This window comes from Ramlibacter pallidus (assembly GCF_015070875.1).
GTDB classification, from domain to species: domain Bacteria; phylum Pseudomonadota; class Gammaproteobacteria; order Burkholderiales; family Burkholderiaceae_C; genus Ramlibacter; species Ramlibacter pallidus.
This window is the reverse complement of the sequence record NZ_JADDIV010000004.1, coordinates 331,706-752,961: the sequence shown is the minus strand read 5'-3', so window position 1 is coordinate 752,961 and position 421,256 is coordinate 331,706. Positions and strand designations below refer to the sequence as shown.

General features: G+C 69.9%; 433 protein-coding genes and 3 tRNA genes (1 of these 436 cut by a window edge). 180 read left to right on the top strand and 256 right to left on the bottom strand.

The genetic code is table 11. From position 1 onward, the window contains the following. The 12 genes from IM787_RS16980 to scpA form a co-directional block, all read right to left on the bottom strand. Positions 1-7,419: cadherin-like domain-containing protein (locus IM787_RS16980; protein WP_193677852.1), on the bottom strand; the 7,419-nt coding region annotated here is incomplete at its 3' end. A gap of 14 nt (positions 7,420-7,433) precedes the next feature. After that, the gene (locus IM787_RS16975) at positions 7,434-8,366 is read right to left on the bottom strand and encodes an efflux RND transporter periplasmic adaptor subunit (RefSeq protein WP_193677851.1); all 933 of its coding nucleotides are present in this window, start codon (positions 8,364-8,366) and stop codon (positions 7,434-7,436) included. Then, positions 8,363-10,297, bottom strand: coding sequence for a preprotein translocase subunit SecA (locus IM787_RS16970; protein WP_193677850.1), 1,935 nt, complete (start codon positions 10,295-10,297; stop codon positions 8,363-8,365). Before IM787_RS16970 ends, IM787_RS16975 begins: the two co-directional genes overlap by 4 nt. Next, on the bottom strand, positions 10,294-12,444 hold the full coding sequence (locus tag IM787_RS16965) for a PqqD family peptide modification chaperone (protein ID WP_193677849.1): 2,151 nt from the start codon (positions 12,442-12,444) through the stop codon (positions 10,294-10,296). Before IM787_RS16965 ends, IM787_RS16970 begins: the two co-directional genes overlap by 4 nt. Continuing rightward, complete coding sequence (locus IM787_RS16960; RefSeq protein ID WP_193677848.1) at positions 12,441-13,826, bottom strand: efflux RND transporter periplasmic adaptor subunit; 1,386 nt, start codon at positions 13,824-13,826, stop codon at positions 12,441-12,443. The genes IM787_RS16965 and IM787_RS16960 overlap by 4 nt, the downstream gene beginning before the upstream one ends. 83 nt (positions 13,827-13,909) lie before the next feature. After that, positions 13,910-14,401 (bottom strand): VOC family protein, encoded by a 492-nt coding sequence (locus tag IM787_RS16955; protein WP_193677847.1) that lies wholly within the window; start codon positions 14,399-14,401, stop codon positions 13,910-13,912. Continuing rightward, entirely contained in the window at positions 14,398-16,443 is a 2,046-nt protein-coding gene (locus IM787_RS16950; protein ID WP_193677846.1) for an acetyl-CoA carboxylase biotin carboxylase subunit, read from the bottom strand. Before IM787_RS16950 ends, IM787_RS16955 begins: the two co-directional genes overlap by 4 nt. A gap of 11 nt (positions 16,444-16,454) precedes the next feature. Continuing rightward, complete coding sequence (locus tag IM787_RS16945; protein WP_193677845.1) at positions 16,455-17,075, bottom strand: glutathione S-transferase family protein; 621 nt, start codon at positions 17,073-17,075, stop codon at positions 16,455-16,457. 12 nt (positions 17,076-17,087) lie between these two features. Beyond that, positions 17,088-18,620, bottom strand: a complete 1,533-nt coding sequence (locus IM787_RS16940; RefSeq protein ID WP_193677844.1) for an acyl-CoA carboxylase subunit beta — start codon at positions 18,618-18,620, stop codon at positions 17,088-17,090. 19 nt (positions 18,621-18,639) lie between these two features. Further along, the gene (locus IM787_RS16935) at positions 18,640-19,416 is read right to left on the bottom strand and encodes a BUD32 family EKC/KEOPS complex subunit (protein WP_193677843.1); all 777 of its coding nucleotides are present in this window, start codon (positions 19,414-19,416) and stop codon (positions 18,640-18,642) included. After that, on the bottom strand, positions 19,413-20,420 hold the full coding sequence (meaB, locus tag IM787_RS16930; RefSeq protein WP_193677842.1) for a methylmalonyl Co-A mutase-associated GTPase MeaB: 1,008 nt from the start codon (positions 20,418-20,420) through the stop codon (positions 19,413-19,415). Before meaB ends, IM787_RS16935 begins: the two co-directional genes overlap by 4 nt. A gap of 76 nt (positions 20,421-20,496) precedes the next feature. Further along, positions 20,497-22,656: a methylmalonyl-CoA mutase gene (gene scpA, locus IM787_RS16925; RefSeq protein WP_193677841.1), complete on the bottom strand. Its 2,160-nt coding sequence runs from the start codon at positions 22,654-22,656 to the stop codon at positions 20,497-20,499. A 102-nt stretch (positions 22,657-22,758) separates the two neighbouring features. Between scpA and IM787_RS16920 the strand changes: the two genes are divergently transcribed. Further along, positions 22,759-23,394, top strand: a complete 636-nt coding sequence (locus tag IM787_RS16920; RefSeq protein WP_193677840.1) for a GntR family transcriptional regulator — start codon at positions 22,759-22,761, stop codon at positions 23,392-23,394. A 9-nt stretch (positions 23,395-23,403) separates the two neighbouring features. Here the strand turns inward: IM787_RS16920 and IM787_RS16915 are convergent, their stop codons facing one another. From IM787_RS16915 to dusA, 7 genes are all read right to left on the bottom strand, one after another. Continuing rightward, a complete protein-coding gene (locus tag IM787_RS16915; protein WP_193677839.1) occupies positions 23,404-25,491 on the bottom strand; it encodes a response regulator in 2,088 nt (695 codons plus the stop codon). A gap of 92 nt (positions 25,492-25,583) precedes the next feature. Continuing rightward, positions 25,584-26,765: an acyl-CoA dehydrogenase gene (locus IM787_RS16910; RefSeq protein ID WP_193677838.1), complete on the bottom strand. Its 1,182-nt coding sequence runs from the start codon at positions 26,763-26,765 to the stop codon at positions 25,584-25,586. A 31-nt stretch (positions 26,766-26,796) separates the two neighbouring features. Next, the gene (locus IM787_RS16905; RefSeq protein ID WP_193677837.1) at positions 26,797-27,204 is read right to left on the bottom strand and encodes a RidA family protein; all 408 of its coding nucleotides are present in this window, start codon (positions 27,202-27,204) and stop codon (positions 26,797-26,799) included. Continuing rightward, entirely contained in the window at positions 27,201-28,361 is a 1,161-nt protein-coding gene (locus IM787_RS16900) for an acyl-CoA dehydrogenase family protein (RefSeq protein ID WP_193677836.1), read from the bottom strand. Before IM787_RS16900 ends, IM787_RS16905 begins: the two co-directional genes overlap by 4 nt. 1 nt (position 28,362) lies before the next feature. Continuing rightward, entirely contained in the window at positions 28,363-29,223 is an 861-nt protein-coding gene (locus tag IM787_RS16895; RefSeq protein WP_193677835.1) for an enoyl-CoA hydratase family protein, read from the bottom strand. After that, entirely contained in the window at positions 29,207-31,537 is a 2,331-nt protein-coding gene (locus IM787_RS16890; RefSeq protein ID WP_193677834.1) for a bifunctional salicylyl-CoA 5-hydroxylase/oxidoreductase, read from the bottom strand. The genes IM787_RS16895 and IM787_RS16890 overlap by 17 nt, the downstream gene beginning before the upstream one ends. 28 nt (positions 31,538-31,565) lie before the next feature. Then, positions 31,566-32,570, bottom strand: a complete 1,005-nt coding sequence (gene dusA / locus IM787_RS16885; RefSeq protein ID WP_193677833.1) for a tRNA dihydrouridine(20/20a) synthase DusA — start codon at positions 32,568-32,570, stop codon at positions 31,566-31,568. 72 nt (positions 32,571-32,642) lie between these two features. On the opposite strand from dusA, the gene IM787_RS16880 reads away from it, so the two are divergent. After that, the gene (locus IM787_RS16880; RefSeq protein WP_193677832.1) at positions 32,643-33,227 is read left to right on the top strand and encodes an NAD(P)H-dependent oxidoreductase; all 585 of its coding nucleotides are present in this window, start codon (positions 32,643-32,645) and stop codon (positions 33,225-33,227) included. A 134-nt stretch (positions 33,228-33,361) separates the two neighbouring features. Continuing rightward, positions 33,362-33,739, top strand: coding sequence for an RNA-binding protein (locus tag IM787_RS16875; protein WP_193677831.1), 378 nt, complete (start codon positions 33,362-33,364; stop codon positions 33,737-33,739). A gap of 63 nt (positions 33,740-33,802) precedes the next feature. Here the strand turns inward: IM787_RS16875 and phbB are convergent, their stop codons facing one another. The 3 genes from phbB to IM787_RS16860 are packed head-to-tail and all read right to left on the bottom strand — an operon-like array spanning position 33,803 to position 37,464. Beyond that, entirely contained in the window at positions 33,803-34,543 is a 741-nt protein-coding gene (gene phbB, locus IM787_RS16870) for an acetoacetyl-CoA reductase (RefSeq protein WP_193677830.1), read from the bottom strand. 44 nt (positions 34,544-34,587) lie between these two features. Beyond that, the gene (locus tag IM787_RS16865) at positions 34,588-35,769 is read right to left on the bottom strand and encodes an acetyl-CoA C-acetyltransferase (RefSeq protein WP_193677829.1); all 1,182 of its coding nucleotides are present in this window, start codon (positions 35,767-35,769) and stop codon (positions 34,588-34,590) included. A 15-nt stretch (positions 35,770-35,784) separates the two neighbouring features. Continuing rightward, entirely contained in the window at positions 35,785-37,464 is a 1,680-nt protein-coding gene (locus IM787_RS16860; RefSeq protein ID WP_193677828.1) for a PHA/PHB synthase family protein, read from the bottom strand. Between the two features lie 84 nt (positions 37,465-37,548). Between IM787_RS16860 and IM787_RS16855 the strand changes: the two genes are divergently transcribed. Next, complete coding sequence (locus tag IM787_RS16855) at positions 37,549-37,830, top strand: hypothetical protein (RefSeq protein WP_193677827.1); 282 nt, start codon at positions 37,549-37,551, stop codon at positions 37,828-37,830. Here IM787_RS16855 and pgeF read toward each other — a convergent pair. Next, positions 37,762-38,511 carry a peptidoglycan editing factor PgeF gene (gene pgeF / locus IM787_RS16850; RefSeq protein WP_193677826.1) on the bottom strand — a complete coding sequence of 250 codons (750 nt, stop codon included), beginning with the start codon at positions 38,509-38,511 and terminating at the stop codon, positions 37,762-37,764. The two genes, IM787_RS16855 and pgeF, sit on opposite strands and share 69 nt — an antisense overlap. Positions 38,512-38,514: 3 nt before the next feature. After that, a complete protein-coding gene (gene maiA, locus IM787_RS16845; protein WP_193677825.1) occupies positions 38,515-39,156 on the bottom strand; it encodes a maleylacetoacetate isomerase in 642 nt (213 codons plus the stop codon). 59 nt (positions 39,157-39,215) lie between these two features. Between maiA and lipP1 the strand changes: the two genes are divergently transcribed. Then, positions 39,216-40,157 (top strand): LipP1 family hormone-sensitive lipase, encoded by a 942-nt coding sequence (gene lipP1, locus IM787_RS16840; protein ID WP_193677824.1) that lies wholly within the window; start codon positions 39,216-39,218, stop codon positions 40,155-40,157. A 7-nt stretch (positions 40,158-40,164) separates the two neighbouring features. Here lipP1 and IM787_RS16835 read toward each other — a convergent pair whose 3' ends face one another. Both IM787_RS16835 and IM787_RS16830 read right to left on the bottom strand, forming a co-directional pair. Then, complete coding sequence (locus IM787_RS16835) at positions 40,165-40,470, bottom strand: AzlD family protein (RefSeq protein ID WP_193677823.1); 306 nt, start codon at positions 40,468-40,470, stop codon at positions 40,165-40,167. Continuing rightward, on the bottom strand, positions 40,460-41,167 hold the full coding sequence (locus IM787_RS16830; RefSeq protein WP_193677822.1) for an AzlC family ABC transporter permease: 708 nt from the start codon (positions 41,165-41,167) through the stop codon (positions 40,460-40,462). The genes IM787_RS16835 and IM787_RS16830 overlap by 11 nt, the downstream gene beginning before the upstream one ends. Positions 41,168-41,232: 65 nt before the next feature. On the opposite strand from IM787_RS16830, the gene IM787_RS16825 reads away from it, so the two are divergent. Then, positions 41,233-41,736 (top strand): sterol desaturase family protein, encoded by a 504-nt coding sequence (locus IM787_RS16825; protein WP_227494405.1) that lies wholly within the window; start codon positions 41,233-41,235, stop codon positions 41,734-41,736. Here IM787_RS16825 and IM787_RS16820 read toward each other — a convergent pair. The 4 genes from IM787_RS16820 to IM787_RS16805 are packed head-to-tail and all read right to left on the bottom strand — an operon-like array spanning position 41,720 to position 46,603. Continuing rightward, on the bottom strand, positions 41,720-42,652 hold the full coding sequence (locus IM787_RS16820; RefSeq protein ID WP_193677821.1) for a phytoene/squalene synthase family protein: 933 nt from the start codon (positions 42,650-42,652) through the stop codon (positions 41,720-41,722). The two genes, IM787_RS16825 and IM787_RS16820, sit on opposite strands and share 17 nt — an antisense overlap. Next, on the bottom strand, positions 42,649-44,139 hold the full coding sequence (locus IM787_RS16815) for a phytoene desaturase (RefSeq protein WP_193677820.1): 1,491 nt from the start codon (positions 44,137-44,139) through the stop codon (positions 42,649-42,651). Before IM787_RS16815 ends, IM787_RS16820 begins: the two co-directional genes overlap by 4 nt. Continuing rightward, on the bottom strand, positions 44,136-45,302 hold the full coding sequence (crtY, locus tag IM787_RS16810) for a lycopene beta-cyclase CrtY (protein ID WP_193677819.1): 1,167 nt from the start codon (positions 45,300-45,302) through the stop codon (positions 44,136-44,138). The genes IM787_RS16815 and crtY overlap by 4 nt, the downstream gene beginning before the upstream one ends. Beyond that, positions 45,299-46,603: a glycosyltransferase gene (locus IM787_RS16805; RefSeq protein ID WP_193677818.1), complete on the bottom strand. Its 1,305-nt coding sequence runs from the start codon at positions 46,601-46,603 to the stop codon at positions 45,299-45,301. The genes crtY and IM787_RS16805 overlap by 4 nt, the downstream gene beginning before the upstream one ends. A 136-nt stretch (positions 46,604-46,739) precedes the next feature. Between IM787_RS16805 and IM787_RS16800 the strand changes: the two genes are divergently transcribed. The 4 genes from IM787_RS16800 (at position 46,740) to IM787_RS16785 (ending at position 50,962) form a co-directional block, all read left to right on the top strand. Continuing rightward, positions 46,740-47,696, top strand: a complete 957-nt coding sequence (locus IM787_RS16800; RefSeq protein ID WP_193677817.1) for a polyprenyl synthetase family protein — start codon at positions 46,740-46,742, stop codon at positions 47,694-47,696. Positions 47,697-47,775: 79 nt separating this feature from the next. Next, the gene (locus IM787_RS16795; RefSeq protein ID WP_193677816.1) at positions 47,776-49,164 is read left to right on the top strand and encodes a Rieske 2Fe-2S domain-containing protein; all 1,389 of its coding nucleotides are present in this window, start codon (positions 47,776-47,778) and stop codon (positions 49,162-49,164) included. Further along, positions 49,161-50,639, top strand: coding sequence for a glutamine synthetase family protein (locus tag IM787_RS16790; protein ID WP_193677815.1), 1,479 nt, complete (start codon positions 49,161-49,163; stop codon positions 50,637-50,639). Before IM787_RS16795 ends, IM787_RS16790 begins: the two co-directional genes overlap by 4 nt. After that, the gene (locus tag IM787_RS16785; RefSeq protein WP_193677814.1) at positions 50,639-50,962 is read left to right on the top strand and encodes a 2Fe-2S iron-sulfur cluster-binding protein; all 324 of its coding nucleotides are present in this window, start codon (positions 50,639-50,641) and stop codon (positions 50,960-50,962) included. The genes IM787_RS16790 and IM787_RS16785 overlap by 1 nt, the downstream gene beginning before the upstream one ends. 12 nt (positions 50,963-50,974) lie before the next feature. Here the strand turns inward: IM787_RS16785 and IM787_RS16780 are convergent, their stop codons facing one another. Next, positions 50,975-51,625 carry a YiaD family glycine zipper/OmpA-like lipoprotein gene (locus IM787_RS16780; RefSeq protein ID WP_193677813.1) on the bottom strand — a complete coding sequence of 217 codons (651 nt, stop codon included), beginning with the start codon at positions 51,623-51,625 and terminating at the stop codon, positions 50,975-50,977. Between the two features lie 112 nt (positions 51,626-51,737). Between IM787_RS16780 and IM787_RS16775 the strand changes: the two genes are divergently transcribed. After that, positions 51,738-52,037, top strand: coding sequence for an antibiotic biosynthesis monooxygenase family protein (locus IM787_RS16775; protein ID WP_193677812.1), 300 nt, complete (start codon positions 51,738-51,740; stop codon positions 52,035-52,037). Here the strand turns inward: IM787_RS16775 and IM787_RS16770 are convergent. Beyond that, positions 52,015-52,476: a MarR family winged helix-turn-helix transcriptional regulator gene (locus IM787_RS16770; protein ID WP_193677811.1), complete on the bottom strand. Its 462-nt coding sequence runs from the start codon at positions 52,474-52,476 to the stop codon at positions 52,015-52,017. The genes IM787_RS16775 and IM787_RS16770 overlap by 23 nt on opposite strands. 72 nt (positions 52,477-52,548) lie before the next feature. Here IM787_RS16770 and IM787_RS16765 point away from each other — a divergent pair, with 72 nt between their 5' ends. The 7 genes from IM787_RS16765 to IM787_RS16735 all read left to right on the top strand — a co-directional run bounded on the left by IM787_RS16765 (position 52,549) and on the right by IM787_RS16735 (position 59,323). Beyond that, entirely contained in the window at positions 52,549-53,895 is a 1,347-nt protein-coding gene (locus IM787_RS16765) for an FAD-dependent oxidoreductase (protein WP_193677810.1), read from the top strand. Positions 53,896-53,905: 10 nt separating this feature from the next. After that, positions 53,906-54,961 (top strand): gentisate 1,2-dioxygenase, encoded by a 1,056-nt coding sequence (gtdA, locus tag IM787_RS16760; RefSeq protein ID WP_193677809.1) that lies wholly within the window; start codon positions 53,906-53,908, stop codon positions 54,959-54,961. Then, on the top strand, positions 54,958-55,659 hold the full coding sequence (locus IM787_RS16755; protein WP_193677808.1) for a fumarylacetoacetate hydrolase family protein: 702 nt from the start codon (positions 54,958-54,960) through the stop codon (positions 55,657-55,659). The genes gtdA and IM787_RS16755 overlap by 4 nt, the downstream gene beginning before the upstream one ends. 117 nt (positions 55,660-55,776) lie before the next feature. Continuing rightward, positions 55,777-56,271 (top strand): TRAP transporter small permease, encoded by a 495-nt coding sequence (locus tag IM787_RS16750; RefSeq protein ID WP_193677807.1) that lies wholly within the window; start codon positions 55,777-55,779, stop codon positions 56,269-56,271. Continuing rightward, positions 56,268-57,587 (top strand): TRAP transporter large permease, encoded by a 1,320-nt coding sequence (locus IM787_RS16745; protein ID WP_193677806.1) that lies wholly within the window; start codon positions 56,268-56,270, stop codon positions 57,585-57,587. The genes IM787_RS16750 and IM787_RS16745 overlap by 4 nt, the downstream gene beginning before the upstream one ends. A gap of 69 nt (positions 57,588-57,656) precedes the next feature. Next, positions 57,657-58,721: a TRAP transporter substrate-binding protein gene (locus IM787_RS16740; protein WP_193677805.1), complete on the top strand. Its 1,065-nt coding sequence runs from the start codon at positions 57,657-57,659 to the stop codon at positions 58,719-58,721. A 53-nt stretch (positions 58,722-58,774) separates the two neighbouring features. After that, positions 58,775-59,323 (top strand): NUDIX hydrolase, encoded by a 549-nt coding sequence (locus tag IM787_RS16735; RefSeq protein ID WP_193677804.1) that lies wholly within the window; start codon positions 58,775-58,777, stop codon positions 59,321-59,323. Between the two features lie 9 nt (positions 59,324-59,332). On the opposite strand, the gene IM787_RS16730 is transcribed toward IM787_RS16735, so the two are convergent. From IM787_RS16730 to IM787_RS16660, 15 genes are all read right to left on the bottom strand, one after another. After that, complete coding sequence (locus IM787_RS16730) at positions 59,333-61,528, bottom strand: serine/threonine-protein kinase (protein WP_193677803.1); 2,196 nt, start codon at positions 61,526-61,528, stop codon at positions 59,333-59,335. A 69-nt stretch (positions 61,529-61,597) separates the two neighbouring features. Beyond that, a complete protein-coding gene (locus tag IM787_RS16725; protein WP_193677802.1) occupies positions 61,598-62,707 on the bottom strand; it encodes a type VI secretion system-associated FHA domain protein in 1,110 nt (369 codons plus the stop codon). A 5-nt stretch (positions 62,708-62,712) separates the two neighbouring features. Next, positions 62,713-63,603: an adenylate/guanylate cyclase domain-containing protein gene (locus IM787_RS16720; RefSeq protein ID WP_193677801.1), complete on the bottom strand. Its 891-nt coding sequence runs from the start codon at positions 63,601-63,603 to the stop codon at positions 62,713-62,715. Positions 63,604-63,690: 87 nt separating this feature from the next. After that, a tRNA-Pro gene (locus IM787_RS16715) sits at positions 63,691-63,767 on the bottom strand. A 40-nt stretch (positions 63,768-63,807) separates the two neighbouring features. After that, complete coding sequence (locus IM787_RS16710; protein ID WP_193677800.1) at positions 63,808-64,260, bottom strand: MerR family transcriptional regulator; 453 nt, start codon at positions 64,258-64,260, stop codon at positions 63,808-63,810. 151 nt (positions 64,261-64,411) lie between these two features. Beyond that, on the bottom strand, positions 64,412-64,762 hold the full coding sequence (locus tag IM787_RS16705) for an integration host factor subunit alpha (RefSeq protein WP_435531165.1): 351 nt from the start codon (positions 64,760-64,762) through the stop codon (positions 64,412-64,414). Between the two features lie 31 nt (positions 64,763-64,793). Then, on the bottom strand, positions 64,794-67,211 hold the full coding sequence (pheT, locus tag IM787_RS16700; protein WP_193677798.1) for a phenylalanine--tRNA ligase subunit beta: 2,418 nt from the start codon (positions 67,209-67,211) through the stop codon (positions 64,794-64,796). Positions 67,212-67,329: 118 nt separating this feature from the next. Beyond that, positions 67,330-68,385 carry a phenylalanine--tRNA ligase subunit alpha gene (pheS, locus tag IM787_RS16695; protein WP_193677897.1) on the bottom strand — a complete coding sequence of 352 codons (1,056 nt, stop codon included), beginning with the start codon at positions 68,383-68,385 and terminating at the stop codon, positions 67,330-67,332. Positions 68,386-68,486: 101 nt separating this feature from the next. Beyond that, positions 68,487-68,846, bottom strand: a complete 360-nt coding sequence (gene rplT, locus IM787_RS16690) for a 50S ribosomal protein L20 (protein WP_171557186.1) — start codon at positions 68,844-68,846, stop codon at positions 68,487-68,489. 24 nt (positions 68,847-68,870) lie between these two features. Further along, positions 68,871-69,074, bottom strand: a complete 204-nt coding sequence (gene rpmI, locus IM787_RS16685) for a 50S ribosomal protein L35 (protein WP_157396404.1) — start codon at positions 69,072-69,074, stop codon at positions 68,871-68,873. Positions 69,075-69,238: 164 nt separating this feature from the next. After that, on the bottom strand, positions 69,239-69,856 hold the full coding sequence (gene infC / locus IM787_RS16680) for a translation initiation factor IF-3 (RefSeq protein ID WP_193677896.1): 618 nt from the start codon (positions 69,854-69,856) through the stop codon (positions 69,239-69,241). Between the two features lie 79 nt (positions 69,857-69,935). Beyond that, positions 69,936-71,843: a threonine--tRNA ligase gene (thrS, locus tag IM787_RS16675; protein WP_193677797.1), complete on the bottom strand. Its 1,908-nt coding sequence runs from the start codon at positions 71,841-71,843 to the stop codon at positions 69,936-69,938. Between the two features lie 179 nt (positions 71,844-72,022). Next, positions 72,023-72,220 (bottom strand): hypothetical protein, encoded by a 198-nt coding sequence (locus IM787_RS16670; RefSeq protein WP_193677796.1) that lies wholly within the window; start codon positions 72,218-72,220, stop codon positions 72,023-72,025. A 127-nt stretch (positions 72,221-72,347) separates the two neighbouring features. Next, positions 72,348-73,673, bottom strand: coding sequence for an isocitrate lyase (gene aceA / locus IM787_RS16665; RefSeq protein WP_193677795.1), 1,326 nt, complete (start codon positions 73,671-73,673; stop codon positions 72,348-72,350). A gap of 235 nt (positions 73,674-73,908) precedes the next feature. Further along, on the bottom strand, positions 73,909-74,310 hold the full coding sequence (locus IM787_RS16660) for a gamma-glutamylcyclotransferase family protein (protein WP_193677794.1): 402 nt from the start codon (positions 74,308-74,310) through the stop codon (positions 73,909-73,911). Between the two features lie 34 nt (positions 74,311-74,344). Between IM787_RS16660 and IM787_RS16655 the strand changes: the two genes are divergently transcribed. Beyond that, a complete protein-coding gene (locus IM787_RS16655; RefSeq protein WP_193677793.1) occupies positions 74,345-75,271 on the top strand; it encodes a DMT family transporter in 927 nt (308 codons plus the stop codon). Between the two features lie 24 nt (positions 75,272-75,295). On the opposite strand, the gene IM787_RS16650 is transcribed toward IM787_RS16655, so the two are convergent. Further along, positions 75,296-75,790, bottom strand: coding sequence for an Lrp/AsnC family transcriptional regulator (locus IM787_RS16650; RefSeq protein ID WP_193677792.1), 495 nt, complete (start codon positions 75,788-75,790; stop codon positions 75,296-75,298). An 89-nt stretch (positions 75,791-75,879) separates the two neighbouring features. On the opposite strand from IM787_RS16650, the gene yedA reads away from it, so the two are divergent. Together yedA and IM787_RS16640 are read left to right on the top strand one after the other, a co-directional pair. Continuing rightward, positions 75,880-76,800, top strand: coding sequence for a drug/metabolite exporter YedA (gene yedA, locus IM787_RS16645; RefSeq protein WP_193677791.1), 921 nt, complete (start codon positions 75,880-75,882; stop codon positions 76,798-76,800). A gap of 132 nt (positions 76,801-76,932) precedes the next feature. Continuing rightward, the gene (locus IM787_RS16640; protein WP_193677790.1) at positions 76,933-77,394 is read left to right on the top strand and encodes an SWIB/MDM2 domain-containing protein; all 462 of its coding nucleotides are present in this window, start codon (positions 76,933-76,935) and stop codon (positions 77,392-77,394) included. Positions 77,395-77,479: 85 nt separating this feature from the next. On the opposite strand, the gene IM787_RS16635 is transcribed toward IM787_RS16640, so the two are convergent. After that, the gene (locus IM787_RS16635) at positions 77,480-79,183 is read right to left on the bottom strand and encodes a thiamine pyrophosphate-binding protein (protein WP_193677789.1); all 1,704 of its coding nucleotides are present in this window, start codon (positions 79,181-79,183) and stop codon (positions 77,480-77,482) included. A gap of 40 nt (positions 79,184-79,223) precedes the next feature. Here IM787_RS16635 and IM787_RS16630 point away from each other — a divergent pair, with 40 nt between their 5' ends. The 5 genes from IM787_RS16630 (at position 79,224) to IM787_RS16610 (ending at position 84,286) form a co-directional block, all read left to right on the top strand. Further along, positions 79,224-79,874, top strand: a complete 651-nt coding sequence (locus tag IM787_RS16630; RefSeq protein WP_193677788.1) for a TetR/AcrR family transcriptional regulator — start codon at positions 79,224-79,226, stop codon at positions 79,872-79,874. A 92-nt stretch (positions 79,875-79,966) separates the two neighbouring features. Then, on the top strand, positions 79,967-80,941 hold the full coding sequence (locus tag IM787_RS16625; protein WP_193677787.1) for a tripartite tricarboxylate transporter substrate binding protein: 975 nt from the start codon (positions 79,967-79,969) through the stop codon (positions 80,939-80,941). An 18-nt stretch (positions 80,942-80,959) separates the two neighbouring features. After that, positions 80,960-82,123, top strand: a complete 1,164-nt coding sequence (locus tag IM787_RS16620; RefSeq protein ID WP_193677786.1) for a Gfo/Idh/MocA family protein — start codon at positions 80,960-80,962, stop codon at positions 82,121-82,123. A gap of 97 nt (positions 82,124-82,220) precedes the next feature. Beyond that, the gene (locus tag IM787_RS16615) at positions 82,221-83,405 is read left to right on the top strand and encodes a dihydrodipicolinate synthase family protein (protein WP_193677785.1); all 1,185 of its coding nucleotides are present in this window, start codon (positions 82,221-82,223) and stop codon (positions 83,403-83,405) included. Positions 83,406-83,407: 2 nt separating this feature from the next. Then, on the top strand, positions 83,408-84,286 hold the full coding sequence (locus tag IM787_RS16610; protein ID WP_193677784.1) for a sugar phosphate isomerase/epimerase family protein: 879 nt from the start codon (positions 83,408-83,410) through the stop codon (positions 84,284-84,286). 34 nt (positions 84,287-84,320) lie between these two features. Here IM787_RS16610 and IM787_RS16605 read toward each other — a convergent pair whose 3' ends face one another. Further along, positions 84,321-84,860: a bactofilin family protein gene (locus IM787_RS16605; RefSeq protein ID WP_193677783.1), complete on the bottom strand. Its 540-nt coding sequence runs from the start codon at positions 84,858-84,860 to the stop codon at positions 84,321-84,323. A gap of 207 nt (positions 84,861-85,067) precedes the next feature. Between IM787_RS16605 and IM787_RS16600 the strand changes: the two genes are divergently transcribed. Further along, positions 85,068-85,772, top strand: coding sequence for a DUF1444 domain-containing protein (locus IM787_RS16600; protein WP_193677782.1), 705 nt, complete (start codon positions 85,068-85,070; stop codon positions 85,770-85,772). Here the strand turns inward: IM787_RS16600 and IM787_RS16595 are convergent. Then, positions 85,769-86,332, bottom strand: coding sequence for a histidine phosphatase family protein (locus IM787_RS16595; protein ID WP_193677781.1), 564 nt, complete (start codon positions 86,330-86,332; stop codon positions 85,769-85,771). The genes IM787_RS16600 and IM787_RS16595 overlap by 4 nt on opposite strands. 61 nt (positions 86,333-86,393) lie before the next feature. On the opposite strand from IM787_RS16595, the gene IM787_RS16590 reads away from it, so the two are divergent. Together IM787_RS16590 and IM787_RS16585 are read left to right on the top strand one after the other, a co-directional pair. Beyond that, a complete protein-coding gene (locus tag IM787_RS16590) occupies positions 86,394-87,284 on the top strand; it encodes an aldo/keto reductase (RefSeq protein ID WP_193677780.1) in 891 nt (296 codons plus the stop codon). Continuing rightward, positions 87,281-87,874, top strand: a complete 594-nt coding sequence (locus IM787_RS16585) for a DUF6064 family protein (protein WP_193677779.1) — start codon at positions 87,281-87,283, stop codon at positions 87,872-87,874. Before IM787_RS16590 ends, IM787_RS16585 begins: the two co-directional genes overlap by 4 nt. Before the next feature lie 4 nt (positions 87,875-87,878). Here the strand turns inward: IM787_RS16585 and IM787_RS16580 are convergent, their stop codons facing one another. Genes IM787_RS16580 through IM787_RS16570 form a run of 3 tightly spaced genes read right to left on the bottom strand, consistent with a single transcriptional unit; the run spans position 87,879 to position 91,543 of the window. Continuing rightward, entirely contained in the window at positions 87,879-88,601 is a 723-nt protein-coding gene (locus IM787_RS16580) for a general secretion pathway protein GspB (protein ID WP_193677778.1), read from the bottom strand. Positions 88,602-88,609: 8 nt separating this feature from the next. Then, entirely contained in the window at positions 88,610-90,250 is a 1,641-nt protein-coding gene (locus IM787_RS16575) for an ExeA family protein (protein ID WP_193677777.1), read from the bottom strand. Positions 90,251-90,304: 54 nt separating this feature from the next. Next, positions 90,305-91,543 (bottom strand): MFS transporter, encoded by a 1,239-nt coding sequence (locus tag IM787_RS16570; protein WP_193677776.1) that lies wholly within the window; start codon positions 91,541-91,543, stop codon positions 90,305-90,307. Between the two features lie 71 nt (positions 91,544-91,614). Between IM787_RS16570 and IM787_RS16565 the strand changes: the two genes are divergently transcribed. Together IM787_RS16565 and IM787_RS16560 are read left to right on the top strand one after the other, a co-directional pair. Then, positions 91,615-92,439 carry an AraC family transcriptional regulator gene (locus IM787_RS16565; RefSeq protein ID WP_193677775.1) on the top strand — a complete coding sequence of 275 codons (825 nt, stop codon included), beginning with the start codon at positions 91,615-91,617 and terminating at the stop codon, positions 92,437-92,439. A gap of 26 nt (positions 92,440-92,465) precedes the next feature. After that, positions 92,466-92,942: an NUDIX hydrolase gene (locus IM787_RS16560; RefSeq protein WP_193677774.1), complete on the top strand. Its 477-nt coding sequence runs from the start codon at positions 92,466-92,468 to the stop codon at positions 92,940-92,942. On the opposite strand, the gene IM787_RS16555 is transcribed toward IM787_RS16560, so the two are convergent. Further along, positions 92,939-94,942 (bottom strand): S9 family peptidase, encoded by a 2,004-nt coding sequence (locus tag IM787_RS16555; RefSeq protein ID WP_193677773.1) that lies wholly within the window; start codon positions 94,940-94,942, stop codon positions 92,939-92,941. The two genes, IM787_RS16560 and IM787_RS16555, sit on opposite strands and share 4 nt — an antisense overlap. Positions 94,943-95,026: 84 nt before the next feature. After that, entirely contained in the window at positions 95,027-95,446 is a 420-nt protein-coding gene (locus tag IM787_RS16550) for a hypothetical protein (protein WP_193677772.1), read from the bottom strand. Between the two features lie 225 nt (positions 95,447-95,671). Between IM787_RS16550 and IM787_RS16545 the strand changes: the two genes are divergently transcribed. Next, the gene (locus tag IM787_RS16545; protein ID WP_193677771.1) at positions 95,672-96,457 is read left to right on the top strand and encodes an SDR family oxidoreductase; all 786 of its coding nucleotides are present in this window, start codon (positions 95,672-95,674) and stop codon (positions 96,455-96,457) included. Positions 96,458-96,460: 3 nt separating this feature from the next. Here IM787_RS16545 and IM787_RS16540 read toward each other — a convergent pair whose 3' ends face one another. The 6 genes from IM787_RS16540 to IM787_RS16515 form a co-directional block, all read right to left on the bottom strand. Next, on the bottom strand, positions 96,461-96,601 hold the full coding sequence (locus IM787_RS16540) for a DUF3096 domain-containing protein (RefSeq protein ID WP_193677770.1): 141 nt from the start codon (positions 96,599-96,601) through the stop codon (positions 96,461-96,463). A gap of 32 nt (positions 96,602-96,633) precedes the next feature. Beyond that, on the bottom strand, positions 96,634-97,965 hold the full coding sequence (locus IM787_RS16535; protein ID WP_193677769.1) for an NAD(P)/FAD-dependent oxidoreductase: 1,332 nt from the start codon (positions 97,963-97,965) through the stop codon (positions 96,634-96,636). Between the two features lie 41 nt (positions 97,966-98,006). Then, positions 98,007-98,708, bottom strand: coding sequence for a response regulator (locus tag IM787_RS16530; RefSeq protein WP_354004432.1), 702 nt, complete (start codon positions 98,706-98,708; stop codon positions 98,007-98,009). Positions 98,709-98,824: 116 nt separating this feature from the next. Continuing rightward, the gene (locus tag IM787_RS16525; protein ID WP_193677768.1) at positions 98,825-100,111 is read right to left on the bottom strand and encodes a TRAP transporter large permease; all 1,287 of its coding nucleotides are present in this window, start codon (positions 100,109-100,111) and stop codon (positions 98,825-98,827) included. Beyond that, positions 100,111-100,605, bottom strand: a complete 495-nt coding sequence (locus IM787_RS16520) for a TRAP transporter small permease (RefSeq protein WP_193677767.1) — start codon at positions 100,603-100,605, stop codon at positions 100,111-100,113. The genes IM787_RS16525 and IM787_RS16520 overlap by 1 nt, the downstream gene beginning before the upstream one ends. A gap of 4 nt (positions 100,606-100,609) precedes the next feature. Continuing rightward, complete coding sequence (locus IM787_RS16515; RefSeq protein WP_193677766.1) at positions 100,610-101,602, bottom strand: C4-dicarboxylate TRAP transporter substrate-binding protein; 993 nt, start codon at positions 101,600-101,602, stop codon at positions 100,610-100,612. A gap of 90 nt (positions 101,603-101,692) precedes the next feature. Here IM787_RS16515 and IM787_RS16510 point away from each other — a divergent pair, with 90 nt between their 5' ends. Together IM787_RS16510 and IM787_RS16505 are read left to right on the top strand one after the other, a co-directional pair. Next, on the top strand, positions 101,693-102,514 hold the full coding sequence (locus tag IM787_RS16510; protein WP_193677765.1) for an IclR family transcriptional regulator: 822 nt from the start codon (positions 101,693-101,695) through the stop codon (positions 102,512-102,514). 14 nt (positions 102,515-102,528) lie between these two features. After that, positions 102,529-103,299, top strand: a complete 771-nt coding sequence (locus tag IM787_RS16505; protein WP_193677764.1) for an SDR family NAD(P)-dependent oxidoreductase — start codon at positions 102,529-102,531, stop codon at positions 103,297-103,299. Between the two features lie 3 nt (positions 103,300-103,302). On the opposite strand, the gene IM787_RS16500 is transcribed toward IM787_RS16505, so the two are convergent. Together IM787_RS16500 and clpB are read right to left on the bottom strand one after the other, a co-directional pair. Next, positions 103,303-103,602, bottom strand: coding sequence for a hypothetical protein (locus IM787_RS16500; RefSeq protein WP_193677763.1), 300 nt, complete (start codon positions 103,600-103,602; stop codon positions 103,303-103,305). Positions 103,603-103,680: 78 nt separating this feature from the next. Next, positions 103,681-106,293 (bottom strand): ATP-dependent chaperone ClpB, encoded by a 2,613-nt coding sequence (clpB, locus tag IM787_RS16495; protein ID WP_193677762.1) that lies wholly within the window; start codon positions 106,291-106,293, stop codon positions 103,681-103,683. Positions 106,294-106,394: 101 nt separating this feature from the next. On the opposite strand from clpB, the gene IM787_RS16490 reads away from it, so the two are divergent. Then, positions 106,395-106,970 carry a hypothetical protein gene (locus tag IM787_RS16490; protein ID WP_193677761.1) on the top strand — a complete coding sequence of 192 codons (576 nt, stop codon included), beginning with the start codon at positions 106,395-106,397 and terminating at the stop codon, positions 106,968-106,970. 19 nt (positions 106,971-106,989) lie between these two features. On the opposite strand, the gene IM787_RS16485 is transcribed toward IM787_RS16490, so the two are convergent. Then, positions 106,990-108,219, bottom strand: coding sequence for a flavin-dependent oxidoreductase (locus tag IM787_RS16485; RefSeq protein WP_193677760.1), 1,230 nt, complete (start codon positions 108,217-108,219; stop codon positions 106,990-106,992). A gap of 2 nt (positions 108,220-108,221) precedes the next feature. Beyond that, positions 108,222-109,196 carry a tripartite tricarboxylate transporter substrate binding protein gene (locus IM787_RS16480; RefSeq protein ID WP_193677759.1) on the bottom strand — a complete coding sequence of 325 codons (975 nt, stop codon included), beginning with the start codon at positions 109,194-109,196 and terminating at the stop codon, positions 108,222-108,224. 93 nt (positions 109,197-109,289) lie between these two features. Here IM787_RS16480 and IM787_RS16475 point away from each other — a divergent pair, with 93 nt between their 5' ends. Further along, complete coding sequence (locus tag IM787_RS16475) at positions 109,290-109,799, top strand: MarR family winged helix-turn-helix transcriptional regulator (RefSeq protein ID WP_354004431.1); 510 nt, start codon at positions 109,290-109,292, stop codon at positions 109,797-109,799. 25 nt (positions 109,800-109,824) lie between these two features. Next, entirely contained in the window at positions 109,825-110,808 is a 984-nt protein-coding gene (locus IM787_RS16470; RefSeq protein WP_193677757.1) for a Bug family tripartite tricarboxylate transporter substrate binding protein, read from the top strand. Positions 110,809-110,840: 32 nt separating this feature from the next. Here IM787_RS16470 and IM787_RS16465 read toward each other — a convergent pair whose 3' ends face one another. From IM787_RS16465 to IM787_RS16435, 7 genes are read right to left on the bottom strand one after another with little or no spacing between them, the layout of a single operon-like run. Then, the gene (locus IM787_RS16465; protein WP_193677756.1) at positions 110,841-111,314 is read right to left on the bottom strand and encodes a molybdenum cofactor biosynthesis protein MoaE; all 474 of its coding nucleotides are present in this window, start codon (positions 111,312-111,314) and stop codon (positions 110,841-110,843) included. Positions 111,315-111,318: 4 nt separating this feature from the next. Then, on the bottom strand, positions 111,319-111,570 hold the full coding sequence (moaD, locus tag IM787_RS16460; RefSeq protein WP_193677755.1) for a molybdopterin converting factor subunit 1: 252 nt from the start codon (positions 111,568-111,570) through the stop codon (positions 111,319-111,321). Beyond that, positions 111,567-112,796: a molybdopterin molybdotransferase MoeA gene (locus IM787_RS16455; protein ID WP_193677754.1), complete on the bottom strand. Its 1,230-nt coding sequence runs from the start codon at positions 112,794-112,796 to the stop codon at positions 111,567-111,569. Before IM787_RS16455 ends, moaD begins: the two co-directional genes overlap by 4 nt. Beyond that, the gene (gene mobB, locus IM787_RS16450) at positions 112,793-113,326 is read right to left on the bottom strand and encodes a molybdopterin-guanine dinucleotide biosynthesis protein B (protein WP_193677753.1); all 534 of its coding nucleotides are present in this window, start codon (positions 113,324-113,326) and stop codon (positions 112,793-112,795) included. The genes IM787_RS16455 and mobB overlap by 4 nt, the downstream gene beginning before the upstream one ends. Beyond that, on the bottom strand, positions 113,323-114,732 hold the full coding sequence (gene thrC / locus IM787_RS16445) for a threonine synthase (RefSeq protein WP_193677752.1): 1,410 nt from the start codon (positions 114,730-114,732) through the stop codon (positions 113,323-113,325). The genes mobB and thrC overlap by 4 nt, the downstream gene beginning before the upstream one ends. A gap of 13 nt (positions 114,733-114,745) precedes the next feature. Further along, positions 114,746-116,068 carry a homoserine dehydrogenase gene (locus IM787_RS16440; protein ID WP_193677751.1) on the bottom strand — a complete coding sequence of 441 codons (1,323 nt, stop codon included), beginning with the start codon at positions 116,066-116,068 and terminating at the stop codon, positions 114,746-114,748. Further along, positions 116,065-117,291 (bottom strand): pyridoxal phosphate-dependent aminotransferase, encoded by a 1,227-nt coding sequence (locus IM787_RS16435; protein ID WP_193677750.1) that lies wholly within the window; start codon positions 117,289-117,291, stop codon positions 116,065-116,067. Before IM787_RS16435 ends, IM787_RS16440 begins: the two co-directional genes overlap by 4 nt. 93 nt (positions 117,292-117,384) lie before the next feature. Here IM787_RS16435 and IM787_RS16430 point away from each other — a divergent pair, with 93 nt between their 5' ends. Both IM787_RS16430 and IM787_RS16425 read left to right on the top strand, forming a co-directional pair. Then, the gene (locus tag IM787_RS16430; RefSeq protein WP_193677749.1) at positions 117,385-117,759 is read left to right on the top strand and encodes an Mth938-like domain-containing protein; all 375 of its coding nucleotides are present in this window, start codon (positions 117,385-117,387) and stop codon (positions 117,757-117,759) included. Positions 117,760-117,876: 117 nt separating this feature from the next. Continuing rightward, entirely contained in the window at positions 117,877-118,353 is a 477-nt protein-coding gene (locus IM787_RS16425) for a peroxiredoxin (protein WP_193677748.1), read from the top strand. A gap of 69 nt (positions 118,354-118,422) precedes the next feature. Here the strand turns inward: IM787_RS16425 and IM787_RS16420 are convergent, their stop codons facing one another. The 3 genes from IM787_RS16420 to IM787_RS16410 all read right to left on the bottom strand — a co-directional run bounded on the left by IM787_RS16420 (position 118,423) and on the right by IM787_RS16410 (position 120,369). Next, a complete protein-coding gene (locus IM787_RS16420) occupies positions 118,423-118,902 on the bottom strand; it encodes a tetratricopeptide repeat protein (protein ID WP_193677747.1) in 480 nt (159 codons plus the stop codon). A gap of 124 nt (positions 118,903-119,026) precedes the next feature. Beyond that, entirely contained in the window at positions 119,027-119,767 is a 741-nt protein-coding gene (locus tag IM787_RS16415; protein ID WP_193677746.1) for an anti-sigma factor, read from the bottom strand. Next, complete coding sequence (locus IM787_RS16410; RefSeq protein WP_193677745.1) at positions 119,764-120,369, bottom strand: RNA polymerase sigma factor; 606 nt, start codon at positions 120,367-120,369, stop codon at positions 119,764-119,766. The genes IM787_RS16415 and IM787_RS16410 overlap by 4 nt, the downstream gene beginning before the upstream one ends. Positions 120,370-120,577: 208 nt before the next feature. Here IM787_RS16410 and IM787_RS16405 point away from each other — a divergent pair, with 208 nt between their 5' ends. Next, positions 120,578-122,263 (top strand): PhoH family protein, encoded by a 1,686-nt coding sequence (locus IM787_RS16405; RefSeq protein WP_193677744.1) that lies wholly within the window; start codon positions 120,578-120,580, stop codon positions 122,261-122,263. A gap of 105 nt (positions 122,264-122,368) precedes the next feature. Here IM787_RS16405 and IM787_RS16400 read toward each other — a convergent pair whose 3' ends face one another. The 10 genes from IM787_RS16400 to IM787_RS16355 all read right to left on the bottom strand — a co-directional run bounded on the left by IM787_RS16400 (position 122,369) and on the right by IM787_RS16355 (position 129,552). Then, positions 122,369-122,734, bottom strand: a complete 366-nt coding sequence (locus IM787_RS16400) for a hypothetical protein (RefSeq protein ID WP_193677743.1) — start codon at positions 122,732-122,734, stop codon at positions 122,369-122,371. 81 nt (positions 122,735-122,815) lie between these two features. After that, positions 122,816-124,231 carry a replicative DNA helicase gene (gene dnaB, locus IM787_RS16395; protein ID WP_193677742.1) on the bottom strand — a complete coding sequence of 472 codons (1,416 nt, stop codon included), beginning with the start codon at positions 124,229-124,231 and terminating at the stop codon, positions 122,816-122,818. A gap of 162 nt (positions 124,232-124,393) precedes the next feature. Next, positions 124,394-124,582 (bottom strand): hypothetical protein, encoded by a 189-nt coding sequence (locus IM787_RS16390; RefSeq protein WP_193677741.1) that lies wholly within the window; start codon positions 124,580-124,582, stop codon positions 124,394-124,396. Positions 124,583-124,918: 336 nt separating this feature from the next. Next, complete coding sequence (rplI, locus tag IM787_RS16385; protein ID WP_193677740.1) at positions 124,919-125,371, bottom strand: 50S ribosomal protein L9; 453 nt, start codon at positions 125,369-125,371, stop codon at positions 124,919-124,921. Between the two features lie 10 nt (positions 125,372-125,381). Then, positions 125,382-125,663, bottom strand: a complete 282-nt coding sequence (rpsR, locus tag IM787_RS16380) for a 30S ribosomal protein S18 (protein WP_193677739.1) — start codon at positions 125,661-125,663, stop codon at positions 125,382-125,384. 18 nt (positions 125,664-125,681) lie between these two features. Then, positions 125,682-125,972: a primosomal replication protein N gene (priB, locus tag IM787_RS16375; protein WP_193677738.1), complete on the bottom strand. Its 291-nt coding sequence runs from the start codon at positions 125,970-125,972 to the stop codon at positions 125,682-125,684. Positions 125,973-125,991: 19 nt separating this feature from the next. Beyond that, positions 125,992-126,357 (bottom strand): 30S ribosomal protein S6, encoded by a 366-nt coding sequence (rpsF, locus tag IM787_RS16370; RefSeq protein ID WP_193677737.1) that lies wholly within the window; start codon positions 126,355-126,357, stop codon positions 125,992-125,994. 131 nt (positions 126,358-126,488) lie between these two features. Next, the gene (locus IM787_RS16365; RefSeq protein ID WP_227494403.1) at positions 126,489-126,923 is read right to left on the bottom strand and encodes a hypothetical protein; all 435 of its coding nucleotides are present in this window, start codon (positions 126,921-126,923) and stop codon (positions 126,489-126,491) included. Positions 126,924-127,027: 104 nt separating this feature from the next. Continuing rightward, positions 127,028-127,660: a 3'-5' exonuclease gene (locus IM787_RS16360; protein ID WP_193677736.1), complete on the bottom strand. Its 633-nt coding sequence runs from the start codon at positions 127,658-127,660 to the stop codon at positions 127,028-127,030. A gap of 2 nt (positions 127,661-127,662) precedes the next feature. After that, a complete protein-coding gene (locus IM787_RS16355; protein ID WP_193677735.1) occupies positions 127,663-129,552 on the bottom strand; it encodes a DUF294 nucleotidyltransferase-like domain-containing protein in 1,890 nt (629 codons plus the stop codon). An 81-nt stretch (positions 129,553-129,633) separates the two neighbouring features. Here IM787_RS16355 and IM787_RS16350 point away from each other — a divergent pair, with 81 nt between their 5' ends. Then, a complete protein-coding gene (locus IM787_RS16350; protein ID WP_193677734.1) occupies positions 129,634-130,020 on the top strand; it encodes a hypothetical protein in 387 nt (128 codons plus the stop codon). 51 nt (positions 130,021-130,071) lie between these two features. Here the strand turns inward: IM787_RS16350 and IM787_RS16345 are convergent, their stop codons facing one another. The 5 genes from IM787_RS16345 to IM787_RS16325 form a co-directional block, all read right to left on the bottom strand. After that, positions 130,072-132,207, bottom strand: coding sequence for a sodium:solute symporter family protein (locus tag IM787_RS16345; RefSeq protein ID WP_193677733.1), 2,136 nt, complete (start codon positions 132,205-132,207; stop codon positions 130,072-130,074). A 4-nt stretch (positions 132,208-132,211) separates the two neighbouring features. Then, positions 132,212-132,469, bottom strand: coding sequence for a DUF4212 domain-containing protein (locus tag IM787_RS16340; RefSeq protein ID WP_193677732.1), 258 nt, complete (start codon positions 132,467-132,469; stop codon positions 132,212-132,214). Between the two features lie 104 nt (positions 132,470-132,573). Next, positions 132,574-133,158 carry a tetratricopeptide repeat protein gene (locus IM787_RS16335; protein ID WP_354004430.1) on the bottom strand — a complete coding sequence of 195 codons (585 nt, stop codon included), beginning with the start codon at positions 133,156-133,158 and terminating at the stop codon, positions 132,574-132,576. Then, entirely contained in the window at positions 133,149-133,445 is a 297-nt protein-coding gene (locus IM787_RS16330) for a hypothetical protein (RefSeq protein WP_193677731.1), read from the bottom strand. The genes IM787_RS16335 and IM787_RS16330 overlap by 10 nt, the downstream gene beginning before the upstream one ends. Positions 133,446-133,528: 83 nt before the next feature. Next, positions 133,529-135,643 (bottom strand): VC_2705 family sodium/solute symporter, encoded by a 2,115-nt coding sequence (locus IM787_RS16325; protein WP_193677730.1) that lies wholly within the window; start codon positions 135,641-135,643, stop codon positions 133,529-133,531. Between the two features lie 112 nt (positions 135,644-135,755). Between IM787_RS16325 and IM787_RS16320 the strand changes: the two genes are divergently transcribed. Next, the gene (locus IM787_RS16320; RefSeq protein ID WP_193677729.1) at positions 135,756-136,247 is read left to right on the top strand and encodes a hypothetical protein; all 492 of its coding nucleotides are present in this window, start codon (positions 135,756-135,758) and stop codon (positions 136,245-136,247) included. 4 nt (positions 136,248-136,251) lie between these two features. On the opposite strand, the gene ppsA is transcribed toward IM787_RS16320, so the two are convergent. Next, positions 136,252-138,645 (bottom strand): phosphoenolpyruvate synthase, encoded by a 2,394-nt coding sequence (gene ppsA, locus IM787_RS16315; protein ID WP_193677728.1) that lies wholly within the window; start codon positions 138,643-138,645, stop codon positions 136,252-136,254. Between the two features lie 182 nt (positions 138,646-138,827). Between ppsA and ppsR the strand changes: the two genes are divergently transcribed. The 3 genes from ppsR (at position 138,828) to ahpF (ending at position 142,015) form a co-directional block, all read left to right on the top strand. Then, entirely contained in the window at positions 138,828-139,649 is an 822-nt protein-coding gene (gene ppsR / locus IM787_RS16310; RefSeq protein ID WP_193677892.1) for a posphoenolpyruvate synthetase regulatory kinase/phosphorylase PpsR, read from the top strand. 139 nt (positions 139,650-139,788) lie between these two features. After that, on the top strand, positions 139,789-140,352 hold the full coding sequence (gene ahpC / locus IM787_RS16305; RefSeq protein ID WP_193677727.1) for an alkyl hydroperoxide reductase subunit C: 564 nt from the start codon (positions 139,789-139,791) through the stop codon (positions 140,350-140,352). 118 nt (positions 140,353-140,470) lie between these two features. Continuing rightward, positions 140,471-142,015 (top strand): alkyl hydroperoxide reductase subunit F, encoded by a 1,545-nt coding sequence (gene ahpF, locus IM787_RS16300; protein ID WP_193677726.1) that lies wholly within the window; start codon positions 140,471-140,473, stop codon positions 142,013-142,015. 63 nt (positions 142,016-142,078) lie between these two features. Here the strand turns inward: ahpF and IM787_RS16295 are convergent, their stop codons facing one another. After that, complete coding sequence (locus IM787_RS16295) at positions 142,079-144,010, bottom strand: kelch repeat-containing protein (RefSeq protein ID WP_193677725.1); 1,932 nt, start codon at positions 144,008-144,010, stop codon at positions 142,079-142,081. A 191-nt stretch (positions 144,011-144,201) separates the two neighbouring features. Between IM787_RS16295 and bfr the strand changes: the two genes are divergently transcribed. The 9 genes from bfr (at position 144,202) to hemP (ending at position 151,274) form a co-directional block, all read left to right on the top strand. Continuing rightward, the gene (bfr, locus tag IM787_RS16290) at positions 144,202-144,681 is read left to right on the top strand and encodes a bacterioferritin (protein WP_193677724.1); all 480 of its coding nucleotides are present in this window, start codon (positions 144,202-144,204) and stop codon (positions 144,679-144,681) included. Positions 144,682-144,842: 161 nt separating this feature from the next. Then, positions 144,843-146,999, top strand: coding sequence for a TonB-dependent receptor (locus tag IM787_RS16285; protein ID WP_227494402.1), 2,157 nt, complete (start codon positions 144,843-144,845; stop codon positions 146,997-146,999). Positions 147,000-147,008: 9 nt separating this feature from the next. After that, the gene (locus IM787_RS16280; protein WP_193677723.1) at positions 147,009-147,695 is read left to right on the top strand and encodes a Fe2+-dependent dioxygenase; all 687 of its coding nucleotides are present in this window, start codon (positions 147,009-147,011) and stop codon (positions 147,693-147,695) included. Then, a complete protein-coding gene (locus tag IM787_RS16275; RefSeq protein ID WP_193677722.1) occupies positions 147,692-148,771 on the top strand; it encodes an alpha-hydroxy acid oxidase in 1,080 nt (359 codons plus the stop codon). Before IM787_RS16280 ends, IM787_RS16275 begins: the two co-directional genes overlap by 4 nt. 84 nt (positions 148,772-148,855) lie before the next feature. Further along, complete coding sequence (locus tag IM787_RS16270) at positions 148,856-149,116, top strand: (2Fe-2S)-binding protein (protein ID WP_193677721.1); 261 nt, start codon at positions 148,856-148,858, stop codon at positions 149,114-149,116. A 115-nt stretch (positions 149,117-149,231) separates the two neighbouring features. Beyond that, positions 149,232-149,939 carry an energy transducer TonB gene (locus IM787_RS16265; protein WP_193677720.1) on the top strand — a complete coding sequence of 236 codons (708 nt, stop codon included), beginning with the start codon at positions 149,232-149,234 and terminating at the stop codon, positions 149,937-149,939. Positions 149,940-149,941: 2 nt separating this feature from the next. Next, the gene (locus IM787_RS16260; RefSeq protein ID WP_193677719.1) at positions 149,942-150,655 is read left to right on the top strand and encodes a MotA/TolQ/ExbB proton channel family protein; all 714 of its coding nucleotides are present in this window, start codon (positions 149,942-149,944) and stop codon (positions 150,653-150,655) included. 2 nt (positions 150,656-150,657) lie between these two features. Then, positions 150,658-151,071, top strand: coding sequence for an ExbD/TolR family protein (locus IM787_RS16255; protein WP_193677718.1), 414 nt, complete (start codon positions 150,658-150,660; stop codon positions 151,069-151,071). After that, a complete protein-coding gene (hemP, locus tag IM787_RS16250; protein WP_193677717.1) occupies positions 151,068-151,274 on the top strand; it encodes a hemin uptake protein HemP in 207 nt (68 codons plus the stop codon). The genes IM787_RS16255 and hemP overlap by 4 nt, the downstream gene beginning before the upstream one ends. Here the strand turns inward: hemP and IM787_RS16245 are convergent, their stop codons facing one another. After that, positions 151,275-151,682 (bottom strand): GlcG/HbpS family heme-binding protein, encoded by a 408-nt coding sequence (locus IM787_RS16245; protein WP_193677716.1) that lies wholly within the window; start codon positions 151,680-151,682, stop codon positions 151,275-151,277. It abuts the gene before it with no gap. Between the two features lie 131 nt (positions 151,683-151,813). On the opposite strand from IM787_RS16245, the gene IM787_RS16240 reads away from it, so the two are divergent. Beyond that, a complete protein-coding gene (locus IM787_RS16240) occupies positions 151,814-152,512 on the top strand; it encodes a Bax inhibitor-1/YccA family protein (protein ID WP_193677715.1) in 699 nt (232 codons plus the stop codon). 43 nt (positions 152,513-152,555) lie between these two features. Here the strand turns inward: IM787_RS16240 and rlmD are convergent, their stop codons facing one another. Genes rlmD through surE form a run of 6 tightly spaced genes read right to left on the bottom strand, consistent with a single transcriptional unit; the run spans position 152,556 to position 158,223 of the window. Continuing rightward, a complete protein-coding gene (gene rlmD, locus IM787_RS16235) occupies positions 152,556-153,959 on the bottom strand; it encodes a 23S rRNA (uracil(1939)-C(5))-methyltransferase RlmD (protein ID WP_193677714.1) in 1,404 nt (467 codons plus the stop codon). A gap of 29 nt (positions 153,960-153,988) precedes the next feature. Further along, positions 153,989-154,786 carry a 3'-5' exonuclease gene (locus IM787_RS16230; protein ID WP_193677713.1) on the bottom strand — a complete coding sequence of 266 codons (798 nt, stop codon included), beginning with the start codon at positions 154,784-154,786 and terminating at the stop codon, positions 153,989-153,991. Between the two features lie 20 nt (positions 154,787-154,806). Further along, positions 154,807-155,808 carry an RNA polymerase sigma factor RpoS gene (gene rpoS / locus IM787_RS16225; RefSeq protein ID WP_193677712.1) on the bottom strand — a complete coding sequence of 334 codons (1,002 nt, stop codon included), beginning with the start codon at positions 155,806-155,808 and terminating at the stop codon, positions 154,807-154,809. Between the two features lie 2 nt (positions 155,809-155,810). After that, positions 155,811-156,686, bottom strand: a complete 876-nt coding sequence (locus tag IM787_RS16220; RefSeq protein ID WP_435531164.1) for a peptidoglycan DD-metalloendopeptidase family protein — start codon at positions 156,684-156,686, stop codon at positions 155,811-155,813. Further along, positions 156,683-157,453 (bottom strand): protein-L-isoaspartate(D-aspartate) O-methyltransferase, encoded by a 771-nt coding sequence (locus IM787_RS16215; protein ID WP_193677711.1) that lies wholly within the window; start codon positions 157,451-157,453, stop codon positions 156,683-156,685. Before IM787_RS16215 ends, IM787_RS16220 begins: the two co-directional genes overlap by 4 nt. Continuing rightward, on the bottom strand, positions 157,450-158,223 hold the full coding sequence (gene surE, locus IM787_RS16210; RefSeq protein ID WP_193677710.1) for a 5'/3'-nucleotidase SurE: 774 nt from the start codon (positions 158,221-158,223) through the stop codon (positions 157,450-157,452). Before surE ends, IM787_RS16215 begins: the two co-directional genes overlap by 4 nt. Positions 158,224-158,322: 99 nt before the next feature. Between surE and IM787_RS16205 the strand changes: the two genes are divergently transcribed. The 3 genes from IM787_RS16205 (at position 158,323) to IM787_RS16195 (ending at position 160,708) form a co-directional block, all read left to right on the top strand. Then, on the top strand, positions 158,323-159,312 hold the full coding sequence (locus tag IM787_RS16205) for an NADPH:quinone oxidoreductase family protein (RefSeq protein ID WP_193677709.1): 990 nt from the start codon (positions 158,323-158,325) through the stop codon (positions 159,310-159,312). Positions 159,313-159,361: 49 nt separating this feature from the next. Next, positions 159,362-159,437 (top strand) — tRNA-His (locus IM787_RS16200). A 131-nt stretch (positions 159,438-159,568) separates the two neighbouring features. Beyond that, positions 159,569-160,708 (top strand): mechanosensitive ion channel family protein, encoded by a 1,140-nt coding sequence (locus IM787_RS16195; protein ID WP_193677708.1) that lies wholly within the window; start codon positions 159,569-159,571, stop codon positions 160,706-160,708. Positions 160,709-160,777: 69 nt separating this feature from the next. Here the strand turns inward: IM787_RS16195 and IM787_RS16190 are convergent, their stop codons facing one another. The 5 genes from IM787_RS16190 to IM787_RS16170 all read right to left on the bottom strand — a co-directional run bounded on the left by IM787_RS16190 (position 160,778) and on the right by IM787_RS16170 (position 165,362). After that, positions 160,778-162,697: a SurA N-terminal domain-containing protein gene (locus IM787_RS16190; protein WP_193677707.1), complete on the bottom strand. Its 1,920-nt coding sequence runs from the start codon at positions 162,695-162,697 to the stop codon at positions 160,778-160,780. A gap of 56 nt (positions 162,698-162,753) precedes the next feature. Further along, a tRNA-Val gene (locus tag IM787_RS16185) sits at positions 162,754-162,829 on the bottom strand. A 20-nt stretch (positions 162,830-162,849) separates the two neighbouring features. Continuing rightward, on the bottom strand, positions 162,850-163,122 hold the full coding sequence (locus IM787_RS16180; protein ID WP_013901776.1) for an HU family DNA-binding protein: 273 nt from the start codon (positions 163,120-163,122) through the stop codon (positions 162,850-162,852). Positions 163,123-163,395: 273 nt separating this feature from the next. Continuing rightward, positions 163,396-164,481 (bottom strand): tartrate dehydrogenase, encoded by a 1,086-nt coding sequence (locus IM787_RS16175; protein WP_193677706.1) that lies wholly within the window; start codon positions 164,479-164,481, stop codon positions 163,396-163,398. Continuing rightward, the gene (locus tag IM787_RS16170) at positions 164,478-165,362 is read right to left on the bottom strand and encodes an alpha/beta fold hydrolase (RefSeq protein ID WP_193677705.1); all 885 of its coding nucleotides are present in this window, start codon (positions 165,360-165,362) and stop codon (positions 164,478-164,480) included. Before IM787_RS16170 ends, IM787_RS16175 begins: the two co-directional genes overlap by 4 nt. A 75-nt stretch (positions 165,363-165,437) precedes the next feature. Here IM787_RS16170 and IM787_RS16165 point away from each other — a divergent pair, with 75 nt between their 5' ends. After that, positions 165,438-166,403, top strand: a complete 966-nt coding sequence (locus tag IM787_RS16165; protein ID WP_193677704.1) for a LysR substrate-binding domain-containing protein — start codon at positions 165,438-165,440, stop codon at positions 166,401-166,403. Here the strand turns inward: IM787_RS16165 and IM787_RS16160 are convergent. The 3 genes from IM787_RS16160 to uvrC are packed head-to-tail and all read right to left on the bottom strand — an operon-like array spanning position 166,357 to position 169,982. Then, positions 166,357-167,262 (bottom strand): DMT family transporter, encoded by a 906-nt coding sequence (locus IM787_RS16160; RefSeq protein ID WP_193677703.1) that lies wholly within the window; start codon positions 167,260-167,262, stop codon positions 166,357-166,359. The two genes, IM787_RS16165 and IM787_RS16160, sit on opposite strands and share 47 nt — an antisense overlap. Before the next feature lie 5 nt (positions 167,263-167,267). Beyond that, a complete protein-coding gene (pgsA, locus tag IM787_RS16155; RefSeq protein ID WP_193677702.1) occupies positions 167,268-167,837 on the bottom strand; it encodes a CDP-diacylglycerol--glycerol-3-phosphate 3-phosphatidyltransferase in 570 nt (189 codons plus the stop codon). 36 nt (positions 167,838-167,873) lie between these two features. Further along, positions 167,874-169,982, bottom strand: coding sequence for an excinuclease ABC subunit UvrC (gene uvrC / locus IM787_RS16150; RefSeq protein ID WP_193677701.1), 2,109 nt, complete (start codon positions 169,980-169,982; stop codon positions 167,874-167,876). 21 nt (positions 169,983-170,003) lie between these two features. On the opposite strand from uvrC, the gene earP reads away from it, so the two are divergent. From earP to IM787_RS16130, 4 genes are all read left to right on the top strand, one after another. Continuing rightward, a complete protein-coding gene (gene earP / locus IM787_RS16145) occupies positions 170,004-171,047 on the top strand; it encodes an elongation factor P maturation arginine rhamnosyltransferase EarP (protein ID WP_193677700.1) in 1,044 nt (347 codons plus the stop codon). A gap of 118 nt (positions 171,048-171,165) precedes the next feature. Next, positions 171,166-171,720 carry an elongation factor P gene (efp, locus tag IM787_RS16140; RefSeq protein WP_193677699.1) on the top strand — a complete coding sequence of 185 codons (555 nt, stop codon included), beginning with the start codon at positions 171,166-171,168 and terminating at the stop codon, positions 171,718-171,720. Between the two features lie 43 nt (positions 171,721-171,763). Then, a complete protein-coding gene (locus tag IM787_RS16135) occupies positions 171,764-172,561 on the top strand; it encodes a heme-dependent oxidative N-demethylase subunit alpha family protein (RefSeq protein ID WP_193677698.1) in 798 nt (265 codons plus the stop codon). Continuing rightward, a complete protein-coding gene (locus tag IM787_RS16130) occupies positions 172,561-173,439 on the top strand; it encodes an AEC family transporter (RefSeq protein ID WP_227494399.1) in 879 nt (292 codons plus the stop codon). The genes IM787_RS16135 and IM787_RS16130 overlap by 1 nt, the downstream gene beginning before the upstream one ends. Positions 173,440-173,443: 4 nt before the next feature. On the opposite strand, the gene IM787_RS16125 is transcribed toward IM787_RS16130, so the two are convergent. Further along, positions 173,444-174,124 (bottom strand): hypothetical protein, encoded by a 681-nt coding sequence (locus IM787_RS16125; RefSeq protein WP_193677697.1) that lies wholly within the window; start codon positions 174,122-174,124, stop codon positions 173,444-173,446. A gap of 92 nt (positions 174,125-174,216) precedes the next feature. Here IM787_RS16125 and IM787_RS16120 point away from each other — a divergent pair, with 92 nt between their 5' ends. Next, positions 174,217-175,080: an LOG family protein gene (locus tag IM787_RS16120; RefSeq protein ID WP_193677696.1), complete on the top strand. Its 864-nt coding sequence runs from the start codon at positions 174,217-174,219 to the stop codon at positions 175,078-175,080. Here IM787_RS16120 and IM787_RS16115 read toward each other — a convergent pair. The 4 genes from IM787_RS16115 to IM787_RS16100 all read right to left on the bottom strand — a co-directional run bounded on the left by IM787_RS16115 (position 175,058) and on the right by IM787_RS16100 (position 179,948). After that, positions 175,058-176,152: an MFS transporter gene (locus IM787_RS16115; protein WP_193677887.1), complete on the bottom strand. Its 1,095-nt coding sequence runs from the start codon at positions 176,150-176,152 to the stop codon at positions 175,058-175,060. The genes IM787_RS16120 and IM787_RS16115 overlap by 23 nt on opposite strands. A 64-nt stretch (positions 176,153-176,216) precedes the next feature. Then, positions 176,217-177,536, bottom strand: a complete 1,320-nt coding sequence (locus tag IM787_RS16110) for a DNA recombination protein RmuC (RefSeq protein ID WP_193677888.1) — start codon at positions 177,534-177,536, stop codon at positions 176,217-176,219. A gap of 18 nt (positions 177,537-177,554) precedes the next feature. After that, the gene (locus tag IM787_RS16105) at positions 177,555-178,535 is read right to left on the bottom strand and encodes a 2-hydroxyacid dehydrogenase (protein WP_193677695.1); all 981 of its coding nucleotides are present in this window, start codon (positions 178,533-178,535) and stop codon (positions 177,555-177,557) included. Positions 178,536-178,538: 3 nt separating this feature from the next. Further along, the gene (locus IM787_RS16100) at positions 178,539-179,948 is read right to left on the bottom strand and encodes a sodium:proton antiporter (RefSeq protein WP_193677694.1); all 1,410 of its coding nucleotides are present in this window, start codon (positions 179,946-179,948) and stop codon (positions 178,539-178,541) included. A gap of 185 nt (positions 179,949-180,133) precedes the next feature. Here IM787_RS16100 and IM787_RS16095 point away from each other — a divergent pair, with 185 nt between their 5' ends. Together IM787_RS16095 and IM787_RS16090 are read left to right on the top strand one after the other, a co-directional pair. Beyond that, complete coding sequence (locus tag IM787_RS16095) at positions 180,134-180,394, top strand: CsbD family protein (protein ID WP_193677693.1); 261 nt, start codon at positions 180,134-180,136, stop codon at positions 180,392-180,394. Continuing rightward, entirely contained in the window at positions 180,391-180,966 is a 576-nt protein-coding gene (locus IM787_RS16090) for a hypothetical protein (protein WP_193677692.1), read from the top strand. Before IM787_RS16095 ends, IM787_RS16090 begins: the two co-directional genes overlap by 4 nt. Here the strand turns inward: IM787_RS16090 and IM787_RS16085 are convergent. The 3 genes from IM787_RS16085 to IM787_RS16075 are packed head-to-tail and all read right to left on the bottom strand — an operon-like array spanning position 180,963 to position 183,060. Further along, on the bottom strand, positions 180,963-181,691 hold the full coding sequence (locus IM787_RS16085) for a nitroreductase (protein WP_193677691.1): 729 nt from the start codon (positions 181,689-181,691) through the stop codon (positions 180,963-180,965). The two genes, IM787_RS16090 and IM787_RS16085, sit on opposite strands and share 4 nt — an antisense overlap. Beyond that, a complete protein-coding gene (locus IM787_RS16080) occupies positions 181,688-182,134 on the bottom strand; it encodes an acyl-CoA thioesterase (protein ID WP_193677690.1) in 447 nt (148 codons plus the stop codon). Before IM787_RS16080 ends, IM787_RS16085 begins: the two co-directional genes overlap by 4 nt. Continuing rightward, positions 182,131-183,060 (bottom strand): histone deacetylase family protein, encoded by a 930-nt coding sequence (locus IM787_RS16075; RefSeq protein WP_193677689.1) that lies wholly within the window; start codon positions 183,058-183,060, stop codon positions 182,131-182,133. Before IM787_RS16075 ends, IM787_RS16080 begins: the two co-directional genes overlap by 4 nt. A gap of 180 nt (positions 183,061-183,240) precedes the next feature. On the opposite strand from IM787_RS16075, the gene IM787_RS16070 reads away from it, so the two are divergent. The 4 genes from IM787_RS16070 (at position 183,241) to ggt (ending at position 187,848) form a co-directional block, all read left to right on the top strand. Then, positions 183,241-183,795, top strand: coding sequence for a phasin family protein (locus IM787_RS16070; RefSeq protein ID WP_193677688.1), 555 nt, complete (start codon positions 183,241-183,243; stop codon positions 183,793-183,795). A gap of 286 nt (positions 183,796-184,081) precedes the next feature. Continuing rightward, on the top strand, positions 184,082-185,125 hold the full coding sequence (locus IM787_RS16065) for an extracellular solute-binding protein (RefSeq protein WP_193677687.1): 1,044 nt from the start codon (positions 184,082-184,084) through the stop codon (positions 185,123-185,125). Positions 185,126-185,220: 95 nt separating this feature from the next. Next, entirely contained in the window at positions 185,221-185,979 is a 759-nt protein-coding gene (locus tag IM787_RS16060; protein WP_193677686.1) for a 3-hydroxyacyl-CoA dehydrogenase, read from the top strand. A gap of 66 nt (positions 185,980-186,045) precedes the next feature. Further along, positions 186,046-187,848: a gamma-glutamyltransferase gene (gene ggt / locus IM787_RS16055; protein ID WP_193677685.1), complete on the top strand. Its 1,803-nt coding sequence runs from the start codon at positions 186,046-186,048 to the stop codon at positions 187,846-187,848. On the opposite strand, the gene IM787_RS16050 is transcribed toward ggt, so the two are convergent. Then, positions 187,845-188,714, bottom strand: coding sequence for a YihY/virulence factor BrkB family protein (locus tag IM787_RS16050; RefSeq protein ID WP_193677684.1), 870 nt, complete (start codon positions 188,712-188,714; stop codon positions 187,845-187,847). The two genes, ggt and IM787_RS16050, sit on opposite strands and share 4 nt — an antisense overlap. Positions 188,715-188,832: 118 nt before the next feature. Here IM787_RS16050 and IM787_RS16045 point away from each other — a divergent pair, with 118 nt between their 5' ends. After that, positions 188,833-189,813 carry a tripartite tricarboxylate transporter substrate binding protein gene (locus IM787_RS16045; RefSeq protein WP_193677683.1) on the top strand — a complete coding sequence of 327 codons (981 nt, stop codon included), beginning with the start codon at positions 188,833-188,835 and terminating at the stop codon, positions 189,811-189,813. Positions 189,814-189,835: 22 nt separating this feature from the next. Here the strand turns inward: IM787_RS16045 and IM787_RS16040 are convergent, their stop codons facing one another. The 3 genes from IM787_RS16040 to IM787_RS16030 form a co-directional block, all read right to left on the bottom strand. Beyond that, entirely contained in the window at positions 189,836-190,954 is a 1,119-nt protein-coding gene (locus IM787_RS16040; RefSeq protein WP_193677682.1) for a formylglycine-generating enzyme family protein, read from the bottom strand. Then, the gene (locus tag IM787_RS16035; protein ID WP_193677681.1) at positions 190,941-193,121 is read right to left on the bottom strand and encodes a sulfatase-like hydrolase/transferase; all 2,181 of its coding nucleotides are present in this window, start codon (positions 193,119-193,121) and stop codon (positions 190,941-190,943) included. The genes IM787_RS16040 and IM787_RS16035 overlap by 14 nt, the downstream gene beginning before the upstream one ends. 81 nt (positions 193,122-193,202) lie before the next feature. Next, positions 193,203-194,849 (bottom strand): acyl-CoA synthetase, encoded by a 1,647-nt coding sequence (locus IM787_RS16030; RefSeq protein ID WP_193677680.1) that lies wholly within the window; start codon positions 194,847-194,849, stop codon positions 193,203-193,205. 78 nt (positions 194,850-194,927) lie between these two features. On the opposite strand from IM787_RS16030, the gene dnaG reads away from it, so the two are divergent. The 4 genes from dnaG (at position 194,928) to IM787_RS16010 (ending at position 201,225) form a co-directional block, all read left to right on the top strand. Then, positions 194,928-196,778, top strand: coding sequence for a DNA primase (gene dnaG, locus IM787_RS16025; protein ID WP_193677679.1), 1,851 nt, complete (start codon positions 194,928-194,930; stop codon positions 196,776-196,778). 237 nt (positions 196,779-197,015) lie between these two features. Beyond that, positions 197,016-199,406: an RNA polymerase sigma factor RpoD gene (gene rpoD / locus IM787_RS16020; RefSeq protein ID WP_193677678.1), complete on the top strand. Its 2,391-nt coding sequence runs from the start codon at positions 197,016-197,018 to the stop codon at positions 199,404-199,406. 190 nt (positions 199,407-199,596) lie between these two features. Further along, on the top strand, positions 199,597-200,034 hold the full coding sequence (locus IM787_RS16015; RefSeq protein ID WP_193677677.1) for a hypothetical protein: 438 nt from the start codon (positions 199,597-199,599) through the stop codon (positions 200,032-200,034). 54 nt (positions 200,035-200,088) lie between these two features. Next, complete coding sequence (locus IM787_RS16010; RefSeq protein WP_435531163.1) at positions 200,089-201,225, top strand: NAD(P)/FAD-dependent oxidoreductase; 1,137 nt, start codon at positions 200,089-200,091, stop codon at positions 201,223-201,225. Position 201,226: 1 nt separating this feature from the next. Here the strand turns inward: IM787_RS16010 and IM787_RS16005 are convergent, their stop codons facing one another. Further along, a complete protein-coding gene (locus IM787_RS16005) occupies positions 201,227-201,469 on the bottom strand; it encodes a hypothetical protein (protein ID WP_193677675.1) in 243 nt (80 codons plus the stop codon). Positions 201,470-201,635: 166 nt separating this feature from the next. Here IM787_RS16005 and IM787_RS16000 point away from each other — a divergent pair, with 166 nt between their 5' ends. From IM787_RS16000 to IM787_RS15980, 5 genes are read left to right on the top strand one after another with little or no spacing between them, the layout of a single operon-like run. Next, positions 201,636-202,595, top strand: a complete 960-nt coding sequence (locus tag IM787_RS16000; protein WP_193677674.1) for a Bug family tripartite tricarboxylate transporter substrate binding protein — start codon at positions 201,636-201,638, stop codon at positions 202,593-202,595. Beyond that, entirely contained in the window at positions 202,592-203,824 is a 1,233-nt protein-coding gene (locus IM787_RS15995) for a CaiB/BaiF CoA transferase family protein (RefSeq protein WP_354004427.1), read from the top strand. The genes IM787_RS16000 and IM787_RS15995 overlap by 4 nt, the downstream gene beginning before the upstream one ends. Then, positions 203,821-204,204 carry a cupin domain-containing protein gene (locus IM787_RS15990; protein ID WP_193677673.1) on the top strand — a complete coding sequence of 128 codons (384 nt, stop codon included), beginning with the start codon at positions 203,821-203,823 and terminating at the stop codon, positions 204,202-204,204. The genes IM787_RS15995 and IM787_RS15990 overlap by 4 nt, the downstream gene beginning before the upstream one ends. A gap of 2 nt (positions 204,205-204,206) precedes the next feature. Then, positions 204,207-205,370 carry an acyl-CoA dehydrogenase family protein gene (locus tag IM787_RS15985; RefSeq protein ID WP_193677672.1) on the top strand — a complete coding sequence of 388 codons (1,164 nt, stop codon included), beginning with the start codon at positions 204,207-204,209 and terminating at the stop codon, positions 205,368-205,370. A gap of 36 nt (positions 205,371-205,406) precedes the next feature. Then, complete coding sequence (locus tag IM787_RS15980) at positions 205,407-206,297, top strand: LysR substrate-binding domain-containing protein (protein ID WP_193677671.1); 891 nt, start codon at positions 205,407-205,409, stop codon at positions 206,295-206,297. Here IM787_RS15980 and IM787_RS15975 read toward each other — a convergent pair. Together IM787_RS15975 and IM787_RS15970 are read right to left on the bottom strand one after the other, a co-directional pair. After that, positions 206,294-207,127 carry a class III extradiol dioxygenase family protein gene (locus tag IM787_RS15975; protein WP_193677670.1) on the bottom strand — a complete coding sequence of 278 codons (834 nt, stop codon included), beginning with the start codon at positions 207,125-207,127 and terminating at the stop codon, positions 206,294-206,296. The two genes, IM787_RS15980 and IM787_RS15975, sit on opposite strands and share 4 nt — an antisense overlap. 13 nt (positions 207,128-207,140) lie before the next feature. Continuing rightward, positions 207,141-207,503, bottom strand: coding sequence for a protocatechuate 4,5-dioxygenase subunit alpha (locus IM787_RS15970; RefSeq protein ID WP_193677669.1), 363 nt, complete (start codon positions 207,501-207,503; stop codon positions 207,141-207,143). A 103-nt stretch (positions 207,504-207,606) separates the two neighbouring features. Between IM787_RS15970 and IM787_RS15965 the strand changes: the two genes are divergently transcribed. Next, positions 207,607-208,518 carry a DMT family transporter gene (locus tag IM787_RS15965; RefSeq protein ID WP_193677668.1) on the top strand — a complete coding sequence of 304 codons (912 nt, stop codon included), beginning with the start codon at positions 207,607-207,609 and terminating at the stop codon, positions 208,516-208,518. Between the two features lie 2 nt (positions 208,519-208,520). Here IM787_RS15965 and IM787_RS15960 read toward each other — a convergent pair whose 3' ends face one another. The 3 genes from IM787_RS15960 to IM787_RS15950 are packed head-to-tail and all read right to left on the bottom strand — an operon-like array spanning position 208,521 to position 211,540. After that, entirely contained in the window at positions 208,521-209,318 is a 798-nt protein-coding gene (locus tag IM787_RS15960) for an enoyl-CoA hydratase (RefSeq protein ID WP_193677667.1), read from the bottom strand. Then, the gene (locus IM787_RS15955) at positions 209,315-210,511 is read right to left on the bottom strand and encodes a CaiB/BaiF CoA transferase family protein (RefSeq protein ID WP_193677666.1); all 1,197 of its coding nucleotides are present in this window, start codon (positions 210,509-210,511) and stop codon (positions 209,315-209,317) included. The genes IM787_RS15960 and IM787_RS15955 overlap by 4 nt, the downstream gene beginning before the upstream one ends. Positions 210,512-210,532: 21 nt before the next feature. Next, a complete protein-coding gene (locus IM787_RS15950; RefSeq protein ID WP_193677665.1) occupies positions 210,533-211,540 on the bottom strand; it encodes an aldo/keto reductase in 1,008 nt (335 codons plus the stop codon). A 109-nt stretch (positions 211,541-211,649) separates the two neighbouring features. On the opposite strand from IM787_RS15950, the gene IM787_RS15945 reads away from it, so the two are divergent. Beyond that, positions 211,650-213,440, top strand: coding sequence for an ATP-binding response regulator (locus tag IM787_RS15945; protein ID WP_193677664.1), 1,791 nt, complete (start codon positions 211,650-211,652; stop codon positions 213,438-213,440). A gap of 21 nt (positions 213,441-213,461) precedes the next feature. Here the strand turns inward: IM787_RS15945 and IM787_RS15940 are convergent, their stop codons facing one another. The 6 genes from IM787_RS15940 to pcaD all read right to left on the bottom strand — a co-directional run bounded on the left by IM787_RS15940 (position 213,462) and on the right by pcaD (position 219,964). Continuing rightward, a complete protein-coding gene (locus IM787_RS15940; protein ID WP_193677663.1) occupies positions 213,462-214,127 on the bottom strand; it encodes a response regulator transcription factor in 666 nt (221 codons plus the stop codon). A gap of 19 nt (positions 214,128-214,146) precedes the next feature. Next, positions 214,147-216,096, bottom strand: coding sequence for a patatin-like phospholipase family protein (locus IM787_RS15935; protein ID WP_193677662.1), 1,950 nt, complete (start codon positions 216,094-216,096; stop codon positions 214,147-214,149). Positions 216,097-216,282: 186 nt separating this feature from the next. Beyond that, entirely contained in the window at positions 216,283-217,164 is an 882-nt protein-coding gene (locus tag IM787_RS15930) for an RNA polymerase sigma-70 factor (protein WP_193677661.1), read from the bottom strand. Between the two features lie 76 nt (positions 217,165-217,240). Next, positions 217,241-218,137 (bottom strand): amidohydrolase family protein, encoded by an 897-nt coding sequence (locus tag IM787_RS15925; RefSeq protein ID WP_193677660.1) that lies wholly within the window; start codon positions 218,135-218,137, stop codon positions 217,241-217,243. Then, a complete protein-coding gene (locus IM787_RS15920; protein WP_193677659.1) occupies positions 218,134-219,111 on the bottom strand; it encodes a Bug family tripartite tricarboxylate transporter substrate binding protein in 978 nt (325 codons plus the stop codon). The genes IM787_RS15925 and IM787_RS15920 overlap by 4 nt, the downstream gene beginning before the upstream one ends. A 46-nt stretch (positions 219,112-219,157) precedes the next feature. After that, positions 219,158-219,964: a 3-oxoadipate enol-lactonase gene (gene pcaD, locus IM787_RS15915; protein ID WP_193677658.1), complete on the bottom strand. Its 807-nt coding sequence runs from the start codon at positions 219,962-219,964 to the stop codon at positions 219,158-219,160. Positions 219,965-220,074: 110 nt separating this feature from the next. Here pcaD and IM787_RS15910 point away from each other — a divergent pair, with 110 nt between their 5' ends. Next, entirely contained in the window at positions 220,075-221,055 is a 981-nt protein-coding gene (locus tag IM787_RS15910; RefSeq protein WP_193677657.1) for a LysR family transcriptional regulator, read from the top strand. Here the strand turns inward: IM787_RS15910 and IM787_RS15905 are convergent. Then, positions 221,052-221,510, bottom strand: coding sequence for a carboxymuconolactone decarboxylase family protein (locus IM787_RS15905; RefSeq protein WP_193677656.1), 459 nt, complete (start codon positions 221,508-221,510; stop codon positions 221,052-221,054). The genes IM787_RS15910 and IM787_RS15905 overlap by 4 nt on opposite strands. Before the next feature lie 194 nt (positions 221,511-221,704). Here IM787_RS15905 and IM787_RS15900 point away from each other — a divergent pair, with 194 nt between their 5' ends. After that, positions 221,705-222,265, top strand: a complete 561-nt coding sequence (locus tag IM787_RS15900) for a hypothetical protein (protein WP_193677655.1) — start codon at positions 221,705-221,707, stop codon at positions 222,263-222,265. 13 nt (positions 222,266-222,278) lie between these two features. Here the strand turns inward: IM787_RS15900 and IM787_RS15895 are convergent, their stop codons facing one another. The 3 genes from IM787_RS15895 to IM787_RS15885 all read right to left on the bottom strand — a co-directional run bounded on the left by IM787_RS15895 (position 222,279) and on the right by IM787_RS15885 (position 223,826). Beyond that, positions 222,279-223,115: a 5'-3' exonuclease gene (locus IM787_RS15895; RefSeq protein ID WP_193677654.1), complete on the bottom strand. Its 837-nt coding sequence runs from the start codon at positions 223,113-223,115 to the stop codon at positions 222,279-222,281. Between the two features lie 51 nt (positions 223,116-223,166). Then, on the bottom strand, positions 223,167-223,583 hold the full coding sequence (locus IM787_RS15890; RefSeq protein ID WP_193677653.1) for a hypothetical protein: 417 nt from the start codon (positions 223,581-223,583) through the stop codon (positions 223,167-223,169). A gap of 66 nt (positions 223,584-223,649) precedes the next feature. Then, positions 223,650-223,826, bottom strand: coding sequence for a hypothetical protein (locus tag IM787_RS15885; RefSeq protein WP_193677652.1), 177 nt, complete (start codon positions 223,824-223,826; stop codon positions 223,650-223,652). 167 nt (positions 223,827-223,993) lie between these two features. Between IM787_RS15885 and IM787_RS15880 the strand changes: the two genes are divergently transcribed. Next, positions 223,994-224,416: a nuclear transport factor 2 family protein gene (locus IM787_RS15880; protein WP_193677651.1), complete on the top strand. Its 423-nt coding sequence runs from the start codon at positions 223,994-223,996 to the stop codon at positions 224,414-224,416. On the opposite strand, the gene IM787_RS15875 is transcribed toward IM787_RS15880, so the two are convergent. Continuing rightward, on the bottom strand, positions 224,405-224,818 hold the full coding sequence (locus IM787_RS15875) for a MerR family transcriptional regulator (RefSeq protein WP_193677650.1): 414 nt from the start codon (positions 224,816-224,818) through the stop codon (positions 224,405-224,407). The two genes, IM787_RS15880 and IM787_RS15875, sit on opposite strands and share 12 nt — an antisense overlap. 107 nt (positions 224,819-224,925) lie before the next feature. Between IM787_RS15875 and IM787_RS15870 the strand changes: the two genes are divergently transcribed. Then, positions 224,926-225,765 carry an alpha/beta hydrolase-fold protein gene (locus tag IM787_RS15870; RefSeq protein ID WP_193677649.1) on the top strand — a complete coding sequence of 280 codons (840 nt, stop codon included), beginning with the start codon at positions 224,926-224,928 and terminating at the stop codon, positions 225,763-225,765. Positions 225,766-225,793: 28 nt separating this feature from the next. Here IM787_RS15870 and IM787_RS15865 read toward each other — a convergent pair whose 3' ends face one another. Next, positions 225,794-226,042 carry a hypothetical protein gene (locus IM787_RS15865; protein WP_193677648.1) on the bottom strand — a complete coding sequence of 83 codons (249 nt, stop codon included), beginning with the start codon at positions 226,040-226,042 and terminating at the stop codon, positions 225,794-225,796. 172 nt (positions 226,043-226,214) lie between these two features. Between IM787_RS15865 and IM787_RS15860 the strand changes: the two genes are divergently transcribed. Continuing rightward, positions 226,215-227,657 (top strand): DHA2 family efflux MFS transporter permease subunit, encoded by a 1,443-nt coding sequence (locus IM787_RS15860; protein ID WP_193677647.1) that lies wholly within the window; start codon positions 226,215-226,217, stop codon positions 227,655-227,657. A gap of 45 nt (positions 227,658-227,702) precedes the next feature. Then, a complete protein-coding gene (locus tag IM787_RS15855; protein ID WP_193677646.1) occupies positions 227,703-228,419 on the top strand; it encodes an alpha/beta fold hydrolase in 717 nt (238 codons plus the stop codon). 24 nt (positions 228,420-228,443) lie between these two features. On the opposite strand, the gene IM787_RS15850 is transcribed toward IM787_RS15855, so the two are convergent. The 6 genes from IM787_RS15850 to IM787_RS15825 form a co-directional block, all read right to left on the bottom strand. Then, positions 228,444-229,613: a porin gene (locus IM787_RS15850; RefSeq protein WP_193677645.1), complete on the bottom strand. Its 1,170-nt coding sequence runs from the start codon at positions 229,611-229,613 to the stop codon at positions 228,444-228,446. A 137-nt stretch (positions 229,614-229,750) separates the two neighbouring features. Next, entirely contained in the window at positions 229,751-230,599 is an 849-nt protein-coding gene (locus tag IM787_RS15845) for a cupin domain-containing protein (protein ID WP_193677644.1), read from the bottom strand. Continuing rightward, positions 230,596-231,348, bottom strand: a complete 753-nt coding sequence (locus IM787_RS15840; protein WP_193677643.1) for an HpcH/HpaI aldolase family protein — start codon at positions 231,346-231,348, stop codon at positions 230,596-230,598. Before IM787_RS15840 ends, IM787_RS15845 begins: the two co-directional genes overlap by 4 nt. Then, entirely contained in the window at positions 231,345-231,989 is a 645-nt protein-coding gene (locus IM787_RS15835) for a flavin reductase family protein (RefSeq protein WP_193677642.1), read from the bottom strand. The genes IM787_RS15840 and IM787_RS15835 overlap by 4 nt, the downstream gene beginning before the upstream one ends. Continuing rightward, on the bottom strand, positions 231,986-232,927 hold the full coding sequence (locus IM787_RS15830; RefSeq protein ID WP_193677641.1) for an amidohydrolase family protein: 942 nt from the start codon (positions 232,925-232,927) through the stop codon (positions 231,986-231,988). Before IM787_RS15830 ends, IM787_RS15835 begins: the two co-directional genes overlap by 4 nt. Before the next feature lie 81 nt (positions 232,928-233,008). Next, positions 233,009-233,776, bottom strand: a complete 768-nt coding sequence (locus IM787_RS15825; RefSeq protein WP_193677640.1) for a DNA-binding transcriptional regulator — start codon at positions 233,774-233,776, stop codon at positions 233,009-233,011. Positions 233,777-233,812: 36 nt separating this feature from the next. Here IM787_RS15825 and IM787_RS15820 point away from each other — a divergent pair, with 36 nt between their 5' ends. Beyond that, entirely contained in the window at positions 233,813-234,586 is a 774-nt protein-coding gene (locus IM787_RS15820) for a fumarylacetoacetate hydrolase family protein (RefSeq protein ID WP_193677639.1), read from the top strand. A gap of 121 nt (positions 234,587-234,707) precedes the next feature. Here the strand turns inward: IM787_RS15820 and IM787_RS15815 are convergent, their stop codons facing one another. Genes IM787_RS15815 through IM787_RS15800 form a run of 4 tightly spaced genes read right to left on the bottom strand, consistent with a single transcriptional unit; the run spans position 234,708 to position 237,986 of the window. Then, the gene (locus IM787_RS15815) at positions 234,708-235,487 is read right to left on the bottom strand and encodes an SDR family NAD(P)-dependent oxidoreductase (protein WP_193677638.1); all 780 of its coding nucleotides are present in this window, start codon (positions 235,485-235,487) and stop codon (positions 234,708-234,710) included. Beyond that, a complete protein-coding gene (locus IM787_RS15810; RefSeq protein ID WP_193677637.1) occupies positions 235,474-237,054 on the bottom strand; it encodes a class I adenylate-forming enzyme family protein in 1,581 nt (526 codons plus the stop codon). The genes IM787_RS15815 and IM787_RS15810 overlap by 14 nt, the downstream gene beginning before the upstream one ends. A 3-nt stretch (positions 237,055-237,057) precedes the next feature. Further along, the gene (locus tag IM787_RS15805) at positions 237,058-237,522 is read right to left on the bottom strand and encodes a MaoC family dehydratase (RefSeq protein ID WP_227494398.1); all 465 of its coding nucleotides are present in this window, start codon (positions 237,520-237,522) and stop codon (positions 237,058-237,060) included. Further along, a complete protein-coding gene (locus IM787_RS15800) occupies positions 237,519-237,986 on the bottom strand; it encodes a MaoC family dehydratase (RefSeq protein ID WP_193677636.1) in 468 nt (155 codons plus the stop codon). Before IM787_RS15800 ends, IM787_RS15805 begins: the two co-directional genes overlap by 4 nt. Positions 237,987-238,218: 232 nt before the next feature. Between IM787_RS15800 and IM787_RS15795 the strand changes: the two genes are divergently transcribed. Further along, complete coding sequence (locus IM787_RS15795) at positions 238,219-239,199, top strand: Bug family tripartite tricarboxylate transporter substrate binding protein (protein ID WP_193677635.1); 981 nt, start codon at positions 238,219-238,221, stop codon at positions 239,197-239,199. 11 nt (positions 239,200-239,210) lie between these two features. After that, positions 239,211-240,635 (top strand): aldehyde dehydrogenase family protein, encoded by a 1,425-nt coding sequence (locus tag IM787_RS15790; RefSeq protein WP_193677634.1) that lies wholly within the window; start codon positions 239,211-239,213, stop codon positions 240,633-240,635. 11 nt (positions 240,636-240,646) lie between these two features. On the opposite strand, the gene IM787_RS15785 is transcribed toward IM787_RS15790, so the two are convergent. The 4 genes from IM787_RS15785 to IM787_RS15770 form a co-directional block, all read right to left on the bottom strand. Next, positions 240,647-241,879 carry a hypothetical protein gene (locus tag IM787_RS15785; protein ID WP_193677633.1) on the bottom strand — a complete coding sequence of 411 codons (1,233 nt, stop codon included), beginning with the start codon at positions 241,877-241,879 and terminating at the stop codon, positions 240,647-240,649. Between the two features lie 118 nt (positions 241,880-241,997). Then, positions 241,998-242,279, bottom strand: a complete 282-nt coding sequence (locus tag IM787_RS15780; protein WP_193677632.1) for a hypothetical protein — start codon at positions 242,277-242,279, stop codon at positions 241,998-242,000. 44 nt (positions 242,280-242,323) lie between these two features. After that, entirely contained in the window at positions 242,324-242,818 is a 495-nt protein-coding gene (locus IM787_RS15775) for a hypothetical protein (protein WP_193677631.1), read from the bottom strand. A gap of 41 nt (positions 242,819-242,859) precedes the next feature. After that, a complete protein-coding gene (locus IM787_RS15770) occupies positions 242,860-243,768 on the bottom strand; it encodes an amino acid ABC transporter substrate-binding protein (protein ID WP_193677630.1) in 909 nt (302 codons plus the stop codon). 156 nt (positions 243,769-243,924) lie between these two features. On the opposite strand from IM787_RS15770, the gene IM787_RS15765 reads away from it, so the two are divergent. After that, a complete protein-coding gene (locus tag IM787_RS15765) occupies positions 243,925-244,440 on the top strand; it encodes a helix-turn-helix transcriptional regulator (RefSeq protein WP_354004426.1) in 516 nt (171 codons plus the stop codon). Then, positions 244,437-244,838, top strand: coding sequence for a VOC family protein (locus tag IM787_RS15760; RefSeq protein ID WP_193677629.1), 402 nt, complete (start codon positions 244,437-244,439; stop codon positions 244,836-244,838). The genes IM787_RS15765 and IM787_RS15760 overlap by 4 nt, the downstream gene beginning before the upstream one ends. A gap of 26 nt (positions 244,839-244,864) precedes the next feature. Here the strand turns inward: IM787_RS15760 and IM787_RS15755 are convergent, their stop codons facing one another. The 3 genes from IM787_RS15755 to nadE form a co-directional block, all read right to left on the bottom strand. Next, entirely contained in the window at positions 244,865-245,413 is a 549-nt protein-coding gene (locus IM787_RS15755) for a DUF6622 family protein (RefSeq protein WP_193677628.1), read from the bottom strand. 128 nt (positions 245,414-245,541) lie between these two features. After that, positions 245,542-246,984, bottom strand: a complete 1,443-nt coding sequence (locus tag IM787_RS15750) for an RNB domain-containing ribonuclease (RefSeq protein WP_193677627.1) — start codon at positions 246,982-246,984, stop codon at positions 245,542-245,544. A 67-nt stretch (positions 246,985-247,051) separates the two neighbouring features. Continuing rightward, the gene (gene nadE, locus IM787_RS15745) at positions 247,052-247,870 is read right to left on the bottom strand and encodes an NAD(+) synthase (protein WP_193677626.1); all 819 of its coding nucleotides are present in this window, start codon (positions 247,868-247,870) and stop codon (positions 247,052-247,054) included. A gap of 76 nt (positions 247,871-247,946) precedes the next feature. On the opposite strand from nadE, the gene IM787_RS15740 reads away from it, so the two are divergent. After that, positions 247,947-248,789, top strand: a complete 843-nt coding sequence (locus IM787_RS15740; protein ID WP_193677625.1) for a cysteine hydrolase family protein — start codon at positions 247,947-247,949, stop codon at positions 248,787-248,789. 7 nt (positions 248,790-248,796) lie between these two features. Here the strand turns inward: IM787_RS15740 and IM787_RS15735 are convergent, their stop codons facing one another. Further along, positions 248,797-249,393, bottom strand: coding sequence for a YdeI/OmpD-associated family protein (locus IM787_RS15735; RefSeq protein ID WP_193677624.1), 597 nt, complete (start codon positions 249,391-249,393; stop codon positions 248,797-248,799). Between the two features lie 140 nt (positions 249,394-249,533). Here IM787_RS15735 and IM787_RS15730 point away from each other — a divergent pair, with 140 nt between their 5' ends. Next, complete coding sequence (locus tag IM787_RS15730) at positions 249,534-250,016, top strand: DoxX family protein (RefSeq protein WP_193677623.1); 483 nt, start codon at positions 249,534-249,536, stop codon at positions 250,014-250,016. A gap of 15 nt (positions 250,017-250,031) precedes the next feature. Here IM787_RS15730 and IM787_RS21825 read toward each other — a convergent pair whose 3' ends face one another. After that, positions 250,032-250,475, bottom strand: a complete 444-nt coding sequence (locus IM787_RS21825; protein ID WP_435531161.1) for a septal ring lytic transglycosylase RlpA family protein — start codon at positions 250,473-250,475, stop codon at positions 250,032-250,034. Between the two features lie 80 nt (positions 250,476-250,555). Next, entirely contained in the window at positions 250,556-250,906 is a 351-nt protein-coding gene (locus tag IM787_RS15720) for a DUF2200 domain-containing protein (protein ID WP_193677622.1), read from the bottom strand. A 94-nt stretch (positions 250,907-251,000) separates the two neighbouring features. Between IM787_RS15720 and IM787_RS15715 the strand changes: the two genes are divergently transcribed. Beyond that, on the top strand, positions 251,001-251,633 hold the full coding sequence (locus tag IM787_RS15715) for a LysE family translocator (RefSeq protein WP_193677621.1): 633 nt from the start codon (positions 251,001-251,003) through the stop codon (positions 251,631-251,633). A gap of 32 nt (positions 251,634-251,665) precedes the next feature. On the opposite strand, the gene IM787_RS15710 is transcribed toward IM787_RS15715, so the two are convergent. The 5 genes from IM787_RS15710 to IM787_RS15690 form a co-directional block, all read right to left on the bottom strand. Then, a complete protein-coding gene (locus IM787_RS15710; RefSeq protein WP_354004425.1) occupies positions 251,666-252,040 on the bottom strand; it encodes a nuclear transport factor 2 family protein in 375 nt (124 codons plus the stop codon). After that, positions 252,037-252,285 carry a hypothetical protein gene (locus IM787_RS15705; protein ID WP_193677619.1) on the bottom strand — a complete coding sequence of 83 codons (249 nt, stop codon included), beginning with the start codon at positions 252,283-252,285 and terminating at the stop codon, positions 252,037-252,039. The genes IM787_RS15710 and IM787_RS15705 overlap by 4 nt, the downstream gene beginning before the upstream one ends. An 86-nt stretch (positions 252,286-252,371) precedes the next feature. Then, positions 252,372-253,271 (bottom strand): NAD(P)/FAD-dependent oxidoreductase, encoded by a 900-nt coding sequence (locus IM787_RS15700; RefSeq protein ID WP_193677618.1) that lies wholly within the window; start codon positions 253,269-253,271, stop codon positions 252,372-252,374. Continuing rightward, positions 253,261-253,722: an Rrf2 family transcriptional regulator gene (locus tag IM787_RS15695; RefSeq protein WP_193677617.1), complete on the bottom strand. Its 462-nt coding sequence runs from the start codon at positions 253,720-253,722 to the stop codon at positions 253,261-253,263. The genes IM787_RS15700 and IM787_RS15695 overlap by 11 nt, the downstream gene beginning before the upstream one ends. 70 nt (positions 253,723-253,792) lie before the next feature. Then, positions 253,793-254,374 carry a pyridoxamine 5'-phosphate oxidase family protein gene (locus tag IM787_RS15690; RefSeq protein WP_227494396.1) on the bottom strand — a complete coding sequence of 194 codons (582 nt, stop codon included), beginning with the start codon at positions 254,372-254,374 and terminating at the stop codon, positions 253,793-253,795. Between the two features lie 109 nt (positions 254,375-254,483). Here IM787_RS15690 and paoA point away from each other — a divergent pair, with 109 nt between their 5' ends. Genes paoA through IM787_RS15670 form a run of 4 tightly spaced genes read left to right on the top strand, consistent with a single transcriptional unit; the run spans position 254,484 to position 259,383 of the window. After that, positions 254,484-255,143 carry an aldehyde dehydrogenase iron-sulfur subunit PaoA gene (gene paoA, locus IM787_RS15685; protein ID WP_193677615.1) on the top strand — a complete coding sequence of 220 codons (660 nt, stop codon included), beginning with the start codon at positions 254,484-254,486 and terminating at the stop codon, positions 255,141-255,143. After that, positions 255,140-256,090 carry an FAD binding domain-containing protein gene (locus IM787_RS15680; RefSeq protein WP_193677614.1) on the top strand — a complete coding sequence of 317 codons (951 nt, stop codon included), beginning with the start codon at positions 255,140-255,142 and terminating at the stop codon, positions 256,088-256,090. Before paoA ends, IM787_RS15680 begins: the two co-directional genes overlap by 4 nt. Positions 256,091-256,092: 2 nt before the next feature. Beyond that, entirely contained in the window at positions 256,093-258,306 is a 2,214-nt protein-coding gene (paoC, locus tag IM787_RS15675; protein ID WP_193677613.1) for an aldehyde oxidoreductase molybdenum-binding subunit PaoC, read from the top strand. Positions 258,307-258,309: 3 nt separating this feature from the next. Then, positions 258,310-259,383 carry a hypothetical protein gene (locus tag IM787_RS15670; RefSeq protein ID WP_193677612.1) on the top strand — a complete coding sequence of 358 codons (1,074 nt, stop codon included), beginning with the start codon at positions 258,310-258,312 and terminating at the stop codon, positions 259,381-259,383. Between the two features lie 30 nt (positions 259,384-259,413). On the opposite strand, the gene IM787_RS15665 is transcribed toward IM787_RS15670, so the two are convergent. Then, positions 259,414-259,836 (bottom strand): GFA family protein, encoded by a 423-nt coding sequence (locus tag IM787_RS15665; RefSeq protein ID WP_193677611.1) that lies wholly within the window; start codon positions 259,834-259,836, stop codon positions 259,414-259,416. Between the two features lie 83 nt (positions 259,837-259,919). Here IM787_RS15665 and IM787_RS15660 point away from each other — a divergent pair, with 83 nt between their 5' ends. After that, positions 259,920-260,330 (top strand): winged helix-turn-helix transcriptional regulator, encoded by a 411-nt coding sequence (locus IM787_RS15660; protein ID WP_193677610.1) that lies wholly within the window; start codon positions 259,920-259,922, stop codon positions 260,328-260,330. Between the two features lie 15 nt (positions 260,331-260,345). On the opposite strand, the gene IM787_RS15655 is transcribed toward IM787_RS15660, so the two are convergent. Next, positions 260,346-260,825: a VOC family protein gene (locus tag IM787_RS15655; RefSeq protein ID WP_193677609.1), complete on the bottom strand. Its 480-nt coding sequence runs from the start codon at positions 260,823-260,825 to the stop codon at positions 260,346-260,348. An 85-nt stretch (positions 260,826-260,910) separates the two neighbouring features. Between IM787_RS15655 and IM787_RS15650 the strand changes: the two genes are divergently transcribed. Further along, positions 260,911-261,186 (top strand): DUF2277 domain-containing protein, encoded by a 276-nt coding sequence (locus tag IM787_RS15650; RefSeq protein WP_193677608.1) that lies wholly within the window; start codon positions 260,911-260,913, stop codon positions 261,184-261,186. Positions 261,187-261,201: 15 nt separating this feature from the next. Here IM787_RS15650 and IM787_RS15645 read toward each other — a convergent pair whose 3' ends face one another. Then, a complete protein-coding gene (locus IM787_RS15645; RefSeq protein ID WP_193677607.1) occupies positions 261,202-261,609 on the bottom strand; it encodes a RidA family protein in 408 nt (135 codons plus the stop codon). An 85-nt stretch (positions 261,610-261,694) separates the two neighbouring features. Between IM787_RS15645 and IM787_RS15640 the strand changes: the two genes are divergently transcribed. Further along, positions 261,695-262,630 (top strand): LysR substrate-binding domain-containing protein, encoded by a 936-nt coding sequence (locus IM787_RS15640; protein ID WP_193677606.1) that lies wholly within the window; start codon positions 261,695-261,697, stop codon positions 262,628-262,630. Between the two features lie 22 nt (positions 262,631-262,652). Here the strand turns inward: IM787_RS15640 and IM787_RS15635 are convergent, their stop codons facing one another. From IM787_RS15635 to IM787_RS15610, 6 genes are all read right to left on the bottom strand, one after another. Then, on the bottom strand, positions 262,653-263,147 hold the full coding sequence (locus tag IM787_RS15635; protein ID WP_193677605.1) for a response regulator: 495 nt from the start codon (positions 263,145-263,147) through the stop codon (positions 262,653-262,655). After that, positions 263,144-264,904 (bottom strand): MASE1 domain-containing protein, encoded by a 1,761-nt coding sequence (locus tag IM787_RS21565; protein WP_227494395.1) that lies wholly within the window; start codon positions 264,902-264,904, stop codon positions 263,144-263,146. Before IM787_RS21565 ends, IM787_RS15635 begins: the two co-directional genes overlap by 4 nt. Positions 264,905-265,060: 156 nt before the next feature. After that, the gene (locus tag IM787_RS15625; RefSeq protein WP_193677604.1) at positions 265,061-266,263 is read right to left on the bottom strand and encodes a hypothetical protein; all 1,203 of its coding nucleotides are present in this window, start codon (positions 266,261-266,263) and stop codon (positions 265,061-265,063) included. Next, complete coding sequence (locus IM787_RS15620) at positions 266,263-266,874, bottom strand: hypothetical protein (RefSeq protein ID WP_193677603.1); 612 nt, start codon at positions 266,872-266,874, stop codon at positions 266,263-266,265. The genes IM787_RS15625 and IM787_RS15620 overlap by 1 nt, the downstream gene beginning before the upstream one ends. Continuing rightward, positions 266,871-267,707, bottom strand: coding sequence for a serine hydrolase (locus IM787_RS15615; RefSeq protein WP_193677602.1), 837 nt, complete (start codon positions 267,705-267,707; stop codon positions 266,871-266,873). The genes IM787_RS15620 and IM787_RS15615 overlap by 4 nt, the downstream gene beginning before the upstream one ends. A gap of 123 nt (positions 267,708-267,830) precedes the next feature. Beyond that, positions 267,831-268,310 carry a YciI family protein gene (locus IM787_RS15610; RefSeq protein WP_354004424.1) on the bottom strand — a complete coding sequence of 160 codons (480 nt, stop codon included), beginning with the start codon at positions 268,308-268,310 and terminating at the stop codon, positions 267,831-267,833. Positions 268,311-268,340: 30 nt separating this feature from the next. On the opposite strand from IM787_RS15610, the gene IM787_RS15605 reads away from it, so the two are divergent. Then, positions 268,341-269,996 (top strand): FAD-dependent oxidoreductase, encoded by a 1,656-nt coding sequence (locus tag IM787_RS15605; protein WP_193677601.1) that lies wholly within the window; start codon positions 268,341-268,343, stop codon positions 269,994-269,996. On the opposite strand, the gene IM787_RS15600 is transcribed toward IM787_RS15605, so the two are convergent. The 4 genes from IM787_RS15600 to IM787_RS15585 all read right to left on the bottom strand — a co-directional run bounded on the left by IM787_RS15600 (position 269,993) and on the right by IM787_RS15585 (position 272,428). Next, positions 269,993-270,649 carry a cold shock and DUF1294 domain-containing protein gene (locus IM787_RS15600; RefSeq protein WP_193677600.1) on the bottom strand — a complete coding sequence of 219 codons (657 nt, stop codon included), beginning with the start codon at positions 270,647-270,649 and terminating at the stop codon, positions 269,993-269,995. The two genes, IM787_RS15605 and IM787_RS15600, sit on opposite strands and share 4 nt — an antisense overlap. 2 nt (positions 270,650-270,651) lie before the next feature. Continuing rightward, complete coding sequence (locus tag IM787_RS15595; protein WP_193677599.1) at positions 270,652-271,143, bottom strand: serine hydrolase domain-containing protein; 492 nt, start codon at positions 271,141-271,143, stop codon at positions 270,652-270,654. Positions 271,144-271,197: 54 nt separating this feature from the next. Continuing rightward, positions 271,198-271,863: a serine hydrolase gene (locus IM787_RS15590; protein ID WP_193677598.1), complete on the bottom strand. Its 666-nt coding sequence runs from the start codon at positions 271,861-271,863 to the stop codon at positions 271,198-271,200. Between the two features lie 82 nt (positions 271,864-271,945). Then, positions 271,946-272,428 (bottom strand): MarR family winged helix-turn-helix transcriptional regulator, encoded by a 483-nt coding sequence (locus IM787_RS15585; RefSeq protein ID WP_193677597.1) that lies wholly within the window; start codon positions 272,426-272,428, stop codon positions 271,946-271,948. Positions 272,429-272,570: 142 nt separating this feature from the next. On the opposite strand from IM787_RS15585, the gene IM787_RS15580 reads away from it, so the two are divergent. Together IM787_RS15580 and IM787_RS15575 are read left to right on the top strand one after the other, a co-directional pair. Next, on the top strand, positions 272,571-273,683 hold the full coding sequence (locus IM787_RS15580; RefSeq protein ID WP_193677596.1) for an ABC transporter substrate-binding protein: 1,113 nt from the start codon (positions 272,571-272,573) through the stop codon (positions 273,681-273,683). 26 nt (positions 273,684-273,709) lie between these two features. After that, positions 273,710-274,684: a Bug family tripartite tricarboxylate transporter substrate binding protein gene (locus IM787_RS15575; RefSeq protein WP_193677595.1), complete on the top strand. Its 975-nt coding sequence runs from the start codon at positions 273,710-273,712 to the stop codon at positions 274,682-274,684. A 57-nt stretch (positions 274,685-274,741) separates the two neighbouring features. Here the strand turns inward: IM787_RS15575 and IM787_RS15570 are convergent, their stop codons facing one another. From IM787_RS15570 to IM787_RS15560, 3 genes are all read right to left on the bottom strand, one after another. After that, positions 274,742-275,689 carry a hypothetical protein gene (locus IM787_RS15570; protein ID WP_193677594.1) on the bottom strand — a complete coding sequence of 316 codons (948 nt, stop codon included), beginning with the start codon at positions 275,687-275,689 and terminating at the stop codon, positions 274,742-274,744. Between the two features lie 118 nt (positions 275,690-275,807). Beyond that, on the bottom strand, positions 275,808-276,119 hold the full coding sequence (locus IM787_RS15565; RefSeq protein ID WP_193677593.1) for an EF-hand domain-containing protein: 312 nt from the start codon (positions 276,117-276,119) through the stop codon (positions 275,808-275,810). 13 nt (positions 276,120-276,132) lie between these two features. Continuing rightward, positions 276,133-276,588 carry a hypothetical protein gene (locus tag IM787_RS15560; RefSeq protein WP_193677592.1) on the bottom strand — a complete coding sequence of 152 codons (456 nt, stop codon included), beginning with the start codon at positions 276,586-276,588 and terminating at the stop codon, positions 276,133-276,135. A gap of 189 nt (positions 276,589-276,777) precedes the next feature. On the opposite strand from IM787_RS15560, the gene IM787_RS15555 reads away from it, so the two are divergent. The 3 genes from IM787_RS15555 to IM787_RS15545 are packed head-to-tail and all read left to right on the top strand — an operon-like array spanning position 276,778 to position 279,291. Beyond that, the gene (locus IM787_RS15555) at positions 276,778-277,506 is read left to right on the top strand and encodes a response regulator (protein WP_193677591.1); all 729 of its coding nucleotides are present in this window, start codon (positions 276,778-276,780) and stop codon (positions 277,504-277,506) included. After that, entirely contained in the window at positions 277,503-278,837 is a 1,335-nt protein-coding gene (locus IM787_RS15550; RefSeq protein ID WP_193677590.1) for an ATP-binding protein, read from the top strand. The genes IM787_RS15555 and IM787_RS15550 overlap by 4 nt, the downstream gene beginning before the upstream one ends. 28 nt (positions 278,838-278,865) lie before the next feature. After that, the gene (locus tag IM787_RS15545) at positions 278,866-279,291 is read left to right on the top strand and encodes a PACE efflux transporter (protein WP_193677589.1); all 426 of its coding nucleotides are present in this window, start codon (positions 278,866-278,868) and stop codon (positions 279,289-279,291) included. Between the two features lie 76 nt (positions 279,292-279,367). Here IM787_RS15545 and IM787_RS15540 read toward each other — a convergent pair whose 3' ends face one another. Then, entirely contained in the window at positions 279,368-279,796 is a 429-nt protein-coding gene (locus tag IM787_RS15540) for a helix-turn-helix domain-containing protein (protein WP_193677588.1), read from the bottom strand. A gap of 79 nt (positions 279,797-279,875) precedes the next feature. On the opposite strand from IM787_RS15540, the gene IM787_RS15535 reads away from it, so the two are divergent. Next, positions 279,876-280,391: a cupin domain-containing protein gene (locus IM787_RS15535; RefSeq protein ID WP_193677587.1), complete on the top strand. Its 516-nt coding sequence runs from the start codon at positions 279,876-279,878 to the stop codon at positions 280,389-280,391. A 29-nt stretch (positions 280,392-280,420) separates the two neighbouring features. Here the strand turns inward: IM787_RS15535 and IM787_RS15530 are convergent, their stop codons facing one another. After that, entirely contained in the window at positions 280,421-280,696 is a 276-nt protein-coding gene (locus tag IM787_RS15530; protein WP_193677586.1) for a hypothetical protein, read from the bottom strand. A gap of 44 nt (positions 280,697-280,740) precedes the next feature. After that, positions 280,741-281,634 (bottom strand): LysR family transcriptional regulator, encoded by an 894-nt coding sequence (locus tag IM787_RS15525; RefSeq protein WP_193677585.1) that lies wholly within the window; start codon positions 281,632-281,634, stop codon positions 280,741-280,743. A gap of 100 nt (positions 281,635-281,734) precedes the next feature. Between IM787_RS15525 and IM787_RS15520 the strand changes: the two genes are divergently transcribed. Both IM787_RS15520 and IM787_RS15515 read left to right on the top strand, forming a co-directional pair. Beyond that, positions 281,735-282,634 (top strand): NAD(P)H-binding protein, encoded by a 900-nt coding sequence (locus IM787_RS15520; RefSeq protein ID WP_193677584.1) that lies wholly within the window; start codon positions 281,735-281,737, stop codon positions 282,632-282,634. Positions 282,635-282,685: 51 nt separating this feature from the next. Next, complete coding sequence (locus IM787_RS15515) at positions 282,686-283,318, top strand: hypothetical protein (protein WP_193677583.1); 633 nt, start codon at positions 282,686-282,688, stop codon at positions 283,316-283,318. A 4-nt stretch (positions 283,319-283,322) separates the two neighbouring features. Here the strand turns inward: IM787_RS15515 and IM787_RS15510 are convergent, their stop codons facing one another. Then, positions 283,323-283,652: an AzlD domain-containing protein gene (locus IM787_RS15510; RefSeq protein WP_193677582.1), complete on the bottom strand. Its 330-nt coding sequence runs from the start codon at positions 283,650-283,652 to the stop codon at positions 283,323-283,325. Next, positions 283,649-284,401, bottom strand: coding sequence for an AzlC family ABC transporter permease (locus IM787_RS15505; RefSeq protein WP_193677581.1), 753 nt, complete (start codon positions 284,399-284,401; stop codon positions 283,649-283,651). The genes IM787_RS15510 and IM787_RS15505 overlap by 4 nt, the downstream gene beginning before the upstream one ends. A 132-nt stretch (positions 284,402-284,533) precedes the next feature. Between IM787_RS15505 and IM787_RS15500 the strand changes: the two genes are divergently transcribed. Both IM787_RS15500 and IM787_RS15495 read left to right on the top strand, forming a co-directional pair. Continuing rightward, positions 284,534-285,493 carry an alpha/beta fold hydrolase gene (locus tag IM787_RS15500; protein WP_193677580.1) on the top strand — a complete coding sequence of 320 codons (960 nt, stop codon included), beginning with the start codon at positions 284,534-284,536 and terminating at the stop codon, positions 285,491-285,493. 14 nt (positions 285,494-285,507) lie between these two features. Beyond that, entirely contained in the window at positions 285,508-286,161 is a 654-nt protein-coding gene (locus tag IM787_RS15495) for a dihydrofolate reductase family protein (RefSeq protein WP_193677579.1), read from the top strand. A 6-nt stretch (positions 286,162-286,167) separates the two neighbouring features. Here the strand turns inward: IM787_RS15495 and IM787_RS15490 are convergent, their stop codons facing one another. Both IM787_RS15490 and IM787_RS15485 read right to left on the bottom strand, forming a co-directional pair. Further along, positions 286,168-287,163: a Bug family tripartite tricarboxylate transporter substrate binding protein gene (locus tag IM787_RS15490; RefSeq protein WP_193677578.1), complete on the bottom strand. Its 996-nt coding sequence runs from the start codon at positions 287,161-287,163 to the stop codon at positions 286,168-286,170. An 82-nt stretch (positions 287,164-287,245) separates the two neighbouring features. Next, positions 287,246-287,674 (bottom strand): YciI family protein, encoded by a 429-nt coding sequence (locus IM787_RS15485; RefSeq protein WP_193677577.1) that lies wholly within the window; start codon positions 287,672-287,674, stop codon positions 287,246-287,248. A 131-nt stretch (positions 287,675-287,805) separates the two neighbouring features. On the opposite strand from IM787_RS15485, the gene IM787_RS15480 reads away from it, so the two are divergent. Then, a complete protein-coding gene (locus tag IM787_RS15480; RefSeq protein ID WP_193677880.1) occupies positions 287,806-288,306 on the top strand; it encodes a GFA family protein in 501 nt (166 codons plus the stop codon). Between the two features lie 21 nt (positions 288,307-288,327). Here IM787_RS15480 and IM787_RS15475 read toward each other — a convergent pair whose 3' ends face one another. After that, positions 288,328-288,753, bottom strand: a complete 426-nt coding sequence (locus tag IM787_RS15475) for a nuclear transport factor 2 family protein (protein ID WP_193677576.1) — start codon at positions 288,751-288,753, stop codon at positions 288,328-288,330. A gap of 91 nt (positions 288,754-288,844) precedes the next feature. Continuing rightward, positions 288,845-289,585: a sulfite exporter TauE/SafE family protein gene (locus IM787_RS15470; protein WP_193677575.1), complete on the bottom strand. Its 741-nt coding sequence runs from the start codon at positions 289,583-289,585 to the stop codon at positions 288,845-288,847. 88 nt (positions 289,586-289,673) lie between these two features. On the opposite strand from IM787_RS15470, the gene IM787_RS15465 reads away from it, so the two are divergent. The 10 genes from IM787_RS15465 (at position 289,674) to IM787_RS21560 (ending at position 296,070) form a co-directional block, all read left to right on the top strand. Next, complete coding sequence (locus tag IM787_RS15465; protein WP_193677574.1) at positions 289,674-290,573, top strand: LysR family transcriptional regulator; 900 nt, start codon at positions 289,674-289,676, stop codon at positions 290,571-290,573. Between the two features lie 30 nt (positions 290,574-290,603). After that, on the top strand, positions 290,604-290,912 hold the full coding sequence (locus IM787_RS15460; protein WP_354004423.1) for a GNAT family N-acetyltransferase: 309 nt from the start codon (positions 290,604-290,606) through the stop codon (positions 290,910-290,912). After that, positions 290,912-291,745 carry a helix-turn-helix domain-containing protein gene (locus tag IM787_RS15455; protein WP_193677572.1) on the top strand — a complete coding sequence of 278 codons (834 nt, stop codon included), beginning with the start codon at positions 290,912-290,914 and terminating at the stop codon, positions 291,743-291,745. Before IM787_RS15460 ends, IM787_RS15455 begins: the two co-directional genes overlap by 1 nt. Positions 291,746-291,801: 56 nt before the next feature. Further along, entirely contained in the window at positions 291,802-292,122 is a 321-nt protein-coding gene (locus tag IM787_RS15450) for a DUF2834 domain-containing protein (protein WP_193677571.1), read from the top strand. A 190-nt stretch (positions 292,123-292,312) separates the two neighbouring features. Further along, the gene (locus IM787_RS15445) at positions 292,313-292,882 is read left to right on the top strand and encodes a cupin domain-containing protein (RefSeq protein WP_193677570.1); all 570 of its coding nucleotides are present in this window, start codon (positions 292,313-292,315) and stop codon (positions 292,880-292,882) included. A 3-nt stretch (positions 292,883-292,885) separates the two neighbouring features. After that, a complete protein-coding gene (locus IM787_RS15440; RefSeq protein WP_193677569.1) occupies positions 292,886-293,848 on the top strand; it encodes a Bug family tripartite tricarboxylate transporter substrate binding protein in 963 nt (320 codons plus the stop codon). An 11-nt stretch (positions 293,849-293,859) separates the two neighbouring features. Continuing rightward, positions 293,860-294,765 (top strand): Bug family tripartite tricarboxylate transporter substrate binding protein, encoded by a 906-nt coding sequence (locus tag IM787_RS15435; RefSeq protein WP_193677568.1) that lies wholly within the window; start codon positions 293,860-293,862, stop codon positions 294,763-294,765. 36 nt (positions 294,766-294,801) lie between these two features. Next, positions 294,802-295,431 (top strand): ProQ/FINO family protein, encoded by a 630-nt coding sequence (locus tag IM787_RS15430; protein ID WP_193677567.1) that lies wholly within the window; start codon positions 294,802-294,804, stop codon positions 295,429-295,431. A 28-nt stretch (positions 295,432-295,459) separates the two neighbouring features. Then, positions 295,460-295,864, top strand: a complete 405-nt coding sequence (locus IM787_RS21790; protein ID WP_227494394.1) for a DUF3253 domain-containing protein — start codon at positions 295,460-295,462, stop codon at positions 295,862-295,864. Further along, on the top strand, positions 295,789-296,070 hold the full coding sequence (locus IM787_RS21560; protein WP_354004422.1) for a hypothetical protein: 282 nt from the start codon (positions 295,789-295,791) through the stop codon (positions 296,068-296,070). The genes IM787_RS21790 and IM787_RS21560 overlap by 76 nt, the downstream gene beginning before the upstream one ends. A 20-nt stretch (positions 296,071-296,090) precedes the next feature. Here IM787_RS21560 and IM787_RS15420 read toward each other — a convergent pair whose 3' ends face one another. After that, the gene (locus tag IM787_RS15420) at positions 296,091-296,510 is read right to left on the bottom strand and encodes a thioesterase family protein (protein ID WP_193677566.1); all 420 of its coding nucleotides are present in this window, start codon (positions 296,508-296,510) and stop codon (positions 296,091-296,093) included. Further along, on the bottom strand, positions 296,507-297,472 hold the full coding sequence (locus tag IM787_RS15415) for a threonine/serine dehydratase (RefSeq protein WP_193677565.1): 966 nt from the start codon (positions 297,470-297,472) through the stop codon (positions 296,507-296,509). The genes IM787_RS15420 and IM787_RS15415 overlap by 4 nt, the downstream gene beginning before the upstream one ends. A gap of 61 nt (positions 297,473-297,533) precedes the next feature. Here IM787_RS15415 and IM787_RS15410 point away from each other — a divergent pair, with 61 nt between their 5' ends. The 3 genes from IM787_RS15410 to IM787_RS15400 are packed head-to-tail and all read left to right on the top strand — an operon-like array spanning position 297,534 to position 300,209. Further along, positions 297,534-297,833: an ArsR/SmtB family transcription factor gene (locus tag IM787_RS15410; RefSeq protein WP_193677564.1), complete on the top strand. Its 300-nt coding sequence runs from the start codon at positions 297,534-297,536 to the stop codon at positions 297,831-297,833. 34 nt (positions 297,834-297,867) lie between these two features. Next, on the top strand, positions 297,868-298,869 hold the full coding sequence (locus IM787_RS15405; protein ID WP_193677563.1) for a MerR family transcriptional regulator: 1,002 nt from the start codon (positions 297,868-297,870) through the stop codon (positions 298,867-298,869). Positions 298,870-298,919: 50 nt separating this feature from the next. Continuing rightward, positions 298,920-300,209: an MFS transporter gene (locus tag IM787_RS15400; protein ID WP_193677562.1), complete on the top strand. Its 1,290-nt coding sequence runs from the start codon at positions 298,920-298,922 to the stop codon at positions 300,207-300,209. Between the two features lie 120 nt (positions 300,210-300,329). Here the strand turns inward: IM787_RS15400 and IM787_RS15395 are convergent, their stop codons facing one another. From IM787_RS15395 to IM787_RS15385, 3 genes are read right to left on the bottom strand one after another with little or no spacing between them, the layout of a single operon-like run. After that, positions 300,330-300,758 carry an OsmC family peroxiredoxin gene (locus IM787_RS15395; protein WP_193677561.1) on the bottom strand — a complete coding sequence of 143 codons (429 nt, stop codon included), beginning with the start codon at positions 300,756-300,758 and terminating at the stop codon, positions 300,330-300,332. Between the two features lie 13 nt (positions 300,759-300,771). Then, positions 300,772-301,782 (bottom strand): zinc-dependent alcohol dehydrogenase family protein, encoded by a 1,011-nt coding sequence (locus IM787_RS15390; protein ID WP_193677560.1) that lies wholly within the window; start codon positions 301,780-301,782, stop codon positions 300,772-300,774. Continuing rightward, the gene (locus IM787_RS15385) at positions 301,779-302,162 is read right to left on the bottom strand and encodes a nuclear transport factor 2 family protein (protein ID WP_193677559.1); all 384 of its coding nucleotides are present in this window, start codon (positions 302,160-302,162) and stop codon (positions 301,779-301,781) included. The genes IM787_RS15390 and IM787_RS15385 overlap by 4 nt, the downstream gene beginning before the upstream one ends. Positions 302,163-302,276: 114 nt before the next feature. Here IM787_RS15385 and IM787_RS15380 point away from each other — a divergent pair, with 114 nt between their 5' ends. Both IM787_RS15380 and IM787_RS15375 read left to right on the top strand, forming a co-directional pair. Further along, on the top strand, positions 302,277-303,206 hold the full coding sequence (locus tag IM787_RS15380) for a LysR family transcriptional regulator (RefSeq protein ID WP_193677558.1): 930 nt from the start codon (positions 302,277-302,279) through the stop codon (positions 303,204-303,206). A 76-nt stretch (positions 303,207-303,282) separates the two neighbouring features. Beyond that, the gene (locus IM787_RS15375; RefSeq protein ID WP_193677557.1) at positions 303,283-303,645 is read left to right on the top strand and encodes a hypothetical protein; all 363 of its coding nucleotides are present in this window, start codon (positions 303,283-303,285) and stop codon (positions 303,643-303,645) included. Positions 303,646-303,657: 12 nt separating this feature from the next. On the opposite strand, the gene IM787_RS15370 is transcribed toward IM787_RS15375, so the two are convergent. Beyond that, entirely contained in the window at positions 303,658-304,014 is a 357-nt protein-coding gene (locus IM787_RS15370; RefSeq protein ID WP_193677556.1) for a DUF1304 domain-containing protein, read from the bottom strand. A gap of 65 nt (positions 304,015-304,079) precedes the next feature. Between IM787_RS15370 and IM787_RS15365 the strand changes: the two genes are divergently transcribed. Then, the gene (locus tag IM787_RS15365; RefSeq protein ID WP_193677555.1) at positions 304,080-304,973 is read left to right on the top strand and encodes an alpha/beta fold hydrolase; all 894 of its coding nucleotides are present in this window, start codon (positions 304,080-304,082) and stop codon (positions 304,971-304,973) included. Here the strand turns inward: IM787_RS15365 and IM787_RS15360 are convergent. The 3 genes from IM787_RS15360 to IM787_RS15350 all read right to left on the bottom strand — a co-directional run bounded on the left by IM787_RS15360 (position 304,924) and on the right by IM787_RS15350 (position 308,947). Continuing rightward, positions 304,924-305,739, bottom strand: a complete 816-nt coding sequence (locus IM787_RS15360) for an ABC transporter permease (RefSeq protein ID WP_193677554.1) — start codon at positions 305,737-305,739, stop codon at positions 304,924-304,926. The two genes, IM787_RS15365 and IM787_RS15360, sit on opposite strands and share 50 nt — an antisense overlap. Beyond that, on the bottom strand, positions 305,736-306,755 hold the full coding sequence (locus tag IM787_RS15355; RefSeq protein ID WP_193677553.1) for an ATP-binding cassette domain-containing protein: 1,020 nt from the start codon (positions 306,753-306,755) through the stop codon (positions 305,736-305,738). The genes IM787_RS15360 and IM787_RS15355 overlap by 4 nt, the downstream gene beginning before the upstream one ends. Positions 306,756-306,841: 86 nt before the next feature. Next, positions 306,842-308,947 carry a prolyl oligopeptidase family serine peptidase gene (locus tag IM787_RS15350; RefSeq protein WP_193677552.1) on the bottom strand — a complete coding sequence of 702 codons (2,106 nt, stop codon included), beginning with the start codon at positions 308,945-308,947 and terminating at the stop codon, positions 306,842-306,844. Between the two features lie 94 nt (positions 308,948-309,041). On the opposite strand from IM787_RS15350, the gene IM787_RS15345 reads away from it, so the two are divergent. The 4 genes from IM787_RS15345 (at position 309,042) to IM787_RS15330 (ending at position 312,008) form a co-directional block, all read left to right on the top strand. Continuing rightward, entirely contained in the window at positions 309,042-309,701 is a 660-nt protein-coding gene (locus IM787_RS15345; RefSeq protein WP_193677551.1) for a response regulator, read from the top strand. After that, positions 309,698-311,050 (top strand): sensor histidine kinase, encoded by a 1,353-nt coding sequence (locus IM787_RS15340; protein ID WP_193677550.1) that lies wholly within the window; start codon positions 309,698-309,700, stop codon positions 311,048-311,050. Before IM787_RS15345 ends, IM787_RS15340 begins: the two co-directional genes overlap by 4 nt. A gap of 73 nt (positions 311,051-311,123) precedes the next feature. Further along, positions 311,124-311,372 (top strand): PepSY domain-containing protein, encoded by a 249-nt coding sequence (locus IM787_RS15335; protein WP_193677549.1) that lies wholly within the window; start codon positions 311,124-311,126, stop codon positions 311,370-311,372. Positions 311,373-311,411: 39 nt separating this feature from the next. Beyond that, positions 311,412-312,008, top strand: a complete 597-nt coding sequence (locus IM787_RS15330) for a hypothetical protein (protein WP_193677548.1) — start codon at positions 311,412-311,414, stop codon at positions 312,006-312,008. 29 nt (positions 312,009-312,037) lie between these two features. Here the strand turns inward: IM787_RS15330 and IM787_RS15325 are convergent, their stop codons facing one another. Together IM787_RS15325 and IM787_RS15320 are read right to left on the bottom strand one after the other, a co-directional pair. Next, a complete protein-coding gene (locus tag IM787_RS15325; protein WP_193677547.1) occupies positions 312,038-312,478 on the bottom strand; it encodes a type II 3-dehydroquinate dehydratase in 441 nt (146 codons plus the stop codon). Positions 312,479-312,495: 17 nt separating this feature from the next. Next, entirely contained in the window at positions 312,496-313,515 is a 1,020-nt protein-coding gene (locus tag IM787_RS15320; protein WP_193677546.1) for a TRAP transporter substrate-binding protein, read from the bottom strand. Positions 313,516-313,601: 86 nt separating this feature from the next. On the opposite strand from IM787_RS15320, the gene IM787_RS15315 reads away from it, so the two are divergent. Both IM787_RS15315 and IM787_RS15310 read left to right on the top strand, forming a co-directional pair. Continuing rightward, positions 313,602-314,417 carry an IclR family transcriptional regulator gene (locus IM787_RS15315; protein WP_193677545.1) on the top strand — a complete coding sequence of 272 codons (816 nt, stop codon included), beginning with the start codon at positions 313,602-313,604 and terminating at the stop codon, positions 314,415-314,417. A 20-nt stretch (positions 314,418-314,437) separates the two neighbouring features. Continuing rightward, positions 314,438-315,130, top strand: coding sequence for a DUF4286 family protein (locus tag IM787_RS15310; RefSeq protein WP_193677544.1), 693 nt, complete (start codon positions 314,438-314,440; stop codon positions 315,128-315,130). A gap of 16 nt (positions 315,131-315,146) precedes the next feature. Here IM787_RS15310 and IM787_RS15305 read toward each other — a convergent pair whose 3' ends face one another. After that, complete coding sequence (locus tag IM787_RS15305; RefSeq protein ID WP_193677543.1) at positions 315,147-316,331, bottom strand: hypothetical protein; 1,185 nt, start codon at positions 316,329-316,331, stop codon at positions 315,147-315,149. Then, positions 316,328-317,407 (bottom strand): hypothetical protein, encoded by a 1,080-nt coding sequence (locus IM787_RS15300; RefSeq protein ID WP_193677542.1) that lies wholly within the window; start codon positions 317,405-317,407, stop codon positions 316,328-316,330. Before IM787_RS15300 ends, IM787_RS15305 begins: the two co-directional genes overlap by 4 nt. A gap of 147 nt (positions 317,408-317,554) precedes the next feature. Here IM787_RS15300 and IM787_RS15295 point away from each other — a divergent pair, with 147 nt between their 5' ends. From IM787_RS15295 to IM787_RS15270, 6 genes are all read left to right on the top strand, one after another. After that, positions 317,555-317,962 carry a hypothetical protein gene (locus tag IM787_RS15295; protein ID WP_193677541.1) on the top strand — a complete coding sequence of 136 codons (408 nt, stop codon included), beginning with the start codon at positions 317,555-317,557 and terminating at the stop codon, positions 317,960-317,962. A gap of 7 nt (positions 317,963-317,969) precedes the next feature. After that, positions 317,970-318,926 carry an amidohydrolase family protein gene (locus IM787_RS15290; protein ID WP_193677540.1) on the top strand — a complete coding sequence of 319 codons (957 nt, stop codon included), beginning with the start codon at positions 317,970-317,972 and terminating at the stop codon, positions 318,924-318,926. Positions 318,927-319,021: 95 nt separating this feature from the next. Next, positions 319,022-319,480, top strand: a complete 459-nt coding sequence (locus tag IM787_RS15285; RefSeq protein ID WP_193677539.1) for an SRPBCC family protein — start codon at positions 319,022-319,024, stop codon at positions 319,478-319,480. Between the two features lie 66 nt (positions 319,481-319,546). Further along, complete coding sequence (locus IM787_RS15280) at positions 319,547-320,194, top strand: glutathione S-transferase family protein (RefSeq protein WP_193677538.1); 648 nt, start codon at positions 319,547-319,549, stop codon at positions 320,192-320,194. A gap of 30 nt (positions 320,195-320,224) precedes the next feature. Beyond that, entirely contained in the window at positions 320,225-320,908 is a 684-nt protein-coding gene (locus IM787_RS15275) for a helix-turn-helix transcriptional regulator (RefSeq protein WP_193677537.1), read from the top strand. Between the two features lie 69 nt (positions 320,909-320,977). After that, positions 320,978-321,838, top strand: a complete 861-nt coding sequence (locus IM787_RS15270) for an NmrA family NAD(P)-binding protein (protein WP_193677536.1) — start codon at positions 320,978-320,980, stop codon at positions 321,836-321,838. On the opposite strand, the gene IM787_RS15265 is transcribed toward IM787_RS15270, so the two are convergent. Next, the gene (locus IM787_RS15265; protein WP_193677535.1) at positions 321,808-322,833 is read right to left on the bottom strand and encodes a GlxA family transcriptional regulator; all 1,026 of its coding nucleotides are present in this window, start codon (positions 322,831-322,833) and stop codon (positions 321,808-321,810) included. The two genes, IM787_RS15270 and IM787_RS15265, sit on opposite strands and share 31 nt — an antisense overlap. Positions 322,834-322,934: 101 nt before the next feature. Here IM787_RS15265 and IM787_RS15260 point away from each other — a divergent pair, with 101 nt between their 5' ends. The 3 genes from IM787_RS15260 to IM787_RS15250 all read left to right on the top strand — a co-directional run bounded on the left by IM787_RS15260 (position 322,935) and on the right by IM787_RS15250 (position 324,491). Beyond that, positions 322,935-323,573 carry a cysteine hydrolase family protein gene (locus IM787_RS15260; protein WP_193677534.1) on the top strand — a complete coding sequence of 213 codons (639 nt, stop codon included), beginning with the start codon at positions 322,935-322,937 and terminating at the stop codon, positions 323,571-323,573. A 49-nt stretch (positions 323,574-323,622) separates the two neighbouring features. Beyond that, complete coding sequence (locus IM787_RS15255; protein ID WP_193677533.1) at positions 323,623-323,892, top strand: hypothetical protein; 270 nt, start codon at positions 323,623-323,625, stop codon at positions 323,890-323,892. 89 nt (positions 323,893-323,981) lie between these two features. Next, positions 323,982-324,491: a DUF1439 domain-containing protein gene (locus IM787_RS15250; protein WP_193677532.1), complete on the top strand. Its 510-nt coding sequence runs from the start codon at positions 323,982-323,984 to the stop codon at positions 324,489-324,491. A gap of 11 nt (positions 324,492-324,502) precedes the next feature. Here the strand turns inward: IM787_RS15250 and IM787_RS15245 are convergent, their stop codons facing one another. After that, positions 324,503-324,706: a hypothetical protein gene (locus IM787_RS15245; protein WP_193677531.1), complete on the bottom strand. Its 204-nt coding sequence runs from the start codon at positions 324,704-324,706 to the stop codon at positions 324,503-324,505. Between the two features lie 169 nt (positions 324,707-324,875). On the opposite strand from IM787_RS15245, the gene IM787_RS15240 reads away from it, so the two are divergent. Both IM787_RS15240 and IM787_RS15235 read left to right on the top strand, forming a co-directional pair. Further along, positions 324,876-325,433 (top strand): TlpA family protein disulfide reductase, encoded by a 558-nt coding sequence (locus IM787_RS15240; protein WP_193677530.1) that lies wholly within the window; start codon positions 324,876-324,878, stop codon positions 325,431-325,433. Between the two features lie 59 nt (positions 325,434-325,492). Then, positions 325,493-326,128 carry a hypothetical protein gene (locus tag IM787_RS15235; protein ID WP_193677529.1) on the top strand — a complete coding sequence of 212 codons (636 nt, stop codon included), beginning with the start codon at positions 325,493-325,495 and terminating at the stop codon, positions 326,126-326,128. Between the two features lie 15 nt (positions 326,129-326,143). Here IM787_RS15235 and IM787_RS15230 read toward each other — a convergent pair whose 3' ends face one another. From IM787_RS15230 to IM787_RS15205, 6 genes are all read right to left on the bottom strand, one after another. Continuing rightward, entirely contained in the window at positions 326,144-327,064 is a 921-nt protein-coding gene (locus tag IM787_RS15230; protein ID WP_193677528.1) for a DUF6999 family protein, read from the bottom strand. Continuing rightward, on the bottom strand, positions 327,061-328,995 hold the full coding sequence (locus IM787_RS15225) for an iron-containing redox enzyme family protein (protein ID WP_193677527.1): 1,935 nt from the start codon (positions 328,993-328,995) through the stop codon (positions 327,061-327,063). Before IM787_RS15225 ends, IM787_RS15230 begins: the two co-directional genes overlap by 4 nt. Continuing rightward, a complete protein-coding gene (locus tag IM787_RS15220) occupies positions 328,992-329,846 on the bottom strand; it encodes a fatty acid desaturase (protein WP_193677526.1) in 855 nt (284 codons plus the stop codon). Before IM787_RS15220 ends, IM787_RS15225 begins: the two co-directional genes overlap by 4 nt. Beyond that, positions 329,833-330,780 (bottom strand): fatty acid desaturase, encoded by a 948-nt coding sequence (locus tag IM787_RS15215; protein WP_193677525.1) that lies wholly within the window; start codon positions 330,778-330,780, stop codon positions 329,833-329,835. The genes IM787_RS15220 and IM787_RS15215 overlap by 14 nt, the downstream gene beginning before the upstream one ends. A gap of 157 nt (positions 330,781-330,937) precedes the next feature. Then, positions 330,938-331,141: a hypothetical protein gene (locus IM787_RS15210; RefSeq protein WP_193677524.1), complete on the bottom strand. Its 204-nt coding sequence runs from the start codon at positions 331,139-331,141 to the stop codon at positions 330,938-330,940. Positions 331,142-331,146: 5 nt separating this feature from the next. Next, positions 331,147-331,953: a reverse transcriptase family protein gene (locus IM787_RS15205; RefSeq protein WP_193677523.1), complete on the bottom strand. Its 807-nt coding sequence runs from the start codon at positions 331,951-331,953 to the stop codon at positions 331,147-331,149. Positions 331,954-332,272: 319 nt separating this feature from the next. Between IM787_RS15205 and IM787_RS15200 the strand changes: the two genes are divergently transcribed. After that, positions 332,273-333,910 (top strand): serine hydrolase, encoded by a 1,638-nt coding sequence (locus tag IM787_RS15200; protein ID WP_193677522.1) that lies wholly within the window; start codon positions 332,273-332,275, stop codon positions 333,908-333,910. Between the two features lie 152 nt (positions 333,911-334,062). On the opposite strand, the gene IM787_RS15195 is transcribed toward IM787_RS15200, so the two are convergent. From IM787_RS15195 to IM787_RS15185, 3 genes are all read right to left on the bottom strand, one after another. Then, positions 334,063-334,689 (bottom strand): DJ-1/PfpI family protein, encoded by a 627-nt coding sequence (locus tag IM787_RS15195; protein ID WP_193677521.1) that lies wholly within the window; start codon positions 334,687-334,689, stop codon positions 334,063-334,065. Between the two features lie 39 nt (positions 334,690-334,728). Then, positions 334,729-335,244, bottom strand: a complete 516-nt coding sequence (locus tag IM787_RS15190; protein ID WP_193677520.1) for a DinB family protein — start codon at positions 335,242-335,244, stop codon at positions 334,729-334,731. 121 nt (positions 335,245-335,365) lie between these two features. Then, on the bottom strand, positions 335,366-335,767 hold the full coding sequence (locus tag IM787_RS15185; protein WP_193677519.1) for a GFA family protein: 402 nt from the start codon (positions 335,765-335,767) through the stop codon (positions 335,366-335,368). Positions 335,768-335,850: 83 nt separating this feature from the next. Between IM787_RS15185 and IM787_RS15180 the strand changes: the two genes are divergently transcribed. Further along, a complete protein-coding gene (locus IM787_RS15180) occupies positions 335,851-336,789 on the top strand; it encodes a M14 family metallopeptidase (protein WP_193677518.1) in 939 nt (312 codons plus the stop codon). Positions 336,790-336,930: 141 nt separating this feature from the next. On the opposite strand, the gene IM787_RS15175 is transcribed toward IM787_RS15180, so the two are convergent. The 3 genes from IM787_RS15175 to IM787_RS21785 all read right to left on the bottom strand — a co-directional run bounded on the left by IM787_RS15175 (position 336,931) and on the right by IM787_RS21785 (position 342,879). Further along, on the bottom strand, positions 336,931-339,114 hold the full coding sequence (locus tag IM787_RS15175; RefSeq protein ID WP_193677517.1) for a PAS domain S-box protein: 2,184 nt from the start codon (positions 339,112-339,114) through the stop codon (positions 336,931-336,933). A 130-nt stretch (positions 339,115-339,244) separates the two neighbouring features. After that, the gene (locus IM787_RS15170) at positions 339,245-340,948 is read right to left on the bottom strand and encodes a M14 family zinc carboxypeptidase (RefSeq protein WP_193677516.1); all 1,704 of its coding nucleotides are present in this window, start codon (positions 340,946-340,948) and stop codon (positions 339,245-339,247) included. A gap of 14 nt (positions 340,949-340,962) precedes the next feature. After that, positions 340,963-342,879, bottom strand: a complete 1,917-nt coding sequence (locus tag IM787_RS21785; protein WP_193677515.1) for a PAS domain-containing hybrid sensor histidine kinase/response regulator — start codon at positions 342,877-342,879, stop codon at positions 340,963-340,965. 184 nt (positions 342,880-343,063) lie between these two features. On the opposite strand from IM787_RS21785, the gene IM787_RS15160 reads away from it, so the two are divergent. After that, a complete protein-coding gene (locus IM787_RS15160; RefSeq protein ID WP_193677514.1) occupies positions 343,064-343,414 on the top strand; it encodes a hypothetical protein in 351 nt (116 codons plus the stop codon). 21 nt (positions 343,415-343,435) lie between these two features. Here IM787_RS15160 and IM787_RS15155 read toward each other — a convergent pair whose 3' ends face one another. Next, the gene (locus tag IM787_RS15155) at positions 343,436-343,957 is read right to left on the bottom strand and encodes a glycine zipper domain-containing protein (protein WP_193677513.1); all 522 of its coding nucleotides are present in this window, start codon (positions 343,955-343,957) and stop codon (positions 343,436-343,438) included. Between IM787_RS15155 and IM787_RS15150 the strand changes: the two genes are divergently transcribed. From IM787_RS15150 to IM787_RS15140, 3 genes are all read left to right on the top strand, one after another. Continuing rightward, positions 343,941-344,183: a hypothetical protein gene (locus IM787_RS15150; RefSeq protein WP_193677512.1), complete on the top strand. Its 243-nt coding sequence runs from the start codon at positions 343,941-343,943 to the stop codon at positions 344,181-344,183. The genes IM787_RS15155 and IM787_RS15150 overlap by 17 nt on opposite strands. A gap of 2 nt (positions 344,184-344,185) precedes the next feature. Next, complete coding sequence (gorA, locus tag IM787_RS15145) at positions 344,186-345,532, top strand: glutathione-disulfide reductase (RefSeq protein WP_354004421.1); 1,347 nt, start codon at positions 344,186-344,188, stop codon at positions 345,530-345,532. Between the two features lie 89 nt (positions 345,533-345,621). Continuing rightward, positions 345,622-346,365: a glutathione peroxidase gene (locus IM787_RS15140; protein ID WP_193677511.1), complete on the top strand. Its 744-nt coding sequence runs from the start codon at positions 345,622-345,624 to the stop codon at positions 346,363-346,365. A gap of 10 nt (positions 346,366-346,375) precedes the next feature. On the opposite strand, the gene IM787_RS15135 is transcribed toward IM787_RS15140, so the two are convergent. Then, positions 346,376-347,137, bottom strand: coding sequence for an SDR family oxidoreductase (locus IM787_RS15135; protein WP_193677510.1), 762 nt, complete (start codon positions 347,135-347,137; stop codon positions 346,376-346,378). Positions 347,138-347,231: 94 nt separating this feature from the next. Here IM787_RS15135 and IM787_RS15130 point away from each other — a divergent pair, with 94 nt between their 5' ends. The 8 genes from IM787_RS15130 (at position 347,232) to IM787_RS15095 (ending at position 355,274) form a co-directional block, all read left to right on the top strand. Continuing rightward, positions 347,232-348,161, top strand: a complete 930-nt coding sequence (locus IM787_RS15130) for an AraC family transcriptional regulator (protein ID WP_193677509.1) — start codon at positions 347,232-347,234, stop codon at positions 348,159-348,161. A 136-nt stretch (positions 348,162-348,297) separates the two neighbouring features. Then, positions 348,298-349,323 carry a D-xylose ABC transporter substrate-binding protein gene (xylF, locus tag IM787_RS15125; protein WP_193677508.1) on the top strand — a complete coding sequence of 342 codons (1,026 nt, stop codon included), beginning with the start codon at positions 348,298-348,300 and terminating at the stop codon, positions 349,321-349,323. Positions 349,324-349,326: 3 nt separating this feature from the next. Next, positions 349,327-350,592, top strand: coding sequence for a sugar ABC transporter permease (locus tag IM787_RS15120; RefSeq protein ID WP_354004420.1), 1,266 nt, complete (start codon positions 349,327-349,329; stop codon positions 350,590-350,592). Further along, positions 350,589-351,365: an ATP-binding cassette domain-containing protein gene (locus tag IM787_RS15115; RefSeq protein WP_193677507.1), complete on the top strand. Its 777-nt coding sequence runs from the start codon at positions 350,589-350,591 to the stop codon at positions 351,363-351,365. The genes IM787_RS15120 and IM787_RS15115 overlap by 4 nt, the downstream gene beginning before the upstream one ends. Positions 351,366-351,439: 74 nt before the next feature. Then, a complete protein-coding gene (locus IM787_RS15110) occupies positions 351,440-352,474 on the top strand; it encodes a hydroxyacid dehydrogenase (RefSeq protein WP_193677506.1) in 1,035 nt (344 codons plus the stop codon). 136 nt (positions 352,475-352,610) lie between these two features. Next, positions 352,611-353,585: a Bug family tripartite tricarboxylate transporter substrate binding protein gene (locus IM787_RS15105; RefSeq protein ID WP_193677505.1), complete on the top strand. Its 975-nt coding sequence runs from the start codon at positions 352,611-352,613 to the stop codon at positions 353,583-353,585. A 15-nt stretch (positions 353,586-353,600) separates the two neighbouring features. Next, positions 353,601-354,830, top strand: coding sequence for an alpha-hydroxy acid oxidase (locus tag IM787_RS15100; RefSeq protein ID WP_193677504.1), 1,230 nt, complete (start codon positions 353,601-353,603; stop codon positions 354,828-354,830). Positions 354,831-354,860: 30 nt separating this feature from the next. Further along, the gene (locus IM787_RS15095; RefSeq protein ID WP_193677503.1) at positions 354,861-355,274 is read left to right on the top strand and encodes a hypothetical protein; all 414 of its coding nucleotides are present in this window, start codon (positions 354,861-354,863) and stop codon (positions 355,272-355,274) included. A gap of 43 nt (positions 355,275-355,317) precedes the next feature. On the opposite strand, the gene IM787_RS15090 is transcribed toward IM787_RS15095, so the two are convergent. The 4 genes from IM787_RS15090 to IM787_RS15075 all read right to left on the bottom strand — a co-directional run bounded on the left by IM787_RS15090 (position 355,318) and on the right by IM787_RS15075 (position 358,815). After that, complete coding sequence (locus IM787_RS15090; protein WP_227494391.1) at positions 355,318-356,214, bottom strand: restriction endonuclease; 897 nt, start codon at positions 356,212-356,214, stop codon at positions 355,318-355,320. A gap of 39 nt (positions 356,215-356,253) precedes the next feature. Further along, positions 356,254-357,036 (bottom strand): NYN domain-containing protein, encoded by a 783-nt coding sequence (locus IM787_RS15085; RefSeq protein WP_193677501.1) that lies wholly within the window; start codon positions 357,034-357,036, stop codon positions 356,254-356,256. 137 nt (positions 357,037-357,173) lie between these two features. Continuing rightward, positions 357,174-357,794, bottom strand: a complete 621-nt coding sequence (locus tag IM787_RS15080; RefSeq protein ID WP_193677500.1) for a GNAT family N-acetyltransferase — start codon at positions 357,792-357,794, stop codon at positions 357,174-357,176. Positions 357,795-357,900: 106 nt separating this feature from the next. Further along, the gene (locus tag IM787_RS15075) at positions 357,901-358,815 is read right to left on the bottom strand and encodes a LysR family transcriptional regulator (RefSeq protein ID WP_193677499.1); all 915 of its coding nucleotides are present in this window, start codon (positions 358,813-358,815) and stop codon (positions 357,901-357,903) included. 100 nt (positions 358,816-358,915) lie between these two features. Here IM787_RS15075 and IM787_RS15070 point away from each other — a divergent pair, with 100 nt between their 5' ends. Both IM787_RS15070 and IM787_RS15065 read left to right on the top strand, forming a co-directional pair. After that, a complete protein-coding gene (locus IM787_RS15070) occupies positions 358,916-359,239 on the top strand; it encodes a nuclear transport factor 2 family protein (RefSeq protein ID WP_193677498.1) in 324 nt (107 codons plus the stop codon). Further along, positions 359,236-360,018 carry an SDR family oxidoreductase gene (locus IM787_RS15065; protein ID WP_193677497.1) on the top strand — a complete coding sequence of 261 codons (783 nt, stop codon included), beginning with the start codon at positions 359,236-359,238 and terminating at the stop codon, positions 360,016-360,018. Before IM787_RS15070 ends, IM787_RS15065 begins: the two co-directional genes overlap by 4 nt. A gap of 13 nt (positions 360,019-360,031) precedes the next feature. Here IM787_RS15065 and IM787_RS15060 read toward each other — a convergent pair whose 3' ends face one another. Then, the gene (locus tag IM787_RS15060; RefSeq protein WP_193677496.1) at positions 360,032-361,000 is read right to left on the bottom strand and encodes an IclR family transcriptional regulator; all 969 of its coding nucleotides are present in this window, start codon (positions 360,998-361,000) and stop codon (positions 360,032-360,034) included. Between the two features lie 145 nt (positions 361,001-361,145). On the opposite strand from IM787_RS15060, the gene IM787_RS15055 reads away from it, so the two are divergent. After that, positions 361,146-364,412, top strand: a complete 3,267-nt coding sequence (locus IM787_RS15055) for an autotransporter domain-containing protein (protein WP_193677495.1) — start codon at positions 361,146-361,148, stop codon at positions 364,410-364,412. Positions 364,413-365,714: 1,302 nt separating this feature from the next. Here the strand turns inward: IM787_RS15055 and IM787_RS15050 are convergent. The 12 genes from IM787_RS15050 to IM787_RS14995 all read right to left on the bottom strand — a co-directional run bounded on the left by IM787_RS15050 (position 365,715) and on the right by IM787_RS14995 (position 380,840). Then, positions 365,715-366,272, bottom strand: a complete 558-nt coding sequence (locus IM787_RS15050; protein WP_193677494.1) for a HEPN domain-containing protein — start codon at positions 366,270-366,272, stop codon at positions 365,715-365,717. A gap of 112 nt (positions 366,273-366,384) precedes the next feature. Next, on the bottom strand, positions 366,385-368,376 hold the full coding sequence (locus tag IM787_RS15045; protein ID WP_193677493.1) for an ATP-binding protein: 1,992 nt from the start codon (positions 368,374-368,376) through the stop codon (positions 366,385-366,387). Between the two features lie 121 nt (positions 368,377-368,497). Continuing rightward, the gene (locus tag IM787_RS15040; RefSeq protein WP_193677492.1) at positions 368,498-369,625 is read right to left on the bottom strand and encodes a hypothetical protein; all 1,128 of its coding nucleotides are present in this window, start codon (positions 369,623-369,625) and stop codon (positions 368,498-368,500) included. Between the two features lie 795 nt (positions 369,626-370,420). Beyond that, positions 370,421-373,192 (bottom strand): ATP-binding protein, encoded by a 2,772-nt coding sequence (locus IM787_RS15035; protein WP_193677491.1) that lies wholly within the window; start codon positions 373,190-373,192, stop codon positions 370,421-370,423. Between the two features lie 353 nt (positions 373,193-373,545). Further along, positions 373,546-374,508, bottom strand: a complete 963-nt coding sequence (locus tag IM787_RS15030) for a Gfo/Idh/MocA family oxidoreductase (protein ID WP_193677490.1) — start codon at positions 374,506-374,508, stop codon at positions 373,546-373,548. Then, positions 374,505-375,362 carry a class III extradiol dioxygenase subunit beta gene (locus tag IM787_RS15025; protein ID WP_193677489.1) on the bottom strand — a complete coding sequence of 286 codons (858 nt, stop codon included), beginning with the start codon at positions 375,360-375,362 and terminating at the stop codon, positions 374,505-374,507. The genes IM787_RS15030 and IM787_RS15025 overlap by 4 nt, the downstream gene beginning before the upstream one ends. After that, positions 375,362-375,751: a protocatechuate 4,5-dioxygenase subunit alpha gene (gene ligA / locus IM787_RS15020; RefSeq protein ID WP_193677488.1), complete on the bottom strand. Its 390-nt coding sequence runs from the start codon at positions 375,749-375,751 to the stop codon at positions 375,362-375,364. Before ligA ends, IM787_RS15025 begins: the two co-directional genes overlap by 1 nt. Positions 375,752-375,764: 13 nt before the next feature. After that, a complete protein-coding gene (locus IM787_RS15015; RefSeq protein WP_227494389.1) occupies positions 375,765-377,447 on the bottom strand; it encodes a tannase/feruloyl esterase family alpha/beta hydrolase in 1,683 nt (560 codons plus the stop codon). Further along, entirely contained in the window at positions 377,447-378,379 is a 933-nt protein-coding gene (locus IM787_RS15010) for an amidohydrolase family protein (protein WP_193677487.1), read from the bottom strand. The genes IM787_RS15015 and IM787_RS15010 overlap by 1 nt, the downstream gene beginning before the upstream one ends. A gap of 4 nt (positions 378,380-378,383) precedes the next feature. Further along, positions 378,384-379,067, bottom strand: coding sequence for a 4-carboxy-4-hydroxy-2-oxoadipate aldolase/oxaloacetate decarboxylase (ligK, locus tag IM787_RS15005; protein WP_193677486.1), 684 nt, complete (start codon positions 379,065-379,067; stop codon positions 378,384-378,386). A gap of 2 nt (positions 379,068-379,069) precedes the next feature. Beyond that, complete coding sequence (locus tag IM787_RS15000) at positions 379,070-380,104, bottom strand: amidohydrolase family protein (RefSeq protein ID WP_227494388.1); 1,035 nt, start codon at positions 380,102-380,104, stop codon at positions 379,070-379,072. A gap of 43 nt (positions 380,105-380,147) precedes the next feature. Next, on the bottom strand, positions 380,148-380,840 hold the full coding sequence (locus IM787_RS14995) for a substrate-binding domain-containing protein (protein WP_193677485.1): 693 nt from the start codon (positions 380,838-380,840) through the stop codon (positions 380,148-380,150). Between the two features lie 97 nt (positions 380,841-380,937). Between IM787_RS14995 and IM787_RS14990 the strand changes: the two genes are divergently transcribed. Beyond that, positions 380,938-381,852: a LysR substrate-binding domain-containing protein gene (locus IM787_RS14990; RefSeq protein WP_193677484.1), complete on the top strand. Its 915-nt coding sequence runs from the start codon at positions 380,938-380,940 to the stop codon at positions 381,850-381,852. 37 nt (positions 381,853-381,889) lie between these two features. On the opposite strand, the gene IM787_RS14985 is transcribed toward IM787_RS14990, so the two are convergent. The 10 genes from IM787_RS14985 to IM787_RS14940 form a co-directional block, all read right to left on the bottom strand. Further along, positions 381,890-384,313 carry a PAS domain-containing hybrid sensor histidine kinase/response regulator gene (locus tag IM787_RS14985; RefSeq protein ID WP_193677483.1) on the bottom strand — a complete coding sequence of 808 codons (2,424 nt, stop codon included), beginning with the start codon at positions 384,311-384,313 and terminating at the stop codon, positions 381,890-381,892. A gap of 150 nt (positions 384,314-384,463) precedes the next feature. Further along, positions 384,464-385,429, bottom strand: a complete 966-nt coding sequence (locus tag IM787_RS14980) for an AEC family transporter (protein WP_193677482.1) — start codon at positions 385,427-385,429, stop codon at positions 384,464-384,466. A gap of 131 nt (positions 385,430-385,560) precedes the next feature. Continuing rightward, positions 385,561-386,460, bottom strand: coding sequence for an NAD(P)-dependent oxidoreductase (locus IM787_RS14975; RefSeq protein WP_193677481.1), 900 nt, complete (start codon positions 386,458-386,460; stop codon positions 385,561-385,563). Between the two features lie 13 nt (positions 386,461-386,473). Continuing rightward, on the bottom strand, positions 386,474-387,451 hold the full coding sequence (locus IM787_RS14970; RefSeq protein WP_193677480.1) for a Bug family tripartite tricarboxylate transporter substrate binding protein: 978 nt from the start codon (positions 387,449-387,451) through the stop codon (positions 386,474-386,476). 4 nt (positions 387,452-387,455) lie between these two features. Beyond that, the gene (locus IM787_RS14965) at positions 387,456-388,160 is read right to left on the bottom strand and encodes an ABC transporter ATP-binding protein (protein ID WP_193677479.1); all 705 of its coding nucleotides are present in this window, start codon (positions 388,158-388,160) and stop codon (positions 387,456-387,458) included. Next, entirely contained in the window at positions 388,153-388,944 is a 792-nt protein-coding gene (locus tag IM787_RS14960; RefSeq protein WP_193677478.1) for an ABC transporter ATP-binding protein, read from the bottom strand. Before IM787_RS14960 ends, IM787_RS14965 begins: the two co-directional genes overlap by 8 nt. Beyond that, positions 388,941-389,906 carry a branched-chain amino acid ABC transporter permease gene (locus IM787_RS14955; protein WP_193677477.1) on the bottom strand — a complete coding sequence of 322 codons (966 nt, stop codon included), beginning with the start codon at positions 389,904-389,906 and terminating at the stop codon, positions 388,941-388,943. Before IM787_RS14955 ends, IM787_RS14960 begins: the two co-directional genes overlap by 4 nt. Beyond that, on the bottom strand, positions 389,903-390,766 hold the full coding sequence (locus IM787_RS14950) for a branched-chain amino acid ABC transporter permease (protein WP_193677476.1): 864 nt from the start codon (positions 390,764-390,766) through the stop codon (positions 389,903-389,905). The genes IM787_RS14955 and IM787_RS14950 overlap by 4 nt, the downstream gene beginning before the upstream one ends. A 109-nt stretch (positions 390,767-390,875) precedes the next feature. Continuing rightward, positions 390,876-392,048 (bottom strand): ABC transporter substrate-binding protein, encoded by a 1,173-nt coding sequence (locus IM787_RS14945; RefSeq protein WP_193677475.1) that lies wholly within the window; start codon positions 392,046-392,048, stop codon positions 390,876-390,878. 165 nt (positions 392,049-392,213) lie between these two features. Beyond that, the gene (locus IM787_RS14940) at positions 392,214-392,933 is read right to left on the bottom strand and encodes a GntR family transcriptional regulator (RefSeq protein WP_354004419.1); all 720 of its coding nucleotides are present in this window, start codon (positions 392,931-392,933) and stop codon (positions 392,214-392,216) included. Positions 392,934-393,069: 136 nt separating this feature from the next. Here IM787_RS14940 and IM787_RS14935 point away from each other — a divergent pair, with 136 nt between their 5' ends. The 5 genes from IM787_RS14935 (at position 393,070) to IM787_RS14915 (ending at position 398,836) form a co-directional block, all read left to right on the top strand. Next, positions 393,070-394,113 (top strand): Rieske 2Fe-2S domain-containing protein, encoded by a 1,044-nt coding sequence (locus IM787_RS14935; RefSeq protein WP_193677473.1) that lies wholly within the window; start codon positions 393,070-393,072, stop codon positions 394,111-394,113. Between the two features lie 4 nt (positions 394,114-394,117). After that, positions 394,118-395,074: a PDR/VanB family oxidoreductase gene (locus IM787_RS14930; RefSeq protein ID WP_193677472.1), complete on the top strand. Its 957-nt coding sequence runs from the start codon at positions 394,118-394,120 to the stop codon at positions 395,072-395,074. A gap of 137 nt (positions 395,075-395,211) precedes the next feature. After that, complete coding sequence (locus IM787_RS14925; RefSeq protein WP_193677471.1) at positions 395,212-396,324, top strand: 5-methyltetrahydropteroyltriglutamate--homocysteine S-methyltransferase; 1,113 nt, start codon at positions 395,212-395,214, stop codon at positions 396,322-396,324. Between the two features lie 81 nt (positions 396,325-396,405). Next, positions 396,406-397,749, top strand: a complete 1,344-nt coding sequence (gene gdhA, locus IM787_RS14920) for an NADP-specific glutamate dehydrogenase (protein WP_193677470.1) — start codon at positions 396,406-396,408, stop codon at positions 397,747-397,749. Between the two features lie 40 nt (positions 397,750-397,789). Continuing rightward, a complete protein-coding gene (locus IM787_RS14915; protein WP_193677469.1) occupies positions 397,790-398,836 on the top strand; it encodes a response regulator transcription factor in 1,047 nt (348 codons plus the stop codon). An 86-nt stretch (positions 398,837-398,922) separates the two neighbouring features. Here IM787_RS14915 and IM787_RS14910 read toward each other — a convergent pair whose 3' ends face one another. The 10 genes from IM787_RS14910 to IM787_RS14865 form a co-directional block, all read right to left on the bottom strand. Then, on the bottom strand, positions 398,923-399,273 hold the full coding sequence (locus IM787_RS14910; protein ID WP_193677468.1) for a VOC family protein: 351 nt from the start codon (positions 399,271-399,273) through the stop codon (positions 398,923-398,925). A 67-nt stretch (positions 399,274-399,340) separates the two neighbouring features. After that, entirely contained in the window at positions 399,341-399,532 is a 192-nt protein-coding gene (locus IM787_RS14905; protein ID WP_193677467.1) for a hypothetical protein, read from the bottom strand. An 86-nt stretch (positions 399,533-399,618) separates the two neighbouring features. Further along, positions 399,619-399,912, bottom strand: a complete 294-nt coding sequence (locus tag IM787_RS14900; RefSeq protein ID WP_193677466.1) for a hypothetical protein — start codon at positions 399,910-399,912, stop codon at positions 399,619-399,621. Between the two features lie 20 nt (positions 399,913-399,932). After that, entirely contained in the window at positions 399,933-400,835 is a 903-nt protein-coding gene (locus IM787_RS14895) for an SDR family oxidoreductase (RefSeq protein ID WP_193677465.1), read from the bottom strand. Positions 400,836-401,028: 193 nt separating this feature from the next. Continuing rightward, positions 401,029-402,579 (bottom strand): SpoVR family protein, encoded by a 1,551-nt coding sequence (locus IM787_RS14890; RefSeq protein WP_193677464.1) that lies wholly within the window; start codon positions 402,577-402,579, stop codon positions 401,029-401,031. Continuing rightward, complete coding sequence (locus IM787_RS14885; RefSeq protein ID WP_193677463.1) at positions 402,576-403,853, bottom strand: YeaH/YhbH family protein; 1,278 nt, start codon at positions 403,851-403,853, stop codon at positions 402,576-402,578. The genes IM787_RS14890 and IM787_RS14885 overlap by 4 nt, the downstream gene beginning before the upstream one ends. Before the next feature lie 69 nt (positions 403,854-403,922). Continuing rightward, positions 403,923-405,845: a PrkA family serine protein kinase gene (locus IM787_RS14880; RefSeq protein WP_193677462.1), complete on the bottom strand. Its 1,923-nt coding sequence runs from the start codon at positions 405,843-405,845 to the stop codon at positions 403,923-403,925. 213 nt (positions 405,846-406,058) lie between these two features. Further along, positions 406,059-407,069 (bottom strand): SIS domain-containing protein, encoded by a 1,011-nt coding sequence (locus tag IM787_RS14875; protein ID WP_193677875.1) that lies wholly within the window; start codon positions 407,067-407,069, stop codon positions 406,059-406,061. Next, positions 407,059-408,192 carry an N-acetylglucosamine-6-phosphate deacetylase gene (nagA, locus tag IM787_RS14870; RefSeq protein ID WP_193677461.1) on the bottom strand — a complete coding sequence of 378 codons (1,134 nt, stop codon included), beginning with the start codon at positions 408,190-408,192 and terminating at the stop codon, positions 407,059-407,061. The genes IM787_RS14875 and nagA overlap by 11 nt, the downstream gene beginning before the upstream one ends. Further along, complete coding sequence (locus IM787_RS14865) at positions 408,189-409,076, bottom strand: glucosamine kinase nucleotide-binding domain-containing protein (protein ID WP_193677460.1); 888 nt, start codon at positions 409,074-409,076, stop codon at positions 408,189-408,191. Before IM787_RS14865 ends, nagA begins: the two co-directional genes overlap by 4 nt. 150 nt (positions 409,077-409,226) lie before the next feature. Here IM787_RS14865 and IM787_RS14860 point away from each other — a divergent pair, with 150 nt between their 5' ends. After that, positions 409,227-409,832: a 2-hydroxychromene-2-carboxylate isomerase gene (locus tag IM787_RS14860; protein ID WP_193677459.1), complete on the top strand. Its 606-nt coding sequence runs from the start codon at positions 409,227-409,229 to the stop codon at positions 409,830-409,832. Between the two features lie 6 nt (positions 409,833-409,838). Here IM787_RS14860 and IM787_RS14855 read toward each other — a convergent pair whose 3' ends face one another. Together IM787_RS14855 and IM787_RS14850 are read right to left on the bottom strand one after the other, a co-directional pair. Next, on the bottom strand, positions 409,839-411,650 hold the full coding sequence (locus IM787_RS14855; protein WP_193677458.1) for an AMP-binding protein: 1,812 nt from the start codon (positions 411,648-411,650) through the stop codon (positions 409,839-409,841). Then, positions 411,647-412,510 (bottom strand): amidohydrolase family protein, encoded by an 864-nt coding sequence (locus IM787_RS14850; protein WP_193677457.1) that lies wholly within the window; start codon positions 412,508-412,510, stop codon positions 411,647-411,649. Before IM787_RS14850 ends, IM787_RS14855 begins: the two co-directional genes overlap by 4 nt. A 103-nt stretch (positions 412,511-412,613) precedes the next feature. Between IM787_RS14850 and IM787_RS14845 the strand changes: the two genes are divergently transcribed. From IM787_RS14845 to IM787_RS14810, 8 genes are all read left to right on the top strand, one after another. Then, complete coding sequence (locus tag IM787_RS14845; protein ID WP_193677456.1) at positions 412,614-413,387, top strand: crotonase/enoyl-CoA hydratase family protein; 774 nt, start codon at positions 412,614-412,616, stop codon at positions 413,385-413,387. 4 nt (positions 413,388-413,391) lie between these two features. Then, positions 413,392-415,272, top strand: a complete 1,881-nt coding sequence (locus tag IM787_RS14840) for a feruloyl-CoA synthase (RefSeq protein ID WP_193677455.1) — start codon at positions 413,392-413,394, stop codon at positions 415,270-415,272. After that, positions 415,269-416,033, top strand: coding sequence for an SDR family NAD(P)-dependent oxidoreductase (locus IM787_RS14835; RefSeq protein WP_193677454.1), 765 nt, complete (start codon positions 415,269-415,271; stop codon positions 416,031-416,033). The genes IM787_RS14840 and IM787_RS14835 overlap by 4 nt, the downstream gene beginning before the upstream one ends. A gap of 29 nt (positions 416,034-416,062) precedes the next feature. Continuing rightward, positions 416,063-417,187 (top strand): ABC transporter substrate-binding protein, encoded by a 1,125-nt coding sequence (locus IM787_RS14830; protein WP_193677453.1) that lies wholly within the window; start codon positions 416,063-416,065, stop codon positions 417,185-417,187. Positions 417,188-417,304: 117 nt separating this feature from the next. Then, a complete protein-coding gene (locus IM787_RS14825; protein WP_193677452.1) occupies positions 417,305-418,342 on the top strand; it encodes a branched-chain amino acid ABC transporter permease in 1,038 nt (345 codons plus the stop codon). 1 nt (position 418,343) lies between these two features. Continuing rightward, positions 418,344-420,113, top strand: a complete 1,770-nt coding sequence (locus IM787_RS14820) for a branched-chain amino acid ABC transporter ATP-binding protein/permease (protein ID WP_193677451.1) — start codon at positions 418,344-418,346, stop codon at positions 420,111-420,113. Position 420,114: 1 nt separating this feature from the next. After that, a complete protein-coding gene (locus tag IM787_RS14815; protein ID WP_193677450.1) occupies positions 420,115-420,852 on the top strand; it encodes an ABC transporter ATP-binding protein in 738 nt (245 codons plus the stop codon). Positions 420,853-420,883: 31 nt separating this feature from the next. Further along, positions 420,884-421,256, top strand: partial view of a Bug family tripartite tricarboxylate transporter substrate binding protein gene (locus IM787_RS14810; RefSeq protein ID WP_193677449.1) — the 5' portion only. Its footprint extends 617 nt past the window's final position; 373 of the gene's 990 nt are visible here — the first part of the coding sequence; it begins with the start codon at positions 420,884-420,886; the stop codon falls past the right edge of the window.

Below are 421,256 nucleotides of genomic sequence, written 5' to 3'. Positions count from 1 at the left end.
GGGGGCCGCGGGCGCGGCCGCCGGTGCCGGCGCGGGTGCAGGACCGGGCGCGGGCGCTTCGGCGGTCGGCGCGGGGGCCGGCGCGGGCGGCGGCGGCGCGGGAGGTGGCGCTTCCGGTTCGTCGTAGACGGCGACGGAAAGGAGCTGCCGATCTTGCAGCGCCCCATCGCTGGCCTCGACGATCACCTCGTAGATGTTGTCGCGGCCGCCGTCGGCGGCATTCTCGAAGTCCGGCGCCTGGACGAACGCCAGCGCGCCGGTGGCCGGATCGATCGTGAAGAGGCTCGCATCGGCGCCGCCGACGATGCTGTACACGAGGGACGGCGTGGTGCCGTCGACGTCGGTCGCGGCGACGACCCCGACCTGCACCGCGCCTTCGCCGATCGCGGCGCTGGCTGTCGCCCCACCGCCGCCACTTGCGATCACCGGTGCGTCGTTGACCGAAGCGACCCGGACCGTTGCCGTGGCGGCCACGCTGGTGGAGTTGCCGTCGGTCACCGTGTACTGGAAGGCGGCGTTGCCGTGGAAGTCCGCGTCCGGCCGGAAGGTGACGGTGCCGTCCGCGTTGAGCGTCACCGTGCCGCCGCTCACGGCCGCGACGGACGCGATGGACAGCGTGGCGCTGTCGGGATCGCCATCGTTGCCCAGCAACTGGGCCGCGGTGTGGGTGATGCCGGTGTCCTCGGTCGCGTCCAGGACGTCGTCCCGCGCGGTCGGCGTGTCGTCCACCGCGGCGACGTGGACGGTCACCGTGACGGGCGCGGAAACGGCGTTGCCATCGGTGACCGTGTAGGTGAAGGTGGCGGTGCCGTGGAACTCCGGGTCCGGCGTGAACGTGACCGTGCCGTCGGCGTGGAGCACCGCCGTGCCACCGGGCCCGCTGGTGACGTTGGCGATCGCGAGGGTGCCGCCGTCCACGTCGGTGTCGTTGCCGGCCAGGTCGCCGAGGACCAGCGGCGCGTCCTCCGGGGTTGCGCGGGTGTCTGCCTGCGCCACGGGCGCGTCGTTCACGGGCAGAAGGTCCAGCGTCGCCGAGCCGGCGGTGGTCGCGGCGCCGTCGGTGACGGTGTAGGTGAAGGTCACCGCGCCGTCGTCGTCGGCCGCCGCCGTGAAGGTCCAGGTCCCGTCGCCGTTGTCCACGAGGGTGCCGCTGCTGGACGCCAGGGTCGAGGCCGTGAGGGGAGCCCCTTCCGCGTCGGCGGCGTTGCCCAGCAGGTCCGCCTGCGTGATCAGGCGGCTGCCGTCTTCCGCGAGAGGCGCCAGGACGACGGGCGCCGTCGTGGGTGCATCGTTGACGGGATCCAGTTCCAGGCTGGCCGTGCCGAGGATCGTGGCCGCCCCGTCGCCGATCAGGTACGTGAAGGTGACGGCCGTGTCGTCGTCGGCCGCGGGCAGGTAGCTCCAGAGCCCGCCGCCAAGATCCGTGAGCGTTCCGCTGCTGGCGGCGAGGTTGCTCACGACGAGCGTCCCGCCGTCGGCGTCGCTGGCCTGCGCGAGCAGCTCCGCCTCGGTGATCAGGCGGGTGCCGTCCTCCGCGAGGACGCCCAGGTCCACGTTCGAAGTGGCAGGTGCATCGTTGACCGGTGCGAGATCGATGCTCGCCGTCCCCGCGACCGTGATGGCGCCGTCGCTGATGTCGTACGTGAACGTGACCGCGGTGTCGTCGTCCGTCGCCGGCGTGAAAGTCCACGTGCCGTCGCCATTGTCCGTCAGCGTGCCGCTGCTGGCGACCAGATTCGTCGCGGTCAGCGCATCGCCGTCGACGTCGGTGGAGCCGGCCAGCAGGTCGGCCTGCGTGATGACGCGTGTTCCGTCCTCGGCAAGCGGCGCCAGGACCACGGGGAAAGCGGTCGGTGCGTCGTTGACGGGCGTCAGGTCGAGGCTGGCCGTTCCGGCAACCGTGGCCGTGCCGTCGCTGATTTCGAACGTGAACGTGACGTCCGTGTCGTCGTCCGCGGCCGGCGTGAAGGTCCACGTGCCATTGCCGTTGTCCACCAGCGTGCCGCTGCTGGCGACCAGGTTCGTGGCGGCCAGCACATCGCCTTCCACGTCGCCGGCTCCGGCCAGCAGGTCTGCCTGCGTGATCACGCGCGTGCCGTCCTCGGCGAGCGGCGACAGGACCACCGGCGAGACCGTGGGGGCGTCGTTCACCGGCGTGAGGTCCAGGCTGGCGGTCCCGACGACGCTGGTCGTGCCGTCGCTGATGGCATACGTGAACGTGACGACGCTGTCGTCATCCCCTGCCGGCGTGAACGTCCAGGTGCCGTCGCCGTTATCGGTCAGCGTGCCGCTGCTCGCGACCAGGTTGGTGGCCGTCAGACCGTCGCCGTCGACGTCGCTCGCGCCCGCCAGCAGGTCGGCTTGCGTGATCACGCGTGTCCCGTCCTCGGCAAGCGGCGCCACCACCACGGGGGAGGCGGTCGGAGCGTCGTTCACGGGCGTCAGGTCGAGGCTGACCGATCCGGCAACCGTGGCCGTGCCGTCGCTGATGTCGTACGTGAACGTGACGGCGGTGTCGTCGTCCGCCGCCGGCGTGAAGGTCCACGTGCCATTGCCGTTGTCCACCAGCGTGCCGCTGCTGGCGACCAGGTTCGCGGCCGTCAGCGGATCGCCGTCGACGTCGCTCGCCGCGGCGAGGAGATCGGCCTGCGTGATCAGCCGCGTGCCATCTTCGGCAAGTGGCGCCAGGACCACCGGCGAAGCGGTCGGTGCGTCGTTGACGGGCGTTAGGTCGAGGCTGGCCGTTCCGGCAATCGTGGCCGCGCCGTCGTTGATGCCGTACGTGAACGTGACCGCGGTGTCGTCGTCCGTCGCCGGCGTGAAAGTCCACGTGCCGTCCCCGTTGTCGGTCAGCGCGCCGCTGCTCGCGACCAGGTTCACCGCCGTCAGCGGATCGCCGTCGATGTCGCTCGCGCCTGTCAGCAAGTCGGCTTGCGTGATGACGCGTGTCCCGTCCTCGGCAAGTGGCGCCAGGACCACAGGCGAAGCGGTCGGAGCGTCGTTCACGGGCGTCAAGTCGAGGCTGGCCGTTCCGGCAACCGTGGCCGTGCCGTCGCTGATGTCGTACGTGAACGTGACGGCGGTGTCGTCGTCCGCCGCCGGCGTGAAGGTCCACGTGCCGTCGCCGTTGTCCACCAGCGTGCCGCTGCTGGCGACCAGGTTCGTGGCGGCCAGCACATCGCCTTCCACGTCGCCGGCTCCGGCCAGCAGGTCGGCTTGCGTGATCACGCGCGTGCCGTCTTCGGCAAGCGGTGACAGGGTCACGGGCGAAGCGGTCGGGGCGTCGTTCACTGGCGTGAGGTCCATGCTGGCGGTCCCGGCGACGCTCGCCGTGCCGTCGCTGATGGCATACGTGAACGTGACGGCGCTGTCGTCATCCCCTGCCGGCGTGAACGTCCAGGTGCCGTCGCCGTTATCGGTCAGCGTGCCGCTGCTGGCGACCAGGTTGGTGGCCGTCAGACCGTCGCCGTCGACGTCACTCGCGCCGGCCAGCAGATCGGCTTGCGTGATCACGCGTGTCCCGTCCTCGGCGAGCGGCGCCAGGGCCACGGGGAAAGCGGTCGGCTCGTCGTTGATGCGCGTGAACGTCACCGTGGCCGCCAGGGTGTTGCCGGTCGCAAGGCCATCGCTCACGGTCACATCGAAGGCGGGCGCGGCTTCGCCGCCATCGTGGACGAAGCGCACCTGGCCGGCGGCGAGCTGCGCGGTGGTGAAGGTGGTGGCGCCATTCCAGTCGCTGCCGTCGAAGACCTGGAAGCTGCCGCCGGTGACGGCCGACACCGCATACGTGAAGCTCGTGCTGTCCGGGTCGGAGACGCCGAAGTCGGCCTGCGCCAGGACGACCGTGCCGCCTTCCGTGGCCGCCAGCTGCGCCGACGTGAGCACCGGCGCGTCGTCGACGGGCGTGAAGCTCACGGCGCCCGCCAGCGTGTTGCCGGCGACGGAGCCGTCGTGCACGGTGACAGAGAAGGCCGGCGCCGCCTCCCCCCCGTCATGCACGAACCGCACCTGGGCCGCGGCCAGCTGCGCGGTGGTGAAGGCGGACGCGACGTTCCAGGTGGTGCCATCGAACACCTGGAAGCTGCCGTGGGTCACGCCGGACACCATGAACGTGAAGCTGGTGTCGTCCGGGTCGGTGACGCCGAAGTCGGCGAGCGTCACGGGCACCGTGCCGCCCTCGGCCACGGCCAGCTGCGCCGAGGTGAGCACCGGCGCGTCGTTGGCCGGCGTGAAGGTCACGGTCCCCGCCAGCGTGTTGCTGTCGACGGTGCCGTCGTTCACCGTGAGCGCGAAGGCCGGCGCCGTTTCGCCGCCATCGTGCACGAACCGCACCTGGTTGGCCGCCAGCTGCCCGGACGTGAAGGTCGAGGCGGCGTTCCAGGTGGTGCCATCGAACACCTGGAAGCTCCCGTGGGTCACGCCGGACACCGTGTACGTGAAGCTGGTGTTGTCCGGGTCGGTGACCCCGAAGTGCGCGGCGCTGACCGGCACCGTCCCGCCTTCACCGACGGTCAGCTGCGCCGACGTGACGACGGGTGCATCGTTGCGGGCATCGACCTGCAGGGTCGCGCCGGCCGCCGACAGCGCCAGGCCGTCGCTCACCTGGTAGGTGAAGGAGACCGTCCCGCTGAAGTCCGCCGGCGGCGTATACGTCCACGTGCCGTCCTGGTTGTCCACGAGGGTGCCGCCGCTGGCGGTCGCCAGGTTCACGATGGTCAGCGTGTCCGCCGGCAGGTCGGCGTCGGTCGTCGTCGCGAGCAACTGCGCCGTCGTGATGACGACCGCGGTGTCTTCCGGTGTCGCCGGCAGGGTCACCGGCCCCGACACCACCGGCGGCACGTTCACCGGGGTGACCGTGATCGTCACGGTGCCGGTCGAAGTGGTGGAACCGTCGCTCACGGTGTACGTGAAGGTCGCGGTGCCGTGGAAGCCCGGTGTCGGCGTGAACTGGACCGCGCCGCCCGCATTGAGCGAAACGGTTCCACCGACACCCGGCGTGACCGCGACGATCTCCAGCGCGTCGCCGTCCGGGTCGGAATCGTTGTCGAGCAGCGAGTTGTTGCCGTTCGGCGGGAACGTCGCCTGCTGGCCCTCGGCAATGGTGCGCGTGTCGTCGACGGCGGTGGGCGCCGCATTGGGCAGCATGTTGGTGAAGCCCGCGACGAGGCCGTCCACCCCGGCCGGCGCCGCGTCGTAAGGCGCGCCCTCGCTGAACCCGGCTTCGATCGTGCTGCCCACCACGTACACCGAGCGTCCGTGCACCGCGATCCCGCCGGGCGTGACCTCCTTGCCGTAGAAGGTGCCGTACTCCAGGTCGGCGCTCCCGTTCCCGGCGGGCCGCAGCATCATCACGAACAGGTTGCGGCTCTGGTGGTTGCCCTCGTGCGCGTCCGGCGTGGTGGGGAAGTTGCTGTCGTTGGTCTGGCCGACCAGCACCACCCGGCCGCGCCCGTACGCCACGTCCGCGATGCGGTCGCCGTTCTTGTCACCGACCAGGGTGGAATACAGCAACCCGTTGCCCACGCCCGCGACGTCGGTGTCATACGCACGCAGGTAGCCGATCGTGTCGTTGTTGTTGGCGTTCGAAGTGACCTGGTATGCGCCGGCCGTCGTGGCGAGGTTGCCGGAATTGCGGTACTTCGTGTCGCCCACCACGTAAGCGGTGCCGCTGCCGTCGATGGCCACGGCGGTGGCCGTGTCGTGGTCGGAGCCGCCGATGAAGGTCGAGTAGACGTGGTTCCCGCTGCCGTCCAGCCGGACGAGGAAGCCGTCGGCGCTGCCGTTCTGGACGTTGTCGTGGCCCGTGATGGTCACGGTGTCGGCGTTCAGCGCCAATGCGCTGGAGCCCGTGTCGCCCACGACGTACGCCTCACCCGCCGCGGTGACGGCCAGTCCCGATGCACCATCGTCGCCCGTTCCTCCGATCAGGCTCGTGTAGACCTGCGCACCGCTCGATGTGTACTTGGTGACGAAGGCATTGTCGGAGCCGGTGAGGAGTCCGGACAGGACCGGAAGGCCGAGCCCGGCGGACGCGGCGGTGCCGGCCGCGTAGACGTTGCCCGCCGCGTCGAAGGCCACCGCGCTCCCGGCGTCCGCCGTGCCGTTGCCCCCGAAATAAGTGCTGAAGACCAGTCCGCCGGTCGGGTTCAGTTTCAGAACGAAAGCGTCCTGGGCGGTCGACAGCAGTGGGTCGGCGAGGTCGCCGTCGGCAGCGGCCGCGGTAGGGAAGTTCGCCGACCGGGTCCAGCCGGTCACCGCCACGTTGCCGTTCGCATCCACGGCGATCGCGTTCGCACGCTCGTCCCCGGTCCCGCCGATGCGCGTGGACCAGATCATCTGCGACAGGTCGCTCGAGAACTTCGCCACGAACACGTCGCCGTCGCCGCGCGGCCCATTCCCCGGCAACTCGTTCGCGTCGGGATTCGGGCCGGCCGGGAAGCTGCCGCTCGTGGTCCGGCCCGTGATGTAGACGAACCCGTCGGCGCCGACCGCCACGTCGGTTGCGGTGTCGTTGGAGCTGCCGCCGAAGTAGCTGGCGTAGTCCAGCACCGGATCGATCACGAGCTCGCGGCTGCGGTCGTAGGCGCCGAGGACGAAGCCGACGCTGCCGTCCGCCGCCACCTCGTACCGGCTCGCCACGGCCTCCAGGCCGCCGTCCGCGGCCCGCTGGTAGCTCACGGGTGCCTGGAAGCGCAGCGCGGTGTCGGTGCCCGCCACCGCCAGCACCAGGTCGCCGTCGGCGGCGATGCTCGCGCCGTCGACGCCTTCGAACCGCAGGCGGATCTGGCCGGCATCCGCCGCGGCGGCGACGATGAAGTCGTATTCCAGCTGGCGCTGGTTGCCGTAGTAGCGCACGTCGACGCCTTCGTACACGCCGCGGTAGACGACGGCCCCGTGGTTGGCCAGGCCGGTGGCCCACTTCGACGCATCGCTGCCGACGATGACGTTGCTCCGCGTGGCGAGCAGCCCCTCGCCTTCGCCCTGCACGTCCTCGCGTGCACCCACGAGGTCCAGTTGCACGGTGCGTTGCCCGGCCTCGGTCGCGAGGGTCAGGGAGGCGTTGCCGCCATGGAGCGCGATGCCGTAGCCGCCGCCATGCGCCACGAAATCGATGCCCGCCGGCGCCTGGCCCTGGTTGGCCTCGAAACTCATGGGCAGCGCCGCGTAGGTGGCGGCGAAGGTCGAGGCCGTGGCCGGAGAGGCGGAGACCGTCGCGGCGGACGGCGCGGTGATGACGCCGGCCGTGGCGTACTCGCCGCCTTCCGACAGCGTACGGATGTCGGGCGCCGGTGCCGCGTCCGCGCCGAGCATCAGCCCGCCCGTGAGGTCCGCCGAATACAGCAGCCGCGGCTCCATGGCCTCCGCCACGGGCCGCGCGCGTGCGGGCACCCTGCGGCGAAAGCGGGAGAGCCAGCGCATGCGGCCTGCTCCGCTCAGGCCCGCGGACGGGCGGGACGGACCAGCGTGGGGTCCATCTGCAGCCGCAGGGCCGGTTCCCCCTTCGCGGGCACCGTGCTGGCGGGCGTGGCCGATGCCGGGCGCGGCGCGGCCGGGCGGCCGGCCGGGGCCGGCAAGCCCAGGTCCGCCTTGCAGCGCAGGCCGGCGGGCAGTGCGTGGTCCGCATTCGGCAGTTCCATGCGCACGCGGAAGGTGTTGCTGGCGCCGTCGATCAGCCGGTCGACCAGGGTCACGGTGGCCATGCGGGGCTGCGCCGAGGGGAAGTCGGGCGTCACGGCCAGCTGCATGCCCTTGCGGATGCTGGGGTACATGGCCGAGGGCAGCACCACTTCCACCCGCAACGGGTCGACCACGGCGATGCGGTAGATCGGCTTCTCCTCGACGCGCTCCCCCGTGGACAGGTAGCGTTCGACCACCACGCCGCTGATCGGGCTGCGGATGGTGCGCAGGCCCAGCTGCGCCTGCGCGAGCTCGTGTTCGCGGGCGAAGACGTTGCGCTGCTCGCGTGCCTGCGCCAGCCGGTTCTCGGCCACCATCGCCTCGGCCCGCGCCTGTTCCAGCGCCTGGCTGGAGATGAATTGCTGGTTCGCCAGGTCGGCGGCGCGCGCGAGCTTCTGGCGCGCGAGTTCGGCATTGGCTTCCGCCGCCTTGAGCTCGCCCACGGCCTGCGCCTTGCTCGAAGCCACCGCCACCGACTGGCGCTCGACCTCGGACCGCAGGGTGGCCAGGACCTGGCCCGCCGCCACGCGGTCGCCCCGTTCCACGAGGGTGGAGCCGATCACGCCGATCACGGGACTGCCCACGTCGGAGACGCGGAACGGCTCGATCAGGCAGCCCAGCGCCTGGGCGGCCACCGCGGCCGGGCCGAGGAAGGATCCCGCCAGGACCCAACGTCCGTACTTTTTCATTGCTGCACCTGCCGGCTGAACGTGAGTTCGCGTGCTTGCGACTCCGCCACAAGGCTGAGTTTCACACGCTGGTAACGAAGGGTAAAGGACTCTCGCCTCTGCGCCAGCGAAAGCGTGATCTTTGTCCCCGCCGAACCCGGGGCGGACCGGGCACGCCAGCGCAGCCACCAGGATGGCCACCATCGCTGCAGCAAGGGGAAGTCGGCGGCCACCATGCGGTGGACGGACCCGGGCTGGCCCTGGCGACCCGCCCGCCCCAGGAATTGCCGGTCGATGCGCGCCGAAGCGTTCAGCTGGCAGAGGATGACGTGCAGGCCGCCCTGCGCCAGCACGTCGGGTGCCACGGGAATGTCGGTTCCGCGTCCCGCCATGCTGGTGGCCACGGTGATGCAGCCCGGCTGGCCGGCCTGGGCCACCAGCTCGCTCTCCTCCCGGTCCTGCCGTGCGTTCAGCACGCGGTGCGGCAATCCGGCCCCGTGGAGGAGCCGGGACAGCGCCTCGGACTGCGCCACGGTCTCGGTGCCCACCAGCACCGCCCGCCCCCTGGCGGATTCGGTCCGTGCCTCTTCGACGACGGCCTGCCACAGGCGCGTGCTGTCCTCGAACAGGTGCACGGGCCGCTCCGACACCTGCCATGGGGCGCGGCGCGGCACGACGAAGACTTCCAGGCCGTAGACCTGCCGCAGCTCACCCCTCGCTTCGGCAAGCGTTCCGCTGGCGCCCGACAGTCGCAGGTAGCGCGGGAAGAAGCGCTGGAACGTCGTCTGGCTGCGCGTGGCGTTGCGTTGCGACGGAGCCACTCCCTCCTTCCACTCCACCAGCTGGTGCAGCCCCGACGCCCAGGCGCGGCCGGCGGCGGCGCGGCCCGTCGTCTCGTCGACCAGCATCACTTCGCCGTCGCGCACGACGTAGTCATGGTCCCGCCGCAGCACGTGCAGCGCCACCAGGGCCATTTCCACCGCTGCTTCGCGGTGGGCGCGGTGTCCCAGCAGGGGGTGGTCCGCGGGAGGCCAGGCGGCAAGCTTCGCGCGGCCCGAGGCCGTCAGCGCGAAGCTGCGGCCGTCGGCGCGGCGCCCGAAATCGTCGTCCTGCGCCAGCCGCCGCGCCGCGGCCAGCGCGTCCCGGTAGAAGGCGGCTTCTCCCGCCGAACCCTCCGCCTGCGCCAGCACCAGGGGAACCCTTGCCTCGTCGATGAGCACGGTGTCGGCCTCGTCCAGGATCGCCATGCAGAGCCCGCGCAGCACCGGCGCGGGCGGTGCGCCGGCCCCGGACAGGCGCAGCGCGCGCTGCTCCAGCGGCGACAGGTCCGCCGCGCGCAAGCTTCCGTCGCGCAGGTGGTCGAACGCCAGCTCCTTCGCGGTGCAGTACGTGACGTCGGCGCCGTACGCCTCGCGCCGCCGCTGGGCGTCCATCGGCTGCACCACGCAGTCCACGCGCAGGCCCAGCCGTTCGTAGAACGGCCGCAGGCGTGCGGCATCGCGCTGGGCCAGGTAGTCGTTGGCCGTGACCACGTGGACGGGCGTCCGCGCGAGCGCCGCCACGGCCGCGGCGATCGCGATCGCCGCGGTCTTGCCCTCCCCGGTTGCCATCTCGGCCAGCCGGTCGTCCAGCAGCACGCGCGCGGCCAGCAGCTGCTGGCGGTGCGGCGGGTGGCCACCGGCCAGCGCCAGGGCGCTGGCGGCCAGCAGCACCGCCTGCCGCAGCCAGTCCTCGCCACCGGCCGGCTGATCCCGCACGGCCTGCAGCGCGCGCGCGAAATCCTCTTGCGCCACGAGCGGGGCCGCGGCCACGTCATCGGCGAAACGCCGCAGCGCGGAGGTGCCGGTGGAGAGCGCGCGCCGGTGGTTGCGCGCCGTCGGCACGCGCTCGGGATGGCTGCCCCACACCACGCCGGGCGCAGGCCACCGGGCGGCCGGTCCGCGCCGGTTCATGCCTGGCCGGTGGGACTGAACTGGCGCACCAGCAACTGCCGCAGCACGCGCAGCACCTGCAGTCCCAGCGGCTCGCTCGCGAGCTCCAGCTTGACCCAGGCCCGGCCACCGATGTGGTCCACGGGCAGGCCGGGCACGTCCACGTCGACCAGGAACACGGGCAGTTGCGTGCGCACGCCCGTGGTGTCCGCCGGGTCGACGGCCACCGGGCCGCCGTGCCGGTCGCCGAGCGCCGCGCTCGGCAGCTCGCGCGTGGCCGCCGGGGTCTCGTTGCGCAGGTTGCCGGTGTGCACCCGGCCGGGCTGCCCGGCCAGCCGCACCTCGATGCCCTGGAGGTGGCCGCGCACGCGCAGCAGGTCTTCGTCGCGCAACACGGCGCGCACCTGCGCCGCCTCCGGTCCCAGCACGTAACCCAGCATCGCGCCGCGCGCGGCATAGCTGCCGGCGAGGTCCTGTTCCCGCGGCAGGACCGCACGGCCGGCGCTGTGCGCACGGACGTCGAGGTCGGCGAGCTGCTGTTCGGCCCGCTGGCGCTCCGCTTCGTTGCGCGCGATCTGTTCGTTGATGTCGCCGGCCCGGGCGGGGTCGTGCAGCAGCGCCTGGTATTGCTGCGCCATGAGGCCGGTGCGCTCGCCGAGGGCCTTCTCATGCTGCGCGAGCAGCACCGGGTCGAGCATCTTCACCACCACGTCGCCCGCCTGCACGGGGGTGCCGTCCCGCACCACCGCGGACTCGACGAAGCCGGCGGCCTGGGGCCGCAGGAGTGCGCGCTCGGGTGGCCAGACGACGCCGCGCGCCACCACGCTGGAAGGCGCCGGCACAACGAAGAGGAGGACCAGCACGCCGGCAGCAAGGACTGCCGCGGTGCCCAGCGCCCGCCGGCGTGCCGGCAGGTCCGGCGCCTGGGCCGCGCTGCGCAGCAGGCCCCGCACGGCCGTGGTGGCCAGCCATCCCGCCAGGCCCAGGGCGACCAGCCATCCCAGCAGCCAGGATTGGTGCCCGACCCAGAACACCAGCGCCACCAGGAGGCCGGCGCGATAGAGCCAGGAGGCAGGCGCGTAGAACGCCAGCCACTTGGTTTCGCCGGCCGCGATCGCGCTCGCCGGCAAAGCCTCTTCGCCGGCCACCAGCCGGCGCCACTGCGCGCCCCACCACGCCTGGCTGCGCGTGGCCAGATTCGGCAGCTGCAGCAGGTCGCAGAGCAGGTGGTAGCCGTCCAGCCGCAGCAGGGGGTTGGCGTTGAACAGCACCGTGGACACCGAGCAGATCAGCACCACGACCAGTGCGAAGTCGCGCAGGAGCCCGGGGCTGAACGCGAGCCATGCGGCCATGGCGAGGGCCGCGAGGGCCAGTTCGACCATGATGCCGGCGGCGCTCACCGCGGCGCGCCGGCGTGCCGTGGCGAAGGCATTGGCCGCGCTCGCATCCACGTACGGCGCCGGCGTCAGCAGGAGCAGCGAGACGCCGAACTCGCGCACCTCGCCGCCGAAGCGGCGCACCGCCATCCCGTGGCCCAGCTCGTGCAGCGCCTTCACCAGCGGGTACGCCAGCCAGGCGAGCGCATAGCTCGACGGCGTGGCGAGCAGGCGGAGCGCGTCGGCCCGCAGCGCCGGGTACTCGCTCGCCGCCGCCAGCAGGCCCATGCCGACGGCGAGCAGCCACAGCAGGAACACCGGCCAGCGCCACAGCGCGGATGCGATCGGCGCGAGGCGGTCCAGCAGGCGCGTGGGATCGAACAGGCGCGTGCGCAGCACCAGCGGGTTGACGAAGGCGCGGCGCCGGCGGTCCTGGTCTTCGCCGCGGCGCGCGAACAGCAGCGACAGGTGCGGTGCGGCGTCGAACTGCAGCATGCCGGCGCGGAACAGCTGCGCGAGCAGGCGCAGGATGTCGTCCTGCGTAGGTGCATCGTCGCCGCCTTGCGCCAGCAGGCGGTCCCACAGCGCCCCCACCGTGGCCTGGCCGTCGCAGCGGCCGACGAAAGCGTAGGCCGCCGGGTTCAGCCGCACCTGCCGGCCGGAGCCGGGCTCCACGAGCACGTGCCAGAGCTGGTCGCGCACGCGCTGGCGCACGATGCGCAGGCCGCCGGCCAGGCTGGGCTTGAGCGGCGCGACCCGGTACCAGGAGCCGCTGACCAGCGGTGGGGTCATGGGGCGATGGTCCACAGCGCGAGCCGCAGCCAGTCGACCGCGCGGTGGAACAGCAGCCAGGCCAGCGACCGGCGGCCCACCTCGATCTTCGCGACGCCGGTCAGGCCCGGGCGCAAGTCCGCCTGCTGCACCTCGGGCGTGGCCTCCACTTCGAAGTAGTTGCGCCCGTCGGCGGCCGTTGCCACCGGCACGATGCGCCGCGTGGTGAAGCGCAACGGCTCGTCGGGGCGCGCCGCGAGAGCCAGCTGGCCCTTCTGCCCGGCGCGCACCGCGCCGACGTCGCTCTCGTCGACTTCGACGATCAGCCGGAAGCTGTCGCTCGGCGCCAGCAGCATCAGCGTCTCGCCCTTCTGCACCGGCGCGCCCAGGTTCTGCGTCAGGTCTCCCTTGATGACGATGCCGTCGAACGGGGCGACCAGCCGGCTGCGCTCCAGCTGCGTCTCCGCCAGCGTCAGCAGCGCCTGCGCCTCGGCCGCGCGCGACTGGCTGATGACCATCTGCGTGCGGTCGTTGCGGGCGAGCGCGGCGCGATAGCCGTTCTCGTGCTGGCGCAGTTCGCTTTCGCGGCGCGCGCGCTCCAGTTCGAGATCCTGCGAGGACAGCTGCGCCAGCACCTGCCCCGCCGTGACGCGGTCGCCCGGACGCACGTGGGTCTGCTGCAGGAAGCCGTCGGCGGCGGCCACCACCGCGCGCTGCACCGAGCCTTCGAGGCGCGCCGGCGCGCTCACGCGCCAGGGCAGCGGCACCGCCATCGCGATCGCCAGCGCCAGCAGCCCGCCCGCCCACGCCATGCGGCGGCGACCGGGTGCCGCAAGGTTCTCGCGAATGCGGTCCCGCATGCGGCGGTGCCACGGCGTCTCGTTCAGGCGCTTGAGTTCCAGCACGGGCCCGGCGAAGCTGCAGACGTCCTCGCAGAGCGCGATCTCGGTCGCCAGGAAGCGCGGCTGGGCATCGCGCTCCAGCGTCACCGCGCCCACCACTTCGGTCCCGGAGACGATCGGTACGCTGCAGGCCTGGCCGGCGCCAGCCAGCTGCCGCTGCGCCAGGCTGACGGGCGGGTGGGGCAGCAATGCGGGCCAGGCGACGCTCAGGCGTTGGTCGATGGACTCGTGCATCGCGGCGCCCAGGGCCGCGGCCGCCGCGTGCCGGGAATCGATCTCGCCGGCCTGCGAGCTGCCGGCGATGCGCATGCGCTCGCCCTCCAGCAGGCCCACGCTCACGCGCCGGCAGTGCAGCAGTTCCGCCAGTTCGGCCGCGAGGGCGGTGGCCGCTTCCTCCAGCCGCGGGCGCGCCAGCACCGCGGCCTGGCAGCGCAGGACGGCATCCTGCGCCGGCAGGCCGGCGGCGGCGCTCGCGACGAGCTGGGGCGGTGCTTTGTCCATGGCTGGGCTGGCATTGTCCCCCGCGCCGCCTCGGCCACGGAAGGGGATCGGCCCTGACGCGGGCCGCCTGTGGCGCCCAGCCGTCAGCCGGTGGTTGCCAGCGCGGAAAAGGCCCGGATCACTTCCGGCGGCGCCTGCACCAGCTCGATCAGCACGCCCTCGCCCGCCACCGGGAAGTCGTCGCTGGACTTCGGGTGGATGAAGCAGATGTCAAAGCCGGCGGCGCCGCGGCGGATGCCGCCCGGCGCGAAGCGCACACCCTGCGCGGTGAGCCATTCCACGGCGCCCGGCAGGTCGTCCACCCACAGGCCGACGTGGTTCAGCGGGGTCGTGTGCACCGCCGGCTTCTTCTCCGGGTCCAGCGGCTGCATCAGGTCCACTTCGACCTTCAGCGGCCCGCTGCCCAGCGCGCAGATGTCCTCGTCGACGTTCTCGCGGTCGCTGCGGTAGGTGCCGGTCACTTCCAGGCCGAACATGTCGACCCAGAGCTTGTGCAGCCGCAGCTTGTCGGGACCGCCGACGGCGATCTGCTGGATGCCCAGCACCTTGAAGGGACGCGGGACGGCTGCGGTCATTTCTCGAACTCCACGATCGGCTGGTCCACCGCGAGCGATTCGCCCCTGGCCGCCAGCACCTTGCCGACCACGCCGTCCGCCGCCGCGAACAGCACGTTCTCCATCTTCATCGCCTCGATCACGGCGATGCGCTCGCCGGCCTGCACGCGCTGGCCCGGCTGCACCGCGACGTCGACCAGCAGGCCCGGCATCGGCGACAGCAGGAAGCGGCTCAGGTCCGGCGGCGCCTTGAAGGGCATCAGCGCATGGAGCTCGGCCGAGCGCGGGGTGAGCACCATCGCGTCCAGCCGCGTGCCCTGGTGCGCGATGCGCAGCGCCAGCGGGTTCTTGCCCACGCCGCGCTCCACCTGCGCCATGAAGGCCCGGCCGTCGACGGTGCCGCGGATGCGGGCGCCGCCCAGGTGCCAGGAGCTGGCGAGCGTGTAGCGGCGGCCGTTGGTTTCCACCACGCTGGTGCCCGGCTCGGTGTCGCGCACGGTGGCGGGTTGGTACTGGTGCCGGCCGGCGGCATCCAGCTTCACCACCACGAAGTCCTCGCCGACCTTGAACTCGTGGCCGCGCAGCTGTCCGCTGATGCCCGCCGAGCGCTTGAGGGCGCGCCGGTTGGCCCAGGCCGCGAGCGCCACCAGGAAATCGGGATCGTCATGCGGCACGTCCTCGGCCCGGAAGCCGCCGGCATAGTGCTCCGCGATGAAGCCGGTGTTGAAGTCGCCGGCCACGAACTTCGGGTGCGCCAGCAACGCGGCCTGGAACGGCACGTTGCTGGAGATGCCCCGGATCACGAAGCCGTCGAGCGCCTCGCGCATCTTCGCGATCGCGTCGCGGCGGTCGCTGCCGTGCACGATCAGCTTGGCGATCATCGAGTCGTAGTACATGGGGATCTCGCCGCCCTCGCCCACGCCGGTGTCGACCCGCACGCCGTGCAGGTGTTCCGTGTCCGACGCCCACATGCTGGCCTTCGGCGGCTGGAAGCGCACCAGCCGTCCGGTGGACGGCAGGAAACTGCGGAACGGGTCCTCCGCGTTGATCCGGCACTCGATCGCCCAACCCTCGCGCTTCACCTCGGCCTGCGTGAACGGCAGCTTCTCGCCGGCGGCCACGCGGATCATCAGTTCCACCAGGTCCAGGCCGGTGATGCACTCGGTGACCGGGTGCTCCACCTGCAGGCGGGTGTTCATCTCCAGGAAATAGAACGACTGGTCCTTGCCGACCACGAACTCCACCGTGCCGGCACTCTGGTACTGCACGGCCTTCGCCAGCGCCACCGCCTGTTCGCCCATGGCTTTGCGCGTGGCGTCGCTGATGAAGGGCGACGGCGCTTCCTCGATCACCTTTTGGTGCCGGCGCTGGATGGAGCACTCGCGTTCGTTGAGGTAGACCACGTTGCCGTGCGCGTCGCCCAGCACCTGGATCTCGATGTGGCGCGGCTCCTCGACGAACTTCTCGATGAAGACGCGGTCATCGCCGAAGCTGTTGCGCGCCTCGTTGCGGCACGAGCTGAAGCCCTCGAACGCTTCCTTGTCGTCGTAGGCCACGCGCAGGCCCTTGCCACCGCCGCCGGCCGACGCCTTGATCATGACGGGGTAGCCGATGTCCTTGGAGATCTCCACGGCGCGCTCCGCCGAATCGATGGCGTCGTTCCAGCCGGGAATGGTGTTGACGCGGGCTTCCTTCGCCAGCTTCTTGGACGCGATCTTGTCGCCCATCGCCGCGATCGAATGGTGCTTGGGGCCGATGAAGACGAGCCCCTCTTCCTCGACGCGCCTGGCGAACGCCTCGTTCTCCGAGAGGAACCCGTAACCGGGATGGATCGCCTGCGCGCCGGTCTGCTTGCAGGCCGCGATGATGCGGTCGGCCTGCAGGTAGCTCTCGCGCGAAGGCGCGGGGCCGATGTGCACGGCCTCGTCGGCCAGCTGCACGTGGCGGGCATCGCGGTCGGCGTCGGAGTAGACGGCGACGGTGGCAATGCCCATCTTCTTCGCCGTGGCGATCACGCGGCACGCGATCTCACCCCGGTTGGCGATCAGGATCTTGGTGAACATGGACATTGGCGTCACTGGAGACCCAGCTCCTTGCGCATCGCCTGGTTGCGCGCCTCGGCGCGCTGGAAGGCGGGACGGCGGTCCAGCCGCTCGGTATAGGCGGTGAACAGCGGACGCGGCTCGATCTGCTGGAAGCCGATCAGGAAGCGCAGCATGCCGCCGAAGACGACGTCCGCCATCGAGAACTCCTCGCCGAGCAGGAACGGCCCCTTGGCGATGGCGCTCTCGGCCGCCGCGATCATCGCGGCGTAGCTGCCCCAGCCGGCCGAGACCTCCTTCACTTCCCAGCCCGAGGCCTTGGCCATCACGGCGGGCTCGATGACGCCCGGCGTGAAGAAGGACCAGCGCAAGTAGCTGCCGCGCCGCGGGTCGTCCAGTGCCGGCGCCAGCCGTCCGGGGGCGTAGCGGTCGGCGAGGTACAGCGCGATCGCGGCGGCTTCGGTCACGACGACACCGTCGTCGACCAGCGTCGGCATCTTGCCCATGGGGTTGATCGCGAGGTAGTCGGGATGCTTCTGCGCCCCCTTCAGGAGGTCGACCACCTGCAGTTCATAGGGCACGCCGGCTTCTTCCAGCGCCCAGAGCGTGCCGGCCGCGCGGGAGTAAGGGTGGTAATGGAGGGTGAGGGCCATGGGGCTTCCTTCTCAGAGAGGAATGTTCCCGTGCTTGCGCCACGGGTTCTCGAGCTTCTTGTCGCGCAGCATCACCAGCGAGCGGCAGATGCGCTTGCGCGTCTCGTGCGGCAGGATCACGTCGTCGATGAAGCCGCGGGCGCCGGCCACGAAGGGGTTGGCGAAGCGCGCCTTGTACTCGGCTTCGCGGGCCGCCAGCTTGGCCGGGTCGCCCTTGTCCTCGCGGAAGATGATCTCCACGGCGCCCTTGGCGCCCATGACGGCGATCTCGGCGTTCGGCCAGGCGAAGTTGACGTCGCCGCGCAGGTGCTTGGAGCTCATCACGTCGTAGGCGCCGCCGTAGGCCTTGCGAGTGATCACGGTGATCTTGGGCACCGTGCACTCGGCGTACGCGTACAGCAGCTTGGCGCCGTGCTTGATGATGCCGCCGTACTCCTGCGACGTGCCCGGGAGGAAGCCGGGGACGTCGACGAAGGTGACCACCGGGATGTTGAAGGCATCGCAGAACCGCACGAAGCGCGCGGCCTTGATGCTGCTCCTGATGTCCAGGCAGCCCGCCAGCACCATCGGGTTGTTGGCGACGATGCCCACCGTCTGCCCTTCCATGCGGGCGAAGCCGATCACGATGTTCTTCGCATTCTCCGGCTGCAGCTCGAAGAAGTCGCCGTCGTCCACCGTCTTGGTGATCAGCTCCTTCATGTCGTAGGGCTTGTTGGGGTTGTCCGGCACCAGCGTGTCGAGCGAGAAGTCCAGCCGGTCGGCCGGGTCGTTGCTCGGGCGGATGGGGGGCTTCTCCCGGTTGTTCAGCGGCAGGTAGTTGTACAGGCGGCGCAGCATGATCAGCGCCTCGACGTCGTTCTCGAACGCGAGGTCGGCCACGCCGCTGCGCGTGGTGTGGGTGGTGGCGCCGCCCAGTTCCTCCGCCGTCACCTCCTCGTGCGTCACGGTCTTCACCACCTCGGGACCCGTCACGAACATGTACGAGCTGTCCTTCACCATGAAGATGAAGTCGGTCATGGCGGGCGAGTACACGGCGCCGCCGGCGCAGGGGCCCATGATCATGCTGATCTGCGGCACCACGCCCGAAGCCATCACGTTGCGCTGGAACACGTCGGCGTACCCCCCGAGGGACGCCACGCCCTCCTGGATGCGCGCGCCGCCGGAGTCGTTCAGGCCGATCACCGGCGCACCCACCTTCATCGCCTGGTCCATCACCTTGCAGATCTTCTCGGCGTGCGCCTCCGACAGAGCCCCGCCGAAGACGGTGAAGTCCTGGCTGAAGACGAAGACCAGCCGGCCGTTGATCATCCCGTAGCCGGTGACCACGCCGTCGCCGGGGATCTTGGTGTCCTGCATCCCGAAGTCGTGCGAGCGGTGCTCCACGAACATGTCCCATTCCTCGAAGGTGCCTTCGTCGAGCAGCAGTTCCAGCCGCTCGCGCGCGGTCAGCTTGCCCTTGCGGTGCTGCGCCTCGATGCGCTTGGCGCCGCCGCCCTGGCGCGCGGCTTCCCGCTTGCGCTCGAGCTGGTCCAGGATGTCTTGCATGCTTTCTTCTCCTTGAATCTCAAAGGCCCTGCCAGCGCCGCGCCCAGGCGTGCAGCAGCGCCGCGGCCGCCTGCGCGCTGACGATGTCGCGGCCCCAGGGCTTGCGCTTGCGCGGCAGGTGCCGCATCCATGCCATGCGTTCCACCGACTCCAGCATCGCCGCCGCATCCGCCCCGGCGGGGGCGAGCCTGGCCCACAGCGGCAGCAGTTCGTCGACGGAGCCGGGCAGCAGCCACACCGTCGATTGCAGGTAGAGGAGCCAGTCCCGCACCTGCGCGGCGGCCAGCGGCAGCACCTCGCGCGGGTCGTCCTCGAAATCGATGGCCGCGATGCCCTCGGGCGTGACGATCAGGTTGCGGGCGCTGGCCTGGCTCAGGTACTGGCCGCGGGCATGCACGTCGCGCAGGAACCGCAGCCCCTGCTCCCACAGCGCACGCGCGTCGGCAGGTTGGGCGGCCAGCCGCTCCCCGAGGCTCTGGCCCGGCAGGCGTTCCATGACGAAGAAGCCCGCGTCGGCATGCAGCACCCGCGGCACCTGCACGCCGGCAGCCGCGAGTTCCTGCAGCCGCCGCAGTTCGATGGCCTGGCCCTGCGCGCCGCCCGGCGCCGGGATCGGCCGCATTTCGGGAGAGCGCGCCAGGCGGGCCACCAGGTTCAGCAACCAGGCCGCGACCACGGTGCGCGGCCGGCGCTGCCCCTTCACGACCACGGGGCCTTCCGAGGTTTCCATCGCCTCCGTGCGGAAGCGCTTCCAGCCGCCGGAGGCGCGGATCCGCTCCACGTCCTGCGGGTTCATGGCCGCGGCTCCAGCATGGCCGCCAGCAACTGGCGGGCGGCGGTCGAGGCAGCGATGCCGCCCTTCTCCACTTCGCGCGTGAGCTGCGGCAGCAGGGCCTGCACCTGCGGGTGCTGCCGGAACGCCTGCTTCAGCCCGCTTTCGATGCGCTCCCACATCCATGCCAGGGACTGCTGGCGCCGGCGCGCTGCGATCCGGCCGCCGGCTTCCTGGAGATGACGAAAGCGGCTGACCGCGGCCCAGAAGCGGTCCAGCCCTTCGGCCTTCAGCGCGCTCAGCTGGAGCACCTGTGCATGCCACAGCGTCTCGTCGTGGTGCGCATGCTCGGCGCGACCGTGCTGGCCCAGGATGCGCATGGCACTGGTGATCTGCGCCTGCGCCCGCATGGCCGCATCCGGGTCGATGTCCGCCTTGTTGATGACGACCAGGTCGGCCAGCTCCATCACGCCCTTCTTGATCGCCTGCAGGTCGTCGCCGGCGTTGGGCAGCTGCAGCAGCACGAACATGTCCGTCATGCCGGCGACCGCGGTCTCGCTCTGGCCGACGCCCACCGTCTCCACGATCACGATGTCGTAGCCCGCCGCCTCGCACACCAGCATCGCCTCGCGCGTCTTCGCTGCGACGCCCCCCAGCGTGCCGCTCGCCGGGCTGGGCCGGATATAGGCCTGCGGGTGGACCGACAGGTGCTCCATCCGCGTCTTGTCGCCGAGGATCGACCCGCCGGATACCGACGACGAGGGATCGATCGCCAGCACCGCCACGCGGTGCCCCTGCGCGATCAGGAAGAGGCCCAGCGCCTCGATGAAGGTGCTCTTGCCCACGCCGGGCACGCCCGAGATGCCCAGGCGGAACGACCGGCCGGCGTGCGGCAGCAGTTCGGTGAGCAGGGCGTCGGCCTGCGCGCGGTGGTCCGCGCGCGTCGATTCCAGCAGCGTGATGCCCTTGGCGATGGCGCGGCGTTGGGCGGTTTCATCGCCCGCAACGATGGCCTGGGAGAGATTCACCGCCGCCTGCCCTCACCCCTGCCCTCTCCCAGAGGGAGAGGGAGAAAAACCGGGGTCAGATTCCAATTTCTCGGCATCACGCACGCGCGACGGCTTGCCGGATCTGTTCCAGCACGTCCTTGGCGCTGGCCGGGATCGGCGTGCCCGGGCCGTAGATGCCCTTGACGCCCGAGTTGTAGAGGAACTCGTAGTCCTGCTGCGGGATGACGCCGCCGACGAACACGATGATGTCGTTGGCACCCTGCTTCTCCAGCTCCGCGATGATCGCCGGCACCAGCGTCTTGTGGCCGGCGGCGAGCGTGCTGATGCCGACCGCGTGCACGTCGTTCTCGATGGCCTGGCGCGCGCATTCCTCGGGCGTCTGGAACAGCGGGCCCATGTCGACGTCGAAACCGAGGTCGGCGTAGGCCGTGGCCACGACCTTGGCGCCGCGGTCGTGGCCGTCCTGCCCCAGCTTGGCGATCATCACGCGCGGCCGGCGGCCCTGCTCCTCGGCGAAGGCCGCGATCTCCGTCTTCAACTTGTCCCAGCCCTCGGCCGAGTCGTAGGCAGCTGCATACACACCGGTCACCTTCTGCGTATCGGCGCGGTGGCGCCCGAACACCTTCTCCAGCGCATCGCTCACCTCGCCCACGGTCGCCCGCAGCCGCATGGCACGGATGCCCAGGTCCAGCAGGTTGCCCTGGCCGCTGCGGGCCGCGGCCGTCAGCGCTTCCAGCGCCGACTGCACCGCCTGGCCGTCGCGCGCGGCACGGATCTTCTGCAGGCGCGTGACCTGCTGTTCGCGCACGCGCAGGTTGTCCACCTCGAGGATCTCGAGCGGATCCTCCTTGCCCAGCTTGTACTTGTTGACGCCGACGATCACGTCGCGCCCCGCGTCGATGCGCGCCTGCTTCTCGGCGGCGGCGGCCTCGATCTTCAGCTTGGCCCAGCCCGAGTCCACGGCACGCGTCATGCCGCCCATGGCCTCGACTTCCTCGATGATCGCCCAGGCGGCGTCGGCCATGTCCTGGGTGAGCTTCTCCATCATGTAGCTGCCGGCCCAGGGGTCGATCACGTTCGTGATGTGGGTCTCTTCCTGGATGATCAGCTGCGTGTTGCGGGCGATGCGCGAGGAGAACTCCGTCGGCAGCGCGATGGCCTCGTCGAAACTGTTGGTGTGCAGCGACTGCGTGCCGCCGAACACCGCCGCCATCGCCTCGATCGTGGTGCGCACGATGTTGTTGTAGGGGTCCTGCTCGGTGAGCGACCAGCCTGAGGTCTGGCAGTGCGTGCGCAGCATCAGGCTCTTGGGGTTCTTGGCGCCGAAGCCCTGCATGATGCGCCACCAGAGCAGCCGCGCGGCGCGCATCTTGGCGATCTCGAGGTAGAAGTTCATCCCGATCGCCCAGAAGAAGGACAGCCGGCCGGCGAAGTCGTCGACGTCCAGGCCCTTTGCCATGGCCGTCTTCACGTATTCCTTGCCGTCGGCCAGCGTGAAGGCCAGCTCCAGCGCCTGGTTCGCGCCCGCCTCCTGCATGTGGTAGCCGGAGATCGAGATCGAGTTGAACTTCGGCATGTGGCGCGCCGTGTACTCGATGATGTCGCCCACGATCCGCATCGAGGGCTCGGGCGGATAGATGTACGTGTTGCGGACCATGAACTCCTTGAGGATGTCGTTCTGGATGGTCCCGGACAGCTGGTCCTGCGACACGCCCTGCTCCTCGGCCGCCACGACGTAGCCGGCCAGCACCGGCAGCACGGCGCCGTTCATGGTCATCGACACCGACACCTTGTCGAGCGGGATGCCGTCGAACAGGATTTTCATGTCCTCGACGGAGTCGATCGCCACGCCCGCCTTGCCGACGTCGCCGACCACGCGCGGATGGTCGCTGTCGTAGCCGCGGTGGGTGGCCAGGTCGAAGGCGACGCTCACGCCCTGGCCGCCGCCCGCGAGGCCCTTGCGGTAGAAAGCGTTGGACTCCTCCGCGGTGGAGAAGCCGGCGTACTGGCGGATCGTCCAGGGACGCGCCGCGTACATGGTGGCTTGCGGCCCGCGCAGGTAGGGCGCGAAGCCGGGGAGCGTGTCGGCGTGCGGCAAGCCCTGGAGATCGGCGCCGGTGTAAAGCGGCTTGACGGTGATGCCGTCCGGCGTCACCCAGTTCAGCGCCTCGACGTTGCCGCCCGGGGCGGACTTCGCGGCGGCTTTCTTCCAGTCCTCGAGCGAGGCGGTGGGGTATACGGGCTGGGCGGGCATGGCGTTTCCTCGGGGCAGCCGGCGGGTCCACCCGCGGGCGGCGCCATCTTACCTGATTCATAATTATTGATAAAGAATGCGGATGGCCCTAGAATCCGCCGCATGTCCGCCCCGTCCCTCGCGCCCCGCGCCCTCTACGAAGAGGTGGCGGAGCTGCTGCGCCAGCGCATCTTCCGGCGCGAACTGGAACCGGGCAGCTGGATCGACGAGGTCAAGCTGGCGCAGGAATACGGCATCAGCCGCACGCCCTTGCGCGAGGCCCTGAAGGTGCTGGCCGCCGAAGGCCTGGTGACGATGAAGGTGCGCCGCGGCGCCTACGTCACGGAAGTTTCCGAGCAGGACCTCGCAGAGGTCTATCACCTGCTCGCGCTGCTGGAGAGCGATGCGGCCGCCGCCGTCGCCGGCCACGCCACCGAGGCGCAGCTGAAGGAATTGCAGAAGCTGCACCGCGAACTGGAGGCAGCCGTCAAGGACCGCGAGCGCTTCTTCGCCGTCAACGAGCGCTTCCACATGCGGCTGCTGGAGATCGCCGGCAACCGCTGGCGCAACCAGATGGTCGCCGACCTGCGCAAGGTCATGAAGCTGAACCGCCACCACTCGCTGCTGAAGTCCGGGCGCATCCAGGAGTCGCTGGCCGAACACGCCGGCGTCATGGAGTCGCTGGCGCGGCGCGACCCGGAAGCGGCGCGGCTGCGCATGCTCGACCACTTCCGCAACGGGCTGGAAGCGGCGGCGTAGCCGCAGGCCTTAGGCCGCGACCTCCCTCACGACCGTCTCCGACTCGGCCAGCATCCGCGCCAACCCTTCGCAGCGCGCCCGCAGCGCGTCGAACGCCTCGGAGGCCGCCGCCTGCTCCAGGGCCCGGCTGGCCCCGCTGGCCTCCCAGAAGTTGTACATCGCCAGGCTGCCGGCCAGCTTGTGCGCGAGCACGCGCAGGCGCTCGCGGTCCTGGCCCTCCACCGCCGCGGCCAGCTGGTGCGTGAGTTCCAGCCGCGAAGCCAGGAACTGCGGCAGCAGCGGCACCATCCACGGCTCGATGCGGACGCGCCTGTCGTCGGGTTGCAGCGGCGCGTGGTCCGACGACGGTGCGTCCGCCGGGTCGTGGCCCAGGAGGACGGCGAACACCTCCTCGCGCGAAGCGGGCTTGGCGAGGTAGAGGTCGAATCCCGCTTCCAGGCAGCGCCGCCGCGTCGTCTCGTCGTCGTTCGCGGAAAAGGCGGCCACGATGCTGGGGCGCTCGCCGCGTTCGCGCTGCAGTTCGCGCAGCTGCCGCACGGCCTCGATGCCCCCCATCACGGGCATCTCGACGTCCATGAAGATCACGTCCGGCCGCACCTCGCGCACCTGCTCGAGCGCCGCGCGCCCGTTGACCGCCGTGCGCACGTTCAGGGGCGGGCTCGGCAAGAGGTTCTTCAGCACCACGATGTTGTACTCGTCGTCGTCCACCACCAGCACGGACAGGGGCGGCAGGGTGCGCACCTGCGCACCCGCCTGCGGCGGCAGGGTGCCGGCGACGGAGCGCACCGGGGCCGGCCCCCGCCAGCGCGGCAGGCCCAGCGTGAGCGTCGTCCCGTCGGGGCCGGACTTCATGCTCAGGTCCCCGCGCTGCACCCGCGCCATGAGGCGCGCCGAATAGGCGCCCAGGCCGGTGCCGCCCGGCTTGCCGAAGGTGTTGTACTTGGCGAAGAAGGACTCGCGGATCTCCGCGGGCACCTCCCCGCGGTTGTGGATCTCCAGCACCACGGCGTCCTCGCCATGCTCGCGGTAGCGGCGCAGGGTCACGCGCACCTCCGCGCCTTCCGGCGAGGCCTCCAGCGCGTTCTTCAGCACGTTGGCCAGCGTGGAATAGCAAAGCAGTTCCTCGCCTTGCGCGTACAGCGGCTCCGCGGGCAGGTCGAGCACCAGGCGCAGGTTCTTGGAGCGCGTGTGGGCCTGCAGCTCGCGGCTGACGGTCTGCACCAGTCCGGCCAGGTCGACCGCCTGCGCCCGCAGCCGGTAAGTGCCCTCCTCCATGCGGTACAGGTCCAGCGACAGGTTGACCATGCTCAGGACGCGCAACGCAGCGCGCTCGACCATCCCCAGCAGCTCGGCCTCCTGCGCGTCGGGACTGTGCCTCTCGCGCAGCAGGCGCGGCACGGAGGCGATGCTGGCCAGCGGGGTCTTCAGGTCGTGCCGGGCGATGCGCTCGACCTCCTCGCGCAGGCGGAACGCCTCGCGCAGCGCGTTGTTCTGCGCCTCCAGCTGGCGCACCAGCGCATCGAGCTTGTCCCGTTGCTCCGCCTCCTTGGCCTGCTGCGCGTCGGCGATGTACGAGAAGATGTTGCTGAAGATCAGCAGCAGGATGAGCGTCACTCCCACCCGCATCGTGAGCTGCGGCGTCAGGTGCATCCAGGCCATGGGGATGGCCATCGCCACCAGCGTCACGTTGAACAGGTTGGCCCGCCGGCGCGGCAGCATGAAGTGGAACAGCAGGATGCCGGGATACACCCACAGGATGCCGATCAGCCCGTTGTTGTACATGGCCGTGGCCAGCCCGATCACGGAGACCACGAAGATCAGCGTGGCGGGCACCGGCGCCCGGCGGCCGCGCAGGATGGCCAGCGCGTTCGCCAGCAGGCACACCACGAAGCCGCTGGTGGCAAGCCCCAGGACCAGCCGGTCCTGGAAGAAGTTGTTGATCGCGAACGGGCCGAGCAGCAGCGTGCCGGCAAGCGAAAGCCCCAGGAAGATCTTCTGCCGGTGCGCGTCGACGAAGCCCTCGGCGAGTTCCCCGGGCGCACGGGGCGAAGCCCCGGCGGGAGGCCGCAGGGCCAACAGGTCGTCGATCATCGCCATGCGCGGGCCTCTCCTCTTCCGTGCGGATTATGGAGGGCCGGCGCGCCGGCGCCAATGCTGCGCGTCCCCGGCGGCGGGGACGGCGGGCGAGGCTAGAAGGCAGCGATGCCCGTCTGCGCCCGGCCGAGGATCAGCGCATGGATGTCGTGCGTCCCCTCGTAGGTGTTCACCACTTCCAGGTTCACCAGGTGGCGGGCCACGCCGAACTCGTCGCTGATGCCGTTGCCGCCCATCATGTCGCGGGCGACGCGGGCGATGTCCAGTGCCTTGCCGCAGGAGTTGCGTTTCATGATGGAGGTGATCTCCACCGAGGCCGTGCCCTCGTCCTTCATGCGGCCCAGGCGCAGGCAGCCCTGCAGGCCCAGCGTGATCTCGGTCTGCATGTCGGCCAGCTTCTTCTGCACCAGCTGGTTGGCCGCGAGCGGCTTGCCGAACTGCTTGCGGTCCAGCACGTACTGGCGCGCGCGGAACCAGCAGTCCTCGGCCGCGCCCAGCGCGCCCCAGGCGATGCCGTAGCGGGCGGAATTCAGGCAGGTGAACGGGCCCTTCAGGCCGCGCACCTCGGGGAAGGCGTTCTCCTCGGGGCAGAACACGTCCTCCATCACGATCTCGCCGGTGATGGAGGCGCGCAGGCCGACCTTGCCGGAGATCTTGGGCGCGGAGAGGCCTTTCCAGCCCTTCTCCAGCACGAAGCCGCGGATGGCGCCCTCGTCGTCCTTGGCCCAGACCACGAACACGTCGGCGACGGGCGAGTTGGTGATCCACATCTTGCTGCCGGTGAGCTTGTAGCCGCCGTCCACCTTGCGGGCGCGGGTGATCATGCTGGCCGGGTCGGAACCGTGGTTCGGTTCGGTCAGGCCGAAGCAGCCGATCCACTCGCCGCTGGCGAGCCTGGGCAGGTACTTCTGCTTGGTCGCCTCGTTGCCGAACTCGTTGATCGGCACCATCACCAGCGAGGACTGCACCGACATCATCGAGCGGTAGCCCGAGTCGACGCGCTCCACCTCGCGCGCCACCAGCCCGTAGCAGACGTAGTTGAGCCCTGCGCCGCCGTACTGCTCGGGGATGGTCGCGCCGAGCAGGCCCAGCGACCCCATCTCGCGGAAGATCGCCACGTCGGTCGTCTCGTGGCGGAAGGCCTCGGTGACGCGCGGCAGGAGCTTTTCCTGGCAGTAGGCATGCGCCGCATCGCGCACGGCGCGTTCGTCGTCGGTGATCTGGCTGTCCAGCAGCAGCGGGTCGGCCCACTGGAAGGCGGCTTTGGCTTTGGCCATGAGGAAACTCCGGGTCTCGATTGCAGGTGGGCTACGGCAGCATCGCCGTCACTTCGATCTCGACCTTGGCACGGTCCTCGATCAGCGCCTTCACCTCCACCGCCGTCATGGCGATGTCGTAGTGGCCGATGATCTCGCGGAAGGCCTGGCCCACCGCGCGGGCGGCCGCCAGGTATTCGCGCTTGTCGGTGACGTACCAGGTCATCCTGACGATATTCTCGCCGCTCCCGCCCGCGGCCTTCAGCACGTCGGCGACATTCTGGAGCGCCTGCCGCGCCTGGCCGCCGAAATCGTCGGTGTGGAAGACGCAATCGCCGTCCCAGCCGATCATGCCGGCGATGAAGAGCATCCGGCCCTGGGCCACGACGCCGTTGGCGTAGCCCTTGGGGCGCGGCCAGCCCTGCGGCAGGACGGCCTGGGGGCGGGTGGAATCGGTCATCCCTTCATCTCCTTGAGCAGTTCGCGCGCGATGATCAGTTGCTGGACTTCGGTAGCGCCTTCGTAGATGCGCAGCGAGCGGATCTCGCGGTAGAGCTGTTCCACCGGCTGCCCGCTGGTGACGCCGAGCCCGCCGAACATCTGCACGGCGGCGTCGATCACCTGCTGCGCGCCTTCGGTGGCGACCATCTTGGCCATCGCGGCTTCCTTGGTGACGCCCTGCCCCTGGTCGCGCTGCCAGGCGGCGCGGTACACCAGCAGCGCGGCGCTGTCGATGGTGGTGGCCATCTGCGCCAGCTTGGCCTGGGTCAGCTGGAAGTCGGACAGCGTCTGGTTGAACATCTTGCGGGTGGTGGCGCGCTGCAGTGCCTCGTCCATCGCGCGGCGGGCGAAGCCCAGCGCCGCGGCCGCCACCGAGGTGCGGAAGACGTCGAGCGTGCGCATGGCCACCTTGAAGCCTTCACCGGGCCCGCCGACGCGCTGCGACAGCGGAATGCGGCAGTTGCGAAAGCGCAGCCGCGCCAGCGGGTGCGGCGCGATCACCTCGATACGCTCGGCGATCTCGAAGCCGGGCGTGCCGGCATCGACGATGAACGCCGAGATGCCGCGCGGCCCCGGCGCCTCGCCGGTTCGGCAGAACACCACGTAGAAATCGGCGATCCCGCCGTTGGAGATCCAGGTCTTCTCGCCCTCCAGCACCGCATGGTCACCGTCGAAGTGGGCGGCGCATTGGAGGTTGGCGACGTCGGAGCCGGCATCCGGTTCGCTCAGCGCGAAGGCAGCGATCGCCTCGCCCCGCGCCACGCGCGGCAGGTAGCGTTCCTTCTGCGCCGGCGTGCCCTGCAGGCTGATGGCGCCGGAGCCCAGGCCCTGCATCGCAAAAGCGAAGTCCGCCAGGCCGTTGTGGTACGCGAGGGTCTCGCGCGCGAGGCAGATCGCCCGCGTGTCGATCACCTCCTGCTCGCCGTAGGGGCCGCCGACCGCGTGGCGCAGCCAGCCGCCCTCGCCCAGCGAACGGACCAGGCTGCGGCAGGCCGCATCGACGTCCGGGCCGTGGACGTGCGCGACGTGCTGCCGCGCCCAGGTGTCGAGTTCCGATGCGAAGATGCCGTGCCTTTCCTCCAGGAAAGGCCAGTCGAGGTGGGCGAGTTCGCGCATGTCAGTTGCCCTCGAACTTCGGCTTCTGCTTCGCCACGAAGGCCTCGTAGGCCCGGGTGAAGTCCTGCGTCAGCATGCACAGGGCCTGGGCCTGCGCTTCGGCCTCGATCGCCTGCTCGAGGGTCATGGCCCACTCCTGGTGCAGCATGGTCTTGGTGATGCCGTTGGCGAAGGTCGGCCCCTGCACGAGGCTGGTGGCCAGGGCCTGCGCCTCCTGCAGCAGCGCCTCGGGCGCCGCGAGCCGGTTGAAGAAGCCCCAGCGCTCGCCTTCCTCCCCGGACATGGAGCGGCCGGTGTACAGCAACTCGCTGGCGCGGCCCTGCCCGATGATCCGCGGCAGCATCGCGCAGGCGCCCATGTCGCAGCCGGCCAGGCCGACGCGGTTGAACAGGAAGGCGGTCTTGCTGCGCGGGGTGCCGACGCGCAGGTCGGACGCCATGGCGACGATCGCACCCGCGCCCGCGCAGACACCGTCGACCGCCGCCACGATCGGTTGCGGGCAGGCGCGCATGGCCTTCACCAGGTCGCCCGTCATGCGCGTGAACATCAGCAGCTCGGGCGCCTTCAGGCGCACCAGCGGGCCGATGATCTCGTGCACGTCGCCGCCGGAACAGAAGTTGTCGCCGGCGCCGGTGACGACCACCGCGTGGACGTCCGTGGCGTATTTCAGGTCGCCGAACAGGTCGCGCAGCTCCGCATACGACGCGAAGGTCAGCGGGTTCTTGCGCTCCGGCCGGTTCAGCGTGATCGTGGCCACGCCGCCCTCGACCCGCCAGACGAAATGCTCGGCCCGGTAGCCGGCGAGCGCCTTGCGGTTGCCGGCGGCGAGCGCCGGGTCCACGCGTTCAGTTGAAGCGTTCAATGGGGCCTCCTGGTGCCTGGGCGCGCTCGCGCTCCAGGTTGCGTTCGAGCTGGGTCTTGCCGGAAAGGTACTGCTTCGGCCAGGGCACGTCGTGGTAGCCGATCTTCGCCGCTTCCAGCAGCGACCAGGCGGGGTTCGCCAGGTGCGGGCGGGCCACGGCGCACAGGTCGGCGCGGCCGGCGGCGATGATGCTGTTGACGTGGTCGGCCTCGGAGATGGCGCCGACCGCCATCGTCGCGATGCCCACTTCGTTGCGGACGCGGTCCGCGAAGGGGGTCTGGTACATGCGGCCGTAGACCGGCTTCTGCTTCTTGCTCACCTGGCCCGAGGAGCAGTCGACCAGGTCGCAGCCCGCCGCCTTCAGCAGGCCGGCGATGGCCACCGCGTCGTCGGGCGTGATGCCGCCTTCGACCCAGTCGTGCGCGGAGATGCGCACCGACAGCGGCAGGTGCGAAGGCCAGGCCGCGCGCATGGCCTGGAACACCTCGAGCGGGAAGCGCATGCGGTTCTCCAGGGAACCGCCGTAGGCGTCGGTGCGCTGGTTGGTCAGCGGCGAGATGAAGCTGGACAGGAGGTACCCGTGCGCGCAATGCAGTTCCAGCCAGTCGAAGCCGGCCTCGGCGGCGTAGCGCGTGCTGCGCACGAAGTCGTCGCGCACGCGGTCCATGTCTTCGCGTGACATGGCACGCGACCAGTCGCTGACGCCGTCGATGTACTGCTGGGGGGAAGCCGAGAGCAGCGGCCAGTTGCCGGCGGCCAGCGGCAGGTCCTCGCCTTCCCAGGGCACGCGCGTCGAGCCCTTGGGCCCCGCGTGGCCCAGCTGCATCGCGATCTTCGCGTCGGTGCTCGCGTGCACGAAGTCGACGATGCGCTTCCAGCCGTCGCGCTGCTGCGTGTTCCAGAGCCCCGGGCAGCCGGGCGTGATGCGGGCATCCGGGCTCGGGCACGTCATCTCGGCCACCACCATGCCGGCGCCGCCCATGGCGCGGGCGCCGAGATGCACCAGGTGGAAGTCCGCCGGCAACCCGTCGATGCAGGAGTACTGCGCCATCGGCGAGACCACCACGCGGTTCTTCAGCGTGACGGCGCGCAGCGTGAACGGCGTGAACATCGGCGGGATCGGCTGCTGCTGCGGGCTGCGGTGGGCCCCGGCGCGGGCGGCGATCCAGTCTTCGTACTGCTCCACGTAGCGCTTGTCGCGCAGGCGCAGGTTCTCGTGGCTGATGCGCTGGCTGCGCGTGAGCAGCGAATAGGCGAACTGCTCGGGCGGCAGGTTGACGTAGCGCGAGACGTTCTCGAACCACTCGGTGGAGTTGCGGGCGGCATTCTGGATCTTCAGCACCTCGACGCTGCGCACCGCCTCGTACTCCCGCAGCGCCTGCGGCAGGTCGCGCGGCGCCCGCCCGATGCAGCGGGCCAGCTCGATCGAATCCTCCAGCGCCAGCTTGGTGCCGGAGCCGACCGAGAAGTGCGCGGTGTGCGCCGCATCGCCCATCAGCACCACCGGCGCCCGCCCGTTGTGGTGCACCCAGGTCTTGCAGATGATGCGCGGGAACTTGATCCACTGCGCCGAGCCGCGCAGGTGCGCGGCGTTCGACATCAGCGGGTGGCCATCGAGGTACTTCGCGAACAGCTTCTCGCAGAAGGCGATCGACTCCTCCTTCTCCATCCGGTCCATGCCGGCCTTGAGCCACACGTCCTCGGGCGTCTCCACGATGAACGTGGAGGTGTCGCCGTCGAACTGGTAGGCGTGGGCCTGGAACCAGCCGTGCGGCGTCTCCTCGAAGGCGAAGGTGAAGGCATCGAACTTCTTGTGCGTGCCCAGCCAGACGAAGCGGCACTGCCGCGTGTCGATGTCCGGCTGGTAGGTGGCGGCGTACTTGGCGCGGATGCGGCTGTTGAGGCCGTCGCTGGCGATGATGAGGTCGGCATCGGCGTACGCCTCGTCGTCGCGCACGTCGGTGTCGAACTCGAGTTCCACGCCGAGCTGTTCGCAGCGGCGCTGCAGGATGTTGAGCAGGCGCTTGCGACCGATGCCGCAGAAACCGTGGCCGCCCGAGACCACCTTGTGGCCGCGGATGTTGACCTCGATGTCGTCCCAGTGGTTGAAGGCGCCGAGGATCTCGCCGGCCGTCTCGGGGTCGGCCGCTTGCAGGTTGCCGAGGGTCTGGTCGGAGAAGACCACGCCCCAGCCGAAGGTGTCGTAGGGCTTGTTGCGCTCCACCACGCGGATGCGGTGCGACGGGTCCTGCTTCTTCATGAGCAACGCGAAATACAGTCCCGCGGGTCCGCCGCCGATGCAGACGATGTTCATGGTTGCTCCAAGCCTAGATATTTTAAGTTTAAAGCAATTCGGCCCCAGCGGCCAGCACCGGCCTTTCGTGCGCCAGGCGCATCACTTCGCGCGCCGGCTCGCCTTTCAGGCGGTGGTCGCTCCAGACCTGGCGCCAGCGCCGCGCCCCCGGCAGCCCGTTGTAGAGGCCCATCATGTGCCGCGCGATGGAATGCCAGGGCGTGCCGCGGGCGGCGTGCTCGCGCTCCATGTAGGCCACCATCCGCTCCTCCACGTCCTCGCGCACCAGCGCGGAAGGCGCGTCGCCGTAGAAACGCTCGTCCCAGCGCGCCAGCCACCACGGGTGGTGGTAGGCCTCGCGGCCGATCATCACGCCATCGACCGCCTGCAGTTGCGCGTCGAAGACGTCGTCGGTGGTGATGCCGCCGTTCACCGCGATCACCAGGTGCGGGAACTCGCGCTTGAGCTGGTGCACCAGTTCGTAGCGCAAGGGCGGGACTTCGCGGTTCTCCTTGGGCGACAGCCCCTTGAGCCACGCATTGCGCGCGTGCACGATGAACACGCCGCAGCCCGCTTCGGCGACGGTGCCGACGAAATCGCGCACGAAGGCATAGCTCTCCACCTTGTCGATCCCGATGCGATGCTTGACGGTCACGGGGACGTCCACCACGTCCACCATCGCCTTCACGCCGTCGGCCACCAGCCTGGGCTCCGCCATCAGGCAGGCGCCGAAGGCCCCGCGCTGCACGCGCTCGCTCGGGCAGCCGCAATTGAGGTTGATCTCGTCATAGCCCCATTGCGCCCCCAGCTTCGCGCACTGCGCCAGGTCGGCCGGCTCGCTGCCGCCGAGCTGCAGGGCCACGGGGTGTTCGGTCTCGTCGAAGTCCAGGTGCCGCGGCACGTCGCCATGCAGCAGCGCGCCGGTGGTGACCATCTCGGTGTACAGGCGCGTGCGGCGGCTCAACAGGCGGTGGAAGTACCGGCAGTGCCGGTCCGTCCAGTCCATCATGGGGGCGACGCTGGTGCGCCAGGGCCCCGCTTCCAGTTTGCTCATGCCGCCATTGTCCCAGCGCGGCGCTTGACCCGCGTCAAGCGGCCGGGACGTCCCCGAACCTAGAGTCGGCGCATGACCCGCATCCTCCTGCTCCAGGGCCACCCCGATGGCGACCATCCCCACCTTTGCCATGCCCTGGCCGATGCGTATGGGGAGGGCGCGCGAGCCGCCGGCCACGAGGTGCGGAGCCTCGATGTCGCCAGGCTCGACTTCCCGCTGCTGCGCAGCCAGCAGGCCTGGGAGGAAGGCGAGCTTCCGGAAGGCCTGCGCGAGGCGCAGGAGGCCATCGGCTGGGCGGAACACATCGTGATGATGTTCCCGCTCTGGCTCGGGGACATGCCGGCCCTGCTCAAGGGATTCCTGGAGCAGGTGGCGCGGCCCGGCTTCGCCTTCGGCAAGGGCGAACGCAACGCCTTCACCCGCAAGGGCCTCACGGGGCGGTCGGCCCGCCTGGTCGTGACCATGGGCATGCCCGCCCTCGTCTACCGCTGGTACTTCCGCGCGCACAGCGTGAAATCGCTGGAGCGCAACATTCTGGGCTTCGTCGGCATCGCGCCGGTGCACGAGACCCTCGTCGGCAACGTCGGGCATCTCGACGCCGCCGCGGCCGCGAAATGGCTGGACCGCCTGCGCGCCCTCGGCCGCAAGGCCGCCTGAGCCGCCGGCACGCGTTGTCCGGCCCCTCCTACCTGCCGGCGCCTTCCGCACCGACAGGCGTGGCCCTGCCGTTGCGCTGCAATGCAGGAAACGAGAAAGGACCGCACATGAGGCCGTTTAGCTTCGACTCTTCCATGAAGAACATGACCGGGGCGTTCTACCCGACGGGCTGGCTCGTTCTGATGTTTCCGGGCGAGCAGCAGGCGCGCGACGCCGCGAGGAAGCTGGAGGACAACGGGATCGCCTCCGACGACGTCATGCTCATGACGCCCGCCGACTTCCGCCGCGACATCTTCGACACCCGCGGCGACGACGCGATCCTGCCCTCCGCCGGCACCGAAGGCGACACCATCCGCATGTTCAACGAATGCGTCGAGAAGGGCCACTACGGCCTGTTGGTGCATGCGCCCAAGGCGGACGCCTCGGACCGCGTGATGCAGCTGCTGGAGGGGGCCGAGATCTCCTACGGGCAGAAGTACCGCCACCTCGTCATCGAGGACATCGTCACCTGAGGCTGCCCCCAGCAAAGGAAAAGGCCCGCCGGAGCGGGCCTTTCGTGCTGCAGGCGCCGGGCCTCATCCCATGTGCAGGCCGCCGTTGACGGAGAAGTCCGCACCGGTGGAGTAGCCGCTTTCCGGGCCGGCCAGCCAGGCGATGATCGACGCGATCTCGCTGGGTTCGCCCAGGCGCTTGACCGGGATCGTGCCGACGATCTTGTCCAGCACGTCGCTGCGGATCGCGCGGACCATGTCGGTGCCGATGTAGCCCGGACTCACGGTGTTGACCGTCACGCCCTTGTTGGCCAGTTCCTGCGCGAGCGCCATCGTGAAGCCATGCATGCCGGCCTTGGCCGCCGAGTAGTTGGTCTGGCCGGCCTGGCCCTTCTCGCCGTTGACGGACGAGATGTTGATGATCCGCCCCCAGCCCTTCTCGACCATGTCGCCGACGACCTGCTTGGTCACGTTGAACATCGAATTGAGGTTGGTCTCGATCACCGCGTCCCAGTCCTCGCGGGTCATCTTCAGGAACATGCGGTCGCGCGTGATGCCGGCGTTGTTCACGAGCACGTCGATGCTGCCGTGCTCGGCCTTGGCCTTGCTGAAGGCCGCGACGGTGGAATCCCAGTCGCCGACGTTGCCGACGGAGGCGTAGAAGGTGAAGCCCTGCCCCTTCTGCTCGGCCAGCCACTTGTCGTAGTCGCGCGTCGGACCGCAGCCCGCGATCACGGTGAAGCCTTCCTGGTGCAGCCGCTGGCAGATGGCGGTGCCGATGCCCCCCATGCCGCCCGTCACGTAGGCCACTTTGCCCTTAGCCATGTCCATTCCCCTGGTTGCGTTTGCGGTCGATCGATTCTGCGCGCTCAGGTGCGCTCCACGGCAAGGGAAACCCCCATGCCGCCGCCGATGCACAGCGCCGCGACACCTTTTTTCGCCTCGCGCCGCTGCATCTCGTGCAGCAGCGTGACGAGGATGCGCGCGCCGGATGCACCGATCGGGTGCCCCAGCGCGATCGCGCCGCCGTTGACGTTGACCTTCGCGGGGTCGATGTCCAGCGCCTTGTTCACGGCGCAAGCCTGCGCGGCGAAGGCCTCGTTCAGCTCGAACAGCTGGACGTCGGCGGCCTTCCAGCCCGCGCGCTCCAGCGCCTTCTTCGTCGCGGGCACGGGGCCCATGCCCATCGTCTTCGGATCCAGGCCGCTGGTAGCGAACGCCCGGATGGTGGCCAGCGGCTTCAGGCCGAGTTCCTTCGCCTTCTTCGCGCTCATCACCACCACCGCGGCGGCGCCATCGTTGAGCCCGGAAGCGTTGCCGGCGGTGACGGAACCAGCCTTGTCGAACGCCGGGCGCAGGCCGGCCAGCGCTTCGGCGCTCGTCTTGCGGTTGATGTACTCGTCCGTGTCGAACAGCAGCGGGTCGCCCTTCTTCTGCGGGATGCTGACCGGGACGATCTCGTCGTTGAACCTGCCGGCGTCCTGCGCGGCCGCGGCCTTCTGCTGGCTGGCGAGCGCCAGCGCATCCTGCGCCGCGCGGTCGATGGTGTGTTCCCTGGCCACGTTCTCCGCGGTCACGCCCATGTGGTACTGGTTGTAGACGTCCCAGAGCCCGTCGACGATCATCGTGTCGACCATCTTCCAGTCGCCCATGCGCTGGCCGTCGCGCGAGTTGGGCAGCACGTGCGGCGCGGCGCTCATGTTCTCCTGCCCGCCGGCCACCACGATCTCGGCGTCGCCCCAGGCCACGGCCTGCGCAGCGAGCATCACGGCCTTCAGCCCCGACCCGCACACGGCATTGATCGTCAGCCCCGGCACTTCCTTGGGCAGCCCGGCCTTCAGCAGCGCCTGCCGGGCGGGGTTCTGGCCGGCCCCGGCCGTGAGCACCTGGCCCATGATCACTTCGCCCACCTGCGCCGGGTCGACCTTCGCGCGGGCCAGCGCCTCCTTGATCACGATCGCGCCCAGCTCCGTGGCGGGGACCTTGGCGAGCGAGCCGCCGAACTTGCCGACGGCGGTGCGGACGGCGGAAACGATGACGATGTCTTCCATGGGGTTCTCCAGTGATCAGGCTTTCGCCTTGACGTAGCGGCCGGGCGCGGGCTCGATCGCCTTGTATTTCGTGCCCTTGCCGTAGGCCTTGGGCGCCGCGACCTGCTTGCCGCCGTGCGGCTTGAGCCAGGCCGCCCATTCGGGCCACCAGCTGCCGGGATGCTCCTTCGCGCCCTGCAGCCAGGCCTCGTGCGTCGCGGGCAGCTTGTCGTTGGTCCAGTACGAACGCTTCTTCTTCGCCGGCGGGTTGATCACGCCGGCGATGTGCCCCGACGCGCCCATCACGAACTTCTTCTTGCCCGGCAGGTGCTTGACGGACGCATACGCGCCGGCGATGGGCACGATGTGGTCCTCGCGCGAACCGTAGATGAAGACGGGGATGTCGACCTTGCGCAGGTCCACCTTCTCGCCGCACACGGTGCACTTGCCGGGCTGGACGAGGTTGTTCTCCAGGTAGGTATTGCGCAGGTACCAGGCGTACATGGGGCCCGGCAGGTTGGTCGAATCGCTGTTCCAGTACAGCAGGTCGAAGGGCGGCGGCGTCTCGCCCTTGAGGTAGTTTCCGACGACGTAGTTCCACACCAGGTCGTTGGGGCGCAGGAAGCTGAAGGTGGACGCGAGGTCCTGCCCCTTCAGCATGCCTTTCTGCCCGAGCTGCAGCTCGCGGAACTTCACGGCGTTCTCGTCGATGAACAGGTCCAGCACCCCGGTCTCGCTGAAGTCGAGGAAGGACGTCAGCAGGGTGGCCGAGGCGACCGGCTTCTCGCCGCGCGCCGCCAGCACCGCGAGCGCGGTGCCCAGGATGGTGCCGCCGACGCAGAAGCCCAGCGCGTTGATCGGCTTGCCGCCGCCGATCTCCTGCACCACCGAGATCGCCTTCAGCGCCGCATCGCCGACGTAGTCGTCCCAGGTCTTGTCCTCCATGGCGGCATCCGGGTTGCGCCAGCTCATGACGAAGGTGCGATGGCCCTGCTCCACCAGGTAGCGGATGAGGGAGTTCTCCGGCTGCAGGTCGAGGATGTAGAACTTGTTGATGCAGGGCGGCACCACGAGGAAGGGCCGCTCGTACACCTTGGCGGTCAGCGGCTTGTATTCGATCAGCTGGAACAGGTCGTTCTCGAACACCACGGCGCCCTCGGTGGTCGCGACATTGCGCCCCACTTCGAAGGCGCGTTCGTCGGTCATCGACACGTGCCCCTGCTGCAGGTCGGCCAGCAGGTTCTGCATGCCGCGGGCGATGCTTTCGCCGTGCGTCTCCACCGCCCTCTGCTGCGCTTCCGCGTTCAGGGCCAGGAAGTTGCTGGGGGCCGACGCCGCCATCCACTGTTCGACCGCGAAGCGCAGCCGCGCCTTGGTCTTGGGGTCGGTGTCGGCCGCTTCGGCCAGGCCGAGCAGCGTGCGCGCATTCAGCAGGTAGATCGCGGCGGAGAAGGCGGCAACCGGGTTGTGCGACCAGGCGTCGCCCGCGAAGCGCTTGTCGCCGTTCTTCGGGCCGCCGGAGAGTCCCTGGTTCCACAGCTCGGTGGCCTCGCGCACATAGGCCTGCTGCAGCGCCTGCAGCTTGTCGGGCGCGAACGCCAGGCGGGGGAAGGCACCGGCCGCGGGCTGGAGCGCGGACAACGCCTGCGACCATTGCTTGCCCAGTTCCTGCTGGAACCGGCCGGCCTGGGCGACCCAGTCCACGTCAGAATTCATGCCCATGTCTCCTGTTGTTCTCGCGCGCCCCCGCAGTATCCCATCGCCGATGTTGCACCGCAACATTGACCCTTCGGAGGGCGCTTGTACCTCGTAGTCGTCGCCTGGCTCTACGTCGCGCTGATGATGGCCTTGGCCGAGGCGACGCACCCCCGCGGCGGCCTGCTCGGCGCCTTCTTCACCTTTGTACTCTATGGCGTGGGCCCCGTGGCGCTCTTGATCTACCTCATGGGGCGGCCGGCACGCCGCGCCGCCCGGGCCCGGCGCGAGGCCGAGGCCGAGGCGGCAGCAGCGGCGTCAGGCCAGCCAGGCGGCGGCGGCGAACCGGCCGCTGACGCGGTCGCGCCGGTGCGAAAAGAACCGTGACCGTCCGGTGACGGTGCACCACGCAGCGCTGCCATCGTTGCCGTGCACCTGCCGGATGCCCAGCCGCTCCAGCCGCCGCCGCGCGAGGCCCTGCAGGTCGCCCAGGAACTTGCCGTCGCGGTGCACCCGGAACAGGGACGCCGCGCCCGCATCGTGGACGGTGAAGGCGTCGCGGACTTCCGGACCGACCTCGAAGGCGTCCGGGCCGATGCAAGGGCCCAACCACGCCAGCATGCCTTCGGGCGACCCGGCCGCCGGAGCCATCTCCGTCCAGAGCGCTTCGAGCACGCCCGAACCGCCCTCCCCCGCCAGCCCGCGCCAACCGCAGTGCGCGGCGCCCACTGTGCGTCCGGCCGCGTCGGCCAGCAGCACCGGCAGGCAGTCGGCGACCATCATCGTGCAGGCCACGCCGCGCTCGGTCGTCCAGCAGGCGTCCGCCTCGGTGCCATTCACGGCATCGGTGCCGAGCCGCACCACGCCGCGGCCGTGCACCTGCTTCAGGAACACCGGACGCGCCTGCAATTGCGCCGCGAAGCGACGCCGGTTGTCGGCGACGGCGGCGGGGTCGTCGCCCACGTGGTCGCCGAGGTTGAGGGTGTCGTAGGGTGCGGCGGAGACGCCGCCGTCGCGCGTGCTGCACCAGGCGCGCACGCCCGCGGGTGCCGGCCACTGCGGTTGCATGGCTCAGCCTTCGTTGTCCGGGCAGTTGGACGGCTGCGCCTTCTGGAAAGCCGGCAGCTTCATGCACGCTTCGAAAGCGCCCATGGTGCGCGGCAGCCCCGCCATGTCGACGTTGAAGCGCTGGCCGTTGAAGATCTGCGGCACCAGGCAGCAGTCCGCCAGCGTCGGCGCGTCGCCGTGGCAATACGGGGAGGCGGGCAGGCGCTGCAGCTCCTGCTCGAACATCTCCAGGCCGCTGCGCACCCAGTGGCGGTACCAGGTGTTCTTGGCCTCTTCCTCCACCTTCATCTCGCGCACCAGGTACTTCAGCACGCGCAGGTTGTTCAGCGGGTGGATCTCGCAGGCGATCAGCTGCGCGAGCGCACGCACGCGGGCGCGGCCGAGGGGGTCCTTCGGCAGCAGCGGGGGGTTCGGGTGGGTCTCGTCGAGGTATTCGATGATGGCCATGGACTGGCTCAGGACCGCGCCTTCGTCGGTCTCGAGCGCGGGGACCAGCGCCGAAGCGGTGACGGCCGCGAAGTCCGGCTGCTTGTGCTCGCCCTTCACGAGGTGCACCGCGCGATAGTCGTACGGCAGGCCCTTGAGCTCCAGCGCGATGCGCACGCGGAAGGAAGCGGACGAGCGGAAGTAGTTGTGCAGCTTCATGCGCGAAGCATAAACCTTCGCCCCGTACACTGCGGCCCTCACGACAGGAGACGAGAGCCATGCTGCACCCGCAAGCGCAGGCCCTGCTGCGGCTGATCGAGGACAAGGGCGTGCCGCCGACGCACACGCTGGCGCCGCCGGACGCCCGCGCGTTCTACCGCGAACGCCGCACGTTCACGCAGCCCGATCCGCCCGAGGTCGGCGCGGTGCGCGACCTGGAGGCCCAAAGTCCTGCCGGCCCGATCCCGCTGCGCAGCTACCGGCCCGCCGGCGTGTCCGCCGAGGCCCTGTTGCCCGTGCTCGTCTACTACCACGGCGGCGGTTGGGTGATCGGCGACCTCGACACGCACGACGTGCTGTGCCGCCAGCTGTGCAACTTCTCCGGATGCGCGGTGGTGGCGGTGGATTACCGGCTCGCGCCCGAGCACCGTTTCCCCGCGGCCCTCGACGACGCCGTGGCCGCCGCCAGGTGGGTACGGGCGAACGCGGCGACGCTGAAGGTGGACGCGGCCCGCGTGGCGGTGGGCGGCGACAGCGCCGGCGGCAACCTCGCCGCGGCCGTGGCGCTGGTGGCGCGCGAACAGGGCGACCTGCCGCTCTCGTTCCAGCTGCTGGTCTACCCGGCGACCGACCAGCGCCGCGGCGCGCCTTCGCACACCACGAACGGCCAGGGTTACCTGCTCACGCGCGACAGCATGGATTACTACCACGACCACTACATCGCGGACCGGTCGCAGGACCTGGACTGGCGCGCCTCGCCGCTGCTGCACGCCGACCACGGGAACCTGCCGCCGGCGTTCGTGCTGGTGGCCGGGTTCGATCCGCTGCGCGACGAAGGCGTTGCGTATGCCGCCAAGCTCTCCGCCGCCGGCACCCAGGCGACCCTGGTGAACTTCGAGCGGCAGATCCACGGCTTCATCACCATGGGCCGGGTGATCGACGAAGCGAACGTGGCAGTGCGGATGTGCGCGGCGGAACTGCGGCAGGCGCTGCGGCCCTGAGCCGGGATCAGAGCCCGAAGGAGCGGCAGATCCCCACGGCGCCGGCTCCGGCCAGCGCGGCCACGACGTCCTTGCCCGTGAGCTTCATGGCCGCGAACACCACGACCAGGCCGACCATCTCCGGCACCTTGCCCGCCAGCACCGACGGCATGACGATGCCGATCATCACGCCGAGTGGGATCGCCTTGAGGGCACCCTGCACCCGCGGCGTGATCGGCACGTAGCCCATGAGGAAGTAGCCGGTGACCCGGCAGGCGAAGGACGCCACCGCCATCGCCAGGATCGCCAGCAGGAAATGCAGGTCAACGGCCATCGCGCGCGCCTCCGACCAGGCCGGCGGCGAGGCCGGCACCGACGATGGTCCAGCCCGGCAACCACAGCGAGAGCACCACGGCAGCCAGCACGGCCGCCGCGGCCGGCCAGAGGTCCGCCCGTCCGCGGAACACGCTCACCCCGATCGCCGCGGCGAAGGCCACCAGCATGAAGTCGAGCCCGAGGGAGGCCGGATGCGGCACGCCGCGCCCGACGACGTGTCCGCCCAACGTGCCGAGCATCCAGGGCAACGCCGTGGCCACGCCCGAGCCGAACAGGAAGGCGGCATCGCGGTAGCCGGCGTGGTACTCGCGCATCGACAGCGCCCAGTTGCCGTCGCCCAGGAAGAACAGCGTCGGCAGCGCCTGCGACGCCCGGGCGCCGCCCAGCCAGGGCTGGATGGAAGCGCCGTACAGCACGTAGCGGGCGTTGATCAGGAGCACCGTGACCACCAGCGGCGCAATCACGGGCGCGGCGCTCCAGCCTTGCAGCGCCGCCAGCTGCGCGCTGCCGGAGTACACCAGCACGCTCATGAGCATGGCCTCGAGCAGCGCGAGGCCCTTCTCGCTCGCCAGCACGCCGAACACCATGCCGTAGAGGAAGGTGCCCGGGGCCAGCGGCTGGCCTTGCACGAAGCCGCGGCGAAAGCCGGCGGCGGTGAACATCGGTGCGGTGGCGCGTGGGTCGTCCTGGCTCATCGGCCGGCGACTTTACACCGGCGTGGCGGCACCTGCCGGGCAGCGCCTTCGTCTATGCTCGGAGCATGCCGTCCGCCGAACTCCTGCTGCGCGTGGCCCTGGTGCTCGGGGCGGTCGTCGGCATGGAGGCCGCCGCCTGGTGGATCCACAAGCACGTGATGCACGGTTGGGGCTGGGGCTGGCACCGCTCGCACCACGCGCCGCGCGCGGGCTGGTTCGAGCGCAACGACCTCTACGCGGTGGTGTTCGCCGGTGTCGCCATCGTGCTGATCGCGCTGGGCAGCCACTGGCCGGCGGTCGAGCCGCTGCGCTGGGTCGGCGCCGGCATGACGCTCTATGGCCTGCTGTACTTCATCGTGCACGACGGCATGGTGCACCGGCGCTTTCCGTTCCGCTGGATCCCGCGCACCGGCTACCTCAAGCGGCTGTACCAGGCGCACCGCCTGCACCACGCGCTGGACTTGCCCGGCGCGGGCGTGTCCTTCGGCTTCCTCTGGGCGCCGTCGCCGCAGCGCCTGAAGGCCCAGTTGCAGCGGCTGCGGGCCACGCGCGCTACAGCGGGCGCCTGAACAGGTGCGGCGGCCGCGGCGCCGTCGGCACGTGCGAGGCCGCCAGGGCCACGCCCGCGCCCCGGGCCACGAACCACAGCTTCTCCACCGCGCTGGTCGCGATGCGGTGGTCCCAGGCGCTCGCGCCCTTGCTCACGACCTTGCGGCCGATCGCGCGGTACACGTCGCGCGCCGTGGCGATCGACCACGCGCAGCGCATGGGCAGGTCCGCGATGCCGGCCCGCGCGGAACGGTAATAGGGTTCGGCTTCCGCCACGAGCCGTGCCGCCACCCGCGCGATGCCGTCGCGCTTGTCCGGGTCGAGCACGCCCTCCAGGCCGTGGATGCCCTCTTCCGCCAGCCAGTCGGCCGGCAGGTACACGCGGCCGATGGCGGCGTCCTCCAGCACGTCGCGGGCGATGTTCGTGAGCTGGAACGCCATGCCGAGGTCGCAGGCGCGGTCCAGCGTTTCCGGCCGCTCGGCGCCCATCACGCGCGCCATCATCACGCCCACGACGCCGGCCACGCGCCAGCAGTACAGCAGCAGGTCGTCGAGGTTGCGGTACTGCGTGCCGTGCACGTCCATGGCGAAACCGGCCAGGTGCTCCTGCGGCAGCGACGCGGGAACGTCGTGGCGCTGCACGACCTGCGCGAGGCCCTGGAACACCGGGTCCCACACGGGCTCGCCTTCGCAGGCTGCCCGCGTCAGTTCCTGCAGCTGCCGCAGGCGCGACGCGCCGTCCGTGGCGCCGGCGAAGCGCTGGCCGTGGCCGAGGGTCTGGCCGTCGACGACGTCGTCGCAGTGCCGGCACCACGTGTACAGCAGCACGGTGCTCTCGCGCGTGCGGGTGTCCATCAGGCGGCTGGCGGCTGCGAAGCTGCGCGAGCCGGTCGCGATGGTGCGGCTGGCTTGCTCGTAGAGCGTGTCGGTGTTCACTGGGGAGCCTCCGTGAGCATCAATCCGGCGGTGGCCTTGGCGGAGCCGACCACGCCGGGCACCCCGGCGCCCGGGTGCGTTCCGGCGCCGACGATGTACAGGTTGGGGATCGCGTCGTCGCGGTTGTGCGGCCGGAACCACGCGCTTTGCGTCAGCACCGGCTCGAGCGAGAACGCCGAGCCGACGTGGGCACCGAGTTCGTCGCGGAAGTCGGCCGGCGTGAAGATCCGGCAGGTGACCAGGTCGTCGCGCAGGCCGGGCATGTAGCGCCTCTCGAGGTAGGCAAGGATGCGGTCCCGCAGCCGCGGCCCTTCCACGTCCCAGTCCAGGGGCGCATTGCCCAGGTGCGGCACCGGCGCCAGCACGTAGTGCGTGGAGCAGCCGGGCGGCGCCAGCGAGGGGTCGGTGGCGCAGGGCGCGTGCAGGTACAGCGAGAAATCGTCCGGGATGGCGTCGCCCTGGAAGATGTCCTGGATCAGCTCGCGGTAGCGCGGGCCGAAGCACACGGTGTGGTGCACCAGCTGCGGCTGCGGCCGGCGCAGACCGAAGTGGATGACGAAGAGCGACATCGAGAAGCGCTTGGACTTCAGCCGCTCCGCCTCGCGGGCGCCGCGCGGCACGTGCCCGAGCAGGCGCTCGTAGGTGTGGACGACGTCGGCGTTCGACGCCACCTGGTCGAAGGCGATGCGCTCGCCGCCGACGCGCACGGCGCTCGCGCGTCCCGCCTCCACTTCGATGCGCTCCACGGGGGCGGACAGGCGCAGCTGCCCGCCGAGGTCCTGGAACAGCCGCACCATCGCCTGCACCAGCGCGCCGGTGCCGCCGCGCGGGAACCACACGCCCCACTCGCGTTCCAGCGCATGGATCAGCGCGTAGATCGACGAGGTGGCGAACGGGCTGCCACCCACCAGCAGCGAATGGAAGGAGAAGGCCTGGCGCAGGTGCTCGTCGCGGATGAAGCCGGACACCGCGTCGTACACGCTGCGCCAGGCCCCCAGCCGCGCGAGCTGCGGACCCGCCTGCACCATGCTGCGGAAGTTCAGGAAGGGGACGGCGCCCAGCTTCACGTAGCCTTCGCGGAACACCGCGCGCGAATACGCCAGGAAGCGCTGGTAGCCCTCGACGTCGGCCGGGTTCAGCGCGGCGATCTGCCGGTCCATCGCAGCCTGGTCGTTGGCGTAGTCGAACACGGCGCCGTCTTCCCAGCAGAGCCGGTAGAAAGGCGCCACGGGCAGCAGCTCGACGTAGTCGGAGAGCTTGCGGCCGGAGAGTGCGAAGAGCTCCTCCAGCGCCGAGGGGTCGGTGATGACAGTCGGGCCGGCATCGAAGGTGAAGCCCTCGTCGTGCCACACGTACGCGCGGCCGCCCGGCTTGTCGCGCGACTCGAACAGGGTGGTCTGCACGCCAGCCGATTGCAGGCGGATGGCCAGGGCGAGGCCGCCGAAGCCGGCCCCGATGACGGCGGCGGTGCGCACCGGCGGATTCATGTGAAGCTCTCCGTGGGGGCCCGGCGCCCCAATGCTGCCTGCAACGCCGCGGCCAGGGGCACCGGCGGCTTGCCGCTGACGATGCGCAGCTTGTCGGCCAGCGTCGGCCGGCCCGCGTAGAAGCGCGCGACCAGCGGTTCCGGCAGTCCGTAGAACCGCTGCATCACGCGCCAGCGCTCCGTCGGCACGGCGGCCTGGAACAGCATGCGATTGAGCAGGCGGAAGAAGGCCTGGTCGCGCCATTGCGCGAGGGCATGGCCGCGCAAGGCGGCGAACAGCGCGCCCGCGCGGAGGTCCGGCAGCCGCGCAACGAGGTCGGCGACCCGCACCGCATCGGGCAGCGAATAGCCCGTGGTGGGGTGGAACAGTGCCGCGGAAAGCCCGGTGCGGGGCACGCCACCGGCGGCGTCCCAGAGCACGCGCGGATCGCCGTCCAGCACGATCGGCAGCACGCCCTGCTCTTCGCGCAGCAGCTCGCCCGTGCGCCAGCCCTGGGCCTGCACATAAGCATCGATGTCGCGCCGCACGCGATCGGGCTCCAGCGCCGCTCCGTCGGCGTAGTAGGTGTCCTCGACCAGCACCGTGCGCGCGTCCAGCGGCAAGGTGTAGACGAAACGGTAGCCGTCGCGCTGGGGGACCGTCGCATCCATCAGCACCGGGCCGTCGAGCCCATGGTCGCCTTCGAGCCGGAACTCGCGGCCGATGAACTTCTGCCAGCCCAGGCGGATGCCCGCTTCGGGCAGGCGCCCCCGGCCGTCGATCACGGCGCCGGCGCGCAAGGTGCTGCCGTCGTCCAGCGTGACCTCCTGCGGGCGGACGTCCAGGACGCGCACACCGGGCCGCAGCGACGCGCCCAGGTCGCGCCGCAGCACCTCGTCGAAGCGGGCCGAGGTGATGCTGGCATAGCCGCCCCGCAGATGCCGCTGCAGCGCAGGAAAGCGCACGGCATGCGAGGCCCAGCGATGGGCGACCAAAGGCGCCAGCCACGCCTGCTGCGCGTCCTCCAGGTCGGTCGCGTGGAAAGACCAGGTGTGGTTGCCGCCGGCGCTCGGGCCGGCCTCCAGCACGAGGACGCGCAGGTCCGGACGCAACTGCCGCAGCCGCCAGGCGATGAGGCCGTTCGCCAGCCCGCCACCGACGAGGACCAGGTCGGCGTCGTTCACGCAAGGGCTCCCGCCATCGTCCCGGCCCGGTCGCGGGACACCGGCGCGGGCAGCACAGATTCGATGATGTCGGCCGCCCGTCGGGCGCCGCCCGCCGCACGCACCTGCTCGCCCAAGGCCTGCGCGCGCTGTGCGTACAGGCGATCTTCCAGGATCTGGCGCAGCGCGCGCCGCAGCGCCGACACGGTGGCCAGCGGCGGCAGCACGCGCACGCCCGCTCCCGCATGGACGACGCGGGCCGCGACGCCCGGCTGGTCGAAAGCGATCGGCAGCAGCACCATCGGCTTGCCGGCGACCAGCGCGTCCATCACGGTGTTCAGCCCCGCGTGCGTGACCACCGCGTCCGCCCGGGCGATGGCCTCCTGCTGCGGGGCGAATCCGGTGACCCAGGTCGCGCCGGCGTACTCCAGTGCGCGCGCCTGCCCGGCATCCAGGCGATCGCAATGCGCCAGCAGCAGCGTGGCGCCTTCGGCGTGGCAGGCGCGGGCGATGCGGCGCAGCAGGCCGAAGCGCCCGCCCTGCAGGGTGCCCAGCGACGCGAAGACGAACGGCCGGCCGGGGGGCGGCGTCCAGGCGGCCGGCCAGGCCGGTGCCTCCTGCCCGGTGTCCACACGCAAGGGGCCGACATGGTGCAACTGCGGCGGCGGCGCCGTGCGGGGGAAATCGAAGGCGGCGGCCGTCTGGCTCAGGATCGCCAGGGGCGACACGCAGTCGGCCAGTGAATGCAGCGGCGGCAGGTCGAAGGCGGCTGCGTGGCGTTCGATCACGCGGGCGTGCGGCCGCATCAGCCAGTCGTACACGCGCGTGCTGTGCAGGTTGAGATGCAGGCCCGTCTCGTCCCGCGCGAGCCCCCAGTGCATCACCGGCAGCGGCACCCGCGGATCCCGTGCCACCGGCAGCGCGCACGCGACGGAAACGTAGGGCAGGCCCAGGCCGCGCGCGACCAGCCCGCCGGCTGCCTCCATCTCGTCGGCGATCACGGCCTGCGCGCCCACGCGGCGCAGCACCGCCGGCGCTTCGCGGCACAGCAGGTCGGTACCGTCCGCCACGTCGCGGATCACCCGTGACAGGCCGACGGGACCGCCGGGCCGCGCAGCGCGGTCGACCAGCGCGGCCAACGCGCCGGGCTCCATCTCCCCGACGGGCTCGAAGCCGATGCGCGGCTCGCGCAGCAAGGCCCTGACCTCCGGCTGGTGCACCCAGGTCACGCGATGGCCGCGATCGAGCAACACGCTGGCCAGGGCTTCGATGGCCCGGACGTGGCTCGGGAAGGGAGGGGCGAGGACGACGAAATGGGTCACGGGGAACAAGGCGAAGGTAGCAGCCGGTTTCTTTTTTGTTGTAGGACAAATGCCATAACTGATCCAAATGCTTCCGGTTTGACCTCCACGGCGCTAACCTGCCGGTCCATCAGGGCGCGTTGCCCAGGAGTTGCGGATGAGTACAGCTTTCCAGCCGGACGACGCGCTGGCCCAGTGGCGCCGTGCCGTCGAGCGCCGCCTCGCCGCGCTCCTGCCGGCCGAAGCCGCCGGCGTGGCCGGCGCCATGCAGGCGGCGGTGCTCACGCCGGGCAAGCGGCTGCGCCCGCTGCTGGTCCTGGCCGTGGGCGAAGCTCTCGGCGCGCGCGGACCGGGGCTGCTCGATTTCGCCTGTGCCGTGGAAATGATCCATTGCGCGTCCCTGGTCCTGGACGACATGCCCGCCATGGACGACGCCCGCCTGCGGCGCGGCCAGCCCACCGTGCACCTGCGCTTCGGCGAGGACGTGGCGATGCTGGCCGCGGTGGCGCTGGTCTCCGAAGCCTGCCGCGTCGCGGCCAGCGCGCCCGCCCTGCGCGCGCCGGCCCGGGCGCGGGCGGTGCAGGTCCTGTGCGAGGCGGTCGGCCCGCTCGGCCTGGTCCGCGGGCAGTACCGCGACCTGCACGAAGGCGCCGGCGCCCGCAGCGCCGCGGCGGCGGCGGAGACCAACGACCAGAAGACCGGGGTGCTGTTCGCCGCGGCCCTCGAACTCTCGGCCTGCGCCGCCGGCCGCGCCCGCGCGGTGCCCGACCTGCGCCGCGCGGCGCTGGCGATCGGCCAGGCCTTCCAGCTGCGCGACGACCTCGAGGACCTGCTGCCCGCCGGCGAGGGCCGCGAGGACCCGCTGCAGGATGCGGGCAAGAGCACCGTCGTGCAGTTGCTGGGCGCCGACGCCGTGCGCCGCTCCGTCGACGCGCACCTGGGCCAGGCGCGCCAGGCCTTGCGCAGCGCACTCGGCCGCGACGATGCGCTGCTCACCGGGCTGCTGCGCCGCGCCTTTCCCGAGACGCCCCAGCCGCTCGCTGCGGACTTCCCGGATCGCGCCGTGCCTGCGTGGCATCGCGTGGGGGACGTGCCGCTCTCCGTCGCCACCTGACGCCCCGGCCGGCGTCGCGCGGCACCGGCGGGTAAACTGGTCCCGCAGCGGCTGCAGTCGTGCCGCGGAGGATCCCAGGATGAAGGCGGAACAGAACGAACTGATCACCCGCGTCGGCCCCGGCACGCCGTGCGGCGCGGTGCTGCGGGCCTACTGGCAGCCGGTGGCGCTGGTGGACGAATTCGACCCGGGGCTGGATCCCCGCATGAAGGACCGCCCGGTGAAGGCCGTCCGCGTGCTCGGCCAGGACCTCGTGCTGTTCCGCGACGCGGCCGGCCGCTGGGGCCTGCTGGATCGCGACTGCCCGCACCGCAATGCCGACCTCTCCTTCGGCCGGCACGAAGGCGACGGCCTGCGCTGCCCCTTCCACGGCTGGAAGTTCGACGCGACCGGCCGCTGCCTGGAAACGCCGGCGGAGCCGACCGGCAGCAAGCTGTGCGAACGCGTGAAGCAGCGCAGCTACCCGGTCGTGGAAAAGAGCGGCGTGCTCTTCGCGTGGTTCGGCGACGAAGGCAAGGCGCCGCCCTTCCCCGCGTTCGACTGCTTCGCCGCGCCCGACAGCCATACCTTCGCCTTCAAGGGCCTGTGGCAGGCCAACTGGCTGCAGGCCTTCGAAGTCGGCATCGACCCCGCGCATCCGTCCTTCCTGCACCGCTTCCTGAGCGACGCGGCGCTGGAGGCCGTCGGCGAGAACGCGGCGGGCCGGCAGTTCCGCAGTGCCAGCGCGGGGGACTTCGGCGGCGAGAAATGGCCGATGACGCGCATCATGCGCGAGTTCCACCAGCCGGACATCTCGTTCGCGACCAAGCCGTGGGGACTGCAGCTGACCGCGCTGCGCCCCATGACCGACGAACTCACCCACGTGCGGATCACCCACGCGATCTTCCCGCACACCTTCGTGATCCCGCTGTCCGAGACGCTGACGATCACGCAGATGCACGTCCCGGTGGACGACACCCGCACCTACTGGTACTCCTTCTTCACCAGCTTCGCCGGCCCGGTCGACAAGGACGCCATGCGCAGCCAGCGCCTGCAGTTCATTTCGCTGCCCGACTACGTGCCGAAGAACGGGCGCCACAACCACTGGGGCTTCAACCCCGACGAGCAGCGCGCGCAGACCTACCTGGGCATGGGCGAGGAAGACATCAACGTGCACGACCAGTGGGCCGTGGAGAGCATGGGCCCCATCCAGGATCGCACGCGCGAACACCTGGGCACCAGCGACAAGGTGATCATGGCCAACCGGCGCATGCTGCTCCAGGCCATCGAGACGGTGCAGGCGGGCGGCACGGCGCCGGGCGTGGCCGATCCGGCCCTCGCGGCCGAGATGCGCGGCCCGGACACCGTCGACGGCATCGCGCCCGCCGGTGCGTGGGGCACGTGGTGGCAGGAGAAGGTGCAGGCCAAGCGCGCCGGCGCGCCCTGGCTGCGGCAGGCCATCGCGCCCGCCGAGGCCCAGGCCTCGTGAGTTCCTTCGCCGAGCGCTGCGGCATCCACGACGCGGCGCGCGAACAGGCGGTCGCGCGCGTCGGCCGGCTGCTCGAGGCGCAGGGCCTGGAGCTGGTGCGCTTCGCCTGGTGCGACCTGCACGGCTTCCAGCGCGGCAAGACCCTCGTGGCCTCGGCCGCGGCCAAGGCGATGCGCGAGGGCGTCGGCATGGTCAGCACGCTGATGCTCAAGGACACCTCGGACCGCACCGCGTTCAAGGTCTTCGAGCCGGGCGGGACGGCCTCGCTGCCGGGCTTCGGCTTCGCCAACAACCTCCTGCTGCTGGCCGATCCGGACAGCTTCCGCCAGTTGCCCTGGACGCCGTCGACGGGCTGGCTGCGGGCGCAGCCGTACTTCGAGGACGGCACGCCGGTGGAACTGGACACGCGGCGCGTGCTGCAGCGCGCGCTGGCGAAGCTGGATGCCGCGGGCCTCGCGATGAAGTGCGGGCTGGAGGTCGAGTTCCACATCTACCGCATCGACGATGCGCGGCCCCAACTGGACCCGATGGAGGCGGACTGGCCCGGGCCGCCTCCCGCCGTCAGCCTGGTCCATCCCGGCTACAACCTGCTGGCGGAAAGCTGGTACGACCTGGCGGAAGAGCCGCTGCGGATCGTGCAGCACACGGCCCAGGCCCTGGGCCTGCCGCTGCTGTCGCTGGAGGTCGAGCTGGGTCCCAGCCAGGTGGAGGCGGTGTTCGACGCGACCGATGCGGTGACCGCCGCCGACAACATGGTGCTGTTCCGCAATGCCGTGAAGATGGCGTTGCGCCGCGCCGGCTACCACGCTACCTTCATGTGCCGGCCGCCGTTCCCGAACATCATGTCCAGCGGCTGGCACCTGCACCAGTCGCTGGTGGATGGCCGCACCGGCCGCAACGTGTTCCGCCGCGAGCAGCCGGCGCCCGGCACGGACGGCTCCCACGCGGGCCACACCCTGTCCACCCTCGGCGAGCAATACCTCGCCGGGCTGCTCGCGCATGCCCGCGGGATGGCCGTGTTCTGCACGCCGACGGCGAACGGCTTCGGCCGCTTCCGCCCGAACGCGCTCGCGCCGCAATCGGTGCTGTGGGGGCGTGACAACCGCGGGGCGATGCTGCGGGTGGTCGGTGCCTGCGGAGACGAAGGCACGCGCATCGAGAACCGCATCGGCGAGCCGGCCGCAAACCCCTACCTGTACCTCGCCTCCCAGGTCCATGCCGGCCTGGACGGCATCGCGCGCGGGCTGAAGGCCCCGCCCGCGACCGACGCGCCCTATGCCGGCGCCGGCGAACGCCTGCCCACCAGCCTCGGCGAGGCGCTCGCCGCGCTGGAGTCGGACGCCGTGCTGTGCGAGGCCTTCGGCCGCGGCTTCATCGACTACTTCACCCGCATCAAGCGCTCCGAGCAGCAGCGCTTCGACGCCGCCGAGGACCGCGACGCGTTCCAGCGGCGCGAATACTTCGCCCGATTCTGATGATCAAGATCCACCTGGTGGCGCCGGACGGCGCCGAGACCGCCCTGGAAGTGAAGCCCGCCGGCAGCCTGATGGAGGCTGCCGTGAAGCACAACGTCGACGGGATCGCGGCCGACTGCGGCGGCCTGCTGACCTGCGCCACCTGCCACGTCTACGTGCGCGAACCGTTCGCGGCGCAATTGCCGCCGCCCGGCCCGGACGAACTCGGCATGCTGGAGTTCGCCGCGGCCGAGCGCCGGCCGAACAGCCGCCTGAGCTGCCAGGTGGAGCTCACCGCGGCCCTCGACGGGCTCACGGTGGACCTGCCGCCCACGCAGTACTAGGCGCTGGCCCGCTCAGCGCGCGGCCACGTTGGCACGCTCGCCCAGGAAGATCTCCACGCGGCGGTTCTTCGCACGGCCGGCCTCGGTCGTGTTCTCCGCGACCGGCTCGCGCTCGCCGCGGCCGGCGATCTGCACCGAATCCGCCCGCACGCCGCGCGACAGGAGGTAGTCGCGCACGGACTGCGCGCGGTCCAGCGACAGGCGGTTGTTCAGCTCGTCGCTGCCGGTGTTGTCGGTGTGGCCGATGATCCGCACCTCGGTGCCCTGCTGCTGCGCGAGGCCGCTGGCGAACTGGTCGAGGATGGGCCGCATGCGCGGGTTGATGTCGGCGCGCCCCACGGCGAACGAGACGTCGCTGGGCACTTCCAGCTTCAGCTGGTTGTCGGGGGTCTGCACCACGGCGACGCCGCTGCCCATGGTGGCGCGCTGCATCGCCTGCTTCTTCTGCTCCATGTGCTGCGACCAGATGTAGCCGCCCGCGGCGCCGACGCCGGCACCGATCAGCGCGCCCTTCGCGTTGCCGCCGATCGCCGCGCCCGCGAGCGCGCCGATGCCGGCGCCGATCGCGGTGTTCCGGCCGGTCTCGCTCATCTGCTGGCCGGCGCAACCTGCCAGCAGGGAAGCCGCTCCCAGTGCGGCGGCGGCGATGTGGATCTTCTTCATGGTTCTCTCCTTCCGTTTGGAACGCCGAAGATAGCGCGCAGTGTGACTGGAGGCACGTCCGTTGCGTTCGCTTACCGTTAGACTGCGCCCGCCGCCACGAAGGAGTTCACGCATGGTCCTGGAAATCGCCGACATCCGCATCCCGCCGGGCAAGCAGCCGGAATTCGACGCCGCCATCGAGAAGGGCCTGCGCACCGTCATTTCGCGCGCACAGGGCGTGCGGCGGTTCCAGGTGCAGAAAGGCATCGAGTCGCCGGAGCGCTACGTCCTGATGATCGAGTGGGACACGCTGGAGGCGCACACCGTCGGCTTCCGCCAGAGCCCGCTGTTCGCCGAGTGGCGCGCCATCGTCGGGCCGCTCTTCGCGCAGCCGCCCGTGGTGGAGCACTTCACGCAGGTGGTGGCGGGCTAGGCGCCTCCTCCTCGTGGCCGGCCACGAGCCGGTCCAGCAAGGCCAGAAGCTGCTCCCGCTCCTGCGCGTCCAGCGGTGCCAGGATGCGCGACTGCACCTTGCCCACCGGGCGCTTCATCTCTCGGGCCGCCTCGGCGCCCTGCTCCGTGACCCACAGAAGCTTGCGCCGGCGGTCGGCAGGGTCCGGCTCGCGCCGCACCCACCCCCGCGCCTCCAGCCGCGTGATCACCGAACCGAAGGTCGCCGCGTCGAACGCGACCTTGCGTGCCAGCGTCACCTGGTCCTCGCCCGGGTCCTCCAGCAGCGCATTGAGGATCGCGAACTGCACGGGCGTGACGTCGTAGCCGGCCGTTTCCTCCATGAAGAGGGCCACGCACACCTGGTGCGCGCGCCGGATCAGGTGGCCGGGCGCATGCCGGAAATCGAAGCTCTTCGCCATGCGCGGCAGTGTAGCGGCGCGAACCCCCCGCGGCTGCATTAGTATGCATGCTTAGCATCCGAGCGAAACCCGATGGAACGCACCCTCAACGAACCCGCCCGGCGGACGCCCGTCCATGGCGAATACGACGTCGTGGTGCTGGGCGGCGGCCCGGCCGGCATGGCCGCCGCGGTCGCCGCCGCCCGCAGCGGCCGCAGCACCCTGCTGGTGGAGCGCTACGGCTTCCTGGGGGGCATGGGCACGGCGGCGGGCGTCACCAACTTCTGCGGCCTGCACGCCAACGTGCATGGCGAGATCCGGCAGGTCGTGCACGGGGTGGCCGACGGGCTGCTGGAGCGCATCGACCGGCTGGGCGGCCTGAACGCGCCGCATTCGCTCTTCGGCGGCAAGATCGTGGCGCAGGCCTACGACACCGCCGCCTACAAGATCGCCGCCGACGACCTGCTGCTGTCGGCGGGCGTGGAGATCCTGTTCCACGCGCTGGCCGCCGGCGTGGTGATGGACGCGGGCCGCCGTGTGCAGGCGCTGCTGCTGGAGACGAAGTCCGGCCGCCGCGCGGTGCGCGCGCGCGCGTTCGTCGACGCTTCCGGCGACGGCGACCTCGCCGCCTGGGCCGGCGCACCTTACGTGAAGGGCGACGGCCAGGGCAACATGCTCTATCCCTCGACGATGTTCCGCGTCAACGGTGTGGACGCCGACCGTGCCGGCAAGGCCTGGGAAGTGATCCCGAAGCTGATGGCGCAGGCCGAGGCCGAAGGCCGGTACCGCTTCCCGCGCAAGGGCGCCATCGTGCGGCCGCAGAAGAGCGGCATCGAATGGCGCGTGAACCTCACGCAGCTCGCCAACGCCGAGGGCAACGCCATCGACGGCACCGACGCGCTGGAGCTCTCGCAGGCCGAAGTGCTCGGCCGCCGGCAGATCGCATCGGTCGCCGGTTTCCTGCGCGAGGTGCCGGGCTTCGAGCGCAGCTACGTCTCGGACATCGCGCCGCAGGTCGGCATCCGCGAAACGCGCCGGGTGCGCGGCCTCTACGAGCTGGCCGAATCCGACGTGCTGGACTGCGCCAGCTTCGACGACACCATCGGCGTCAACGGCTGGCCGCTCGAACTGCACCTGAAGGGCGACGTGGAGTTCCGCTGGCCGAAGATCCCCGAAAGCCGCGGCTTCAACCACCTGCCCTATCGCATGACGGTGCCGCAGGGCCTCGACAACGTCTGGATCGCCGGACGCTGCGCCTCCATGAGCCACGAGGCGCAATCGGCCGCGCGCGTGACCGGTGCGTGCTTCGTCATGGGCGAGGCGGCGGGCGCGGCGGCCCACCTCGCGCTGCAGGCGGGAGGCACCGCGGCGGCGGTCGACGTGCCCACGCTGCAGGCGCTCCTCGCGGACAATGGCGTCGACCTGGGACGCAGCTGGTAAAGGACTTCCCATGAACGCTCCCCTGCCCACCGCGCAGCTGCGCCAGCAGCTGTACCGCGACATGGACCCGCACCACCTCACGCCCCTGTGGGAGGTGCTGCACGCCCTGGTGCCCCCGCAGCCGAACACGCCATGCGTGCCGGCCTTCTGGAAGTACGCCGACGTGCGGCCCTACCTGATGCGGGCCGGCGAGGTGATCACCGCCGAGGAAGCCGTGCGCCGCGTGCTGATCCTCGAGAACCCGAAGCTGCGCGGCCAGTCGGCCATCACGCAGTCGCTCTATGCGGGCCTGCAGCTGATCCTGCCCGGCGAAGTCGCCCCCAGCCACCGGCACACGCAGAGCGCGCTGCGCTTCATCGTGGAAGGCTCGGGCGCATACACCGCCGTCGACGGCGAGCGCACCACCATGAAGCCGGGCGACTTCATCATCACGCCCAGCTGGACCTGGCACGACCACGGACACGAGGCCGACCGGCCGGTGGTCTGGCTCGACGGCCTGGACATCCCGATGGTGCGCTTCTTCGACGCCGGCTTCGCGCAGAACGACACGACCAAGTCGCAGCAGGTGACGCGCAGCGAAGGCACGAGCGACGCGCGCTTCGCCCACAACATGGGCCCGGTGCGGCCGGTGGCGCCCTATGGCGCCACGTCGCCGATCTTCAGCTACCCGTACGAGCGCAGCCGCGAAGCGCTGGAGCAGCTGGAACGGCACGCGCCCGTCGACCCCTGGGACGGCACCAAGCTGCGCTACGTCAACCCGCTCACCGGCGGCTGGCCCATGCCGACGATCGGCACCTTCCTGCAGAAGCTGCCGGCCGGCTTCGCCGGCAAGGGCTGGCGCCAGACCGATGGCGCCGTCTACAGCGTGGTCGAAGGCGAAGGCGAGATCGCCATCGCGCGCGATGGTCAGGAGACCCGCTACGCGTTCGGACCCCGCGACCATTTCGTCGTTCCCTCGTGGCACACTGCCCGCCTCTCCAGCGAGCGGGGCTGCGTTCTGTTCAGTTTTTCCGACCGCCCCGTGCACCAGGCCCTGGGCATCCACAACGAAGAAAGGTTGTCATGAGCTACGTCTTCCAACCCGCCCCCACGGTAGGCGTGCCGGTGGTCGGCCGCGCCGAACGCTTCCCCGTGCGCCGCATCTATTGCGTGGGCCGCAACTACGTGGAGCACGCCAAGGAGATGGGCTTCACCGGCCGCGAGGCGCCCTTCTTCTTCCTCAAGCCCGGCGACGCCGCGGTGGTGGTGGAGGCCGGGAAGGAAGCCACGATCGCCTACCCGAGCCTCACCAGGGACCTGCACCACGAGATCGAGCTCGTCGCCTGCATCGGCAAGGGCGGGAAGAACATCCAGGCCGCCGACGCGAAGAAGCACATCTTCGGCTACGCGGTCGGCCTCGACATGACGCGCCGCGACCTGCAGGGCGAGATGAAGAAGCAGGGCCGCCCCTGGTGCATCGGCAAGGGGTTCGACCAGTCGGCGCCGATCGGCCCGATCACCCCGGCGGAACAGGCCGGCGACATCGAGCAGGCCGAGATCTGGCTGCAGGTGAACGGCAAGGACCGGCAGCGCAGCAACGTGTCCAAGTTGATCTGGAACATCGGCGAAATCATCGAGCACGTCTCCGCCGCCTGGGAGCTGCAGCCCGGCGACCTGGTGTACACGGGCACGCCGGAAGGCGTGGCGGCCGTGGTGGCGGGTGACACGCTGCATGGCGGCGTCGCGGGCCTCACGGACATCACCGTCGAGGTTCGCGCCGGCTGACGACCGGGATAGCACGGGGCGGACCGGCTCGGGCCGTCCCGGATAATCGCGCGGCCTGCCGCCGCGGGTGAAGCCCCGCGCCCGGCACCGAACGACCACAAGAACGAGGAGCCGCGTTTGCGCGTACTGGAAGACCTGGCGAAGTTTTGCGCCATCCTGGCCGGCATCCTGCTGACGGCCATCACCCTCATGACCTGCGGCAGCCTGATCGGGCGCAACACGGTGGGCGTGTCCATCGTCGGCGCCTTCGAACTCACCGGCGTGGCCGCTGGCGCCGCCATCGCGCTGTTCATGCCGATCTGCCAGGCCCGACGCGGCAACATCATCGTGGACTTCTTCACCGCGAAAGCCAGCGAGCGCACGCAGGCCGGGCTCGACCGGCTGGGCGCCTTCGTCATCGCCGCGATCTTCGCCCTGCTCGCCTGGCGCTCCACGCTCGGCGGCCTCAACAGCCACTCCTACGGCTCCGAAACGCAGATCATGGGCTTTCCCGAGTGGATCGTGTTCGCCTTCATGGTGCCGGCATTCGTGCTTGCCGCGCTCATCGCGCTGCACCAGGCGGCGTTCGGCTTTGCCGTGCCGGAAGACGCCGCCGGGGAGGGAGCGATATGAGCCCGCTCGCGCTCACCGCGCTGATCTTCGGGTCGATGCTGGTGCTGATGGCCATCCGCATTCCCATCGCCGCCAGCATGTTCGCCGCCGGCACCATCGGCTACCTCGCGCAGACCGGCTGGCTGCCCTACGCCAACTTCCTCAACACGCAGGCGTTCGCGCGCTTCGCCAGCTACGACCTGTCGGTGATCCCGCTGTTCATCCTGATGGGGCACTTCGCCACCAAGGGCGGCATCAGCAAGTCGCTGTTCGAGTTCGCGGCCGCGGTGATGGGCCGCTTCAAGGGCGGCCTGGCGATGGCCTCGCTGCTCGCCTGCGCGGCCTTCGGCGCCATCAGCGGGTCGTCGGTGGCGACCGCCGCGACGATCACCAGCGTGGCGTTGCCGGAGATGCGGCGCCACGGCTACTCGGGGCGCATCGCCACCGGAACGCTGGCCGCCGGCGGCACGCTGGGCATCCAGCTGCCGCCCTCGATCGTGCTGGTGATCTACGCGATCCTGACCGAGCAGAACATCAGCAAGCTGTTCGCCGCGGCGGTGCTCCCCGGCATCATCGCGATGGTCGGCTACATGGTCGCCGTCGCGATCTACGTTCGCCTGGTCCCCGGCCACGCGCCCGCCGTCGAGGATGCCCCGCCGCCGCTGACGTTCCGCGCGGTCATGGGCGTGCTGCCGATCGTGGTGATCTTCGCGCTGGTGTTCGGCGGCATCTACGGCGGCCTGTTCACGCCCACCGAGGGCGCCGCCGTGGGTGCGGCCACGACCTTCCTCACGGCCCTGATCAAGGGCGAGATGAGCCTGGAGAAGTTCAAGGAGTGCTTCTACGGCACCGCCATCAGCGCCGCGATGATCTTCCTGATCTTCCTGGGCGCCGACCTGATGAACTCCGCGCTGGCGCTCACGCAGGTGCCCAACCAGCTGGCCGAGGTGGTGGGCAGCTGGGGCGTGTCGCCGCTGCTGGTGGTGGTGGCGATCCTGCTGTTCTACGTGCTGCTAGGCGCGGTGATGGACGAACTGTCCATGCTGCTGCTGACCATCCCGATCTTCTTCCCCATCATCATGGGCCTGGACTTCGGCATGCCCAAGGAGTCGGCGGCGATCTGGTTCGGCATCATGGTGCTGATGACGGTGGGCTTCGGCCTCATCGCGCCGCCGGTGGGGCTGAACGTCTACATCGTCAACGGCCTGGCCAAGGACGTGCCCATGGGCGAGACCTACCGCGGCGTCATGCCCTTCCTGGTGAGCGACGTGCTGCGCACGCTGCTGTTCCTGTTCTTCCCCATCATCCCGCTCTGGCTGGTGGGGTTCATCCGTTGAGGGAAAGCCCCGTAGCGCGGGGCACCTCCTGCAGTTAACTTCATGCCATCCCAACGGAGCCTTCCCGAAATGATCCAGCGACGCACCCTCCTGAAGTCCACCGCCGCGGTGGCGCTCGGCGCGCCCGGCCTGAGCGGCCTCGCGCAGCAGTCCGTGACCCTGAAGTTCCACACCTTCATGGCGCCGCAGTCCAACGTCTGGCTGACGATGCACAAGGCGTGGATGGACAAGGTCGAGAAGGACTCCGGCGGCCGCATCAAGTTCGAGGGCTATCCCGCCATGCAGCTCGGTGGCACGCCGGTGCAGCTGTACGACCAGGCCAAGGACGGCGTCGTCGACATCGTCTGGACGCTGCCCGGCAACACGGCCGGCCGCTTCCCCCGCATCGAGGTGTTCGAGCTGCCGTTCATGATGAACAACGCCGAAGCCACGTCCAAGGCGTACTGGGAGTACGTGCAGACGGTCGCGCCGGACGAGTTCAAGGACACGCAGGTGCTCGCGCTGCAGGTGCACGGCCCCGGCATGTTCCACACCAAGGAAAAGCTGATCAAGACCGCGGACGACCTGCGCGGCCTGAAGGTTCGCGGCCCCACCCGCCAGATCACCAAGATGCTCGGCTTCCTCGGCGCCACGCCCGTGGGCATGCCGCTGCCGCAGATCCCCGATGCGCTGTCCAAGGGCACCATCGACGGCTGCGTGATCCCGTGGGAAGTCGTCCCCTCGGTCAAGGTGCACGAGCTGACCAAGTTCCACAGCGAGTTCGATCCCGCCGGCGGCGCGCTCTACACGACCACCTTCGTGATGGCGATGAACAAGGCGAAGTACAACGCGCTGGCGCCGGACCTGAAGAAGGTGATCGACGCCAACTCCGGCATGGCCACCTCGGGCTGGCTGGGCAAGGTGCAGCAGGGCAACGACGGCATCGGCCGCAAGTCCGCCGTGGACCGCAAGAACACCATCCACACCATCTCCGCCGCCGACGCGCAGGAGTTCAAGCGCAAGGCGCGCCTGGTCGAAGTGGAGTGGGCACAGGACATGGACAAGCGCGGCTTCGACGGCAAGAAGCTGCTGGAAACCGCGCGCGCCCTGATCGAGAAGCACGGCAAGGCCACGCCGGCGCCGAAGAAGGCTTAAACTCCTCCCGATCCCCAGCGCAAGGGCTCCCTCGGGAGCCCTTTTCCTTCCGCGTGACCCTCCGCAGCCCCATCAAGCATTGCCGCAACTGCGGCGCCGGCGTCGTCTACCGCGTGCCCGACGACGGGGACACGCACGAGCGTGCCGTCTGCCCGGCCTGCGACACCATCCACTACGAGAACCCGCTGAATGTGGTCGGCACCGTGCCCTACTTCGGCGACAAGGTGCTGCTGTGCAAGCGGAACATCGAGCCGCGCTGGGGCAAGTGGACGCTGCCGGCCGGCTTCATGGAGCTGGGCGAAAGCACCGCCGAGGGCGCCGCCCGCGAGACCGACGAGGAAGCGGGCGCGCAGATCGAGATGGAAGGCCTGTTCACGGTCCTGAGCGTGCCGCGCGTGGGACAGGTGCACCTGTTCTACCGGGCGCGGCTCCTGAGCGACGTGTTCGACCCCGGCTTCGAGACGATCGAGGCGCGGCTGTTCGCGGAGCACGAGATCCCTTGGGAAGAGATCGCCTTCCGGACCGTCAAGGAAACGCTGGAGCGCTTCTTCGCCGACCGCGCCCGCGGACACTTCGGCGTGCACGCGTACGACATCGTCTAGCGGCGGCGCTCAGCGCGCCGGGCCGTTCTGCTTGCTTTCCTCGCGCAGGCGTGCGTCCTCGCGGCGCTTCACGCACAGGGGATGGTTGCGCGTGCCGGCCTTCTCGCAGGCGTCGGCCAGGCAGATCTCGCGGGAGAGGAACACACGCTCGCGGCACGCCTCGACGGCCTGGTAGTTGCCGGCGCCGGCCGTCTGCGTGCTGGCCGCCGGCGCGCGCGGCGGCGGCTCGGGTTCGATGCGGGGCGCGGCCGCGACGGCCGCACCGGGCGCCGGCTGCTGCGTGCCGGACGGCGTCGTCGCGGGACGCACCGGCCGCGGTTCCTTCTTGGGCGGGAGGGCCTTCGCTCCAGGCGCAGGCGCGATCGCCGGTGAACCACCGGCGAGGGTCGGCGCGGCAGCGGCCGGGCCGGGCGCCGGGGCCGGAATTGCAGCCACCGCGGTGGGCGCCGGCACGGGCGCGTCGGCCGGTGCCGCCGCGGGGGCCGGCGGGGCAGGCAAGGCGCGGGCGGCGCCGGCCGCGGCGGCGTGGGTCGCGGGGGCCACTGCAGCGACGGTGTCCGTCTCCGCGGTGCTGCCGCCGCGCCCGATCACCAAGGCGGCCACGAGGCCGGCCACGGCGAGGGCGCCGATGCCGGCGAGAACGGCCACGGGGACCTTTTTGCGCGGGGGTGGCGCGAGCGGGACGGAGGTGTCCTCCTCCTTGGGCACCGCACGTCGCCTGGGCACCGCCGGCGCGGGCGCTGCCTCCGGCGCGGGAGTCGCCGCCTCGGCGGGCTGGGCGGCGGGGGCCTCCGCCGGCGTCGCCAGCACCGCGGCAGCCGCCGCCACGGTGGCCGGCGCGGTCAGTGGCGTGGTCGAACCGGTGTGCGTGCTGGCGGGCGGCGGCGCCTGCACCACGGTGCGCGTGTATTCCTCGTCGATCCAGTTCGACGGCCGCAGGTTGGACGGATCGCCGCCGGCGGCGGGCCGGGACGTGTCGGAGCGCAGGCGCGTCGCCTCCTCGTCCGGCTGTTCGGAAGGCGGAAACTGCGTGGCCGCGAACGGGTTGTTGCCGGACGTCCCGGACGTGCCGGAGGTCCCGCGGGTCGGCGCGCCGATGTTCGTCGGCTCGCCGCCGGTCAGTCTGCGGACGCGGCGGCGCGCGAGGTCGGCATAGATGCCGGCGGGAAACTTCTCCAGGAAGCCGTGCAGGTCCTCCACGTCGTCGGAGTCCTTGACGTCCTTCCAGTAGACCAGCTCCAGTTCCTGCGTCACCGAGCCGGCCGTCGAGGGCGTGGTGGCATGGCCCGGGACGCTGCCCGGCGCCGTCAGCGGCCGCGAGGCCGCCGGCTCCATCTTCTTGTTCGGGTTCTGCGGCGGGACCACCGTCTGGTCTTCGGCGCGGCGGATGGCCGCCTGCAGCGCCACCGCGAAATCGCGCGCGGTCGCGAAGCGCTCCTCGCGCGTCTTGGCCAGTGCGCGTGCGACCACGGCGTCGAGCGCACCCGGCAGGCGCGGGTTCACCGAGCTGGGCGGCGGCGGATGGTGGCCGATGATCTGGTGGATGATGGAGAAGTCGTTGTCGCCGTCGAAGGGCCGCTTGTCCGTCAGCAGCTGGTACAGCACCACGCCGACCGAGAACAGGTCCGCCCGCGAGTCGATCTTCTGCCCCTGCACCTGCTCGGGGGCCATGTACTTCAGCGTGCCCACCATGCTGCCCTGGGTGCGCGTGGCCTCGCCGGAATCCTGGATGCGGGCCACGCCGAAGTCGGTGAGCTTCACGCGGCCGCCCGGCTCGATCAGCAGGTTCGCGGGCTTGATGTCCCGGTGGACGATGCCCTGCTTGTGCGCGTAGTCGAGGGCGCTCAGCAGGTCGCGGATGATCTTGAGCGACTGTTCCAGCGAATAGCGGGTGCCGCGGTCGAGGTGGTGCTTGAGGTCGTCGCCCTGGATGTACTCCATGACGAGGAAGGCGACGTCCGCATCGCGGTCGGAGTCGTAGACACTGACGATATTGGGGTGCTGCAGGCGCGCGGCGGACCTCGCCTCGGTCCGGAAGCGGTGCTCGTACTCGGCCGCGGCTTCCTCGGAGAGGTTCTCGACCTTCACGGTCTTGATCGCGACGCGACGATCGAGGTTCGGATCCCGGCCTTCGTACACCACGCCCATGGCGCCCTTGCCCAGGACCCGCAGCACTTCGTACCGTCCGAGCTTTTTGAGTGTCACTTCAGCAGCGCCAAGGGAAACAGTTGGAGATGCATTCTAGCCCTGCCCCTGCTTGCAAGGCTGAGTTCCTCAGGAGGGCGGACGGCCCGATGTGTTGCGTTTCGCACGCATGAGCGCCCTGGCGTAGGCCCGGGCGAAATGCCTCTCCAGCAGCTGCTGGACCCAGGTGGCGCGGGTGCCGCTGCGCTCCGCGTACTCGCGGACGAAGGCGTCCCAGGCACGCGCCGACTCGAACAGGCGCGTGCCGCCGCCCAGCAGCCGCTTCTTGATGGCTTCGGGGTCGAAGTCCGCGATGACCCCGTCGAGGGCCTCGCGGGCCGCGTCGCCCATCGCCTGCTGGTGCGCCGTGAGCTCGGTCACCACCTGGGCGACGGCGCGGTCGGGCGGCACGTAGCCGTGGGCCGCTCCCTGCCCCCCGAACAGGTAGAACAGCTTGGCCTCCAGCGGCGTGTCCAGGCGCAGGGGGTTCAGCTCGCGCGCTTCCGGCACCGTCCGCTCCTCGGCGCGGACCTGCCGCCGGCTGTCGTTGGCGTCCTGGTAGGCCTGCAGCAACCCCTGCAGGGCGATGCGCGTGAGCCGCCCCATCGTCTCCAGTTCGCCCTGCGTGTACTTCCCCTGCGCACCGCGCTCCAGGCCGAGGCCCGCGAAGAACGGCTGCAGGTCCTCGGCGGCCAGCAGCGCGTCGGCGTGCAACCCGCCGCCCGGCGCGCCGGGACCGAAGGTGCTCTGGAACCCCCAATCGCCGAAGGGATCGTCGTCGAGCGGGGCCGGCACCGTTTCGGGGCCCGCGTCGCCGGCAAGTTCGGCCGCCTGCCGCTGGAATTCGGCCCACGGGTCCGCTTCCGGCCCCCCGACGGGCGGCGCCAGCTGGGCCCCGGGCGGCAGCAGCACGATGCGAAAGGCCGACAGTTCGATGGCGTCGCCAGCGGCGAGCACGCCACGCGCACCCGGGGGCAGTTCGCCGACCGAGGTCAGGACGCCGTTCACCACCGAGAGCACGTGGAAGTGCAGTTGGCCGCCATCGTTCCACACGCTCAGGTGCCGGCGCGACACGTTGCGTTCCGGGTCGGGCAGGCAAATCGCGCAGTCGGCATCCCGGCCGAGGATCAGCGCTGGCTCGCCCGGCCCCAGCCGCCGGGTGACTTCCAGCCCCGGGCCGGAAACGAGCAGTTCCAGCACCACGGCTAGCTGACGACGGTGAAGTTGGCGAGGGGTGCCGCTTCGGCGTTGCGGTCGCAGCCCAGCGAGATCCAGCCGTGGCCGACGAGGTAGCACTCGGTGCGGCGCAGGACCACGGGCTCCGGCTGGTCGCCGAAGTACACCCAGGTGCCGAAGCTCGAGGCGTCGCTCAGGATGAAGTGCCCGCCGACCCATTCGATGGCGGCGTGCAGGCGCGAGACGCGCGTGTCGTTCACCGACAGGTCGGCATCGCGAGCGCGGCCGAGCGTGAGCCGCCCTCCCGCGGCGTCGAGCTTGCGGTTCTGGTCGCCGATGCTGATCTCGAGGTGCGTCTTGCCCACCGGGGCGAACATGGAGACGCCCATCACCGTGGCTTCGGCATCGCGTTCGGCGTCCCAGTTGACGCGGTACACCTCCGTGGCATCGGCCTTGCCCCGCAGGTACATCGGACCGAGCGAGCGCAGGAGTTCCTGGTGTTCGGGCGGCAGCAGGTCGCGCACGCGCTGGCTGGTGAGGATCTGGTCGGCGCCGGCGAGGTCCGCGAGGCGCGCCGCGCTGTTGACGGCGTCTCCGTAGCAGTCGCCGTCGATCTCGACCACTTCGCCGGACTCGAGGCCCATCTGCATCTGGATCGGCGAGCGCATGCCGGCGGGGTAGACGGGGCGGTCGGAAAGCCGCCGCTGGATCGCGATGCAGGCGGTGAGCGCCTGCGTTTCCGCGGGGAAGACCACGAACAGTCCGTCGCCCAGGAGCTTCACGACCCGGCCGTTGTGCTGTTCGAAGATCTTGGCCAGCGCCGTGGTCAGCTGGGTGACGAAGCGTCCGGCGGTCTCGTCACCGAGCCGCTCGAAGATGCCAGTGCTCCCAACGAGATCAGCGAATACGACGGAGGCCATGCCCATCCATTATGCCCGCTGCACCGCGCGTGCAATCCAAATGAAAGCAGCCGATGTGCCTTGCGGCACATCGGCTGTTCCGGATGTTGGTCGGCGTGGCGGGATTCGAACTCGCGACCCCTTGCACCCCATGCAAGTGCGCTACCAGGCTGCGCTACACGCCGAGCCCGCAAGTATAACGCGAGTGGAAGACCTGCTTCGCGGTCAGTGCGCGGAACTGAGCAGGTCGCGGATTTCGAACAGCTCGCGGCGCAGCAGCTGCAGCCTGTGCGAGATCATGTCGCGCTCTTCGGGCGGGGCGTCCTCGAACTGGCTTTCGCCGAACGACGACTCCTCGACCTCGATGACCTCGACCCCCTCGAGCATCACCTCGCCGGCGCGGCGCTTGTCGCGCTCGCCCTGCACGATCTCCTGCAGCTTGTTGCGCGCGCCGCTGATCGTGAAGCCCTGGTCGTACAGCAGGTCCCGGATGCGCCGGATCATCAGCACCTCGTGGTGCTGGTAGTAGCGGCGGTTGCCGCGGCGCTTCATGGGCCGCAGCTGCGTGAACTCCTGCTCCCAATACCGTAGCACGTGGGGCTTGACGCCACACAGCTCGCTGACCTCACCGATGGTGAAGTAGCGCTTGGCAGGGATCGCCGGGAGTGCTTTCTCCATTGAAATCAATCTACTAGGAGAGAAAGCTTCGAGGTTACTCTAAGAGCCCTACGGATGCAAAGCGCGTCCGTGCGGCCTTGCCGGACCGTTGCCTTAAGGTAGCGCGGCGGCGACGGGCGGCCCGGCGGCCCGGCCCCACGCCGCCCGGGCGTCAGGCGTCGCCGCCGGCGCCGTTGCCCTGGATCTGTTCCTTCAGCTTGTGGCTGGCGTGGAAGGTCACGACGCGGCGCGCCTCGATCGGGATGGCTTCCCCGGTGCGCGGATTGCGGCCCGGGCGCGGTGCCTTGGTGCGGATCTGGAAGTTGCCGAAGCCGGAGATCTTCACGTCCTGCCCGTCGACCAGGCTGGCCGAGATCAGGTCGAAGAAGGCATCGATCATGTCCTTCGACTCGCGCTTGTTCAGGCCGATCTGCTCGAACAGCAGTTCCGCCAGCTGCGCCTTCGTCAACGCCGGGGTTTCCAGGCTCTCGACGGCAAACTCCATGGTGTCCCCTCGCTTCACAGCGCTTGTCGTTGTCAGCTCCGCCACGTCCTCATCCCCTCAGGCGGGCGCCCAGTTGCGCGCCGACCCGCTCCACCACCGCGCGCACGGCCGATTCGATCTGGTCGTCGGTCAGTGTCGCGTCGCTGCGCGCGAGCGTCAAGCGCACGGCCAGGCTCTTCTCGTGCATCGCCAGACCGGCGGTCGCCTGCTGCGGCTTGTACACGTCGAACAGCATGGCGTGGCGCAGCAGGCCGCCGGTATCGGCGGAGCGGATGGCGGCCATCAGCTGGTCGTGCGTCACCGTGTCGGCCACGATGACGGCGATGTCGCGCTCGGCCGGCTGGAAGCGCGGCACCGGCTCGAACACCGGGACGCGGCGCGCGGCCACGGCGTCGAGGTCCAGTTCGAACAGCAGCGGCGTCTGCGGCAGCTCCCACTGCTGGCGCCAGCGCGGGTGCAGCTCGCCGACGAAGCCGACCTCGCGGCCATCGATGCGGATCACGGCGCAGCGGCCCGGATGCATCGCCGGGTGCGTGCCGGGCGAGAACTCCGCCTGCAGCGGCGCCAGCAGCGCCTGCACGTCGCCCTTCATGTCGTAGAAGTCGCCCTGCCCCGCCTTGCGCGCCCACTGCAGGCCGTCCGGCGGGCCATAGGCCAGTCCCGCCACCTTCATCGGCTGGCGCACGCCGCGCACGGTGGTGTCGGTCGTCTGCACGCCGTCGTCGCGCACGAACACGCGCCCGAGCTCGAACACGCGCACGCGCTCGGCCTTGCGGTCCAGGTTGAACTTCAGCACCTGCAGCAGCGAGCCGAGCAGCGAGGAACGCATCACGCTCATCTGGCTGGCGATCGGGTTCAGCAGCTGGATCGGGTTGGCGTTGCCCGCCAGGTCCTTCTCCCACTGCGCTTCGACGAAGCTGAAGTTGATCGTCTCCTGGTAGCCCAGGCCGGCGAGCAGGCGGCGCACGGCGAACCGGCTGCGGCGGTTCTCGGGCGGCAGCTTGGCCGTGATCGGCGCCAGCGGCGGCGTGGTCGGCAGCCGGTCGTAGCCGATCACGCGCACCACTTCCTCGATCAGGTCCTCTTCGATGGAAAGGTCGAAGCGGTACGGCGGCGGGGTGACGGTGACCACGCCGGCTTCGGACCGGGCCGGCAGCCGCAGCCGGGCGAACGCGTCGACGCACTGCGCTTCGGTCACCGGCATGCCGATCACCTTGGCCGCGCGCGCCACGCGCAGGCTCACCGGCTTGCGTTCCGGCAACTTCGCCAGCTGGTCGTCCATCGGCCCGGCCTCGCCGCCGCAGATGTCCAGGATCAGGCGGGTGATGTGCTCGATGTGGTCCACGGTCTGCACCGGGTCCACGCCGCGCTCGAAGCGGTGCCCCGCATCGGTGGAGAAGTTGAAGCGGCGCGAGCGCCCCTGCACCGCCTCGGGCCACCAGAAGGCCGCCTCGACGTAGACGTTCTTCGTGTCGTCGGACACGGCGGTAGCGTCGCCGCCCATGATGCCGGCGAGCGACTCGACCTGCGCGTCGTCGGCGATGACGCCGACCTTCTCGTCCACCTCGATGGTGTTGCCGTTCAGCAGCTTGAGCTGCTCCCCCTTGCGGCCCCAGCGCACGTCGAGCCCGCCGTGGATCTTGTCGTGGTCGAAGATGTGCGACGGCCGGCCGAACTCGAACATCACGTAGTTCGAGATGTCCACCAGCGCGGTCACGCTGCGCTGGCCGCAGCCGGCCAGGCGCTCGACCATCCACTGCGGCGTCTTCGCCTTGGTGTCCACGTTGCGGATCACGCGGCCGGAAAAGCGGCCGCACAGGTCAGGCGCGCTGACCTTCACCTTCAGCTTCGCATCGTGCTTGGGAGGGACCGGATCGAACTTCGGTTCCTGCAGCGGGGCGCCGGTGAGCGCCGAGAGTTCGCGCGCAACGCCGTACACCGACAGCGCGTGCGCCAGGTTCGGCGTGAGCTTGAGCGTGAAGACGTGGTCGTCGAGGTTCAGCACCTCGCGCAGGTCCTTGCCGAGCGGGGCGGACGCATCCAGCTCGAGCAGCCCGCCATGGTCCTCGGAGAGCTGCAGTTCGCGGGCCGAGCAGAGCATGCCCTGGCTCTCGACGCCGCGCAGCTTGCCCAGCTGGATCGCGAACGGCTTGCCGTCTTCGCCGGGCGGCAGTTCGGCGCCCACGAGCGCCGTCGGCACCCGGATCCCCACGCGCGCATTGGGCGCCCCGCAGACGATGTTCAGCAACGTGCCCTGTCCCACGTCGACCTGGCACACCCGCAGGCGGTCGGCATTGGGGTGCTGCACGGCTTCCTTGATCTCGCCGACGACGACCTTCGAAAACGGCGGCGCGACGGGACGGAGGTCCTCGACCTCCAGCCCGCCCATGGTGAGCGTGTCGGCGATCTGTTGCGTGGTCAGCGGCGGGTTGCAGAACGCGCGCAGCCAGGACTCGGGGAATTGCATACGTCTTATCTATCGGACTCAGGTGTCTTGTCGCGTGCCGCCGCGGAACCGGCTTCGCCGGGCCGCTGGGGGCGCCCCCTTGAGGGGGAGGCGCCGAAGGCGCTTCGGGGGGGAGCCATCATCGGAATTGGCGCAGGAAGCGGATGTCGCCGTCGAAGAACAGCCGCAGGTCGTTCACGCCATAGCGCAGCATGGTCAGGCGGTCGGGACCCATGCCGAAGGCGAAGCCGATGTGCTTCTCGGGGTCGAGCCCCATGTTGCGCACGACCGTGGGATGCACCTGGCCCGAACCGGCGACCTCCAGCCAGCGGCCGGCCAGCGGCCCGCTCTGGAACTGGATGTCGATCTCGGCGCTCGGCTCCGTGAAGGGGAAGAAGCTCGGGCGGAAGCGCAGCGCGAGGTCATCGCTCTCGAAGAACGTGCGGCAGAAGTCCGTGAAGACGACCTTCAGGTCCTTGAAGCTCACGTTCTCGCCCAGCCACAGGCCTTCGCACTGGTGGAACATGGGCGAGTGCGTCGCGTCGCTGTCGACGCGGTAGGTCCGCCCGGGCGCGATCACGCGGATCTCCGGCATCGGCTCGCCGCGCTTCACGGCCTCGGCGTAGCGCTTGATGTGCTGGTGGGCGTAGCGCACCTGCATCGGGCTGGTGTGCGGCCGCAGGTTGTACGGGATGCCATCGTCGCCGTTGAGGTCCACGTAGAACGTGTCCTGCATCGAACGCGCCGGGTGGTTGGGCGGGTTGTTCAGCGAGGTGAAGCTGTGCCAGTCGCTTTCGACCTCCGGGCCGTCGGCCACGTCGAAGCCCATGCTGGCGAAGATCAGCTCGATGCGTTCCATCGTGAGGCTGACCGGGTGCAGGCCGCCCGGCTCGCGCACGCGCCCGGGCAGCGAGACGTCCAGCGCCTCGGCCTTCAGCTGCGCCTCCAGTTCGGCGTCGGCCAGGGCCTGCCGGCGCTCCGCCAGGGCCGCCTCGATCGCCTGCTTGGCCTGGTTGATCGCCGCGCCGCGGGTCTTCTTCTCCTCCACGGAGAGCGCGGCCAGGCCCTTCATCAGCTCCGTGATGCGGCCGGACTTGCCGACGAACTGCGCCTTGGCGTTCTCCAGTTCGGCCGGCGTCCCCGCCTTCGCGAAGGCGTCGCGCGCGCTGCCGACGATGGAATCGAATTCTTGGATGGTCATGGGAGAAAAAAACAGGGCTAGCGCCTCGCAGCCCTAGCCCTGTCCTGAGGGGTTGGACCGGCCACCGCCTGTTGCCAGACAGGGGCCGGGCGAACTCAAGCCGCCAGCTTGGCCTTCACCTGGTTCACGATGCCGGTAAACGCCGCCGGGTCGTGGTAGGCGATGTCGGCAAGGACCTTGCGGTCGATGTCGATGCCCGCCTTGCGGATCCCGTTGGCGAACTGGCTGTAGGTCAGGCCGTTCGCACGCGCGGCGGCGTTGATACGGGCGATCCACAGCTGGCGGAAGACGCGCTTCTTGGCACGGCGGTCGCGGTAGGCATATTGCCCCGCCTTCATCACTGCCTCTTTGGCAATGCGGAAGACGTTGCCGCGGCGGCCGCGGAAGCCCTTGGCGAGGGCGAGGACCTTCTTGTGGCGGGCGCGGGCCGTTACACCACGTTTGACGCGAGGCATGTGTGTTCTCCTTCTTCGTCTACGTTAGATGCCCGCGAAAGGCAGCATCTGCGCCATGTGACCCATGTTGGTCTCATGCACAGCGACCGCACCCCGCAGGTGGCGCTTGTTCTTGGTGGACTTCTTGGTCAGGATGTGACGCTTGAAGGCCTGGCCGCGCTTGACCGTCCCGCCGGGACGGACGCGGAAGCGCTTCTTGGCTCCGCTCTTGGTCTTCATCTTGGGCATGTACATGCTCCTTCTTCGTTTGTGCTCGTGAGGCGTCGCGGGAAACTCCCGCGCCTTGATGGCCCCGAGCCACTTTTTGTTTCGGAACCCGAAGGTTCCGGGAAGGCCAGGGGCCTCCCCTTCACCGCCACCGCGGCGACCCACCGTGATGGCTTAGAAACTTGCTACGACGACGTCGTGGTCGTCGCCGGTGCCGCCGCGGCTTCCGCGGGCTTCGCGGGCGCCGGCTTCTTCTTGCCCGGCGCGATCATCATGATCATCTGCCGGCCTTCCAGCTTCGGGAACTGCTCCACGATGATCGTGTCGCCCAGGTCGTCGCGGATGCGCTGCAGCAGCGCCATGCCGATTTCCTGGTGCGTGATCTCGCGGCCGCGGAACCGCAGCGTGATCTTGCACTTGTCGCCTTCCGCCAGGAAGCGCCGGATGTTGCGCATCTTGATGTTGTAGTCACCGTCGTCGGTGCCCGGGCGGAACTTGATTTCCTTGATCTCGATGACCGTCTGCTTCGCCTTCGCTTCCGCGGCCTTCTTCTGCTCCTGGTACTTGAACTTGCCGTAGTCCATCAGCCGGCAGACCGGCGGATTCGCAGTGGCGGCAATTTCGACCAGGTCGACGTCCAGCTCGCCTGCCATCCGCAGGGCCTCGGCCAGGCTGACAATGCCCAGGGGCTCGTTGTTGGGTCCGCTCAGGCGGACTTCCGGGGCCATGATCTCCCGGTTCAGGCGGTGCTTGCGTTCCTCGCGCTGGCGGCGGTCGCGAAATTCAGTAGCGATGGTCCAAATCCTTCAATTCAAAGTTGGCTACGATATTCGTAGCATGACCGCCTTGATGCACGCGGCTTGCGGCATGATCCTGTAAGATTCAGCGCTTGCCGGCGATGTCTTCGGCGACCCTCTTCGAGAAGTCCTCCAGCGACATCACCCCCAGGTCCTGGTTGCCCCGGGCGCGCACTGCGACGGCACCAGCCGCCTTCTCCTTGTCGCCAACGACGAGGAGATAGGGCGGCTTCTGCAGCGAATGCTCGCGTATTTTATACGTGATCTTCTCGTTGCGCAGATCCAGCTCCACCCTAAGCCCTTGATTCCTCAGCGTTTTGGCCACTGATTCGGCGTAATCCGCCTGTCCGCCGGTGATGTTCAGCACCACCGCGTGCACCGGCGCGATCCAGGCCGGCAGGGCGCCGGCGTGGTGCTCGATGAGCATGCCGATAAAACGCTCGAGGCTGCCGACGATGGCCCGGTGCAGCATCACCGGGTGGGCGCGGCCGCTCGTCTCCGTGACATATTCCGCGCCCAGGCGCTCGGCCGTGTTGAAGTCGACCTGCATCGTGCCGCACTGCCAGTGCCGGCCCAGCGCGTCCCTGAGCGTGTATTCGATCTTCGGGCCGTAGAAGGCGCCGTCGCCCGGCGAGACGACGAACTCCACCCCGGAACGGCGCAGCGCCTCCATGCAGGCGTGTTCCGCGTTGTCCCACAGCGCGTCGGAACCGACCCGGTTTTCCGGCCGCGTGGCGACCTTGTAGAGGATGTCCGTGAACCCGAAGTCGCGGTAGACCTCCTGCAGCTTGGCCGTGTACGCCACGCATTCGTCCAGGATCTGGTCCTCGGTGACGAAGGCATGGCCGTCGTCCTGCGTGAAGCCGCGCACCCGCATGATCCCGTGCAGCGCGCCGGAGGGCTCGTTGCGGTGGCACTGGCCGAACTCGCCGTAGCGCAGCGGCAGGTCGCGGTAGCTGCGCAGCTGCGACTTGAAGATCAGCACGTGGCCGGGGCAGTTCATCGGCTTGAGCGCATAGTCGCGCTTCTCCGACTCCGTCGTGAACATGTTCTCGCGGTAGTTCTGCCAGTGGCCCGTCTTCTCCCACAGGCTGCGGTCCAGGATCTGCGGGCCCTTCACCTCCTGGTAGCCCGTGTCCTTGTAGACCTGGCGCATGTACTGCTCCACCGCCTGCCAGATCGCCCAGCCCTTGGGGTGCCAGAACACCACGCCGGGCGCGACGTCGTCGATGTGGAACAGGTCGAGCTCGCGGCCCAGCTTGCGGTGGTCCCGCTTCTCGGCTTCCTCCAGCATCGTCAGGTACTGCTGGAGTTCCTCCTTCGTCGCCCAGGCCGTGCCATAGACGCGCTGCAGCATCTCGTTGCGGTGGTCGCCGCGCCAGTAGGCGCCGGCCACCTTCATCAGCTTGAAATGCTTCAGCTTGCCCGTGCTGGGCACGTGCGGGCCGCGGCAGAGGTCCTCGAAGCCGCCCTCGGCGTACAGCGAGACTTCCTCGCCCTGCGGGATGCTGCCGATGATCTCGGCCTTGTAGGCCTCGCCGATCGACTGGAAGTGCCGCACCGCCTCGTCGCGCGGCAGCACGCGCCGCGTGACGGGCTCGTCCTTCGCCGCGAGTTCCGCCATCCGCTTCTCGATGGCGGCCAGGTCCTCCGGCGTGAACGGGCGCTTGTACGCGAAGTCGTAGTAGAAGCCGTGCTCGATGACCGGGCCAATGGTGACCTGCGCGTCCGGGAACAGCTCCTTGACGGCATAGGCCAGCAGGTGCGCCGTCGAATGGCGGATCACGTCCAGCCCCTCCGGGTCCTTGGGCGTGACGATCGCCACCTGGGCGTTGTCGCGGATCGTGTACGTGGTGTCGACCACCTTGCCGTCGACCTTGCCGGCGATGGCGGCCTTGGCCAGGCCGGGGCCGATGGAGGCGGCGACGTCGGCCACCGTCATGGGGCCGGGGAACTCACGTCGGGAACCGTCGGGAAGCGTGATCTGGATCATGGTGCGATGCGTTCAGGCAACAAAAAAGCGCGGGGGAGCCGCGCTTTCAGTCTGGGGATGGGGAGAACTGGTGACGCGCGACGACGCGACCCTAGCGGGTCGTGGAACCTTCCGAGGTAGTTCGCGGTGTCATAACCAGCATGCCTTTCTCGCCCTTGTTGCTCGTGGATGCGCCGATTCTACCCCGCGGCCACGCGGCCGGTGCCGGCGCAGCGCGCGCACTGGGTGATGACGGTCTGCTTCTCCACCTCGAAGTGCTCGTTGATGTTCTCGCTGTCGATGCGCAATTCGCCCGTGCCGTGGCAGTCCGGGCAAGGGGCGCCGCCCAGGTCGCGCAGGTTGAACACGCCGGTGCGGTCGTCGGTGGAAGCGGACATCACGGTCTCCACTGCTGAGATGGCCCGACTGTAGCGGGCGTCCGGGGGAGAAGTCCAGCCCGCCGCGCCAAAAGCGAAGGCCCCGCCGGGGCGGGGCCTTGCTGCTTCTTCTGCCGGGAAACGCGGGTCAGGCGGCCTTCTTCTCCTCGAAGAACTGCTCGTCTTCCGTCGACCCCTTCAGGGCCGCGGTGGACGACTGCGCCTCGATCGTCGTGGTCACGGCGTCGAAGTAGCCGGTGCCGACCTCGCGCTGGTGCTTCACGGCGGTGAAGCCCTTGTCGGCGGCGGCGAACTCCTTCTGCTGCAGTTCGACGAAGGCCGTCATGTTGTTGCGGGCGTAGCCGTGGGCCAGCTCGAACATCGAGTAGTTCAGGCTGTGGAAGCCGGCCAGCGTGATGAACTGGTACTTGTAGCCCATGGCGCCCAGCTCCTTCTGGAACTTGGCGATGGTGGCGTCGTCGAGGTTCTTCTTCCAGTTGAACGACGGCGAGCAGTTGTAGGCCAGCAGCTTGCCCGGGAACTTGGCGTGGATCGCGTCCGCGAAATCCTTGGCGAACTTCAGGTCCGGCGTGCCGGTCTCGCACCAGATCAGGTCGGCGTACTCGGCATAGGCCAGGCCGCGGCTCACCGCCTGGTCGAAGCCCTTCTTCGTGCGGTAGAAGCCTTCCACCGTGCGCTCACCGGTCAGGAAGGGCTTGTCGGTCTCGTCGACGTCGGTGGTCACCAGGTCCGCGGCTTCCGCGTCCGTGCGGGCCAGCAGCACGGTGGGGGTGCCCATCACGTCGGCGGCCAGGCGGGCGGCCACCAGCTTGGCGACGGCTTCGCGCGTCGGCACCAGCACCTTGCCGCCCATGTGGCCGCACTTCTTGACGGAAGCCAGCTGGTCCTCGAAGTGCACCGCGGCGGCACCTGCCTCGATCATGGCCTTCATCAGCTCGAAGGCGTTCAGCACGCCGCCGAAGCCGGCTTCGGCGTCTGCCACGATGGGGGCGAAGTAGTCGACGTAGCCCTCGTCGCCCGGGCCCTTGCCCTCGCTCCACTGGATCTGGTCGGCACGCGCGAAGGTGTTGTTGATCTTCTTGACGACCTTCGGCACGGAGTCCACCGAGTACAGCGACTGGTCGGGGTACATCTCGCCGTTGCTGTTGGCGTCGCCGGCGACCTGCCAGCCGGAGAGATAGATCGCCTTCAGGCCGGCCTTGACCTGCTGCATGGCCTGGTTGCCCGTCAGCGCGCCCAGCGTCGCGACGAAGGGCTCGGTGTTGATCAGGGTCCACAGCTTCTCGGCGCCGCGCTTGGCCAGCGTGTGCTCGATCTGCAGCGAACCGCGCAGCTTGACCACGTCGGCGGCGCTGTAGCCGCGCTTGATGCCTTTCCAGCGCGGGTTCTCGGCCCAGTCCTTTTCCAGCTGGGCGATCTGCTGTTCACGCGTGAGGTGGGTCCAGTTGCTCATGTGCACTCCAAGGGTTGATGTCGAAACCGGGGCGGCGGCGGTCCGCCGCGTTGGAGTGAACTTTAAGTCTTGTAGAAGACTTCGTGCACCTCTTGTGTCTTATACAAGACTGTTTTTATTTTCGTTTCGAATCAACAACTTGCGGTCTGAGTTTTGCAATGTGGCAAGTTCTTTCTTATATCGAGAAATTTTGCGGCGGCGCACAACCGCCAGATTCCGCGATGCGAAAAGCAAATCAGCTCGTATGAAAAACGATCCAGTCGCCGTGCCCGATCACCTGCTTGTCCTTCACGCGCTCGGGGTTCACCTCGTACACCAGGCAGGCCACGGCCCGGCCCTCCACCTGCACGTCGATCTCGCGCTTGAAGTATTCGCTGTCCGCGCCGGGCACGATCTGCTCGATGCCGTCGAGGATTTCCTCGAGCGCCGGCGTGATCCGGTAGACCTCGCCCACCACGGTCACGGCCTCCTCGCCTCCCAGCGTGAGGCCGGGATACCAGTCCAGGTGGTAAAGCACCCCACGCACTTCACCCATGCCGACGTAATCCGGCGCAGGCGCGAGCCGGTTGATGTCGTTGCGCCCCCCGCGGCGCAGGGTGCCGTAGACGAAGACGTGGCGATCAGGGGCTTCAGGCATGATGCGGCGGTTTTTTGCGCGGACGCCATTGTCGATGAGCATCGTTTCCAGCCGGCCGATGGCCTATGCCTGCCTTGCGCTCAGCATGGCCCTCGTCGGCAGCTACGTGGCCTTGTCCAAGCCGCTGGTGGCCGCCATTCCGGTGTTCCTGCTGGCCTGGCTGCGCTTCGGCATCGGGGGGCTGGCCATGCTGCACTGGCTGCGCAGGCCGGCCGGCGAGCCGCCGCTGACGGCGCGCACGCACCGCCTGCTGTTCCTGGAATCCTTCCTGGGCAACTTCCTGTTCTCGCTGTGCATGCTGTTCGGCGTGAGCCTGACCAGCGCCGTGTCCGCCGGCGTGATCATGGCGACGATCCCCGCGACCGTGGCGCTCCTGAGCCGCGTGTTCCTGCGCGAGGCGATCTCCGGCCGCACCTGGGTGGCCATCGCGTGTGCCGCGCTCGGGGTCGCGCTGCTGGCGGGCGCGAAGCCGGCGCAGGGCCACGGCAACGCGGAGTGGGCCTGGCTGGGCAACCTGCTGGTGTTCGGCGCAGTGGTCTGCGAGGCGGCCTATGCGGTGATCGGCAAGGCGCTGACCGGCGTCATGGGGCCGAAGCGCATCACGGCCGTCATCAACCTCTGGGGCTTCGCGCTGGTCACGCCGTTCGGCCTCTGGGCCGCGCTGCGGTTCGACTTCGGCGGCGTCGGCGCGGGCTCGTGGGTGCTGCTGGTGTTCTACGCACTGGCCGCGAGCATCTGGAGCGTGTGGCTGTGGATGACCGGGCTGAAGGTGGTGCCGGCGGCGCAGGCGGGCGTGTTCACCGCCATGCTGCCGGTGTCCGCCGGGCTGGTGGGCGTGCTGGTGCTGGGCGAGACGCTGTCCGGCCTGCAGGTGCTGGCGTTCGCACTGGCGCTGGCGGGCGTCGTGCTGGCGACGCTGCCTTCGCAGAGCCGGGCTGGATCCCCGCCTGCGCGGGGATGACCGGACGCGCGCCGCGCAGCGGCGCTAGCGCCCGGTCACCTTCCGGATCGCCGGGCGGATGTTCTCGCGCCGCGCCGGCAGCACGGTCGCGTGCTCGCGCGGAACGTTCAGGACGATCGACGTCGAAGTCTCGGTGACCAGGCAGAACTTCGTGACCACCGCGTCCAGGTGCTCGACGTCGATCACGGCGATCTCCAGGATCCAGCTGTCCTCGCCGGTGACGTTGAAGGCGTTCACCACCTCCGGCGTCTGCTCGATCAGCTTCACCACCCGGGCGTACTCCACCCGGCCGACCCGGACGATGGCGCGGATGCCGTACCCGAGCCGCTGGTAGTCCACCACGGCGCGGTAGCCCTTGATGAAGCCGGCCATCTCCAGCTTGCGCACCCGTTCGGTCACGGCCGGCTGCGACAGGTGCACCAGGCGGCCGAGCTCCGCCATGCTGGTGCGGGCATCGCGCTGCAGCTCGGCGAGGATGCGGGTGTCGTAGGCGTCGAGTTCCGGAACTTCGGTCGGCATGGCGGATAACCTTGGAAATCAAGGCCGGCAGTGGAGATGACCTTGAATCATCGATGGAACCGCCGACCGGCGCAACTTACGATCACTCCATGAACACCGCCGTCGCGCCCCTGGCCTCCGCCGCCGCCCGTCCCGCCCTGCTCGTCCCCGCCCTGCTCGCCTGCTACGTGGTCTGGGGCTCCACCTACCTGGCCATCCGCTTCGCCCTGGTCAGCTTCCCGCCGTTCTTCCAGATGGGCACACGCTTCCTCGCCGCCGGCGGCCTGCTGATGGCATGGGTGCTGTGGCAGGCCCGGCGGGGTGCCACACGGCTGCCGACGCCGTGGGAATGGCGCAATGCTCTGGTGATCGGCGCCCTGATGCTGGGCGGCGGCATGGGCCTGACCGCGAGCGCGGAGCAGCACGTGGGTTCGGGGCTGGCGGCCGCGTTCATCGCGGTGGTGCCGATGCTGGTCTGCGGCTGGGGGCTGCTGTTCGGCCAGCGCCCGCACAAGCTGGAACTGGCGGGGATGGCCGTCGGCGTCGCCGGCGTGCTGATGCTGGTGCGCGGCTCGCAGTTCGACGCGTCGCCGCAGGGACTCGCGTCCATCGCGGGCGCCACGCTGGCGTGGTCGCTGGGCTCCGTGCTCTCCACGAACCGGCTGCCGCTCGCCCCCGGCGCCGCCGGATTCGCCAGCGAAATGTTGTGTGGCGGCGCGGTGTTGATGGCGCTTTCTCTCGCACTGGGTGAGCAGTTCGCCGCACCGCCGCAGCCGCTCGCGCTCGCGGCGTGGGCCTACCTCGTGGTGTTCGGCTCGCTGGTGGCGTTCAGCGCGTACCTGTACCTGCTGGCGCACGCGAGCCCCGCGCTGGCCACGAGCTACGCCTTCGTGAACCCCGTGATCGCCCTCGCGCTGGGGGTGCTCGTCGCCGGGGAGGCGCTCTCGGGCGGCGAATGGCTCGCGTGCGGCGTGATCCTCGCGGGCGTGCTGCTGATCTTCAGAGGGAAAACCGCCTCCGCGCGCGGATGAAAAAGCAACATCTCCCAGCGAAAAAGCGCTGTTTTCGCTTGGAAGCGCTGTTTTTCTCCATTAGCATCCGCACTGCCAGAGGAACTGCAGTTTTCGCTGGTGGTTCATCAACTTCTAGAAGGAAATCAAATCATGGCAACTGCGAAGAAATCGGCGGCGAAGAAGGCGCCGGCGAAGAAGGCGGCTCCGGCGAAGAAGGCCGCTGCCAAGAAGGCGGCTCCGGCGAAGAAGGCCGCCGCGAAGAAGGCCGCCCCGGCGAAGAAGGCTGCTCCCGCGAAGAAGGCCGCGGCGAAGAAGGCCGCTCCCGCCAAGAAGGCCGCCGCGAAAAAGGCCCCCGCGAAGAAGCGCACCCCGAACGCGGCGTTCATGAAGCCGCTGACCCCGGACCAGTCCCTGGCCGCGGTCGTCGGTCCGGCTCCCCTGCCGCGCACCGAAATCGTGTCGAAGCTGTGGGCCTACATCAAGAAGAACAAGCTGCAGGACCAGCAGAACAAGCGCATGGTCAACGCCGACGACAAGCTGCGTGCCCTGTTCGGCAAGGGCCAGGTGTCCATGTTCGAAATGGCCGGCCTGATCGGCAAGCACGTCAAGTAAGCAGGCCCCGCCTGTACTGACAAGGCCGGCGCGAGCCGGCCTTTTTCATGGGCGTTCCGTCATTCCCGCGCAGGCGGGGAGACGTTCATCTCTTCAGCGCCGCTTCCCGGATGCCGCTGAGCGTGCCGCGCGTGGTGATGACCTCCGGGTCCAGCATCACCTCGATGAGCGTGCCCTGGGGGCGCTCCAGCGCCGCCACCAGCTGCGCCTCGAACTCGGCGGTCTTCGTGATGCGCACGCCCTCGTAGCCGTAGGCCTTCGCCAGGCCGACGAAGTCCGGGTTCTTCAGCGTCGTGCCCGCGCTCTCCACCCGGCCCGGGTACTCGCGCTCCTGGTGCATCCGGATCGTGCCGTACATGCCGTTGTTCAGCACGACGATGATGGACTTCGCGCCGCACTGGGTCGCCGTCGCGAGCTCCTGCCCCGTCATCAGGAAATCGCCGTCGCCCGCCATCGTGAGCGCCACGCGCCCGGACACGATGTTGGCCGCGATGCCCGCCGGCACGCCGTAGCCCATCGCACCGGAGGTCGGCGCGAGCTGGGTCTTGTGCCCCTTGGCCAGGCCGTGGTGCTTGAAGAAGCGGTGCGTCCACGACGCGAAGTTGCCGGCGCCGTTGGTGACGAGCGCATCGGCCGGCAGGTGCTTCTGCAGCAGGCCCACGATGGCCGGCATGTCGATGTCACCCGGCAGCTTCTGCGGCTTCAGGTTCTCCAGGTAATCGGCGTTCGCCGAGGCCGCCCAGTCCCCGCCCCAGGGCACGTCCGGCGGGGCCGTCAGCACCTCCAGCGAACGCGCCGCCGCGTTCATCGTCGCGTTGATCGCCAGGTCGGCCTGGTAGACGCGGTTCAGCTCCTCGGCACTGGCGTGGATGTGCACCAGCTTCTGCGCCGGCCTGGGCGGCTTCAGCAGCGTGTAGCCGCCGGTGGTCATCTCGCCCAGGCGCGGCCCGATGGCGATCACCAGGTCGCTCTCGCGCACGCGCGCCGCCAGCTTCGGGTTGATGCCGATGCCCACGTCGCCGGCGTACAGCGGATGGTGGTTGTCGAAGGTGTCCTGGAAGCGGAAGGCGTTGCCCACCGGCAGCTTCCAGTTCTCGGCGAAGCGCTGCAGCGCCTGCGCGGCCTGCGGCGTCCAGCCGCCGCCGCCAGCGACCACGAAGGGCTTCTTCGCGGCCAGCAACAACTCGCGCAGGGTACGGAGCGCACCCGGGTCGCTCCACGATTCGACGGCGTCGACGCGCGGCAGCGGCCGCGCCGCGGTGGACTTCGTGAGCATGTCCTCGGGGAGCACCAGCACCACCGGCCCGGGACGGCCGTTCATGGCGGTGGCGAAGGCACGCGCGACGTACTCGGGGATGCGGTCGGGCTCGTCGATGCGCTCGACGCGCTTGGCCATGCCCTTGGTGCTCGGGCCGAAGAAGCTGTGGTACTCGACCTCCTGGAAAGCCTCGCGGTCGCGCTGGTCGCTGGCGACGTCGCCGACGAACAGCACCATGGGCGTGGAATCCTGGAACGCGGTGTGCACGCCGATCGAGGCGTTGGTGGCGCCCGGGCCGCGCGTGACGAAGCAGATGCCGGGGCGGTTCGTCATCTTGCCCGCGGCATCCGCCATGAAGGCGGCGCCGCCCTCCTGGCGGTTCACGACGAACTGGATCTTTTCGCGATACTTGTGGAAGCCGTCCAGCACCGCGAGGTAGCTCTCGCCCGGCACGCCGAAGGCATGCGTGACCCCCTGCGCCACCAGGCATTCGACGATCAGGTGGCCGGCCAGCTGCGGGTCGTGGTTCATGGTGCTTGACTTAATTAACTGAAACGTGAATTATCAGGACATGGCCCGAGACCCCAGCCCTGCCAGCGAGGAGCGCCTGCGCGATGCCGACCGGTCGCAGGGCACCATCTTAGCCGCGGCCCGCGACGAGTTCGCCGAGTTCGGGCTGGGCGGCGCGCGCATGGACCGCATCGCGGAGCGGGCGGGCCTCAACAAGCGGCTGATCTACTACTACTTCGAGGACAAGGAGAAGCTGTTCCAGGCGGTGCTGGAGCAGGCCTACCGCGACATCCGCGAGCAGGAGATGCAGCTGCACCTGACCGAGCTCGAGCCGGCGACGGCGGTGCGCCGCCTCATCGAGTTCACCTGGAACTACTACCTCGCGCACCCCGAGTTCATGACGCTGCTGAACAGCGCGAACCTGCACAAGGGCCGCCACCTCGTCGAGTCGCGCCGGGCGCAGGAGCTCAACTCGCCGCTGGTGGACACGCTCGCGGCCGTGCTGGAGCGCGGCCGCCGCGAAGGCACCTTCCGCGGCGGCGTCGACCCGGTGCAGCTGTACGTGTCGATCGCGGGCCTCGCGTATTTCTACCTCTCCAACAGCCACACGCTGTCGGCCATCTTCGGCCGCGACCTGCTCACGCCCAAGGCCCGCAGCGAACGCCTGTCGCACATGACGGACGTGATCCTGGGCTACCTGCTGCACGCCTGATCGCGCGCCGGCCGGATGGGCTTGCCAGCGCCGGCGAGCGCCCTATAATTCACCAGATAGTGAATTAACCAACCCCGCACAGGAGACAACCCGTGTTCACTCGCCGCACCCTCGCCCTCAGCCTCGCCGCCGCGCTCGCCCTGCCCTTCGCGGCCTCGGCGCAGTCCGCCTACCCGAACAAGCCGATCCGCGTGATCGTGCCCTTCCCGACGGGCAGCACCACGGACATCATCGCGCGCGCCATCTCCGACAAGATGGGCCAGAGCATGGGCCAGCAGCTGGTGGTGGAAAACCGCGGCGGTGCCAGCGGCACGATCGGGCAGGCCGCCGTCGCGCAGGCCGCGCCGGACGGCTACACGATCATGATCCACTCGTCGTCGCACACGGTCAGCCCGCACACCTTCGCCAAGCTGCCCTTCGACACGGTCGCCGACTTCACGCCGATCACGCCGATCTCCTCCACGCCGAACGTGCTGGTGATCTCGCCCGCCAAGAACATCAAGACGCTGCAGGAGCTGCTGGCCTACGGCAAGGCCAACCCGGGCAAGCTGAACTTCGCCTCGGCCGGCCAGGGCAGCGCCACCCACCTCAACGCCGAGAAGTTCAAGCTGGCCGCGAAGATCGACGCGCAGAACATTCCCTTCAAGGGTTCCGCCGAAGCCGTCACCGAGGTGATCGCCGGCCGCGTGGACTACTACTTCTCGCCCATCGCGCCGGTGATCGGCCAGATCCGCAACGGCCAGCTGCTGCCGCTGGCCGTGGGCTCGCCGCGCCGCGCCGCCGCCCTGCCCCAGGTCCCGACCACCGCCGAAGCCGGCGTGCCCGGCTCCGAGTTCAATTTCTGGATCGGCATGTTCGCGCCGGCCAAGACGCCCGCCGCGATCGTCAACCGCCTGCAGGACGAAGTCGCCAAGGCGCTGGCGGACCCCGAGGTCAAGCAGCGCTTCGTGACCCTGGGCGCTGACGCCTGGACGCTCGAGCCGGCCGCCTTCGACGCCTACATCCGCGACGAAATCAAGAGCAACGCTGCCCTCGTGAAGGCCGCCGGCCTCCAAGTGCAGAACTAAGCCCCACAGGAAGTACCCATGGCAACCCAACGTCTCGGGATCATCATGCACGGCGTCACCGGACGCATGGGCATGAACCAGCACCTGATCCGCTCCATCGTGGCGATCCGCAACCAGGGCGGCGTCACGCTCTCCAACGGCGACAAGGTGATGCCGGACCCGATCCTGATCGGCCGCAACGCCGAGAAGATCGAGGCACTGGCCCGCGCCCACAAGATCGAGCGCTGGGGCACCGACCTCGACCGCGCGCTGGAGAGCAAGGACGACACCGTCTTCTTCGACGCCGGCACGACGCAGATGCGCCCGACGCTGCTGGCCAAGGCGCTGCGCGCCGGCAAGCACGTGTACTGCGAGAAGCCCATCGCGACCACCCTGGCCGAAGCGCTGCAGATCGCCGAGACCGCGAACAAGTCGGGCCTGAAGCACGGCGCGGTGCAGGACAAGCTGTTCCTGCCCGGGCTGCGCAAGCTCGACATGCTGCGCCGCGCCGGCTTCTTCGGCCGCATGCTGTCGTTGCGCCTGGAGTTTGGCTACTGGGTGTTCGAGGGCGACCTGCAGCCGATCCAGCGCCCCAGCTGGAACTACCGCGCCGAGGACGGCGGCGGGATGATCCTGGACATGATGTGCCACTGGCGGTACGTGCTGGACAACCTGTTCGGCGAAGTCAAGTCGATCTCCTGCCTGGGCGCCACGCACATCCCGCAGCGCTGGGACGAGCAGGGCAAGCCGTACACGGCGACCGCCGACGACGCGGCCTATGCCATCGCCGAACTGGTGGGCCACAACGGCGAGCCGGTCGTCGCCCAGCTGAACATGTCGTGGGCGACGCGCGTGAACCGCGAAGACCTGGTCACCTTCCACGTCGACGGCACGCACGGCTCCGCGGTTGCGACGCTGACCGGCTGCAAGGCGCAGAGCCGCGTCAACACGCCGCGTCCCGTCTGGAACCCGGACGTGAAGAACACGATGAACTTCTCCGAGCAGTGGCAGGAAGTGCCGGACACGGAGTTCTACGACAACGGCTTCAAGATCCAGTGGGAGCACTTCATCCGCCACGTGGTGGAGGATGCCCCGTACAAGTGGACGCTGCCGGAAGGCGCCAAGGGCGTGCAGCTGGTGGAAGCCGCGCTGCAAAGCTGGAAGGAACGCCGCTTCGTCGACGTCCCACCCCTGAATATCTGACCCACCCCCGAAGCGCCTACGGCGCCTCCCCCTCAAGGGGGCGCCACCAGCGGCCCGGCAAAGCCGGTTCCGCGGTGGCACTGGACTGGAGACCAAGATGACCCTCTCGCTGAAATTGCCCAGCGCCGGCGGCGCGCTGGAGACCTACACGCTGCGCGGCACCACGCCCGTGAAGCCCGCCGCGGGCGTGAAGTTCAACCGCATCGCGTATTCGGCGGCGCACGTCGTCGCCGACCCGCTGGCGCCGGTCGATCCGTGGCTGCAGGCCGCGATCGACTGGGACACGACCATCGCCTACCGGCAGCGCCTGTGGTCGCTGGGCCTGGGCGTCGCCGAAGCGATGGACACGGCGCAGCGCGGCATGGGCCTGGACTGGCCGACCTCGCTGGAACTGGTCCGCCGCTCGCTCGATGCGGCGCGCGACGTGCCCGGCGCGCTCGTGGCCTCCGGCTGCGGCACGGACCACCTGGCGCCCGAGAACGCGCGTTCGGTGGACGACGTGATCCGGGCCTACGAGGAACAGATGGCTGCCATCGAGAAGCTCGGTGGCAAGCTGATCGTCATGGCCAGCCGTGCCCTGGCCCGCGTGGCCCGTTCGCCGGCGGACTACGAGAAGGTCTACGGGCGCATCCTGTCCCAAGCGCAGCAGCCGGTCATCCTGCACTGGCTCGGCGACATGTTCGACCCGGCGCTGGCGGGCTACTGGGGCACGCCGGACGTCGACGCGGCGATGGACACGGCGGTCGGCATCATCGCCGCCCACGCGTCCAAGGTGGACGGCATCAAGATCTCGCTGCTGGACAAGGACAAGGAGATCGCCATGCGCCGCCGCCTGCCCGCGGGCGTGCGGATGTACACGGGCGACGACTTCAACTACGCGGAGCTGATCGCCGGCGATGGATTCGGCCGCGCACCCACGCATGGCAAGAGCGACGCGCTGCTCGGGATCTTCGATGCCATCGCACCGGCGGCGAGCGCCGCGCTCGGCGAGCTGGCCCAGGGCAACATCGACAGGTTCCACGCGATCCTCGGCCCCACCGTGCCTCTCTCGCGCCACATCTTCGCGGCGCCCACGCGCTTCTACAAGACGGGCGTGGTGTTCATGGCCTGGCTCAACGGCCACCAATCCCACTTCACCATGGTCGGCGGCCAGCAGAGCACGCGCAGCCTGCCGCACCTGGCCGAACTGTTCCGCCTGGCCGACGCCGCCAACCTGCTGGAGCAGCCGGACCTCGCCGTGCGCCGCATGAAGACGGTGCTGGCGCTGCACGGGGTGGAGTGAGCATGCGGGACTACTCGCGGGACCACCGATGGCTGTCGATCAACACGGCCACGGTGCGCAAGAGCGGAGGCGTCGACCTGCCGTTGCCGGACATCATCGAGGCCTGTGTCCGCAAGGGCATCCGCGCGATCTCGCCCTGGCGCGACCAGGTGGCCGCCGCGGGCCTGGCGAACGTGTCGAAACTGGTGCGCACCCACGGCCTGGAACTCTCCGGCTACTGCCGCGGCGGCATGTTCCCCGCGGCGGACGCGGCGGGCCTGAAGGCGGCACGCGACGACAACCGCCGCGCGGTCGATGAAGCGTCCGAGCTGAACGCCGCCTGCCTCGTGCTGGTGGTCGGCGGCCTGCCGGGCGCGCTGCAGGGCCGGCCGGCGCACAAGGACATCGCGCTGTCCCGCACGCAGGTGCGCGATGGCATCGCCGAATTGCTGGACTACGCGAAGCAGGCGCGCATGCCGCTCGCCATCGAACCGCTGCACCCGATGTACGCGGCCGACCGCGCCTGCATCAACACGCTGGAGCAGGCGCTGGACGTCTGCGATGCCCTCGACCCGGGGAAGACCGGCGCACTGGGCGTCGCGGTGGACGCGTACCACGTGTGGTGGGACCCGAAGCTGCAGGAGCAGATCGCCCGGGCGGGCAAGGAACGGCTGCTGGCCTTCCACGTCTGCGACTGGCTCACGCCCACGACCGACCTGCTGAACGACCGCGGGATGATGGGCGACGGCGTGATCGACCTGCCGCAGATGCGCGGCTGGGTCGAGGCCCAGGGCTTCGCCGGCTACAGCGAGGTGGAGATCTTCTCCACCGGGAACTGGTGGCAGCGGCCGCACGAGGAAGTGCTGGACACCTGCATCGCGCGGCACCGGACCGCCGTCTGAACGCCATCCCCGCCCGCGCGGGGAGGACGCGGCTTCACTGCACCTGCTGCAGCGGACGCGCGCCGGCCGCGGCCGGACGTGCGGTGGAAGGCGCGCCGGAGATGCCGGCCTCGATCTCGCCGGAGAGCTGGCCGCCCTCCTCGATCACCACCTTGCCGTAGCGCACCTTGCCCGTGACCTTGCCGGTGGCGTAGATCACCAGCTTCTGGCGCACCGTGAGGTTGCCTTCGAACAGGCCGCGGATCTCGGCGACATCGATCTCGGCGGAGCCCTTGAAGGCGCCGCGCTCGGAGATCTGGATCACGCGCGAATCCATCGTCGCTTCCACCGAGCCTTCGACCACCAGCGTATCGCAATCGGTGATCTCCACGCCCTTGAGCTTGATGTTCGGGCCGACGGTCAGCTTGCTCTCGCCTTCCTTGGAGGTCACCACGGGTGCCGCGGGTTGCGGCGTGGCGGCAGCAGCGGCCGGCACCTGGCCCGAGGCGGCGGCGGCATTCGGGCTCGCGCCCGGGCGCGGGTAGCTGTCCTCGCGCTTGTTGCTGTTGCTGTTGAAAAACGGTTGCAGGGCCATGAAGCGAGTCCTCTGAGTGAATGAAGCGAAGAGCTGCGATGCTACGCAGCGAGGGCCTTACAAGTTCACGGGGCGTGGCAAGAAGGGTAACGAATGGCGTTGCATCGCGCCGACGCCGCGCGCGGATTCGCGCGGCGGCGTGAAGGGCGCGCTTGCGCCCGCGTCGCAATCCCCGCAGGATGGCAGCGAGGACGGAGGACGGAAAACATGAAGCGATGGCTGCGATCCCTCTGCGGCGCCGGTGCGCTGCTGGTCTCGGTGCATGCACCCGCCGCGGACACGCCGCGCGAGCACGACCGGTTCGAGACGACGGAGTCGAACCTGCTCGTGGTGCTGCGCGAAAGCCCCGGCGCCAACAAGCAGGACGAGGCACTGCACCCCTTCGGCAAGATCAGCGCGCGCATGCCGGACGGCCGCGAGGTGGAGTTCGAGGCGAGCTGGTTCCAGTACCTCGGCGACATGCACCTGCGCCTGGTGTTCGACGGGCAGCAGAAGGTGCAGAGCGCATTGCCCGAGGACCTGCACCGCCTGCGGCTCACGCCGGAAGAGGCGTTGCAGCGCGCGGTGCACAACCTGCGCAGCCGCTACGGGCACCCCGTGGCCGAACCCTGGTCCGGCGGGCTGATGCAGGTGCACGGCAACGCGCCCGACCTGGACAGCAGCTACTTCCTGGACCGCGACTTCTGGCTCGAGCAGCTGCGCCGCTACCCGGAGGGCATCGTCGCCGCCGTGCCCAAGCGCCGCGGCCTCGTGTTCGCGCGGGCGGACGATGCGGTGGCTGTCGCCACGCTGCGCTTCAGCGCGGCGGCCCTGTTCGCCAGCAGCGACCAGACGCGCATCTCCTCCGGCCTGTACCTCTTCAAGGACGGGCGCTGGTCGGTGTTCCAGCCGCCGCAGCCGGCGGTGGACTAGCCGGGCGCGATCCGGCCGGCAACGCGGAAGCCGCCGCCGGCCTGCGGCGTCAGCACCACCATCTCCGCCGTGGCGGGCGACACGCCGGTGAGGGCCAGCGTGGTCGAGCCGTGCGAGATCCAGAACACGTTGCCCGCGGCGGGCGTCCGCAGGCGCTTCCTCAACTCGGCCACCTGCTGCGCTTCGCGTTCGCGCCGCCCGAAGATGTTGCCGAGCGCCGGCAGCGTCTCCGGCGCCTCGCCGAAAGCGAGCCGCGCAGTGTCGATGCAGCGGCACCAGGGGCTGGCATAGACCTTGGACACCGGGACCTGCCGCGCACGGAGGGTCTCGCCCAGGCGCTGCGCCTCGCGCCGCCCCGCCTCGCTCAGGTTGCGCTGGGTGCCGCAGTCGCCGAGCCGGAAGCCCTCCGGGTCGCCCACGCCGGGATCGGTCAGCGCGTGCCGCACCATCACCACCTGCCCGCCGCGCCGCAGCAGCGCCCAGAGGTCGTCGTCGGCGCGCACCGCGGCCGGAAGGGCGATCACGCCGGCGAGCAGCCGGCAGCAGGTCCTGCGGTCCATCGGGCACCTCCAATGCACGGATCCTATGCCAGCCGGCGCGCCCGCGTGCTAGTCTGGACGCATGAAGCGCCGCAGCCTCCTGCAGTGGGCGACGGCGGCCGCCGCCGGCCCGGCGCTGGGCCAGGCCGGCCCTGCCCTCACCCGTGCGATCCCCTCGACGGGTGAAGCGATCCCGCGGGTCGGGCTCGGCACCTGGATCACCTTCAACGTCGGCAACGATCCGCCGGCCCGCGCCGCCTGCACCCAGGTCGTGCGCGCCTTCCTCGACGGCGGCGGCCGCGTCATCGACTCGTCGCCGATGTACGGGTCCTCGCAGGGCGTGGTCGGCGACGCGCTGCGCGCGCTGGGCGGGCAGCAACGGGTGTTCTCCGCCGACAAGGTCTGGACCTCCTCCGACGGCGCGGCGCAGGTGGAGCAGTCCCGCGGGCTCTGGCAGGTGCCTCGCTTCGACCTGCTGCAGGTGCACAACCTGCTGGCCTGGGAAAGGCAGCTGCCGCTGCTGCAGGCCATGAAGGAGCGCAAGCAGCTCCGCTACGTCGGCATCACGACCTCCGAGGGACGGCGCCACCGCGAGTTCGAGCAGGTGATGCGCGGCCAGCCGCTGGACTTCGTGCAGCTCACCTACTCCCTCGTCGAGCGCGAAGCGGAAGCGCGCCTGCTGCCGCTGGCCGCCGATCGCGGCATCGCGGTCCTCGCCAACCGGCCGTTCGCGGAGGGACAGTTGCTGCGCCGCCTGCAGCGCCACCCGCTGCCGCCCTGGGCCGCGGAGATCGAATGCACCAGCTGGGCGCAGTTCGCGCTGAAGTTCGTCGTCAGCCACCCGGCGGTCACCTGCGCGATCCCGGCCACCCGGCGGGTCGACCACGTGCGCGAGAACCTCGGCGTGCTGCGCACGCGGCTGCCGGACGAGGCGATGCGCAAGCGCATGGCGGCGCACGTCGCGGCGCTATGACGGAGTGGTGGACCTACGGGCTGTCGGACTACCTGATGTTCTCGCCCGAGGCGTACTGGCGCCTCGTGGCGCGGCACAACGCGGCCGGCGGGCCGGCCCGGGTTGCCGGCCGGCTCGCGGCCTTCGTCCTCGTGCTGCTCGTGCTGCGCGGGCGCGCGGCCGGGACGCGCATCGCCTTGATCCTTCTGGCCGTCGGGTGGGCGTGCGTCGCGTGGAGCTTCCACTGGCAACGCTATGCGGAGATCTTCCTGGCGGCACGCTGGCTCGCCGCCGCCTGGGGCGTGCAGGCCGCGCTGCTGCTCGCGGCGGCCGCGCGACCCTCTGGCGGCACGCCAGCGCCTGGCGGCGTCCGCTTCGCGGGCGCCGCGTGCCTGGTGGCCGCCCTGCTCTATCCCCTGCTCGCGCCGCTGACGGGCCATCCCTGGACGGAGGCGGAGGTGTTCGGCTGGCTGCCGGACCCGACGGCGCTGGCGACCCTCGGCGCCCTGCTCTCGCTGGCAGGAATGCGCACCTGGGTGCGCGCCGCACTCCTGGTGGTGCCCGCGCTGGCGCTGGCCTTCGGCGCCGCCACGCGCTGGTTGCTCGCCTGATGGATCAATAGGGGACGCTGTAGCGGAAGCCCTTGAAGCGCAGCACCGCCGACCGCGCGCGGATCTGCTCCAGCACCACGCCTGGCGCGAGCTCGGCGCCCTCGCCCTTCACCTGTCCGCCGACCACCAGCATGCGCTGGGCGGCATTCTCCGAGTGCACGCCGCCGGAGATCGCCAGCTTGGGCAGTTCCCGCTGCACGTCCGCCGGCAAGTCGCCCACGGCCACGATGCGCTCGGGCGTCGCGGCGCCCCCGGGCGCGGTTGCGGGCGCAGCCGCCACGGGCGGTGGTTCGGACGGCGCCGCGGCAGCCGCCGGTGCCGGTGCGGCTGGTGTTGTCGCCGGCGCAGCCTTCGGCGCGGTGGCCGCGGCAGTCTTCGCCGGCGCGCGCTCGGCCGCCGGTTCCGGCAAGGGCGGCGGGGCGGGCGGCACGACGGCGTCGGCGATCGTCACCACCGGCGGCTTGCGCGGCGCTTCCAGCACGAAGCCGGCGGCGGGCGCCGACGGCATGGCGCGGGGGGCAGGAACCGGCGCGGGCGCCGGAAACCAGGCGACATACGCGCCGGCTGCCAGCAGGACGCCGGCGCCACCGGCCGCCATCCAGCCCCAGCGGGCCCCGCGCGGCGCTGCGTGGGCGGCACCGGGCGCGGGCTGCGCATGGATGCCACGGGAGGGATCGCGTTCGCGCTCGGCGTCGGCCTTGCGCAAGGCATCGAGAATGTACGACATGCGCTGCTTCAGGGTTCGGTGCGCAGGCGCGGCTCGTCCAGCCCGCCGGCGCGATTGAGTTGCATGTAGGTCAGCGGCCCCGGGCGCCCGTCGGCGGGCAGGCCCTGGGCCAGCTGGAAGGCGCGCAGGTCGGCGCGCAGCTTCGCATCGAAGGGGACGGTCCCCGCGGGCACGGGCGCGCCCTTGGCCGTGGCAAGCGTCTGCGCCATCCACTGGACCGGCGTGGCGCCGTCGCGGTAACCCTCGGGCGCCCGCCACAAGGTGGCGAACTCGCCTTTCCAGCGTTGCGCCAGGGCGGCCAGGGTGACCGTCTGCTCCGTGCCCGCGGCGCGCAGGGTGGCGGAGTCCTCGGTCAATGCCGCCAGGATCGCGTACGAAGGCCGGCCGGTGTCGGCGTCCAGCGTGACGATGCCGGGACGTCCGAGCTGGCGGATCAGGGGCAGGCTGAGGTTGCGGCTGAAGCAGTGGACCTGCTCGCGCGCCAGTGCCGCGCAAGGCTCGCCCGCGGCCGGCGACAGCTTCCAGGCCGCGGCGAGTTCGCGCCACGCCTCGTCCTCGCTGCGCAGCAGCGTGGGCGGTGCCGCGGGCGCTGCGGTCGCGGGCACCGGTGCGGGCGCCGCGGCGGCGGATGCCGCGGCAAGCGAAGGCGCCGGCGGCTGCGCGGCCGCGACCGGCACCGTTTCCGCCAGGCGCGGCGCAACGGCCAGCGACACGCGCGCGCCATCGGCATCACCCGCCCGATGCGCCGCGGCCAGGATGCCGGCCCCGGCCACCAGCCCGAGCCCGGCGGCCAGCGCCGTGCGCGGCCAGGCGCGACTGGCCGCGGGCACCTTGGGGAACACTTCCGCCGCCGCCTGCCGCACGACGCGGCGCGTCACCTGTCCGTCGCCACTCGCGTAGGCGCCCAGCAGCGCACGGTCGCACAGCAGGTTGATCCGGCGCGGCACGCCGCCGGTGGCGCGGTGCACGTTGCGCAGCGCGGCCCGGTCGAAAGGCAGCGGCCGCTGCAGGCCGGAAACCTCGAGCCGGTGCCGCACGTAGTCCGCGCTTTCGGCCTCGCTCAACGCGCCGAGGTGGTAGCGCGCGATCACCCGCTGCGCCAGCTGTTCGAGCTCCGGCCGCGCCAGCATGTCGCGCAGCTCGGGCTGGCCGATCAGGATGATCTGCAGCAGCTTGCGCTCGCTGGTCTCCAGGTTCGTCAGCAGCCGCAGCTGCTCGAGGACCTCGGCCGAGAGGTTCTGCGCCTCGTCGATCACCAGGACGTTGTTGCGCCCTTCCGCGTGCGCGCGCAGCAGGAAGGCATTGAGCGGGTCGAGGTGGTCCTTGACCGTGGCGGTGCGCTGGTGCGGCGGCGTGACGGCCACGCCGAACTCGTGGCACACCGTCTCCAGCAGCTCCAGCACCGTGAGCTTCGGATTGAAGATGTAGGCCAGGTTGCAGTGCGGGGGCACCTGCTCCAGGAACGAGCGGCACACCGTCGTCTTGCCCGTGCCGATCTCGCCGGTCAGCAGCACGAAGCCGCCGCCGCCCTGCACGCCATAGAGCAGGTGCGCCAGGGCCTCGCGGTGCTGTGGGCTCATGAACAGCAGGCGCGGGTCCGGCGCGATGGAGAACGGCTCCTGCTTCAGCCCGAAATACGCGGCATACATGCGGGCAAGGATACAGCGCGGATGTAACGGCGCGCCTAGTGGTGCGCCCGGGGTTCAGGCCGGCGCGGGCGCCGTGCGCCGCACCCGGCGCACGTTGAAGGCACTGGCGATCAGCACCGCCTGCATGATGACCAGCCCGAGCCAGACGCCCCGCCAGTTCTGGCGGTCCATCAGCGCGCCGAAGAACAGCGGTGCGAGCGCCTGGCCGATGTCCAGCCCGGAGTAGACGACGCCATAGACGCGCCCCGTGGCGTTCTCGGGCGTCGACCGCTTGACCAGCAGGTCGCGCGACGGCCCCGCCAGCCCGGTGGCGAAGCCCATGGCGCCGAACAGCACCGGGACGGCCAGCGCCGGCACGGGCCCGAAGCCGATCACCAGCGCGACGACGGCGGCCATGCCGAAGCCCGCACCGACCACGCGCTCGCAGCGCTCCGGGTCCGCCGCGAGGAAGCCGCCCACCACCATGCCGCCCGCGCTGCACACCATGTAGACCGTCAGGCAGGCCGCGGCCAGCGCCACCGGCACCTGGTGCAGCTGGCGCGCGGCTTCCGGTGCGAAGGCCTGGATGACGCTCAGGATGACCGCGTAGAAGAAGAAGAACGCGAAGCACATCCACAGCGCCGGAATCCGCAGGAAGGCGAAATTTCCCTCGGCGGCGTGGCCCTGCGGCGTCACCGCTGGCCGCGGCGCCGGCGGCAGGTCCAGGCTGGCGCGGTGGAACCAAAGCACGACGATCACGAGCAGCACGAAGCAGCCGGCCACCGCCAGGGCGGTGCGCCAGCCGAAGGCGATCGCCACCGGCACCACCAGCGCCGGCGCGGCCGCCCAGCCGAGGCTGCCGGTGATGCCGTGCACGCTGTACGCATGGCCCAGGCGCGGCTGGCTCACCTTGCGGTTCAACAGCGTGTAGTCGACCGGGTGGAACACGCCGTTGCCGATGCCCGCGATCACGGCGAAGAAGGCCATCGTCCAGTAGCCCGGGCTGGTGGCGAAGCCGAAGGCCGCCGCCGCCACCAGCATCAGCCCGCCGAACAGGATGGGCCGCGGCCCGAAGCGGTCCACCAGGAAGCCGGACGCCGTCTGCACCGCGCACGACACGACGAAGAAGATCGTCATGAGGAAGCCGAGCTGCGTGTAGCTGGCGTCCAGCGCGTCCTTGAGCCACGGGAACAGCGGCGGCAGCAGCAGCTGGCTGAAGTGGCTCACGAGGTGGGCGATGCCGACCAGCCCGATGACGCCGGCATCGCGGCGCAGCGGGACGGAGGCGGGCATGGGCTGGGTGGCGGTCGTCATGCGGCGATCGTAGGCGGCACGGCCGCTTTCCGGAATGCGACGGAACGACACATTTCAGCGAAAATCGGCCAATGTCCCCCGCCCGCCGGTCCGTCGTGCCGCACCACGACACCGACCTGTTCCAGCCCTCGCGCCAGCGGCCCGTGCGCGTGCGATCGCGCCACCTGGCCGCCGACGCGCACTTCGAGCCGCACCGGCACGCCTGGGCGCAGCTCGCGTACTGCGCGAGCGGCATCGTGCAGGTCAGCGCCGCCGAGACCGACAGCGCCAGCGGTGAAGCGACCTACATCGTGCCGCCCTCGCGCGCGGTCTGGATCGCCCCGCGCGCGCTGCATTCGGTGCACGTGCTGGAGGACGCGCAGTTCCGCACGCTCTACATCGACGCCTCGGTGGCGCCGCGGGACTGGGACGGCTGCCGCGTGCTGGTGGTCTCGGCGCTGCTGCGCGAACTGGTTCCGGCCCTGGACGCGCCCGGCCTGCCCCGCGGGCGCGAAGCCCTGCTGACGGCGCTGGTGCTCGACGAACTGCGCAACGCCGCGACGCAGGAACTGGGGGTTCCGCTGCCGCCCGCGGAGACGGGCGACAAACGCCTGCGCGCCTTGTGCGAAGCGGTGCTGCGCGCACCGGCCGAACGCGCCACCCTTGCGCAATGGGCGGCGGACGTCGGCGCCAGCGAGCGCACGATGGCCCGCCTGTTCCGCGACCAGCTCGGCACCAGCTACCAGCAATGGCGGCAGCAAGCCGTGCTCGCCCACGCGCTGCCGCTGCTGGCCCGCGGCGTGCCGGTCAGCGCCGTGGCGGCCGAGAGCGGCTACGCCAGCGAAAGTGCCTTCACCGCGATGTTCAAGTCGGCGATGGGCCAGCCGCCCAGCCGCTTCCAGGGCCGCGGCGCCTGACACCGCCCGGCCCTACACTGCACGCCGTGTCCACCATCCGCAGCGCCGGCCTCCTCCTGTTCCGGCGCCGGGACGGCGCGGTGGAGGTGCTGCTGGCGCATCCCGGCGGGCCGTTCTGGTCGCGCCGCGACGAAGCCGCGTGGACACTGCCCAAGGGCGAGATCGATCCCGGCGAGGAACCGCTGGCGGCCGCGCGGCGTGAATTCCTGGAAGAGACGGGCTTCGAGAGCACGCCTCCGTTCCATCCCCTGGGCGAGCTGCGCCAGAAGAGCGGCAAGCGCATCACGGCCTGGGCGTTCGAAGGCGACGCCGACCCCGCCATGCTCGTGAGCATCCCCTTCGAGATGGAATGGCCGCCGCGCTCCGGCCGCATGCAATCCTTCCCCGAGGTCGACCGCGTGCAGTGGTTCGGGCTGGAGGCGGCCCGCCGCAAGCTGATCGCGGGGCAGGCGCCCTTCATCGACGCCCTCGAGCGCCTGCTCGGCGGCGATCGCCCCGCCTAGGCCCGGCTCTCGTCCTGGCCTGCCGTCGCCTGCTCGCCCGTGCCGGGCAGCGGCGCCGCGGCGTGCCGCACGTGCGCCGAGATCCAGTCGATGATCCGCCGCGCCGCATCCTCCCGCACCGAAGGGGCACCTTCGCCGAGGAAGTGGTGGTCCCCGCCCGGGTACAGCACCAGTTCGGCCCGCGTCTCGCCGGCCCGCATCAGGCTCACGAACAGTTCCTCGCTCTGGCACTTGGGGCAACGCTCGTCGTCCGCGCCCTGCATGAAGAGGGTGGGGGTCGTCGCCTTCTCCACGTGCGCCATCGGCGACAGCTGCTTGGCCAGCTTGCGGTCGAAGCGTTCCTCCGTTCCCATGTAGTAGGGGTCGGCGTAGTAGCCGCCGTCCGAGGTCCCGTAGTGGGTCTCGATGTTGCCCACGGGCGCCATCACGACAGCGGCGCGGAACAGGTTGCAGTGCCCGATCGCCCAGCCGCTCAGATAGCCGCCGTACGACTTGCCCGCGATCGCCAGGCGCTCGTCGCAGACGCCCTCTTCCCGCAGCTGCCGGATCGCGGCCAGGTGCTGCGGCAGGTCGTACTCGCCCCAGTGCCCCGCCAGGCGGTCGCAGAACTCCCGGCCGTAGCTGGCGGAACCGACGGCATTGAGCGCGAGCACGGCCCAGCCCTGCGAGCACAGGACATGCCAGTACACGTTGCTGTCGAAGTCCAGCAGCGCGTAGCTGGCCGGCCCGCCGTGCACGTCGTTCAGCATGGGCAGCGGCCCACTCGCGCCCTCGGCACGCAACAGCCACCCTTCGATCTTCTCGCTGCCGCCGCGTCCGTCCGGCACCTCGAATTCCCAGGTTTCCGCCAGCACGGGCGGACGTTCCTTCCACCAGGGATTGAAGTCGCTCAGCTGGCGCTCGCCCGAGCCGGCCGGGCAGAGGTGCACTTCGCTCGGCTGCGAGGGATGCTCGACGACGTAGGCGAGCGCGTCGCCCACCGGCACGAACGCGCCGAACTGGCGGTTGCCGGCGGCCAGCACGTCGATCTGCCCGGACGGCACGACGATGCGGACGATGCGATGGCGTCCGCGATGCTGCTGGGAGAACAGCAGGCTCTGCGAGTCCGGCGCCCAGTGCACCGACTCGGGGTCGGCGACCTGCACGTCGGCGTCGCCCAGAGGCCGGATGCGGCCGCTGCCGAACTCGAGGACGAAGAGGTTGGTCTGGGCATCGCCTTCCTTGCCGGTCGCGCTGAAGGCGATCCAGCGGCCGTCCGGCGACCACAGCGGGCTCATGACGGTGGCGAACTCGCGCGTGAGCTGGCGGGCGTGGCCGCCGTCCGCGTCGCAGACCCAGAGGTCGCTGCGATGCGAGAACCGGCCTTCGCGCGTGCGGGTGTGCGCGACGTGCCTGCCGTTCGGCGAGGCCGCGAACGCGAGCACGTCGAAGGGTCCGTCGGTGAGCTGGCGGTGCTCGCCCGAGGCGGCATCGAGCCGGAACAGGTGGATCTCGCGGGCGAGCATGTAGCCCATGCCGTCGCTCTTGTACGGCAGTTTCCACGCCACCTCGGGCTGGACCTTGCGCTCCTTCGGCTTGCGGCCCCCGGGCCGTTCGCCGCGCCAGTCGGGGTCGACCGGGACGGCGGCCGCGACCAGCAGCGCCTTTCCATCCGGCATCCAGCGCACGTCCGATACCGCACCGGGCAAGGCGCCCAGCGCCGCGGCCTCCCCGCCGTCGCGCGGGAGGAGGTGCACCCGCGACGTTCCGCCGCGGTCCGAGAGGAAGGCCAGGCGCGCGCCTTCGGGCGACCAGCGCGGCGCCTTGTCGAGGCCGGGTCCGCGCGTGAGCTGGCGCACCTCGCCGTCGACACCGACGGCCCAGAGGCAGGAGACGTAGCCGTCTTCCTCGCGGTTGACGGAACGCAGCGTGCAAGCGACGGACTGGCCGTCAGGGGCGGCGGCCAGCTCCGTGACCTTCTGGTGGAGATGGAGGTCTTCGACGGTGAAGGGCTGGGTCATGCACCAATGGTGCGCCAGCGTCCGGAACGACCTTGTAGGACGCCGGCCGATGGCGTGCGGGCGACGGCCGCACGCCGCTGCCGGTCAGGCGTAGGCGGGTTGGCGCTGCTCGCGCGCGTGGGCGGCCAGAAGGCCGGCTTCCACGAGCTCGCCGACTTCCTCGTCGGCCTCGAATTGCGCGCTCTCGGCGTGGTCCCAGGCGGCGCGGATGGCCTGCATGGCTTCGTCGAGCTCCAGGCGCGAGTCGCCCTTGATGCGGATCCAGTTGGCGCACAGGGACTTCTCGGCATCCTCGAACCGGCCGCCGTACTGTGCGAAGCCGATGTAGCCCACGCAGTAGGCCGGCGCGTAGTCGTCGTAGCTCAGCTCCGCCCGGAAGTAGGGCTGGGCCCAGTAGGCGCTCTGCCAGTACGTGTCCTCGGCGTCCGGCTGGATGCGGCCGTCGATGCGAACCTCGGGTTCGTCGGCCTGTTCTTCCCAGAAATCCTGTGCGATGGCGGTCATGACCGTCTCTCCGTGTGTTTGTTGCTGGAACGGATGATCGCCACGCCGCCAGCCCGGCCGCGTAGGACGCCATGGCCGCGCTGGTGTCGGAAGCCGTACCCGCCCGGTGCAGGCGCCGCTGCCGCCGGATGGAACGAAAGAGGCCATCGGCCGAGGCACCATGTCGCCTGTGCGGCTTGCGTCGGCGCGCCGCCGCCCTATGCTCGGCGCATTTCGGAGACAGGCATGGAAATCAGGGACAAGGTCTGCGTCGTCACCGGCGGCGCCAGCGGCATCGGCGCCGGCATGGCGCGCCGTTTCGCGCAGGAGGGCGCCGCGGGCGTCGTGGTCGCGGACGTCAACCTGCAGCGGGCCGAAGAGGTGGCCCGCGGGATCGGCGAAGGCGCGATGGCCGTTGCCTGCGACGTCAGCCGCGAGGCGGACATCCAGCAGCTGGTGCAGCGCACGCGCGAGCGCTTCGGCCGCGTCGACATCTACTTCTCGAACGCCGGCATCCTGGGCCGCCTGGGCGGGATCGAGCTGGAGGACGCGCTCTGGGAAAAGATGTGGCAGGTGCACGGCATGGCCCACGTCTGGGCGGCCCGGGCCCTCATGCCGGAGATGGTGGCGCGCGGCGAGGGTTACTTCCTCGTGACTGCCTCGGCCGCCGGCCTCCTGAACATCGTGGAGACCGCGCCCTACGGCGTGACCAAGCACGCGGCGGTGGCGATCGCGGAATGGCTGCGCATCGCCTACGGCCGTAAGGGCGTGCGCGTGTCCTGCCTGTGCCCGCAGTCCGTGCAGACGGACATGACGCGCGACGGCACCGGCTCGGCGGGCATCAACGGCGTCCTGACGGCCGAACAGGTGGCCGAAGTGGTCGTGCAGACCATGCGCGACGAGCGCTTCCTCGCCCTGCCCCACCCGGAGGTGGCGAAGTACTTCCAGGCCAAGGGGCAGGACTACGACCGCTGGCTGGGCGGCATGCAGAAGCTGTACGCGCAGCACATGGAGCCGCCGGCCAAAGGTTGAAACTCAGCGTCCGCCGAACAGCCCGGCGAGACCGATGATGATCAGGTACAGCGCGATGATGTAGTTGAGCAGCTTGGGCATCACGAGGATGAGGATGCCGGCGACGAGGGCCGCGACCGGGCCCAGCTGGTTGATGTATTGCATGCTCGCTCCACGTGAAAGGTGGACGAGTATGCCTAGCCGTCGCGCGTCCCGGGGTCGATTCCTGTGACGACACGTGCGTAGCGCTGCTCGCTCCAGTAGGCGGAGGCCCAGTCGATCAGCACCACGATGCGGTTGCGGAAGCCGATCAGGAAGTAGATGTGGGCGAACAGCCAGAACACCCACGCCAGCCAGCCGCTGAACTTGATGCGCCGCCAGGGCGTCCACAGGTCCACCACGGCGGAATTGCGGCCGATGGTGGCCAGGTTGCCCCAGTCGCGGTAGCGGAAAGCCTGGGCCGGCTCGCCGCGCAGGCGGTGCAGGATGTTCGCCGCCGCGGTCCTTCCCATCTGCTTGGCCGCCGGTGAGACGCCGGGCACGGGCCGCGGTTCATGGCCTTCGAGGTGGCTCTGCGCCGAGGCCAGGTCGCCGACGACGCTGATGTCCGGATGGCCCGGCAACGACAGGTCGGGCTCCACGACCACGCGGCCGGCGCGGTCCGTGGTGGCCCCCGTGGCGTCGGCCAGTTGGCGTCCCAGCGGCGATGCGGCCACGCCCGCCGCCCAGACGACGCAACGCGCCTCGATCCGGTAGGCCGGCGCGTCCGCGGGCGGCTGCACCTGCAGGCCGTGTTCGTCGATGGCGGTTACCCGCGAGGCGACGCGCACCTCCACCCCGAGCTTCTCCAGCTGGCGCTGCGCGCTGGCGCTCAGGTCCTCCGGCATCGCCTGCAGCACGCGCGGGCCGCCTTCCAGCAGCAGGATGCGCGCACCGGCGGGATCGATGTGGCGGAACTCGCCGGGCAGCGTGCGCCGCGCGATCTCCGCCAGCGTCCCCGCCATCTCCACGCCGGTCGGGCCGCCGCCGATCACGACGAAGGTGAGCCACGCGGCGCGCCGCTGCGCGTCCGCTTCCTTTTCGGCGGCTTCGAAGGCGAGCAGCACGCGGCGGCGGATCTCGAACGCATCCGACAAAGTCTTCAGGCCGGGCGCGAAGCGGGCCCAGTCGTCCCGGCCGAAGTAGCTGTGGGTCGCACCCGCCGCGACCACCAGGTGGTCGTACGGCAGCGTCTGGCCGTCGGCCAGGCGCACCTGCCGCGCCTGCGCATCGATGGCCACCACGTCGCCGAGCAAGGTGGTCACGTTCGCCTGGTGGCGGAACAAGTGGCGCGCGGGCGCGGCGATCGCCGGCGCCGACAGGCCCGCGGTGGCAACCTGGTACAGCAGCGGCTGGAACAGGTGGTGGTTGGTCTTGTCCACCAGCGTGACGGCCACCGGCGCGCCGGCCAAGGCCCGCGCGGCTTCCAGGCCGCCGAAGCCGCAGCCGATGATGATGACGCGGGGCAGGTGCTGGGCTGGGTCGGGCATGGCCCGGATCGTAGCCGGGATTGCTGCACTGCCGCAGAAGCTCAGTCCAGCAGGCGATGCTTGAGCGCGTAGTACGTGAGGTCGCTGTTGGAGCGGGCGTCGAGCTTGCGCATCAGGCGCGCACGGTAGGTGCTGACGGTCTTGGCGCTGAGCGACAGTTCCGCCGCGACCTCGCCGGCGCTGCAGCCCTGCGCGAGCTTGAGGAACACCTGCAGCTCGCGCGCGGACAGCTGCTCGTGCGCGCCGCCGGGCGTGGGCGTGATCACCTGCGACGCCAGGAGTTCGGCCACGACCGCGGTGATGTAGCGCGCGCCCTGCGCGACCCGGTGGATGGCGGCGACGATCTCGCCGGGTTCGCAGGCCTTGTTGAGGTAACCGCTGGCGCCATTGCGGATCAGGGGCACGGCGTACTGGTGTTCCGGGTACCCGGAGAGGATCAGGATGCCGACGTGTTCCGCCTTGGCCTTGATCATGGTGAGTGCGTCGATGCCGCTCTGCCCCGGCATGTCCAGGTCGAGCAGCAGCACGTCGATGGCGTGGGTGCGGACCAGGTCGATCGCTTCCCGCCCCGACGCCGCTTCGGCGACGACCCGGATGCCGGCCTGCTCGTCGAGGTAGCAGCGCAGGGCGGCGCGCGTGATGGGATGGTCGTCAGCGATGCCGACGCGGACCGCAGGCGCGATGAACGTCCCCTGGGGAGGGACGCTCGCCAGCTCACGGTCTCCCGCGCGGTGCATCTTCACTGTGCCTCCGGGCTCGGCCTCGACGGTTCCATTAGGAAACCGGCGCGGGAGCCCTTCCGTAGGTTTGTGCCTACACGTGGGTCAGCGATATCCGCGTCATGCGGAAGTACGCGGCTTCAGGGCGGCCCGAACAGCAGGTTCGGCAGGAAGAGGACGATGGACGGCGCGAACACCAGCAGGATCGCCACCGCGCTGACGGCGAGCAGGAAGGGCATTGACTCCCGCGTGTACTCCCCGATCGGACAGCGCAGGATCTGGCAGACGACGAACATCGCCCCGCCCACCGGCGGAGTGAAGTTGCCGATGGTGGCGGCGATGATGAACACCAGCCCGAAGTGCACCGGATCGATGCCGAGCTGCGTGACCAGCGGCAGGAAGATCGGCGTGAGCATGATGATCAGCACTGAACCTTCCATGAAGGTGCCGGCGGCCAGGATGAACAGCAGGATCAGCACCAGCACCAGCCGCGGGTCGTCCGTCAGGCCGAGCATCCAGCGCGAGATCACTTCCGGGATCTGCTCCATGACGATGCCGTAGCCGAAGATGGCGGACAGCGCCAGCAGGAACATGACGGCGCCGATGTCCACCAGGCTGCCTTCCAGCGCTTCGCGCGCGCCGGCGGCCTTGAGCTTCCGGTAGGCGAACACGCCCACCGCCGCCGCGTAGACAACCGCGAAAGCGCCGATCTCGGATGGGGTGAACACGCCCATGCGCAGGCCGAAAAGGAGGATGACGGGGAACAGGATCGCCCAAACCGCCGCGCGCGCCGTCACCGCGAACTCGCGGACCGTGGGGCGCACCGTGCGTTCCGGCAGGTAGCCGCGCTTGCGCGCGGTGACCGAGATCGTGAGGGCGAGCGCCGCCCACAGCAGGAAGCCGGGGATCACGCCGGCCGCGAACAGTCGGCCGATGGACACCTGGCCGACCGTGCCGTACAGGATGAAGCCGATGCCCGGCGGGATGATCGGCGCCATCAGCGAGCCGTACGACAGCACGCCGGCCGCGTAGCCGCGGGAGAACCCGCGCTTGAGCATCTCGCCGCCGAGGAGCCGCGAATTCATCGCGGCGTCGGCCACGCAGGAGCCGGTGACGCCGCTCATCAGGGTGGACAGCGCGATGGATACCTGCGCCAGCCCGCCGCGCAGCCGTCCCGTCAGCACCGAGGCGAGCTTGAGCAGGTGCTCCGTGATGCCCGAATGGTTCATCACGTTGCCGGCCAGGATGAACAGCGGCACCGCCAGCAGCGCGAAGTTCTGCGTCTCGGTGACCGTGACCTGCACCGGGATGGTGGCGGGCAGTTCCGGATGCTGCAGGAAGAAGATGCAGCCCGAGATGCCGACGGCGAAGGCCACCGGCATGCCCCCGAGCAGCAGCACCGCGAAGGCGACGCACACCCACAGCATCAGAGCACGTCCATCGCGACGTTCTGCTGCACCCTGCCCTGCAGCTCGTCGCGCATCTTCAGCGCCGTCGTCACCAGCAGCATCAAGGCACCGACCGGGAAGCTCATGGTCACCCAGGCGTAGCTGATCTCCGGGATGCCCTGGAAGCTGCGCGCGCGGCTCACCCACGCCAGCCAGGTCCCGTAGCCGGCAACGTACAGCAGGAAGACGCAGATGATCGCGTGGTTGGCCAGCCGCAGCACGCGCTGCGCCAGGGGCGGCAGCCGGCTGGTCACCAGTTCGATCGCCACCAGGCTGTTGCGCCGCCAGGCGATGTCGGCGCAGAGGAAGCAGGCCCAGGCGAACAGCGCGGTGGCGGCGTCGCCCGTCCAGTTCAGCGGATGGCCGGCCATGCGCGCCACGCCGCCCAGGAAGATGAACGCCACCATGGCCAGCAGGAAGGCCGCCGCGATGGCGGCCTGCCCAGCGCAGAAGCGGCGGTACAGCGCCCGCATCCGCCTACTTCTTGCCGATCTCGCGGTGCACCGCGTTCCTCACGTCCACCAGCTTCAGCTGCTCGTAGGCCTTCTCGCCGGCGCGGCGGAAGGCCGCCAGGTCGACGTCCTCCGTCACCGTCATGCCGCGCGCCTTGAGCTGCTGCTTGACCTCGCCCTCGAGCTTGAGGATCTCGCGGCTGGTCTCCTCGCCCGCCTTGTCGCATTCCTCGGTCAGCGCCGCCTGGTACTCCTTGGGCAGCGTGTCGAACCACTTGCTGCCCACCACCTCGAAGTTGATCAGCATGATGTGCTTCGTCTCGGCCGCGTGCTTCAGCACCTCGTAGAACCGTCCCGCGGGGATGTTGTTGTAGACCAGCTCGACGCCGTCGATGGCCTTCTGCTGCAGCGCCGGGTACATCTCGCCGAACGCCATGGCGACCGGCGAGGCGCCGAGCGCGCGCACCGACTCCTGCCAGATCGGCGCGGGCGGCGTGCGCACGCGCAGGCCCTTGAGGTCCTCCGGCTTCTTCACCGGCTTGTTGGTGAAGAAGTGGCGGTAGCCCTGCACCCAGTTGAAGCACACCACCTTCAGGCCGTGCTTGCTGGCGAGCTCCTCCTGCCACTTCAGGACGCTGGGCGCCGTGCGCAGCTTGCCGACTTCTTCCAGCGTCTCGACGAAGTACGGGCCGTTCATCACCGCGAGCGCCGGCACGTAGTTGCCCAGGCGCGCCGAGTCGGTGTTCTGCCCGAGGTTCGCGCCCTGCCGCATCTGCTCGATGATGTCCTCTTCCTTGCCCAGCTGCGCGCTGTGGAAGACGTCGATCTTGAGGCCGCCCTTGGTGCGCGCCGCCACGCGTTCGGCCCACCGCTGGAAACCGGCGTGGTACGGCTCCTTGGGCCCGAGCACGTGGTTGAACTTCAGCGTGTAGGTCTTGGGGGCCTGCGCGGACGCACCGGCGGCGGCGAGGACGGCGATGGCGGCGCACAGCGCGCGCGCAGCGTGGACGGCTCTCATGCTTTGTCTCCTTGGTGCGGGCCTTGCTGGATCGTGGCCGCTGCTGCTAATCTAGCAAATGAAACGCGACGCGGAGACACGTTGAATACTATGAAACACGCAACGGCCACGCGCCTGCCCGTTGCGCCGCACCGGGGCGCCAGCACCACGCACCGTTCACTCGAACGCGGCCTGGCCGCCATCGAGCTGCTGGCGGGCGCCGGCGCACCGCTGCCGCTGTCGGAGGTCGCGCGCCGGCTCGGGCTGCACCGCAGCACCGCGCACCACCTGCTGCAGACGCTCGTCACCCTCGGATGGCTGCGGCAGGAGGAAGAGTCCCGCGGGTATTCCCTCTCCGCGCGCCCCTACCAGCTGACCGGGCGCAAATGGAGCGTCGCGCAAATCGGCGAGCTCGCGCAGCCGCTGCTGGAGCGCCTCACGCGCGAGACCGGCGAAGGCAGCAGCGTGGCGGCGTGGGTGGACGGCATCGTCACCATCGCCGCCAAGCGCGAGCACGACGGGCCGGTGCGCGTGGTGCAGGACGTCGGCGGCGAACGCCCCGTGTACTGCACCGCCGTGGGCAAGGCCATCGCGGGCTGGCTGCCGCGCGCCGAGGTGCTGGCGGCGCTCGCGCGCCAGCCGATGGTGGCGCTGACGCCGAAGACCATCACCACGGTGGCCGCGTTCGAGACCGAGCTGCGGCGCATCCGCACCGCGGGCTACGCCATCGACGACGAGGAACAGTTCGAGGGCCTGCGCTGCGTCGCCATGCCGGTGTTCTGCCACACGGGCGAAGTGGTCGGCTCGATGTGCGTGGTCGGACCCAAGCACCGGCTGACGCACCAGAAGCTCGCCGCCGTGCGCGCGCCGCTGGGCGCGATCGCGCGCGAGCTCTCGGAGCGGCTCGGGTTCATGGATGCGGGACGGGACTGAAAGGGAGGCAAGCGATGCAACTGGAACACCGCTTCGGGCTGGCGGGCAGGCAGGCCCTGGTGATCGGCGGCGGCACCGGCATCGGCCGGGCGATCGCCGTGGGGCTGGCGGAAGCCGGGGCCGACGTGCACCTGGCGGGCCGGCGCGCCGACGTGCTGGAAGGGGCCTGCGGCCAGTTGCGCGCGCTGGGGCGGCGGTCGCGCGCCTACCCGGTCGACGCGACGGACATGGATGCCCTGCGTGAATTCGTGGGCACCGTGACGCTGGACACCGGCGTGCCGGACATCCTGGTGAACGCCCAGGGCGTGATGAAGCTGCAGGCGTCCGAGGACTACGAGCCCGAGGACTACGAACGCATCATGGACACCAACGCGAAGAGCGTGTGGTTCGCCAGCACCTGGTTCGGCCGCGGCATGCTGGCGCGCGGCAGCGGCTGCGTGGTCAGCATCGCCTCGCTCGCCTCCTTCCGCGGGTTCGCGCGCAACGGCATCTACTGCATGAGCAAGCACGCGGTGCGGGCGATGACGGAGACGCTCGCCTCCGAATGGGCGTCCCGCGGCGTGCGCGTGAACGCGATTGCCCCCGGCTTCTTCATGACCGACCTGAACAAGGACTCCATGACGGAAGACCGCAAGCAGCGGGCGATGGCGCGCATCCCGATGGGCCGCTTCGGCGACCTCGACGAACTCGCGGGCGCGGCGGTGTACCTGGCCTCGCCCGCCGCGAAGTACGTGACGGGCGCAACCATCGCGGTGGACGGAGGCTTCCTGGCCGCCGGGATGTAGGGACTACTTCGGCTCGACGTCGGTCACGTCGACCAGCGGGCGGCGCACGCCGGCCGCGGCGTCGGCGCGCGGCGTGCGGCTGGCGGGCTGCGCCTGCGCTCGCCGCATCATCTCGTCGAACGCGGCGCGCGGGCCGGCGCCCATCACGAAGGGCGAGACGGGCCGGCCGGTCAGGCGGCACCAGGCGGCGCGCACGAACCACAGTGCCATCAGCAGCACGAACACGCAGGCGACCGCCGCCGCCATGACGAGGCCGGCCGCCAGCAGCAGCGCACGAAGCAGGAAGCTGAACAAGGTGGGCATGTGGCTCCATTGTGCGGCAGCCGGAAAGGACCGCCGGAGCCCCGGGGGCTCCGGCAGCCCTCCCGGCAGCCGCGACGGTCAGGCGGCCGCGGCTTCGCGGGCCGCGCCGAAGTGGAAGACCCCGGGCTGGCGCACCGGGTCGACCTCCACCGGGATCGTGCTCTTGGGCGGGAAGCGGCCCTCGAGGATCAGCTTCGACAGCGGGTTCTCGATGCGCTGCTGGATCGCGCGCTTGAGCGGCCGCGCGCCGAACACCGGGTCGAAGCCGACCTTCGCCAGTTCCTCCAGCGCCGCCGGCGACACCTGCAGCGTGAGGTCCATCTTCGCCAGGCGCTGCTCCAGCACGCGCAGCTGGATCTTCGCGATGCGCGCGATGTGCCCGGCGCCCAGGCCGTGGAACACCACCGTCTCGTCGATGCGGTTCAGGAACTCCGGCCGGAAGTGGTTCTTGAGTTCGTCCCACACCGCTTCCTTCACGTCCTCGTAGGGCTTGTCCACCATCGCCTGGATCATGTGCGAACCGATGTTGGAGGTCATCACGATCACGGTGTTCTTGAAGTCCACGGTGCGGCCCTGGCCGTCCGTGAGGCGGCCGTCGTCCAGCACCTGCAGCAGCACGTTGAACACGTCGTGGTGCGCCTTTTCGATCTCGTCGAACAGGATCACGCTGTACGGCTTGCGGCGCACGGCCTCGGTCAGGTAGCCGCCCTCCTCGTAGCCGACGTAGCCGGGCGGCGCGCCGATCAGCCGGGCCACGGAGTGCTTCTCCATGAACTCGCTCATGTCGATGCGGATGAGGTGCTCCTCACTGTCGAACAGGAAGAACGCCAGCGCCTTGCACAGCTCCGTCTTGCCCACGCCGGTGGGGCCGAGGAAGAGGAACGAGCCGGTCGGCCGGTTCGGGTCCGACAGGCCCGAGCGCGAGCGGCGGATCGCATTGGACACCGCGGCGATCGCCTCGTCCTGCCCGATCACGCGCTCGTGCAGCTTGTCCTCCATCTGCAGCAGCTTCTCGCGTTCGCCCTGCATCAGCTTGGACACGGGGATGCCCGTGGCGCGCGCCACGACCTCGGCGATCTCCTCGGCGCCGACCTGCGTGCGCAGCAGCTGCGGCTTGCCGCTCTTGCCCTTGGCCGCTTCCGCGGCCTGGGCTTCCTTCAGCTGCTTTTCCAGCGCCGGCAGCTTGCCGTACTGCAGCTCGGCGACCTTGTTGAAGTCGCCGCTGCGCTTCTGCTCCTCGATCTGGAACTTGACCTTTTCCATCTCCTCGCGGATCTGGGCGCTGCCCTGCGCGGCAGCCTTCTCGGCCTTCCAGATCTCCTCGAGGTCGGAAGTCTCCTTGCGCAGGCGCGCGATCTCCTCCTCGATGAGCGACAGGCGCTTCTGCGAGGCTTCGTCCTTTTCCTTCTTCATCGCCTCGCGCTCGATCTGCAGCTGGATCATGCGGCGGTCGAGGCGGTCGATGGCTTCGGGCTTGGAGTCGATCTCGATCTTGATCTTGGAGGCCGCCTCGTCGATCAGGTCGATGGCCTTGTCCGGCAGGAACCGGTCGGTGATGTAGCGGTGCGACAGCTCCGCCGCCGCGACGATCGCCGGGTCGGTGATGTCCACGCCGTGGTGCGCTTCGTACTTGTCCTGCAGGCCGCGCAGGATGGCGATGGTCGCCTCCACGGTCGGCTCGCCGACGAGGATCTTCTGGAAGCGGCGCTCGAGCGCGGCGTCCTTCTCGATGTACTTGCGATATTCGTCGAGCGTGGTGGCACCGACGCAGTGCAGCTCGCCGCGCGCCAGCGCCGGCTTGAGCATGTTGCCCGCGTCCATGGCGCCTTCGGCCTTGCCGGCGCCCACCATCGTGTGCAGTTCGTCGATGAAGACGATCGTCTGGCCTTCGTCCTTGGCCAGTTCGCTGAGCACGGTCTTGAGCCGCTCCTCGAACTCGCCCCGGAACTTGGCGCCGGCCAGCAGCGCGGCCATGTCGAGCGACAGCACGCGCTTGTTCTTCAGCGTCTCGGGCACTTCGCCGGACACGATGCGCTGGGCCAGGCCCTCGACGATGGCGGTCTTGCCGACGCCGGGCTCGCCGATCAGCACCGGGTTGTTCTTGGTGCGGCGCTGCAGGACCTGGATGGCGCGGCGGATCTCCTCGTCGCGGCCGATCACGGGGTCGAGCTTGCCCATGCGGGCGCGCTCGGTGAGGTCCAGGGTGTACTTCTTCAGCGCCTCGCGCTGGCCTTCGGATTCCGCGGAATTCACGTTCTGCCCTCCCCGCACGGCGTCGACCGCCGATTCCAGCGCCTTGCGCGCCAGGCCGTTCTCGCGCGCGATGCGGCCGATGTCCTGCTTGGTCTCGGCCAGCGCGAGCAGGAAGTTCTCGCTGGCGATGAACTGGTCGTTGCGCTTGAGCGCTTCCTTCTCCGCCGCCTGCAGCAGCACGCCGAGGTCGCGGCCGACGCCGATCTGCTCCTGGCCCTGCACCTGCGGCAGCTTGTGCATCGCGCCCTCGGCCGCCGCCAGCAGGCCCTGCACGTTGGCACCCGCGCGCTGCAGCAGCGCCCGCGGCCCGTCTTCCTGCCGCAGCATGGCCACCAGCAGGTGCACCGGCTCGATGTAGGCGTGGTCGTTGGCCAGTGCCAGGCTCTGGGCGTCGCCCAGGGCTTCCTGGAACTTGGTGGTCAGTTTGTCGATTCGCATGGTGGAAATACTCCGTTACGGCCCAGATAGGCGTGGGGCGGACCTTTTCAAGGGCAGTGTGCGCCCGCGGAGCGGGCCCGTGCTGACTAGAATCAAGCGCCATGCAGATCCACCAGATGTCGGTCACCTACCTGCCCGAACAGGATCGCATCCTCATGCGCGTGAACACCACCGAGGGCGAGGAGATGCGCATGTGGCTCACCCGGCGCCTCATGGTGGGGCTGTGGCCGCTGCTGTCGAAGCTGCTGACCGAGCACCTGCTGAAGCTGGAGTCCGCCGGAGCTTCACTTGCGGGCGCCAACCCCGAACTCAAGAAGATGCTGGCGGACTTCCGGAAGGAAGAGTTCCTGCAGCACGCCGACTTCGACACGCCCTACCAGGAAGGCCAGGGCCGCCTGCCCCTGGGCGAGGAACCGCTGCTGGTCACCGACGTCGACGCCACCCCGCTCGCGAGCGGGCCGCTGCGACTGAACTTCAACGAACGGCCGCCGTCCACCGGCGATGCCAAGCCGCGCAGCTTCCAGATGGAGATGCAGCCGAAGCTGATGCAGGGCCTGATGCACCTGCTGGACCAGGCCCTGCTGCAGTCCGGGTGGCGCGACGCCTTCGTGCAGGCCGCCGCCGTCGAGCCTGCGCTGGAAGAAGGCGACGCCGCCAAGCCGCGGTACCTGAACTGACCACGGCCCTCCCGGGGGCCTACTTCGCCTTCTCCAGCGCGAAGCCCGCGACCCGCTTGTAGTCGTCGGAGATGCGCTGCAACTCCTCCTGGCTCACGAGGTCGTCGATGCTGCCGGGGAAGGGCCGGCCGCCGCTGAGCGCATCGGCCTTCATGATGATGAAGTCGGGCGGGACGGTGCGGTTGGTCTCGACCACCTTGGCCGTCGCCGGCAGGCGCACGGCTTCGTAGCGCCGCAGGGCGGCCGCAGGATCGCCACCCTCGGCCAGCAGGCCCGCCAGCGTCGAGGCGTCGATCAGGGCCTGTGCGCTGCCGTTGGAGCCCCGCGGGTACATCGGGTGCGCGGCGTCGCCCAGGAGCGTGACGCGGCCGAAGGTCCATTGCGGCACCGGGTCCTTGTCGACCATCGGGTACTCGAGGATCTCGCTCGCCGTGGCGATGAGGCGCGGCACGTCGAGCCAGTCGAACTTCCATTCCCGGTAGACCGGGAGGAAGTCCTCCAGCCGCCCCGGCTTGTTCCAGTCGTTCATGCCGCTCTCGGCACGGCGGATCTCCGCCGTCCAGTTCACCAGCTGGTTGCCCCGGCCGTCCACGTCGTCCACGATGGGGTATACGACCATCTTCCCCGTGTCGATGGACCCGATGCGCATGTAGGTCTTGCCGGTGAGGATCGGCGGGTGCACGGTGACGCCGCGCCAGGTGTTGATGCCGGCGAAGGCAGGCTGCTCGCCGGGATAGAACTGGCGGCGCACCGTGGAGTTCACGCCGTCGCAGGCGACCACCAGGTCGGCCCGGACCGGCTCGCGTGCACGGCCCTGCGGGTCGCTGAAACCGAGCGTGACCTGCCCGCCCTCCTGCTGCACGCCGGTGCAGCGGTGCCCGAGGTGGACGTGCTGGGCGCCCAGGCGTTCCACGGCGGCCTGGTACAGCACGCCGTGCAGCTTGCCGCGGTGCATCCCGATCTCGGGCACGCCGTAGCCGGCGTGGCGCCCGCGCGGCTCGCGGTAGATGAACTGGCCCCAGCGGTTGAAGAACACGCTCTCCAGGTTCTCGATGCCCAGCGCCTCCAGCTGCGGCTGCACGCCCAGCGCGGCCAGCTCGCGCACCGCGTGCGGCAGCAGCGTGATGCCGACACCGAGCTCCTTCACCTCGGGTACGCCTTCGTAGACGTCGCAGGGGATGCCCCGCTGGTGCAGCCCCAGCGCGAGCGCCAGACCGCCGATGCCGCCGCCGACGATCGCGATGCGCATGTCTATTCGGCCCTGATGTTCTGGCGCTTCACCAGCTGCGCCCAGCGCTCGGCGTCGCGTTCGACCAGGCGGCGGAACGCCTCGGGCGTGCTGCCTTCCGGGTCCATGCCCTGCGACTGGAACGCGGTGCGCACCTCCGGGGCGGCGAGGATGTCCTGGAGCTCGCGGTTCAGGCGCTGGACCTGGTCCGGCGGCGTGCCCGGCGGCGCGAAGATGCCGAACCACATGGCGACGTTGACGTTGCCGGCCCTGGCTTCCGCGAGGGTCGGCACCTCCGGCAGCAGGGCGTGGCGCTTGTCGCTGCCGATCCCCAGCGGCACCAGCTTGCCCGTGCGGATGTGCGGCAGCGCGACGTGGATGGGCAGGAACATCGCGTCCACCTGCCCGCCCAGCAGGTCGGTGACGGCCTGCGCCGTGCCACGGTACGGGATATGCGTAAGGAACACGCCGGCGGTCTGCTTGAACAGCTCCATCGACATGTGGTGCGGCGTGCCGACGCCGGGGCTGGCGTAGTTCAGGCGGCCGGGCTTCGCCTTCGCCGCGGCCACCAGCTCGGCGGCGGTGCGGATCCCCGTGTCCGGGTGCGTGACCAGCAGCAGCTGGCCCCAGCTGGTGAGCGACACCGGCACGAGGTCCTTCACCGGGTCGAACGGCAGCTGCGGGTAGAGGCTGCGGTTCATGACCAGCGTGTTGACGCTCACGAGCAGCGTGTTGCCGTCGGCCGGGGCGCGCACCACGGCTTCGGTGCCGATGTTGCCGGAGGCGCCCGCGCGGTTCTCCACCACCACCGGCCGCCCGAGGCGCTGGCCCAGCCGGGGCCCGACCGTCCGCGCGACGATGTCGATGCCGGTGCCCGGCGTGAAGGGAACGACCAGCCTGAGCGGCGCACCCGTGCCGGCGGGCTGCGCCACCTGGGCCCCGGCCTGCAGGCTGCAGGCCGCCAGCACGGCCATGGCCGCGCGCACGAAAGGGATCATGGGGACGGCCTCCGATGCGTTGGCATGCTAACGAGTATTCGGAGTCCGGCGGCAGGGCACAATCCGCGCATACCCGCAGAAGAAGCAGACGCCGTGCCCGCATCCCCGAAATCCCCCAGCACGCTCGCGCGCCTGTACGCGCGGCCGGGCTTCCTGCTGCGCCGCGCGCACCAGATCTCGGCGGCCGTGTTCGAGGACGCCTGCAAGGACGTGGCGCTGACGCCGGCCCAGTTCGGTGTCCTGACCGTGCTGCAGGCCCACCCCGGCCTGGGGCAGTCGACCCTGGCACGCGCGCTCGGCTTCGACAAGGTGACGGTCCTGCGCGTGCTGCGCGGCCTGCAGTCGCGCGGCCTGGTGGACCGCGGGCCCTCCGAGGACAACCGCCGCAATGTGTGCGTGACGCTCACCGCCGAGGGCGAGCGGCTGCTGCAGCAGGCGCAGAAGCCGGCGGAACGCGCCTACAAGCGCCTCATGGCGCCGCTCGACAAGGAGCAGCAGGACCAGCTGCTGCACCTGCTGCAGCTGCTGACCGGCGAGCTCGAGGACGAAGCCCGCGCCGCCTTCGTCCCGCCCTCCGCGCCAGCCCCGCGTCAGGCGGCCTGAGCCGCGGCCCGGCTATGCTTGGCGGATGGCCCATCCGCAAACCCCCTTCCGCCCCGTGCGCCGGCTCCTGCTGGCCTCCTTCCTCACCCTGGCCGCCGGCTTCGCGCAGGCGCAGTCCGGCACACCCGTGCGCATCCTGGTCGGCTTCCCGCCGGGCGGCGGGACGGACGCGATCGCGCGTGCGCTGGCCGACAAGCTGAAGGACCAGCTCGGCGCGCCGGTGGTGGTGGAGAACAAGGCGGGTGCCGGCGGCCAGATCGCCGCGCAGACGCTCAAGGCGGCGGCGCCGGACGGGCACACGTTCTTCCTGAGCCACGACCACTCGATCTCCATCCTTCCGCTGGTGACGAAGAACGCCGGCTTCGACCCGGCGGTGGACTTCGTGCCGGTGGCGGGCTTCGCCACCTTCGCCAATGCACTCGCCGTCTCGGGCGGCACCCCGGCGAAGTCGGTGGCCGAGTACGTGCGCTTCGTCCAGGGCAACGGCGGCAAGGACACGATCGGCATCCCCGCCCCTGCTTCGATCCCGGAATTCATGGTCGGCATGATCGGCACCCGCTACCAGCTGGACCTGCAGGCCGCGCCGTACCGCGGCAGCGCGCCCATGATGGCGGACATGCTGGGCAACCAGATCAAGGCCGGCGTCGCGTCGATCCCGGACTTCATCGAGAACCACAAGGCCGGCAAGGTGCGCATCGTGGCGGTGATCGGCGACAAGCGCCAGGCGATCCTGCCGGACGTGCCGACCTTCAGGGAACTCGGCATCAACGGCCTGGAGGAGCTGCCCTACTACGGCCTGTTCGCACCGGCCGGCACGCCCGCGGCGGTGGTGGAGCGTTTCAACGCCGCGCTGGCCAAGGTGGTCGCGATGCCCGAAGTGCGCGAGCAGCTCACGGCGATGGGACTCACCGTCGCCTACCAGCCGCAGGCGGCTTTCGCCGCGCGCGTGAAGGGCTACACCCAGAGCTGGGACCGGATCATCAAGGCGAGCGGCTTCACGCCGAAGTAGGTCGTCGTCCCGCCGGCGCAGCCGGCGGGGCTTCAGGAGTTGCTGCTCGTGATGCCCCAGCGCGCCAGCGCCGCATCGTCGGCGACGCGCGCGTCCACCCAGCGCTCGCCATCCGGCGTGCTTTCCTTCTTCCAGAACGGCGCCTGGGTCTTCAGGTAGTCCATCAGGAATTCGCAGGCCTGGAAGCTCTGGCCGCGGTGCGCGGAGGTGACGGCCACCAGCACGATCTGGTCGTGCACCTGCAGCGGCCCCACGCGGTGGATGACCCGCGCCGCGCGGATGTCGAAGCGGCGGAAGGCCTCGTCGATCATCTGCTCGATCGCCTTCTCGGTCATGCCCGGGTAGTGCTCCAGCTCCATCGCGCTCACGGCGCTGCCTTCGCTGCGGTCTCGCACCGTGCCGATGAAGCTGCAGACCGCACCCACACCGCCGTCGCCGGCGCGCAGCGCCGCGATCTCGGCAGCCACGTCGAAATCCGCCGCCTGGATGGAAACGCGCGCGACCACGGCCTCAGCCTCCGGTGACGGGCGGGAAGAACGCGACTTCGCAGCCTTCCCGCAGCGCCGCGCCCTCGTCGCTCATCTCCTGGTCGAGCGCGAGGCGCACCGACTTGCCGCGGGCCAGCGCGGAGGCATGGGGCTCGCCGCGGGCGATCAGCTCGTCACGCAGCGCGCCCAGCGTCCCGCTGCGGGTCGAGAGCGTCTCGCTGCCGTGGCCGATCGCCTCGCGGATCGACGCGAAGTAGCGGATGCGCACGTTCATGCCAGCAGCTCCGCCAGCGGCAGGAAACGCAGCACGTCGCCGTGCTTCACCGTCTGCCCGGCGGGCAGGTCGATGAGTCCGTCCGCCCAGACCGTGGAGGTCAGCACGCCCGAACTCTGGTTCGGGAAGAGCTCCAGTCCGCCTTGCGCGTTCCGGCGCGCCCGCAGGAACTCGCGGCGCCTGTCGGCGCGCGGCCAGTCGAAATGCGCCGGCAGCGGCACGGCCGCGGGCGCCAGTTCGACCGCACCCTGCAGCTGGAGCAGGAAGGGGCGCACCAGCAGCAGGAAGGTGACGAAGCTGGACACCGGGTTGCCGGGCAGGCCGATGAAATGCGCTTCGCCGATGCGCCCGTGCGCGAACGGCTTGCCCGGCTTCATCGCGATCTGCCACAGGTCCAGCGACCCGAGCTGCTGCACGGCGGGCTTCACGTGGTCTTCCTCGCCGACCGAGACGCCGCCGCTGGTGAGGATCAAGTCGTTGCCCGAGGCGGCCTCGCGCAGCGCCTGCACCGTGGCTTCGCGCCGGTCCGGCACGATGCCGAAGTCCTGCACCTCGCAGCCCAGGCGCCGCAGCAGGCTGCGCAGGAAGAAGCGGTTGGAGTTGTAGATGGCGCCCGGCTGCATCGCTTCCGGGGCCACCTGGCCGGGCATGACGAGTTCGTCGCCGGTGGAGAACAGCGCCACGCGCGGCCGGCGCGCCACCTGCAGCTGGTCGCGGCCGATGCTGGCGGCCAGGCCTTGCGCCGCCGGGCCCAGCCGCGTGCCGCGCGCCAGCACCGTGCTGCCGCGGGTGATGTCCTCGCCGCTGCGGCGGATCCACTGGCCTTCGGAGGGGACGCGCAGGATGCGGACGCGCCCATCCTCCAGCGCCTCGGTGTCCTCCTGCATCACGATCGCGTCCGCGCCTTCGGGGACGGACGCGCCCGTGAAGATGCGCGCGATCGTGCCCGGCTGCAGCGGTAGCGCGGCGGCGCCGGCGGGGATGCGCTGGCTCACCGGCAGCGGAACGCCTTCGTCGGCGATCTCGCCGCGCCGCACCGCATAGCCGTCCATGGAGCTGTTGTCCTGCGGCGGCACCTGCAGCGTGGAAACGAGGTCTTCCGCCAGGACCCGGCCGTCCGCGTCGAAGGTGGCGACGCGTTCCGTGCCGCCCAGGGGTTGCGCGAGCGCCAGCAGGGCCGCGAGGGCATCGTCCAGCGGGCGCAGCGGCGGCCGGGCAGCGTTCACGCGTAGTTCTCCGGGTGGTAGTCGAACCGGTCGCCATTGTCGACCAGCCACTGCGCCACCGCATCCGGGTCGTTGAGATCCAGCACCGGCCGCAGGGTGGGCTCCGGCAGCATGCCGGGCGAGTCGGTGGCGATCGCGACGATGAACGCGTCGTCGGGATAGCGCGCCGGCTTGCCGGCCTGCGCCCGCCAGACCTCCACCTTCAGCAGGTTGCTCTGCTTGAAGCCTTCCACCAGCACCCAGTCGACGCCGTCGTAGAGCTCGGAAATCAGGTGGTGCACCGAGAGCTGCGCCGGCTGCTCGAACTCGCGCATCAGCGCCAGCCGCCGGTCCGACGCGACCACCACCTCGAAGGCACCGGCCTCGCGATGGCGGTGGGTGTCCTTGCCGGGATGGTCGATGTCGAAGTCGTGGTGCGCGTGCTTGACCACCGACACGCGCAGCCCGCGCATCCGGAGCGCCGGGATCAGGCGCTCGACCAGGTGCGTCTTGCCCGCGCCGGAATATCCAGCGAAGCCGACGACCTTCATGACACGTGCGCGGCGATGAACTGCTTCACCTGCGCGGCATCGGCGGGCAGCACGGTCACGCGCTTGGGAAGGCCTTCGATGCCGGCGAACTTCGCGGGCCGCTCCGGTTCGTGTCCCAGCGCCTCGACGATGGTGGCGGCGAACTTGATGGGCAGCGCCGTCTCCAGCACGATCATCGGGATGCCGGCCTGGACGTGCGCGCGCGCGACCTTCAGGCCGTCGGCGGTGTGCGTGTCGATCACGGTGCCGAAGCGCGCATGCGTGTCGCGGATCGTGGCGAGCCGGTCGGCGTGCGTGCTCTTGCCGGACACGAAGCCGTACTGCTCGCGGGCGCGGGCGATGTCGCCGGACAGGTCGAAGCGGCCCTTGGCCACCAGTTCCTCGGCGAACAGGTAGCGCAGCTTCGCGCCGTCGCGGCCGACCAGGTCGAAGACGAAGCGCTCGAAGTTGCTGGCCTTCGAGATGTCCATCGAGGGGCTGGAAGTCTCGTAGGTGTCCTTGCTGCCGCGCACGCGGTAGATACCGGTGCGGAAGAACTCGTCGAGGACGTCGTTCTCGTTGGTGGCCAGCACCAGCCGGGCGACCGGCAGGCCCATCATGCGGGCCACGTGGCCGGCGCAGATGTTGCCGAAGTTCCCCGAGGGCACGGCGAAGGAGACCTGCCGGTCGTTGGCGGAAGTCGCCTGGAAGTAGCCGGCGAAGTAGTACACCACCTGGGCGACGAGCCGCGCCCAGTTGATCGAGTTGACGGTGCCGATGCGGTGCTTGCGCTTGAAGGCCAGGTCGTTCGAGACCGCCTTCACGATGTCCTGGCAGTCGTCGAACACGCCCTCGATCGCGAGGTTGTGGATGTTGGCGTCCTGCAGGCTGAACATCTGCGCCTGCTGGAAGGGGCTCATGCGGCCGTGCGGCGAGGTCATGAAGACCCGCACGCCCTTCTTGCCGCGCATGGCGTACTCGGCGGCGCTGCCGGTGTCGCCCGAGGTGGCCCCCAGGATGTTCAGTTCCTCGCCGCGGCGGCCGAGCTCGTACTCGAACAGGTTGCCGAGCAGCTGCATCGCCATGTCCTTGAAGGCGAGCGTGGGTCCGTTGGACAGCGCCTCCAGGAACACGCCCTCTTCCAGTTTCCTCAGCGGGGCGATCTCGCGCGTGCCGAACACCTCCGCCGTGTAGGTCTTGCGACAGATCGCCCGCAGGTCCTCCGCGGGAATATCGTCGATGTAGAGCGAGAGGATCTCGAAGGCCAGGTCCGCGTACGGCAGGCCCCGCCATTTCGCCAGCATCGCCGCGTCGACGCGCGGATAGCTTTCGGGCAGGTAGAGGCCGCCGTCGGGCGCCAGGCCCTCCAGCAGGATCTCGCAGAAGCGCTTGCGGTCCGGGTGGCCGCGGGTGGACAGGTACAGCATGGTCCCTCGGCCCTCAGGCCAGTTCTTCCTTGCGGATGCGGGTGATCGGGGCCAGCACCGTCGCGAGGCCCTGCATCTGCGCGATCACCTCGTTCATCGTGCCTTCGCGCACGTTGTGCGTCAGCAGGATCAGGTCGGTCTGCGTCGAACCCTTGCCGCCAACGGCGGAGGCCTCGCGCTGCAGCATGGCGTCGATGCTGATGCCGGCGGTGGCCAGCAGGCCGGCCACCTTCGCCAGCACGCCGGCCTGGTCGGCCACGCGCAGGCGCAGGTAGTAGCTGGTCACCACCTCGCTCATCGGCAGCACCGATTCGTCGCTCAGCGCCTCGGGCTGGAAGGCCAGGTGCGGCACGCGGTGCGCGGCATCGACGGTGTGCAGGCGCGTGACGTCGACGAGGTCGGCGATGACCGCACTGGCCGTCGGCTCGCTGCCGGCGCCCTTGCCGTAGTACAGCGTGGTGCCGACGGCGTCGCCCTGCACCACCACCGCGTTCATCGCGCCCTCGACGTTGGCGATCAGGCGCTTGCAGGGCACCAGCGTCGGGTGCACGCGCAGCTCGATGCCCCGGGGAACGCGCTTGGTGATGCCCAGCAGCTTGATGCGGTAGCCGAGTTGTTCGGCGTACTCGATGTCGACCGAGGAGAGCTTGGTGATGCCCTCGACATAGGCGCGGTCGAACTGCACGGGGACGCCGAACGCGATGGCGCTCATGATCGTCGCCTTGTGGGCGGCGTCCACGCCTTCGATATCGAAGGTCGGGTCCGCTTCGGCGTAGCCCAGGCGCTGCGCTTCCTTCAGCACCACCTCGAAGTCCAGCCCCTTGTCCCGCATCTCGGACAGGATGAAGTTGGTGGTGCCGTTGATGATGCCGGCGATCCATTCGATCCGGTTGGCCGTGAGGCCCTCGCGCAGCGACTTGATGATCGGGATGCCGCCCGCGACCGCCGCCTCGAACGCCACCATCACGCCCTTGGCGTGGGCCGCCGCGAAGATCTCCGTGCCGTGCACCGCCAGCAGCGCCTTGTTGGCCGTGACCACGTGCTTGCCCTGTGCGATGGCTTCCATCACCAGCTGACGCGCGATGCCGTAGCCGCCGATCAGCTCGATGACGATGTCGACGTCCGGGTTGGCGATGATCTCGCGTGCATCCTTGACCACCTTCGCGCTGCTGCCCACGACCGCCTCGGCCCGGGCCGTGTCGAGGTCCGCGACCATCGTGATCTCGATGCCGCGGCCGGCACGGCGCTGGATCTCGGCCTGGTTGCGCTTGAGGACGTTGAAGACGCCGCTGCCGACGGTGCCTATGCCGAGCAGTCCGACTTGGATCGGTTTCATGAACTGTGTCGCTTGCGGTAGTTTTCGAGGAAGCGCGCGATGCGGTTGACCGCTTCGCGCAGGTCGTCCTCGTGCGGCAGGAACACGATGCGGAAGTGCTGCTGGTCGGGGTAGTTGAAGCCGGAGCCCTGCACCAGCATCACGCGCGTCTGCTGCAGCAGTTCCAGGAAGAACTGGCGGTCGTCCTGGATCGGGTAGACCTTGGGGTCCAGGCGCGGGAACATGTACAGCGCCGCCTGCGGCTTGTTGCAGGTGACGCCCGGGATCGCGGTGATCAGCTCGTACGCCAGGTCGCGCTGGCGGCGCAGGCGTCCGCCCTCGCCCACCAGTTCGCCGATGCTCTGGTAGCCGCCCAGCGCCGTCTGGATGGCGTACTGGCCCGGCACGTTGGAGCACAGGCGCATGTTGGAGAGCATGTTGAGGCCCTCCATGTAGTCGCCGGCCGCGCGCTTGTCGCCGGAGACCACCATCCAGCCGGCGCGATAGCCGCAGGAACGGTAGCTCTTGGACAGCGAGTTGAAGGTGAGCGTGAGCACGTCCTCCGACAGGCTGGCGATGGCGGTGTGCTTCACGCCGTCGTACAGCACCTTGTCGTAGACCTCGTCGGCGAAGACCACCAGGCCGTGCTGGCGCGCGATCGCCACCAGCTCCTTCAGCAGCGCGTCGGAGTACAGCGCGCCGGTCGGGTTGTTCGGGTTGATGACGACGATGCCCTTGGTGGCCGGCGTGATCTTGCGGCGGATGTCGTCGAGGTCGGGCATCCAGCCGTTGGCCTCGTCGCACATGTAGTGCACGGGCGTGCCGCCGGAGAGCGCGGTCGATGCGGTCCACAGGGGGTAGTCGGGCGCGGGCAGCAGCAGCTCGTCGCCTTCGTTGAGCAGCGCGTTGGTGGACATCGCGATCAGCTCGCTGGCGCCGTTGCCCAGCCAGATGTCGTCGAGCGTCACGCCCTTGATGCCCTGCTGCTGGGTGTAGTGCATCACGGCCTTGCGCGCGGCGAAGATGCCCTTGCTGTCCGTGTAGCCCGCCGAATTCGGCAGGTTGCGGATCATGTCCTGCTGGATCTCCTCGGGCGCGTCGAAGCCGAACGGGGCGAGGTTGCCGATGTTCAGCTTGATGATCTTGTGGCCTTCCTCCTCCATCTGGCGGGCGGCGTCCATGATCGGTCCCCGGATGTCGTACAGGACATTGGCGAGCTTGGTGGATTTCTGGACGGTCTTCAAAAAGCCCTCCTGACGGGCGCGGATGCGAGGTGAAACCTATAATTTGACCACAGTCCCGCGCGGCCCCCCGCGCCTGTCCGCCGCACACCGCCCTTGAAGCTCCAGCCCGATCAATCCGACGTCCAGACCATCACGGGCTATGGCCCCGGCTGGGTGGGCGTGGGCGGCGAGAAGATCACGCACAACGTGGTGATCGGCTCGCGCGGGGAGCGCTTCGCCTGGGCCGCCGGCTTCGACGCGCTGGGCGTCGCCGACTTCGAGGCGCTGGCGCAGCTGCAGGTGGAGGTCGTGATCTTCGGCAGCGGCCCGCGCATCCGCTTTCCGCATCCGGCGTGGGTCGCGCCCCTGGCGATGCGGCGCATCGGCATCGAAACCATGGACACCGCGGCCGCCTGCCGCACCTACAACATCCTGGCGCAGGAGGGGCGCGAAGTCGCCGTGGCCCTGCTGCTCGAGACGGCGCCCTGAGGCCAAAGGGCGGCCGCAGCCCGTTTCGCGGTAAAATCGCGCATTGCGGCCGGGCCTGCGCGAAGCCCCCGCCAACGAGCAAGACTGTCACACAGAACCAAACACGCACCAGGACCTATGGCGATCGTTGTCAACAAACCCCTCCCCGAATTCGAAGCGAACGCCACGGGCGGCGTCAAGGTCACCAACACCTCCCACGTGGGCCAGATCGTGGTGCTGTACTTCTACCCGAAGGACAACACCCCCGGCTGCACCACCGAAGCCATGCAGTTCCGCGACAAGTACAAGGACTTCGTGAAGGCCGGCGCCGTCGTGTTCGGCGTCTCGCGCGACAACATGAAGTCGCACGACGAGTTCAAGACCAAGCTCGAGCTGCCCTTCGAGCTGATCGCCGACACCGAAGAGAAGATGTGCCACATGTTCGGCGTGGTCAAGAACAAGATCATGTACGGCAAGAAGGTCAAGGGCATCGAGCGCAGCACCTTCCTGGTCGGCGCCGACGGCATCCTCAAGCAGGAATGGCGCGGCCTGAAGGTCCCCGGCCACGTCGACGAGGTCCTCAAGGCCGTCAAGCTGCTGAAGAAGGCCGCCTGACGCGCCTGGCTTCCGCCAGCCCAACAGCAGAGCCGCCGGCCCCAGGGCCCGCGGCTCTTCTTCTTTGCCTTACTTGCCGGCGACCGGCGCACCGGCCAGCGCCTTCTGCAATTCCGCGGTCTCGGCGCAGTTCGCACACAGGGCCTGCAGGCGCGCGAGGCGGGCTTCCGCCTCGGCGCGACGGCCCGCCTTCACGTAGCCGATGCCCGAGTAGCTGAGCGCGCCCTTGTGGTTGGGGTCCAGCGCCAGCGCCTTGTCGTAGGCGGCGAAGGCTTCGTCGTAGCGGTTCTGCCAGCGCAGGGAGTAGCCGAGCATGTTGAAGGCGTCCGCGTTGCGCGGATCCCTGGCGGCGGCCCGGGCGAAGCTGTCGGATGCGGCCTTCCAGTTCTTCGCCTCGACGGCCTTCTTGCCGGCCGCGAAGTCGTCGGGCTGCGCGCTCGGCACCGCGACGGGGGAAGTGTCGGCGGCGTGCACGCCCTGCGCCAGGGCCAGTGCCAGGCCGAGGACGGGAACGGCGAACAGGCGACGGAGGGTGGAAGAAGGATTCATCGCGAAGCTCCTGGATCGGTGGATGGGAGTGCTGCGTTCTTCGCGGCACCTCCCACAAACGGAGGCTTCCGGGATTTGGATGCAGCGCCCGCGATCGCCAGGCAGGAAAATTCGCTGCGAGGTGTTACCAGAGCTTGGCGCAGTTGCCGGCGAACACCGGGGTGCCACTGGGAGCGGCAGGCCTTTCGGCGGTTTCCACGGTGACCACCAGCTTGCGCACGTTGGACAGCAGCTTCTCCGACGTGTCCGGCAAGGTCGAGACTGCCGACCCCGTGCCCGGCACGGGCCCCAGCAGGAAGGGCGCACCCTGCGCCGGCACCGCCCACAGCATCAACCGCCCGGCGGCCGGCGCGCTGATGGGTCCGATCACCTTGATCGTCATGGTGCGGCCGTGGCGCAGCGAGCTGACCAGCAGCTTGCCGTCGCCCTGCGCATCGGTCAGCAGGCCCACGTAGCTCATGGGCAGCTTCTCGCCGCTGCGCATCGCGGCCTTGTCCGCGGACAGGAACAGCGCGGGCGCGACCAGCACCGTCGCGAACGCGATGGCCAGGCCCGTCGCCAACCCGCCGAGGCCCATGCCCAGGGCGGCGGGGGTGAACCATCCCCACCAGCGGCCAGGCGGCCGCGCGGTCGCCGGCGGGAGTGTCCGCGCCTCGATGGCCAGCCACACGCGCGGCGAAGGACGCACCGCGGGCACGGAGGGCGCCAGCTGCGCCAGCCGCACTTCCCACTGCGTGGCCGCGAGGTCGACGTCCGGGCGCTCGCGCCGCAGGCGTTCGAAGCGCCGGCGCGCACGCAGCGTGAGCGTGCCGAGCGCATAGGCCGAAGCCAGGTGCTCCACCAGTCGCGGGTCGGCGTACCTCATGCCGCCACGCCCCGTGACTGCAGGCACGCCTTGAGCCGCTCCAGCCCGCGGCGGATCCACGCCTTGACCGACCCCAGCGGCGCGCCCATCTGCGCCGCGATCTCCGCGTGCGACAGCCCCTGGTAGTAGGCGAGCGCGAGGCTCTGGCGGTGGCTGCCCTGCAGGGCACCCATGCAATCCTCGATCTGCAGGGCCTGGGTCGCCTGCACCAGGAGCTCCAGCGCGCTGGCGCCGCCGGCTTGGCCGGGGGTCGCGGGATCGCCTTGGTCCAGGGCATCGGCGTCGGGCAGCTCGGTCTCCTTGCGGCGGGCGCGCGAGCGCAGCGCATCCAGCGCCTTGTTGCGGACGATCGCGATCAGCCAGGTCATGGGCTGCACCTCCACCCCGCCCACCTGGCTGCGGTACTGGGTGGCGCTCTTCCACACGCTGACGAAGGCTTCCTGCAACGCGTCTTCTGCGGCCTGCTCACGCCCCAACATACGAAGGGCGACGCCGAACAGATGCGCGTGCGTGCGCTGGTAGACGGTGGCGAACGCCGCGTGGTCGCCACGCGCGGTGTCGGCGAGGAGCTCCTGCAGCGTGCGACCGCCGTCCGGTGTCATGCGGCGCAGTATAGGTTGGCTCAGCCGCATGACGCTTCAGCACAACAGGAAACCGTCCGACATTGTCCTGCCCGGCTTGGTGTGCATAATGAATTCATGCCGTTGATCCCGACGCACAGCGTCATCACCGTCAGACCCGAAGAAGCCGCCTGGCCCGCCTGGCGGCTTTTTTGTTCCCCGCTCATCTCATCAGGAAGCCGTACCCCACATGCCCCTGCCTCCCGCACCGACCAAGCGCGCCGCCATGCTCCCGCCGGAAGCCCTCGACGCCCCGGCCCGTTCCTCGCACAAGGCGGCGCGAAAAACGGAGGCTCCGGCGGCTGAAACGCTGCTGGAGCGCCCGCAGGCGCAGGACGACTTCGATCCCCGCGCCGGTGGCGGCGACGTACCCGCCGGCAGCTACGACGCCGAGGTGGAGACCTACCTGGACGAACCGCAGCCCGCCCGCCGGATGCGCAAGGACGTCACCGTGCCGGCCGCGCAGCCGAAGAAGAAGAAATCGTCGGGCACGGCCAAGATGTTCGTGCTGGACACGAACGTGCTGATGCACGACCCGATGAGCCTGTTCCGCTTCGACGAGCACGACATCTTCCTGCCGATGGTGGTGCTGGAGGAACTGGACGGCCACAAGAAGGGCACGACCGAGGTCGCGCGCAACGCACGGCAGGCCAGCCGGTCGCTCGACGCCATGGCCAGCCCGCCGACGGCGGACATCGCCAGCGGCCTGAAGCTGGACAGCACCGGGCACAAGGAAGCCGGCGGCTGCCTGTTCTTCCAGACGATGCCCTTGTCGCCTTCCGGCCTGCCGATGGGCCTGCCGCCGGGCAAGGCGGACAACCAGATCCTGAGCGTGGTGCAGGCCTTGCAGGAAAAGCACGCGCCGCGCCAGGTGGTGCTGGTGTCCAAGGACATCAACATGCGCGTCAAGGCGCGCGCGCTGGGCCTGAACACCGAGGACTACCGCAACGACAAGACGCTGGACGACCTGGACCTGATGTATTCGGGTTCGCTCGCCCTGCCCCACGATTTCTGGTCGACCCACGGCAACGTGGAGAGCTGGCAGAGCGGCAGCCACACCTTCTACCGCGTGAGCGGGCCGGTCGTGCCCGGCCTCTTCATCAACCAGTTCGTCTACTTCGAGGCGCCGGGCGAGCCCAGCCTCTATGCGCGCGTGACCGAGATCCGCGGCAAGACGGCGGTGCTCAAGACGCTGAAGGACTTTGGCCACCTGAAGAACGCCGTCTGGGGCGTGACCACGCGCAACCGCGAGCAGAACTTCGCGATGAACCTGCTGATGGACCCGGAGGTCGACTTCGTGACGCTCTCCGGCACGGCGGGCACCGGCAAGACCCTGATGGCGCTGGCCGCGGGCCTGACGCAGGTGCTGGACGAGCGCCGCTACACCGAGATCATCATGACGCGCGCCACGGTGAGCGTGGGCGAGGACATCGGCTTCCTGCCCGGCACCGAGGAGGAGAAGATGGGCCCCTGGATGGGCGCGCTCGACGACAACCTCGAAGTGCTCGGCAAGACCGACAACGGCGCCGGCGAATGGGGCCGCGCCGCGACCAACGAACTGATCCGCAGCCGCATCAAGATCAAGAGCATGAACTTCATGCGCGGCCGCACCTTCCTGAACAAGTACGTGATCATCGACGAGGCGCAGAACCTGACGCCCAAGCAGATGAAGACGCTGATCACGCGCGCGGGCCCGGGCACCAAGATCATCTGCATGGGCAACCTCGCGCAGATCGACACGCCCTACCTCACGGAAGGTTCCTCGGGCCTGACGTTCGCCGTGGACAAGTTCAAGGGTTGGCCGCACAGCGGGCACATCACGCTGGCGCGCGGGGAGCGTTCCAGGCTGGCGGATTTCGCCAGCGACGTGCTGTAAACCCCGTCATTCCCGCGCAGGCGGGAATCCAGGGCATTCAAGGAAGGGCGCCGCGGCGCCCTTCTTCCATTCGGGCGCTGCCCGCCTCCGCGGGGATGACGGCCTTCAGGCCTTCTTGTGCGGCGGGTTGTGTTCCGACGGCGGGCAGTTGGAGATGCCGCGCCCGAACGGCGTGTAGCGCAGCACCTTCGACAGCCCGTCGCGCCCACTCGCGGCGCGTGCCACCAGGGCGCTGGCCGCGAAGGCACCGGCCGTGCGCACGGCCCAATGGCGGTCCTTGCGCGTGAACTGCCACACCGCGATGCCCAGCGCCAGCACCAGCCAGTGCTCGCCGGGAAAGCTGTCGCGCGCCTCGTCGACGGCCTTGATCTTCTCCAGCGTGGAGGGTTCGTCGAGTTCGGGCGGCACCTGTTCCACCGGCATCGGCAGGTTGGCCTCGGCCAGCGTCGGCATCAGGTTCATCTCTTGCATGGTCGTCTCCAGGGTGTCCTGGGACCAGCATCGCCCGCGGCGCACGCGCGCCGCGTAGGAAAGGAGCGGCAAACCGATGCGTCAGAAATCGTCGCTGCCGCCCCCGCCCATCGCCAGGTTCTCGAACTTGGTGAGCTGCTTGACGAAGGCCATCTTCACCGTGCCGGTGGGGCCGTTCCGCTGCTTGCTGATGATCACCTCCGAGACGCCGGGCTCCTTGGAGTCCTTGTTGTAGTAGTCGTCGCGGTAGATGAACATGATCACGTCCGCGTCCTGCTCGATGGCGCCGGATTCGCGCAGGTCGCTCATCATGGGGCGCTTGTCGGTGCGCGCCTCGACGCCCCGCGACAGCTGCGACAGGGCGATCAGGGGGCAGCCGAGCTCCTTGGCGAGCATCTTCAGGCCGCGCGAGATCTCGCCCACCGCGGTGGCGCGGTTCTCTTCGGCCATGCCGCCCGAGACGCTCATCAGCTGGAGGTAGTCGACCACGATCAGGCCGAGCTTGCCGCCGCACTGGCGCGCCAGGCGTCGCGCGTTGGCCCGGAGTTCGCTGACCGTGAGGCCGGGCGTCTCGTCGATGTGCAGCGAGATGTTGCGCAGCTTCTCGATGGCCTCCGTCAGGCGCGGCCACTCGTCGTCGGTGAGGCGCCCGGTGCGCAGGTGGGTCTGGTCGATGCGGCCGATGGAGCCGACGATACGTACGGCGAGCTGGGCGGCGCCCATTTCCATGGAGAACACCGCCACCGGCAGTTGCTCGTGCAGCGCCACGTGTTCGGCGATGTTGATGGCCAGCGAGGTCTTGCCCATCGAGGGGCGCGCGGCCAGGATGATCAGGTCGCCGGCCTGCATGCCCGAGGTCATGCGGTCCAGGTCGTAGAAGCCGGTGGGCACGCCCGTGATGTCGTTCGGGTTGTCCGCCATCTCCTGCACGCGGTCCAGCAGCTGCACCACCAGGGAGTCCATGCCCTGGAAGCCCTGCTTCATGCGCGAGCCCTCTTCCCCGATGTGGAAGATCTTCTGTTCGGCCTCGTCGAGGATCTTCTCGACCGGCTTGCCCTGCGGGTTGAAGGCGGCGGTGGCGATCTCGTCGCTGGCCGACACCAGCTTGCGCAGGATCGAGCGCTCGCGCACGATCTCCGCGTAGCGCCGGATGTTGGCGGCGCTCGGAACGTACTGCGCCAGCGAGTTCAGGTAGGGCAGCCCGCCGACCTCGTCGGCCTTGCCGAGGCCCTGCAGCTGCTCGTAGACGGTGATGACGTCGGCCGGCCGGGTGGCGTTGATCAGGCCGCCGATCGCCGCGTAGATCAGCTTGTGCTCGTAGCGGTAGAAATCGCCGTCGGTGAGCAGGTCGCCGACGCGGTCCCACGCCTGGTTGTCCAGCAGCAGGCCGCCCAGCACGCTGGACTCCGCCTCGATGGAATGCGGCGGGATGCGCAGCTGCGCCACCTGGCGGTCACGCGGGAAGTCGTCATCAACGGCGCTCAGGACGGCGGACATCTCGTTCTCTCCTCAAAGGAGGATTGTCGCTGTCGCTGTAAGGATGTCCAGCAACAACCATGGGGAGCTTCTCTGGGCATCCTGTGGACGGCACCGGCCAACCCTGTGCACGTCCTGTGCGCGGGCCGGGGATGGGCAGTGGGCAGGACGGGACAAGTTCCGCTACAGGAACCCGAGGAGCCAGCGCAGCAGGGCACTCCGCAGCGAGGGAAGGACCGCGGCCATGCCCCCAAGCAGGATCGCCGCGGCGAGCAGTCCGGCACCGAACAGCATCCCCGTCTTCTCGAACGCCGCCATCGCGAGCCGCACCCACCAGGGCGCGTCGCGCAGGTGCGGCACGCTCGTGGACATCAGCTTCCACCCCTCGGCGGGCGGCGCGGGCAGGCTGGGCCGCGCAGCTGGCGGATCCCGCCAACCTGTTGCGACCGGGAGCTCCTGCCTGGCCCGGGCTTGTTTCCGCATCTGGCGGCTTCGACGGCTGCTCATCTCGCTCTTCCCGTTCGGACTTCGGGCGCTCGCGACTTGCCGCTGTTCCCACCGAACCCGGCCATGGGCGCGCCCACGACAGAGCTATCATGAACCAAACACTGTATGAAACAACAGTGATTCCACCTGCCCGGCCTCAGCCGCTTGCCTAAGGCCAAAAAAAAGCCGCCCGAAGGCGGCCTTGCCGTGCGCGGAAAAGGCTCAGGCCGTTTCGCCGTACACGGTCACGTTGACTTCCACCACCACGTCGGTGTGCAGGGCCACGGACACGGCGCTGTCGCCCACGGTCTTGATCGGGCCGTTGGGCATGCGCACCTGGGCCTTCGCGACCGGGAAGCCCATCTTGGTGAGTTCCTCGGCGATGTCGAAGTTGGTGACCGAGCCGAACAGGCGGCCGTCGACGCCGGCCTTCTGGGTCAGCTTGACGGTCTTGCCGGCCAGCTTCTCGCCCGTGGCTTGCGCCTCGGCCAGCTTGGCGGCGGCCTGCTTTTCGAGCTCGGCGCGCTTGGCTTCGAATTCGGCCTTGTTCGCGTCGGTGGCGCGGCGGGCATGGCCTTGGGGGATCAGGAAGTTACGGGCGTAGCCGTCCTTCACCTTGACGATCTCGCCCAGGTTGCCCAGGTTGATGACTTTTTCGAGCAGGATGACTTGCATGGCGGCGTCCTCAGATGCGGTGCTGGTCGGAGTACGGGATCATCGCCAGGAAGCGCGCGCGCTTGATGGCGGTGTTCAGCTGCCGCTGGTAGATCGCGCGGGTGCCGGTCAGGCGCGCGGGGATGATCTTGCCGTTCTCGGAGATGAAGTCGCGCAGGGTGTCGACGTCCTTGTAGTCGATCTCTTCGACGCCGGCGACGGTGAAGCGGCAGAAGCGCTTGCGCTTGAACAGCAGCGACTGGGTGTTGCGCTTCGGACGCTTGTCCTTGTTGAATTTCTTGAACGTGGCCATGGTGGACCTCTACGAAAGTTAAGTGTCTTGCTGGAATGACTGGATGTGGAGGACAGGGTGCCTGCCGTGCCGCGGTGCCGCCAGGAAGCCCGTGAACCTGAATCCGCTGCCGACCGCCTGCCGCGCAAGCGTCTCGGCGTCGGTCCCGAAGGCGACCGCCCTGACCTCCACCTTGACCTGCCTCGGATGCCCCGCTTCGAGGGCTTCCGACTCGTGCTCGAGCCTCAGGTCGACGGCGGGCAGTCCGGCGGGGGTGTAGCGCAGGGGCTTGGCCTCCGCGATACGCGCGCTCAGGATCGTCTGGTTCACGCCCGGCGGCAGCTGCCGCTTACGACTGGAACTCCGCCTGCTGCGCCTTGCGGGCTTCCTCGCGCTCCACGGTCTTCATCATGGAGGACGGGCCCGTTTCGGCCTTCTTCTTCACCACGGTCAGGTGGCGCAGCACGGCATCGTTGAAGCGGAACGCGTGTTCCAGCTCGCTCATCACGGCCTGGTCGGCCTCGATGTTGATGCACAGGAAGTGAGCCTTGGCGAGCTTGTTGATCTGGTACGCCAGCTGGCGGCGGCCCCAGTCCTCGACACGGTGCACCTTGCCGTTGCCGGTGGTGATCATGCCCTTGTAGCGCTCCAGCATGGCCGGAACCTGCTCGCTCTGATCCGGGTGGATCAGCAAGACGATTTCATAGTGACGCATACGACTCCTTGTGGATCGCGCCGCGCGGTCGCGCGGCGCTCGGTTGAAGCTGCCCCCGGCGTCTGGACGGGGTGCAGCAAGGTGAGCCCGCGATTATAGCCCGCTGCCGCGGACGCTGCCGAGCAGCTGGCTCAGGCGGGCCGCAGGGCCGCGTCGAGCGGCGCGAAGCGCACCGGGCCAACGGCGGCGCGGATGCGCGGCGCCAGCGCTTCCAGCTCCGCGAGGGAGGCGGCCCCTTCGACCGCGAGGTTCAGGTCGCGCGCCCCGACGTCGGCCGTGAGGCGCGTGGCGATCTCGTAGGCCCGCATGTAGCGTTCGCGTTCGGTGGCGGTGGTGCGGGTCTCCGTCAGGAGCGGCACCGGATAGGAGTCTCCCGGCTCGTCGGCCACCAGCCCCATTGCCATGAGCCGCTCGATGTCGGCGCGGGTCACGCCGCTGTTCGCCGTCGCCGCCAGCACCTCCTCGAGGCTGCGGTGGCCGTCGATCAGGATCAGCGCCATCCGCAGGCGCTGCGGCAGGCCCGCCGAGCGGTCCTTGAGCACCTGGTGCCCGGCGGCGGTCTTCATGAAGGACATGGCGGTCGTGGGGCTGTGAGGCATCAGTTTCCCAGATTACCCACCGTTACGGCGTCGGAAACCGCCGCATCGGGCTATGCCGATCGGGCGTTGCCTCAGCCGTGCGCGATCCAGCGGTGACGCGCCGCCAGCCGCCGGACCTCGTCCCAGCCGGCGCACTCCGCGGCCACGCGCGGCCAGATGCGCAGCAGCAGTTCGCATTCGGCCAGCGTATCGGCGCTCGCCTGGTGGCGCGCGGCGCAGCGGATGCCGAAATGCGCCAGCCATTCGTCGAGGGAGCGCGCGCGCACCCCGGGGTAAGTCACGGCACAGAGGTGCGCGATGTCGAGCCAGGGGTTGGCCGGCGCCGCCCCCAGCCAGGCGCGTGCGTGCCGTCCGATCAGCGCCTGGTCGAACGCGGCATGGAAAGCCAGCAGCGGCGCTCGCCCCGCGAAGTCCACGAAGCCCTGCAGTCCGTCCGCTGCGGGCCGTCCTTCCAGCTGGCGCCGCACACCGATGCCGTGCAGCAGGATGTTGTCGTGCGTGCTCGGCACCGCCTGGCGCAGCACGACCTCGAAGCTGTCGCCCAGGTCGATGGCGATGCGCCCGGTCTGCCAGTCGACCCTCAGGGCGATCGCGGCGACCGCCAGCAGGCGATCGCGCGCCGCATCGAGGCCGCTGGTCTCCACGTCGACGACGAGCCAGCGACCGGCGTCGACCTCCTGGGCCCTGCGGCGCCACCACGCCATGCTCAGCGCTCGTAGTCCAGCCGCAGCCGCTGCTGCAGCAGCCGGGCAAAGCGGAACGCCTCGCGCAGGATGCGGCGGTCGATCTCGTTGAGCGAGGCGACCGCCACGCGGTTGGCGTGTTCGCCAGACGCGCCTTCGAGCTGGATGCGCAGCCGCAGCATCTGCAGGAACTCGAAGCCTCCGACCCAGGCACCGTACTCCGCCGGCTGCAAGCCGAGCCGCATGCCCACGCTTTCCAGCCGCTCGCGCGTGTTGGTGGCCGTGATGCCATGCGCCAGGCTGTAGACGCGCGCGGCGTCGACGAAGATCGCCGTGCCCTGCAGCTTCAGGTCGACCGATCCACCCGCGTCCGTCTCGACACCGCCCAGCCAGTTCAGCGGCGGCACGCGGGACAGCCCGTTGAGCGCGAGCTGCTTGAGGAAGCGGGCATTGCGGCGCGCGCCCTCCACCACTTCGGCCCGCAGGCTTTCGGCCAGGCCGCGGTTTCCCGCCAGCGGCCGCAGGTCGAAGTAGACGCTGGCGCCCAGCAGGTCCTGCGGCGCCCCGTGCTCGACCCAGTGCGAGAAGCGCTCGCGCCAGGCGCGCAGCGGCAGGCAGCCGCCGGGCGCGCCCGCCATGATGCCGCCGCGGCACAGCGGAAAGCCGCAGTCGTCCAGCGCGGCGTTGGCCGCGGCGCCGAACGCCCGGGCGCCGCGCTGCTCCTCGTCGGTGCTGTCGTCCGCGAGGATCAGCGCGTTGTCCTGGTCCGTGGCGATGGTCTGCTCGCCGCGGCCTTCCGAGCCGAGCGCCAGCCAGCACATGCGGTCGAGGGACACGCCATGCGCGGGTGCCAGGAGTTCCAGCAGGCGCTGCGTCAGCACGTCGTTCAGGTGGCTGATGAGGGCCGTCAGCTGGCGCGCCTGCACGCCCTGGCTCAGCAGGTTGCGGGCGAAGCGTCGGATGTCCTGCGCCACCAGCTTCAGCGTCGCGACGTCCGCGGCGGCGCGGATCGCGGTGCTCACCTGCTTGAGCGACAGGCGCTGCAGCGCGAACAGGTCCCGCTCCGAAACGAGCCCGACCACGGCGCCGTCGCGGGTGACCGGGACGTGACGGATGCCGTGCTGCGACATCAGCAGCGCGGCGTCCTGGCCGGTGTGGGCCGCGGTGAGCGTGTGCACGGGCTGCGCCATCACCTCGGCCACCGGCCGGTCCAGCGGCACTTCCGCCAGCGTCACGCGGCCCAGCACGTCGTAGCGCGTGAGGATGCCCAGCGCCTCGCCGCCGGTGCCCGTCACGATCACGGAGCCGATGCGGCGGCCGTGCATCAGGGCCAGCGCCGCGCGCAGCGGAGTCTCCGGGCCGCAGGTGACGGGCTGGCGCTGCACCAGGTCGCCGAGCGCCGTCTCCAGCGATTGTTCCGCCAGGGTCTGGGAGGCGTACGCCACCTGCAGCGCGCGGCGGGAAAGGTCGAGGAACTGCGCGATGCGGCGGTTCAGGAAGTCGGCGAACTCCGGGCTGCGGCCGGCGAGCGCATCCATCGCCTCCACCGGCAGCACCAGCACGAACGTGTCGGAGGTGGAGCGGTAGGTGGCCGTCACCGGCCGGCGCGCGACCGCGGCGCTGAGCGGGAACAGGTCGCCGGCCTCGTACGAGAACGCACCGCCGGAGAGTTCGGCCAGGCCCTTGACGCCGCTCACGGCCCCCTGGCGGATCACGAAGATCTCGCGCACCGGCCCGGAGGCGGGGTCGACGAGCAGTTCCTCCGGTGCGTAGTAGCGCTGCTCCGCATGCGCGAGGAAGAAGTCCACCGCCTCCTGCGCCATCTCCGAGAACGGCGGATGCCGCACCAGGTCCGGGCGCAGCGCCGCCAGCAGGCTGGCCGGCGGCGGGGAGCGGCTGCTGCTGTCGAGCATGGTGGAAGAATTATCGATGAATGCTCACACGCTGGCGACCCGCCGCGCCGCAGAATCCTGCTAGCTCACAGCGAGGTCTCCATGGAAAGTCGCCTGTTCGAACATTTCAAGCGCATCGGCTTCCGCAAGTGGTACGAGCGGCAGCTGCTGTCCAGCCATGCCCACATGGTGCTGGCCTTCCTCAGCGCGATCGCGCTGGTCGCCAGCATGGAGGCGTACCGCACCTCCCGGGGGGATACGCAGCTTGCGAACGTGCTGTTCGTCGTCGTCTGCGCCGCGATCGGCCTCTGGGCGATCCGCCGCTACCTGTTCCTGCTGATGCGCGCGGAGATGGCAGCCAACCAGGCGAGCTGCCCCGACTGCGGCGATTACGGCCGCTTCCGGGTCGTGGGCCAGCGCCCGCGGCTGCAGGCGATCGACGTCTGCTGCCGCAAGTGCTCGCGCGACTGGACGATCTCGGCGCAATGAAAAAAGCCCCGGGGGCGCACCCCCGGGGCTCGTCTCGCGCGAAGCGTGCGGTCAGGCGGTGCGGGCCGCCGTGCCGCGCAGCTCCGGATAGCGCACGTGTTCGACCAGCTCCTGCGTCTTCTTGTCCGGCGCAGGGGTGAACAGGCTCACCAGGATGATCACCGCGAAGCCGATCGGCACGCCGAACAGGCCGGCGGAAATCGGCTGGATGCCCCACCACAGCTCGATCGGCGAGGTGACGCCGAACACGCCGCGCATCCAGGGCTGGGTGGTGACCATGTAGTACAGGGTCACGCCGAGGCCGGCGACCATGCCCAGCGAGGCGGCGATGCCCGTGGCGCGCTTCCAGAAGATCCCCAGCACCAGCGCCGGGAAGAAGGCCGCGGCCGCGAACGAGAACGCCGCGGAAACCAGGAACAGGATGTCGGCCGGTTTCTGCGAGGCCACCGCCGCCGCGGCCAGGGCCACGATCAGCAGCAGGATCTTCGACAGCATCACACGGCGGGCCGTGGGCGCGTTCGGGTCGATCATCTTGTAGTAAAGGTCGTGCGACAGCGCGTTGGCGATCGTCAGCAGCAGGCCGTCCGCCGTGGAGAGCGCAGCCGCGAGGCCGCCCGCCGCCACCAGGCCGGACACCACGTACGGCAATCCGCCGATGGCCGGGGTCGCCAGCACCACGATGTCGCCGCCGATGGTGATCTCGCCGAACTGCAGGATGCCGTCCTTGTTCAGGTCGGCCACGGACAGCAGCGTCGGGTCGACCTTGTTCCAGGCGGAGATCCAGAACGGCAGGTTCTGGAACGAGCTGCCCACGACGTTGTTGAACATCTCGTACTTCACCAGCACCGCCAGCGCCGGCGCCGTGAAGTACAGCAGGAAGATGAAGAACAGCGACCACGTCACCGAGTCGCGCGCCTCCTTGACGCTGGGCGTCGTGTAGTAGCGCATCAGGATGTGCGGCAGTGCGGCCGTGCCCACCATCAGGCAGAAGATCAGCGCCAGGAAGTTGCGCCGCGACGTGTCATAGGTGTCCTTCGCCTTCTGGTCCCCGTTCGGGTCCCCCGCGAAGATCTGCCCGTGCCGCGGCATGCCGCCGAGCGGCTTGTCCTTCGCCTCGGCGGCGGTCTTGGCGGCCGTCCAGGCCTTGACCGCTGCGGCTTCGTCCTTCGGCATCGCGGCCAGCGCCTTCTCGGCCGCCTGCAGTTCGGCCACGGGCGCCGTGCCGGCGCGCAGGTCGGCGACCTTCTTCTCCGCTGCCGCGCGGTCCGCGGCGAGCGCCGGGCCGGGGTTCTTCAGCTTCTCCGCCAGGGCCGCCGCGCGGTCGGCGTAGACCTTGCGCACCGCCTGCTCGCCGGGGTCGGCGATCAGCTGCGCTTCCTTGGCCGTCACCTTCTCCATCTGGTAGCCGTACACCAGCTGCGGGACCGGCACGCTGGTCTGCTTGACCGACAGCCAGACCACCGGGATCAGGTACGCGATGATCAGGATGATGTACTGCGCCACCTGGGTCCAGGTGACCGCGCGCATGCCGCCCAGGAACGAGCACACCAGGATGCCCGCGAGGCCCAGGAAGATGCCGATCTCGAAGGCCACGCCGGTCAGGCGGGTGGTGATGATGCCGACGCCGTAGATCTGCGCCACCACGTAGGTGAAGGAGCAGAGGATCGCGGCCACGATGCCGATGAAGCGCGGCAGGTTGCCGCCGTAGCGCTCGCCCAGGAAGTCGGGGATGGTGAACTGGCCGAACTTGCGCAGGTAGGGCGCGAGGAACAGCGCCACCAGCACGTAGCCGCCGGTCCATCCCATGATGAACGCGAGGCCGCTGTAGCCCGTGAGGTACAGCGTGCCGGCCATGCCGATGAACGAAGCCGCCGACATCCAGTCGGCGCCGGTCGCCATGCCGTTGTAGACGGCGGGCACGCGGCGCCCCGCCACGTAGTATTCCGCGGCGTCGGTCGTGCGGCTCATGATGCCGATGCCGGCATACAGGCCGATGGTGGCGAGCAGGAAGATGAAACCGATCCAGTCGCGGTTCAGGCCCATCTGCTCCAGGACCGCCAGCACGACCACGAAGGCGACGAAACCCCCGGTGTAGAAGCCGTAGACCTTGTTCAGCTGCTTCTTGAAGGCGGTGTTGGACGCCGTGGAGACGTTCGGCTGGGCTTTTTCGGGATTGAGGGTGGCCATGGTGTCAGTCCTCCTCGGCGACGCCGTATTCCTGGTCCAGCTTGTTCATGTAGCGCGCGTAGAACCAGATGATCGCGACGTACACGACCAGCGCACCCTGGGCCCCCATCCAGAAGCTGAAGGGCCAGCCGAAGAAGTTGAAGCTCAGGTCGCGGGCGAAGTAGCCCACGACGAAGGTCACGACGAACCAGATCGCCAGCAGGATGCCGGTGATGCGCAGGTTCCTCTGCCAGTACTCCCGATGCCTTGCGGTCATCTCCATGTCGTCTCCTTTTGGACCGAAGTCCTTCTTCTCCACAGTTGCCATGCGGCCCGCCGCGGCTCGCGCCGCGGCCTGCAACCGGGCCGCCCCGGTCAGGTCGCCTCTCAGCTGGCGGGAGAGACGGTCAGGCCCGTCTCGCGTTCCAGCTGGGCGGCGACCTTCGGCTCGAACCGGGAGAGGTGGCGGATGATCTTCCGCGCCTCTTCCGGCTCGTGCCGGTCCACATGCACCCGCGCCAGCTGGTACCAGCCGTACGGGCTCATGGGCTGCAATTGCGTGTTCTTCTTCAGCGCGGCGACGGCCTCGTCGAGCCGCTGCTGGCGGATGAGGACCAGCCCGAGGCCATACCAGGCCCGGTCGAGCTGGGGAGACAGTTCGGTGGCGCGGCGGAAGGCGGCTTCGGCGCGATCGAAATCGCCCGCCTCCTCCAGCAGGAAGCCGTAGTTGAACCAGTGCGTGCCGTTGTCGCCATGCACCGCCAGCAGCTGCTGCATCGCCTGCAGCGCCCCGGCGCGGTCGCCTCGCTGCGACAGCAGGTGCGCGCGGCTGGCCATCGCGTAGGCGTCGCCCGGGAATTCGGCGAGCATCTCCTCGAACACGGCCATCGCGGCCTCGCGCCGGCCGAACACCAGGTTGGCAATGGCGCGCCAGCGCAGTCCGCGATAGCGCAGGGCCCGGATCACTTGCACAGGTGCACCCCGATTCGCACGCAGATGTCGATCTTGGTCATCGTGGCGACGACCCAGACGAAGAACAGCAGCAGGAAGGCCACGAGCGGCAGGTGGCGGTCGAGGACGACGCGCGGGGAGACGAGGCGCGCGCCCGTGATGAAGGGCTTGGTGAGCACCTGGAACAGCTGGTAGACCAGGTTCTGCTCCTTCTTGGCGCCGGCCAGGATGCCGAGCACCCATTGGCCGGCAATCGCCATCAACGCGATCTCGGCCACCAACTTCAGGACTTCGACCAGCAGCAGCACGCGCCCTCCTTCCGGGTTGGCGAATGGTTTGTAGTGGCCCTTACGGTTTCCTTACAGAAGGGCTTCCTGCAGGCATTCCTCCGCTAGGGATTGCCCGTAGTCGCTTCGGGCGCCGGGACGCGCACGCGCGTGAACAGGCTGACCGCGACCATCACCGCGACGCCCGTGGCCATTCCGAAAACGCCGGCGGCCACGGGCTGGATCCCGAACCAGAGCGAAGGCTCGCCGGCGAGGCCGAGCGCGGAGCGCACGCCGGTCGACTTCGCGGTCATGTAGTACACCGTCACCCAGAAGCCGGCGAGCATGCCGGCCACCGCGCCGGCGCGTGTCGTGCCGCGCCAGAAGATCCCCAGCACCATCGCGGGCAGCAGCGCGGAAGCCGCCAGCGAGAACGACGCCGACACCAGCGGCAGGATGTCGGCCGGCTTGAGCGAAGCCACCATCGCCGCCAGCAGCGCCACGGCCAGCAGCGCGAACTTCGACAGGATCACCCTCTTCTGGGCGGACACGGCGCTGCCCAGGTCGCGGCTGTACAGGTCCCGCACCAGCGCGTTGCTGATGGTCAGGAGCAGGCCGTCCGCGGTGGAGAGCGCCGCGGCCAGGCCGCCGGCGGCCACGAGCCCCGAGACCACGTACGGCAGCCCGCCGATCTCCGGCGTGGCCAGCATGATGATGTCCGCGCCCATGCGGATCTCGCCGAACTGCACGCGGCCGTCGCCGTTGATGTCGCTCACCGACACGAGCGAGGAATCCACCCGCGCCCACTGGACGATCCACGCGGGCAGCGCGTCGAAGCTGCTGCCCACGAGGCCCTGCATGACTTCGAACTTCACCAGCACCGCCAGCGCCGGCACGCTCAGGTACAGGAGCGCGACGAAGAACAGCGCCCATGCCACCGAGGACCGCGCCTCCGCCACGGTGGGTGTCGTGTAGAAGCGCGTGAGCAGGTGGGGCAGGCCCGCTGTGCCCGCCATCAGGCAGAAGATCAGCGCCAGGAAGTTGGCGCGCGAGTGCGTGAAGGCCTCCCCTTCCGGGCCGGGCGCCCCGGGGTTGCCCGCGAACGCCTGGCCATGCGGTGGCAGGCCCCCGAGCGGGCGGGCCCGCTGCAGCGAGTCGTGCATCGCGCGCGTCCATTGCTCGCGCGCCCCCGCCGCGTCCTTGGGCAGCGCGGCGAACTCCCGGTTGGCGGCGACGATCAAGGCCGAGTCCGCGTCCTGCGCCTTCAGCTGCCGGATGCGCTCGCGCGCGGCGGCACGGTCGGCGGCGAGGGCGGCATCGACGTCCTGGAGCTTGGCGCGGAACGCGTCGGCACGCCGCAGGTATTCGGCCTGCACCGCCTTTTCCTCCGGCGAGTCCACCAGGCGGCGCTCCAGCTCCTCGATCTTGGCGAGCTGCTCGCCGTAGACCAGCGGCGCCAGCGGGTTGCCCAGCTGCTTGTAGGCGAGCCAGGAGACGGGGATCAGGAAGGCGAGGAGCAGCACCACGTACTGCGCCACCTGCGTCCACGTGATCGCCCGCATGCCACCCAGGAAGGAACAGAGCAGCACGCCGCCGAGCCCCAGGAGGATGCCGATCTCGAATTGCACGCCCGTCAGGCGCGACGCGATCAGCCCGATGCCGTAGATCTGCGCGACGACGTAGGTGAAGGAACAGACGACCGCCGCCAGCGCCGCGAGCCGGCGGGGCCAGTCGCCGCCGTAGCGCACGTGGAAGTAGTCGGGCACCGTGTACAGGCCCAGGCGCCGCAGGTAGGGCGCGACCAGGAGGGCGACGAGGCAGAAGCCTCCCGTCCAGCCGAGGACGTACGCCAGGCCGCCGGCCTGGTGCTCGCTGCCGCTGAACCCCTGCAGGTACAGGCCGCCGGCCAGCGAGATGAAGGAAGCCGCGCTCATCCAGTCCGCGGCCGCCGCCATGCCGTTGTACATCGGCGGGATGCGGCGCCCGGCGACGTAGTACTCCTCGGGGTCGGTCGTGCGGCTGTAGATCCCGATCGCCGCGTACATCATCACCGTGGAGAACAGGAAGATCGGCCCCAGCCAGAAGCGGGAAAGGCCCATCTGCTCGGCCCAGGCGAGCAGCAGGAGGAAGGCGAGCAGGCCGGCGATGTAGCCGGCGACGAGGCGGTGCAGCCGGCGGGCATAGCCCGCCGGCGCCTCAGACACCCGGCCTCCGCGATCCCCGCTCCATGCGCGGATCATGGCCGAAGCGCAGGCGAATGTCTCTCAGGGGGAACATCCATGATTGCCGCGGGCGGCGCGCCGCCGTAAGCTCCGCGTCAGCGGCGCAGGTGGCCGCGCGTTGGGGAATGACATGGACCAGGATGTGATCTACCGCAAGACGGCTCTCGGCACGGAAGCCATCGCGACGCGCAGCCCCGCGCTCGCCCCGCGGGAACGCTCGCTCCTGATCATGGTGGACGGCCGCCGGAAGGCCGCCGAGCTGAACGCGATCGGCAACGCCGGCGAACTGCTGCCCGCCCTGCTGGCGAAGGGGTTCATCGAACCTTTGGCCCCGGCGGGAGCCGCCTTCGACCCCACCCAGCCGGCGCCGCTGGAAGGCCTGCCGGCACCGAAGGCCCCCGAGCCCCTCTCCGTGCAGGCCGCGCAGCGGCTGGCGGTGCGCCGCCTGACCGACCTGCTCGGGCCCAGCGCGACCGACCTGTGCCTGCGGGTGGAGAAGGCGCGCACCGCGCCGGAACTCGTCGCGGCCCTCAAGCACGTCGAAGCCACGCTGCGCCAGGTGCTGGGCGCGCCGGCCGCCGCCCGCTTCATCCAGGAAGTGGGCCGGATCCAGGGCGCCTAGGGCCCTAGGAGCCCGCCAGCTGCTGCCAGGTGGCGATCACGCTGTCGGGGTTCAGCGAGATCGAGGTGATGCCCTCTTCCACCAGCCAGGCCGCGAAGTCCGGGTGGTCGCTGGGGCCCTGCCCGCAGATGCCGACGTACTTGCCCTGCTTCACGCACGCCCGGATGGCCATCGAGAGCATCGCCTTGACGGCGGGGTCGCGTTCGTCGAAGTCGGCGGCCAGCAGTTCGAGCCCCGAATCGCGGTCGAGTCCCAGCGTGAGCTGCGTCAGGTCGTTGGAGCCGATCGAGAAGCCGTCGAAGTACTCCAGGAAGCGGTCCGCGAGGATCGCGTTGCTGGGGATCTCGCACATCATGATCAGCTTCAGGTCGTCGACGCCGCGCTCGAGGCCATGGCCCGCCAGCAGCTGCGTCACCCGCTCCGCCTGCGACAGCGTCCGCACGAAGGGCACCATGACCTGCACGTTGGTCAGGCCCATCTCGCTGCGCACGCGCACCAGCGCCTCGCACTCCATTTCGAACGCTTCCTTGAACTCCGCGCTGATGTAGCGCGCCGCGCCGCGGAAACCCAGCATCGGGTTCTCTTCCTCCGGCTCGTAGCGGCTGCCGCCGATCAGCTTGCGGTATTCGTTGGACTTGAAGTCCGACAGCCGCACGATGACGGGCTTGGGCCAGAAGGCCGCCGCGATGGTGGCCACGCCCTCGGCGACCTTGTCCACGTAGAAGGCCCGCGGCGACGCATGGCCGCGCGCCACCGACTCCACCGCCTTCTTCAGGTCCGCGTCGACGTTGGGATAGTCGAGGATCGCCTTCGGGTGGACGCCGATGTTGTTGTTGATGATGAATTCCAGCCGCGCCAGGCCGACGCCGTCGTTGGGCAGCTGGGCGAAGTCGAAGGCGAGCTGCGGGTTGCCCACGTTCATCGAGATCTTGGTCTTGATCGGGGGCATCTCGCCGCGCTGCACCTCGGTGATCTCGGTTTCCAGCAGGCCGTCGTAGATGAAGCCCGTGTCGCCCTCGGCGCAGCTCACGGTGACCAGCGTGCCGTCCTTCAGGGTGTCGGTCGCGTCGCCGCAGCCGACCACGGCCGGGATGCCGAGCTCGCGCGCGATGATGGCGGCATGGCAGGTGCGGCCGCCGCGGTTCGTCACGATCGCGCTGGCGCGCTTCATCACCGGCTCCCAGTTCGGGTCCGTCATGTCGGTCACCAGGACGTCTCCGGGCTGCACGCGGTCCATCTCCGCGGTGCTGTGCACCAGCCGCACGGGACCGGTGCCGACCTTCTGCCCGATCGCGCGGCCCTCGGCGAGCACCGTGCCCTTGCTCTTCAACTTGTAGCGGACTTCCGCCTTGCCCTCGGCCTGGCTCTTCACCGTCTCGGGCCGGGCCTGCAGGATGTAGAGCTCGCCGTCGGTGCCGTCCTTGCCCCATTCGATGTCCATGGGCCGGCCGTAGTGCTCCTCGATCACCAGGGCATAGCGGGCCAGCGCCTCGACGTCCGCGTCGGTGAGGGAGTAGCGGTTGCGCTGCTCCAGCGGCACGTCGATGGTCTTCACCAGCTTGCCGCCCTGTGCCTTCTCCGCATCGCTGGTGAAGGTCATCTGGATCAGCTTCGAGCCGAGGTTGCGGCGGATCACCGCGCGCTTGCCGGCCCGCAGCATCGGCTTGTGCACGTAGAACTCGTCGGGGTTCACCGCGCCCTGCACCACGGTCTCGCCCAGCCCGTAGCTGGAGGTGATGAACACCACGTCCTTGAAGCCGGACTCCGTGTCGATGGTGAACATCACGCCGGCCGCGCCCAGGTCGGAGCGCACCATGCGCTGGACGCCGGCGGACAGCGCCACGTGCTCGTGCGCGAAGCCCTTGTGCACCCGGTAGCTGATCGCGCGGTCGTTGTAGAGGGAGGCGAAGACCTCCTTCATCTTGTGAAGCACCGATTCGATGCCGACCACGTTGAGGAAGGTCTCCTGCTGGCCGGCGAACGACGCGTCCGGCAGGTCTTCGGCCGTGGCGGAGGAGCGCACGGCGAAGCTCGCGCCCGGGTGGCCGGCGGCCAGCTTCTCGAAATGCGCGCGGATCTCGCGCTCCAGGTCCTGCGGGAAAGGCTGCGCCTCGATCCAGCCGCGGATCTCCGCGCCGGCGGTGGCCAGCGCACGGACGTCCTCGGTGTCGAGCGTGGCGAGCCGCTGGCGGATCCGCTCGTCGAGCCCGCCGTGCTGCAGGAAGGCGCGGAAGGCATGCGCCGTGGTGGCGAAGCCCGTGGGCACCCGCACGCCGTGCGGCAGCTGGGAGATCATCTCGCCGAGGCTGGCGTTCTTGCCGCCCACCGCCTCGACGTCGCTCATCCTCAGGTTTTCAAACGGTACGACCAGGGCGGTCGCGCTGAAAAGTGCAGACATGGGAAGACTCCGGAAGTTGAAATCGGCTCCGCGCGCGGGCGCGTGACGCGATGGCCCGCCGCGGGGCTTTCTCGTTGTTCTTGTGGGCGGCGGCGGTGCATGGCGTCGGGAATTCGGATAATGGGCGGGATTGTAGGCGTGACCGCTTCGTCCGGGCCGCCCCGGACTCCCCCATGCCCAGCTTGCACACCCGCACCGTTTTCTTCGTCTCCGACGGCACCGGCATCACCGCCGAGACCTTCGGCAACGCCATCCTCGCGCAGTTCGAGTTCAAGCCGCGCCACGTGCGCTTGCCCTTCATCGACACCGTCGACAAGGCGCACCAGGTGGTGCGACAGGTCAACCACACGGCCGAAGTTGAGGGGCGCCGGCCGGTGGTCTTCACCACCCTGGTCAACGTGGAGGTGCTGCAGGTCATCGAGGAAGGCTGCAAGGCGATGGTGCTCGACATGTTCGGCACCTTCGTGCGGCCGCTGGAGATCGAGCTGGGCATGAAGTCCAGCCACCGCGTCGGCCGCTTCTCGGACGTGAGCAAGAGCCAGGCGTACCACGACCGCATCGAGGCCATCAACTTCAGCCTGGCGCACGACGACGGGCAGTCGAACCGCGACCTCGAGCAGGCCGACGTGATCCTGGTCGGCGTCAGCCGCAGCGGCAAGACGCCCACTTCGCTGTACCTCGCAATGCAGCACGGGCTGAAGGCGGCCAACTACCCGCTGATCCCGGAAGACTTCGACCGCAAGCAACTGCCCCCCGCGCTGGCGCCGCACCGCAAGAAGCTGTTCGGCCTGACGATCCAGCCCGAGCGCCTGAGCGAGATCCGCAACGAGCGGCGGCCGAACTCGCGCTACGCGGCGCTGGACAACTGCCGCGAAGAGGTGGCCGCGGCCGAGGCCATGATGCGGCGCGAAGGCGTGCGGTGGCTGTCCACGACCACCAAGTCCATCGAAGAGATCGCCACCACGATCCTGCAGGAGATCCGCCCCGAGCGGCTCGAGTACTGACTTCGTCCGCCCGGCAGGCGGACCGGCCATAGCCGACGGCTAAGGAAGCCATGGCCCATTTCAATGGGAACACCCGCCGGACGGCCCTATCATTCATAGGCGCGATCAATCAGCGTGTGCTCAACATTAGAGGAAGCCAATGTCCCTGATCAATACCCAAATCCAGCCCTTCAAGACCGAAGCCTTCCACAACGGCAAGTTCGTTCCCGTGAGCGACGAGTCCCTGAAGGGCAAGTGGTCGGTCCTGATCTTCATGCCGGCCGCCTTCACCTTCAACTGCCCGACCGAAGTCGAGGACGCCGCCGACAACTACGCCGAGTTCCAGAAGCTGGGCGCCGAGGTCTACATCGTCACCACCGACACGCACTTCTCGCACAAGGTGTGGCACGAGACCTCCCCCGCCGTCGGCAAGGCGAAGTTCCCGCTGGTGGGCGACCCGACCCACACCCTGACCAACGCCTTCGGCGTGCACATCCCGGAAGAAGGCCTGGCCCTGCGCGGCACCTTCATCATCAACCCGGAAGGCATCGTCAAGACGGCGGAGATCCACTCCAACGAGATCGCCCGCGACGTCAAGGAAACGCTGCGCAAGCTGAAGGCCGCGCAGTACACGGCCTCGCACCCGGGCGAAGTCTGCCCCGCCAAGTGGAACGAAGGCGCGAAGACCATCGCCCCGTCCCTGGACCTGGTCGGCAAGATCTAAGAACCGTCCCACCCGAAGCGGGCGCCCGGCGCCCGCCTCCTCCAGGGGGCGCACCAGCGAGCCGGCCATCCCGGCGCGCGGCGCCCCTTTTCCTTTTAAGAACCGGAAGTTGTTTGCCATGCTCGACGCCAACCTCAAAGCCCAGCTCGCCGCCTACCTGGAGCGCATGACGCAGCCGGTGGAGATCGTCGCCTCGCTCGACGACACCGAGGCGTCGCGCGACATGCAGGCCCTGCTGAAAGACGTCGCGGAAGCCTCGCCGCGCGTGACCGTTACCGAGACGCGCGGCGGCCCGCACCGCACGCCCTCGTTCCAGATCAACAAGCCCGGCCACAACGACGGCCCGCGCTTCGCCGGCCTGCCCATGGGCCACGAGTTCACCTCGCTGGTGCTGGCGCTGCTGCAGGTGGGCGGCTACCCGCCCAAGGTCGAACAGGCGCTGCTGGAACAGATCCGCGCACTGGCCGGCGACTTCGACTTCGAGGTGTACGTCTCGCTGACCTGCCACAACTGCCCGGACGTCGTGCAGGCCCTGAACCTGATGGCGGTGCAGAACCCGCGCATCAAGGCGACGATGATCGAAGGCGGCCTGTTCCAGGACGAAGTGGCGGAACGCCAGATCATGGGCGTGCCCACCATCTTCCTGAACGGCACGCTGTTCGGCTCCGGCCGCATGACGCTCGACGAGATCGTCTCCAAGATCGACACCGCGGGCGTGGAGCGCGAGGCGAAGAAGATCTCCGCCAAGGACCCGTTCGACGTGCTGATCGTCGGCGGCGGCCCCGCGGGCGCCGCGGCCGCGGTGTACGCGGCGCGCAAGGGCATCCGCACCGGGGTGGCGTCGGAGCGCTTCGGCGGCCAGGTGCTGGACACGCTGGGCATCGAGAACTTCGTCTCCGTCAAGGAGACGGAGGGCCCGAAGTTCGCCCTGGCGCTGGAGGAGCACGTGCGCCACTACGACGTGGACATCATGAACCTGCAGCGGGCCAAGGCCCTGAAGCCGGGTGCCGGCCTGGTCGAGGTCGAACTCGAAAGCGGCGCCTCGCTGAAGGCGAAGACCGTGATCCTCACCACCGGTGCGCGCTGGCGCAACATCAACGTGCCGGGCGAGAAGGAGCTGAAGAACAAGGGCGTGGCCTACTGCCCGCACTGCGACGGCCCCCTCTACAAGGGCAAGCGCGTGGCGGTCATCGGCGGCGGCAACTCCGGCGTGGAGGCGGCGATCGACCTGGCCGGCATCGTGGCGCACGTGACGCTGGTGGAGTTCGACACCAAGCTGCGCGCGGACGCGGTGCTGCAGAAGAAGCTGCACAGTCTGGCGAACGTTGCCGTGATCGTGAACGCCCAGACGACGGCGATCACCGGCACCGACAAGGTCGATGGCCTGACCTACAAGGACCGGGCGACCGGCGAGGAAAAGCGCGTCGATCTCGAAGGCGTGTTCGTGCAGATCGGCCTGGTGCCCAACACAGAATGGCTCAAGGGCACGGTGGAACTGTCCAAGCACGGCGAGATCGTGGTGGGGCCGCGCGGCGAAACCTCGGTGCCGGGCGTGTTCGCGGCGGGCGACTGCACCACGGTGCCGTTCAAGCAGATCATCATCGCAGCGGGGGACGGCGCGAAGGCGGCGCTCGGGGCCTTCGACTACCTGATCCGCAGCTGACGCGCTCGCGAAATCAAAACGGGGGCCGCGGCCCCCTTTTCTTTTCTTGCGACCGCCGCACCCTCACGGGGTGTAGCGCTCCACGGTGGCCATGCTGCCGACGGCGTTGTTGAAGCCTCCCACCACGAGGACCGTCCCGTCGGCGAGGAGCACCGAACGACCCGAGCGTCGCGGCGACGCCATCGGCGCCGCGACGGTCCAGACGTCCACGTCCGGGTTGAAGATCTCGGCGCCCGCCTCGCTGGCGCCGCCGGACAGCAGGACGCGGCCATCCGCGAGCAGCGTCGGCTGGCCCAGGACACGCCCGGCGGCGAGCGTCGCGCTGGTCCAAGTGCGCGTGCCCGGATGGAAGCGGAGCGTGGTGGTGCCGTCCGCCATCGCCAGCACGCTGCCGTCCGCCAGCCGCACGGATTGCGTCACGTTGCCCTGCAGGCCCTGGGGCAGCCGCTCGGTCGCGCCGGCGCCCGCGCCGTCGTAGGCCTCCGAGTCGGTGACGAACCCGCTCCTGTTGACCCCGCTCACCAGCAGCACCGTGGACGTGCCGGGCAGCAGTTCGGCGGCGTGCTGGCCACGCGGCGCGGTCAGCCGCGTGGCCAGCCTCGTCCACGTGCCGGTGGCGGGATCCCAGCGTTCCACGCTGTCGGAGAAGGTGAGCGTGGGCGACGACACATACCCGCCGACGGCCAGCACCGAGCCGTCCGGCAGCAACGTGGCGGTGTGGTTCACGCGCGCTTCCACCATTGCGCCCGTCGCCGTCCAGGTGTTCGCGACGGGATCGTAGATCTCCGCGTGGCTGAGGCCCGCCCGGTTGGCGTCGTTGCCGCCGACCACCAGCACCCGCCCGTCCTGCAACAGGGTCGCCGTGTGTTCCGCGCGGGCGACGAGCATGGTCGCGGCGGCCGACCACCGGTCGCTCGCCGGATCGTAGAGGTAGGCGCCGGCGCTCGTGCCGCCATTGGAGAATCCGCCGGCGGCCAGCAGTCGGCCATCGGGCAGGCGGGTCAGCGTGAAGTAGTGCTTGGCCTCGGGCATCGACGCCGCGGTGCTCCAGCTGCCGCGGGCCGTGACCGTGATGCGCAGGTCGGCGTGCGTCGAGCCCGCGGCATTGCTGGCGGTCACGGTGTACGTGGCCTGCCGCACCGCCGCGCCGGGAGTGCCCGTGATCGCGCCGGTGGCCGTGTTCAGGCTCAGCCCCGCCGGCAATGCCGGCGCGACGGCGTAGCTCGCCACCTGGCCTCCGGTGGCCTGCGGCAGGTTGGCGACGATGGCCTCGCCGGCGACGTACAGCGGCGCCGCCACGGTATAGGCCAGGCCGGCGGGCGGGGCGAGCGCAGGCTGCACCTCCAGCCGCAGGGTCGCCGTGGCCGCACCCGCCGCGTTGCTGGCCGTGACGGTGTAGTCGGCGGCCGCGGTCACCGCCGTGGGCGTGCCCGTGATCGCGCCGGTGCCGCCATCGAACGCCAGGCCGGCCGGCAGGGCGGGCGTGACCGCGTAGCTCGCCACCGGGCCGCCCGTGCTGGCCGGCGTGTTGGCGGCGATGGCCTGCCCCACGGTGTACACCGCGGACAGCTGCGCATAAGTCAGAGTGGCGGGCGGCGCCAGCGCGAGGCGCACCTCGATCTCGACGCGCGCCGTGGCGCTGCCGCCCGCGTTCTCCGCCGTGACGACATGAACGGTGCGGGGCGTCACGGCGACCGGCGTGCCGCTGATCACCCCGGTGCGGGCGTCGATCGCCAGGCCTGGCGGCAGCTCCGGTGTGACGGTGTACCGCAGCACCGGATCGCCGCTTGCGCCAGGCACATTGGCGGCGATGGGCACGCCCACGACGTAGACGGCGGAGGCGGTCGCATAGGCCAACCCGGCCGGCGGTGCGATGGAGCCCCCGCCGCCGCAAGCGGCGAGGAGCGTGAGCCAACCGAGGAGGAGGGACAGGAAACCGATGCGGGCGTAGCGCGACGGGAGCGGCGCAGGGGACGGCTTGGCGACGGACTGCATGAAAAGAGAGATCAGGGGCAGCTTGGACGTGGCGCTGCCGCATTCGCCACCGAGGCGGTGACGACACTGCCCTTCCGATGAAGGCCGCGCGTTGCACGCGACAGCCGCTTCGACCGGGCCGCAATGTACCAGCCCCGCCCGCACTTGCGCCACAATCGCTTCAAGACAAGAAAACCAGAGAGAGAGTCCCCATGCAAGGCGATCCCCAAGTCATCCAGCACCTCCAGGCCCAGCTGAAGAACGAACTCACGGCCACCAACCAGTACTTCCTGCACTACCGCATCCTCAAGCACTGGGGCTTCGACAAGCTGGCGAAGAAGGAGTACGAGGAATCCATCGGCGAGATGAAGCACGCCGACAAGCTGATGGAACGCATCCTGTTCCTGGACGCACTGCCCAACCTGCAGGACCTGGGCAAGCTGCTGGTGGGCGAGGACGTGCCGGAGATCCTGAACGGCGACCTGCAGAGCGAGCGGGGCGCGCAGGCGACGGTCAAGGCGGGCATCGCGCATTGCGAGGCCGTGCGCGACTACATCTCGCGCGAGATCCTGGAGCGCATCCTCGAGGACACCGAGGAGCACATCGACTGGCTGGAGACGCAGCTCGACCTCCTGAACAAGGTCGGCCTGCAGAACTACCTGCAGTCGCAGATGGGTGACTCCGCCTCCTGATTCCTTGCCGCCGGTCAAACAGACGCGAACAATTCTCATTTAAAGCTACAATCCCGGCCGAACTCAACCGGCCAGCCAATTTGCAGCGCGGGACTCCCGCGCGCCAGCCAGCCTTCTCAAAGCAACCGCCCGCCACGCGCGGGCTTCGCCTGGAGGCCAACTTGGCGCAATCCCGCCCTTCGTCCGACGCTGCCCTGCTCCCCCTGGGGGCCCTTCTCCTCGCCGCATCCGCCGGCGCCCTCGCCCAGACCCCCGCCGACACCAACCGCACGCTGCCCAACGTCACCGTGCGCGAGGACGCGGAAGTCCCGCAGACGAAGAACGACCTGCGCGTGCGGCGCACCGAGATCGGCAAGGGCAACCAGGAGATCCGCGACATCCCGCAGACGGTGACCGTGCAGACGGAACGCCTGATCGACGACCGCAACCTCGACGACTTCCGCGAGGTGCTGCGCACCACGTCCGGCGTCACCTTCCAGGCCGGCGAGACCGGCGAGGAAGACGTGCGCCTGCGCGGCTTCTCGCTGCAGCAGGCCGGCGACATCTTCCGCGACGGCCTGCGCGACGGCCCCCTGTACGAGCGCGACACCTTCAACGACGACCGCGTCGAGGTGCTCAAGGGCTCCGCCTCCATGCTGTTCGGCAAGGGCTCCACGGGCGGCATCGTCAACCAGGTCAGCAAGCAGCCCTTCCTGATGGACCAGCACGAGGTGGACTACACCCTCGGCACGGGCAGCCTGCACCGCCTCACGGGCGACTTCAACATCAAGACCGGCGAGAACGCCGCCTTCCGCATCAACGCGATGGCGCACGACGCGGACAACTGGGGCGCCAAGCAGCGCAAGGTCGGCATCGCGCCGACTTTCCGGTGGGGCATCGGCACCCGCGACGAGTTCTCGGTCGGCTTCTACCACCTCGACATCGAGGGCCGGCCGCTCTACAACCACCCGTGGTTCAACGAGGGCGGCACCATCGGCGTCGCGCTGCCGGTGCGCAACTACTACGGCCTGGCCAACGACCGCCTGGACACCAGCGCGACCTTCGCCACCCTGCGTCACGTGCACCGGTTCGACCAGGGCGAACTCAAGACCATGCTGCGCCACGGGCGCTACGAGCGCGACCTGCTCGCCAGCGTGATCCGCTTCGCGCCCGGCACCACGCGCGCCAACCTGAACGACGCGACCGTCCTGACCCGCTCGCCCAAGGGCCGCATCGGCGAGAGCGAGCTCACGCAGCTGACCAGCGACTACACCAACACGTTCAACTGGGGCGGCCGCCGCAACGACTTCACGGCCGGCATCGACTACTACCAGGAGGACGCCAAGCGGGCCAACAACTTCACCGCCGGACTGGCCGCCGCCCCGAGCACCACGGTCGGCACGCCGAACGACGGCGCCACCCGTGCCGACACGCGCGGCCCCGTCCCCTTCGACACCTACGAGGCGCGCAGCATCGGTTTCTACGTGCAGAACCTGTTCAGCGTGACGGACACCGTCAAGCTGCTCGCGGGCGTGCGCTTCGAGAACTTCCGGGCTTCGTACGTGCGCGCCACCGGCCTGACCGGCGAGCGCGACGACGACCTGGTCAGCCCCCGCCTCGGCGCGATCTGGCAGCCGAACGACGTCAGCTCGTACTACGTGTCCTATGGCACCTCGTACAACACCTCGGGCGACACCTACCAGTTCGCGCCCAACGGCCCGGGCAACAACAACCGCCTGATCAACACGCCGCCGGAGAAGAGCCGCAACTTCGAGATCGGCGGCAAGTGGGAAGTGTTCGAGAAGCGCGCGCTGCTGGGCATGGCCCTCTTCCACAGCGAGAAGTACAACGAGCGCAATACGGACCCGGACAGCGCCGCCACGCGGGAACTGCTTTCCGGCAAGCGCCACGCCACGGGCTTCGAGTTCAATGCGGCCGGCCGCATCACGCCGAAGTGGGAGGTGTTCTTCAACCACACCTGGATCCCGAAGGCGGAGATCGACGAGAGCACCAACGCCGCGCAGATCGGCACCCGGTCGGGCCTCACGCCGCGCAACAGCGGCAGCCTGTGGACGACGTACCGCGTGCTGCCCCAGCTGCGCCTGGGCGCCGGCGCCAACTACCGCAGCTCGCAGACGCCGGCAACGACCACGGCCATCCGCGCGGACGGCTTCGTGACGTTCGACGCGATGGCCGAATACACCTTCAACGACCGGTGGTCGGCCAAGCTCAACGTCACCAACCTGACCGACAAGCTCTATGCTGATTCCCTGTACACCGGCTTCTACGCACCGGGCGCGCCGCGGCGCGTGGAGCTGACCGTCAAGACCAAGTTCTGACCCTGGCCCATGCTGCTGCACCTGAAGAACGTCCTGTCCGCGGGCGAGCTCGCCACCGCGCGCGAGCTGCTCGGCGAAAAGGCGCCGTGGATCGACGGTCGCGGCAGCGCGGGTGCGCAGGCGGTCGGCCGGAAGAACAACGAGCAGCTGGCGCAGGACAGCATGCAGGCCGCGCAGCTGCGCGACCTGGTGCTGGCCGCCGTGCAGCGCGACCCGCTGTTCTTCTCGGCCGCGCTGCCCCGCCGGTTCTTCAACCCGCTCTTCAACCGCTACGGCGGCGGCACCAACCATTACGGCGCCCACATCGACGGCGCCGTGCTGCATTCGAAGCATCCCGCCCAGTGGGTGCGCAGCGACATCTCCTGCACTCTCTTCCTGAGCGACCCGGGCGACTACGACGGCGGCGAACTGGTGATCCGCGAGCCGCAAGGCGAACAGCGGGTGAAGCTGCCGGCCGGCGACCTCGTCCTCTATCCCGGCTCGACGCTCCACGAGGTGCTGCCCGTCACGCGCGGCGAGCGGGTGGCCAGCTTCTTCTGGGTCGAGAGCATGGTGCGCAGCACCGAGCAGCGCCGGCTGCTGTTCGAGATGGACATGGCGCTGCTGAAGCTGCGCCAGCGCGGCGAGGACGACTCCGCCGTGGTGCAGCTCACCGGCACGTACCACAACCTCCTGCGCATGTGGGCCGACACATGAAGCCGGTGGCGCCGGCCCTGCAATCCCTGCCGCCCGGCGTGACCCGCCCCGCCGACTACGAGGCCCGCGCCCGCGCCATCCTGGGCGACGACGCCTGGGCCTACTTCTCGGCCCACGCGGGCGACGGCCAGACCGTCCGCGCGAACCGCGCAGCCTGGGCCGCCCTCGCCCTGCAGCCGCGCGTGCTGCGGGGGCTGCGCTCGATCGACACCACCACCGTGCTCCTGGGCAGCAGCCTGCCCTCGCCCCTGCTCGTCGCGCCGATGGCCCTGCAGCGCCTGGCCCACCCGGACGGCGAGGTCGCCATGGCAGCCGCGGCCGCGGCGCTCGGCGCGGGCTTCATCCTGAGCAGCCAGGCCAGCCAGCCGATGGAGAGCATCGCCGCCGCCTTCCTGCCCGACCGCCACCGGGGCCCCTTGTGGTTCCAGCTGTATCTCCTGCCCCAGCGCGCCGCGACGCTTGAATTGGTGCGGCGGGCCGAAGCGGCCGGCTGCGAGGCGCTCGTCCTCACCGTCGACGCCGCGGTGCGCGCGGCGCGCCCGCTGCGCCTCCCGCCCGACGTCCTTCCCGTCAACCTTCCCCCCACCTCCGCCCCGGGCGGCACGCTGCAGGACCTCCTGGCACTGGCGCCGGCCTGGGAAGACGTGGCCTGGCTGCGCAGCGTCACGCGCCTGCCGGTGCTCCTCAAGGGCGTGCTGCATCCCGCCGACGCCGCGGAGGCCGTGCGCCAGGGCGTGGCGGGCGTGATCGTGTCCAACCATGGCGGCCGCGTCCTCGACGGCGCCGTGGCGACCGCCACGGCCCTGCCCGCGGTGGTCGCGGCCGTGGAACGCCGGATCCCGGTGCTGGTGGATGGCGGCGTGCAGGGCGGCACCGACGTCCTGAAGGCCCTGGCCCTGGGCGCCGGCGGCGTGCTCGTGGGGCGGCCGTTGCTGTGGGGGCTGGCCGCCGCGGGCGCCGCCGGCGCGGCCCACGTCCTGCGCCTGCTGCGCGACGAACTGGAACTGGCCATGGCCCAGTGCGGGGCCGGCGCCATCGCCCAGCTCGACGGCTCCCTGCTCGCCTCCGGCGCCTGACCTTTTCGGGTGTCGGGTATTGCAAATGCGAAGGATTCGCATTTATACTTGCCGCACTGTTCAACCCGCCAGTCCTACCGAGCCATGATCGTCTGCGTCTGCCACCGCGTCTCCGACCGCGAAATCGCCCGCCACGCCCGGGCCGGCATGAGCTTCGACGACATCCAGTTCGAACTCGGGGTGGCCACCCAGTGCGGCAACTGCGAAAGCTGCGCCCGCGACGTGGTGGCCCAGTGCCACGCCACCCACCCGGTGGCGGCAGTGCACTCCGAGAACGTGGTCCAGCTTGCGCCCGCCATCCGGGAGAGCCGCGCATGGCCCACGCCGTCCTTCTCTGCAGCCTGATCTTCGTCGGCCTGGCCGCCTGGTGGGTATGCAAGTCCACCTGAGCCGCCCCGCCGCCGCCACCGTCCCCGTACCTGCAGCCCCGCCCGTGTCCGCCACCCTTCCGCTCGGCACAATGCCGCGCATGCCCCGCGTCTCGCGCCATGCCGCGATCGGCACCACCGTCGTGCTGCTGCACGTGGCCGCCATCTGGGGCCTGAATTCAGGCCTGCTGCGCCGCGCGGCGGAAGTCGTCGTCCCGGTGGAGCTCCTGAGCGAGTTCATCACGCTGCCGCAGCCGCAGGTGGCACCGCAGCCCCCCGCTCCCGCCCCGGCGCCGGTGCCGGCGCCGAAACCTGTCGTCCAGCCCAAGCCGCGCACGCCGCCGCCCGCGCCACGCCCGGTGGCCGCGCCCTCGCCCGCCCCGAGTCCGCAGCCACCCATCGCCGTCGCGGAGCCGCAGCCCGCGCCGCCGCCGATCACGGCGCCGGTGGCCGCCGCGCCTGCGCCCGCGCCCGCACCCCTCGCCCCGCCGGCCCCTCCCGCGCCGCCGCGCATCGAACTGCCGTCCACCAGCGCGGACTACCTGCAGAACCCGCAGCCGCCGTATCCGCCCATGAGCCGCCGCCTCGGCGAGGAAGGCCAGGTGATGCTGCGCGTCCTGATCAGCGCCGAAGGCCGTGCCCTGCAGGCGGAGATCCGCCGCTCCAGCGGCTACGAGCGCCTGGACAGCGTGGCGCTGGAAACCGTCCGCACCTGGCGGTTCGTCTCCGGCAAGCGCAACGGCGTGCCGGAGGACATGTGGTTCAACGTCCCGATCACTTTCGAGCTGAGGAAGCAATAACAATGAATCCCGATTTCGGCCTCCTGCACCTGTGGACCCAGGGCGACCTCATCACCAAGGGCGTGGCGGTGCTGCTGCTCGGCATGTCGCTGGCCTCCTGGATGGTGATCTTCATCAAGGCGATCGACCTGCGCCGGCACGCACGCCAGTCGCGCCAGATCGAGAGCTTCTGGCACGCGGCGGACTTCGCCGACGGCCTGAACAAGCTGGGCACCGATCCTTCCAACCCGTTCCGCGCGCTGGCGCTGGAAGGACGCGAGGCCGCCGCCCACCACAACGCGCAACCGCAGCTGCACGATTCGCTGGACGCCAGCGAATGGGTGACGCGCGCCCTGCGCAACTCCATCGACGAAGCCACGGCCCGGCTGCAGTCGGGGCTCGCAGTGCTGGCGTCGGTCGGCTCCACGGCGCCCTTCGTGGGCCTGTTCGGCACCGTCTGGGGCATCTACCACGCGCTGCTCTCCATCAGCAGCGCCGGCCAGGCCACGATCGACAAGGTGGCCGGCCCGATCGGCGAGGCGCTGATCATGACGGCGCTCGGCCTGGCGGTCGCCATCCCCGCCGTCCTGGGCTACAACGCGCTGGTGCGCGGCAACAAGGGCGTGCAGGTCAAGCTCAACCGCTTCGCCCACGACCTGCACGCCTTCTTCGTGACCGGCGCCCGCGTCAAGGGCGGCAATCCCTCGCGCGTCGTGCCGATGAAGAAGGGGAGCTGAGCATGGCCTTCGGCACCCAGGACGACACCGACGAAGTCATGAACGAGATCAACATGACGCCCTTCGTGGACGTCATGCTGGTGCTGCTGATCATCTTCATCATCACCGTGCCGGTGATGAAGCATTCGGTCAACGTGGACCTGCCGCGCGCCACCAGCGCCCCGCAGGACCAGAAGCCCGACACCATCCGCCTCTCGGTCGACGAGAAGGGCGACTACTTCTGGAACGAGCAGCGGGTGACCGAGGCCGACCTGCTGCCCCGCCTGCAGGCCGAGGCCGCGCGCGACCCGCAGCCCGAGCTGCACCTGCGCGGCGACCGCGACGCGCGCTACGAGCGCGTGGCGCAGGCGCTCGCGGCGGCCCAGCAGTCCGGCCTGCGCAAGATCGGTTTCATCACGGAGCCCAAGTCACCATGAGCGAACGGATGATGCACACCCCCTCGTCGCGCGACTGCGCCCCGCTGACGCCGGACACCCCGCGCGAAGAAGAACTGCTGCGGCCGGCGCCGCTCGCCAGCGAACAGCTGCTGCGCGGCCGGCGGCTGGTGGAGATCAGCCACAACGGCGAGGTCTACCGCCTGCAGGCCACCCGGCTGGGCAAGCTGATCCTCACCAAATAGTCAGAGGCCGAGCGCGGCGATGCCCGCGCGGGCGATCTGCGCGTCTTCCGTCGACTTGACGCCGCTCACCCCGACGGCGCCCAGGCACTGCCCGTCCTTCAGGATCGGCACGCCGCCTTCCAGCATCCCCTCCAGCGTCGGCGCGCTCAGGAACGAGAAGCGGCCGCCGTTGATGATCTCCTCGTAGATGCGGCTCTCGCGCCGGCCCAGCGCCGCCGTCCGGGCCTTGGCCGGGGCGATGTGCGCCGAGATCGCGGCAGCGCCGTCCGCCCGCTGCAGCCACAGGAGATGGCCGCCGTCGTCCACGATGGCGATGGTGACGGCCCAGCGGTTGGCCAGGGCTTCGGCCTCCGCGGCGGCGGCAATGGCCTTGACGTCGGCGAGTTCGAGGGTCGGTTTGGTCTTCATGGGCGATGAACGGCAGGAAAACCCGCAGCATAGCGTCTGGCGCCACACCGGCCGCCGCGCGAATTGACGGGCCGGGATTGAACCACCCTAGAATGCGCCCATCTAATGGCTGTCAAGCACAGGAGACCCGCATGAACGACCGAGTCCAGAACGCACCCACCTTCGACGGGTATGGCGGCATCGCCACCGCCGAAGCGCGCAACAAGGTCCTGCGCAACACCTACTGGCTGCTGGCGCTCAGCCTCATCCCCACCGTGCTCGGTGCCTGGGTCGGGCTGGCCACCGGCATCACCCGCAGCCTCGGCGGCGGCCTCGGCCTGGTAGTCTTCCTGGCGGGGGCCTTCGGCTTCATGTACGCCATCCAGAAGACCAAGGATTCCGCCGCGGGCGTCGGCGTGCTGCTGGCCTTCACCTTCTTCATGGGCCTGATGCTGTCCCGCCTGCTGGCCGTGATCCTGGGCATGGGCGGCGGCACGCAGATCGTGATGACGGCCTTCGGCGGCACCGCCGGCGTGTTCCTGGTCATGGCCACGCTCTCCAGCGTGATCAAGCGCGACCTGTCGGGCATGGGCAAGTGGCTGTTCGTCGGCGCGCTGGTGATCTTCTTCGGCGCCATCCTGAACGTGTTCTTCGGCTCCGCCGCCGGCGTGCTGGTCATCAGCACCCTGGCCGTGGGCGTCTTCAGCCTGTACATGCTGTACGACCTGAAGCAGATCATCGACGGCGGCGAGACCAACTACATCAGCGCCACGCTGGCCCTGTACCTGGACATCTTCAACGTGTTCCAGAGCCTGCTGGTCATCCTGGGCATCACGTCCGGCGACGACTGAAGCGCCGCGGCGCAGCGAGGAAGGGCCCCACCGGGGCCCATTTTCATTCCTGCAGGTCGAAGACCGCGATGGACTCCACGTGGGCGGTGTGGGGGAACATGTTGACCACCCCGGCGTGGGTGCAGGCATAGCCGCCCTGGTGCACCAGCAGCCCGGCGTCGCGCGCCAGCGTCGCCGGATTGCAGCTGACGTAGACGATGCGCCGCGGCGGCCGCCAGTCGCCCCGCAGGGAGGGATCCTGGTGCAGGTCGGCCAGCGCCTTGGCGAGGGCGAACGCGCCCTCGCGCGGCGGGTCGACCAGCCAGCGCACGGCGCTGCCGTCCGCCACCAGCTGCTGCGGCGTCATCTCGAACAGGTTGCGCGCCTCGAAGCGCGTGGGCGCCAGCGGTGCGGCGCGGCCGGCCTGGTTGCGCGCGTAATTCTCGCGCGAGCGCGCCACCAGCGTCTCGCTGCCCTCGATGCCCAGCACTTCGCCGGCGCGGGTGGCGAGCGGCAGGGTGAAGTTGCCGAGGCCGCAGAACCAGTCGATCACGCGCTCGCCCGCCTGGATGTCCAGCAGGCGCACGGCGCGGTCCACCAGCACGCGGTTGATGTGCGGGTTGACCTGCGTGAAGTCGGTGGGGCGGAACGGCATGGTGATGCCGAACTCGGGCAGCGAATACGAGAGCTCGCGTCCACCTTCGTCCAGCAGCTTCACCGTGTCCGGGCCCTTGGGCTGCAGCCACCACTGCACGCCGGCCGCGGCATGCTCGCGCGCGAAGGCGCGCAGCTTGGCCAGGTCGCCGGCCGAGAGCGGCTCCAGGTGGCGCAGCACCAGCGCGGTGACGCCGTCCCCGCAGGCCAGCTCGATCTGCGGGCAGGTCTCGATGGCGTCCATGGACCCGATCAGGGCCCGCAGCGGCAGCAGCAGGTCGCTCACGTGCGGCGGCACGACGTGGCATTCGCGGATGTCCGCGACGTAGCGGCTCTTGCGCTCGTGGAAGCCCACCAGGACGGCCCCCTTCTTGCGCACGTGCCGCACCGAGAAGCGGGCGCGCCAGCGGTAGCCCCAGGCCGGCCCCTCGATCGCGGGCAGCATCGTCCCGGCGCGCACCTTGCCCAGGTGCCACAGGTTGTCCTCCAGCACGCGCTGCTTGATGGCGACCTGCGCGCCCACGTGCAGGTGCTGCATCTTGCAGCCGCCGCAGGCGCCCTCGTGCAGCCCGAAGTGCGGGCAGCGGGGCCGCACGCGCTGCGCCGACTCGCGGTGCACCGCGACCAGCGAGGCCTGCTCCCAGTTGTTCTTGCGCCGGTGGACGTTGGCCGTCACCCGCTCGCCCGGCAGGGCGCCGTCGACGAACACCACCTTGCCGTCCGGGCGCCGGGCGACGCCCTGCGCCTCGATGTCCAGCGATTCGATTTCCAGCCAGCCCTCGGGATGCACGGGCGGCGCCGCTTTCTCTGTCATGCCCCGATTGTCTCAGGGCCGCGCGGCCCTCACTTCCAGGCGGCCAGGTATTCCTGCCAGTGCGCCTCGGCCGGCGCGAGGTCGGCCAGCGACTGCTTCACCAGCGCGATCTCCTGCGCGTACTCGGCCTCGGTGAAGCCGCAGCGCATCTTCTGGTAGCGGCAGTACAGCAGGTAGGTGTTCATCACGTCCGTCTCGCAATAGCGGCGGATCTCCTCCAGCTTGCCGTCCTGGAAGGCCGTGAACACCTGCGAGCCGTCCATGCCCAGCTTGCCGGGAAACCCGCACAGCTTGGCCATCGCGTCGAGCGGCGCGCTGGCGCGGGGCTGGTACATGGCCAGCAGGTCCATCAGGTCCAGGTGCCGCATGTGGTACCGGCTGATGTAGTTGTTCCACTTGAACTCCCGGTCGTCCGGCCCGCCGCCCTCCCCCATGCACCAGTAGCGGTCGGCCGTGACGCCGTGGCGCAGCCCGCGGTAGTGCAGCACCGGCAGGTCGAAGCCGCCGCCGTTCCAGCTCACGAGCTGTGGCACGTGCTTGTCGACGGCGCTGAAGAAGTTCTGGATCACCTTGCCTTCGCTCGCGTTGTCGCGGTCGACGAAGGAGTGCACGCGCAGGCCTTCGGCATTGCGGAAGACGCAGCTGATCACGAGCACGCGCTGCAGGTACAGCGGCATGAAGTCGCTCTGTCCGTTGTCCTTGCGCTCCTGCAGCCAGGCGGCGTAGAGCTGCTGGTCGGAGACCTCCGGAGGGACGTCGCGCAGCACGCGCAGGCCCTGGACGTCGGGAATGGATTCGATGTCGAAGACAAGTACGGGCCAGGCCATGCGCGGCACTGTACCAGCCGCTAGAAAAGCGCCTGCTTGTCCACGCCGCTGCGCACCATCTGCCGCTTCAGCTTGCCGAGCGCCTCGTTCTGGATCTGCCGCACGCGTTCGCGCGTGAGGCCGAGCCGGTCGCTGAGGACTTCGAGCGTCTCCGGCTCGCGGTGGTGCAGGCCGAAGCGGCCTTCCAGGACTTCCTTCTCGCGGTGCGTCAGCGTGGCGATCCAGCCGGCGAGCAGCCGCTCCACCTCGTGGTTCTGCGTGACGCCGGTCGGGTCCACCGCCCCTTCGTCGGCCATGAAATCGCCCAGGGTGGTCTCGTCGTCCGAGCGATCGGCCACCGCGTCCAGCGAGCGCGGCGCCTCCGCCATGGCCAGCAGCTGCGACACCTCCTGCACGTCGCGACCGAGCAGCGCGGCGACGTCCTCCACGCGGACGTTCTCGTCGGCGCCCTTGCGGCCGGCGAACGCGGGATCGTTCTCCAGCGCCCGGCGCGCGCGCAGCACCTGCTGCAGTTCACGCACGACGTGCACCGGCAGGCGGATCACGCGGCCCTGGTTCATGACCGCCCGCTCCACGGACTGCCGGATCCACCAGGTCGCATAGGTCGAGAAGCGGAAGCCGCGCTCGGGCTCGAACTTGTCGATGGCGTGCATCAGCCCGAGGTTGCCTTCCTCGATCAGGTCCGCCAGCGGCACGCCGCGCCCCAGGTAGCCCTTGGCGATGCTCACCACCAGGCGCAGGTTGTGCTCGATCATGGACTGCCGCGCCGCGAAGTCGCCGGCGCGGGCGCGCACGGCGGTGGCGTATTCCTCCTCGGCGGTGAACAGCGACGTGCGGCGCACGTCGCGCAGGTAGAGCGTCAGCGTGTCGCTGCTCTCGCCGGACAGGTCGGCGGCCGCCTCGCGCAGCGCCGGCTCCACGGCCGCGGCGCCGGCGGCCGGCTCATCCGTGGGAGCACCGTCCGCGGTATCGCGGGCGCCTGCAGGCGTCGGATCGTTTCCGTGCCCGTTGCGCCGCTTCATCGCTACCTCGGTGGCAGGTACCTCGTGGGGTCGACCGGCTTGCCCTGCCGGCGGATTTCGAAATGCAGCTTCACGCGATCGGTGTCGGTGGAGCCCATCTCGGCGATCTTCTGGCCCTTGCGCACCGACTGGTCTTCCTTGACCAGCAGCGTCTGGTTGTGCGCGTAGGCCGTGAGATAGGTGTTGTTGTGCTTCAGGATGATCAGGTTGCCGTAGCCGCGCAGGCCCGCGCCGGCATACACCACGCGGCCGTCGGCGGCGGCCAGCACCGGGTCGCCTGCACGGCCCCCGATGTCGATGCCCTTGTTCTTCTGCTCGTCGAAGCCGGCGAGCACGTTGGCGCCGCCCCCCGTCGGCCAGGCCCAGGCGATGCCTTCGTCGGCAGCGGGTGCCGGCGGGCTGGGAGCGGCCGCAGGCGACGGAGCGCTCGCGGCGGCGACCGGCCCGCTGGCGGGCCCGGACGGCATTGCGGCGATCGGGGCGGAGGCCGCGGGGCGCGGCGGTTCCGCCACCGCCACGGCCGGGGCCGGCGGGACCACCCGCAACACCTGGCCGACCTCGATCACGTTCGGGTTCTCCAGCGCGTTCCAGCGGACGATGTCCTTCCAGTTCTGGCCGCTTTCCAATGCGATGCGCAGCACCGTGTCGCCCGGCTTGACGGTGTAGTAGCCGGGCTTGCCCGCGTTCTCGGCGCCCGGCAGCACCCGGGCGGGCTCCACGACGGCCGTGGCCGCGGGCGCGGCCACGCGGGGGCCGCGGTCCTCCACCGGCGCGGGCGTGCGGCGCGGGGCGGCACAGCCGGCGAGCATGGCGAGCGCCAGCACCAGCAACAACCCCGACCCTGCGCGTGCGCGCGACACCATTCGATTCTTCCTCATGCGATCCCTGATTTTAGGGGGACAAAGTGAACGCTCTCAAGGACGCTCTGCTGCAGTCGCGCACCGTTCTTCTCCACGATGACGAGCGCCTGCTGGCCGTTCGCCATCACCATCGGCGCGACGATGCGCCCGCCGTCGGCGAGCTGGTCGGTCCAGGCCGCCGGCACGGCGTCGCCGCCCGCCGCGGCAATGATGCCCGCATACGGCGCGCCCTGGGCGAACCCGGCCATGCCGTCGCCGAACAGCAGGTGCACGTTCGGCAGGCGGAAGGTGCGCAGGTTCTCGCGCGCGCGGTCGTGCAGGCCGCGCAACCGTTCGATGCTGTACACCTCGGTCGCCACCTGGCTCAGCACCGCGGCCTGGTAGCCGCAGCCGGTGCCGACCTCCAGCACGCGGCCGAGCCGGCCGTCCTTGCCGGTGCGGCCGGCAAGCAGCAGCTCGATCATGCGCGCGACCACGCTGGGTTTCGAGATCGTCTGGCCGAGCCCGATCGGCAGGCTGGTGTCCTCGTAGGCCTGGTTCACCAGGGCGCTGTCGACGAAGCGATGGCGCTCCACCGCGTTCATCGCGGCGACCACGCGCGGATCGGCCAACCCCTGCGCAGCAAGCTTCTGCACCATGCGCGTGCGCACGGCCTGCGAGTCGAGGCCGTGGCCCGCGCCTGCCGTCGGCGCTACGACGCGCGCCGGCGGGAGCGCGGAGGCGCGTCGCACCGGCGGCTGCGCGGCCGAAGGCAGGCGGGCCGGGAAGCCGGGGCGCCGCGTCATGCGGCGTCCCCGCCGGCCGCCAGCTGCACCGCGGCCTGCCCCCAGTATCGCAGGGCGTCATGGTCGGTCAGGTCCACCTTCAGCGGGGTGATCGTCGGATGGCCCTGCAGGGTGGCATGGAAGTCGGTGCCCTCGGCATCGTCCTTCGCCTTGCCGGCCCCGCCGATCCAGTACATCGTCACCCCGTGCGGGCTGGTCTGCGAGATCACCTTCTCCGCCGCATGGCGCCGGCCGAGGCGGCACACCTTGAACGGCTTGAGCTCGTCGTACGCGCGGTTGGGGATGTTCACGTTCAGCAGCCAGTGCGCGCCGTCGGTGCGGTGGTGGGCCGACAGGTACTGCACCAGGTCGCGGGCCTTGCGCGCCGCCGCGTCCAGGTGGCCCCAGCCCTTCTCGACCTGCGAGAAGGCGATCGCCGGCACGCCGAACAGGTAGCCCTCCATCGCGGCGCCCACCGTGCCCGAATAGATCGTGTCGTCGCCCATGTTGGCGCCGTTGTTGATGCCGCTCACCACGAGGTCGGGCTTGTATCCCAGCAATCCCGTCAGCGCGATGTGCACGCAGTCGGCCGGCGTGCCGTTCACGTAGCGGAAGCCGTTGGCCGCCTCGGTGACGTACAGCGGCTGGTGCAGCGTGAGCGCGTTCGACTTCGCGCTGTTGTTGTGCTCGGGCGCGACCACCTCGACCTCGCCCAGGTCGCGGATCGCTTCGTAGAGCGCCACGATCCCGGGGGCCTGGTAGCCGTCGTCGTTGGAGAGCAGGATCTTCATGGTGTTTGTGCCCGATTGTAGGCGGCGGTCACCGCAGGGACATTCGCGCCGCCCTGGCCTTGCCTATGATCGCGGCACCAGTTTTCCCCGGAGTCCCCCATGCATGCCTGGCTTTGCGAAAACCCCGTCGGCGTCGATGCGCTGCAATGGAAGGAGCTGCCCACGCCGCAGCCGCAGGCGGGCGAGGTCCTGATCGAGATCAAGGCGGCCAGCCTGAACTTCCCCGACCTGCTGATCGTGCAGAACAAGTACCAGTTCAAGCCGCCGCTGCCCTTCGTGCCCGGTTCCGAGTACGCGGGCATCGTCGCTGCCGTGGGCGAAGGCGTGACGCAGCTGAAGGTCGGCCAGCCCGTCGCCTGCCTCTCCGGCACCGGCGGCTTCGGCACCCACGCCATTGCGCCGGCCAAGCTGTGCATGCCGCTGCCGCCCGGCTTCCCCTTCGTCGACGCCGCTGCCTTCATCATGATCTACGCCACCTCGCACCATGCGCTGGTGGACCGCGCGCAGCTGAAGGCCGGCGAGACGGTGCTGGTCCTCGGCGCCGCCGGCGGCGTGGGCACCTCCGCGATCCAGATCGCCAAGGCGATGGGCGCGCGAGTGATCGCCGCCGCATCCACCGACGAGAAATGCGAGCTGTGCCGGCAGATCGGCGCGGACGCCACGATCAACTACACGCAGCACCCGGTGCCCAATGCCTTCCGCGAGGCGGTCAAGGCGGCCACGGACGGCAAGGGCCCGGACGTCATCTACGACCCGGTCGGCGGGGATTTCGCCGAGCCGGCGTTCCGCTCGATCGCCTGGCGTGGCCGCTACCTCGTGGTCGGGTTCGCCGCGGGCCCGATCCCGAGCCTGCCGCTGAACCTCGCACTGCTGAAGGGAGCCTCCATCGTCGGCGTGTTCTGGGGCGACTTCTCCCGCCGCGAACCCAAGGCCAACGCCGCGATGATGGGCGAGCTGGCGCAGTGGTACGCGCAGGGCAAGGTCAAGCCGGTGATCGACCGCACGATGCCGATGGCGGACCTGAAGGCCGCCTATGCGCACATGGGTTCGCGCGGCGTGAAGGGCAAGCTGGTGATGGTCAATCCCTGACGCGCTGCCACGAGCCGTCCGCGCGCCCGGCTATAATCCCGGGTTCGCGGTGGCTGTAGCTCAGTTGGTAGAGTCCAGGATTGTGATTCCTGTTGTCGTGGGTTCGAGTCCCATCAGCCACCCCAGCGCATCCCCCAAACAGGCACTTCCAGTGCCTGTTTTCGTTTCCGGCCGTAGGACACGATCCCGCCGCGCCGGCCAACAGTAGACGTCTTCTCACACGGCCGGGCAGCCGCCTTTGCTACGGTGGCCCCCCATGCAAGAAATCGTCCAATCGCTCGGCCACTACGACGTGGCGGGCATCTCCACCTTCAACATCGCGATGGCCCTGGCGGCCGCCCTGCTCTCCTATGTGCTGATGCATGTCGTCATCGGCTTCGCGGCCGGCCGGCTGCGCGCACTGAGCCGCCGCACCGCCAACAGCGCCGACGACATGCTGGTCGACGTGCTGGCGGGCACCAGCCGCTGGCTGCTGGTCCTCACGGCCCTGCTGGTCGGCATCAGCCTGCTGGAACTCGGCCCCAAGTGGAGCGAGCGCGTCGGCCATCTCTGGTTCATCGCGCTCGCCGTGCAGTTCGGCCTGTGGTTCACGCGGGGCGTGGGGCTGGCGGTGCACCGCTACCAGCAGCGGCACCATCCGGAGAGCGACGGCCGCCTGAGCGCATCCGCGGGCCTGCTCTCGTGGTTCCTGCGCACCGTGGGCTGGGCCGTGATCCTGCTCGCCGTCCTGTCCAACATGGGCGTGGACATCACCGCCTTCGTCGCCAGCCTCGGCGTGGGCGGCATCGCGATCGCGCTGGCCGTGCAGAACATCCTCGGCGACCTGTTCGCGTCGCTGGCGATCGCGGTGGACAAGCCGTTCGAGGTCGGCGACTACATCGGCACGCCGATGGGCCAGGGCACGGTGGAGTACGTCGGGCTGAAGACCACGCACATCCGCAGCCTGGAGGGCGAACAGATCGTGATCGGCAACACCGACCTGCTCAAGCAGCCACTGCGCAACTACAAGCGCATGCAGGAGCGCCGCATCTCGTTCCGCTTCGGCCTCACCTACGACACGGCGCCCGGGCTGGTGGAGGCGGTGCCGGGGCTGGTGCGGGAGGCGATCACCTCCGACCAGCGCCTGCGCTTCGACCGCGCCCATTTCGCCGGCTTCGGCGACAGCTCGCTCGATTTCGAGGTGGTGTACTTCGTGCGCAGCGCCAGCTACGGCGACTACATGGACGCGCAGCAGCAGCTGAACCTGAACCTGCTGCGCGCGTTCGCGGAGCGAGGCATCGCCTTCGCCTTCCCCACGCGCACCATCGTGCTGGCGGGCCAGAGCGAGCCCGCGCGCGGGGGCGACTCCCACGGCGAACCCGCGCTGCAGGGCGCGGGCCGCGGCACGCTCCAGTAGCGCGCCACGGTTCAGCTGGGGCCGGCCTTCGACGCGCGACCGGCGTCGTCGCGCGCGTCGACGGGCGGGTTACTGCGCCGCGCCTTCCTTCGGCTTCGCGGCCTTGATCTGCACCTTGAAGCGTTCCTTGAGCATGGCGTAGTAGGCGGCGGACTCGGCCGCGGCCCAGGCACGCGTGTACTGCTCGCGCTCCTGCTGGGCCTGCTGCGGCGCAGGGGCGGTGCGCGCCACCACGCGGTTCACCTTCACGACGGCATAGCCTTCGGCGCCCAGGTCCACGCCGACCAGTGCCGGGAGCTTCGCCGGGTCGGCGCGCAGCGCGGCCTCGATCACCTGCGGCGGCTGCTTGCCGGCGTCCTGCCGCGACAGGGGCGCCGCGGCGGGCATCTCGGCGGTCGCGGGAGCGGCCTGCCAGGCGGCGAGCTTCGCTTCGCCTTCCTTCTTCGCCAGTTCGGCCGCGCGTGCGGCGACCACGCGCTCGCGCACCTGGTCCTTCACTTCCTCGAAGGGGCGCGTGCGCGCCGGCGTGTACTGGGTGATGCGGCCGGACACCATCTGGCTGGGCCCGAACTCCACCGCTTCCGTGTTGCGCTTGCGCTCGATCGCATCCGGCGCGAACAGCGCCTGCAGGAACTTGGGGTTGCTGAGCGGGCCCGGAGGCCCGGGCCGCGGGGTGCGCGTGATGCCCTGCGCCGTGCGCACTTCGAGCTTGAGCTTGTCCGCCACGGGCTTGAGCGAATCCGCCTGCTCGTAGACGGTGTTGCTGAAGGTCTCCGCGGCCTCGGCGTACTTCTTCTGCGCCTGCTCGCGCTTGAGCTGCGCTTCCAGCTCGCCGCGCACCTGCTCGAAGCTGCGCTGCACCGGCGCCTTGATGTCGGTGAGGCGCAGGATGTGGAAGCCGAACTCGGTTTCGACGAGGCCGCTGATCTCGCCCTTGGACTTCAGCGCGAACGCCGCGTCCTCGAACGGCTTGGTCATCGCGCCGCGCGCGAAGAAGTCGAGGTCGCCGCCCTGCGCGGCGGAGCCGGGGTCCTGCGAGTTCGCCTTGGCGACGTCGGCGAAGCTGTCGGGGTTCTTGCGCACCTGCGCCAGCAGTTCCTCGGCCTTCGCGCGGGCCTTCTGCTTGTCGGCGTCCGGCGCCCCCTTGGGCACCGCCACCAGGATGTGGCTGGCACGCCGCTCTTCCTGGCCCGCCAGGCGGGCCGCGTTCTGCTCGTAATACGTGCGCAGGTCGGCCTCGTTCACGGCGGCGCCCGCCTGCAGCGTCGACGGATCCAGCACGACGTATTCGATGTTCGCCTGCTCCGGCGCCTGGAACAGCTGCGGGTTGCCCTTGTAGAAGGCCTGCAGGTCCGCGTCCGAGGGCTCCACGCGCGCCTTGAAGTCGGCGGCGGGGAAGCGCGCGACCTGCACCTCGCGCTGCTCGAAGTAGCTGTCCAGCGCCACGCCCGCCTGCGCGGGCGGCGTGAAGGCCGATTGCGAGACGCCGCCGACCACCTGCCGCAGCGCGAGGTCGTTGCGCACGTTGTTCTCGTAGCTCTCGGGCGTCATGCCGCGCGCGGAGAGCAGCTGGCGGTAGCGGTCCATGTCCAGCTTGCCGTCCGGGCCGCGCAGGGCGCGGATCAGCTCGTTGTTCTGGAGTTCGCGCGCCACGCGCTGGTCCGGCACCACCAGGTTCGCGTCCGCCACGGCGGCCGCGAACACCCGCTCGCGCACCAGCGATTCGAGCGTGCCGTACTTGGCCTCCGGCGTGTCGAACATGCGCGCATCCAGCGTCGGCATCTGCTCGCGCAGGCGGTCGACCTGCATGCGGTGCGCGTTGTCCCACTCGGCCTGCGTGATCTCCTGCCCGGCCACCTTGGCCACGGCTTCGCCGCCTTCGCGGTAGCGGCTGTAGCCCTCGAGCCCGAACAACACGAACGAGGGGACGATCAGGATGAACAGCAGCAGCTGCATGATCCTGGTGTGCTTGCGGACGAAATCAAACATGCGAGCGACTCAGTTCTTGACAAACAAAAAGGCGAACCGCGGTTCGCCTTCTTCGTTGGTGGGTGCTGACGGGATCGAACCGCCGACCTACGCCTTGTAAGGGCGCCGCTCTACCAGCTGAGCTAAGCACCCCACCGGGAAACGCCGGCCAATCAGTTCAGCGCGTCTTTCAGCGCCTTGCCGGGACGGAACTTGGGCACCTTGGCGGCCTTGATTTTAATCTGAGCGCCGGTCCGGGGATTCCGGCCGCTCCGGGCGGCCCGCTTGCCCACCGCGAAGGTGCCGAATCCGACGAGCGAAACCGATCCGCCTTTCTTCAGCGTGGTCTTCACCGCGCCGATCATGGACTCCAGCGCGCGCGTGGCGGCAGCCTTGGAGATGTCGGCGTGTTTGGCGATGTGCTCGATCAGTTCGGTCTTGTTCACAGGGGCCCCTCGTGCAGGTTGATCTTGGACGATGCGTCTCTTCAAAAATTTGTCTCCCGTTCCCACCGCGCAGCCGGTGCGCACAGGAGGAAGGGGAGACAGGATGGGCGGCCTTGCGGCCACTGGCTTTGATTAGAGAACAGCGTCGCGAGGGGTGTCAATATGCCATGCGGCAATACAACACGCCCCACCGCATTCTGGAGCGAACCTGACGGGAAGCGCCCGCTCACGTGCGCCCGTTGCATGGACAAACGGATGTTGCACTGCGACGCGTCAGAGCGCCGCGGCGATCGCCTTGCCCACGTCGGTGGTGCTCGCGTTGCCGCCGATGTCGCCCGTGCGCGGCGCGCCCGATTTCGGGTCGAGCACCGCCTCGATCGCCTTCAGGATCGCGTCGTGCGCCTCCTTGTGCCCAAGGAACTCCAGCATCATCGCGCCGCACCAGATCTGGCCGATCGGGTTGGCGATGTTCTTGCCGTAGATGTCCGGCGCGGACCCGTGCACCGGCTCGAACAGCGAGGGAAAGGTGCGGTCGGGATTCAGGTTCGCGCTGGGCGCGATGCCGATCGTTCCGGTGCAGGCCGGGCCGAGGTCGCTGAGGATGTCTCCGAACAGGTTGCTCGCGACCACCACGTCGAAGAAGTCGGGCCGCTGCACGAAGTGCGCGGTGAGGATGTCGATGTGGAACTTGTCGGTCTTCACCTGGGGATACCGCTTCGCCATCTCGGCGACACGCTCGTCCCAGTACGGCATGGTGATCGCGATGCCGTTCGACTTGGTGGCGCTGGTCAGGTGCTTCTTCGGGCGCGAGGCGGCGAGCTCGTAGGCGAACTTCAGCACGCGGTCCACGCCGTGGCGGGACATGATCGTCTCCTGCATGACGATCTCGCGCGGCGTGCCCGGGTACATGCGTCCGCCGACGGCGGAGTACTCGCCCTCGGTGTTCTCGCGCACGATGTACATGTCGATCTCGCCCGGCTCGCGCCGGCTGCCGTCCTTGCGCACGACCGGCGCGATGATGCCGGGCATCAGGCGCGCGGGCCGCAGGTTCACGTACTGGTCGAACTCGCGGCGGAACAGCAGCAGCGAGCCCCACAGCGACACGTGGTCGGCGATCTTCTCGGGCCAGCCGACCGCGCCGAAGAACAGCGCGTCGTGGCCGCCGACCTGGTCCTTCCAGTCGTCCGGCATCATCTTGCCGTGCTTCTCGTAGTAGTCCCAGCTGGAGAAGTCGAACTCGTCGAAGGCCAGGTCGATGCCGAACTTGCGGGCGGCCGCGTCGACGACGCGCATGCCTTCGGGCATGACCTCCTTGCCGATGCCGTCGCCGGGAATGACTGCGATGCGTTTCTTGCTCAAGGCTGGCTCCTGAAGAAGTGGAAGGATTCGTCCAGCAGAAGGGCGGGCGCCTCTTCCGCGATGTAGTGGCCGCACGGCAGGTTGCGGCCCGAGAAATCGTCCGCCGCGGCTTTCCACAGCGCGGGCACGTCGAAGCAGCGTCCCACCGCGCCGTGCTCGCCCCACAGCACGCGCAGCGGCTGCGCCAGGCGGCGGCCGGCATCGTGGTCCGCCTGGTCGTGCTGCAGGTCGATGCCGGCGCCGGCACGGTAGTCGGCGCAGATGGATTCCGCGGTGCCCGCGGTGCCGATGCACCGCTCGTACTCGGCCAGCGCCTCCGGCGCGAAGGCGGCGAGGCCCGCATGGCGCGTGCCCATCACCGCGCGCAGGTACCGCACCGGGTCCGATGCGATCAGCGCTTCGGGCAGCGGCGGCGGCTGCACCAGGAAGAACCAGTGCCAGTAGGCGCGGGCGAAGGCTTCGTTCGTCCCGCGGTACATCGGCAGCGTGGGCGCGATGTCCAGCAGCAGGAGGCGTTCCACCGCCTGCGGATGGTCCAGCGCCAGCCGGTGCGCGACGCGCGCGCCGCGGTCGTGCGCCAGCACCTGGAAGCGCTGGTGCCCCAGCGACCGCATGACGTGCAGGGCATCCCGCGCCATCTCGCGTTTGGCGTACGCGCCGGAGCCCTCGCCCGCCGGCGGGCGGCCCGCGTCGCCGTAGCCGCGCAGGTCCATCAGCACCACGTCGAAGCGCTGCGCGAGCTGCGGTGCCACGCGATGCCACATCGCGTGCGTCTGCGGGTGCCCATGCAGCAGCAGCAGCGGCGCGCCCGCGCCGGCACGTCGCACGTGCAGCGCCACGCCTTCGCGCGCCATTCGCAGGGTTTCGAAGCCGTCCAGCATGGCGCCATTCTCGGCGACGCGGCAAGGCGAGCGCCAGCAATAATGCGGCAAGCCATTCTTTCCGATCCGGCAGCAATGAAACCCAGACTCGACCGCGGCGACCTCGAACTGCTGCTCGCCATCCGTGAACACGGCAGCCTCGCGGGCGCCGCCGGCACGGCGGGCGTGGTCCCCTCCGTCGTCACGAAGAAGCTCGCTGCGCTCGAGACGCGCGTCGGCCTGAAGCTGTTCCAGCGCACCACCCGCCGCGTGGTCCCCACGGCGGAGGGCGAGGCGCTGTGCGAGCGGGCGATCGGGCTGCTGGCGGGCTTCGACGCCGTGGAGGCGGACCTGCAGGAGCGGCACAAGGAACCGGTGGGCCGCATCCGGCTGGCGTCCACCTTCGGCTTCGGCCGGCTCTGGCTTGGCCCCGCCCTCGCCGACTTCCAGGCGCGCCACCCGCGGCTGGAAGTCCAGCTGCAGCTGACCGAACAGCTGCCCGACCTGGCCGTGGACGGCTTCGATGGCGCGGTCTGGCTCTGGGCGGTGCGTGGATCGCGCGCGGGCGAGTGGACCGGCCGGCGGCTCGCGCGCAACCAGCGCGTGCTCGTCGCCGCGCCGGCCTACCTGGAGCGGCGCGGCACGCCCGCGAGCGTCGAGGAACTCGCGGCCCACGAATGCCTGGTCGCGCGCGAGAACGACACCTCCGACACCTGGCGGCTGCAGCGCGAACGCGACCGCGCCGAAGTCCGCGTGCGGGTCGCGGGCGCCCTTTCGAGCAACTCCGGCGAGCTGGTGCGCGACTGGTGCCTGGCCGGCCGCGGGATCATGCTGCGCAGCCTCTGGGACATCGCCGCAGCGCTTTCCAGCGGCGCGCTGGTGCGCGTCCTGCCCGGATACGCCATGGCCGATGCCGACGTGCACTGGCTCGCGCCGCACACCGCGACGACGCCCCGGCGCATCCGCCTGCTGGTCGACTTCCTCGCGGAACGCTTCCGCGGCGAACCCTGGAAGGTCAGCGCGGCGGCGCCCGCACCACGAGGCTCACCCCCACCGCGGTGAGCGCCATGCCGGCCATGATCAGGGCCGTGATCGGCTCGCCGAACAGCGCCCACGCCATCACCGCGGTGGTGGGCGGCACGAGGTACATGAGGCTGGTGACGGTGGTGGCTGCGCCCTTCTGGATCAGGAGGTAAAGCAGCGAGCTGCCACCCAGGGTGAGGCCGAACACGGACCACGCGACCGCCCCGAGCAGCTCGCCGTTCCAGCGGCCGTCGGCCAGCGTCCAGCGCATGGCTTCGGTCTCCAGCAGCGCCAGCGGCAGGGTCACGACGAAGGCGGCGGCGAGCTGCACCAGGTTGGCGGTGCGCACGTCGCAGGGCGCCACGAACTTCTTCTGGTACAGCGTGCCGGCGGTGATCGCCACCAGCGCGACGAAAGCGAACAGGAGGTTCAGGGTGCCGACCTCGCCGAAGCCGAGCTTCTCCCATACCACCAGGACCAGGCCGCCCAGGCCGAGGGCGAGCCCGCCCCAGTGCCTGGCCGTCACGCGGCCGCCCCACATCGACACCCAGATCGCCGTCAGCACCGGCTGCAGGCCCACCAGCAGCGCCGCCAGCCCGGCGCCCATGCCGGCCTTCACGGCGGCCCAGACCCCGCCCAGGTAGCCCGCGTGCATCAGGATGCCGGTGACGGCGAGGTGGGCCCACTGGCGGCGGTCCTTCGGCCAATGGGCGCGGGCCAGCGCGGCCCACACCAGGAACGCCAGCACGGAGAGCGCGTAGCGCAGCGCCAGGAACTTCATCGGCGGTGCATGCGGCATGCCGTAGCGCGCCACGATGAAGCCGGTGCTCCAGATCAGGACGAAGACGGCGGGCATGGCCCGCACCAGCGGGTCGGGCCGGACGGCGGCAGCGGTCATGGGGCCTACTTCTTGACCCGGCGGCGGATCTCGGGGAGCGCCTTCTGCAGGTAGTAGATCATCGACCAGACCGTGAGGATCGCCGAGATCCAGATCAGCCAGGTGCCCCATGTGCCGGTGTCGATCACCTCGAACAGCGTGCCGTCGTAGAGCAGGAAGGGGATGGCGACCATCTGCACCGTCGTCTTGACCTTGCCCAGCATGTGGACCGCCACGCTCTTGGACGCGCCGATCTGGGCCATCCATTCGCGCAGCGCGGAGATGGCGATCTCGCGGCCGATGATGATCAGGGCGACGAAGACGTCGGTGCGGGACAGGTGCACCAGCACCAGCAGCGAGGCACAGACCAGGAACTTGTCGGCGACGGGGTCGAGGAAGGCGCCGAAGCTGGACGTCTGGTTCAACTTGCGCGCCAGGAAGCCGTCCAGCCAGTCGGTGGCGGCGAACACCACGAACATCACGGTGGCGATCAGGTTCTGCAGCCCCTGCTCCAGCCCGATGTAGAACACCCCCACCAGCAGCGGGATGGCGACGATGCGCGTCCAGGTCAGGAGCGTCGGGACCGTGAGGAACATGGGTGCCGATTCTGGCACGTCCGGCTTGCGCACCCCTTAATGCAGCGCGCGATAGATTTCCTCGGCCAGTTCGCGCGAGATTCCTTCCACCGTGGCGATGTCCTCCACGCTGGCCGCCGCGACGCCGCGGACGCCGCCGAAGCGTTGCAGCAGGCGCGCGCGTTTCTTCGCGCCGACGCCGGGGATCTCCTCCAGCTGGCTGCCGCCCACCCGCACCCGGGCGCGGCGCGCGCGCATGCCGGTGATGGCGAAGCGGTGCGCCTCGTCGCGGATCTGCGCGATCAGCATCAGCGCCGCCGATTCCCGGCCCAGGTACACCTTGTCGCGGCCGTCGGCGAACACCAGTTCCTCCAGGCCGACCTTGCGTCCTTCGCCCTTCTCCACGCCGACGATCACCGACAGGTCCAGGCCCAGTTCGGCGAACACCTCGCGGGCCATGCTCACCTGCCCGCGGCCGCCGTCCACGAGGACCAGGTCCGGCAGCCGCTGCGCGCTGCCGCCGCCCCCGGGCTTCTCGCGCCGCGGCTTCGCTTCGGCGGCGACGGTTTCCGGCGTGCCGGCCTCGTTCGCCTGCAGCGTCACCTCGGCCGCCTCGGGCACGTCGCCTGGCACTTGCACCTCCGCCGGGGGCGGATCCTCGCTCGCCGGCGGCGTCGCATCGGGCGTGTCGCGACCGGCCTGGGCCAGCTTCGCATACCGGCGCGCCAGCACCTGGCGCATGGCCGCGTAATCGTCGCCGGGCGTGATGCCCTCGATGTTGTAGCGGCGGTATTCGCGGTTCTGCATCTGGTGGTGGTGGAACACCACGCACGAGGCCTGGGTCGCCTCGCCCGCCGTGTGCGAGATGTCGAAGCACTCCACGCGGAAGGTGTCCAGGTTGTCGGGCGCCAGGTCGAGCGCCTCGACGAGCGCGCGGGTGCGCGCCTGCTGCGAGCCCTCTTCCGCGAGCAGCCGCGCCAGCTGCAGCTGCGCGTTCTTCTCCGCCATCTCCAGCCACAGCCGGCGCTGGCCGCGCGGGTTGTGCACGGCGCCGATGCGCGCGCCGGCCTGCAGCGACAGCGCCTCGGTGAGCGCCGGCGCCACCGGGTGGCTCGTGATCAGCGCGGACGGCAGCGGCACGCCCAGGTAGTGCTGGGCGATGAAGGCCTCCAGCACCTGCACCTCGACCGGCTGGGCCTGCACCGCATCGGCGGCATCGTCGAAGTCCTGCACGGCCGCCGCGTCCTCGACATGGCTGGGGAAGTAGGCGCGGTCGCCCAGGTGCCGTCCGCCGCGCACCATCGCCAGGTTGACGCAGGCCTTGCCGCCCTGCACGCGCACGGCCAGGATGTCGACGTCCTTGTCGGAAGCCGTCTCCACCGACTGCTGGTGCAGGACCTTCGACAACGCGCCCATCTGGTTGCGCAGCTCCGCGGCCTGCTCGAACTCCAGCTTCTCCGCATGCGCGAGCATGCGCTGCTCGAGCGCCTGCAGCACCGTCTGCGTGTCGCCACGCAGGAACGCCTCCGCGTTCAGCACGTCCTGGTGGTAGTCCTCCGGCGCCACGAGATGGACGCAGGGACCCGAGCAGCGCTTGATCTGGTACAGCAGGCAGGGCCGCGTGCGGTTGGCGAACACCGTGTCCTCGCAGGTCCGCAGGCGGAACACCTTCTGCAGCAGCTGGATCGATTCCTTGACCGCCCACGCGCTGGGATACGGCCCGAAGTAGCGGTGCTTGCGGTCCACCGAGCCGCGGTAGTAGGCCACCCGCGGGAACACCGCGGCCGACGGCGCCCCGCCCCGCTGCGTGGAGAAACCCAGCTTGTCGGGCGAGCCGGTGATCTTCAGGTACGGATAGCTCTTGTCGTCGCGGAACAGGATGTTGTACCGCGGCGCCAGCGTCTTGATCAGGTTGTTCTCGAGCAGCAGTGCCTCGGCTTCCGAACGCACCACCGTCGTTTCCAGCTTCTCGATCTTGCCGACCATGTGGCCGATGCGGGTGCCGCCATGGTTCTTGGTGAAGTAGCTGGAAACGCGCTTCTTCAGGTTGCGCGCCTTCCCGACGTACAGCACGCCGCCCTGGGCGTCGTAGTAGCGGTAGACCCCGGGCAGCGGCGGCAAGGCCGCCACCTGCGCGAGGATTTCATCGGAATGGTCCTGCACCATGGCACGTATTATCGGAGCCCCATGCGCTGGGACCTCTTCTGCAGGGTGATCGACAACCACGGCGACGCCGGCGTGTGCTGGCGCGTGGCCGCGGAACTTGCGGCCCGCGGCGAGCAGGTGCGGCTCTGGATGGACGATGCGTCCATGCTGCGGTGGATGGCGCCGCAGGGCGCCTCCGGGGTGGAGGTCGTGCCCTGGCAGGAGCCGGGCGAGGCGCTGGAGCCGGGCGACGTGGTGGTCGAAGCCTTCGGCTGCGATCCACCGTCGGCTTTCGTCGCGCGCATGGCGGCTGCGTCACCGCCCCCCGCGTGGCTGAACCTGGAATACCTCTCGGCCGAGAGCTACGTGGAGCGCAGCCACGGACTGCCGTCGCCGGTGTCCACCGGACCCGGCGCCGGGCTGGTGAAGCACTTCTTCTATCCGGGCTTCACCGCGCGCACCGGCGGCGTGCTGCACGAGCGGGACCTCGCGGCACGGCGTGCGGTTTTCGACCGCGACGCCTGGCTGCGCGGCATCGGCGTCGGCCCCGCGCCCGAGCGCGTCGTCAGCCTGTTCTGCTACGAACCGCCCGGCCTGCCCCGGCTGCTGGACCAGCTGGCCTCGGGGCCCGTGCGCACCCTCCTCCTCGTCACCCCGGGGCGCGCCACCGCCGCGGTACGGGCCGCCGGGGCGACGTCGCGCGGGTCGCTGCAGCTGCACTTCCTGCCCTGGCTGAGCCAGCGCGACTACGACCACCTGCTGTGGTCCTGCGACCTCAACTTCGTGCGGGGCGAGGACTCGGTGGTGCGCGGGCTGCTGGCGGGCGTGCCCTCGGTGTGGCAGATCTACCCGCAGGCCGACGGCGCGCACCTGGCCAAGCTGGAGGCCTTCCTGCGGTGGCTGGACCCGACGCCGGACCTGCGCGCATTCTTCCTGGCGTGGAACGGCGTGACCCCAGGCCCGTTGCCGGCCCTGGACCCCGGCGGATGGGGTGCCGCGGCGACCGCGGCGCGCCAGCGGCTGGAGGCATTGCCCGAGCTCGCGACCGAGCTTCTGCGGTTCACCGCCGGGCAGGCTAGAATATAGAGCTTTGCGCTGGCACGCATCCGCGCCGCGCAGCACCCTTGCCGCCACCCGCAGCCTTTGCGCGCGACGGCTCGAAGACCGGCCACTAGGGGCCGGGCCTCCCACCGAAGACACCGTCATGAAAATCGCTCAAGAAATCCGCGCCGGCAACGTGATCATGCAGAACGGCCAGCCCTGGGTCGTGCTGAAGACCGAGTACTCCCGCGGCGGCCGCAACTCGGCCACCGTGCGGATGAAGCTCAAGAGCCTGCTGAACAACCAGGGCACGGAGACCGTGTTCAAGGCCGACGACAAGATGGACCAGGTCATCCTCGACAAGAAGGACTGCACCTATTCCTACTTCGCCGACCCCATGTACGTCTGGATGGACGCCGACTACAACCAGTACGAGGTGGAAGCCGAGAACATGGGCGACGCCCTGAACTACCTCGAGGACGGCCTGCCCGCCGAAGTGGTGTTCTACGAAGGCAAGGCGATTTCCGTCGAACTGCCCACCAGCGTCGAGCGCGAGATCACCTGGACCGAGCCCGCCGTCAAGGGCGACACCTCCGGCAAGGTGCTCAAGCCCGCCAAGATCGCCACCGGCTTCGAGATCGGCGTGCCGATCTTCGTGGCCCAGGGCGACAAGGTGGAAATCGACACCCGCACCGGCGAGTACCGCCGGCGCGTCTGACGCTCCCGCGTCCCCGACAAGGCTCCGCAAGGAGCCTTTTTTGATGGCCGGATTCGATCCCACCCGCATCGCCGCACCGTTCCGCATGCAGCCGGGCCTGCAGCGGCTGCCGGCGGATGCGCGGCACCTGACGCCGCTGGCGCCGGGCAGCGCCCTCTGGCACGAGAAGAAGCAGGTCGTGGATGCGGGCACGAGCCGACTGGCCGTCTCCGGCTTCGATCCGGCACCGGCGGTCGCCGCCATCCTGGCGCAGGCGCGCTCCGAAGGCATCGCGGCCGCCGAACCCATCGAGCTGGCGTTCGAGGAGGACTTCGCGGTGCTCGACGGCGCCACCGGCACCCTGCCCTGGCTGTGCGTCTGCGTGCCCTCGCACTGGGCGCCGGAGGAGAAGCTCGGCCTGCCCTTCGCCGCCGTCCATGCCCCGGTCGCCGACAACCAGCTGCTGCTCGCGGCCGGCGCCCCTCTCGTCCAGCTGGTCACCTCCGGCGAACGGTTCGAACGCTTCGTCTGGACGCTCACGCCCAGCGGGCGACACGACCAGCACCCGCGCCGGCAGCAGCGCACCCCGTGGCCCGCCGAGGCCGATCCGGCCCGCTTCGCGGCGCAGTGCTTCCTGCGCGCGGAGCGGCAGACCTTCTTCCCGGTGCCCTCCGCGCCGGGGCAGGCCGTCTTCACGATCCGCGTGATGCTGCAGCCGTTGACGGGGGCGATCGCCACGCGCGCCGATGCGCAGCGGCTGCACGACGCCCTGGCCTCGATGAGCGACGCCGTCCTCGCGTACAAGAACCTGTCCGCGGCACGCAGTCGCCTGCTGGCCTGGCTCTCCACGGTGGACCGCTGATGGACCTGCTCTGGCGCATCGCGCAGGTCATCATCCCCGTGTTCCTGATCGTGTCGGTGGGCTGGGCCTACGGCCGGCGCACGCGTCCGGACCTCACCACCTTCAACCGCATCGTGCTGGACGTGCTGTCGCCGCTGCTGGTCTACACCGCCCTGGCCGCCAAGGAGTTCCGCTGGCAGGACCACGCCGTGCTGCTGGGCGGCGGCGCCGTGCTGATCCTGCTGACCGGCCTCGTCGCCTTGGGCGTCGCCCGGCTCGCCCACACGCAGGCGCGTTCCCTGGTCCCGGTGGTGATGTTCACCAACTGCGGCAACATGGGCCTGCCGCTGGCGCTGCTCGCCTTCGGCCCGCAGGACTTCGGCGCCGCCGTGGCGCTGTTCTCGATCAGCAACCTCATCCACTTCTCGCTGGGCGCGCGCATCACGAGCGCGCACGCCCGCACCCGCGACCTGTTGCTCAGTCCGTTGATGGTGGCCACCGCGTTGGGCTTCGCCAGCGCGCTCTCCGGCTGGCGGCCGCCCGACGTGCTGTTCACCGGCATGCGCCTGCTGGGCGAGGCGATGCTGCCGCTGATGCTGTTCGCGCTGGGCGTGCGCCTGACGCTGCTGCGGCGGGAGGACGTGCCGCGCGGCTTGCTGGGCGCGTTCGCGCGGCCGCTGATCGGGCTGGCCGTGGCGCTTCCGCTCGCCTGGGCGCTGCAGCTGGAGGGGAATGCCCGCGCGCAGCTGGTCCTCTTCAGCGCATTGCCGCCGGCGGTGATGCAGTTCCTGCTGGCCGAACGCTACCGGCAGGAGCCGGAGCGCGTGGCGGCCATGATCCTGCTGGGGAACGCGCTGGCCGTCGTTTTCGTGCCGCTGGGCCTGGCGCTGGCGCTCTAGTCGCTCAGAAGCGGCGCGTCAGCGTCCAGACCAGGATGGTGCCGACCAGCACCGCGCTGCCGACCACGGCCGCCCACAGCAGCGGATGCAGCATGGTGCTGCCGGCCGCGGCCCGGCCCGCCAGCGGCTCGCTGCCCGGCCAGGGCGCGGAATGCGTCAGCTTCTCGGTCAGTTCGCCGGCGGCCTCCGGCGAGAACATGTCGAGGGTCAGCCGCTGCAGGCCCTCGCCGGCCTTCGAGGTCCGCACCCAGAGGTCGACGATGCTGCCGCGCAGGCGCGCATGGGCGATGTCCTCCAGCGGGAACTTCACGCGGTCTTCCTTCCAGGCGCGGCCTTCGCGGTAGCGCCCGGCGATGCGCAGCACCTTGGTCTGCACGCGCACCTCGAGTTCGCCCTTGAAGGGAGGGATGGCGTAGCCCTTGCCTTCCACTTCGACCAGCGTGGCCGGGCAGGTCGCCTGGACGACGGAATAGCTGGCGGCGCCGTCGCCGCGGCTGGGCTCGAACGCCGGCTGGGTCGGCGAGCCATGCACGAGCTCGGCCACCGTCAGCTTGCCGCCGTCGGCACCGACCAGCACGTGGTCGCTGGTCAGCGTCTTCTTGATGCGCATGCCGACGATGGTGCGGCGGTCGTACGGGCCGATCGTGCGGCCCTCCAGCACCACGTGGTACACCGGGTTGTCCAACCTCTTCCCCTCGGGTCGTTTGGCGCAAGGATAGCGCGCGCCCCCGCCGCCGCCCAGCCGGGCCTGCACGGATTCCGGCCACAATCGGCCCTATGTCTTCGACCCGCAACATCCACGACCGCCGCCTGGCGGACGCCTGGGCCACGCTGAAGGCGCATTCGGACGCCGGGCTGCCGCTCGACCCCGACGCCAACCGCCTGGCCTTCGTCGATCCCGAATTCCTGCTGCGCCGCGAAACGCGCGGCATCCGCTTCCAGCTGGAACTGCTCAAGCCCGACCTGGAGCAGCAGGCCCACGGCATCGAGAACACCATCGTGGTGTTCGGCAGCGCGCGCTTCCGCGACACCGAGGCCTCCGCCGCGATGGTGCAGGCCGCCGAGGCCGCCGGCGACGAAACGGTGATCCGCCGCGCCAGGGCGCTGGCCCGCAACGCCCACTACTACGAGAAGGCCCGCGCCTTCGGCAAGATCGTCGCCGACTACAGCGCCGACAAGGAACCGCGCGACCAGCTGTTCATCTGCACCGGCGGCGGCCCCGGCATCATGGAAGGCACCAACCGCGGCTCGCACGAGGCCGGCGGCATCAGCGTGGGCCTGTCGATCGCGCTGCCCATGGAGGAAGCCGCCAACCCCTACGTCACGCCGGCGCTGTCCTTCAAGTTCCACTACTTCGCGCTGCGCAAGATGCACTTCATGATGCGCGCGAAGGCCCTGGTCGCCTTTCCCGGCGGCTTCGGCACGCTGGACGAACTGTTCGAGGTGATCACGCTGGTGCAGACGCGCAAGGCGCGCCAGGTGCCGATCGTGCTGTTCGGCTCGGACTACTGGAAGCGGCTGATCAACTTCGAGGTGCTGGTGGAGGAAGGCGTGATCTCGCCCGGCGACCTCGACCTCTTCCAGTTCGCCGACGACCCCGAAACGGCCTGGAACCTGATCAAGACCTTCTACCGGCTCTGAGCCCGAAGGCCAGGCGCGAGCCGGCGCCGACCATCGCCGCCACCGTCCAGAACACGGCACTGATGCCCACGACGGTGCCGGCCATGCCGAACAGCATCGGCATCGCGACGCTGGAGGCGTTGATCACCATCAGCCGCATGCCCACGGCCTCGCCGTGGCGCTCGTGGGGCGTGATCTGGTGCAGCATGCTCATGATCATCGGCTGCACCGTGCCGAGGGCGACGCCCAGCAGCACCGAGCACAGCCCCATGGTCACGGCGGTGTGCATGAAGGGGTACACCGCATAGATCAGGGCCGTGGCGACCATCGCGCCGGCCACCATCGCCCATTCGTGGATCCGCGAGGCCAGCACCGGCAGCAGCACGCGGATGGCGGCGGCGGCGATGGCGAAGGCGCCCAGGATCGTCCCGATGACGGAGGCCGACAGCCCGCGCTCGTGCCCGAGCACCGGCACGACGAAGGTGTGCACGTCCCAGGCCGAGGACAGGAACCAGTTGACGATCAGCAGCCGCCGGAACACCGGCTCGCGCACCAGGTCCCAGGCGCGTCCGGCCTTCGCGTTCGCCGGCCGCTGCGGCAACGGGGCCTCGTGCGTGCGGCGGATCCAGGCCCAGGCCACCAGGGGCAGCACCGCCATCAGCAGGAAGGCCCAGCGGAAACCGGCGTGGTCGATCACCAGCCCCGCGGCGAACGGCCCGAGGAAGTTCGAGAACGCCGGCCCGATCGAAAGCCAGGAGAACACCTGCTTCAGCTGCAGCGGCGTCTGCGCGGCGCGTCCCACGTGCCGCTGCAGCGCGATGACCGCGGCACCGGTGGCGCCGCCCGTGAGCAACGCCGAGACGCACAGCACGGGAAAGACCGGCCAGACCACCGCCAGGCCCGCACCGAAGGTCGCAGCGCCCACGCTCCAGGCCACCGGGTTCTTCAATCCATGGCGGTCGGCATAGCGACCCGCCGGCAGCGCCAGGAAGACCTGCGTGAGCGCATAGAGCGCCAGCAGCACGCCGACGGCGGCCTCGCTGTAGCCCTCGCGCAGCGCCAGCAGCGGCGAGGCCATGCGCATGCCGGCCATGCAGGCGTGCAGGAAGACGTGGCCGGCGATGAGGCGCGCGAGCTCGCGCGTGAGGCCACCGCCTTCAGGCGTCGCTGTCGTCACCGTTCTCCGCCAGGGGCAGCAGGGCCTGCGCCTGGCCCTCGGGCAGCGCCTCCACCTTCTTCAGCGCGCGCTGCATCTGCTTGGCCCGGGTGTCGGCCTTGTCGAGGGTCTCGGCGGCGCGGTTCACCTGGTCCTTCACCGCCTCGACCCATTTGCCGTAGCGCTCGAACTCGGTCTTGACGGCACCCAGCACCTTCCAGACCTCGGACGCCTGCTGTTCCAGCGCAAGGGTGCGGAACCCCATGTGCAGGCTGTTCAGCATCGCCAGCAGCGTCGTCGGCCCGGCGAGCGTCACCCGGTAGTCGCGCTGGATCTTGTCCATCAGGCCCGGCCGGCGCAGCACCTCGGCGTACAGGCTCTCGATCGGCAGGAACAGGATGGCGAAGTCCGTGGTGTACGGCGGGCACAGGTAGTACTCGCAGATGGACTTGGCCTCCTCTCGGATGCGCACCTCCAGCGCGCGGCCGGCGCTGTCGACGCCCGCGGCGTCGGCGCGGTCGTGCGCATCCAGCAGGCGCTCGTAGTCCTCGCGCGGGAACTTGGCGTCGATCGGCAGCCACACCGGCACGCCGTCGGCGCTGCGGCCGGGAAAGCGCACCGCGAAGTCCACGCGCTGGTTGCTCTTCGGCTTGGTCTCGACCTGCTTGCCGTATTGCTCGGGCGTGAGCACCTGCTCGAGCAGGGCCTCGAGCTGCACCTCGCCGAACATGCCCCGCGTCTTGACGTTGGTCAGCACGCGCTGCAGGTCGCCCACCCCTTGCGCGAGGTTCTGCATCTGCCCCAGGCCGTGGTGCACCTGCTCCAGGCGGTCGGCCACCTGCTTGAAGCTCTCGCCCAGGCGCGCCTCCAGCGTGGTCTGCAGCTTCTCGTCCACGGTCTGCCGCATCTCGTCCAGCTTCGCCGCGTTGGTCTGCTGCATGGAGGTGAGCTGCGTCTCCAGCGTCGCGCGCACCTCGGACATGCGGCGCGCGTTGGCTTCGCTCAGGTCGCGCAGCTGGTTGTTGAGCGTGTCCGACAGGTTCTTCTGCAGCAGCGTGAGCTGCTGCGAGAAGGCGTCGATCTGCGCATTCTGCGTCCGCGTCGCTTCCTGGCCCTGGCGCGTCAGCGTCTCCTGGAAGGTGGCCAGCGTCTGCGTCAGCTCGCCGCGCAGGCCGCGCGATGATTCGCTGATCTCGCGGCGCAGTTCGCGTTCCAGGCGTTCGTTGGCGGCCATCAGCTCGACCCGCCCGGTGTCCTGCACCGGCGGCTTGCGCAGCAGCAGCGCCACCAGCAGCACGACGCTGGCGATCGCCAGCGCCATCACGATCCAGATTTCCACTTAGGCCAGCACTTCCGGGTTGAGGGGGTTGAGCGGCCGGCCCTGCTGGTGGAAGGCGACGAGGTTGTCGGCCGCGAGGCGGGCCATCGCCTTGCGCGTCGGGATCGTTGCGCTGGCGATGTGCGGGGTCAGCACGACGTTCGGCACGGCCAGCAGGTCGGGATGCACCTTGGGTTCGCCCTCGAACACGTCGAGGCCGGCCGCGGCGATCTTCTTCTCGCGCAGCGCCCGGGCCAGCGCGGCGTCGTCGACGATGCCGCCGCGGGCGATGTTCACCAGCGTGGCCGTGGGCTTCATCTGGTCCAGCTCCTTCGCGCCGATCGCATGATGCGATTCGGCCGAGTACGGCAGCACCAGGACCAGGTGGTCCGCAGTCCTCAGCAATTCCTCCTTGGAGACGTAGCGCGCCTTGCACGCGGCCTCCAGGTCGGGCGCCAGCCGCGAACGGTTGTGGTAGACCACGTCCATGCCGAAGCCGTGCGCGCCGCGGCGGGCGATGCCCTGGCCGATGCGGCCCATGCCCAGGATGCCCAGCCGGCTGCCATGCACCTCGGCGCCGGCGAACATGTCGTAGCTCCACTTCTTCCACTGCCCCGCGCGCAGGTAATGTTCGCTCTCGGTGACCCGGCGCGCGGTGGCCATGAGCAGCGCGAAGCCGAAGTCGGCCGTGGTCTCCGTCAGCACGTCGGGCGTGTTCGTGGCCACCACCCGGCGCGCCGTCATCGCCGGCACGTCGAAGTTGTTGTAGCCCACCGCCATGTTGGCGACCATCTTCAAGTCCGGGCAGGCGGCCAGCACCTCGGCGTCGATGCGCTCGCTGCCGGTGGTGAACGCGCCCCACTTGCCCTGCAGGCGCGCGATGAGTTCGGCCTTGCTGAAGACGGTGTCGGCCTGGTTGCTGTCCACCTCGAAATGCTGCGACAGCAGCTCGAGGGTTTCCGGGAACACGGCCCGGGCGACGAGGATGGAGGGTTGGGTCATGGTCTAGCGGAACCAGATGAAGGTCATGGCGATGAACAGCGGGACGAGGATCGCGCCCGACCACGCCATGTAGCCGAAGAAGCTGGGCATTTTGACACCGCGGTCCTCGGCGATGGACTTCACCATGAGGTTGGGCGCGTTGCCGATGTAGGTGTTGGCGCCCATGAAGACGGCGCCGGCCGAAATGGCGGCCAGCACCGGCGCGTAGGTGGTCATCAGCGCCTGCGGATCGCCCCCCGCCGTGTTGAAGAACACGAGGTAGGTCGGCGCGTTGTCCAGGAAGGAACTGAGCGCGCCGGTCGCCCAGAAGTAGGCGGCGGGATCGGGCGTGCCGTCGGCGCGCGTGACCGCCGCGACGATCGGCGCGAACGGGCCGTTGACGCCGGCCTTCAGCATCGCGATGACCGGGATGATGGTCAGGAAGATGCCGGCGAACAGCTTCGCCACCTCGAGCATCGGCGCCCAGGAGAACTGGTTGGCCTCGTGCACCGCCGCCGGCGTGATGCGCAGCGACAGGAAGGTGATGGCGACCAGGCCGATGTCGCGCACCAGCCCCGCCAGGCCGACGTCCGTCCCCATGACATTGAAGCCGGCCGGCGTCTTCCAGAAGCCGCTCAGCAGCACCAGCCCCACGATCGCGGCCAGCAGCCAGAAGTTGCGCGCGCCATCGAAGCCCAAGCCGCGGGTGTCGGGCGTCGGGTCCTGGGGCCGCACCTCCTCGCGCCGGTGGTAGTACCACCAGTCCAGCGCGTAGAAGATCGCCAGCAGCGCGCCGACCAGGAACAGCGTCTCCGGGAAGATCCAGCGGATCGTCCAGAAGAAGTCCACGCCCTTGAGGAAGCCGAGGAACAGCGGCGGGTCGCCCAGCGGCGTCAGCGAGCCGCCGGCGTTGGACACGATGAAGATGAAGAACACCACGGTGTGCGCCTGGTGCCTGCGGTTGTCGTTGGCGCGGATCAGCGGCCGGATCAGCAGCATCGAGGCGCCGGTGGTGCCCATGAAGCTGGCGAGCACGGCGCCGATCGCCAGGATGGCCGTGTTCAGCCCCGGGCTGCCGTGCAGGTTGCCGCGGATGTAGATGCCGCCCGACACCGTGAACAGCGCCGTCAGCAGGATCACGAAGGGGATGTACTCGGCCAGCAGCGTGTGGACCAGCGCGATGCCTGCCGTGGAGGCTCCGAAGAAGGCCGCGAAGGGCAGCAGGAAGGCCAGCGCCCAACCCGCCGCGACCTTGCCGTAGTGGTGGTGCCAGAACCAGGGCGCCAGCAGCGGCATCAGGGCGATGGACAGCAGGATGCCGGCGAACGGGATGCCCCAGGCGGGGGACAGCCGGCTGGCGTCGAACTCCGCGGCCGCCGCGACTTGCGGCAACAGCAGCGGAACGGCCCACAGCAGCGGCCGGAGATTCTTCATCGGGGTCTCCTCTGCGGCCGGCAGGCCGGCCCGTTTGTTCTTGCAGCCCGCCGAGCATACCGAATCGAAGCCGCGGGTAGGCCGCAACCTACCCGCCGTGCGGCGGGCTTCCTACCGGTTGAGCCAGGGGCCCGCGCGACGATCGACCGCAGGAGCGCCGTGCGGCGCGCGCGGGAGACCAGGAGATGAACCAGGATCGCATCCAGGGCCGCTGGAAGCAGCTCAAGGGCAAGGTCAAGGAACAGTGGGGCAAGCTCACCGACGACGACCTCGACGTGATCGCGGGCCGCCGCGACCAGCTGCTCGGGCGGATCCAGCAGCGCCACGGCCTGGCCAAGGACGAGGCCGACCGGCAGGTCACCGACTGGGAGCGCACGAGCCCGGACCACCGGCTGGACGACGACCGGCCGCAGGTCCGGCCCGGGCGCCAGGGAGGTCCGCGATGAAAGCGCTGCGCCTCGCCGCCGCCGCGGCCTTCGCCTGCAGCGCCATCGCGGCGCTGGCCGCGACCCCCTACAACGAGGAGCAGGTCAAGGCGCACAAGGTCCGCATCGAGGAGCAGTACGACCAGGCGCAGGCGCGCTGCCGGCGGGTGGAAGGCCACGTCCGCGAAATCTGCAACGAGCGGGCGCGCGGCGAGCGCGACATCCAGTCGGCCGAACTGCGGCTGCAGGCCCAGCCGAGTGCCGACAACGACGAGAAGCTGCGCCTGGCCAGGGCGGAAGCCACCTATTCGATGGCCTTGGTCCAGTGCAAGCCGCTCGATGGGCAGGCGCGCTCGGTGTGCCGCGACGACGCGAAGCGCGTGTTCGAGGACGCGCGCCGCGAGGCGAAGCTGCAGAAGGACGTGATGCAGCAGGTGATCGCGTCGGACAACTCGGTCCGGGAGCGCACCGCCCAGGCCGACCGGCTCGCCGAACAGCAACTCGCCGCCGCGCGCCAGCGCTGCGAGGCCTTGCCCGCCGAAGGCCGCCAGCCCTGCCTGGAAGACGCGAAGCGCCGCTTCGAGCAGCGCTAGCCGAGCCAGTGCGTGAAGCCGGCCGCGGGCTCGCGCGGCGTGTGGAAGCCGTTGACCGGCGCCTGCAGGTCCGCGTGGCCGAGCGACATCCCGCACACCACCATCTCGTCCGGCCCGGCGCCGATGTGCGGCAGGATGATCTTCGCGAACCCGTTCCACGCCGCCTGCGGGCAGGTGTGCAAACCGCGCGCCCGCGCCGCGACCATGATGTTCTGCAGGAACATGCCGTAGTCCATCAGCGAGCCGCGGCCGAGGATGCGGTCCATCGTGAACATCAGCCCCACCGGCGCGTCGAAGAAGCGGAAGTTGCGCTGGTGCTGCGCATGCATCTTGTCCTTCTCGCCCTTGGCGATGCCCAGCAGGCCGTAGAGGCTCCAGCCGTTCTCGCGGCGCCGGTCGATGTACGGCGAGATCCACTTCGTGGGGTAGTAGTCGTACTCCTCGCGGTACTCCGCGGCCAGGGCCGGATCCGCGTAGATGGCATCGTGGGCGGCGCAGACCTTGTCCACCAGGCCGTCGCGCGCCGCGCCTTGCAGCACGTACACCTTCCAGGGCTGCGTGTTGGTGCCCGACGGCGCGCGGGCGGCCACCTCGAGGATCTCCGCGATGGTCGCGCGGGGCACTTCGCGGTCGCGCAGGAACGCGCGGCACGAGAAGCGGCTTGCGATCGCGTCGTCGACGCTGGCGGGATCGGCCACCACCGTGGCCACCTGGGATGTCTTCACTGCAGCGCCTCCAGCACTTTCTTCAGCGGCGCGGGCAGCTCGGCGGGGCGGCGCGTCGCGCGGTCGACGTAGACGTGGACGAAATGGCCCTTGGCGGCGGTGAGCGCCTCGCCCAGGAGGAACAGCCCCACCTCGTAGCGCACGCTCGACTTGCCGATCTTCGCCACCCGCAGCCCGGCTTCGACGACCTGCGGGAATTCGACGGACGCGAAGTAGTTGCATTGCGTCTCGATGACGAGGCCGATCGTTTCGCCGCGGTGGATGTCCAGCACGCCCCGCTCGATCAGGTGCGCATTCACGGCGGTGTCGAACCAGCTGTAGTAGACGACGTTGTTCACGTGCCCGTAGGCATCGTTGTCCATCCAGCGGGTCGGGATCGTGCGGAAGGCCTTGTAGCCGGCGCGCCCCTCGGGCTGCGGCTTCGCGGGAGTCGGTTCGCTCATCGCGGGCGATTGTGCCAGCGCAGCGCATGGTCGACCGCCGCGGAAAAGGTGTTCACCTGCACCTGCACCGTGTCCTCGATGCGGGTGCCGTAGCCGCCGGCCATCGCGAAAGCCAGCGGCAGTCCGCGCTGCCAGGCCCAGTCGAACACGCGCCGGTCGCGCGCCTCGAGGCCGTCCCAGGACAGCTTCAGGCGGCCCAGCCGGTCGCCTTCGTGCGGGTCGGCGCCCGCCAGGTAGATCACGAACTCGGGATCGAAGCGGTGCGACAGCTCCTCCAGTGCGCGTTCGAGCGCGTGCAGGTAGGCGTCGTCCCCGGTGCCGTCCGGCAGGTCGACGTCGAGGTCGCTGGCCTCCTTGCGGAACGGGAAGTTCTTCTGGCCGTGCAGCGAGAGCGTGAACACGGAGGGATCGTCGCGGAAGATGCGGGCGGTGCCGTTGCCCTGGTGCACGTCGAGGTCGACGATCGCGACCTGGAGCGGCGTGCGCCGCCGGCGCGCGTGCTCGGCCTGCATCAGGCGGGCCGCCACGGCGGCGTCGTTGAACACGCAGAAGCCGCCACCCTTGTCGGGATAGGCATGGTGCGTGCCGCCGGCGATGTTGGCGGCCAGGCCTTCGCGCAGCGCCGCGCGGCTGGCCGCGATCGTCGCGCCGACGGAGCGCCGGGCCCGCTCGGCCATCGCCGGGCTCCAGGGGAAGCCGATCTCGCGCATCACCTTGGGGTCGACGCTGCCGTCGCCGATGGCCTGGATGTAGCCCGGCGTGTGGACGAGCGCCAGTTCGCCGTCGCTGGCGGGTTCGGCCCGCATCAGCCGGATCTGCGGCAGCTCGGCGGCCAGCCGGTCGCGCAACAGCTGGTACTTCTCCATCGGGAAGCGGTGGCCCGGCGGCAGCGGCAGCACGAACTGGTTGGCGTAGAAAACCTGCATCCGGGCCATTGTCCCGGGCCGGCGCCGCCCGAGGTTCCTAGGGAGGGCGGACTATTTTGCTGCGCCGCAGCAAAAAGGGCTTGCAATGGGGTTCCACGCCCCTATACTTCTATCCATGCTGCACTGCAACATCGGTTCAGGGCAGTGGAAGACACCCCCTACCCCTCCAGGAGAAACCGCATGCTGACCCCCGAACAGATCCTCGCCGCCCAGAAGGCCCACGTCGAAACCCTCTTCGGCCTGACCACCAAGGCCTTCGAAGGCGTCGAGAAGCTCGTCGACCTGAACGTCACCGCCTCCAAGCTGGCGCTGCAGGAAGCCGCCGAGACCGCCCAGACCGTCATGAGCGCCAAGGATGCGCAGGAACTGCTGGCCCTCCAGGCCGCGCTGTTCCAGCCCCTGGCCGAGAAGACCGCGGCCTACAGCCGCCACCTGTACGACATCACGGCCGCCACCGGCGCCGAGTTCGGCAAGGCCTTCGAAGGCCAGGTCTCCGACGCCCAGAAGAAGTTCCTGGCCGTCGTCGACAACGCCGCCCGCAACGCCCCGGCTGGTTCCGAGACCGCGGTCGCCGTGTTCAAGAGCGCGGTTGCCGCCGGCAACAACGCCCTGGAATCCGTGCAGAAGGCCGTCAAGCAGGCCGCCGACGTCGCCGAAGCCAACTTCAACGCCGTGGCCAGCCAGGCCGTGAACGCCTCGAAGGCCACCACCGGCCGCGCCAAGCGCGCCGCCTGAGGCCGGACCTGCAGATTTCCTGACGCCAGCCTGGCTGGCGCAGGAACTCCGCGCGTCGCAACGCATCCCAAGGACACTCCGGCGATTTGGCGGAGTCCCTTCAGGTTGTCTCCTCGGATCCTTCGACGCCTTCGGCAGGTTCAGGATCCCTTCGGCGGTCATCGGCAACGGTGACCGCCTTTTTCATGCCCGCGGCCGCGTCTCGCGCGATTGAGAATGATTCGCGTTTGTTCTATGATCCCGGGATCCGTCCCCCGGGGACGCCCACCGTGAAAAGGAAGACCGAATGATCGCCAAGGCCGCAGGCATCGCGACGCTGCTCATCGCCGCCGCCACCTCCGTCGCCGCGCAGGAACAGGTGCTGAACCTGTACTCCGCCCGCCACTACTCGACGGACGAGGCGCTCTACGCCAACTTCACCAAGGCCACCGGCATCAAGATCAACCGGGTCGACGCCGACGACGCCGGCATCCTGGCGCGCCTGAAGGCCGAGGGCACCGCGTCGCCCGCCGACGTGATCCTGCTGGTGGACGCCGCCCGCCTCTACCGCGGCGACCAGGACGGCCTGTTCAAGCCCGTCAAGTCCACGGTGCTGGAGAACGCGATTCCCCCGCAGTACCGCGCGGAACCCGGCGCCGAAGGCACCAGCTGGTTCGGCTTCTCCACCCGCGGCCGCGTCGTCGTGTACGACAAGGTCAAGGTCAAGCGCGAAGACGTCGACACCTACGAGGAACTGGCCGACCCGAAGAACAAGGGCAAGGTCTGCCTGCGTTCCGGCTCGCACCCGTACAACCTGTCGCTGTTCGGCTCCGTCATGCAGCACGTGGGCGAGCAGAAGACCGAAGCCTGGCTCAAGGGCATCGTCGACAACATGGCGCGCGCGCCCAAGGGCGGCGACACCGACCAGATCAAGGCGGTCGGCGCCGGCGAGTGCCAGGTCGCGGTCAGCAACACCTACTACATCGCGCGCCTGCTGCGCTCCAGCAATGCGGAAGACAAGGCGCTGATGGAGCGCGTGGGCGTGGTGTTCCCCAACCAGTCCTCCTGGGGCACGCACCTGAACATCGCCGGTGGCGCGGTCGCGAAGCACTCGAAGAACACCGCCAACGCGGTGAAGTTCCTCGAGTACCTGGCCAGCGCGGAGGCGCAGAACTACTTCGCCAACGGCAACAACGAATGGCCCACCGCGAAGGGGGTGAAGGTGAACAACCCCGCGCTGCAGGCCATGAGCGGCGGCGGCGACTTCAAGGCCGAGACGATCCCGCTGGCGGCCGTCGGCGCCAACACGGTGAAGGTGCAGCAGATGCTGGACCGCGTCGGATTCAAATAAGCCGCGGGACGGAAACTTCGGCCAGCCCGCCTCGTGCGGGCTTTTTCATGTCCGATAATTGACGTTCACGTCAACGTCAAGCATCAGGAGCAGAGATGGAAATCAAGGGCAAGGTGTTCATCGTCACCGGGGGCGCGTCCGGCCTCGGCGAAGGCACGGCGCGCATGCTCGCCGCCAGCGGCGGCAAGGTCGTCATCGCCGACATGCAGGTGGACAAGGGCGAGGCGGTGGCGAAGGACATCGGCGGTGCCTTCGTGAAGTGCGACGTGAGCCAGGAAGCCGACGGCCAGGCCGTGGTGGCCCGGGCGGTGTCCCTCGGCAAGCTGATGGGGCTGGTGAACTGCGCCGGCATCGCGCCCGCGGAAAAGACGGTCGGCAAGAACGGCGCCCACAACCTGGGCGTGTTCAGCAAGACCATCATGGTCAACCTGGTCGGCAGCTTCAACATGATCCGCCTGGCCGCCGAGGCGATGGCGAAGAACGAGCCCGAAGCCACCGGCGAGCGCGGCTGCATGATCTCCACGGCGTCCGTCGCGGCGTACGACGGCCAGATCGGCCAGGCCGCGTACAGCGCCTCCAAGGGCGGCGTGGTCGGCATGACGCTGCCGATCGCCCGCGACCTCGCCCGCAACGGCATCCGCAACATGACGATCGCTCCCGGCATCTTCGGCACGCCCATGCTGTTCGGGATGCCCAAGGAAGTGCAGGACGCGCTCGCCGCCAGCGTGCCCTTCCCGTCGCGCCTGGGCACGCCGGAGGACTACGCCAAGCTTGCCAAGCACATCTTCGAGAACGACATGCTCAACGGCGAAGTGATCCGCCTCGACGGCGCGATCCGCATGGCGCCGAAGTAAGCACCCGGCGGGGCGGCACGGCCCTATAGTGCCTGGACAACACACCGCTCCAGGAGAAGAGAACCCATGCGCCGCCCCGTCCTTTCCTGGCTCGCCGCCGCGAGCCTGCTGGCCGCCTGCGCCAGCACCCCCTCCTCCCACTTTTCCTACACCGTCCCGGACCAGCCGGAGGCCGCTTCCGGCATCACGGCCAAGCCGGGCTGGGCGACCACGAAGTTCGCCGTTGCCGCGGCCAACCCGCTGGCCACCGACGCCGGCTACCAGGTGCTCAAGGCCGGCGGCTCGGCGATCGACGCGGCGATCGCGGTGCAGATGGTGCTGACCCTGGTCGAACCGCAATCCAGCGGCATCGGCGGCGGCGCCTTCCTGTTGCACGCGAGGGGCCGGGAGATCGAGGCGTTCGACGGCCGCGAGACTGCGCCGTCGGCCGTGGACGAAAACCTCTTCATCGGCGCCGACGGCAAGCCGCTCGCCTTCCACGACGCCGTGGTCGGCGGCCGCTCGGTCGGCGTGCCCGGCACCGTGCGCATGCTGGAGGCGGCGCACCGCCAGCACGGCAAGCTGCCCTGGGCCACGCTGTTCCAGCCGGCGATCACCCTCGCGGAGAACGGCTTCAAGGTCTCGCCCCGCCTGAACACGCTGCTCAAGGGCGAAGCGCACCTGAAGAAAGACCCGACCGCCGCGGCCTACTTCTACCGCACCGACGGCGAGCCGCACGCCGTCGGCCACTTGCTGCGCAACCCGGAACTCGCCGTGGTGCTGCGCCGCATCGCCGCCGAAGGCTCGCGCGCCTTCTACGAAGGCGACATCGCCCGCGCGATCGTCGACAAGGTGCAGCGCCACCCGACCAACCCGGGCCGCATGAACCTGTCCGACCTCGCGGCCTACCAGCCGAAGAAGCGCGCGCCGCTGTGCCACGACTACGCCTCGCACGGCCGCACCTTCCAGGTCTGCGGCTTCCCGCCGCCTTCGTCCGGCGCCATCGCGGTGGGGCAGATCCTCGGCATCCTGAACCAGACCCCGGCCGCCACGCTGCCGCTGCAGGACGGCCTGCCGTCGGCGCAATGGCTGCACCTGTACACCGAGGCGTCGCGCCTGGCGTTCGCCGACCGCGCGCAGTACGTGGCCGATCCCGACTTCGTGCAGCCCCCGGGCGGCAGCTGGACGAGCCTGCTGGCCCCGAGCTACCTGGCCGAGCGCGCGCGCCTGATCCAGCCGAACGGCCCCAGCATGAAGACGGCGCAGCCTGGCACGCCGGCCGCCGTCACCGGCCACGCGCCGATGCCGGACCAGCCGGAGTTCGGCACCTCTCACATCAGCATTGTCGACGCGCAGGGCAATGCCGTGGCGATGACGACGACCATCGAGGACCAGTTCGGCTCGCGCCAGATGGTCAGGGGGTTCCTGCTGAACAACGAACTCACCGACTTCAGCTTCGCCCCCGCGGATGCGCAGGGACGGCCGATTGCCAACCGCGTGCAGGCCGGCAAGCGCCCGCGCTCGTCGATGGCGCCGACGCTGGTGTTCGACAAGGCCACCGGGCAGCTCGTGATGACGGGCGGCAGCCCGGGCGGCGCGCTGATCATCCACTTCACCGCCAAGACGCTCTACGGCGTCCTCAACTGGGGCCTGACGCCGCAGCAGGCGATCGACCTGCCCAACTTCGCGTCGCTGAACGGGCCGTCGCTGCTGGAGGAAAAGCGCTTCCCGCCGGCGACCGTGGAAGCGCTGCGCGCGCGCGGCGCCGAAGTGCGCGAACAGGCGCTCACCAGCGGCCTGCAGGCCATCACCGTCGGCAACGCGCACGGCACGCCCGTGCTGCTGGGCGGCGCCGACCCGCGCCGCGAAGGCATCGTGATGGGCGACTAGCCTGAAGTCCGCTCGATCCGTTCGTACTCGGAGATCACCTGCGCGCCCAGCAGCAGCAGCGTCGCGGCGATCTCCAGGCTGAACAGCACGATGATGGACGTGGTGAGCGAGCCGTACACCACGCTCACCGTCGACAGGGTGCTGAAGTACCAGACCAGCACCCGGCGCGTCACCTCCCACAGCAGGGCCGCGGTGACGCCGCCCAGCAGCGCATGGCGCCAGGACAGCCGCCCCACCGGCATGACCATGTAGATCGACGTCAGCAGGAAGATTTCGCCGGACAGGCCCAGCAGGTACAGCAGCACGCCCGAGAAGCCTTCCAGCGACCACTCCCCGCCGAGGAAACGGATGCTGTTCTCGCCCATGGCCTGGATGGCGCCGGCCACGAAGGTGATGACCAGCAGCCCGACGCCCAGCGAGAGGATGTAGAGGTAGGGCAGCAGCGCGGACACGAGGAAGTGCCGCCGCCGGATCGCGAAGCGGTGCAGGAAGATCACGGCCATGGCCTTCTCCAGCACCGTGAACGCGAGCGAGCTGAAGAACAGCATGGTGCCCAGCAGCAGCCAGCCGATCACGCTGCGATGCTCCACGAAGTTGGACAGCTCGGCGACGATCGCACGCGACTGGCCGGGGATGATCCATTCGAGGTAGCGGCCCAGCGTCTCCAGCAGTTCGCGCTGCTCGACCCAGTGCGACAGGGCGATCACCACCAGGATGAGCAGCGGCACCACCGAGAGCAGCGCGTAGTAGGCCACGGCCCCTGCGAGGAGGAGTCCCTGGTTGGACTGGAAGCCTTTCACCACCCGCCGGGCGAAGGTGCCGGGGTGGGCCAGCACGTAGGCACCGGCGGGGCTGAGCACGCGCATGCAGCCGAGTATGCCGCCCCTCGCGCTGTCGCGGGGGAGACCGCGCGCCCTCCGGCTTTCCCCTCATGGCCCGGCGCGCGCCCTGCCCTAGATTGGGCCCACCCCAAGGAGACAGCCCATGCAAGGTCCCGACCGACTCCGCCGCCGCCTGCTGCAGGCGGCGCTGGCCTCCCCCGCCGCCGTCGCCCTCCCCGCGCTGGCGCAGTCCGGCTACCCGAACCGGCCCATCAAGCTGATCTGTCCCTGGCCCGCCGGCGGTGCGACCGACGCGGTGATGCGGGCCATCGCGCAGAGCGCGGGCAAGGGGCTGGGCGGCGACATGATCGTGGAGAACAAGGCGGGCGCCAGCGGCATGCTGGGGCCGAACGAACTGGTGAAGGCACCTCCGGACGGCTACACCCTGTCGCAGCTCACGATCGGCGTCGCCCGGCTGCCGCACATGCAGAAGATGCAGTTCGACCCGCTCAAGGACTTCACGTACATCCTGAACATGACCGGGTACACCTTCGGCATGGTGGTCAAGGCCGACTCCCCGATCAAGTCGGTGAAGGACCTCGTCGACTACGCCAAGGCCAACCCGGGCAAGTTCACCTACGGCTCGCCGGGCCAGGGCACCACGCCGCACCTGGCGGTGGAGGAGTTCGCGGACAAGGCGGGCATCAAGCTGCAGCACGTGCCCTTCAAGGGCTTCGCCGACGGCATGCAGGCCATGCTGGGCGGCCACACGATGGCGCACAGCGACTCCACCGGCTGGTCGGGCCACGTCGACGGCGGCACCGCGCGGCTGCTCGCGACCTACGGATCGAAGCGCACGAAGAAGTGGGCGAACGTGCCCACGCTGAACGAGCTCGGCTTCGACACGATCTCCGAATCGCCCTTCGGCATCGGCGCGCCCAAGGGCCTGGATCCGGCGATCACTCGGCGGCTGCACGATGCCTTCCGCCGCACCCTCGAGGACCCCGCCGTGCTGTCCGCCTTCGAGAAGTACGACCAGTCGGTGATCTACATGAACAGCGCCGACTACGAGAAGTTCATCCGCGACCAGTACGTCAAGGAGAAGGTGCTGATCGAACGCCTGGGCCTGGCGATGAAGACCTGACCTCCCGGCACGAAGGGCGTGTTCAGGCGTCCCTCGCCAGCCGGAAGCCCAGGTGCGACATCGGGCTGAACGGATCGTTGCCGCGGCGCGCGCTGGGGCGAAACGACAGGCAGTAGTCCGGGTTGCAGAGGAAGGACCCGCCGCGGATCACGCGTTTCGGCGCGCCGGCCGGCACGCCGCGATCGGCCGGGTCGAACGACTCGCCCGGCCCGCGCGGGTCGTCAACGGGCCCGCGGGCAGCGCGCACCTGCCGCGCGAACGCATCCGAGCGGTACCAGTCCGCCACCCATTGCCAGGCATTGCCCGTCATGTCGTGCAGCCCGTACCCGTTCGGCAGGAAGGTGCGCACGGGCGTCGTGCCCGCGGCGCCGCCCGCCTCCGGCCGCACCACCGGGAAGGGACGCTGCCGGGTGTCCCAGTGGTTCGCCTCGCGCTCGCCGCGCGGCGCGAGGTCGTCGCCCCAGGCGTAGGTCGCCTGCTCCAGGCCGCCGCGCGCGGCGAACTCCCATTCCGCCTCGGTGGGCAGGCGCTTCCCGGCCCAGCGCGCATAGGACAGTGCGTCCTCATGGCTGACCTGGACCACCGGATGGTCGCCCTTGCCTTCGATCGAACTTTGCGGCCCTTGCGGATGGCGCCAGTCGGCCCCGGGAACGAAGCGCCACCACTGGGACGCGTCGTCCAGCCGTACGGGCGCCTGCGTTCCCACGAACACCATCGCCCCGGCAACCAGCGCATCGTCCGGCGGCCGGGGGACGCCCGGAGGCTGCTGCACGCGCACCGTCTCCCAATCCGGCTTGCGTTCCGCGGTCGTCACGTGCCCGGTGCGGCGCACGAACGCGGCGAACTGGTCGTTCGTCACGTGCGTCACGTCCATCCAGAACGCACGCAGGCGCACCGCATGCGCGGGACGTTCGTCGAAGCGCGCCAGCGCGTGGTCGCTGCCCATGAGGAACATGCCGGCCGGGATCCAGGCCATGTCCCTGGGGGTGGCCACGCCATCGCCGATGCGCACCACCGGGCGGCGCGGCCCGGCCGGTGCGAGGGCCCGCCAGCCCGCGAAGCCCGCAGCCGCCGATGCCGCCGCCGCGGCGCCGGCCACGAGCAGGCGCCGACGCCCCGTGCGGGCGTCAGTAGTACCCATGGCTCTTCGGGCACGTGGTGCCCAGGTTGCGCAGGATGGCCTGCCCGTCGTCCGCGCGCGTGAGCGCGTCGACCACGAAGTCGTAGACGCTGGACAGGCCCCACTCCGCCGCGATCGCGCGCCAGTTCGCCACGTCCTCGGCATCGACGAATCCGTCCTTGTTGCCGTCGCCCGCGCACGGCGGCTCGGACGCCAGCATCGCATCCAGCTTCGCCGTGAGTTCGTCGTAGACGCGCCGCAACTCGCCCGACAGCGGCGCCAGCATCAGGTTGCGGTCGGCATCGTCCAGCAGCGGCGCCGGCGCGGCCTGGTCGATCTCGTAGAACTCGTTGGTGGTCACCGGCCCGCAGCTGTCGGCGGCGCTGTCGTAGACCTGCGTGGTGTTGCGCACGACCTTGTAGCGCGCGTTGCGCAGCGCGCTCGAGAACTCGGGCAGCACGGCGACCTGCGGCTGACCCGACCGGTGCAGCGCCTGGTTCACCTGGCAGCAGCCCGCGTAGCCCTGGCCTCCGTTCGGGACCACGGCGGGGTCGGTGTAGTCCTTGCCCCACCACACGCCGCTGTTGTCCTCGCAGACGCTCTTGGTCATCGGGATCTGCGTGCACGCCGAGTTGATGACGCAGGGCCCGTTGCGCCCGCCGCCCGGTTGCGTGTTGAACCCGCTCTGCGCGAAGTTCAGCGTGCGCAGGCCCGCCTGCTCCGGCCGTGCCAGGTAGGGCAGCAGCGCCACCGAATCCACCGTGCGCAGCACGGCCTTGTGCACGTCGATGCCCGCCAGTTCGCCGAACAGCTGGAACACGTCGACCATGTTGACCATGTGCTCCACCGCGCGGCCCGGCTGCGCCACCTGCGGCCCCGCCACGATCAGCGGGTCCCAGATGCCGGTCTGGTAGGTGGTGCCCTTCGCGCGCTGCGCGTTGAACGGCGGCTTCACCGAAAAACCCATGCTGCCGTTGTCGCCCACGATCACGATCACGGTGTTGTTCGCCTTGGGGTCGTATTGCAGGGAGCCGTCGCCCGCGCGCCGGGCGAGGCCCGTCTCCACCAGGAGGCGGCCGAATTCGGTGTCCAGGGCTTCGGTCATCTGGTTCTGCAGGACACGCCCGGCCAGCAGGCCGTTGCAGTCCAGCGCGTCCTTGTCCGCGTGGCCGCTGTGCGGCACCAGCGCGCGGGGCGGCTGCTGCAGCGGCGTGTGCGCGGCGCTGAAGCTGACCGTGGCCATCCAGGGACGGTTCGACGGGCGCGCCTTGATCCAGGCGATGGCGGCGTCGGCCTCGATGCGCGTGCGGTAGCCGCGGCCGCGCGGGTCGTCCAGCGGCACCTGCTCCACCCGCCGGCCTTCGATGACGACCAGCGGCGACACGTAGTAGGCGTTCTCGCGCCGGAAGTCCAGGCCGGCCGGCGGCGTGCCGCAGGCCTGGTTGGGCACCAGGATGCCGCCGCTGGCGAGGCACTGGAGCCCGGCCGCGTCCTCGGCGGGGCGCGCGCGGGACATCACGCTGCAGGTGCCGTCGGGGCGGTAGCACGCGCCCGTGTCGGCCCCGCCCGGCTGGCCCGCCGGCGGCACGAAGCCGCAGGTGTGCGTCCGCGCCGGCGCGACGCCGCCGGCGGTGGTGTCGATCGACGCCGGCACGCCGGCGATCCATCCGGTGAAGTGGTCCCAGCCCAGCACCGCCGGCGTGCCGTGGCCGGCGGCATTGTGGTCGGGGCCGGCCAGGTGGAACTTGCCGAACATCCCGCTCTGGTAGCCGGCCTGCTTCAGCAACTTGGGCACGGTCATGTCATACGGCGACACCTGCGACTGTGCCAGGTCGTTCGGGCCGATGGCCTGGTAGATGTTCGTGCGGTGCGGGAAGCGCCCGACGAAGAAAGCCGCCCGGCCGGGCGAGCACTCGGGCATCGACCAGGCATTGCGGAACCGCACGCCGGCGGCCGCCACCGCGTCGATGTTGGGCATGGCGGGCGGCACCGGTCCGCCGTAACCGAACGATGCCATCTGGTCGACGCCGACGTCGTCCATGATGACGAACAGGATGTTGGGCGGCTGTGCGCCCGCCGCGGAGCCGCCGCCGCTGCCGCTGCCGCCGCAGGAGGCGAGCAGCAGCAGCGCACCGGCCAGCAGCAGGCGCCGGATGGCGGACGATCCCACGCTTGCATCGCTTCGCATCGCGCGCTCCCGGGTGTGTCGAAGCCGTGGAATCTACCGGCCCGGCGTCCTTGGCGCCCCCCCTTGTTCGGGGAGGCGCGCTCAGACGTCGATGGCGGCGGCCGAGCCGGCCTGCTTGCGCAGCTCGAACTTCTGGATCTTGCCGGTGGACGTCTTCGGCAGCTCGCCGAACACCACGGCGCGCGGCACCTTGAAGCCGGCCAGGTGCTTGCGGCAATGCGCAACGACCTCCTCGGCGGTGAGCTTCGCGCCAACTTTCAGCTCCACGAAGGCGCAAGGCGTCTCGCCCCATTTCGGGTCCGGCCTGGCGACGACGGCCGCCGCCAGCACGTCGGGATGGCGATACAGGACGTCCTCGACTTCGATCGAGGAGATGTTCTCGCCGCCCGAGATGATGATGTCCTTGCTGCGGTCCTTGATCTTGATGTAGCCGTCGGGGTACTGCACCGCGAGGTCGCCGGTGTGGTACCAGCCGCCGGCGAAGGCTTCCTGCGTCGCCTTCGCGTTCTTCAGGTAGCCCTTCATCGTGATGTTGCCGCGGAACATGATCTCGCCCATGGTCTCGCCGTCCCATGGCACCGGCGCCATCGTCTGCGGGTCCAGCACGCGGGCGCTGCGCTGCAGGTGGTAGCGCACGCCCTGCCGGGCGTTCAGGCGGGCGCGTTCGCCGATGTCCAGCCCGTCCCACTCGGCGTGCTTCGCGCAAGCGGTGGCCGGGCCGTACACCTCCGTCAGGCCGTAGACGTGGGTGAGGTCGAAGCCCAGCGTCTCCATGCCCTCGATCAGCGAGGCGGGCGGCGCGGCGCCCGCCACCATCGCTTTCACGCCGCGCGGCAGCCCGCTCTTCAGTCCGTCCGGCGCGTTGACCAGCAGGCCGTGCACGATCGGCGCGCCGCAGTAGTGCGTCACGCCGTGCTCGCGGATGGCGTCGGCCATGGCCTTCGCCTCCACCTTGCGCAGGCACACGTTGATGCCGGCCCGCGCCGCGATCGTCCAGGGGAAGCACCAGCCGTTGCAATGGAACATGGGCAGCGTCCACAGGTACACCGGGTGCTTCGGCATGTCCCACTCGAGGATGTTGGAGATCGCGTTGATCGCGGCGCCGCGGTGGTGGTAGACCACGCCCTTCGGGTTGCCGGTCGTGCCGCTGGTGTAGTTCAGGGCGATGGCGTCCCATTCGTCGGCCGGCAGTTCCCAGGCGAACGCCGGGTCGCCGCCCGCGAGGAACGCTTCGTAGGTGGTGGTGCCGATGCGCTGCGCGGCGCCGGTGAACAGCGCGTCCTCGGCGTCGACGACCAGCAGCGGCCGCGCGTCCCGGCGCAGGGCGATCGCCTTCTGCATGGCGGGGGCGAACTCCGGGTCCACGATCACCGCCTTCGCCTCGCCGTGGTCCAGCATGAAGGCGATCGCCTCGGGGTCCAGCCGCGTGTTCAGGGTGTTCAGCACCGCGCCGGCCATGGGCACGCCGAAGTGCGCCTCGACCATGGCCGGGACGTTCGGCAGCATCACGGCCACGGTGTCGCCCTTGCCCAGGCCGGCCCGCTGCAAGGCGCTCGCCAGCTGCCGGCAGCGGGCGTCCACCTCGGCCCAGGTGCGCCGCAGCGGGCCGTGGACCACGGCGACGCGTTGCGGGTAGACGTCGGCGGCACGCTCCAGGAAGGACAGCGGCGAGATCGGCGCGAAGTTCGCCGCGTCGCGGGGGAGGTCCTGGTCGAAAATGGACGTCATCGTTCTTGTCTCCGGTTCTTGCCTCCCGAAGGTTAGCCCCTCCCGGGGGTGGAAGCGTTCGGAGTTAACCTCACCCCCGTGGCGATCCCCCAGAACTTCATCCAGGAACTGCTGGCGCGCGCCGACGTCGTCGAGATCGTCGGCCGCCACGTGCAGCTGAAGAAGACCGGCGCCAACTTCTCCGGCCTCTGCCCCTTCCACACGGAGAAGTCGCCCTCCTTCACCGTGAGCCCGTCCAAGCAGTTCTACCACTGCTTCGGCTGCGGCAAGAACGGCAATGCCATCGGCTTCCTGATCGACTACGCCGGCATGAATTTCGTCGAGGCCGTGAAGGACCTGGCCGGCCAGTACGGCATGCAGGTGCCCGAGGACGACCTCTCGCCGGCCGAGCGCGCGCGCCAGCAGGAGCAGCGCCAGAAGCAGTCCACGCTGTCCGACGTGCTGGAAAAGGCCGGCGCCGCCTACCGCAAGCACCTGAAAACCTCGCCGCGCGCCATCGACTACTTCAAGCGGCGCGGGGTCTCGGGCGAGATCGCGAAGCAGTTCGGTCTGGGCTACGCCCCGGAAGGCTGGCGCACGCTGGCCGGCGTGTTCCCGAACTACGACGATCCCCTGCTGGCCGAAAGCGGCCTGGTGATCGTCAACGAGGAGGACGACAAGCGCTACGACCGCTTCCGCGACCGGGTGATGTTCCCGATCCGCAACGTCAAGGGCGAGTGCATCGGCTTCGGCGGCCGGGTGCTGGGCGACGAGAAGCCGAAGTACCTCAACTCGCCGGAGACGCCCGTCTTCAGCAAGGGCCGCGAGCTCTACGGCCTGTTCGAGGCGCGCAACGCCCTGCGCGAGCACGGCTTCGTGCTGGTGACCGAGGGCTACATGGACGTCGTCGCCTTGGCCCAGCTCGGCTTCCCCAACGCCGTGGCGACGCTGGGCACGGCGTGCACCACCGAGCACGTGCAGAAGCTGTTCCGCTTCACCGACAGCGTGGTCTTCAGCTTCGACGGCGACGCCGCCGGCCGGCGGGCGGCCCGCAAGGCGCTGGACGGCGCCCTGCCCTATGCCAGCGACGTGCGCACGGTGAAGTTCCTGTTCCTGCCGCCCGAGCACGACCCGGACAGCTACATCCGCGAGCACGGAACCGACGCCTTCGCCCGCTTCGTGCGCCAGGCCGTGCCCCTGAGCCAGTTCCTGCTGGAGGCGGCCTCGGAGGACTGCGACCTGGCCACGGCCGAAGGGCGCTCGCGCATGGTCAGCAACGCGGGCCCGCTGTGGAAGCTGCTTCCCGAAGGCGCGCTCAAGAAGCAGATCCTGGCCGATATCGCCCAGCGGGCCGAACTGGGCCCGACGGACCTGCTGGACGTCTGGGGCCTGGGGCGCCCCGCCGCGCCCCCGCGCGAGCAGCGGCGCCGCAACGACTCGCCGTACAAGGAGCGCGCCTACGGCACGGGCCGCCGCCAGGTCATCAAGCCGAAATCGGTCGCCCTGGCGGAGCTGATCGCACGGGCCGTGCTTCGCAACTCGCAGGCATGGGAAGCCCTGACCAACGAGGACCACCACCTGCTGTGCGAGCTGCAGCCGCCCCATGGCGACCTCTTCTCCTGGCTGGACAACCGCCACCACGACCATGGGGCGGAGCCCTGGGCCGTCCTGCAGCTGGCGCTGGAAGGCCAGGAATTCCGCGACCTCGCCGCCCGCCTGGTCACGCTGGACGACATGCAGCCCAGCGGCAAGGCGCACGACTTCGAGGAGATCGGCGCCTGGGACCTGCGCCGGGCGATGATCGGCATCCACCTCGACGCGGTGGCCGAGGAGATCGCCCGGGTGGCCCGGCTGCCGGCCACGGAGCCCACCCGGATGGAGCAGCTCTACAGCCTCACCCGGAGGCAACAGGCGTTGCAGCAAGCCCAAATCACGGGCCCCAAGGCTTGAAATCGGCCGACAACCCTATAATGTAGGGTTTGCTACGCGGCAAGAGCGACAGCAGCACCTCCGGACCGGCCAGCCGTGCACACGCGCGGAGCCCCACCAAGCGGGCAGGCCACATCACCGCAAGGACTGCACACCAAATGTTCGCCCACCCATCTTGCCGCTGAGGGCCCCAGGTCGGCCCGTCTCACCCGCGCCGGGTTGTCGTGGCGCTTTTTTCTGCTTCTGTTCCGAGGTCTTATGCCCGTTCAAAAGTCCGCCAAGGCGTCCCCTGCCGCGAAACCCGCCGACCGAAAGCCAGTCCAACCGTCCTCCAAGTCTGCCGCCAAGGCCCCGCTGAAGGTCGTCCGCAACGACCCGAAGCAGGCTGCCAAGGCCGCCGCGAAGCCCGCAACGAAAGTAGCCCAGCCCGTGCCCACCAAGTCCCCCGCCAAGGCCGAGAAGGCCTCTGCCAAGGAAGAACCCAAGAAGGTCGCCAAGACGACCGCCGTCGCCGACGAACCGGCGAAGAAGAAGCCCGGCCGCCCGCCCAAGGCGAGCGCCGAAGTGGACACGCCGCCCAAGGCGGGTGCCAAGCGCGGGCGCAAGCCGAAGGCAGCCGACCCGAAGGGCCCCGCCGCCGAGGACGACGTCGACCTGGGCGACGTCGAGGCCGACCTCGAGGACGGCGAGCCGATCGTCGAGGAAGTCGCCGCGGTGGCCGAAAAGGCCAAGCCGCTGCGCATGAAGATCAGCAAGGCGAAGGAACGCGCGCTGATGAAGGAATTCGGCCTGGACGAGACCGTCCTGACCGAAGAGGAAATGCTCAAGCGCCGCCAGCGCCTGAAGAGCCTGATCAAGCTGGGCAAGACGCGCGGCTACCTGACGCACGCCGAGATCACCGACCACCTGCCCGAGAAGCTGGTCGACGCCGAGACGCTGGAAGTCGTCGTCTCGATGCTCAACGACATGGGCGTGGCCGTCTACGAACAGACGCCCGACGCCGAGACGCTGCTGCTGACGAACACCGGCCCCACCGCCGCGACGGAGGAAGAAGCCGAAGAGGAAGCCGAAGCCGCCCTGTCCACCGTCGACAGCGAGTTCGGCCGCACCACCGACCCCGTGCGCATGTACATGCGCGAGATGGGCACCGTGGAACTGCTCACGCGCGAGGGCGAGATCGAGATCGCCAAGCGCATCGAAGGCGGCCTGATGGCGATGATGGAGGCGATCTCCGCCTCGCCCGCCACCATCGCCGAGATCCTGCGCATGGCGCAGGAGATCCGCGAAGGCAAGATCGTCATCTCCACGGTGGTGGACGGCTTCTCCAACCCGAACGAAGCCGACGACTACGTCGCCGAGGAAGACTTCGACGAGTTCGACGCGGACGACGACGACGACGGCTCGGGCGGCTCCAAGGCGCTGACCAAAAAGCTGGAGGAACTGAAGGCGCAGGCGCTGGAGCGCTTCGACCGCATCGCCACCCTGTTCGAGAAGGTCCACAAGATCTACGACAAGGAAGGCTGGGGCACGCCCGCCTACCAGAAGGCGCAGCACGCCCTGTCCGAGGAGCTGATGACCATCCGCTTCACGGCCAAGACCATCGAGAAGCTGTGCGACATGGTGCGCGGCCAGGTCGACGACGTGCGCAAGAAGGAACGCGAGCTGCGCCGCATCATCGTGGACAAGTGCGGCATGCCGCAGGAAACCTTCATCAAGGAATTCCCGCCCAACCTGCTGAACCAGAAGTGGGTGGAGAAACAGGCCGCCGCCGGCAAGCCGTGGAGCTCGATCATCGGCCGCAACGTGCCCGCCATCCAGGAACTGCAGCAGAAGCTGGCCGACCTGCAGTCGCGCGTGGTGGTGCCGCTCGCCGAGCTCAAGGAGATCAACAAGCGCATGAACGAGGGCGAGGCCTCGTCGCGCGAGGCGAAGAAGGAAATGATCGAGGCCAACCTGCGCCTCGTGATCTCCATCGCCAAGAAGTACACCAACCGCGGCCTGCAGTTCCTGGACCTGATCCAGGAAGGCAACATCGGCCTGATGAAGGCGGTGGACAAGTTCGAATACCGCCGCGGCTACAAGTTCTCGACCTATGCGACGTGGTGGATCCGCCAGGCCATCACGCGTTCGATCGCGGACCAGGCCCGCACGATCCGCATCCCGGTTCACATGATCGAGACGATCAACAAGATGAACCGCATCTCGCGCCAGCACCTGCAGGAGTTCGGCTTCGAGCCGGACGCCAGCATCCTGGCGGCCAAGATGGAGATCCCGGAAGACAAGATCCGCAAGATCATGAAGATCGCCAAGGAGCCGATCTCCATGGAGACGCCGATCGGGGACGACGACGATTCCCACCTGGGCGATTTCATCGAGGACACCGGCAACACCGCGCCGATCGAGGCCGCCATGCAGGCCGGCCTGCGCGACGTGGTGAAGGACATCCTCGACTCGCTCACCCCGCGCGAGGCCAAGGTGCTGCGCATGCGCTTCGGCATCGAGATGAGCACGGACCACACGCTCGAGGAAGTCGGCAAGCAGTTCGACGTCACCCGCGAGCGGATCCGCCAGATCGAGGCGAAGGCGCTGCGCAAGCTGAAGCACCCGAGCCGGTCGGACAAGCTGCGGTCGTTCATCGACACGCTGTAAAAAGCACGTTCCGCCAAGGCCCTTCGGGGCCTTTTTTCATGCCTGCCGCCGCTGAGCAGCCAGCGCCTACGCCAACTGTCGGGCAAGGCGCACGCGGGGACCGCATGGGCGCCGCCCGGACCGCTCCGCAATCCCGCGTGCAATGAAGCCATGCGGAGCGAGAGCTTCGCCCCTCAACAGGAGATCCCCCATGAAGAAGTTCATCCTTGCGACAGCGGCGGCCGGCGCGCTGGCCTTCGCTGGCGCCGCCTCGGCGCAGTACTACGGCGGCTACGGGTATCCCGGCTACAGCGCGCCCATCCCGGCGGTCGTGGCGGGCGCCCAGCCTTACGGCGCCTACGGCAACCACAACAACTATCCGTACCCGCAGGGCAGCTACGGCGGACAGGTCCACGTCGACCCGTACGGACGGCAGGTCATGGTCGACCCTTACGGCCGCCAGGTCCTGGTGCAGCCGAACGCCGGCAACCACGGCGTGATCGGCTACGACCAGTGGGGTCGTCCGGTGTACGGCACCACCACCTACAGCACCACGACCTACGGGTACGCCGGGCGCACCTGGGACCGTGACGGCGACGGCGTGGCCGACGCCCAGGACCGCTGGCCGAACGATCGCCGCTACCGCTGATCGGCAAGCCGCCCTCCCCGACATGCGGGAGGGCGTGCCCGCCCGCTGCCTAGAATGCGCGCCATGACGGCCAGCGCGGACTTCCTCATCCTCGGCGGCGGCATCGCCGGCGCCTCCATCGGCTTCTTCCTCGCGCCGCATGGCCGCACGGTGGTGCTGGAACGCGAGTCGCAACCCGGCTACCACTCCACCGGCCGTTCCGCCGCGCTCTTCCTCGAAAGCTATGGGACGCCGCAAGTCCGGGCGCTGACGCGCGCGAGCCGCGCCTTCTTCGACGCGCCGCCGTCCGGATTCGCCGAACACCCGCTGCTCGGTCCGCGCGGCTGCATGCTGGTGGCGCAGCCCGGGCAGGAACCGGAACTGGAGGCGCACTGGGACCTGCTGCGCTCCATGACGCCGCAGGCACGCCGGCTCACCCCTTCACAGGCTTTCGAGCTGGTCCCGGTCCTGCGGACCGAGCGCCTGGTCGGCGCCGTGCTCGAACCCGATGCCATGGACATGGACGTGCACGCCATCCACCAGGGTTACCTGCGCGGGCTGCGGCGCGCCGGTGGGGAGGTGGTGTGCGACGCGGAAGTTACGCAGGTCGCGCGTGTCGGTGCGGACTGGGAGGTGGCGACGCCCGCGGGCCGCTGGCGCGCGCCGGTCCTGGTCAACGCCGCCGGCGCCTGGGCCGACGTGGTCGCGAAACTCGCCGGCGTCGCGACGATCGGCCTGCAGCCCAAGCGCCGCTCCGCGTTCACGTTCGCGCCGCCGCCCGGCATGGACCCGCGCGCCTGGCCCTGCCTGATCAGCGCCGACGAATCCTGGTACGTGAAGCAGGACGCCGGGATGCTGCTCGGATCGCCCGCGAACGCCGATCCGGTGGTGCCGCAGGACGTCCAGCCCGAAGAGATGGACATCGCGCTCGCCATCGATCGCATCCAGGACATGACGACGCTGGAGATCCGCCGGCCCGCGCGCACCTGGGCCGGGCTGCGCTCCTTCGTCGCCGACGGCGACCTGGTCGGCGGCTTCGACCCCGCGGCACCCGGGTTCTTCTGGGTGGCCGCGCAGGGCGGCTACGGCATCCAGACCTCGCCGGCGATGGGCGAAGCCTGCGCTGCGCTGGCGCGCGGCGAACCGCTGCCGCAGCGGATCTCGGACTTCGGCCTGACGCCGGCGATGCTGGGCCCGGCGCGCCTGCGCTGATTCAGAACAGGGTGTCCTGGTAGCGGTCGGTCTTGCCGTCCTGCCGGGGCTGCACGAGCTCGACCACGGGGGCGTGTGCCGCGCCTGTCTCGTAGCGCTTGCCGCACTCGGGACAGGCGTATTCCTCCGCATGGTCCGCGAACGGGCCGTGCGCGATGCGCACGCGGAAGCGCGCGCCGCAGTAGGCGCACGACCGGTCGAAACTTTCCTGGCCGGGCGGTGCCGGCCGCTGCGCTTGGCCCATGCGTCCCTCCTCTGGCCGGGACGCTTCCAGTATGCGCCCGCCTCCGGCCCGGGACAAGGATTCGCGGCGCGTATGAAGCGAGCCGAAATCCGAATTGGACAGCCGCCGGCGCCGCGCCGAGGATGCCGCTCACGCCCGCAGCAGAAGCGGCGACAGGAGACAGACGATGCGCATCCTTGTTCCGCTGGTTCTGGCGCTGGCCGCTGGTGCCGCCGCCCCGGCCCTGGCCCAGGGCTATCCCACCCAGCCGGTCACCCTGGTCGTGCCGTTCGCGGCGGGCAGCGGCACCGATGCCGTCGCGCGCACCGTGGCGCAGAAGCTGTCGGAGCGCCTCAAGCAGCCCGTGCTGGTGGACAACAAGCCCGGCGCCAGCGCGCAGCTCGGCGCGCAGTACGTCGCCAAGGCGAAGCCGGACGGCTACACGCTGTTCATGACGACGAACACCTCGCATTCGGCCAACCCCAGCCTCTTCAAGGACCTGCGCTACGACCCCATCAAGGACTTCACGCCGATCGTGCGCGTGGGCGAGTTGCCGTTCGCGCTGGCCGTGCATCCTTCGGTGCCGGCGCGCACGATGCAGGAGCTGATCGCCCACGCCAGGGCGAATCCCGGCAAGCTGTCCTACGCCACCCCGAACAGCACCTCGCTGGTCGCGATGGAGAGCATCAAGCGGATCGCCGGCGTGGACATCCAGGCGGTGCCGTACAAGTCCAGCCCGCAGGCGATGACGGACCTGATCGCCGGCACGGTGCAGGTGTACGTCACCGACTTCGGCTCCGGCATGGCGATGCTCAGGACGGACCGCATCCGCACGCTCGGCGTCACGACCGCGCACGAGTCGCAGATGCTGCCGGGGGTGCCGCCGATCGGGCGCACGGTGAAGGACTTCGACCTGACCTCGTGGAACGGCATCCTGGGCCCTGCGGGCCTGCCGCGGCCGGTGGTCGACCGCATCCACGCCGAGATGCAGGCCGTCCTCGCCGACAAGGAGGTGCAGGACAAGCTGGCCGGCATCGGCTTCCAGGTCTGGCCTTCGCGCACGCCGGAGGAGTTCACGAAGTACGTGGCGGACCAGCTGGTGCACTGGACGCGCCTCATCCAGCAGGCGGGGATCAAGCCGGAGTGACGAAGCCGCAGCAAGCAGGCGCGAGCCGCGGCCCCCTGGCCGGGGTGCGGGTGCTGGACCTCACCTCGGTCATCATGGGTCCGTTCGCCACGCAGATCCTCGCGTCGCTGGGCGCGGAGGTCACCAAGGTGGAGTCGCCGGAGGGCGACAACATGCGGCACGTCGGCCCCATGCGCCACCCCGGCATGGGCCACATCTTCCTGAATGCCAACGAGGGCAAGCGCAGCGTGGTGCTGGACCTGAAGCAGCCCGCGGCGCGCGAGGCCGCGCTGCGGCTGGCCGAAGCGAGCGACGTGCTGGTCAGCAACGTGCGGCCGCAGGCGTTGCGGCGGCTCGGACTCGACTTCGAGAGCGTGCGCGCGCGCCATCCGCGCATCGTGCACGTCAGCTGCTGCGGCTTCGACCAGCAGGGCCCTTACGCCGCGCGCCCGGCCTACGACGACCTGATCCAGGGCGCCACCGGCATCCCCTGGCTGATGCAGCAGTACGGCAGCGAGGCGCCCTGCTACGCCCCGGTCACCCTGGCCGACCGCGTGACCGGCCTCCATGCCGTTTACGCCGTGACCTCCGCCCTGTTCGCCCGCGAGCGGACCGGCGAAGCGCAGGCGGTGGTCGTGCCGATGTTCGAGGCGATGACGCAGTTCGTGCTGGGCGACCATCTCTCCGGCCTCGCTTTCGACCCGCCGCTCGGCGAAGCCGGCTATGCCCGCCTGCTGACGGCGCACCGCCGGCCCTACCGCACGCGGGACGGCCACCTCTGCATGCTGGCCTACAACGACAAGCACTGGCGCAGCTTCTTCGAGGCGATCGGGCAGCCGCAGCGCATGGACGATCCGCGCTTCGCGAGCCATGGCGCCCGCGCGCAGAACATCGATGCCGTCTACGGGGAAGTGGCGCGCATCCTGCGCGAACGCACGACGGCGGACTGGCGCGCGCTGCTCGATGCGGCCGACGTGCCCAACATGCCGATGAACGCGCCCGGGGACCTGCTGGACGACCTGCACCACGCAGCCACCGGCTTCGTGCGCACCGTCGACCATCCGAGCGAAGGCCGCCTGCGCGCCACGGGCCGCCCGACGCGCTGGCACGGACTCGGCGACTGGGACCCCGCGCCGGCACCGCGCCTCGGACAGCACTCCACCGAGGTCCTGCGCGAACTGGGCTTCACCGCCACCGACATCGCGGGGATGCTGGCCACCGGCGCCGCCCGCCAGGAGGACACGCCATGAACCCGAAGTACTTCGTGCGCGGCGCCGAGGTGCCCGCCTACGCCCCCGCCAACCACGAGCACACCCGCAACCAGCGGCTCATCGGCCCGGCCAACGGAGCGCGGCACATGGAGATCGTGCTCGGCACCATCGCCCGCGGCGGGGGCGCCCTGCCCCACGCGCACCCTGGCATCGAGCAGGCCTGCTACCTGCTGCAGGGCACGGCGCGGGCGCAGGTCGGTGGCGCCAGCTTCGACATGGCGCCGGGCGACGCCTGCTTCTTCCCGGCCGGCGAGCCGCACGTGTTCACCGTCACCAGCGAGCAACCCGCCAAGGTGCTGGTGGTGTACACGCCGCCCTACCTCGAAGACCCCGCAAGGGTCGTCCGCGAGGCGGCCTGAGCATGGACTTCTCGCTCAGCCCGCAGCAGGAGCAGATCCGGGACGCGGTGGAGCGCGTGTGCGCGCCCTTCGATGCCGACTACTGGCTGCAGCGCGAACGCGAAGGCGGCTTCCCGGCCGATTTCCACGCGGCGCTCGCGCAGGCAGGCTGGCTGGGCATCGCGATGCCGGAGGCCTTCGGTGGAAGCGGTCTCGGCATCACCGAAGCCGCGGTGATGATGCACGCCATTTCGGCGACCGGCGCCGGCCTGTCCGGCGCGTCGGCCGTGCACATGAACATCTTCGGCCTGCACCCCGCCGTCGTCTTCGGCAGCGACGCGCAGAAGGCCCGCTGGCTGCCGCGCCTGATCCAGGGACAGGACCGTGCCTGCTTCGGCGTGACCGAGCCGAACACGGGCCTCAACACCCTGAAGCTGAAGACGCGCGCGGTGCGTGACGGCGACCACTACGTGGTGTCCGGGCAGAAGGTGTGGATCTCCACCGCCCAGGTCGCCAACAAGATCCTGCTGCTGGCGCGCACGACGCCGGTGGAGGCGTGCCGCGGCACCGAAGGCCTGAGCCTGTTCTACACCGACCTGGACCGCAGCCGCGTCGAGGTGCGCGAAATCGAGAAGATGGGCCGCAAGGCCGTGGACTCCAACCAGGTGTTCTTCGACGGGCTGCGCGTGCCCGTGGAAGACCGCATCGGCGAGGAGGGCCAGGGCTTCGGCTACATCCTGCACGGCCTGAATCCCGAACGCATCCTGATCGCCGCCGAAGCCGTGGGGCTGGGCCAGGCGGCCTTGCGGCGGGCCGCGCAGTATGCCGGCGAGCGCGTCGTCTTCGACCGCCCGATCGGCATGAACCAGGGCATCCAGCATCCGCTGGCCCGCTCCTGGATCGAGCTCGAGGCCGCGCAGCTCATGGTGTTCAAGGCCGCCACGCTGTACGACCAGGGCCGGCCCTGCGCCGCGGAAGCGAACGCGGCCAAGTACCTCGCCGCGGAGGCGTGCTACCGCGCCTGCGAGAACGCGATCTTCACTTACGGCGGCATGGGCTATGCGCGCGAGTACCACGTGGAGCGCTACCTGCGCGAAGCCTGGATCCCGCGCCTGGCCCCCGTCAGCCCGCAGCTGATCCTCTGCTACATCGCCGAGAAGGTGCTGGGCCTGCCGAAGTCGTATTGAGCCGCTTGGCGCGGCCGCCCATGCAATCATGGCGGCATGAAGACCCACCTGCTGCGCTACTTCGTCGTGCTGGCCGAGGAGCTGCACTTCGGCCGCGCGGCGCAGCGCCTGTCCATCACCCAGCCGCCCCTGAGCTCCGCCATCAAGGCGCTGGAAGACGAACTGGGCGTGCAGTTGCTGGAACGCAGCAGCAAGCACGTCGCGCTGACGCCGGCGGGCGCGGCCTTCCTGAAGGAGGCCCGGCTGGTGCTGGAACGGGTGGCCTCCGCGAGCGAGACGGCGCGCGCGGTCGCCGCCGGCAAGCGCGGGCGGCTCGAGGTGGGCTTCACCGGCTCGATGATCTACCGCGAAGTCCCGCGCATCGTGGCCGGTTTCAGCGCCCGGCTGCCGGACATCGAGGTGCAGCTGCGCGAGCTGTCGTCCAGCGAGCAGGTCGAGGCCCTGTTGCACGGGCAGCTGGACGTGGGCTTCGTCAACGCGGCCACGGTGCCGCCGCCGCTGTCCGCCCTGCCGCTGGCCGACGACACGCTGGTGTGCTGCCTCCCCGCCGCGCACCGGCTCGCGGCGCACGCGGACGTCGACCTGCGCGAGCTGGCCGACGAGGTGTTCGTGATGTTCGCGCGCGACGTCGCGCCGGCGAACCACGACAACGTCGTCGCCGTCCTGAGCCGGGCGGGCGTGCACCCGCGCACGCGGCACGCCGCGCGCCAGTGGCTCAGCATCGTGGCGCTGGTCGCGGCCGGGACGGGCGTGGCATTGGTGCCTGCATCCCTGGTGCAGGCGGGCATCGCGGGGGCGCGCCTGGTGCCGATCCGCGGCGCGGGTGCGACGGCGGCGGCCGTCATGGCGTGGAACGGCGAACGCGGCTCCCCGCTGGTGGCCGCCTTCGTCGAGGCGGCGCGCGACCAGCTGCAGGCCCGGCCCTAGAGGGCTTCCAGCGCCATCATCCCCGCGGCGGTGTTCGAGATGGGGATGTGGTAGTTGGTGTGCACCTTGCGCACCCGGCCCGGGACGGCGCCGCGCGTGGCCAGCCACATCAGCAGTTCCACGCCCTGGGTGCCGGTCTTTTCCACCAGCTCGTGGATGCTGTACTGGGTCGCCCACTCGGGATCGTTCACCAGGCTGTCCATGAACTTCAGGTCGAAGGGCTTGTTGATGAAGCCCGCCCGCTCGCCATCGAGCTGGTGCGACAGGCCGCCCGTGCCGATCACGACGACGCGCTTGTCGCTGTCCCATGAGCGGATCGCCTCGCCGACGGCCTGGCCGAGCGCGTAGCAGCGGCGGGCGCTCGGCAGCGGGAACTGCACGGTGTTGATGCAGACCGGCACGGTCGTCACCGGCACGCCCTGGGGCCAGAACAGCTTGAGCGGCAGCGTGAACGCGTGGTCCACCAGCATCTCCTGGCAGGTGGTCACGTCGAACTCGCGCTCCACCAGGTGCTCAATGATGTGCCACGACAGGTCCGGCTGGCCCTGGAACGGGGGCAGCGTCGGGATCCCCCAGCCTTCGTCGGCGTTGCGGTACTCCGGAGCGGCACCGACCGCGAAGGTCGGCATCTTGTCCAGGAAGAAATTCAGGCCGTGGTCGTTGTAGAAGACGACGGCCACTTCGGGCTTCACCTCGTCCAGCCAGCGGTGCACCGGCAGGAAGCCGTCGAAGAACGGCTTCCAGTAGGGCTCGCCCTGCAGCCCCTTGGCGATGGCGCCGCCGATGGCGGGCACGTGGGAGGTGGTCAGCCCACCGACGATCCTGGCCATGCTGGCGTCTCCTTCAGGGGTGGGCCGCGGCTGGCTGCGTCTGGTGGCGCAGCAGCCGCTCCTTGAATTCCGCCTTGGTCAGGCCGGTCTGCGCGGCACCGAGGTCCTGCACGTCCAGGCCGAGGATGCCGGCGAACTTGGCGAGGTAGTAGACGTTGCCGCCCGCCGCCAGCAGCCCCAGCACGTCGCGCCGCCGGATGGCATCGGCCTGTCCGGGCGACAGCGCGTAGTGCTGCATGTAGGCCTCCTCGTCCGCCTTGAACGCGGCCCGGTTGACGGCGTCGTTGAACGAGAAGCACATGCGGTTGAGCGCATAGCCCTTCATGGCCTGCGCGCCGTCGAAGAGGATGGTGCCGGGGATGGGTCGCTGCTGCATGCGGGGCTCCTTGCGCGGGAGTATGGCCAACTGCCGCGGCCGCGCGGCTGACGAAAGTCAAGGAACAGCTTCGCGGCCGGCGCCCACCTTAAGATCGCCGCCGATGACCCCTTCTTCCCACGACGCGCTGCGCGCGGCCAACCGGCGCGGCGTGCTCGCGATGTCGGCCGGCATGGCCAGCTTCGTCAGCAACGACGCCTTGGTCAAGTTCGTGAGCCAGTCGCTGCCCGCCAGCCAGCTGATCTTCCTGCGGGGGGTCTTCGCCACGCTCCTGCTGCTGGCCATCGCCCACGGCATGGGGACCCTGGGCCAGCTGCGCTCCCTGGCCGACCGCAAGGTCGTGGCGCGGGCGGCGTTCGACGCCTTCGCCACCGTCACCTACCTGACCTCGCTGTTCCACCTGCCGATCGGAAACGCCACCGCGATCAACATGGCAACGCCCCTGTTCATCACGCTGTTCGCGGTGCTGGCCTTCCAGGAACGGGTCGGCGCGGCCCGCTGGCTGGCGATCCTCACCGGCTTCGCGGGCGTGCTGCTGGTGGTGCAGCCGACCGGCGCCGCGTTCAACGCGTACGCGCTGCTGTGCCTGGGCGGCACGCTGCTGCACGCCAGCCGCGACCTGATGACGCGGGTGATCGACAGGTCCATTCCCTCCATCCTGGTCACCGTCAGCACCGCGGTCGCCGTGACGCTGCTGGCCGGCGTGTGGAGCCTGTTCACCGACTGGAAGCCGGTCACCTGGCAGCAACTCGCGTTGCTCGCGACGGCCAGCGTGTTCCTGAGCGGCGGCTACTTCCTGCTCACCGTCAGCATGCGGGGCGGCGAGATGAGCCTCGTCGCGCCCTTCCGCTACACGGGGCTGCTGTTCGCGCTCGTGCTGGGGTACCTCGTCTGGGGCGACGTGCCGAACGGCATCGCCTGGGCCGGCATCGCGCTGCTGGTGGGTGCGGGGCTGTACGTGCTGCACGACGAGCGCAGCCGGCCGCGGCCGGAGCTGGAGCCGATCCAGGACTGAGGCTAGCGGCCGCGGAACACCGGCTTGCGCTTTTCCATGAAGGCCCGCCGGCCTTCGACGTAGTCGGCGCTGGCGAAGCAGCGCGCCACCACCTCGCGGCACAGCGCCGGGTCCCGGTCGGCCTCGTCCTTCAGGGCCTGGGCCACCAGCGTCTTGATCGAAGCGACGGTCAGCGGCGCGTTGCCGGCGATCATCGCGGCGTGGTCGCGCACGAAGTCCTCCAGGCCGTCGGCCGGCACCACGCGGTTGACCAGTCCCATCGCCAGCGCTTCCGCCGCGCTGAACTGCCGCGCCGTGAAGAAGATCTCCTGCGCGAACGCCGGGCCCACCACCTGCACCAGGCGGCGCACGCCCTCGAATTCGTAGCCGAGCCCCAGTTTCGCTGCGGGCACCGCGAACCTCGCGTCGTCGGCCGCCATCCGCAGGTCGCAGTTCAGCGCCAGCGCCACGCCGGCACCGACGCAGTAGCCGCGGATCATCGCCACCGTCGGCTTGTTCACCTCGCGCAGCGCGGTGCTGGCCCGCGCGGCGATCGCGTCGTAGTCCGCGATGGTGCGCGTGCTGGAACGCCGGTCCTCGAACTCGGAGATGTCAGCGCCGGAAACGAAGGCCTTCCCGCCCGCGCCGCGCAGCACCAGCACCCGCACCTCGTCGTCCTGCGCGAACGCGGCGACCGCATCGTGCAGGCCTTGCCACATCTCCAGCGCCACCGCGTTGTGCCGGCCCGGGTTGTTGAAGGTGATCCAGCCGATCGCGCCTTCCTTGTGCGCGAGCATCTTGTCCGTGCCGAGCGCCGTCATGCCTGGGCCTTCACCACGCCGGCGGCGAGCATGGCCGCCGCTTCGGAGTCCTGGAAGCCCAGCTCCCGCAACACCTCGCGGGTGTGCTGGCCGAGCAGCGGTGCCGGCTGGCGGATCTCCGTGAGGGCGCCGTCGGACTTGACCGGCAGCCCCAGCATCTTCATGGGGCCGATGCGGGGGTGCTCCATGTCGACTACCATCCGGCGCGCCTTCACCTGCGGGTCGGCCAGCGCCTGGTCGAAGGTGTAGACCGGCCCGCCCGGGACGCCCGCCGCATCGAGCCGCTCGACCCAGTACGCGGTGGGGTGGCAGCCCAGCACCTGCTCGACCTCCGCCTCCAGGGCATCGACGTTGCGCACGCGCAGCGCGTTGGTGCGAAAGCGCGCGTCCTCCACCCACTCCGGCTTTTCGCACACCTGCAGCGCGAAGGCGCGCCAGAGCTTCTCGCCGCTGGCACCGACGGTGACGTAGCCGTCGCCGGAGCGGAAGGCCTGGTACGGCGCGGAGCGGCGGTGGCGCGTGCCGGTGGCGGTCGGCTGCTCGCCGCTCCCGAAGTACGCGCCGAACTCCCAGATGCTCCAGGCCAGGCCCGCTTCCAGCAGCGAGGATTCGAGGTACTGCCCGGTCCCGTGGCGCAGCTTGCCGATGTAGGCGCCCAGGATGCCGTACAGCGTGGTGACGCCGCACGCGATGTCGTTCATCGCGATGCCGACCTTGGCGGGACGTCCGCCGGGGTGGCCGGTCATCATCATGATCCCGGACATGCCCTGCGCGATGATGTCGAAGCCGCCCTTGCGGCCATACGGCCCGGTCTGCCCGAAGCCCGACATCGACGCGTAGATGAGCCCGGGGTTCACCTGCCGCAAGGCCTCGTGGTCGATGCCCAGCTTCTTCACCACGCCGGGACGGAAATTCTCCAGCACGATGTCGCTGCGTGCCGCCAGCCGCAGGACGATCTCCCGGCCCTGCGCGGACTTCAGGTCGGCCGAAAGGCTCCTCTTGTTGCGGTTCAGGACGGCGAAGCAGTACGACTCGTCGTTCACCTTCGGCTCGAAGCTGCGCGTGGTGTCGCCTTCCAGGCTCTCGATCTTCACCACCTCGGCGCCCAGGTCGCCCAGCACCATGCTGCAGTAGGGACCGGCCATCACGTTGGTGAGGTCGAGGACGCGGACGCCTTCCAGGGGCAGGGGCATGGGCTGTGTTCCTCTCGTCGCTCAGGCGGGGAAGGTCTCGGTGTCGACTTCGCGGTTGGCCTGTTCCCCGTAGCGGTTGCCGGACACCGTCCTCTCGTTGACCAGGTCCTCCAGCCGCGCGACCAGGCCGGCGTCCAGCTTCACGTCGGCCGCCGCGAGATCCTCGCGCAGGTGCTCGACGCTCGTCGTGCCCGGGATCGGGAGGATGTCGCCGCCCTTGTGCAGCAGCCAGGCCAGCGCCAGTTGCGCGGGCGTGCAGCCCGCCTCGCGTGCCAGCGCTCGGTACGGCGGCAGCAGCTTCAGGTTGCGCGCGTGGTGCTCCGGGGCGAAGCGCGGCATCGACTTGCGGATGTCTTTCGCATCCAGCGTGGCGACGTCCGGCACCGCGTCGCAGAGGAAGCCGCGCGCCACCGGGCTGAAGGCCACGAAGGCGATGCCGAGTTCGCGGCAGGCGTCGATCACGGCGATCTCGGGGTTGCGCGTCCACAGCGAGTACTCGGTCTGCACCGCGGTGAGGGGATGCACCCGGTGCGCCTTGCGGATCGTCGGCGCCGACACTTCGGACAGCCCGATCGTCCGCACCTTGCCCTGCTCCACCAGCCGGCTCATCGCGCCGACGCTGTCCTCGATCGGCACCTTCTTGTCCCAGCGGTGGAGGTAGTAGAGGTCGATCACGTCCGTCTGGAGGCGGCGCAGGCTGTCCTCGCAGTTGCGGACGATGGCTTCCGGGCGGCCGTCGATCACGCGCTTCATTGCGCCGTCGTCGCCGGTCACGCCGGCCATGCCGCCCTTGCTGCACAGGGTGATCTCGCCGCGGCGGGACTTCAGCACGGGCCCGACCAGCTTTTCGTTGGAACCAAAGCCGTACAGGGCGGCGGTGTCGAACAGCGTCACGCCGGCATCGAGCGCGGCGCGCAGGACCTTTTCCCCCTGCTCCGCCGGGGGCGGCGTCCCGTAGGCGTGGCTGAGGTTCATGCAGCCCAGGCCGATGGCGCTGACCGTGAAGGGACCGAGTTTTCTCTGGTGCATGGTCCTATTCTGGCATCCGGCCCAAGCGCGGTGGACCGTGAAATGATTCCGGGAGATGTGACTCGGCCATGCCAGATACTCACCGGTTGCCCCCGAACGCCGAGGTCCCATGCCGTCCAGCCTAGCCGCCGTCCGCCACCTGCTCGCAGGCCCCCCGGCGTCGACCTTGCCGCTCGCGGTGCAACGGGTGCAGGTGCACCTGCTGCTGCAGAAGACCGACCCGTTCCGCCTGCTGTCCCCGGTCCCCTTCGCCATCCCGCTGGCGGTGGTGTTCCACCAGACCTGGAACTCCTTCGCCCCGCTCGCCTGGGCGCTGCTGTTCGTGCTGGCCTGCGGCTGGTGCTTCGTGCGCCGCATGAAGCTGGACCGGGACGAGGGCATCCGCGATGCCGACATCCCCGCCGTGCTGCGGCGGCGGACGGAGGACATCTTCCTGCTCGGCGCGATGTGGGGCCTGGCGCCGTGGATGCTGGACCCGCACGGCGACGTCGCCTACCTGACGCTCAACGCGCTGTTCGTCGTCGGTGCCGTTTCCATCGGGTCGATGATCGTCACGACGCATCGCCAGGCGATCGCCGCCTTCAGCATCCCCGCCGGCATCGGGATGGTCAGCGCGTGCGCGTCGTTCGGCGGTCCCGTGGGCTGGCTGATCGCTTCGTGCGGCGCGTTGTTCGTGGTGGTCACGCTCGGCTGGGCCTTCCAGCAGGCCGACCTGCTGCAGGAGTCGCTGGTGGTGCGCTTCGAGAAGGAAGACCTGGCGCGGCGGCTGGCCCACCAGGTGGAGCTGTTCGAGGCCGCCAATCGCGAGAAGACCCGCTTCTTCGCCGCCGCCAGCCACGACCTGCGGCAGCCGCTGCACGCGATCTCGCTCTTCATCTCGTCGCTGGAGCGGGCCCGGCTGGCCGACGGCGAGGCCCAGACGGTGGGCCAGCTGTCCAACTCGGTCCAGGCGCTGGCCCATTCGCTCGACGCCATGCTCGACGTCTCGCGCCTCGACGCCGGGGCGGTGCAGCCGGCCTTCGAGGTGGTGCCCGTGCACGAGCTGTTCGTCTCGCTCCAGAACACGTTCGAGGGGCGCGCGCAGGAAAAGGGACTGCACCTGCGGATGCGCGCCCCCGGCCCCCTGGCCGTCCTCAGCGACCGGCTGCTGCTGGAACGCCTGCTGGCCAACCTCGTGGACAACGCCATCAAGTACACGGCCTCGGGCGGGGTGCTCGTGGCCGCGCGCGTCGCCCCCTCGACGCACCCGATGCAGGTCTGCTTCGAGATCCTCGACACGGGCATCGGCATCCCGCCCGACCAGCACGCGCGGATCTTCGACGAGTTCTACCAGGTGGGGAACGCGCAGCGCGACCGCCGCATGGGCCTCGGCATCGGCCTGTCGATCGTCCGGCGCCTGTCGGAACTGCTGGTGCATCCGGTCACCCTGGCTTCCCGTCCCGGCCGGGGCACGCGCTTCACCGTGCGCGTGCCGCAATCCACCGCGCCGGCGCTGCAGGCGCCCGACGCCGCCCGGCCGGAGGCCGCCCGGGAACCGTCCGCGGACAAGCTGCCGAAGCACGTGCTGGTGATCGACGACGAGGTCGACAGCCGCCAGGCCATGGCCACCTGGCTGGCGTCGCATGGCTGCGCCGTCAGCACGGCCGGCAGCCTGCCCCAGGCCGAGGACATCCTGCGGCACGAGACCGTGCAGGCCGTGATCGCCGACTTCCGCCTGCCCGGCGAACGCAGCGGCCTGGATTTCCTGGTGGCGTTGCGCTCGCAATCGCCGCAGATCCGCACCCTGCTGGTGACGGGCGAGACCGCGCCGCAGCGCATCACGGCCATCCGCGCGAGCGGGGTGCCCTGCCTCTACAAGCCGGTGCGTGCGCCGCAGCTGCTCGACGCGCTGGCGGAATGACCGCCGCCTCGCCGGGCGGGCTCAGCTCGCGAACATCGCGATGAGTTCGGCGCGCGAGCTGACGTTGAAGGCCAGGAACACGGCGGAGACGCAGTTCTTCACCGTGCCGACGGCGAGCCCGGTTTCCTCCGCGATGGCGCGGTTGTCGTAGCCGGCCAGCACCAGCTCCAGCACCTGGACCTGGCGGTCCGTCAGGCGCAGTCCCGCGGCGCGGCCCGCGGCGTGGCGCGCCGGCACGGCCGGTGCGGCCGGGCGCGGCTCGCCCGCCGCGATGGAGGCGATCGTCTCCATCAGCCGCGTCACGCCGCCCGGCCCGCCGTCCTTGGGCACGTAGGCCGCCGCGCCGTGCAGGGCGGCTTCGCTGCGGATGCGCGGGTCGTCGGAGCCCGAGACGATCACGACCGGCAGGTCCGGGAAGGACCGGCGCATGACGTGCAGGCCCGTGAGGCCGCGGCTGTCGTCCAGCTGCAGGTCCAGCAGCAGCAGCGCGGTCTCGCCGGCATGGGCGTTGAGGAACACGAGCGCGTCCTCCAGCGTTGCCGCCTCGGTGACGGCGAAACGGTCGCCGAAGCGCTCGCGGATGGTGATGCGCATGCCGATGCGCACCAGCTCGTGGTCGTCGACCACGAGGATGGTGCGGCGGGTCCCCGGCAGGGCCCGCACGGTGAAATCGTCCTCCTCCTTCATGCGCCGAGATTAAACCGCTTCATGCGGCATGCGCCAGCGGACCGGCATCGTTGGCCGGGGGCGACACCTGCGCGCGCGGCAGGGGCCGGGCTTCCGCGGGACGGCGTCCGGAGGGGAACGACGCCAGCTGCGCGGGCGGCGCCTCGGCGAGCACCTGCTGCGCGTGCGCATAGCCGGCCTGCACCACCTTGTCGAAGGCGCCCCACTCCAGCATGCCATAGCGGTGCACGTCGGGCGCGAAGTACAGGTCCACCAGCGCCTGCACTTCCTTCTGGCGCGCGTAGCTGTTCATCATGCTGGCGTTGAGCAGCAGCGAGGTGATGGAGGGCAGCCGGTGCCGGCGCCCGAGCAGCTTGTCGCGCAGCAGCGAGAACGGCCCGGGGATCTCCTCGAGCTCGTAGCGCACGTTGCGGTCGCGCAGCAGGTTCACGCCGACGATGCGCGCCGCACCCATGCGGCGCATCACGTCCGCGGGGAAGTTGTTGAAGGTGCCGCCGTCGATGTGCAGCTCGCCGCCCAGGATCACGGGTGGCAGCGCGCCCGGGATGGAGACGCTGGCGCGGATGGAGCGCGCCAGCGGGCCCCGCACGTGCACGGCTTCCCGCGCGGCGGAATAGTTGCTGCTGACGCAGAAGAACGGCTTCCAGAGATCCTCGATGCCGGCGTCGCGGCCGCAGGACTCGGCGACCGCCTGGTCGATGACGTGCTTCAGCCGGGCCCCGCCGATCAGCGACAGCAGCGGCACCGGATTGAAGTCGCGCGTGGGATTGGAGCGGAAGGCCGAGCGGGCGCGCTGCACCACGTCCGCCGAGGGCAGGTCCATCGCCGCGAAGGCGCCCATCACGGCGCCGATGCTGGTCCCGCCGACCATGTCGACCTCGATGCCCTGCTCCTCCAGCGCGCACAGCACGCCCAGGTGCGCGAAGCCGCGCGCGCCGCCGCCGGAGAGCACCAGCCCGACCGCCGTGCCGCTGAGGATGCGCCCCACGCGCTGCCAGTCCTTGAGGCGCCCGCGGCGGACGTGGAGATGGCGCGCGATCGTGCGGCCGGCCAGCCAGCGTCCGGTGCCGCACGGCGACAGCTTCGCATCGTCGTGCAGCAGCAGCAGCGTCTGCTGGATCTCGCCGCGCCCGCTGTCGCCCTGCGGCAGGCACTCCCGCTCGATCGGGTGCCGTTCCACCGGCGCGTCGGCGTCCGCCACCAGGATGACCTCGTCGCAATGGCGCAGGCAGCGGCGCGTCCAGCCCGTCGCCGCCGCGTCGGCCACGAAAAGCACGAACTCGTGCTCGGACTCCACCTGTTCCAGCAGGTGGGCGATGCGGCGCGAGGCCGCGGCGTCGGTGGTGGGCACGCAGGCCGAGCCGGCGCCCAGGCGCTGGTCGATCCAGGCCGAATCGATCACCACGCAGCGGCCCGCCGGGGCGAGCACCTCCTGCAGCATGGACGCCACGCCCAGCGCATGCGCGTCGGCGGAGATCGCGGCAATGCCGATGGCCACCGGCCGCGCGACGGCCGTGCCGACCGAAGCCCGCTTCAGGCGCTCGATCACCAGCCGCGACATGTTCAGCGACACCAGCGGATACGCCAGCAGCACCTCGCGGAACGCGTCCCGCGAGAACCGCACCAGCACGCTTTCACGCACGGCGACGACGGTGGCCGTGCGCGGCTCGCGGGTGAAGAACGCCATCTCGCCCACGGTTTCGCCGCGCGCCACCTCGCCGAGCACCGTCCGGGTGCCATCGGCGGCCGTGGCCACCGCGCGCAGCCGGCCGCTGATCACGAAGTACAGGCTCTCGTCCTGGCTGCCCTGTTCCAGCAGGGCCTCGCCGCCGCCGATCTGGACCCATTCCAGCATGGGCAGCACCCGCTCGAGCATCGTGTCGTCGAAATCGCCGAAGACCCTTTTCAGGCCGTCCATCAGCATTTCCCGGTGGGCATGGAGCAGCGGTGCGCCGGTGGCGACGTGCATGGATTCCTCTCGTGGGACTGCGGGGATCAGGGGGAAAAACTGCGGCGATCCGCAGATCGCCGCCAAGCCCGGGAGTATTCCCTGCGGCCATGCCGCGCCGGAGTGACTCCAGTCACGTGCCGCCGCACGCGGAGCCCGCGGGCGTGAATTCCTTCGCGCCGCGCGGCTGTCGCCGTCGCGACGGGATCAGGCCCGCACGTTCTCCAGCTTGTCCGGGTTGCGCACCGCGTAGATCGCCACGATGCGGGAGCCATCGGTGACGACCGCATTGGCCGACTCCAGCCGGCCGTCGATGAAGCGCAGCAGCCCGGGCTCGCCGTTGATGGTCGCGATCCGGTACTGCAGCCGGGAGCCCAGCCGCAGCGCGTGCGCCCAGTACAGGTTGGTGACGCGCTCGCCGCCGCGCAGTCCGCCGGCCACCGAAGGCACCTTGCCTCCGCCATCGCCGATGGTGAGCACGTCGTCGGCCAGCAGCGCCCGGATCGCGGCCCGCTCGCCGCTCCGGGCCGCCAGCATGAACTTCTGCAGCAGGTCGCGATGGATCTCGGGCGGCACCTCGAACCGCGGCCGCTCCTGCCGCACGCGCTCGGCCGCCCGGTGCACCATCTGCCGCACGGCTGTCCCGCGCTTGCCCAGCATGCCGGCGATCTCGTCGTAGTCGTAGTCGAACACCTGCCGCAGCAGGAAGGCGGCGCGCTCCTCGGGCGCCAGCCGCTCCAGCACGTGCAGGAAGGCCACCGAGACGTCGCTGGCGAGCTCGGCCAGCGACTCGGGCGTGCGTTCGTCCGCTTCGACCAGCGGCTCGGGCAGCCAGTTGCCGACGTAGGCCTCGCGTTCGGCGCGCAGCGCGCGCAGGCGGTCGATGGCCAGGCGCGTGACCACCGTGACCAGCCAGGCCTCCGCCGACTGCAAGGCGCCATGGTCGGCGTCGCGCCAGCGCAGCCAGGCGTCCTGCAGCACGTCCTCGGCATCCGCGCGCACCCCGAGCATGCGGTAGGCGATGCCGAACAGGCGTGGGCGCAGGGCCTGGAAGGTGGCGGAAGGTGTGGGAGCGGTGGACGAAGTCATGCGGCGCATCGGGAGTCTATGACTCCCAGACGGACGTGCCCTCCGTTCCGTGACAGGGCCGGCGGACCCATCCGCCTCAGTCGCCGAAGCCGTAGAGCGCCTGCGGGTTGCGCACCAGCACCTGCTCCCGCAGGTCCGCGCCGGGCAGCCAGCGCTCCAGCAGGTCGACCAGGTCGGCGTCGTTGGGCATGCGCCCCTTCAGCATCACGTGCGGCCAGTCCGAGCCCCACAGCAGGCGCTGCGGCGCGGTCTCGCGCAGGGCCTGCGCCAGGGCATCGCAGTCGGGGTACGGCAGGGGCTGGCGGGTGAGCCGGTAGGGGCCGGTCAGCTTGACCCACACGCTGCCCCCCGCCAGCAGGCGCAGCAAGGCCTGGAAACCGGCATGCTCCGGCCCGGCGCCGATCGCCAGGTAGCCGAAGTGGCCCAGCACCACGGGCACGCCGAGGTCCGCCAGCCGCGGCAGTTCGCCGGCATGCTGGTCGGCGTGGACCAGCAGTTCGAGGTGCCAGCCCAGGGGCGAGATGCGGCGGGCGAGCCGCGCCAGCCGGTCCATCGGCAAGGGACCGCCGGCATCGTGCCGGTCGACCAGGTTCACGCGCAGGCCGCGCACGCCGGCGGCGTGCAGGCGCTCCAGGTCTCCATCGGCCACGTCGGCCGGCAACACGGCGACCCCGCGCATGTGGACCGGATCCTGCGCCAGCGCATCGAGCAGCAGCCGGTTGTCGCTGCCGTAGACGCTGGGCTGGACCAGCACGGCCCGCTGCAGTCCCAGCACCGCGCGCATGCGCTCGTAGTCGTCGGGCAGGCAGTCGGGCGGCGTGTAGACCCGCTCGGGAATGAAGGGGTACTGCCGCGCGGGCCCGATCACGTGCGCATGGCAGTCGCAGGAGAGCGGCGGCAGGGACAGGCGCGGCGGGCGCACGGCGAAGTCGGGCGGTGCGCAGGGCGGCGCCAGCGCGTCGTGGCGGCTCACTGCACCGGGATGTTGGCCTTGCGCACCAGCGAGCGGTTGGTCTCCACCTCGCTGCGCACGAACTTCGCGAAGGCGGCAGGGCCCAGCGTGCCGGGCTCGTTGCCGCCCTTGGCGAACTGCTCGACGACCTCGGGCGACTGCAGCGCCTTCGCCACGTCGGCGGCCAGCTTCTCCAGCACGGCCGGCGGCACGCCCGCCGGTGCCCAGAGGCCGACCCAGAGTTCCGCCTCGAAGCCGGGATACCCGGACTCGGCGATCGTCGGCACCTGCGGCAGGCTGGCGACGCGCTTGCCCGAGGTGACCCCGATCGGCACCAGCCGCCCGTCCTTCAGCATGCCCGCCACCGTGGGCAGCGGCGCCATGTAGAACGCGCTGTTGCCGCCGGCGACGTCGTTGATCGCGTCCGGCGAGCCCTTGAAGGGCACGTGCGTCATCTGCACGCCGGCCTTGTCGGCGAACAGTTCCGCCGTCAGGTGGGTCGAGGTGCCGACGCCGGCCGAGGCGAAGAAGACGCCGGGTTGGCGGACCTTCGCGCGCTCCACCACCTCCTTGACCGACTTGTACGGTCCGGTCGCCGACGCGACCATGACGTAGGGCGTCTTGGCGAGCAGCGCCACGTCCACCAGGTCCTTCAGCGGGTCGTACGGCAGCGACTTGTACATGGCGACGTTGGCCGCGTGCGAGGCGCTCTGCACCAGCAGCGTGTGGCCGTCGGGGTCTGCCCGCACCACCTCGCGGGTGCCGATCTGGCCGCCCGCGCCCGGCTTGTTGTCCACCACCACGGGCTGGCCCCACAGGTCCTGCAGCTTGCGCCCCAGGATGCGGGCGACGATGTCCGCACCCGAGCCGGGCGTGAGCGGCACCACCAGCTTCACGGGCTTGGTGGGCCAGGCCTGCGCGGCCGCGGGGCCGGCGGAAAGTGCGGCAAAGGCCGCCAGCGCCGCCACCCGCAGCACCCAGCTTCGACGTTCCATGTTTGTCTCCTTGCTTGTGTTTCGTGCGTGCGGACCGGCCGGAGGCTCAGCGTGGCGGGGCGGCGGCGGCCTGCGCGGTGAGGAAGTCCAGCAGCAGCCGGGTGAACTGCTCCGGCTTCTCGATGTTCGACAGGTGCGCCGCATCGTCGATGACGTGCAGCGTGGATCCGGCGATCTCGGCGTGCAGCAGCTGCGAGGCCGCCAGCGTGCAGGCCGGGTCGTCGCGGCCCACGATCACCTGCGTCGGCACGCGGATCTGCCGCAGGATGTGCGTCTGCGACATGTCGCGCACCGCGCTGGCGCAGGCGATGTAGCCCTCGGGCGTGGTCTCCAGGATCATGCTGCGCACCCACGCGATCGCGTCCGGCTCCCGCGCGATGAAGGACGGCACGAACCAGCGCTGGATGGTGCTGTCCACCAGCCCGGCGATGCCCTGCCTGCGGGCGGTCTCGAAGCGCCCCTCCCACATCGACCGCGGCGGCATCTCGCTGGCCGTGTCGCACAAGGACAGGGACAGCACGCGGCGCGGATGCCGCACCGCCAGCTGCTGGCCGATCATGCCGCCCATGGACAGGCCGACGAAATGCACGGCGCCCAGGCCGGTCGCCTCGACCAGCGCGGCCGCGTCGTCCGCGAGCAGTTCGATGGTGTACGGGCCCGGCGTCACCTCGGACCGGCCGTGGCCGCGCGTGTCGTAGCGCAGCACGCGGAAGCGTTCCGTCAGGGCGGCGACCTGCGGGTCCCACATCGCGTGGGTGGACATCAGGCTGTTGGACAGCATCACGGCCGGCGCACCCTCCGGTCCATCGATGCGGTAGGCGATCCGGGCTCCGTTGGCCTGGGCAGTCTTCATGCGGCAGTTCCTGTGGTCGGACGGGCCAGTCTAGGAGGCCGGGGGCGATCAGGGTAGCCATAGAATCCGGTGCAGCTGAAACGGATTCCGTTTCACCCAGGAAAGCCCGCTTGCCCGCCTCCCGAACCGCGTCCGCCCCCGGCACGCCGCCATCCCTGCCGGCCGCGTTCGGCCGCCTGCGGCTGCGCCACCTGCAGCTGCTCGACGCCCTTGAACGGCTCGGGTCGCTGCGCCGCGCGGCCGTCGAACTGGGCATCGCGCAGCCGGCGGCGGTGGTGCTGGTCGACGACCTGGAACATGCCTTCGGCGTGCGGCTGGTCAAGCGCGCTCGCACGGGCGCCACCCTGACGCCGGCGGCGCACGGCGTGGTCGCGCGCGCCCGGGTCGCGATCGAGGAGATGGGCCAGGCGCGCGACGCCGCCGTGCGCGCCGCGTCCGGCGGCGGGCGGCTGCGGCTGGGCGCCTCGCCCTACCTGATCAGCGCCCTGCTCCCGCAGCTGCTGGCGGCGCTGCGGGAACAGCTGCCCGGCACGGTGGTCGACGTGCGCGAGGGCACGCTGGACACCCTGGTCGACGAACTCGCCGCGGGGCGGCTCGACGCCCTGCTCGGGAGCGCCGACCGTGCCCTGCTGGCCCGCGCGGTGGACCTGGAGGCGGACTTCCTCGGCGTGGAGCCGATGTCCGTCGTGGCCGGCAAGGGCCATGCGCTGCAGGGCAGGCCGCGCGCGACGCTCGATGCCGTGCTCGCGGGACCATGGGTCCTGCCGCATGCCAGCTCGCACATCCGCACCCTCGTCGACACCGCGGTGTTCGACCTCGGGCGCCCGCCCCTGGTGCCGGCAGTGGAGTGCCGCGGCATCCTGAACATGATGGGCATCGCCGCGTCCGCGGGGCTGCTCACCGTGGCGCCGCGCACGGAGCTCGCGCGGCCCGCCTGGCGCCGGCGCCTCGCGGTCGTCGAGTCGCCGCTGCGCATCTCGCCACCGCCCTACGCGATCGTCACGCGCCGGCACGCCCGGGCCCTGCCGCAGCTGGCCGTGCTGCGGGAGTGCGTCAAGGCGGCGGCGCGGGAGCTCGTCGCGCCGGGCTAGCCTGCCACGTAGGGTGTCTCGGGCACGGGCATGTGGAAGCTCGCATTGAGCATGTTCCAGCCGCGGATCGCGACCACGCTGAAGCTCAGGTCGGCGATCTCCGCCTCGCTGAAGTGCTGCTTCACCGCCTCGAACTCGGCGTCCGTGGGCGTGCGATGCGGCACGGCATTGACGGCTTCGGCCCAGGCGAACGCGGCGCGGTCGCGGGCGTCGAAGAAGCGGTGCGCCTCGCGCCAGCCGGCCACGGCGTTCACGTGCCGCGCGTCCACGCCCTGCTGGAGCAGGTCGGCCCAGTGCATGTCGATGCAGAAGGCGCAGCCGTTGATCTGGCTGATGCGCAGGTTCACCAGTTCCTTCAGGCGCTTGTCCAGCGCACTGCCGGCGGCGTGGGAAAGCTGGCCAAGGGCACGCGCGGCCTTGGGAGCGGCGGCATGGAAGTCGATGCGGGGGTTCATGGGATCTCCTTTGGAAACGGGAAAAGGCGCCGGACCGCGCGTCCGTCCCCCTTAGACGCGCCGGCGGCCGCATTTGTGACCGCAGTCACGTCCCCGCCGGCGCCCGGCCGGCCGGAGCGCTTCCGTGAAATCGTTCATTGGGCCCCTTCCCACCCCGGCCGATACTCGGCCGCTTCGTCCCACCGCGAGATGCCATGAAGTACCGCTTTGCCGCCGGGGCGCTCCTTGCCGCCGCCCTCCTCGTTCCCGCCCATGCGCAGGTGATGCCCGCCATGGGGGCCGACGACGCGGACCTGCCCCTGCCCGCCATGCCGATGGCACCCATGGCGCCGCCCGCGGGCGTGCGCAAGATCACCGACGGCTCGCTCACCTGCGAGCAGATCCATGCGGAGTCGCGCAGCCTGGAGGAAGCGATGGTCCGGCACCGCGCCGCGTCCGATGTCGCCCAGGCGGAAGCCAACCAGGCGCAGCAGGCGATGATGTCGCGCGCCTCCGGCAGCATGGCCATGCCGATGGCATCCGGCCTGCTCGGCATGATCCCCGGCGGCAGCCTGATCAGCGGCATGGCCGCGCAAGCCGCCATGTCGTCGCAGATGTCCGCGATGCAGGACGGCACGGCCAAGATGACGGCGTCCTACCAGCGCGTGGCCCAGGTGCAGGAGCAGCTGGCCCACGCCCAGGCCCGCAACGACCACCTGGTCGGCCTTTTCCTGCAGAAGAACTGCAAGCTGCCCGAAGGCGCGGCCAAGCCCTAGGCCGGGTTCTTCCTCAGGCGCCTTCCAGCTTCGACTGCGCCTTCAGGCAGCGTTCCGCCAGCCCGGGAGCGCCGATGGACTCGGCCCACGGCCGGAAGCCGCGCTTCGGCCCGCGCCAGCGCAGCTCCTCCACGTCCTGGAACAGGCTGGCGTCGGTGCGCAGCGTGGCCAGCGTCTTGAACAACAGGGCCTCCTCGCGCCGTCCGGCCAGCACCTGGGGCGGAAAAGCCTCGATCGGCCCGTGCTGGTTCAGGAGCCGCGCCGCGCCGACGCGCCCGATCCCTTCGATGCCCGGATAACCGTCCGCCGCGTCGCCGACCAGCGCGAGGAAGTCCGGGATCAGTGCCGGCACCACGCCGAACTTCGCGCGGATGTCGCTCTCGGCGCGGATCTTCTTGCCTTTTCGGTCCACCTGCAGCACGCGGTCGCCGCGCACGCACTGCGCCAGGTCCTTGTCCGGCGTCCAGACCAGCACCTTCTCGACCCGCGCGTCGCGGTCCGCCAGGTGCGCCGCCGAGGCGAGCGCGTCGTCGGCCTCCAGCTCGGTCATCGGCCACACGGCCACGCCCATGAGCGCCAGGCCTTCCTCGAGCGGGTGGAACTGCGCCCGCAAGGCGGGCTCGATGCCGGCGCCGGTCTTGTAGCCGGCCCACAAAGCGTTGCGGAAGGACTCGATCACGTGGTCGGTCGCCACGCCGAGGTGGGTGGCGCCGCCCTCCACCATCTGCAGCACGCCGTTCAGCACGCCGGCGACGGCGCCGTACGGACGGTCTTCGCCCTTGGTGAAGCGCCGCAGCCCGTGGAAGTGGCGGAACAGCTCGTACGTGCCGTCGATGAGGTCGATGACCATGCGTGGGGAGGACGGGGCGCCGCGACCCCGGCGGCGCCCGCTCCCGCGAGCTTAGCGGTAGTAGGGGTTGTGCGGGGCGTTGTCGTAGCGGTTCGGCACGCCGTCGCGGTCCGCGTCGCGATGCGCGCGGCGCGCGTGGCGGGCGGCGTCGTGGTCGTAGAAGCGCGAGTCGCGGTCGTACAGGTTCGGCACGCCGTCGCGATCCCCGTCGCCCCACGGGCCACCGCGACCCCGGCCGTAGCCATGGCCATGGCCGTGGTACACCGGCTGCGGCTGCACGTAGACAGGCCTCGGCTGCACGTACACCGGCTGCGGCTGAACGTACACGGGGGCCGGCTGCACGTAGCGCACCGGCGGCTGCACGCCGATCGACACGTGGATGTCCGAGCGGGCTTGCGCCGCGGACGTGGCGGCCAGCGCGCCGAAGGCGGCGACGGCGACCAGGAGGGGTTTGGCGAAGCGGTTCATGGAGGGCTCCTTGGTGAAGGTGCCTCCATGATCTGCCGGCTCAGATGAACCGAACCTGAACGGTGTTCACTCTTTCGTGGATTTCGGTTCCCGGGGGTCGGCGTCCCTTTCCTTGCGGCCTTCGCGGGCCAGGCGCACCGTCTCGTCCAGCACTTCGTCGTCGGAGGCGGATGGGATCGGCGCATCCTCGTGGCGGGTGGGGTCGTTGTCGGCCTCTCGGCCTCGATTGATCTCGGTCGGCATGGCGTCTCCTTCGGTGCAGGGAAAGCCATGTTCGGCCGCGGCCCCGGCCGCGTGCGGTGGGCGGGCGCTACGAGCCGGCGTAGGCGCCGGCCTACCCGCCGATTTCCGGCGCTTGACTTCGAGTGCGCTCTAGCCGGTGCAATCGCGGTTCTTTCCAAGGAGAACCCATGCATGCAGACGAAAGCAATCCGCACAAGGCCCGGATGCAGGCCATCATGGCCGCACTCGAGCGGGGCGACCGGCGGCCGTTCGGCGAGGCCCTGGCCGAGGACTTCACCTGGATCCTGCCCGGCCGCAATGCCTGGAGCGGGCGCTACGAAGGGCGCGACACCGTCCGGGAACGCCTGTTCCAGCCCCTCTTCCGGCAGTTCACCGGCACCTACACCAACACCGCCACGCGCTTCATCGCGGAAGGGAACGTGGTGGTGGTGGAATGCCGCGGCCATGTCATGACCCGCAAGGGCAAGGCGTACGACAACACGTACTGCTACGTCTGCCGCTTCGGCGACGACGGCCTGCTGCACGAACTGGTGGAGTACATGGACACGCAGCTGGTGGCCGACGTGCTGGAGCCGCCCTCAGCCGCCTGAGCGGCGGGACAGCCAGTCGTCGTACAGCGCGATCTTGCGATCCAGCAGCGCGGCGGCCTGCTGCAGGTCGTCGGCGCGCTGGCGCACCTTCTCGCGGTGCGCCAGCAACAGCGCGCGGCATTCGGCGAGCGTCCCCTTGCCCTGGCGCATCAGCCGCGCGTAGGCCTGCATGTCGCGGATGCTCATGCCGGAGGTGCGCAGGCGGTCGATCAGCCCCAGCCACTCGACATGCGCCTGGCTGAACATCCGGCGGCCCGCGGCGTCACGGGCGGCGCCCGGCATCAGGCGTTGCGCTTCGTACCACCGGATCGTGTGCACGCTGCGGCCGGACAGGCGCGCGAGCTCGCCGATGCGCAGTGTCGGCGTGGTGTCGGGGCGGAGGCGCTGGGGTTCGGCGGCCATCGGTGGCGAAAGGATACTGCGGTGCGGCGCCCTCCCAACGGACGGCTGTGCTTCCAGGACCCTGTCCTGTAGCATGCCCACGGCCGACCCACGACGGAGAACCCGCCTTGATCCCCACGCGCCGCCGGACCCTGCTCGCCTTCCTGCTCGCCCTGTCCGCGGGGCTTTCCTCCTGCGGCGGCGGAGGCGGCGGCGGGGATGAAGCCCCGGACGCCGGGGCTCCCGGCGGGGTCGGCGGCGAGGTGGTCTTCTCCACGGTGAAGGCCACCGCCAGCGGCCAGGTCTATACCGTCCAGACCTTCCTGCCCGCATCCTATGCCGCCGGCAGCACCCGGCTGCCAGCCATCTACGTGACCGAGGCCGACGCGATGTACGGGGCGAACGGGCAGCAATCGCGTTTCGACGCCTTCAAGGGCGTCATGCAGCGCCGGGGCACCCAGGCCATCCTGGTCGGCATCCACGGCACCGCCCGCCGCAACACGGACTTCCTGCTGCCGGGCGCGGCGCACTACCTCGACTTCATCGCGAAGGACCTGGCGCCGCAGATCGAGCGGCAGTACCGGGCCGATGCGGCGAAACGGATGCTCTCGGGCCTGTCGCACGGCGGCTACTTCGTGGTGGCGGCGCTGGTGCTGGAAGCCTCCGCCGGAACCCCGAGCTTCTCGCACTACCTGTCGACCGAGGCCAGCTTTGGCGGCCACGGCAACACGGCAGGGTTCCTGGAGTTCGAAAAGCAACTGGATGCTTCCGGTCGCCCCGCCCCCGCCACCCTCTTCCTCGCGGGCGCGCCCGGCTTCAACGGCACCGCCGTCGTCGACCCGCTGCATGCGCAGATGACTGCCCACGCGCACGCCGGCCTGACCCTGGTGAAAGCACAGTACGCGACGACGCACGTCGGGGCCGACCTGCCCGCCTTCGAGGAGGCCCTGGCGCGCTTCGCGCCCTAGGCGCCGAGCAGGTGCCCGGCGGCGCCGCTCATTCCAGCGGACCGGGCTGGGTGTTGCGCTTCTCGTCCAGGTAAGGCGCCACGCTCTCGGCGCCCTTGCCGCTGCGGCGTCCCGCCGGCTCGAGCGGGCGGGCACGGCCGTCCCCGCGCTCCGGTTCGCCGGCCCCTGCGATCTTCTGCATCAGCCGTTGCAGCAGCGAACTGGACTCGCCCGCGCGGGTGCTGCGGTCCTTGTCGTCGGCCCGGGCACGCGCATCTTGCTTGTTGCTGTTCCTCATCGGTGCACCGAGTAGAAGTCGCGCAGCGCTGCAATGCAACACCGGGCATGCAACACGGGTAACCGGGCATCACATGGGCACAATGCGCGGCTTGTCGATTCCGGTCCGCCCCGTTCGTCATGGGGGAGGAGCCCTCCGGGGCATCGCGGATCCACGCAGAAAGGCAACAACAATGAAGAACGAAGAAACCGGCCGGAACAGGCGCTGGTGGGCGCTGTACGTCCTGTGCCTGGGCGTGCTGATGATCGTGCTGGACACGACGATCGTGAACGTCGCCCTGCCCTCCATCCGCACCGACCTGAAGTTCACCGAAACGGGGCTGGTGTGGGTGGTCAACGCCTACATGCTCACCTTCGGCGGCTTCCTGCTCCTGGGCGGCCGGCTGGGCGACCTGTTCGGCCATCGCCGCACCTTCCTCGCCGGACTGGCGCTGTTCACGGCGGCATCGCTGGCCTGCGGACTGGCGAACACGCAGGGGCTGCTGGTGGCGGCACGGGCCATCCAGGGGCTCGGCGCCGCCGTGGTGTCGGCCGTGGCGCTCTCCCTCATCATGAACCTGTTCACCGAACCCGGCGAGCGGGCCCGGGCCATGGGGGTCTATGGTTTCGTGTGCGCGGGCGGCGGCAGCGTGGGCGTGCTGCTGGGCGGCGTGCTCACCAGCTTCCTCAGCTGGCACTGGATCTTCCTGGTCAACCTGCCGATCGGCATCGCCGTGGCCTTGCTGTGCCGCGCGCTGATCGCGCCGGGGGAGCGCAGCGCCAGGCAGTCCCTCGACTGGGGCGGTGCGATCACCATCACGGCGGCGCTGCTGCTGGCGGTGTACGCGGTCGTCAACGGCAACGAGGCCGGCTGGCGGTCCACCCGGACCCTCGGCCTGCTCGGCGCCGCGGTCGCCCTGTTCGCCCTCTTCCTCGCCATCGAACGGCGCGTGGCGCAACCGCTGGTGCCGCTGGGCCTCTTCCGCCACCGCAACCTCGCCACGGCGAACGTGGCCGGCGTGCTGTGGGCGGCGGCCATGTTCGCGTGGTTCTTCATGTCCGCGCTGTACATGCAGCTGGTCCTGGGCTACACCCCACTGCAGGTCGGCCTGGCCTTCCTCCCCGGCAACCTGATCATGGCGTTCATGTCGCTCGGCGCGTCGGCGCGCATCGTGATGCGCTGGGGCATCCGCGGCCCGCTGGCCGTCGGCCTCTGGATCGCGGCGCTGGGACTCGCGCTGTTCGCGCGGGCGCCGGTCGACGGCACCTTCGTGCTCGACGTGCTGCCGGCCATGGTGCTGCTCGGCATCGGCGCGGGCATCGCCTTCAACCCCATGCTGCTGGCCGCCATGAACGACGTCTCGCCGCAGGACTCCGGCCTGGCGTCGGGCGTGGTGAACACCTCCTTCATGATGGGCGGTGCGCTGGGGCTTGCGGTGCTCGCGAGCATCGCTGCCGCCCGGACGACCGGCGCCGGCGCCGCTGGTGCGGTCGACGCCGCCGCGCTCAACGCCGGCTACCAGCTGGCGTTCGCCATCGGCGCGGCCTTCGCCGCCGGCACCGGCCTGCTGGGCTGGCTGGCGCTGCGGGAGACCGGCGCCGCGCCGCAGGCGCAGGCCGCGGGATCGATGCACTGACACGGCTGCGCGACGGCGCCCTGCGCGTCGTGCGATGCTTGCCGCATGCGACCCGAGCCCGCCACCGTCCTGATGCTGCCCGGCCTGCTGTGCGACGCCGCCGCGTGGTCCGGCGTCATCGCGGCGCTGCCGGGCATCGACTGCAGGGTCGCCGGCTACGGTCGCCTCGACGCCATCCCGGCCATGGCGGCCCACGTGCTGGCGTCGGTGGCGGGCAGCGGCCTGCGCGTGGCCGGCCATTCGATGGGTGGGCGCATCGCATTGGAGATGGCGCGGCAGGCGCCGGAGCGGATCGACCGCATCGCCCTGCTGGACACGGGCTTCCAGCCGCGACCCGGGGGCGAAGCCGGCGCGGAGGAGGAGCGGCAGCGGTGGGCGCTGGTGCAGCTCGCGCGCGACCAGGGCATGCGCGCGATGGGCGAACGCTGGGCGCAGGGCATGGTGCACCCGGACCACCTCCGCACGCCGGTGTTCGAAGCCATCCTGCGCATGATCGAACGCAGCGACCCGGAGGCCTTCGAGGCACAGGTCCGCGCCCTGCTTTCCCGTCCCGATGCACGGGACGTGCTGGCGACGCTGCGCTGCCCCACCCTGCTGGCTTGCGGCCGCGAGGACGCATGGAGCCCGCTGGCGCGCCACCAGGAGATGCGGGCGCTGGCGCCGCGTTCGCAGCTCGTCGTGATCGAACACGCGGGCCACATGGCGCCGATGGAGCAGCCCGGAGCGGTGGCGGGCGCCCTGCGCTCCTGGGCGCTCGCCTGATCCACGCCGGGCGGCGCCGCGGCCTCAGAAGATGTGCCGCATCCCCACCGAGAAGCCCTGGCTCGATTCGCCGCGGCCCGTCGTCACGTACTGCGCCGGGAACCCGTAGTTGCCCACCGCGTTGTTGTCGATGTGGCTGAACACCGTGTAGATGGCGGTGCGCTTGGACAGGTTGTAGTCGTAGCCGACGGCGATCAGCTGTCCCTTTTCCGCGGGGTTGCCGATGTTGTCGGTGAGCCGGCCGTGGATGTAGCTCACCTTGAAGTTTCCCGGCCCGACGGGGAAGATCGCTCCCAGCAGCAGGCTGCGCGTCTTCGCCTCGTGCGCCGGGTTGCCCGTCAGGCCGCCGCCGGCCGCGGTGGCGCCCTCCAGGGACTCGGTCACGTACTGTCCCTGCACGCGGACCCAGCCGAAGTCGTAGCGCGCCGACAGGTTGGTGTTCAGGTAGTCGCCCTGGTTGTTGACCGCGCCGATCGCGCCGGCCGTGTTCTGCGTCAGGCCGGCGCTGAAGGCGACCGACCACGGTCCGCTCGCATAGCCGATGCGCACGGCACCATGGTCCCCCGCGTGCCGCGGATTGCCGGCAGCCAGCGTGCCGTCGGACGGGTTCTCGCCCAGCGCCAGCGTCACGCGGCCGAAGAAGCCCTGGCCGTAACCCGGGGTGAGGTACTCGATCGCGTTCGACACATTCAAGGCCGTCTGCGTGTTGCGCAGGCCCAGGCGCAGCGTGACCGGCGTGCTGCTTCCGACGCCGTTGGTGAAGAACGGGTCGTACGGGGTGAAGTTCTCGAAGGCCGCCGTGTAGACCCGGCCGACGCGGACCTCGCCGAACCGGTTGCTGCCCAGCCCCACGTACGCCCAGCGGTTGAAGGTCATCGCCGAGGCGGCCGGGCCCGCGCCGCTGCGCTGGTTGTTGCTGTTCGAAGCGATGCCCAGGCCGGAGTCCGTGTTCAGGCCGGCCTCGAGCCGGAAGGTCGAGTACCAGCCGTCGCCGAGGTCCTCGCGCCCGTCGAAGCGCAGGAAGTTCGACTGGAAGCCGGAGCCGAACATGCCGGTCTTGCTGACGGTGCGCCCGCCCGCTTCCGTCCGCACGTGGGTCACCGCGGTGTCCAGCAGTCCCGAGAGGCTGACGCGCGATTGCGCGAAGGTGCCTGCCGACGCGAACGCGGCCAGCACTGCGATGCATTTCTTCATGGGTGTCTTCTCCTTCAGGTTGGGTGGTCTGCGACGGGAGCGATTCTCTGGAGCAGCCCGTCGGTGGCTCTGCGGGTAAGCCCCCGGCCCAGCCTGTATTTGCGAGCTTTTCGCGCGCCGGAATTCGGCGCGCGCCTTCACTGCGGCGGCAGCGGGTAGTCCTTCTCGTTGGCGACCTTGCCGGGCTTGGCGGAGAAGTCCATCCGCGGCGGCGCGAAGATGTCCAGGAGCCACGCGCCGCCGTCGTTCAGGTTGCGGCTGGTGTGGACCACCCTGGGCGGGATCACGGTGAGCGAGGGGCTGCCGACCTCCGGGTGTTCGTCGTCACGCCAGGCCTTCATGTCCGGTACCCACGGATAGCGCAGGTGGTGCACCCAGGTGCCGCGCAGGGACAGCGAACCCTGTTCGAAGTCGGCGTGCGAGTGCGGACTGAGCTTGCCGACGTCGCGCGCGACTATGCGGGGCGTCATCACGTTCAGCATCAGGTTGGTGCTGCGGAACAGGCGCATGTTGCTGTCCGCCTGCGTGTGCTGCGCCAGGGGGTAGTGGCGCAGCTTGAAGCCGTCGGCGGGCGTGGGCCACGGCACCAGGGGCGCGACGTCGGGCGCGGGCTGCGCGTAGTCGGCGGCGTTGCCCGCCGCGGCCAGCAGGTCGCCCGCCTGGTGCGAGAAGAGGCGGACGACCTGCCCCGCGCCGTGCAGGACCACCTCGCTGTCCCCGGGCGGCACGATGGTCACCGACTCCGCGCCGGCCTCGAGGGTCTCGGCGCCGGCGCGGATGGTGGCGCCGCTCTCGACCAGCAGCACCATGTACTCGTCGGGCTGCGCGCGGCGCTCCAGCCGCGCGCCGGCCTGCGCCTGGGTGAGGCTTACCACGAAGTTGGCGCCGCGCGCCACCCAGCTGCGCGCGCCGGGGGCTTCCAGTTGCGGGGCCTGGTCGTGCCAGCGCACGACGGAAGCGGGACGAAGGGGGGAAACGGTGGTCATGCGGACTCCGGAGAACGGGCGCGGGCGGCCGCCTGCGCCGCCTGGCGCAGCAGCGACTGGTCCGAACCCTGGATGAACCAGCGGACGCCGAGGGCGCGGTACTTCTCGCGCTCCGCGACGCTGCCGACGAACATGCCGGCGGCCTTGCCGGCGGCGAGGGCCACGCGCACCACGTGCTCCGCGGCCTCGAGCACGCGCGGCTCCTGCGCGTTGTCCAGGCCCATGGAGAGCGCGAGGTCGGCGCGGCCGACGAAGAGGACCGCCACGCCCGGCACGGCGGCGATGCGCGCGGCGTTCTCGACGGCCGGCACGCTTTCGATCTGGCAGGCGACGACGTTGCGGTCGCCCTGCGCGATCGCCTGCTTCATGCCCAGGGTGCCGTAGCCGGCCGCGCGCGGCGAGCTGGAGTAGCCGCGGTCGCCGCCGGCGTAGCGGCAATGCGCGACCACCTCGCGGGCATCCTGCTCGGTGTCCACGTGCGGCACCAGCACGCCGGCCGCGCCCATGTCCAGCACCGACAGCAGGCTGGCGGCACTGCGGTCCTCGACGCGCACGAACAGCGGCAGGCCCGCGGCGCGGCCGGCGAGCATCGCGAGGTCCAGCGCGGCCCGGTCGTAGGGTGCGTGCTCCGCGTCGAGCACCGCGAAATCGAGCCCGCTGCCGCCGAGGATCTCGATGACCTGGGGCGACGTCGTCTTGACGAAAGTGCCGACGTGATGGCCGGCGCCGGTGGGAAGGCTGTAGCTCATGGCGTCTCCGCGGCCGGTTCGCCGGGCGGCCGCTGCAGCGCCGGACGGTGGAAGATCTCGCCGAGGGCCGCGTAGTACGGGCCGCCCAGCCGGGCGATGGGCCGCAGCTTCACGCTGTCGACGTGGCGGCCGTCGTAGACGGCGTCGGACAGCTGGAAGGCGAGGACCTCGCCGATGTAGAGCGTGTTGAGGCCGCGTCCCAGCGTCACCGACTGGTCCAGCCTGCACTCCATGTGGATCGGGGAAGCCGCCACCCGCGGCACCGGGGTGACGGTCCCGGGCAGCAGTTCGATGCCCAGCGCCTCCGGCTCGCCCACTTCCGGCGGGTAGTCGGCGCCGCACAGGTGCATGGTTTCCATCACGGCTTCGGTCGCGACGTTGACGCAGAACCAGCCGGTCTCGCGGATGTTGCGCGCGGTGTCCTTCAGCACGCCCTGGCGCGTGCCGATGTTGACGGCCACCATCGGCGGGCTGTGCGCCACGTAGTTGTAGGAGCTGAAGGGCGCGGCGTTGACGCGGCCGTCGCGGTCGACGGTCGTGATCCAGGCCACGGGACGCGGCACCACGACGCCGCAGATCAGGCGGTAGGCGGTGGCCGTGTCCATGCCCTGCGTCGGCACGGCGGTGTAGCGGTGGCTCACCGGTGCGCCCTGTGGCCGCCTTTGACGAACACGCGCTTGCCCGTGTCGTGCCAGACGGCCTGCTGCTCGCGGTGCGTCAGCAGGTCGGAAGCGTCGATCATCCGCTGCACCATGTCCTTGTAGGTGCCCGAGGAGGTGCCGATGTCGGAGCCCCACATCACGTGGTCCGCGCCGAACAGGTCGACGGCGCGGCGCAGCACCTTGTTGGCCGGGAAGCCCTCCTCGCGGCAGTGGTCCAGGTTGATGGAGGTGAACTTGAAGAAGATGCGCGGCTTGCCGGCGAGCTGCTCCCAGCGCGCGTCCAGGCCGAAGTGCTCGCCGTCGTGCAGCTCGGGCTCCAGCAGGTGGTCCAGCACGATGCGGGCGTTGGGGTAGCGTTCCGACAGTTCCAGGATCGCGGGGATCGAAGGGCCGCCGCCGCCCTGCGCCAGCACCTCGAGGTCCATCACCAGGCCGGCTTCGTCGATCACCTTCCAGCTCTCGAGCGCCTGCGGCGAGTTGAGCCACGGCATGCTGCCATCGGGCTTGCGGCCGCCGAACAGGCGCAGCCCCGCGAGGCCGTGCTCGCGGATCCAGCCGCGCACCTTTCCCGGGGTCTCCGGGTCTTCCGCATCGAGGATGACGACGGCGGAGAAGACGTCCGGGTACTTGTCGGAAGAGTCCAGGATGTAGCTGTTGTCGTAGCGGTAGACCATGCGCTTCTGCACGGCGACGGCACCGTCGACGTTCTCCTCCCGCATCCACCGCAGCATCGGCTCGGCGTCCGGCACTTCGTTGATCGGGTTGGGGCCGTGGTGGCCGCCCGGGCGGCCGATCACGCCGGGCGGGCGATAGGGCGCGTCGGGCGCGCGCTGCATGGGGTTGCGGGGATAGCGGACCTGGTCGTGGGCGACGAGGTGCGCGTGGGCGTCGAACAGCAGGGGACGGGACGAAGGCATCCGTCGATCATCCCCAGCGCCACCGCGGGCGCCAAGCCGAGATTCAGCGGATTCCGCGACGCGGAAAGCGCGGCGGCGCCTTCAGCCGGCGGTGGTGGCCAGCGCGCGCGAGATGGCGGCGGACGCGTCGCGCAGCGGCGGCAGGAAGCGCGCGACGGCCTGTTCGGTGTCCAGCGCGGAGCTGAACCAGGTGATGCCCATGGTGGCGACCACGCGCTCGCCGTCGAAGATCGGCACGCCAATGGTGGAGGACTCGGGCCGCACGCGCGGGTCGCGCAGCGCGTAGCCGCGCTCGCGCACCTCAGCCAGCATGCGGCGGATGGCGGGCTCCTGCCCCGCGATCGGCTCGCTGCTGTTGTGCGCCAGCAGTTCCAGCAGCGCGTCCTGCTCGGTCGGGCTGCAGAACGCCAGGTAGGCGCGGCCGAGCGCCTGCGTGACCAGGCTCAGCCGCATGTTGATCGTGGAGTGGAAGAACGACAGCGGCGAATGCGGGATGGTGCTGTAGCGCACGATCATGGCGTCGCCGTCGTGCACGGCCACCGCCACCGGCCACTTCAGCTCCTGCGTCAGCGCTTCGGCCGGCGCGGCGGAAGCCTCGACCACGCGCGGCTCGCTGTGGTAGCCGCTGGCCAGCGCCTTCACCTCCGAGGTCAGGTAGTACGCGCCGTACTGCGGCGCGCGGCGCACCAGGCCGTCGGCCTCGAGCGTCTGCAGCAGCCGCACGATCGTGGGCTTGGGGATGGCCGTGTGCTTGTGGATCGCATCGACCGTGGTGACCGGCTGCCGGTTCAGCGCGCGCAGGATCTGCAGCGCCCGGAGCACCACGTTGACCGGGCGGGGAGTGGGCATGGTGAGGTCCAGTGTAGCGTGCAAGAATCCGCGCCCATGACCGGACAACCCGCATCGCTCGCCAACGTCGTCGACCTCCTGCGCCGCGCCCACCAGGGCGGGCCGGCGGCCGACGAAACCGCCGCCCTGCCCCACGTCACCTCGCTGGACGAGGCCTACGCCGTGCAGGAAGGCCTGTATGCCGCGCTCGGCCATCCGCCGGGCGTCGCACCGTACTGGAAGTCGGGTGCGCCGACCCGGTCGGACGCGATGCGGCACGCGCCGCTGCCGGTCGCCGGCGTGCGGCCGTCCGGGTCGGGCGTGGAAGGCCTGCACCTGCGCCACCGCTGGATCGAGGCCGAGGTGGCGCTGCGCATCGCCCGCGAACTTACGCCCGAAGCCGCCCGGCGCGTCACGCCGCACGACGCGCATGCGGTGGTCGATGCGATGTGCGTGTCGATCGAACTGGTCGACACGCGCTGGGCCGGCGGCCGGTCCGCGCCGCCCCTGCTGAAGGTGGCCGACCTCGTCGTGCACGGCGCGCTGGTGCTCGGCGACTTCGTGCCCTTCGCGTCGCGCCGCTGGGAGGAGCAGGAATGCCGCGTCCGCATCGGCGCAGCCGAGGCGCGCGCGTTCCGCGGCAGCCTCGGCATCGGCGACCCGGCCTGGGTGCTGCCCGAGTGGCTCCGGCACCTGACGCGCCACGGCGCCAGCGTACCCGCGGGCACCGTGGTCACCACGGGCACCTGGTGCGGCCTGCTCGACGCAGCCGAGGGCGACCGCGTGGTCGCCGAGTTCCCCGGCATCGGCTCGGCGAGCGTGCAGCTCTAGAGGCGCCCGGTCCTGCTCCCTCTCCCTCTGGGAGAGGGTTGGGGTGAGGGCCCGCGGCGCTCGAACGTGCCCCCACCCCCGCCCTCCCCCAGAGGGGGAGGGCGCCTGGAAGCGCTCGCGCTCAGGCTCCCAGCAGGAAGCCGCCTTCCAGGTCGACCAGCTGGCCGGTCTGCTTGGTGGCGTCGACCGCGAGCGACCAGGCCGCACGCGCGACGTCTTCCGGCGTCACCACCGTCGCCAGCAGCGCGCGCGCCTCGTAGCGCTTGCGCCGTTCCTGGAACACCGTCTCGCCGAGTCCCTTGCGCAGCCACTGGCCGTCCACCATGCCCGGCAGGATCGCGTTGACCCGGATGGCCGGTGCCAGGGCGCGCGCCAGCGAAAGCGTCAACGTGTTGACCGCGCCTTTCGAGGCCGCGTACGCGATGGAGGACCCCGTGCCCATGCGGCCCCCCATCGACGAGATGTTGACGATGCCCGGCGACGGCGCGTTGCGCATCAGCGGCGCGACGGCGCGGCACATCTGGAAGGTGCCGATCACGTTGACGCGGTAGATGGCCGCGAAGTCCTCGGCGCCCAGCGCCTCCAGGTCCTTCAGGTCCGCGAACTTGGTGGTGATGCCGGCGCTGTTCACCAGCGCGTCGGCGCGGCCCCAACGCTGCTTCACCTGATCGGCGAGCGCGCGGCATTGCGCGTCCTCGCCGACGTCGGCGCGTACCACCAGCGTGCCGGCGCCGGCTTCGCGGCAGGCCGCGGCCACGCGCTCGGCGCCCTCCGCGTGGCTCGCATAGTTGATCGCGACGTCCCAGCCGCGCTGCGCGAACAGCAGGGCGGTGGCCGCCCCGATGCCCGACGACGATCCGGTGACGATGCAGACGGGCTTGCTCTTCTCAGGCGCGCTCATGGGATTCCTTCGCTTGCTTCACTTGCCAGTACGGGGCCCGCAGTTCCTTCTTCGACAGCTTGCCCAGGGCCGATCGGGGCAATTCGTCGCGCAGCTCCACGCCCGACAGGCGCTGCGTCTTGCCGACCTGGGCGTTGACCCAGTCGCGCAAGGCGGCCGCATCGAGGCGTGCGCCCGGCCGCGGCATCACGATGGCCAGCGGCGTCTCGCCCCACTCCGCGCTGGGCACGCCGATGACCGCCGCGTCCAGCACGCCTTCGTGGCGGGCCAGCACGGCCTCCAGGTCGGCCGCGTAGATGTTGTGGCCGCCCGAGATGATCACGTCCTTGATGCGGTCCAGCAAGGTGAGGAAGCCGTCCGCGTCGAACCGGCCGACGTCGCCGCTGCGGTGGTACACGCGCCCCTGCGCATCGTGCCAGCGGATCTCCGCCGTCGCCTGCGGCCGGTTGTGGTACCCCGCCATCATGAACTCCGAGCGGCCGACGACTTCGCCGATCACGTCCGGCTGGCCTTGGGGCAGGCGGCGGCCGGCCTCGTCGATCAGGAACACCTCGCCCCCCGCCGCCGGCCGGCCGACGCTGGCGAGCTTGTCGGGATGCAGCCGCGCATCGAGCAGGCAGGTCACGCCGCCTTCGGTGAGGCCGTAGACCTCCAGGAAGCGGCCCGGCCAGCGCCGCAGCACCTCGCGCTTGAGCTCCACCTCCATCGGTGCGCCCGTCGACTGGCTCAGTTCCAGCGAGGACAGGTCGCTGCCGTCGAACGCGGGATGCGCGAGCAGGCGCTTGTACTGCACGGGCACCAGCATCGTGTGGGTGGCGCGCTGCCCGGCGGCCAGCGCCAGGAAGCGGCCGGCGTCGAACTTGCGCATCAGGATGCAGGTGCCGCCCGCCACCACCGTGCCCAGCAGCGGCATCAGCGTGGTGTTGGAGTACATCGGCGTCGACAGGAGGGTGCGCGCGTGCCGGCGGAAGAAGCCCCGGCGGGCGGCCTGCCGCTGGCGCATGCCGTGCAGGTGCACGATGCCCTTGGGCAGCCCCGTGGTGCCGGAGCTGTAGATGATGTTGAACGGGTCTTCGGCGTCGCCCGCCGGCAGGACAGCGGCCGCGTCGCCCCGGGACCGCCACGGGCCGAAGGCTTCGTCGTCCAGCGACACGACGCCGCGCCCGGTGCCGGCCGCCCACCGCGCCGCCATCGCGGCCGCGGCCGCCCCGGTCTCCGGGTCCAGGAACAAGAGCCGCGCATCGCAATCCGCCAGCAACGCCTCCAGCGTCTCGACGCTGGCGGAGACCGGCAAGGGCACCACGCAGGCGCGGGCGGCGACGATGCCGAAGAGGCATTCGACGTAGGCGAGCGACGCGCCGCCCAGCACGGCCACCCGGTCACCCGGCGCGACACCGCCGGCCACGAGCGCCTGCGCCACCTGCACCACGCGGGCGTGCAGCGTCCGCCAGTCCAGCGTCCGTCCTTCGACGTGGAAGGCCACCGCGTCGGGGCGCGCCGCGGCGTGCGCGGCGATGGTGTCGGAAAAGGGCGTGAACCCCGGCACGGGGTGTTCGATGCTCGTCATGCGCTAGCGGTCCAGGATCTGCAGGAGGGTTTCGGCCACGAGCGCGGGGCGTTCCTGCCCCTCGATCTCGATGGTGGATTCGAAGGTGAGGCGAGTGGCGGACGCGACCCGCACGCATTCCTTGAGCGACTGCCGCAGCCGCACCCGCGCGCCGACCGGCACCGGCGCCGTGAAGCGCACGCGGTTGCAGCCGTAGTTCAGTCCCTTGCCGCGCTGCCGGATCGTGTAGATGCCGCGCTGGAGCGCGGGGATCAGCGACAGCACGAAGAAGCCATGCGCGATGGTCCGGCCCTGCGGCATCTCGCGCGCGGCGCGCTCGACGTCCACGTGGATCCAGTGGTCGTCGCCCGTCAGCGCCGCGAAGGCATCGACCTGCGCCTGGTCCACGGTCACCCAGTCGCTGATGCCGAGCGGCGCCCCGCCGACGTGGACCGCCAGGTCGGCGGCATGCTCGACGACGACGCTCAAGCGCCCTCTCCCGCGGGTGCCGCCCGGGCCGGCACGCGGCCGGCGCTGACCAGCGACATCACGACGGCGCCATGCTGGTTGCGCACGGTGACGCGCGTGCGCACGATGCCCTTGAGCGGGTCGGAGTCGGAGCGGCGCAGTTCCGCGACCTCGCGCTGCACGATGAGCGTGTCGCCGGCGCGCACCGGCGCCTTCCAGCGCAGTTCGTCGATGCCGAGGCCCACCATCGGCGTGTCGCCGTAGCCGCCGGCCTCGACGAAGAGGCGCATCGACAGCGCCGCGACGTGCCAGCCGCTGGCGACCAGTCCGCCGAAGGGGCCGGCGGCCGCGCGTTCGGCATCGGTGTGCATGGGTTGCGGGTCGAAGCCGCGCCCGAAGGCGACGATCTCTTCGGCGGTGACGGTGGCGGGAGCGCTCTCCCACGATTCACCGATGCGGAAGTCCTCGAAAAAGCGTGCGGTCATGTTCCTCTTGCGGCAGGGGCCCTGCTCGAGCCGCGCAGGATGCACGATGGCGGCCGCGGAACGAAGCGGATTGTTCGCCCGTTCCGCCGGGCGAAATCGCGGGCCATGCCGCCGCGCCCGGACGCTTCACAATGGCCGCACGATTCCATTGCACGGAAAGCTTGGAATTCCGTGTTGTCCCGGCGAGCCGCTTTCCGGACACTGCGCGGACCAACAGCTGGAGACATACAAAGTGAAGTTCGCCACCATCGCCCGGGCCCTCGCCTGTGCCGCCGGGGGATTCCTGGCCCTGCCATCCACCACCCACGCGCAAGGCGACTGGCCCAGCAAGCCCGTGAAGATCATCGCCATCTTCGCGCCGGGCGGCAGCTCCGACCTCGTGGCCCGGCAGATCGCGCAGCACCTGAGCACGCACTACAAGCAGCAGTTCATCGTGGAGAACCGCGTCGGCGCCGGCGGCAACATCGGCGTCGACTACGTCGCCAAGGCGGCGCCGGACGGCTACACCTTCGCCCTGGGCACCTCCGGGCCGCTCGCCAACAACAAGTGGCTTTACAAGCCCATGCCCTTCGACGCCGAGAAGGACCTGACACCCATCGCGCTCGTCGGCGAGATCCCGCTGGTGATCGCGGCGAACCCGTCGGTGAAGGCCGGCAACCTGAAGGAGTTCGTCGCCCTGAGCAAGGCGTCGCCGAACGCACTGACCATCTCCAACCCCGGCAAGGGCACCATCGGGCACCTGGCCTCCGAATACCTGCGCTTCAATGCCGGCGCCAAGGTCACTTCCGTGCCGTACAAGGGCGATTCGCCGGCCATGACCGACGCGATCGCGGGCGTCGTCGACGCCGTCTCCACGCCGGTCACGGCGCTGCTGCCCAACATCCAGGGCGGCAAGCTGAAGGCGCTGGCCGTCGCATCGAAGGCGCGCTTCCCCGGCCTGCCCAACGTCCCCACCGCGGCGGAACAGGGCATCCCGCTCGAGGCGAGCGTCTGGAGCGCGCTGGTCGGACCGGCCGGCGTGCCGCCCGCCATCGTCAAGTCGCTGAACGACGAGATCAACAAGTACACCCAGTCCGCCGAGGGCAAGGCCAGGCTCGCGGCGCTGGGCATGGTGCCGCAATCGGCGACGCCGGCGCAACTGGGCAAGCTCATGGCCACGGAGGCCGCCAAGTGGAAACCGGTGGTCGAATCCGCGGGCATCTCGGCGGACTGAAGAAAGAGGCGATGGACAAGCTGCAGTTCTACATCGACGGTGCATGGGTCGACCCGGCGGTGCCGGCGACCCTGGCCGTCACCAACCCGGCGACCGAGGAAAGCTTCGCGCGCATCAGCCTCGGCTCGCGGGCCGACGTGGACCGCGCCGTCGCCGCGGCGCGCCGCGCGTTCGAGGTGACTTCGGCCGCGAGCGTGAAGGAGCGCCTGGGCTGGCTGCGCCACATCATCGAGGGCTTCCGCGCGCGGCTGCCGGAGCTGGCGCGCACGATGACCTTGGAGATGGGCTCGCCGATCACCTTCTCCACCGAGCGGCAGGCGACCGTCGCCCTGTTCCACTTCGAGGAAGCGGCGCGCGTGCTGGCCGAATACCCGTTCGAGGAGCGCATGGGACACGGCATCGTGCGCCGCGAGCCCATCGGTGTCTGCGGCCTGATCACGCCCTGGAACTGGCCGCTGAACCAGGTCGCCTCCAAGGTGGCACCGGCCCTCGCGACCGGTTGCACCGTGGTCCTGAAGCCGAGCGAGATCGCGCCGCTGAGCGCGACGCTGTTCGCCGAGATCGTCCACGCGGCGGGCCTGCCGCCCGGCGCCTTCAACCTGGTGAACGGCGACGGTCCCACGGTGGGCGAAGCGATCGCCGCCCATCCCGGCATCGACATGGTGTCCTTCACGGGGTCGACGGCGGCCGGCATCCGCGTGGCGAAGCTCGCCGCCGACACGGTCAAGCGCGTCGCGCAGGAACTCGGGGGCAAATCCGCCAACATCATCCTGGACGACGCCGACATCGCCGCCGCGGTGACGCAGGGCGTGCACGCCTGCTACACCAACGCCGGCCAGAACTGCCAGTCGCCCACGCGCATGCTGGTGCCGCGCCGGCAGCGCGACGCCGCCTTCGCCGCCGCGCGCCAGGCGGTGGAGACGATCAAGCTCGGGGATCCGATGGATCCGGCCACCACGATGGGGCCGCTGGTGAGCCCGATGCAGTACGAGAAGGTGCAGGCCCTGATCCGCTCCGGCATCGACGAAGGCGCCACGCTCGTGGCCGGCGGCACGGGCCGGCCGCCCGGCGTGGAGCGCGGCCACTTCGCGCGCCCCACGGTCTTCGGCGACGTCACGCCGGCCATGCGCATCTCCCGCGAGGAGATCTTCGGCCCGGTGCTGTCCATCCTCTGCTACGACACGGAAGAAGAGGCCGTGGCGATGGCGAACGACACGCCCTTCGGGCTGGCCGGCTTCGTGCAATCGAAGGACTTGCGCCGTGCCCGCGCGGTGGCCAACCGCATCCGCGCCGGCCGTGTCTACGTCAACGGCGCGGCCTTCGACCGCAGCCTGCCCTTCGGCGGCTACAAGCAGTCCGGCAACGGGCGCGAGTTCGGCGTCTTCGGCTTCGAGGAATACCTCGAGGTGAAGGCGCTGGTCGGCTTCGGGGACTAGCCGGCCCTTCGTCAGCGTACCGGGGGCTTCTGCCCCTGGATGAAGAGGCTCTTCTCCGTCTCCGGGATGCGGATCGCTTCGGCCACCGCCGAGCGCTCGTCCTTGGTCTTCAGGCAGTTCTGGAGCGCCAGCCACGCCGGCGCGGGCAACCGGCCATCCGGGGCGAGGTCGCCGGCCTTGGCGATCAGCGCGGAGCAGTCTTCGGCACTGCTGCTGAACTGCAGCACGGTGGTCACGATCTCGACAACTGCCTTCGAGACGTGTTCCGGCGCCTTGCCGCTGGCATTGCTCCCGCCGCCCAGGCTCGCCGTCGCGGTGACCGAAGCACGCACGCGCCGCTGGGCGTCCGCCAGCGTGCGCTGCGCCGCGGCGACGTAGGCCTCGGCGTTGCGCAGCTGGCGGCGGGCATCGGCCACCTCGATCTGCGCCTTGGCCTCGTCCTCCACCAAGCCGTCCAACGTGACCGTCTCGGCCTTCAGCACATCCTCCGCGGCCTTCTTCCCGTCGCTCGTCGCCTTGTCGTAGGCGGCCTGCGCCTCGACCACCTTCTTGCGCTGGTCGCCCGTGTTCTTCGCGGCCGCCTTCAGGGCCGCCACCGCGGTGTCTTCTGCCTTGCGCGCCGCCGCCAGGTCCGATTGCGCCGCCTTCAGGGCTTCGGTTTCCTTGTCCACGTTGTCCGCGCCGGTCGCCGCGCTGCCGGAGATGTTCAGCGACGCCTGGTCGGCCTTCACCGCGCCGGTGAGCTGCTCGATCGCCAGCAGGCCGAGCGTGATGTTCTGGCTGCGGCGCTGCAGTGCGTAGTACTGTTCGTGCGAGCTGGCGCCGTTCAGGTAGGTCAGGCAATTCGCGAACAGCAGGTCACGCAGCAGCTGGATGGATTGCGTGCGCAGCCCGACCGACGCGGACGTTTCCCCGGCCACGCCAGCCACGTTGAAGGGGTCGCGCGACGGGCCGGCGGGCACTGCTGGAGCCGGGAGCGGGATCCCGGTGGCGCCCAGCGAGGCCACATAGGCCGACAGCGCGTCGGGGCTGGGCTCGGCGCAGACCACGTACGAGCCGGGGGCGCCCGGCGTTTCGCCGCGTCGCGTGTTGGTGAGGATGGCCCGCTGCTTGATGTCGATCGCGACGCCTTCCGGCGCCGCGCCGGGACCGATCAGGTCGAGGTTGCGATGGATCGAGTTGAGGTTGGCGCACCCGGAAAGCGCCACCAGCCCCACGAAGCAGACCGCCTGAAGCATGCGCATGGAATCCCCCCTTGACTGTCAGGGAGGCCAGCGTAGTCGCGCTTGCGGCGGGCCGCGTCATCACAAGGTACGACGCCGCTTCAGCCGCAACGCGCGACGAAGGGGTGCGGCCCGCCTTTCACCACCACTTCCCGCCCCGCGCGCGCCGTTCGCTGCCGGCTTTCTCCGCCTCTACGACGAGGACCATCCCCGCCAGCACCAGCACCGCCGCAACGGTATAGCCGACGGCGCCCTCCGGCACGATCCAGGCCGGATACTGCGGAAACGCCTCCGCCAGCGTGCGCAATGCAGGCAGGCCGGCGTCGGCCCGTTCCCCATTCACCGCCAGGAGCCCCGCCCGCCCGAACACCGCGGCGAGCACCAGGACGGCGCCCGCCAGGAACAGGGCCTTGCCGATCACGAGCGCGCGCTTCGGCCCTCTTGCGATCCAGGAGCGGACCGGTTTCACCGCACCGCCCGCGGGCTGAACTCCGCATCCGCCCACGCCTGCGCACTGGCCCGCGTCAGCTGGAAGCCGGGCGAGACGCGCGCTTCGCCGAGCACTTCGCCCGCGGCATCGGTGGCGCGCAGCAAGGCCGAGGGGTTGTCTTCGTCCGGCTCGATGTCCAGCGTCACGCTCACCCGGCCGCCTTCGCGCGGCAGGTCGACCTGCCGGTGCAGCGTGGCATGCAGCTGCTGCTCGTGCCGGCGCACGAACTCCGCCGCCGTCTTCACCAGCGTGTGGAACGCGGCGGTGTCCAGCGGCTTGGGGTTCTTCTTGTCGCGGCCCATCGTCCAGGGGCCGACCAGCGCCGGTTCGACCTGGCCGTCCGGCGTCATCTCGACGGCCCAGCCGTCGTCATCCTCGTTCTTGATGACGCGGGCGGTCCAGCCGTTGTCGCGCCACAGCCGCGGCTCGTGAATCGACAGGGGCCCGGCATCGGTGTCGTGTTCGTCCATGGCGTGATTGTCACGGCAGGCGACCACGCCGGGCCGGACGCTCAGAGCGAGTAGCCGAGCAGCATCGCCACGCCCGGCTCCTTGTTCGGGCGGGTGAAGCTGTCGCGCGTGAGGCGGCCCATCTGGATGTTGATGCGGTCGGTGGCGAACCACTTGCGGTACAGGCCCTCGATCTCGCCTGCCGCGTACAGGCGCGCGAGCGTGCGGTCGACCACGGCGCCGAGCGCCGCGTCGCCCTTGCGCAGCATGATCGCGTACGGCTCGACCGACAGCGCCACGCTGCCCAGTTCCATCTGGCCCTGCGCGTTGTCGTGGGACACCATGCCGACCAGCAGCGAATCGTCCTGCGGGAAGGCGCGCACCTTGCCCTCCTTCAGCGCCTTGTACGCCTCGCCGTTGCTGGAGAAGGTCGTCAGCTGCATCTTCACTTCGCTGGCCGCGAGCTGGGTGAAGAGCTTCTCGGACGTCGTTCCCTTGCTCAGGGCCACCGGCAGGCCGCCCAGGTCCTTCACCGATTCGACCTTGGTGCCCTTGGGCACGAGCACGCGGATGCCCGCCACGAAGATCGTGTAGCTGAAGGCCACCTTCTCCTGGCGCGCCTTGGTGTTGGTGGTCGACCCGCACTCCAGGTCGATCTCGCCGCCCTCCAGCTTCGGGATGCGCTCGGGGCCGCTGACGACCTTGTAGTTCACCTTCAGCTCGGGCAGCTTGAGCGTGCGCTTGATCTCGTCCACCGCCGCCAGGCACAGGTCGACCGAGTAGCCGACCGGCTGCTTCTGCTCGTTGAGGTACGAGAACGGGCGCGCGGACTCGCGCACGCCCAGGGTGATCTCGCGGGTTTCCTTGATGCGGGCCAGCGTGTCGGCCGGGGCCTGCGCGAAGGCGGAAGAAGCGAAGGCCAGCGTGGTGCACGCGGCGAGCGGCAGTGCGCGACGAAGGGTGTGGAGCATGGAAGCAGTGGAGGGATGAAGGGGCCGGGGCCGGAGGGCGCTCCGGGAAGGCCCGGAGTCTAAGGGTAAACCCTTGGCCCGCTGGGGCAGCCGACAGCTTCCCGTCAACCTGCCGCGTCGACGCACCGGTGCCTGCTTCACCGAGAATCGCGGGCTGTGCCTTCGCCCCGGACCCCGGCCAGCAGCCCACCCGCCCTCGCACAGGACCCCGCGCTCCTGCGCCGGCTGCTGCGCGCGAAGGACGCGATGGACGCGGCCTCGCAGGAGGACTGGCCGGTCGAACGGCTGGCCGGCGTCGCCTGCGTGTCCGCATCGCATTTCGCGCGCGCGTTCCGGCAGGCCTTCGGGTTGCCGCCGCACCGCTACCTGCTCACGCGGCGCATCGAACGCGCCGTGGCGCTGTTGCGCGAAACGAACCTGCCCGTCACGGACATCGCCTTCCAGACCGGGTGGCGCAGCCTCGGGACCTTCGGCCGGATCTTCCGCGACATCACCGGTGCGAGCCCGGGGGCCGTCCGCGCACGCGAGCAGGCTTTCGCGGGCGGGCTGGACGGCGTGCCCCCCTGCTACCTGAGCGCGGGCCGGCGGCCCGACCTCACCATGGCGGTTTCGGAGAAGCGGCGCCAGGGCGATGCCGACCAGAATCGCGGCTTCCAACAGGAGGTGCCATGAATCGAGGTGTCGAAACGGTCGGCGTGTACGTGCGGGACCAGGACGAAGCGCTGGCTTTCTACGTCGGGAAGCTCGGCTTCCGCGTGCACACGGACGTGCGCAACGGCGACTACCGCTGGCTGACCGTGCAGTCCGCGGACCAGCCGGATTTCCAGCTTGGCCTGTTCAAGCCCGGCCCGCCGGTGGTCGACGCGGCGACCGCGCAGGCGCTGCAGGCGCTGGTGGCCAAGGGAGCCATGCCGCCGCTCGTGCTGGCCGTCGCCGACTGCCGCGCTTCCTACGAGCGCCTGCGCGGACTCGGCGTGGAGTTCACGCAGGAACCGGTGGACCGCTACGGCGCCACCGACGCGAGCTTCCGCGATCCGTCCGGCAACGGCTGGAAGATGATCGGCCGCTAGCGGCCGGAGCGCGCCCGTCGCCGCCTTCAGGCCGTGACGCCGGCGGCGGCGGGCTGCAGGGCCAGGCGCCACAGCCGCCAGGCGCGGCCGACGAACAGGCCGGTGAATGCGCCGTACAGCGCCGCGACGGTCCAAGCGAACGGCGCTTCCTCGATGCGACGAGGCGCCATCGCGAGTTCCACGCCCACCCCGTACTTGACCAGGAAGATGCCGACGATCAGCAGCAGGGGCACCACGCTGCCGGGCAGTCGGTAAGAGCGGCGCACCGGGTCGAACTGCGCGGCGGCGCGGCCCGGGGCCAGCAGCCCGAACGCGATCGCTGCCGCGCCCAGCCAGGCCGCGGCGGCACCCGCCGCGTGCGGCGACGCGGCCAGGGCGGAGAACGTGCCCCACACCGAGAACACGGTCATCGCCGCCGGGAGCAGGGACACCCGGGCCAGGCTGGCGGTGCGGTCGCGCAGCTGGCCGATGCCGAGCGCCAGGAGGCCGGCGAGCAGAACCCAGACCCAGGCCGGCGTGTTGCGCAGGATGGGGACGATGGCTCCGGGATGGTCGGTGACGAGCTGCAGCAGCATGGGGTTCTCTCCAGGTACGGTGCGAAGCCCGCACTGTGCGCAGCCCGGCCACCGCGCACCACCGGGCCGCGACGAAACGCCGCGGGCGCGGCGCGAACCGGCGGCCGGCGCGCGCGAAGCGCCGCCGCTCAGGCCCGTTCGAAGTCGATGAAGCCCTGGCCCGCGTCCACGGACACCAGCCGCACGCGCAGCGCGTCGCCGACGTCCGCGCCCTCCTGCCCGCGCACCAGCCGTCCTTCCACCAGCGGCTGGGCGATGCGCACGTAGGTGCCCTTCGGCGAGGCGCCCGTGACGATCGCGTCGAAGGCGGCGCCGATCCGGTCCTGCAGCAGCCATGCCGCGGCCGCCTTCAGCACCTGCCGCTCGACCTTGTTGGCCTGGTCTTCCTGCAGGGTGCAGTGGCGGGCGACCTGCTCCAGCACGTCGAGCGCATACGGCGGCGGGTCACCCGCCAGCGCGGCCTTCACCAGCCTCTGCGTCACCAGGTCGGGAAACCGCCGGTTGGGCGCCGTGGAATGCGCGTAGTCGCTCACGGCCAGGCCGAAGTGGCCGGGCGCCCGGTCGCCCGGCGCGGCGGCGACATAGGAGCCCGCGCCGAGCATCTTCACGATGCGCAGCGACAGGTCGGCGAAGCCGGCGGGGTCGGCCTGGCGCCGCTCGCACAGGAAACGGTCCAGGGCCACCGGGTCGGGTTGCTCCGGCAGCGTGACGCCATGGCCCGCGGCCAGCGCCTCGATGCGGTCCCAGCGGCGCGGCGACTGCAGGAAGCGCCGCAGCGACGGGAAGCCCTGCTCCGCCAGGAAGCGGGCGGTGGCGGCGTTCGCCGCGATCATCAGGTCGGCGATGAGGTCCTTGGCCCGGTTCTTCGCGTCCGGCTGCAGGTCCACCAGCCGGCCATCCTCGAACACCGGCCGCGCGGAGATGGTGGTGACGTTCAGGGCCCCGCGGCGCTGGCGCCACTGGCGCAGCTGCGTGGCCACGGCATCGTGCACGCGCAGCTGCTGCTCCAGCCCGGGCACGGCCGCCAGCTGCGGCAGTGCGCCGGGCACCGCATCCAGCCATTGCGAGACGCGGGTGTAGGTGAGCTTGGCCCGGTTGCGCACCGCCGCGCGGTACAGCACGGAGTCCGTCACGCTCCCGTCCGCCTGCACCCGCAGGTCGACGACGACCGCCAGCCGCTCCTGGCCCTCGTGCAGCGAGCTGCGGTCGGTGGACAGCACCTCCGGCAGCATGGGGAACACGCCGGCCGCGGTGTAGACGGAAGTGGTGTTGGCCGCCGCGTGGGCGTCGACGGCGCCGCCGGGCGGGACCATCGCGTCCACGTCGGCCACCGCGACGCGCAGCCGCACCGCACCCCCGGCCTCCGGCTCGGCCACGCTCAGCTGGTCGAGGTCGCGCGTGTCGTCGTTGTCGATCGAGAACCAGCACAGCTCACGCAGGTCGCGGACGTCCGCCTGCGAGCGGGGCGTGGCTGCGGCAGCCTCCTGCAGGGCCTGCGGGCTGAAGGCGGGCCGCAGGCCATGCGCGCGCATGGCGTCGGCGGCGAATCGTGCGAGGGAAGGAAGGGGCATGGACGGGACGGCGCGCGGCGAAGGCGGCGCGGCAGGCCCGATCTTGCCCGGATCGCCGCGCCGCGGGCTACGGATGCGCCGGCAGCTCGCGCTTGTGGCGGCTCGCCATGTAGAAACGGCGGATCACCTCCACCGCTTCGGGCGCCACCGGCTTGCCTTCGAGGAAGTCGTCGATCTGCTCGTAGGTGACGCCGTACGCCGCTTCGTCGGGCAGCTGCGGCCGCAGTTCCTCCAGGTCGGCCGTCGGCACCTTCTGCACCAGCGACTGCGGCGCGCCCAGGTGGGTGGCGATCGCGCGGACCCGCCGCTTGACCAGGCCGGTCAGCGGCGCGAGATCGCAGGCACCGTCGCCGAACTTGGTGAAGAAGCCCATCACCGCTTCGGCGGCGTGGTCCGTGCCCACCACCAGGCCGCGGCGGGCGCCGGCGACCGCGTACTGCGCGACCATCCGCTGGCGCGCCTTGATGTTGCCGAACACGAAGTCCTGCTGCCCCGCGCTTTCGAACGCGAGGCCGGTCTTCAGGCTGTCGAGCATGCCCTCGGCGGCCGGCCGGATGTCGGTGGTCAGCACCTCGTCGGCACGGATGAACTGCAGCGCCGCCTGGGCATCCGCTTCGTCGCGCTGCTGGCCGTGCGGCAGCCGCATGGCGATGAAGCGGGCCGGACGGCCGGCGGCGCGCAGGCGTTCGGCGGCCAGCTGGCACAGCCGGCCCGCGGTCGTGGAATCGATGCCGCCGCTGATGCCCAGCACCAGGGTTTGGAGCCCCGAGGCGGGGAGGTAGTCGGCGATGAAGGCGATGCGGCGCTCGGCCTCGGCGGCGGCGTCGAAGGTGGGCGAGACGAACAGCTCGGCGGCAACCTGCGCGGCGGAAAAGGAGGTGGTCATGGGGTGACAGTATGTCGCGGAAGCACGCCGCCGGCACTGAGTTGTATAGTACAACCATCAACCCAAGGAGCACCGGATGGCCGCCCGCAACGTGCAGCTGCTGATCATCGACCCGCAGAACGACTTCATGGACCGCCCTGGCGCCGCCCTGCCCGTGGCGGGCGCGATGGCCGACATGGCCCGGCTGGCCGCCGTCATCGACGCGGCGGGCGCGTCGATCTCCGGGATCACGCTCACGCTGGACTCGCACCACAGCGTGGGGATCGAGCGCCCCGCGTTCTGGCAGAAGGCGGATGGCAGCGACGTGGCTCCTTTCACGCAGGTCTCCGCCGCCCAGGTCCGCGCCGGCGAATTCGTGCCGCGCGGCGCCGGCGGCCGGGACCGGGCCCTCGCCTACCTCGACGCGCTGGAGGCGCGGGGACGCTACCGGCTGATGGTGTGGCCGGTGCACTGCGAGATCGGCACCTGGGGGCACAACGTGCAGGAGGACCTGCGGGCCGCCTACAACCGCTGGGAGCGCGAGACGCTGCAGCCGGTGCGCAAGGTGTTCAAGGGGATGAACGCCTGGACCGAGATGTACAGCGCGCTGCAGGCCGAGGTGCCCGATCCGCAGGATCCCGAAACCGAGCTCAACCGGCGCCTCGTCGCGCGGCTGGACGAGGCCGACCTGGTCGTCGTCGCCGGCGAGGCCAGCAGCCATTGCGTGCGCGCGACCACCGAGCACCTGGTGGAAAGCCTGCCGTCCGGCCGCGCGGGCAAGGTGATGCTGCTGGCCGACTGCATGAGCCCGGTCGCCGGGTTCGAGGCCGAGGCCACCGCCTTCCTGCAGGCCATGGCGGCGCGCGGGGTGCGGGTGGCGGCCGCGAAGGATCTCGTCGCCGAACTGGCCCGCCAGGCGAAGAGCACGACCGCCGGCTGACGCGCGTTCAGCGCGCCTGCGGATGGGGCGTTTCGCCCCTCTTCAGCATCTCCACGAAGGCCGCGACCCGCTTCTTCCGCCCCGCCTCGGTCTTCAGTTGGTGCAGCCGGAAGGCCAGTGCGAAGCGGTTCTGCGCGCTGAGCCGCGCCAGCATCGCCTTGGCCTTGGGCTCCGCCTCGATGGCGGCCAGCAGGTCCTCGGGCAGCACCATGTCCTTCCCGCTCGCGTAGGCGCGGTCCCAGCGGCCGTCGGCCTTCGCCAGTTCCACCTGCCGCAGGCCGTGCTCGGTCATGCGGCCCTCCCGGACCAGGCGCTCCACGTTGGCGACGTTGATCCGGCTCCAGATGCTCTTCGGCGTGCGCGGCGTGTAGCGCTGCAGGTAGCTGGTCGCATCCAGCGCCTTGCGGACCGCGTCGATCCAGCCCCAGCAGAGGGCGACGTCGATGGCTTCCTTGGGCGAGATGGAGGGCAGTCCCGACGCCTTCTTGTGCAGCTGGATCCAGACTTCGCTCTCGCGCGCATGGTGGCGGCGCAGCCAGGCCTCGAAGGCGTCGGCGGTCTCGAACGCGTGGACCTTGCGCGGATCGACGTGGACGGCGGGCATGGCCGATTCTGTCACGCGGGTCCGCGGTCCACGCCGCTGCCATGGCGTTCCACTCCGCGAATCCGGCGGCCCGTCGCACCGGGCTCGCCGGCGGCGTCCGGGCGCGACAAAGTCCGTGCCGGAAGAAAGGAAACGACGAAATGCTGACGCCCTTGCTGATGGTCCTGGTCCTCGTCCTGCCCGCCCTTGCGAGTCGCCTTGCCCGGCGTGCGCCCCTGCACGACGCGCGGCACGCGGCGGCGGCGGGCCTGGGGCTGCTGTTCCTCTTCACCGCCAGTGGCCACTTCCTGCAGACCGCCGCCATGGTGCAGATGCTGCCGGCGTGGGTGCCCGCGCGGGAGGCGCTGGTCTACGCCACCGGCGTGCTGGAGATCGCGATCGCGATCGCCCTCTTCTTCCGGCGCTCGCGCACGGCCGCGGCCTGGGCCGCCGCCGCGGCGCTGGTGGCCTTCTTTCCCGCGAACGTGTATGCGGCGTTCGCGCACGCCCCCATGGGGGGCCATGCCTGGGGCCCGGCCTACCTCCTGGTGCGGGCCCCCTTGCAGCTGTTCATCCTGTGGTGGATCTGGGCCCTGGTCCTGCGGGCCCCGCAACCTCGCGGCCTGCCGGCGGCCTTGCGGTAGGGCCCGCCGCCCGGCTCAATGCGGGATCAGCACGACGCGCGCTTCACCGGCCCGCTGGAAGCCGAGCGCCGCCGCCGCGGCCTTGCTCAGGTCGATGATGCGGCCGCGGATGCGCGGGCCGCGGTCGTTGATGCGCACCACGACCTCGCGGCCGTTGTCCACGTTGAGCACGCGGACGCGGGTGCCGAACGGCAGCGTCTGGTGCGCCGCGGTCAGCTCGTTCATGTCGAAGGGTTCGCCGCTGGCGGTGCGCCGGCCGTGGAACTTCAGCCCGTACCAGGACGCCCGCCCGCGCGCGAGTTCGGGCAAGGGCGCCTGCCGCATTTCGACGGCGGGCAGGACGGCGCCATCCTGCGCGTCTTGCGCATCTTGCGCGAAGGCAGGGACGCCGGTGGTCGCCGCGAGGAACGCGACGCCGATCACGCACGCTGCGCGGCTGCGGAACCAGCGGATCCTCACGCGCGACGAGCCAGGGAAACGACCATGGGCGTCATTCTAGGAAAGCCATCCCTGCCTGGGTAAAGTCGGGTTCACGCGAATCACGCCCGCAGGATCTTCTCCATCGTCTTGCCCTTGGCGAGCTCGTCGACCAGCTTGTCCATCCAGCGGATCTTCTGCATCAGCGGGTCCTCGACCTCCTCGACCCGGACGCCGCAGACCAGGCCCTGGATCAGGGCCGTGTTCGGGTGCATGGCGGGGGCCTCGGCGAAGAAGGTCCGAAAGTCCACGCCCGCATCGACCTGTTGCTGCAATCCGGCCTTGTCGTAACCGGTCAGCCAGCAGATGACCTGGTCGACCTCTTCCTTCGTGCGACCCTTGCGCTCGGCCTTCTGCACGTACAGCGGGTAGACCTTGGCGAACGGCATCGCGAAAATCCGGTGCTCCGGCATGGGGGACCCTCCAGCTCGCGCCATGCGCTGGCGCGAGCCGCAGGTTACCAAAGGCGGATGGCGGCTCGCGCGGCCTTGCGTTATCGTCGCGCGCATGACTGCCTCCACGCTCCTGGTCTTCACGCTCGTCGCGCTCGTCGCCATCGCCACGCCCGGCCCCACCGTGCTGCTGGCGCTCGCCAACGGATCGCGCTGGGGCGTGCGGCGCGCGGTCCCGGGCATGCTCGGGGCGGTCACCTCCGATTTCGTCCTGGTCGGGGCGGTCGCCATCGGCCTGGGCGCCCTGCTCGCGGCCTCCGAATTCTGGTTCACGGTGCTCAAGTACGCGGGCGCGCTCTATCTCGCCTGGCTGGGCGTCATGTTGCTGCGCTCCAAGGGCGGCCTCCAGGTGCCGGCCGACGGCGACGCCCCGGTCGCCCCCACCGCGCGTTCCATCTTCATGAAGTCCTTCCTGGTGGCGGCCACCAACCCCAAGGGCTACCTGTTCTGCTCCGCGCTGCTGCCGCAGTTCATCGACCCGCAGGCCGCGCAGGCGCCGCAGTACGTGGTCATCGCCATCGTGTTCGCGGGGCTCGATTTCCTGGTGATGCTGGCTTACGCCGTGACGGGCGCCCGCGCGATCCGCCTGTTCAACGCAGCGGCCGTGAAGTGGTTCGACCGCGCCTGCGGCGGCACCCTGCTGGCGCTGGCGGGCTCGCTGGCGTTCTACCGCCGGGCCAACACTTAGCGCAAAGCGCGACGCGAAGCTTCGCGCGCCGCCTACGCTGCCGGACGCACGACGAACGCGCTCAGCTGCGCCATCCTGCCGTCGCGGAATCGCCAGACGTCGCAATACGCGTGGCGCGCCGCCCGGCCGTCCTCGCCCTTGACCATGATCTCGCCGAGCGCGACGACGAAATCGCCCTCCGCGACCAGCTGCGTCACCGTGAACTCCGGCGGCTCCCGGTAGGCCGTCTTCATCCACTGCCGGACGGCCTCCTTGCCGCGCAGCGGCAGCTCGCCGACGGCGGTCCATTCGATGTCTTCCGTGCAGAAGGACAGGAAGCCTTCGGGGTTGCCGCGGACGATCTCGGCATTGGCCTGCTGCAGCGTGGCCTTGTTCCCGTCCGACGCCGACACCTTCGCCAGGGTCACTTCGCGCCGGTGCCCATCTTGCCCTGCAGCACGGCCACGAGGTGGTGCTTCGCCTCGGCCAGGAAGGCCTTGTCGGCGTCGTGCACCTTGCGGAAGAACGCCGCGCATTCCGGCGACTTCGCGGCTTCCGCGTCCTTGATGTACTGGTCGTAGGCGATCAGCGCCTGCGCCTTGTTCTGGATCAGCGTGATCCAGTCGTACGCCAGGTCGCTCAGCGGATGCGGGTCCGAAGACGTTTCCTTCATGGCCATTCCTTTCCTGCGAGGGGTTCGTTGCAGGATACGGCAAGCCGTCGCGGCCGTGGGGCGGTTCCAGCGCGACCGCGGGCTCGTCAGTGCGGCGTTTCCAGGCCGAACACCAGGGAGCGGTGGATGGAAGTGCCGGCGAAGGCGCCGTCGCCGACCGCCATGGCCACGTTGCCGAAGGCCCGCGCGACGTCGCCGCAGGCGAAGACGCCCGGTACCGAAGTTTCCTTCATCGCGTTCGTGCGGACGTGCTGGCCGGCGGGCCCGTCCTCCATCTCGCACCCGAGGCGTTGCGCCAGCGGCGACGCCGGCCGCGTGCGCGTGGCCGTGAAGAGGCCGTCGAACGACAGGCGGCGGCCGTCCCGCAGCAGCACATCGGCATTGCCGTCGACGGCTTCGATGGGCGCCGCTTCGACCGCCACGCCGCGGGCGCGCAGGTCCTGCGCCTGCTCCAGGTCCGGCGGCGCCGCACCGTTCAGCAGGAACGTCACCTCGCCCCACTCCGGCAGCAACGCGGCCTGGTGCACCGACAGGGGCCCCGCGGCGATCACGCCGATGCGGCCGCGGTCCAGCTCGTAGCCATGGCAGTAGGGGCAGTGGAAGACGCTGCGGCCCCAGCGCTCCTGCAGGCCGGGGATCGCCGGCAGCTCGTCCACCACGCCCATGGCGAACAGGACGCGCTGCGCCGTCCAGCCCTGCCCGCCCGCCCGCACAGCGAAGCCCGACGCGGCGTTGCCTTCGATGTCCTCCGCGGCCGCATCGATCCATGTGACCGTGGGATAGGCCAGGAGCTGCGCGCGCGCCCCGGCCACGATGTCGCCAGGCGGCTTGCCGTCCTGCGAGAAGAAGCCGTGCGACGCGGAGGCGAAGCGGTTGCGCCGCAGACCCGTGTCGAACACGGCGACGCGGCGGCGCGCGCGGGCCAGCGGCAGCGCCGCCGAGATGCCGGCGAAGCTGCCGCCGATGATGGCGATGTCAAACGTCATGGGAGACCTCGTGCAGTGACCCGCCGCTCTCCAGCATCCGGCGGTGGAAATCGCGCGAGAGCGCGGCGAGCGTGACCGTCCCGAGCCGCTCGAGCAGCAAGGCCTCGGCGTCGCGGTAGGCGTGTTCCAGCGCGGCGTTCACCGCCTGCTCCACCAGGCAGCCGGGACTCTCTTCACGGTGGCCTACGGCCAGCAGCGCAGGGGCGCCGACGGCCTCGTGGATGTCGCGCAGGGTGATCTGTTCCATGGGACAGGTCAGCACCCAGCCGCCGCCGTGTCCCTTGGCGGATGCGACGAAGCCGGCGTCGCGCAGCCCGCCCATCAGCCGGCGGATCACGACCGGGTTCGTCTGCATGGCCTGCGCCAGCCATTCGGAGGTGACCGGCTCGCGAAGCTCGGCCATGTGCAGCAGGCAGTGCAGGACGCCGGAAAGGCGGCTGTCTCGTTTCATGCAACGAATGTAGTTGCGGAAAAGAAGCCCGGCGCGGCATGGGGTCAAGCCGGCCCGGGCGCCGCGCGCGTCAGTACAGCGTGTTGCGCTGGCGCGCCGGCAGTTCCTGGTCGTAGCGCTCCCCGTCGATGCCGCCGGCGGTGAGCGCCTGCAGCATCTCGCCCGGGCTCGGCACGCCGGCCGGCCGCACGCGCCCGCCGGTCCACAACTGCGAGCGCTGCATCGCGCGGGCGCACTGGAAGAACACCGTTTCCACCGCGATCCGCAGCACGCATTGCGGCGGCTTGCCGTCCATGGCGGTGCGCTGCAGCAGGTCGGGATCGGTGCGGATCACCGCGCGGCCGTTCACGCGCAGCGTCTCGCCCACGCCGGGGATGAAGAAGATCAGCGCCACGCGCGGATCGGCCAGGATGTTGCGCAGGCTGTCGACGCGGTTGTTGCCTCGGCGTTCCGGCAGCAGCAGGGCCTTTTCGTCCTCCACCACGACGAAACCGGCGGGGTCGCCGCGCGGCGACGCATCCAGGCCGTCCGGCCCCGCCGTGGCGAGCACGAGGAAGGGCGACGCCTCGATCCAGCGGCGGTAGACCGGCGGGATGACGGGCGTTTCCTTGCGCAGCGAGGCTTCGCCCACGGGCCCGAAGAGCTGCTGCAATTGGTCGGCGGTCGCCGACGCGGGAGCCGGTCGCCAGCCTACAAGGCCGCGGCGGCCCGCCTCCCATGCTCGCGCCTTCCAGCGCGCCATCCGCCAGCAAGGACACCCGATGAACGACCCCGACGAGAACACCCCCGACGACCTCGCGCTCACCCGGCGCGAAGTGCTGGTCGCCGGCGCGGCCACCGCCGCCGCCGTGGCCCTCCCCAGCGAAGCCGGCGCCCAGCAGGTCCCGCAACCGCAGCCCGGGGCCGCCCCGGCGTCGCGCGTCACGATGGAAGTGAACGGCACGCCGCGCACGCTGGAGCTGGACAACCGCACGACGCTGCTCGATGCGCTGCGCGAGCACCTGCACCTGACCGGCACCAAGAAGGGCTGCGACCACGGGCAGTGCGGCGCGTGCACCGTCCTGGTGAACGGCGAGCGCATCAACGCCTGCCTCACGCTCGCCCTGCTGACCCACAACCAGAAGGTCACCACCATCGAAGGCCTCGGCACGCCGACGCGCATGCACCCGATGCAGACCGCCTTCGTCAAGCACGACGGCTACCAGTGCGGCTACTGCACGCCCGGGCAGATCTGCTCCGCCGTCGGCACGCTGGACGAGATCCGCCGCGGCGTTCCCAGCCACGTCACCGCGGACCTCACGGCCCGGCCGCTGCTGTCGGTGGAAGAACTGCGCGAGCGCATGAGCGGCAACATCTGCCGCTGCGGCGCCTACTCGAACATCGTCGATGCCGTGGCCGAAGTGGGCGGGGTGCGCACATGAAACCCTTCACCTACGAACGCGCGAACACGCCGGCCGAAGCCGCCGCTGCCGTGGCACGCAACCCCTCGGCCAAGTTCATCGCCGGCGGCACCAACCTGCTGGACCTGATGAAGCTGCAGATCGAGGCGCCCACCCACCTCGTGGACGTGAACGCGCTGGCGCTCGACCGGATCGAGGCGACACCGGAGGGCGGCCTGCGCATCGGTGCGATGGTCCGCAACACCGCACTGGCGGCCGACGAACGCGTGCGGCGCGACTATGGGGTGCTGTCGCGTGCCCTCCTCGCCGGCGCCTCGGGGCAACTGCGCAACCGCGCGACCACCGCCGGCAACCTGCTGCAGCGCACGCGCTGCCCCTACTTCTACGACACCGACCAGCCGTGCAACAAGCGCCAGCCGGGCAGCGGCTGCAGCGCCATCGGCGGCTTCAGCCGGCAGCTGGCCATCGTCGGCAGCAGCAGCGCCTGCATCGCCACGCATCCCAGCGACATGGCCGTGGCGATGCGCGTGCTGGACGCGAACGTCGAGACGGTGAAGCCGGATGGCAGCCGCCGCGTGATCCCGATCGCCGACTTCCACCGCCTCCCGGGCGACACGCCGCACATCGACACCACGCTGCAGCGCGACGAATTGATCACCGCCGTCACGCTGCCGCGTCCCGCGGGCGGCGTGCAGGTCTACCGCAAGGTGCGCGACCGCGCCTCCTACGCCTTCGCGCTGGTGTCCGTGGCCGCCATCGTGCAGCGGGACGGCACCGGCCGCGTGGCCCTCGGCGGCGTGGCGCACAAGCCCTGGCGCGATGCCGCCGCCGAAGCGGCGCTGCCGCAGGGCGCCAGGGCCGTGACCACCCGCCTGCTGGCGGACGCCCGGCCCACCGACGACAACGCCTTCAAGGTTCCCCTGGTGGAACGCACGCTGGCCGCCGCGTTGGCGCAGGCGAGGAGCTGAGCATGAAATTCACGACCCCCGCCACCACCAACCCGATCGACCAGCTCAAGGTCGTCGGCAAGCCGACCGAGCGCGTCGACGGGCCGCTCAAGACCACCGGCACCGCGCCGTATGCCTACGAGCGCCACGACGCCGCGCCCGACGCCGTCTACGGCTATGTCGTCGGCGCCGGCATCGCCAAGGGCCGGATCGCCTCCATGGACCTGAAGGCGGCGCGTGCGGCGCCGGGCGTGCTGGCGATCGTCACGGCCCGCAACGCAGGCAAGCTGGGCAAGGGCGACTTCAACACGGCAAAGCTCCTGGGCGGCCCGGCCATCGACCATTACCACCAGGCCGTCGCGCTGGTGGTGGCGACCACCTTCGAGCAGGCGCGTGCCGCCGCGCAGCTGGTGCGCATCACGTACGAACGCTCCCCGGGCAAGTTCGACCTGGAGGCGGAGAAGGCCGGCGCGCAGCTGGCCAAGCCCACGCCCTTCGCCGGCCCCCCGGAATCGAAGGTGGGCGACTTCGCCGGCGCCTATGCACGCGCGCCGGTGCAGTTCGACGCGACCTACACCACGCCCGACCAGACGCACGCCATGATGGAGCCGCACGCGTCCATCGCCGCATGGAAGGGCGACAAGCTGACGGTGTGGACCTCCAACCAGATGATCGCCTGGAGCGTCGGCGACATGGCCAAGACGCTGGGCATCCCGAAGGCGAACGTGCGCCTGGTGTCGCCCTTCATCGGCGGCGGCTTCGGCGGCAAGCTCTTCGTGCGGGCCGACGCCGTGCTGGCGGCCCTCGGCGCCCGCATGGTCAAGCGGCCGGTGAAGGTGGCCCTGCAGCGCCCGCTGATGGCGAACAACACCACGCACCGGCCGGCGACCATCCAGCGCATCCGCATCGGCGCGGGCCGTGACGGGAAGATCACGGCCATCGCCCACGAAGGCTGGAACGGCAACCTGCCGGACGGCTCCGCCGAGACGGCGGTCAACCAGACGCGCCTGCTCTACGCCGGCGCCGACCGCCTGACCACGACGCGGCTGGCGGTGCTGGACCTGCCCGAGGGCAACGCGCTGCGCGCCCCGGGCGAGGCGCCCGGCATGATGGCGCTGGAGATCGCGATGGACGAAATGGCGGAGAAGCTGGGCATGGACCCGGTGGAGTTCCGCATCGTCAACGACACGCAGGTCGACCCCGAGGCCAAGGAGCGGCGCCCGTTCTCGCAGCGCCAGCTGGTGCAGTGCCTGCGCACCGGGGCCGAGCGCTTCGGCTGGAGCAAGCGCAACGCGCGGCCGGGCCAGGTCCGCGAAGGCCAGTGGCTCGTGGGTCTCGGCGTCGCCGCCGGCTTCCGCAACAACCTGCTGACGAAGTCCGGTGCGCGCGTGCGGCTGGACAACCGCGGCGTCGTGACGGTGGAGACCGACATGACGGACATCGGCACCGGCTCGTACACGATCATTGCCCAGACGGCGGCCGAGATGATGGGCGTGCCGCTGGCGAAGGTGTTCGTGCGCCTGGGCGATTCCAGCTTCCCCGTGTCCGCCGGGTCGGGCGGCCAATGGGGCGCGAACAACGCCACATCGGGCGTCTACGCGGCGTGCATGAAGCTGCGCGAAGCGGTCGCGAAGAAGGCCGGCATGTCCGCCACGGAAGCCGTGTTCACGGACGGCACCATCCGCGCCGGCGAGCGCGTCGTGCCGCTGGCGGAAGTCGCGGGAACCCAGGGGCTCTCCGCCGAGGACTTCATCGAGTACGGCGACCTGGACAAGAAATACCAGCAATCGACCTTCGCGGCGCACTTCGTGGAAGTGGCCGTCGATGCCCACACGGGCGAGACGCGCGTGCGCCGCATGCTGGCCGTGTGCGCCGCCGGCCGCATCCTGAACCCCACGTCCGCGCGCAGCCAGGTGATCGGCGCGATGACCATGGGCGTCGGCGCGGCGCTGATGGAAGAGCTGGCGGTCGACACGCGCCGCGGCTTCTTCGTCAACCACGACCTGGCCGGCTACGAGGTGCCGGTGCACGCCGACATCCCGCACCAGGACGTGATCTTCCTGGATGAAGCGGACCCGGTCTCTTCGCCGATGAAGGCCAAGGGTGTCGGCGAGCTGGGCCTGTGCGGCGTGAGCGCGGCGATCGCCATCGCGATCTACAACGCCACCGGCGTCCGCGTGCGGGACTATCCGATCACGCTGGACAAGTTGATCGGGAAGATGCCGATGGCCGCCTGAGGCATGGCCGGTCCCGCCGCGGCTTCGATCATCGACTTCCTGCTCGGGCTGGCGTCGCCGCCGGCGGGCACGGATGCCGGCAACCGCATCGCGGTCGAGGGGCTGGCCGTGGGTTCACGGGACGGGCGGTTCGAGATCCGCATCGCGCGGCTGGAAGCGGCATCGCTCCGGCTCGCCAGCGGGCCGCTCGCGCTGGACATCGGGCAGCTCGTGGCGCACGGGCTGGTTGCGCAGGTCCAGCCCGGGGCGCAGCCGCGTCTCTGGAGCCTGCAGGCAGCGCGCGTGGAGCTCACGGATGTGAAAGTCTCCGGGCCGGTGACGCCGGCCAGCGCGCAGGCACGCACGAGCGCGGCGGCTCCGTCGCTCGCCCCCCTCGCCACCGCCGACGGCACGCTCCACGCCGAGATCGTCGACGCCACGCTGATCTTCGACGCGGACGTCACTGTGCCGATCCGCGCCGGCCACGTCGACTTCAACGAAGCCACGGTCGAACACGTCGGCCCGGACTCGCGCATGGGCGTCAGCCGCATGGGCATCCACGTGGATGCGCCCAACGGCCGCAGCTACCTGTACCAGTTCGCGTCCGCGCCGGTGGCGGGTGTGGAGTACGAGCGGCGCAGCGCCCTGCCCGGTCCCTGGGACACGAAGCGCGGCCACCTGCAACTGCAGCCCTTCCTCGAGTCCCTCCTGCGCCAGCCTGCGGCCTCCCCTGCGCTCGGCCTCACCGCACAGGCCCGCATGCTGCTGGCCCGCACGGCGTTGCAGGGCCATGTGCAACTCGGCGACGGGAAACTGGCGGCCGGCGGGCTGCAGGCCGAGCTGGACGGACGCGCGGCCGGCCACAACCTGGTGCGCCTGCACTCGCAAGCGGTCGGCCGCGGCGTCCACGTCAACGTGGCCTCGCTGTCCGTCCGCGGCGCGGCGGTGGATGGGGCCGGGCATCGCCTGGCGATCGGCCAGCTGGAAGGGACGCTGGACCTGCAGCTTTCCGTCGAAGGCGGGCAGGTGCACACCGCGCTCGACGTCGCGCGGGCCACGCTGTCGGGCCTGCGCCTGCAATCCCGCGCGGCGGGCTGACGCCAGCCACGGCGCGGCCGTCCCACGCCCTCACATCAACCGCGTATCCGCCGGCGCGCGGTCCGGCCGGTCGTGGGCGTTGTCGATGAAGTTCAGCGGCGCGTTCACCAGTTCCTCGCGGTCGACGTCGTCGACGGTGGGCACGTGCAAGGCGTAGAAACGCCCGCCCATCCGGTCCCACTCGCCGGTGGCGAACACGCGGATGCCGCAACGCAGGCAGAACCGGTAGTCCAGGAAAGGCTCGGCCTGCCCCGGCGGCTGCCAGCGATAGCTGCCCAGGTGCTCCTCGCCCGCCAGCAGCTGGAACGCATCGCCGCGCACGAAGAGGAACCAGGCCCGCGCCTTGCTGCAGATCGAGCAGTTGCAGCGGTTGGTGCCGTCCGAAAGATCGAACCCCGCTTCGTAGCGCACCGCCTGGCAGTGGCAGCTCCCGTGATAGCGCCGATAGGTCATCGCATGTCCTTGACTGGTTGCATTTCGAGATCGGTATCGTCGCATAACCGATCTTGAAATGCAACCAGTTTAGAATCCTGCCGATGCGACAAGACCACCGCTCGACCTGCCCCATCAGCACCGCGCTGGAGGCCGTCGGCGACCGCTGGACGCTGCTGGTGGTGCGCGACCTGATGTTCGCCGGCAAGCGCCACTTCCGCCAGCTGCTGCAGTCCGAGGAAGGCATCTCCAGCAACGTGCTGGCCGACCGGCTCGCCGTGCTGGTCGAACAAGGCATCGTCCGCCGCGACGACGACCCCAGCCATGCGCAGAAGGCGATCTACAGCCTCACGGAAAAAGGGCTGGACCTGCTGCCCGTGGTGATCGCGATGAGTGCCTGGGCACAGAGGCACCACCCGGAGACGCGCAGGCCCGAGGCCGTGGACCTGGTCGGCCGCAGCCCGCGCGCGCTCGAGCGGCTGCAGGCGCAGCTGCGCGAAGAGCACGGCCTCTGAAGCCGCGGCGTCCGGTCAGCCGCGTCGCGCGGCCTCGATCGTGGCGACGTCGATCTTCTTCATCTTCATCATCGCGTCGAACGCCCGCTTGGCCGCCGCGCGGTCCGTGCCCGTGGTCGCCTCGACCAGCACGCGCGGCGTGATCTGCCACGAGATGCCCCACTTGTCCTTGCACCAGCCGCACACGCTCTCCTGGCCGCCATTGCCGACGATGGCGTCCCACAAGCGGTCCGTCTCCGCCTGGTTTTCCGTGGAGACCTGGAACGAGAAGGCTTCGTTGTGCTTGAAGACCGGCCCGCCGTTCAGGCCGATGCAGGGAATGCCCATCACGGTGAAGTCGACCGTCAGCACATCGTCTTCCTTGCCCGCGGGATAGTCGCCCGGCGCGCGGTGCACGGCGCCGACGGAGGTGTCCGGGAAGGTCTTCGCGTAGAACTGCGCGGCTTCCAGTGCGTTGCCTTCGTACCAGAGGCAGATCGTGTTCTTGGGGATCATGGGCGTTCTCCTTGTCGGGAAACGGGAGCCTAGCGCACGTGTCCTGACGAGCTGGCATGGTTCCCTCCGCGCGTACCATCCCCGCATGTGCCGCAACATCAAGACCCTCTTCAACTTCGAGCCGCCGGCGACGGAGCTCGAGATCCGCGATGCCTCGCTGCAGTTCGTGCGCAAGCTCAGTGGCTTCAACGTGCCGTCCAAAGCCAATGCAGTGGCGTTCGACCAGGCCGTGGAAGAAGTGGCGGCGTCGGCGCGCAAGCTGATCCAGTCTCTGGTGACCAGCGCCGAACCGCGCACGCGCGAGGCCGAAGCGGCGAAGGCGCGGGAGCGGTCGATCGCGCGCTTCGGCGAGAAACGCTAGTCCGCGGCCGCCCCGCTACACCGGCACGGCCGCCGTCGCCTCGATCTCCACCAGCATGCCGTCGAGCGCAAGGCGCGGCACGGGGATGAGCGTGCAGGCCGGTTTCAGGCGATCGCCCCAGATGCGGTCGAACTCCGCGCCCAGCTGGTGGAGCTTCGGTTCGTCGTGGTCCACGACCAGCACCAGCAGCCGGGCGACGTGCTCGGGTCCCGCGCCGGCGGCCGCGAGCGCCAGCAGCATGTTGTCGAGCGCCTGGCGCAGCTGCGCGGCGTAGCCGGCACGCAGTGCGCCTGCCTGGTCCTCCCCGCCCTGCCCCGAAAGCAGCACGAGGCGCACCCCGGCCTCGACCGTCGCGCCATGGGAATACCCGTTGGGGACGGGGTCGTACAAGCCCGCGGGGTTGAACAGCTGAATCGCATTCATGTATGTTCCTGTGGTCCGGGCACTCGCCCGCGTCGAGAACTCTAGGGATGATGTGACTCCGGGACAACTGACCCTTTTCTCCGTCATGAGCGAATCCATTTCATCCATCCGGCCGCGGCGCGCCTTGCCGTCGCTGGTCGCCCTGCGCGCCTTCGAGGCCGCCGCCGCGCACCTGAGCGTGCAGCGGGCGGCGGCGGAACTGCACGTGACGCCCACCGCCGTCACCCACCAGATCCGTGCGCTCGAGGAGGACCTGGCCACCGTCCTCTTCCTGCGCAAGCCGCGCCAGCTCGTGCTGACGCCGGCGGGGACGCGCCTGGCCGAAGCCCTGCGCGAGGGACTGGACACCATCGCGGCGGGCGTGCGGTCGGCGCGGCAGGACACGCCGCACCGCGTGGTGACGCTGTCGGCCACCACCGCGTTTGCCGCGCGCTGGGTGCTGCCCCGCCTCGGCGCGCTGCACGCGGCGTGTCCGCAAGTCACCCTGCGCATCCACGCCAGCGAGGCGGTGGCCGACCTGCGGCGGGGCGATGCGGACCTCGCGATCCGTTTCGGCGACGGTCGCTGGCCGGGGCTCGCCACGCAGTTCCTCGGCGAGGAACGCTACGCCGTGATGTGCGGCCCCGCCGTGCGGCTGCGCACCCCGAAGGACCTGGAGAAGGTGCCGCTCATCCACTTCGACTGGGGCGCCAATGCCACGGCACCGGCCACCTGGCCGAACTGGGCGCGCAAGGCCGGCATCCCGCAGCCCGCCCGCTGGGCGGCGGCGCGCACCGGCCTGTCCTTTTCCGACGAAGCGCAGGCCATGAGTGCCACGCTCGCCGGCCTCGGCGCCGGACTCCTCAGCCTGACCCTGACGGAAGCCGAACGCAGCAGCGGCATGCTGGTCCAGCCGCTGGGGCCGGTGCTGACCACGGGCAGCTACCACCTGGCGGCCGTCGAGGGACACGAAGACGCACCCGGCGTCCGCGAGGTGTGGGCGTGGATCGCAGCGGAGAGCCCCGCCCTCCGGCAGGCGTGAACCGCTCGCGCGCCGGCGCCGTTCAGTCCCCGGCCGGCGGCCCGGCGTGCGGCCGGCCCGCCAGGTGGATCGCGATCTCGCGGACCTTGCCCGGATCGACCGGCTTGCGCAGGATGACGGCACCGTCCTCGCCGCCGATGCGGTCGCCGATCTCTTCCCACGAATGGTCGGAGTACGCGGTGCAGATCACCACCGGCAGCACCGGGTCCACCTTGCGCAGGCGCTCGATCGTCTCGACGCCGTTCCACCCGGGCGGCATGCGCATGTCGACGAAGGCGAAGGCGTAGGGCCGGCCCGCGTCACGCGCGGCGACCACCATGTCGAGCGCCTCGCGTCCCTGGTAGGCCGAATCCAGTTCGAAGTGTTCGGCCACCGGGGACACCGCGGCGCCGAACAGGGTGGCCTCCAGGTCGTCCAGCGCCGTCGCCTCGGGCGGCACCAGGATCTTGCGGAAGTCCTCGTGGATCGCCGGCATGTCGTCGACGATCAGGATGCGCGGCGGACGCCCGGGGTTCATGCCGGCACCGCCTGCTGCAGCGGCAGCTTCAGCGTGAAGGTCGCGCCGGCTCCAGGGCCGTCGCTGTGCGCCACCAGCGTGCCGCCCATCTCCACGGCCACCAGCGCACTGCTGTGCAGGCCGAAGCCGTGGCCGCCCCGGCGGGTGGTGAAGCCGTGGGCGAAGATGCGCGTGAGGTTCTCGCGCGAGATCCCCTCGCCTTCGTCGGTGACGCTCACGGCGAGCTGCCCGCCCTCCTGCCCGACGCGCAGCACCATGCGCCGCTGGCCTTCGCGCTGCGCCATCGCATGGCGCGCGTTGCTGAACAGGTTGACGAGGATCTGCACGATGCGGGCCTTGTCCAGCGGAACCACCGGCACGTCGCCGAACTCGCGTTCCACCGTCACGCCGGCGCGCACCATGTCGGAGTGGTGCAGGCGCAGCGCGTCCTCCACCACCTCGTGCAACTGCACCGGCTCGAGCACCGTGCTGACGCCGGCATACCGCTGCTGCGTGGCGACGACGTCCTTGATGTGGTCGACGTTGCGCACCAGCAGGTCGAGCTCCTGGCGCAGCTCGCGCTGCTCCTGCTCCAGGGCCCTGCCGACCTGCTCCAGGTAGGACGGCAGCAGCTTGCCCTTGGGATCCTGCGCGAGGTAGGTACCGAGGTCGGCCCGGTTCGACTGCAGCATCTGCAGCGCGCGCGTCAGGCCCTGCAACTTCGAGGCTTCCAGCCGCGTGACCGCCAGCTGCGCCGACACGTTCACGCTGTTCAGGACGTTGCCGACGTTGTGCAGCACGTTGGTCGCGATCTCCGCCCGCCCCGCGTCGCGCGCTCCGGTCACGAGGGCGCCCTGCGCGTCGCGCAGCTGCTGCGTGGAACGGCGCTGGCGCTCCACCATGGCCGCCAGCAAGTAGGCCACCAGCGCCAGTCCGGCCAGCATCAGCTGCAGCGACAGGATGAAGGGATAGGCCGTGGCCGGCGGCGCGTGGCCGAGGCGGAGGACCAGGGCCGCCACGGCCGAGGCGGCGATGACGGCGTTGGAAAGCGTCATGGCGGCCGGCGTGAACCGGAAGGCGATCCACAGCTGGCCCAGGATCAGCAGCAGCACGACCGGCTCGTCGACCCCCCGCTCGAAATGCGGCCCCTGCCAGAGGAGCGCGGCGGCGACCAGCAGCAGCAGGGCCGAGCCGTACTCGGGCAGCCGCCCGGCCACGCGCCACGGCTGGTGGCGATGCCGCGCCGCGTACACGAGCAGCGGCGTGACGAGCACCATGCTGGCGACGCCCGAACCCATCCACGCCAGCCAGCTGCCCAGGAAGGCGTCCGGCGGGATCAGCCCGAAACGCACGTAGCCGCCGACGCTGGCGGTGGCGGACAGGACGCCGCCGGCCACGGCCGCACCGGCGAGCCGGGGCCCGTCCATCACGTGTTCCACGGAGAAGCCGCGGTTGCGCCAGCCGGCCAGCAGCCACCAGCAAAGCAGCTCGCCACCGGTGTTGCCCAGAGAGAGCATCACGGCGAGGGGCGCGGGCGTGGACGTCGCCAGGGCCACCGCCAGCGATCCCGCGAAAGAGCCGCAAGCGGCCCAGGGACCGTACAGCACCAGCGCGGCCACCGCGATGCCGGACGGCAGCCAGATGGTGGTGACGGGCCCGGCCGCGATGGCGGACAGGGAGATCAGGAGGCGTGCAGCGAGGAAATAGGCGAGCGCGAGGCCCGCGATCACCAAGATCTTGCTGCGCAAGGACTGCACGCGCAGGTTCGGCTGGTTCATCGGATCCGAGGTTGGCCGCACGATGCGCGAGCCGGAGAAGCAACCCATCGATTCTCCCCTACGGTCGAGCATTGCGCCTAAGGCAAAGCCCCGCGCGGCCCGCCATTCGCTTAACCCGATCGTTGACTGCGGGCCGCGGTCACGCAACGTTCCGTACTAGCGCTCCCACCCGTCCAGGTGTTCGATGAGGTCGTCGATGGCGATCACTTCCTGTCCGTTGTCGGGGCGCCGGAACACGATGGCCGACCAGCCGTCCATGCCGACGGGCTGCAGCCGCTCGCCGGCGATGCGCAGCGGCTGCCCGGAGACGGCGCGGATCACCACGCGTTCATAGCGCGAGCGGGCAAGCCGCGACGGCGGCAGCGTCCCGTCCCAGGTGCAAAGCCGCCCGACGTCCTCGTAGGCGGCGGGCCGGTCGGGCAGGTCCAGCAGCGACGCCCCGCGACCCTGCAGGACGGCCGCGATGAGGCGGAACGTGAACGGGTCGGACATGCGCCGGATCGGGCGCCAGAAGTACCGCACCGTGCGGCCGGCAATGCCGCGCAGGCTGAGCGCGCCGTGGTTCTCGGTCTCCCACCGGTCCGTGTCGACGTCGCAGGTGAACGGACTCTGCGGATAGCAGTCGAACCGGGCCAGCCAGCCCTTGCGCGAGGTGTGCGGCATGGGCCGAAAACCGCGGATCACCGGGATGCCGCGCCGCGCGAGTTCCTCGGGTTCGTAGCTGGACCAGGCCATGACCTCCCGCACGATACCGACGATCAGCGCGGCCGCCGCGATCATGAGCGCCGGGTCGGGCGTGAAGTCCGACGTGATCTCGATGCGGTCCTGGCGCGGGCGCACGCCGACGCCGGTGGAGCGCCGGTTGGTCGCGAGCAGCATCACCGGCGCGGGCAGGATGAAGGTGAGCAGGTGGGCGAGCTTGCCGATGCTGCGGCCGTTCGCCGGTTCGCCCGGCGGGAGTTCGAAGGAGACGTTGTAGTGCGCGCTGAAGCCCACGAGCTGCGTGTGCCGCCCGTGGCGCGCGTCCCAGGCGTCGAGCTCGCCGCGGATGAACTGCAGCGCCTCCCACAGGGATCGCCCGGCCCGCGCCGCGCAACCGCGCTCGATCTCGATCACCGGCGTGGCGACCTCGATGACGCCGGTGTCGAAGTAGACGGCACCGCCGGTGGGCAGGTGGTACGAGGTGCCCTGCCGGTGCATCAGCTCGCCGCGGATGAAGTCGCGCGGGCTGCCGAACAAGTCTTCCGGCCGCGTCGGCTGGCCGTCGACCACCAGCGAGCATTCGGCCTCGAGGCCGATCGCCGCCAGGGCCAGTGGCGATGCCGCGACCGCCCGCTCCCGCTTCTTGGCATCGGCCATCAGGTCGGCTCCTTCGCATCGTCGGCGCCCGGGTCCTCCGCCGGATCGAACACCGTGTAGCCCAGGTCGACGTGCAGGTGGTCGTCGGCCTCGCCGTCTTCCTGGCCATATGGCCGGATCCAGGCGCCGGGAATCACGCGCCGGGCGATCGCCGCGTACTTCTCGATCTCTTCCCGCGTCTCGAGCAGCGTGTCCCCGATGCGGTAGATGTTGGCGGCCGTTCCCCAGCAGTGGCGCGAGGCATGCCGCGTCAGCGCGTGGCCCGGCGAGCGGTACCCGCCGTTGGCGGCGACATGCACGGTCGTCCCCACCTCCAGCCGGAACAGCTCGAGCGCCGTCGCCAGCAGCACCAGCGCGCACGGCACGTAGCGCGGGAACGAGCGCAGGGGTGCCGCTTCCCGCACGTCCACGCCGATGAGTTCCCACAGCGCGAAGTGGGGCGTGAGCATGGTTTCGCGGGCCTGGCTCCAGGAATCCACGCGCAGGAACGTTGCAGGCAGCACGCGCGCGACCCCCGAGCGACCGCGCAGCGGCTGCCCCGGGCGCAGCACTTCCCGCACCTCGGGCGGGAGGTCCCCGGCGTGCACGAGCGGAAGCGGGAAGGGACTCATGCGCGGTTCCCCGTCATGTACTCGTACACCGCGCGCGAGATCCGCGCGATCGTCTCCTGCCGTCCGTCCACTTCGGGCGCCCACTCGGTGAGGATGACGACGACGTAGGCATCGCGTCCGTCCAGGTACACGATGCCGGCGTCATGGGCGACGGTCGAGATCTCCCCGGTCTTGTGGGCCACGCGCGCGTCTTCCGGCAGTCCCGCCGGGATGCCGCTGCGGAAGCGCTGCTGGTGCAGGATGTCGAGCATCGCCCTGGAGGCCTCGGGCGAGATGGCCCGCCCTTCTTCGATCAGGCGCATGGCGTTGCAGAGGCCGGCGGCGGTCACGCGGTTGTTGATGCCCGCCGCCCAGGCCACTTCGTCCTCCACCCCCCGCTGCAGCTCGATGCCGCTCAGGTGCAGGCGCGCCAGGGAGGCCCGCGCGGCCTCGATGCCGACGAGGTCCAGCAGCAGGTTGGTGGCGAGGTTGCTGCTCGTCACGATCATGTGCTCGGCCAGCGTGTGCACCGTGAGCATGCGCCCGAGGGCGGCGTGCACGTCCGCGTTGGCGTCGCTGCCCTGGGACACGCGGAAGGGCTTGCCGTCGACGAGGCCGTAGAAGCGGTTGCGCACGTGCACGCGCGAGTGCGGCTCCAGGCGGCCCTGCTCGATGGCCTCGTAGACGGCGAGCAGCACCGGCACCTTGATGGTGCTGGCGGCGTGGAACCAGCGCGCGGGATGGATCGACCACGTGGTGTGGTGCTCGAAGTCGTAGACCGCGACCGCGACGGCGGACGCGCGGGCGTTTTCGCCGATCTTCAGGACGGTGTCGCGGAGGGTGGCCTCGGTCATGCCTTCTTGCGGGTTGTTCTTCTGCTGGGCCGGTACGGCGCCGCGGCAGAGCTTGCACGCGAGCCTTCCCGTTCACCAGCGCGATGGTGGAACAACCCGGCGGCGGCCGGCGTCGGACTGGGCCTAGAGTTGGCGGCTGGCCGCGGCCTGCCGCGGCGTCTCGTTGCTCTCGCGGTAGGCGCTGGCCTTTTCCGGCTCGATCGGGCGGATCTCGAACGCCAGGCCGCACGCCAGGCACGGGTTGTCCGCGGCGATGCGCGCCGCTTCGTCGAGGCTCCCGGCCAGGACGAACCAGTAGCCGCCCACGACCTCCTTCGCTTCCGCGAACGGCCCGTCGAGGATGCCGCTGCGGGTGACCAGCCTGGACGCCTTCGCGAGCCGCTGCCCCGGCCTGAACTGGCCGCGCGCGACCAGGGTTTCGTGCCAGGCGTAGAAGGCGTCGATGGCCGCCTGGATCTCCTGCGGCGACTTGTCGGCGTCCCACTGGCCGCGCGACAGCAGCAGGAATTCCTTGGAGGATGGAGGGTTCGTCATCGGGGTCTCGGGGTTGGGGCGCGCATCGTGACGCAGGATGCGGCCGAAGGCAAGTCGCCGCAGCTGCACGCCGGGCCGCGCCGATGCTAGTCTCGCCCCATGGCAGCTCCCGAACCCGACACCCTCGCCGGCCGGCGCGAGCAGATGTTCCCCGTGCTGGACGAAGGCGACGTTGCGCGCGCTGCGCGCTTCGGCACGCCGCGCAGCTACGCCGCCGGCGACCACCTGTTCCGGGCGGGAGAGCCCGGGCCGGGCATGTTCATCCTGCTGAAGGGGCTGGTCCGCATCAGCCAGCGCGACGGCCTCGGGCATGTCGTCCCCATCGTGCGCGAGGGCCCTGGCGCCTTCCTCGCCGAGGTGGGGCAACTGTCCGGCGCTCCCGCGCTCGTCGACGGCCTGGCCGAGGAGCCGGTGGAGGCGATCCTGGTGCCGCCCGCGCAGCTGCGCGCGCTGATCACCGCGGAAGCCGACCTGGGCGAGCGCATCACGCGCGCGCTGATCCTGCGGCGCGTGGCCCTGATCGAGCGGGGCGTCGCCGGCGCCGTGCTGATCGGCGACGCGCAATCGCCGCACCTGGTGCGGCTGGAGAACTTCCTGCGGCGCAACGGCCAGCCCTACCACGTGGTCGGGCCGCACGACGATGCCAGCGCCTGCGCCCTTGCCTCGCAATACGCCAACCGGCCGCACGAGGTGCTGGCGGTCTGCCCGGACGGCAGCATCCTGGTCGACCCGGACGAACAGCAGCTGGCCCATTGCCTGGGCCTGCTGGATCCTTCCGAGCAGCACCAGCTGTTCGACGTGGCGATCGTCGGCGCCGGCCCGGCCGGGCTGGCCACGGCGGTGTATGCCGCCAGCGAAGGCCTGGCGGTCGTCGCCCTCGATTGCCGCGCGTACGGTGGCCAGGCCGGCGCCAGCGCGCGCATCGAGAACTACCTCGGCTTCCCGACCGGCATCTCGGGCCAGGCCCTCGCCGGCCGTGCCTACGTGCAGGCGCAGAAGTTCGGCGCACGGGTGCTCGTGCCGGCACAGGTCTCCGCGCTCGAATGCACGCCCGATGCCCCGCCGGCATTGCGCCTCACCGACGGCCGGCGGCTGCAGGCCCGCTCGGTGGTGATCGCCAGCGGCGCGCGCTACAACCGCCCCGAGGCGCGCAACCTGCCCGCCTTCGAAGGACGCGGCGTGTGGTACTGGGCCTCGCCGATCGAGGCGCGCCTGTGCCGCGGCGAGGAAGTGGTGCTGGTGGGCGGCGGCAACTCCGCCGGCCAGGCCGCGGTCTTCCTCGCGGCGCACGCGGCGCGCGTCACCATCCTCGTGCGGGGCACCGGCCTCGCGGCGACGATGTCGCGCTACCTGATCGACCGCATCGAAGCCGCCGCCAACATCACGGTGCTGCCACGGCAGGAACTCGCCGAGCTCGAAGGCGACGCCGCCGGCCACCTCTCCACCGTGGCCTGGCGCGACCGCGACGGCGGCGAGGTCACGCGGCGGCCGGTGCGCAACCTGTTCCTGTTCATCGGGGCTTCGCCGGAGACCGGTTTCCTCGCAGGCTGCGGCATGGCGCTCGACCGCGCCGGCTTCGTCGTCACCGGGGGACCCGGCCGCGGTGAACTCGAGTCGAGCCTGCCGGGCGTGTTCGCGGTCGGTGACGTGCGTGCGGGGTCCACCAAGCGCGTCGGGGCGGCGATCGGCGAAGGCGCGGCGGTGGTCGCCGCGCTGCACCGCTTCCTGGAGGCCGCGAAGGAGACCGCGTCCTAGCGGGCCGGGCGCCAGAACCACCACGCCGCGGCCACGCCGGCGCAATGCAGCAGCACGGTCGCCGCGTAGGTCGCGCGGAAGCTGCCTTTCACCGACTTGTGCCGCAGCACCTGCTGCGCGAACCAGGCGCCGCCCCAGCCGCCCGCGAGGCTCCAGAGATGGAGCGTGTCTTCCCTGATGCGCCAGCGGCCCTGCTGGGCGGCGTACTTGTCCTGCCAGTAGGCGAAGAAGGTCAGGAGGTTCAGCAGGCAGGATGCACCGGGCACCCACCAGGGAACCTGCCGCTGCCACACCAGCCACGCCAGGGCCAGCGCATAGGCGGCCATCAGTGGCAGCACCCATCGGGCGCCCGAGGCGGGCGAGCCACTCCGGCTGCGGGCAGCAGGCTTGCGTGCCTGAAGCGGTGTCCGGGCCGGATCGCCGCGGGCGGGCGTGGCCTGCATCCCCACAGGCTGAACGGCCATCGCGCGCGGGCCCTTGCCACCGACATGGATTTCGTCGAAATGCACGCGCATGCCCTTGCGCGGCGAGCCGTCGGCCCCCGAGCGGAAGTCCCGCGCATGGACGAACACGTCCTGCGCCGAGCCTCCCGAGCGAATGAAGCCGAAGCCCTTGGCGTCATCCCAGCGGACGATGGTGCCTTCCTTGCGCATCCTCAACTCCCGAGCGGCGTCCGCACCGCCTCCGACATGATGGTGGTCAGTTCCGGCACCCACATCGCAGATTCGTCCACCGCCGTCTGCACCAGCACCGTCTGCGTCGTCCGTTCGACGATCACGCGCTGGCCGTCGTGGCCCACCATCATCATCCAGTTGCCGTCGGCGCGGCCGTGCCAGAAGAAGTACTTGTAGCCCAGCTTCGGCATCGCGACACCGAGCCGCCCTTGCGCATCGGCCGGGGACCAGGACGCGCACTCGTCGATCCAGCGGCGGCTGATGACCTGGCGGCCCTGCATCTCGCCGCCCTGGGCCACGAGTTGCGCGAGCCGTGCCCAGTCGCGCAGGCGCGCGCCGAAGCCGATGCAGTTGAACTCGCGGCCCTGGCCGTCGCACAGCCAGCTGGCCGGCCCCTCGGCACCGAGCGGTTTCCATAGGGCCTCTTCGCAGAAGGCGGCCAGGGTCTTGCCCGTCACCTGCCGGATCACCATGCCAATGGTGAGCGGGCACAGCTCGTTGTAGTTGTAGCGCGCGCCCTGCGGCTCCTACGTCCGGTTCCATTCGCGCACCACGCGCTCCAGGTCGGAAGCGTTGTCGAGGAAAGCGGCGGGATAGATCGTCGCGTTGTCGCGGTGGTGGAGGATGGCCGCGCCACTGGACATGTTGGCCAGGTTGCGCAGCGTGACCTGGCCGTGCAGCGTGCCCTTCAGCGCAGGCAGGTAGTCCTCGGCCTTGTCGTCCATCGACCGCACCAGCCCGCGGTCCACGCAGATGCCCAGCAGCAGCGCGGTGACGCTCTTGGCCATCGACCAGCTGTGCATGCGCATGTCCGGCTTGCGGTCGAACTGGTAGGACTCGAACAGCACGGTCCCGCGGCGCGCGATCAGCAGGCCCGAGATCGGCCAGGCGCGGAGGTAGGCGGTGGCACGCGCCGCCACTGGCCCGAAGGCGTTCTGCGCGTCCGCCGGGGCGGGCGCCAGCGGCGCCGCCGCGTCGCCGGACGCAATCGGACGCGCGCGGAACATGCGCTCGTAGCCGCCCGAGTAGTTGCCGACGCGGTAGGCCTTGTCGGTCCAGGCGCGGTTGGGCGGCCAGCCGGAGGGATAGCCGAAGCGCTGCTCCCAGTTGGAGGCCGCGGCGAGGACGGCAGGGGGCGCCAGCGCGGCCGCGGCGGTTCCCAGGACGAGCGTGCGTCGCGAGGGTGAAGGCATCGGCGGGTTCTACCAGCCGCACGGCCCGGCGGCAATGCGTCCAACGGGCGCCCGCAGCGCGTGCGCCACAAGCACCGGGGCCTCAGTCCTCGTCGTCCGCGCGCCGCTCCCGTCCTCGCCCGCGCTCTGCGCGGACATCCAGCACGATCGAGCCGTTGACGGCCTCGGCGTGCGGCGTCAGGACTGCCAGGATCTCGTCGAGCGCGGCCACCTGCCGCGCGTCGAGCACCGACACCATGCGCCGGTTGATCTCCGCGATCTGCGGGAACAGCTCCGCGTGCAGCTCCCGGCCCTTGGGCGTGGCGGCCAGCAGCGCGAAGCGGCGGTCGTTGCCCTGCACCTCGCGGCGCACCAGCTGCTTCTTCAGCAGCGCGGCGACGACGCGCGACGAGCGCGTGGCATCCAGGTGCGCCAGCTCGCTCAGGCGCGACGGCGAGATGGGCCCGCCGTCGACGATCAGCGCCAGCAGGCGGAACTCGCGGCGGCTCACGCCATAGCGCCCTTCGCACAACCGGATCACCGGCGCGCCCGCCAGCGCCAGGAGGCGTAACAGGCGGTAATTCAACAGGTCATCGGGGGTGCGGGGATCACGCAACATACATCCGTCCCTCATCAACGCTTCATTAGATGCACTACCTCGTCGTGCAGAAGACTCCCCACCTCGCACCGCGCCAGCGAGCGGTGCCCATCCAGGGAGAAGAACCGTGTTGGCCCGTACGTTCATCTTATGCGCGGCGCTGCTGTCCGCCGCCGCCGCTTCCGCCGAGATCGTGATCGCGCAGGTGTCCCCGACCAAGGGCCCGCTGGCCGTCACCGCGGTGGGCAACCACGATGGCGCCAGGGCGTACATCGAGTCCGTCAACGCCCAGGGCGGCGTGAACGGGCAGAAGATCCGCTTCGTGCACGAGGACGACCAGTACAAGCCGGAAGAGACCGTGCGGCTGGTGGAGCTGGTTGCCGCCCGCGACAAGCCGCTGGCCTTCGTCAACCTGTTCGGCTCGGCCAACGTGCTGGCGCTGCAGTCGGCCAAGGTGTTCGACCGCGTCAAGGTGCCGGCGATCGGTGCGACCCCGGGCGCGGAGGGCATGCGCAAGCCGGGCAGCCCGTGGATCTTCCACACGCATGCGGGCGACCAGGCGCAGATCCGCCACATCCTGCGCCACCTGTCGACGCTCGGCATCAGCCGCATCGCTCTGGCCTACCAGGACAACCCGATGGGCAAGAGCGGCCTGGGCCACTTCAACGAGGCCGTCGCGGAGCTGAAGCTGGAGGTGCGCGGGCGCGTCGCCGTGCCGCCGGTGGGCGAGCAGCTGGCCGCCACGGCGAAGAAGCTGCAGGAGACCGGCGCGCAGGCGTACGTGATGGTCCTGGTGCGCAACAGCGGCGCCGCGCTGGTGCGCGACGTGCGCGCCGCCGGCGACCGCACGCCGATGTACGCGATGTCGTACGTGCCCGCGGAGGCGATCCTCGAGAAGGCGCCGCTCGAATCCGCGGTCGGCGTGGGCGTGGCGCAGGTGATGCCCAATGCGGGCGCGGACAAGACCCTGCTGGCGCGCGAGTTCCGCGCCGCGATGCGCAGGTACGTGCCGAATGCCGAGCCCTCCAACCCGCACCTGACCGGCTATGTCGCCGCGCGCGTGGCGGTGGAGGCGATCCGCCGCGCCGGCCCGTCGCCCACGCCCGAGAAGGTGATGGCGGCCATGCGCCAGGTGCGCCTGGACCTCGGCGGCCTGCCGCAGGATTTCTCGGACGGCCAGAACGTCGGCACCCAGTGGGTCGACATCGGGGTCGTCGACCGCCGCGGACAATTGATGTATTGAGACCTGACAAGGGAGTATCGACAGGCATGAACACGCTCACCACCTTCCGCGCCGCCGGCGCGATCGCCCTGCTGGCCCTCGCGGCCGGCGCCGCGCAGTCCCAGGCCTGGCCGGCCAAGCCCGTCCGGCTCTTCGTCGGCTCGCCGCCCGGCGCGCCATCGGACATCACGGCGCGCCTGTTCGCCGAACAACTGGGCAAGCTCGTGAAGCAGCCGGTGGTGGTCGAGAACCGGCCCGGTGCCGGCAACAGCCTCGCGGCGATGGCCGCGGCGAAGGCCGACCCGGACGGCACGACGCTGGTCCTGAGCCCCGACACCGTGCTCACCGTCAACCCGCAAGTCTACAAGTCCGGCGACTTCGACCCCAAGCGCGACCTCGTGAACGTTTCGGTCCTGGGCAGCTTCTCGCAGATGCTGGTGTGCCATCCTTCCGTCGGCGTGAAGACGGTGGCGGAGCTGGTCGCCAAGGCGAAGGCCGGCCGCGTGACCTACGCCTCCGGCGGCCCCGGCGTGCCCGGCCACCTGGCCACGGAGATGTTCCTGGAAGCGGCCAAGGTGCGCATGGACCACATCCCCTACCGCGGCCCGGCGCCGGCGACGCAGGCCGTGTTGTCCGGTGAAGTGGACTGCGGCTTCCTGGCCACCCCCACCGTGCTGCCGCAGGTGAAGGCCGGCAAGATGGCGGCGCTGGCGGTCTCCTCCAGCACGCCGTCCCCGCTGGCACCCGAGGTCCCGACCCTGGCCCAGGCGCTGCGGCAGCCGCACCTGGACGTGAGCTTCCGCCTCGTGCTTCAGGCGCCGAAGGGCACGGCGCCCGCCGTCGTGGCGGAGCTGGAGAAACGCGCGCGCGAAGTCATGGCCACGCCGGACGTGCGCACGCGCCTGCAGAACCACGACGTCGTCGCGATCGGCAGCAGCAGCACGCAGGCACAGGCGGTGCTGGACGCCGAGATGGCGCGCTGGGAGCCGGTGGTGAAGCGCCTCGGCCTCAAGGTCGAATAGGCGATCGCCCACGCCGGCCGCGGGTCCGCCGGGGCGGCGTCGCCCGGGCGGTGGCGGCTATTCGCGGACGAAGCGCCAGGTCACCGTCGCCGCCATCGGCGCGACGGTCTGGCCGGAATTGTGGGAAACGGTGCCGGCCCGCTCGAACCGGCCCTGGCCCGTCCAGGACGTGGCCCGGGTGTCGACCGGCTGGTCGAACAGTTCGAGCTTTCCCTTCCCTTCCAGGAAGGGAACCGACTTCTCCGAGGTGTACGCCTGGCCCGACATCCTCACCGGGACCGGCACGTCGAGCCTGTTCACCCGCAGGCTGAGAAGGCCGGTCTGCCGGTCCACGGACACTTCCGCCTGGCAGACTTTGTCCAGGAGGTCCGCACCTTGTCCCGACAGGTCGAGGCTGCCCGTGCGCTGGAACCGGTACGGCTTCGCGGCCTCGGGCGGGGAGATGTTCATACCGTCGCCTTCGTCCTCCACCGTGAAGGTGCCCTTCGCGCACGGCCCGCGCCGGTCGGCGACCCAGTTCTCGAAGCGCGTGTCGTCCTGCTTCATCGCGCCGACCGCCTGCGGGTTGGCCATGAGCTGCTGGCCGAACGCCACCATGGCCTGGCGCTGGCAGTCTTCATCTCCCTTGCAAGGCTCCAGCGCATCGGCCATGGCCTTCATGCCGGCGGGCATGGGGGCATCGTGCTTGTCGATGCCGCCGACCTTGACGATCGGGACCGGGCTCTTCCCGGGGAAGAACATCGCGAGTTCGATCTCGGCCTTCCGGCTGGAGGCCAGGCGATACCACTCGACCTTGTTGGGCAGGTCCTTGCGCCCCGTGCCCTTCAGCTCGATGGTGAGGAACAGGCGGGCCCTGGATGCTGGAGGCACCGCGGCGGGCGAAGGCACCGCAGGTGCGCCGGCCTCGCCGGGCGAGGTGCCGCGTTCGCCGCTGCACGCGCACACCAGCACGGCGGCGGCCAGCGCGCCCAGGCGCGGGCGCAGGGTTGGGGAAGGACGGCCCACGGGACGCTCCGGTCTTGCGAAGCGGCGAATGTTCGGGCGAGTCGGCCTTCGCCGTAAGTGACCCGGGTCACCGGCACCGCCGGAGCACGGCCGGCATCGTCCCGGCAACGCGCGGCCCTCACGGGGCGGACTGCATCCGTCCCCCGCCGGCCCGCTTCTGCGCGAGCTCCGCGCGCGCGAAGGCCTTGACCTGACCGAGGTCGATCGTGCCGGCGCGGGCCGTATCGATCGCGTCGAAGTTCCGTTCGGCCCACGGGAGGCCGGCGCGTGCCTCGTCGCGGGTGAGGCGGCCGTCGCGGTCACGGTCGGCCAGGGCGAAGCGCTGCTCGAGGTCGTGCGCCATGCGGGCGGCGCGCTGCCCCTGCCCCCGGGCGCAGCCGGAGAGCGTGGCGACGAGGAGGAGGACGATCCAGGCGGTGCGGGTCTTCACGGCGTGTGCTCCTTCAGCGGCAGGCGATCGCCTGGCCGGCGGCATCGTGGCAGCTGACGGTGCGCTGCGCGCTCATGCCGCTGTCCGTGCGGCTGTAGCTGGCGCTGACCTGCGCGCTGTGGCCGGTGGCCGCGTTGGTCACCGTCGTCTGGCGCGAGGCGCTCGCGTGGCCCTGTGCGTCGCGGCTGGAGGTGCCCGAACTCGCGATGCTGCCGCGCGCGTTCGCCGCCGTGAACCGCCCCGCGTGGGTGGCCGAGCCGTCGGGACCCACCGCAGTGTGGCCCCGGCGCACCGCGTGGCCGCCGTGCGGCCCATGGCGTCCGGCCACGGTGGCGACGGACCCGCCCCCGCCGGGGTGGGCCTGCACGATGCGCAAGCGTCCGGCTTCGGCCGGCGGGACGGTGCCCGCCGCCAGGAGGGCGGCGAGCAAGGCAGGAGCAAGGAGGCGGGGGGGGGAGATCGCGGTCATTCGTTTCCTCTGGTTGTCGGCGCGGCGGGACCCATTCCCGCCGCCGGGAGAACTGTGGAGGGCGGCCGTGAACGTGCCGTTTCCGCGGCGGGCGCGTTCATGACAAGCCGTGGCGCCGCCGGCCCTGCGTCATGGTTTGTCATGGTTTCGTTGCTGCATGCGGCCGCTGCCCGCGGCTACGATGCGCCGATGAGCGAACCGCTGGCCCGCGTGCTGATCGCGGACGACGAAGCAGACCTGCGCGCCCTGCTGCAACGCTACCTGGGCGAGCAGGGCTACGCCGTCCGCGCGGTGGAGGACGCCGCACAGGCCGAGCGCCTGCTGCGGCGCGAGCGCTACGACGTGCTCGTGCTGGACGTCATGATGCCGGGCGAGGACGGCCTCGCCGCGTGCCGGCGCCTGCGCGCGCAGGGCGAGACGATCCCGATCCTGATGCTCACCGCGCGGGGCGAGCCGGTGGACCGTGTCGTCGGCCTCGAAATGGGCGCCGACGACTACCTGGCCAAGCCGTTCAACCCGCGCGAGCTGGCCGCGCGCATCCAGGCGCTGGTGCGCCGGCAGCGCCTGCTGGGGGCGCACCACGGGCCTGTCGCCGACCCGGGCGGCGAGATCCGGTTCGGCGCTTTCGTGTTGCGCCTGGACCAGCGCCGGCTGGTCCGCGGCGACGAGGACGTGCCGCTCTCCACGGCGGAATTCGCGTTGCTCCGCGTGCTCGCGCAGCAGCCGCGGCGGCCGCTGGGCCGCGACCGCCTGCTGCAGCTTGCGTATGGGCCCGACCACGCCGCCACCGAACGCAGCATCGACGTGCAGGTGATGCGCCTTCGCAAGGTCGTGGAGGCGGACCCGTCGCATCCGCGGCACATCCGCACCGTGTGGGGCTTCGGCTACGAGTTCGTGCCGAACCCCGATGCGCCATGACGCTGCTGCCCGCCAGCCTGCGCGGGCGCTATGCGCTCCTGATGGTGCTGCTCGTGGTCCTGGGCCAGGTGATGGCCGCCGTGCTGCTGCGGGAACTGGTGCTGCGGCCCCGCCTGGCGCAGGCGGCGGAAAGCACGGCGCACACCGCGCAGGCGCTGCGGGCCGGGCTGGCGGCGCTGCCGCCGGAACAGCGCGAGGCCTACGTCCGGGCCTTCAACGACCGCGAACTCCGCGCGGAGACCGAAGCGGCCGCACTGCAGGTGCCGCACGCGCGGGCCGCCCGTCCCCTGAGCCCCATGGAAGCCGGGTTCGTCCAGGCGATCTCCGACCGCCTGGACGACGGCGGGCCGGTGCAGTGGCGCCGCCAGGAGAACGGCCGCCTGGAACTGCGGATGGCCGTCGATGGCGTGGACCACTGGCTGGTGCTGCCGGGGTTGCGGGTGGTCCGCGAGTTCAGCGGGGCATGGGTGATCGCGACCTCGGCGAGCGCGCTGCTGGCCCTGCTGCTGGCCCTGTGGATGCTGCGCCGGGTGGGACGGCCGCTGGCGAACGTGGAGCAGGCGGCGCGGCGCGTCGGCGCCGGCGACATGCCCCCGCCCCTGCCCGAGGACGGCCCGCGCGAGATCGCCACGGTGAGCCGCAGCTTCAATGCGATGGTGCACGGGCTCGCGCAGGCGGAGCGCGATCGCGCGGTGATGCTGGCGGGCGTGTCCCACGACCTGCGCACCCCGCTGACCAAGTTGCGGCTCGGCGTGGAGCTCGCCGACGGTCGCCTCGACGAGGAGCTGCTGGCGAGCATGCGGCGCAGCATCGGGGAAATGGACGGCATCGTTTCCCAGTTCCTCGACTTCGCGCGCGACGACGCCCTGGCCGCGACCGCGCCGGTCGACCTGTGGTCGCTGGCGCAGCAGGTCCGCGCCGCGCAGGCCGACCATGGGCGCACCATCCGCCTGGAAGGCGGGCCGCAGCCCGTCGCCGCCGTGCACGAAGCGGCCATGCTGCGCGCCGCGGGCAACCTGGTGGAGAACGCCTTCCGCCATGGCCGCCCGCCCGTGGCGATGCGGGTCGGCAGCGACGCGACCCACGCCTGGCTGGACGTCTGCGATGCGGGCGACGGCTTCCCGCCGGGCCGTGCCGAGGAACTGAAGCAGCCCTTCCGTCGGGGCGACAGCGCCCGCAGCGGCGTCGCGGGCGCCGGCCTCGGGCTGGCCATCGTCGACCGCATCGTGCGGCGGCATGGCGGGGAGCTGAGCCTTGGCGGGGAGCCGGGCAGGACCTGCGCGCGCGTGCGCCTGCCCTTGGCCGCGCGGGCGCGTCCGGGAAAGGATTGAACCCGCATCGCGCACCTAGAATGGCCCGGTGCAGGGATTCAAGCGCAAGGTCGTCTACGTCGTTTCGTTCGAGCTGCTGGCCATCGTGCTGGCGAGCACGCTGTTGCGGTGGCTGTCCGACAGCCCGGTGGTGACCGCGGGCCTCACGGCCGCGGCGTCGTCCGCGATCGCGATGGCCTGGAACTACGTCTACAACAGCCTGTTCGAGCAATGGGAAGCGCGGCAAGTCCGCAAGGGCCGCAGCCTGCTGCGGCGCGTCGTCCATGCGGTCGGCTTCGAAGCCGGGCTCGTCGTCATGCTGGTGCCGCTGTTCGCGTGGGTGCTGGGGGTCAGCCTGCTGGCCGCGCTGCTGCTCAACGCCGCCATGATCGTGTTCTTCCTCGTGTACGCCTTCCTGTTCAACCTGGCGTTCGACCGCGTGTTCGGCCTGCCGCTGTCGGCCCAGCCACGATAGCCCCGCACCCCCTGCCTGCGCACCCTGCGCACCCTGCGCTCCCTCGGCGCCTGGCCAGGCGCACGGCCCGGCGCGTTCACGTCCGGCGGGCCGGCACCGGCTTCCTGCGGGCCGCCGGGCGGGGAGCGGCCGAGGCCGCCTGCAGCAGGCGCCGGAACGTCGGGCACTCCATGTGGCTGGGCGCGGGGCACACGGCCGCATGGCGCAGGCTCCTGCTCACCGCCTGCAGCCGCCGCACCGTCCGGTCGATCTCGTCGGCCTTCGCCTCCAGCCTTCGGCGGTCGATGTCCGGGCGCCCCTCGGGCGAGAACATGGAGCGGATCTCGTCGAGGGAGAACCCGGCCGTCTGCGCCAGCGCGACCAGCGCCAGCTGGTCCAGCACGCCGGCGGGGAACACGCGTCGCAGGCCCTGCCGGCCGACCGATGCGATCAGCCCCTTCTCCTCGTAGTAGCGCAGCGTCGAGGCCGCGATGCCCGAGCGCCGTGCCACTTCCGCGATGTCCATGCCGCCACCCCTTGACTTCAAGTCGACTTGAATTCCTATGCTCGCCGCACCTTCCCTTCCGGTCAACACAGGAGCCTCTATGTCCCTCACCCTCCAGGCCTTTGCGGCGCGCGTGCGCGCGATCCTCCAGGAAGACGGCACGCCCTGCGGCCGCGCGCGGGTCGCCGCCCTCCTCGGCGAAGCCTTGCAGGACCGCGCGTTCGTCGAGAGCGCCTTCGACGCCACGACACCCGAGCGCAAGGTGCTGCACGAAGATCCGCAACTGGGCTTCTGCATCCTCGCGCACCGCTACACGGACGCGCGCGACGGCGGGCCGCACGACCACGGGCCCTCGTGGGCCATCTACGGGCAGGCCGACGGCGAAACGACCATGAGCGACTGGGTCCCGGTCGGGACCGTTGCGACCGGCGGCCGCGCCAAGGTGCGGAAGGTGCGCGAATACAAGCTCACGCCGGGCACCGCGCACCTCTACAACGAGGGCGACATCCATGCGCCGAGCCGTGCGGGCGCGTCGCGCCTGATCCGCATCGAGGGCGTCAACCTGGAGCGGGTCCGGCGCGGCGTGTACGAAGCGGTGACGGACACGCCTGCCTGAGGCCGCCTGCGCGCCGTCGCCCCCGGGGGCTACAGCAGGGGCGCGCCCTCGTCCTTCACGCCGGCAATGAGGTAGGCCTGCATGCCCTGCACGATCCCGTCCATGCAGTGTCCCGCCGGCCCGGGGAAGCGGCCATCGACCGTGAGCGTCTGCAGGCTCTCCGCGATCGACAGGACGCGGCTGCGGTCGGCCCCGGCCGTGTTCAGCGCGCCCGCCAGCGCGAAGCCCACCGCCTGGCCGCACCCGTCCAGGGCCGCCATGACCTCCGCGCGCGTGACCGGTGTGCTTTCGCTGGGCTCGTTCATGGTCGTGCTTCCGAAAAACGCCAAGGGTAGCGCATGGTCCGGCGTCATTGGGGCGCCGGTTTCGGACCCCGTCCCAGCCTCGCCTTGGCCAGCTCGATGAACTCGCGCGTCTTGGTCGGCGGCTCGCCCCGCCCCGGCCAGGCGGCGTAGAGCGTCACCACCGGGAGCTTCAGCGTGGGCAGGATGCGCACCAGGCGCCCGGCGTCGACCTCGGCTTCCACGATGAACCGCGGTCCGGCGAACAGCCCCGCGCCGGCCAGCGCCAGCGCGCGTCCGCCCGCGGAGCTGGAGGTGCTGACCGTGCGCTGGAAGCGGACCGACTGCTTGCCGTCGCGGGTCTGCAGCGTCCAGGGATGGGGGATCAGCGTGAAGGCGATCCACGCATGCGAGGCCAGCTCGGCCAGCCGCCGCGGCGTGCCGCGCTCGCGCAGGTACTGCGGCGACGCCACGCACCAGACGTCGTACTCGGCCAGCGTCACGGCGCGCAGGCTCGAGTCGCGCCGCGTCGTCGCGCGCAGGCTCAGGTCCAGGCCGTCCGCCACCAGGTCGAGCAGCCGGTCGCTGGGCCGGTACTCGACCTGCATTCCGGGATGCAGCCGCAGGTAGTCGGCGATGACGGCCGCCACCGCGACGGCGGTGTCCTCCGAAGACGTGACCCGCAGCACGCCCGAGAGCTGCGCGGCCTGCCGCATGGTGCGTTCCGCCAGGCGCTGGGCCTGGTCCAGCAGCGCCTGGCCCTCTTCCAGCAGCGCGGCGCCGGCATCGGTGGGCGCCAGGTTGCGGGTCGACCGGTGCAGCAGCTGCACGCCGAGTTCGCGCTCCAGCGTGGCCACCTGCTGGCTGGCGGCGGACTTCGTGATGGCGAGCTGGTCGGCGGCGCGGGTGAAGCTGCGAGTGGCGCAGACCGTGACGAACACTTCCAGGCGGGCGAGGTTCATGCGTCCAGTATCGCTGAACAATCAATTCCCATTCGGCACCTTTTTCCGGACGGCCAGGACGCGCAACATCCAGGCACCTCACCACGAAAGGAACCGCATCATGTTCGTCCTCCTCGGCTCCAACGGCCAGATCACTTCCCAGCTCGCCCGCCTGCTGCTGCTGGCCGGCGGCCACGCCGTCCGCGTCGTCGGCCGCAGTGCCGGCGCGCTGGCACCGCTGCAGGCGGCCGGGGCCCAGGTCGCCGCCGGCGACCCCACGGACGCCGCCTTCCTGCAGCGCGCGTTCGCCGGCGCCACGGCCGTCTACACCATGACCCCGCCCTGCTACGCCGAACCGGACATGCGCGCGGCGCAGGACCGCATCGGCACGGCCGTCGCCCAGGCGCTGCGGGCGGCCGGCGTGCGGCGCGTCGTCAACCTGTCCAGCGTCGGCGCGGAGCTGCCGAGCGGCACGGGCCCCATCGCGGGACTGCACGCGCAGGAACGCCGCCTGGACGCCATCGACGGGCTCGACCTGCTGCACCTGCGGCCCGGCTCCTTCATGGAGAACCTGCTGCCGCTGACCGGCGCGGTCGCGGCGATGGACGCCCTGCCCGGCATGGAGTCCCCCGAGGCCCGCATCCCGATGGTGGCCACCGCCGACATCGCGGCCGTCGCCGCCCGCGAGCTGGTGACGCCGCAGCATCGCGGAGTGCTCGTGCTGCATGCACCGGGCAGCGTCACCCTGCGCGAAGCGGCCGCCCTCCTCGGCAGCGCCATCGGCAAGCCGGGCCTGCAGTACGTGCAAACCTCCGGTGCGGATACCAAGGCGATGCTGCGCGAACAGGGCTTCTCCGCCGATGCCGCCGACCAGCTCGAAGCGCTGGCCGCGTGGCTGTCGACGTCGCCGCTCGGGTCGCTGGCCGTCGCCCCCGCGGAGGTGCAGCCGACCACGCTCGACGCTTTCGCGCGGGGCCGCTTCGCGGCCGCCTATGCCGAGGTCGCCGGCCAGCCTGCCTGAGCCGGGGCCCTTGGGCGAGAATGCCGGAAGCCCTCCCCTCGACCTCGCACCATGAAGCACCGGACCTCCCTCACGCTGGCCGCCGTGGCAGTGGCCGCCGCGCTGGGGGCTGGGTACCTGGGCGGAGGGTTCACGACGCGCGGCGAAGCGGTCGCGACCCTCGATCCCGCGCGCGTGGAATTCATCCGCACGCCGGGCGGCTTCCTGCAGGTCGCGGAGATGCGCAAGGTCGAGGAGTTCGCCTGGCAAACCGCATGGGCTTGCCCCTTCGTCGACTGCAGCGGGCTGCCGAAGACGATCTCCAGGGTGCGCGTGAAAGCGCAGTTCGTGTTCCGCATCCCGCTGGCCGAGCGATGGAAGCTGGAGCCGGAAGGCGATCGCTACAAGCTGACCGTGCCGCCGCTGCAGCTCCAGGCGCCGGTGGCGTTCGACACGGGCAGCATGGAGATCGTCACCACCGAACAGAGCGTGTTCTCGCCCGGCGCGGCACCGAACCGGGAGAACGCCGTGCGCCACCTTGGCCCCGAGCTCGCCCAGCGCGGCGCGAGCCCGGCCTACCTCGACGCGCAGCGGCAGAACGCGGAGCGCACGGTCGTGGAGTTCGCGCGCAAGTGGATGCTGGAGCAGGGCCGGAAGGACGCGCGTCCCATCCGCGTCGTGTTCGACGGCCCGAACCCGCTGTAGCCCGCTACCAGCCCAGGCCGAAGCGCAGGGCCAGCATCACGCCGGTGCCGCAGACGATCGTCCCGAACAGGCTGCGGCGCCAGGCGTAGAACGCCAGGCCGGCCAGCGCGCCGAAGATGCGGGCGTCGCGCCAGGTCTCGACGAGGTGGCCTTGCGTCAGCACCAGTTCCGGCGCGACCACCGCCGCCAGCGCCGCGACCGGTGCGTAGCGCAGGCCTTCGCGCAGCCAGGCCGGCATCGGCAGGTCCTGCTTCGGCAGCAGGAAGAAGGCGCGGCACGCGAACGCGATCAGGGCCATCCCCAGGGTTGTGACGAAGATCTCTCCCGCGCTCACGGCCGGCCACCTCCGCGGCCGGGAAACGCCCTGTCCGCCAGCACGCCGACCGCGACGGCGGCCGCGATGGCGACGATGATGTTCAGCTTCAGCGGCAGCGCGTAGGCCGCGACCGCGGCGCAGGCGGCGACCACCGCGGCCGCCCAGGTGACGGGCTGGCGCAGCTGCGTGCACGTCAGGGCCAGCAGCGCCATGGTGCCGGCGAAGCCCAGGTTCCAGGACGGCGGGATGCCGTGCCCCATGACGATGCCGGTGATGATGGAGACTTCCCAGACGGCGAAGGTGACGAGCGCGCTGCCCAGGAAATAGTCCTGGTACCTCGGCCCGGGCAGCGGCTCGGGAAAGCGGCGGATGAACAGCGCGAAGCTGCTGTCGCCCATGAGGAAGCTGAGCGCAGCCCGTTGCCGTCGCGACAGATGCATGAAGTACGGCCGGTAGTGGAAGCTGAAGGCCATGAAGCGCAGGCTGACGCACAGCGTCGTGGCCCAGACGACCCACATCGGCGCGCCCGAAGCGATCAGGGGCAGCGAGGCGATCTGTGCCGAGCCGGCGTAGACGACCAGCGACATGAAGATGGCCAGGGGCACGCCCATCCCGCTCTTGGCCATGGCGACCCCGGCCACCAGGCCCCAGGCGGCGATGCCGATCGCCATCGGGATGGCTTCCACGGCGCCTTCGCGGAACAGCGGCTGCCGCACGAGCGCCGTCACCTCGGCACGGAACGAGGCGATCGCCGATCTCGAAACCATGGGCCGAGTCTACCGGCGGCGCCAGATCCCTTCGGCGTGGGCCGGATGACCTGGGCCCGTGTCGATTCCGCGCCCCCTGCTTCGTCGTGGGAAGGCAAGCACCCCGATCATCCCGATTTCCAGGAGGCCCCCATGCAACCCCTTCGCACCTTCGCCGCTACCCTGCTCGCCGCCGGACTGGCGCTGACCTTCCTGCCCGCCGCGTCCCAACCGACCTCCGCCGCCAGTCCACCGAAGGCGGCGGCGAAAGCCGGCAAGCCCATCCAGGCCGGCTTCGTCCGCGCCAACGGCGTCGATTACCACTACCAGGTGCACGGCAAGGGCGAGCCGCTGCTGGTCCTGCACGGCGGCCTGGGACACACGGACATGATGGCGTCCCTGATCGCCCGGCTGGCCCGGAAGCGGCAGGTGATCGGCGTCGACCTGTACGGCCACGGCCGCACCGCCCTCACGGACCGGCCGGTCAGCCTGGTCGACATGGGCGACGACATGGCGCAGGTCCTGCGGCAGCTCGGGCACAAGCAGGTCGACGTGGTCGGCTATTCACTGGGCGGCGGCGTCGGCTTCCGCCTGGCCGTGCAGCATCCGCAACAGGTGCGGCGGCTGGTGCTGGTTTCCACCGGCTACGCGCAGGACGGCTTCTTCCCCGAGATGCTGCCGCTGCAGGCGCAAGTCGGCGCGGCCATGGCGGACGCGATGAAGGAAACGCCCATGTACAAGTCGTACGTCGCCGTCGCGCCGAAGCCGCAGGACTTCCCCAAGCTCCTCGACCGGATGGGTGCCTTCATGCGCAAGCCCTACGACTATGCGGACGACGTGCGCGGGCTGGCCATGCCGGTGATGCTGGTGTACGGTGACAGCGACATGTACCGGCCCGAACACATCGTCAAGTTCTACCAGCTGCTGGGCGGCGGCCTGAAGGACGCCGGCTGGGGCCGCGAGAACATGTCCAGGAACCGGCTGGCGATCCTGCCCGGCCACACCCACTACGACCTGTTCCTGGCGCCCGCCCTCGTGCCCACCATCCTGCCCTTCCTGGAAGGCCAGGAAAACACGGCCAGCTGGCAGCAGCAGGTCGACGCCGGGAAATGAAAGGAAGGAACCCCATGACACGCGTGCGCGTCGAAAGCTTCACGATCTCGCTGGACGGCTACGGAGCCGGACCGGAGCAGAGCCTCGCCCACCCGCTCGGCGTGGGCGGCACCGATCTGCACCAGTGGCTGCTGCCCACGCGCACGCTGCAGCGCACGCTCTTCGGGGCCGACGGCGGCACGACCGGGATCGACGACGACTTCGCCGCGCGCGGCTTCCGGGACATCGGCGCCTGGATCCTGGGCCGCAACATGTTCGCCCCGAGTCGCGGTCCCTGGCCCGACGACGGCTGGAAAGGCTGGTGGGGCGACAACCCGCCCTACCACGTGCCGACCTTCATCCTGACGCACCACGCGCGCGGACCGATCGTGATGGAAGGCGGCACGACCTTCCACTTCGTCACGGGCGGGATCCATGAAGCGCTGGAACGGGCGCGCGAGGCCGCACAGGGAAAGGACGTGCGCATCGGCGGTGGCGCCGCCACGATCCGGCAGTCCCTGCGCGCCGGCCTCATCGACGAGATGCACTACGCCATCTCGCCGGTCCTGCTGGGTGCCGGAGAGCGCCCGTTCGAAGGCGTCGACCTGCGCGCCCTGGGCTACGAATGCGTGCAGTTCGCGCCGTCGCAGAAGGCCACCCACGTGGTCCTGCGCCGCAAGGCAAGTTAGGGGCGCTCAGTCCAGCTTGATGCCCAGGTCCACCGCCAGCTTGATCCACACCGGCACGTCGCGCTCCCAGTCCTTGCGCGTCTCGGCCAGGTTCCTGGGCTTGTTGGGGATGGCGAAGCTCTCCCGCAGCCTGGCCGCCGCCGGCGTGTTGGACCAGTCGACCGCGGCCCGGGACAGCAACTGCAGCACGGGCTCCGGCGTGCCGGCGGGCGCCATCAGCGGCAGGCCGCCTTCCAGTGCCACCAGCCGCCCCTCGATGCCCTGCTCGACCAGTGTCGGCACGTCCGGGAGCTTGGGGCTGCGGTAGCTGCCCGTCACGCCGATCGGGCGCACCCCGCGCGTCGACACGGTGTTGAAGGCCTGGTAGCTGCCGATGGCGACCTGCGTCTGGCCACCGGCGACGTCCACCCACATCGGGGCTTCCCCACGGTAGTGGACCGCCTGGATCTTCGTTCCTTCGGCACGGTTCGTCTGGTCCGCGACCATGTGCGGATAGGAGCCGGGCGCGTAGGTGCCCATCGAGGTCGGGTTCTTCTTCGCGTAGGCGATGAACTCCTTGAAGTTCGTGACGCCCAGCTTCTCGGGCACGCCGACCACCAGCGGGCCGGACGGGAAGAAGACCACCGGCGTGAGGTCCTTGTCCAGGTTGTAGGGCAGCTTCGTGTACAGCACGCGGTTCTGCCACACCGTGCCGGACGTCGTCATCAGGAGGGTGTGGCCATCGGGCGGGGACTTCGCGACGAAGTCGATGCCGATGATGGCGCCGCCGCCCGGCTTGTTCTCCACCAGCACCTGCTGGCCCAGGCGCGCGCCCAGGAACTCGGCGTAGTGGCGTGCGTACGCATCGGTCAGCCCGCCGGGCGGGAAGGCAACCACGATGCGGATGGGCTTGCTGGGCCACTTGGCCGGCTGCGACCATGCGGCCGGCGCGAGTGCCGAGGCGCCGGCGGCGCCGGCAGCGAGCAGGAAATCGCGGCGCTTCGCGCCCGTGGAACGTTGCATGCCGGTCTCCTTGAGGCGCGCAGTCTCGCACCGCCCGCCGGCCGCTGCAATCGGTGGAAGGTCGCTTGCGCGACCCCCGCGTTCAGCCTGCGCGCGACTCCATTTCCTTGCGCAGCCGTTCTTCCTGCTCGCGCAGCTCGGGCGTCAGGGCGTCGCCGAAGTCCTCGGCCGAGAAGATCTGCCGGATCTCGATCTCGGAATCGGTGCGCATCGGGTTCGGGCACTTCTTCACCCATTCGATCGCTTCCTGCAGCGAAGCGCACTTCCAGATCCAGAAGCCGGCCACCAGTTCCTTCGTCTCCGAGAAGGGCCCGTCGATGACGCGCCGGTCCTTGCCGGAGAACGCGACGCGCGCGCCGCGCGAGCTCGGGTGCAGGCCCTCGCCCGCCTCCATCACGCCGGCCTTCACCAGCTCTTCGTTGAACGCGCCCATCGCGGCGAATTCCTGCTCGGTCGGCATCACGCCCGACTCGCTGTCCTTCGTCGCCTTCACCATCACCATGAATCGCATGCTCATCTCCTTGGGTGGACCGGGGCAGCCATCCGCCCCTCACCTGCACGACGATCGGCGCGGCGCCGGATCGACAGCCGCTCGTCGACGGATGCGGCCGGCGACCGCTGCCATCATGCACCATGGCCCTGATGACCTACCCCGTCGAAGGCGGCTGCGATTGCCGCTACCTCCGGTACCGCCTGGCCACCGCGCCGATGATCGTGCACTGCTGCCATTGCCGCTGGTGCCAGCGCGAGTCCGGCGCCTCGTTCGCGCTCAACGCGATGTACGAGGCCGACCGCGTCGTGCACCTGGGAGGCGAGCCGGAGGTGGTGAACACGCCGTCGGCCAGCGGCGCCGGCCAGCAGGTCGCCAGGTGTCCGCGGTGCCGGGTGGCCATCTGGAGCCACTATGCCGGCTCCGGCCCGGTGACGAAGTTCGTGCGCGTCGGGACGCTCGACGACCCCGACCGGATGCCGCCGGACGTCCACATCTTCACGGCCTCGAAGCAACCCTGGGTGACCCTTGCGCCGGGCACGCGCGCCTTCGAGGCGTTCTACGAGCGGGAAGCGGTCTGGTCCGCCGAAGCGCTGGCGCGGCGGGCCGCCCTGCTCCCGCAGATCGAGGCGTACCTGGCTTCACGCCGCTGAAGCGTCGTGCGGCGGCCGGCGTCAGGCCGCGCCGAAGATGCACTCCTGCCCCTTGCGCGTGTCCATGTACTCGCGCACGCGCTCGATGCGGCCCTCGGCGTCGAGGGTGAAGATGAAGCAGTAGTCGTTCTCGTAGGGGCGCCCATTGGCCAGCGTCGCCCGCATGCGCTCCTCGAGGATCACCTCCCTGCCGTCGCACAGGACGCGACCGAACTCCACCTGCACGTCCGCGACGAACAGGCGCGGGAACAACGCGACGAGGAAGTGGACGATGCTGTCCGGCCCGACCATGTGGTGGGTGTAGTCCAGCGCGACGGCCGTCGCGTTGCCCGGCGGCGCCAGCCACTGGACGTCCGGCGCCAGGCACGCCCGGATCCGTTCGGCATCGCGGCTGCCGAACGCCTGCCAGGCGTCCATGACCGATCGTTTCGCCTGCTCTTGCTGCATCTCGCCTCCGTTCGGTACGAGCGCCAGTGTCCGATCCGCCTGCGCCGGCCACTCGCCGTTTCCGGACCTGTGCATCCGGTGCGTCTGCGGTTCAGGAAGCGAGCAGCCAGCCGCCGAGCAACACCATGCCGAGGAAGAAGCACTTGCGGAAGGCGGCCTCGCCCAGCTCTTCGCGAATCTTCTGGCCGATCCACATTCCGGCGAGCGCGGGCACGACCGACAGCGCCGAATGCGTCGAGGTGGTGAGATCCAGCGCGCCCCGCGCGGCGAGCAGGCAGGCGAGAGCAAGGGTGGACGTCGTGAACGACAGGCCCAGTGACTGGGCGAGCTGGTTGCGGTCCAGTGCAAGCGCCTGCAGGTAGGGAACGGCCGGCAGGACGAACACGCCGGTCACGCCCGTGGCCAGGCCGGTGGCCGCACCGGCAAGGGGCCCGGCGAAAACCTCCACGCGTGGGGACAGTGGCGCAATCCGCCATCCGGCCGCGCCCGACAGGCCGTACGCGAGCAGGCAGCCGCCCAGCAGGATCCGGCCCAGCGGGTCCTGCAGGGGCGGCAGCAGCGAGGCACCGGCGACGCCCGCCACGATGCCCAGCTGGAAAGTCGCCAGTCGCCGCACCAGAGGCCCGAAGGCGCCGCCGGCGAAGGCCTGCCACAGGTTGGTGACCAACGACGGCAAGGTGAGCAGGCTCGCGGCCTGGGGGATCGGCATCAGCAATCCCAGCAGGCCCATCGCCAAAGTCGGCAGGCCCAGGCCCAGCACGCCCTTGACCATGCCGGCCCCGAAGAAGATGGCGCTGACGATGAAGAAGAAGGGGAGGTAGTCGTGGGGCATGGCAGCGGCGAGTTTCCGCGCCTGCGGGCAGCGGCACCATCAACGATTCGTTGAGGCTGCCGCGGGCGAGCGTTGCCCATAATCCGGCATGCATTTCGGCTGGACCGACCTCCAGATCTTCCTGCACGTCTGCGAGGCCGGAAGCATGACGGCGGCGGCGGCGCGTTGCCACCTGACGCTGGCCGCCGTGAGTGCCCGGATGCGCGGACTGGAGGAATCCAGCGGCGTCCTCCTGCTGGCGCGAGGACGGCGCGGTGTCACGCCGACGGCGGCCGGCACGGTGCTGGCGAGCCATGCCCGGCGCGTGTTCGAGCAGGTCCAGCGCCTGGAGCGCGACCTGCTCCACGCCCGCCGGGCACCGGAGCAGCCGCTGGTGGTCCTTGCCAACAGCGCCGCCCTCGCGCGGGGCTGGGCGCCGGCGGTGGCGGAGCTGAACGACGCGACCATCCTCGTCCGGGAAAGCGCGAGCGAATCCACGGTACGGTCCATCCGGTCCGGCGCCGCCGACGTCGGCATCGTTTCCGATGCGGTCGATACGCACGGGCTGGCCACGCACGACCTCGGGCCCGACCCGCTCGTCCTCGTGGTGCCGCGCGATCACGGGTGGGGCCGGCGCCAGGGCGTGCGATTCAGCGAAGCCCTCCAGCTGCCGTGGATCGCGTGGGGCGAGCAGAGCGCACTCTCCACGCACCTCCTCCTGCGCGCCGCCGCGGCCGGGGTGCAGCTGGCGCCGCGCTTCACCTATCCCGCCGCCGGCGGCGTGCTTCAGCTCGTGGCCCGCGGGCTGGGCGTCACGGTGCTGCCCGAAGCGGTCGTCCAACAGCACGCGGGCCTTGAAGAGGTTCGCTGCGTTCGGCTGGAGGATCGGTGGGCCCAGCGGCGATTGCTGGCGTGCCATGCCGGCGGTGCGGCCCCGCTTCGCCAGCAGGTGACCGAGCGGATCGTCCGGCACTGGCATCGCCAGGCTGGCGCCCTCCAGACGCACTAGACTCCGGCGTCGTCCAGAAGGAAGGTGAACGTGACAGATCCGGTCGTCCGCAAGAACGAGGCGTTGCGTCGGTACGAGATCGTCGTCGAAGGCGAGCTGGCCGGCTTCTCCGAATACAACGTGCTGGCGAACGGCATGCTCTTCACGCACACCGAGGTGCTCCCCGCCTTCGAAGGGCGCGGACTGAGCTCGGCGCTGATCCGCGGCGCGCTGCAGGACATCCGTTCCCTGCACACGCACGTCATCCCGGTCTGCCAGTTCGTGGCGGCCTACCTGCGCAAGCACCCCGAAGACCACGACCTGGTGGCGCCCGAGAGCCGCCGCGCCTTCGGCATCTGATGGACCTGCACTTCGTCCGGCCGCCGCCCGACGTGAGCGCGTGGGTCGCGATGGGCGTGCACCTCTCGTTCGATACACCGGGCACACGGCCCGTCCCTTGCCATTTCCCCGCGCTCGTGGAGGGCGGTCTCTCGCTGGTGCTCGAAGGGAAGTTCTTCTTCCAGGACCCGTCGGGCGCGTTCGTCGCGCTCCCGGCAGGGTTCGTGAGCAGTGCACGCGCCGTGCCCCTCACGCTGCATCGCACGCCGCGGCTGTGCCTCGCGGGACTGCGGCTGCATCCGGCCGGCACGCTGGGGTTGCTGCAATCGACGCCTCTTTCCCTGGCGCACCAGCTGGCCGACGCCCGCGACGTCTTCGGCTGCGCATGGACGCGGCTGGCCGAGCGCATCGCGGAGGAGAGCGTGCCCGAGAAGCGCCTGTCCGGCCTGATGGCGTTCGCCCGCGAGCGCCTGTGCCAGGAGGCGCACCGCGAGCGCCTGCGCACGGCCTCGCGGCTGCAGCGCGCCGCCCTGCGCGAAGCGACCCCGCAGGACGCCGTGGGCCTCTCGCTGCGGCAGTTCGAGCGGGTGTTCGCCGGCCACTTCGGCGTGGGACCCAAGCTGTTCCAGCGCGTCGCGCGCGTGGAAGGATTGCTGCGTGACGCGCTCGTCACGGGCACGACGGACGCCGGGCTCGCCTTGCGGCACGGCTACTACGACCAGTCGCACATGGCGCGTGACCTGCGCACGCTGGCGGGCGCTTCGCTGCGCCAGCTGGCGCAAAGCACGCGCCGGCCGGATTCCGAGCACTGGGCCCTCGCCGTGGGGACGTGGATGACGGCCCCGCGCGCCTAGGCGCGTGTCGAATTTTTCCTATCGCCGGCGCGGTGGCTTCCCTAGGATGCGGCGCCATGCCGTCGACCACCGCCACCCGCCTCCTGTTCGCCCTGGCCATCGCCGGCCTGGTCGTTCCCTGGTCCTTCAACATCGCCTTCCTCCTGGGCGGCGGCAGCTTTGCGCCCGCGCCGTTCCTCGCCGCCGTGTCGGCCAATCCGCTGGTCGCGGGCATCACCTGGGACGTCTACCTCGCGGCCGCCGCGTTCTCCGTGTGGCTGCTGCAGGATGCGCGGGCGGCGGGCGTGCGCTGGCCGTGGCTCTACGTCGCGCTGACGTTCGGCGTGGGACTCGCGTTCGCGCTGCCGCTGTACCTCGCACTGCGCAGGAGAGGCTGAACGCCGGCCCGCGTCCATGCGTCCGCGCATCGCGCGCAGCGGCCTGGCGCACCCGCTCGTCGCCATGCGTGGACCGGGCAGCGTGCGTCAGCGACGTCCTACATGCCCCGGGTTGTCCCCGCGCTACGGTCTGGGACGCGCAGGCGTTCGCATCGTGCGGCACCGCTGGCGCCCTGGAAGGAGCCACACCATGGGGACCCGCCCCGAGCTGCCCGCCGGACCGACGCCCTACCGGCGCGTGGCCGGCCCGGGCATCGACATGCCCGTCGACGAGGTGATGCAGAACGTCGCGCGCTTCGCGGACCTGCCGTGCGATCCCAACGCCTTCGTCGACCGCAGCGACCCCACCCGGCGGCTGGCGATCCGCTGGCCGATCTCGCCCGGCCACCGCGCCGCCCCCGCCGGCATCGCTGCGCCGCACCGCTTCCACATGAGCTTCGTCGAAACGCGCGCCGGCCAGTCCCCGGTGGTCCACGCGCACGACTACCGTGAAGTCTTCGTGCCGATCCGCGGCACCTACCGCATCTACTTCAACAAGGACGGCGCGGACCACGTCGAACTCGGCCCGCTGGACACCTTCTCCGTTCCCGCCATGCTGTGGCGCCGCGTGGAGCAGCAGGGTGCTCCCGGCGAGACCGGGCTGCTGATGGTGCTCTACGACGACACCGACGACCCGAACCGCAGCATCTTCGTGCCGCAGGAAGTGATCGACGCCGACCGCGAGCGCGGGTTCGACCCGTACGCGGCGGCGGGGAGCTGACGGATGCAGCGCCGCACCTTCCTGGGCGGACTCGCCTTCTCCTGCAGCGCATCGGCCGTGCTGGCCCAGGCGCCATGGCCCGCGCGCCCCGTGCGGCTGGTCGTCCCCTTGCCGCCGGGCGGCGCGGCGGACGGCGTGGCACGCGGCATCGCGCAGCACCTGCAGGGCGCGCTGAACACGCCCTGGGTGGTCGAGAACCGCCCCGGCGCTTCGGGCACCATCGGCGCCGACCTCGTGGCCAAGGCCGCGCCCGACGGCCATACCTTCCTGAGCCACACCTCGGCGATCACCATCCAGCCGCACATGGGCAGCGCGCCCTACGACGTGCTGCGCGACTTCGTGCCGGTGGCGCAGACCATCGCCGGCTCGTACGTGCTGGTCGTCCCGCCTTCCTTTCCCGCGGACAACCTGCGCGGATGGATCGCGACGGTGCGGCGGGCACCGGGACGCTATAGCTACGGCAGCCATGGCAGCGGCTCCGGGCCGCACCTGGCGATGGAACTGCTCAAGGAAGCGGCCGACCTGTTCATCGTGCACGTGCCGTTCCGCGGCGCGGCCCCGGCGCTGCAGGAACTGCTGGCCGGCCGGCTCGACATGGCGTTCGAGACCACGTTCGCGGCGCTGCCGCACATCCGCACCGGACGCCTGAAGGCGATCGCATTGGGCGGACCGCGCACGCTGGAAGCCCTGCCGGGCGTGGGAACGGTGGCCGAAGTGTTCACGGGGTTCGACACCGACGGCTGGCAAGGCGTCTTCGCCCCGGCCGGCACGCCGCCGGAGATCGTCCGCCGCGTCGGCGAGGAGACCGGCCATGCGCTGCGCGCGCCGGCCCTGGCCCAGCGCATCGTCGAGCTTGGATTCCGGCCGGTGGGCAACACGCCGGAACAATTTGCCGCGGTCGTGCAGGCCGATTACAAAAAGTGGGGGCGAGTCGTCCGCGAACGGCGCATCCTTGCCGACCAGTGACAATCGCCTCGGTGACCGGACCGGATTTTCCTTCGCGCCCCGTGCGCTATGTCGTGCCCTTCCGCCCCGGCGGGCCGCCGGACGCCATTGCCCGGCTGGTGACCGGCGCACTGACCGAACACTGGGGGCAGCCCGTGACCGTCGACAACCGTCCGGGCGCCAACGGCAACGCGGGCAGCGAGTTCGTGGTGAACTCGCCGCCGGACGGCTGCACCCTGCTGCAGGGCAGCAGCGCGACGCACGGGTCGAACAGCGTGCTGTTCCCCCTGCTGCCCTTCGATGCGCACCGCGACCTGGCGCCGGTCGTGCCGCTGATCGAGGGTCCCCTGTACCTGGCCGCGAGCGAGCAGCAGCCGTTCCATGACGTCGCCGGCCTCGTCGCGCACGCGCGGGAGCACCCGGGCGACATCCGCTTCGCGACGGCCGGACCCGGATCCCCGCAGCACCTGGCCGGCGAGCTGCTCAAGATCCGCGCCGGCATCGACATCACGCCCGTGCACTACGCGGGCGCGGCCCACGCGCTGCGCGCGCTGGTGCAGGGAGACATCGAGATCTACTTCGGCTCCGATTTCTCCGTGCATCCGGAAGCCGCGCGCGTGCAGTTGCTGGCGGTGTCCACGCGCTGGCGCTGGCCGGCCGCGCCCCACCTGCCGAGCCTGGTGGAGGCGGGCATTCCCGACTTCGAGATCCACGGCTGGTTCGGCGTGTTCGCCCCCGCGGCGACACCGGTGGAGATCGTCGGCCGGATCAACGCCGCCGTGAACGCGGTGCTCGAACGGCCCGCGGTGAAGCAGGGCATCCAGGCCTTCGGCTACCGCGTGCTCGGCGGGCCGGTGCAGGAATTCGCCGAGCGCCTGCAGCGTGAAGCCGCCTACTGGGCCGACCTGGTCAAGCGCAACGGACTGTCGCTCGTCTAGTACCGGCGTCGCGTGCCACTAAACTGTGGCTGCAACATGACCCAAGAATCGACCGTCACTTCCCCGCCGCGCCAGCGCGCCGCCGCTCGCAAGGCCCCGCGGCCCGTGCATCCCCTGCTGCACAAGCTGTTCGAGCTGTACCCGCGGCTGTTCGGTGCCCGGTTCCTCCCGCTCAAGCTCGGCATCTACCAGGAGCTGCTGGCGGCGCACCCGGCGGAACTGCCGGCCGCCGAACTGAAGGTGGCCCTCGGGCTGCACACGCGTTCCAACCGGTACATCGAGGCGGTCGCCTCCGGCCTGCCGCGCCATGACCTGCAAGCCCGGCCGGTCGAGCCCGTCGCACCGGAGCACGTGCACCACGCGATCCTGGAGCTGTACAAGCGCCGCAGCGGCAAGTCGCCCGGACCGGCACGCGAACAGGCGGTCGCCCAGATGGCCGCCGCGATCGAGGCCTGCGGTCTGAGCCGCGAGGACTACCGCGAGCGCTTCAGCTCGCCGGACGACCACCTGCATGCGCTGATGGAGGACGCGCTTTCGCTCGTCGCGCAGAAGCACGCCCGCCGGGAAGCGCTGCGGAACGCCTTCCGTGCCAGCGGCAAGCCGGTCGCGGAGTTCGCCGAGATGTACGGGCTGGACCCGAAGGAAGCCGAAAGGCTGCTGGCGTAGACGCCGGCACGCGACGACCGTGTCGGTGATGCACCCTGCCACCGACGGACCCTCCGACGCGACGCCCACGGACGACCAGGTCCGCGACGCGATCGCAGTGCTGCTGCAGGAGCGGCAACCGCCCGCGACGATGTGCCCTTCGGAGGCCGCACGGATGCTGGCGCCGGAGAACTGGAAGGTCCTGATGCCGCAGGTGCGGGCCGTGGCCGTCGCCATGGCGAACGACGGACTGCTGGACATCCGCCAGGGCGGCCGGACGCTCGCGCGCGATGCCCCCTGCGCGGGCCCATCCGCCTCGGTCGGCCCCTCAGGGACACCGCGGGACACCACACCACGCCGGACGGCCGCTACTTCGTCGTGCGCGGACGGCTCTGGCGCAAGGCCAACCCGGACCTGCCCGAGGACGTGCGGGAAGCGCTCGTCCGGGAGCTGATGGACGCGCGGCGAGCCCTGCGCGGAACGCCCTCCGAAGCACAGCGTCGCGCTGCTCGCGCGCAGGTGGACCGCGCCAAGCGCGCGCTGGGCGAACGCGGGCCCGTGTGGTGGACCGACGGCGCACCGGACTTCAACCGCAAGCTGGCGAAGAACACGCCGTACCGCGAGTGGTTCCTGCGGGTCGAGGGCGGCGGCGACGTGTAGAACCTCCGCCCGGCGCTGCGTCAGCCGCCGGCCGTGGCGCGCTTCGATGCCTGGCCCATGAGGCGGTCCAGCGAAACCACCGCCCGGGTGTGGCGTCCTTCCGCGGCGACGCCGGCATGATCGACAGCGGTCACGACGAACTCGTACAGGCGCCCCTGCATGCCCACGAACTCCGCGTGGAAGCGCACCACGGCGCCGATGGGCGTGGGAGCGACGTGGCGGATGTCCACACCGACGCCGACGGAGAAGTGCCCCTCGGGAAGCGCGTCGCGCATCAATCGCGCCGCCGCGACTTCGAGCAGGCCGACGACGCGGTTCGTGGCCAGTACCTGTGGAAAGGCGTCGCCCTGCTCCAGAGCCAGGAAGTCGGCGCAGTCGTGGCGCGCGACGCGATAGGAGAACTCGTAGGGCGAGGCCGGAAGGGTGAGTGTGGAGGTCATGCGGCCTGTTCCTCCGCCTGGCATTCGAAGCGCACCGCATCGGTGTTGGCGCCGCACAGGAGGACGCCGATGCGCGATCCCTCCGGGGGCCGGAACCTGCCCTCGAGCAAGGCGGCAAGAGCCGTCGCCCCGCCCGGCTCCGCCACGACGCGCAGCGTCCTCCAGAGTTCGCGTTGCGCATGGCCGATGGCCTCGTCGCTCACCAGCACCGTGCGCGCCACATGCCGCTGCGCGATCGGGAACATGAGGTCGCCCACCCGCCTGGGCGCCAGCGAGTCGGCGGCGACGCCGCCCGTCGGGGCGTCCACCGGCTGCCCCGCCGCGAGCGCGCGCGTCAGCGTCGGCGCCGCTTCCGGCTCCACGCCGACCAGCTGCGTCCGGCCCGCGTACCACGCGGCCATGCCGCCGATGAGGCCCCCACCGCCCACGGCCACGAGCACCGCGTCCAGCCCCGGGGCCTGCTCCTCGAATTCCAGCGCCACGGTGCCCTGCCCGAGCAGGGTCTCGACCTGGTCGAAGGCGTGCACCTGCGCGGCACCGGTGCGCTGTGCCCAGGCCAGGCTGGCCGCGAGCGCGTCGGCGTAGCGGTCGCCTTCGATGCGCAAGGCCGCTCCGTAGCTGCGGATCTGCCGCAGCTTCGCGGGCGACGCGACCGACGGCACGAAGATGGTGGCGGGCACGCCCTGCTTCATCGCCGCGAAGGCAGTGGCCGCGCCATGGTTGCCGCCGGATGCGGCCACCACGCCCGCCGGCGGGATGCTGCGACGGAGCATCTGCGTGAAGGCGCCCCGGGTCTTGAACGAGCCGGCGTGCTGCAGGTACTCCTGCTTGAACACGATGACGATGCCGGGCAGCCCGAAGTCCTCGCCCGCCACTTCGAGCACGGGGGTGCGGCGCACGCGGGACCGGATCAGTGCAGCCGCGGCCCGGATCTGCCCGGGGTCGATCGATGAGGTGTGCATGCTTTGCCAGGAGTTCTCGGACGCGATATGATAGTTAGCAGATTGACTAACTGCAAGCCGCATGGAACTGAAAGCTCTGCGCGCCCTCTCCAACGAGAAGCGCCTGCAGGTCATGGAATGGCTCAAGGACCCGGCGGGACACTTCCCGCCGCAAGTGGACGGCGACCTGGTGGAAGACGGCGTCTGCGGCCAGTTCATCGCCGAGAAGCTGGGCGTGACGGCGGCCACGGCCAGCGTGCACCTGCGGCAACTCGTCGAGGCGGGGCTGCTGCGGCCCACCAAGATCAAGCAATGGACTTTCTACAAGCGCGACGAGAAGCGCCTGCAGGAACTCAAGCGCGCGCTGAACAAGGGGCTGTGACGGGCGTCGGCCGCCCCCCACGGCACAATCCAGCATGCACCTGAAGGTCGGCGAACTCGCCCGCTCCACCGGGCTCACGGTCCGCACGCTGCACCACTACGACGAGATCGGCCTGCTGCAACCGTCGGGCCGGTCCGGGTCCGGCTACCGGCTCTATGCGGAAGCGGACGTGGCGCGCCTGCATGCGATCCAGGCGCTGCGCCACCTGGGCTTGCCCCTGGCCGAGATCGGCCCCCTCCTGGACGGCAGCGAAGCCGCGCCCCAGCGCGTGATCGAGCAGCAGATGCAGGCGCTGGACCACCAGATCCGGCAGGCCACGGAACTGCGCGAGCGGCTGGCGCTGATGCACGGCCTGCTGCTCAAGGGCGGCACCCCCAGCATGGACGACTGGGTGCGCAGCCTGGCGATGATGACCACCTTCGGCCGCTACTTCGCGGCCGGCGAGCTCAAGCAGATCCTCGGCGCGTACGACGGCATCGAGCAGGAATGGCTGCAGTTGCAGGCGGAGGTGCGCCGCTACATGGACACGGGCGGCGGCATCGACACGCCCGAATGCCAGGTGCTCACCCGGCGCTGGACGATGCTGATGGTGCGCTGGATGGGGGGCGACTTCGACCTGATCGAGCGCTGGGGCGCCATGTTCCGGCAGGAGGCCGAGGTGCGCGGACAAGGCGGGGCGCCGCCGACCGACATGATGGAATTCATGGAGTCCGCGATCAAGCTGCGCATGGGATGGTTCCAGGCGCACTTCGGCGACGTGGACTACCGCCGCACCCGCCACGTGCCCGATGTCGAGGCGCAGGCGATCGAGGCCGAGGGCCAGGCGCTGCTGCAGGCCGGCGAGCCGGCGGACGGCGCGAAGGCACGCGCCCTGCACGCGCGCTGGATGGCGCTGCTGGATCGCAGCTCCGGCGGTGACGCCGCCTTGCGCGGGAAGCTCGCCACCCTGCACCAGGGCCATCCGCTGCTGCTCGCGGGCCTGCCGCTCGGCCGGGCCGTGCGCGAATTCCTGTCGTCGGTGCACGAAAGGGCTTGACCCTCACGTAACGTGAGCCCGCACAGTCGGCCCTGTTCGAAGGACCGACCATGACCCAGAAAGACGACCCCGCCGCTCGCGCGGCCCTCTTCCAGGACCGCAACTTCCGCTGGCTGATGGCCGGCAGCGCCATCTCGCTGCTCGGCGACCAGTTCACCCTGCTCGCCCTGCCCTGGCTCGTGCTGCGCCTGACCGGCGACACCGTGGCCCTGGGCACCGTGCTCGCCTTGATCGGCATCCCGCGCGCCGTCTTCATCCTCGTCGGCGGCGCGGTGGTCGACCGCTTCTCGCCGCAGCGCGTGCTGATGCTCACCAAGCACGTCAACACCGTGCTGCTGGGGGTGCTCGCGATCGGCGTCTGGCAGGCCGCGCTGACGCTGCCGGCGATCTACGCGCTGTCCCTGGCGCTGGGCATCAGCAGCGCCTTCAGCATCCCTTCCGGCACGTCGATCCTGCCGCATGCCTTGCCGGCGTCGCAGCTGGCAGCCGCCAACGGCGTGATGATGGGCCTGCGGCAACTGAGCATGTTCCTCGGCCCGCTCGCGGCCGGGGTGCTGATCGCACTGTTCGGCGACGGTTCCGGCGGCGTGCAGGATGCGGCCGGCGTGGCGCTGGCCTTCGGCCTCGACGCCTTCAGCTTCGCGCTGTCGGCCTGGACGCTCTCGCGGGTCGTCACCCGCCCGCAGCCCCCGGACCCGGCGCGGCATGCGCCGATCTGGGCGTCGGTGGCCGGCGGCCTGAAGCACGTGTGGGGCGATGCGCAACTGCGAACCTGTTATCTGTACTGGGCCGCCGTCGCAGTGCTGGTGCTGGGCCCGCTGCACATCGCCTTGCCGGTGCTGGCCGAGAGCACGCCGGGCCTGGGCGCATCGGCCCTCGGCCTGATGCTGGGGGCGCACGGCGCCGGCACCCTGCTCGGCATGGTGGCGTCGGGGCTGCGTCCCGGGCTGCGCATCGGCACGCTGGGCACCAGCATCCTGCTGGCGGACATCGCCATCGGGCTGCTGTTCGTTCCCATGGGGGCCATCACCGCGGCCTGGCAGGGGGCGCTGCTGATGGTGCTGGTCGGCGTGCTCGGAGGCTTCATGCAGGTGGCGGTGTTCACCTGGGTGCAGAAGCGCGTGCCACCCGCCATGATCGGCCGCGCCATGAGCCTCTTCATGTTCATCTTCATGGGCCTGGTGCCCGTGGCATCGGCGGCGACGGGATGGCTGCTGCGCGTGGTGACACTGCCCCAGTTGTTCGCGGGGTCGGGCCTGCTGCTGGTCGCGGCCGCGCTGCTGGCGTGGGTGGGCACGCCGATCCGGCGTGTCAGCGACGCGGTGGTGCAGGCGCACTGAGCGCGCGGGACACCGCCGGCTGCGCGTCGCGATGGGGCAAGCCTGGTCATGATGGTTCCTGAGGTCCGGCGGGAACGTCGCTCCCTCCATCCACGACGAACGAGCCGGCCTTCTCGACCATCAGCCGGCGGCCTGCCGTGCCTCCAGCGTCACCTCGGTGCGCAGCAGGCGCGACACCATGCAGTTGTCCTTCGCCTGCAGCGCCACGGCCTGGAAGCGCGCCGCGTCCAGGCCGGGCACGTCGGCGACCAGGCGCAGCCGCAGGCCGGTCACGGCGGGGCCGCCGGCGCCCAGGTCGAAATGGAACTCGGCGTCTGTCTCCACCGTCCTGGGGACCGCGCCCGCAGTTTCCGCGAAATACGCGAAGGCCATCGAGAAGCAGGCGGCGTGCGCGGCGGCGATCAGCTCCTCGGGGTTGGCGCCCTGCTCGCTGCCGAAGCGGGTGGGAAAGGAGAAGCGCGTGTCCCGGAGGCTCGCGCTCTGGGTGGTCAGCCGGCCTTCCCCGGTCTTCAGGCTGTCTTTCCAGATGGCCTTGGCGTTGCGTTGCATGGAGTTCTCCTGTTCAGGGCTGCAGGCGGACCACGACCTTGCCGAAGTTCCCGCCCGCGAGGTAATGGGCAAACGCTTCCCGCGCCCGCGCGAAGGGGAAGACCCGGTCGACCACCGGGCGCAGGCGATGCCGGTCGACGGCCTGCATCATGGCTTCCAGCTGGGTGCGGCTGCCGATGGCGATCGGCCGGATGGTCGCGCCCGCGCCGAACACCGCGCCAACCTCCACGGCGGCCGGCCCGCCGCGCGTGCCGACCAGGGCGACATGGCCGCCCAGGCGCGTGGCCCGCAGGGATTCGGCCAGTGTCGAGCCCTGGACCTCGACGACGCGATCCACGCCGGCGCCTGCGGCCAGCTTGCGCACCTGCGCCCCCCATGCCGGCTGCGCCGCGCTGTCCAGCACGTGGTCTGCACCCAGCGAGCGCAGCCGCTCGCTCTTGCGTGCGTCCGAGGTGGTGGCGATCACCTTCGCGCCGAGCGTCTTCGCGAACTGGATCGCGAACAGGGACACCGGGCCGGAGCCCAGCGTGAGCACCGTCTCGCTTTCACCCATCCGGCCGTTCGCCGTCACCGCATGCCAGGCGGTCAGGCCGGCGCAGGGCAAGGTCGCCGCCTCCTCGTCGTCCAGGTGTGCAGGTACCGGCACCAGGGCTTGCTGCGGCAGGCACACGTACTCACTGAGCATGCCGTCCAGGCTGCCGCCGAGCTGGTCGATCACTTCCATGCGGAACGGGCCATCCAGCCAGCGGGGAAAGACGGAGGCGACGACCCGCTGGCCGGGCCGCACGCGGTCCACACCCTCGCCGACCTCCATCACCTCGCCGGCGCCGTCGGCAACGGCGACCACGTCCGGCTTGACGGGCAGCGGATAGCTGCCGTGGACCAGGATCGCGATCTCGCGGTAGTTGAGCGATACCGCGTGCACACGGACCAGGGCCTCGCCCGCCCCGGGCACGGGCCGGGGCACGTCCTGCCTGCGCAGCCCCTGCAGGCCCGCGCCCATCGTCATCACGTAGCGCTTCACCGGCGCGCTCCGCCTGCGGCCTGCTTCACGTAGCCGCGTCCTTCGACGATCCGGCCGTGGGCGATGCGCATGACGTTCAAGCCCCGCACGGAAGCGGCCGGCGATGCGCCCGGCCAGTACCGCCAGAAGATCAGCCCATGGTCTCCGAGGACGCGGACCTCTTCCACCTCGAACCGGGACTGCGGGTCCGAGGCGATGGACTGCCAGAGGCCGAGGCAGGCGTCACGCCCCGTGTACCGGTCACCGTCCGGCGCGGAGACGGTGTTCTCCAGCACGCAGTCTTCGGCGACGAGGTCGGTCAGCAGTTCGGTCGCATGGCGCTGGAAGGCTTCATTGAAGCGGTCGATGATGGCGCGGGTATCGCGCAGCGGGGGATGCATGGGTCACCTCGGTCAAGGAAGAGTGCGTGCAGCTTAGGCCGGGCCACCATGAAGAACAATGGTGCGAATCGACATGGGGTGTTAAGTTCGCCTAATCAATGAAAGGGCACGGTGATGGCACGCAAGGACACTTTCAGCGGACTGGTGGAATTCCTCGCGGTGGCGCGGCAATCGAGTTTTCGCGCCGCCGGCGCCGATCTCGGCGTGACGCCGTCGGCAGTCAGCCAGACGATCCGCAGCCTCGAAGCGCGGGTCGGCGTCCCTCTCTTCCAGCGCACCACGCGCAAGGTCACCTTGACCGATGCCGGGGCCGCGCTGCTGGCGCAGCTGGCCCCCGCGGCCAGCACGATCGCCGAAGCGATGGAGGGCGCCGCCGCCGACCGGGCGCGCCCCGCGGGCAACCTGCGGCTGTCCGTGCCGCGCATTGCCTTGCCGCTGGTGCTGTGGGATCTGCTGCCGGCCTTTCGCGTGGCCTGTCCGGACATCACGGTGGACCTCGACGTCAGCGATGCGTCGGCCGACCTGCTCGCGGCGCCGTTCGATGCGGGCATCCGGATGGGCGAGTACCTCCAGCGGGACATGGCGGCCGTGCGCCTGACGCAGGACTTCCGCCACGTGATCGTCGGCTCGCCCGGCTACTTGCGAGCACGGGGCCGGCCCGCGTCGCCCAAGGACCTGCCGGTGCACGAGTGCATCCGCTACCGCTTCCCGACGGCCCGAACGGTCTACCGATGGGAGTTCGTCCAGGGCCGCAGGAGGTATTCGGTGGACCCCACAGGCAGCGTGACGGTGAACGATCACCTGAGCATGATCGAACTGGCATGCCGCGGCGTCGGCCTGGCGTACACGCTGGACCTGCTCGTGCACGACCCGATGGCGGCGGGCGCGCTGGAAGAGGTGCTGGGCACGCACCTGCCGAAGACGTCGGGGCTGTTCCTGTACTTCCCGGCGCGCAGCCAGGCCCAGCCGAAGTTGCGGGCCTTCATCGATTTCGCGAACGAGCGGCTGCGCGGAGCGGGCGCGGCAAGGGCCATCCGCGGCTGACGGCTGAGTCAGCGGCCCGCGAGTCCCCCGGTGCCGGAACCCGATGCAAAATGCCCCTTTTTGCGGAGGTCATCCCATGACGGCAGCTCCCGAATTGACGGTGATGGGGCCCGGGGTTCTTCAGCCGATCGAGCAGCAGGCGATCGTGTGGCTGGCGCAGCGCCGCGCCGACCAGGGCTTCTGGCCCCGGGAACACAACGCGACGCTGAGCGTCAGGCGCCTGTCGCCGGACCTGTTCGACCTGGAGCTGCACCCGAAGGTCACCGACCCGGACAGCAGCCTGAAGCTGCCCCACCCCGCCCGGAGCGTGTTCACGGACGACGCCTGCTTCGAGTTCGCGCGTGACGGGTTGATCCCGCAGTTGCCTTCCAGGGACGAGGCGCGCGAAGTGTTCTTCCAGGTCGTCACGAAGGCGATGAAGCAGCAGGGCGGCCGGTAGCGCCGGCCGCGCTCAGGCCAGCAGCACCAGGGCGAGCGCCACGGCGGCCGGGAGGGCCTGCACGAACAGGATCTTGCGGCTGGCCGTCGCCGCGCCGAACACCCCAGCGGTGATCACGCAAAGCAGGAAGAACACCTTCACGCCGGTTCCGGCGGGACCGAGCCACAGGCCCCACACGAGGCCCGCGGCCAGGAAGCCGTTGTAGAGGCCCTGGTTCGCCGCGAGCACCTTGGTGGCCTGCGCCGCCTCGCGGGTCTGGCCGAAGGCCTTCAGCCCCGCCGGCTTGTCCCAGAGGAACATCTCGAGGACAAGGAAGTACAGATGCAGCAGGGCGACGAGGCCCACCAGGATGTTGGCGGCGATGGACAAGGCTCCTCCAGCGGATGGGGCGGCGCCGCGGTGAGCGACCGGACCGGCCGCGACAAGGATAGCCCATGAAAAAGGAACGGCTCCGGTTGTCCGGAGGCACCAGCCTCTCGTTCTTCACGGCCGGCGATGCGGCGCGTCCCGCCGTGCTGCTCCTGCACGGCACCCCGAACTCGGCGCGCATGTTCCGCGACCTCATGCCGGCGCTGGCGCAGGAAGCCTTCGTGATCGCGCCCGACCTGCCAGGCCACGGCGCATCCGACGTACTGCCGGAAATTTCGTTCGCCGCCATCGGCGAGGCCGTCTCGGAATTGCTGGAGCGCCTGGGCATCGGCCCGAGGTTCGTCTACCTGCACGACTGGGGAGCGCCAGTGGGACTGCACGTCGCCATGAAGGCGCCCGAACAGGTGCTGGGCCTCATCGTGCAGAACGCGAATGCACACCGCTCGGGATGGGGACCGGGGTGGGCTTCGCAGCTGGAGTACTGGGCACAGCCGAACGCGGAGAACACGGCGGCGGTCACTGCGCACCTGACGCTGGAGGGCACGCGCGACACCTACGTCTCCGGCGTGCCGCCGGAAGTGGCCAGCCGGATCCCCGCCGAACACTGGGAAGAGGACTGGCGCGTGATGAACCTGCCGGGTCACATGGAAACGCAGCGGGCGCTGATCGACGACTACAAGAACCATGCCGCGCGCTTCGACGCCATTGCCGCCTATCTGAAGGAATGGCAGCCCCCTGCCCTGATGGTCTGGGGCCGGCACGACATCTACTTCGCGCTGGACGAGGTGCTGTCCTGGATGCGCGCGCTGCCGCGGATGGAAGCCCACGTGCTCGATGCCGGCCACCTGCTGCTGGAGACGCACGCCGCCACCGCGGCATCGCTCATGCGCGACTTCGTCCGGCGCACGCTCACTTGCGCCGGTACAGCAGCAGCGTCACCGGCGCCAGGAGCAGCGTGAGGGCCACCGGCGCCGCCAGCGCGAGCAGCACCTGGCCGGCCGTCGCGGTGCCGGCCATCAGCCCGCGCTCGGCGGTGGTCATCAGCGAGATGGGATTGACCTCCACCACCGCGCGCAGCCACCCCGGCATCGTGCCGGGGTCGACCATGATGTTGGACGCGAACACCAGCGGGAACAGGAAGCTGAAGCTGAGCGTCATCACGGTCATCGGCGTGCGGACGATCAGGCCGACCACCAGGAAGATCCAGCCCATGCCGAACCCGATGGCGATCAGCAATGCGAAGCCCGCCACCACGCCCGGCACGCCCGCGGCCGGGCGGTAGCCGAGGAGCAGCCCGATGGCGAGGATGATGCCGCCGGCGATCAGGTGCCGCAGCACGTCGCCCACCATCAGCCCCGCGAAAGGCGCCAGCGACCAGATCGGCAGCGAGCGGAAGCGGTCGAACAGGCCCTTGCCCATGTCGGTGGCGAGGCCCATGCCGGAGTACACCGAGTTGAAGACGACCGTCTGCACGAGGATGCCGGGCAGGAAGTACTGGAGGTACTCGCGCGGCGAGCCGGCCAGCGCGCCGCCGAACACGAACGTGAACAGCAGCGTGAACATGATCGGCGTCATGACCAGGTCGAACAGCTGCTCGGGCAGGTGCTTGAACTTGAGCACGGCGCGCCAGCCGAAGACCAGCGCGTCCGATGCGGCCGAGGGCCGCGCGGGGGCGGCCACCTGGCGCAGCTGGCGCGCGGCGGCGCCGGTGGTGACGTCGTTCATGCCGTTGCTCCCTGGCCCGCGGCCTCGTCGGCCCGGCCCGTCAATGCGAAGAAGACTTCGTCCAGGCTCGGGCTGCCGAGGGAGAAGTCGACCGGTTCGATGCCGGCGGCCAGCAGTGCCGCCAGCGCCGCGTTGGCGTCCTGCGCGGAGTGCGCCGCCACCGACAGGCGGGCGCCCTCCACGCCCCGGTGCACCTTGGCGCCGCAGCGCTCCTGCAGCAGGTGCGCCGCGTCCTCCAGCCGCGATGGGTCCGCCAGCGTGACGTGGACGAAGCCGGAGCCGGTGGCCCGCTTGAGCTCGGTGCTGGTGCCTTCGGCGATCTTGCGGCCGTGGTCGATCACGGCGATGCGTTCCGCCAGCTGGTCCGCCTCGTCCATGTACTGCGTCGTGAGCAGCACCGTCACCCCGGACTGCGCCAGCGCGCGCACCATCGCCCACACGCCCTGCCGCGCCTTGGGGTCCAGGCCCGTCGTGGGCTCGTCGAGGAACAGCACGCCGGGGGTGACCACCAGGGAGGCCGCGATGTCCAGCCGCCGGCGCATGCCGCCCGAATAGTCCTTCACCTGCCGCGTCGCCGCGTCGGACAGCTCGAAGGCGGCAAGCAGTTCGTCGGCCCGCTCCCTGGCGGCGCGCCCGCGGAAGCCCCACAGGCGCGCCAGCATCACCAGGTTCTCGCGCGCGGTAAGGTCCTCGTCGAGCGAAGCGAACTGCCCGGTCATCGCGATGGCGGCGCGCACCTCGCGCGGTGCGCCCACCAGGTCGTGGCCCATGACGCGCGCCATGCCGGCGTCCGGCTTCGCCAGCGTTGCCAGCATCCGCATCAGCGTGGTCTTGCCCGCGCCGTTCGGCCCGAGGATCGCGAAGATCATGCCGCGCGGCACGTCCAGGTCGATGCCGTCGACCGCCCGCACCTCGCCGAAATGCTTGGCCAGGCCGCGGGCGTGGATCGCCAGCGAGGACGGGTCCGTACCCGTCCCGCCGACGGGTGCGGAGGCGTGCCGTGCGATGTCGTTCATGGGACTTGCGCGAGTCGAAGTCCGCGATTGTGCAATGGACGACCGGTGCGGGCCGGCAAGGCCCGCCCGGCCCCGCGGGCACCCCGCTAGCGGGCCAGCTGCAGCCGCAGGAAGCTGTAGATGAGCGCCTCGCGCAGCGCGAAGATGTGCGGGTCCGTGCGTCCGGAATGGCCGCCGCTGGCTTCCTCGTACAACCAGCTGTTGCCGTGGCCCAGCGTGCGCAGCTGCGCGACCATCTTGCGGGCGTGCGCGGGATGCACGCGGTCATCGTTGCGGTTGCCGATGAAGAGCACCGGCGGGTACGGCTTGCCGGCGTCCGCCTTCATCGCGTTCTGGTACGGCGACCACCGGGCCAGCACGGCGCGGTCCGCCGGCCGCGCCGGGTCGCCGTACTCGTCGATCCACGAAGGGCCGGCGAACAGGCGCGTGAACCCGAGCATGTCGGTCAGCGGCACGCGCGAGACCACGGCGCCGAACAGCTCCGGCCGCTGCACCATCACGGCCGACACCAGCGCGCCGCCGTTGCTGGCGCCGTAGATCCCGAGTTGCCGGCTGGTCGTCACGCCGCGCTTCACGAGGTCTTCCGCCACCGCGATGAAGTCGTCGAACGCCGCCTGCCGCTGCAGGTGGCGCCCCGCCTGGTGCCAGGCCTGGCCGAAGTCGCCGCCACCGCGGATGTGCGACAGCACCATCACGCCGCCGTACTGCAGCCAGTTGATGCCGGGCAGCCGCTGGTACTCCAGGTCGACGGTCAAGCCGAAGCCGCCGTAGCCGTACAGCAGCGTCGGCAGCGGACCGCTGGTCGTCGCCGGGCCGACCACCGTGTAAGGCACCATCGTGCCGTCGCGCGAACGCGCCTCGAACTGGCGGACCACGAGCCCGCTGGCATCGAAGAAGTGCGGCTGCGACTTCGCCAGCACGGGTGTCCCGGGCGCGTCCGCATCCACCAGCTGCAGCACCTGCGGGGAGATCGGGCCCTGGGTCGTGAGCCAGAAGCGGTTGTCCTGCGTCGGCCGGTCCGGCTGGACGTAGAGGATGCCGTGTTCGGGCGCCGGCAGCGGCTGCGCGCGAAAGCCAGCGCCTTCGCGCCGCTGAAACACCAGCTGCGGCTTCAGGTTGTCGGTGAAGGCCACGATGAAGCCGTCCTTCACGCGCTCGACGCGGCGCACCTTCACGCGATCGCGCCCTTCGACCAGCACGTGGATGTCGCGCTGCGGCGCCGTGGCCTGCGCCAGCGGGATGGCCAGCATCCCGCCGGCCGCGTAGGTCCGGCCGCCGGTGGTCCAGGCATTGCGCAGGGACACCATCAGCCACTCGCCTTCCAGCCACGCGTTGGCGTCGGGCGGCAGGTCGACCCGCACGGGCGCCGCATCCCCGAGCATCAGGTGCTGTTCGCTTTCGAAGAACCGGATGCGCCGGTGCAGCAGCGCCGCCGGCGGCAGGCCCTCGCCGCGACGCGAGATCGGGTACACCTGCACGTCATCGGGCTGGCCGCGCAGGACCACCGGGGCCGAAAGCAGGTCGGTGCCCCGCTTCCAGCGCCGAAGTTCCATCGCGTAGCCGCTGGTGGTGACGCTCCCCGGACCGGCCTCGGTCGCGACCAGCAGTTCGTCCGGCCCGTACCAGGCCGCCGACTGCTTGGCGGTGGGCGTGCGGAAGCCCTGCGGCAGGAAGGCACGCTGCTGCAGGTCGAACTCGCGCAGCTCCACCTTGTCCTCGCCGCCGGCGGACAGGAAGACCAGCGCCCTCTGGCTGGCGGCGTGGACGTCGGCGCCAGTGAAGACGATGTTGCGCGCCTCGTCCCGGGCCAGGTGGTCGACGTTCAGCAGCGTCTCCCAGGACGGCCGCTCCTTCGCGTATTCCTGCAAGGTGGTGCGGCGCCAGCCGCCGTGCGGGCGCGAGGCGCTGCGGAAGAAGTTGTAGAGATGCTCGCCCTGGCGGGACACGAACTGGATGTTGCTGGACGACGACAGCGCGGCCAGCGTCTCCTTACGCCGCCGGGCGAAGTCCGGCTCACCGGAGACCAGCGCCATGGCCTCGGCGTTGCGGTCGTGGACCCAGCCGAGCGCCTTGCCGTCCTGCACGCCCTCGAGCCAGTCGTTGGGGTCCGGCGCGTCCTGCGCCCAGGCCGGGGGAAGCAGGCCCGCGGCAAGGGGCCAGAGAAGCAGGTCGCGGCGTTTCAGTTGCGTCATGGCTCTCATTCTTCCGCGGGCTTCCTTAACGGCAGCCAAAGACGGAAGATGGTTCTTTGGCTGGCCTTAAGCAAGCCGCTCCCAGAATCGCCGCATGCACATCCTCCTGATCGAAGACGACCTGGACCTCGGGCGCGCGCTGCAGGCCGCGCTGAAGGTCGAGGGCTTCAGCAGCGAATGGCGCCGGCGCGCGGCCGACGCGCCGGGCGTGGTGGACGCCGACACCGTCGACTGCGTGCTGCTGGACCTGATGCTTCCCGACGGCAGCGGCTTCGACGTGCTCGCGCGCTGGCGGGACAAGGGCAACAAGGTGCCGGTCATCGTGATCACCGCGCGCTGCGCCATCGAGGACCGCCTCAACGGCCTGGACGGCGGCGCCGACGACTTCGTCGTCAAGCCCTTCGCCACCGCGGAACTCGTGTCGCGCGTCCGCGCGGTGCTGCGTCGCAGCGCCCGCCAGGCGAGCGAGCGCTGGACGGTGGGCGCGCTGGTGATCGAGCCGCGCCGGCGCCAGGCGCTGCTGGGCGGCGCGCCGCTGGAACTGTCGCCGCGCGAGTTCCAGCTGCTGGTGGAACTGGCGCGCGATCCGGGTGCGGTGATCCCCAAGGGCGTGCTGGCGCAAAGGCTGGACCCGCTCGGCGATCCGGTGGAGTTCAGCGCGATCGAGGTCCACGTGTCCCACCTGCGGCGCAAGGTCGGTGCCGAATTCATCCGCACCGTGCGCGGCGTGGGCTACATGCTGGAGGCGCGATGAACCGCTTCCAGGCCGCCTGGGCCGCCGTGCGCGAGCCGACGCTGCAGCGGCGCAGCGTGGTGATGGTGCTGTGCGCCTTCTTCGTGATCTGGGGGGTGCTGGTCGCCTACCAGTACGGGAAGTACCAGCGGGCGATGGCGGAGGAACAGCCGTTCGAGAAGTTCACGGCCGCCGTGCTGCAGGCGATCGACGGGCTGCCGGACGAACAGCAGGCCGTCGCCGCCCTGGAAGCGACCGAACGGTGGGTGAACGTGCGCCGGCGGCAGATCGGGCGCCTGCCCGGGCAGATCCAGATGGAACTGCGCGACCGGCAGGGCCGTGTGGTGCGCGGCCCGGTCCGCCCGGACCCGGGGACGAACTGGGACCACCAGGTGACCGGGCGCCACTGGACCCTGCGCGTGGTGGAGCCCAAGCGCAGCGTGCAGGACTACCTGGCGCGCAACACGCCCTTCATCGGCGAATACCTGCTGCTGGCGCTGCCCTTCGTGCTGCTGCCCGTGTGGCTGTCGATCCGGACCGGCCTGAAGCCGCTGCAACGCTTCGCCGGCGCCATCGCACGCCGCCAGCCCGACGACCTGCGGCCTCTGGAGGACGTGCCGCCGCACCGCGAACTGAGGCCGCTGTCGGATGCGCTGGACGCCTTGCTGGAGCGGCTGCGCCTGCGCCTGGACCGTGAGCGCGTCTTCGTGCAGGACGCCGCGCACGAGATCCGCACCCCGCTGGCCGTGGTGATGACGCAGGCGCACGTGATGGCGCATGCCCCCAGCGCGGAGGAACGGGCCCGCGCCTATGCGCTGCTGACGGGAGCGATCGACCGCGCCTCGCACGTCGCCAGGCAACTGCTGATGCTGGCGACGCTGGACGACGCGCAGAAGCCGCCGCCGCGCCGCATCGACGTCGCCCAGGCGGCGCGAGAGATCCTCGCGCAGGCGGCCCCGCAGGCGATGCAGCGCCGCATCGAGCTGTCGCTGGAGGCGCCGGACCACCTCCCGAGCGCGGTCGACGAACCCGGCTTCACCTCGATCCTGCTGAACCTGGTCGACAACGCGATCCGCTACGGGCGCGAAGGCGGCAACGTCGTCGTGACGCTCCGCGGCGACGAGGAGCGCATCCACCTGCAGGTGCAGGACGACGGCCCCGGCATCCCGCCCGAGGAACACGCGCTGGTGTTCGAACGCTTCTACCGGGGTGCGGCGCAGGAGACGCCGGGCTCGGGCCTGGGCCTGGCAATCGTCAAGCAGGCCGCGCTGCGCATGGGCGGTCGCGCCCTGGTGACCGCAGGCCTCGCGCGCGACCGCGGCGTGGGCTTCCTCGTCAGCCTGCCGGTACCGGGGTTCGCGCCCCGCTGAGGCACGGTTTCCCCGTTCCCGATCCGTTCAGGTTGGGCCGCTATCCTGCATGCAGAACTCCTGAAAGACCCTCATGCGACGCCCCCTCCTCCCGACCCTGGCCCTGCTCCTCGCGCTGGGCACGCTGCTGCCCGCGGCGTGGGCAGCGGTGGACCGCGAGGCGGCCGCTTCCCTGGCGCAGCGCAAGACGCCCGGCCGCGTGCTGGCCGTGGAGCGCGGACTGCACGTGGACAACAGCGTCGTGTGGCGCATCCAGGTGCTCACCCCCGCGGGCGAGGTCCGCCTGGTCATGATCGACGCGGAAACCGGCCGCATCCGCTAGAACGGCCGGCGGCACCGCGCGGGTGTGTAGCATCGCGCGGTGGAAATCATCGTCTTCTTCGCCCTGGCAGGGGCGGCCTGGGTGTTCGCCCGGGCCCGGCAGCAGCAACGGCGCATCGCTCTCCTCGGCAGCTTCCTTTCGCGCTACACCATCGAGAAGAACATCGAGACGGTGACGCAGGGCTACCTGCGCGCCCTGGGCGAGGCCGACGCGGGCCGGCAGGCGCAGGTCCTGGATCTGCTGCGCGCCAACGAACAAGCCTTGTGCAGCCAGGTGGCGCAGCTGGCGAAGGACTTCGCCGCGGCGCAGCCCGTCATCACGGCCGTGAGCAAGCTGCCGGTCTGGGTGCCGCTCGCGCCCAGCCTGGCGGGCTCGTTCGACCTGCGGGAAGCACTGCGCATCCATGCGCGCGGCATCTGCCGGGCGGTCGACGTGCCGCCGGAAACATCGCCGCGCGACCGCGCCTTCGCGATCTCGGCCGAGTTGCTGCTGATGCAGCACACCTGCCACTGGTTCTGCAGGTCGCGGCTGGTGGCGTCGAGCCGCATGCTCGCACGCCACCGCACGTCCTACGAGCAGCTCGTCGCTTCGGTGCTGCCGCAGACTCGCGCGGAGTACCTCGCGCTGGTGGCGTAGGCGACCGGTCCGGCCGGCCGCCCGCCTTGTCACTGAGTCTCGCGCGCCAGCGCAGCCAGCGCCCGCAGCCCCATCAGGTAGGAGTGCCGTCCCAGCCCCTGGACCGTGCCCTTCACCGCCGGCGAGATGATGGAATGCGCGCGCCACGCCTCTCGCGCGGCGATGTTCGACATGTGCACCTCGATCACCGGGAACGGCATCGCCTTGATCGCATCGTGCAACGGCACGCCATGCTGGGTCAGCCCCGCCGGGTTGACGAGGGCGCCCTGCGCCTCGTCGATGTGGCGGTGCAGGAAGTCGACCAGCACGCCCTCGTGGTTCGACTGGAGGGTCTCGAGCTGCACGCCGAGCTCGGCGGCGAGCGCGGCCAGTTGCGCGTCGATCTCCGCCAGGGTGGTGTGGCCGTAGATGTGCGGCTCGCGCCGGCCGAACAGGTTCAGGTTCGGGCCGTGCAGGACAAGGAACTTCAAGGGAGCGCCTTTTTCCATCAGAGCTTGGACACGCGTTCCAGCTCGGACTTGAACAGGGTCACGATCGCCGGGTCGTAGGCGGCCGCGAACTTGTCGTGCACCGGCTTCACCGCCGCGCGCATGCGCGCCAGTTCGGCCGGGGGCACGTCGTTGTAGACCATGCCCTTGGCCGTCAGCTCGCCCAGCGCCTTGCTCGAGACTTCGCGGCTGACCACGCGCTGCCAGTTCTGCGCCTCGATGGCGGCCTCCTGGAGGATCTTCTGCTCCACCGGCGACAGCCGGTCCCAGAAGCGCTTGCTGATCTGGATCGGGTTGGTGGCATAGACGTGGTTGGTGCCGCTCACGTACTTCTGCACTTCGTAGAACTTGCTCGACGCGATGACCGCGAACGGGTTCTCCTGGCCGTCGACCGCCTTGTTCTCCAGCGCGCCGTACAGCTCGGCGAACGGCATCGGCAGCGGGTTGGCGTTGAAGGTCTTGAAGGTCTCCAGGAACACCGGGTTCGGGATCACGCGCAGCTTCAGGCCTTCGAGGTCGGAGCCTTTCAGGATGGGCCGCTTGCTGTTGGTCACGTTGCGGAAGCCCAGGTCGAAGAAGCCCAGGACCATCACGCCCTTCTCCGGCAGCTTCGCCGCGAGCGCCTTGCCCAGCGGGCCGTCGACCATCGCGTCGGCCTGCTTGGCATTGGCGAACAGGAAGGGGAAGTCGAGCAGTCCGAACTCCTTCACGATGCCGTTCAGCGAAGTGGTGGAGGCGACCAGCATCTCCTGCACGCCGCCCTGCAGCGCCGCCTGTTGCTGCAGTTCGTTGCCCAGTTGCGAGGAGGCGAACTCCTGCACCTTGATCTTGCCGCCGCTCTTGGCCGCGACGATCTCGGCGAACTTCCGCACCCCGAGGCTGGTGGGATGGTCGGGGTTGTTCAGGTGGCCGAACTTGATCGTGCGTTCCTGCACGCCTTGCACGCCCTGCGCGCCGGCGCCGCCGACGGCGGCGAGCATGGCAAGGGTGACGAGGCTGCGGCGGGTGATCGGTTTCATGCGTGTCTCCGGTGGTCTTGGTTGGAAATGTGCGGCATGATAGGCAGCGCCCCAGAACTTCGTTCCAATCCGGAATCTCTTTCCACATGACGAACTCGGCAACCGCTCCCACCGGCACGGTCGACCGCACGCTGCGCATCCTGGAGACGCTGGCCTCGCAGCCGGAAGGCCTGCCGCTGGCGGCGCTGGCGGACGAACTCAGCGTGCCGCGCAGCGCGTGCCACCGGCTGCTCTCCGACCTGGTGCGCTGCGGCTACGTGCGCCAGCTGCGCGAGATGGGCGACTACACCCTCACCACGCGGCTGCCCGCACTGGGACTGAGCTTCCTCGGCGCGGCCGGCATCGTCGACATCGCGCAGCCCATCATCGACCGCCTCGCGGAAATCTCGGGCGAGCTGGTGCGGCTGGCGCTGGTCGACGGCGACCGCCTCACCTTCGTCGCCAAGGCGCAAGGCGCGCGCGCCGGCCTGCGCTACGACCCCGACATGGGCATCGACGTGCGCCTGTCCTGCAGCGCCGGGGGGCATGCCTGGCTGATGACGCTGGGCGAGGAACGCGCGACCGAGCTCGTCGCCCGCCAGGGCTTCGGTGCACCGCGCGAGTACGGCCCCAAGGCGCCTACGACCTTCAAGGCCTTGATGAAGGTGCTGGAAGACGACCGCAAGCGCGGCTTCAGCATGATGGCGGAGATGTACGCGCCCGGCATGAGCGCCATGGCCGCCCCCGTGCTGCGCCGCGGCGGCGAGGCCGCCGGCGTGATCACCATCGCGGGGCCGCTGCAGCGCCTGACCCCTGCCCGCATGCAGGAGCTGGGCCGCCCCCTCGTGCAGGCCGCCGCCGAACTGGCGAGCGCGGCCCACGGTTCGCCGCTGCTGCGCCGCCGCGAGGCACGCGAAACCTGATCGATCCAAGGAGGAAGACGATGGCACTGCTGGGCGAATCCGCGCTCGCGATGTGGTGGGACATGGCGCCGGAGATGCGCGCCGAGTTCGAGCACTGGCATTCGCACGAACACTTTCCGGAGCGGCTCGCGCTGCCCGGCTTCATGCGCGCCTCGCGCTGGTCGGCCGCGGATGGCGGTGAAGGCTTCTTCATCCTCTACGAACTGCAGGCGCACGCGGCGCTCAGCTCGCCGGAGTACCTGGCGCGCCTGAACGCGCCGACGCCCTGGTCCACGCGCCTCATGCCGCACCACCGGCACATGGTGCGCAGCCAGACGCGCGTGCTCCATTCGCATGGCGCGGGCGTGGCGCGGCATGCGCTGACGTTGCGACTCTCGCCTCGCGATGGCGAGGCCCCGCGCCTGCAGGCCGCACTGCGCGCGATGACCGGAGACCTCCCCCTGCGCGCCGGGCTGGCGGGCGCGCACCTGCTGCAGACCGACGCGCCGGCCATCGCACCGACCACGGAGCAGAAGATCCGCGGGAATGCCGACCGCAGCGCCGACTGGGTGTTCGTCGTGTGCGGCTACGAGCTTGCCGCGCTAAGGGCGCTGGACGAGGACGCGCTGGCGCCCGCGGCGCTCGAAGCGGTCGGTGCCGCGCCGGGTGCCGCCGCGGGCTGGTACGCCCTCTCGCTGTCGATGGCGCGCGGCGAAAACGGGCCGGCACGCTGACCGGGCCGCGCTCCGGCTAGCCCCCGTCGCAAAGGTTGCGGGGCCACACGCAGCCGCGATCGACCTCGTAGAACCTGCTGTGGCCGCGGGGCCCGGGCGGGATGTGCATGCCCTTCGGCACGATCCACTGGACCGAATGCCCCCCGTACAAGCCGTCGGGCAACACCAGGTCGCCCGTGATGAGGTAGGTGTCGACGGGAACCATGCGTGCGTCCGCCTTGCCGGACGCACGCTTCCAGAGCTCCACGTCCGCCGGCGCAAGGGCACGGACCTTGCCCTTGCGGGTCCAGAACTCGATGCCCGCCCGGCCGGCGGGAACCGGCTCGCCCAGAGGAGGAGCGGGGACCGGTGACCAGGCGGCCTTCGCATGGGCCGAGAGCGCTGCCGGCTCCACGCGCGGCACGGCCTGCGTGCCGAACACCAGGTGGACGAGGCCGGGCCCCAGGTCATTGCGCCGTGCCTCGGGCGTGCAGCTCCATGCGCGCATCTTGCGCAGGCCGACGCGGGCGAGCCCGGTCTCGCCCACGTCACGCTCGACGAGCGTGTGCTGCCCCAGGATGCGGCCGGTGGCGCGATGGGTGATCTGGACGGTGCGGCCGTGCTCCGATTGGAGCGCGGAGCCCTTGAGTTCATAGGTCGACTGGATGCCGCGGGATTGCACGAACGCCAGGCAGGTGCCGGGCGCGAACCGCGTGCCGTGCGGAAGGTTCTTGACGCATGGTCCCATGCTTTCGTCCGCGGGCGCGAGGTAGAACCGCTGGTACACGCGCTCGACTTCTGCGCCGTCCCCCCGCCGCGGCTCGAAGGGGATGTCGAACGAGCGCACGCGCCCCTCGGAGACTGCACGCACCAGCTCGCCCATGGCCGCCTGCCCCGCCGGGCTCGCGGTCTTCAGCACTCCCAGCGAATACATCTGCGGATCGGGCGAGAAGCTTTCCCAATGCACCGTGACGGCCTCGTCCTGCACCGGCTCGCCCAGGCGCAGACCGGCGCTGCGGCACTGGACTTCCTGCACCAGTCCCTCGAACCACAACGGCGCCGTCAGGACGGCCAGCGCCGCCGCCGGCAGGGCCATGCGTGCGGCCCGGTAGGTCTCGCCCGCCGGCGACACCGTGCGCGCCACCAGCCAGGCGCCCGCCCCGAGGATGAGGGCGAGCCACACATACGGATAGATGAACGACGGCGAGAAAAGCGGGCTCATCGCCATGGCTTCTCCGGCGCGAGCGGCTTCGGCTGGCGCGGGCCCTGCCCGCCGGCCGGGACCAGCGCATTCGCGAGGAACTCCTGCCCGTCCGCGAACCGCAGCGGTATGTTCCGGGTCGGCCCGCCGCCCGCAAAGAAGCCATCGCACACCAGTTCGTCCCGGCCCCCGCGCACCCGCAGGTGCAGGTCGTCGTCGCGTCCGTCGGGTCCTCCCAGCCACCACTCGACGTCGGCCGGCCGGATGCCCGGGCTGACGCGCAGCGGATCGGCGAGCAGGCAGCTCATCCTTCGTGGGCTGTCCATGCCACGGTGCAGGTGGAACAGCTGTGAAGGCGGAAGCGTGAACTTCGGCTCCAGTGCGCGCAACGCGAGCGTCCAGCCGAAAGCGCAGGCCGGGGCGAAGCTGCACTTTCCTTCCTCCGGCGGGACGTCCGGGCAGACGCGGCTGGGCAGGCGCTCCCCGACGGAGATGGCACCTCTCCCCTGGACGTACTGGACTCGCCGGGCCACCGGCGCCTGCGTCGAACGATCGAGCACCGTCAGCTCCAGGCCCTCGATGCCGTACCGACGGTCCGTATCCGTGGTGAGCGACCGGATGGAAAGCACATAGGGCAGGGTCGGCTCGGCGACCACCGAGCGCTTCACGTGCCCCAGGTTGGCATGCCGGTCGGGCTCCCACTGGTGGTCGATCACGTCGAAGATCGTCTTTCCCATGGTGCGCTGTTCCTGCACCCGCTGGAAGCGTCCGGCCCCGGGGAGCACCAATTTCTCGACCGGGATGCTGGCCCGCACGGCGCCATCCGTGACCACGAGCACTCCCTCCGCGGGCAGCCGGGTCGCCGGCAACTGCTCCATCGCACGCTTGCATTGCCGGTCCATGTGCGCCTCGGCGCGCCAGGCCCTCAACCCGGCCGACCACCAGTACGGAACGCCCGACACGGCACCCCAGGCGCCGAGCGCCACCAGGGACCAGCCGATCACCTTCTGCACCCGCAAGTCGCCGGCGGTGGAGACCACAATCCATCCCACCAGCAGCGGCACGAAGAAATAGGTTGCTGCGAACTGCAGCGCCATGTAGATGACCACGCGTTGCGGGACGCCAGCCCTGCTCCGCGCGGCGTCCTTCCTCCCTGCCCCGACCCTAGCAGCGAACGAGCCGCAGCTCCAGTGACCGCGCCCTTTGGACGGTCGCGGCCGTCGCGCGCCTGCGACGCTTCGTCCGTGGCCACCAAGGTGTGCGGCTGCGTCATTGCGTCGAGCGACTTCTCGGCGCAGCACGCGGCGCAGCAGGGCCGGCGCCGGATCGGGCACCATGTCGGGTTTAGCCCTCCGGAAACTGCCATGGATGAAGAGGAAGTCCTCGCGAGCGTGCGCGCCCTGCACGAGCTGTGCAGCGCGCTGTTGGGAAAGATCGAAGCGGTGCAGGTCACCCAGGACGCCCTGCTGGGCACGCTGGTGCGCACGTTCCCGCCGATGCTGGAGCCCATCCAGAACAACATGCGCATGCTCGCCGCGGCGCGCGCGCAGCACATCCAGCCGGCCGCCCTGGAATCGTTCCGGAACAACATCGCCACGATCCAGAAGGGTCTGGTCGCGATGAAGCCCGCCGCGGGTGAAGGCGGCGCGTGACCAGACCATGATCCGTTGGCTCCTGCCGGCCTGCCTGGCACTTTCCTCGCTGGCCGCCTGGCCGCAGGCCGACAGCCCCACGCCCGCGCGCCAGTCGCGGCAGGCCATGCAGCGGGCGGTGTCCACCGGCGGCGCCGTGCCCACTCCACCGGCCGACCCCATCCCCTTCGTCGACGCGCACGCGCACCTGAACGACCCGGCGATGCAGCTGGACCTGATGCAGCGCTGGGGCGCCACGCAGGCGGTGGTCTTCTGGGGCGGGCGCAGCAGCAACGAATCGGTGGCGGAGGCGGCGCGGCTGCACCCGGGCCGCTTCATTCCTTTCGCTTCCATCTCCCCGGAACGCACGGCCTACCGGCCCGCCTGGGACCGCGACGACGAGGCGCTGCTCGCGCAGCTCGATGCCCTGCTCGCGACCGGAACGTACAAGGGCATCGGCGAGATCTCCGCGGCGCACTTCCCGTCGGCCGGCTTCGAGGAGACCGACTTCAGCCCTCTGGGTCCCATGGTCACCGGCATCCTCGAGATCGCGCGCAAGCACAAGGTGCCGGTGATGCTGCACGTGGAGAGCACGCGCATGGGCGAGCTGGGCGAACTGCTGGTCCGCTTTCCGGACGTGCCGGTGATCTGGGCGCACGGCGGCTACACACCGCTGTTCCTGGCGCGTCGCATGCTCGAGCGCCACCCCAACCTCTACTACGAACTGAGCGCACGAACCTGGCCTCGCCACCCGCGATCCCCCGACTACACCATCCTGCGAGACGGCGAGAAGGTGTGGCCCGAGTGGCTGCAGCTGGTCGAAGCCATGCCGCACCGCTTCCTGGTGGGAACGGACGCCAGTCATCGCTCGGCGGCGGCGGATGCGATGAAGTTCGCCAGCGTCCAGGGCTTCCTGGCGCAGCTCTCGCCCGCGGCGCGCGACCAGGTGGCGCGCGGCACGCTGCTCGGGCTGGTCGGCCGCTAGCCGCGGCTGCGGATCGCGACAAGCTTGTTACTCACGCCCGGCCGGCGGATCCTCCAGGATGGCGTCCTTCCCACTTCCGTTCCCAAGGAGCGTCCATGTTCAACATCGTCCATCGCATCGGCATCCAGGCACCGGCCTCCAGGGTCTATCCGGCGCTCTCCACCATCGAAGGGCTCGCGGGCTGGTGGACGCGCGATACGACCGGCCAATCGAAGGTCGGCGAGTCCATCGCGTTCACGTTCCGGACCAAGGCCGGCGCCGAGTTGGGCCGCTTCGACATGGAAGTGCTGGAGCTCAGCCCCGGCGACAGGGTGCGGTGGCGCGTGAAGTCCGGCCCTGCCGACTGGGTGGGCACCGAAGTGTCGTTCGCGCTGGCCGAACAGGACGGCATGACCATCGTGCTGTTCGGGCACCGCGGCTGGCGCGAGCAAGGGGAGTCCATGTCCCACTGCAGCATGAAGTGGGCCGTCTTCCTGCTCAGCCTGCGCGACCTGGTGGAGAAGGGCGCGGGCCAGCCGTGTCCCGACGACGTCAAGATCGACAACTGGAACTGAGCGCGCCGTGGCGCGCGCGCCGGTCCACGGTTGACGCTGCCGTGCCCTGCCCGTACAAACGCGGGCATGTACAAGCTGCATTCCTTCTGCCAGTCCGGCAACTGCTACAAGGTGGCGGTGATGCTGGACGTCCTCGGCCAGCCGTGGGAGCCGGTCTTCATCGACTTCTTCCACGGGCAGACGCGGTCCGCCGAGTACCGCGAGACCGTCAACGAGCAGGGCGAGGCGCCCGTGCTGGACGACGGCGGCCTGCGCCTGACGCAGTCCGGCGTGATCCTGACGCACCTGGCCCGCAAGCACGGGCGCTTCGGCGGCGACGGCGAGGCGCAGCAGCGCGAGGTGCTGCGCTGGCTGCTGTACGACAACCACAAGTTCACCAGCTATTTCGCCACCTACCGCTTCATGTACTCGCTGGCGGACGCTGCACCGAACCCCGTGGTGATGGACTTCCTGCGCGCGCGCTTCGAGGCGGCCTTCGGCATCGTCGACAAGCACCTGCAGCAGTCCGCCTTCATGGTGGGGGACGCGCCGACGATCGCCGACTTCTCGATGTGCGGGTACCTGTTCTATCCGGTCGAGGAGACCGGGTACGACGTGCGGGCGAAGCACCCGGCGATCGGGAAGTGGCTGGCGAGCATCGAGCAGCTCCCCGGGTGGAGGGGACCGTACGAGTGCTTGCCTGGGGAGAGGATGGAACCGCGCAGGCGCGGATAAGGTGACCAGCGCCGAATCGGCCACCACGGCATGACCCGGAGCGAACGGCTTCTCGCCATCCTGCAAACCTTGAGCGGACGCCGTCGCGCGATGACCGCCGCCGCGCTGGCGCAGCGCTTCGCGGTGAGCGAGCGTTCCATCTACCGCGACATCGCTGCCCTGAACCTGCAGGGCGCCCGCATCGAGGGCAGCGCGGGGGTCGGGTACGTGCAGCGCGAGGGCTTCTTCCTGCCGCCGCTGGCTTTCGATGCGGACGAGGCCGCTGCGCTCCTGCTCGGCTTGCGGTTCGTCATGCGGCGCGGCGACGCCACCCTGGTACGGGGCGCGGAGTCGGCACGCGCCAAGCTGGCCGCAGTCCTGCCCGCCGCCTTCGACGACGCCGCGGGCGCTGACGTTCCGCTCCTCGTGGCGCCGCCGCCCGAACGCACCGGAACCCTCGGCGCCCTGCGCCGGGCGATCTCCCGGCAGCAGGTGCTGCGCATCCGGTACTCCGACCGGGACGGGCATGGCACCGAACGGCGCGTGTGGCCGGTCGCGCTGGGCTGGTTCGAAGGCGCGGAGATCCTCGCTGCGTGGTGCGAACGGCGCGGCGCCTTCCGCAACTTCCGGCTCGACCGCATCCGCGACATCGAACCGCTGGATGAGCGCCCTCCCCGGTCGCGGCGCAGCCTCCTGGCCGCGTACCGGCGGCTGGAACCGGGCCTGCAGTTCTGAAGATCCTGACACGAACTGTCAGGAGGACGGCCGTACGCTGGCTCCATCGCAACGAAAGGAGTCGAGCGAATGTTCATTGTCATGGGAGGCACAGGTCACGTCGGGTCGGCGGTCGCCGGGTCGCTGCTGGCCGCCGGTCATGAAGTGACGATCGTCACGCGCGATGCGGATCGCGCCCGAAGTCGCTGGCAAGGCACGCGGGCGCGCATCGCCCAGGCCGATGCGAACGATCCCGATTCGCTGCGCACCGTGTTCCGGCAGGGCCGCCGCGCCTTCCTTCTCAACCCGCCCGCCGATCCCGGGACCGACACCGACGTGGTGGAACGCCGCACGGTGGCAGGCATCCTGCGAGCCCTGGAGGGTTCCGGCCTGGAGAAGGTGGTGGCCGCCTCCACCGGCGGAGCGCGTCCCGGCGAGCGGATCGGCGATCTCTCCGTCCTTTGGGAACTGGAAGAAGGCCTTCACCGCCAGGCGATCCCGGCAGCCATCAACCGCGCCGGGTTCTACATGAGCAACTGGGATTCGCAATTGCCGGCGGTGCGCGAGTCCGGAACACTGACCTCGCTCTACCCGGCGGATGCACGCCTCCCGATGGCCGCGCCCAAGGACCTGGGCGCGGCGGCGGCGCGCCGGCTGCTCTCGCCGCTGGACGACGTGGGCACGCAGCACGTGGAAGGTCCGGAACGCTACACGGCCGCTGACGTGGCGGGCGCGTTCTCGCGCGCGCTGCACCGGCCCGTCAAGGTTTCCGTCGTTCCACGCGACCAGTGGCGCGCGATGTTCCGCCAACTCGGTTTTTCCGAAGCGGCCGCGGAGTCCTATGCCCGGATGACGGCCGCCAGCCTGGACGACCTGCAGGTCCCCGACGAGGCTACCCGCGGGAGCATCACGCTGGACGCCTATGTTCGCGAGCTCGTGGCGCGGTCCTGACGCCACGCCGCCGCCCGTGGCGCAAAAGCCCGCTCGTGCGAGAACTCGCGCCGATACGACTGCGGCGACGTCCTGAGCGCCTGCGCGAAATGCTGGCGCAGCGACGCGCTGGAGCCGAATCCCGCCCGGGCCGCGACTTCCTCGATCGGCAACTCCGTCCCCTCCAGCAGGCGCTGCGCCAGGGCGAGCCGCTGCGCCTTCAGCCAGCCGACCACCGTGGTGCCGGTCGAATCGCGGAACTGGCGCGTGAAGGTGCGCCGGCTCATGAACGCGCGCGCCGCCAGGTCGTCCAGGCCGTGCGGCTGCGCGAGGTGCCGCGACATCCACTCCAGCACGGGGCCGAGCCGGTCGCGCTCCGCCCGCTCCGGTACCGGGTTTGCGATGTACTGGGCCTGGCCGCCCTGGCGATGGGGCGCGACCACCATGCGCCGCGCGGCCTGGTTGGCTGCCTCCGCGCCGTAGCGTTTGCGCAGCACGTGCAGGCAGCAGTCCAGGCCCGCAGCGGTGCCCGCGGAGGTAATGACGTCACCCTCGTCGACGTAGAGCACCTCGGGCTGCAGCTGCACCGACGGATACATCGCGCGAAACCGCGGCACCAGGTGCCAGTGCGTGGTGGCCGGCCGGCCGTCGAGCAACCCGGCTTCGGCCAGCACGAAGGCGCCCAGGCACAGGCCGACAATCAGGGCGCCCCGGCGGTGCGCGGCGCGCAGTTCCCGTAGCAGCGCGGGCGGGGCCGCGCGCCCGTCCTCGTGCCAGGACGGCACCACCACGATGCTGGCGGTGCGAAGGGCACCAAGGCCACGCTGGGTTACCAGGTCGAAGCCGGCGTTGGTACGCAGCGGCCCGGCCTCGGAAGCACACACGCGCAGGCGAAAACGTGGGCTGCCGTCGGGCCGCCGGTCTTCGCCGAAGACCAGGCAGGGCACCGAAAGGTGGAAGGGACTGATGCCGTCGAACGCGACGACGGCGACGTTCTCGGGCTCCGGGTGGGTCATGGCCCGATTCTATCGAAGCATGGCATTCGGGCCACTTTCGGCATCGGGCCGGTAAGCGAAGAATCCCGGCCTGACCCTCCACTCCCGAAAGGAACCCAGTCATGTCTTCCGCTTCCCCCCGCAGAGCCCTCGTCGTGATCGACGTGCAGAACGAGTACTTCGACGGCGGCGGCTTGCCGATCGAGCATCCGCCGATCGCGCAGACCCTGCCCAACGTGGCACGCGCGATGGACGCCGCGACGCAGGCCGGCATCCCGGTCGTGGTGGTGCGGCACCATGCGCCCGCGGGAGCACCGGTGTTCCAGGCCGACACGCCCGCGGGTGCCTTGCACGACGAGATCGCGCGCCGCCCGCGCGACCACCTCGTCACGAAGGCCTTTCCCAGCGTCTTCACGGGCACGGACTTCGCCGGGTGGCTGCAGGCACGCAACATCGACACGCTGGCCGTCACCGGCTACATGACGCACAACTGCGTGGCGTCCACCCTCTTCGAAGGCCTGCACCGCGGCCTGGCGATGGAGTACCTGCACGACGCCAGCGGCGCCCTGCCCTACGCCAATGCCGCCGGCCGGGCGAGCGCCGAAGAGATCCACCGCGTCTTCAGCGTCGTCTTCCACAGCAACTTCGCCGCCGTGACGTCCACCGCGAACTGGCTCGAGGCATTGAAGGCGCGGCAACCGCTGGGCCGTGACAACCCGGTGTTCTCCAACCGCCGCGGGCGGGGGTTGCCGGTCGACTGAGGAGGGCGCGGACTGTGGCACGCGGGCCGTTCCCCGCTAGACTCGCCGCTTGACGACAGATCTTCCTCCCTGCCCGCCAGGCGCCGATGTCGAACATCGCGGCTGGACCCTTCAAACCACGTGGTTCCGTTCGTCCCTGGGCGTCTCGGAAGGTTGGGTGTGCTTCGCCACCCGCCCGACCGCGTCCCATCGCGTGAACATCGGGCGCTGGACGAACAGCGACCTGGCGCTCGAGCACGGGCGCGCGTACGTGGATCGAAGGATGGACAAGCCTGAGCTGGCCAGCGCCAAACTGGCTGTGCAGCAGCCGCGGCGCTAGCGGCTGTCGCCGGGGCGCGCTGCCCCGGCGCAGAATGGGACATGCGCCGGCGCCTGGTCCTCACCCTTGCAGCATGCTCAGCGGCCAGCTTGGCCGCCCGGGCTGCGCCCACGCTCCCGCGCCGCAAGATCCCGGCTTCGCAGCTCCTCGAAGCGCTTTCCGCCCGCTTTCCGCTGCGCTTCGCGCTGCCCGGCTGGGTGGAGCTGGAGGTCGGCGCCCCTGCCCTCCTCCTGCTCGCCAGGCGCAACAAGCTCGGCGCCGTGCTGCAGCTCGAGGCCAAGGCCCCAACCCTCCGGGACCCTGCGGCCGGCGAAGTCGACGTGCTCTTCGCCCTGCGCTACGAGCCCACGGACCGCACGGTCCGCGCACATCAACCGGAGGCTCACCGCGTGCACGTGCCCGGACTGGGCCAGGATGCGACCTACGCCATCGAGAACGCCACGAGGGCCCTGCTGTCCAGGATGCGCGGCGACGTGGTCCTGCACCGCTTCACGGATCGCGAACTCGCCCTGCCCGACGTCATGGGCTTCGAACCGGGCAACCTGATCGTGCTGGAGGACGGTCTGGACATCGAGTTCGTGCCGAAGCAGCGGCCGTGATGCCCCGCGCGCTACCTGCCGTCGGTGGCGCGGCGTCCGGGATGGACCGCCTGCTGCGACGCCAGGGCTTCGCGCTGGCCCGCTCCGCGGTTGCTCGTCTTCTGCTGCTCGTCGCGCGCCATGTGCTGCCAGAGCGTTTGCGTGCCTTCGCCCGAGCGCGTGCCGGGAAGCGGCAGCTCGCGGGCATTGTCGGGCGGCGCGGTGGGGGTGTCCATGCATGCACTCTAGGCAGGCGCCGGCCGAACTGACCACGCTTTACCTCACCCTTACCGGCCGGCGGCCGGCAGCGTGTCGAAATCCCGCTCGTGGGGGCCAGGCGGGCGCTTGGCATTCCCGCGAGGCGGGCACGCGGCGTGGGCGGCGGACCGGAAAAGACTGAACCCGATGCCCCACACGATCGTTCTCGGACCGTTCGCCCTCCAGATCGGCGTGCTGGTCACGTTCCTGGCGGTGTGGACCGGCTGGGTGGCGGCGTCCACGCTGGCACGGCGTCGTGGCGTGGAGATCGCGCCGGTGCTGTACCTCCTGCTGGCGGCCGGCGTCGCCGCAGCGCGCCTCGGCTTCGTGGCGCGATACGGAACCGCGTACCTCGACGCGCCGCTCTCGATCCTCGACATCCGGGATGGAGGGTGGGCGCCGGAGGTGGGACTCCTCGCGGCCGTTCTTCTGGCGGGCGGACTCGCGATCCGCCGACGCCAGGCGGTGCTGCCGCTGGCCACGGCCATCGGCACTTCCACGACGGTCTGGGTCGCAGCCACGGTTGGCGGGACGCTGCTGGACCAGCCGCGCCTGGACCTGCCAGCCATCGCCGTCTTCCGTCTCGACGGGACAGTCACCTCCCTGGATCGATTCACGGGCAAGCCCGTCGTGGTGAACCTCTGGGCGACCTGGTGCCCACCCTGCCCTAGCCACTCAGCCGTGCGCTTTGCAGTAAGCTGGTGAGCGCCTGACTGATCTCCGCGTCGACTCCCGCGCTGCAGACAGACCGCCAGGAGGTCGCCATGCTGTCCGACTTCGTTTCCGAGCATCGTGATGAATTGATCGTGCGATGTGCGGCCATGGTGGCGCTGCGGCCGCATCGGGACGCCACGCCGGACCAGTTGCGCAACGGCATCCCGCTTTTCCTGCGCCAACTGCACCAGACGCTGCTGGCCGACCAGGGTGGGCGGGCCCTCGAAAGCCTTCGCCTTTCCGGGGGCCCCGGCGGTGAGCACTCCGAACTGTCGGAGATCGGGTCTGGTGCCAGCGAGCATGGCCGGCAGCTGTCGATCCTCGGCTACACCGTCGACCAGGTGGTGCACGACTACGGGGACCTCTGCCAGGTCATCACCGAAGTCGCCATCGAAATGGATGCCTCCATCCGGGTGCACGAGTTCTCCACCCTCAATCGTTGCCTGGACAATGCGATCGCGGTCGCCGTCGCCGCCTTCAGCAAGGAGCGGGACGCCGACGACCTCAGCGCCGGTGTCCTCGGCGCGGCGGAGTGCCACGAGCTGAAGAACTGCCTGGCGACGGCGAGCTACGCCGCGCGGGCCCTGGAGATCGGCAACCTGCCCATGTCGGGCGCCACCGGGTCCATCCTGAAGAAGAGCCTGGCCGCCATGCGCCGCTCCCTGGACGGCAACGACGCGGGGTGACCGGCCGGTTCCGCTTCAACCCACCGCGGGCGCGGCCGGCGGCGCGCCCGCAAGCGCGCCGCGCGCCTGCTCCCGCTTCTTCAACACCAGGTAGGCGTGCAGCATCTCCACGGACAGGCCATGGAGCACCAGGCGCGCACCGGAGCGCAGCGTCGACAGCGGAATCATCGGGTGGCGGTTGTTCACCAGCATCGCCGGCAGCGGATCGTTCAGCACGCGCGCGGCGTAGATGGCGATGGTTTCGTCGAGCTGAAGCGAATGCGTGGCGCGCCAGAAGTCGTTGTCGGTCAGGAACAGCTGGTACACCGGCGTGTAGAGCTCGATGGCGGTCTGCAGGTCGACCTTGTTGCACCAGCGGTCCGGCATCGGCTCGATGGGAAGGTCGCCGTCCGTGACGTCGCTGAAATCCAGCTGCGCCGCCGGGACGATGTCGCGGCCCTGGTCGCGCAGCTGCTGGTTCAGGTAGATCAGGAAGTTGAAGACGTTGAGGTCGTGCCGCAGGAAGGCGTCCTCCTTCAGGTCCTCGAGGTTGCGCATGCGCATGTTCTCGAGCGGCGGGATCGTCACCCCCTGGATGTTGCGCCCCAGGAAGGCCAGGATCTCCGCGCCCAGGTGGAAGTGGCGCAGGATCAGCCAGTTGGCGTTCGGCGTGACGAAGGTCTTCAGGCTTTCGGACAGCAGCCAGTGCAGCACGCGCGACGAAGTCAGCGTCTTGGGCAGGAAGATCTTGACCAGCTGGATCAGCACGATCGCCGCGCGCGCGAGCGGCCGCACCACCGGCAGCAGGAACTGGCGCGACGCGGAGCTGCTGTCTTCCAGCCACGCGCGCTTGACGGTGTCGTCGATCGGGATGCTGCGGTCCAGCCAGACGGCCATCCAGGGGTTCGGGTCGCGCGGGTCGTGCGCGCCGTCGAGGAACTTGGGCTGCTTCTTCACAGGACGTGCCTCGCCTGCATCACGTAGAGGGCCGCCACGTCACGGGCGGTGGCGACGATGCGCTCGCCGGCGTCGCCCGTCGGGTCCTGCGAGATCACATGCGTCACCGCATCCATCCACCGGGCCAGGTGTTGCACGTCGTTCTCTCCGTGGTAGCGCAGGAACCGATAGGACGATTCCGGCAGTTGCAGTTGCCGCCGCAGGCGCGGCAGCAGCGAAGGGATGATGCGCTGGCCGGTGCCCTCGATGATGTAGATGCCGCCCAGCAGCCCGATCGGATTGGGCTGCGCCGCGGCCGCATGCATGTAGCTGTTGAGCGCGTCGCCGCCGGGGTTGCGGCGCAGGTCTTCGATGCGCTCCGCCGTACCGCCGGCCGCGCGGTAGTCGTCGAACAGGATGCGGAAGTCGTGCTGCTCGTCGTCGGCATGCGCGGAGATGAGCCGAACCAGTTCTTCGTAGGGCGCGCCCGTGTTGCGCACCGCCTCGCGCATCCACAGGCTGCCTTCGCGCACCTGCGGGATCCAGCAGGCCATCCAGGCCAGGTGGTCGTCGCGCGACATGCGGCCCTGCACGATGCGGCGCACGAGCGGGGTGCGCCAGAAGTCCGAGCGGAACTCGTGCCACACGCCGGCCAGTTCACGCAGCACGTGCGCCACCCGGCCGTCCTGCCCCGGCAACGGCAGGTGCGGCGGCGGCACGTCGGCGCCCTCGTCCGAGCCGGCATCCCCGACCTGCACTTGCGGCGGGCGAGCCGGCTCCGCCCGGGCGGGCGCGCTCCCCGCCTGCACCACCGTGAACTTGAGGAAGGACACCGTGAACCGGCCGGACTCCGGCACGAAGCACAGCACCTCCTGCCCCACCTGCAGCGTCTTCTCGCGCAGGAAGTCGGCCAGCATGATGAAGATGGAGGCGGCGCCGGTGTTGCCGCGGCGGCGCAGGTTGCTGTACCAGCGCTCGCGCGGCAGGCGCAGGCCGGCGCGTTCCATCAGGTCCTCGATCACGCCGGCGAACTTCTCGGACGAATAGTGGCAGAGGAAGTGGTCGACGCGCGCCGGGTCGAAGCAGCCGGCGCGCACCAGGTTCGCGTACTCGTGGATGCCCAGGTCGAACAGCTGGGGCAGCAGGCGGGTGTCCTGCCGCAGCAGGAAGGCGCCGTCGCGCTCCGCCTCCGCCAGCGAGGGATAGTCCAGGTACGACTTGCCGGCCTTGTCATGCGCGAAGCCCACCTGCATGCACACGGGCAGGTCGCCGGCGAAGGAGCGCGAGCTGACCCAGTCCAGCCGCAGCGACAAGCCGGTGGCCGCCGGCTGGTCCGCGAGCAGCCAGGCACCTGCGCCATCCGACAGCATCCAGCGCAGGAAGTGCGCGTCGAAGTCGGTGTCGTAGCCCGACGGGACGAAGCGCGAGCGCTTGAACAGGCGCGACGGGAACTCGCTGGTGGCGACCAGCGCCCGCGCGTGGGTGCCCAGTTCGATGGCGGAAGCGGCATGCACCAGCGCCGAGATGCCGGCGCCGCAGATGCCCTGGTGGCTGCTGATCTCCATCGGCCGGGCGCCGAGTTCGCCCTGCAGCATGCTGGCGAAGCCGGGCATGCCGGTGTCGCCGCCGGAGGAGCCGGTGCACAGCATGCCCACGTCCTCCAGCTTGGCGCCGGCCGCGCGCAGGCAGTCCTGCACCGCGCGCGCCGCCAGGTCCGAGGACGAATGCAGGGAGTTGCCCGCCTCGTCGATGGCGTAGTGGCGCGTCTCGATGCCGTTGTCCGCGAGCACGCGGCGCTTGATGCGCTCCGAGTGGCGGTTCAGCGGCGCGACGTAGCGGTCGATCTCGGCGTTCGGCACGGGCAGCCCCGGCATGAACAGGCCGGAGCCCACCAGGTGCACGCGCCGGTAGCGCGTGGGGAAGACGGAAAAACGTTCGGTGGGGGCGTTCATGAAACGGTGCGGCCTCGCAGGGACCGGGAGCGGAGCGCGGGGACGAAGGTGCCTGCCACGAACACGCGCAGGCCGTAGGCGAAGAGGCTCGGCTCGACCAGGCGGGGATCGAGGCGGGGCGCGAGCTGCGCATGCAGCCGCGGCAGATCGCTCCAGTGCGCGTCGCCGTGCTCGTGGTGCGCCGTGTGCAGGCCGACGTTGAAGAACAGGGGGTTGACCCAGCCGAGGAAGTTGCGCGAATGGTTCCAGCGCGAAAGGTCGTCCGCATGCGCATGCTGCAGGTAGTTGGCGGCGAGCAGGAAGAACAGGGCCGCGGCCTGCGGGACCAACACGAACAACACGGCGCGCTGCCAGTCGGCCCGAAGCGCCAAGGCCACGGCGCCGACGAGAACGGCATAGTGCAGCGCCACCACCGCGAGGCGGCGGCGATCGGTCCGCGAGAGCTGCGCGACATGCCGCCCGAGCAGCGGACCCACCGCACAGGCGAACAGCACCGGGTGCGCGATGAAGCCCGGCAAGTCGTTGCCGTCACCCCAGCGCCACGTGCGCGTGGTGTCCCGCTCCGCGTTCCGGTGCGCGTGGTGGTCGCCGACATGCGCCGGGTCGAAGGCGAAGCCGGGATGTCCCTGGAACAGCGTGAACCACAGGTCGGTGGCATGGTTGAGCCACGCCCTGCGCCACAGCGGCAGGTGCTGGTGGTTGTGGTGCATGACGCTCACGGCGAACGCCAGCACCAGCGACGCGGCGAACAGCAGCGGGTGGAAGCGGTCGGCCGTCCACTGCGCGAAGAGCACGCCGGTGGCGGCGGCCATGTACAGCAGCGTCCTGCGGTCGGCGCTATGGCGCAGCATGCGGCCTCCGTGCCTCCAGTGCGGTCCCCTGCCCCGCCGCGTGCAGGCCCGCGAACACCGCCCGCATGGCGTCCCACCAGCCGGTCTCGTGGTAGGTGCGGCCTTCGGCCCGGCACCACGCGCGCGTGCGGGCCGCGGCAGCGCGCAGGGCATGCTGCGGCAGGGCCGGCTGCAGGTGGTGCTCGATCTGGTAGTTCAGCCCGCCGAACAGGTAGTCGCCGACGCGGCCGGTGCGCACGTTGCGCGTGACCGCCAGCGTCCGTTCCGGTTCGCGCAGGTCGGTGCCTGGCGGCAGCACCGGCAGGCCGTAGTGGTTGCAGGCGAAGACCCCGCCGAGGTAGAGACCCGTCAGGCCGTGGTGGAGCAGCAGGAAGGCGGCTGCTCCGGTGGGACCGAGCGCATGCAGCGCCAGGCCGAAGAGCACGCCGTGCCGCAGGACCAGCGCCGAGAGCTCCGCGACCCAGCCGCGCGGCCGCGCCCGCACGACATGCAGCAAGCTCAGCCCCTGGAAATAGGCCGCGGTGCAGGCCACCAGCGGCAGGAACAGCCAGGCCTGCCAGCGCGCGACCCGGCGGCGCCACGCCGGGCGACCTGCGAGCGCCGCGGGCAGGAAGACGAACACGTCATAGAGGTCGGGGTCGGCTTCCAGCACATGCGGATGGCGGTGGTGGCGGCGATGCTTGTCCTCCCACCACGACACGCTGATGCCGCACAGCACGTTCCAGAGCAGGAAGCCGAGGCGCCGCGAGCCGCGTGCGCTCCGCACGATCTGCCGGTGGGATGCGTCGTGCGCCAGGAAGCCAAGCTGCACGATGGCCAGCGAGAGGAGCGCCGCGTTGAACAGCAGTTGCGGGGCCAGCGAGCCCGCCAGGGACAGCCAGGCCAGGCTTGCCGCCAGCAGCGCCAGATGCACGAAGAAGCGTGCCCAGACCATTCCGTCCCCATCTGTTTGGTGGCATCGTAGCGCACCGATACCGCGCGGCCGCTGGCGCGCCGTGCGTGCAGCACCCGACTGCGCAGGCATGTTGCGCCGCAACCACCAGCGTCCCGCGGACCCGCGGCCGCCGGGGAGCGGCGGATGGCGCAGGGGATCAGCGCCGGACCGGCACCGCCGCCAGCATGCGTTGCAGCTTCTCCGCCCGCGACGCCACGACGAGTTGACACGCCCAGCCGACCTGACCTTGCAACCGCGTCCAGGTCGCGGCGTCGCAGCCGCTCGCGGCGCAGGCATGCAATCGCGCCCGCAGCCGGTCGTAGGCGTCCCGTGCCAGGTTGGGCCGCTCGTTCACCACCATCCCGGTCACCTGCTGCCGTGGTGGGCGGGCATCCGCCGCGTCTTGCCGGGATGCAGCCTGAAGCCCTCGGCCTGCACGATGGCCTCGACCCAGGATTGCAGCGCGCGGCCGCGCGATCGCAGCTCGCGCGGTCCGGAGAAGACGATGTCGTCGGCGTAGCGGCTGTAGTGCGCGCCGAACCGCCAGGCCAGTCCCTCCAGCCGCAGGTCCAGCCCGAACGCGCACAGGTTGGCCAGCGCGGGGGAGGTCGGCGCGCCCTGCGGCAGGTGGCGGGAGGCGAGGCGCCTGGCGCCCTTCCAGTCGATGCCGCCGTCGTCGACGAGCCGTTCACGGACCGCGAGGGGCGTGCGCGTCGTCGTCAATCGCGCCAGCGCGTCGGCGACGCCTTCGGCGTAGCCCAGCGTCCGCCAGAGCGCACGGATGCGCGCGACGCCGATGCTGTGGAAGAAATCCCGCAAGTCGAAGGCCAGGACCACGGCATGGCCGGCATGCCCGCGCGCGTGGCTGATCGCGCTGCGGCCGCGAACGAAGCCGTGGGCATGCTCATGGACGGGCACAGCCTCCAGCAGGCCGGACAGCAGCTTCTGCTGCGCGCGCTTCAAGGCGGGCTTGGGAACCTCGATCAGCCGCAGCCCGCCCGAGCGCTTGGCCTTGAGCAGCGGATGGTAGTGCGCACTGGTTGGCCGATCGGCCTGCATCGCGCGGAAGTCCTGTGCCGGGCTCGTCCACCACTGCAGCCTGTCCAAGGGAACGTCCAGCCACGCGGCCAGGTCCGCAGCGGTGTCCCAGCGCGGCAGGCGCAAGGTCTCCAATGCGAAAGGGGGCCGCCCCATGCGTGCCGGTCGCAGCAGCAGGCGCCGCACGCGCGGAAGCGAGTCCGGTGGCGATCCAGTGGCGGTAGCGAAGGCGCGTCATGCGGGGTGGCTCCGGCGCCCCAACCAGCGGGTCGGGTGTGATGCGTCTTGCGCAACGCGCAAATGGCCATCACGCGGCGTGATGCCAGCTTCGAAGGGATGCCATGGGGATACCCCACAGCCCGATGCCTTCCGGTATCGGTCATGCTTGAAGCGCCGGAGCCGCCGCGATTATGCGATGGATGCGGCGCGGCGCCGCTGGCGCGATACTCGCGCCGTGAACCTCCAGCCGCCCCTCCTGTCCATTGCCCTCGCCCTGGCGGTCGCCGCGGGGGCCTGGGCGCAACCGGCCGTGGTGCCCTTGTCGACGCCGGTCGAAGTGCTGGCCCGCGACGCGCTCGGCCCGCAACCCGGCATGGCGGTGGCAGGTGCATGGCGGGACGGACGCGCCACCTACGCCGGCGCGGCCAGCGGCATCGCCTCCCCGGTCGCCACGGGGCCGCAGGCCACGCTGTTCGAGATCGGCTCCATCAGCAAGGTCTTCACGGGGCTGCTGCTCGCGCAGGAGGTCGAGGCCGGTGTGCTCTCGCTGGACGATACCCTGGGCCGCGTGCTCCAGGACAAGGTGGCGTTCAGCCACCCCGACACCGCGGCGATCACGCTGGGCCAGCTGGTGACGCACACGTCATGCCTCCCCCGCCTGCCGCCGGACTTCCGCGAGGGGGGTTACCTCCGTCGCGACCCTTATCGCACGTACGACCGGGCACGCCTCTGGAAGATGCTGGGCCAGCTCGCCCTGGCGAGCCGTGCGCCTTGCGATGGGTCGTACAGCAACCTCGGCTTCGCGGTGCTCGGCGAGCTCCTGGCCGAGCGCCACGGCAAACCGTGGGCGGAGCTGGTGCGCGAGCGCATCACGCAGCCGCTGGGCATGGCGAACACGATCCAGGACCTCGGCCCCCACGCCTCGCGCCTCGCGCCGGGTTTCGACGGCACCGGGCCGGCCCCGCGCTGGGACATGCAGGCCTTCGCCGGCGCCGGCGCGCTGCGTTCGACCGCGGAAGACCTGTTGGTCTTGGGCCGCGCGATCCTCGCGGGACGCCAGGGTCCCCTGGGCGCGGCGGCGGAGCGCCTGGTCACCCCGCTCGCTCGGCTCGACGGCCAGGTCGGCTACGGGCTGTTCGTCAACGGCCCGCCCGCGCGGCGCACGTATGGCCACACCGGCGGCACCGGCGCCTTCCGGTCGGTGCTGACGATCGCGCAGGACACGCAGGAAGTGGTGGTGCTCCTCGCGAGCAACGCGCAGTCCGCCGTCTGGCGCATCGCCAACGACATGCTGGTGGGGCGCTATCCCGTCGACGACGCCCGCTTCGAGCTTCCCCCCGAGCGTCTGGCCGATTACCAGGGCGTGTTCCGCGAAACGCGCCACAACGCGTTCACCGTGGTCGCCCAGGACGGGCGGCTCTACCTGCGCAGCACCGGGGCGCCGTATGTCGCCCTCACGCCGTCCGGCCCGGACCGCTTCAATTACGGCACGCGCGCCAAGGCGGTGTTCGAGCGCACCGACGGCCGCGTGACGGCGCTGCACTGGGTGATCCGCGGGGAGGAGCGCCCGGCCCGCCGCACGGGCGACCCCCTGCCTGCCGCGGCCCTGCTGCCGCAGGCCGACCTGCAGGTCTATGTCGGCCGCTACCGCGCGCCCCGCTTCGAGCTGCATGTGCGCGCCGACGGCGGACAGCTCTCGGTGCAGCTCACCGACCAGGACCGCATGCTGGTCTACCCGGTGGCGGGCCAGCCCGATCGCTTCGCCTGGGACGTCGTGCAGGCCGAGGTGCAGTTCGAGCGGCTGCCGAGTGGCGAGGTGCGTGGGCTGACGCTGTTCCAGGGGGGCGCGGTGAAGGCGGTGCGGGTGGACTGACCGGCGGCCGCCCCGCTCTGACTTGCGCGTTGGAGACGGAGGCCGCGCTGGAGTTCGTGGCCGGGATCGCGCGGGACACCGCTGTCAGCGAAGACGTTGCGCGCCGATGGGGGGACGGTGCCGGTGGCGCAGCGTGACCATCGTGGGGCTGGTCAGGTGCCTCGGATATAGAGCGGTGCCTTCTCATGCGATGTATACGTGCCGTAGGTCTTCGCGGACGGGTAGTACTCGGAAGAGAACTGCACCTTTCCCGCGACATCGTCGCCCGCGCTTGCCGCAATGAAGGCGAGCATCAGGTCGATGCCGGCCGAGACGCCGGCCGATGACCACACCTTTCCGTCGCGAACATATCGCTCCTGCACCACTTGGACGTCGCCGAGGGCCGTCAACCGATCGAGGGACCCCCAATGCGTCGTAGCCTTCTTGCCCTGCAGGATCCCGGCGGCGTGCAGCAGGAACGCGCCCGTGCAGACGGAGAGCACCGCCTCGCAGCCCGCTGCCTGCTTCGCGATGAAATCGACCAGGACGGCGTTGTCCACTTCGGTTCGCGTACCTTGCCCGCCGGGGACCAGCAGCACGTCGAGTGCGGGACAGGTGTCGAACGAGACGTGCGGGTTGACGCTCATCCCCTTCGCGCAGGCGATGGGCGCGTCCGTCTGGGCCACCAACAGGCAAGTCTCGGGCCCACCCGCCACCTGCTTCCACATGGTCAGCATCTCCCACGGTCCGACGAAGTCGAGTTCCTCGACGGCGGGGAAAAGCAGGATTCCGAACTTCATCGCGACTCCCAGCAGAGCAAAGGATCCAGGCGCATCCGGTCAGGCCGCGGCGCGCCACGCGTCCCGGAGAAACACCGGGAGGTCCATGGTCGGCGGCTTCAGCCCGGCTTCGTACATCATGTCGGCGACATATCCCCTGTGATACGTGCCGTGGTTGACCACGTGCAACAGCATCTCCTCGGCCGTCATCGTGCCCGAGCCTCCATCGACGAACTGGAAGTCGATGGGTACGGTGCGCTGGCCGACAGGCAACGCGCTTGCGAACTCCGTATACCAACCGTCGAGCGACAGCTGGAGCTCTCTCAACTCGGAGAACGAGGGCAGCGACTCGAAGTTCCTGGAGCGGAAACCATGCGCCTCGCCCGTGAGATGCCCTTTCCAGATCCGGCCCACCACATGGATGTGGCCAAGGACCCCGAGCGCGCCCGATGGCCGACCCGGCCTTGCTTGCACGAGGATGCCCGGGTCCACGCCAGCCAGCGATCGATAGATCGTGTCGTTCGCCCAGGCCGAATACCGAAGCAACTTCTGGAGAGGGTCCGAATCGGAGCGCATGGCAGCACCATCGAAGTGAGTCCGGCCATCGTACGCGGTCGTGCCCCCCGCGTCACTCCGCTCCCGAGGTTGGCTTTCCTCCGGCGCGGGCCTGCGCGCGGAGCGATCCCAGCCGACGCGCCTAAGGCTCCCTCAGCGTGGCATGGCGCGGCAAGCCGTCGTCGACGGGGGCCCAGGCGAGTGCACTCCGCGTGAACGTGTGGTCGCGCGGCGGCGTCGATTCGGGGTCGTCGAGGCTGCACGTCGTGACATCCAGTTCGCCAAGCCCGTCGCGCTGGTAGGTGATGGGCGTGCCGCAGTCGGCACAGAAGCTTCGCACCACCCCCGGTGACGACTGGAAGTTCTTCAGGCTGCCCTGCGTCAGGCGAAAGGCTCCGGGTGGCACGGAGAACCAGGCCACCACCGGCGCGGCGCTGGCACGGCGGCAGAAGGTGCAGTGACATAGCGTCTCGTGCGTGACGGCGCCTTCGACTTCATAGCGAACCGCGCCGCAGAGGCAGCCGCCTACGCGCTTCGGGTCCATGGACAACTCCTTCAGGGTACGTGCGCTGCCATGTTAGCGCCGCGAAACTGCCGCACACTATCGCCCGCAACCACCTGGCCCACATGACGGAAACCGCCCCCACGCTCGAACTCCTGCCGCGCGACCTGACCCCCTACCAGGCCGGCAACACCGGCATCCCCTACGTGCACCGCTTCGACTCCGGCCGGCCCGGACCGCACGTGCTGGTCAACGCGCTGACGCACGGCAACGAGTTCTGCGGCATGGTCGCCGCGACGCACCTGCTGGACCGCGAGGTGCGGCCGGTGCGCGGCGTGCTCACGGTCAGCTTCGCGAACGTTGAGGCCTACGAGTCCTTCTCCACGGACGACCCGTTCGCCAGCCGGCAGCTGGTGCACAACATGAACCGCATCTGGTCGCCGGAGTGGCTGGAGGGCGGGGAGCAGAGCCCGGAGCTGCGCCGCGCGCGCGAACTCCGGCCGGCGCTGGCCGCGGCGGACCACATCCTCGACCTGCATTCGACTTCGCAGGAGGTCGAACCCTTCTGGGTGTACCCGACCTTCGAGCGCAATGCCCGCGCCGCCGCCGCCATCGGCGTGCCGGCCATCCACCTCGTGATGCCGAACGGCCTGGGCACGGGCACGCCCGTCATCCAGCATGGCCGCCATGGCGATGCCCACTCGGACGCCGTGGCGCTGGTGGCGGAATGCGGGCAGCACTTCCTGCGCGCGACCGGCGAGGTCGCGGTCGAAGTCACGTTGCGCTTCCTCGCGCACTTCGGGCTGGTCGAACCCGACCCGGCCTGGGCGACGCCCGCCCCTGCGCGACGCTACGAGCTGCTGTCGACGGAAGTCGTGCGCGATGGCCGGGTGCAGTTCGCGCGGCCGATGGTCGGCATGGAAGTGTTCGCGCGTGGCGAGCTGATCGCCACCGACGGGGAGCGGGAGATCCGCTCGCCGTGCGATGGCTGCACGATCTTCATGCCGACGCGGCAGGCCATCGTTGGCCGGGAGCTGGTCTACCTGACGCGTCCGCTGGCCTGAGTCCCGCGGCAGGGATCGTCGCCGCGCCTTCTCAGCCGTTCAACAGGCCGGCCAGCGCGGCTTCATCCAACGGCTTCACGAAGAAGCTGTCGAATCCCGCGGCGAGCGCGCGTTCGCGGTCCACGTCCTGTCCGTAGCCGGTCACCGCCGCCAGGCGCAAGGCGCCGAAGGCAGGCGCAAGGCGCCGAAGGCAGGCGATTCGCGAAACATCCGGGCGAGGCGTATGCCGTCGATGTAGGGAAGGCCGATATCCAGCAGGCACAGGTCGGGGCGCACCTCTTCTGCCCGCTGCAGGGCCCCGCGTGGATCGTGCAGCACGTGCACGTCATGGCCCATGGCCTCGATCAGCATGGCCAGGGTCTGCGCAGCGTCGACGTTGTCGTCGACCACCAGGACCGTCAGACGCTTGCCTTCGCTCCGATCCAGCGGATGGGTCGTGCCGTGAGCTTCTTCTGGCGGGGCGGTGAGCGGCAGGCAGACCTCGAAGCGGCTGCCCCGGTCCGTCCCTTCACTTTCGGCGGACACCCGGCCCCCGTGCATGTCGACCAGGCTCCTGACCAGGGCGAGGCCGATGCCGAGACCCCCTTGCGAGCGATCGAGCGTGCGCTCGGCCTGCGAAAACAGTTCGAAGGCGCTCGCGATCATCTCGGGGGTCATGCCGACGCCGTCGTCCTCCACCGAGATCTTCACGAACCCTTCGTCGACGTCCGTCGCCAAGGTGATGCGGCCGCGCTCGGGCGTGAACTTGGCGGCGTTGTGGAGCAGGTTGCCGACGACCTGCACCAGGCGGTTGTGGTCTCCTTCGACGAACGCGGGCGACGGCGACGTTTGCACGAACAAGCGATGCTGGCGCTGCTCGATGAGCGGCCGTGCCTGTTCCAGTGCCTCGGACACCACGCGCTTCACGTCGACGCTTTTCCTTTCCAGGCGCACCAGTCCGCGCGTCACGCGGGACACATCGAGCAGGTCGTCCACCAGTCCCGTCATGTGCTTCACCTGGCGGGAAATGATGTCGCAAGCGCGCAAGGTCCGGGCTTCATCGCCCCTCGCCAGCTTGAGGATCGCTGCCGCCGCACCGATGGGCGCGAGCGGATTGCGAAGCTCGTGCGCCAGCATCGCCAGGAACTCGTCCTTGCGCCTGTCCGCCAGGCGCAGTGCGTTCTCGGCGGCCTTGCCGGCCGTGATGTCCACCACCACGGCGAGCACGCTGATGCGCTTCTCTGCGTCGGTTTCGCCCGGAAGCACGATCCGGCTCACCGTGTTGTTCACCCAGACGGTGGTCCCGTCCGGACGGAGGTAGCGCTTCTCGATCTGGAAGGCCTCCCCGGTTTCGACGACTTTCCCGAAGAGCGCCAGGTTCGCTGCCAGGTCCTCCGCGTGCGTGATGTCCTGCATCCGCAGCCGAAGCAGCTCCTCGGCCGGCCGCCCCACCACCTCGCAGTAACGCTGGTTGACGCGCAGGATGCGTCCTGTCGGGTCGACTTCGCACATGCCGGCCGCCGTCTGCTCGAAAGCCGCCGTGAGATGCGCGTTGCTCTCCGCGAGCGCCTGCCGGTTGCGCCGGCGTTCGGTCACGTCGATGTCGACGCCGCGCATGATCGCCGGCCGACCATCCGCCCCCGCCTGGACCTCCGCGATCGTCGCGATCCATCGCTCCTTTCCGTCGGCACCGACGACGCGGAACTCGACGTCGAACTCGCCGACCGTCGACGTGATCCGCGCCATGACGCGAGAGAGCCCTTCCCGGTCGCCTTCGGGGACGCACTTCATCACGAGGTCCATGCTCGGCGCGCGGCTGAAAGGTTCCAGTCCGAGCAACGGATAGATGCCCTCGGACCACTCCAGCCGGTTGCTGCGCATGTCCCATTCGAAGGTGCCGAGCTTTGCAGCGGCTTGCGCGCGTTGCAGCCTCGCGTTCGCGGCCCTCAGGGCTTCCTCGGCTTCCTTGCGCTCCGTGATGTCGATGACGGAGCCGATGTAGCCGGCGTATTCTCCCCCCTCGCCGAAGCGGGGCTCGGCGAAGTCGATGACCCAACGGTAGGCGCCGTCGTGTCGACGCAGGCGATACTCGGCCTGATAGCCCACCTTGGCCGCGCTGGCTGCCAGGAAAGTGGTCTTGGCGGCAAGGCGATCCGCTTCGTGCACGGCGTTCGTCCAGCCGATGCCCTCCCCTTCGCCCGGCGCCTGGCCCGTGAAGGCGTACCACTTGTTGTTCAACGCGATGCAGTGGCCCGTGGCATCGGTGATCCACATGATCACCGCCGCGTGGTCGGCGAAGGCGCGGAAGTCCGAGGCGGCAGTGTCGGAGCCGGGAGGTGGGTTCACTGCACGGAGCCTTGCAAGGGGTGACCAGGCCATGCTAGCAGGGCCCTCTTGCCTGCGGTGGGTTGCAGGCCGCACGCCGCCAGGCCTGGCTCTACAGTCTCCTCCGCCGATGCGACGAGCTGGCGCGAACCTACATCAGCCCCACCACGGGGTAGCGCCGCCACTCCGGCTCCGCATGTCGCCGACCGTGCGTGAACAGGAACCAATGCACCGCTTCCTGGCTGGACAACTGCTCGGGATGGGCGGCCTTCCACTCTTCAAACTGCTGCCGCAGCGCCGGCTCGTCCTCCAGCATCTGCAAGGCCGTGTCCTCGAAGGCGTAGGCCGAGACGGAAGCCTGCTTCCTCTCCAGCACGCTGTTGAAGAAGCCCCAGCGGAAGAAGCTGTCGTGCGCCTCGGGCTCCAGCGTCTCGACAGCGTAGCGGGCACCGGGCTGGTCCAGCGGCACCAGCACATCGCCGGCGCGCGCCTGGATGCTCTCCGCGTGGGTGCTGAACTCCACCCGGTCATGGAACATCCGGCCTTCATAGGCGGCGGGGCGCGTTCCGACCTCCACCACCCGGTACACGCGGGCCGCATCGAACACGCGGTCCGCGTCCAGCCGCTGCAGCGCGACGCCGTTCCACTCCAGCCGTTCGATCACCTCGCGCCAGGCCTGCGGCACGAGGTAGGCCTTGGGCACCGTCACCGCAGGCTCCGCGAGGCAGCGGTCGTAGTGAAGGATGTCCTTCTCCCACGGCTGGTTCCTGTCGTAGGCCAGCCTTTCATAGTTGCCCAGGCGGCTGGGCGTGCGCACGGCCGCATAGCCCCGGAAGCGAAGGCGCGCTGGACGATCGTGGTCGTTGCGCCAGCGCACCGGCCACTGCGTGCGGCGCCTGGCGTCTTCCCGCGCGTCGCGCCGCAGCGCCTGGATGCGTTCCCCGTGCGCCACGCTGAACGCCAGCACCACCTCGACCAGCGTGCGCGTGGCCGCCAAGCGGTCGGCGAAGGGCTTGAGCATGTGGGTCTCGGGCATGAAGCCGATCGTGTGGTGCAGGGCGGCATAACCGGTCGAGAAGCGCGGCACGTCGAGAAAGTCCTCGATGCCGTCGTCCGGTGTCTCCTTCAGCAGGTTGACGTAAGGACAGGTCGGCCAGCCGCGCCGCTCCATGTCGCCGTAGATCGCCGGCAGCATCTGCTCGCGAAGGAACTCACCCAGGCCGCCACCCAGCTTGTCCGGCTGGGTGGGGATCAGGGTCATGGTGTAGGCGTAGTCGGCACCGTTGGACGTGTGCGTGTCCACCATGACGTCCGGGTCCCAGTCGGTGAAAAAGCGGTTGAAGGCCTGGGCCGCCAGGCTGTCGCACTTGACGAAGTCGCGGTTCAGGTCGAGGTGCCGGGCGTTGCCGCGAAAGCCGAACGATTCGGGGCCCAACTGGTTCACCCGCGAGGTGGACTGCCGGTTCACGCAGCCGTCGACGTTGTAGACCGGGATGAAGAGGAACACCGTGCGACCGAGCGCTGCCCGTCGCGCGGGCTCGACGCAGAAGTCGCGCACCAGGGCCATGCAGGCGTCGATGCCTTCCGGTTCGCCGGGATGGATGCCGTTGTTGTTGAAGAACACCGGGCGCCGCTGCTCCCGCAGGGTGTGGCGATCGAACACGCCGTCGGCCGTGACCAGGCCGGCGTGGATCGGCAGCCCGCCGTCGGCGACGCCGATCTGCCACCAGCGCAGCACGCTTGGAAATTGCTCCGCCAGCCGCGCATAGAAGGCGATGCATTCGGCCCAGGTCGCGGTCTGGTTGCCGTTGCCGCGTTCGAACGGCGTGGGATGGGCGAAATGGGTTGCGGTCATGCGGGGTCCTGTTCCTAGCGCCGCAGCAGCGCCGCCAGTTCGGCCGCCTCGGCCGGCTTGACCAGGTAGTGGTCGAAGCCGGCCTCCTGCCCGCGGTGCCGGTCATCCACGCCGCCATAGCCGGTCAGGGCGATGAAGGTCGCGGCGGCACCGGACACGCTGGCCCGAAGTTCCCGCGCCAGGGTGAAGCCGTCCATGCCCGGCAAGCCGATGTCCAGCACGAAGGCATCGAAGCGGCTCGCCTCCGCGGCTTCCAGGGCGCGAGCGGAATCGTGCGCCACGTGCACCTCGTGGCCCAGCGTTTCCAGCAGCAGGCCCAGCGTGTCGGCGGCGTCCTGGTTGTCGTCCACCACCAGGATCCGCAACTGGTGCGTGGCACGAGGCAGCGGGATCGCCGGCGTGGCAGCCTGCGCCTGCAGGTCTCCCTTCTTCAACAGCGGCAGCGTGACGGTGAACGCGGCGCCCTGGCCGCTTCCCGCGCTCTCCGCCACCACCCGGCCGCCGTGCAACTCCACCAGGCTCTTCACGAGTGCGAGGCCGAGGCCCAGGCCGCCTTGTGCCCGGTCCGGCGTGCGCGCCCCCTGCGTGAAGAGATCAAAGACGTGCGGCAGCAGGTCGGGCTCGATGCCCATGCCGTTGTCCGCCACCCGGATCTCCACGTCCTCCCCCACGGCCATGGCCACGGAGAGGGCCCCGTTCGGCGGTGTGTACTTCGCGGCGTTGTTCAGCAGGTTCGACACCACCTGCACCAGGCGCGGCCGGTCGCCCAGCACGTGCACGTCCCCCGCGGGCATGCGCGTCGTCAGTTCGTGCCCGCGGGCTTCCACCAGCGGCCTCACCTGTTCGATCGCATGCGCCAGCACGGTCTTCATCTCCACCGGCTGCCGATCGAGTTCCACGAGTCCGCGCGTCACGCGCGACACGTCCAGCAGGTCGTCGACCAGCTCCGTCATGTGCCGCACCTGGCGCTCGATGATGTCCGCGGAGCGTTGCACCTTGGCGGGATCCGAGGATGCCGCCTTCAACAGGTGCGCCGCGGTGCTGATCGGCGCCAGCGGATTGCGCAGTTCGTGGGCCAGCATGGCCAGGAAGTCGTCCTTGCGCCGGTTGCTCGCGAGCAGTTCGTCCCGCGCGCGTTTCTGCTCGTGGATGTCGGTGCAGGTGCCCATCCAGCGGATGACGGCGCCCTGCCCGTCGCGCACGGCCAGGGCACGCCCGAGCACCCACCGGTACTCCCCGGAGCGGTGGCGCAGGCGGTACTCGACTTCGTACGGCGCACCGGTCTCCAGGCTGTGCCGCCATTTCCGCCAGGCTTCCTCGCGATCGTCCGGGTGCAGGATGTCCGCCCATCGTTCCCCGTCGATGGACCCGGCCGGCAGGCCGGTGAACTCGTAGGTCTGCTCGTTGAAATAATCCGTGTACCCGTCCGGCAGCGTGGACCAGACCATCTGCGGCATGGCATCGGCGATCGTCCGGAACTGCGCCTCGCTCTCCCGCAGTTCCCGCTCCGCCTGGAGACGCTCGGTGACGTCCTCGTGGATCAACAGCACTTCGGCGACCCGCCCGTCCTCCGCCTTGATGGGCCGGGCCGTGGCCTGCACCCAGCGCGCGAGGCCCGGCTTGCCGAGCTCGGCGGGGTCGTAGCGGATCGCCGGGATGCGCACGGCTTCTCCCGCGAAAGCCCGCCGCAGGTAGGGCGTCACGCCCTTCGCCTCGAGTTGCGGGTCGGCCAGCATGTCGTAGCCGGAGAGCACGAATTCCAGCAGCGGGTCGCCGTCGTGCGCTCCCCAAAGGTCCTGCCACGCCCGGTTGACCCGCAGCGTGCGGCCGTCGACGGAGAGCAACTGGGCGCTGAAGGGCGCCTGCTCGAAAAGGGTCTGGAAGCGTTGGTCTGCCGGAATTCCGGATGCAGGTGCGGTGGGCGTGCTCACCCGCCGATTGTGCCCACGGGTGTCAAGCTCTTCATTGCCTCGCGCTCGCGGCCTCGTTCAGGCGACACCGCCTACAGCCGAGAAGGAAGCTCCCCACGGGCAGTCGATGCCCGCGCTGGCACCCCCGTGCAGCGGCGCATTGTGGAATGCATCCAAAGCGAAACCCTTTTCGCAGGAGCATTTCATGAAGAAGTTCATCTTGTCCGCCGTCGCCGTCAGCGCAGTCGCCTTCGGCGGTCTCGCGCACGCCGACCTGATCGATGGCGTGGGGAACACGATCTCGCGCATCTTCGGCGTCCCGTACGATCCCACGCCGCCGGGGCGACCCGGCTTCGCCCCCGGCACGGTCTACACCGATGCGGACGGCACCCAGTACCAGGTGGATGGTTACGGCCGGCACATCCCGCTGGGGAAAGCGCCGATCGCCTATGGCACGGTGCCGCCGACGGTGGCCGCCGCGCCCACGTACGACGATGACCGCGACGGCGTGGCGAACCCGTACGACCGGTACCCTTACGACGCGCGCTATCGCTGAGGGTCCGGCCGGGGAAGGAATCTAGCAACGGCCCTTCTTCGCCTGTCCAGGCGGGCAGAAATGGCCGCGCTTGTGCGCATGCGGGTGTCCCTCGCCTTCGGCGCGCACGACGATCGTCTTCGGCGCGGGCTGCGTGACGACCTTCACAGGCGCGGGCTGCGCGACCTTCGCCTGCACGGGTTCCTTTTCGGTGAGCGACTTGCCGACGCTGGCGCCGAGCGCCCCGCCCGCGCCTGCCCCGACCACGGCGCCCGTGCTGCCGCCCACCTTCTGGCCGACCGCGGCGCCCGCGCCACCGCCGACGGCTCCGCCGACGATGGCACCCGTCTTGCCGGAACCGGAGGTCGTCGCGGCTGCGCCAACGCCGCCGCCCACCGCACCACCGATGACGGCTCCGTTCTTGCCGCCCACCTGGTTGCCGATCAGCGCACCCGCGGCGCCGCCCACTCCCCCGCCGACCGCGGTCCCCAGATCCCCGGCCGCGACGCCACCCGATGCCAGCAGGAGGCAGGCGAACGTGGATGCGATGGAGACGACCTTCATTGCGTTCTTCATGATTACAGCCTCGCAGGTATGGAAGGTTCGCAGCTTCACGAAGCACGCGCGAACTGTCCAGCTTCACGATGCATGGGGAGGACGGACGGGCGTGGTGGTGACCCGAGCGGCTCCATTCGAGCAGCGCTTCCGTGGCGGCGGCCATCGTTTACAGTTTCATCCTCTCCGCATCCATGAGGCGCCGATGGCCATGACCCCGCACGAGCGCGCCTGACCGTGCACGACTTCGATCTCTTCGTCATCGGCGCCGGTTCCGGGGGCGTGCGCGCCGCGCGGATCGCCGCCACCCACGGCGCCCGGGTTGGCATCGCCGAGGCCTCGCGCTATGGCGGCACCTGCGTCCATCGCGGGTGCGTGCCGAAGAAGCTGCTGGTCTACGCCAGCCGCTTTCGCGACCAGTACGTCGCGAGCCAGGCCTACGGCTGGCAGCTCGGCGCGCTCCCGGCCTTCGACTGGTCGCAGCTGCGCGATCGCAAGGATGCCGAGCTCGACCGGCTCGAAGGCATCTACCAGCGCAACCTGCACGCGGCGGGCGTGGAAACGATCGGCGAATTCGCCCGGATCGTCGATGCGCACACGGTTCGGCTGCTGGGGAGCAACCGGCAGGTCACGGCCGGCCGGATCCTGGTCGCCACCGGCGGCAAGCCGGCGGTGTTCGGCTTTCCGGGCCACGAACTTGCGATCACCTCCGACGACGTGTTCCACCTCCCCGAGCAGCCGCGCCGCGTGCTCGTGGTGGGCGGCGGCTACATCGGCGTCGAGTTCGCGGGCATCCTGGCGGGCATGGGCAGCGAGGTCACCCAGTTCGTGCGCGGTCCTCGCCTGCTGCGCGGCTTCGACCCGGACCTGAGTGACCTGCTGGCCGCGCACCATGCGCGCCGCGGCATCCGCACGCTGTTCGGTCCGGAGGTGCGGAGCATCGAGAAAGTCGCGACGGGCCTGCGCGTGCTGGACAGTGCCGGCACGCACCTGGAGGTGGACCAGGTGCTTCTCTGCACCGGGCGCTTGCCGAACACCCAGGGACTGGGGCTGGAGGATGTCGGCGTCGCCACGGACGCCATTGGCGCGATCCGCGTCGACGACGAGGGCCGCACCAACGTCGATTCGATCTTCGCCATCGGCGACGTCACCGACCGCGTGAACCTCACGCCCGTGGCCATCCGCGAAGGCCACGCGTTCGCCGACCGCCATTACGGCAACGGGACCGCGATGCCCATCGACTACCACCTGATCCCGACCGCCGTCTTCAGCACGCCGGAGATCGGCACGGTCGGCCTCACCGAAGAGGAAGCTCGCGAGAAGTATCCGCAGCTGCGGGTGCTGCAGACGAAGTTCCGGGCCATGGCGCAGGCGTTCGCCGGGTCGCAGGACCAGGTGTTCATGAAGGTGCTGGTGGATGGCGCGACCGACCGCGTGGTGGGCGTCCACCTCTTCGGCGACGTCGTCGCGGAGATGATCCAGCTGGTGGCCGTCGCCCTCACCGCCGGTGCCACGTGGACGGACTTCAGGCGCACCATGGCGCTGCATCCGACGATTGCCGAGGAACTCGTCACGCTGAACTAGCGTGGCGGCCGAACGCGCCGGCGGGCGCAACACGATCGGGCGCATCCGGCGCAAGATGCCGGTGTCCGTTCATCCAGGAGAGCCACGCCATGCCACAACCGACCCGAGAAGGGCAGCCGGTCCCCCAGGTCAAGTTCCGCTACCGCGCGGACAACGAATGGAAGGAAATCACCTCCGACGCCTTGTTCAAGGGTCGCACGGTCGCGGTGTTCTCCCTCCCCGGCGCCTTCACGCCGACCTGCTCCAGCACCCACCTGCCGCGCTTCAACGAGCTGGCTCCCACCTTTCGCGACAACGGTGTCGACCAGGTCGTCTGCGTCGCCGTGAACGACCCTTTCGTGATGGAGGAATGGGCCAAGAGCCAGGAGAGCGACAATGTCTTCATGCTGCCGGATGGCAATGGCGCCTTCACCGAGCAGATGGGCATGCTGGTCGACAAGAGCGACCTGAACTTCGGCAAGCGCTCGTGGCGCTATTCGATGCTGGTGCGCGACGGCATCGTCGAGAAGATGTTCGTCGAGCCGGAGGAGCCCGGCGACCCGTTCAAGGTGTCGGACGCCGACACGCTCCTGCACTACGTGAACAAGAACGCGCGTGAGCCCGATCAGGTCGCGCTGCTCACGCGCGAAGGCTGCGCGTTCTGCGCCAAGGCCAAGAAGCTGCTGGACGACGCGGGGATCCCCTATGCGGACGTGCCGCTGCCGCACAGCATCCGCACGCGCGCGCTGGGAGCGATCTGCAAGGCGGGCACGGTGCCGCAGATGTTCGTCAATGGAGAACTGATCGGGGGCAGCGACGCGGTCGAAGCCTGGGTGCAGCAGCGCCGGCGGTGAGCAGGCAGGCCTACCGCGCCCCCACTCCCGCTTCTTCCGCCCACGCCACAGCATCCGCCCCTGCGGGAATCCGCATCGGTGCCGCGGCGTCGTTCGCCGCCCGCCAGACCGCCTCGGAGACGTCCTGGGCGCGCGTGCCCGGTCCCGTCATGGCCTGCATGCGCGCGAGCGTGTCGCGGATGAAGTCGCCATACACCGGATCGCCCGGGCCCTCCAGGCGCTTGGCGGCGGTGACCCGGAACTGCGTTTCGCCCGAGGAGCCCGGCAGCACCAGGTGGACGCGGATGCCGAACGGCGCGACCTCGCCCGCCAGCGATTCGGACAGGGCGTTCACGGCCGCCTTGGCCGCACGGTACACGCCCACGAGCGGCAGCGGCTTGTAAGTGGCGCTGGAGGTCACGTTGACGATGACGCCCGAGCCGCGCTGGCGCATGCCGGGCAGGACGGCCTGCGTCACGGCGATCGTGCCGAAGGTGTTCGTGTCGAACAGGGCGCGGACGGTGTCGGGCGAGGTGAGTTCCACGGGAGCGGGTGCGCCGAAGCCGGCGTTGTTCACCAGCACGTCGATGGGGCCGGCCGCCGCGACGGCTGCAGCAATGCTGGCGGCATCGGTCACGTCCAGGGGAAGCACGCGCAAGCGGGGCTCGGGCGGCAGCACGTCGTGACGCGGCGCTCGCATGGTCGCGATGACGTTCCAGCCGCGGTCGAGGAAAAGCCGGGCGGTGGCCAGGCCGAAGCCGGAGGAGCAGCCGGTGATCAAGACGGTTTTCATATCGGTTCCTTCGTGTGGGAAGCCCCGAGGTTAGGGACGCGGGTCCGGACTGGCTACACTGGAACGTACGAATCTCTTTAGCGAGCGTCCAGGGATGGTCGATCCTCTTGCCGACGTGGTGGCCTTGCTCCGGCCCGCCGCCCGCTTCTCCAAGCAGGTGTCCGGCGCCGGGCAGTGGCGCATCCGGCGCTCCGATGCCGGGGAGCCTTTCTACTGCGCGGTCCTCGAGGGCAGCTGCCAGATCGCGCTGGACGACCAGGCGCCGGTGCGGCTCCAGGCCGGCGACTTCGTGCTGGTGCCTGCCGCGCACTTGGTTTGCATGACGAGTGCCGAGTCACCGCCGGAGGACGTCCTGTCCACCCCGGTGGCCGTCGCGGAAGGACGCTTCCGGATCGGCGCGCCGAAGGGCGAGCCCGACCTGCGCATCCTGGCCGGGCACTGCACCTTCGCATCGCCCAATGCGGGCCTGCTGGTGTCGCTGCTGCCGCGTCTGATCCACGTGCGCGACGCGCCCCGGCTGGCCGCGCTGGTGCAACTGCTGGGTGACGAGTCAGGCGCACGGCGGCCCGCGCGCGACGTCGTGCTCGAGCGCCTGCTCGAGGTGCTGCTCATCGAAGCCCTGCGGGCGCCCGGCGAGCAGGAGGCGGTCTGGCCCGGACTGGCGCAGGGCCTCGCCGACCCGCGGCTGTCGGTGGCGATCCGCGCTCTTCATGCGGACCCGACCCGGCCCTGGACGGTCGCTGCCATGGCCAAGGAAGCGGCGCTGTCCCGCTCGACCTTCTTCGCGCGGTTCCTGGCCAAGGTCGGCATGCCCCCGATGGAATACCTGGTGGCGTGGCGGATGGCGCTGGCCAAGGACCTCCTGCGCCGCCGCGCCGCCGCCGTCGCGGACATCGCGGCTCGCGTGGGCTACGGGTCGGCCAGCACCTTCAGCGTGGCGTTCACGCGGCACGTCGGCCAGTCACCGTCGCAGTTCGCACGCGGGAAGGTGGCCACCGGCCAGCACGGCGGCCAGGCTCGGTAACCGTTTGCGCTGCCAGCCCGCTCACGGTGTAACAAGCCCTTCAGCGGAATGCTTACGCGGGCTCTCCCCGCTTCTCGCGCGCGAAGAAAGATGCTGGAATGGCCCTCCCCCGGAACCCGACAGGGAAGGAGACACCATGAAGACGCAGTACAAGTTCCTGCTTGCAGCGGCGCTCGCCGCCGGCGCCTGTTCGACCGCCCTCGCCCAGGTGGTCGGTGTCAGCTGGTCCAACTTCCAGGAGGAGCGCTGGAAGACGGACGAGAAGGCCATCAAGGACCAGCTCGGCAAGCTGGGTGCGAGCTACGTCAGTGCCGACGCCAACGGCTCGGCGGAAAAGCAGATCGCCGACGTCGAAGGCCTCATCAACAAGGGCGCCAAGGTGCTCATCATCCTCGCCTACGACAAGGACGCCATCGCGCCGGCGCTGGCCAAGGCCAAGGCGCGCGGCATCCCCGTGGTCGCCTACGACCGCCTGATCGAGTCGCCCGAGGTCTTCTACATCTCCTTCGACAACAAGGAGGTCGGCCGCCTGCAGGCGCGCGCCGTGCTGGCCGCCAGGCCCAAGGGCAACTACGCCATGATCAAGGGCTCCCCCACCGATCCCAACGCCAACCTGCTGCGCGAGGGCCAGCAGGAAGTGCTGGCGGATGCGATCAAGAAAGGCGACATCAAGATCGTGGGCGAGGAATACACCGACGGCTGGAAGCCCGAGGTCGCGCAGCGCAACATGGAGCAGATCCTCTCCAAGTCCGGCAACAAGGTCGACGCGGTGGTCGCCTCCAACGACGGCACCGCCGGCGGCGTGGTCGCGGCGTTGTCGGCCCGCGGCCTCAAGGGCGTGCCGGTGTCCGGCCAGGACGGTGACCATGCGGCCCTGAACCGCGTGGCGCTCGGCACGCAGACCGTGTCCGTGTGGAAGGACGCGCGCGAGCTGGGCCGCGAGGCGGCGTCGGTGGCGGTCGCGCTGGTCAAGGGCCAGAAGGTGCCCAACGCCACGACCTTCGCCGGCGGCGAGCGCAAGGTGAAGCTCAATGCGATCCTGCTGAAGCCCGTCCCGGTCACGGCCGACAAGCTCGACACGGTCATCAAGGCCGGCTGGATCTCCAAGGAAGCCGCCTGCCGCGGCGTCGACAAGGCCAGCGGCCCCGCGGCCTGCAAATAGCAGGTGACGCGCAGCAGCATGGGAGCGCAGGAGGCGACGACGGCACTGGCGCAGGAAGCAGGGGCGGCGCCGTCGGCGTCCACGCCCCTGCGTGAACGCCTGCACATCAGCTCGCTCGACCTGCGGCTGGCGATCATGGCGGCGGTGCTCGCCGTGATGGGCATCGCCTTCCACGTGGCCACCGGCAACTTCCTCACGCCGGAGAACCTGTACAACATCGCGCAGCAGTCCGCGGTGGTGGGCATCGTCGCCGCGGCGATCGCGCTGGTCATCGTGCAGCGGCAGATCGACCTCTCGGTCGGCTCGGTGCTCGCGACGGTCGGGGTGCTGGTCGCCTGGCTGATCTACACGCAGGGCTGGCACTGGGCGTACGCCTGCCTCGCGGGCTGGGCGGTGTCGCTGGCGATCGCGCTCTACCAGGGCTGGCTGACCGCCTACCTGGGCGTGCCCTCGTTCGTGGTGACGCTGGGCGGGCTGGTCACCTTCCGCGGTGTCGCCTTCCTCATCGCCGACGGCCGCACGCAGCCGGTGACCGACGAGACCTTCCTGCTGATCGGCGGCGGCCTCGACGGCGCCATCGGCGTCACCGCCAGCTGGGTGCTCGGCCTGCTGATGTGCGCCTGGCTCGCGTGGAACACCGCGCAGCGCCGCCGCATGGCTGCGCGCCACGGCTTCGCGCCGAAGCCGCTGGCGCTGGACGTCGCCTACACCGCCTTCTTCTTCGTGGTGATCCTCGGTTTCGTCGCCGCCATGTGCGCCTACCGCATCGCCAGCAAAAGCGCGCCGCAAGGCATCCCCATCCCCGTGCTGGTCTGGGGCGCGGTGGTGGGCGCGATCGCCTTCCTCGTCAACCGCACCAGCTTCGGCCGTGCCGTCTATGCGATCGGCGGCAACCCGGAAGCGGCGGCCCTCGTGGGCATTCCGGTGAAGTGGGTGATGCTCAAGAGCTTCCTGCTGCTGGGCACGGCGGTCGCCGTCGCGGCCATCGTCGCGGTGTCGCGCCTCAACGCAGGCACCAACTCGCTCGGCACCGGCATGGAGCTCTATGCCATCGCCGCCGCGGTGATCGGCGGCATCGCGCTGTCGGGTGGCAGCGGCACGGTGCTGGGCACGGTGCTCGGTGCGCTCGTCATCCAGTTCCTGGAAAGCGGGCTGCTGCTGCTGGACATCAGCATCGGCCACCGCATGGTGATCATCGGGCAGGTGCTGATCGTCGCCGTCGTGTTCGACGTCGTGTACCGCCGCCGCACCGGGGAGCGCATGGCATGAGCACGCCGCTGGTCGAACTGCGCTCCGTGCGCAAGTCCTTCGGCGGCATCCGTGCCGTCGACGACGTCAACCTGAGCCTCTGGCCGGGCGAAGTGGTCGCGGTGCTGGGCCACAACGGCGCCGGCAAGTCCACGCTGATGAAGGCGCTGGCCGGCGCCTATGCGATCGACGAAGGCGAGATCCGCATCAACGGCGAACGCGCCACCATCGCGCGGCCTTCGGACGCGCAGGCGCTCGGCGTCGAGGCCATCCACCAGACGCTGGCGCTCGCCGACAACCTGGACAGCGTGGCCAACCTGTTTCTGGGCCGCGAGCTCAAGACGCGCTGGGGCACGCTGGACGACTTCGCGATGGAGAAGGCGGCGCGCGAGGTGTTCCGGCAGCTGAACCCGAACTTCCGCAACATCCGCGTGCCGGTGCGCGCCCTCTCCGGCGGCCAGCGCCAGGTGGTGGCGATCTCGCGCGCGATCCACTACCGCGCGCGGGCGCTGATCATGGACGAGCCCTGCGCCGCCCTGGGCCCCGAGGAGACGCGCATGGTCCACGAGCTGGTGCGCCGGCTCAAGGCGGCCGGGGTCGGCATCTTCCTGATCACGCACGACATGCCCGACGTGTTCGGCCTCTCGGACCGCCTGTGCGTGATGAAGAACGGCCGCGCGGTCGGCACCTACCGCACGGCCGACGTGACGGAAGACGAAGTGCTGGGGATGATCATCGCCGGCCGCAAGGTGACGCGGGTGCCGGAGGCGCTGGCGGCCGAGGCTGCCGCCTGACCGCGGGCTCACGACTTGTGTCCGCGGCGTTTCTGTACAGTTCCGCCAGCCCATCACAAAGAACCGTCTTCACCATGCAAGCCAAGGAAATGCGCGTCGTCCGCTCGGACCTGTGGATCAACCCTGCGTTCGACGAAGGCCTGGCGGGGCGGCCCGGCATTTCCCTGGGGATCTTTCCGGCCCGGGGGAATTCCGCGCTGGCCTGGGACATGCTGGCCACGGCGCACGTGTACCAGGTGTCGGCGGCCAAGGACGAACTTCCCAGGGAGTGGTTCGTGACGCCCGAACTCGTCGCCCGCTGTCCGAACCTGCTGTGCGTGTCGTCGTCGGGCGCCGGCTACGACACGGTCGATGTGCCTGCGTGCACGGCGGCCGGCATTGCCGTGGTGAACCAGTCCGGCGGCAACGCCGATTCGGTGGCGGAGCACACGCTGGCGATGATGCTCGCCTTGTCGCGCCGCATGATCGAGACCGATCGGCGGCTGCGCCGGGAGACGGGCTTCACGCGCGAGGACGTGATGGGCCACGAGATCAAGGGCAAGACCGTCGGCCTCGTCGGCATCGGCGAGGTGGGACGCCGGGTGAGCGCTCTCGCGAAGGCGTTCGGCCTGCAGGTGATCGCCCGCGACCCGTACGTGCCGGCCGAAGAGGTCGCGCGCCGGGGTGCCCGCAAGGTCGATCTCGACGAACTGCTCGCCCAAGCGGACGTCGTGTCGCTGCACTGCCCGCGCAACGCGACCACGCTCAGGATGATGGATGCCGCGGCTTTCGCGCGCATGAAGAAGGGCGCGATCTTCATCACCACCGCCCGCGGCGGCATCCACGACGAGGCGGCACTGGTCGATGCGCTGCGCTCCGGCCACCTGTACGGCGCCGGCGTCGACGTGTGGGACCGCGAACCGCCGCCGCTGGACCACCCCCTGCTGGCCATGGACAACGTGTTCGCCAGTTTCCACATCGCCGGGGTCACGCACGAGGCGCGCCGCAACGTCGCGGTGATGGGTGCCGAGCAGATCGTCGCCCTGGCCGCCGGCGAACGGCCGCCGCGGCTGGTGAACCCGGAAGTGTGGCCGGCCTTCCAGCAAAAGCGCGCCCGCGTGCTGGCCTGAGTGGCGGATTGCCGTCACGGGACTTGCCGCAGGATGGAAGCTGAGCGAGGATGCGGCTCCGCAGGACTGGTGGCGTGCCGACACAGAAGCAGCTTGGTCACCGGTCTGTTCCAGGATTTTCAGTGGAGGAGAAACAATGAAGCGTCGTGAACTGATGATCGGAGCAGCCGCCGCGGGCGTGCTAGGCGCGCCCCGCCTGGCGAGCGCCCAGGCCGATTTCCCGCGCAGCGGCACCCCCATCCGGTATGTCGTCCCATTCTCGCCCGGCGGCCTGACCGACATGATGGCCCGCATGGTGGGCCAGAAGCTCTCGGAATCCTGGAAGGTGCCGGTGACGGTGGACAACCGCGCCGGCGCCAACGGCCAGCTCGGCGCCGACCTGGTGGCCAAGGCGCCGCCCGACGGGAACACGGTGCTGGCGATCACGCTCACGCACGCGGCGAACGTATCGCTGTTTCCGCAGTCACCCTACAACCTGATGCGCGACCTGCGTCCGCTGGCGCTGATGGCGAGCTCGCCGATGCTGGTGGTGGTGCCCGCGAACAGCCCCATCAAGGATTTCAAGGAACTGGTCGCCGTCTCGAAGTCGCGCCAGCTCAATGCCGGATCCAGCGGCAACGGAACGCCGCCGCACCTGACGATGGCCCTGTTCAACGACCTGAACAAGAGCCGGATGACCCACGTACCGTACAAGGGCGGCGCCCCGTCGATGGTGGACCTCATCGGCGGGCAGCTGGACGTGATCTTCTCCAACTTCCCCGAGTCGATCGCGCACGTGAAGGGCGGCAAGCTGCGGGCGCTGGCGCTCTGCAGCCTTTCCCGCCACCCCATGCTGCCCGACGTGCCGACCGCCTTCGAGACGGGCATGACGGGACTCTTCGTCGAGAACTGGACAGGCGCGATGCTGCCGGCCAAGACGCCGGATGCGATCGTCGAAAAATACTCGCGCGAAGTCATCAAGATCATGTTCGGCCGCGACATCGAGGAGAAGGCGAAGCAGCAGGGCTTCCGGCTCAACCCCAAGGGTGCGGATGAATTCGCCGGCTACCTCAAGACCGAAGTGGATCGCTGGGGCCGGATCATCCGCCTGGCCAAGATCACCCCGGGCTGACCTTCAACGCGAGGCATGCACATCGATTCCATCGGTCCGAGCTCCTCAACGACACCCCCGGCGCGCACGCCCTCTGCCGCCCCGCTCCGATTGCCGGCCCGCCTGGGCCAGCTTCTGTGCCTGGACGACTTCGAAGCGGCGGCGCGGCGGCACCTGCCTCCGCCGGTGTTCGCGTACATCAGCGGCGGCGTCGAGCGCAGCGAGTCGCTGCAGGCCAACCGCGCCGCGTTCGCGGACTACGCCTTCATCCCGCGCGTGATGGTCGACATCACGAAACGCACGACGGCCGTCACCCTGCTCGGCAGCCGCTACGCGGCCCCGTTCGGCCTCGCGCCCATGGGCCTTTGCTCCTTGTCCGGCTACAACGGCGACGTCGTGCTGGCGCGGTCCGCCGCCGCCGAGAACATCCCCATGGTCATGAGTGGTGCCTCGCTCATGCGCATGGAAGAAGTGGTGGCCGCCAACCCGGATGCGTGGTTCCAGGCGTACCTGCCCGCCGACGAGGCCAGCATCGTCGCCCTCGTCGAGCGGGTGAAGGCGGCCGGTTTTCGCACCCTGGTGATCACCGCGGACACGCCGGTGAGCGGCAACCGCGAGAACATGGTGCGCGCCGGATTCTCGACCCCGCTGCGGCCGAGCCTGGGCCTCGCGTGGCACGGGATCACGCACCCGCGCTGGCTGTTCGGCAACTTCCTGCGCACGCTCGCGGAGCGCGGCATGCCTCATTTCGAAAGTGCCTATGCGCACCGCGGCGCGCCCATCCTCTCGCAGACGGCCGTGCGCGAAATGGGAGACCGCGGCCACCTGAACTGGGACTACTTCCGCACCGTCCGGAGGATCTGGCCGGGCCCGATCATCCTGAAGGGCGTCCTCGACGCGCGCGACGCCCGCCAGGCGGTGGACCACGGCGCCGACGGCATCATCGTGTCCAACCATGGCGGCCGCCAGCTCGATGGAGCGGTGGCGCCGATGCGCGTGCTGCCGCAGGTGGTCGCTGCGTGCCCGGAGGTGCCGGTGATGATCGACAGCGGCATCCGCCGCGGCAGCGACGTGCTCAAGGCGCTGGCCCTGGGCGCCCGCTTCGTGTTCGTGGGCCGGCCGTTCAACTATGCAGCGTCGGTTGCAGGGGAAGCCGGCGTGCGCCATGCCATCGCCCTCCTGCAGCAGGAGGTGTCGCGCAACATGGCGCTGCTGGGCGTGAATGCGCTTTCGGAACTCGATCGGTCGTTCCTTAGCGAGCACTGATGGGCCATCCGCCCGGTCGGCCCTGACGCCGTGCGCGACATCCTCTGGAGTGCCTCCGTCGAGCGTGCCATCGAACAGATGCCCTGGTTCGCCGGGCTGCTGCTGGTGTCGGTGGCGATCACGTCCCTGGTTTCCCGAGAACGCCTCCGGCGGCTGGGCCTGACCCGATTCCTGCTCGGCTACCTGTGCATCGCGGCCGTGCCGCTCTTTGGCGTGATCGTGCTGCGCTCGGCGCTGCGCGAAGGACTGGAACAAGCCGGGCGCGGCTGGTGGGCCGCCTTGTGGCTCAGCCTGTTCTGGATGGTGGCCTTCATCGTCGTGACACAGTGGCTCGTGCGTCGCGTGCCACCGACTCGCGGGTGGCGGCGGGACTACCTTCAGGCTGGCCGCGACATCTGGCGCGAGCGGCTGGGTCGCTGGTTGGGCGTTCGCTGGCGCGAATAACGATGAAGGCCGACTTGCCGCACATTGCGCATGTCAGCACCGATCAGGCAGTGCGATACCGCACCGGCATCGTCGACCGACACCGCGGATAGTTCACGCAACCCCAGAAGTGGCTTCCATCCTTTCCGGACACGCGATCCACCAACTTGACGCCACACGACGCACACGTAGGACGCCAGTAGTCGCCCTCATAGGCGACAGCCAGTAGCTGCTCCTGCTGCTCCTTGGAGCGTCGTGCGATCAGTCCCAGCAGACCGACGCCGTCCATGACATGGATTCCATTCTCCCTGGCGAACTCCGCCGCTGCCGGTGTGTAGGTCGAGGTCGTCGCATAAGTGCCCCGCTTCACGCCTTTGGCGGTCATGACGCCGAGGAACTCGCGCACTTCCTTCACGCCGACCTGCCGTCCAGACCAGTGTTTGCACTGGACGACGGACACCGGTCCCGTTGCGTTCTTCGAGTACAGCCAGATGTCAACGCCGCCGTCAGCGCCGTGCGACTGCGTCTTGGCCTCGAACCCAGCTTGCGCAAACAAGCGCTCGCACACCGCCTCGAAACGCCGCCACTCGATGTCCCTGAAAACCTGTGCGCTCCAGCCTTGTTGGCGCGAGGGCCTGGGGTCGTCCGATCCCGATGGGAGCAATTCCCGAGCAGTTCCAGGAGCGGCTGGAATCTCGGGTGGGAACATGTCTTTTGACCCCGGCAGCACGCCGGTCGGCCTGTCGCTTCGACCCTCAGACTCTGGTGAAAGAGAAGCAGTGCTCGTACGCGAAACGAGCCAGTGAAGTGCAAGGAGCGCCAGCCCAAGGAGGATCGCGACCCACGCAGGCGTTCTCAAGCCGTCGGCCATGGGCCTGAGCATTGGCGACGTGCCGAACAGCAGGGGCGCGCACAACAGCACGCCTCCGATGAAGACGGCGAGCAGGCCTTTGTCGAGCAACGGCTTCCCGGGTCTGCGCTTTCGTCGTGTCATATCGACTCAGGGATGCAAAACCGGTACCGCGGGCTTCGCATCCGAGGGCTGCACCTTGAAGACCGACCAGTGCCCGTTCGCTTCCTGGTGAAGGCCGAGCAGGTCATACGTCTTCACCATGTTCAACAAGCCAGAATGACCGAATGCTTGCGGGAGAAACCCGGGGTCCGTTCGCTTCAAGTACGAGCCGAGTGCGCTTAAGCCCACCTTTCCCTCGGACGCGCCACCCGCCAAAAGATCAACGGCGTCCACAACGAACTTCGGACGCCGCTTCGGCACAGGCTTGGCCGGCTCCTCTTGCTCTTCCTTGCCTGGCTGCTCGAGATCGGGCAAGACGGGTTGGGGCAACGACTGTGGTCCCGAATCGGCAAACTCGAAGAACTGATCGCTCGCGTTTCGCAAGGCCGCGGGCGTCTTGCTTTCTCCCACGATGTACACCGTGGCGCCCCGCTCACGCAGCTTCCTGGACAGATATGCGAAGTCGGAGTCACTCGTGACAACGCAAAATGTGTCCGCGCGATCGTCGAACATGGCCTCGAGCGCATCCAGCGCGAGCGCAATGTCGGAAGTGTTCTTTCCGGGAGCGTATTGGTACTGCAGGCACGGCGTGAACGCCAAACGGACCAACGCATCCCGCCACTTGTTCGCCAGCGTCTGGTGATTGCCGTATCCGCGGCGAAGAACCACACGGCCAAACTGTGCCACGACGCGCAGCGCAAACTCAGCAACGTCCGGCTCCAGATTGTCGCAGTCCACGAGAACTGCGACCCGACGGTCGGTGTCCGACATCTCGTTCTCCTCAGTCGGGATCGATCCTAGGCACCGTCTGCGATGGCCGCCAGTACCCAGCGGATCCAAGGGGGGCGAGTGCGGCTTTCAGCCCACAATCCGAGGACTACATGACGAGCCGGGCCCCCGTTGGGGAGTCAATGCGACGACCTCATGTCCCGCACGGCATGGCGGGGCATGCGAAGCATGGGCGTGATGACGGGGCCCTTCCCCACCTGGATCTCGCCGATCACCTCGAAACCATGGCCTTGATAGAAGGGGATGTTTTCCGGTTTGGACGCCTCGAGGTAAGCCAGCGCCTGTTCTTCATCGCAGCGCGCGAGCGCATGGCGCATCAACTGGGCCCCTAGACCTTGGCCTTGCGCCGTCGGATCGACGCCAATCTGGGGCAGGTACCAATGCGCTTCCCTAGGATGCGACATCTCCATTCTCTCGAACGTGGCCAGCAGGTCGTCGAGGTGTTCGCGCTGGACGCTGTCCCGGAACACTTTGTCGAGGGCGGCGTTGTCCGCCTGGGCGCCTGGAGGCAACCACAGCGCGGCGCCGCGGAAGTCTGCCGTCACATAAGCGGTGCCGTGATCGACGCAACTCCCCGCGAATGCGCGTGTCGCCACCGGCATGGTTTGCAGATAGTCACGCGCAGAGGGCCAGGCGAACCGGGCTGGAGGATCCGCCACGAACGCAGCCACAATGGTGCCGACGGCTTGCGGCAACTCCTCGGCCGTGGCGCTGCGTATCTCTATCGAAGCGTGGCTCATGTGCTCTCCTCGGACCAACACCGCCTCTCTCTGCCGCAATCCGTCCGTGCCACTTGCGTTCGAAAGGGTCGTGGCGCGCATGATATGCCGCCCTGCGACACGGACGTCAAGCAGAGGCGCCTTCCAGATCCCTGTCGAGCAGACAGTCGATGAACGCACCGAGCAGGGCCGGTCGATGCCGCCTGCTCGGGTAGTAGAGGAACAGCCCCGGACGAGAGATCGACCAGTCGGCGAGCACTTGGACCAATCGTCCTTGCGCGAGATGCTCGCCCACGCGATCACGCTCGAAGTGATAGGCAATCCCGAGACCTTCCAGCGCAGCAGCGATGCCGACATCGGCGTGGTTGGTCAAGATGGGCCCCTGCACGGGCACTTCGAGCAGCCTTCCCCTCTTCTTGAATTCCCACCGGTAGGGGCTCCCGTCCATTTGCAGGCGCCAATTGATGCAGGCGTGGGCATGCAGATCGGCCGGTGTTTTCGGCGTGCCCTGGCGTGCCAGATAGTCCGGAGAGGCCACGGCCACCATGTCCAGGTCGGGCGTGAGGCGCACGGCCACCATGTCCTTCTCGAGCCGGCCGCCGACCCGGATGCCGGCGTCGAACCGGCCGGCCACGATGTCGGCCAAGGTGTCGTCGACCACGATGTCGAGCACCACGTCGGGGAACGCGCGGTGGAACCTGGAGAGTCGCGGCGCGATGACGGTCCGCGCGGCAATGCCCAGCGTGTTGATGCGAAGCGTGCCGCTGGCCCGCCCCGCTGACTCCCCTGCCTCGGCGACGGCCGCAGCCATCTCGCGGAACAAGGGCGCGATGCGCCGGTAAAGCAGATCGCCCGCAGGCGATGGCGCAACGCTGCGTGTCGTGCGATGCAGGAGCCTGGCGCCGATCCGGCTTTCCAGCTGCCGGATCGTCTGGCTGAGTGCGGATGGCGACAGGCCCAGATGCTCGGCCGCCCGGGCAAAGCTCGCGCGCTCGACCACGGCGGCAAAAGCCTTCAACTCGGCGAAGTCCGATCCACGCATTGTGCACTCTCCGCTTCATGACGCATGAAGATTCTAGGAGATTCACTAACCACGCTCCGGCGCGCATCCTTCGGTTTCACCCACTGCAGGAGCCAACGACATGAGCTTGAGCCTTCCCGAACCGATCACTGCGTACTTCGCAGCCGAACACGACCCGGCCGCCCTGGCGCGCTGCTTCACGGCGCAAGCCGTGATGAAGGATGACGACCACACCTACGTGGGGATCGATGCCATCCAGGCCTTCATGGCCGAAGCTTCGGCCAAGTACGGCGCCACGACCGTGCCATTCGCGCTCGAGCATGACGACGGGGCGCACGTCGTTCGCGCTGAGGTCACCGGGAATTTCCCGGGGAGCCCGATTGACCTGACCTACCGCTTCCGCCTGGAACGCGGCCTCGTCGCATCCCTGGAGATCGCGGCATGAGCTTCGACCTTCAACTGCATGGGAAGCGTGTGCTGGTCACTGGCGGCACGAAGGGGCTGGGAGCCGCGGTGGTCTCCAGCCTGCGCGAGGCCGGAGCGCATGTGATGACGACTGCGCGCTCCATGCCCGCGAAGCCGCAGGAAGGCGTGGCCTATGTCCAGGGCGACCTGTCGACGGCCGAAGGCGTGGCAACGGTCGCCCGGGCGGTGGAGGAGCGATGGGGCGCGGTCGACATCCTGGTCAACTCCGTGGGTGGCTCGAGCGCGCCGGCAGGTGGCTTTGCGGCCCTCGACGACGAGGCGTGGTTCAGGGAGCTGAACCTCAACTTCATGTCCGCAGTCCGCCTCGACCGCGCCCTGCTGCCCGCCATGCTGGCCCGAGGCAGCGGCGTGATCTTGCACGTGACTTCGATCCAGCGCGTGCTTCCGCTCCCCGAATCGACCACTGCTTACGCAGCGGCGAAGAGCGCCCTCTCGACATATAGCAAGTCCTTGTCGAAGGAGGTGACACCCAAGGGTGTGCGCGTCCTGCGCGTCGCACCCGGCTGGATCGAGACCGAGGCCTCGGTCGCATTTGCCGAGCGGATCGCCGCACAAGCCGGAACGGACTACGAGGGCGGCAAGAAGATCGTCATGGACGGGCTCGGCGGGATTCCCGTCGGCCGGCCGGCCAAGCCGCATGAAGTGGCCGACCTGATCACCTTCCTGGTCTCTCCGCGTGCAGCATCGGTGGCGGGCTCGGAACACGTGGTCGATGGAGGGACGGTTCCGACGGTATGACGGAGCGTCAACATCACGTCGATGCGTGATGTGGGGCTTCGGCCGCCTGCTGGCCGTCATGTCGCGCGGCGTGTGCCGCGACCTGGATGATCCCGTGCATGTAGGTGGCCTCGAAGGCCATCCATTGCAGCGCCAGCTGGACGAACCCGGGTGCGAGGTGCACCGCGCCGTCGGCGCCGCGCAGCGCCAGCAGGCCGCGCTGCTCCGCCGGCCCGAGCGCGTTGCGCACCGTGGCGCGCGCGATCTCGAAGCGCTGGGCCAGCGCAGACACCGTCACCGGCGCCGAAGCGCCCTGCCCGTCCGGCCGCATGGCCTCCACCACGGCCAGGAAGACGTGGTAGCCGTGCTTGCGCAGCATGAATTCCTGGATCACCGGAAAGCGCTCGGTCGGCGTGAAGTTCTCGCGCACGTGGCAGCGGATGCGGCAGGCCAGCACCTCGTACACCAGTTCCGGCGCCGGCAGGCCGTCCGGCGGGACCGGCGGCGGCAGCACGTCCGCGCTGCCACGCAGGAAGGCTCGCACCCAGTGCTGGAACATGTCCACCAGCAGCGGCGTCGGCTCCAGGGGCCGCACGCGCCGGTCGCCCGTGGCTTGCGCAGGCACGACCTGCTGCAGCAGTCCGCGGTTGCGGCACCAGCCCAGCATGTCGCGGATGTGCGAATCGCCCGCGAAGCTGTCGGTGCCCCGCGCGCCGAACAGCGTGCGCAGCGCCTTGAGCGTGACGCCGCTGCGCGGGTCCGTCCGGTCGCGCACATGGTGCAGGTACATGCAGAACACCAGCAGGATGTAGATGGGCGTGTCGTGCACGACGCGCTTGGCCACCGGCACCTCTTCCAGGGAGCGCAGCACTTCGGCCGCGAGCTTGCGGGCGGCCTGCGCGTGGGCGGCCTGGCCTGCCAGCTGCTGCGCCGCAGCATAGAGCCGCTCACGGTCCAGCGTCCCGGGGAGCCACTCCCCGGGATCCGCTCGCAGCCAGGCCACGGGGCCAGCCGCACTCCCCGCGCGGTTCGAACACATGGTGTTGAAGTTTGCCATTCCATCCGGCTTGCACCGACCGGAGACTCCGCGCCATGAAGTTGAATCGCCAAACCGGGGCCGCGGGCGTCGCCATCGCGAAGGATTCCCCGTGAACCACATCTACCGTTCCGTCTTCAACCACAGCCTCGGCGCCTGGCAGGCGGTCTCCGAGCTGGGGCGGCAGGGCCGCGGCGGGCGGTCGCGGGGGCTGGTTCGCACCGGAGCGGTCGCCGTCCTGGCGGCCGCCGGCGCGGCCGCCCCCGGCGATGCGGCGGCGGCGTGCCAAGTCTCGGGTCCCAGCTTCGCATTCACCTATGGCACCACGGTCGTCGGGCCCGCTTCGGCCCCCGACAACTGCGTCGACTGGACCCTCCCCATCACCATCAACGGTGGTGAACTCACCCTCGCTGCGGGCCCGGTCCAGATCAACCAGATCGGCGGCTTCAGCGGCACGGCGGACTGGAGCTTCTACATGGCGTCGCCCGGCGTGACCTGGGCGATCGTGACGGACAGCCCCGGGGCGACCGGCACGGTGACGTTGCGCACGGACGCGCACGCGGCGACCCTGCAGATCGGAAACGGCGGGACCACGGGCAGCTACGCGGGCAACATCTCCATCGCCACGGCCGGCGCGAGCGTGGTCTTCAAGCGCTCCGACCACGTGACCTACGGCCAGGACATCTCCGGCACCGGCCGGCTGGTGCAGGCCGGGTCCGGGGTGCTCACGCTGGCGGGCGACAACAGCGGCTTCACCGGCACCACCGAAGTGAGCAACGGCACGTTGGCGCTGGCGTCGGCCAACAGCATCGGCAGCGGCACGCTGTCGCTGCAGGGCGGACAGCTCACTGCGCTGGACACCATGACGATCGCGCCGCCGGTCACGGTCTTCGGGGCCGGCAAGACCAGCACCGTCACCGCGGTGACGGGCCAGACCCTGACCCTGGCGCCCACCGACCTGCAACTGGAGGCGGGCGCGGTCGCCCGGTTCGGCAGCGCCACCGACAGCGGCACGGTCGTCCTGGCGCCGGGCACCGCGACGTTCGTCGACACGACCGGCCGTGTGGAAATCGCAGGTGGCACCCTGCGTGTGGGTAACACCTTCGGCTCGGGCCACCTTGGGCGCGCGGCCGGCGTCACCGTCGGCGCGGGCACCACGCTGGACCTCGACACCTTCTCCACCGGCATCAAGGACCTGCAAGGCAGCGGCACCCTCGTGACGGGAGTGGGTGGCACGCTGGCGCTGGAGACCGGGGACTTCGCCGGTGCGATCACCGGGGGCGGCCGCCTTTCCAAGGCGGGCACCGGCGTGCTGGTGCTGTCCGGCGACAACAGCTACAGCGGCACGACGACGGTCCTGCAGGGCGAACTGCGCGTCGGCAACGGCGGCACCAGCGGCAGCCTCGGCGCCGGTGCGCTCAGCAACGCGGGCAACGTCGTCTTCGACCGCTCCGACACGCACGTCGTCGCCACCGACCTGGGGGGCGCCGGCACCTATGCCAAGCAGGGCACAGGCACCACCATCCTGACGGGCGCCAACACGTACAGCGGCACCACGACCATCACCGCCGGCACGCTGCAGGTGGGCAATGGCGGCACGACGGGTTCGCTGGGTTCGGGCAACGTCACCAACAACGGCGCGCTGGCGTTCAACCGCAGCGACACGGTGTCGCTGGCCAATGTCATCAGCGGTACGGGATCCCTGACGCAAGCCGGTTCCGGCAACCTGGTGCTCATCGGCGCCAGCACGTACACGGGTGGAACCTTCGTCAACGCCGGCACACTGTCGGTCAACGGCTCGATCGTCGGCCACACGACGGTCAACAGCGGTGGCACCCTGGGTGGCACGGGGACCGTGGGCAGCGTGGCCATCGCCTCCGGCGGCACGCTGGCGCCCGGGAACTCCATCGGGACGCTCAACGTCAACGGCAACCTGAGCTTCGCGCCGGGTTCCGTGTACCGCGTCGAAGCCAACGCCACGGGTGCGGCGGACCGTGTGAACACCGTCGGCGCGGGCACCATCCACATCGACGGCGGCACGGTCGACGTGCAAGCCCGCGGCGGAGGCTACCGGCGCAACACCGCCTACACGATCCTGAGCTCGGGCGGCTCCACCACCGGCCAATTCGACGGCGTCACCAGCAACCTCGCGTTCCTCACGCCCTCGCTGGCCTACTCGGCCGACGGCGTCGTGCTGAACCTGCAGTCCAGCGCGGCCCAGCTCTATTCCAGCGCGGCAAGGACGCCCAATCAGACAGCGGTGGCGAACTACCTGCAAGGCATGGTCGACACGCCCGGCGCCGCGGCGGCGCTGATCCAGCAGGTCGACAACATGACGGCGGACCAAGCCGCAGCGAGTTTCGAGTCGATGGCAGGCAGTGCACACGCGTCGGCCAGCCAGGTCGCTTCGGCGCTGGGCCGCAACTTCTCTGCCTCCCTCGCCTCGCGCAGCGGCTTCAGCACCAGCGGCCTGGGCAACGCCATGAACGACTGGAGCCAGGTGCGCTACGCCAGCCTGGCGCCCGTCGAAACGTCCCTGGCCTCCCCGCAAGAGCGCGGCCTGTGGGTCCAGGCCCTGGGCGCCGGCGGCCGCATGGATCCGGACGGCAACGCCGCAGGTTCCCGGTACCGCAACGGCGGCCTCGTCCTGGGCTACGACCAACCCGTCACCGGCCATTGGCTGGCGGGCGGCGCCCTCGGCTACAGCACCAGCCGATGGCACGCCACCAGCGGCGACGCCGCCAGCGGCAAGATCGAATCGCCGCAGGCCGGCGTGTATGCACGCTTCACCACGGACTCGGCCCGCGTGCGCCTGGACGGCACCTTCTCCAGCCACGACTTCACCACCGACCGGACGGTCAACATCGCAGGGGTCGGCGCCACGGCCAACTCGAGGCACAAGGGCCGCGAATGGGGCCTGGCGGGCCAGGTCGAGATGCCGATCCAGGTCGGCGAATGGGAACTGCGTCCCCTTGCGGGCCTGCGCTACGCGCACCTGAAAGAAGACGGCTTCAACGAGACCGGCACGAGCCCGGCCAACCTGGCCGTTGCGGAACGCACGACGCAAAACACGCTGCTCTCCGCCGGCTTGCACTTCGTGCGTCCGTTCAATGGAGGCAAGGCCGGCCTGGAACTGCGCGCGATCGCCTCGCACCTTGCCGGCGACAACGACTCTCCCGTCACCGCCGGCCTGATCGGTCAGCCAGGCAGCTTCACCGCCACGGGCGTGCCCCTGCGGCGCAATGCGCTGACCTTGGGCGCCACCGTCTCCGGCCAGTTCACGCGCAACGTCGCCGCCTATCTGGACGCGAACTACGAAGTTCGCGGCTCGGGACAGAACGCGTATCAGGTCACGGGGGGCGTGCGCGTCAGTTTCTGAGTTCGGGCGGCGGGGGTGCAGTCGTTCGCGCGGACTGGTGTGACGGCTGCCTCCGGTCCGCAGCGGACATCCGCCAGCCAACCTACGCCATCAAATTGAAGAAGTGATCCGCGGAACAGGCCGCGGTGAGTGGCTGCAGCGGGAATGCTAGCCAAGGTGCGTCCACGTTCGACCTTCCAAGACGTGACAGCACGGTGTCGGCGATGCCAGGCCTCAGACGGCCCCGGTGGTCCAGAACCTGTCCCCAAACGGAGCTGCCGTTCAAGTGGAGGGGCCAGGTCGGCGACGTCAACGATGCAATGTACGTTTCCGGGAAAAGACTCCTGTAGGCTCGCAGGTGATAGAGCCAGGAGAGACCTCGCACTTGCCGGACTTCCGGGTGGAGCCGCCGTACGTCGTGGAACAAGGCCCGCAATTCGTCGCGGCGTTCCGGAAGACTGCTCTCGGCGAGCGGACTTGTCTCCCTGTGCCGCTCTTCAGGCATGAAGTGGAGGCGCAACGTGCCCTGCGCATCGGGCGGATCGTACGTGAAGCACCCATAAGGCGAACGATCCCGCGGGGAAGCCTGGTCGTGGGCTGCCATTGCAATCCGCAGAAGGTCCGCATGCCTTGGGCAGTCTCGGACCTGGTCCAAGAATGCCGCCCAACGGGAATCTCCAACGGACCCCCAAAGACCGAAGCGGCGACGCAAGTTGGTGCAACGGGCGATGGCCTCGTCAAGCGGGGCGCCGGTGAGCTCGGCGTACCGCGCGGTAAAGCGAAGTTGAAGGTCGAAGTAGTCCTCGAAGAGGTGGCCGGTCACATGCGGATTATTGGCAGATGAGGAGCGACCGGGAATTTGCCTTCGAGGCCGCGCTACGCTTCTCTTCAGGGTACGGATGGCTTGGACGCTCTTCGCCAAAAGCCGCTCCTGGCCGGGAGCGGACATTTGACCTTGGAGGCTCCGACGTTTGCCGATGACCGCTCCAGACTGGATGCGGTCATTCAGGTCGGGGCGCAAGATAGCGCGGCTCCCCGAAACAAGACAATGTCTCACAGGCATGGCAGGCGGCGGGGGCCGGCCTAGAGCGGAGCAAAAAGGAATCTGCTGGCGCCCCACCAACTAGCGCTAAGAGCCTGCGGCGAAGCGCTGATCCTGCAGACGCGGGCGGAGGCTCCAGCCCATCCTTAGGGTGAAGTCGACCCATCGCGAAATCGGACCGCGCGTGGGACTGCGAGAGAAGACTGTCTTTGAATTTCCGCTGGCCGTAGGAAGGCGATGCACCGAAGGAATCCGCAAGCATCCAAGTCGTCAGCCGCGAGCTAGCGAATGAACGGATTCCCGTCCAAGTACGGCCGAATACGGCACCACTCAACTACTTTCAGCTCCCTGTCGAGTAGCTGCACCTCCTCCAACACTTGAATGCAGTCGAATACCTCCGGGGTGGCAAACGATTGACCCACTAGATCAGTTGCAAAGCGAAAGCGCTGGTCCATGGTGCCATGCAGAATCTTGTCGTCGGCTTCAAACAGCGAGAACGTTAGGCTGGTAGCGAACCGAGGGGGAACTGTGAAATCAAACGCTGCATCGGTGTAGTGCTCTTTGTAAGACGCCAGAAGTGCATTGAGGTCGTGCGTACGCGAAACGGATCGTCCAGAAGCATCCAGTGCTGCCTTGAGGAACAGCTCGATGCCTTGCCTCGCAAGGTGAACTATCACGCGGCTCGACGAATACTGGGAAGAAAATTCCTCCTCGAGCATCTTCTCGCACAGCACTCTCGCCGCTTCTATGAAAGCTCGCGACAGCCAGAAACTTCTGTCCCATGGCGCGAGGTCCGCTAGCTCCTGCGAATAGGATAGTTCAGGGATAGGTTTGGTCATAGTTCGGCAAGACCGCGTCGACTGAGTAAGGAATGCAAGGCGACAATCCTTGGGAAAGAATTGTGTTCATATCAAACCTGCTGAGCCGCCACCTTCATTCGACAGTCGTGCGTCACGTGAGACCCAGTTTGTGGAAGAAGATCCGATTTCGCATCTGCGCATCGCGAAGGATCTTGTCCCAGCTGAGCACTTCGACGTAGAGGTTGATGTTGTCGAACCAGTTGAACCAGCCCAATCCGTCCGGCATTCGCTTGAAGTTCTTCTCAGTCTTAAGCCACTCTTCCACTTTTGCGCTGAGGTCGCAGACCACGTATCCATAGAAGGGCGTCGTGTCGGACACATGAATGTTCCTGCCCTCCGGCGTTCTGAACTTTCCCGCACGGATGCTGTTGACATACCGGATCACCTGTTGCACGGGATCATCGGAGGAACTGGCATTGGTGAAGTCGTCCCGTTGAGGCCGCTTGAACTCGAAGATCGTGACGGGGTTGCTCGGCTCGTTGTCGCCGCGGAATGCCACAGGGCGCTCGAAGGCTGCAATATCCGGTCTGTCGTTTGCGCCGGTGAGCGGAAGGTCGGACGACAAATAGGTCGTGAATGTCAACCGTTCGTCAAGAATCCAAAGGTTGTGAGCCTCGTACCGGGTGGTCTGGTCATCCGTCCGCTTGGGGAAGATGACTTGGTGGACGGTACCCTCGGTCTCGTACTTTCCGTCGCCACGCAACTGAAGGCTTTTCTCGAACAGCTCCAAGACGTACCGCCGAAGCGCAACATAGTGGACCAGCTCACTCTGGCTGCTCTGTGAAATCCGCTCGGCAAGTTGGGCCGCCTTGTTCCGTACGTCGTCGAGGTCGTTGCTCGCCAACAGTTGAGTGACATCGCGGCGAACACGCACCTCAGTCTCGTATTTCTGCAGGTGTAGGTAACTCTCCATCTGCTCTTCGCTCGCGTTCATGGGCAGCCGGGTGATGTCCATCTCCTTGAGCGTCGTCTTGTGCCATGGCGCCTTCTCGTCCGCGTACCGCTGCAACGCAGCCTTCTTCCGATCCTGGCGCGAGGTCACTTGGTCCGCGACTGCGGCCCTGGCCAGTTCAGCCGCCTCACGCTCAATTTCGACCTGCGAGATTCCGAATGCGACGTCATTCTCCTTCTGGAACTCAAAAGCGCCGCGCTCAAGCAAGACGTTCCGATCCAGGTACTCTCCGAACACGTAAGCCCGAAGGATGAAGTTCCGACCGCGGCCGCCCGCTGAAGCAGGCGGCTCGGCAAACTCGTCCGCGAACTCCGGCACGTACACGGCGATGGATGTCTCCGTTACCTCCCGCTTGTGCGCAACCAAACTGATCTTGCTGATCTTGTTTCGCGGCGCGTACAGCTTGAATACGCGAACGCGAAAGCTCTCGCGGCCAAGAGATCCCTCAAGTTTGAATTCCTGTTGCGCCAAGGGCATCTCGACGATGTCAGGGTCCTCGCTGCGCAGGTAGCCGTTAAGTGAGATCGAGCTCGATCCGTCCTCCTCGGTCAACGTGATCTCAGGGCACACGTAGCCTTCGGTCGTGAAATACGGGAGCAAGACTTCCACCAGCCCTTTGGCGATGGTGGAGAGTTTCTGGGGGAGCTGTCCGGTGAGCTCACCTCGCAACAGGACTTTGGCATAGGCGCGCTCCTCGGTAGAGGGCTCTACTGTCTCCTTGACGATGATGTCGTTGTTCTTGCCCATCGAGAACGAACGCAGCCAATACGCCCCTTCCTCGGCGTAGGCGCTTTCAACTTGAACGCTGTCAAAGTACTTGAGCCAGGTGAAACGTCCAAAGCCCTTTCCGCCAATCGCAAGTTTCTGATCGCTGTAGAGGGTATCGAAGGAATCGCGGTTGGCCTTGGTGAAGCCGACGCCGGTATCAGTCACGGCGACATCGACCACGCGCGACTCATCATCGATCTCTTGCTGCGGCGAACGCTTGATAGACACGACGATGTGTCCGTCAGTCCGGTTCGTCAGTTCAATCGCCTGTATCGAGTTGACCACAGCCTCCACGATCGGCGTGAAAACCGTTGTGGTGGACCGGATATTTTTGACAGCGCGTTCAATGTTGATGCTGCTCATGGGAAGGCTCCTCAGCGACCATGTTACAGCCCTCGCTCTAGAGGGCGTAGATTGCGTTCACGTGGGCATACATACTCACAGCTGTACCAACTGGATCCGCAGCATCAAGTCTGCTACCTCGTTAAAGCGCCTCGAGATAGCGCAAGCACTCGTCAGCATCGGAGCTAACGAAGCAGCCGAAGTCCTCCTTCAGGCGAAGGTCACGCCGAGCCAGCATGGCGCTCAGCGGCCCCTCGGTGAAGAATGCATCGCAGTACCCGATGGCCGCCGCCGCGTGATCGAAGTCGAACAGGTCGTTGGGCTTCAGTGCCTGCCCCTTGTTCCAGCGCACAGCGGCATGCAACAAGCATTTGATGTGAAGGCTGCGCATGGCCTTGCGTCCACCTTCCGTGTCCAGCGCGCCGACCAAGAAAGACAGGCAATGTCGGTCAACGTCGGCACGTTTAGCGGTCCCCTCGGCTGGCAGCGGGCCCGCTTCAGCAGGCAGCATCGGCGCCAGGATCTGCGCCAGCGTGCCCGCAAACAGGTCCAGCACGCCGATCAATTCACCCTTGTAGGTCTTCCGAAAGCTCTTGAGATCAGCGGCGTGTATCTGGTTCTGTTCGTTCAGATTCGCCGACGTCTGTCGGAAGTGAAGTGGATCGGCGTGGACAAATGCCTCGCCAAGGTGCGAGCACATCTGAACCAGAGAGACGTTGTCCCACATGTGGTCGAAGAACGCCTTCTGGATTGCCAGGTTAGTCGCGGCATCGAAGGCCATCTTCGTGGAATGCACAAACCCCATCACGTAGCTGAGCTTCGACCATGTCAGTTCCCTCAAGGGGTACACACTGGTCCCTGGTTTCGCCGAGTGCACGTAATGCGCAATCTCCGTTCCGACGCGCAGGTGAAACGGGACGAGCGTGACGCCCAGACTGAGCTCGTCGATCAGTTCCGCCGTAGCCACCCGCGAGGCGCTGTCTGTCTGCTTGAACAGTTCAAGGAAAGTGCTGTCGCTGATCGGGCAGAACGCAACGCCGGATTTCACCAGCCCGCGCAGCATCGACAGCATTTGCAGGCCTCGATCGGGCTTCCCGGCGCGCATCGCATCACGAAGCAGAATCCAGAAGCACAGGTCCAGATAGATGGCTTTCCTGGGCGCCAGCAGCGCGCCCAGTTCCAGCAGCCTGCTGCGCGTATGTCGATCGAGGCTCACCTCTGGCGACGCTCTGTGCCTATCGATCGACGATCCCACCTGTTGCGGATTCATGCAATGACCCTCGTGTACCTACGCGTCTTCGAGCTTGGACATGAAGTGTGCAAACTCGATCTGCGCGTCGTAGAGGCGACGGCGACGGCCTGCTTCAAGTCGTCTTTCAACGACTGATAAAGCTCCTCCACATGGGGGCGATCCTCTCGCGACAAGTGCCTCTTGTCGCCCAGCAGGGCCATAATCGCTTCGCATCGCGCATCGGATCCGGCCAGTTTGTCCCGAATCGACTGAAGTTCCTGATTGCCCACGCGCTCCTCTCAGAGATCTGTGGCCTGCCAAGCCCCAATCGCGAATCGACAGCCTTCCGGCACTTGCATCGCTGCGCGCACCGCAGCTGCTGCCCCCTCGCTCGCGGCATGCAAGGACGCTCGCGCGGCAGCGTCTGCCCCCTCGGATGCAGCCGTCAGGCACAGCGCCGACGTCCGCTACATTCCGCCAAGGGTCGCCTCAAACTCACGAGCGAACGCAGCTTCCAGTGCTATCCGCTGGAATTGGCTGCAGCCAGAGGCCCTCAGCGCGAACGGTGTAGTAGCCCTTCATCGTAATCTCCATACTGTATCAAAGTGCAGCATTCAGCATTCAGCGTTCTAGTCGACTTAATCGCCAAACCCTTTCGGGCGTGCGTGGAGCCCAGAAGCTGAGAGGCTCCTAGTTGCAGACGTTGAAGTGAAAGCAGTACGCGCCGCTCCCGCTGAGAGAGCGGTGCTTCTTGCCGACTGCGTCTCGTGTCGGAGGCCTCAGCTCGAACGGAATGCGCGCTTCACTAGCGCGATGCGCGTCACAGTCCTGAGCTCATACGCCATGACACTTCTTGAATTTAAGGCCAGAGCCACAAGGACATGGATCGTTGCGCCCCACCTTCGCGCTCTGGCGAACGATTGGCGCAACTCGGGCCGCAAACGGAGCAGCTCCGGCACGCTCAGGCAGTCTGCGCTGAGGGGGAGGCCCCTTCTCGCGAATTTCGGCAATAAGGCGCTTTTGCGCGGCGAGCTGGGTCTGCATGGGCGCCGGCGCACCCTCAATGAGAGGCTCAAGCCGCCGCATCTCCGATTCTGCGTTGTCGAACTCACCGCTATAGGCCAGTATGACCGCATATAAGCTGCGTGCATCCAGCATCTTGCCGACCATAGAGTGTCGCTGGATGAACGGCAGGACAAAGTCCTCCATTATGTTGCGAGCGCCCAGGAAGTCATTCACCCATACGAAGTCATCAGCGACATCGAGTCCGGCACGCACATAGGAGTCAAGGGCGCCAGCGATCTCATAAAACCGCATGGCATGAATTCGCGCGAGCGGCACTCTCTGCCCCGTCTTTCTACCAATCTTTGCGAGGAGTTCAAGTGCATCGGCGAGATGCTTGACGTCATCGATGTCAAGCGATGGCTTGTCGATGGCCTCCCAAAGCTCCGCTTGCCTCAGGCCCATGACCTGCTCCGGGGAAATGCCGAGCACTTCGTAGTACTCGTCAATAACACCGGAGACAACCTGCTCAGCAACATGGTGCGAGCCAATGGAAAAGAGAGCCGCAGCGGCGTTGTAGGCCAGTATGCGTTGATGGCCCTTTAGATCGGGCATGTCGCGGGAGGCCTGCTCAAGGGCGGCCATCACGCCGTCTTCATCGCGCAGCACGCCCGCAAGATTCATGCGCTTCATCCAGAGCCGAGCTCGATGCGTTGGCGAAAGACCGAATTGCTCAACGACGCGTTCACATGCTGCCAGCCACTCAACTATCTTGTCGGCTTGCTCCCGCACTCCGTGTTTTAGCGCCGAGAAGATCAACCCATCGTAAGCCCAGAACTGCTGCTCGGGTTCCAACCTCCCCGAAGCCAATGCTTGTTCGAGAGCAAACGAGACTTCAGGAATGACGCCCATCTCATGGAATATCTCTTCCCCCATCAGCTCGATCAGGGGCTCGAGATGATTACGGGCAGAAAGCAGTCTCGCCCAAAAAACGATTCGACCGAAATCTCGATGCTCCTGCAGGGATTGCAGAATGATCTCGGACAGCTCTTGCAGTGCCCGTGCCTCGAGCACTGGTAGATCGCTAGATCGAATTTTGCCAAAGGTACGAACAGCATCATGGATGCGAGCACGATCGCCCCCGACGCTTTGCGCCAAACCCAGTATCTTGAGCTGCCTCACTACACTGGCGGCGCCCACTTCATCCATGTCTAGGCATGCCCTCAAAAGCTTGAGCATCTCCGCGCGGGATAGGGGAACCTCAGAAAAGCTGAGGGCGCAGGCTGCCTGCTGCTGTTGAAGCGGCAAGCTGTCGAAGACTCGCTCCAGAATCACCTCCTGGGCAGTGACTGCGCCGTGGAGGCCTCGTTCTAGTGAATGCACAAAGTCGTCAATGCTGCCGTTGTGCTCCGACGCGGCCAAGCGAGCAGCGCTTTGCACGAACAACGGATAGCCTCCCGTCAGGACGCGCAGATGCTCCATTCCTTCGATGGTGCCGATGCAACCAAGCGCTGCGGCTTCGGCCGCCACATCCTCGACAGACCAGCCGCGAAGGTCTTCACGTCGAATGCCCTGCAATGCTTCCAGCTCGGCCACCGTGCGTCCGGGGTGGCCGAGCAACACGAGGCGGATGCTCGACGTATTCCTAGCGACCTGCTCCAACGCCGTCGATGGCAAGGCGTGGGCGTTGTCGATCACCAGAATGGGAGAGCTGCCTTTCTCCTGCAATGCCTGGTCCAAGGCGCGAAGCGATTCAAGGCCGCTGGCACCGGGAAGTAGAACCCTCTCCAGAGCCATCGAACCTGCCAACTGGGCGGCGCACTCCCGCACCAGGGCCGATGGCAGGGCAGCGGGAGCAGTGTCTCCTGCGTCGTAGTAGGCGCACGCATTTCCGGAGTGCGCGGCGGTCTGTGCCGCCCAAGACGTCTTACCTGCCCCCGAAAAGCCGCAGACGACCCGAACGTACTCGGTCGATTCAATCGCCGGCTCGTTCTGGTGCGGCCTGTAGTGAAGCAACAGCTCAGGAAAATCGTGCAGTTGGCGTGCGAACTGCTCGAAGAGGGCCGGCAGGCCTTCCGCAAGAAACTGATGGTCGCCATAGGGCCATGTCCCGCTGGACGCAAGCGCCACATTTGCGGCTAGCTTCCACACCAGCGTTTCGGCTGCGATTGTTCGCAGTGGCAACTGTTCTGCAGCCGTCGTGCACCAGGCGACCGCACTCGCGATGTCTCGCCACGCAGGCGGTAGGCCTGGAGCTTGAGGTCCGATGCGGCCGCCCGGCCATTCCAAAGAATCGTAGTTCAGGTCCCTTTCGGCAAGCGCCCGCGCCAATACTTCACCGGGTGGTTGATTCGAAACAACGACAAACTGTGCATCACCGGCTCTTCGCCCGGAGATGTGCTCCTGTCGCAACGTGGCAAATCGCTCCAATGCGTCCCCAATGTCGGACTGAATCAATGGACGGTTACGCGTCTTGACTTGCACATAGACCGCCAGAGATGAGAACTGCAGTTCGATGTCTTCGTCCAGCTCGACTCTGATTGCCCTGAGGTCCGAGCCTTGAGCGGAAAGCAGGCAACCAGCGGCGAAGAGGTGCTGGTACATGAAGCCTCGATGAACGGCTTCGATCCTGACAAGCTGGGCTGGATCCAGAATGACCATGAGGATGGCGGACGGAAAAGTTGAAACCTGTAACAGTATTTCATGATCGGTCCCTTCCGATGCGTTCCGACTTCTACGGAACTCGAGGCGTCCCGGCGCGATCCGCTGTCAGGCTCTTGTGCGCGGCATCACGCCGGGCATGCCCGTCCTGGCGCCCACCAGCGACCGCAATCGCTGCAAAGCAGCCACGCGCGCGCCAAGTGCACCGGATGACTGCTCCCGCCCCAAAGCAGACATCCGCCAAGAAAAATGGGCGCTACCCAGTAGCGCCCATTTCCAACCTTCGCAGGAGCGATTCACGCTTCCAGCTGCTTTTCCAGCCGGTCCAACACCTCATAACAAGCCAACACCTGCCCCACACTCGAATTCGGCTCCCGCCCTTCGCGAATGGCGGCAATGAACTCCCGATCCTGCAACTCGATCCCGTTCATCGACACATCCACCTTGCTCACGTCGATCTTCTCTTCCTTCCCGGTGAAGAGATCGTCGTACCGCGCGATGTACGTCGCCGTATCCCCGATGTAGCGGAAGAACGTCCCCAGCGGCCCGTCGTTGTTGAACGACAGGGAGAGCGTGCAGATCGCCCCGTTCTCCGCCTGCAGCTGGATGCTCATGTCCATCGCGATGCCCAGGTTCGGGTGGATGGGGCCCTGGATCGCATTGGCCTTCACCACGCGTGAACCGGTCTGGTACTGGAACAGGTCCACCGTGTGCGCGGCGTGGTGCCATAGCAGGTGGTCGGTCCAGCTGCGGGGCTGGCCCAAGGCGTTCATGTTCGTGCGGCGGAAGAAGTAGGTCTGCACGTCCATCTGCTGGATGTGGAACTCGCCCGCCTTGATCTTCTTGTTCACGTACTGGTGACTCGGGTTGAAGCGGCGGGTGTGGCCGCACATGGCGACCAGGCCCGTCTTCTTCTGCGTCTCGACGACCGCCCTGCCCTCCTCCAGCTTGTCGCACAGCGGGATCTCCACCTGCACGTGCTTGCCGGCCTTCATGGCGGCGATGGATTGCTCGGCGTGCATCTGCGTCGGCGTGCACAGGATGACGGCGTCGACGTCCGGGCGGGCCAGCGCCTCGTTCAGGTCGGTGGTGACGTGCTTCGCGCCGTACTTCGTCGCCACTTCCTGCGCCTTGCCCAGCTCGCGGCCGATGATGGAGGTGACCTCCACGCCTTCGATGTTCTTCAGGCCGTCCAGGTGCTTGATGCCGAAGGCGCCGGGGCCGGCGAGCGCGATGCGCACGGTCTTGTTGTTGCTCATTGGTTGTTCTCCAGGATCAGGTGGCCGACGGCCGTGTTTGATGCGGGCACGTGGTAGAAGCGGTGCTTCACGGTCGGCTTCTTGCCGCCGGCGACATCCGCCATCGCACCGCGGGCGATCAGCCACATCACCAGCTCGATGCCTTCGCTGCCGGCTTCCTTGACGTACTCGATGTGGTTCACGTTGGCCAGCGCCTCGGGGTCGTCAATCAGGCGGTCCAGGAAGCGGTTGTCCCACTCCCGGTTGATCAGGCCGGCGCGCGGGCCCTGCAGCTGGTGGCTCATGCCGCCCGTGCCCCAGATCTGCACGTTCAGGTCTTCGTCGAAGCTCTCTACCGCCTTGCGGATCGCCTGCCCCAGCTTGAAGCAGCGCATGCCGCTCGGCACCGGGTACTGCACCACGTTCACGGCAAACGGAATGACCTTGAAGGGCCACTCCTTGGGCTGGCCGCACATCAGCGACAGCGGCACCGTCAGGCCGTGGTCCACGTCCATCTTGTTGACGATGGTCAGGTCGAAGTCCTGCTGGATGACCGAGTGCGCGATGTGCGCGGCCAGGTCCGGCGCGCCTTCCACCTTGGGCACCGGGCGCGGGCCCCAGCCCTCGTCGGCCACGGCGTATTCGTCGGCGGTGCCGATGGCGAAAGTGGGGATGAAGTCCAGGCTGAACGCGGTGGCGTGGTCGTTGAAGACCAGGAAGACGACGTCGGGCTTGTTGTCCTTGATCCACTGGCGGCTGAAGTCGTAGCCGGCGAAGACCTTCTGCCAGTACGGCTCCTGCGTCTTGCCCAGGTCCATGGCCGCGCCGATGGCGGGCACGTGCGAGGTGTAGACGGATGCGGTGATGCGGGCCATTACTTGCCCTCCTCTTTCTTGTCGGTCCAGGTGGAGGGGCGGCCGCCGCCGATCATCATCTCGCGGTAGGCCTCCTCGGTCATGCCGGTCATGGAGCCGGCCATCTGCTGGAAGCTCTTGCCGTCGGTGGCGCCGATCTTGGCCAGGAAGTAGATGTTGCCGCCCAGGGCGATGCAGCGGTTCAGGTCGCGCGCCAGCACGGCCTGCTTCTGCTCCTCGGTCATCTTCCACTCGTCCAGGTAGGCGCGTTCGTCCTTCTTGAAGCGCTCGCGGTTCTCCGCCTTCATCAGCGACATGCAGAACTGGTTGAGCCAGTAGCCCTTGCGGCTTTGGTCGGCGTCGAAGATCGTCGTGCCGGGTACGCCGGCGTAGGGTTTCTCCAAAGGCATGGTCGCCTCCTCTCTATCGGGTGCACTCGAAGCTGGCCGCGGCGTTGGGGTCGCCCCCCTTGTACCGGGGCCACGTGGGCCATTCGCACAGCGGGCGCGCGCGCGTCACGGCGAACGGCGGCCTGCCTTCCTGTTCGACCAGTTGCAGGCCCGCGGGTTCGCGGCCCTGCTCCACCCAGTCGACCAGCGCGGGGAACAGTTCGGCGTTGCCGGGGGCGCCGGTGCCGACGTGGTCGACGCCGGGCGCGGTGTACAGGCGGGCGAAGCGGCGCACGTTGTCGGCGCCCAGGCGCTGCTGCACGGACTGGAAGTACGCGATGCCGGCGTACGGGCTCTGCGCGTAGTCGGCCATGTTCTCCAGCAGGATCAGCTTGCCGCCGCGCGCCTGGAAGGCGGACAGGTCCGGGTTGGTCGCATCCATCAGCGCCGAGACTTCGCGCACGCGCGGCAGGTGGTCCTGGATGCGGTAGCTGCGCAGGTCCGCCTGCGGGTTGCGGGCATAGAAGTACTGGATGGCGCCGGCGCCGTAGAACCAGGCGATGCCGTTGGCCTGCACCGGCGGGAAGGCCGGCGCCTGCGTGCCGGTCCACCACGACTGCCAGCCGCCGGTGGGGCCGAAGGAGCGCGTGTTCTCGCCGCTCGGGCCGCGGCCCGGGTACTGGCGCACGCCGTGGGCGATCTCCGCCGGCAGGTCCAGCGGCGCATGCAGGGTCTTCACGGCGCGGATCTGCGCGTCGTTCAGGCAGGTCGGTCCGGTGGTGGCGGAGCAGCGCAGGAGTTCGACGTTGAAGCGTTCGCGGCAGCCCACCGGGTTGGAGACGACGCTGTCGGTCAGGCCGTCGGCGCCGTCGCAGGAGGCCAGCACGGCGTCGTGCACCAGCTTCACGTGCGCGGGCGACAGCCAGGCGTCGCCCGTGATCGCCAGGCCGTCGCGCAGGCCGGCGTGCTGCAGGCCGGTCCAGTTCAGCACCGGCACGCGGCTCAGGATGCCGTCGAAGTCCTGGGGGTAGCGCTGCGCCATCATCACGCCCTCGCGGCCACCCTCGGAGCTGCCGACGAAGTACAGCTTCTGCGGGTCGCGGCCGTAGGCCTGCCGCATCACCGCCACGGCGACGTCGCGCACCTTCTTGTACGAGGCATGGGCGAAGTTCACCAGCGCCTCGTCGTTCAGGGCGAAGGTTTGCGGCGGCTGGCCCGGCTGGTTCTGGTGGCCCGAGTCGGTGCCGTAGGTGACGTAGCCGCGGGCCAGCGGCACGGGCTGGTCGTAGCGGGCCGCGGGCACCAGCGCCGTGCCGGTGATCAGCACGCCGTTGAAGCCGCCGCCGCCGTACTGCACCGAGCGGCCGTTCCACTGCACGGGCAGGTTCACCTGGAAGTGGATCGCGGGCGCCTGCGGGTCCACCGGCGCGATGCGGCCCAGCACCTTGCAGTGGGCCGGCAGCGCCGGCGTGATCATGCCGGCGGGGGTGGCGCCACGCTCCGCGACGGCCAGGTCACTGGCTGCGACCATCGTCGCGGAGTCGATCGTCGCGGCGCCGCTGGGCAGGCCGATGGCCGAGGGCGCGATGCGCGTGCCCTGCATCGCCGTGCAGTTGTCCTGCTTCAGCGGCGGGATGGGCGTCCCGCCGGGCGTGGCACAGCCCGCCAGCAAAGCGGCGGCGGCGGAAGCGAGCAAGGCGCGGCGCAGGGCGGTCATCACTTCTCCTCGGGCCAGTACATCCGGTTGGGGTTGTCCACCAGCAGCTTCTGCTGCAGTTCCTTCGTGGTCGCGATCTCGGGGATGAAGTCGACCAGCAGGCCGTCGTCCGGCATGTGGTTCTTCAGGTTCGGGTGCGGCCAGTCGGTGCCCCACAGCACGCGGTCGGGGAAGTTCTCGACGACCTTGCGGGCGAAGGGCACCACGTCGCGGTAGGCGTGCTGCTCCCCGTTCAACGCCGGCGGGCCGGACACGGACAAGCGTTCGGGGCAACTCACCTTGCTCCACACGTTCTCGTGCTGGCGCATGAACTTCAGGAACAGTTCGAACTCGGGCCCGCCCACCGGCTTGGTCACGTCGGGGCGGCCCATGTGGTCGACCACCACGGTGGTCGGCAGCGCAGTGAAGAAGTCCCACAGCTCCGGCAGGTCGACGGACTCGAAGTAGATGACGACCTGCCAGCCCAGCGGCGCGATGCGCGAGGCGATCTCCATCAGTTCGTCCTTGGGCGTAAAGTCCACCAGCCGCTTGACGAAGTTGAAGCGCACGCCGCGCACGCCGGCGGCATGCATGTCCTGCAGCTCGTTGTCGCTGATGCTGCGGCGCACGGTGGCGATGCCGCGGGCCTTGCCGTTGGAGCGCTTGAGCACGTCGAGCATGGCGCTGTTGTCGGCGCCATGGCAGGTGGCCTGCACCACGACGTTCTTGGCGAAGCCCAGGTGGTCGCGCAGGGCGAAGAGCTGGTCCGCGCTGGCGTCGCAGGGCGTGTACTTGCGCTCGGGGGCGTAGGGGAACACTTCGCCGGGGCCGAAGACGTGGCAGTGCGCGTCGACGGCGTTGGGCGGCAGCTGGAAGCGCGGCTTGCTGGGGTTGGAGTACCAGTCGAGCCAGTCGCCCGTCTTGGTGAAGCCGCCGGAGGTGGGTTTGGTCATGGCCTCAGTCGATGTAGCGCAGCCCGGCCTTCGCCAGCGGCTCGCGCATGTTGTACATGTCCAGCCCCAGCACGCCGGAGGCGAGCTTCTCGCGCTTGGCGCCCTCGTTGGCTTCGCGCGCGGCGGCGGCTTCCAGGGTCTTCTTCGCCATGGCGGCGGGCACGCAGACCACGCCGTCGTCGTCGGCCACGATCACGTCGCCCGGCGTCACCCAGGCGCCGGCGCAGACCACGGGGATGTTCACCGAGCCCAGCGTCGCCTTGATCGTGCCCTTGGAGCTGATCGCGCGGCTCCACACCGGGAAGCCCATCTCGGTCAGCGTCTTCACGTCGCGGCAGCCGGCGTCGATCACCAGGCCGCGGGCGCCGCGCGCCTGGAACGAGGTGGCCAGCAGGTCGCCGAAGAAGCCATCGGTGTTCTCGGAGGTGCAGGCCGCCACCACGATGTCGCCCGGCTGGATCTGCTCGGCGACGACGTGCATCATCCAGTTGTCGCCGGGGTGCACGAGCACCGTGACAGCGGTGCCGGAGATCTGTGCGCCCGCGTAGATCGGCCGCATGTACGGCTTCATCAGGCCCACGCGCCCCATGGCCTCGTGCACGGTGGCGGAGCCGAACTTCGCCAGCGCGTCGGCGGTTTCCTTGTCCGTCCGCTTGATGTTGCGGTAGACGACACCCAGTTCGTACATGTTCAGCGTCCTTGCTGCTTGAGGCGCGCGTCGAGGCGCGGGAAGACACGGCGGGTATTGGCTTCGAAGATCTGGTGCTTGTCCTCGGGGGACAGGATCTTCGAGGCGTCGATGTACTTCTTCGTGTCGTCGTAGTAGTGGCCGGTGGTCGGGTCGATGCCGCGGACGGCGCCGATCATCTCGGAGGCGAACAGCACGTTCTTCACCGGGATCACGGTGTTCAGCAGGTCGATGCCGGGCTGGTGGTACACGCAGGTATCGAAGAACACGTTGTTCATCACGTGCGTGTCCAACAGCGGGCGCTTCATCTCCTGCGCCAGGCCACGGAAGCGGCCCCAGTGGTAGGGCACCGCGCCGCCGCCGTGCGGGATCAGGAAGCGCAGCGTCGGGAAGTCCTTGAACAGGTCACCCTGGATCAGCTGCATGAAGGCGGTGGTGTCCGCGTTCAGGTAGTGCGCGCCGGTGGTGTGGAAGGCCGGGTTGCAGCTGGTGCTGACGTGGATCATCGCGGGGATGTCGTACTCCACCATCTTCTCGTAGATGGGGTACCAGTGCCGGTCCGTCAGCGGCGGCTCCTTCCAGTGGCCGCCCGACGGGTCCGGGTTCAGGTTGATGCCCACGCAACCGTACTGCTCCACGCACTTCACGAGTTCGGGGATGCAGGTCTTCGGGTCCACTCCGGGCGACTGCGGCAGCATGGCCACCGGCACGAAGTGCTCGGGGAACAGCTGGCTCACGCGGAAGCAGAGCTCGTTGCAGATGGCCGCCCAGGTGCTGGAGACCTGGAAGTCGCCGATGTGGTGCGCCATGAAGCTCGCGCGCGGCGAGAACAGCGTCAGGTCGTTGCCGCGTTCCTTCATCAGGCGGAGCTGGTTGTTGACGATGGTCTCGCGGATGTCGTCGTCGCTGATCTTCAGCTCCGCGGGCTTCGGCATCACGGACGGGTCCTTGATGCCGGCGATCTGCTTGTTGCGCCACTCCTCCAGCTGCTTCGGGGCGGTGGTGTAGTGGCCGTGGCAATCGATGATCAGGCTCATGAAGTCTTCCAGGAGGGGACGGTGGCCGCGAACGGCGGGGAAATCAGGCAGCGGGTTCCATGCCGTTGCGGCGCTTGGCGGCTTCGGCTTCGGGCGAGGCCATGAAGGCCAGCATCTCGCGCACGGCTTCGGCCTGCGTCGAGGTGGCGCACACGGCGCCGGAGAAGGTGGTGGTGATCTGCACGGCCGCCGGCATCGGCCCGACGACGTCGATGCCTTCCTGATGGATCAGCTCGCTCAGTTGCTGGAAGCCCAGGGCCACTTCGCCGCGGGCGACCAACGCGCCGACGGGGATGCCCGGCTGCGCCTGCACCAGCCGGCTTTGCAGGTCCTGCGCAATGCCCCAGCGCTGGAACAGCTGGATCAGGGCCACGCCGCTCGGGCCGGTCGAATAGCCGATGGTGCCCGCGGCGGTGACGGCGGTGCGCAAGGCTTCTTCGGTGGAGAGGTCCGGATGCGGGTGGCCGGTCTTCACGGCGACGGCCACGCCGGAATCGACCAGGTCCACGCGGCTGCCGGCAACCACGTGGCCGGACGCCGCCAGCTTGTCGATCGCATCGGCGGCGAGCACCACGAAGTCGAAGCGCTCGCCGGCGGCCACGCGCTTGGCCGCGTCGACGCCGCCGACGGATTCCACCTGCACCTTGCGGCCGGAACGCTGTTCCCAGGCGCGGGCGAGTTCGCCCAGCACCTGGCGGGTGGCCATGGAGGAGATGCCCAGGAGGGGGGATGTCATGGCGCGATTGTGGTCGCCGCACCCGGCCCGCGACAGGGAAGCGCGCGACTAGCAGCTATGCCGCTTCGGCATAATCGAAAGCAAGTTATACCGCTTCATGGACCTCAAGCAACTCGAGTACTTCGTGCGCGTGGCCGAACTCGGCAGCTTCACGCGCGCCGCGATCGAGCTCGACGTGGCCCAGCCGGCGCTGAGCCGGCAGGTGCGCTTGCTCGAGGTGGAGCTGCGCCAGACGCTGCTGGTGCGCAATGGCCGCGGTGCCGTGCCGACGGAGGCCGGCAAGCTCCTGTTGGACCACGGGCGCGGCATCCTGCACCAGGTGGAGCGGGCCCGCGAGGACCTCGGGCGGCTGCGCGGCGGCTTGGCCGGTCGGGTCGCAGTGGGCTTGCCCAGCAGCCTGGCGCGGGTGCTGACCGTGCCGCTGAGCCGGGCCGTGCGGGAAGCCTTGCCGGAAGCGAAGCTGTCGATCAGCGAGGGGCTGTCGGCCAGCCTGCAGGAAGGGCTGGCGAGCGGCCGGCTGGACATCGTCGTCCTCTACAACGCGCAGCCGTCGCGCGAGCTGGACGTGACCCCGCTGCTGGAGGAAGACCTGCTGCTGGTGCGCGCCCGGCCGCCGGGGCTGCACGAAGACCCGCCGCCAGGGCCGGTGTCGCTGGAAGAGGTCTCGAAGTTGCCGCTGATCATCCCGACGCGGCCCAATGCGATCCGCATGCACGTCGAGGCGGAGATGGCGGACATCGGCTGCCGGCCGAACGTCGCGCTGGAGATCGACGGCGTGTCGGCGATCCTGGACCTGGTGCTCGATGGTGCCGGCTGCGCGATCCTGTCGCGCAACGCGCTGCTGAACTCGCCGCGGCCGTCGGCCTATACGGCGCAGCACATCGGCACGCCGCCGCTGCGCATCCGCCTGTCGCTCGCCACCAGCCTGCAGCGGCCGGCGACCCCGGTGCAGAAGGCGACGCTGGAGTTGATCCGGGCGAAGGCGCCGGAGGTGGTGGCGCGGGGGTTGTGAGAGGAATCCGTCATTCCCGCCTCCGCGGGAATGACGGCTATTGCACCGCGACTTGCGATTCGGCGACGAACGCGTCCAGCCTGGCGATCGCTTCCTGCACGCCGGCCTGCATCTGCGCCGGCTGCAGCCCCTCCGCCTCGTCCTCCAGCCGCCCACACACCGCCGCCAGCTGCATCGCCCCCAGCGTCGCCGCCGATCCGCGGATGCGGTGGGCCAGGCGCTTCAGCTCCAGCCCGTCGCTGATGCCGATGGACTTCTGCAGGCCCTCACGGGTCTGGCGCAGGAAGATCTCGCGAGCCTGCTGGAACAGTTCCAGGTCGCCGTAGAAGCGCTCCTCGATCGCGCTGCTGTCGAACGCCGGCAACGCGGGTGCCGCCTCGACCGGCGGCGCGGATTCGGGCGCGACAACGGGCGCATCCCCCAGCCAGCGCTGCAGCTTGTCCGCCAGCACCGCCATCTCAACGGGTTTCGTCAGGTAGTCGTTCATGCCCGCGGCCAGGCAGCGGTCGCGGTCGCCCGAGGTGGCGCTGGCGGTGAAGGCGATGATGGGCGCCTGCATGCCGTCCTCGCGCAGCACGCGCGACGCCTCCAGGCCGTCCATCACGGGCATCTGGCAATCCATCAGCACCAGGTCGTAGCGGCCGGTGCGGCAGGCCTCCACCGCCTCGCGGCCGGTGAAGGCGACGGTGACGTTGGGGTAGCCGAGCTTGGCCAGCAGGCGTTGCGCCACCAGCTGGTTCACCTCGTTGTCCTCGGCCAGCAGGATGCGCACGTTCTCGCGCACCGCATGCGCGGCGGGCCGCTCCACCTGCGCCGGCGCGCGGGCGACCTGCAGCGGGATCGTGACGGTGAAGGTGGATCCATGGCCCAGGCGGCTCACCAGCGTGACGTCGCCGCCCATCAACTGCGCGAGCTGCCGCGAGATCGCCAGGCCGAGCCCAGAGCCATCGTGGCGCCGGCTGGCCGACGCGTCCACCTGCGAGAAGCGGGTGAAGAGGCGCGCCTGGTCCGCCTCCGAGATGCCCATGCCGGTGTCGAACACCTGGAAGCACAGCTGCGGCGGCTGCGCGTCGGCCTTCACGAACACGTTGAGCGAGAAGCCGCCCTCGGTCGTGAACTTGAGCGCGTTGCCCAGCAGGTTCAGCAGGATCTGGCGCAGGCGGCCCGGGTCGGCCGAGATCCAGCGCGGCAGCCCAGGCTCCTGCCGCAGGTCGAAGCGGATGCCCTTTTCGCCCGCGCGCACCAGGAAGACGTCGGCGACTTCGTTCACCAGCTGCGGCAGGTCGGTCGGCACGAGCTCCAGCGTCAGGCGGCCGGCCTCGATCTTGGAGAAGTCCAGGATGTTGTCGACCAGGCTCAGCAGCGACTTGGCGCAGCTGTCGATCATGCCGACCGAATCCTTCTCCATCGGCGGCAGGTCGGCGGCGGCGAGCAGCTGCGTGAGGCCGATCACGCCATTGAGCGGCGTGCGGATTTCGTGGCTCATGGTCGCGAGGAAATCCGACTTGGCCTGGCTGGCGGCGTCGGCGGCCTCCAGCGCGCGGTGCAGTTCGGCATAGGTGCGCTTGCGCTCCGTGATGTCCTTGCAGGTGCCCACCACGTACAGCGCGCGCCCGTCGGGGCCGCGCTCGCTCACCTCGGCCTGCGTGAGCACCCAGACCAGCGAACCGTCCTCGGCGCGCATCCGGTGCTCCAGCGACAGGTGCGGGATCTCGCCCTTGAGCAGCTTGCGCCGGCCTTCCATCACGCGCGGCACTTCCTCGCGCGGGAAGTAGCGCATGGCGTCCTGGGTGTTGATGTCCTCCACGCCGCCGGCCACCTTCAGCATGCGCGTCCAGCCGGGGGAGAGGTGCACCGCGCCGGAACGCAGGTCGATCTCCCACAAGGCCAGGCCGGAGGCTTCCAGCGCGCGCGCGAGTTGCCGGTTGCGGTGCTGCAGCTCCTGCTCCAGCCGCACGGTGGCGGTGACGTCGACGGCGGTGCCGACGAAGGCGATGGGCGCGAGGTCCGGGCCGACCATCCGGGCGCGGAACTTGATCCAGCGCACCGGGCGGGTGGCCGTCTCGCGGGTGCGGAAGATGCCCGCGTAGGGCTGCCCCGCACGCACCGCCTCCTGCCAGCCGGAGCCCAGCGCATCGAGGTCTTGCGGATGGATCGCGTCGGCCCACTGGAAGCCGGTCAGCTCCGAGACGGCGCTGGCCCCCAGCATTTCCACCCACTGCGCGTTGCCATGCAGCACCGCGCCCTTGGCATCGGCGGAGAACATGCCGACCGGCGCCAGTTCCGCCAGGATCGACGCGTCGGCCACCAGCCGGCTGCGGTCCACGCCCGTCATCGTGGCGGCCAGTTCGGTGAAGCCCGAGGCCTCCTCCATGGCGCGCACGGCGGCGTCCTGCACGTGCCGTGCGGGGCTGGAGGGGACAGGCGAAGGCGACGACGGCTTCATGACGGACAACTTCATGAAAGAAGGAGCGATGCCCCGGCGGACGGGGAACGGACAGGGGCGCACCGAAGCGGCGCGAGGCGTAACGGGAAGTTTCGCGCAGCCGAGCTGGGCCGCCTTAAGCGATTCCTGTAAGCCGCGGCAGGCGCGGCCCGGAAACCGGACAAGTTACCGCAACAGCGCCTGCGCCGCCCCCACCGCCAGGGCCAGAGTGAAGAAGGACGCCAGGGTGGTGGCGAGCTGCGCCGCAGCCGCCATGGCGTCGTGTCCGTGCTTCTGCGCGAGCACGGGATAGATGCCCAGCATGGGGACCGCGGCCATCACGACGGCCATCACCTGCAGCTCGCGCGGCATCGGCGGCAACAGCAGGACGGCCGCCAGCACCAGCAGCGGGTGCAGCAGCAGCTTGCCCGCGGCGATGACGGCCACGTCGCGCACCAGGCCGCGGGAGGAGATGCCGGCCAGCGAGCCGCCGATCACGAACAGCCCGAGCGAGGCGCAGGCCGCCGCGAACAGGTCCACCGTGCGCGCCGCCGGCTGCGGCAGCCGCCAGCCGCCCAGCGAGAAGAGCAGGCCGAGCGCGATGCCCCAGATCATCGGGTTGCGCACGATGCCGCGCAGCGACTGCCGCAGTGCGGCGCGCAGGCGCTGACCACGCGTCTGCCCTGCCCCGGCGTCCCCCGTGTCGCTGTCGGCCAGCGCCAGCGAAAGCGGCAGGGTCAGGAAATTCTCGACGAGCATCGCGAGCGCCAGGCCGATGCCGGCGTGGACCGGCCCGAACAGCTGCGCCACGAGGGGAAAGCCGATGAACCCGCTGTTCGGGCACGACATGCCCATGCCCACGATGGCCGCCGCCGACAGCGGCTTGCCGGCCACCTTGCGCGCCCACAGCACGCCGGCGAGGTTGGCGCCGACCGAGCCGAGTGCATAGGCGGCGATGAAGACGGGGTTCAGCACCTCGGCGAAGCTGCGCTGCGAGAGGGCGTTGAACAGCAGCGCGGGCAATGCGAGGTTCACGACGAACTTGCCGAGCACGCGCATGTCGCCACGCTCGAACAGGCCGGCCCGCGTGCAGAGGAAGCCGATGGCCGCCACCAGGTAGATGGGGCCGGTGATGGCGAGGATGGAGAGCACCGGGCTTTACTCCCTCTCCCTCTGGGAGAGGGTGGGGGTGAGGGCACGGGGCGCTCGCGCAGGTGCTGCGCCGATTCCAGCGCCGGATGCCCTCACCCTACCCTCTCCCAGGGGGAGAGGGAAAGAATCCCTCATCGGTCCCGCTTCCGTTCATCCAGCTGCCGGTCCGCGTAGTCCTGCCAGCGGGCGCCCTTGGGCAGGTCGCGGAACAAGCCTGCCCTCGCCTGGTCCGCCACCCACTGCTGCTTGGCCGCGATCGACGCGGTCATCAGCGGCGCGAAGCCCGCCTCGCGCACGGTGTTCGCCGCCTCGCGCATCTCCTCCGCGCGGCGCTGGCCATGCTGCACCACGCGGCTGAAGAAGTAGGCGCCCTGCTGGTTCCAGTCGATGCTGGGAAAGGTCTCCTGCAGCGTCGGCAGCACGTGGTCCTCGACGCCGTAGGCACGGGCCGTCGTGTAGCTCTCGATGACCAGCGCCTCCAGGCCCTTGATCATCACGCTGCGGCACATCTTGATGGCGCTCGCCACGCCCAGCCTCTCGCTGACGGCCTTCGCGTCCATCTCCCACGACGCCAGCAGCTGCGCGAGTTCGGCCGCCTTGGCGCCGCCCAGCAGCATCGGCACCTTGATGCCGTACGGCGGCACGGAGGTCATGACGCCGGCTTCGACGTAGTGCGCGCCGCGCGCGTCGACCGCCGCGGCCGCCTGCTGCTTGGTGCCGGGCGAGGCGGAGTTGAGGTCCAGGAAAATGGTTCCGAGCCGCAGGAACTGCGCCGCTTCCTGCGCGACGGCCAGCGTGTTCGAGGCGGTGACGGCGGAAATCACGAGGTCGCTCGCCTCGCACAGCTCGCGCAGGGAGCCGCAGGCGCGCACGCCCTGCCCGCGCGCGTGCGCCTGCTCGGCGTCCGCCGTCGCAGCGTTGGCGAACTTCAGGTCCCAGGCGGACATCTCGGCCACCCGGGGCTTCAGGCCGGCGGCAAAGGTCTTGCCGACCTCGCCATGGCCGACGACGCCGATGCGCTGCACTTGCATGCGGACTCCCTGCTTACTGGCGCGGGATCTTCGCCCGCGCGATCACGTCGCTCCAGCGGCGGATCTCGCTGGCCAGCAGGCCGGCGAGCTGCTCCGGGGTGCTGGAGCGGGCATCGACGTTCAGCTCCGCGAGGCGGCGGCGCAGGTCGGCGTTGCCCAGCGCCGCCTGCAGCTCGCGGTTGATGCGCAGCACGACGTCGCGCGGCGTGCCGGCGGGCGCGGCGAGCGCATTCCACGAAGCGATGTTCAGGCCGGCGAGCGCGCCACCCGATTCGGCGGCTGTAGGGATGTCCAGGCCGGCCGGGCGCTTGTCGCCCAGCACCGCCAGTGCGCGCAGGGCCTTGGCGGTGATCTGCGGCTTGACGGGGCCGAGGATCTCCACGGCCGCATCCACTTCGCCGCTGCGCAGCGCGGTGATGACCGCAGGGGTGCCGTTGAAGGGAACCACCTGCGCGTCGATGCCGGCGGTGCCCTTGAACAGTTCGGCCGCCAGGTTCTGGGTGCTGCCGACGTTCACGGTCGCCAGGTTCAGCTTGCCCGGGTTCGCCTTGGCATGCGCCAGCAGGTCCGCCAGCGTCTTGAAGCGCGAGTTGTCCGGCACCAGCACCGCGATGTCGAAGGTGCCGATCAGCGAGACCGGCGCGAAGTCCTTCTGCGCATCGAAAGGGAGCTTGCTGAACAGGCCGGCGCTGACCGCCGTGCCGTTGGACATCAGCAGCAGCGTGTGTCCATCGGGGTCGGCGCGCGCCACCACCTCGCCGGCGCTGACGCCGCCCGCGCCCGGCTTGTTCTCGATGACCACCGACTGGCCGACCTGCTCGCCCAGCTTCTGCCCCAAGGCACGGGCCGTCAGGTCGGCGATGCCGCCGGCGCCGAAGGGCACGACGATCCGGATGGCCTTGCGCGGCCAGGTCGTGCCCTGGGCGGCGAGCCAGGGGGTGGTGACGGCGGCGAGCGTGCCGGCGATGGCGAGTCTGCGGCGGGAGTCCATCGCCTTATCGTGCCACACCCAGCAGGCGGTCCAGCAACTCGGGCGAGCGGCGCAGCGTCGCCGCGCTGTCGGCGTGCACGATGGTGCCGTGGTCCAGCACGATCGCCTGGTCGGAGATCGCCAGGATCGCCTGCGGATGCTGTTCCACGATGATGGCCGAGAGGCCCTCCTCGCGCGTGATGCGCGAGATCGCCTTGAGCAGCTCGCTCACGATGATGGGGGCCAGGCCCTCCAGCGGCTCGTCCAGCAGCAGCAGGCGCGGATTGACGACGAGCGCGCGGCCCATGGCCAGCATCTGCTGCTCGCCCCCGGACAGCTGCGTGCCCAGGTTGCCCTTGCGCTCCGCCAGCCGCGGGAACATCTCGTACACCCGCTCCGGCGTCCAGCGGCCCGCGCGCTGCACCGCCGTCAGGTTCTCGTGCACCGTGAGCGACTTGAAGATGTTGCGCTCCTGCGGCACCCAGCCGATGCCGGCGGCGGCGCGCTGGTGCGAGGCCAGCTTGTGCAGCGCCGCGCCCGCCAGCGAGATCGTGCCACCGTGCTGGCGCGTGGCGCCGGCCAGCGTGTTGATCAGCGTGGTCTTGCCCGTGCCGTTGCGACCGAGCAGCGCCAGCGTCTGCCCTTCCGGCAGCGCGAAGGAGATGTCGTGCAGCACCACGGCTTCGCCGTAGCCGGCACTGAGCTTCTCCACCTTCAGGAGTTCAGCCATGCGCGCGCTCCCCGGCCTGCACGGCCTCGTTGATCTCGTCGCCGTGGCCCAGGTACACCGCCTTCACTTCCGGGTTGGCGGCGATCTCCTCCGGCGTGCCTTCGGTGAGCACCGTGCCGTTGACCAGGACGGTCATGCGCTTGGCGAAGCTGAAGACCAGGTCCATGTCGTGTTCGATCAGCAGCACCGACACGTCGGCCGGCAGCGCGGCGACGGTCTGCAGCAGTTCCTCGCGCTCGCCCGCGGGCACGCCGGCCACCGGTTCGTCGAGCAGCAGCACGCGCGGGTCGCTGGCCAGCGCGATGGCGATCTCCAGCAGGCGGCGCTTGCCGTAGGCCAGGTGCTCGGTGCGCTGGTTGGCCACTTCGGCCAGGTGGAACTGCTCCAGCAGCTGCTGCGCGCGTTCGGCGACGCCGGCATCCTTGCCGAGCGGGCTCCACCAGCGCGCGCCGTGGCCGCGGTGCTGCGACACGACCAGCGCCAGCGTCTCCAGTGGCGTCATCGAGGCGAACAGCTGGTTGATCTGGAAAGTGCGCACCATGCCGCGGCGCACGCGCTGGTGCGGCGCCAGGCCCGTGATGTCCTGGCCTTCCAGCGTGATGCGGCCTTCGGTGGCGTCGAGCACGCCGGTCAGCAGGTTGATCAGCGTGGTCTTGCCGGCCCCGTTGGGGCCGATCAGCGCATGGCGTGCGCCGCGCTTCAGGTCCAGCGTGACGTTGTTGGTGGCCGTGATGCCGCCGAAGCGCTTCACCAGCCCCTGGCAGGAAAGGACGACCTCGCTCATGCCTGCCCCCTGCGGAACCACGTCCAGGGTTTCAGCAGCCGGTCGCGGCCGACCAGCACCAGCACGACCAGGAACAGGCCCAGCCAGAAGGTCCAGTACTGCGGCGTGATCTGCGACAGGAAGTCCTGCATCAGCTTGAAGACCACGGCGCCGAGCACGCCGCCATAGAGCCAGCCGACGCCGCCGATCACCACCATCAGCATCACGTCGGCGGAGCGGTGGAACTCGAACACGTCGATGGAGGCGAAGCCGGAGGTCTGCGTGAACAGCGCGCCGGCGGCGCCCGCCATGGCGGCCGCCACCGTGTAGACCGCTACCAGGCGCGAATGCACCGGGATGCCGATCGCCATGGCGCGCAGGCGGTTGTCGCGGATCGCCTTGAGCGTGGCGCCGAAGGGCGAATGCACGATGCGGCGCGCCAGCAGGAACACCAGCAGCAGCACGGTCAGCGAATAGTAGGCGGCGGTGCGGCCGGCCAGGTCGAACTCGAACTTCCCCAGCACAGGGGAGAACATCAGGCCCTGGATGCCGTCCATGCCGCCCGTGAGCCAGTCGAGCTTGTTGGCCAGCTCGAACAGGATCAGCGCGATGCCCAGCGTGACCATCAGCCGCGTGAGGTCGGTGCCGCGCAGGATGGTGAAGCTGGCCAGGAAGCCGAGCACCGTCGCCGTCGCAATGCCCGCGAGCAGGCCCAGGTGCGGGTCCGGCATCACGTGCTTGCAGAACAGCGCCGCCGTGTACGCGCCCATGCCGAAGAAGGCCGCGTGCCCCAGCGAAACGATGCCCGTGTAGCCGAGCACGAGGTCGAGCGACACGGCGAACAGGCCGACGATGGCGACTTCGTTGACGATGGCCGCGTGCGAGGGGAAGAGCGTCGGCGCCGCGAACAGCAGCAGCCAGACCACCGGCTCCCAGGGTTTCATGCGCGCATTGCGCAGCAGGTTCGTCTGCGCGGGGATCATGCCTTGCCTCCCTGGCGCACGAACAGGCCGTGCGGCTTCCACAGCAGGATGACGATCATCAGCGCGTAGACGATGAAGGCGCCCATCTGCGGGATGTAGTACTTGCCGGCCACGTCGGCGATGCCGAGCAGGAGCGCCGCCAGCAGCGGGCCGGTGATCGAGGAGGTGCCGCCAACGGCCACCACGATCAGGAAATAGATCATGAACTTCAGGGGGAAGGAGGGGTCGAGGCCCAGCACCTCGGCGCCAAGCGCGCCGCCGAGGCCGGCCAGGCCGGAGCCGAAGGCGAAGGTGGAAAGGAACACCACGTTCACGTTGATGCCCATGCCGGCGGCCACGCGCTGGTCGTCGACCGAGGCGCGCAGCCGGCTGCCGAAGCGGGTCTTCGCCAGGATGTACTGCAGGCCCAGCGTGAGCGCCGCGCACACCGCGATGATGAACAGGCGGTAGTGGCCCATGCCCAGCGAGCCGATCTCGGTGCGGCCCTTGAGCCATTGCGGCAGCTGCATGATCTGCTGCGTGGAGCCGACGTAGTAGTCCACGGCCGAGACCGACATGAAGACCAGGCCGATGGAGAACAGCACCTGGTCCAGGTGCGCGCGGCGGTACAGCGGCCGGTAGAGCGTGCGTTCCAGCACCGCGCCCAGCAGCGCGGCGCCGATGAAGGCGGCCGGCAGGCTGAGGAGGAAGGGCACGTCCAGCCGCTGCATCAGCAGCACGGTGATGTAGCCGCCGGCCATGGCGAAGGCGCCGTGGGCCAGGTTGATGAAATTCATCAGGCCCATGGTGACGGCCAGTCCGACCGCCAGCACGAACAGCAGCATGCCGTAGGCGATGCCGTCGAAGAGGATGGTGAGCATGGGGTGGGATTCTTCTCCCTCCCCCTCTGGGGGAGGGCTGGGGTGGGGGCGCACGCCGGGAGCGCCCCCATCCCGACCTTCCCCCAGAGGGGGAAGGAGGAATGCAAACTTACTTCGTCTTGCCCGGATCCTTGACGTCCTTCAGCACGTCGAACTCGACGTTGTGCAGCTGGCCGTCCTTCTTCTCGACCTTGCGCAGGTAGATGTTGTGCACGACGTCGCGGGTCTGCGCGTCGATGAAGACCGGACCGCGCGGGCTTTCGAAGATCTGGCCCTTCATGCCGGCCAGCAGCGCGTCGCCGCCGCCCTTGCCGCCGGTCTTCTTGAGCGCTTCGTAGATGACGCGCATGCCGTCGTAGCCGCCCACGGCCATGAAGTTCGGGCGCAGGCCCTTGTTGGCCTTCTGGAATTCGGCCACGAACTTCTTGTTGGCGGGGGACGGGTGGTAGGCCGAGTAGTGGTGCGAGGTGACCACGCCCAGGGCGACGTCGCCCATGTCGTTGAGCTGGTCGTCGTCCGTCACGTCGCCGGTGCCGATCAGCTTGATGCCGGCCTTGTCCATGCCGCGCTCGCCGAACTGCTTCATCACCGCGGCGCCCGCGCCGGAGGGCACGAACACGAACAGCGCGTCGGGCTTGATGTCACGCACCTTCTGCAGGAAGGGGGCGAAGTCCGGGTTGCGCAGCGGCACGCGCAGCGTCTCGGGCACCTTGCCGCCGTTGAATTCGAAGCGGCTCTTGAAGAACTTCTCGGCGTCCAGGCCCGGGCCGTAGTCGGTGACCAGCGTCACGACCGTCTTGATGCCGTTCTTGGGCGCCCAGTCGGCCATGGCCACCGCGGCTTGCGGCAGCGTGAAGCTGGTGCGGACGACGTAGGGCGAGGCTTCCGTGATGCTGGAGGTGGCGGCGGCCATCACCACCAGCGGCGTCTTGGATTGCGTGGCCATCGGGGCCACCGCCAGCGCGGACGGCGTGATGCCGAAGCCGGCGAGCACGTCGACCTTCTCGTTGACGATCAGTTCCTGCGCGACGCGGCGGGTGACGTCCGGCACGCTGGTGTCGTCCTTGACGATCAGCTGCACCTTGCGGCCGGCGACGGTGTCGCCGTTCTGCGCGATCCACAGGCGCGCGGCGGCCTCGATCTGGCGGCCGGTGGTGGCCTGCTGGCCGGTCATCGGCAGGATCAGGCCGATCTTGAACGGGGCGCTCTGCGCCAGGGCAACGCTGCCCGTGGCGAGCATGGCGACGGCGGCGGCGGTTTTCAGCAGGGTTCGCTTTTGCATGGGGTCTCCGAGGGAGTGGGTGGACGCAGGCGGTCCTGCCTTGCGACCCGCGGATTCTGCGCGGCACGCGGTGCCACGCATACGCGGGGGCCGGTCTAACAGGTATCCGCTTTCTCTATAACGATGGGGCCGATATTCGGAGATGATTATGGAGCACCGTTGCGCTCACCCGCGCTTGCGGATCAGGCGCACGCCCGGCATCCGGTCGTGTTCCTGGCTCTGGACGACGGCGCGCAGGTTGCGCTGCGCGATGCGGGAATGCTCGCGCATCAGCGCCTCGGCCCGCGAACCCTCCCGCGCCTCGATCGCGGCCAGCACCTGCCAGTGGTGGTCCTGCGCGACGATCAGCATGTCGCGCGCCTGCGGCGTGTTGGACTGGGCGATGACGAAGGCCGAGGGCGAGGCGAACGGCAGGCTCGCGACACGCTCCATCTCGCGCGCGAGCAGCGGGCTGGCCGCCAGTTCGCCGAGCAGCACGTGGAAGCGGCCGTTGAGCTCGACGTAGCGGGAGAAGGACTCGTCGTCGAGCGCCGCGCGGGCCAGCACCTGGTCGATGTCGCGCAGCACCGCCCGCGCCTCGTCCAGCACTTCGGCCGGCGCGCCGCGTTCGGCGGCCGTGCGGGCGACCAGGCCTTCGACCGTGCCGCGCAGCTCGATCGCATCCGACACGTCGCGCTCCGAGAACGAGCGCACCGCATAGCCGCCGCCCGGCAGCGATTCGATCAGGCCTTCCTGCTCCAGCCGCAGCAGCGCGGCGCGGATCGGCGTGCGGGAGACGCCGAGCCGCTCGACGATGGCGAGCTCCGCGACCCGGGAGCCGGGCGGCAGTTCGCCGGACAGGATCAGCTCCCGCAGGCGGACCTGCGCCCGGACCTGGGCGCTCATTTCTGTATACATGGACGTGGATTATGGGACCGATCCGGGCCTGGTCAATCCACTTCTTCCCTGTGCGGATGGGCCTGGAGGCCGGAATCGCTGTATACAATGGGCGCCAATCCCCTCCACTTCCCGCATCCGCCCCATGTTCCCGAAGAACGCCTGGTACGTCGCCTGCATGCCCGACGAGATCAACGACAAGCCCCTGGGCCGCACGATCTGCAACGAGAAGATCGCCTTCTACCGGGGCGAGGACAGCCGCGCCGCCGCGGTGGAAGACTTCTGCCCGCACCGCGGCGCGCAGCTGTCGCTGGGCACCGTGTGCGAAGGCAAGCTGGTGTGCGGCTACCACGGGCTGGTCATGGGCTGCGACGGCAAGACGATCTCGATGCCCGGCCAGCGGGTGCAGGGCTTCCCGAAGGTCAAGTCGTACCCGGTGGTGGAGAAGTACGGCTTCGTCTGGGTCTGGCCCGGCGACCCGGCGCTGGCCGACGAGGCCAAGATCCACCACCTCGAATGGGCGGTCAGCCCCGAGTGGACGTATGCCGGCGGCCTGTACCACATCGCCTGCGACTACCGCCTCATGGTCGACAACCTCATGGACCTGACGCACGAGACCTACGTGCACGTGTCCAGCATCGGCCAGAAGGAGATCGACGAAGCGCCCGTCACGACCAAGGCCGAGGGCGACCACGTGGTCACCAGCCGCTACATGCAGAACGTGATGGCGCCGCCGTTCTGGCGCGCCAACCTGCGCGGCAACAACCTGGCCGACGACGTGCCGGTGGACCGCTGGCAGGTGTGCCACTTCTACCCGCCCAGCCACGTGATGATCGAAGTCGGCGTGGCGCACGCCGGCAAGGGCGGCTACGACGCGCCGCCGGAGCACAAGGTCTCCAGCGTGGTGGTCGACTTCCTCACGCCCGAGACCGAGACGAGCATGTGGTACTTCTGGGGGATGGCGCGCAACTTCAACGTGCGCGACACCAACCTGACCGCCCAGATCCGCGACGGCCAGGCCAAGGTGTTCGCCGAAGACACCGCGGTGCTGGAGGCGCAGCAGCGCAACCTGTCGCTGCACCCGAACCGGCGGCTGCTGATGCTCAACATCGACGCCGGCGGCGTCCAGTCGCGCCGCATCATCGACCGCCTGGTCGCCGCCGAACAGCAGCCGCCGCTGCAGGCCTGACGCCATGGCCCAGATCCCCGTGAAGGTCCTGCGCAGGAAGCAGGAAGCGCTGGACATCGCCAGTTTCGAACTCGCCCGGCCCGACGGCGGCGCCCTGCCCGCGTTCTCCGCCGGCTCGCACATCGACGTGCAGGTGCCCGGCGGGCTGACGCGCCAGTACTCGCTGTGCAACGACGCGGCCGAGAACCACCGCTACCGCATCGCGGTGCTGCGCGACGCCAACTCGCGCGGCGGCTCGGCCGCCATGCACGAGGCGCTGAAGGAAGGCGACACACTGCTGATCAGCGAGCCGCGCAACCACTTCCCGCTGGTGCACGCGCAGCGCACGCTGCTGTTCGCGGGCGGCATCGGCGTGACCCCGTTGCTGGCGATGGCCCAGCGCCTGGCGACGAGCGGGGCGGACTTCACCCTGCACTACAGCACGCGATCGGCCGAACGCACCGCTTTCCGGGACGAGATCGGCGCATCCGCCTATGCGGACCGCGTGCGCTTCCATTTCGACGACGGCGAGGCCGCGCAGAAGCTGGACCTGGCGGCGGAACTGGGAGCGCCGCAGCCCGGCACGCACCTCTACGTCTGCGGGCCAACGGGCTTCATCGACTTCGTGGTGAAGACGGCGCAAGGCCTCGGCTGGCCGCAGGAGCAGGTGCACCTGGAGTACTTCGGCGCGGCACCGCAGGACACCACCGGCGACCGCGCCTTCCAGGTGAAGATCGCCAGCAGCGGCGCCGTGTACGACATCCCCGCCGACCAGACGGTGGTGCACGCGCTGCAGGAACATGGCATCGAGATCCTGACCTCGTGCGAACAAGGGGTCTGCGGCACCTGCATCACGCGCGTGCTGCAGGGCGAGTGCGACCACCGCGACCTGTACTTCACGGACGAGGAGAAGGCGGCCAACGACCAGTTCACGCCCTGCTGCTCGCGGGCGAAGTCGCCGCTGCTGGTGCTGGACCTCTAAGCCTTTCCCTCTCCCCCCTGGGGAGAAGGTAGGGTGAGGGGCACCGCGGCCTGCCCCTCACCCCAGCCCTCTCCCCAGAGGGGAGAGGGAGCAAGACCGTTAACATTGCGCGTTCACCGAGAGAGAGACAAGAAACCATGATGCAACTCCCCGCCCGTTACGACCACGTCGGCAGCTTCCTGCGGCCGCAGTACCTGCTGGAAGCCCGCGCCCAGAAGGCCAAGGGCGAGATCACGCCCGAGCAGCTGCGCCGGGTGGAAGACAAGGCGATCACCGAGATCGTGAAGTTCCAGGAGGACGTCGGCCTGCAGAGCATCACCGACGGCGAGTTCCGTCGCACCTACTTCCACATCGACTTCCTCGAGCAGCTCGGTGGCGTCAAGACCGACATCCCGGTCACCATCCGCAAGCCGGACGGCACCGAGGAACTGGCGCCGCCCGTGATCCGCGTGATCGACAAGGTGCGCCACGCCAAGGACATCCAGAAGGCCGACTTCGAGTACCTGAAGTCGCAGGTCTCCGCCGGCCGCACGCCCAAGGTGACGATCCCCTCGCCCACCATGCTGCACTTCCGCGGCGGCCGCGCGGGCATCAGCAAGGACGCCTACCCCGAATTGGACCCGGCGTTCTACGACGACGTGGCCAAGGCCTACGGCGACGAGCTGCGCTCGCTGTACGAAGCCGGCTGCCGCTACGTGCAGATGGACGACACCAACCTGGCCTACCTGTGCGACGAGAAGATGCGCGAAGCCGCGCGCCAGCGGGGCGACGACCCCAACGAACTGCCGCACCGCTACGCCACCTTCATCAACAAGGTGGTGGCGCAGAAGCCGCAGGGCATGCTGTTGGCCATGCACCTGTGCCGCGGCAACTTCAAGAGCACGCACGCCGCCGCCGGCAACTACGAGCCCGTCGCCGAGGCGCTGCTGAAGGAAATGGACATCGACGCGTACTTCATGGAGTACGACGACGAGCGCTCCGGCGACTTCCGCCCGCTTCGCTACCTGCCCAAGGGCAAGACGGTGGTGCTGGGCCTGGTGACCACCAAGTTCGGCCAGCTGGAAAGCAAGGACGCCCTCAAGCGCCGCATCGAGGAAGCCGCCAAGTACGCGCCGATGGAGCAGCTGGCGCTGTCGCCGCAATGCGGCTTCTCGAGCACCGTCCACGGCAACAACATCGCCGTGGAAGACCAGCGCAACAAGCTGCGCCTGGTGATCGAGACGGCACGGGAAATGTGGGGCGGCAACTGACGCCGCGGACGTAGTCCTTAGGCACTCATTTGGTGCACGGAGGCAGAATGGGGGGCTTCCCCCCTGTCTCCTCCCGCACCCGTGAAATACCAGAGCGTCCACGATTTCCTGGCGAACGTCGCCAGCCGCAACCCCGGCCAGCCCGAGTACCTGCAGGCCGTCAGCGAAGTGATGGAGAGCCTCTGGCCCTTCATCGGCAAGAACCCGAAGTACGCCGAACAGGGCCTGCTCGACCGGCTGGTCGAGCCCGAGCGCCTGATCCAGTTCCGCGTGAGCTGGATCGACGACAAGGGCGAGGTCCAGGTCAACCGCGGCTACCGCATCCAGCACAGCTCCGCGATCGGCCCGTACAAGGGCGGCCTGCGCTTCCACCCCTCGGTCAACGCGTCCATCCTGAAGTTCCTCGCGTTCGAACAGACGTTCAAGAACGCGCTGACCACGCTGCCCATGGGCGGCGGCAAGGGCGGGAGCGACTTCGACCCCAAGGGCCGCAGCCCGGGCGAGGTGATGCGCTTCTGCCAGGCCTTCGTCACGGAGCTGTTCCGCCACATCGGCGGCGACACCGACGTGCCGGCCGGTGACATCGGCGTCGGCGGCCGCGAGGTCGGCTTCATGAACGGCATGATGAAGAAGCTGACCAACCGCGCCGATTGCGTCTTCACCGGCAAGGGCCTGTCGTACGGCGGCTCGCTGATCCGGCCGGAGGCCACCGGCTACGGCACCGTCTACTTCGCGCAGGAGATGCTGCAGCGCGCCGGCCGCAACTTCGAAGGCCTGCGCGTCAGCGTGTCCGGCTCCGGCAACGTCGCGCAGTACGCGGTGGAGAAGGCGATGGCGCTGGGCGCCAAGGTGGTGACTGTCTCCGACTCGAGCGGCACCGTCGTCGACGAGGACGGCTTCACCCCGGCGAAGCTGGCCGAACTGATGGAGGTGAAGAACCATCTGTACGGCCGCGCGAGCGAGTACGCCGAGCGCACCAAGGCCCGCTTCCACGGCGGCGCGAAGCCCTGGAGCGTGAAGGTCGACGTCGCCCTGCCCTGCGCCACCCAGAACGAGCTGGACGAAGAGGACGCCCGCACCCTGGTGAAGAACGGCGTGCTGTGCGTCGCCGAGGGCGCCAACATGCCCTCCACGCTGGCGGCCGTCGAGGTGTTCGAGCAGGCCGGCGTGCTGTACGCGCCCGGCAAGGCGAGCAACGCCGGCGGCGTCGCCACTTCGGGCCTGGAAATGAGCCAGAACGCCATGCGCCTGTCGTGGCCCCGCGAGGAGGTCGACGCGCGCCTGCTGGACATCATGCGCGGCATCCACAAGGCTTGCGTGCGCCATGGCCAGCGCGAGGACGGCAGCATCAGTTACGTGGACGGCGCCAACATCGCCGGTTTCGTGAAGGTGGCCGACGCCATGCTTGCGCAAGGCGTGATCTGATTCCTTCCCTGCCGGGCACCGTCCGGGCGAGAATGCGGCAATGGCAAGCGTATTGTTGATCGAGGACGACGAGGCCCAGCGGTTCATCGCGGGCTTCGCGCTGAAGAAGGCGGGACACGAGGTGCGGGAAGCGCACGACGGCCCGCATGGCGTCGTGGCGGCCCGCAAGGAGCGACCGGACATCATCGTGTGCGACGTGATGATGCCGGGGATGACGGGCTACGAGGTGCTGGCCGCCCTGCGTGCCGACCCGGACCTGGTCACCGTGCCCTTCATCCTGCTGACGGCCATGGCCGACCGGCAGCACATGCGCCAGGGCATGACCGCCGGCGCCGACGACTACCTGACCAAGCCGTACCGCCCGGACGAACTGTGCGAGGCCGTGGCGGCCGTCCTGCAGCGGCGGCACATGCAGGAAGAAGCCTTCCGCGGGTCCATGACGGACGTCGTGGAGAACGCGCTCGAGCAGCAGAAGGAAACGCTCAGCCGGCAGTACGAAACCAAGCTGCAGCGGGAGATCAACGCCCGCTGGAGCCAGGCGAATGCCGCGACCGACCTGCACTACGACAACGCCTTCGTGCTGCTGGCCGACCTGGTCAGCGGCGGCGCGGCCCCTTCCGAGGACGGCCTGATCGAGCGGGTCAAGCAGGCGCAGCAGGCCGCGCGGGACACGCTCTACCTCTGGGGCGCCACCCAGGTGCTCCCCTACGGAACCAAGCTGATGGCGGTGTTCGCCGACCAGGGCACCAAGACCACGCCGCCCGAACTGCGCGTGCTGCGCGCGGCCATCGCGCTGGCGAAGGCGGCGCCGCGCGAGCGCCCCGTGAGCGTGGCGCTGCACCAGGGACCGGTTGCCCTCGTGGCGCTGTCCGACGGGCTGCACGGCGACCAGGGCCATGCCCTGGTGCCGGGCGATGCGGTCAACACCGTGGCGACGCTGGAGGAATACGCGGCCAGCACGGGCTGGCGCATCGTGGCGTCCGAAGCCATGGCGAAGGTGCTGCAGGAGCACGCCAGCACCGGCCGCAGCGGCCGCACGGCGCGCGGCGACACCGTCGTCGAGATCACCGGCCCGGCGCCGGCCTGACGGCGCTAGCGGCGCAGGTACCAGACCAGCACGGCGCCCACGATCCAGACCCAGGCGCCCACCGCGGCTGGGCACCTGGCCCGGAATCAATCGAACTGCAGCAGGGAATGCTGCACGCCGGACGGATCCTGGAACACCGCGAACCTTCCCACCGGACAGCGTCGCGGCGAGGCGTCCAGCACGGTTCCGCCCGCTTCAGAGACCTTCCGCAAGTCGGACTGGATGTCCTTCGTCTCGAACGAAAGCAGGGTCGCCGGCACGGCGGGTTCCCCGCCAGGCTCGATCTCCTCGAGGATGAGGGTCGTGGCGCCGGTCTTCAGCTGCACGATGCAGGCCCCGTAGGTGGCCTTCACCTCGTAGCCGAGGGCGGACTGGTAGAAGCGCACCGCGGCGGCAAGCTCGCGGACGTGGATGGTCTGGACGCAGATCGGCAGCATGGCCCTCTCCCTTCCCCTTCGGCCGCGCAGCGTAGCGCAGAACCGCGGGGGCGGAAAGGCACGGCCGCTACTTCACGCCGTGCGGCTTGTGTCGCTGGGCGATCGTGCGGGCTTCGGCGGCCAGGCGCGCCTGCAGCTCGGTCTGCTGCCGGTAGCGGGCCCGCAAGGCCTCGGCGGCTTCGGGATCGAACCGGCCGTTGACGTAGTTGGCGGCGTTGTCCTGCGGATACTGCTGGACGGAATCGGACCATTCGCGCATGGCGACCTCCTTGGTACTGCTGAAGAGGAGTTATAGCCTCCGCTCCGGGCCGCGCCAAGCGCGGTGTGGCGTGCACGCCATGGCCCTTACATGGCGAGATACATCCGTGCGAGGTACCACAGCGTGAGCAGGAACACGAGCACCAGCGGCACGCCGAGGGCGCCGGCCAGGGCGCGCACCGGCACGAACGCCTCGGCGCGGAAGACCTCCAGGCAGGCCGCGGCGGCGAGGACCTCCACCGAACCCACGAAGACCACGCCGACGTAGGTGCCGCCGTGGTACGGCCGGCCCCAGTTCGTGAAGAGCACCAGCCAGTAGGCGAGCAGCACCAGCGCAAGGGCCAGCAGCACCAGCCCGGGCCTGCGCAGGCGCGGTCCCACTTGCGGCGAGGTCCCGGCGTTCAGCGCTGCGCCCTGTCCCTGGCGTTCTGTGCCTCGATGCGCTCCCTGGCTTCCTGCCACTGCCCGTCGCTCCAGTCGCGCAGCTCGTAGAAATTCCCACCCGTGGCGAGTGCGTTCCCGCCGTCCATCATGATGCTCTGGCCGGTGAGCCAGTCGCACTGGCCCGGCGCCATCAGGAAGGCCGCGAGGTTCTGCAGTTCTTCCATGCGGCCGGGGCGCCCCATCGGGTTGCGCGCCTTGCTGCGCGCACCGGGCTCCTCGCCCGGGTTCAGCCGCTTGCTCATGCCTTCGGTGGGGATCTCGCCGGGGCCGACGGCGTTCAGCCGCACGCCGTGCTTCGCCCATTCGACGGCGAGCGATTTCGTCATGACGTCGATGCCCGCCTTGCTCATGGCGGACGGCACGACGTACGGGCTGCCGTTGTCCACCCAGGTCGTGATGATGCTCATGACGCTGCGGTACGGCGACGCGGCCGTCCAGCGCCCTTCCTTCGCTTCGGCCACCCAGCGCCGGCCCACCGCCTGCGTCACGTAGAAGGTGCCGTGGAACACGATGTTGGCGATGGCATCGAAGGCGCGGGGCGACAGGCTCTCGGTCGGCGCGATGAAGTTGCCGGCCGCGTTGTTGACGAGGCCGGTGAGCCCGCCGCTTTCCCACAGCGACTGCACCATCTCCTCGACCGCCTGCGCCACGCGGATGTCGACGCCGAAGGTGTCGATGCGGCGGCCGGGAAACCGCTCGCGCCAGGCCGCCGCCGTTTCGTCGCACACGGCCTTGCGGCGGCCGCAGATCGCGACGTCGCCGCCGAGGGCGAGGAAGCGCTCCGCCATGGCGCGGCCGAGGCCGGTGCCGCCGCCGGTGACCAGGATGCGCTGGCCCGCGAAAAGCTGGTTGGAGAACATCGGTTCCCTCCTTTGCCTGCATTTTGACAGCGGCACATCCACGCACCCCCACCCGGCCACCCCGTCATCACCGCCCCAGGTCCCGTCATCCTCGCGGAGGCAGGGACCCGGGGCGCTTCCCAAAGGAAAGGGGCGCGTCGCGCCCCTGTTCCGATGCCCTGGGTTCCCGCCTGCGCGGGAATGACGCATGCGCTCAATGATGCTGCGGGGGCGTCACTTCCCAGTGCTGCATCACGCGCTCATGGCTGTCCACGCTTTCCAGCCGGACGCGGAAGCCCCACAGCTTGGCCACGTGCTTGACCACCTCCTCGGCCGTGTTGTCCAGGGGACGGTCGTTGTGGCGGATGTGGCGCAGCGTGAGCGAACGGTCCCCGCGGGCATTGACGTTCCACACCTGGATGTTGGGCTCGCGCCAGCCCAGGTCATGCTGGCGGGACAGCGATTCGCGCAGGCGCCGGTAGCCGTTGTCGTCGTGGATGGCGGCGACCTCCAGTTCGCTCTGGGCGGCGTCGTCGAGCACGGCGAACATGCGCATCTCGCGCATCAGCTTGGGCGACAGGTACTGGCCGATGAAGCTTTCGTCCTTGAAGTGCCGCATCGCGTAGTCGAGCGTCTTGATCCAGTCGCTGCCCGCGATGTCCGGGAACCACTCGCGGTCCTCGTCGGTCGGGTTCTCGCAGATGCGGCGGATGTCCGTGAACATCGCGAAGCCCAGCGCATAAGGATTGATGCCGCTGTACGCCGGGTGCGTGATCGGCGGCTGGAACACCACGTTCGTGTGCGAGGAGAGGATCTCCATCATGTAGCCGTCCGAGAGCATGCCCTCGTCGTACATGGTGTTGAGCAGCGTGTAGTGCCAGAACGTGGCCCAGCCCTCGTTCATCACCTGCGTCTGCCGCTGCGGGTAGAAGTACTGCGCCACCTTGCGCACGATGCGCACGATCTCGCGCTGCCAGGGCTCCAGCAGCGGCGCGTTCTTCTCGATGAAGTACAGCAGGTTCTCCTGCGGTTCCTCGGGGAAGCGGCGCGCCTCCTTCTTGGCCTGCTTGCCCGCCTTGGTGGGCAGGGTGCGCCAGAGGTCGTTCACCTGCTGCTGCAGGTAGGCCTCGCGGTCCTTGCGGCGGTTCTCCTCCTCCACCATCGAGATCTTCTGCGGCCGGCGGTAGCGGTCGACGCCATAGTTCATGAGGGCATGGCAGGCGTCCAGCGTCTGCTCGACCGCCTCGATGCCGTGGCGTTCCTCGCATTCGGCGACGAAGCTCTTGGCATAGACCAGGTAGTCGATGATCGAGCTGGCGTCCGTCCACATGCGGAACAGGTAGTTGCCCTTGAAGAAGGAGTTGTGCCCGAAGCAGGCATGCGCCATCACCAGCGCCTGCATCGGCATCGTGTTCTCCTCCATGAGGTAGGCGATGCAGGGGTCGGAGTTGATGACGATCTCGTAGGCCAGCCCCATGTGGCCGCGGCGGTAGCTCTTCTCGCTCTGGATGAAGTGCTTGCCGTACGACCAGTGGCGGTAGTTCACCGGCATGCCGACCGAGGCGTAGGCGTCGAGCATCTGCTCCGCCGTGATCAGCTCGAGCTGCGTCGGGTAGGTGTCGAGCCCGAAGCGTTCGGCCGTCTTGCGGATCTCGTTGAAGTACAGCTCGATCAGCTCGAAGTTCCAGTCGGACGGGCTGGGCAGGCGCGGCCGCTTGCCCGTCGCTTCGGCGTCGGAGACGGTCAGGAGTTCAGCTTCGCTCATGCGGGCACCGGGTTCTTCTTGAACAGGTCCCGGAAGACCGGGAAGATCTGCGAGGGCGTGACGATCTTCTGCATCGCGAACTGCGGGTTGGCGTCACGCACGCGCGTGTACTCCTCCCACAGGTTCTGGTCCTCGTCGGCCACCTGCACGTAGGCGTAGTAGCGCACCAGCGGCAGGATCTTGTGGTCCAGCAGCTCGCGGCACTTGGACGAGTCCTGCTGCCAGTTGTCGCCGTCGGACGCCTGCGCGCCGTAGATGTTCCATTCGCTGCCCATGTAGCGGGCGCGGATGATGTCGTTCATCAGCGTGAGCGCGCTCGACACGACGGTACCGCCGCTTTCGGTGGCGTGGAAGAACTCGTCTTCCGTGACTTCCGCGGCCTGCGTGTGGTGGCGGATGAACACCACCTCGGTCTTCTCGTAGTGGCGCGAGAGGAACAGGTACAGCAGGATGAAGAAACGCTTGGCGAGGTCCTTGCGCGACTCGTCCATCGAACCCGAGACGTCCATCAGGCAGAACATCACGGCCTTGCTGGTCGGCTTGGGCTCGCGCACGCGGTTGCGGTAGCGCAGGTCGAAAGGGTCGAGGAAGGGGACGCGCTTGAGGCGCTCCTTCAGTTCGGCCACGCGCTTGCGCAGCACTTCGACCTCCGGCGGCGGGCCTTCCGGGCGCCGTTCCAGGTCCTCGAGCTGGCGCTCGGCTTCCTTCAGCTCGGCGCGCGCGTCGCCGCCCATCGCGATGCGGCGGGCCAGGCCCACGCGCATGGAACGCACCACGTGCAGGCTGGTCGGGTTGCCTTCGGAGACGAAGCCGGCGCGGCGCAGCTTCCATTCCGGCACGTCGGCCAGCAGCTGCGTGCGGATCATGCGGGGCAGCGCGAGGTCGTCGAAGAAGTAGTTCATGAACTCTTCGCGCGTGATCCGGAAGACGAAGTCGTCCTCGCCCTGCCCGTCCTGCGAGGCGCCGCTGCCGCCGGAACCGCCGCCACCGCCGCCCTGCGGCCGCTGGATGCGGTCGCCGCGAACGTATTCCTGGTTGCCGGGATGCACCAGTTCGCGGCTGCCGCCGGGTGCATGGCCGAAGGTGGGCTCCGACACATCGCGCCTGGGCAGCGTGATGTCGGCGCCCTCTTCCATGTCGGTGATGCTGCGGTCGCCGACCGCCTTGCGCACCGCTTCCTTGATCTGCTCGCGGTAGCGGCGCAGGAACCTTTCGCGGTTGCCGATGGACTTGTTCTTGCCCGAGAGACGGCGGTCGATGACCTGGTGGAGCATGGACCGCTCGCCCCCGCTTCTGTTGGTCACTGGACCGCCCTTCCTCTAGTCAGTTCGCGCCGCCGTGGTTCAGGAGCTCTTGCGCACGCGCAGGTACCACTCGCACAGCAGGCGGACCTGCCGGCGCGTGTAGCCCTTCTCGACCATGCGGTTGACGAAATCCTCGTGCTTCTTCTGCTCGTCGGCGGAGGCCTTGGCGTTGAAGCTGATGACCGGCAGCAGCTCTTCGGTGTTCGAGAACATCTTCTTCTCGATCACCGTGCGCAGCTTCTCGTAGCTGGTCCACACCGGGTTCTTGCCGGCGTTGTTGGCGCGGGCCCGCAGCACGAAGTTGACGATCTCGTTGCGGAAGTCCTTGGGGTTGGACAGCCCGGCCGGCTTCTCGATCTTCTCGAGTTCGGCGTTCAACGCCGCGCGGTCGAAGATCTCGCCGGTGTCCGTGTCGCGGAACTCCTGGTCCTGGATCCAGAAGTCGGCGTACGTGACGTAGCGGTCGAAGATGTTCTGGCCGTACTCGGAATAGGACTCCAGGTAGGCCGTCTGGATCTCCTTGCCGATGAATTCCGCGTAGCGGGTGGCCAGGTGCTCCTTGATGTACGCCAGGTACTTCTGCTCGGTCTCGGCCGGGAACTGCTCGCGCTCGATCTGCTGTTCGAGCACGTACATCAGGTGCACCGGGTTGGCGGCGACCTCTTCCGAGCCGAAGTTGAACACCTTGGAGATGATCTTGAAGGCGAAGCGGGTGGAGATGCCCGTCATGCCCTCGTCGACGCCGGCGTAGTCGCGGTACTCCTGGTAGCTCTTGGCCTTGGGGTCGGTGTCCTTCAGGTTCTCGCCGTCGTAGACCAGCATCTTGGAGAAGATGCTGGAGTTCTCGGGCTCCTTCAGGCGCGTGAGCACGGAGAACTGCGCCATCATCTTCAGCGTGCCGGGCGCGCAGACGGCGTCCTTCAGCGACGAGTTCTGGACCAGCTTCTCGTAGATCTTCACTTCCTCGGTGACGCGCAGGCAGTACGGCACCTTGACCACGTAGATGCGGTCGAGGAAAGCTTCGTTGTTCTTGTTGTTCTTGAAGGCCTTCCACTCGCTTTCGTTGGAGTGGGCCATCACGATGCCGTCGAACGGGATCGCGCCGAAGCCTTCGGTGCCCTTGAAGTTGCCTTCCTGCGTCGCCGTCAGCAGCGGGTGCAGCACCTTGATGGGCGCCTTGAACATCTCGACGAATTCCAGCAGCCCCTGGTTGGCCAGGCACAGGCCGCCGGAGTAGCTGTACGCATCCGGGTCGTCCTGCGCGAAGCTCTCGAGCTTGCGGATGTCGACCTTGCCGACCAGCGCGGAGATGTCCTGGTTGTTCTCGTCGCCCGGCTCGGTCTTGGCGATGCCGCACTGCTTGAGGATGGACGGGAAGCGCTTGACGACCTTGAACTTGCGGATGTCGCCGCCGAATTCCTCCAGGCGCTTGACCGCCCACGGCGACATGATGCGTTGCGTGTAACGGCGCGGGATGCCGAACTGCTGTTCCAGCAGGGGGCCATCCTCGTCGTTGCTGAACAGGCCCAGGGGCGACTCGTTGACCGGCGAGCCCTTGAGCGCATAGAACGGGACCTGCTCCATCAGCTGCTTCAGGCGCTCGGCGATGGACGACTTGCCGCCGCCGACCGGGCCCAGGAGATAGAGGATCTGCTTTTTCTCTTCCAGGCCTTGCGCGGCATGCCGGAAGTGCGAGACGACCTGCTCGATCGGCTCCTCGAGACCGTAGAAATCCTTGAACGCGGGATAGACGCGGATCACCTTGTTGCCGAAGATGCGCGACAGCCGCGGGTCGTGCCGGGTGTCGACCATCTCGGGCTCGCCGATGGCGGCGAGCATGCGCTCGGCGGCCGTCGCGTACGTCAGCGGCTCCCGTTTGCAGAGGTCGAGGTACTCCTCGATCGACAATTCCTCCTCTCGCTTGGTCTCGTAACGCGTGAGGAAATTGCGGACAACGTCCATGAAGCCTCCTGTCGTTTGCAGACTGCAGCGGGGACGCGCAGTGCGGTGTCACTGTACTCCCGCGTCGGCGTCCTGCCTCAGCGCACGCTGTAGGTCAAACGCCGACTTCACTGTAGGTGAACGGTAGATAAAAACAAGGGCCGCGAGTTGCTAAGTGAAAACGAGAGAGGCATGTAAACGACACTTGCGGCAGCATGTCGCGCAGCCCTTCCCTCAACTGGTGCGCGTCACCTTCTTCAGGTGCGGCGGACGGTCCGGATCGTTGCCGCGGGCACGCGCGAGGGCTTCGACCATCGGGTAGAAACTCTGGATCGCGCACACCGGGTCGAGCTCCTCCTGCGGCGCATGCACCAGCGGCAGGTTGGCACCCGGCGTCCCCTGCGGCGCAGCGAGGAGCACGCGTGCACCACGTGCGCGCATGGCCTGCGCGAGTTCGAGCAGCCCGGATTGCGCGGGCCCGCGCGGCGCGAACACGAGCAGCGGGTAGCCTTCGTCGATCAGCGCCATCGGGCCGTGCTGGATCTCGGCCCCGGAAAAGGCCTCGGCCTGGATGCCGCAGGTCTCCTTGAACTTCAGCGCGGCCTCCATCGCGACCGGCAAACCGAGGCCGCGGCCGACCACGAACAGGCGGTCCGCGCCGTGTAGGACATCCAGGGCCGGCGTCCAGTCCGCCTGCACCGCCTTTTCCAGCGCAGCCGGCAACTGCCCGAGCGCGCTGCGCAGCGTCTTGTCATCCTGCCACGACGCGGTGAACCGTGCACCGGCGACCAGCTGGGCGATGAAGCTCTTCGTGGCCGCGACGCTCGTCTCCTGCGCGGCATGGAGCGGGAACATCCACTCGGCGGCACGCGCGAGCGGAGACGCCGCATCGTTGACGAACGCGCAGGTGATCGCACCGCACTGCCGGAAGTAGTCCGTCGGGCCGATCAGGTCCGGGCTCTGGCCGGATTGCGAGAACGCCAGCGAAGCCAGCCCGTCGCAGCGGATGCGCGACTGGTACAGCGTGACCAGCGACATCGGCATCGAGGTGACCAGCCGGCCCAGCCGCGCCATCACCAGGTACGCCGCGTAGTGCGCGGCATGGTCCGAACTGCCGCGGGCGATGGTCAGCAGCGAAGCCGGCGGCTGCTGCCGCAGCTTCGCGCCGAAGGCGGCCCAGCGCTCGCCGTCTTCCGCCAGCTGCCGGGCCACGGCCTGCGGCGCCTCGCGCGCTTCATCCAGCATGCGGGACATCGATCGCTCCTCCTTCGACGAAGACTTCCTGCACGCGCAGGTCGCGGTCCAGCACCACCACGTCCGCCTGCGCGCCCGCTTCGAGCCGGCCGCGGTCGCCCAGCCGCAGGAAGTCCGCGGCGTGCGTCGCCACGCGGCGCGCGGCGTCCACGAGGTCCAGCCCGATCACGTCCACCAGGTTGCGCAGCGCGCGGTCCATGGTGAGCGTGGAACCGGCCAGCGTGCCGTCGGCGAGACGCACGCCGCCCAGGCACTTGGTGACGGCCTGCCGGCCGAGGCGGTATTCGCCGTCGGGCATGCCGGTCGCCGCGGTGGAATCGGTCACGCAATACAGGCACGGGATGCTGCGCAGCGCCGCTCGGATGGCGCCGGGATGCACATGCAGCAGATCGGGGATCACCTCGGCGAATTGCGCATGCGCGAGGGCCGCGCCGACCATCCCGGGCATGCGGTGGTGCAGCGGCGTCATGGCATTGAACAGGTGGGTGAATCCGCGCGCCCCGCGCTGCAGGGCCTGCACGCCGTCCTCGTAGGTGCCGGAGGTGTGGCCGACCTGCACCTGGAAGCCGGCGGCGAGCAGTGCTTCGATGGCCTCCATGTTGCCCGGCACTTCCGGCGCGAGCGTCAGCAGGCGGATCGGCGCGAGAGCGTGCAGTTCACGCAGTTCGTCCAGCGACACGGGCCGCGCATAGGGCGGCTGCGCGCCGAGCTTGCCGGCGTTGATGTAAGGGCCTTCCAGGTGGACGCCGAGCACCCGTGCGGCGCCCGGTGCCGGTTCGCGGCACAGCGCGCCCACCGGCGCGAGCGAAGCCCGCAGGTCGTCCATCGGTGCCGTCATGGTCGTAGCGAGCAGCGCCGTCGTGCCGTGCCGGGCATGGCGCCGTGCGACCTGCAACGCGGCGTCGCCGCCTTCCATGATGTCGCGCCCGGCCGCGCCGTGGACGTGCAGGTCGATGAAGCCGGGGAGCAGCAAGGGTGCGCCGGCATCGCGGGCGCGTTCCACGACGACGGCGCTGCCTTCGATGGCCGCGATGCGTCCATCCGCGCCGAAGCGAAGGGAGCCGTCGATGACACCTTCCGGCGTGACGATGCGACCCTTCAGCGTTCGCGTCACAGGGCTTCTTCCGTCTCTTTCCGAAGGGCGCGGCGGGCGAGCGTCAGGGCGCCCTCCACGGCACCCGCCCTGGCGGGAACGAGGCGATGGCGCACCGCAGGCCGCAGGCGCGGGGCGAGACGCTCACCGATGCTGCCGCTGAGGGCCAGCGGCAGCCGGCCGCGCGGGTCGACGGCCAGCGCCAGTTCTTCCAGGGACGCGACCGCCTGGTGCAGGAGGTGGGCGGCCGCCGGATCGGTGCTCTCGCAGTCGAACACCGCGCGCGCCAGCTGGGCGAATTCGAACTGGCCGGAGGCCGCGCACCAGGCCTGCAGCGCCTCGCGCTCGTCGCCGCAGTGCATCCACACCCGGCGCGCGAGCGGGCTCGGGTTCGCGCGGCCGTCGAACGCGGCCAGGCCGTGCCGCACGGCCTGCAGGCCCAGCCAGGCGCCACTGCCCTCGTCACCCACGCGGAATCCCCATCCGCCGACTGTAGCGCGGGTTCCATCCGCATGGAGGGCTTCGGCGATGCTGCCGGTGCCGGCAATGACGATGGCGCCAGGCTGGCCGCCATGGGCGCCGAGCAGCATGGTGAAGGCATCGCCCTCGACGGCCAGCCGGCCGAACCCGGGATCGGCGCCGACGAAGGCATCGCGCCACGCGGCGTGGCTGACGCCCGACAGCCCGGCTGCCAGCACGCAGCGCCGCCAGGGCGGGACGGCCACGCCGCCGGCTTCGAACGCGCGGCGCACCGCCGCCAGCACGTTGCCCCAGGCCTGCGGGATCCCTTGGCCGAGCGCGGACGGTCCGGCGGCGCCGGCACCGACCACCTCACCGGTGAGGCGGTGGACCAGGGCGCGGGTGCCGCTGCCGCCGCCGTCGACGCCGATGAGGTACTCCGTCATCGATGGGGGCCCCTCCCTCCGCTGGCTTCCTGCTGTTCCATGGAGGTTAGAACCTCCACCGGCCGCCAAGTTGCAGCTCAGCGGGCGCAGAAGGCCCCATCCTGCGATCGGCGTAAGCGGCACGGACGAGCCAGCAGCTAAGCTCCCGGCATGGCCGCCGTCCGCTTCTACTTCGACTTCATCTCGCCCTATGCCTACTTCGCCAGCCTGCAGGTCGAGGAACTCGCGGCGCGGCACGGGCGCGAGGTGGAGTGGCGGCCCATGCTGCTGGGCGTGGCGGTGATGAAGGTGATGGGCCTCAAGCCGCTGCTGGACACGCCGCTCAAGGGCGACTACATCCGGCGCGACGTGTTGCGCCGGGCGCGGCGGGAGGGCGTGCCCTTCGGCCGCGACCTGAACGCCCCGGCCGGCAACCCGCTGCCGGCGGCACGCGCCTTCTACTGGCTGCGCAAGCACCATCCGCAGCTGCAGGCCCAGGCCGTGCATGCGCTGTTCCAAGCTTACTGGGGCCAGGGACGCGACCTGTCGACGCCGGAGGCGGTCGCGGCCGTGCTGGAGCCGCTGGGCTTGCCGGCGGCGGAAGTCGTCGAAGGGGCGGCGGGGGAGGAAGCGGCTTCGCTGTTGCGCAACGCGGTGGGCGCGTCGATCGAGGCCGGCATCTTCGGCTCGCCGACGCTCGTCGTCGACGACGAGCCGTTCTGGGGTTCGGACCGGCTGGCCGACGTCGACGAGTGGCTGCGCGTGGGCGGCTGGTGACGGCGCTCAGCGGAAGCGGAACACCGTCTCCACCGCGATCGCACCGAGCGCGTGGCGCAGGCGCTGCTCCAGTGGCGCGTCGGCCGGCCCACCGACCATGACCTCGGCGATGCAGCCCGCGCCCTTCTCCCTCGCGGCCACCTGCACGGCGACGCCCGGCGCCGCGGCGGCGAACAGTTCCTGCAGCCGGAGTTCGGTCGCCCTCACGCGCAGCGCCGGCTTGTAGACCTTGCCGACGGCGGTCGTCGGCAGCGCGTCCAGCACCACCACGCGCTTGGGAACGGCGGGGCGCTCGTAGACGCGGGGCGCAACCTCGGCGAGCAGGTCGGCCGGCTTCGCCTGCGCGCCCGGCTTCAGCGTGACGAACGCCGCGGGGACCTCGCCCGAATGCGCATCCGGCTCCGCCACCACGGCGCACATCGCCACGGCCGGATGCGCGAGGAAGGCGTCCTCCACCAGCTGCGGGTCGATGTTGTGCGAGCCGCGGATGATCACGTCCTTGGCCCGCCCGGTGACGTGCAGGTAGCCGTCGGCATCGAGATGGCCCAGGTCGCCCGACACCAGCCAGCCCGCCTCGAACATGCCGGCGTTGCGCGCGGCGTCGGTGTAGCCGGGGCTGACGTGCGGGCCGCGCAGCACCACCACGCCGGTCTCGCCCCTGGCGCATTCCTGCGCCAGCTGCACGCGGCCGTCGCGCCACGGCACGACACGCACTTCGCTGTAGGGCAGCCGCAGCCCGCACGAGCCGGGCACGCGCGGCGCCTGGAAGGGCTCGATGGACACCAGCCCCGCGCACTCGGTCATGCCGAGGATGTTGCGCACGGCGATGCCGAGCGTCGACTCGAAGCGCGCCGCCAGTTCGGTCGGCAGCGGCGAGCCGCCGGTGTAGGCCACCTGCACGCGCGAGATGTCGGCGTCGACCGGCTGGTTGCACAGCCCGGCGAGGATCGTCGGGACACAGGCCAGCGCGGTGACCTGCTCGCGCTCGCAGAACTTCCAGTAGTGGCGCAGGAAGGCTGCGTTGCGCATGCCCGCGACGGTCGGCAGCACCTGGCGCGCGCCGATGGCCAGCAGCGCGAGCCCGTACACGAAGGCACCGGCGACGTGGAACAGGGGGAACCCGTTGACCTCCACCGTGTGCTCGTCGAAGCCGTAGAAGCGGTGCGCGAACCAGGCACTGTGCGCCTCGTTGCCGTGCGTGTGCTGCACGAGCTTGGGTGCGCCGGTGGTGCCGCCCGTGTGGAACAGCGCGGCGATGCGGTCGGGGGTGAGCTGCGGATCGAACTGCAGCGCTTCGGACTCTCCGTCCAGCAGGGACTCGAAGTCCTGCCCGATCGCCAGCACCTGCCGTGCGGCGATGCCCGGAACCTTCTGCACCGCCGACCAGACGTCCAGCTCCGCATTGGGGCCCAGCGCCACCACCACCTTGGCGCCGCTCGCCTCCAGCAGCGCCGCGACGTGGTCCGGCTGCAGCATGAAGTTGATCGGGCACGCGCGGCCCGCGAGCTGCGCGCCCCAGAGCGCGTAGTGCGTGGCGGGGATGTTCGGCGCGAGGATGGCCACGGCGTCGTCCGGCCCCACGCCCAGCCGCCGGAACAGGTTGGCGGCGCGGTGGATGCGGGCCAGCAGTTCGCGATAGGTGACGTGCACCGGCGGCGTGGCGAGCTCGCCGTCGGGCAGGTAGGTGAAAGCGATGCGCCCGGCGAAACGCTGCGCCGCGCCCGCGATCAATCCGTAGGTGCTGCGCGCCGGGATCGCCTGGTCGTAGGGCGTGCGCTCCAGCGCCTCGATGTCGGCGAGCCCGGCGAAGAAGCTCACGCGTACCCCAGCAGGCGCATCGCGTTGCCCTTGAGGATGCCGGGCATGACCTCGGGCTTGAAGCCGGCTTCCTCGAAGTCCTTCATCCAGCGCTCCGGCGTGATCAGCGGGTAGTCGCTGCCGAACAGCACGCGGTCCTTCAGCAGCGTGTTGGCGTACTGCACCAGCTGCTTGGGGAAGTACTTCGGGCTCCAGCCGGAGAGGTCGATCCACACGTTGGGCTTGTGGGTGGCGACGGAGAGCGCCTCGTCCTGCCAGGGGAAGCTGGGGTGCGCCATCACGATCTGCATGTCGGGGAAGCTGATCGCGACGTCGTCCAGGTGGATCGGGTTGCTGTATTCCAGCCGCAGCCCGCCGCCGCAGCGCATGCCCGAGCCGATGCCGCTGTGGCCGGTGTGGAAGATGACGGGCATGCGGTGCGCGTTCAGCACCTCGTAGATCGGCCAGGCCATCTTGTCGTAGGGATGGAAGCCCTGCACCGTCGGGTGGAACTTGAAGCCCTTGACGCCTTCTTCCTTGATCAGCCGCTCGGCTTCGCGCGCGCCCATCTTGCCCTTGTGCGGATCGATGGAGGCGAAGGCCACCATCATGTCGCTGTTCTCGCGCGCGGCCTGGGCGATCTCCTCGTTGGGGATGCGGCGGCGGCCGAGGTTGGACTCGCTGTCCACCGTGAACATGACCAGCCCGATCCTGCGTTCGCGGTAGTACGCGATGGTCTCGGCGATGGTCGGCCGGCGGTTGGAGCGGAAGTACTTGTCCGCCGCGCGGTCGTACTCCTCGCCGTAATTGTCGAAGGGGTTCCAGCAACTGACTTCGGCGTGCGTGTGCACGTCGATCGCGATGAGGTTGGCGTGGTCCATGCCGGTCCTTTGTCTCCGTGGTGCTCAGGGTAAGCCCTAGGGATACGGGCTTGATATCGTTATTGTTTATAACAAATAATCCGCCCACTCCGCAATGGACTCCATGAGCAAGCAAGACATCCAACTCGAGATCGACGGCGAGGTCGCCATCGTCCGCCTCAACCGTGCGGCCAAGCGCAACGCGCTGTCCGACGGCCTGGTGCTCGCCGTGCGCGACACCTTCCAGAACCTGCCCTCGACCGTGCGCGCCGCCGTGCTCGACGGCGCGGGCGACCATTTCTGCGCCGGCCTGGACCTGTCCGAGCTGAAGGAGCGCGACGCGGGCGCGGGCCTGCACCACTCGCGCATGTGGCATGCCGCGCTGGAGGAAGTGCAGTACGGCCCCGTGCCGGTGATCGCGGCGCTGCACGGCGCGGTCGTCGGTGGCGGGCTCGAGCTGGCGGCCTCCTGCCACATCCGGGTGGCGGACGAGACCACGTTCTACGCGCTGCCCGAAGGCTCGCGCGGCATCTTCGTGGGCGGCGGCGGCGCGGTGCGGATCCCGCGCCTGATCGGCGCCGCGCGCATGGCCGACATGATGCTGACCGGCCGCGTCTACAAGGCGGAGGAAGGCGAACGCGTCGGCCTCTCGCAGTACCTCGTCCCGGCCGGCCAGTCCCTGTCGAAGGCGCTGGAACTCGCCCGCCGCGTGGCGCAGAACGCCCCGCTGACCAACTATGCGCTGATGCACGCGCTGCCGCGCATCGCCGAACAGCCGGCCGACCAGGGCTTCCTGACCGAGGCGCTGATGGCGGCCATTGCCCAGAGCGCGCCGGAAGCCAAGCAGCGCGTGCGCGACTTCCTCGAAGGCCGCGCCGCCAAGGTCTCGAAGGAGTGAGCCGATGAGCACCGCGACCGCCACGGCCGTGCGTTACCGGCCCCTGCGCTTCGGCGTCACGCGCGGCGTGCTGCGCGAAGGCGCGGGCGGCGTGCGCTACCTGCGCGCCGACCAGGAACTGCAGCCCTACGCGCGCCGCATGACCGACCGCTTCCTGCACTGGGTGGAGGAAGCACCGGACCGCACGTTCATGGCGCGCCGCGTGCGCCATGCCGACGGCAGCACCGGCGACTGGCACAAGCTCACCTACCGCGAAGGCCACGCCGCCGCGCGCAGCATCGGGCAGGCGCTGCTGGACCGCGGCCTCGGCCCGGACCGGCCGGTCGCGATCCTCTGCGAGAACAGCCTGGAGCACGCGCTGATCGCGCTCGGCTGCCTGCTGGTCGGCGTCCCCCACACGCCGGTCTCGCCGGCCTACGCCACCATCAGCCAGGACTACGACAAGCTGCGCCACGTGCTGGACACGCTGACGCCGGGCATGGTGTACATCCCCGATGCCGCGCGCTACGGCGAGGCGGTGCGCGCCGTCGTGCCGGCGGACGTCGAGGTGGTGCTCGGCGCCGGGCAGCTGGAGGGCCGCCGGACGACGTCCTGGGCCGACCTGCTGGCCACGGTGCCGACGCCAGCCGTGGAAGCGGCCACGGCGAAGACCGGGCCGGACACCATCACCAAGTTCCTGTTCACCTCGGGCTCCACCAAGCTCCCCAAGGCGGTGGTCAACACCCACGGCATGTGGTGCGCCAACCAGCAGCAGATGCGGCAGTCGATGCCGGTGCTGACGGAGGAGCCGCCGGTGCTGGTGGACTGGCTCCCGTGGAACCACACCTTCGGCGGCAACCACAACGTCGGCCTGACGATCTACAACGGCGGCACGCTTTACATCGACGACGGCAAGCCCACGCCGGCGCTGATGGCCGAGACGCTGCGCAACCTGCGCGAGGTGGCGCCCACGGTCTACTTCAACGTGCCGACCGGCTTCGAGGCGATCGCGCACGCGATGAAGGCCGATGCCGTGCTGCGGAAGAACCTGCTGTCCCGCGTGCGGATGTTCTTCTATTCCGGCGCCGCGCTCGCGCAGCCGATCTGGGACCTGCTGCACGAGGTGCAGGAGGGCGAGACCGGCGAACGCATCGTGATGGGCACCGGCCTGGGCATGACCGAGTCTTCGCCCTTCGCCATCTTCATCACCAGCCCGGAAGTGAAGTCGGGCTACCTCGGCCTGCCCACCCCGGGCATGGAACTGAAGCTGGTGCCGACCGAGGGCAAGACCGAGGTCCGCTACAAGGGCCCGAACGTCACGCCCGGCTACTGGCGCAACGCCGATGCCACGGCGGAGTGCTTCGACGAGGAAGGCTTCTTCTGCACGGGCGACGCGGTGCTCTGGATCGACGAGCAGGACCCGCACAAGGGCCTGAAATTCGACGGCCGCATCGCCGAGGACTTCAAGCTGGCCACCGGCACCTTCGTCAGCGTCGGCCCCTTGCGGGCGAAGATCATCGCCGCCGGTGCGCCCTACGTGCAGGACGCCGTGATCACCGGGCTGAACCGCAACGAGGTCGGCGCCCTGCTCTTCCCGACGCCGGCCGTGCGCAAGCTCGCCGGCCTGCCCGAGAACGCGCCGCTGCAGGAGGTGCTCGAAAGCGCGCCGGTGCAGCAGCACTTCCAGAAGGTCGTCACGCAACTGGCGTCGCAGGCGACCGGCAGCGCCAACCGCGTCGCCCGCCTGCACCTGATGCACGAGCCGCCCTCCATCGACAAGGGCGAGGTCACCGACAAGGGCTCCATCAACCAGCGCTCCGTGCTCAAGCACCGCGACGCGATGGTGCAGGCCTTCCACGACGACCGGCTGGCCTTCACCCTGAAGCCGCTGAAGGAGAACGCATGAACATCCAGGGACAGGCCGCGCTGGTCACGGGCGGCGCTTCGGGCCTCGGCGAGGCCACGGCGCGCGAACTCGCCCGCCTGGGCGCGAAGGTGGCGGTGCTCGACGTGAACATGGCGCTGGCCGAGAAGGTCGCGGCCGAGATCGGTGGCGTCGCCTGCGAGTGCGACATCACCAGCGCCGAGAGCGCGGCCGCCGCCCTCGCCCGGGCCGCGGCCCGGCACGGCCCGGCGCGCATCCTGATGAACATCGCCGGCATCGGCACCGCCAAGCGAGTGGTGCAGAAGGACGGCAGCCCGGCACCGCTGGAAGACTTCGCCCGCGTGGTGAACATCAACCTGGTCGGCACCTACAACATGAGCCGGCTGTTCGCCGCCGACTGCGCGAAGCTGCCACCGCTGGAGGACAACGAGCGCGGCGTCATACTGTTCACGGCCTCGGTCGCCGCCTTCGACGGCCAGGTGGGCCAGCAGGCCTACAGCGCCTCCAAGGGCGGCCTGGTCGGCATGACCCTGCCGATGGCGCGCGACCTGGCCCAGCACGGCATCCGGGTTTGCACCGTGGCGCCCGGCCTGTTCGCCACGCCGCTGATGAAGCAGCTGCCGGAACCGGTGCAGCAGTCGCTGGCCGCGTCCATCCCGTTCCCCTCACGCCTGGGCAAACCCGAAGAGTTCGCCCAGCTCGCCTGCCATATCGTCACGAACACCCACCTCAACGGCGAGGTGATCCGCCTCGACGGCGCGCTGCGCATGGCGCCGCGCTGAGACCCCTTACCAACCCACGGAGACAAACCATGAAGAAGTTCGCGCGCACCCTGGTCACCGCCGCGGTGGCCCTCGTCGCCGCCGGCGCCGCGCTGGCCGACATCAACATCGGCGTCAGCCTGTCGCTGACCGGCCCCGGCTCCGGCCTCGGCATCCCGATGCAGAACCAGTTCAAGCTGTTCCCCAAGGAGATCGCCGGCGAGAAGGTCAACCTGATCGTGCTGGACGACGCTTCCGATCCGGGCAAGGGCGTGGCCAACGCGCGCAAGTTCGTCACCGAGGACAAGGTCGACCTGATCATCGGCTCCTGCCTGACGCCGGTGGCCGGCGCGATGACGCCGGTGGCGACCGAGTTCAAGACGGTGCAGCTGGCCGCTTCGCCGGTCGGTGGCGACAGCCCGTGGCTGTTCCGCCTGCCGCAAGGCAACGAAGTCATGGCCTACGCCATGGTGGAGCACATGAAGAAGCAGAACATCAAGACGATCGGCTTCCTCGGCTACACCGACGCCTACGGCGAGCTGTGGCTCAAGGCGCTGACGCCGCTGGCCGAGAAGGCCGGCATGAAGATCGTCGCCACCGAGCGCTTCGCCCGCACCGACACCAGCGTGACGCCGCAGGCCCTGAAGCTCACCTCGGCGAACCCGGACGCGATCCTGGTCGTGGCCTCCGGCTCCGGCGCCGCGATGCCGCAGATGGCCATCGTCGACCGCGGCTACAAGGGCAAGATCTACCAGACGCACGCCGCGGCCACGCAGGACCTGATGCGCATCGGCGGCAAGGCGGTGGAAGGCACCTACGTCGTGTCCGGCCCGGCGATGGTGGGCGAGCAACTGCCCGACAACCACCCGTCCAAGAAGCTGGCGGTCGACTTCTTCACCAACTACGAGAAGTCCTTCGGCCCGCCCAACCAGTTCGCCGGCCACAGCTACGACGCGGCCATCGCCCTGAACAAGGCCGTGCCGATCGCACTCAAGAAGGCCAAGCCGGGCACGCCGGAGTTCCGCGCCGCCCTGCGCGAAGCCTTCGAGACGATGGGCCGCACGGTGTTCTCGCACGGCGTGATGAACTGGTCCAAGGACGACCATTGGGGCTACACGAACGAAACGGGCGTGATGCTCAAGGTCGCCGGCGGCAAGTTCGTCGTCGAGAAGTAAGGTCTTCCTCCTTCCCCCCCTGGGGGAAGGCCGGGATGGGGGCACTCCGGCGCCGGCGCTCCCCCGCCCCAACCCTCCCCCAGAGGGGGAGGGAGCAACTCCAAGAACGAAAGCCCCATGGATCTTTCCATCGCCGGCATCCTGGCGCTCGACGGCCTCACCAACGGCGCCGTCTATGCCCTGCTGGCCCTCGCCACCGTCCTCGTCTTCGCGGTCACCCGCGTCATCTTCATCCCGCAGGGCGAGTTCGTCGCCTTCGGCGCCCTGACGCTCGCCCTGCTGCAGACCGGCAAGGTCCCGGGCACCGTGTGGTTCCTGCTGGTGCTGGCCGGCGCCGCGGCGCTCTACGACATCGCGGACGGCATCCGCCACCGCCATGCGCCGGGACGCGTCGCCCTCCAGGTGCTGCGCACGCTCGCCATCCCCGTCGTCGTGGCGTCGGTCGCGATCTGGGCGGCCCCGCGCAATTTCCCGCTGGTGGTCCAGGCGCTGCTGACGCTCGCGCTGGTCACGCCCTTCGGCAAGCTGATCTATCGCCTTGCGTACCAATCCCTCGCCGACGCCTCGGTGCTGGTGCTGCTGATCGTCTCCGTCGGCGTGCACTTCGCCCTGGTCGGCCTGGGCCTGTACTTCTTCGGTGCGGAAGGCTTCCGCAACCCGAGCTTCTGGGACGAGCGCTTCAACATCGGCACCCTCGCCGTCTCCGGCCAGGCCCTCATCATCTTCGCCGCCTCCGTGGCGCTGATCGTGCTGCTGTACCTGTTCTTCGAGCGCACGCTCACCGGCAAGGCGCTGCGCGCCACGGCCGTGAACCGCGCCGGCGCCCGCCTGATGGGCATCTCGTCCAACGGCGCCGGCCAGCTCGCCTTCACGATGGCCGCCTTCATCGGCGCGCTCTCCGGCCTGCTGATCGGCCCGACCACCACCGTCTTCTACGACAGCGGCTTCATCATCGGCCTGAAGGGCTTCGTCGCCGCCGTGTTCGCCGGCCTGGCGAGCTATCCGATGGCGCTGGTCGGCGCACTCGCCGTGGGCCTGCTGGAAAGCTTCAGCTCCTTCTGGGCGAGCGCGTTCAAGGAGGTGATCGTCTTCGCCTCCATCCTGCCGGTGCTGCTGTGGCGTTCGCTCCGCGACCCGCATGCGGAGGAGCACTGACATGCGCGCCCTCCACCGTTTCGCATTCCCCGCCTTCGCGCTGCTGATGCTGCTGCTGCCGGCCCTGCCGGTGCCGGACTTCTGGATCACGCAGAGCAACTACATCGGGCTCTATGCCCTCGTGGCGCTCGGCCTGGTGCTGCTGACCGGCGTGGCCGGCCTCACCTCCTTCGGCCAGGCCGCCTTCGTCGGCGTCGGCGCGTACACCGCCGCCTTCCTGGCCGTGAAGCTGTCCGCCTCGCCTTGGCTCGCGCTGCTGCTCGGCGTCGGCCTGGCGATGGCCGCGGCCCTGGTGCTCGGCGCCATCACGTTGCGCATGTCCGGGCACTACCTGCCGCTGGCGACCATCGCCTGGGGCCTGGCGCTGTACTACACGATGGGGAACATGGAGTTCCTCGGCAAGTACGACGGCATCCTGGGCATCCCCACGCTGAAGCTGGCCGGCTGGGACCTCGGCACCGGCCGCGGGCTGCACGTCCTGATCTGGCTGTTCGCGCTGGTGGCGGCGCTCGCCTGCACCCACCTGCTGGACTCGCGGCCGGGCCGGGCGATCCGCTCGCTCAAGAGCGGCGCCACGATGGCCGAGGCCATGGGCATCTCCACCTTCCAGGCGAAGCTCACGGTGTTCGTGATCGCCGCCGTGCTCGCCGCGATCTCCGGCTGGCTCTTCGCCTTCTTCCAGCGCACCGTGAGCCCGAGCCCGTTCGGCATCAACAAGGGCATCGAGTACCTGTTCATGGCGGTGCTCGGCGGCGTCGGCCACGTCTGGGGCGCGTTCCTCGGAGCCGGCGTGGTGCGGATCATCGAGGACAAGCTGCAGGTGCTGCTGCCGCAGCTGATCGGCACCAGCGGCAGCTTCGAGACCATCGTCTTCGGCGTGATCCTGGTGGTCGTGCTGAAGTACGCGCCCGAAGGCCTGTGGAGCTTCGTCTCCCGCTGGCTGCCGCGCGCCGACCGTGCCCGTGACTGGGACGGAGCCCCGCCGCTGCCGGCGCGCGACAAGCCCGCGCCGGGCGAGCCGCTGCTGCAGGTGCAGGCCGCGCGCAAGGAGTTCGGCGGGCTGGTGGCCGTGAACGACATCAGCTTCGAGATCCGCGCGGGCGACATCGTCGGCCTGATCGGGCCCAACGGCGCCGGCAAGTCGACCACCTTCAACCTGATCACCGGCGTGCTCTCGCTCACGTCCGGCCAGGTGCTGTACCGCGGCGAGGCGATCGGCGGCCTGCCCTCGCGCCAGATCGCGCGGCGCGGCATCTCGCGCACCTTCCAGCACGTGAAGATGATCCCGGAGATGACGGTGCTGGAAAACGTCGCGCTCGGCGGCTACCTGCGCGGCAAGGCGGGAACGCTGCGCGCCATGCTGCGGCTGGACCGCGCCGAGGAGCGCGCCCTGTTCGCCGAAGCCGAACGCCAGCTGGCGCGCATCGGCATGGCCGACCGCATGCACGAACTGGCGGGCAACCTGGCGCTCGGCCCGCAGCGGCTGATGGAGATCGCCCGCGCGCTCTGCTCCGACCCGGCGCTGCTGCTGCTGGACGAGCCGGCCGCCGGCCTGCGCCACAAGGAGAAGCAGGCGCTGGCCGACGTGCTGCGCCAGCTCAAGGCCGAAGGCATGAGCCTGCTGCTGGTGGAACACGACATGGAATTCGTGATGGGACTGACCGACCGCATCGTGGTGATGGAATTCGGCACGCACCTGATGGAAGGCACGCCGGCGCAAGTGCAGGCGAGCGACAAGGTGCGCGCGGCCTACCTCGGGACGGAGCACTGACATGGCCGACCTCCTGCTCCAGGTGAAAGGCCTGCACGCCGGCTACGGCCGCGCCGAGGTGCTCACCGGCCTCGACTTCCAGCTGCCGCGCGGCCAGGTCGTCACCGTGATCGGCCCGAACGGCGCCGGCAAGTCGACCACGCTCAACGCGCTCATGGGCCTGCTGCCCTTCCGCGGTCAGGTTCTCCTCGATGGCGTGGATCTCGCCGCGACCGAACTCGAGGACCGCGTGATGATGGGCATGGCGCTGGTGCCCGAGCGGCGCGAGCTGTTCGGCACCATGCCGGTGGAGGACAACCTCGTGCTCGGCGGCTACCGCCCCATGAAGCTGCGGGTGCCGAAATGGCGCGACGGGCTGGAACGCGTCTACAGCCTCTTCCCGCGCCTCAAGGAGCGCCGCACGCAACTGGCCGGCACGCTCTCCGGCGGTGAACGCCAGATGCTGGCGGTGGGCCGCGCGCTGATGTCGCAGCCCAAGCTGCTGATGCTCGACGAACCCAGCCTCGGCCTCGCCCCGCTGGTGGTGCGCGAGATCTTCCAGACCATCGAGCGGCTCCGCGCCGAGGGCGTCTCCATCCTGCTGGTGGAGCAGAACGCCCGCGCGGCGCTGCAGGTGGCCGACCACGGCTACGTGCTGGAGACCGGGGAGATCAGCCTGCAGGGCCCCGCGGCCCAGCTCGCCTCGGACCCGCGCGTCATCGAAACCTATCTCGGCGCCGCCCGCGCCAGCGCCGCCTGACATCCCCGCCCACGACACAGGAGACCACGCCATGACCACCCGCCGCCAGTTCGTGCAGACCTCCGCCGCGTTCGCCGCGCTTTCCGCGCTGGCGCCTGCGTTGCGCGCGCAGGGGTTCGAAGCGCCCAAGATCATCAACGGCTTCCCCGCCGGCGGCACGGCCGATGCGACGGCGCGCCGCGTCGCCGAGCGCATGGGCGGCACGGCCTATGCCAAGACGCCGGCCGTGGTGGAGAACAAGCCGGGCGCCGGCGGCCGCATCGCCTGCGAGGTGGTGAAGGCCGCCAAGCCCGACGGCGCGACGCTGCTGCTCACGCCCTATTCGATGATGTCGATCTACCCGCACATCTACCGCACCCTCAGCTACGACCCGGTGAAGGACTTCGCGCCGGTGTCCATCGCCG

Excerpts from the sequence above, each read along its gene's own strand:
- IM787_RS16030 (WP_193677680.1), bottom strand. The coding sequence starts at position 194,849 with ATGACGTCCATTTTCGACCAGGACCTCCCCCGCGACGCGGCGAACTTC.
- IM787_RS15840 (WP_193677643.1), bottom strand. The coding sequence starts at position 231,348 with ATGAGCTACAGCCTTCCCACCGGCGCCGGCCATCACGTCGGCACTTTC.
- IM787_RS15455 (WP_193677572.1), top strand. The coding sequence starts at position 290,912 with ATGGACCTGCACTTCGTCCGGCCGCCGCCCGACGTGAGCGCGTGGGTC.
- IM787_RS15505 (WP_193677581.1), bottom strand. The coding sequence starts at position 284,401 with ATGGTTTCGAGATCGGCGATCGCCTCGTTCCGTGCCGAGGTGACGGCG.
- IM787_RS14960 (WP_193677478.1), bottom strand. The coding sequence starts at position 388,944 with ATGAGCGAGGTCGTCCTTTCCTGCCAGGGGCTGGTGAAGCGCTTCGGC.
- IM787_RS15875 (WP_193677650.1), bottom strand. The coding sequence starts at position 224,818 with ATGGCCGCCGAACCCCAGCGCCTCCGCCCCGACACCACGCCGACACTG.
- IM787_RS16630 (WP_193677788.1), top strand. The coding sequence starts at position 79,224 with ATGGCCCGAGACCCCAGCCCTGCCAGCGAGGAGCGCCTGCGCGATGCC.
- ahpF (WP_193677726.1), top strand. The coding sequence starts at position 140,471 with ATGCTCGACGCCAACCTCAAAGCCCAGCTCGCCGCCTACCTGGAGCGC.
- IM787_RS16170 (WP_193677705.1), bottom strand. The coding sequence starts at position 165,362 with ATGCTGGACGGCTTCGAAACCCTGCGAATGGCGCGCGAAGGCGTGGCG.
- IM787_RS15755 (WP_193677628.1), bottom strand. The coding sequence starts at position 245,413 with ATGCTGCTGCAGCTCGTCACCGACCATCCCGGAGCCATCGTCCCCATC.
- IM787_RS14895 (WP_193677465.1), bottom strand. The coding sequence starts at position 400,835 with ATGTTCTCCAACCAGCTTTTCGCGGGCCAGCGCATCCTGGTCACCGGC.
- maiA (WP_193677825.1), bottom strand. The coding sequence starts at position 39,156 with ATGAAGCTGCACAACTACTTCCGCTCGTCCGCTTCCTTCCGCGTGCGC.
- IM787_RS15775 (WP_193677631.1), bottom strand. The coding sequence starts at position 242,818 with ATGGACGAACACGACACCGATGCCGGGCCCCTGTCGATTCACGAGCCG.
- IM787_RS15135 (WP_193677510.1), bottom strand. The coding sequence starts at position 347,137 with ATGAAAACCGTCTTGATCACCGGCTGCTCCTCCGGCTTCGGCCTGGCC.
- IM787_RS14825 (WP_193677452.1), top strand. The coding sequence starts at position 417,305 with ATGGATCTTTCCATCGCCGGCATCCTGGCGCTCGACGGCCTCACCAAC.
- IM787_RS14930 (WP_193677472.1), top strand. The coding sequence starts at position 394,118 with ATGGCCCAGATCCCCGTGAAGGTCCTGCGCAGGAAGCAGGAAGCGCTG.
- IM787_RS15790 (WP_193677634.1), top strand. The coding sequence starts at position 239,211 with ATGGACAAGCTGCAGTTCTACATCGACGGTGCATGGGTCGACCCGGCG.
- dnaB (WP_193677742.1), bottom strand. The coding sequence starts at position 124,231 with ATGTCCGCCGTCCTGAGCGCCGTTGATGACGACTTCCCGCGTGACCGC.
- IM787_RS15750 (WP_193677627.1), bottom strand. The coding sequence starts at position 246,984 with ATGCCCCTTCCTTCCCTCGCACGATTCGCCGCCGACGCCATGCGCGCG.
- nadE (WP_193677626.1), bottom strand. The coding sequence starts at position 247,870 with ATGACCACCTCCTTTTCCGCCGCGCAGGTTGCCGCCGAGCTGTTCGTC.
- IM787_RS15735 (WP_193677624.1), bottom strand. The coding sequence starts at position 249,393 with ATGCCCGCCGTCCACGTCGATCCGCGCAAGGTCCACGCGTTCGAGACC.
- IM787_RS15190 (WP_193677520.1), bottom strand. The coding sequence starts at position 335,244 with ATGCGCTCCGATTCGGACCCTCTCCAGAAGTTGCTTCGGTATTCGGCC.
- IM787_RS14990 (WP_193677484.1), top strand. The coding sequence starts at position 380,938 with ATGGACCTCAAGCAACTCGAGTACTTCGTGCGCGTGGCCGAACTCGGC.
- IM787_RS15070 (WP_193677498.1), top strand. The coding sequence starts at position 358,916 with ATGAGCTTGAGCCTTCCCGAACCGATCACTGCGTACTTCGCAGCCGAA.
- IM787_RS16575 (WP_193677777.1), bottom strand. The coding sequence starts at position 90,250 with ATGTATGCCGCGTATTTCGGGCTGAAGCAGGAGCCGTTCTCCATCGCG.
- thrS (WP_193677797.1), bottom strand. The coding sequence starts at position 71,843 with ATGATCCAGATCACGCTTCCCGACGGTTCCCGACGTGAGTTCCCCGGC.
- IM787_RS16765 (WP_193677810.1), top strand. The coding sequence starts at position 52,549 with ATGGAACGCACCCTCAACGAACCCGCCCGGCGGACGCCCGTCCATGGC.
- IM787_RS15905 (WP_193677656.1), bottom strand. The coding sequence starts at position 221,510 with ATGAACCCCCGCATCGACTTCCATGCCGCCGCTCCCAAGGCCGCGCGT.
- IM787_RS15560 (WP_193677592.1), bottom strand. The coding sequence starts at position 276,588 with ATGACCGCGATCTCCCCCCCCCGCCTCCTTGCTCCTGCCTTGCTCGCC.
- IM787_RS16960 (WP_193677848.1), bottom strand. The coding sequence starts at position 13,826 with ATGGACAAAGCACCGCCCCAGCTCGTCGCGAGCGCCGCCGCCGGCCTG.
- IM787_RS16920 (WP_193677840.1), top strand. The coding sequence starts at position 22,759 with ATGTCCGCCCCGTCCCTCGCGCCCCGCGCCCTCTACGAAGAGGTGGCG.
- IM787_RS14860 (WP_193677459.1), top strand. The coding sequence starts at position 409,227 with ATGGCCGCCGTCCGCTTCTACTTCGACTTCATCTCGCCCTATGCCTAC.
- IM787_RS16400 (WP_193677743.1), bottom strand. The coding sequence starts at position 122,734 with ATGCAAGAGATGAACCTGATGCCGACGCTGGCCGAGGCCAACCTGCCG.
- IM787_RS14965 (WP_193677479.1), bottom strand. The coding sequence starts at position 388,160 with ATGGCTGAACTCCTGAAGGTGGAGAAGCTCAGTGCCGGCTACGGCGAA.
- IM787_RS15260 (WP_193677534.1), top strand. The coding sequence starts at position 322,935 with ATGTCTTCCGCTTCCCCCCGCAGAGCCCTCGTCGTGATCGACGTGCAG.
- IM787_RS15720 (WP_193677622.1), bottom strand. The coding sequence starts at position 250,906 with ATGCCGGAGCACCGGATTTTCGCGATGCCGTTCGCCAAGGTCTACCCG.
- IM787_RS15265 (WP_193677535.1), bottom strand. The coding sequence starts at position 322,833 with ATGACCCACCCGGAGCCCGAGAACGTCGCCGTCGTCGCGTTCGACGGC.
- IM787_RS16565 (WP_193677775.1), top strand. The coding sequence starts at position 91,615 with ATGTCCCCCGCCCGCCGGTCCGTCGTGCCGCACCACGACACCGACCTG.
- IM787_RS16245 (WP_193677716.1), bottom strand. The coding sequence starts at position 151,682 with ATGAAGACCAAACCGACCCTCGAACTCGCCGACGTCAAGGCCATTGCC.
- phbB (WP_193677830.1), bottom strand. The coding sequence starts at position 34,543 with ATGGCTAAGGGCAAAGTGGCCTACGTGACGGGCGGCATGGGGGGCATC.
- IM787_RS15225 (WP_193677527.1), bottom strand. The coding sequence starts at position 328,995 with ATGAACGCCCCCACCGAACGTTTTTCCGTCTTCCCCACGCGCTACCGG.
- IM787_RS16770 (WP_193677811.1), bottom strand. The coding sequence starts at position 52,476 with ATGGCGAAGAGCTTCGATTTCCGGCATGCGCCCGGCCACCTGATCCGG.
- IM787_RS15975 (WP_193677670.1), bottom strand. The coding sequence starts at position 207,127 with ATGGCCAGGATCGTCGGTGGGCTGACCACCTCCCACGTGCCCGCCATC.
- IM787_RS15760 (WP_193677629.1), top strand. The coding sequence starts at position 244,437 with ATGAATCGAGGTGTCGAAACGGTCGGCGTGTACGTGCGGGACCAGGAC.
- IM787_RS16525 (WP_193677768.1), bottom strand. The coding sequence starts at position 100,111 with ATGCTGTGGGTGTGCGTCGCCTTCGCGGTGCTGCTGCTCGGGGGCATG.
- IM787_RS16340 (WP_193677732.1), bottom strand. The coding sequence starts at position 132,469 with ATGGAGATGACCGCAAGGCATCGGGAGTACTGGCAGAGGAACCTGCGC.
- IM787_RS16965 (WP_193677849.1), bottom strand. The coding sequence starts at position 12,444 with ATGACCCCACCGCTGGTCAGCGGCTCCTGGTACCGGGTCGCGCCGCTC.
- IM787_RS15025 (WP_193677489.1), bottom strand. The coding sequence starts at position 375,362 with ATGGCCCGCATCACCGCATCCGTCTACACCTCGCACGTGCCCGCCATC.
- IM787_RS16900 (WP_193677836.1), bottom strand. The coding sequence starts at position 28,361 with ATGCGCGAACTCGCCCACCTCGACTGGCCTTTCCTGGAGGAAAGGCAC.
- IM787_RS16050 (WP_193677684.1), bottom strand. The coding sequence starts at position 188,714 with ATGCGCGTGCTCAGCCCCGCCGGTGCCTACGTGCTGGCCCACCCCGGC.
- pheT (WP_193677798.1), bottom strand. The coding sequence starts at position 67,211 with ATGCAATTCCCCGAGTCCTGGCTGCGCGCGTTCTGCAACCCGCCGCTG.
- IM787_RS15990 (WP_193677673.1), top strand. The coding sequence starts at position 203,821 with ATGAACCCGAAGTACTTCGTGCGCGGCGCCGAGGTGCCCGCCTACGCC.
- IM787_RS15785 (WP_193677633.1), bottom strand. The coding sequence starts at position 241,879 with ATGCGCATGCTTCAGGCGGTCTGCTTCGTGGGGCTGGTGGCGCTTTCC.
- IM787_RS15220 (WP_193677526.1), bottom strand. The coding sequence starts at position 329,846 with ATGCTGCGCCATAGCGCCGACCGCAGGACGCTGCTGTACATGGCCGCC.
- IM787_RS15355 (WP_193677553.1), bottom strand. The coding sequence starts at position 306,755 with ATGAACGACATCGCACGGCACGCCTCCGCACCCGTCGGCGGGACGGGT.
- IM787_RS15365 (WP_193677555.1), top strand. The coding sequence starts at position 304,080 with ATGAAAAAGGAACGGCTCCGGTTGTCCGGAGGCACCAGCCTCTCGTTC.
- IM787_RS15590 (WP_193677598.1), bottom strand. The coding sequence starts at position 271,863 with ATGCCTTCACCCTCGCGACGCACGCTCGTCCTGGGAACCGCCGCGGCC.
- IM787_RS16500 (WP_193677763.1), bottom strand. The coding sequence starts at position 103,602 with ATGCCCACCTTGTTCAGCTTCCTGCTTCGTGCGCTGCTGCTGGCGGCC.
- IM787_RS16320 (WP_193677729.1), top strand. The coding sequence starts at position 135,756 with ATGGACCAGGATGTGATCTACCGCAAGACGGCTCTCGGCACGGAAGCC.
- IM787_RS14865 (WP_193677460.1), bottom strand. The coding sequence starts at position 409,076 with ATGACGGAGTACCTCATCGGCGTCGACGGCGGCGGCAGCGGCACCCGC.
- IM787_RS15410 (WP_193677564.1), top strand. The coding sequence starts at position 297,534 with ATGGAACTGAAAGCTCTGCGCGCCCTCTCCAACGAGAAGCGCCTGCAG.
- IM787_RS14905 (WP_193677467.1), bottom strand. The coding sequence starts at position 399,532 with ATGCGCGAATGGTCCGATTCCGTCCAGCAGTATCCGCAGGACAACGCC.
- IM787_RS14975 (WP_193677481.1), bottom strand. The coding sequence starts at position 386,460 with ATGCAAGTGCAGCGCATCGGCGTCGTCGGCCATGGCGAGGTCGGCAAG.
- uvrC (WP_193677701.1), bottom strand. The coding sequence starts at position 169,982 with ATGGTGCAGGACCATTCCGATGAAATCCTCGCGCAGGTGGCGGCCTTG.
- IM787_RS15195 (WP_193677521.1), bottom strand. The coding sequence starts at position 334,689 with ATGAAGTTCGGAATCCTGCTTTTCCCCGCCGTCGAGGAACTCGACTTC.
- IM787_RS15235 (WP_193677529.1), top strand. The coding sequence starts at position 325,493 with ATGCTGTCCGACTTCGTTTCCGAGCATCGTGATGAATTGATCGTGCGA.
- IM787_RS15150 (WP_193677512.1), top strand. The coding sequence starts at position 343,941 with ATGGAGACGACCTTCATTGCGTTCTTCATGATTACAGCCTCGCAGGTA.
- IM787_RS16650 (WP_193677792.1), bottom strand. The coding sequence starts at position 75,790 with ATGCCGACCGAAGTTCCGGAACTCGACGCCTACGACACCCGCATCCTC.
- IM787_RS16640 (WP_193677790.1), top strand. The coding sequence starts at position 76,933 with ATGGCAACTGCGAAGAAATCGGCGGCGAAGAAGGCGCCGGCGAAGAAG.
- IM787_RS16240 (WP_193677715.1), top strand. The coding sequence starts at position 151,814 with ATGAACGACCGAGTCCAGAACGCACCCACCTTCGACGGGTATGGCGGC.
- IM787_RS15845 (WP_193677644.1), bottom strand. The coding sequence starts at position 230,599 with ATGACCACCGTTTCCCCCCTTCGTCCCGCTTCCGTCGTGCGCTGGCAC.
- IM787_RS16585 (WP_193677779.1), top strand. The coding sequence starts at position 87,281 with ATGACGGAGTGGTGGACCTACGGGCTGTCGGACTACCTGATGTTCTCG.
- IM787_RS16865 (WP_193677829.1), bottom strand. The coding sequence starts at position 35,769 with ATGGAAGACATCGTCATCGTTTCCGCCGTCCGCACCGCCGTCGGCAAG.
- IM787_RS15600 (WP_193677600.1), bottom strand. The coding sequence starts at position 270,649 with ATGCGCAAGGAAGGCACCATCGTCCGCTGGGATGACGCCAAGGGCTTC.
- IM787_RS15935 (WP_193677662.1), bottom strand. The coding sequence starts at position 216,096 with ATGCACGTCGCCACCGGCGCACCGCTGCTCCATGCCCACCGGGAAATG.
- IM787_RS15705 (WP_193677619.1), bottom strand. The coding sequence starts at position 252,285 with ATGAAGGAAACGTCTTCGGACCCGCATCCGCTGAGCGACCTGGCGTAC.
- IM787_RS16660 (WP_193677794.1), bottom strand. The coding sequence starts at position 74,310 with ATGCCTGAAGCCCCTGATCGCCACGTCTTCGTCTACGGCACCCTGCGC.
- IM787_RS15240 (WP_193677530.1), top strand. The coding sequence starts at position 324,876 with ATGCCCCACACGATCGTTCTCGGACCGTTCGCCCTCCAGATCGGCGTG.
- moaD (WP_193677755.1), bottom strand. The coding sequence starts at position 111,570 with ATGAACGTGCGCATCCGCTACTTCGCGTCGATCCGCGAGGCGATCGGC.
- IM787_RS15880 (WP_193677651.1), top strand. The coding sequence starts at position 223,994 with ATGCATGCAGACGAAAGCAATCCGCACAAGGCCCGGATGCAGGCCATC.
- IM787_RS16000 (WP_193677674.1), top strand. The coding sequence starts at position 201,636 with ATGCGCATCCTTGTTCCGCTGGTTCTGGCGCTGGCCGCTGGTGCCGCC.
- ligA (WP_193677488.1), bottom strand. The coding sequence starts at position 375,751 with ATGCCTTTGGAGAAACCCTACGCCGGCGTACCCGGCACGACGATCTTC.
- IM787_RS16935 (WP_193677843.1), bottom strand. The coding sequence starts at position 19,416 with ATGAACCCGCAGGACGTGGAGCGGATCCGCGCCTCCGGCGGCTGGAAG.
- IM787_RS16595 (WP_193677781.1), bottom strand. The coding sequence starts at position 86,332 with ATGGACCGCAGGACCTGCTGCCGGCTGCTCGCCGGCGTGATCGCCCTT.
- IM787_RS15550 (WP_193677590.1), top strand. The coding sequence starts at position 277,503 with ATGACGCTGCTGCCCGCCAGCCTGCGCGGGCGCTATGCGCTCCTGATG.
- IM787_RS16345 (WP_193677733.1), bottom strand. The coding sequence starts at position 132,207 with ATGGCCACCCTCAATCCCGAAAAAGCCCAGCCGAACGTCTCCACGGCG.
- IM787_RS15015 (WP_227494389.1), bottom strand. The coding sequence starts at position 377,447 with ATGACCGCCCTGCGCCGCGCCTTGCTCGCTTCCGCCGCCGCCGCTTTG.
- IM787_RS16010 (WP_435531163.1), top strand. The coding sequence starts at position 200,089 with ATGCGCGCCATGACGGCCAGCGCGGACTTCCTCATCCTCGGCGGCGGC.
- IM787_RS15075 (WP_193677499.1), bottom strand. The coding sequence starts at position 358,815 with ATGCGTGGATCGGACTTCGCCGAGTTGAAGGCTTTTGCCGCCGTGGTC.
- IM787_RS16270 (WP_193677721.1), top strand. The coding sequence starts at position 148,856 with ATGATCGTCTGCGTCTGCCACCGCGTCTCCGACCGCGAAATCGCCCGC.
- lipP1 (WP_193677824.1), top strand. The coding sequence starts at position 39,216 with ATGCTGCACCCGCAAGCGCAGGCCCTGCTGCGGCTGATCGAGGACAAG.
- IM787_RS15740 (WP_193677625.1), top strand. The coding sequence starts at position 247,947 with ATGGCCGCCCGCAACGTGCAGCTGCTGATCATCGACCCGCAGAACGAC.
- IM787_RS16230 (WP_193677713.1), bottom strand. The coding sequence starts at position 154,786 with ATGGCCTGGCCCGTACTTGTCTTCGACATCGAATCCATTCCCGACGTC.
- rplI (WP_193677740.1), bottom strand. The coding sequence starts at position 125,371 with ATGCAAGTCATCCTGCTCGAAAAAGTCATCAACCTGGGCAACCTGGGC.
- IM787_RS16060 (WP_193677686.1), top strand. The coding sequence starts at position 185,221 with ATGGAAATCAAGGGCAAGGTGTTCATCGTCACCGGGGGCGCGTCCGGC.
- IM787_RS16780 (WP_193677813.1), bottom strand. The coding sequence starts at position 51,625 with ATGAAGAAGATCCACATCGCCGCCGCCGCACTGGGAGCGGCTTCCCTG.
- IM787_RS16425 (WP_193677748.1), top strand. The coding sequence starts at position 117,877 with ATGGCGATCGTTGTCAACAAACCCCTCCCCGAATTCGAAGCGAACGCC.
- IM787_RS16070 (WP_193677688.1), top strand. The coding sequence starts at position 183,241 with ATGCTGACCCCCGAACAGATCCTCGCCGCCCAGAAGGCCCACGTCGAA.
- IM787_RS15920 (WP_193677659.1), bottom strand. The coding sequence starts at position 219,111 with ATGGAACGTCGAAGCTGGGTGCTGCGGGTGGCGGCGCTGGCGGCCTTT.
- IM787_RS16940 (WP_193677844.1), bottom strand. The coding sequence starts at position 18,620 with ATGCAAGACATCCTGGACCAGCTCGAGCGCAAGCGGGAAGCCGCGCGC.
- IM787_RS15280 (WP_193677538.1), top strand. The coding sequence starts at position 319,547 with ATGTACAAGCTGCATTCCTTCTGCCAGTCCGGCAACTGCTACAAGGTG.
- IM787_RS16620 (WP_193677786.1), top strand. The coding sequence starts at position 80,960 with ATGGCAACCCAACGTCTCGGGATCATCATGCACGGCGTCACCGGACGC.
- IM787_RS15315 (WP_193677545.1), top strand. The coding sequence starts at position 313,602 with ATGACGAACTCGGCAACCGCTCCCACCGGCACGGTCGACCGCACGCTG.
- IM787_RS15485 (WP_193677577.1), bottom strand. The coding sequence starts at position 287,674 with ATGCGATTCATGGTGATGGTGAAGGCGACGAAGGACAGCGAGTCGGGC.
- IM787_RS14820 (WP_193677451.1), top strand. The coding sequence starts at position 418,344 with ATGCGCGCCCTCCACCGTTTCGCATTCCCCGCCTTCGCGCTGCTGATG.
- thrC (WP_193677752.1), bottom strand. The coding sequence starts at position 114,732 with ATGCTGTACCTGTCCACCCGCGGCCACCCGGACCGCAAGCGCTTCTGC.
- IM787_RS16040 (WP_193677682.1), bottom strand. The coding sequence starts at position 190,954 with ATGGGTACTACTGACGCCCGCACGGGGCGTCGGCGCCTGCTCGTGGCC.
- IM787_RS15470 (WP_193677575.1), bottom strand. The coding sequence starts at position 289,585 with ATGCCCCACGACTACCTCCCCTTCTTCTTCATCGTCAGCGCCATCTTC.
- IM787_RS15445 (WP_193677570.1), top strand. The coding sequence starts at position 292,313 with ATGGGGACCCGCCCCGAGCTGCCCGCCGGACCGACGCCCTACCGGCGC.
- IM787_RS15885 (WP_193677652.1), bottom strand. The coding sequence starts at position 223,826 with ATGCCGACCGAGATCAATCGAGGCCGAGAGGCCGACAACGACCCCACC.
- IM787_RS15555 (WP_193677591.1), top strand. The coding sequence starts at position 276,778 with ATGAGCGAACCGCTGGCCCGCGTGCTGATCGCGGACGACGAAGCAGAC.
- IM787_RS16115 (WP_193677887.1), bottom strand. The coding sequence starts at position 176,152 with ATGGCCGGCATGCGCATGGCCTCGCCGCTGCTGGCGCTGCGCGAGGGC.
- IM787_RS15450 (WP_193677571.1), top strand. The coding sequence starts at position 291,802 with ATGCCGTCGACCACCGCCACCCGCCTCCTGTTCGCCCTGGCCATCGCC.
- IM787_RS15310 (WP_193677544.1), top strand. The coding sequence starts at position 314,438 with ATGGCACTGCTGGGCGAATCCGCGCTCGCGATGTGGTGGGACATGGCG.
- IM787_RS16720 (WP_193677801.1), bottom strand. The coding sequence starts at position 63,603 with ATGGCCTCCGTCGTATTCGCTGATCTCGTTGGGAGCACTGGCATCTTC.
- IM787_RS16360 (WP_193677736.1), bottom strand. The coding sequence starts at position 127,660 with ATGGCGTGGTGGCGCCGCAGGGCCCAGGAGGTCGACGCCGGTCGCTGG.
- IM787_RS15940 (WP_193677663.1), bottom strand. The coding sequence starts at position 214,127 with ATGAAGGAGGAGGACGATTTCACCGTGCGGGCCCTGCCGGGGACCCGC.
- IM787_RS15085 (WP_193677501.1), bottom strand. The coding sequence starts at position 357,036 with ATGTCGGACACCGACCGTCGGGTCGCAGTTCTCGTGGACTGCGACAAT.
- rpmI (WP_157396404.1), bottom strand. The coding sequence starts at position 69,074 with ATGCCCAAGATGAAGACCAAGAGCGGAGCCAAGAAGCGCTTCCGCGTC.
- IM787_RS15345 (WP_193677551.1), top strand. The coding sequence starts at position 309,042 with ATGCACATCCTCCTGATCGAAGACGACCTGGACCTCGGGCGCGCGCTG.
- rpoD (WP_193677678.1), top strand. The coding sequence starts at position 197,016 with ATGCCCGTTCAAAAGTCCGCCAAGGCGTCCCCTGCCGCGAAACCCGCC.
- IM787_RS16580 (WP_193677778.1), bottom strand. The coding sequence starts at position 88,601 with ATGTCGTACATTCTCGATGCCTTGCGCAAGGCCGACGCCGAGCGCGAA.
- IM787_RS15540 (WP_193677588.1), bottom strand. The coding sequence starts at position 279,796 with ATGGACATCGCGGAAGTGGCACGGCGCTCGGGCATCGCGGCCTCGACG.
- pcaD (WP_193677658.1), bottom strand. The coding sequence starts at position 219,964 with ATGAAGACTGCCCAGGCCAACGGAGCCCGGATCGCCTACCGCATCGAT.
- IM787_RS16615 (WP_193677785.1), top strand. The coding sequence starts at position 82,221 with ATGACCCTCTCGCTGAAATTGCCCAGCGCCGGCGGCGCGCTGGAGACC.
- IM787_RS15040 (WP_193677492.1), bottom strand. The coding sequence starts at position 369,625 with ATGAATCCGCAACAGGTGGGATCGTCGATCGATAGGCACAGAGCGTCG.
- IM787_RS15895 (WP_193677654.1), bottom strand. The coding sequence starts at position 223,115 with ATGGTCATCGACCTCATCGACGGCACGTACGAGCTGTTCCGCCACTTC.
- IM787_RS15405 (WP_193677563.1), top strand. The coding sequence starts at position 297,868 with ATGCACCTGAAGGTCGGCGAACTCGCCCGCTCCACCGGGCTCACGGTC.
- IM787_RS16600 (WP_193677782.1), top strand. The coding sequence starts at position 85,068 with ATGAAGCGATGGCTGCGATCCCTCTGCGGCGCCGGTGCGCTGCTGGTC.
- IM787_RS15810 (WP_193677637.1), bottom strand. The coding sequence starts at position 237,054 with ATGACGAGCATCGAACACCCCGTGCCGGGGTTCACGCCCTTTTCCGAC.
- IM787_RS16490 (WP_193677761.1), top strand. The coding sequence starts at position 106,395 with ATGCAGATCCACCAGATGTCGGTCACCTACCTGCCCGAACAGGATCGC.
- IM787_RS21790 (WP_227494394.1), top strand. The coding sequence starts at position 295,460 with ATGCACCCTGCCACCGACGGACCCTCCGACGCGACGCCCACGGACGAC.
- IM787_RS15030 (WP_193677490.1), bottom strand. The coding sequence starts at position 374,508 with ATGAGCAACAACAAGACCGTGCGCATCGCGCTCGCCGGCCCCGGCGCC.
- IM787_RS14915 (WP_193677469.1), top strand. The coding sequence starts at position 397,790 with ATGGCAAGCGTATTGTTGATCGAGGACGACGAGGCCCAGCGGTTCATC.
- IM787_RS16065 (WP_193677687.1), top strand. The coding sequence starts at position 184,082 with ATGATCGCCAAGGCCGCAGGCATCGCGACGCTGCTCATCGCCGCCGCC.
- IM787_RS14970 (WP_193677480.1), bottom strand. The coding sequence starts at position 387,451 with ATGGACTCCCGCCGCAGACTCGCCATCGCCGGCACGCTCGCCGCCGTC.
- IM787_RS15415 (WP_193677565.1), bottom strand. The coding sequence starts at position 297,472 with ATGCACACCTCATCGATCGACCCCGGGCAGATCCGGGCCGCGGCTGCA.
- IM787_RS16815 (WP_193677820.1), bottom strand. The coding sequence starts at position 44,139 with ATGAATCCGCCGGTGCGCACCGCCGCCGTCATCGGGGCCGGCTTCGGC.
- IM787_RS15520 (WP_193677584.1), top strand. The coding sequence starts at position 281,735 with ATGTTCGTCCTCCTCGGCTCCAACGGCCAGATCACTTCCCAGCTCGCC.
- IM787_RS16910 (WP_193677838.1), bottom strand. The coding sequence starts at position 26,765 with ATGGCCAAAGCCAAAGCCGCCTTCCAGTGGGCCGACCCGCTGCTGCTG.
- IM787_RS15475 (WP_193677576.1), bottom strand. The coding sequence starts at position 288,753 with ATGCAGCAAGAGCAGGCGAAACGATCGGTCATGGACGCCTGGCAGGCG.
- IM787_RS14925 (WP_193677471.1), top strand. The coding sequence starts at position 395,212 with ATGATGCAACTCCCCGCCCGTTACGACCACGTCGGCAGCTTCCTGCGG.
- IM787_RS16195 (WP_193677708.1), top strand. The coding sequence starts at position 159,569 with ATGCAAGAAATCGTCCAATCGCTCGGCCACTACGACGTGGCGGGCATC.
- IM787_RS15535 (WP_193677587.1), top strand. The coding sequence starts at position 279,876 with ATGTCCCTCACCCTCCAGGCCTTTGCGGCGCGCGTGCGCGCGATCCTC.
- rpoS (WP_193677712.1), bottom strand. The coding sequence starts at position 155,808 with ATGAAGCGGCGCAACGGGCACGGAAACGATCCGACGCCTGCAGGCGCC.
- IM787_RS15650 (WP_193677608.1), top strand. The coding sequence starts at position 260,911 with ATGTGCCGCAACATCAAGACCCTCTTCAACTTCGAGCCGCCGGCGACG.
- IM787_RS16220 (WP_435531164.1), bottom strand. The coding sequence starts at position 156,686 with ATGAGGAAGAATCGAATGGTGTCGCGCGCACGCGCAGGGTCGGGGTTG.
- IM787_RS16975 (WP_193677851.1), bottom strand. The coding sequence starts at position 8,366 with ATGAAAAAGTACGGACGTTGGGTCCTGGCGGGATCCTTCCTCGGCCCG.
- IM787_RS16130 (WP_227494399.1), top strand. The coding sequence starts at position 172,561 with ATGGACCTGCTCTGGCGCATCGCGCAGGTCATCATCCCCGTGTTCCTG.
- IM787_RS15980 (WP_193677671.1), top strand. The coding sequence starts at position 205,407 with ATGAAGACCCACCTGCTGCGCTACTTCGTCGTGCTGGCCGAGGAGCTG.
- IM787_RS15965 (WP_193677668.1), top strand. The coding sequence starts at position 207,607 with ATGACCCCTTCTTCCCACGACGCGCTGCGCGCGGCCAACCGGCGCGGC.
- ggt (WP_193677685.1), top strand. The coding sequence starts at position 186,046 with ATGCGCCGCCCCGTCCTTTCCTGGCTCGCCGCCGCGAGCCTGCTGGCC.
- IM787_RS14815 (WP_193677450.1), top strand. The coding sequence starts at position 420,115 with ATGGCCGACCTCCTGCTCCAGGTGAAAGGCCTGCACGCCGGCTACGGC.
- IM787_RS16045 (WP_193677683.1), top strand. The coding sequence starts at position 188,833 with ATGCAAGGTCCCGACCGACTCCGCCGCCGCCTGCTGCAGGCGGCGCTG.
- IM787_RS16205 (WP_193677709.1), top strand. The coding sequence starts at position 158,323 with ATGCATGCCTGGCTTTGCGAAAACCCCGTCGGCGTCGATGCGCTGCAA.
- pgeF (WP_193677826.1), bottom strand. The coding sequence starts at position 38,511 with ATGCAACCGCAGTGGCCGGCACCCGCGGGCGTGCGCGCCTGGTGCAGC.
- IM787_RS15480 (WP_193677880.1), top strand. The coding sequence starts at position 287,806 with ATGACCTACCCCGTCGAAGGCGGCTGCGATTGCCGCTACCTCCGGTAC.
- IM787_RS15515 (WP_193677583.1), top strand. The coding sequence starts at position 282,686 with ATGAAGCACCGGACCTCCCTCACGCTGGCCGCCGTGGCAGTGGCCGCC.
- IM787_RS16485 (WP_193677760.1), bottom strand. The coding sequence starts at position 108,219 with ATGCGCATCGCGATCGTCGGCGGCGGCATCGGCGGTCTGGCGCTCGCG.
- IM787_RS15660 (WP_193677610.1), top strand. The coding sequence starts at position 259,920 with ATGCGACAAGACCACCGCTCGACCTGCCCCATCAGCACCGCGCTGGAG.
- IM787_RS16120 (WP_193677696.1), top strand. The coding sequence starts at position 174,217 with ATGTCTTCGACCCGCAACATCCACGACCGCCGCCTGGCGGACGCCTGG.
- IM787_RS16635 (WP_193677789.1), bottom strand. The coding sequence starts at position 79,183 with ATGAACCACGACCCGCAGCTGGCCGGCCACCTGATCGTCGAATGCCTG.
- yedA (WP_193677791.1), top strand. The coding sequence starts at position 75,880 with ATGAACACCGCCGTCGCGCCCCTGGCCTCCGCCGCCGCCCGTCCCGCC.
- IM787_RS15950 (WP_193677665.1), bottom strand. The coding sequence starts at position 211,540 with ATGCACCAGAGAAAACTCGGTCCCTTCACGGTCAGCGCCATCGGCCTG.
- IM787_RS15865 (WP_193677648.1), bottom strand. The coding sequence starts at position 226,042 with ATGAGGAACAGCAACAAGCAAGATGCGCGTGCCCGGGCCGACGACAAG.
- IM787_RS15065 (WP_193677497.1), top strand. The coding sequence starts at position 359,236 with ATGAGCTTCGACCTTCAACTGCATGGGAAGCGTGTGCTGGTCACTGGC.
- IM787_RS16410 (WP_193677745.1), bottom strand. The coding sequence starts at position 120,369 with ATGACACCGGACGGCGGTCGCACGCTGCAGGAGCTCCTCGCCGACACC.
- IM787_RS15050 (WP_193677494.1), bottom strand. The coding sequence starts at position 366,272 with ATGACCAAACCTATCCCTGAACTATCCTATTCGCAGGAGCTAGCGGAC.
- IM787_RS14840 (WP_193677455.1), top strand. The coding sequence starts at position 413,392 with ATGAGCACCGCGACCGCCACGGCCGTGCGTTACCGGCCCCTGCGCTTC.
- IM787_RS16255 (WP_193677718.1), top strand. The coding sequence starts at position 150,658 with ATGGCCTTCGGCACCCAGGACGACACCGACGAAGTCATGAACGAGATC.
- xylF (WP_193677508.1), top strand. The coding sequence starts at position 348,298 with ATGAAGACGCAGTACAAGTTCCTGCTTGCAGCGGCGCTCGCCGCCGGC.
- IM787_RS16015 (WP_193677677.1), top strand. The coding sequence starts at position 199,597 with ATGAAGAAGTTCATCCTTGCGACAGCGGCGGCCGGCGCGCTGGCCTTC.
- rlmD (WP_193677714.1), bottom strand. The coding sequence starts at position 153,959 with ATGACAGAGAAAGCGGCGCCGCCCGTGCATCCCGAGGGCTGGCTGGAA.
- IM787_RS16190 (WP_193677707.1), bottom strand. The coding sequence starts at position 162,697 with ATGTTTGATTTCGTCCGCAAGCACACCAGGATCATGCAGCTGCTGCTG.
- IM787_RS15300 (WP_193677542.1), bottom strand. The coding sequence starts at position 317,407 with ATGGCGCTGCAGTTCGCAGCAACCTATTTCTTCGTGCCGCTGCTGGTG.
- IM787_RS16095 (WP_193677693.1), top strand. The coding sequence starts at position 180,134 with ATGAACCAGGATCGCATCCAGGGCCGCTGGAAGCAGCTCAAGGGCAAG.
- IM787_RS15500 (WP_193677580.1), top strand. The coding sequence starts at position 284,534 with ATGCAACCCCTTCGCACCTTCGCCGCTACCCTGCTCGCCGCCGGACTG.
- IM787_RS14945 (WP_193677475.1), bottom strand. The coding sequence starts at position 392,048 with ATGCAAAAGCGAACCCTGCTGAAAACCGCCGCCGCCGTCGCCATGCTC.
- IM787_RS15850 (WP_193677645.1), bottom strand. The coding sequence starts at position 229,613 with ATGAAGAAATGCATCGCAGTGCTGGCCGCGTTCGCGTCGGCAGGCACC.
- IM787_RS15530 (WP_193677586.1), bottom strand. The coding sequence starts at position 280,696 with ATGAACGAGCCCAGCGAAAGCACACCGGTCACGCGCGCGGAGGTCATG.
- ppsA (WP_193677728.1), bottom strand. The coding sequence starts at position 138,645 with ATGTCTGCACTTTTCAGCGCGACCGCCCTGGTCGTACCGTTTGAAAAC.
- IM787_RS16295 (WP_193677725.1), bottom strand. The coding sequence starts at position 144,010 with ATGCAGTCCGTCGCCAAGCCGTCCCCTGCGCCGCTCCCGTCGCGCTAC.
- IM787_RS15375 (WP_193677557.1), top strand. The coding sequence starts at position 303,283 with ATGACGGCAGCTCCCGAATTGACGGTGATGGGGCCCGGGGTTCTTCAG.
- IM787_RS14985 (WP_193677483.1), bottom strand. The coding sequence starts at position 384,313 with ATGAAGTTGTCCGTCATGAAGCCGTCGTCGCCTTCGCCTGTCCCCTCC.
- IM787_RS16515 (WP_193677766.1), bottom strand. The coding sequence starts at position 101,602 with ATGAGAGCCGTCCACGCTGCGCGCGCGCTGTGCGCCGCCATCGCCGTC.
- IM787_RS15360 (WP_193677554.1), bottom strand. The coding sequence starts at position 305,739 with ATGAACGACGTCACCACCGGCGCCGCCGCGCGCCAGCTGCGCCAGGTG.
- IM787_RS16110 (WP_193677888.1), bottom strand. The coding sequence starts at position 177,536 with ATGGCGCTGGCGATCGCCAGCGTCGTGCTGCTGGTGGCGCTGCTGCTG.
- IM787_RS16160 (WP_193677703.1), bottom strand. The coding sequence starts at position 167,262 with ATGACCGCTGCCGCCGTCCGGCCCGACCCGCTGGTGCGGGCCATGCCC.
- ahpC (WP_193677727.1), top strand. The coding sequence starts at position 139,789 with ATGTCCCTGATCAATACCCAAATCCAGCCCTTCAAGACCGAAGCCTTC.
- paoA (WP_193677615.1), top strand. The coding sequence starts at position 254,484 with ATGAACGACCCCGACGAGAACACCCCCGACGACCTCGCGCTCACCCGG.
- IM787_RS16785 (WP_193677814.1), top strand. The coding sequence starts at position 50,639 with ATGATCAAGATCCACCTGGTGGCGCCGGACGGCGCCGAGACCGCCCTG.
- IM787_RS16355 (WP_193677735.1), bottom strand. The coding sequence starts at position 129,552 with ATGCTCGACAGCAGCAGCCGCTCCCCGCCGCCGGCCAGCCTGCTGGCG.
- IM787_RS16275 (WP_193677722.1), top strand. The coding sequence starts at position 147,692 with ATGAAGCCGGTGGCGCCGGCCCTGCAATCCCTGCCGCCCGGCGTGACC.
- IM787_RS15930 (WP_193677661.1), bottom strand. The coding sequence starts at position 217,164 with ATGACTTCGTCCACCGCTCCCACACCTTCCGCCACCTTCCAGGCCCTG.
- IM787_RS16795 (WP_193677816.1), top strand. The coding sequence starts at position 47,776 with ATGAAGGCGGAACAGAACGAACTGATCACCCGCGTCGGCCCCGGCACG.
- gtdA (WP_193677809.1), top strand. The coding sequence starts at position 53,906 with ATGAACGCTCCCCTGCCCACCGCGCAGCTGCGCCAGCAGCTGTACCGC.
- IM787_RS15105 (WP_193677505.1), top strand. The coding sequence starts at position 352,611 with ATGAAGCGTCGTGAACTGATGATCGGAGCAGCCGCCGCGGGCGTGCTA.
- rplT (WP_171557186.1), bottom strand. The coding sequence starts at position 68,846 with ATGCCTCGCGTCAAACGTGGTGTAACGGCCCGCGCCCGCCACAAGAAG.
- IM787_RS16860 (WP_193677828.1), bottom strand. The coding sequence starts at position 37,464 with ATGAATTCTGACGTGGACTGGGTCGCCCAGGCCGGCCGGTTCCAGCAG.
- IM787_RS15645 (WP_193677607.1), bottom strand. The coding sequence starts at position 261,609 with ATGAATGCGATTCAGCTGTTCAACCCCGCGGGCTTGTACGACCCCGTC.
- rpsF (WP_193677737.1), bottom strand. The coding sequence starts at position 126,357 with ATGCGTCACTATGAAATCGTCTTGCTGATCCACCCGGATCAGAGCGAG.
- IM787_RS15010 (WP_193677487.1), bottom strand. The coding sequence starts at position 378,379 with ATGACCAAACCCACCTCCGGCGGCTTCACCAAGACGGGCGACTGGCTC.
- IM787_RS15970 (WP_193677669.1), bottom strand. The coding sequence starts at position 207,503 with ATGCAGCAGCGACCCATCCCCGGCACCATCCTCTTCGACGGCGCGCAG.
- IM787_RS16590 (WP_193677780.1), top strand. The coding sequence starts at position 86,394 with ATGAAGCGCCGCAGCCTCCTGCAGTGGGCGACGGCGGCCGCCGCCGGC.
- IM787_RS15155 (WP_193677513.1), bottom strand. The coding sequence starts at position 343,957 with ATGAAGGTCGTCTCCATCGCATCCACGTTCGCCTGCCTCCTGCTGGCA.
- IM787_RS15730 (WP_193677623.1), top strand. The coding sequence starts at position 249,534 with ATGCTGACGCCCTTGCTGATGGTCCTGGTCCTCGTCCTGCCCGCCCTT.
- IM787_RS16090 (WP_193677692.1), top strand. The coding sequence starts at position 180,391 with ATGAAAGCGCTGCGCCTCGCCGCCGCCGCGGCCTTCGCCTGCAGCGCC.
- IM787_RS15385 (WP_193677559.1), bottom strand. The coding sequence starts at position 302,162 with ATGCATCCCCCGCTGCGCGATACCCGCGCCATCATCGACCGCTTCAAT.
- IM787_RS15045 (WP_193677493.1), bottom strand. The coding sequence starts at position 368,376 with ATGAGCAGCATCAACATTGAACGCGCTGTCAAAAATATCCGGTCCACC.
- IM787_RS15440 (WP_193677569.1), top strand. The coding sequence starts at position 292,886 with ATGCAGCGCCGCACCTTCCTGGGCGGACTCGCCTTCTCCTGCAGCGCA.
- IM787_RS15700 (WP_193677618.1), bottom strand. The coding sequence starts at position 253,271 with ATGACGTTTGACATCGCCATCATCGGCGGCAGCTTCGCCGGCATCTCG.
- IM787_RS16550 (WP_193677772.1), bottom strand. The coding sequence starts at position 95,446 with ATGACCGCCATCGCACAGGATTTCTGGGAAGAACAGGCCGACGAACCC.
- IM787_RS15860 (WP_193677647.1), top strand. The coding sequence starts at position 226,215 with ATGAAGAACGAAGAAACCGGCCGGAACAGGCGCTGGTGGGCGCTGTAC.
- IM787_RS15615 (WP_193677602.1), bottom strand. The coding sequence starts at position 267,707 with ATGACCGAGGCCACCCTCCGCGACACCGTCCTGAAGATCGGCGAAAAC.
- IM787_RS14995 (WP_193677485.1), bottom strand. The coding sequence starts at position 380,840 with ATGACATCCCCCCTCCTGGGCATCTCCTCCATGGCCACCCGCCAGGTG.
- rpsR (WP_193677739.1), bottom strand. The coding sequence starts at position 125,663 with ATGGCCACGTTCAAGAAATTCAACAAGGACAAGCGTCCGAAGCGCAAC.
- IM787_RS15820 (WP_193677639.1), top strand. The coding sequence starts at position 233,813 with ATGACCGGACAACCCGCATCGCTCGCCAACGTCGTCGACCTCCTGCGC.
- IM787_RS15395 (WP_193677561.1), bottom strand. The coding sequence starts at position 300,758 with ATGCAACGCAACGCCAAGGCCATCTGGAAAGACAGCCTGAAGACCGGG.
- aceA (WP_193677795.1), bottom strand. The coding sequence starts at position 73,673 with ATGAGCAACTGGACCCACCTCACGCGTGAACAGCAGATCGCCCAGCTG.
- IM787_RS16655 (WP_193677793.1), top strand. The coding sequence starts at position 74,345 with ATGAGCATCGTTTCCAGCCGGCCGATGGCCTATGCCTGCCTTGCGCTC.
- IM787_RS16740 (WP_193677805.1), top strand. The coding sequence starts at position 57,657 with ATGATCCAGCGACGCACCCTCCTGAAGTCCACCGCCGCGGTGGCGCTC.
- IM787_RS15490 (WP_193677578.1), bottom strand. The coding sequence starts at position 287,163 with ATGCAACGTTCCACGGGCGCGAAGCGCCGCGATTTCCTGCTCGCTGCC.
- IM787_RS16520 (WP_193677767.1), bottom strand. The coding sequence starts at position 100,605 with ATGCGGGCGCTGTACCGCCGCTTCTGCGCTGGGCAGGCCGCCATCGCG.
- IM787_RS15890 (WP_193677653.1), bottom strand. The coding sequence starts at position 223,583 with ATGAACCGCTTCGCCAAACCCCTCCTGGTCGCCGTCGCCGCCTTCGGC.
- IM787_RS16555 (WP_193677773.1), bottom strand. The coding sequence starts at position 94,942 with ATGACCCAGCCCTTCACCGTCGAAGACCTCCATCTCCACCAGAAGGTC.
- IM787_RS15320 (WP_193677546.1), bottom strand. The coding sequence starts at position 313,515 with ATGAAACCGATCACCCGCCGCAGCCTCGTCACCCTTGCCATGCTCGCC.
- IM787_RS15420 (WP_193677566.1), bottom strand. The coding sequence starts at position 296,510 with ATGACCTCCACACTCACCCTTCCGGCCTCGCCCTACGAGTTCTCCTAT.
- IM787_RS16280 (WP_193677723.1), top strand. The coding sequence starts at position 147,009 with ATGCTGCTGCACCTGAAGAACGTCCTGTCCGCGGGCGAGCTCGCCACC.
- IM787_RS16215 (WP_193677711.1), bottom strand. The coding sequence starts at position 157,453 with ATGACGCGGCGCCCCGGCTTCCCGGCCCGCCTGCCTTCGGCCGCGCAG.
- IM787_RS16510 (WP_193677765.1), top strand. The coding sequence starts at position 101,693 with ATGAAACACGCAACGGCCACGCGCCTGCCCGTTGCGCCGCACCGGGGC.
- IM787_RS16610 (WP_193677784.1), top strand. The coding sequence starts at position 83,408 with ATGCGGGACTACTCGCGGGACCACCGATGGCTGTCGATCAACACGGCC.
- IM787_RS15290 (WP_193677540.1), top strand. The coding sequence starts at position 317,970 with ATGATCCGTTGGCTCCTGCCGGCCTGCCTGGCACTTTCCTCGCTGGCC.
- IM787_RS16800 (WP_193677817.1), top strand. The coding sequence starts at position 46,740 with ATGAGTACAGCTTTCCAGCCGGACGACGCGCTGGCCCAGTGGCGCCGT.
- mobB (WP_193677753.1), bottom strand. The coding sequence starts at position 113,326 with ATGAAGGTCGTCGGCTTCGCTGGATATTCCGGCGCGGGCAAGACGCAC.
- IM787_RS15960 (WP_193677667.1), bottom strand. The coding sequence starts at position 209,318 with ATGACGGCGCTCGGCACGGACAAGATGCTCGCGCACAAGGAAGGCGCG.
- IM787_RS16440 (WP_193677751.1), bottom strand. The coding sequence starts at position 116,068 with ATGAAACCGATCCAAGTCGGACTGCTCGGCATAGGCACCGTCGGCAGC.
- IM787_RS16505 (WP_193677764.1), top strand. The coding sequence starts at position 102,529 with ATGCAACTGGAACACCGCTTCGGGCTGGCGGGCAGGCAGGCCCTGGTG.
- IM787_RS15380 (WP_193677558.1), top strand. The coding sequence starts at position 302,277 with ATGGCACGCAAGGACACTTTCAGCGGACTGGTGGAATTCCTCGCGGTG.
- IM787_RS16325 (WP_193677730.1), bottom strand. The coding sequence starts at position 135,643 with ATGATCCGCGCATGGAGCGGGGATCGCGGAGGCCGGGTGTCTGAGGCG.
- IM787_RS16365 (WP_227494403.1), bottom strand. The coding sequence starts at position 126,923 with ATGAAGACCGCCGCCGGGCACCAGGTGCTCAAGGACCGCTCGGCGGGC.
- IM787_RS15140 (WP_193677511.1), top strand. The coding sequence starts at position 345,622 with ATGCCACAACCGACCCGAGAAGGGCAGCCGGTCCCCCAGGTCAAGTTC.
- IM787_RS15825 (WP_193677640.1), bottom strand. The coding sequence starts at position 233,776 with ATGCCCACTCCCCGCCCGGTCAACGTGGTGCTCCGGGCGCTGCAGATC.
- IM787_RS15680 (WP_193677614.1), top strand. The coding sequence starts at position 255,140 with ATGAAACCCTTCACCTACGAACGCGCGAACACGCCGGCCGAAGCCGCC.
- IM787_RS14935 (WP_193677473.1), top strand. The coding sequence starts at position 393,070 with ATGTTCCCGAAGAACGCCTGGTACGTCGCCTGCATGCCCGACGAGATC.
- IM787_RS15185 (WP_193677519.1), bottom strand. The coding sequence starts at position 335,767 with ATGGACCCGAAGCGCGTAGGCGGCTGCCTCTGCGGCGCGGTTCGCTAT.
- surE (WP_193677710.1), bottom strand. The coding sequence starts at position 158,223 with ATGAAGATCCTGCTCTCCAACGACGACGGCTACCAGGCCCCCGGGATC.
- IM787_RS15245 (WP_193677531.1), bottom strand. The coding sequence starts at position 324,706 with ATGGACACCCCCACCGCGCCGCCCGACAATGCCCGCGAGCTGCCGCTT.
- IM787_RS15595 (WP_193677599.1), bottom strand. The coding sequence starts at position 271,143 with ATGGTGATCCGGCAGGTGACGGGCAAGACCCTGGCCGCCTTCTGCGAA.
- IM787_RS16105 (WP_193677695.1), bottom strand. The coding sequence starts at position 178,535 with ATGACCCAACCCTCCATCCTCGTCGCCCGGGCCGTGTTCCCGGAAACC.
- IM787_RS15830 (WP_193677641.1), bottom strand. The coding sequence starts at position 232,927 with ATGCCTTCGTCCCGTCCCCTGCTGTTCGACGCCCACGCGCACCTCGTC.
- IM787_RS15110 (WP_193677506.1), top strand. The coding sequence starts at position 351,440 with ATGCAAGCCAAGGAAATGCGCGTCGTCCGCTCGGACCTGTGGATCAAC.
- efp (WP_193677699.1), top strand. The coding sequence starts at position 171,166 with ATGAAAATCGCTCAAGAAATCCGCGCCGGCAACGTGATCATGCAGAAC.
- IM787_RS16905 (WP_193677837.1), bottom strand. The coding sequence starts at position 27,204 with ATGACCGATTCCACCCGCCCCCAGGCCGTCCTGCCGCAGGGCTGGCCG.
- IM787_RS15270 (WP_193677536.1), top strand. The coding sequence starts at position 320,978 with ATGTTCATTGTCATGGGAGGCACAGGTCACGTCGGGTCGGCGGTCGCC.
- IM787_RS16545 (WP_193677771.1), top strand. The coding sequence starts at position 95,672 with ATGGAAATCAGGGACAAGGTCTGCGTCGTCACCGGCGGCGCCAGCGGC.
- IM787_RS15495 (WP_193677579.1), top strand. The coding sequence starts at position 285,508 with ATGACACGCGTGCGCGTCGAAAGCTTCACGATCTCGCTGGACGGCTAC.
- IM787_RS16005 (WP_193677675.1), bottom strand. The coding sequence starts at position 201,469 with ATGGGCCAAGCGCAGCGGCCGGCACCGCCCGGCCAGGAAAGTTTCGAC.
- IM787_RS16390 (WP_193677741.1), bottom strand. The coding sequence starts at position 124,582 with ATGTCCACGAGCGTGCCGCACCTGCGCGACGCGCCCTGGTGGGTGCGG.
- IM787_RS16880 (WP_193677832.1), top strand. The coding sequence starts at position 32,643 with ATGACCCGCATCCTCCTGCTCCAGGGCCACCCCGATGGCGACCATCCC.
- IM787_RS15100 (WP_193677504.1), top strand. The coding sequence starts at position 353,601 with ATGCACATCGATTCCATCGGTCCGAGCTCCTCAACGACACCCCCGGCG.
- IM787_RS15285 (WP_193677539.1), top strand. The coding sequence starts at position 319,022 with ATGTTCAACATCGTCCATCGCATCGGCATCCAGGCACCGGCCTCCAGG.
- IM787_RS16970 (WP_193677850.1), bottom strand. The coding sequence starts at position 10,297 with ATGAACCGGCGCGGACCGGCCGCCCGGTGGCCTGCGCCCGGCGTGGTG.
- IM787_RS16890 (WP_193677834.1), bottom strand. The coding sequence starts at position 31,537 with ATGAACATCGTCTGCATCGGCGGCGGACCCGCGGGACTGTATTTCGCG.
- IM787_RS15770 (WP_193677630.1), bottom strand. The coding sequence starts at position 243,768 with ATGCTCCACACCCTTCGTCGCGCACTGCCGCTCGCCGCGTGCACCACG.
- IM787_RS16405 (WP_193677744.1), top strand. The coding sequence starts at position 120,578 with ATGCCCCTGCCTCCCGCACCGACCAAGCGCGCCGCCATGCTCCCGCCG.
- IM787_RS14955 (WP_193677477.1), bottom strand. The coding sequence starts at position 389,906 with ATGATCCCCGCGCAGACGAACCTGCTGCGCAATGCGCGCATGAAACCC.
- IM787_RS15525 (WP_193677585.1), bottom strand. The coding sequence starts at position 281,634 with ATGAACCTCGCCCGCCTGGAAGTGTTCGTCACGGTCTGCGCCACTCGC.
- IM787_RS15985 (WP_193677672.1), top strand. The coding sequence starts at position 204,207 with ATGGACTTCTCGCTCAGCCCGCAGCAGGAGCAGATCCGGGACGCGGTG.
- IM787_RS16825 (WP_227494405.1), top strand. The coding sequence starts at position 41,233 with ATGCCGTCCGCCGAACTCCTGCTGCGCGTGGCCCTGGTGCTCGGGGCG.
- clpB (WP_193677762.1), bottom strand. The coding sequence starts at position 106,293 with ATGCGAATCGACAAACTGACCACCAAGTTCCAGGAAGCCCTGGGCGAC.
- IM787_RS16470 (WP_193677757.1), top strand. The coding sequence starts at position 109,825 with ATGGCCCATCCGCAAACCCCCTTCCGCCCCGTGCGCCGGCTCCTGCTG.
- IM787_RS15625 (WP_193677604.1), bottom strand. The coding sequence starts at position 266,263 with ATGGCCGATGCCAAGAAGCGGGAGCGGGCGGTCGCGGCATCGCCACTG.
- IM787_RS16535 (WP_193677769.1), bottom strand. The coding sequence starts at position 97,965 with ATGCCCGACCCAGCCCAGCACCTGCCCCGCGTCATCATCATCGGCTGC.
- IM787_RS15350 (WP_193677552.1), bottom strand. The coding sequence starts at position 308,947 with ATGACGCAACTGAAACGCCGCGACCTGCTTCTCTGGCCCCTTGCCGCG.
- IM787_RS16875 (WP_193677831.1), top strand. The coding sequence starts at position 33,362 with ATGAAGAACATGACCGGGGCGTTCTACCCGACGGGCTGGCTCGTTCTG.
- IM787_RS16570 (WP_193677776.1), bottom strand. The coding sequence starts at position 91,543 with ATGACGACCGCCACCCAGCCCATGCCCGCCTCCGTCCCGCTGCGCCGC.
- IM787_RS16420 (WP_193677747.1), bottom strand. The coding sequence starts at position 118,902 with ATGAATCCTTCTTCCACCCTCCGTCGCCTGTTCGCCGTTCCCGTCCTC.
- IM787_RS16835 (WP_193677823.1), bottom strand. The coding sequence starts at position 40,470 with ATGGCCGTTGACCTGCATTTCCTGCTGGCGATCCTGGCGATGGCGGTG.
- IM787_RS15160 (WP_193677514.1), top strand. The coding sequence starts at position 343,064 with ATGAAGAAGTTCATCTTGTCCGCCGTCGCCGTCAGCGCAGTCGCCTTC.
- bfr (WP_193677724.1), top strand. The coding sequence starts at position 144,202 with ATGCAAGGCGATCCCCAAGTCATCCAGCACCTCCAGGCCCAGCTGAAG.
- IM787_RS15815 (WP_193677638.1), bottom strand. The coding sequence starts at position 235,487 with ATGAGCGCGCCTGAGAAGAGCAAGCCCGTCTGCATCGTCACCGGATCG.
- IM787_RS15210 (WP_193677524.1), bottom strand. The coding sequence starts at position 331,141 with ATGGTGGTGAACGAGCGGCCCAACCTGGCACGGGACGCCTACGACCGG.
- IM787_RS16100 (WP_193677694.1), bottom strand. The coding sequence starts at position 179,948 with ATGAAGAATCTCCGGCCGCTGCTGTGGGCCGTTCCGCTGCTGTTGCCG.
- IM787_RS15430 (WP_193677567.1), top strand. The coding sequence starts at position 294,802 with ATGACCCAAGAATCGACCGTCACTTCCCCGCCGCGCCAGCGCGCCGCC.
- IM787_RS16950 (WP_193677846.1), bottom strand. The coding sequence starts at position 16,443 with ATGTTCACCAAGATCCTGATCGCCAACCGGGGTGAGATCGCGTGCCGC.
- IM787_RS16080 (WP_193677690.1), bottom strand. The coding sequence starts at position 182,134 with ATGAGCGAACCGACTCCCGCGAAGCCGCAGCCCGAGGGGCGCGCCGGC.
- dusA (WP_193677833.1), bottom strand. The coding sequence starts at position 32,570 with ATGAGCAAACTGGAAGCGGGGCCCTGGCGCACCAGCGTCGCCCCCATG.
- IM787_RS16350 (WP_193677734.1), top strand. The coding sequence starts at position 129,634 with ATGGAAAGTCGCCTGTTCGAACATTTCAAGCGCATCGGCTTCCGCAAG.
- IM787_RS16915 (WP_193677839.1), bottom strand. The coding sequence starts at position 25,491 with ATGGCGATGATCGACGACCTGTTGGCCCTGCGGCCTCCCGCCGGGGCT.
- IM787_RS15665 (WP_193677611.1), bottom strand. The coding sequence starts at position 259,836 with ATGACCTATCGGCGCTATCACGGGAGCTGCCACTGCCAGGCGGTGCGC.
- IM787_RS14950 (WP_193677476.1), bottom strand. The coding sequence starts at position 390,766 with ATGCTCACCATCCTCTTCGACGGCATCGCCTACGGCATGCTGCTGTTC.
- IM787_RS15855 (WP_193677646.1), top strand. The coding sequence starts at position 227,703 with ATGCGACCCGAGCCCGCCACCGTCCTGATGCTGCCCGGCCTGCTGTGC.
- IM787_RS15215 (WP_193677525.1), bottom strand. The coding sequence starts at position 330,780 with ATGGTCTGGGCACGCTTCTTCGTGCATCTGGCGCTGCTGGCGGCAAGC.
- IM787_RS14885 (WP_193677463.1), bottom strand. The coding sequence starts at position 403,853 with ATGCTCCACCAGGTCATCGACCGCCGTCTCTCGGGCAAGAACAAGTCC.
- IM787_RS16260 (WP_193677719.1), top strand. The coding sequence starts at position 149,942 with ATGAATCCCGATTTCGGCCTCCTGCACCTGTGGACCCAGGGCGACCTC.
- IM787_RS16745 (WP_193677806.1), top strand. The coding sequence starts at position 56,268 with ATGAGCCCGCTCGCGCTCACCGCGCTGATCTTCGGGTCGATGCTGGTG.
- IM787_RS15575 (WP_193677595.1), top strand. The coding sequence starts at position 273,710 with ATGAACACGCTCACCACCTTCCGCGCCGCCGGCGCGATCGCCCTGCTG.
- IM787_RS15305 (WP_193677543.1), bottom strand. The coding sequence starts at position 316,331 with ATGAGCCCGCTTTTCTCGCCGTCGTTCATCTATCCGTATGTGTGGCTC.
- IM787_RS16830 (WP_193677822.1), bottom strand. The coding sequence starts at position 41,167 with ATGAGCCAGGACGACCCACGCGCCACCGCACCGATGTTCACCGCCGCC.
- IM787_RS16415 (WP_193677746.1), bottom strand. The coding sequence starts at position 119,767 with ATGAGGTACGCCGACCCGCGACTGGTGGAGCACCTGGCTTCGGCCTAT.
- IM787_RS15955 (WP_193677666.1), bottom strand. The coding sequence starts at position 210,511 with ATGCCCCTGCCCCTGGAAGGCGTCCGCGTCCTCGACCTCACCAACGTG.
- IM787_RS15000 (WP_227494388.1), bottom strand. The coding sequence starts at position 380,104 with ATGAGCCTGATCATCGATTGCCACGGCCACTACACCACCGCCCCGAAG.
- IM787_RS16035 (WP_193677681.1), bottom strand. The coding sequence starts at position 193,121 with ATGCGAAGCGATGCAAGCGTGGGATCGTCCGCCATCCGGCGCCTGCTG.
- IM787_RS14835 (WP_193677454.1), top strand. The coding sequence starts at position 415,269 with ATGAACATCCAGGGACAGGCCGCGCTGGTCACGGGCGGCGCTTCGGGC.
- IM787_RS15080 (WP_193677500.1), bottom strand. The coding sequence starts at position 357,794 with ATGAGCCACGCTTCGATAGAGATACGCAGCGCCACGGCCGAGGAGTTG.
- IM787_RS15655 (WP_193677609.1), bottom strand. The coding sequence starts at position 260,825 with ATGATCCCCAAGAACACGATCTGCCTCTGGTACGAAGGCAACGCACTG.
- IM787_RS15130 (WP_193677509.1), top strand. The coding sequence starts at position 347,232 with ATGGTCGATCCTCTTGCCGACGTGGTGGCCTTGCTCCGGCCCGCCGCC.
- IM787_RS15275 (WP_193677537.1), top strand. The coding sequence starts at position 320,225 with ATGACCCGGAGCGAACGGCTTCTCGCCATCCTGCAAACCTTGAGCGGA.
- IM787_RS16755 (WP_193677808.1), top strand. The coding sequence starts at position 54,958 with ATGAGCTACGTCTTCCAACCCGCCCCCACGGTAGGCGTGCCGGTGGTC.
- paoC (WP_193677613.1), top strand. The coding sequence starts at position 256,093 with ATGAAATTCACGACCCCCGCCACCACCAACCCGATCGACCAGCTCAAG.
- IM787_RS16945 (WP_193677845.1), bottom strand. The coding sequence starts at position 17,075 with ATGGCCCTCACCCTCCATTACCACCCTTACTCCCGCGCGGCCGGCACG.
- IM787_RS16265 (WP_193677720.1), top strand. The coding sequence starts at position 149,232 with ATGCCGCGCATGCCCCGCGTCTCGCGCCATGCCGCGATCGGCACCACC.
- IM787_RS14940 (WP_354004419.1), bottom strand. The coding sequence starts at position 392,933 with ATGAGCGCCCAGGTCCGGGCGCAGGTCCGCCTGCGGGAGCTGATCCTG.
- IM787_RS14880 (WP_193677462.1), bottom strand. The coding sequence starts at position 405,845 with ATGGACGTTGTCCGCAATTTCCTCACGCGTTACGAGACCAAGCGAGAG.
- IM787_RS16955 (WP_193677847.1), bottom strand. The coding sequence starts at position 14,401 with ATGACCGCAGCCGTCCCGCGTCCCTTCAAGGTGCTGGGCATCCAGCAG.
- IM787_RS15400 (WP_193677562.1), top strand. The coding sequence starts at position 298,920 with ATGACCCAGAAAGACGACCCCGCCGCTCGCGCGGCCCTCTTCCAGGAC.
- IM787_RS15340 (WP_193677550.1), top strand. The coding sequence starts at position 309,698 with ATGAACCGCTTCCAGGCCGCCTGGGCCGCCGTGCGCGAGCCGACGCTG.
- IM787_RS15335 (WP_193677549.1), top strand. The coding sequence starts at position 311,124 with ATGCGACGCCCCCTCCTCCCGACCCTGGCCCTGCTCCTCGCGCTGGGC.
- IM787_RS15945 (WP_193677664.1), top strand. The coding sequence starts at position 211,650 with ATGCCGTCCAGCCTAGCCGCCGTCCGCCACCTGCTCGCAGGCCCCCCG.
- IM787_RS15035 (WP_193677491.1), bottom strand. The coding sequence starts at position 373,192 with ATGTACCAGCACCTCTTCGCCGCTGGTTGCCTGCTTTCCGCTCAAGGC.
- IM787_RS16540 (WP_193677770.1), bottom strand. The coding sequence starts at position 96,601 with ATGCAATACATCAACCAGCTGGGCCCGGTCGCGGCCCTCGTCGCCGGC.
- IM787_RS16775 (WP_193677812.1), top strand. The coding sequence starts at position 51,738 with ATGGTCCTGGAAATCGCCGACATCCGCATCCCGCCGGGCAAGCAGCCG.
- IM787_RS15800 (WP_193677636.1), bottom strand. The coding sequence starts at position 237,986 with ATGACCGCACGCTTTTTCGAGGACTTCCGCATCGGTGAATCGTGGGAG.
- IM787_RS15180 (WP_193677518.1), top strand. The coding sequence starts at position 335,851 with ATGACGGAAACCGCCCCCACGCTCGAACTCCTGCCGCGCGACCTGACC.
- IM787_RS16075 (WP_193677689.1), bottom strand. The coding sequence starts at position 183,060 with ATGCAGGTTTTCTACGCCAACCAGTTCGTGCTGCCGCTGCCGCCGGGC.
- IM787_RS21565 (WP_227494395.1), bottom strand. The coding sequence starts at position 264,904 with ATGAACCAGCCGAACCTGCGCGTGCAGTCCTTGCGCAGCAAGATCTTG.
- pgsA (WP_193677702.1), bottom strand. The coding sequence starts at position 167,837 with ATGTTCCTCACGGTCCCGACGCTCCTGACCTGGACGCGCATCGTCGCC.
- IM787_RS14890 (WP_193677464.1), bottom strand. The coding sequence starts at position 402,579 with ATGAGCGAAGCTGAACTCCTGACCGTCTCCGACGCCGAAGCGACGGGC.
- IM787_RS15640 (WP_193677606.1), top strand. The coding sequence starts at position 261,695 with ATGAGCGAATCCATTTCATCCATCCGGCCGCGGCGCGCCTTGCCGTCG.
- hemP (WP_193677717.1), top strand. The coding sequence starts at position 151,068 with ATGAGCGAACGGATGATGCACACCCCCTCGTCGCGCGACTGCGCCCCG.
- IM787_RS14850 (WP_193677457.1), bottom strand. The coding sequence starts at position 412,510 with ATGGACCACGCCAACCTCATCGCGATCGACGTGCACACGCACGCCGAA.
- IM787_RS15465 (WP_193677574.1), top strand. The coding sequence starts at position 289,674 with ATGCATTTCGGCTGGACCGACCTCCAGATCTTCCTGCACGTCTGCGAG.
- IM787_RS16605 (WP_193677783.1), bottom strand. The coding sequence starts at position 84,860 with ATGGCCCTGCAACCGTTTTTCAACAGCAACAGCAACAAGCGCGAGGAC.
- IM787_RS14910 (WP_193677468.1), bottom strand. The coding sequence starts at position 399,273 with ATGCTGCCGATCTGCGTCCAGACCATCCACGTCCGCGAGCTTGCCGCC.
- IM787_RS15900 (WP_193677655.1), top strand. The coding sequence starts at position 221,705 with ATGAAGTACCGCTTTGCCGCCGGGGCGCTCCTTGCCGCCGCCCTCCTC.
- IM787_RS15635 (WP_193677605.1), bottom strand. The coding sequence starts at position 263,147 with ATGAACCCCGGGCGTCCGCCGCGCATCCTGATCGTCGACGACATGCCG.
- IM787_RS15620 (WP_193677603.1), bottom strand. The coding sequence starts at position 266,874 with ATGAGTCCCTTCCCGCTTCCGCTCGTGCACGCCGGGGACCTCCCGCCC.
- IM787_RS15170 (WP_193677516.1), bottom strand. The coding sequence starts at position 340,948 with ATGACCGCAACCCATTTCGCCCATCCCACGCCGTTCGAACGCGGCAAC.
- IM787_RS14830 (WP_193677453.1), top strand. The coding sequence starts at position 416,063 with ATGAAGAAGTTCGCGCGCACCCTGGTCACCGCCGCGGTGGCCCTCGTC.
- earP (WP_193677700.1), top strand. The coding sequence starts at position 170,004 with ATGCGCTGGGACCTCTTCTGCAGGGTGATCGACAACCACGGCGACGCC.
- IM787_RS16165 (WP_193677704.1), top strand. The coding sequence starts at position 165,438 with ATGAAACCCAGACTCGACCGCGGCGACCTCGAACTGCTGCTCGCCATC.
- scpA (WP_193677841.1), bottom strand. The coding sequence starts at position 22,656 with ATGCCCGCCCAGCCCGTATACCCCACCGCCTCGCTCGAGGACTGGAAG.
- IM787_RS16670 (WP_193677796.1), bottom strand. The coding sequence starts at position 72,220 with ATGTCCGCTTCCACCGACGACCGCACCGGCGTGTTCAACCTGCGCGAC.
- IM787_RS16480 (WP_193677759.1), bottom strand. The coding sequence starts at position 109,196 with ATGATCCCTTTCGTGCGCGCGGCCATGGCCGTGCTGGCGGCCTGCAGC.
- IM787_RS14845 (WP_193677456.1), top strand. The coding sequence starts at position 412,614 with ATGAGCAAGCAAGACATCCAACTCGAGATCGACGGCGAGGTCGCCATC.
- IM787_RS15695 (WP_193677617.1), bottom strand. The coding sequence starts at position 253,722 with ATGAAACGAGACAGCCGCCTTTCCGGCGTCCTGCACTGCCTGCTGCAC.
- IM787_RS15670 (WP_193677612.1), top strand. The coding sequence starts at position 258,310 with ATGGCCGGTCCCGCCGCGGCTTCGATCATCGACTTCCTGCTCGGGCTG.
- ligK (WP_193677486.1), bottom strand. The coding sequence starts at position 379,067 with ATGTACGAACTGGGTGTCGTCTACCGCAACATCAAGCGGACGGACAAG.
- IM787_RS16135 (WP_193677698.1), top strand. The coding sequence starts at position 171,764 with ATGGCCGGATTCGATCCCACCCGCATCGCCGCACCGTTCCGCATGCAG.
- IM787_RS16710 (WP_193677800.1), bottom strand. The coding sequence starts at position 64,260 with ATGGAGAAAGCACTCCCGGCGATCCCTGCCAAGCGCTACTTCACCATC.
- IM787_RS15715 (WP_193677621.1), top strand. The coding sequence starts at position 251,001 with ATGACTGCCTCCACGCTCCTGGTCTTCACGCTCGTCGCGCTCGTCGCC.
- IM787_RS15605 (WP_193677601.1), top strand. The coding sequence starts at position 268,341 with ATGGCAGCTCCCGAACCCGACACCCTCGCCGGCCGGCGCGAGCAGATG.
- IM787_RS14875 (WP_193677875.1), bottom strand. The coding sequence starts at position 407,069 with ATGCTGGATGAAGCGCGCGAGGCGCCGCAGGCCGTGGCCCGGCAGCTG.
- IM787_RS15115 (WP_193677507.1), top strand. The coding sequence starts at position 350,589 with ATGAGCACGCCGCTGGTCGAACTGCGCTCCGTGCGCAAGTCCTTCGGC.